This window comes from Gammaproteobacteria bacterium (assembly GCA_034522055.1).
Lineage (GTDB): Bacteria > Pseudomonadota > Gammaproteobacteria > JAABTG01 > JAABTG01 > JAABTG01.
The window spans coordinates 1,883,898-2,335,146 of the sequence record JAXHLS010000002.1 but is presented as its reverse complement, the minus strand read 5'-3'; the positions used below and the strand labels follow the sequence as shown (position 1 = coordinate 2,335,146).

General features: G+C 65.9%; 440 protein-coding genes, 6 tRNA genes and 10 pseudogenes (2 of these 456 only partly in view). 196 read left to right on the top strand and 260 right to left on the bottom strand.

Annotated elements, in window-relative coordinates; translation table 11 throughout:
* From atpB to U5S82_11305, 20 genes are all read right to left on the bottom strand, one after another.
* On the bottom strand, positions 1–155 hold the 5' portion of the coding sequence (atpB, locus tag U5S82_11400; protein MDZ7752248.1) for a F0F1 ATP synthase subunit A. 694 nt of this gene lie to the left of the window's left edge; the window shows 155 of its 849 coding nt (coding positions 1–155); it begins with the start codon at positions 153–155; the stop codon falls past the left edge of the window.
* The gene (locus tag U5S82_11395; protein ID MDZ7752247.1) at positions 152–571 is read right to left on the bottom strand and encodes an ATP synthase subunit I; all 420 of its coding nucleotides are present in this window, start codon (positions 569–571) and stop codon (positions 152–154) included. The genes atpB and U5S82_11395 overlap by 4 nt, the downstream gene beginning before the upstream one ends.
* Positions 572–698: 127 nt before the next feature.
* Positions 699–1,580, bottom strand: coding sequence for a ParB/RepB/Spo0J family partition protein (locus U5S82_11390; GenBank protein MDZ7752246.1), 882 nt, complete (start codon positions 1,578–1,580; stop codon positions 699–701).
* Positions 1,581–1,764: 184 nt separating this feature from the next.
* Entirely contained in the window at positions 1,765–2,553 is a 789-nt protein-coding gene (locus U5S82_11385; protein ID MDZ7752245.1) for a ParA family protein, read from the bottom strand.
* Between the two features lie 77 nt (positions 2,554–2,630).
* Positions 2,631–3,269: a 16S rRNA (guanine(527)-N(7))-methyltransferase RsmG gene (gene rsmG, locus U5S82_11380; GenBank protein MDZ7752244.1), complete on the bottom strand. Its 639-nt coding sequence runs from the start codon at positions 3,267–3,269 to the stop codon at positions 2,631–2,633.
* Between the two features lie 3 nt (positions 3,270–3,272).
* Positions 3,273–5,165: a tRNA uridine-5-carboxymethylaminomethyl(34) synthesis enzyme MnmG gene (gene mnmG / locus U5S82_11375; GenBank protein ID MDZ7752243.1), complete on the bottom strand. Its 1,893-nt coding sequence runs from the start codon at positions 5,163–5,165 to the stop codon at positions 3,273–3,275.
* A gap of 171 nt (positions 5,166–5,336) precedes the next feature.
* A complete protein-coding gene (mog, locus tag U5S82_11370; GenBank protein ID MDZ7752242.1) occupies positions 5,337–5,894 on the bottom strand; it encodes a molybdopterin adenylyltransferase in 558 nt (185 codons plus the stop codon).
* 291 nt (positions 5,895–6,185) lie between these two features.
* Positions 6,186–6,668 (bottom strand): SCP2 sterol-binding domain-containing protein, encoded by a 483-nt coding sequence (locus tag U5S82_11365; GenBank protein MDZ7752241.1) that lies wholly within the window; start codon positions 6,666–6,668, stop codon positions 6,186–6,188.
* 118 nt (positions 6,669–6,786) lie between these two features.
* The gene (locus tag U5S82_11360; GenBank protein ID MDZ7752240.1) at positions 6,787–7,680 is read right to left on the bottom strand and encodes a U32 family peptidase; all 894 of its coding nucleotides are present in this window, start codon (positions 7,678–7,680) and stop codon (positions 6,787–6,789) included.
* A 10-nt stretch (positions 7,681–7,690) separates the two neighbouring features.
* Positions 7,691–8,686, bottom strand: a complete 996-nt coding sequence (locus U5S82_11355; protein ID MDZ7752239.1) for a peptidase U32 family protein — start codon at positions 8,684–8,686, stop codon at positions 7,691–7,693.
* 83 nt (positions 8,687–8,769) lie between these two features.
* Complete coding sequence (locus U5S82_11350) at positions 8,770–9,684, bottom strand: TIGR01212 family radical SAM protein (protein MDZ7752238.1); 915 nt, start codon at positions 9,682–9,684, stop codon at positions 8,770–8,772.
* Between the two features lie 110 nt (positions 9,685–9,794).
* Positions 9,795–10,403 carry a CBS domain-containing protein gene (locus tag U5S82_11345; protein MDZ7752237.1) on the bottom strand — a complete coding sequence of 203 codons (609 nt, stop codon included), beginning with the start codon at positions 10,401–10,403 and terminating at the stop codon, positions 9,795–9,797.
* Positions 10,393–10,884, bottom strand: coding sequence for a hypothetical protein (locus U5S82_11340; GenBank protein ID MDZ7752236.1), 492 nt, complete (start codon positions 10,882–10,884; stop codon positions 10,393–10,395). The genes U5S82_11345 and U5S82_11340 overlap by 11 nt, the downstream gene beginning before the upstream one ends.
* A gap of 75 nt (positions 10,885–10,959) precedes the next feature.
* Entirely contained in the window at positions 10,960–11,319 is a 360-nt protein-coding gene (locus U5S82_11335; GenBank protein MDZ7752235.1) for a TusE/DsrC/DsvC family sulfur relay protein, read from the bottom strand.
* 154 nt (positions 11,320–11,473) lie between these two features.
* Positions 11,474–12,160 (bottom strand): respiratory nitrate reductase subunit gamma, encoded by a 687-nt coding sequence (gene narI, locus U5S82_11330; GenBank protein ID MDZ7752234.1) that lies wholly within the window; start codon positions 12,158–12,160, stop codon positions 11,474–11,476.
* A gap of 31 nt (positions 12,161–12,191) precedes the next feature.
* Entirely contained in the window at positions 12,192–12,917 is a 726-nt protein-coding gene (narJ, locus tag U5S82_11325; protein MDZ7752233.1) for a nitrate reductase molybdenum cofactor assembly chaperone, read from the bottom strand.
* On the bottom strand, positions 12,904–14,460 hold the full coding sequence (gene narH, locus U5S82_11320; GenBank protein MDZ7752232.1) for a nitrate reductase subunit beta: 1,557 nt from the start codon (positions 14,458–14,460) through the stop codon (positions 12,904–12,906). Before narH ends, narJ begins: the two co-directional genes overlap by 14 nt.
* A complete protein-coding gene (locus U5S82_11315; protein MDZ7752231.1) occupies positions 14,457–18,206 on the bottom strand; it encodes a nitrate reductase subunit alpha in 3,750 nt (1,249 codons plus the stop codon). The genes narH and U5S82_11315 overlap by 4 nt, the downstream gene beginning before the upstream one ends.
* A 55-nt stretch (positions 18,207–18,261) precedes the next feature.
* A complete protein-coding gene (locus U5S82_11310; GenBank protein ID MDZ7752230.1) occupies positions 18,262–19,875 on the bottom strand; it encodes an MFS transporter in 1,614 nt (537 codons plus the stop codon).
* Between the two features lie 69 nt (positions 19,876–19,944).
* Complete coding sequence (locus U5S82_11305; GenBank protein ID MDZ7752229.1) at positions 19,945–22,686, bottom strand: MFS transporter; 2,742 nt, start codon at positions 22,684–22,686, stop codon at positions 19,945–19,947.
* Between the two features lie 381 nt (positions 22,687–23,067).
* Here U5S82_11305 and U5S82_11300 point away from each other — a divergent pair, with 381 nt between their 5' ends.
* Entirely contained in the window at positions 23,068–25,062 is a 1,995-nt protein-coding gene (locus U5S82_11300; GenBank protein ID MDZ7752228.1) for a histidine kinase, read from the top strand.
* On the top strand, positions 25,059–25,739 hold the full coding sequence (gene narL / locus U5S82_11295) for a two-component system response regulator NarL (GenBank protein ID MDZ7752227.1): 681 nt from the start codon (positions 25,059–25,061) through the stop codon (positions 25,737–25,739). Before U5S82_11300 ends, narL begins: the two co-directional genes overlap by 4 nt.
* Positions 25,740–25,882: 143 nt before the next feature.
* On the opposite strand, the gene U5S82_11290 is transcribed toward narL, so the two are convergent.
* From U5S82_11290 to speE, 6 genes are all read right to left on the bottom strand, one after another.
* Positions 25,883–26,140: a hypothetical protein gene (locus tag U5S82_11290; GenBank protein MDZ7752226.1), complete on the bottom strand. Its 258-nt coding sequence runs from the start codon at positions 26,138–26,140 to the stop codon at positions 25,883–25,885.
* Positions 26,137–26,766 carry a ParA family partition ATPase gene (gene parA / locus U5S82_11285; protein ID MDZ7752225.1) on the bottom strand — a complete coding sequence of 210 codons (630 nt, stop codon included), beginning with the start codon at positions 26,764–26,766 and terminating at the stop codon, positions 26,137–26,139. Before parA ends, U5S82_11290 begins: the two co-directional genes overlap by 4 nt.
* 168 nt (positions 26,767–26,934) lie before the next feature.
* Complete coding sequence (locus tag U5S82_11280; protein MDZ7752224.1) at positions 26,935–27,522, bottom strand: mobile mystery protein B; 588 nt, start codon at positions 27,520–27,522, stop codon at positions 26,935–26,937.
* Positions 27,519–27,989, bottom strand: coding sequence for a mobile mystery protein A (locus tag U5S82_11275; protein MDZ7752223.1), 471 nt, complete (start codon positions 27,987–27,989; stop codon positions 27,519–27,521). The genes U5S82_11280 and U5S82_11275 overlap by 4 nt, the downstream gene beginning before the upstream one ends.
* Before the next feature lie 103 nt (positions 27,990–28,092).
* The gene (locus U5S82_11270) at positions 28,093–28,338 is read right to left on the bottom strand and encodes a hypothetical protein (protein MDZ7752222.1); all 246 of its coding nucleotides are present in this window, start codon (positions 28,336–28,338) and stop codon (positions 28,093–28,095) included.
* Positions 28,335–29,198 (bottom strand): polyamine aminopropyltransferase, encoded by an 864-nt coding sequence (gene speE / locus U5S82_11265; GenBank protein MDZ7752221.1) that lies wholly within the window; start codon positions 29,196–29,198, stop codon positions 28,335–28,337. Before speE ends, U5S82_11270 begins: the two co-directional genes overlap by 4 nt.
* Positions 29,199–29,410: 212 nt before the next feature.
* Here speE and speA point away from each other — a divergent pair, with 212 nt between their 5' ends.
* Both speA and U5S82_11255 read left to right on the top strand, forming a co-directional pair.
* Positions 29,411–31,315: a biosynthetic arginine decarboxylase gene (gene speA, locus U5S82_11260; protein ID MDZ7752220.1), complete on the top strand. Its 1,905-nt coding sequence runs from the start codon at positions 29,411–29,413 to the stop codon at positions 31,313–31,315.
* A 1-nt stretch (position 31,316) separates the two neighbouring features.
* The gene (locus tag U5S82_11255; protein ID MDZ7752219.1) at positions 31,317–32,204 is read left to right on the top strand and encodes an NAD(P)-dependent oxidoreductase; all 888 of its coding nucleotides are present in this window, start codon (positions 31,317–31,319) and stop codon (positions 32,202–32,204) included.
* A 291-nt stretch (positions 32,205–32,495) separates the two neighbouring features.
* Here U5S82_11255 and U5S82_11250 read toward each other — a convergent pair whose 3' ends face one another.
* A complete protein-coding gene (locus U5S82_11250) occupies positions 32,496–33,482 on the bottom strand; it encodes a sulfurtransferase (GenBank protein ID MDZ7752218.1) in 987 nt (328 codons plus the stop codon).
* 496 nt (positions 33,483–33,978) lie between these two features.
* Here U5S82_11250 and U5S82_11245 point away from each other — a divergent pair, with 496 nt between their 5' ends.
* Both U5S82_11245 and U5S82_11240 read left to right on the top strand, forming a co-directional pair.
* The gene (locus U5S82_11245) at positions 33,979–34,638 is read left to right on the top strand and encodes a metalloregulator ArsR/SmtB family transcription factor (GenBank protein MDZ7752217.1); all 660 of its coding nucleotides are present in this window, start codon (positions 33,979–33,981) and stop codon (positions 34,636–34,638) included.
* 37 nt (positions 34,639–34,675) lie between these two features.
* The gene (locus tag U5S82_11240; GenBank protein MDZ7752216.1) at positions 34,676–35,107 is read left to right on the top strand and encodes a hypothetical protein; all 432 of its coding nucleotides are present in this window, start codon (positions 34,676–34,678) and stop codon (positions 35,105–35,107) included.
* 13 nt (positions 35,108–35,120) lie between these two features.
* Here the strand turns inward: U5S82_11240 and U5S82_11235 are convergent, their stop codons facing one another.
* On the bottom strand, positions 35,121–35,909 hold the full coding sequence (locus U5S82_11235) for a hypothetical protein (GenBank protein MDZ7752215.1): 789 nt from the start codon (positions 35,907–35,909) through the stop codon (positions 35,121–35,123).
* A 123-nt stretch (positions 35,910–36,032) separates the two neighbouring features.
* Complete coding sequence (locus U5S82_11230; GenBank protein MDZ7752214.1) at positions 36,033–36,416, bottom strand: c-type cytochrome domain-containing protein; 384 nt, start codon at positions 36,414–36,416, stop codon at positions 36,033–36,035.
* Positions 36,417–36,966: 550 nt separating this feature from the next.
* Between U5S82_11230 and glyQ the strand changes: the two genes are divergently transcribed.
* From glyQ to U5S82_11205, 5 genes are all read left to right on the top strand, one after another.
* Positions 36,967–37,902, top strand: a complete 936-nt coding sequence (gene glyQ, locus U5S82_11225) for a glycine--tRNA ligase subunit alpha (protein ID MDZ7752213.1) — start codon at positions 36,967–36,969, stop codon at positions 37,900–37,902.
* The gene (glyS, locus tag U5S82_11220) at positions 37,899–39,974 is read left to right on the top strand and encodes a glycine--tRNA ligase subunit beta (GenBank protein MDZ7752212.1); all 2,076 of its coding nucleotides are present in this window, start codon (positions 37,899–37,901) and stop codon (positions 39,972–39,974) included. Before glyQ ends, glyS begins: the two co-directional genes overlap by 4 nt.
* 65 nt (positions 39,975–40,039) lie before the next feature.
* Positions 40,040–40,393 (top strand): nucleoside triphosphate pyrophosphohydrolase family protein, encoded by a 354-nt coding sequence (locus U5S82_11215; GenBank protein ID MDZ7752211.1) that lies wholly within the window; start codon positions 40,040–40,042, stop codon positions 40,391–40,393.
* A gap of 532 nt (positions 40,394–40,925) precedes the next feature.
* A complete protein-coding gene (locus tag U5S82_11210) occupies positions 40,926–41,684 on the top strand; it encodes a PEP-CTERM/exosortase system-associated acyltransferase (GenBank protein ID MDZ7752210.1) in 759 nt (252 codons plus the stop codon).
* Positions 41,685–41,754: 70 nt separating this feature from the next.
* Positions 41,755–42,309 carry an SGNH/GDSL hydrolase family protein gene (locus tag U5S82_11205; protein MDZ7752209.1) on the top strand — a complete coding sequence of 185 codons (555 nt, stop codon included), beginning with the start codon at positions 41,755–41,757 and terminating at the stop codon, positions 42,307–42,309.
* A 13-nt stretch (positions 42,310–42,322) separates the two neighbouring features.
* Here the strand turns inward: U5S82_11205 and U5S82_11200 are convergent, their stop codons facing one another.
* Both U5S82_11200 and U5S82_11195 read right to left on the bottom strand, forming a co-directional pair.
* Positions 42,323–43,051, bottom strand: coding sequence for a gamma-glutamyl-gamma-aminobutyrate hydrolase family protein (locus U5S82_11200; GenBank protein ID MDZ7752208.1), 729 nt, complete (start codon positions 43,049–43,051; stop codon positions 42,323–42,325).
* Positions 43,052–43,281: 230 nt separating this feature from the next.
* Positions 43,282–43,497, bottom strand: a complete 216-nt coding sequence (locus U5S82_11195) for a hypothetical protein (GenBank protein MDZ7752207.1) — start codon at positions 43,495–43,497, stop codon at positions 43,282–43,284.
* Positions 43,498–43,798: 301 nt separating this feature from the next.
* Here U5S82_11195 and U5S82_11190 point away from each other — a divergent pair, with 301 nt between their 5' ends.
* The 6 genes from U5S82_11190 (at position 43,799) to U5S82_11165 (ending at position 50,019) form a co-directional block, all read left to right on the top strand.
* Entirely contained in the window at positions 43,799–44,524 is a 726-nt protein-coding gene (locus U5S82_11190; protein MDZ7752206.1) for a spermidine synthase, read from the top strand.
* A gap of 240 nt (positions 44,525–44,764) precedes the next feature.
* Positions 44,765–46,213, top strand: coding sequence for a circularly permuted type 2 ATP-grasp protein (locus U5S82_11185; protein ID MDZ7752205.1), 1,449 nt, complete (start codon positions 44,765–44,767; stop codon positions 46,211–46,213).
* Positions 46,214–46,218: 5 nt separating this feature from the next.
* Entirely contained in the window at positions 46,219–47,193 is a 975-nt protein-coding gene (locus U5S82_11180; GenBank protein MDZ7752204.1) for an alpha-E domain-containing protein, read from the top strand.
* Complete coding sequence (locus tag U5S82_11175) at positions 47,181–48,041, top strand: transglutaminase family protein (protein MDZ7752203.1); 861 nt, start codon at positions 47,181–47,183, stop codon at positions 48,039–48,041. The genes U5S82_11180 and U5S82_11175 overlap by 13 nt, the downstream gene beginning before the upstream one ends.
* Before the next feature lie 23 nt (positions 48,042–48,064).
* Positions 48,065–49,030, top strand: coding sequence for a M14 family metallopeptidase (locus U5S82_11170; GenBank protein ID MDZ7752202.1), 966 nt, complete (start codon positions 48,065–48,067; stop codon positions 49,028–49,030).
* Positions 49,027–50,019 carry a M14 family metallopeptidase gene (locus U5S82_11165; GenBank protein ID MDZ7752201.1) on the top strand — a complete coding sequence of 331 codons (993 nt, stop codon included), beginning with the start codon at positions 49,027–49,029 and terminating at the stop codon, positions 50,017–50,019. The genes U5S82_11170 and U5S82_11165 overlap by 4 nt, the downstream gene beginning before the upstream one ends.
* Before the next feature lie 64 nt (positions 50,020–50,083).
* On the opposite strand, the gene U5S82_11160 is transcribed toward U5S82_11165, so the two are convergent.
* On the bottom strand, positions 50,084–50,698 hold the full coding sequence (locus U5S82_11160; GenBank protein ID MDZ7752200.1) for an HNH endonuclease: 615 nt from the start codon (positions 50,696–50,698) through the stop codon (positions 50,084–50,086).
* Between the two features lie 325 nt (positions 50,699–51,023).
* Here U5S82_11160 and gmhB point away from each other — a divergent pair, with 325 nt between their 5' ends.
* The 9 genes from gmhB to hemB all read left to right on the top strand — a co-directional run bounded on the left by gmhB (position 51,024) and on the right by hemB (position 61,879).
* On the top strand, positions 51,024–51,572 hold the full coding sequence (gmhB, locus tag U5S82_11155; GenBank protein MDZ7752199.1) for a D-glycero-beta-D-manno-heptose 1,7-bisphosphate 7-phosphatase: 549 nt from the start codon (positions 51,024–51,026) through the stop codon (positions 51,570–51,572).
* An 8-nt stretch (positions 51,573–51,580) separates the two neighbouring features.
* Positions 51,581–52,303 (top strand): lysophospholipid acyltransferase family protein, encoded by a 723-nt coding sequence (locus U5S82_11150; protein MDZ7752198.1) that lies wholly within the window; start codon positions 51,581–51,583, stop codon positions 52,301–52,303.
* A 324-nt stretch (positions 52,304–52,627) separates the two neighbouring features.
* Entirely contained in the window at positions 52,628–53,023 is a 396-nt protein-coding gene (locus tag U5S82_11145; GenBank protein ID MDZ7752197.1) for an SCP-2 sterol transfer family protein, read from the top strand.
* Positions 53,024–53,078: 55 nt separating this feature from the next.
* Positions 53,079–54,344 carry an efflux RND transporter periplasmic adaptor subunit gene (locus U5S82_11140; GenBank protein MDZ7752196.1) on the top strand — a complete coding sequence of 422 codons (1,266 nt, stop codon included), beginning with the start codon at positions 53,079–53,081 and terminating at the stop codon, positions 54,342–54,344.
* Between the two features lie 162 nt (positions 54,345–54,506).
* Positions 54,507–58,706 (top strand): efflux RND transporter permease subunit, encoded by a 4,200-nt coding sequence (locus tag U5S82_11135; protein ID MDZ7752195.1) that lies wholly within the window; start codon positions 54,507–54,509, stop codon positions 58,704–58,706.
* A gap of 67 nt (positions 58,707–58,773) precedes the next feature.
* Positions 58,774–59,295 carry a hypothetical protein gene (locus U5S82_11130; GenBank protein ID MDZ7752194.1) on the top strand — a complete coding sequence of 174 codons (522 nt, stop codon included), beginning with the start codon at positions 58,774–58,776 and terminating at the stop codon, positions 59,293–59,295.
* A gap of 201 nt (positions 59,296–59,496) precedes the next feature.
* Positions 59,497–60,093, top strand: coding sequence for a hypothetical protein (locus U5S82_11125; protein ID MDZ7752193.1), 597 nt, complete (start codon positions 59,497–59,499; stop codon positions 60,091–60,093).
* Between the two features lie 67 nt (positions 60,094–60,160).
* Positions 60,161–60,832, top strand: coding sequence for an AAA family ATPase (locus U5S82_11120; protein ID MDZ7752192.1), 672 nt, complete (start codon positions 60,161–60,163; stop codon positions 60,830–60,832).
* 33 nt (positions 60,833–60,865) lie between these two features.
* A complete protein-coding gene (gene hemB, locus U5S82_11115) occupies positions 60,866–61,879 on the top strand; it encodes a porphobilinogen synthase (protein MDZ7752191.1) in 1,014 nt (337 codons plus the stop codon).
* A gap of 55 nt (positions 61,880–61,934) precedes the next feature.
* Here the strand turns inward: hemB and ppx are convergent, their stop codons facing one another.
* The 12 genes from ppx to U5S82_11055 all read right to left on the bottom strand — a co-directional run bounded on the left by ppx (position 61,935) and on the right by U5S82_11055 (position 74,885).
* On the bottom strand, positions 61,935–63,458 hold the full coding sequence (gene ppx / locus U5S82_11110; protein MDZ7752190.1) for an exopolyphosphatase: 1,524 nt from the start codon (positions 63,456–63,458) through the stop codon (positions 61,935–61,937).
* 180 nt (positions 63,459–63,638) lie between these two features.
* Entirely contained in the window at positions 63,639–63,851 is a 213-nt protein-coding gene (locus U5S82_11105) for an acetyltransferase (GenBank protein ID MDZ7752189.1), read from the bottom strand.
* 328 nt (positions 63,852–64,179) lie between these two features.
* Complete coding sequence (gene ntrC / locus U5S82_11100) at positions 64,180–65,592, bottom strand: nitrogen regulation protein NR(I) (GenBank protein ID MDZ7752188.1); 1,413 nt, start codon at positions 65,590–65,592, stop codon at positions 64,180–64,182.
* Positions 65,589–66,656: a nitrogen regulation protein NR(II) gene (gene glnL, locus U5S82_11095; protein MDZ7752187.1), complete on the bottom strand. Its 1,068-nt coding sequence runs from the start codon at positions 66,654–66,656 to the stop codon at positions 65,589–65,591. Before glnL ends, ntrC begins: the two co-directional genes overlap by 4 nt.
* A gap of 313 nt (positions 66,657–66,969) precedes the next feature.
* The gene (locus U5S82_11090) at positions 66,970–67,491 is read right to left on the bottom strand and encodes a DUF4124 domain-containing protein (protein ID MDZ7752186.1); all 522 of its coding nucleotides are present in this window, start codon (positions 67,489–67,491) and stop codon (positions 66,970–66,972) included.
* 146 nt (positions 67,492–67,637) lie between these two features.
* Positions 67,638–69,050 carry a glutamate--ammonia ligase gene (glnA, locus tag U5S82_11085; GenBank protein ID MDZ7752185.1) on the bottom strand — a complete coding sequence of 471 codons (1,413 nt, stop codon included), beginning with the start codon at positions 69,048–69,050 and terminating at the stop codon, positions 67,638–67,640.
* Between the two features lie 152 nt (positions 69,051–69,202).
* On the bottom strand, positions 69,203–70,375 hold the full coding sequence (locus U5S82_11080; protein MDZ7752184.1) for a cation diffusion facilitator family transporter: 1,173 nt from the start codon (positions 70,373–70,375) through the stop codon (positions 69,203–69,205).
* Positions 70,365–70,616 (bottom strand): sulfurtransferase TusA family protein, encoded by a 252-nt coding sequence (locus U5S82_11075; protein ID MDZ7752183.1) that lies wholly within the window; start codon positions 70,614–70,616, stop codon positions 70,365–70,367. The genes U5S82_11080 and U5S82_11075 overlap by 11 nt, the downstream gene beginning before the upstream one ends.
* 25 nt (positions 70,617–70,641) lie before the next feature.
* Positions 70,642–71,682 carry a tRNA (5-methylaminomethyl-2-thiouridylate)-methyltransferase gene (locus U5S82_11070; protein MDZ7752182.1) on the bottom strand — a complete coding sequence of 347 codons (1,041 nt, stop codon included), beginning with the start codon at positions 71,680–71,682 and terminating at the stop codon, positions 70,642–70,644.
* Between the two features lie 354 nt (positions 71,683–72,036).
* The gene (lysA, locus tag U5S82_11065; GenBank protein MDZ7752181.1) at positions 72,037–73,287 is read right to left on the bottom strand and encodes a diaminopimelate decarboxylase; all 1,251 of its coding nucleotides are present in this window, start codon (positions 73,285–73,287) and stop codon (positions 72,037–72,039) included.
* A gap of 131 nt (positions 73,288–73,418) precedes the next feature.
* On the bottom strand, positions 73,419–73,544 hold the full coding sequence (locus tag U5S82_11060) for a lipoprotein (GenBank protein MDZ7752180.1): 126 nt from the start codon (positions 73,542–73,544) through the stop codon (positions 73,419–73,421).
* Positions 73,545–73,580: 36 nt separating this feature from the next.
* Complete coding sequence (locus tag U5S82_11055) at positions 73,581–74,885, bottom strand: DEAD/DEAH box helicase (protein ID MDZ7752179.1); 1,305 nt, start codon at positions 74,883–74,885, stop codon at positions 73,581–73,583.
* A 102-nt stretch (positions 74,886–74,987) separates the two neighbouring features.
* Between U5S82_11055 and trxA the strand changes: the two genes are divergently transcribed.
* On the top strand, positions 74,988–75,314 hold the full coding sequence (trxA, locus tag U5S82_11050; GenBank protein MDZ7752178.1) for a thioredoxin TrxA: 327 nt from the start codon (positions 74,988–74,990) through the stop codon (positions 75,312–75,314).
* Between the two features lie 312 nt (positions 75,315–75,626).
* On the top strand, positions 75,627–76,886 hold the full coding sequence (gene rho, locus U5S82_11045) for a transcription termination factor Rho (protein MDZ7752177.1): 1,260 nt from the start codon (positions 75,627–75,629) through the stop codon (positions 76,884–76,886).
* An 817-nt stretch (positions 76,887–77,703) separates the two neighbouring features.
* Here the strand turns inward: rho and U5S82_11040 are convergent.
* Positions 77,704–78,261, bottom strand: coding sequence for a YSC84-related protein (locus tag U5S82_11040; GenBank protein ID MDZ7752176.1), 558 nt, complete (start codon positions 78,259–78,261; stop codon positions 77,704–77,706).
* 274 nt (positions 78,262–78,535) lie between these two features.
* Here U5S82_11040 and U5S82_11035 point away from each other — a divergent pair, with 274 nt between their 5' ends.
* Together U5S82_11035 and U5S82_11030 are read left to right on the top strand one after the other, a co-directional pair.
* Positions 78,536–79,807 (top strand): biotin/lipoyl-binding protein, encoded by a 1,272-nt coding sequence (locus tag U5S82_11035; GenBank protein MDZ7752175.1) that lies wholly within the window; start codon positions 78,536–78,538, stop codon positions 79,805–79,807.
* A 10-nt stretch (positions 79,808–79,817) separates the two neighbouring features.
* On the top strand, positions 79,818–82,949 hold the full coding sequence (locus U5S82_11030; protein ID MDZ7752174.1) for an efflux RND transporter permease subunit: 3,132 nt from the start codon (positions 79,818–79,820) through the stop codon (positions 82,947–82,949).
* Positions 82,950–83,049: 100 nt separating this feature from the next.
* Here the strand turns inward: U5S82_11030 and U5S82_11025 are convergent, their stop codons facing one another.
* Positions 83,050–83,616: a hypothetical protein gene (locus U5S82_11025; GenBank protein ID MDZ7752173.1), complete on the bottom strand. Its 567-nt coding sequence runs from the start codon at positions 83,614–83,616 to the stop codon at positions 83,050–83,052.
* A 185-nt stretch (positions 83,617–83,801) separates the two neighbouring features.
* On the opposite strand from U5S82_11025, the gene U5S82_11020 reads away from it, so the two are divergent.
* Together U5S82_11020 and U5S82_11015 are read left to right on the top strand one after the other, a co-directional pair.
* On the top strand, positions 83,802–84,635 hold the full coding sequence (locus tag U5S82_11020) for a DNA adenine methylase (protein ID MDZ7752172.1): 834 nt from the start codon (positions 83,802–83,804) through the stop codon (positions 84,633–84,635).
* A gap of 43 nt (positions 84,636–84,678) precedes the next feature.
* Positions 84,679–85,950 carry a hypothetical protein gene (locus U5S82_11015; protein MDZ7752171.1) on the top strand — a complete coding sequence of 424 codons (1,272 nt, stop codon included), beginning with the start codon at positions 84,679–84,681 and terminating at the stop codon, positions 85,948–85,950.
* Between the two features lie 28 nt (positions 85,951–85,978).
* Here the strand turns inward: U5S82_11015 and U5S82_11010 are convergent, their stop codons facing one another.
* The 10 genes from U5S82_11010 to U5S82_10965 all read right to left on the bottom strand — a co-directional run bounded on the left by U5S82_11010 (position 85,979) and on the right by U5S82_10965 (position 96,329).
* Positions 85,979–86,470 (bottom strand): hypothetical protein, encoded by a 492-nt coding sequence (locus U5S82_11010; GenBank protein MDZ7752170.1) that lies wholly within the window; start codon positions 86,468–86,470, stop codon positions 85,979–85,981.
* A 326-nt stretch (positions 86,471–86,796) separates the two neighbouring features.
* Positions 86,797–87,276, bottom strand: coding sequence for an OsmC family protein (locus U5S82_11005; GenBank protein MDZ7752169.1), 480 nt, complete (start codon positions 87,274–87,276; stop codon positions 86,797–86,799).
* A gap of 34 nt (positions 87,277–87,310) precedes the next feature.
* A complete protein-coding gene (locus tag U5S82_11000) occupies positions 87,311–88,159 on the bottom strand; it encodes a D-amino acid aminotransferase (GenBank protein MDZ7752168.1) in 849 nt (282 codons plus the stop codon).
* A gap of 3 nt (positions 88,160–88,162) precedes the next feature.
* A complete protein-coding gene (locus tag U5S82_10995; protein MDZ7752167.1) occupies positions 88,163–89,338 on the bottom strand; it encodes a D-alanyl-D-alanine carboxypeptidase family protein in 1,176 nt (391 codons plus the stop codon).
* Between the two features lie 596 nt (positions 89,339–89,934).
* Positions 89,935–90,762: a septal ring lytic transglycosylase RlpA family protein gene (locus tag U5S82_10990; GenBank protein ID MDZ7752166.1), complete on the bottom strand. Its 828-nt coding sequence runs from the start codon at positions 90,760–90,762 to the stop codon at positions 89,935–89,937.
* 2 nt (positions 90,763–90,764) lie between these two features.
* Positions 90,765–91,862, bottom strand: a complete 1,098-nt coding sequence (gene rodA / locus U5S82_10985; protein MDZ7752165.1) for a rod shape-determining protein RodA — start codon at positions 91,860–91,862, stop codon at positions 90,765–90,767.
* Positions 91,862–93,742: a penicillin-binding protein 2 gene (mrdA, locus tag U5S82_10980; protein MDZ7752164.1), complete on the bottom strand. Its 1,881-nt coding sequence runs from the start codon at positions 93,740–93,742 to the stop codon at positions 91,862–91,864. Before mrdA ends, rodA begins: the two co-directional genes overlap by 1 nt.
* Positions 93,743–93,820: 78 nt before the next feature.
* Positions 93,821–94,309, bottom strand: a complete 489-nt coding sequence (mreD, locus tag U5S82_10975) for a rod shape-determining protein MreD (GenBank protein ID MDZ7752163.1) — start codon at positions 94,307–94,309, stop codon at positions 93,821–93,823.
* Entirely contained in the window at positions 94,306–95,151 is an 846-nt protein-coding gene (mreC, locus tag U5S82_10970; GenBank protein ID MDZ7752162.1) for a rod shape-determining protein MreC, read from the bottom strand. Before mreC ends, mreD begins: the two co-directional genes overlap by 4 nt.
* A gap of 131 nt (positions 95,152–95,282) precedes the next feature.
* On the bottom strand, positions 95,283–96,329 hold the full coding sequence (locus U5S82_10965; protein ID MDZ7752161.1) for a rod shape-determining protein: 1,047 nt from the start codon (positions 96,327–96,329) through the stop codon (positions 95,283–95,285).
* Positions 96,330–96,579: 250 nt separating this feature from the next.
* On the opposite strand from U5S82_10965, the gene gatC reads away from it, so the two are divergent.
* The 3 genes from gatC (at position 96,580) to gatB (ending at position 99,909) form a co-directional block, all read left to right on the top strand.
* Positions 96,580–96,867: an Asp-tRNA(Asn)/Glu-tRNA(Gln) amidotransferase subunit GatC gene (gatC, locus tag U5S82_10960; GenBank protein MDZ7752160.1), complete on the top strand. Its 288-nt coding sequence runs from the start codon at positions 96,580–96,582 to the stop codon at positions 96,865–96,867.
* Positions 96,868–96,979: 112 nt separating this feature from the next.
* Positions 96,980–98,434 carry an Asp-tRNA(Asn)/Glu-tRNA(Gln) amidotransferase subunit GatA gene (gene gatA / locus U5S82_10955; GenBank protein MDZ7752159.1) on the top strand — a complete coding sequence of 485 codons (1,455 nt, stop codon included), beginning with the start codon at positions 96,980–96,982 and terminating at the stop codon, positions 98,432–98,434.
* A 38-nt stretch (positions 98,435–98,472) separates the two neighbouring features.
* Positions 98,473–99,909, top strand: a complete 1,437-nt coding sequence (gene gatB, locus U5S82_10950; protein ID MDZ7752158.1) for an Asp-tRNA(Asn)/Glu-tRNA(Gln) amidotransferase subunit GatB — start codon at positions 98,473–98,475, stop codon at positions 99,907–99,909.
* Positions 99,910–100,000: 91 nt separating this feature from the next.
* Here the strand turns inward: gatB and U5S82_10945 are convergent, their stop codons facing one another.
* The 53 genes from U5S82_10945 to U5S82_10685 form a co-directional block, all read right to left on the bottom strand.
* Positions 100,001–100,762: an SAM-dependent chlorinase/fluorinase gene (locus U5S82_10945; GenBank protein ID MDZ7752157.1), complete on the bottom strand. Its 762-nt coding sequence runs from the start codon at positions 100,760–100,762 to the stop codon at positions 100,001–100,003.
* A gap of 4 nt (positions 100,763–100,766) precedes the next feature.
* Positions 100,767–102,422, bottom strand: a complete 1,656-nt coding sequence (locus U5S82_10940; protein ID MDZ7752156.1) for an HDOD domain-containing protein — start codon at positions 102,420–102,422, stop codon at positions 100,767–100,769.
* Between the two features lie 171 nt (positions 102,423–102,593).
* Positions 102,594–102,989, bottom strand: coding sequence for a 50S ribosomal protein L17 (gene rplQ, locus U5S82_10935; GenBank protein ID MDZ7752155.1), 396 nt, complete (start codon positions 102,987–102,989; stop codon positions 102,594–102,596).
* Between the two features lie 44 nt (positions 102,990–103,033).
* Positions 103,034–104,038: a DNA-directed RNA polymerase subunit alpha gene (gene rpoA, locus U5S82_10930; protein ID MDZ7752154.1), complete on the bottom strand. Its 1,005-nt coding sequence runs from the start codon at positions 104,036–104,038 to the stop codon at positions 103,034–103,036.
* Between the two features lie 22 nt (positions 104,039–104,060).
* Positions 104,061–104,681, bottom strand: coding sequence for a 30S ribosomal protein S4 (gene rpsD, locus U5S82_10925; GenBank protein MDZ7752153.1), 621 nt, complete (start codon positions 104,679–104,681; stop codon positions 104,061–104,063).
* A gap of 13 nt (positions 104,682–104,694) precedes the next feature.
* Positions 104,695–105,087: a 30S ribosomal protein S11 gene (gene rpsK, locus U5S82_10920; GenBank protein MDZ7752152.1), complete on the bottom strand. Its 393-nt coding sequence runs from the start codon at positions 105,085–105,087 to the stop codon at positions 104,695–104,697.
* A 24-nt stretch (positions 105,088–105,111) separates the two neighbouring features.
* Positions 105,112–105,468, bottom strand: coding sequence for a 30S ribosomal protein S13 (gene rpsM, locus U5S82_10915; protein ID MDZ7752151.1), 357 nt, complete (start codon positions 105,466–105,468; stop codon positions 105,112–105,114).
* Positions 105,469–105,563: 95 nt separating this feature from the next.
* A complete protein-coding gene (gene rpmJ / locus U5S82_10910) occupies positions 105,564–105,677 on the bottom strand; it encodes a 50S ribosomal protein L36 (GenBank protein MDZ7752150.1) in 114 nt (37 codons plus the stop codon).
* A gap of 37 nt (positions 105,678–105,714) precedes the next feature.
* Entirely contained in the window at positions 105,715–107,043 is a 1,329-nt protein-coding gene (gene secY, locus U5S82_10905) for a preprotein translocase subunit SecY (protein MDZ7752149.1), read from the bottom strand.
* A 22-nt stretch (positions 107,044–107,065) separates the two neighbouring features.
* The gene (gene rplO, locus U5S82_10900; protein ID MDZ7752148.1) at positions 107,066–107,497 is read right to left on the bottom strand and encodes a 50S ribosomal protein L15; all 432 of its coding nucleotides are present in this window, start codon (positions 107,495–107,497) and stop codon (positions 107,066–107,068) included.
* A gap of 1 nt (position 107,498) precedes the next feature.
* Complete coding sequence (rpmD, locus tag U5S82_10895; GenBank protein MDZ7752147.1) at positions 107,499–107,699, bottom strand: 50S ribosomal protein L30; 201 nt, start codon at positions 107,697–107,699, stop codon at positions 107,499–107,501.
* Positions 107,700–107,701: 2 nt separating this feature from the next.
* Positions 107,702–108,205 carry a 30S ribosomal protein S5 gene (gene rpsE / locus U5S82_10890; GenBank protein ID MDZ7752146.1) on the bottom strand — a complete coding sequence of 168 codons (504 nt, stop codon included), beginning with the start codon at positions 108,203–108,205 and terminating at the stop codon, positions 107,702–107,704.
* 12 nt (positions 108,206–108,217) lie between these two features.
* The gene (gene rplR, locus U5S82_10885) at positions 108,218–108,574 is read right to left on the bottom strand and encodes a 50S ribosomal protein L18 (GenBank protein ID MDZ7752145.1); all 357 of its coding nucleotides are present in this window, start codon (positions 108,572–108,574) and stop codon (positions 108,218–108,220) included.
* Positions 108,575–108,592: 18 nt separating this feature from the next.
* Complete coding sequence (gene rplF / locus U5S82_10880) at positions 108,593–109,126, bottom strand: 50S ribosomal protein L6 (GenBank protein ID MDZ7752144.1); 534 nt, start codon at positions 109,124–109,126, stop codon at positions 108,593–108,595.
* A gap of 11 nt (positions 109,127–109,137) precedes the next feature.
* Positions 109,138–109,536 carry a 30S ribosomal protein S8 gene (gene rpsH / locus U5S82_10875; GenBank protein MDZ7752143.1) on the bottom strand — a complete coding sequence of 133 codons (399 nt, stop codon included), beginning with the start codon at positions 109,534–109,536 and terminating at the stop codon, positions 109,138–109,140.
* Positions 109,537–109,607: 71 nt separating this feature from the next.
* Positions 109,608–109,913, bottom strand: coding sequence for a 30S ribosomal protein S14 (gene rpsN, locus U5S82_10870; GenBank protein ID MDZ7752142.1), 306 nt, complete (start codon positions 109,911–109,913; stop codon positions 109,608–109,610).
* A 17-nt stretch (positions 109,914–109,930) separates the two neighbouring features.
* Positions 109,931–110,482 carry a 50S ribosomal protein L5 gene (rplE, locus tag U5S82_10865; protein MDZ7752141.1) on the bottom strand — a complete coding sequence of 184 codons (552 nt, stop codon included), beginning with the start codon at positions 110,480–110,482 and terminating at the stop codon, positions 109,931–109,933.
* Positions 110,483–110,493: 11 nt separating this feature from the next.
* Positions 110,494–110,811 carry a 50S ribosomal protein L24 gene (gene rplX, locus U5S82_10860; protein MDZ7752140.1) on the bottom strand — a complete coding sequence of 106 codons (318 nt, stop codon included), beginning with the start codon at positions 110,809–110,811 and terminating at the stop codon, positions 110,494–110,496.
* Between the two features lie 24 nt (positions 110,812–110,835).
* Positions 110,836–111,204, bottom strand: a complete 369-nt coding sequence (gene rplN, locus U5S82_10855) for a 50S ribosomal protein L14 (protein MDZ7752139.1) — start codon at positions 111,202–111,204, stop codon at positions 110,836–110,838.
* A 43-nt stretch (positions 111,205–111,247) separates the two neighbouring features.
* Positions 111,248–111,511 (bottom strand): 30S ribosomal protein S17, encoded by a 264-nt coding sequence (gene rpsQ / locus U5S82_10850; GenBank protein MDZ7752138.1) that lies wholly within the window; start codon positions 111,509–111,511, stop codon positions 111,248–111,250.
* Positions 111,508–111,714, bottom strand: coding sequence for a 50S ribosomal protein L29 (rpmC, locus tag U5S82_10845; protein MDZ7752137.1), 207 nt, complete (start codon positions 111,712–111,714; stop codon positions 111,508–111,510). Before rpmC ends, rpsQ begins: the two co-directional genes overlap by 4 nt.
* Complete coding sequence (gene rplP / locus U5S82_10840; GenBank protein ID MDZ7752136.1) at positions 111,714–112,127, bottom strand: 50S ribosomal protein L16; 414 nt, start codon at positions 112,125–112,127, stop codon at positions 111,714–111,716. Before rplP ends, rpmC begins: the two co-directional genes overlap by 1 nt.
* Positions 112,128–112,143: 16 nt before the next feature.
* A complete protein-coding gene (rpsC, locus tag U5S82_10835) occupies positions 112,144–112,833 on the bottom strand; it encodes a 30S ribosomal protein S3 (GenBank protein MDZ7752135.1) in 690 nt (229 codons plus the stop codon).
* 12 nt (positions 112,834–112,845) lie between these two features.
* A complete protein-coding gene (rplV, locus tag U5S82_10830; GenBank protein ID MDZ7752134.1) occupies positions 112,846–113,181 on the bottom strand; it encodes a 50S ribosomal protein L22 in 336 nt (111 codons plus the stop codon).
* A 14-nt stretch (positions 113,182–113,195) separates the two neighbouring features.
* Complete coding sequence (gene rpsS, locus U5S82_10825) at positions 113,196–113,471, bottom strand: 30S ribosomal protein S19 (GenBank protein MDZ7752133.1); 276 nt, start codon at positions 113,469–113,471, stop codon at positions 113,196–113,198.
* 21 nt (positions 113,472–113,492) lie between these two features.
* Positions 113,493–114,323, bottom strand: coding sequence for a 50S ribosomal protein L2 (gene rplB / locus U5S82_10820; GenBank protein MDZ7752132.1), 831 nt, complete (start codon positions 114,321–114,323; stop codon positions 113,493–113,495).
* A gap of 21 nt (positions 114,324–114,344) precedes the next feature.
* Complete coding sequence (gene rplW / locus U5S82_10815; GenBank protein ID MDZ7752131.1) at positions 114,345–114,641, bottom strand: 50S ribosomal protein L23; 297 nt, start codon at positions 114,639–114,641, stop codon at positions 114,345–114,347.
* Positions 114,642–114,643: 2 nt separating this feature from the next.
* Positions 114,644–115,261 (bottom strand): 50S ribosomal protein L4, encoded by a 618-nt coding sequence (gene rplD, locus U5S82_10810; GenBank protein MDZ7752130.1) that lies wholly within the window; start codon positions 115,259–115,261, stop codon positions 114,644–114,646.
* 23 nt (positions 115,262–115,284) lie between these two features.
* Complete coding sequence (gene rplC, locus U5S82_10805; protein MDZ7752129.1) at positions 115,285–115,923, bottom strand: 50S ribosomal protein L3; 639 nt, start codon at positions 115,921–115,923, stop codon at positions 115,285–115,287.
* A 36-nt stretch (positions 115,924–115,959) separates the two neighbouring features.
* Positions 115,960–116,277, bottom strand: a complete 318-nt coding sequence (gene rpsJ, locus U5S82_10800; GenBank protein MDZ7752128.1) for a 30S ribosomal protein S10 — start codon at positions 116,275–116,277, stop codon at positions 115,960–115,962.
* Positions 116,278–116,323: 46 nt separating this feature from the next.
* Complete coding sequence (tuf, locus tag U5S82_10795; GenBank protein ID MDZ7752127.1) at positions 116,324–117,514, bottom strand: elongation factor Tu; 1,191 nt, start codon at positions 117,512–117,514, stop codon at positions 116,324–116,326.
* 30 nt (positions 117,515–117,544) lie between these two features.
* Positions 117,545–119,641 carry an elongation factor G gene (fusA, locus tag U5S82_10790; GenBank protein MDZ7752126.1) on the bottom strand — a complete coding sequence of 699 codons (2,097 nt, stop codon included), beginning with the start codon at positions 119,639–119,641 and terminating at the stop codon, positions 117,545–117,547.
* A gap of 44 nt (positions 119,642–119,685) precedes the next feature.
* Positions 119,686–120,156, bottom strand: a complete 471-nt coding sequence (gene rpsG, locus U5S82_10785; protein ID MDZ7752125.1) for a 30S ribosomal protein S7 — start codon at positions 120,154–120,156, stop codon at positions 119,686–119,688.
* Positions 120,157–120,181: 25 nt separating this feature from the next.
* Positions 120,182–120,556, bottom strand: a complete 375-nt coding sequence (gene rpsL / locus U5S82_10780) for a 30S ribosomal protein S12 (protein ID MDZ7752124.1) — start codon at positions 120,554–120,556, stop codon at positions 120,182–120,184.
* 351 nt (positions 120,557–120,907) lie between these two features.
* Entirely contained in the window at positions 120,908–125,134 is a 4,227-nt protein-coding gene (rpoC, locus tag U5S82_10775; GenBank protein ID MDZ7752123.1) for a DNA-directed RNA polymerase subunit beta', read from the bottom strand.
* A gap of 61 nt (positions 125,135–125,195) precedes the next feature.
* Entirely contained in the window at positions 125,196–129,284 is a 4,089-nt protein-coding gene (gene rpoB / locus U5S82_10770) for a DNA-directed RNA polymerase subunit beta (protein ID MDZ7752122.1), read from the bottom strand.
* A gap of 163 nt (positions 129,285–129,447) precedes the next feature.
* Positions 129,448–129,825: a 50S ribosomal protein L7/L12 gene (gene rplL / locus U5S82_10765; protein MDZ7752121.1), complete on the bottom strand. Its 378-nt coding sequence runs from the start codon at positions 129,823–129,825 to the stop codon at positions 129,448–129,450.
* A 51-nt stretch (positions 129,826–129,876) separates the two neighbouring features.
* Positions 129,877–130,404 carry a 50S ribosomal protein L10 gene (gene rplJ / locus U5S82_10760; GenBank protein MDZ7752120.1) on the bottom strand — a complete coding sequence of 176 codons (528 nt, stop codon included), beginning with the start codon at positions 130,402–130,404 and terminating at the stop codon, positions 129,877–129,879.
* Between the two features lie 228 nt (positions 130,405–130,632).
* Positions 130,633–131,328 (bottom strand): 50S ribosomal protein L1, encoded by a 696-nt coding sequence (gene rplA / locus U5S82_10755; GenBank protein ID MDZ7752119.1) that lies wholly within the window; start codon positions 131,326–131,328, stop codon positions 130,633–130,635.
* 3 nt (positions 131,329–131,331) lie between these two features.
* Positions 131,332–131,760, bottom strand: a complete 429-nt coding sequence (gene rplK / locus U5S82_10750) for a 50S ribosomal protein L11 (GenBank protein ID MDZ7752118.1) — start codon at positions 131,758–131,760, stop codon at positions 131,332–131,334.
* Between the two features lie 125 nt (positions 131,761–131,885).
* On the bottom strand, positions 131,886–132,419 hold the full coding sequence (gene nusG, locus U5S82_10745) for a transcription termination/antitermination protein NusG (GenBank protein MDZ7752117.1): 534 nt from the start codon (positions 132,417–132,419) through the stop codon (positions 131,886–131,888).
* A gap of 1 nt (position 132,420) precedes the next feature.
* A complete protein-coding gene (gene secE, locus U5S82_10740) occupies positions 132,421–132,792 on the bottom strand; it encodes a preprotein translocase subunit SecE (GenBank protein ID MDZ7752116.1) in 372 nt (123 codons plus the stop codon).
* A 109-nt stretch (positions 132,793–132,901) separates the two neighbouring features.
* Positions 132,902–132,977: transfer RNA gene (locus tag U5S82_10735), tRNA-Trp, on the bottom strand.
* 101 nt (positions 132,978–133,078) lie between these two features.
* Positions 133,079–134,269 (bottom strand): elongation factor Tu, encoded by a 1,191-nt coding sequence (gene tuf / locus U5S82_10730; protein ID MDZ7752115.1) that lies wholly within the window; start codon positions 134,267–134,269, stop codon positions 133,079–133,081.
* Positions 134,270–134,327: 58 nt separating this feature from the next.
* Positions 134,328–134,403, bottom strand: a tRNA-Thr gene (locus U5S82_10725).
* 49 nt (positions 134,404–134,452) lie between these two features.
* Positions 134,453–134,526 (bottom strand) — tRNA-Gly (locus tag U5S82_10720).
* A gap of 125 nt (positions 134,527–134,651) precedes the next feature.
* Positions 134,652–134,736 (bottom strand) — tRNA-Tyr (locus U5S82_10715).
* A 51-nt stretch (positions 134,737–134,787) separates the two neighbouring features.
* Entirely contained in the window at positions 134,788–135,726 is a 939-nt protein-coding gene (hemF, locus tag U5S82_10710; protein MDZ7752114.1) for an oxygen-dependent coproporphyrinogen oxidase, read from the bottom strand.
* On the bottom strand, positions 135,723–136,280 hold the full coding sequence (locus U5S82_10705; protein ID MDZ7752113.1) for an L-threonylcarbamoyladenylate synthase: 558 nt from the start codon (positions 136,278–136,280) through the stop codon (positions 135,723–135,725). The genes hemF and U5S82_10705 overlap by 4 nt, the downstream gene beginning before the upstream one ends.
* Entirely contained in the window at positions 136,280–138,595 is a 2,316-nt protein-coding gene (locus U5S82_10700; protein MDZ7752112.1) for a DNA topoisomerase I, read from the bottom strand. Before U5S82_10700 ends, U5S82_10705 begins: the two co-directional genes overlap by 1 nt.
* Positions 138,596–138,748: 153 nt before the next feature.
* Complete coding sequence (locus tag U5S82_10695) at positions 138,749–139,231, bottom strand: DUF494 domain-containing protein (GenBank protein ID MDZ7752111.1); 483 nt, start codon at positions 139,229–139,231, stop codon at positions 138,749–138,751.
* On the bottom strand, positions 139,228–140,325 hold the full coding sequence (gene dprA, locus U5S82_10690; protein ID MDZ7752110.1) for a DNA-processing protein DprA: 1,098 nt from the start codon (positions 140,323–140,325) through the stop codon (positions 139,228–139,230). The genes U5S82_10695 and dprA overlap by 4 nt, the downstream gene beginning before the upstream one ends.
* Before the next feature lie 20 nt (positions 140,326–140,345).
* Positions 140,346–141,470: a LysM domain-containing protein gene (locus U5S82_10685; protein MDZ7752109.1), complete on the bottom strand. Its 1,125-nt coding sequence runs from the start codon at positions 141,468–141,470 to the stop codon at positions 140,346–140,348.
* Between the two features lie 441 nt (positions 141,471–141,911).
* Between U5S82_10685 and def the strand changes: the two genes are divergently transcribed.
* From def to U5S82_10635, 10 genes and pseudogenes are all read left to right on the top strand, one after another.
* Positions 141,912–142,451, top strand: coding sequence for a peptide deformylase (def, locus tag U5S82_10680; GenBank protein ID MDZ7752108.1), 540 nt, complete (start codon positions 141,912–141,914; stop codon positions 142,449–142,451).
* A gap of 94 nt (positions 142,452–142,545) precedes the next feature.
* Complete coding sequence (gene fmt / locus U5S82_10675) at positions 142,546–143,487, top strand: methionyl-tRNA formyltransferase (GenBank protein MDZ7752107.1); 942 nt, start codon at positions 142,546–142,548, stop codon at positions 143,485–143,487.
* An 11-nt stretch (positions 143,488–143,498) separates the two neighbouring features.
* Entirely contained in the window at positions 143,499–144,821 is a 1,323-nt protein-coding gene (rsmB, locus tag U5S82_10670; GenBank protein ID MDZ7752106.1) for a 16S rRNA (cytosine(967)-C(5))-methyltransferase RsmB, read from the top strand.
* A 3-nt stretch (positions 144,822–144,824) separates the two neighbouring features.
* Positions 144,825–145,382, top strand: a complete 558-nt coding sequence (locus U5S82_10665) for a DUF4390 domain-containing protein (GenBank protein MDZ7752105.1) — start codon at positions 144,825–144,827, stop codon at positions 145,380–145,382.
* Positions 145,364–146,356, top strand: a complete 993-nt coding sequence (locus U5S82_10660) for a hypothetical protein (protein ID MDZ7752104.1) — start codon at positions 145,364–145,366, stop codon at positions 146,354–146,356. Before U5S82_10665 ends, U5S82_10660 begins: the two co-directional genes overlap by 19 nt.
* Positions 146,337–147,593 (top strand): ATP-binding protein, encoded by a 1,257-nt coding sequence (locus U5S82_10655; GenBank protein MDZ7752103.1) that lies wholly within the window; start codon positions 146,337–146,339, stop codon positions 147,591–147,593. Before U5S82_10660 ends, U5S82_10655 begins: the two co-directional genes overlap by 20 nt.
* Positions 147,590–148,944, top strand: a pseudogene (locus tag U5S82_10650) (sigma-54 dependent transcriptional regulator). The gene U5S82_10655 and the pseudogene U5S82_10650 overlap by 4 nt, the downstream one beginning before the upstream one ends.
* An 18-nt stretch (positions 148,945–148,962) precedes the next feature.
* Positions 148,963–150,336 carry a Trk system potassium transporter TrkA gene (gene trkA / locus U5S82_10645; protein ID MDZ7752102.1) on the top strand — a complete coding sequence of 458 codons (1,374 nt, stop codon included), beginning with the start codon at positions 148,963–148,965 and terminating at the stop codon, positions 150,334–150,336.
* Between the two features lie 29 nt (positions 150,337–150,365).
* Positions 150,366–151,814 (top strand): TrkH family potassium uptake protein, encoded by a 1,449-nt coding sequence (locus U5S82_10640; GenBank protein MDZ7752101.1) that lies wholly within the window; start codon positions 150,366–150,368, stop codon positions 151,812–151,814.
* On the top strand, positions 151,811–152,410 hold the full coding sequence (locus tag U5S82_10635) for a class I SAM-dependent methyltransferase (GenBank protein MDZ7752100.1): 600 nt from the start codon (positions 151,811–151,813) through the stop codon (positions 152,408–152,410). The genes U5S82_10640 and U5S82_10635 overlap by 4 nt, the downstream gene beginning before the upstream one ends.
* 464 nt (positions 152,411–152,874) lie before the next feature.
* Here the strand turns inward: U5S82_10635 and U5S82_10630 are convergent, their stop codons facing one another.
* From U5S82_10630 to ltrA (U5S82_10610), 5 genes and pseudogenes are all read right to left on the bottom strand, one after another.
* Positions 152,875–153,036, bottom strand: a complete 162-nt coding sequence (locus U5S82_10630; GenBank protein ID MDZ7752099.1) for a hypothetical protein — start codon at positions 153,034–153,036, stop codon at positions 152,875–152,877.
* 64 nt (positions 153,037–153,100) lie between these two features.
* Positions 153,101–153,277 (bottom strand): annotated as a pseudogene (locus U5S82_10625) (PIN domain-containing protein).
* Positions 153,274–153,501, bottom strand: coding sequence for a type II toxin-antitoxin system Phd/YefM family antitoxin (locus tag U5S82_10620; protein MDZ7752098.1), 228 nt, complete (start codon positions 153,499–153,501; stop codon positions 153,274–153,276). The pseudogene U5S82_10625 and the gene U5S82_10620 overlap by 4 nt, the downstream one beginning before the upstream one ends.
* A 1,101-nt stretch (positions 153,502–154,602) precedes the next feature.
* Positions 154,603–154,863, bottom strand: a complete 261-nt coding sequence (locus tag U5S82_10615; protein MDZ7752097.1) for a group II intron maturase-specific domain-containing protein — start codon at positions 154,861–154,863, stop codon at positions 154,603–154,605.
* Positions 154,836–155,915, bottom strand: a complete 1,080-nt coding sequence (gene ltrA, locus U5S82_10610) for a group II intron reverse transcriptase/maturase (protein ID MDZ7752096.1) — start codon at positions 155,913–155,915, stop codon at positions 154,836–154,838. The genes U5S82_10615 and ltrA (U5S82_10610) overlap by 28 nt, the downstream gene beginning before the upstream one ends.
* A gap of 746 nt (positions 155,916–156,661) precedes the next feature.
* On the opposite strand from ltrA (U5S82_10610), the gene U5S82_10605 reads away from it, so the two are divergent.
* The gene (locus tag U5S82_10605; GenBank protein MDZ7752095.1) at positions 156,662–157,402 is read left to right on the top strand and encodes a hypothetical protein; all 741 of its coding nucleotides are present in this window, start codon (positions 156,662–156,664) and stop codon (positions 157,400–157,402) included.
* On the top strand, positions 157,390–158,208 hold the full coding sequence (locus U5S82_10600; GenBank protein ID MDZ7752094.1) for a hypothetical protein: 819 nt from the start codon (positions 157,390–157,392) through the stop codon (positions 158,206–158,208). The genes U5S82_10605 and U5S82_10600 overlap by 13 nt, the downstream gene beginning before the upstream one ends.
* A 148-nt stretch (positions 158,209–158,356) precedes the next feature.
* Here U5S82_10600 and U5S82_10595 read toward each other — a convergent pair whose 3' ends face one another.
* Positions 158,357–159,337 carry a dihydroorotate dehydrogenase gene (locus U5S82_10595; protein ID MDZ7752093.1) on the bottom strand — a complete coding sequence of 327 codons (981 nt, stop codon included), beginning with the start codon at positions 159,335–159,337 and terminating at the stop codon, positions 158,357–158,359.
* Positions 159,338–159,935: 598 nt separating this feature from the next.
* Here U5S82_10595 and U5S82_10590 point away from each other — a divergent pair.
* From U5S82_10590 to trmL, 3 genes are all read left to right on the top strand, one after another.
* Complete coding sequence (locus U5S82_10590; GenBank protein MDZ7752092.1) at positions 159,936–160,163, top strand: DUF433 domain-containing protein; 228 nt, start codon at positions 159,936–159,938, stop codon at positions 160,161–160,163.
* Positions 160,160–160,495 carry a DUF5615 family PIN-like protein gene (locus U5S82_10585; protein MDZ7752091.1) on the top strand — a complete coding sequence of 112 codons (336 nt, stop codon included), beginning with the start codon at positions 160,160–160,162 and terminating at the stop codon, positions 160,493–160,495. The genes U5S82_10590 and U5S82_10585 overlap by 4 nt, the downstream gene beginning before the upstream one ends.
* Before the next feature lie 90 nt (positions 160,496–160,585).
* Positions 160,586–161,062, top strand: a complete 477-nt coding sequence (gene trmL, locus U5S82_10580; protein ID MDZ7752090.1) for a tRNA (uridine(34)/cytosine(34)/5-carboxymethylaminomethyluridine(34)-2'-O)-methyltransferase TrmL — start codon at positions 160,586–160,588, stop codon at positions 161,060–161,062.
* Here the strand turns inward: trmL and U5S82_10575 are convergent.
* Together U5S82_10575 and U5S82_10570 are read right to left on the bottom strand one after the other, a co-directional pair.
* Positions 161,050–162,609 (bottom strand): DUF1302 family protein, encoded by a 1,560-nt coding sequence (locus U5S82_10575; protein ID MDZ7752089.1) that lies wholly within the window; start codon positions 162,607–162,609, stop codon positions 161,050–161,052. The two genes, trmL and U5S82_10575, sit on opposite strands and share 13 nt — an antisense overlap.
* 13 nt (positions 162,610–162,622) lie before the next feature.
* Positions 162,623–163,297, bottom strand: a complete 675-nt coding sequence (locus U5S82_10570; protein MDZ7752088.1) for an ABC transporter ATP-binding protein — start codon at positions 163,295–163,297, stop codon at positions 162,623–162,625.
* A gap of 144 nt (positions 163,298–163,441) precedes the next feature.
* Here U5S82_10570 and U5S82_10565 point away from each other — a divergent pair, with 144 nt between their 5' ends.
* On the top strand, positions 163,442–164,200 hold the full coding sequence (locus U5S82_10565) for an outer membrane lipoprotein-sorting protein (GenBank protein MDZ7752087.1): 759 nt from the start codon (positions 163,442–163,444) through the stop codon (positions 164,198–164,200).
* Positions 164,201–164,224: 24 nt separating this feature from the next.
* Here the strand turns inward: U5S82_10565 and U5S82_10560 are convergent, their stop codons facing one another.
* Positions 164,225–165,436: an FtsX-like permease family protein gene (locus tag U5S82_10560; protein MDZ7752086.1), complete on the bottom strand. Its 1,212-nt coding sequence runs from the start codon at positions 165,434–165,436 to the stop codon at positions 164,225–164,227.
* A 27-nt stretch (positions 165,437–165,463) separates the two neighbouring features.
* Positions 165,464–166,930: an FtsX-like permease family protein gene (locus U5S82_10555; protein MDZ7752085.1), complete on the bottom strand. Its 1,467-nt coding sequence runs from the start codon at positions 166,928–166,930 to the stop codon at positions 165,464–165,466.
* A gap of 457 nt (positions 166,931–167,387) precedes the next feature.
* On the opposite strand from U5S82_10555, the gene U5S82_10550 reads away from it, so the two are divergent.
* Positions 167,388–168,263, top strand: coding sequence for a ThiF family adenylyltransferase (locus tag U5S82_10550; protein MDZ7752084.1), 876 nt, complete (start codon positions 167,388–167,390; stop codon positions 168,261–168,263).
* Positions 168,264–168,324: 61 nt separating this feature from the next.
* Here the strand turns inward: U5S82_10550 and prsT are convergent, their stop codons facing one another.
* Both prsT and U5S82_10540 read right to left on the bottom strand, forming a co-directional pair.
* Positions 168,325–171,024: an XrtA/PEP-CTERM system TPR-repeat protein PrsT gene (gene prsT / locus U5S82_10545; protein ID MDZ7752083.1), complete on the bottom strand. Its 2,700-nt coding sequence runs from the start codon at positions 171,022–171,024 to the stop codon at positions 168,325–168,327.
* A gap of 139 nt (positions 171,025–171,163) precedes the next feature.
* Entirely contained in the window at positions 171,164–172,096 is a 933-nt protein-coding gene (locus tag U5S82_10540) for a PEP-CTERM sorting domain-containing protein (protein MDZ7752082.1), read from the bottom strand.
* Between the two features lie 498 nt (positions 172,097–172,594).
* On the opposite strand from U5S82_10540, the gene U5S82_10535 reads away from it, so the two are divergent.
* On the top strand, positions 172,595–173,656 hold the full coding sequence (locus U5S82_10535) for an SMP-30/gluconolactonase/LRE family protein (protein MDZ7752081.1): 1,062 nt from the start codon (positions 172,595–172,597) through the stop codon (positions 173,654–173,656).
* A gap of 515 nt (positions 173,657–174,171) precedes the next feature.
* Here the strand turns inward: U5S82_10535 and U5S82_10530 are convergent.
* The 3 genes and pseudogenes from U5S82_10530 to U5S82_10520 form a co-directional block, all read right to left on the bottom strand.
* Entirely contained in the window at positions 174,172–174,348 is a 177-nt protein-coding gene (locus tag U5S82_10530; protein MDZ7752080.1) for a hypothetical protein, read from the bottom strand.
* On the bottom strand, positions 174,345–175,118 hold the full coding sequence (gene istB, locus U5S82_10525; protein MDZ7752079.1) for an IS21-like element helper ATPase IstB: 774 nt from the start codon (positions 175,116–175,118) through the stop codon (positions 174,345–174,347). Before istB (U5S82_10525) ends, U5S82_10530 begins: the two co-directional genes overlap by 4 nt.
* A pseudogene (locus U5S82_10520) lies at positions 175,108–176,252 on the bottom strand (IS21 family transposase). The gene istB (U5S82_10525) and the pseudogene U5S82_10520 overlap by 11 nt, the downstream one beginning before the upstream one ends.
* A 117-nt stretch (positions 176,253–176,369) precedes the next feature.
* Here U5S82_10520 and U5S82_10515 point away from each other — a divergent pair.
* The 7 genes and pseudogenes from U5S82_10515 to U5S82_10485 all read left to right on the top strand — a co-directional run bounded on the left by U5S82_10515 (position 176,370) and on the right by U5S82_10485 (position 182,964).
* A complete protein-coding gene (locus U5S82_10515) occupies positions 176,370–177,605 on the top strand; it encodes a site-specific integrase (GenBank protein MDZ7752078.1) in 1,236 nt (411 codons plus the stop codon).
* Positions 177,602–178,408, top strand: coding sequence for a tyrosine-type recombinase/integrase (locus U5S82_10510; GenBank protein MDZ7752077.1), 807 nt, complete (start codon positions 177,602–177,604; stop codon positions 178,406–178,408). Before U5S82_10515 ends, U5S82_10510 begins: the two co-directional genes overlap by 4 nt.
* Before the next feature lie 83 nt (positions 178,409–178,491).
* Positions 178,492–179,736: a site-specific integrase gene (locus U5S82_10505; GenBank protein ID MDZ7752076.1), complete on the top strand. Its 1,245-nt coding sequence runs from the start codon at positions 178,492–178,494 to the stop codon at positions 179,734–179,736.
* The gene (locus U5S82_10500) at positions 179,733–180,581 is read left to right on the top strand and encodes a site-specific integrase (GenBank protein ID MDZ7752075.1); all 849 of its coding nucleotides are present in this window, start codon (positions 179,733–179,735) and stop codon (positions 180,579–180,581) included. Before U5S82_10505 ends, U5S82_10500 begins: the two co-directional genes overlap by 4 nt.
* Before the next feature lie 88 nt (positions 180,582–180,669).
* Positions 180,670–181,665 (top strand): site-specific integrase, encoded by a 996-nt coding sequence (locus U5S82_10495; protein MDZ7752074.1) that lies wholly within the window; start codon positions 180,670–180,672, stop codon positions 181,663–181,665.
* Positions 181,666–181,774: 109 nt separating this feature from the next.
* Positions 181,775–181,969 (top strand): annotated as a pseudogene (locus tag U5S82_10490) (integrase).
* Positions 181,966–182,964 carry a site-specific integrase gene (locus U5S82_10485; GenBank protein ID MDZ7752073.1) on the top strand — a complete coding sequence of 333 codons (999 nt, stop codon included), beginning with the start codon at positions 181,966–181,968 and terminating at the stop codon, positions 182,962–182,964. The pseudogene U5S82_10490 and the gene U5S82_10485 overlap by 4 nt, the downstream one beginning before the upstream one ends.
* A 140-nt stretch (positions 182,965–183,104) precedes the next feature.
* On the opposite strand, the pseudogene U5S82_10480 reads toward U5S82_10485, so the two are convergent.
* A pseudogene (locus U5S82_10480) lies at positions 183,105–183,485 on the bottom strand (IS21 family transposase).
* A gap of 1,098 nt (positions 183,486–184,583) precedes the next feature.
* On the opposite strand from U5S82_10480, the gene U5S82_10475 reads away from it, so the two are divergent.
* Both U5S82_10475 and U5S82_10470 read left to right on the top strand, forming a co-directional pair.
* The gene (locus U5S82_10475; protein ID MDZ7752072.1) at positions 184,584–184,808 is read left to right on the top strand and encodes a hypothetical protein; all 225 of its coding nucleotides are present in this window, start codon (positions 184,584–184,586) and stop codon (positions 184,806–184,808) included.
* Positions 184,798–185,058 carry a hypothetical protein gene (locus U5S82_10470; GenBank protein MDZ7752071.1) on the top strand — a complete coding sequence of 87 codons (261 nt, stop codon included), beginning with the start codon at positions 184,798–184,800 and terminating at the stop codon, positions 185,056–185,058. Before U5S82_10475 ends, U5S82_10470 begins: the two co-directional genes overlap by 11 nt.
* A 241-nt stretch (positions 185,059–185,299) precedes the next feature.
* On the opposite strand, the gene U5S82_10465 is transcribed toward U5S82_10470, so the two are convergent.
* From U5S82_10465 to U5S82_10450, 4 genes and pseudogenes are all read right to left on the bottom strand, one after another.
* Positions 185,300–185,947: a PEP-CTERM sorting domain-containing protein gene (locus U5S82_10465; GenBank protein MDZ7752070.1), complete on the bottom strand. Its 648-nt coding sequence runs from the start codon at positions 185,945–185,947 to the stop codon at positions 185,300–185,302.
* Positions 185,948–186,204: 257 nt separating this feature from the next.
* Positions 186,205–186,423: pseudogene (locus tag U5S82_10460) on the bottom strand (hypothetical protein).
* 86 nt (positions 186,424–186,509) lie between these two features.
* Positions 186,510–186,845, bottom strand: coding sequence for a helix-turn-helix transcriptional regulator (locus U5S82_10455; protein MDZ7752069.1), 336 nt, complete (start codon positions 186,843–186,845; stop codon positions 186,510–186,512).
* Positions 186,829–187,101 carry a type II toxin-antitoxin system RelE/ParE family toxin gene (locus U5S82_10450; GenBank protein MDZ7752068.1) on the bottom strand — a complete coding sequence of 91 codons (273 nt, stop codon included), beginning with the start codon at positions 187,099–187,101 and terminating at the stop codon, positions 186,829–186,831. Before U5S82_10450 ends, U5S82_10455 begins: the two co-directional genes overlap by 17 nt.
* A gap of 285 nt (positions 187,102–187,386) precedes the next feature.
* On the opposite strand from U5S82_10450, the gene U5S82_10445 reads away from it, so the two are divergent.
* From U5S82_10445 to U5S82_10435, 3 genes are all read left to right on the top strand, one after another.
* The gene (locus U5S82_10445) at positions 187,387–187,641 is read left to right on the top strand and encodes an antitoxin (GenBank protein MDZ7752067.1); all 255 of its coding nucleotides are present in this window, start codon (positions 187,387–187,389) and stop codon (positions 187,639–187,641) included.
* On the top strand, positions 187,641–187,952 hold the full coding sequence (locus U5S82_10440; protein MDZ7752066.1) for a type II toxin-antitoxin system RelE/ParE family toxin: 312 nt from the start codon (positions 187,641–187,643) through the stop codon (positions 187,950–187,952). The genes U5S82_10445 and U5S82_10440 overlap by 1 nt, the downstream gene beginning before the upstream one ends.
* Positions 187,953–188,318: 366 nt before the next feature.
* Entirely contained in the window at positions 188,319–188,735 is a 417-nt protein-coding gene (locus tag U5S82_10435) for a type II toxin-antitoxin system RelE/ParE family toxin (protein ID MDZ7752065.1), read from the top strand.
* Between the two features lie 83 nt (positions 188,736–188,818).
* Here the strand turns inward: U5S82_10435 and U5S82_10430 are convergent, their stop codons facing one another.
* The 3 genes from U5S82_10430 to U5S82_10420 all read right to left on the bottom strand — a co-directional run bounded on the left by U5S82_10430 (position 188,819) and on the right by U5S82_10420 (position 189,763).
* Positions 188,819–189,055, bottom strand: a complete 237-nt coding sequence (locus U5S82_10430) for a type II toxin-antitoxin system Phd/YefM family antitoxin (GenBank protein MDZ7752064.1) — start codon at positions 189,053–189,055, stop codon at positions 188,819–188,821.
* A 173-nt stretch (positions 189,056–189,228) separates the two neighbouring features.
* The gene (locus tag U5S82_10425; GenBank protein MDZ7752063.1) at positions 189,229–189,525 is read right to left on the bottom strand and encodes a type II toxin-antitoxin system RelE/ParE family toxin; all 297 of its coding nucleotides are present in this window, start codon (positions 189,523–189,525) and stop codon (positions 189,229–189,231) included.
* Positions 189,518–189,763, bottom strand: a complete 246-nt coding sequence (locus U5S82_10420) for a type II toxin-antitoxin system ParD family antitoxin (GenBank protein MDZ7752062.1) — start codon at positions 189,761–189,763, stop codon at positions 189,518–189,520. The genes U5S82_10425 and U5S82_10420 overlap by 8 nt, the downstream gene beginning before the upstream one ends.
* 267 nt (positions 189,764–190,030) lie before the next feature.
* Between U5S82_10420 and U5S82_10415 the strand changes: the two genes are divergently transcribed.
* Entirely contained in the window at positions 190,031–190,399 is a 369-nt protein-coding gene (locus tag U5S82_10415; protein ID MDZ7752061.1) for a DUF1640 domain-containing protein, read from the top strand.
* A 62-nt stretch (positions 190,400–190,461) separates the two neighbouring features.
* Here the strand turns inward: U5S82_10415 and U5S82_10410 are convergent, their stop codons facing one another.
* From U5S82_10410 to U5S82_10370, 9 genes are all read right to left on the bottom strand, one after another.
* The gene (locus U5S82_10410; GenBank protein MDZ7752060.1) at positions 190,462–190,593 is read right to left on the bottom strand and encodes a hypothetical protein; all 132 of its coding nucleotides are present in this window, start codon (positions 190,591–190,593) and stop codon (positions 190,462–190,464) included.
* A gap of 136 nt (positions 190,594–190,729) precedes the next feature.
* Positions 190,730–191,527 (bottom strand): PEP-CTERM/exosortase system-associated acyltransferase, encoded by a 798-nt coding sequence (locus U5S82_10405; protein ID MDZ7752059.1) that lies wholly within the window; start codon positions 191,525–191,527, stop codon positions 190,730–190,732.
* Positions 191,528–191,546: 19 nt separating this feature from the next.
* Entirely contained in the window at positions 191,547–193,784 is a 2,238-nt protein-coding gene (locus tag U5S82_10400) for a cyclic nucleotide-binding and patatin-like phospholipase domain-containing protein (protein MDZ7752058.1), read from the bottom strand.
* A 48-nt stretch (positions 193,785–193,832) separates the two neighbouring features.
* Positions 193,833–195,029, bottom strand: coding sequence for a cyclic nucleotide-binding domain-containing protein (locus tag U5S82_10395; GenBank protein MDZ7752057.1), 1,197 nt, complete (start codon positions 195,027–195,029; stop codon positions 193,833–193,835).
* Positions 195,030–195,207: 178 nt separating this feature from the next.
* Positions 195,208–196,230, bottom strand: a complete 1,023-nt coding sequence (locus tag U5S82_10390; GenBank protein MDZ7752056.1) for an NAD(P)H-dependent glycerol-3-phosphate dehydrogenase — start codon at positions 196,228–196,230, stop codon at positions 195,208–195,210.
* 71 nt (positions 196,231–196,301) lie between these two features.
* On the bottom strand, positions 196,302–196,787 hold the full coding sequence (secB, locus tag U5S82_10385) for a protein-export chaperone SecB (GenBank protein MDZ7752055.1): 486 nt from the start codon (positions 196,785–196,787) through the stop codon (positions 196,302–196,304).
* A gap of 82 nt (positions 196,788–196,869) precedes the next feature.
* A complete protein-coding gene (gene trxC / locus U5S82_10380) occupies positions 196,870–197,301 on the bottom strand; it encodes a thioredoxin TrxC (protein ID MDZ7752054.1) in 432 nt (143 codons plus the stop codon).
* A gap of 10 nt (positions 197,302–197,311) precedes the next feature.
* The gene (locus U5S82_10375) at positions 197,312–197,743 is read right to left on the bottom strand and encodes a rhodanese-like domain-containing protein (GenBank protein ID MDZ7752053.1); all 432 of its coding nucleotides are present in this window, start codon (positions 197,741–197,743) and stop codon (positions 197,312–197,314) included.
* 110 nt (positions 197,744–197,853) lie between these two features.
* A complete protein-coding gene (locus U5S82_10370; GenBank protein MDZ7752052.1) occupies positions 197,854–198,165 on the bottom strand; it encodes a metalloregulator ArsR/SmtB family transcription factor in 312 nt (103 codons plus the stop codon).
* A 269-nt stretch (positions 198,166–198,434) separates the two neighbouring features.
* Here U5S82_10370 and gpmI point away from each other — a divergent pair, with 269 nt between their 5' ends.
* From gpmI to U5S82_10350, 4 genes are all read left to right on the top strand, one after another.
* Positions 198,435–199,997 carry a 2,3-bisphosphoglycerate-independent phosphoglycerate mutase gene (gene gpmI, locus U5S82_10365; protein MDZ7752051.1) on the top strand — a complete coding sequence of 521 codons (1,563 nt, stop codon included), beginning with the start codon at positions 198,435–198,437 and terminating at the stop codon, positions 199,995–199,997.
* A complete protein-coding gene (locus U5S82_10360) occupies positions 199,997–201,196 on the top strand; it encodes a peptidoglycan DD-metalloendopeptidase family protein (GenBank protein ID MDZ7752050.1) in 1,200 nt (399 codons plus the stop codon). The genes gpmI and U5S82_10360 overlap by 1 nt, the downstream gene beginning before the upstream one ends.
* Before the next feature lie 117 nt (positions 201,197–201,313).
* Positions 201,314–202,645, top strand: a complete 1,332-nt coding sequence (locus U5S82_10355; GenBank protein ID MDZ7752049.1) for a S41 family peptidase — start codon at positions 201,314–201,316, stop codon at positions 202,643–202,645.
* Positions 202,646–202,819: 174 nt separating this feature from the next.
* Positions 202,820–203,635 carry a divergent polysaccharide deacetylase family protein gene (locus U5S82_10350; GenBank protein MDZ7752048.1) on the top strand — a complete coding sequence of 272 codons (816 nt, stop codon included), beginning with the start codon at positions 202,820–202,822 and terminating at the stop codon, positions 203,633–203,635.
* A gap of 749 nt (positions 203,636–204,384) precedes the next feature.
* Here the strand turns inward: U5S82_10350 and ubiB are convergent.
* The 9 genes from ubiB to dapF all read right to left on the bottom strand — a co-directional run bounded on the left by ubiB (position 204,385) and on the right by dapF (position 212,670).
* Positions 204,385–206,052, bottom strand: a complete 1,668-nt coding sequence (gene ubiB, locus U5S82_10345) for a ubiquinone biosynthesis regulatory protein kinase UbiB (protein ID MDZ7752047.1) — start codon at positions 206,050–206,052, stop codon at positions 204,385–204,387.
* 106 nt (positions 206,053–206,158) lie between these two features.
* A complete protein-coding gene (locus U5S82_10340; GenBank protein ID MDZ7752046.1) occupies positions 206,159–206,788 on the bottom strand; it encodes an SCP2 sterol-binding domain-containing protein in 630 nt (209 codons plus the stop codon).
* A 16-nt stretch (positions 206,789–206,804) separates the two neighbouring features.
* Positions 206,805–207,551 (bottom strand): bifunctional demethylmenaquinone methyltransferase/2-methoxy-6-polyprenyl-1,4-benzoquinol methylase UbiE, encoded by a 747-nt coding sequence (gene ubiE, locus U5S82_10335; protein ID MDZ7752045.1) that lies wholly within the window; start codon positions 207,549–207,551, stop codon positions 206,805–206,807.
* A 25-nt stretch (positions 207,552–207,576) separates the two neighbouring features.
* Positions 207,577–207,948, bottom strand: a complete 372-nt coding sequence (locus U5S82_10330; protein ID MDZ7752044.1) for a DUF971 domain-containing protein — start codon at positions 207,946–207,948, stop codon at positions 207,577–207,579.
* A 177-nt stretch (positions 207,949–208,125) separates the two neighbouring features.
* Positions 208,126–209,463, bottom strand: a complete 1,338-nt coding sequence (gene hslU / locus U5S82_10325) for an ATP-dependent protease ATPase subunit HslU (protein MDZ7752043.1) — start codon at positions 209,461–209,463, stop codon at positions 208,126–208,128.
* A 59-nt stretch (positions 209,464–209,522) separates the two neighbouring features.
* Entirely contained in the window at positions 209,523–210,065 is a 543-nt protein-coding gene (hslV, locus tag U5S82_10320) for an ATP-dependent protease subunit HslV (GenBank protein MDZ7752042.1), read from the bottom strand.
* A gap of 127 nt (positions 210,066–210,192) precedes the next feature.
* Positions 210,193–211,113: a tyrosine recombinase XerC gene (xerC, locus tag U5S82_10315; GenBank protein MDZ7752041.1), complete on the bottom strand. Its 921-nt coding sequence runs from the start codon at positions 211,111–211,113 to the stop codon at positions 210,193–210,195.
* Between the two features lie 16 nt (positions 211,114–211,129).
* Positions 211,130–211,846, bottom strand: coding sequence for a DUF484 family protein (locus U5S82_10310; GenBank protein ID MDZ7752040.1), 717 nt, complete (start codon positions 211,844–211,846; stop codon positions 211,130–211,132).
* Positions 211,843–212,670 (bottom strand): diaminopimelate epimerase, encoded by an 828-nt coding sequence (gene dapF / locus U5S82_10305; GenBank protein ID MDZ7752039.1) that lies wholly within the window; start codon positions 212,668–212,670, stop codon positions 211,843–211,845. Before dapF ends, U5S82_10310 begins: the two co-directional genes overlap by 4 nt.
* Positions 212,671–213,091: 421 nt before the next feature.
* Between dapF and U5S82_10300 the strand changes: the two genes are divergently transcribed.
* The 3 genes from U5S82_10300 to U5S82_10290 are packed head-to-tail and all read left to right on the top strand — an operon-like array spanning position 213,092 to position 217,330.
* Positions 213,092–215,737 carry a serine/threonine-protein kinase gene (locus tag U5S82_10300; protein MDZ7752038.1) on the top strand — a complete coding sequence of 882 codons (2,646 nt, stop codon included), beginning with the start codon at positions 213,092–213,094 and terminating at the stop codon, positions 215,735–215,737.
* A gap of 41 nt (positions 215,738–215,778) precedes the next feature.
* Positions 215,779–216,591, top strand: coding sequence for a Stp1/IreP family PP2C-type Ser/Thr phosphatase (locus tag U5S82_10295; GenBank protein ID MDZ7752037.1), 813 nt, complete (start codon positions 215,779–215,781; stop codon positions 216,589–216,591).
* Positions 216,592–216,616: 25 nt separating this feature from the next.
* On the top strand, positions 216,617–217,330 hold the full coding sequence (locus tag U5S82_10290; protein MDZ7752036.1) for an FHA domain-containing protein: 714 nt from the start codon (positions 216,617–216,619) through the stop codon (positions 217,328–217,330).
* A 621-nt stretch (positions 217,331–217,951) separates the two neighbouring features.
* Here U5S82_10290 and U5S82_10285 read toward each other — a convergent pair.
* From U5S82_10285 to metG, 17 genes are all read right to left on the bottom strand, one after another.
* Positions 217,952–218,719 (bottom strand): 3',5'-cyclic-nucleotide phosphodiesterase, encoded by a 768-nt coding sequence (locus U5S82_10285; protein ID MDZ7752035.1) that lies wholly within the window; start codon positions 218,717–218,719, stop codon positions 217,952–217,954.
* A 37-nt stretch (positions 218,720–218,756) separates the two neighbouring features.
* Positions 218,757–221,003 carry an adenylate/guanylate cyclase domain-containing protein gene (locus U5S82_10280; protein MDZ7752034.1) on the bottom strand — a complete coding sequence of 749 codons (2,247 nt, stop codon included), beginning with the start codon at positions 221,001–221,003 and terminating at the stop codon, positions 218,757–218,759.
* A 13-nt stretch (positions 221,004–221,016) separates the two neighbouring features.
* On the bottom strand, positions 221,017–221,625 hold the full coding sequence (locus tag U5S82_10275) for an ABC-type transport auxiliary lipoprotein family protein (protein MDZ7752033.1): 609 nt from the start codon (positions 221,623–221,625) through the stop codon (positions 221,017–221,019).
* Between the two features lie 5 nt (positions 221,626–221,630).
* The gene (locus tag U5S82_10270; GenBank protein MDZ7752032.1) at positions 221,631–222,623 is read right to left on the bottom strand and encodes an MlaD family protein; all 993 of its coding nucleotides are present in this window, start codon (positions 222,621–222,623) and stop codon (positions 221,631–221,633) included.
* Positions 222,624–222,627: 4 nt separating this feature from the next.
* Positions 222,628–223,410 (bottom strand): ABC transporter ATP-binding protein, encoded by a 783-nt coding sequence (locus U5S82_10265; GenBank protein MDZ7752031.1) that lies wholly within the window; start codon positions 223,408–223,410, stop codon positions 222,628–222,630.
* 52 nt (positions 223,411–223,462) lie between these two features.
* The gene (locus U5S82_10260; protein MDZ7752030.1) at positions 223,463–224,281 is read right to left on the bottom strand and encodes an ABC transporter permease; all 819 of its coding nucleotides are present in this window, start codon (positions 224,279–224,281) and stop codon (positions 223,463–223,465) included.
* On the bottom strand, positions 224,271–224,603 hold the full coding sequence (locus tag U5S82_10255; protein ID MDZ7752029.1) for an STAS domain-containing protein: 333 nt from the start codon (positions 224,601–224,603) through the stop codon (positions 224,271–224,273). Before U5S82_10255 ends, U5S82_10260 begins: the two co-directional genes overlap by 11 nt.
* Positions 224,593–226,308: a SpoIIE family protein phosphatase gene (locus U5S82_10250; GenBank protein ID MDZ7752028.1), complete on the bottom strand. Its 1,716-nt coding sequence runs from the start codon at positions 226,306–226,308 to the stop codon at positions 224,593–224,595. The genes U5S82_10255 and U5S82_10250 overlap by 11 nt, the downstream gene beginning before the upstream one ends.
* Complete coding sequence (locus tag U5S82_10245) at positions 226,305–226,742, bottom strand: DUF1841 family protein (GenBank protein MDZ7752027.1); 438 nt, start codon at positions 226,740–226,742, stop codon at positions 226,305–226,307. The genes U5S82_10250 and U5S82_10245 overlap by 4 nt, the downstream gene beginning before the upstream one ends.
* A complete protein-coding gene (gene nth, locus U5S82_10240; protein ID MDZ7752026.1) occupies positions 226,739–227,374 on the bottom strand; it encodes an endonuclease III in 636 nt (211 codons plus the stop codon). The genes U5S82_10245 and nth overlap by 4 nt, the downstream gene beginning before the upstream one ends.
* Positions 227,375–227,402: 28 nt before the next feature.
* Entirely contained in the window at positions 227,403–228,107 is a 705-nt protein-coding gene (locus tag U5S82_10235; protein MDZ7752025.1) for an electron transport complex subunit E, read from the bottom strand.
* Entirely contained in the window at positions 228,104–228,805 is a 702-nt protein-coding gene (gene rsxG / locus U5S82_10230) for an electron transport complex subunit RsxG (GenBank protein MDZ7752024.1), read from the bottom strand. The genes U5S82_10235 and rsxG overlap by 4 nt, the downstream gene beginning before the upstream one ends.
* Entirely contained in the window at positions 228,756–229,835 is a 1,080-nt protein-coding gene (gene rsxD / locus U5S82_10225) for an electron transport complex subunit RsxD (protein MDZ7752023.1), read from the bottom strand. The genes rsxG and rsxD overlap by 50 nt, the downstream gene beginning before the upstream one ends.
* A 7-nt stretch (positions 229,836–229,842) precedes the next feature.
* The gene (gene rsxC / locus U5S82_10220) at positions 229,843–231,399 is read right to left on the bottom strand and encodes an electron transport complex subunit RsxC (GenBank protein MDZ7752022.1); all 1,557 of its coding nucleotides are present in this window, start codon (positions 231,397–231,399) and stop codon (positions 229,843–229,845) included.
* On the bottom strand, positions 231,396–231,950 hold the full coding sequence (rsxB, locus tag U5S82_10215; protein ID MDZ7752021.1) for an electron transport complex subunit RsxB: 555 nt from the start codon (positions 231,948–231,950) through the stop codon (positions 231,396–231,398). The genes rsxC and rsxB overlap by 4 nt, the downstream gene beginning before the upstream one ends.
* Before the next feature lie 3 nt (positions 231,951–231,953).
* Positions 231,954–232,535: an electron transport complex subunit RsxA gene (gene rsxA, locus U5S82_10210; protein ID MDZ7752020.1), complete on the bottom strand. Its 582-nt coding sequence runs from the start codon at positions 232,533–232,535 to the stop codon at positions 231,954–231,956.
* Between the two features lie 251 nt (positions 232,536–232,786).
* Positions 232,787–234,814 (bottom strand): methionine--tRNA ligase, encoded by a 2,028-nt coding sequence (metG, locus tag U5S82_10205; GenBank protein ID MDZ7752019.1) that lies wholly within the window; start codon positions 234,812–234,814, stop codon positions 232,787–232,789.
* Between the two features lie 335 nt (positions 234,815–235,149).
* Between metG and apbC the strand changes: the two genes are divergently transcribed.
* The gene (apbC, locus tag U5S82_10200; GenBank protein MDZ7752018.1) at positions 235,150–236,241 is read left to right on the top strand and encodes an iron-sulfur cluster carrier protein ApbC; all 1,092 of its coding nucleotides are present in this window, start codon (positions 235,150–235,152) and stop codon (positions 236,239–236,241) included.
* 60 nt (positions 236,242–236,301) lie between these two features.
* Here the strand turns inward: apbC and U5S82_10195 are convergent, their stop codons facing one another.
* Genes U5S82_10195 through U5S82_10175 form a run of 5 tightly spaced genes read right to left on the bottom strand, consistent with a single transcriptional unit; the run spans position 236,302 to position 241,566 of the window.
* Positions 236,302–236,766, bottom strand: coding sequence for a hypothetical protein (locus U5S82_10195; GenBank protein ID MDZ7752017.1), 465 nt, complete (start codon positions 236,764–236,766; stop codon positions 236,302–236,304).
* 55 nt (positions 236,767–236,821) lie between these two features.
* Positions 236,822–237,904 (bottom strand): MaoC family dehydratase, encoded by a 1,083-nt coding sequence (locus tag U5S82_10190; GenBank protein MDZ7752016.1) that lies wholly within the window; start codon positions 237,902–237,904, stop codon positions 236,822–236,824.
* A gap of 2 nt (positions 237,905–237,906) precedes the next feature.
* A complete protein-coding gene (locus U5S82_10185; GenBank protein ID MDZ7752015.1) occupies positions 237,907–238,797 on the bottom strand; it encodes a CoA ester lyase in 891 nt (296 codons plus the stop codon).
* Positions 238,794–240,407, bottom strand: coding sequence for an acyl-CoA synthetase (locus tag U5S82_10180; protein MDZ7752014.1), 1,614 nt, complete (start codon positions 240,405–240,407; stop codon positions 238,794–238,796). The genes U5S82_10185 and U5S82_10180 overlap by 4 nt, the downstream gene beginning before the upstream one ends.
* The gene (locus U5S82_10175) at positions 240,394–241,566 is read right to left on the bottom strand and encodes an aldolase/citrate lyase family protein (GenBank protein ID MDZ7752013.1); all 1,173 of its coding nucleotides are present in this window, start codon (positions 241,564–241,566) and stop codon (positions 240,394–240,396) included. The genes U5S82_10180 and U5S82_10175 overlap by 14 nt, the downstream gene beginning before the upstream one ends.
* 213 nt (positions 241,567–241,779) lie before the next feature.
* On the opposite strand from U5S82_10175, the gene U5S82_10170 reads away from it, so the two are divergent.
* Complete coding sequence (locus tag U5S82_10170) at positions 241,780–242,784, top strand: aldolase/citrate lyase family protein (GenBank protein ID MDZ7752012.1); 1,005 nt, start codon at positions 241,780–241,782, stop codon at positions 242,782–242,784.
* A 174-nt stretch (positions 242,785–242,958) separates the two neighbouring features.
* On the opposite strand, the gene U5S82_10165 is transcribed toward U5S82_10170, so the two are convergent.
* Together U5S82_10165 and U5S82_10160 are read right to left on the bottom strand one after the other, a co-directional pair.
* Positions 242,959–243,261 carry a CopG family antitoxin gene (locus U5S82_10165; protein ID MDZ7752011.1) on the bottom strand — a complete coding sequence of 101 codons (303 nt, stop codon included), beginning with the start codon at positions 243,259–243,261 and terminating at the stop codon, positions 242,959–242,961.
* A gap of 1 nt (position 243,262) precedes the next feature.
* Positions 243,263–243,535 (bottom strand): BrnT family toxin, encoded by a 273-nt coding sequence (locus U5S82_10160; protein MDZ7752010.1) that lies wholly within the window; start codon positions 243,533–243,535, stop codon positions 243,263–243,265.
* A gap of 462 nt (positions 243,536–243,997) precedes the next feature.
* On the opposite strand from U5S82_10160, the gene U5S82_10155 reads away from it, so the two are divergent.
* The 6 genes from U5S82_10155 to U5S82_10130 all read left to right on the top strand — a co-directional run bounded on the left by U5S82_10155 (position 243,998) and on the right by U5S82_10130 (position 249,833).
* On the top strand, positions 243,998–244,813 hold the full coding sequence (locus tag U5S82_10155; GenBank protein MDZ7752009.1) for a hypothetical protein: 816 nt from the start codon (positions 243,998–244,000) through the stop codon (positions 244,811–244,813).
* A gap of 80 nt (positions 244,814–244,893) precedes the next feature.
* Positions 244,894–245,145 carry a type II toxin-antitoxin system prevent-host-death family antitoxin gene (locus U5S82_10150; protein MDZ7752008.1) on the top strand — a complete coding sequence of 84 codons (252 nt, stop codon included), beginning with the start codon at positions 244,894–244,896 and terminating at the stop codon, positions 245,143–245,145.
* On the top strand, positions 245,142–245,396 hold the full coding sequence (locus U5S82_10145) for a Txe/YoeB family addiction module toxin (GenBank protein MDZ7752007.1): 255 nt from the start codon (positions 245,142–245,144) through the stop codon (positions 245,394–245,396). The genes U5S82_10150 and U5S82_10145 overlap by 4 nt, the downstream gene beginning before the upstream one ends.
* Before the next feature lie 607 nt (positions 245,397–246,003).
* A complete protein-coding gene (dcd, locus tag U5S82_10140) occupies positions 246,004–246,570 on the top strand; it encodes a dCTP deaminase (GenBank protein ID MDZ7752006.1) in 567 nt (188 codons plus the stop codon).
* 2 nt (positions 246,571–246,572) lie between these two features.
* Positions 246,573–247,031: an RDD family protein gene (locus U5S82_10135; protein ID MDZ7752005.1), complete on the top strand. Its 459-nt coding sequence runs from the start codon at positions 246,573–246,575 to the stop codon at positions 247,029–247,031.
* A gap of 105 nt (positions 247,032–247,136) precedes the next feature.
* Positions 247,137–249,833, top strand: a complete 2,697-nt coding sequence (locus U5S82_10130) for an EAL domain-containing protein (GenBank protein ID MDZ7752004.1) — start codon at positions 247,137–247,139, stop codon at positions 249,831–249,833.
* A 208-nt stretch (positions 249,834–250,041) separates the two neighbouring features.
* Here U5S82_10130 and lptG read toward each other — a convergent pair whose 3' ends face one another.
* Positions 250,042–251,103: an LPS export ABC transporter permease LptG gene (gene lptG / locus U5S82_10125; GenBank protein ID MDZ7752003.1), complete on the bottom strand. Its 1,062-nt coding sequence runs from the start codon at positions 251,101–251,103 to the stop codon at positions 250,042–250,044.
* On the bottom strand, positions 251,100–252,206 hold the full coding sequence (gene lptF, locus U5S82_10120; protein ID MDZ7752002.1) for an LPS export ABC transporter permease LptF: 1,107 nt from the start codon (positions 252,204–252,206) through the stop codon (positions 251,100–251,102). Before lptF ends, lptG begins: the two co-directional genes overlap by 4 nt.
* Before the next feature lie 251 nt (positions 252,207–252,457).
* On the opposite strand from lptF, the gene U5S82_10115 reads away from it, so the two are divergent.
* The 4 genes from U5S82_10115 to U5S82_10100 all read left to right on the top strand — a co-directional run bounded on the left by U5S82_10115 (position 252,458) and on the right by U5S82_10100 (position 257,870).
* Entirely contained in the window at positions 252,458–253,951 is a 1,494-nt protein-coding gene (locus U5S82_10115) for a leucyl aminopeptidase (GenBank protein ID MDZ7752001.1), read from the top strand.
* Between the two features lie 15 nt (positions 253,952–253,966).
* Positions 253,967–254,413, top strand: coding sequence for a DNA polymerase III subunit chi (locus U5S82_10110; GenBank protein MDZ7752000.1), 447 nt, complete (start codon positions 253,967–253,969; stop codon positions 254,411–254,413).
* A gap of 62 nt (positions 254,414–254,475) precedes the next feature.
* A complete protein-coding gene (locus U5S82_10105; protein ID MDZ7751999.1) occupies positions 254,476–254,970 on the top strand; it encodes a hypothetical protein in 495 nt (164 codons plus the stop codon).
* 14 nt (positions 254,971–254,984) lie between these two features.
* A complete protein-coding gene (locus U5S82_10100; GenBank protein ID MDZ7751998.1) occupies positions 254,985–257,870 on the top strand; it encodes a valine--tRNA ligase in 2,886 nt (961 codons plus the stop codon).
* A gap of 28 nt (positions 257,871–257,898) precedes the next feature.
* Here the strand turns inward: U5S82_10100 and U5S82_10095 are convergent, their stop codons facing one another.
* Together U5S82_10095 and U5S82_10090 are read right to left on the bottom strand one after the other, a co-directional pair.
* Positions 257,899–258,519 (bottom strand): carbonic anhydrase, encoded by a 621-nt coding sequence (locus tag U5S82_10095; protein ID MDZ7751997.1) that lies wholly within the window; start codon positions 258,517–258,519, stop codon positions 257,899–257,901.
* 25 nt (positions 258,520–258,544) lie between these two features.
* Positions 258,545–258,946 carry a YbaN family protein gene (locus tag U5S82_10090; GenBank protein MDZ7751996.1) on the bottom strand — a complete coding sequence of 134 codons (402 nt, stop codon included), beginning with the start codon at positions 258,944–258,946 and terminating at the stop codon, positions 258,545–258,547.
* Between the two features lie 139 nt (positions 258,947–259,085).
* Between U5S82_10090 and U5S82_10085 the strand changes: the two genes are divergently transcribed.
* Positions 259,086–259,811 (top strand): rhodanese-like domain-containing protein, encoded by a 726-nt coding sequence (locus U5S82_10085; protein MDZ7751995.1) that lies wholly within the window; start codon positions 259,086–259,088, stop codon positions 259,809–259,811.
* A gap of 124 nt (positions 259,812–259,935) precedes the next feature.
* On the opposite strand, the gene U5S82_10080 is transcribed toward U5S82_10085, so the two are convergent.
* From U5S82_10080 to U5S82_10065, 4 genes are all read right to left on the bottom strand, one after another.
* Entirely contained in the window at positions 259,936–260,196 is a 261-nt protein-coding gene (locus U5S82_10080; GenBank protein MDZ7751994.1) for a DUF6460 domain-containing protein, read from the bottom strand.
* 383 nt (positions 260,197–260,579) lie between these two features.
* Entirely contained in the window at positions 260,580–260,840 is a 261-nt protein-coding gene (locus tag U5S82_10075; protein ID MDZ7751993.1) for a hypothetical protein, read from the bottom strand.
* An 83-nt stretch (positions 260,841–260,923) separates the two neighbouring features.
* Positions 260,924–261,424: a heme-binding protein gene (locus U5S82_10070; GenBank protein ID MDZ7751992.1), complete on the bottom strand. Its 501-nt coding sequence runs from the start codon at positions 261,422–261,424 to the stop codon at positions 260,924–260,926.
* 51 nt (positions 261,425–261,475) lie between these two features.
* Positions 261,476–261,823 (bottom strand): cupin domain-containing protein, encoded by a 348-nt coding sequence (locus U5S82_10065; protein ID MDZ7751991.1) that lies wholly within the window; start codon positions 261,821–261,823, stop codon positions 261,476–261,478.
* Between the two features lie 102 nt (positions 261,824–261,925).
* Here U5S82_10065 and U5S82_10060 point away from each other — a divergent pair, with 102 nt between their 5' ends.
* Positions 261,926–262,564, top strand: coding sequence for a Rieske 2Fe-2S domain-containing protein (locus U5S82_10060; GenBank protein ID MDZ7751990.1), 639 nt, complete (start codon positions 261,926–261,928; stop codon positions 262,562–262,564).
* Between the two features lie 67 nt (positions 262,565–262,631).
* Here the strand turns inward: U5S82_10060 and U5S82_10055 are convergent, their stop codons facing one another.
* Both U5S82_10055 and U5S82_10050 read right to left on the bottom strand, forming a co-directional pair.
* Positions 262,632–264,110 carry a HAMP domain-containing sensor histidine kinase gene (locus tag U5S82_10055; protein MDZ7751989.1) on the bottom strand — a complete coding sequence of 493 codons (1,479 nt, stop codon included), beginning with the start codon at positions 264,108–264,110 and terminating at the stop codon, positions 262,632–262,634.
* 3 nt (positions 264,111–264,113) lie between these two features.
* Positions 264,114–264,821 (bottom strand): response regulator transcription factor, encoded by a 708-nt coding sequence (locus tag U5S82_10050; GenBank protein MDZ7751988.1) that lies wholly within the window; start codon positions 264,819–264,821, stop codon positions 264,114–264,116.
* A gap of 270 nt (positions 264,822–265,091) precedes the next feature.
* Here U5S82_10050 and U5S82_10045 point away from each other — a divergent pair, with 270 nt between their 5' ends.
* Genes U5S82_10045 through U5S82_10035 form a run of 3 tightly spaced genes read left to right on the top strand, consistent with a single transcriptional unit; the run spans position 265,092 to position 267,340 of the window.
* Complete coding sequence (locus U5S82_10045) at positions 265,092–265,433, top strand: hypothetical protein (GenBank protein ID MDZ7751987.1); 342 nt, start codon at positions 265,092–265,094, stop codon at positions 265,431–265,433.
* Entirely contained in the window at positions 265,434–266,186 is a 753-nt protein-coding gene (locus U5S82_10040) for a C39 family peptidase (protein MDZ7751986.1), read from the top strand.
* 32 nt (positions 266,187–266,218) lie between these two features.
* The gene (locus U5S82_10035; GenBank protein MDZ7751985.1) at positions 266,219–267,340 is read left to right on the top strand and encodes a TonB-dependent receptor; all 1,122 of its coding nucleotides are present in this window, start codon (positions 266,219–266,221) and stop codon (positions 267,338–267,340) included.
* Positions 267,341–267,455: 115 nt separating this feature from the next.
* On the opposite strand, the gene U5S82_10030 is transcribed toward U5S82_10035, so the two are convergent.
* The 5 genes from U5S82_10030 to polA form a co-directional block, all read right to left on the bottom strand.
* Positions 267,456–267,821 (bottom strand): histidine triad nucleotide-binding protein, encoded by a 366-nt coding sequence (locus U5S82_10030; protein MDZ7751984.1) that lies wholly within the window; start codon positions 267,819–267,821, stop codon positions 267,456–267,458.
* 107 nt (positions 267,822–267,928) lie between these two features.
* The gene (locus U5S82_10025) at positions 267,929–269,845 is read right to left on the bottom strand and encodes an SUMF1/EgtB/PvdO family nonheme iron enzyme (protein ID MDZ7751983.1); all 1,917 of its coding nucleotides are present in this window, start codon (positions 269,843–269,845) and stop codon (positions 267,929–267,931) included.
* Between the two features lie 44 nt (positions 269,846–269,889).
* Positions 269,890–270,660 carry an imidazole glycerol phosphate synthase subunit HisF gene (gene hisF / locus U5S82_10020; GenBank protein ID MDZ7751982.1) on the bottom strand — a complete coding sequence of 257 codons (771 nt, stop codon included), beginning with the start codon at positions 270,658–270,660 and terminating at the stop codon, positions 269,890–269,892.
* Between the two features lies 1 nt (position 270,661).
* A complete protein-coding gene (gene hisA / locus U5S82_10015) occupies positions 270,662–271,411 on the bottom strand; it encodes a 1-(5-phosphoribosyl)-5-[(5-phosphoribosylamino)methylideneamino]imidazole-4-carboxamide isomerase (GenBank protein ID MDZ7751981.1) in 750 nt (249 codons plus the stop codon).
* Between the two features lie 152 nt (positions 271,412–271,563).
* Positions 271,564–274,266 (bottom strand): DNA polymerase I, encoded by a 2,703-nt coding sequence (polA, locus tag U5S82_10010; protein MDZ7751980.1) that lies wholly within the window; start codon positions 274,264–274,266, stop codon positions 271,564–271,566.
* A gap of 126 nt (positions 274,267–274,392) precedes the next feature.
* Here polA and U5S82_10005 point away from each other — a divergent pair.
* The 4 genes and pseudogenes from U5S82_10005 to U5S82_09990 all read left to right on the top strand — a co-directional run bounded on the left by U5S82_10005 (position 274,393) and on the right by U5S82_09990 (position 276,987).
* A pseudogene (locus U5S82_10005) lies at positions 274,393–275,061 on the top strand (TIGR00730 family Rossman fold protein).
* Positions 275,062–275,122: 61 nt separating this feature from the next.
* Positions 275,123–275,476, top strand: a complete 354-nt coding sequence (locus U5S82_10000; GenBank protein MDZ7751979.1) for a DUF2782 domain-containing protein — start codon at positions 275,123–275,125, stop codon at positions 275,474–275,476.
* Positions 275,477–275,792: 316 nt separating this feature from the next.
* Entirely contained in the window at positions 275,793–275,969 is a 177-nt protein-coding gene (locus U5S82_09995; GenBank protein ID MDZ7751978.1) for a hypothetical protein, read from the top strand.
* A 178-nt stretch (positions 275,970–276,147) separates the two neighbouring features.
* Positions 276,148–276,987 carry a LysR family transcriptional regulator gene (locus U5S82_09990; protein ID MDZ7751977.1) on the top strand — a complete coding sequence of 280 codons (840 nt, stop codon included), beginning with the start codon at positions 276,148–276,150 and terminating at the stop codon, positions 276,985–276,987.
* 45 nt (positions 276,988–277,032) lie between these two features.
* Here the strand turns inward: U5S82_09990 and senB are convergent, their stop codons facing one another.
* A complete protein-coding gene (senB, locus tag U5S82_09985) occupies positions 277,033–277,986 on the bottom strand; it encodes a selenoneine biosynthesis selenosugar synthase SenB (GenBank protein MDZ7751976.1) in 954 nt (317 codons plus the stop codon).
* A 153-nt stretch (positions 277,987–278,139) separates the two neighbouring features.
* On the opposite strand from senB, the gene senA reads away from it, so the two are divergent.
* The 8 genes from senA (at position 278,140) to U5S82_09945 (ending at position 287,808) form a co-directional block, all read left to right on the top strand.
* The gene (senA, locus tag U5S82_09980) at positions 278,140–279,447 is read left to right on the top strand and encodes a selenoneine synthase SenA (protein MDZ7751975.1); all 1,308 of its coding nucleotides are present in this window, start codon (positions 278,140–278,142) and stop codon (positions 279,445–279,447) included.
* A 61-nt stretch (positions 279,448–279,508) separates the two neighbouring features.
* Positions 279,509–281,815: a selenide, water dikinase SelD gene (selD, locus tag U5S82_09975; protein ID MDZ7751974.1), complete on the top strand. Its 2,307-nt coding sequence runs from the start codon at positions 279,509–279,511 to the stop codon at positions 281,813–281,815.
* Between the two features lie 247 nt (positions 281,816–282,062).
* On the top strand, positions 282,063–284,867 hold the full coding sequence (locus U5S82_09970; protein MDZ7751973.1) for a monovalent cation/H+ antiporter subunit A: 2,805 nt from the start codon (positions 282,063–282,065) through the stop codon (positions 284,865–284,867).
* Positions 284,867–285,196, top strand: a complete 330-nt coding sequence (locus tag U5S82_09965; GenBank protein ID MDZ7751972.1) for a Na+/H+ antiporter subunit C — start codon at positions 284,867–284,869, stop codon at positions 285,194–285,196. Before U5S82_09970 ends, U5S82_09965 begins: the two co-directional genes overlap by 1 nt.
* The gene (locus U5S82_09960) at positions 285,193–286,719 is read left to right on the top strand and encodes a monovalent cation/H+ antiporter subunit D (protein MDZ7751971.1); all 1,527 of its coding nucleotides are present in this window, start codon (positions 285,193–285,195) and stop codon (positions 286,717–286,719) included. The genes U5S82_09965 and U5S82_09960 overlap by 4 nt, the downstream gene beginning before the upstream one ends.
* Positions 286,716–287,207 (top strand): Na+/H+ antiporter subunit E, encoded by a 492-nt coding sequence (locus U5S82_09955; protein MDZ7751970.1) that lies wholly within the window; start codon positions 286,716–286,718, stop codon positions 287,205–287,207. The genes U5S82_09960 and U5S82_09955 overlap by 4 nt, the downstream gene beginning before the upstream one ends.
* Complete coding sequence (locus U5S82_09950; protein ID MDZ7751969.1) at positions 287,204–287,473, top strand: K+/H+ antiporter subunit F; 270 nt, start codon at positions 287,204–287,206, stop codon at positions 287,471–287,473. Before U5S82_09955 ends, U5S82_09950 begins: the two co-directional genes overlap by 4 nt.
* A gap of 5 nt (positions 287,474–287,478) precedes the next feature.
* Positions 287,479–287,808 (top strand): Na+/H+ antiporter subunit G, encoded by a 330-nt coding sequence (locus U5S82_09945; GenBank protein MDZ7751968.1) that lies wholly within the window; start codon positions 287,479–287,481, stop codon positions 287,806–287,808.
* 191 nt (positions 287,809–287,999) lie between these two features.
* Here the strand turns inward: U5S82_09945 and ltrA (U5S82_09940) are convergent, their stop codons facing one another.
* The 8 genes from ltrA (U5S82_09940) to U5S82_09905 form a co-directional block, all read right to left on the bottom strand.
* The gene (gene ltrA / locus U5S82_09940) at positions 288,000–289,334 is read right to left on the bottom strand and encodes a group II intron reverse transcriptase/maturase (GenBank protein MDZ7751967.1); all 1,335 of its coding nucleotides are present in this window, start codon (positions 289,332–289,334) and stop codon (positions 288,000–288,002) included.
* Between the two features lie 1,026 nt (positions 289,335–290,360).
* A complete protein-coding gene (locus tag U5S82_09935) occupies positions 290,361–290,900 on the bottom strand; it encodes a hypothetical protein (protein ID MDZ7751966.1) in 540 nt (179 codons plus the stop codon).
* 230 nt (positions 290,901–291,130) lie between these two features.
* On the bottom strand, positions 291,131–291,484 hold the full coding sequence (locus U5S82_09930) for a hypothetical protein (GenBank protein ID MDZ7751965.1): 354 nt from the start codon (positions 291,482–291,484) through the stop codon (positions 291,131–291,133).
* Between the two features lie 216 nt (positions 291,485–291,700).
* Entirely contained in the window at positions 291,701–293,224 is a 1,524-nt protein-coding gene (locus tag U5S82_09925; protein ID MDZ7751964.1) for an ABC transporter permease, read from the bottom strand.
* Positions 293,205–293,864 carry an ATP-binding cassette domain-containing protein gene (locus tag U5S82_09920; GenBank protein MDZ7751963.1) on the bottom strand — a complete coding sequence of 220 codons (660 nt, stop codon included), beginning with the start codon at positions 293,862–293,864 and terminating at the stop codon, positions 293,205–293,207. Before U5S82_09920 ends, U5S82_09925 begins: the two co-directional genes overlap by 20 nt.
* Positions 293,861–294,727 carry a putative selenate ABC transporter substrate-binding protein gene (locus tag U5S82_09915; protein MDZ7751962.1) on the bottom strand — a complete coding sequence of 289 codons (867 nt, stop codon included), beginning with the start codon at positions 294,725–294,727 and terminating at the stop codon, positions 293,861–293,863. The genes U5S82_09920 and U5S82_09915 overlap by 4 nt, the downstream gene beginning before the upstream one ends.
* Positions 294,728–294,839: 112 nt before the next feature.
* Positions 294,840–295,061, bottom strand: a complete 222-nt coding sequence (locus U5S82_09910) for a hypothetical protein (protein MDZ7751961.1) — start codon at positions 295,059–295,061, stop codon at positions 294,840–294,842.
* Positions 295,062–295,100: 39 nt separating this feature from the next.
* Positions 295,101–296,036, bottom strand: a complete 936-nt coding sequence (locus U5S82_09905) for a sulfur oxygenase reductase family protein (protein ID MDZ7751960.1) — start codon at positions 296,034–296,036, stop codon at positions 295,101–295,103.
* A gap of 205 nt (positions 296,037–296,241) precedes the next feature.
* Between U5S82_09905 and U5S82_09900 the strand changes: the two genes are divergently transcribed.
* Genes U5S82_09900 through tal form a run of 4 tightly spaced genes read left to right on the top strand, consistent with a single transcriptional unit; the run spans position 296,242 to position 299,204 of the window.
* Positions 296,242–296,436 (top strand): hypothetical protein, encoded by a 195-nt coding sequence (locus U5S82_09900; protein ID MDZ7751959.1) that lies wholly within the window; start codon positions 296,242–296,244, stop codon positions 296,434–296,436.
* A 12-nt stretch (positions 296,437–296,448) separates the two neighbouring features.
* Entirely contained in the window at positions 296,449–297,981 is a 1,533-nt protein-coding gene (zwf, locus tag U5S82_09895; GenBank protein MDZ7751958.1) for a glucose-6-phosphate dehydrogenase, read from the top strand.
* Entirely contained in the window at positions 297,872–298,207 is a 336-nt protein-coding gene (locus U5S82_09890) for a glucokinase (protein MDZ7751957.1), read from the top strand. The genes zwf and U5S82_09890 overlap by 110 nt, the downstream gene beginning before the upstream one ends.
* A gap of 28 nt (positions 298,208–298,235) precedes the next feature.
* Positions 298,236–299,204 (top strand): transaldolase, encoded by a 969-nt coding sequence (gene tal / locus U5S82_09885; protein MDZ7751956.1) that lies wholly within the window; start codon positions 298,236–298,238, stop codon positions 299,202–299,204.
* Positions 299,205–299,717: 513 nt separating this feature from the next.
* Here the strand turns inward: tal and mgtE are convergent.
* The 6 genes from mgtE to hemC form a co-directional block, all read right to left on the bottom strand.
* Positions 299,718–301,079 (bottom strand): magnesium transporter, encoded by a 1,362-nt coding sequence (gene mgtE, locus U5S82_09880; protein ID MDZ7751955.1) that lies wholly within the window; start codon positions 301,077–301,079, stop codon positions 299,718–299,720.
* A 66-nt stretch (positions 301,080–301,145) separates the two neighbouring features.
* On the bottom strand, positions 301,146–302,891 hold the full coding sequence (ptsP, locus tag U5S82_09875; protein ID MDZ7751954.1) for a phosphoenolpyruvate--protein phosphotransferase: 1,746 nt from the start codon (positions 302,889–302,891) through the stop codon (positions 301,146–301,148).
* Positions 302,888–303,163 (bottom strand): HPr family phosphocarrier protein, encoded by a 276-nt coding sequence (locus U5S82_09870; GenBank protein ID MDZ7751953.1) that lies wholly within the window; start codon positions 303,161–303,163, stop codon positions 302,888–302,890. Before U5S82_09870 ends, ptsP begins: the two co-directional genes overlap by 4 nt.
* Position 303,164: 1 nt before the next feature.
* The gene (locus U5S82_09865) at positions 303,165–303,557 is read right to left on the bottom strand and encodes a PTS fructose IIA subunit family protein (GenBank protein ID MDZ7751952.1); all 393 of its coding nucleotides are present in this window, start codon (positions 303,555–303,557) and stop codon (positions 303,165–303,167) included.
* 55 nt (positions 303,558–303,612) lie between these two features.
* Complete coding sequence (locus U5S82_09860) at positions 303,613–304,413, bottom strand: uroporphyrinogen-III synthase (protein MDZ7751951.1); 801 nt, start codon at positions 304,411–304,413, stop codon at positions 303,613–303,615.
* Positions 304,394–305,338 carry a hydroxymethylbilane synthase gene (gene hemC, locus U5S82_09855; protein MDZ7751950.1) on the bottom strand — a complete coding sequence of 315 codons (945 nt, stop codon included), beginning with the start codon at positions 305,336–305,338 and terminating at the stop codon, positions 304,394–304,396. Before hemC ends, U5S82_09860 begins: the two co-directional genes overlap by 20 nt.
* Positions 305,339–305,499: 161 nt before the next feature.
* On the opposite strand from hemC, the gene U5S82_09850 reads away from it, so the two are divergent.
* From U5S82_09850 to U5S82_09805, 10 genes are read left to right on the top strand one after another with little or no spacing between them, the layout of a single operon-like run.
* Positions 305,500–305,988 carry a thioredoxin family protein gene (locus U5S82_09850; GenBank protein MDZ7751949.1) on the top strand — a complete coding sequence of 163 codons (489 nt, stop codon included), beginning with the start codon at positions 305,500–305,502 and terminating at the stop codon, positions 305,986–305,988.
* Positions 305,985–306,947, top strand: a complete 963-nt coding sequence (gshB, locus tag U5S82_09845) for a glutathione synthase (protein ID MDZ7751948.1) — start codon at positions 305,985–305,987, stop codon at positions 306,945–306,947. Before U5S82_09850 ends, gshB begins: the two co-directional genes overlap by 4 nt.
* Positions 306,944–308,092, top strand: coding sequence for an FAD:protein FMN transferase (locus tag U5S82_09840; GenBank protein ID MDZ7751947.1), 1,149 nt, complete (start codon positions 306,944–306,946; stop codon positions 308,090–308,092). The genes gshB and U5S82_09840 overlap by 4 nt, the downstream gene beginning before the upstream one ends.
* Before the next feature lie 19 nt (positions 308,093–308,111).
* Positions 308,112–309,065: a TonB family protein gene (locus tag U5S82_09835; protein MDZ7751946.1), complete on the top strand. Its 954-nt coding sequence runs from the start codon at positions 308,112–308,114 to the stop codon at positions 309,063–309,065.
* 55 nt (positions 309,066–309,120) lie between these two features.
* Positions 309,121–309,681, top strand: a complete 561-nt coding sequence (locus U5S82_09830) for a YqgE/AlgH family protein (GenBank protein MDZ7751945.1) — start codon at positions 309,121–309,123, stop codon at positions 309,679–309,681.
* Positions 309,662–310,090, top strand: a complete 429-nt coding sequence (gene ruvX, locus U5S82_09825) for a Holliday junction resolvase RuvX (GenBank protein MDZ7751944.1) — start codon at positions 309,662–309,664, stop codon at positions 310,088–310,090. The genes U5S82_09830 and ruvX overlap by 20 nt, the downstream gene beginning before the upstream one ends.
* 42 nt (positions 310,091–310,132) lie before the next feature.
* The gene (pyrR, locus tag U5S82_09820) at positions 310,133–310,600 is read left to right on the top strand and encodes a bifunctional pyr operon transcriptional regulator/uracil phosphoribosyltransferase PyrR (GenBank protein MDZ7751943.1); all 468 of its coding nucleotides are present in this window, start codon (positions 310,133–310,135) and stop codon (positions 310,598–310,600) included.
* Complete coding sequence (locus tag U5S82_09815) at positions 310,597–311,568, top strand: aspartate carbamoyltransferase catalytic subunit (protein MDZ7751942.1); 972 nt, start codon at positions 310,597–310,599, stop codon at positions 311,566–311,568. The genes pyrR and U5S82_09815 overlap by 4 nt, the downstream gene beginning before the upstream one ends.
* Positions 311,568–312,851 (top strand): dihydroorotase, encoded by a 1,284-nt coding sequence (locus U5S82_09810; GenBank protein MDZ7751941.1) that lies wholly within the window; start codon positions 311,568–311,570, stop codon positions 312,849–312,851. Before U5S82_09815 ends, U5S82_09810 begins: the two co-directional genes overlap by 1 nt.
* Positions 312,848–313,741 (top strand): dihydroorotate dehydrogenase electron transfer subunit, encoded by an 894-nt coding sequence (locus U5S82_09805; GenBank protein ID MDZ7751940.1) that lies wholly within the window; start codon positions 312,848–312,850, stop codon positions 313,739–313,741. Before U5S82_09810 ends, U5S82_09805 begins: the two co-directional genes overlap by 4 nt.
* Before the next feature lie 36 nt (positions 313,742–313,777).
* Here U5S82_09805 and U5S82_09800 read toward each other — a convergent pair whose 3' ends face one another.
* A complete protein-coding gene (locus tag U5S82_09800; protein ID MDZ7751939.1) occupies positions 313,778–314,224 on the bottom strand; it encodes a hypothetical protein in 447 nt (148 codons plus the stop codon).
* A gap of 46 nt (positions 314,225–314,270) precedes the next feature.
* Complete coding sequence (locus tag U5S82_09795; protein ID MDZ7751938.1) at positions 314,271–315,311, bottom strand: diguanylate cyclase; 1,041 nt, start codon at positions 315,309–315,311, stop codon at positions 314,271–314,273.
* A gap of 209 nt (positions 315,312–315,520) precedes the next feature.
* Between U5S82_09795 and U5S82_09790 the strand changes: the two genes are divergently transcribed.
* The gene (locus U5S82_09790) at positions 315,521–315,886 is read left to right on the top strand and encodes a DUF6164 family protein (GenBank protein ID MDZ7751937.1); all 366 of its coding nucleotides are present in this window, start codon (positions 315,521–315,523) and stop codon (positions 315,884–315,886) included.
* Positions 315,887–315,904: 18 nt separating this feature from the next.
* A complete protein-coding gene (locus U5S82_09785) occupies positions 315,905–316,231 on the top strand; it encodes a DUF2007 domain-containing protein (protein MDZ7751936.1) in 327 nt (108 codons plus the stop codon).
* Between the two features lie 38 nt (positions 316,232–316,269).
* Here U5S82_09785 and U5S82_09780 read toward each other — a convergent pair whose 3' ends face one another.
* The 3 genes from U5S82_09780 to U5S82_09770 form a co-directional block, all read right to left on the bottom strand.
* A complete protein-coding gene (locus U5S82_09780) occupies positions 316,270–317,328 on the bottom strand; it encodes a PilT/PilU family type 4a pilus ATPase (protein MDZ7751935.1) in 1,059 nt (352 codons plus the stop codon).
* Positions 317,329–317,423: 95 nt separating this feature from the next.
* Positions 317,424–318,587, bottom strand: a complete 1,164-nt coding sequence (locus U5S82_09775; GenBank protein MDZ7751934.1) for a PilT/PilU family type 4a pilus ATPase — start codon at positions 318,585–318,587, stop codon at positions 317,424–317,426.
* A gap of 173 nt (positions 318,588–318,760) precedes the next feature.
* Entirely contained in the window at positions 318,761–319,795 is a 1,035-nt protein-coding gene (locus tag U5S82_09770; protein MDZ7751933.1) for a type IV pilus twitching motility protein PilT, read from the bottom strand.
* A gap of 124 nt (positions 319,796–319,919) precedes the next feature.
* Between U5S82_09770 and U5S82_09765 the strand changes: the two genes are divergently transcribed.
* From U5S82_09765 to U5S82_09750, 4 genes are all read left to right on the top strand, one after another.
* Entirely contained in the window at positions 319,920–320,612 is a 693-nt protein-coding gene (locus U5S82_09765) for a YggS family pyridoxal phosphate-dependent enzyme (protein MDZ7751932.1), read from the top strand.
* 88 nt (positions 320,613–320,700) lie between these two features.
* Positions 320,701–321,522 carry a pyrroline-5-carboxylate reductase gene (gene proC / locus U5S82_09760; GenBank protein MDZ7751931.1) on the top strand — a complete coding sequence of 274 codons (822 nt, stop codon included), beginning with the start codon at positions 320,701–320,703 and terminating at the stop codon, positions 321,520–321,522.
* Position 321,523: 1 nt separating this feature from the next.
* On the top strand, positions 321,524–322,096 hold the full coding sequence (locus U5S82_09755; protein ID MDZ7751930.1) for a YggT family protein: 573 nt from the start codon (positions 321,524–321,526) through the stop codon (positions 322,094–322,096).
* Positions 322,093–322,386 carry a DUF167 family protein gene (locus tag U5S82_09750; GenBank protein ID MDZ7751929.1) on the top strand — a complete coding sequence of 98 codons (294 nt, stop codon included), beginning with the start codon at positions 322,093–322,095 and terminating at the stop codon, positions 322,384–322,386. Before U5S82_09755 ends, U5S82_09750 begins: the two co-directional genes overlap by 4 nt.
* A gap of 10 nt (positions 322,387–322,396) precedes the next feature.
* On the opposite strand, the gene U5S82_09745 is transcribed toward U5S82_09750, so the two are convergent.
* Complete coding sequence (locus U5S82_09745; protein MDZ7751928.1) at positions 322,397–323,224, bottom strand: hypothetical protein; 828 nt, start codon at positions 323,222–323,224, stop codon at positions 322,397–322,399.
* A 495-nt stretch (positions 323,225–323,719) separates the two neighbouring features.
* Between U5S82_09745 and U5S82_09740 the strand changes: the two genes are divergently transcribed.
* Positions 323,720–324,172: a DUF4426 domain-containing protein gene (locus U5S82_09740; protein ID MDZ7751927.1), complete on the top strand. Its 453-nt coding sequence runs from the start codon at positions 323,720–323,722 to the stop codon at positions 324,170–324,172.
* Positions 324,173–324,786: 614 nt separating this feature from the next.
* Here U5S82_09740 and U5S82_09735 read toward each other — a convergent pair.
* Positions 324,787–325,563: an exodeoxyribonuclease III gene (locus tag U5S82_09735; GenBank protein ID MDZ7751926.1), complete on the bottom strand. Its 777-nt coding sequence runs from the start codon at positions 325,561–325,563 to the stop codon at positions 324,787–324,789.
* Positions 325,564–325,691: 128 nt separating this feature from the next.
* Here U5S82_09735 and pyrE point away from each other — a divergent pair, with 128 nt between their 5' ends.
* On the top strand, positions 325,692–326,336 hold the full coding sequence (gene pyrE, locus U5S82_09730; protein MDZ7751925.1) for an orotate phosphoribosyltransferase: 645 nt from the start codon (positions 325,692–325,694) through the stop codon (positions 326,334–326,336).
* A 103-nt stretch (positions 326,337–326,439) separates the two neighbouring features.
* Positions 326,440–327,111 carry a hypothetical protein gene (locus U5S82_09725; GenBank protein MDZ7751924.1) on the top strand — a complete coding sequence of 224 codons (672 nt, stop codon included), beginning with the start codon at positions 326,440–326,442 and terminating at the stop codon, positions 327,109–327,111.
* A 280-nt stretch (positions 327,112–327,391) separates the two neighbouring features.
* On the opposite strand, the gene U5S82_09720 is transcribed toward U5S82_09725, so the two are convergent.
* The 6 genes from U5S82_09720 to coaBC are packed head-to-tail and all read right to left on the bottom strand — an operon-like array spanning position 327,392 to position 333,865.
* Positions 327,392–328,105 (bottom strand): SprT family zinc-dependent metalloprotease, encoded by a 714-nt coding sequence (locus U5S82_09720; GenBank protein MDZ7751923.1) that lies wholly within the window; start codon positions 328,103–328,105, stop codon positions 327,392–327,394.
* A 34-nt stretch (positions 328,106–328,139) separates the two neighbouring features.
* Positions 328,140–328,733 (bottom strand): nucleoid occlusion factor SlmA, encoded by a 594-nt coding sequence (gene slmA, locus U5S82_09715; protein ID MDZ7751922.1) that lies wholly within the window; start codon positions 328,731–328,733, stop codon positions 328,140–328,142.
* Positions 328,730–329,644, bottom strand: coding sequence for an acetylglutamate kinase (argB, locus tag U5S82_09710; protein MDZ7751921.1), 915 nt, complete (start codon positions 329,642–329,644; stop codon positions 328,730–328,732). The genes slmA and argB overlap by 4 nt, the downstream gene beginning before the upstream one ends.
* 35 nt (positions 329,645–329,679) lie before the next feature.
* A complete protein-coding gene (locus U5S82_09705) occupies positions 329,680–332,163 on the bottom strand; it encodes a phosphomannomutase/phosphoglucomutase (GenBank protein ID MDZ7751920.1) in 2,484 nt (827 codons plus the stop codon).
* A 60-nt stretch (positions 332,164–332,223) separates the two neighbouring features.
* Positions 332,224–332,679, bottom strand: a complete 456-nt coding sequence (gene dut / locus U5S82_09700) for a dUTP diphosphatase (GenBank protein MDZ7751919.1) — start codon at positions 332,677–332,679, stop codon at positions 332,224–332,226.
* Positions 332,666–333,865, bottom strand: a complete 1,200-nt coding sequence (coaBC, locus tag U5S82_09695; protein ID MDZ7751918.1) for a bifunctional phosphopantothenoylcysteine decarboxylase/phosphopantothenate--cysteine ligase CoaBC — start codon at positions 333,863–333,865, stop codon at positions 332,666–332,668. The genes dut and coaBC overlap by 14 nt, the downstream gene beginning before the upstream one ends.
* Before the next feature lie 120 nt (positions 333,866–333,985).
* Between coaBC and radC the strand changes: the two genes are divergently transcribed.
* The 10 genes from radC to U5S82_09645 all read left to right on the top strand — a co-directional run bounded on the left by radC (position 333,986) and on the right by U5S82_09645 (position 341,097).
* Positions 333,986–334,660, top strand: coding sequence for a DNA repair protein RadC (gene radC, locus U5S82_09690; protein MDZ7751917.1), 675 nt, complete (start codon positions 333,986–333,988; stop codon positions 334,658–334,660).
* A 141-nt stretch (positions 334,661–334,801) separates the two neighbouring features.
* Positions 334,802–335,038: a 50S ribosomal protein L28 gene (gene rpmB, locus U5S82_09685; GenBank protein ID MDZ7751916.1), complete on the top strand. Its 237-nt coding sequence runs from the start codon at positions 334,802–334,804 to the stop codon at positions 335,036–335,038.
* A gap of 10 nt (positions 335,039–335,048) precedes the next feature.
* Positions 335,049–335,204, top strand: a complete 156-nt coding sequence (gene rpmG / locus U5S82_09680; GenBank protein ID MDZ7751915.1) for a 50S ribosomal protein L33 — start codon at positions 335,049–335,051, stop codon at positions 335,202–335,204.
* Between the two features lie 387 nt (positions 335,205–335,591).
* Positions 335,592–336,464 carry a zinc ABC transporter substrate-binding protein gene (locus U5S82_09675; protein MDZ7751914.1) on the top strand — a complete coding sequence of 291 codons (873 nt, stop codon included), beginning with the start codon at positions 335,592–335,594 and terminating at the stop codon, positions 336,462–336,464.
* Positions 336,465–336,466: 2 nt separating this feature from the next.
* Positions 336,467–337,195 (top strand): metal ABC transporter ATP-binding protein, encoded by a 729-nt coding sequence (locus U5S82_09670; protein MDZ7751913.1) that lies wholly within the window; start codon positions 336,467–336,469, stop codon positions 337,193–337,195.
* 4 nt (positions 337,196–337,199) lie between these two features.
* A complete protein-coding gene (locus U5S82_09665) occupies positions 337,200–338,072 on the top strand; it encodes a metal ABC transporter permease (GenBank protein ID MDZ7751912.1) in 873 nt (290 codons plus the stop codon).
* On the top strand, positions 338,065–338,520 hold the full coding sequence (locus U5S82_09660) for a transcriptional repressor (GenBank protein MDZ7751911.1): 456 nt from the start codon (positions 338,065–338,067) through the stop codon (positions 338,518–338,520). The genes U5S82_09665 and U5S82_09660 overlap by 8 nt, the downstream gene beginning before the upstream one ends.
* Positions 338,513–339,280 carry an ABC transporter ATP-binding protein gene (locus tag U5S82_09655; GenBank protein ID MDZ7751910.1) on the top strand — a complete coding sequence of 256 codons (768 nt, stop codon included), beginning with the start codon at positions 338,513–338,515 and terminating at the stop codon, positions 339,278–339,280. The genes U5S82_09660 and U5S82_09655 overlap by 8 nt, the downstream gene beginning before the upstream one ends.
* A gap of 3 nt (positions 339,281–339,283) precedes the next feature.
* Positions 339,284–340,543, top strand: coding sequence for an ABC transporter permease (locus U5S82_09650; protein MDZ7751909.1), 1,260 nt, complete (start codon positions 339,284–339,286; stop codon positions 340,541–340,543).
* A 23-nt stretch (positions 340,544–340,566) separates the two neighbouring features.
* On the top strand, positions 340,567–341,097 hold the full coding sequence (locus U5S82_09645) for a DUF3299 domain-containing protein (protein ID MDZ7751908.1): 531 nt from the start codon (positions 340,567–340,569) through the stop codon (positions 341,095–341,097).
* 318 nt (positions 341,098–341,415) lie between these two features.
* Here the strand turns inward: U5S82_09645 and U5S82_09640 are convergent, their stop codons facing one another.
* Positions 341,416–342,606 carry a fatty acid desaturase gene (locus U5S82_09640; GenBank protein MDZ7751907.1) on the bottom strand — a complete coding sequence of 397 codons (1,191 nt, stop codon included), beginning with the start codon at positions 342,604–342,606 and terminating at the stop codon, positions 341,416–341,418.
* A 163-nt stretch (positions 342,607–342,769) separates the two neighbouring features.
* Here U5S82_09640 and U5S82_09635 point away from each other — a divergent pair, with 163 nt between their 5' ends.
* Entirely contained in the window at positions 342,770–343,213 is a 444-nt protein-coding gene (locus tag U5S82_09635; protein MDZ7751906.1) for an NUDIX hydrolase, read from the top strand.
* A gap of 129 nt (positions 343,214–343,342) precedes the next feature.
* Complete coding sequence (locus U5S82_09630) at positions 343,343–344,557, top strand: HDOD domain-containing protein (protein ID MDZ7751905.1); 1,215 nt, start codon at positions 343,343–343,345, stop codon at positions 344,555–344,557.
* 13 nt (positions 344,558–344,570) lie between these two features.
* Here the strand turns inward: U5S82_09630 and U5S82_09625 are convergent, their stop codons facing one another.
* The gene (locus U5S82_09625) at positions 344,571–346,553 is read right to left on the bottom strand and encodes a hydantoinase/oxoprolinase family protein (GenBank protein MDZ7751904.1); all 1,983 of its coding nucleotides are present in this window, start codon (positions 346,551–346,553) and stop codon (positions 344,571–344,573) included.
* Between the two features lie 106 nt (positions 346,554–346,659).
* Here U5S82_09625 and U5S82_09620 point away from each other — a divergent pair, with 106 nt between their 5' ends.
* Genes U5S82_09620 through U5S82_09600 form a run of 5 tightly spaced genes read left to right on the top strand, consistent with a single transcriptional unit; the run spans position 346,660 to position 352,092 of the window.
* Positions 346,660–347,619: an ATP-binding cassette domain-containing protein gene (locus tag U5S82_09620; protein MDZ7751903.1), complete on the top strand. Its 960-nt coding sequence runs from the start codon at positions 346,660–346,662 to the stop codon at positions 347,617–347,619.
* Positions 347,616–348,371: an ABC transporter permease subunit gene (locus tag U5S82_09615; GenBank protein ID MDZ7751902.1), complete on the top strand. Its 756-nt coding sequence runs from the start codon at positions 347,616–347,618 to the stop codon at positions 348,369–348,371. Before U5S82_09620 ends, U5S82_09615 begins: the two co-directional genes overlap by 4 nt.
* Positions 348,372–348,374: 3 nt before the next feature.
* Positions 348,375–349,763, top strand: a complete 1,389-nt coding sequence (locus tag U5S82_09610; GenBank protein ID MDZ7751901.1) for a DUF4350 domain-containing protein — start codon at positions 348,375–348,377, stop codon at positions 349,761–349,763.
* A 2-nt stretch (positions 349,764–349,765) separates the two neighbouring features.
* Positions 349,766–350,668: a DUF4340 domain-containing protein gene (locus U5S82_09605; protein ID MDZ7751900.1), complete on the top strand. Its 903-nt coding sequence runs from the start codon at positions 349,766–349,768 to the stop codon at positions 350,666–350,668.
* A 56-nt stretch (positions 350,669–350,724) separates the two neighbouring features.
* Entirely contained in the window at positions 350,725–352,092 is a 1,368-nt protein-coding gene (locus U5S82_09600) for a sigma-54 dependent transcriptional regulator (protein ID MDZ7751899.1), read from the top strand.
* A gap of 32 nt (positions 352,093–352,124) precedes the next feature.
* On the opposite strand, the gene tatC is transcribed toward U5S82_09600, so the two are convergent.
* Genes tatC through hisI form a run of 5 tightly spaced genes read right to left on the bottom strand, consistent with a single transcriptional unit; the run spans position 352,125 to position 354,459 of the window.
* Entirely contained in the window at positions 352,125–352,973 is an 849-nt protein-coding gene (gene tatC, locus U5S82_09595; GenBank protein MDZ7751898.1) for a twin-arginine translocase subunit TatC, read from the bottom strand.
* Positions 352,966–353,382 (bottom strand): Sec-independent protein translocase protein TatB, encoded by a 417-nt coding sequence (gene tatB / locus U5S82_09590; protein ID MDZ7751897.1) that lies wholly within the window; start codon positions 353,380–353,382, stop codon positions 352,966–352,968. The genes tatC and tatB overlap by 8 nt, the downstream gene beginning before the upstream one ends.
* 40 nt (positions 353,383–353,422) lie before the next feature.
* The gene (locus U5S82_09585; protein MDZ7751896.1) at positions 353,423–353,692 is read right to left on the bottom strand and encodes a Sec-independent protein translocase subunit TatA; all 270 of its coding nucleotides are present in this window, start codon (positions 353,690–353,692) and stop codon (positions 353,423–353,425) included.
* Between the two features lie 25 nt (positions 353,693–353,717).
* The gene (locus U5S82_09580; GenBank protein ID MDZ7751895.1) at positions 353,718–354,059 is read right to left on the bottom strand and encodes a phosphoribosyl-ATP diphosphatase; all 342 of its coding nucleotides are present in this window, start codon (positions 354,057–354,059) and stop codon (positions 353,718–353,720) included.
* Complete coding sequence (gene hisI / locus U5S82_09575; GenBank protein MDZ7751894.1) at positions 354,052–354,459, bottom strand: phosphoribosyl-AMP cyclohydrolase; 408 nt, start codon at positions 354,457–354,459, stop codon at positions 354,052–354,054. Before hisI ends, U5S82_09580 begins: the two co-directional genes overlap by 8 nt.
* A 195-nt stretch (positions 354,460–354,654) precedes the next feature.
* Between hisI and U5S82_09570 the strand changes: the two genes are divergently transcribed.
* Positions 354,655–355,608 carry a complex I NDUFA9 subunit family protein gene (locus tag U5S82_09570; GenBank protein ID MDZ7751893.1) on the top strand — a complete coding sequence of 318 codons (954 nt, stop codon included), beginning with the start codon at positions 354,655–354,657 and terminating at the stop codon, positions 355,606–355,608.
* A 7-nt stretch (positions 355,609–355,615) separates the two neighbouring features.
* Positions 355,616–356,830 carry a multifunctional CCA addition/repair protein gene (locus tag U5S82_09565; protein MDZ7751892.1) on the top strand — a complete coding sequence of 405 codons (1,215 nt, stop codon included), beginning with the start codon at positions 355,616–355,618 and terminating at the stop codon, positions 356,828–356,830.
* A 33-nt stretch (positions 356,831–356,863) separates the two neighbouring features.
* Here U5S82_09565 and U5S82_09560 read toward each other — a convergent pair whose 3' ends face one another.
* Positions 356,864–357,661 (bottom strand): undecaprenyl-diphosphate phosphatase, encoded by a 798-nt coding sequence (locus U5S82_09560; GenBank protein ID MDZ7751891.1) that lies wholly within the window; start codon positions 357,659–357,661, stop codon positions 356,864–356,866.
* 98 nt (positions 357,662–357,759) lie between these two features.
* A complete protein-coding gene (locus tag U5S82_09555) occupies positions 357,760–358,944 on the bottom strand; it encodes an SAM-dependent methyltransferase (protein ID MDZ7751890.1) in 1,185 nt (394 codons plus the stop codon).
* A gap of 85 nt (positions 358,945–359,029) precedes the next feature.
* Here U5S82_09555 and U5S82_09550 point away from each other — a divergent pair, with 85 nt between their 5' ends.
* Entirely contained in the window at positions 359,030–359,785 is a 756-nt protein-coding gene (locus U5S82_09550; protein ID MDZ7751889.1) for a pteridine reductase, read from the top strand.
* Positions 359,786–359,853: 68 nt separating this feature from the next.
* On the opposite strand, the gene U5S82_09545 is transcribed toward U5S82_09550, so the two are convergent.
* From U5S82_09545 to folB, 3 genes are read right to left on the bottom strand one after another with little or no spacing between them, the layout of a single operon-like run.
* Complete coding sequence (locus U5S82_09545; GenBank protein ID MDZ7751888.1) at positions 359,854–360,402, bottom strand: NUDIX hydrolase; 549 nt, start codon at positions 360,400–360,402, stop codon at positions 359,854–359,856.
* Positions 360,399–360,896 (bottom strand): 2-amino-4-hydroxy-6-hydroxymethyldihydropteridine diphosphokinase, encoded by a 498-nt coding sequence (gene folK / locus U5S82_09540; protein MDZ7751887.1) that lies wholly within the window; start codon positions 360,894–360,896, stop codon positions 360,399–360,401. The genes U5S82_09545 and folK overlap by 4 nt, the downstream gene beginning before the upstream one ends.
* On the bottom strand, positions 360,893–361,255 hold the full coding sequence (gene folB / locus U5S82_09535; protein ID MDZ7751886.1) for a dihydroneopterin aldolase: 363 nt from the start codon (positions 361,253–361,255) through the stop codon (positions 360,893–360,895). The genes folK and folB overlap by 4 nt, the downstream gene beginning before the upstream one ends.
* 129 nt (positions 361,256–361,384) lie before the next feature.
* Here folB and plsY point away from each other — a divergent pair, with 129 nt between their 5' ends.
* Positions 361,385–362,026 (top strand): glycerol-3-phosphate 1-O-acyltransferase PlsY, encoded by a 642-nt coding sequence (gene plsY, locus U5S82_09530; GenBank protein ID MDZ7751885.1) that lies wholly within the window; start codon positions 361,385–361,387, stop codon positions 362,024–362,026.
* Positions 362,027–362,122: 96 nt separating this feature from the next.
* On the opposite strand, the gene tsaD is transcribed toward plsY, so the two are convergent.
* Entirely contained in the window at positions 362,123–363,148 is a 1,026-nt protein-coding gene (gene tsaD, locus U5S82_09525; GenBank protein MDZ7751884.1) for a tRNA (adenosine(37)-N6)-threonylcarbamoyltransferase complex transferase subunit TsaD, read from the bottom strand.
* 97 nt (positions 363,149–363,245) lie between these two features.
* Between tsaD and rpsU the strand changes: the two genes are divergently transcribed.
* The 5 genes from rpsU (at position 363,246) to U5S82_09500 (ending at position 368,358) form a co-directional block, all read left to right on the top strand.
* Positions 363,246–363,467, top strand: coding sequence for a 30S ribosomal protein S21 (gene rpsU / locus U5S82_09520; GenBank protein ID MDZ7751883.1), 222 nt, complete (start codon positions 363,246–363,248; stop codon positions 363,465–363,467).
* Positions 363,468–363,481: 14 nt separating this feature from the next.
* Complete coding sequence (locus tag U5S82_09515) at positions 363,482–363,934, top strand: GatB/YqeY domain-containing protein (protein ID MDZ7751882.1); 453 nt, start codon at positions 363,482–363,484, stop codon at positions 363,932–363,934.
* 97 nt (positions 363,935–364,031) lie between these two features.
* A complete protein-coding gene (gene dnaG / locus U5S82_09510) occupies positions 364,032–365,786 on the top strand; it encodes a DNA primase (protein ID MDZ7751881.1) in 1,755 nt (584 codons plus the stop codon).
* Between the two features lie 30 nt (positions 365,787–365,816).
* A complete protein-coding gene (rpoD, locus tag U5S82_09505) occupies positions 365,817–367,751 on the top strand; it encodes an RNA polymerase sigma factor RpoD (protein MDZ7751880.1) in 1,935 nt (644 codons plus the stop codon).
* Positions 367,752–368,281: 530 nt separating this feature from the next.
* Positions 368,282–368,358: transfer RNA gene (locus U5S82_09500), tRNA-Ile, on the top strand.
* Between the two features lie 391 nt (positions 368,359–368,749).
* Here U5S82_09500 and U5S82_09495 read toward each other — a convergent pair.
* Positions 368,750–369,661 (bottom strand): recombination-associated protein RdgC, encoded by a 912-nt coding sequence (locus tag U5S82_09495; GenBank protein MDZ7751879.1) that lies wholly within the window; start codon positions 369,659–369,661, stop codon positions 368,750–368,752.
* 218 nt (positions 369,662–369,879) lie between these two features.
* Here U5S82_09495 and U5S82_09490 point away from each other — a divergent pair, with 218 nt between their 5' ends.
* Both U5S82_09490 and U5S82_09485 read left to right on the top strand, forming a co-directional pair.
* Positions 369,880–370,338 (top strand): Rsd/AlgQ family anti-sigma factor, encoded by a 459-nt coding sequence (locus U5S82_09490; GenBank protein MDZ7751878.1) that lies wholly within the window; start codon positions 369,880–369,882, stop codon positions 370,336–370,338.
* Positions 370,339–370,359: 21 nt separating this feature from the next.
* Complete coding sequence (locus U5S82_09485) at positions 370,360–371,112, top strand: 16S rRNA (uracil(1498)-N(3))-methyltransferase (protein ID MDZ7751877.1); 753 nt, start codon at positions 370,360–370,362, stop codon at positions 371,110–371,112.
* Positions 371,113–371,178: 66 nt separating this feature from the next.
* On the opposite strand, the gene U5S82_09480 is transcribed toward U5S82_09485, so the two are convergent.
* The 5 genes from U5S82_09480 to U5S82_09460 form a co-directional block, all read right to left on the bottom strand.
* Entirely contained in the window at positions 371,179–371,664 is a 486-nt protein-coding gene (locus U5S82_09480) for a chemotaxis protein CheW (GenBank protein MDZ7751876.1), read from the bottom strand.
* A complete protein-coding gene (locus tag U5S82_09475) occupies positions 371,657–376,960 on the bottom strand; it encodes an Hpt domain-containing protein (GenBank protein ID MDZ7751875.1) in 5,304 nt (1,767 codons plus the stop codon). Before U5S82_09475 ends, U5S82_09480 begins: the two co-directional genes overlap by 8 nt.
* A 34-nt stretch (positions 376,961–376,994) precedes the next feature.
* The gene (locus U5S82_09470) at positions 376,995–379,145 is read right to left on the bottom strand and encodes a methyl-accepting chemotaxis protein (protein MDZ7751874.1); all 2,151 of its coding nucleotides are present in this window, start codon (positions 379,143–379,145) and stop codon (positions 376,995–376,997) included.
* 91 nt (positions 379,146–379,236) lie between these two features.
* Positions 379,237–379,779: a chemotaxis protein CheW gene (locus U5S82_09465; GenBank protein ID MDZ7751873.1), complete on the bottom strand. Its 543-nt coding sequence runs from the start codon at positions 379,777–379,779 to the stop codon at positions 379,237–379,239.
* 11 nt (positions 379,780–379,790) lie between these two features.
* Complete coding sequence (locus U5S82_09460) at positions 379,791–380,192, bottom strand: response regulator (GenBank protein MDZ7751872.1); 402 nt, start codon at positions 380,190–380,192, stop codon at positions 379,791–379,793.
* Positions 380,193–380,426: 234 nt separating this feature from the next.
* Here U5S82_09460 and gshA point away from each other — a divergent pair, with 234 nt between their 5' ends.
* Positions 380,427–381,761, top strand: a complete 1,335-nt coding sequence (gshA, locus tag U5S82_09455; GenBank protein MDZ7751871.1) for a glutamate--cysteine ligase — start codon at positions 380,427–380,429, stop codon at positions 381,759–381,761.
* A 45-nt stretch (positions 381,762–381,806) separates the two neighbouring features.
* On the opposite strand, the gene U5S82_09450 is transcribed toward gshA, so the two are convergent.
* Both U5S82_09450 and U5S82_09445 read right to left on the bottom strand, forming a co-directional pair.
* Positions 381,807–382,535, bottom strand: coding sequence for a LytTR family DNA-binding domain-containing protein (locus U5S82_09450; protein MDZ7751870.1), 729 nt, complete (start codon positions 382,533–382,535; stop codon positions 381,807–381,809).
* A complete protein-coding gene (locus U5S82_09445) occupies positions 382,532–383,596 on the bottom strand; it encodes a histidine kinase (protein MDZ7751869.1) in 1,065 nt (354 codons plus the stop codon). Before U5S82_09445 ends, U5S82_09450 begins: the two co-directional genes overlap by 4 nt.
* 164 nt (positions 383,597–383,760) lie before the next feature.
* Between U5S82_09445 and argH the strand changes: the two genes are divergently transcribed.
* From argH to U5S82_09415, 6 genes are read left to right on the top strand one after another with little or no spacing between them, the layout of a single operon-like run.
* Entirely contained in the window at positions 383,761–385,176 is a 1,416-nt protein-coding gene (argH, locus tag U5S82_09440; protein MDZ7751868.1) for an argininosuccinate lyase, read from the top strand.
* Positions 385,177–385,200: 24 nt separating this feature from the next.
* A complete protein-coding gene (locus U5S82_09435) occupies positions 385,201–385,566 on the top strand; it encodes a nucleotide pyrophosphohydrolase (GenBank protein MDZ7751867.1) in 366 nt (121 codons plus the stop codon).
* 27 nt (positions 385,567–385,593) lie between these two features.
* Positions 385,594–387,726: an AsmA family protein gene (locus tag U5S82_09430; GenBank protein MDZ7751866.1), complete on the top strand. Its 2,133-nt coding sequence runs from the start codon at positions 385,594–385,596 to the stop codon at positions 387,724–387,726.
* A gap of 1 nt (position 387,727) precedes the next feature.
* Complete coding sequence (locus U5S82_09425; protein ID MDZ7751865.1) at positions 387,728–388,336, top strand: SRPBCC family protein; 609 nt, start codon at positions 387,728–387,730, stop codon at positions 388,334–388,336.
* Positions 388,320–389,408 (top strand): A/G-specific adenine glycosylase, encoded by a 1,089-nt coding sequence (mutY, locus tag U5S82_09420; protein ID MDZ7751864.1) that lies wholly within the window; start codon positions 388,320–388,322, stop codon positions 389,406–389,408. Before U5S82_09425 ends, mutY begins: the two co-directional genes overlap by 17 nt.
* Positions 389,398–389,637 (top strand): oxidative damage protection protein, encoded by a 240-nt coding sequence (locus U5S82_09415; protein ID MDZ7751863.1) that lies wholly within the window; start codon positions 389,398–389,400, stop codon positions 389,635–389,637. The genes mutY and U5S82_09415 overlap by 11 nt, the downstream gene beginning before the upstream one ends.
* Before the next feature lie 57 nt (positions 389,638–389,694).
* Here U5S82_09415 and U5S82_09410 read toward each other — a convergent pair whose 3' ends face one another.
* On the bottom strand, positions 389,695–390,774 hold the full coding sequence (locus U5S82_09410; GenBank protein ID MDZ7751862.1) for a radical SAM protein: 1,080 nt from the start codon (positions 390,772–390,774) through the stop codon (positions 389,695–389,697).
* 172 nt (positions 390,775–390,946) lie between these two features.
* On the opposite strand from U5S82_09410, the gene U5S82_09405 reads away from it, so the two are divergent.
* The 14 genes and pseudogenes from U5S82_09405 (at position 390,947) to U5S82_09340 (ending at position 408,376) form a co-directional block, all read left to right on the top strand.
* Positions 390,947–391,022, top strand: a tRNA-Phe gene (locus U5S82_09405).
* Positions 391,023–391,108: 86 nt separating this feature from the next.
* Positions 391,109–392,152 (top strand): site-specific integrase, encoded by a 1,044-nt coding sequence (locus tag U5S82_09400; protein MDZ7751861.1) that lies wholly within the window; start codon positions 391,109–391,111, stop codon positions 392,150–392,152.
* A 113-nt stretch (positions 392,153–392,265) separates the two neighbouring features.
* On the top strand, positions 392,266–392,517 hold the full coding sequence (locus tag U5S82_09395) for a hypothetical protein (GenBank protein MDZ7751860.1): 252 nt from the start codon (positions 392,266–392,268) through the stop codon (positions 392,515–392,517).
* The gene (locus tag U5S82_09390) at positions 392,514–393,191 is read left to right on the top strand and encodes a hypothetical protein (GenBank protein ID MDZ7751859.1); all 678 of its coding nucleotides are present in this window, start codon (positions 392,514–392,516) and stop codon (positions 393,189–393,191) included. The genes U5S82_09395 and U5S82_09390 overlap by 4 nt, the downstream gene beginning before the upstream one ends.
* 616 nt (positions 393,192–393,807) lie before the next feature.
* A complete protein-coding gene (locus U5S82_09385; GenBank protein ID MDZ7751858.1) occupies positions 393,808–394,959 on the top strand; it encodes a Fic family protein in 1,152 nt (383 codons plus the stop codon).
* A gap of 5 nt (positions 394,960–394,964) precedes the next feature.
* Complete coding sequence (locus U5S82_09380) at positions 394,965–396,575, top strand: class I SAM-dependent DNA methyltransferase (protein ID MDZ7751857.1); 1,611 nt, start codon at positions 394,965–394,967, stop codon at positions 396,573–396,575.
* Positions 396,576–396,767: 192 nt separating this feature from the next.
* On the top strand, positions 396,768–397,298 hold the full coding sequence (locus tag U5S82_09375) for a restriction endonuclease subunit S (GenBank protein ID MDZ7751856.1): 531 nt from the start codon (positions 396,768–396,770) through the stop codon (positions 397,296–397,298).
* Positions 397,299–397,309: 11 nt separating this feature from the next.
* Positions 397,310–398,101 (top strand): abortive infection family protein, encoded by a 792-nt coding sequence (locus U5S82_09370; protein ID MDZ7751855.1) that lies wholly within the window; start codon positions 397,310–397,312, stop codon positions 398,099–398,101.
* 111 nt (positions 398,102–398,212) lie between these two features.
* Complete coding sequence (locus tag U5S82_09365) at positions 398,213–399,610, top strand: Fic family protein (protein MDZ7751854.1); 1,398 nt, start codon at positions 398,213–398,215, stop codon at positions 399,608–399,610.
* 12 nt (positions 399,611–399,622) lie between these two features.
* Positions 399,623–402,559: an HsdR family type I site-specific deoxyribonuclease gene (locus tag U5S82_09360; protein MDZ7751853.1), complete on the top strand. Its 2,937-nt coding sequence runs from the start codon at positions 399,623–399,625 to the stop codon at positions 402,557–402,559.
* Between the two features lie 4 nt (positions 402,560–402,563).
* Positions 402,564–402,941: a M48 family metallopeptidase gene (locus U5S82_09355; protein MDZ7751852.1), complete on the top strand. Its 378-nt coding sequence runs from the start codon at positions 402,564–402,566 to the stop codon at positions 402,939–402,941.
* A 65-nt stretch (positions 402,942–403,006) separates the two neighbouring features.
* Complete coding sequence (dsr1, locus tag U5S82_09350; GenBank protein ID MDZ7751851.1) at positions 403,007–406,786, top strand: anti-phage defense-associated sirtuin Dsr1; 3,780 nt, start codon at positions 403,007–403,009, stop codon at positions 406,784–406,786.
* A gap of 772 nt (positions 406,787–407,558) precedes the next feature.
* Positions 407,559–407,669: pseudogene (locus tag U5S82_09345) on the top strand (antitoxin Xre/MbcA/ParS toxin-binding domain-containing protein).
* Positions 407,670–407,719: 50 nt separating this feature from the next.
* Positions 407,720–408,376, top strand: coding sequence for an RES family NAD+ phosphorylase (locus U5S82_09340; protein MDZ7751850.1), 657 nt, complete (start codon positions 407,720–407,722; stop codon positions 408,374–408,376).
* An 80-nt stretch (positions 408,377–408,456) separates the two neighbouring features.
* On the opposite strand, the gene U5S82_09335 is transcribed toward U5S82_09340, so the two are convergent.
* From U5S82_09335 to yidD, 7 genes and pseudogenes are all read right to left on the bottom strand, one after another.
* Positions 408,457–409,410, bottom strand: coding sequence for an LbtU family siderophore porin (locus tag U5S82_09335; protein MDZ7751849.1), 954 nt, complete (start codon positions 409,408–409,410; stop codon positions 408,457–408,459).
* Between the two features lie 142 nt (positions 409,411–409,552).
* Positions 409,553–409,729: a hypothetical protein gene (locus U5S82_09330; protein MDZ7751848.1), complete on the bottom strand. Its 177-nt coding sequence runs from the start codon at positions 409,727–409,729 to the stop codon at positions 409,553–409,555.
* Between the two features lie 2 nt (positions 409,730–409,731).
* A pseudogene (gene istB, locus U5S82_09325) lies at positions 409,732–410,500 on the bottom strand (IS21-like element helper ATPase IstB).
* Positions 410,497–412,025, bottom strand: a pseudogene (gene istA / locus U5S82_09320) (IS21 family transposase). Before istA ends, istB (U5S82_09325) begins: the two co-directional pseudogenes overlap by 4 nt.
* A gap of 747 nt (positions 412,026–412,772) precedes the next feature.
* On the bottom strand, positions 412,773–413,063 hold the full coding sequence (locus U5S82_09315; protein MDZ7751847.1) for a SlyX family protein: 291 nt from the start codon (positions 413,061–413,063) through the stop codon (positions 412,773–412,775).
* A gap of 646 nt (positions 413,064–413,709) precedes the next feature.
* Positions 413,710–414,117, bottom strand: coding sequence for a SufE family protein (locus tag U5S82_09310; GenBank protein MDZ7751846.1), 408 nt, complete (start codon positions 414,115–414,117; stop codon positions 413,710–413,712).
* On the bottom strand, positions 414,104–414,364 hold the full coding sequence (gene yidD / locus U5S82_09305; protein ID MDZ7751845.1) for a membrane protein insertion efficiency factor YidD: 261 nt from the start codon (positions 414,362–414,364) through the stop codon (positions 414,104–414,106). The genes U5S82_09310 and yidD overlap by 14 nt, the downstream gene beginning before the upstream one ends.
* A 214-nt stretch (positions 414,365–414,578) precedes the next feature.
* Between yidD and aroG the strand changes: the two genes are divergently transcribed.
* Positions 414,579–415,655, top strand: coding sequence for a 3-deoxy-7-phosphoheptulonate synthase AroG (gene aroG / locus U5S82_09300; GenBank protein MDZ7751844.1), 1,077 nt, complete (start codon positions 414,579–414,581; stop codon positions 415,653–415,655).
* Positions 415,656–415,764: 109 nt separating this feature from the next.
* Complete coding sequence (sat, locus tag U5S82_09295; GenBank protein MDZ7751843.1) at positions 415,765–416,946, top strand: sulfate adenylyltransferase; 1,182 nt, start codon at positions 415,765–415,767, stop codon at positions 416,944–416,946.
* 58 nt (positions 416,947–417,004) lie between these two features.
* Here the strand turns inward: sat and ilvA are convergent, their stop codons facing one another.
* Entirely contained in the window at positions 417,005–418,528 is a 1,524-nt protein-coding gene (gene ilvA, locus U5S82_09290) for a threonine ammonia-lyase, biosynthetic (GenBank protein MDZ7751842.1), read from the bottom strand.
* A 259-nt stretch (positions 418,529–418,787) separates the two neighbouring features.
* Between ilvA and rpiA the strand changes: the two genes are divergently transcribed.
* The 3 genes from rpiA to U5S82_09275 all read left to right on the top strand — a co-directional run bounded on the left by rpiA (position 418,788) and on the right by U5S82_09275 (position 421,669).
* The gene (gene rpiA, locus U5S82_09285) at positions 418,788–419,444 is read left to right on the top strand and encodes a ribose-5-phosphate isomerase RpiA (GenBank protein ID MDZ7751841.1); all 657 of its coding nucleotides are present in this window, start codon (positions 418,788–418,790) and stop codon (positions 419,442–419,444) included.
* A gap of 182 nt (positions 419,445–419,626) precedes the next feature.
* Complete coding sequence (locus U5S82_09280; GenBank protein MDZ7751840.1) at positions 419,627–420,073, top strand: DUF302 domain-containing protein; 447 nt, start codon at positions 419,627–419,629, stop codon at positions 420,071–420,073.
* 81 nt (positions 420,074–420,154) lie between these two features.
* Positions 420,155–421,669 (top strand): AAA family ATPase, encoded by a 1,515-nt coding sequence (locus U5S82_09275; GenBank protein MDZ7751839.1) that lies wholly within the window; start codon positions 420,155–420,157, stop codon positions 421,667–421,669.
* Between the two features lie 354 nt (positions 421,670–422,023).
* Here the strand turns inward: U5S82_09275 and U5S82_09270 are convergent, their stop codons facing one another.
* Positions 422,024–422,374, bottom strand: coding sequence for a pentapeptide repeat-containing protein (locus U5S82_09270; GenBank protein MDZ7751838.1), 351 nt, complete (start codon positions 422,372–422,374; stop codon positions 422,024–422,026).
* A 186-nt stretch (positions 422,375–422,560) separates the two neighbouring features.
* On the opposite strand from U5S82_09270, the gene U5S82_09265 reads away from it, so the two are divergent.
* The gene (locus tag U5S82_09265) at positions 422,561–422,935 is read left to right on the top strand and encodes an MbcA/ParS/Xre antitoxin family protein (GenBank protein MDZ7751837.1); all 375 of its coding nucleotides are present in this window, start codon (positions 422,561–422,563) and stop codon (positions 422,933–422,935) included.
* Entirely contained in the window at positions 422,935–423,687 is a 753-nt protein-coding gene (locus tag U5S82_09260) for an RES family NAD+ phosphorylase (GenBank protein MDZ7751836.1), read from the top strand. The genes U5S82_09265 and U5S82_09260 overlap by 1 nt, the downstream gene beginning before the upstream one ends.
* Before the next feature lie 40 nt (positions 423,688–423,727).
* Here U5S82_09260 and U5S82_09255 read toward each other — a convergent pair whose 3' ends face one another.
* Positions 423,728–424,006 (bottom strand): hypothetical protein, encoded by a 279-nt coding sequence (locus U5S82_09255; GenBank protein ID MDZ7751835.1) that lies wholly within the window; start codon positions 424,004–424,006, stop codon positions 423,728–423,730.
* Between the two features lie 369 nt (positions 424,007–424,375).
* On the opposite strand from U5S82_09255, the gene U5S82_09250 reads away from it, so the two are divergent.
* From U5S82_09250 to U5S82_09220, 7 genes are all read left to right on the top strand, one after another.
* Positions 424,376–424,915: a macro domain-containing protein gene (locus tag U5S82_09250; GenBank protein ID MDZ7751834.1), complete on the top strand. Its 540-nt coding sequence runs from the start codon at positions 424,376–424,378 to the stop codon at positions 424,913–424,915.
* 49 nt (positions 424,916–424,964) lie between these two features.
* Entirely contained in the window at positions 424,965–426,353 is a 1,389-nt protein-coding gene (locus U5S82_09245; protein MDZ7751833.1) for a nicotinate phosphoribosyltransferase, read from the top strand.
* 41 nt (positions 426,354–426,394) lie between these two features.
* Positions 426,395–426,970: an isochorismatase family protein gene (locus U5S82_09240; protein MDZ7751832.1), complete on the top strand. Its 576-nt coding sequence runs from the start codon at positions 426,395–426,397 to the stop codon at positions 426,968–426,970.
* The gene (locus U5S82_09235) at positions 426,963–427,298 is read left to right on the top strand and encodes a hypothetical protein (protein ID MDZ7751831.1); all 336 of its coding nucleotides are present in this window, start codon (positions 426,963–426,965) and stop codon (positions 427,296–427,298) included. The genes U5S82_09240 and U5S82_09235 overlap by 8 nt, the downstream gene beginning before the upstream one ends.
* A gap of 59 nt (positions 427,299–427,357) precedes the next feature.
* Entirely contained in the window at positions 427,358–427,639 is a 282-nt protein-coding gene (locus U5S82_09230) for a type II toxin-antitoxin system RelE/ParE family toxin (protein ID MDZ7751830.1), read from the top strand.
* 4 nt (positions 427,640–427,643) lie between these two features.
* Positions 427,644–427,940 (top strand): HigA family addiction module antitoxin, encoded by a 297-nt coding sequence (locus U5S82_09225; GenBank protein ID MDZ7751829.1) that lies wholly within the window; start codon positions 427,644–427,646, stop codon positions 427,938–427,940.
* Positions 427,941–428,220: 280 nt separating this feature from the next.
* Positions 428,221–429,957 carry an IS1634 family transposase gene (locus tag U5S82_09220; protein MDZ7751828.1) on the top strand — a complete coding sequence of 579 codons (1,737 nt, stop codon included), beginning with the start codon at positions 428,221–428,223 and terminating at the stop codon, positions 429,955–429,957.
* Between the two features lie 398 nt (positions 429,958–430,355).
* Here U5S82_09220 and U5S82_09215 read toward each other — a convergent pair whose 3' ends face one another.
* The 3 genes from U5S82_09215 to U5S82_09205 form a co-directional block, all read right to left on the bottom strand.
* The gene (locus U5S82_09215) at positions 430,356–431,417 is read right to left on the bottom strand and encodes a GSU2403 family nucleotidyltransferase fold protein (GenBank protein ID MDZ7751827.1); all 1,062 of its coding nucleotides are present in this window, start codon (positions 431,415–431,417) and stop codon (positions 430,356–430,358) included.
* A gap of 294 nt (positions 431,418–431,711) precedes the next feature.
* On the bottom strand, positions 431,712–435,551 hold the full coding sequence (locus U5S82_09210; GenBank protein MDZ7751826.1) for a DUF3683 domain-containing protein: 3,840 nt from the start codon (positions 435,549–435,551) through the stop codon (positions 431,712–431,714).
* Positions 435,552–435,702: 151 nt separating this feature from the next.
* Positions 435,703–436,902 (bottom strand): MiaB/RimO family radical SAM methylthiotransferase, encoded by a 1,200-nt coding sequence (locus U5S82_09205; GenBank protein MDZ7751825.1) that lies wholly within the window; start codon positions 436,900–436,902, stop codon positions 435,703–435,705.
* 170 nt (positions 436,903–437,072) lie between these two features.
* Here U5S82_09205 and hspQ point away from each other — a divergent pair, with 170 nt between their 5' ends.
* The 3 genes from hspQ (at position 437,073) to U5S82_09190 (ending at position 438,634) form a co-directional block, all read left to right on the top strand.
* Positions 437,073–437,387, top strand: coding sequence for a heat shock protein HspQ (gene hspQ, locus U5S82_09200; GenBank protein MDZ7751824.1), 315 nt, complete (start codon positions 437,073–437,075; stop codon positions 437,385–437,387).
* A gap of 19 nt (positions 437,388–437,406) precedes the next feature.
* Positions 437,407–437,868 carry a TerB family tellurite resistance protein gene (locus U5S82_09195; protein ID MDZ7751823.1) on the top strand — a complete coding sequence of 154 codons (462 nt, stop codon included), beginning with the start codon at positions 437,407–437,409 and terminating at the stop codon, positions 437,866–437,868.
* Between the two features lie 169 nt (positions 437,869–438,037).
* Positions 438,038–438,634, top strand: a complete 597-nt coding sequence (locus U5S82_09190; GenBank protein MDZ7751822.1) for a hypothetical protein — start codon at positions 438,038–438,040, stop codon at positions 438,632–438,634.
* 148 nt (positions 438,635–438,782) lie between these two features.
* On the opposite strand, the gene crp is transcribed toward U5S82_09190, so the two are convergent.
* On the bottom strand, positions 438,783–439,382 hold the full coding sequence (gene crp, locus U5S82_09185) for a cAMP-activated global transcriptional regulator CRP (GenBank protein ID MDZ7751821.1): 600 nt from the start codon (positions 439,380–439,382) through the stop codon (positions 438,783–438,785).
* 148 nt (positions 439,383–439,530) lie between these two features.
* On the opposite strand from crp, the gene U5S82_09180 reads away from it, so the two are divergent.
* Positions 439,531–439,950: an OsmC family protein gene (locus tag U5S82_09180; protein ID MDZ7751820.1), complete on the top strand. Its 420-nt coding sequence runs from the start codon at positions 439,531–439,533 to the stop codon at positions 439,948–439,950.
* A gap of 27 nt (positions 439,951–439,977) precedes the next feature.
* On the opposite strand, the gene U5S82_09175 is transcribed toward U5S82_09180, so the two are convergent.
* Together U5S82_09175 and U5S82_09170 are read right to left on the bottom strand one after the other, a co-directional pair.
* The gene (locus U5S82_09175; GenBank protein ID MDZ7751819.1) at positions 439,978–440,814 is read right to left on the bottom strand and encodes a diguanylate cyclase; all 837 of its coding nucleotides are present in this window, start codon (positions 440,812–440,814) and stop codon (positions 439,978–439,980) included.
* A gap of 117 nt (positions 440,815–440,931) precedes the next feature.
* On the bottom strand, positions 440,932–441,186 hold the full coding sequence (locus tag U5S82_09170) for a hypothetical protein (GenBank protein ID MDZ7751818.1): 255 nt from the start codon (positions 441,184–441,186) through the stop codon (positions 440,932–440,934).
* A gap of 221 nt (positions 441,187–441,407) precedes the next feature.
* Here U5S82_09170 and U5S82_09165 point away from each other — a divergent pair, with 221 nt between their 5' ends.
* The gene (locus U5S82_09165) at positions 441,408–441,818 is read left to right on the top strand and encodes a GxxExxY protein (GenBank protein ID MDZ7751817.1); all 411 of its coding nucleotides are present in this window, start codon (positions 441,408–441,410) and stop codon (positions 441,816–441,818) included.
* Positions 441,819–441,964: 146 nt separating this feature from the next.
* On the opposite strand, the gene U5S82_09160 is transcribed toward U5S82_09165, so the two are convergent.
* Together U5S82_09160 and U5S82_09155 are read right to left on the bottom strand one after the other, a co-directional pair.
* Positions 441,965–442,711, bottom strand: coding sequence for an ABC transporter ATP-binding protein (locus U5S82_09160; GenBank protein MDZ7751816.1), 747 nt, complete (start codon positions 442,709–442,711; stop codon positions 441,965–441,967).
* A gap of 74 nt (positions 442,712–442,785) precedes the next feature.
* The gene (locus U5S82_09155; protein MDZ7751815.1) at positions 442,786–443,532 is read right to left on the bottom strand and encodes a prepilin-type N-terminal cleavage/methylation domain-containing protein; all 747 of its coding nucleotides are present in this window, start codon (positions 443,530–443,532) and stop codon (positions 442,786–442,788) included.
* A gap of 351 nt (positions 443,533–443,883) precedes the next feature.
* Here U5S82_09155 and U5S82_09150 point away from each other — a divergent pair, with 351 nt between their 5' ends.
* Positions 443,884–445,296 carry an adenylate/guanylate cyclase domain-containing protein gene (locus U5S82_09150; GenBank protein ID MDZ7751814.1) on the top strand — a complete coding sequence of 471 codons (1,413 nt, stop codon included), beginning with the start codon at positions 443,884–443,886 and terminating at the stop codon, positions 445,294–445,296.
* Positions 445,297–445,366: 70 nt separating this feature from the next.
* Here U5S82_09150 and U5S82_09145 read toward each other — a convergent pair whose 3' ends face one another.
* The 3 genes from U5S82_09145 to U5S82_09135 form a co-directional block, all read right to left on the bottom strand.
* Positions 445,367–446,071 carry a hypothetical protein gene (locus tag U5S82_09145; protein ID MDZ7751813.1) on the bottom strand — a complete coding sequence of 235 codons (705 nt, stop codon included), beginning with the start codon at positions 446,069–446,071 and terminating at the stop codon, positions 445,367–445,369.
* The gene (locus U5S82_09140; GenBank protein MDZ7751812.1) at positions 446,071–446,841 is read right to left on the bottom strand and encodes an ABC transporter permease; all 771 of its coding nucleotides are present in this window, start codon (positions 446,839–446,841) and stop codon (positions 446,071–446,073) included. The genes U5S82_09145 and U5S82_09140 overlap by 1 nt, the downstream gene beginning before the upstream one ends.
* Positions 446,842–447,607: 766 nt before the next feature.
* On the bottom strand, positions 447,608–448,402 hold the full coding sequence (locus tag U5S82_09135; GenBank protein MDZ7751811.1) for a nidogen-like domain-containing protein: 795 nt from the start codon (positions 448,400–448,402) through the stop codon (positions 447,608–447,610).
* 518 nt (positions 448,403–448,920) lie between these two features.
* Between U5S82_09135 and U5S82_09130 the strand changes: the two genes are divergently transcribed.
* Together U5S82_09130 and U5S82_09125 are read left to right on the top strand one after the other, a co-directional pair.
* Positions 448,921–450,708 (top strand): HAMP domain-containing sensor histidine kinase, encoded by a 1,788-nt coding sequence (locus U5S82_09130; GenBank protein ID MDZ7751810.1) that lies wholly within the window; start codon positions 448,921–448,923, stop codon positions 450,706–450,708.
* 345 nt (positions 450,709–451,053) lie between these two features.
* Positions 451,054–451,249 carry the 5' end (the start) of a hypothetical protein gene (locus U5S82_09125; GenBank protein ID MDZ7751809.1) on the top strand. 452 nt of this gene lie beyond the right edge of the window, so the window shows 196 of its 648 coding nt (coding positions 1–196); the start codon lies at positions 451,054–451,056; its stop codon lies beyond the right edge, outside the window.

The following is a 451,249-nucleotide window of genomic DNA, read 5'->3' as shown; positions in this document are numbered from 1 at the left end:
ACGCTCCACAGGAAGGTATCCAGAAAGAAGACGCCGAAATCGACGATGCTGGCGGGTTTGTGGGTCTCGGGATCACAGCCGAGACACCAGTTGGTCAAGTGGTGCTGGATGTATTCGACCGGGTTGTCGGTCGCAGCGCCGGAATTTCCGCTCACCCCAATTTCTCCGCTTCACGATGGGCCCGCGCGGAGATGCGCGAACCGTTAATCAAATGACCGAACTGGGCGATGATGAAGCCCCCCAGCAACGGTCCCGGGGCCAGCTGCAGCACGCCCATGCCCAGACCAAACATCACCAGCACCATGACGAACCGCACCACCGCGCCGATGTACAGGACAGGGGTTTCCGACCCCGGGGCAGTCCGTGCCCTATGCGCCGCTTTCCTGACGCTGAAACCGAGTATCCATGCCGAAGTCAAGGCCGTGGCACCGCCGTAAGCCGCGGCCTCGGCCTCCGGGAGACCGGAGATGAAGACCAGGGCGACCGTCAACAGGATGACCAGTACGAGCTGAGCCGCCAGCAGCATCCGGACGTCCTCCGGCTGCAGGGCGATGGAGCGGTTCGACCTCACTAAGCAGTCTCCTCGGCGGTCATGAACCGTTTCGTTATCGTTATGACTCCATCTGCCACGCCGAAAGCGCGCGAAGTATACGCAATGGATACCACCAGGGCAACGGCCGACGAAGGGACCCGGACATTCACTGGATGTGGCCCAGGATCCCGTCCAGTTCGTCCAAACTATTGAATTCTATGACCAACTTCCCTTTCCCCCGGGGGCTGTGGCGGATGTTCACCGGCGCCCCCAGGCGCTGGGCGAGATCGTCCTGGAGGCGGGTGACATCGGGGTTCGGCGGCGCCGGCGGTGGTTTCCGGGTGGGTTCCTGCAGGCGCTTCACCAAACGCTCGGTGTCGCGCACCGACAGCCCCTTCTCGACCACCTCGCGGGCCGCCTGGGCCTGGAGTTCGGGCGCCAGGGAGAGCATAGCGCGGGCGTGGCCCATCTCCAGGTCGCCGTTCTCCAGCATCCCCCGCACCCGGGGCTCGAGTTCCAGCAGTCTCAGGAGATTGGTGACCGCGGCCCGGGAGCGTCCCACCGCGTCGGCGGTCTGCTGGTGGGTGAGGCCGAACTCCTCCAGCAGGCGCTTGAGGGCCTGGGCCTCCTCCACCGGGTTGAGATTCTCGCGCTGGATGTTCTCGATGAGGGCGATGGCGATGGCGGCCTGATCGGGCACGTCCCTGACCACCACGGGCACCGCATCGAGGCCGGCCATCTGGGCCGCGCGCCAGCGCCGCTCACCGGCGATGATCTCGTAGCGGCCCCCCTCCAGCGGGCGTACCACGATGGGCTGTACCACCCCCTGGGCCCTGATGGAGGAGGCGAGGTCCTGGAGGGCCGCGGCGTCCATCTCACCGCGGGGCTGATAGCGCCCCTTCTGGAGCAGGTCCACCGGCAGATCCGTGAGGCGGCTCTCCGGACGCGCCGCCTCCGTAGCCGCGGTATCACCGCCCTCCGACCCGGCCGAACCGGTACCGAGCAGCGCATCGAGACCGCGTCCCAACCCCCTCTTCTTGGCCACCATCTAGCGTCTTGCCCCGTAAGGATGTTCAGGAGTTCGTGCCGGCTGCGACGCACCAGGCGAGGCGGGATGAGGAGGCATCGCCGCCGCGGAACGACGATGAACGACGCCCCGGGACATGGCGCGAGCCAGCGGGGATTGGATGATTCTCACGGAGCAGGGCACTGGTTTTCCGAGCCGGGTGATGTCAGCTGGCGGCCGCCAGGGGTGCCACGCCATCGCGACGCAGGATCTCCCCGGCCAGGGCCAGATAGGCCAGGGCCCCCTTGGAGGTCCTGTCATACAGCAGCACCGGCAGGCCATGGCTGGGGGCCTCGGCGAGGCGGATATTACGCGGGATGATGGTGCGATAGACCCGCTCGCCGAAATGCTGCACCAGTTGTGCCGAGACCTGGTTGGCGAGGTTGTTGCGGGGGTCGAACATGGTCCGCAACAGGCCTTCCACCCGCAGGTTGGCGTTCAACACCTTGCGGATCTTCTCGATGGTGTCCAGCAACGCCGACAGCCCCTCGAGGGCGTAATATTCGCACTGCATGGGGATCATCACCGAGTCCGAGGCCGCCAGTGCGTTGACCGTCAGCATGTTGAGGGACGGCGGGCAGTCGATGAGCACGTAGTCGTAACCGGACTTGAGCTGCTCCATGGCCTGGCGCAGCTTGAGTTCCCGCCCCAGTTCCTCCAGCAGCCCCACCTCGGCCCCGGTGAGGTCGCCGTTGCTGGGGACGAGGTCGTAACCCGGCTCCTCGGCCCGCACCACCACGTCCCGCGGTGCGGCATCGTCCATCAGCACGTCATAAGCGGACATGGAGAGCACGGCCTTGTTGATGCCGCTGCCCATGGTGGCGTTGCCCTGGGGATCCATGTCCACCAGCAACACCCGGCGCCGCGCGGCCGCCAGGGAGGCGGCGAGATTGACGCTGGTGGTGGTCTTGCCCACACCGCCTTTCTGGTTCGCAATGGAGATGACCTTGGTCATACGCGGTAATGTCTTTCGGGTCGGGGGCGCATGGTGGCCGGGCAGTAGGGACTGACCGGCAGGGACACATGACTTTATCACACTCGCCCCGAAGCTCCACCTTCACGAACGAACCCGGCAGCCCTCCGCTCCACCACCACGATGTGGCGCGCCTCCGAGACCCCGGGCACGGCCACGGCGTGCACCGCCCCCCGCCAACCATCCACCCGCCGCCCCGCCATGGCCACCAGGCGCCCGCCGGGGGCCGCCAGCCTTTCACAGGCGGCCAGGAAGCGTTCCTGATCCCGGAAGGCACGGCTCACCACCGTGTCGAAGCCCGCCGGTGGGCGAAATCCCTCCACCCGCAGGTGCACCACCGTGACGTTGGCCAGCCCCAGCTGCGCCACCGCCTGGCGGCAGAAGCGCGTCTTCTTGCCGTTGGCGTCGAGGAGGGTCACCGCCAATCCCGGGCAGGCGGCGGCCACCACCATGCCCGGCAGGCCGGCCCCGGTGCCCACGTCCAGCAGGGAGGCACCGTGGACGTGGGGCACGAGGGTGAGGGAATCGAGGATATGGCGGCTCACCATGGCCTCCGGTTCCCGCACCGCCGTGAGGTTGAAGGCCCGGTTCCAGCGCGCCAGCAGGGCCACGTAGTCCAACAGCAGGTCGCGGGCGGCCCCCGACAACGGCAGGCCCAACCGCTCCAGTCCCCAGTCCAGCCGCGCCGCCGCGTCCACCCCTCAGGCGCTCTGCCGCCCGTCGACCCCGGACCGTTTCTTCAGATGAATGAGCAGGATGGAGATGGCGGCCGGGGTCACCCCGGGAATGCGCGAGGCCTGGCCCAGGGTGGCGGGCCGCTGGGCGGCGAGCTTCTGGCGCACCTCCGCGGACAGGCCGTGCACGGCGCCGTAGTCCAGGGCGGACAGGGTCAGTTCCTCGTGATGGCGATGCCGCGCCACCTCCGCCTGCTGGCGATGAATATAGCCATGGTAGGCGGCGTCGATCTCCAGTTGTTCGATGACCTCGGGATCCGCCACGCGGGGCGGGCCCGGCTCCAGCCCCGTCACCTGGGCGTAGTCCAACTCCGGGCGGCGCAACAGATCGTAGAGGCTGGCGTCCCGGGTCAGGGCCTGGCCGAGGAAGTCCTCGGCACGTTCCCGCGGCACGCTCGCGGGGCCCACCCGGGTGGCCTTGAGGCGGGCCAGCTCGGTATCCAGGGCCGTGCGCTTGGTCTCGAAGCGCCGCCAGCGGGCGTCGTCCACCACGCCGAGTTCGCGGCCGCGCGGGGTGAGGCGCAGGTCGGCGTTGTCCTCCCGCAGCATCAGCCGGTACTCGGCGCGGCTGGTGAACATGCGGTAGGGCTCGTTGGTGCCCTGGGTGATGAGGTCGTCCACCAGCACCCCCAGATAGGCCTCATCGCGGCGGGGAAACCAGGGTTCCCGGCCCTGAACCCCGAGGGCGCCGTTGATGCCTGCCAGCAACCCCTGGGCCGCCGCCTCCTCGTAGCCGGTGGTGCCGTTGATCTGGCCCGCGAAGTAGAGGCCGGGAATGAAGCGGGTCTCCAGCCACGGCCGCAGGTCGCGGGGATCGAAGAAATCGTACTCGATGGCATAGCCCGGCCGGGTGATGTGGGCGCCCTCGAAGCCCTCGATGGAACGCACCATGGCGAGCTGGATGTCGAAGGGCAGGCTGGTGGAGATGCCGTTGGGGTAGACCTCGTGGGCGTCCAGACCCTCGGGCTCCACGAATATCTGGTGGGAGTCCTTGTCGGCGAAGCGCATCACCTTGTCCTCCACCGAGGGGCAGTAGCGCGGCCCCGTGCCCTCGATGACCCCGCTGTACATGGGCGAGCGGTCAAGGCCACCGCGGATGATGTCGTGGGTGCGGGCGTTGGTGCGGGTGATGTGGCACGGCACCTGCCGCGGATGCTCATCGGCGCGGCCCATGAAGGAGAACACCGGCACCGGCCGGTCCCCGTGCTGCTTCGCGAGACGGGAGAAGTCGATGGAGCGGGCATCGATACGCGGCGGCGTGCCCGTCTTCAGGCGTTCCACCCTGAAGGGCAGCTCGCGCAGGCGCCGCGCCAGGGCCATGGAGGGCGGGTCGCCGGCCCGTCCGCCCAGGTGGTTCTCGAGGCCGATATGAATACGGCCGCCGAGGAAGGTACCCACCGTGAGGATGACGCAGGGGGCATCGAAGCGCAGCCCCATCTGGGTCACCACCCCCCGCAGGGTCTCGCCCTCCACCACCAGGTCGTCCACCCCCTGCTGGAACAGGGTAAGGTTGGGGGCGGTGGCCAGGGCGTCGCGCACCACCGCCTTGTAGAGGGTGCGGTCTATCTGCGCCCGGGTGGCGCGCACCGCCGGCCCCTTGCGGGCGTTGAGGCGACGGAACTGGATGCCGGCGCGATCCGCGGCGTGGGCCATGAGGCCGCCCAGGGCATCGATTTCCTTCACCAGATGGCCCTTGCCGATGCCGCCGATGGCCGGGTTGCAGGAGAGCTGGCCTAGAGTCTCGATATTATGGGTGAGCAGCAGGGTGCGCACCCCCATGCGCGCCGCCGCCAGGGCCGCCTCGGTACCGGCATGGCCGCCGCCCACCACGATGACATCGAAGGACTGGGGATAACGCATGGGCGTCTCCGTTAACGTTTTTCCTCGGGCCCCTGTGCAGGGGAAACGGCGATCCGGCCTTTCATGAAGTCCGTTCTCACGCGGGGAGAAGCGGTCGCGTCCCGATGCCCCCGGTGACACACCACCGTTCTCAACGCGTCCTGTCCCCTTCCTGCCAGCCGGGCGGGTGGGTCAGCGGCCCTGGGGCCGGAAGGCCTGGATGACCGCCGGGTCGGTCTCCAGGTACGGCCCCTCGATCAGGTCGATACAGTAGGGTACCGCGGGAAACACGGCATCCAGGCACTCGCCGATGGCGGTGGGCTTGCCGGGCAGGTTGATGATCAGGGACGCACCCCGGATACCGGCGATCTGGCGGGACAGGATCGCCGTCGGCACCGCACGCAGAGAGACGGAGCGCATCAACTCGCCGAAGCCATCCAGCAACTTGTCACACACCGCCGCGGTGGCCTCGGGCACGATGTCCCGTCTGGCGGGCCCGGTGCTGCCGGTGGTGACCACCAGGCAGCAGCCCTCCCGCGCGCACAGCTCCCGCAGGGTCTCTTCCACCTGGTCCTGTTCGTCCGGGACCACGCGCGTGACCGCCTCCCAGGGGCTCTTGAGGGCCCTTTGCAGCCACTCGCGGACGGCCGGGCCGCCGCGATCCGGGTATGCGCCGCGACTGGCACGGTCGGACACGGTGACGATTCCGATGCGGGCGATGGCGGTCATGGGATCTCGCTGCCTGGACATGGTGGATCGGATGACGGGGTGCGGGCCGCATCGCCGGTGGCGGCTTGCCCCGACCCTGCGTCCGGCGCCGCGGCGGGCAATGGTAACGCCATCCGCGGCGCGGGGGTAGTCGCCCAGCCCGCCGGCGCGAAGAACACGGGCGGCAGGTCCGACTCGGGGCCGCATCCGCGCCCGCAGGTCCACCTGCCGGTGCGGTCGTCGGCGCGCGGACCGCTCGCACCCTGCGGCGTAGTCGGCGACGACGGGGCAGAGGGATGCGCGCGTGGATCGGCCGCGAGGTCCGGTCTGGCCTCAGCCGAGCACGCGTTCGAACCACCGCATGCCCCGCTGCAGGAGCGGGACCGCAAGAGCAAACAAGGGCAGCGAGCCCGGTTCCGCCGAGGCGAGGAAATTTTTCAAGTGTACGCCGAGGGCCGTGTCGCCGGACATGCGCAGGCGGCGCTGGAAGAACAGCGTGTCCGGGTCCTCGTCCCCGCTCAGAAGCAACAGGTAATCATAGGCTGTCCCCTGGACCAGCAGGTCGGGGGATTCCCCGGAGTCGTCCACCGCAAAACCCTTCTCACCCAGGGTGAGTCGCAGGCAAACACCGGCGTCCAGAACTCGGATGTGGGTCGTCTTGCCATCCATGAAATCCAGCTCGCCACCGGCCCGTTGCGCGGCGAAGACCCGGTGCAGGGTGGCGGCGGCGACGGCGCCGTGCAATTTGTCGGGGAGCAGGCTCAGGGGCAACGTCAGGGCTCGGGGCAGTCGGGGGGCTGGGGACTTCTGACTCATACCTGTTCTCCGATCTGCGTTCGGCGGCAGTAACACACAGGCCGTTCGGGAGACGTACCGGGACAGGCAATGTATTCGAAGCCGAATGGTCGTCTCTGGCCGCGCCTCACCATGGAACTCAAGGTGGCGCTTCCATGCCCGCTTCCCCGCGCCAATAGCCGTCGGCAAGGCCCTGGGGCGCCAAGGGAGCAAGGTCGCACTTTCCGGGGGCTCCTGAGAGTTCATCGACGAACGCACGCACCACCCGTTCGGTGTCGAGGGACTGCGGAGTGATGCGCAGCACGTCCACCTCGAGTCTTCGCAACTCCGCCAGGTGTGGCAGCAAGTTGCAGGTGGCGGCGGACAGGGTCTGAATGCCGTTCAAAACCACGAACGGGGCGTCCTCCTGGGTCTGCACTAAGCGCCCCTCTGGGTCTTCCGAACAGCAGAATCGGCACTTATCCTTGGGCAGGTTGCGCGAGCGGGCAGTGAAGCATCGGGCCGACAGGGCCAGCGGCAGGCGCCCGTAGGCCAGCACCTCGGTTTGTACGCCCGCCGGGCGGGCTGCCTGCATATCCGCTAAGGTATCCCGGGATAGCTCTACGGGAAGTGCCCACCGACGCAGGCCGCCACGGGCGAGGACGGCCAGGGTCGCGGAGTTGTAGATATTCAGGGTAGGGCCGGTTACGAAGGCAGTGCCGATATCCATCAACAGGCGCACGGCACCCAGGTCATTGGCCTCGACCGGGAAGCGCCCGTTGCGGCATAAGCGGCGCAGGGCCGTCAGCTCCGATTCCGCCTCGATCAGATTCAAGGTGGAGAGAACTACTTCTTTTCCATGGTCCCGCAGGCCTTCGGCCAAATCCAACCACTGGTTGGTGGATAGGCTGCGCCGTTTGGAGCAAACCGTCTCGCCCAGGTAGACGATGTCCACCGGCCAGCCGGCAACTTGGGCGTAGAAACTCTCCAAGTCGTTCCGGGACCAGTAGTAGGGCACCGGACCCAGAGCCAGGCGTGGGGTGTATTCACTCATGCCACATTCCTCACTGCCACGGCCTGTGATAGGCGCCAAGAGTGGTCTGTGCACCCTCGGATACTTTGGCCAGTTCCCTGAACCAGTCCTCTCGCACCCGGAAGGCCTTCGGCCGCGCCCGGCAGGCGTCGATGGCCTGGCGCCAGACGCGTGTCACTTGGCCCACATAGGCCGGACTGCGCTGGCGCCCCTCGATCTTGATTGCTGCCACCCCGGCGGCCATCAGTTCCGGCAGCAGTTCCAGGGTGTTCAGGCTGATGGGTTCCTCGATGGCGTAGTAGGTACTTCCCCCCACCCGGTAGCGACCCTTGCAGATGGTGGGATAACCGGCCTCCTCTCCAGGGCCGTAGCAGTCGGTGAGCAGCCCGCCGAGGCGCGACTCGAGCCCCCGGGGGGATTCCACCCAGGCCACTGCCTCGGCGGGAGAGCACGCGCCGTAGGTGTTGGGGGACTTGCCGGTGGCATAGGAGGACAGCAGGCATCGCCCCTCCACCATCACGCACAGGCTGCCGAAGCCGAACACCTCGATGTCCACCGGGCTGTTGGCTGCCGTATGGCGCACCTGGGCCAAGGACAGGACCCGAGGCACTACGGCGCGGCGGATGCCGAACAGCTCATGGTAGAAGCGCAGGGCCTCGTAGTTGGTGCAAGAGGCCTGTACCGACAGGTGTAGGGGCAGTTCCGGCCAGCGCCGAGCGGCATAATCCATGATCCCGATATCCGCCAGGATCAGGGCGTCCACGCCCAGATCGGCGGCGCTGTCCACGGCGCGTATCCAACGGTGCCAGCCCTCGGGTTGGGGGTAGGTGTTGATGGCCAGAAAAACCCGACGACCTCGGGCGTGGATGTAGTCGATCCCCTGACCCAACCGTTGCTGGTCGAAGTTCAAACCGGGAAAGTGGCGCGCGTTGGTGTCGCCCTGCAGACCCAGGTAGACCGCATCGGCGCCGTTGTCCACGGCGGCCTTGAGGGATGGCAGGTTACCTGCCGGACAGACCAGTTCCATCGGAGAGGTGCCTCGGTTCGAGCAACCCGCCGTACGGGTCGCGGAGAGATGGGTCGAAGCCGTTCGGCCAGGCCCTGTGGTCATCACGTTCGCGGTGCGGGTTTTACGGCACGCCGGTGCAGCTCCCAGGTAATGGCGTTGAGCACCCGCCACTTCTCTGCGCACCACCCTGGAGCCAAAAGGATCCCCCGTGGCGCGGTACCGGTGAGCCGGTGGTACACCACACCGGGGGGGGTCATCTGGACCAAATCCGCGGCCACCTCCACATACTCGGGGAGAGTCAGCGGCAGGTACTCACCGCGCCGCCACTCGTTGGCCAGGACCGTGCCCTTGACCACATGTAGGGGATGGAGCTTCAGGCCATCGACGCCCAGCTCCAACACCCGCTTCAGGGTCTGCCGGGCGTGGGTTGCGGTCTCCCCGGGCAATCCGACGATCAGATGGGTACACACCTTGAGGCCCCGTGTGCGGGCTGCAAGCAGGGTGCGGCGATAGTCGGCGAACCCGTGGCCCCGGTTGACCCGCTCCAGGGTGCCGTCAAAGGCCGATTGCAGTCCCAGCTCCAGCCACACCTCATAACCCCGGTCACGGTAGCTGCAGAGGAGGTCCAGGGTGGCGGGTGCAACACAGTCCGGACGGGTTCCCACGGCCAAGCCGATGACGTCTTCCTCCGCGAGGGCCGCCCCGTACAGGGCGGCGAGCCGTTCCGTATCGGCGTAGGTGTTGGTGTAGGCCTGGAAGTAGGCCAGCAAACGCCGCGCCCCGGTACGTTTGGCGACCACCCGGCGCCCGGATTCGATCTGTTCGGCTACCGATACCGGGTTGCGCCCGTGGGGACTGAAAGATGCGTTGTTACAGAAGGTGCAACCGCCGCGGCCCTTGCTACCATCCCGGTTCGGGCAAGTGAACGCGGTGTCGAGAGCGACCTTGTGTACCCGCACACCATAGCGATGCAGCAGGTCCTGTCCAAAGGTTGGCACGTAGTCCGCCAAGGTCAGGCCGCCGGAACGCAATGCCAGTCCTCGATTCACCCTGTCATCGTCCATCGCGAGGAAGCCCCAGGCGCGGACAGAGGGGGGGCAGGAATGGGCGGAGTGGGGGCCGCACGCTAGTCCGCCGGCGCGAAGAACACGGGCAGCAGGTCGGCGCGGGTCACGACCCCGACGCAACGGCCCTCCGGGTCGCATACCAGCACCCGCCCCACCCGATGGCGGCGCATCAGGTCGAGCACGTCATGCAGATCCGACCCGGGACCGGCACACACCACATCGGGAGTCATGTAATCGGCCACGCTTGCCTCTGCGTCCTGGTCCTTAGGTCGCGCCATCATCCTCGTGAAGGCGGACTTCACGGCGTGCCAAAAACCATGACTGGCATGGGGACCCGGTACCCCGAGAGCACGCAGGAAGTCGGTCTCGCTGACGATGCCCACGGCGCGCCCCGTCCCATCCACCACCGGCAGACCGCTGATACGATGGGTCATCATCAGGCGGGCGGCCGCAGACAGCGGGGTCTCCGGATGCACCACCTGCACCGGGGAGGTCATGACGTCGGCGATACGCTTCACCTCTTTGGTGTGCTGTTGCGCGATGCGTTCGGCGGTGCGGGTCAGGCTCATCAGATCATCGACACTGATATCCACGAAGGTACCCATGCTCTTCAGGGCACGCTCGTAGTCCTCTCTGTCGGGCCGTTTCGACCGCCCATCATCGCCCATCGTGGCCTCCCGAGACGGTCCGCTTGGCGGCCGTCTCTCCCTCGTTCCCGGCCTCATCGCCGGCTTCATCCCCGTGCCCAGGGTTCCAGGGGGCCGCCCCGCGCGGCGTCCCGCCCGGGTCGCAGCGCGCCTCCCCCAGCCACTCGCGCAACCGCTCACCGGTGACATCGCACATCCCGCAGTCATGACAGGAGGGGGTGCCCAGGGCGGCCAGGGGCAGGCCCTGGTCCAGGATCCGCTCCACATCCGCCTTGGCGGCGCCCAGGACGCGAGCGGCGGCATCCGGGTCCGGGGCCGGACTACCGTAGAGTTCCGACGCCCGGGCGTTCAGATCCCGCAGCAGGTCCTCGATGTCCTGGCAGTGCTCGACCCGCGCCACCTCCTCGCCCAGGCCGTCGAGGGACCGAAACAGGCGGGTCTTGGCGGTATCCAGGCAGTCGATATGGGTCAGGAAGCTGCCTTTCCATCGCACCTTGCGCATCTCGCTGTCCTCCGCGTAGCACCATCGGTCTCGCCCCCGGGGCCGACCCGAGGGCGAAGGCACGCCATCCCCGGGTCAACCGGTACTCCAGGCCCGCGGCCGGCGCATGCCCGCAACCTTGCAGGCCTGCTTGACATAACCGTAGGGGAAGAGCTCGAACAGGTAACTCCGGGCGTCCTTGCCCTTGCCCAGTTCCTCCGCCAGGTAGCGGATCACGAAGCGGGCATCCACCGCCACCTGATGTTCGGCGTAATGGTCGCGGACGAAACGGATCACCTTCCAGTGATCATCGTTCAATTCCAGGCCCTCTTGCTCGGCCAGGCGCGCGGCCACCTCCGGGTCCCAGTCCTCGGGATCCACCAGGTAGCCTTCCTCGTCGACAGGCACCATGCGGCCACCCAGGTCCAGGTTCTTGTCAATCACTTTGGTAATCATCGTATGTGGTCTCCGGGGGACGGCCCCCTCTCGGGTGGGTGTCCCCTGTAGCGTGTGCCTTGAGTCCAATGTTGCGACTACGGACGGGCCTTTGCCATTGCCCATCGGGCCGGGGTGGGGGTAGCCGCCGCGGCTACCCCTCTACCCCTCGAGGTCAGGTGATCCGCTCCCGAACCAACTGGTAGGAGCGCCCCAGGTACCACACCGGGGCGCTCCATACATGCACCAGGCGGGTGAAGGGGAACACCAGGAACATGGTGATACCGAGCACGATGTGCACCTTGTACACCAGGGGGGCATCCACCAGGATCTGGCCCGCGCCACCATGGAAGGTGACGATATCCTGGGCCCAGGTGGTGAGCACCATCATCATCTCGCCGTCCAGGTGTCCCATGGAAGAAAAGATGGTCACCAGGCCGGTGAGCAACTGGAGGTAGAGCAGCACCAGGATGAAGGTATCCCCCTGGGAGTTGTGGGCGCGTATACGGACGTTGAACAGGCGCCGGTGCAGGAGCATGGTGGCGCCCACCAGACAGATGAGCCCGAAGACGCCCCCCGCCACCATGGACAGGACCTGCTTGCTGCCGGCGGTGAGCCCGAACACCGGGTACCAGGAGTGGGGCATGAGCAGCCCCACCAGGTGGCCGAAGAAGAGGGCCAGGATGCCGATGTGGAACAGGTTGCTGGCGAGCCGGAACGACGGGCCACTGTGGAAGATCTGACTGGAATTGGTCTTCCAGGTGTAGGGCGCGACATCGAAGCGCAGGATGCTGCCGATGATGAACACGGCGCCGGCCAAGTAAGGATAGAGCTGAAACAGCAGGGCATGAAGATGGTCCATGGTAGTCCTCCTGGGACGATGGCAACGGAATTCAAAGCGCCCGCGGCGGCGCCACCCATTGGGTGCCGGACGCACCGCCGGCGGGTCTTCCCGGGGTGCAGCCGGCGGCCGCGTCGGGGCCGAAGGTGACGGGCCCCTCCTGCCAATCCCGGTCCAGGGCCCCGGGGGTGGCATCGTCGGACTCCCCGGCGACCTCCCGCGCGATGGCTTCCAGCACCCGCTCCCGGTCCACACCCGCCAGGCGCAGCAGGGGCGGGAACAGGGGGGCGTAGGGGCTGGCGCGCCGCTGCAGGCGGGCATGTAACAGGGCGAGCAGTTCTCCCACCCCCTCGAGCCATTCCCGGGCCGCCTGCGCGGGCAGCAGGGAACAGTACTCGAGGAACAGGGGCAAGTAGTCCGGCAGCTCCGATACCGCCGGCTCCAACCCGGCGGCCCGGTAGTGGGCCAACAGGTCCACCATGGCCTGACCCCGGTCCCGCGACTCGCCGTGGATATGCTCGAACAGGTGCAGGGACAGGCGCCGCCCGCGGTCGAAGGTGGCCACGTACTCCGCCTGCAAATCCAGCAGGTCACCCTCCTCCAGACGGGCGAGGAAGGTCGTCAGGGCGACCCGTTCCGCTGCCGGCAGGTCGGGCGCGGCCGTGATCGCATCCCGCAGCTCGGCCGCCGCCGCCTGAACCTCCGCCTGGGGATAGTGCAGGAGCACGGCGATCACCTTCACGATATCCATGGGGGCCATCTCTTCAGGATTTGTCATTGTCGACCTCCACCGTCCACGAGGGATAGGCGAACTTGCGCCGCTTCGGGTCCTTGCTGCCGAACAGGTTGCCCTGGGACAGGCCATGGGTGTTGCAACCGTCACCGAAGGTGAAGCCGCAGCCGCTGCGGGTGCCGTACGGGTCGGGCATATCCTCCCGGTGGCCGGTGGGAACCACGAAGCGGTCTTCGTAGTTGGCGATGGCCATGGTCTGGTACATCTCTTCCACCCGCTCCGGGGTGAGCCCCACCTGCTCCAGCACCGCTTGGTCGTCCACGTGGTCCACCCGCTGGCGGCGCTTGTACACGCGCATGGCAAGCATGCGCTTGAGGGCCAGGGACACCGGAGCCTCATCCCCTGCAGTGAGCAGATTGGCCAGGTACTTGAGGGGGATGCGCAGGGAATCCACGTCCGGAATGAGCCCCTCCTGGCCCACCTTTCCGGCATCGGCGGCGGCCTGGATGGGGGACAGGGGCGGCACGTACCAGACCATGGGCAGGGTGCGGTACTCCGGGTGCAGGGGGAAGGCCACCTGCCAGTCCATGGCCATCTTGTAGACGGGCGAACGCCGCGCCGCCTCCAGCCACGACTCCGGGACCCCGTCGGCGCGGGCCGCGGCGATCACTTCCGGGTCATGAGGGTCGAGGAATATCTCCAGCTGCGACGGATACAGGTCCTGCTCCCGCGCGACATTGGCCGCCTGGTGGATACGGTCGGCGTCGTACAACAACACCCCCAGGTAACGGATCCGGCCGACGCAGGTCTCGGAACACACCGTGGGCTGGCCGGCCTCGATGCGGGGATAGCAGAAGATGCACTTCTCCGATTTGCCGGACTGCCAGTTGTAGTAGATCTTCTTGTAGGGACAGGCGCTGATGCACATGCGCCAGCCGCGACACTTGTCCTGGTCGATGAGGACGATGCCGTCCTCCTCCCGTTTGTAGATGGCCCCCGAGGGACAGGCGGCGACGCATGTCGGGTTGAGACAGTGCTCGCACAACCGCGGCAAGTACATCATGAAGGTATTCTCGAACTGCCCGTACATCTCCTTCTGCACCGCCTCGAAGTTGGCGTCCTTGGAGCGCTTCGCGAACTCCGTGCCCAGGATCTCCTCCCAGTTGGGCCCCCATTCGATCTTGTCCATGGGCTTGCCGGTGATGGCGGAGTAGGGCTTGGCCGTGGGCTGGGCACGGGACTCCGGGGCGTTGTGCAGGCGCTGATAGTCGAAGTTGAAGGGCTCGTAATAGTCATCGATGAGGGGCAGGTCCGGGTTGGCGAAGATGTTCGCCAGCACCTGCCACTTGCCGCCGATGCGCGGCACCAGCTTAGCGTTGCCGGTCCGGCGCCAACCCCCGTTCCAGCGCCCCTGGTTCTCCCATTCCTTGGGATAGCCGATGCCCGGCTTGGTCTCCACGTTGTTGAACCAGGCGTACTCCATCCCCTCCCTGGAGGTCCACACGTTCTTGCAGGTGATGGAGCAGGTGTGACAACCGATGCACTTGTCCAGGTTGAGGACCATTCCAATCTGAGCGCGGATCTTCATCGTGTGTACCTCTGAGCGAGAATGCTGGTGTCGTCGCCTTCCAACCAGTCGACCTTGGCCATCTTGCGCAAGATGACCATCTCGTCGCGGTTGGAACCGACCGTACCGTAATAGTTGAACCCATAGGCCTGCTGGGCGTAGCCACCGATCATATGGGTCGGCTTGACCACGGCCCGGGTCACGGAGTTGTGGATGCCCCCCCGGCGACCGGTGATCTCCGAGCCGGGGGTGTTCACGATGCGTTCCTGGGCGTGGTACATCATGGTCATGCCCGGGCGCACCCGCTGGGACACCACCGCCCTGGCCACCACCGCACCGTTGACGTTGAACACCTCGATCCAGTCGTTGTCCTCGATGCCGGCCTCGCGGGCATCGTCCTCGGAGATCCACACGCAGGGACCACCCCGGGACAGGGTCAACATGATCAGGTTGTCGCTGTAGGTGCTGTGGATGCCCCACTTCTGGTGGGGGGTGATCCAGTTGAGCACGATCTCCTTGTGGCCGTTGCTGCGGGCCTGATGGATCCCCTTCAGGGTCTTGGTGTCCACCGGCGGCCGGTAGCTGGACAGGGACTCGCCGAAGGCCCGCATCCAGGGGTGGTCCTGGTAGAAGTGCTGGCGCCCGGTGAGGGTGCGCCAGGGGATCAACTCATGGACGTTGGTCCAGCCGGCGTTGTAGCTCACCTCCTCGGACTCGATGCCGGACCACGTGGGAGCGGAGATGATCTTGCGCGGTTGGGCCACCAGGTCGTGAAAGCGGTGCTTGGTGTGGTGGGCCCCTGCCGCCAGGTGGGCATGCTCGCGGCCGGTGATGCGGGATAAGGCCTGCCAGGTCTTTACCGCCACCTCCCCGTTGGTCTCCGGAGCCAGGCTCAGGATCACCTCGGCGGCGTCGATGGCGGTATCGATGCGCGGCCGGCCCGCGGTCGGGCCATCACCCTCCCGCACACCGTTCAACTGGCCCAGAAAGGCCACCTCGTCCTTGGTGTCCCAGGCGAAGCCCTTGACCGCGTTGCCCGCGGACTCCATCAGGGGGCCGAGGCTGGTGAAGCGGTCGTAGACGGCGGGAAAGTCGCGCTCCACCACCGCGATCTGGGGCATGGTCTTGCCCGGTATGGGCTCCACCTCCCCCCGTTTCCAGTCCTTCACCTCCATGGCCTGTCCCAATTCGGTGGGGGTGTCATGGAGCAGGGGCAGGGTCACGATGTCCTTCTCCACCCCCAGGTGCCCGGGCACCACTTGGGAATAGGCCCGCGCCAGACCCTTGAAGATCTCCCAGTCGCTGCGGGACTCCCAGGCCGGGTTCACCGCCTCGCTCAGGGGGTGGATGAAGGGGTGCATATCCGAGGTGTTGAGGTCGTCCTTCTCGTACCAGGTGGCGGTGGGCAGCACCACGTCCGAGTACAAGCAGGTGGTGGACATGCGAAAGTCTATGGTCACCAGCAGGTCCAGTTTCCCCTCCGGCGCCTCGTCGTGCCATTCCACCTCCTGGGGGCGCCGGGTCTCGGCGCTCATGTCCGGACCCTGGACCCCATCGCTGGTCCCCAGCAGATGCTTCAACAGGTACTCGTGGCCCTTGCCGCTGGAGCCCAGCAGGTTAGACCGCCACACGAAGAGGTTGCGCGGGAAGTTGGCCGGGTTGTCCGGATCCTCACAGGCGAAGCGCAGGGCGCCGGACTTGAGTTGATCGACCACGTACTCCTTGGGGTCCTGGCCGGCGGCGGCCGCCTCCCGGGCCACCTCCAGTGGGTTGCGTCCCAGTTGCGGCGCCGATGGCAACCAGCCCATGCGTTCGGCGCGCACATTGAAGTCGATGAGGCAACCGGCATAGGCGTCGGCGTCCGCCAGGGGCGACAGGATCTCCGCCACTCCCAGCTTCTCGTAGCGCCACTGGTTGCTGTGGGCGTACCAGAAGGAGGTGCCGTTCATCTGCCGTGGCGGGCGCGACCAGTCCAGGGCGAAGGCCAGCGGCAGCCAGCCGGCCTGGGGCCGCAGCTTCTCCTGACCCACGTAGTGGGCCCAACCGCCGCCGGACTGACCCACGCAGCCGCACATCATCAGCAGGTTGATGATGCCCCGATAGTTCATGTCCATGTGGTACCAGTGATTGAGTCCGGCCCCCACGATCACCATGGACCGCCCGCGGGTCTTGTCGGCGTTGTCGGCGAACTCCCGGGCGACCCGTATCACGTGGGCGGCGGGCACCGAGGTAATGGCTTCCTGCCAGGCCGGGGTGTAGGGCTTGTCCTCGGCATAGTCGGCGGCGGCGTTGGGGTCGTCGAGCCCCCGCTCGACCCCGTAGTGGGCTCCCTGGAGGTCGAACACCGTCGCCACCAGCACCTCCCGTCCGTCGGCGAGCATGATCCGCTTGGCCGGGACGCGGTGGGTAATCACCTCCGGGTGGGGATTGTTGGGGAAGTAGTCGTGGACTATCCCGCCGAAATAGGGGAACGCCACCTCCGCCACGGTGTCGTGGCGATCCAGGAGAGTGAGGGCCAGTTCCACCTCACGCCCCTCACTACCCTCCCTGGACTCCAGGTTCCACTTGCCGGAGCCGTCCCAGCGGAATCCCACCGAGCCGGTGGGCACCACCAGATCGCCGCTGGCCGTATCCACCGCCAGGGTCTTCCATTCCGGGTTCTTCTCCTGGCCGGCGCCGCCGGCCAGGTCGCTGGCACGCAGGTAGCGCCCGGGCGTAAGACCATGTCCGGTCTCCTCCAGGCACACCAGCACCGGCATGTCGGTGTAGCGCCGGCAGTAGTCCTGGAAGTAGGCGCTCGGGCGCTCGACATGGAACTCCCGGAACACCACGTGGCCGAGGGCCATGGCCAGGGCCGCATCGGTGCCCTGCTTGGGTGAGAGCCACAGGTCGGCGAACTTGGTGTTCTCGGCGTAGTCCGGAGACACCACTACCACCTTGGTGCCCTTGTAGCGGGCCTCGGTCATGAAATGGGCGTCCGGGGTGCGGGTCTGGGGCACGTTGGAGCCCCACATCATGAGGAAATCGGCGTTGTACCAGTCCGCCGACTCGGCCACGTCGGTCTGCTCGCCCCAGGTCATGGGGGAACTGGGGGGCAGGTCGCAGTACCAGTCATAGAAGCTCAAGGCGACGCCGCCGATGAGGGACAGATAGCGACTGCCGGCGGCATAGGAGACCATGGACATGGCGGGGATGGGAGAGAAGCCCACCACCCGGTCCGGCCCCCAGGTCTTGGCGGTATAGACGTTGGCGGCGGCCACCAGCTCGTTGACCTCGTCCCAGTTTGCCCGCACCAGGCCACCCAGGCCGCGCTTCGACTTGTAGGCACGCGCCTTGTCGGGATCCCCCGCGATGGCGGCCCAGGCCTCCACCGGGTCGTCGTACTGCTGGCGGGCCTGGCGCCACTGGCGCAGCAGGGCGCCCCGCACCATCGGGTACTTGAGCCGGTTGGCGCTGTACATGTACCAGGAGTAGCTGGCCCCCCGGGGGCAGCCGCGGGGTTCATGATTGGGGAGATCGGGACGCGTGCGCGGGTAATCGGTCTGCTGGGTCTCCCAGGTGACCAGGCCGTCCTTGACGTAGATCTTCCAACTGCAGGAGCCGGTGCAGTTCACCCCGTGGGTGGAACGCACCACCTTGTCGTGCTGCCAACGCTGGCGGTAGGCCTTCTCCCAGGCCCGGTCTTCCCGGGTGGTCTGCCCGTGACCGTCGGCGAAGTCGTACTGGACCTTCTTGAAAAACATCAGGCGATCGAGAAAGTGGCTCATGGCCGGTACCTCTTGGTCGGGTTCAGGGAACGCTCGGGGTTGAGTAATCTGGCCATCAGGGGTTCTTGAAATCGGCCCCGGGGCGCAGGTAGAACCACCAGTTCAGCAGCAGGCAGAACAGGTAGAAGGCGGCAAAGCCGTAGAGGGCGTGCTCGGGGGTCGCGGCCCTGATCTGCTCACCGAAGACCTGGGGGATGATGAAGGCCCCGTAGGCCGCCACCGCCGAGGTCCAACCCAGGGCGGGGCCCGCCTGCTCCTTGGGGAAAATCATGGCGATGGTGCGAAAGGTGGAGCCGTTGCCGATACCGGTGCCCGCGAACAGCACCAGGAACAGCAGGAAGAAAGGCACGAAGTACTCCTCCGGGGTGGGGGAGCTATAGGCCTGTTGCAGGAAGTAGGCGACCCCCAGGGCACTGGCGATCATGATGATGGTCACGATCTGGGTCACCTTGGCGCCGCCCATCTTGTCCGCCACCCAGCCCCCCAAGGGACGGATAAGAGCGCCGATGAAGGGTCCCATCCAGGCGTACATGAGGGCGCTGGGGCCATTGGGGTTCGGGGTGTCGTGGGTGAGCATCCCGGCCACCTCCAGGTGCTGGAAACCGAACACCACCTTGATGGCCAGGGCGAAGCCCGCCGAGTAGCCGATGAAGCTGCCGAAGGTCATGGTGTAGATGATGCTCATGACCCAGGTGTGGCGATTGCCGAAGATCTGGAACTGGCGCTTGAGATTGGGCTTGATGTCCCCGGGGATCAGCTTGAGCAGGAGCACCGTGGCCAGGATGACCCCGGCGATCACCGGCCACTTCGCCCAGTCGGGTGCGCCGAGCCCGGTGGGCGCCGGCAGGATCAGATACAACCCCAGGGCGGCGGTCATCAGGCCGATGGCGAGCATACCCGTGATCTTGGTGAAGGAGGCCAGGGGCGAGCCGATGAGGGGGGACACCTGGTCGGTGCGGATATTGTTCATACCGAACCAGGTGGCGAAGGCCAGGGGCACCAGCAACAGCAGCCATACGAAGCCGGCATTCTGTATCCACGTCTCCGTACCCGCCGGGATCTTGCCGATGAGGGTGCCCGAGGTGGTCTCGAGCACCAAGGGCTCCCCGCCGAGGGCCCCGAACAGGCCAAAGGTCATCGCCAGGGGCACCAGGATCTGCATGATGGTGACACCGGCGTTGCCGAGGCCGGCATTGAGCCCGAGGGCAAGGCCCTGGATGCGCTTGGGGAAAAAGAAGCTGATGTTGGACATGGACGAGGCGAAGTTGCCGCCGCCGAAGCCCGAGAGGAGGGCCAACAGCTGGAACACCCACAGCGGCGTATCCGGGTCCTGGAGCGCGATGCCGGTGCCGAGGGCCGGTATCATCAACAGGGATGTGGTGAAGAAGATGGTGTTGCGGCCCCCGGCAATGCGGATGAAGAAACTCGAGGGGATGCGCAGGGTGGCCCCGGACAGACCGGCGATGGCGGCCAGGGTGAAGAGATCGGCGGTGCTGAACGCAAAGCCGAGGTTCAACATCTGTACCGTGATGATGCCCCAGTACAGCCATACGGCAAAACCGCACAGCAGGCTGGGGATGGATATCCACAGATTGCGGTAGGCGATGCGCTTGCCGGTGGTGTTCCAGAAGTGATCGTCCTCGACATCCCATTGGGTGAGATCAGACATGGCTTGGGGTCCTCACAGGGTCCGGTTGATTGAGTGTGTAGTGGTTCATGTTTTGTTCTTGCCCGGTCTTCAGCAGGGCACCTCCGCATCGCGGCGGCCGTACCACCACCAGGTGACGGCCAGACAGGCGAGGTAGAACAGGGTGAAGAAGCCCAGCGCCGCGGTGACCCCGCCGGTCAGGTCCAGGGCCGTGGCATAGGCGATGGGGATGAAGAAACCGCCGAAGGCCGCCACGGCGGACGACAACCCCAGGACGGCTGCCGCCTCCTTGTCTCCGGCGATGACGGCCCGCGCCCGCACCTCGTCGGCGAGCCCCTCGGACCAGCGCAGGTGGAGCTTGTGGAACACCACCGGCACCATCTTGAACGTCGAGCCGTTGCCGATGCCGGCGGCCGCGAACAAGACCAGGAAGAGAGTCAGGAAGGCCTCGTAATCGCCGCTGCCGCCGTAGCCGGGGAGGGTCCCGATGACCGCCAGCGCCGCGAGTGCCATGACCGCGAACACCACCAGGGTGACCCGGGCACCCCCGACGCGGTCCGCGAGCCAACCACCGACGGGCCGCACCAGGGCCCCCAGCAGGGGCCCCAGGAAGGCATACTTGAAGGCATCCTGGTCGGGGAACTGGTTGGACACCAGCATGGGGTAGCTGGCGGCGAGGCCGATGAAGGAGCCGAAGGTACCGGTGTAGAGCACGCTCATGAGCCACTGATGCTTGCGCCGAAAGACCACCAGTTGCTCCCGGAACGTCCCCCGCACCCGGCGGATGTCGTGCATCCCCAAATACGAGGCGAAGGCGGAAAGCAGGATGAATGGGACCCAGATGAAGCCCGCATTCTGCAGCCATACCTGCCGCTGCTGGCCGTCCACCACCTGGGTCTGGGGCTCACCCCCGAAGAACATCAGGGCCCCCGAGTAGATCACCAGGGGTGTGACGATCTGAACCAGGGACACCCCCAGATTGCCGATCCCGGCGTTCAACCCCAGGGCCGTGCCCTGCATCCACTTGGGATAGAAGAAACTGATATTGGCCATGGAGGAGGCGAAGTTGCCCGCACCGAGCCCGCACAGCAGGGCGACGGCCACGAACACCGCATAATCGGTACCGGGATCCTGGACCGCGAAGCCCATCCAGAGGGCCGGCAGCAGCAGCACCAGGGTACTGAACACGGTCCAGTTGCGGCCCCCGAATATGGGCACCATGAAGGCGTAGAGGACCCGGAACGCGGCCCCCGAGAGGCCCGGCAGGGCGGCCAGCCAGAACAGTTGGCTGGGGCTGAACTGGAAGCCGACCCGGGGCAACTGCACCACCACCACCGACCACACCAGCCACACCGAGAACGCGATGAGCAGCGCCGGCATGGACAACCACAGGTTGCGGTTGGCGATGGCCTTGCCGCGCCGCTCCCAGAACTCCGGGTCCTCGGGGCGCCAGTCCTCGAGGCAGTGGCGGCCACGCCGCACCCGCGATATGAGGTGCTCCTTGACCAGTTCCTGTTGCAGATCGCTGCGCCGTTCCAGCACATTGGTGCGTTCGGCCCGTTCGGCGAGCCAGGTCCACACCATCACCCCCGCCAGCACACCGTAGAGCAGCATGAAGGCCGAGGAGCGCACGTTGAGGGCATCCGCCGCGATCCCGAACATGATCGGCAGGGTGAAGCCCCCGAGCCCGCCGATGACCCCCACCAGGCCCCCCACCGAACCCATATTCCCGGGGTAGTAATCGGCCAGCAGGCGATAGACGCTCGCCTTGCCGATGCCCTGCGCGACCCCTACCACGAACACCAGCATCGTAAACATCACCACCCCTACCGCCACCTCGAAGGAGACGTCCCCCTCGATGCCGTGGATGGTCATGGTGGTGGCCGGGTAGGAGAGGAAGAACAGGCACACCAGGGAGACCCAGAACACCGCCCAGGTCACCGTGGTGCCACCGTAGCGGTCCGATATCCAACCACCCAAGGCGCGCACCAACCCCGATGGCAGGGTGAAGAAGATGGTGATCAGGGCGGCGGTCTGCAGGTCGAGGCCGTACTCGCCCACGTAGTACCTGGGCAACCACAGGGCCAGGGCCACGAAGCCGCCGAACACGAAGTAATAGGCGAGACCGAAGCGCCACACCCGGGCCTCGGTCAGGGGCGCGAGCTGAGCGGCGAGGGTGATGTGGCTCTTGCGGCGCTTGCGCTCCTGCTGGGCCGGGTCGGGATAGGTGAAGAACCAGAACACCACCGCCATCACCAGCATGGCCACGGAATAGATCTGGGGCACCGCCCGCCAGCCCAGGGCCACCACGATCATGGGTGCCACCAGGTTGGTCACCGCGGCCCCGGCGTTGCCGGCCCCGAAGATACCCATGGCCGTGCCCTGGTACTTCTTCTCGAACCAGGCCGAGGTGTAGGCGATGCCGATGGCGAAGGAGCCTCCCGCAAGGCCGACGAACAGGCCGATCACCAGGTACTGCCAATACTGGTCGGCGAAGGCGAGCCCGTAGGTGGGGATCGCCACCAGGATCATCTGGATGAAATAGACGATACGCCCGCCGTAGCGGTCGGTGAGGATGCCCAGGGGCAGGCGTACCAGGGAGCCGGTCAGGATGGGAGTGGCCACCAGCAGGCCGAACTCCGTTTCGTTGAGACCCAGCTCGTCTTTGATGCGGATGCCGATGATGGAGAACATGGTCCACACGGCGAAATTCACCGTGAAGGCCAGGGTGCTCATGGTGAGCACCGAGATCTGCTTCCCGCGCTCGAATACGCGCTCGTCCCCGTCCGGATGATCGCGCCTGCCGTCTGTGTTGCTAGTGGTCCCCGTCATGGGACGTGCCTCTCGTCTCGTGACCCGACTCGAGACGCAGGCTAGCCCTCCCGGAGGACGGCGTTTTTGACCTGGATCAGGGATAAAAAAAGCGCGAGATTGCTCCCTACCCCCTTCGAGGTAGTCGGACTATAAGGCTATAACTTACTGTTTTATAACATTTTTTACCGGGCCCAAGGGATCCCTGGGCAGACCTTGCGGGCTACCGGCGACGGGGGCGAAGCGCATTGGGGGTAACCCGTCGGCGCCGCCCCCGAAACGGCTACACTAGGGGAAGATGCCACGGTCGTTGCGGAGTGCCCGTGGCGACGGTCGTCCCCACGCCATCCGCCCGGCCGCGACCGGCACCGGGGCGAAATCCACGGCACCCATGGAGCATAGATGTCGCTGCCCAAGAACTCGTTGCTGGTGCGCCTGTGGCTGCTCATGGCGAGCATCACGATGCTCGCGGTGGTGAGCATGGTGACCTCCATGGTCATTGCCGATCGACTGTTGGGTGACGCCAGCGCCATCAACCAGGCGGGTTCCCTGCGCATGCAGGCCTACGTGGCCTTGAGCACCGCCCTGACCACGACCCCCGCGGAGAGCGGTGAGCCGGACCCCGCCTTCGACGCCGCCGAGGCGGCGTTCCTCCAGCGCTACCACAATCCGCGCCTGACCCAGGTCCTCCCCACCGACCCCGCCGATCCGGTACGCCAGTCATACCGGGCGCTGGGGCAGGCCTGGGGGGAAGTGGCGCGGCCGTTGCTTCGGCAATACCTGGAGGTGAAGAACCCTGGCACGGATGAGGCGACGCGGCGCCAGGCCCAGGCCCAGGAGCAGGCCCAAGACCGGGCCCGGGAAGGGATCCGCGAGGTGGTCACGCGGATCGACGGCTTCGTCCGCATGCTGGAGCAACGCTCCGAGGACAAGGTATTGAGCCTGAGGGCCCTGCACACCGCGACCCTCTTCATGACCCTGCCCCTGATCTTCCTCACCATGTACTTCATGCAGACGGAGGTATTGGTGCCCCTGAAGGCCCTGCTGAAGGGCGCCCAGCGTGCCCGCAAAGGCGACTTCTCCGTGCGGGTGAGCGATACCAGCGGCCACGAGTTGGGGCAGTTGGGAGGGGCCTTCAACAGCATGGCCGAGGACCTCTCCGCCCAATACCGGGACCTGGAGGCCCGGGTGGCGGAGCGCACCGAGGCCCTGCGCCGCAGCAACCGGGCCCTCGAGCTGCTTTACCGGACCCTAAGCCGGCTCAACTCGGCCCCCGCCGTCGCGGCCACCTACCGGGCCCTGCTCGACGACCTGCGGGAAGTCCTGGGTCTCGCCTCCGGAGCCCTGTGCATGGTGGACCCGGGGGACGGCCGGGGACACGTCTGGATCACCGTACCCACCGCCACGAGCACCTGCGCTGCGCCTTCCTGCACCCCGTGTCTGGAGCAGCGCCAGACGGAGATCCGCGACGGGCACCTTCCCGACGGCGGCGCGCCGGCGCGGCTGCTCACGGTGCCTCTGGTGGACAAGGGCCAAACCTATGGCGTGATCAATCTGGAGTTACGCCCCGGGGCCCGACTCGAGGACTGGCAGCTCCAGCTTGCCACGGCGGTTGGAAACCACGTGACCATGGCCCTGGCCAACGGCCGGCGCAGCGTGGAGACGCATCGCGCTGCGCTTCTGGAGGAGCGGGCGGCCCTGGCCCGGGATCTTCACGATTCCCTGGCACAGTCCTTGTCTTATCTCAAGATCCAGGTCGCCCGCCTGGAGTCGTCCCTGGCGCGGGGCGGGGCGGACGATGCAACCGCCCCCTTGATCCGCGAACTGAAGGACGGCCTCAACGGGGCCTACCGGCAACTACGGGAACTGCTCACCACCTTCCGGCTGGAGATGGACGGGCGCGGACTCGCGCGGGCCCTGGAAGAGACGGTGGCGGAACTGCAGGACCGGACCTCCACCCGGTTGTACCTGGACAACCGCCTCGGCGGTTGCCGGCTGAGCCCCAATGAGGAGATCCATGTGTTGCAGATCGTGCGCGAGGCCCTGAGCAATGTGATCCATCACGCCCGCGCGACCCACGCCACCGTTGCCCTGAACTGCAGCGGTGACGGGCGGGTCGCCGTGACCGTGAGCGATGACGGGATCGGCCTGGCCGCGGCTGGCGCCGGCGTCCATCACTACGGTCTGACCATCATGAGCGAGCGGGCCGAGAGCCTCGGGGGCACCCTGGTCCTGGAGCAGACCCCGCAGGGCGGGACCGCGGTCCAGGTGGCCTTTCCCCTGAGCGAGGACCACTCATCCCGCACCGTGGCCGGCGCTACGGCGGCGGCGCCCGGGAAGGGCGCTGACGGGCTGTGGCGGACCTGGACCGGCGACCCCTCGGTGACGACGCGATGAGCGGGGACGAAGTCACGTCGGTCCTCGTAATCGACGACCACCCCCTGTTGCGCAAGGGCGTTGACCAGCTGCTGGCCCTGGACGACGGGTTGACGTTGGTGGGAGAGGCCGTGTCCGGCGAGGAGGGTCTGGAACTCGCTCGGCGACTGGCCCCCGATATCATCCTGCTCGACCTCAACATGGCCGGCATGGGTGGCCACGAGACCCTGCGCGCCCTCAAGACCCAGGACCCGGAGGCCCGAGTGGTGGTCCTGACGGTCTCCGATGACGAAAAAGACGTGGTCGCGGCCCTGCGCGCCGGGGCCGAGGGTTACCTGCTCAAGGACATGGAACCCGAGGCGATGCTGGCCAGCCTGCACGACGTCGCCGCCGGAAAACTCACCTTGAGCCCGCGGGTGGTGGGCCTGCTCGGCCGCGCCCTGCGCCAGGAGGCCCTGCCGCGCACCCCCCACGAGGCGGGGCTCACCGAGCGGGAGGTGGAGGTGCTGGCGGCGCTCACCGGCGGCGGCAGCAACAAGGTGATTGCCCGCCAACTGGCCATCTCCGAAGGCACGGTCAAGGTCCACATGAAGAACATCCTGAAGAAGTTGCGCCTCAATTCCCGCACCGAGGCGGCGGTATGGGGTGTCAGTCACGTCCCGGGGCTGGCGCCGACCGACACCGAGGCCTCGCGTTAGCCTACAGGGAAAGGACGGCCGCAAGGCCGGTGCGATCGTTCCTTACGCCGCGCGCGACCGCCACCCGTACCTGGCTTACCGCGAGATGTTTCACCAAACCAACGTCAACGGCGGCCCCCGCCTGCAGCCGATGAGGTGCCCCCTCAGTCGGGCCACACCCGGCGACCGCGGTGGAAGGGATCGCCGGGCGGCCCTGGATCGGCCGGCGTTGGCTTCGCGGCGGCTCGCGGGGCCTTGGCGGCCGGGGCCGGTCGCGGGCGCGCCGGGGCCCGCTTCCGGGCCGGTGCCGGAGTGGAGTGCGCGGGGGTCGCCGGGGCGGAGTCCACCGGGGCACCGGCCCCGCTGCGGGCCTTGCGGATGGAGTCCACCAGGCGCTGGCGGGTCTTGTCGGCGTCGGTCATGGCCTGATTACCTCGTTGATGAGTTCGTCCACTTCGGCCGCCGCGGCGGCGCCCCGGCGTCCCGCATCGTAAACGGTCCTGCCCTCCAGGGCGGTGTTCCGATAGATGGCGCGGCGACGGATGGCGGTGGTCGCCACCGGCAGCTCCAACTCGGCCAGGGCCTCACGCATGAGCCTGGACAGGGTGGTGCGAGGCTCCAGCTGGTTGATCACCAGCATAGCCTCGAGCCCCGGGTTCGTCTCCCGGGCCTCCGCCACCGCCCGTTCCACGTGCACCGTGGCCCACAGGTCCACGGGCGAGGGCTGCACCGGGATGAGGGCCAGCTCCACCACGCGCAGCGCGGCGTCGGTGGCCGGGGCATGGACCGAGGGCGGGCAGTCCACCACCAGGTGCTCGAAGCGCCGCCGCAGTACCGCCACCTGGCCCTCCAGCTCGTCCCCCTCGGGGCCGAACACCGGCGGCGCCCGGTCGTGGTCGATGAAGGCCCGCCACTGCAGGGCCGAGCCCTGGGGGTCGACATCCAGCACGGCGGTAGCACCGCGGCGCGCGAGGGCCGCGGCGAGGTTCACGGCCAGCGTGGTCTTGCCCGCACCGCCCTTGTTGCCCACCAGGGCGATTACGGCCATCGTGCATCCCCGCCGTGATCAATGCCCGCGTGCATCACGCCACCCGTTCAAAATGAGTCTGTCCACGTCGCCCCGCGTGCTCCCATGCTGGGTAGCATTGTGCAACGCCTCGTCGTCCACCACCACCCGTAGCCGGTGGCGCCCGCACCCGTGCGGCTGGACTTCCCTTCAAGACCGTACGAAGTCCAGCAACGGCTCGATGTCGTGATGGTCGGCTGCGCGCAGGGCCTCGACATAGCGTTGCCGCGTCTGCCCGGTGTCAACGAGGTTGACTCGTCCCCAGGAAAAGCGGGTGCGGTTCATGGCAACCAGCAGCAGGTCGGTCGCCATGCGGGCGTGTCGGCCATTGCCGTTCGGAAAGGGATGAATCAGGACCAGTCGGTGATGAAAGCGGGCAGCGATCTCGTCCGGTTCATGAGTGCCATGGTCGATCCAGAAACGGCAATCGTCGAGTAGCTGGCGAAGCTCGACCGGGATACGGTAGGCGTCCATGCCGATGTTCCGCTCCGACTTTCTAAGCGTCCCCGCCCAGCGCCAGACCCTGCCAAACATGCGCTTGTGCAGATTGATCAGGAACCGTTCGTCGAGCACGTCGCGTTTGCGCGCAAACGCCCATTGCCCAGCGTCCAGGATATTTGCCTGTTCGGCTTCGTTTAGCTCCGAGCGAACGGTGATATAGGACGGAATGAGGTCTTCGCGCTCTTCCCCGGTAAGGGGGGTGGAGGCGTCGTCCTGTTCCTCCAGAGGGTCTTTCATTCATCCCCGTCCCACAGCTCGGAGCCGGCCTTCTCAATCAGCTGCCGGGTCAGGCGCTTGAGCTGTTCCTCCTCGTCTGCATCGGCCACGCTCTGTGCTTCGAGCGCCATGCTGTGGCTGGTCGATTCCAGCCATTGCTTCGCCTTGTGCCGGGCGCGCTCCTCCACAAGGTCCTCGAGAGGCCTGCGGGGCACGAGCGCATAGACCAGGCGGCAGTCCAGCGCGTTGGCCGCTTTCTCCAGGCTGGCGAGTGTCACCGTCTTCTTGGCTTCTGACTGTTCAAGCGCAGGGACTCGCGATTGGACAACGCCCAACCGCCCGGCGAGTTGGGAGGTCGTCATGCCAAGCGCTTCGCGGATCGCCCTGATCCAACCACGCGGCGGACAGGCGAGAGCTTCTGACTCCCGCAGTAAATTCAGTCGGTTATCGAGGATTCGGCGCGCGGTGGCGCGTTCTTCAGGGCGCATAAAATCACTTTTAAATGATTAATTTATGATTATTTTATCACATTAAAATGATCTCCAGACAACAAGAATATCGCCTGTAAATGATATAGACGCATCAAAATTATCATGTATAGATAATATTAGCCGAACAACCCGACCCGGTAACGCGCACCAGGTCGGGAATGCAGCGGTCTGGAACGCCCTGGAACGGGCCCACCAGTTCATCACCCAGGGAGGAGGCCGCCAGGGCGTGCCGGGGCACCGGGCGCGGATGGCTGACCAGCCGGCCCCCCAGGATCTCCGCCACCCGTTCCGGCGGGACCTGGAGCAGATCCTGGGGGGTGGCGGGGGCTTGGGCGGGATCGCTCACGGCGCCAGGGACTCCAGGCGCCGGCGCAGGAACTCCGGCTGGGCCAGGGCGGCGCGGTGGATGTCGGCGTTGTAGTACCGGGTCTCGAAGGTGCAGGCGCGGGCGTCGGCCTCCCGGAACGCCCGGGGGTCGCCGGACCGGGCGGACAGGGTGGCGGTCCACCACCCCGAGGGATAGCTGCATTGAGGGAAATGGAGGGCCACGGACGCCGCGAACCCGGCCTCGCGCACCCTCTGGTGCAGGGGCAGGATGATGCCCTCGGTGTGGTAGAGGGGGGACTCGCTCTGCTGCACCACCAGGCCCCCGCCCGTCAGCGCCCGCCGGCAGTCGCGGTAAAAGGGCTCACGAAACAGGCCCTCGGCGGGGCCGATGGGATCGGTGCTGTCGACGATGATGACGTCGATGCTGCCGGCGGGGGCGTCCTTCACCCACTGGATGCCGTCGGCGAACAGCAGCTCGGCCCGCGGATCGTCGTTGGACTCGCACAACTCGGGAAAATAGCGCTCCGCCAGGCGGGTGACCCGCTCGTCGATGTCCACCTGGGTCACCCGCTCAACCCCCGGGTGTTTCAGGACCTCGCGCAGGGTGCCGCAGTCGCCGCCGCCGATGATCACCACCCGCTTCGGGTCCGCATGGGTGAACAGCGCGGGATGGGCCATCATCTCGTGGTAGATGAAGTTGTCGCGGCTCGTCAGCATGACGAAGCCGTCGATGGTCATGAGGTGGCCGAAGCGTGCCGTCTCGTAGATCTCGATGCGCTGATACGGACTCTGTTCCTCGTGGACCTTGCTGCCGAGCCTTAGGGAAAAGGCGCTGCCGCCCTCCTCGCACACCTCGGTGAACCATTCCCCGCTTTCTATTACCACCGTTTCCTCCCGCGCCGCGCCGGACAACCGTAACCAACCATGGCCACGATGATGGCCGGGCGAGCCAACTGTATGTAAGGCGCCCGATGATAGACGCGCCACCGCGGGGAGGCCAGAATCGCTCCACCGATAGGGCGGCGAACAGGGCACCGGGCGACCCCCGGTGTCGTCTATACTGCCGCCACCAGCGCGCGAAGGGGACCGGATTGAAAACACCTGCAGACAACGCCTGGGGCCCAAGCCAGGCCGCCGAACTCTACAACATCCCCCACTGGAGCGACGGCTACTTCGGCGTGGGCGATGACGGCCAGCTGCGGGCCCTGCCGGCGGGCCCCGGGAACGTTGGCGGCGTGGGCCTCTACGACCTCGCCACGGAATTGCGGGCCATGGGTCTCGCCCCCCCGGTGCTGGTGCGCTTCACGGACATCCTGCACCACCGCCTGGATGCCCTGGCCGGCGCCTTCGGCAGCGCCATGGCGGCCCGGGGCTACGAGGGCACCTATACGGCGGTGTACCCCATCAAGGTCAACCAGCAGGCCCGCGTGGTCAGCGAGGTACTGCACCATGGACGCGGGCGGGTAGGCCTGGAGGCGGGCAGCAAGCCGGAGCTGATGGCGGTGCTCGGCCTCGCCTCGGACGACAACCCGACGGTCATCTGCAACGGCTACAAGGACCGCGAGTACATCCGCCTGGCCCTCATCGGCCGGCGCCTCGGCCACGATACCTGCATCGTCATCGAGAAGCCCTCGGAGCTGCCCATCGTCGTCGCGGCCGCCCGGGATCTCGGCATCGAGCCCGCCCTCGGCATTCGCCTGCGGCTGGCCTCCATCGGCAAGGGCAAGTGGCAAAACTCGGGCGGCGAGCGCTCCAAGTTCGGCCTCACCGCCCGCGAGGTGCTGGAGGCCATCGACACCCTGAGGCAGGCGGGCCTGCTGGAGCACCTGCGCCTGATGCATTTCCACCTCGGCTCCCAGGTGGCCAACATCCGCGACATCCAGACCGGCCTGCGGGAGGCTGCACGCTACTACGCGGAGTTGCGCCGGCTGGGGGTGCCCATCACGAGGGTGGACGTGGGCGGCGGCCTCGGCGTGGACTACGAGGGCACGGCCAGGCGCAGCTTCTGCTCCATGAACTACTCCATCCAGGAATACGCCAACAACGTGGTCCAGGCCCTGGGTGAGATGTGTGAGACCCATGATCTTCCCCACCCGGACATCATCACCGAGGCGGGCCGGGCCATGACCGCCCACCATGCCATGCTGATCACCGAGGTCACGGACACGGCGGTGCTCTCGGACCCGGGTGAGCTGGCCCCGCCGGCCGCCGACGAGCCCTTCATCCTCGACGCCCTGCGGCGCGGCCTGGAGGGGCTGTCCCGGCGCAACGCCGTGGAGACCTTCCACGACAGCGTGCACTGGCTGCGGGAGGCCCAGGACGGCTTCTCCCATGGCGCCATCTCCCTGGCCGAACGGGCCGCCGCGGAGCATCTGTATGCCATCGCCTGCCTGCGCATCCGCGGCCTGCTGGACGCCTCCTCCCGGGGTCACCGGGAGGTGCTGGACACCCTCAACGAATCCCTGTCGGACAAGTACATCTGCAACTTCTCCCTGTTCCAGTCCCTGCCCGACGCCTGGGCCATCGACCAGATCTTCCCGGTGGTGCCCCTGCATCGTCTGAACGAACGTCCCGCACGCCAGGGCGTCATCCATGACCTCACCTGCGACTCCGACGGTCAGCTCCACCAGTACGTCGGCCCGGACGGCGTGGAATCCAACCTGCCCCTGCATGCGGTGGCCGCCGGGCAACCCTACCTGCTGGGGATCTTCATGGTGGGGGCCTACCAGGAGATCCTGGGGGACATGCACAACCTGTTCGGCGACACCCATTCGGTGAACGTGACCCTCACGGGGGACGGCGCATATCGCCTCAGCGAGCCGCTGCACGGCGACAAGGTGAGCAGCGTGCTCAACTACGTCCATTTCTCCGCCGCGGAGTTGCTGGACAACTACCGGCACCAGGCGGCCCGGGCCGGGCTGTCCGGGGCCGAGGCCGAGGGCCACCTCGCCGAGCTGGCCCACGGCCTCGAAGGCTACACCTATCTGGAGGAATGACATGAGGGCAGGCCTCGCAACCGGCGTCATCGGCCTCGGGGCCATGGGCAGCGCCATGGCCGCCAACCTGGCCGCGGCGGGCCACCTGAAGACGGTGTGGAACCGTACTACGACCACGGCCGACACCGTGGCCGCGGCCCTCGATGTAGCGGTGGCCGATGACCCGGCCGACCTCGCCCGCCGCGTCGACCTGGTGATCACCTGCGTGTCCCGGGACTCAGATCTGCAGGCGGTGGTGGACGCCATGGCGCCGGGCCTCGGCGAGGGCCAGGTGGTGGTGGACACCTCCACCGTGGCCGCCGCCACGGCGCGACGCATCTACGGCCAGCTCGCGCCCCTGGGAGCGGACTTTCTCGATGCCCCGGTATCGGGGGGCGTGGAAGGCGCCCGCGCGGGCACCCTGGCCATGATGGTGGGCGGTGATCGCCAGGTGCTGATGCGGGTGGCCCCGACCCTGGCGGCCATCGCCCGGCGCGTGGTCTACATGGGGCCGGCCGGCAGCGGCCAGGCCACCAAGGCGGTGAACCAGATCATGGCCGCCGGCATCAACCAGGCGGTGTGCGAGGCCCTGGCCTTCGGCCAGACCATGGGCCTGCCCATGGAGCGGGTCATCGACGTAGTGAGCCAGGGCGCCGCCGGCAACTGGTTCCTGGAACACCGGGGCAAGACCATGGTGGCGGGCAGCTACGCGCCCGGCTTTCGCCTCGAACTCCACCACAAGGACCTGCAGATCGGCCAGGCCATGGCCGGCGACGCCGGCGGCCCGCCCCTGCCCCTGACGGACGCCACGGTAGCGGACTACGAGGCCCTAATGGAGCGGGACTGCGGCGGCGAGGACATCTCGGCGTTGTATAGGTTGAAGAGGCCGGGGATGGGAAGGAGGGGATAGGGAATGGTGAAGAACGTAGAATAGTGAATAGGGAATGGTGAATGGTGAATGGTGAATGGTGAATGGTGAATGGTGAATGGTGGAGTGTGGGCCGGCGACGGCGGGTTGTCACTGGGCTCTATACCAGCCCTTGAGTGGGGTCCTTCGCCGGACTGAGGCCTGACCCTCATACCGTTTTTCAGCAGACCTCTTTCTTCGAAACCGTCGAATACCTTGAGGGCGATGCGGTTACCGTTGTTTTTCTATTCACTATTCACTATTCCCTATTCCCTATTCACTATTCACTATTCACTATTCTCCGTTATTCCCCATTCCTTCCCCCCCAGCCATCGGCAGAGACGGATTCACGCTCCACTCCATCCATGATCCGTCGTAGTTGCCGATGCGGTCCGCTGGAAAGCCGGCGGCATAAAGCGCCATCACCGTGTGGGATGAACGCAGGCCGATGTGGCAGTAGGTGATGATGCGCTGGTTCGGGCTGATGCCATGGTCTTCCAGCAGGGCGACGATCTCCGGGGTGGACTTGAGCTTCTCGAAGTCATCGAGGAATGCCGACCAATGGATATGGGTGGATCCGGCGATGCGTCCCTTCTCCTCGGTCCCCGCGTGCACCACGTCGCCCACGTACTCCTCCCGGTCACGCACGTCGATGACGGCGGCGCAGTCGTCGTCCAGGGCGCGGAAAGTCTGCCTCAGATCCACCACCAGGGGCTGGCGGGGTTCGGGCACGGGATAGTCGGTCTCGCGGTGAAAGGGCCACAGGATGGTGGTGGGGAAGGCGTAGCGATGCCAGCCCATGATGCCGCCGTCCAGCACCCGTACCTTGCGGTGACCGTAATTATGGAGGGTCCACCATACCCGGGCGGCCTTGTAGGGGGCGTCGCTGTAGAGCACCACGGTGTCATCCGGCGCGATGCCGGCCTTGCCCAGGGCCTCGGCCACCTGCTCGGGGGGGGCGAGCATCTGGGGCACGCCGTCCACGGTGGCCATCACCTTTTCCACCGGCAGGTGGCGGGCGCCCTCGATGTGCCCGAGGGCGTACCACCACAGGCTGCGGGTATCCACCACCACATAGGGCTCCCCGTCCTTGAGCCCATGATAGAGTTCCGGCGCACTGATCATTACCTCGGGCCGGCCGCCGGCGACGATCCGATCCGGGCCGCACGCCGCGCCGCCGGTCACCGCCGCCACCGGCGACGCCAGGGCCAGCATCAGGCCCCACAGGCCAAGCAAAAGGGCGCCCCGGCCGGGACGCATCACGCGATCTTCAGCATTCATGCTCTGTCTACCCCTGGACAAACCAGCCCCTCGGCATCCACCTCGGGGCATCGCTAAAGTTTTTGTTTCAAGGACGCCGATGCGACCCCTCCGGGGGCCCTTGCGGCCCATTCCCGGACCGTGGAACGCCCCCTGTTGTTATCCCTCGGGCGGGGGTTCGCCCCATCGGTCAGAACGGATTACAGCACAATTCCGACGCCATCCCCAGCCCCCGGGGACAGGCGATTCACGGGCCATCCCGGTGCGCGCAAGCGTTGATTATCCAAGGGAACGGGAAGCGCTGAGCATTCCGCGATAAGCACCGCCCCACGGGTCGCTGGAAGGCGCCTGGCGACTTCGTGGCCGGACTCGGAAATGACGTCGCTCCTCGCGAAAGTCGTTCAGAAAGGCCGGAGGTGTTAGGATTTTTCCATTCTTTCCGTTTGTTAACGTATATTACCGATTATTGGTATATATTCAATAAGTCAATTGATTATATAAATAACGTGGTGACGCCATGTCAACCGAAAATTTCAAGACCGATCTGTTCAACCAGTTCGCGCGTGTGGCCAAGGCCCTGGGCAACGGCCGGCGCCTGGAGCTGCTGGAGTTCCTCGCCCAGGGGGAACGCAGCGTCGATGCCCTGGCCCGCGTCTCCGGCCTGAGCATCGCCAATACCTCCCAGCATCTCCAGCAGTTGCGTCATGCCGGCATGGTGGCGTGCCGCAAGGAAGGGGTGAGCGTTTACTATCGGGTGAGCGGCGACGATGTGCTGGAGTTGCTGGACAAGGTGCGTAGCGTGGCCGAGCGCCACGTGGCCGAGGTGGAGCGCATGGTCAGCGCCTATCTCACCCTCAAGGACAGCCTGGAACCCATCCCCGCCGCGGAGTTGCTGGAAAGGGCCCGCGCCGGGCTGGTGACCGTGCTCGACGTGCGGCCGCCGGAGGAGTTCGCCTCGGGCCATCTGCCCGGGGCCACCAACGTGCCCCTGGGGGAACTGGAGAAGAGCCTGCAACGGCTGCCCCCGGACCAGGACATCGTGGCCTACTGCCGGGGCCCCTATTGCGTGCTGGCCTTCGACGCCGTGGCGCGGTTGCGGGAGAAGGGCTTCAAGGCCTACCGCCTGGAGGACGGCTTCCCGGAGTGGCGGCTGGCCGGCCTGCCGGTGGAGCAGTAATCTCCGGCCATCCGCCCCCTGCCTCCCCACCCCGTCCATGAGCATCCTTCATGTCCTCAACCCGGCCGGCCCCATGCGCGGCCCGGCCCTGACCGCGAGCCTGGTCGCGGCCCTGCCCGCTACCGCCGTGGCGGCCGACGATGGCGCGGCATACCTGCCGGCTGTCGTGGTGGCGGCCTTGCTGATCCACACCGGGCTGTTGGTCCGGCTGGCGACAGGCCCGGGCGTCGGCACCTGCTACCGCATCAGCTACGTCAGCATCTACCTCCTCGCCACCGTCATCACCTGGCTGCTCGCGTTCCTGACCCGCGAGCTGGCGGCGATCGCCCTGCCTTCCCTGGCCATGCTGCTGTTGCCCGTGGCCGTCGGGTTGCTGCTGATGGCGAGGGGCCCCCATCGCCTCGGCGGCTCGTGCGCGATGTCGGGCCCGGGCGTCCCCGGCAGCAAGCCCGGCTCCGCCCCCCGCTGAGTCCCCGCCGCCCTCAGGCCCGCAGGTTGGCGGGCTGTCCCACGATGGGCAGGGCCCCCTCCGCTTCCACCAGGTCCCGGGGCAGCCTGTAGAACCACATCTGCCAGATGGACACCGCCCACTGGACGGCGAAGGACAGGGCCATCAGGGCCCCGCTGCCCATCACCACCCAGGCGAAGCCCGGATAGAGCTTGGTGAGATACCACGAGGCGATATCGAAGATGATGCCCACGAAGGGCACGGCGATGACCACGCACTTGAACCACAAGGGCCGCAGGAAAGCGTGGCTGAAGATGAGGCTGGTGAGGAAGAAGATGAAGGTCAGGCCGAAGAGGTGGATATGGGACACCCGCACCAGGGTGAAGATGTCCATGCCGGTGTCCCGCTCCACCAGCTTGCTCACGTCCTGGTAGCTGGCCAGGCTGGGGATATGGGGGTTGGAACCCTCGTGGCAACTGAGGCAGCGGGCCTCGACGATGGGCTCCACCTCGGACCGGTAACCCGCCTCGCCCGTCTCGCTGCGCACCCAGGCGATGATGGTGTTGCGCTCCTCGCCGGACAGCATATTCTGCATCGGTCCCTTGAGGGCCGCCTCCAGGCGGGTGTCACCGGGGCTGCCGCTGTAGGCGATGATGAGGTCATCGACAGACAGGCCAGGGTCACCGTCCCGCCCGGCATGGGACGAGAACACGTGCAGCATGGCGAAGAGGTATCCCAAACCCAGCACCAGCAGGGTCAGGGTGAAGGTCAGGCGCAGACTGAGGGGCAGCCAGAGGAAATGTTGGGTGTTGGAGCTGTTCATGAATATGTACCTCGAATGCCCGCGCCGGCCCGGCACGGGATGGAAGACAGCACACCGGCCCGACGGACGCCGTCATTCATGACGGGGCCCACGACGGCCACGGCGTTCAGAGAAGGGGACGACTCAGTTGTTCTTGGCGCCCTGGTCGATCCATTGCTCGATGACGGCCACCTGCTGCTCGTTCAGGGGCTGCTCGCCGTGGGGCATCTGGATGGTGGGATGGGTCTTGCCCGCCACCGCAAGATACAGGGTGCTCGATATGGCGGAGCCGGGCTGTACCACGGGCCCCAGACGGGTCCCCTCCATGATGGCGGCATGGTCCGCCAGCACCAGGCCCGACTTCTCGGCCCCCTTGCCGCCCGACTGATGGCAGTCACTGCAATTCTGCTCGAGGATGGGCTTCACCTGCTGGCTGAAGCTCACCGCGGAGGTGGTGGGCTCGGAGCCACAGCCGACGAGGCCGGCCGCGGCCAGCAGGGAAAGCAATGGCAGGGTCTTGTTGTTCATGTTTGATCTCCACGCTAGTAGGTTTAATGAATTCCGATATGGGCGCGGATTGTAGTATTAGAATATCAGAATATTCTTTTACTTAAATCAAACAGGCCCGGTGTGCCCGAGTGGAGCGGGGAAGCGAAACCCGGTTTTTGTCGGCTCGTTTGCAGAATCTGCGGGTAAATGTTGCGCTCACGGCGAATGCCAAGTAGCTGATGCTCATGGACAAATGTTAGCGAGGAGGCGCACCGCGCCTTCCTGCGGCACGGATGTAGGTCGTGATTCATCCCGACATTCAAACCCGCCGCGCATACCTCGTGCCGGGTCGGTACCAACCGCCAGCGTTGGGTGTCGGACTGAAGTCCGACCTACAGCCCGACCTACAGCCCGACCTACTTGGCGTCTTAGCGAGAGGGTATTCTTCTTTGTACACCCACGAACTCTGCTGACGAGCCTTTTTGTCTTGTGTAGCAATCGGCCCTACCTGGCCGATAATCAGGGTTCCCTTCGCGAGGGACGGCGGCTGCGACTATACTTGCGCCCCTTTAACCGAGGAGGGGACATCGTGTCCACCGCAACCCAGCCCGCCGCCGGCACCCTGGAGCCATCCACCTTCCAGGGCCTCATCCTCGCCCTGCAGGACTACTGGGCGGCGCGGGGCTGCGTGCTGCAGCAGCCCTACGACATGGAGGTGGGGGCCGGCACCTTTCATCCCGCCACCTTCCTGCGGGCCGTGGGTCCCGAACCCTGGAGCGCGGCCTACGTGCAGCCCTCGCGGCGCCCCACCGACGGCCGTTACGGCGACAACCCCAACCGGCTGCAGCACTACTACCAGTTCCAGGTGGTCATCAAGCCGTCACCCGACGACTTCCAGGACATGTACCTGGAGAGCCTGCGCCGTCTCGGCATCGACCCCCTGGTGCACGACATCCGCTTCGTGGAGGACAACTGGGAGTCCCCCACCCTGGGGGCTTGGGGTCTGGGCTGGGAGGTATGGCTGAACGGCATGGAGATCACCCAGTTCACCTATTTCCAGCAGGTGGGGGGCCTCGAATGCCGGCCCGTGATGGGGGAGATCACCTATGGCCTGGAGCGCATCGCCATGTACCTGCAGGGTGTGGAGAGCGTGTTCGACCTCACCTGGGCCGACGGTCCCCTGGGCCGCATCACCTACCGCGACGTGTTCCATCAGAACGAGGTGGAGCAGTCCACCTACAACTTCGAGCATGCCGACACGGCGGAGCTGTTCCACCGCTTCGATGCCTGCGAGGCCGAGAGCCGCAAGCTCATCGAACTGAGGCTGCCCCTGCCGGGCTATGAGCAGGTCCTCAAGGCCTCCCACACCTTTAATCTGCTGGACGCCCGCCACGCCATCTCCGTCACCGAGCGCCAGCGCTACATCCTCAGGGTACGCACCCTGGCGCGCGCCGTGGCGGAGGCCTACTACGCCGCCCGCGAGGCCCGCGGCTTCCCCATGGCCCGGGCGGAGGTGGCGGCATGACCGGTAGCGCCCCCATGCTGCTGGAGGTGGGCACCGAGGAATTGCCCCCCACGGCGCTGAAGGGGCTGGGGGAGGCCCTGGCCCGGGGCTTCGCCGCCGGCCTGGACAAGGCCGGGCTGGCCCACGGTGCCGTGACCATGTTCGCCACCCCGCGCCGCCTGGCGGTGCTGGTGGAGGACCTGGAGCGGCGCCAGCCGGACCGCGAGACCGAGCGCCGCGGCCCCGCCGTGAAGGCCGCCTTCGACGCCGACGGCATGCCCACCAAGGCCGCCCAGGGCTTCGCCCGCTCCTGCGGGGTGCCGGTGGAGGACCTGGCTCGGGTGGCCACGGACAAGGGCGAATGGCTGGCCTACACGGTCCACGAGCAGGGCCAGGACGCCACCGAGCTGCTGCCCGCCATCGCCGCCGCCGCCCTCGACCACCTGCCGATCCCCAAGCGCATGCGCTGGGGGGAACGGTCCGCCGAGTTCGTGCGCCCGGTGCATTGGGTGCTGTTCCTCCATGGTGCCGACGTGGTGCCCTGCCGGCTGCTGGAGACCCCGGCCGGCAACACCACCCGCGGCCACCGCTTCCACCACCCGGCGGCCATCACCGTGGACCATCCCCATCACTACCGCGAACTCCTCAGGGCCCCGGGGCGGGTGGTGGCCGACTTCGACGAGCGCCGCGACACCATCCGCCACCAGGTGGAACAGGCGGCCGGCGCCCTGGGAGGACGGGCGGAGATGGACGAGGCCCTGCTGGAGGAGGTAACGGCCCTGGTGGAGTGGCCGGTGGCCATCACCGGCGGCTTCGAGGAGCGCTTCCTCGAGGTGCCCCACGAGGCCCTCATCCTCACCATGAAGAAGAACCAGAAGTACTTCCACCTGGTGGATGCCGAAGGGCGTTTGCTGCCCCACTTCATCACCATCGCCAACGTGGACAGTCCGCGCCCGGAAGTCATCAAGGAGGGCAACGAACGGGTCATCCGCCCGCGTCTCACGGACGCCATGTTCTTCTGGGAACAGGACGGCAAGAAGACCCTGGCCGAGCGGGTGGAGTCCCTGAAGTCGGTGGTGTTCCAGCAGCGCCTGGGGTCCATCCACGCCAAGTCCCTGCGGGTAGCGGAGCTGGCGGCGGCCATCGCCGAGGACATCGGCGGCGACGCCGCCCTGGCGCGCCGCGCCGGCATGCTGTCCCGCTGCGACCTCATGACCGAGATGGTCTACGAGTTCCCGGAAATGCAGGGCATCATGGGGCGCTACCAGGCCCTGCGGGACAGCGAGCCCGCCGAGCTGGCGACGGCCATGGACGAGTTCTACATGCCCCGCTTCTCCGGCGACCGCCTGCCCGGGACCGTCACCGGCCGCGCCGTCTCCCTGGCCGAGCGCCTGGACACCCTGGTGGGGATCTTCGGCATCGGCCAGCGCCCCACCGGCGACCGCGACCCCTTCGCCCTGCGCCGCGCGGCGCTGGGCGCCCTGCGCATGCTGCGCGAGGAGGGCCTGCCCCTGGAGCTGCGGGGCCTGCTGGAGCAGGCGCGGGCCGGCCTGGGAGACCTCGTCACCGAGGCCGACACCGTGGACGCCGTGTACGATTTCATGCTTGAGCGCCTCAAGGGCCTGTACCTGGAGGCCGGCGTCGGCGCCGATGTATTCGAGGCCGTGGCCGCCGTGGCCCCCGCCCGGGTGGCCGACTTCGATGCCCGCATCGACGCCGTCACCCGTTTCCGCACCCTGCCCGAGGCGGAGGTCCTGGCTGGAGCCAACAAACGTATCCACAACATCCTGCGCAAGGCTGACGTCAAGCCCCCGGACCACGTGGACGTGGGCCTGCTCCAGGATCCCGCCGAGCGCGCCCTGGCCGCCGCCACCGAGGAGGCCGCCACCACCGTGGCCCCGCTGCTGGAGGCCGGCGACTACGCCACGGCCCTGGCCCGTCTCGCCACCCTGCGGGCAACCGTGGACACCTTCTTCGACCAGGTGATGGTGATGGCCGACGACCCGGCGGTGCGCAACAACCGCCTCGCCCTCCTGAACCGCCTGGGGGGACTGTTCCTGGCCACCGCCGATATCTCGCGGCTCCAAGACTGAGCCGCCGCCGGCCCGGGGTCCCGCCTGCCGCGGGCCCAGGGCAACACCACCCGAGGTTCAACGCCATGAACGACCAGGCATCCGAGACCGACCGTGATTCCTACGATGCCATGCTGGCGGCCGTCCAGGCCTTCCATGACAAGCACGACTTCCGCAACACCGGCGGCGAGGAGCTGGCCTACCGGGTGGCCCTCATGGCCGAGGAGTTGGGGGAGATCTCGTCATGCGTCACCAAGGGCAAGGACACCCACAAGCTGGCCGAGGAGGTAGCGGACCTGATGATCCTGGTGATGGGCACCGCCATCGCCGCCGACTTCGACCTCAAGGCCGCCTTCTGGGACAAGATGGAAAAGCTCATGGAGCGCGAATCCCGCATGGTCAACGGCCGCATCCGAGTATCCGAGTTCCGCGATACCTGAGCGATCCAAAAAGCTGCGCCACACGGTGTCACCGAGACCGACCGAGACCCTCGCGAAACGCGCGGGTTACGGCATACTTCGGCGCCTGACTAAATGTTTTCGCATACCGGGTAGCCACCCCCTGAGGAATCCGGCATACCCTCGTCGCCGCCCCCATCATATAGGAATTGCCTTCTTGATGATTCAAGCAAATTGAGCGAAACCTCTGCCAGGTTGCTGAAACCCTTGCCTTATCCCCTCCCCTGGTGGGCCAAAACACCGGCAAGGCCCTCTAGCTTGCCAAAGACTCACATTCTTCGTTTTGGCGTAAAATGCATTGTCAAGCTTCAATCCGTGATTGACGTCACGTTTATTGGGTAGCAACCTTGACCGTGTTTGCAGCACGCTAACGACGTAGACTCAGACCCGTTCCCACAAACCATTTTCATTGCTGCCCTCGCATCACCGATGAGCGCTGGCCTTCTGCGGGAAATAGATTCATCAGGCCGTGTGTACCGCCACCGGGTAGCGACGTCAGGGAGCCCGACGACGAATGTTCGATGACCGATACGAGACGTTCCTGGCAGACACGGCGGAGGCCCGCGCCATTCACCATCGCCTGCGCTACCGCATCTACTGTGAGGAGCGCAGCTTCGAGCCGCACCACCAGTTCCCCGACCGCCAGGAGCGGGATGCCGCCGACGACAGGGCCCGCCACCTCATCGTGCGCGCCCGCGCCACCGGTGCCTGGGTGGCCGCTATGCGGCTGATCCTGCCGGACCCGCAGCCCTTTCCCATCCAGAGCCATTGCAGCCTCTGCAGCCACGCCTCCACGGCCATAGCCTGGAACCGCTGCGGCGAGATATCCAGGCTCGGGATCGTCCGCAATGGAGCGAAGCAGACCCAGCGGCAGGGTTACGACGACGAGTCCGGGCAACAGCGCATTCCGGAGATCATTTTCGGTTTGTTCCGCGCCGCCTATACGCTCAATACCGAACACGGCCTCGAGCATGCCCTGTGGATGTCAGTCCCCGCCTTGGCACGCATCCTCAAACGCTTCCACCTGCCCATGCGAGCACTCGGAGAACCATGCGATTTCCGAGGTATACGGCAACCTTACATCATCGACGTGGAGCCCTTCTGGGAAGGCTTATGCTCGACCACCCGGACCATCGACCCCCATTTTCACATCAGCCCTGGCTACGTGCCCTATTCGGCGCTGTCATCCGACCTGAAGACGCAAAAACGCCCCTCTCAAGGTGGCAGGCCGCCCTACCCTGTACGGATGACCCCCGGCCTGGCCATGGCCTGACGATCATGGCGATAGGCACCGTTCCAGGCGAGAGGAGCGCATATCGCCCGCACTTCTCCGGGTGAGGGTGATGGAAATCCTGGTTATAGGTGACTCGTGGGCGGCGGCTCGGGAGGCCGACACGGGCCGGGACGCGGGCTGGCCGGCGCTGATGGGCATCGCCGCCGGCCACCGCCAGGGGCTGAGCGGCAGTACGGCCGCCCAGTGGGCCGGCGATGAGGGGGGGGTATTGACGCGTGCCCGCCGAACCTCCGCGGAAGCCGTCGTGGTGTCCCTGCTCGGCAACGACGCGCGTATCGCGGTATTGGAGGGCCGAGTGACCGCCGACAGCGTGGTACGGGGTATCAACAATCTACGCACGGTGCTGGACGCGTTGGAGCACCCCCTCACCGTGGTCATGCTCTACGCCGATCCCTTCGGCGGCCGTAACGAGCAGGCGAACGTGGCAGTGCCCATGCTCAACGGCATCATCCGCATGGCCTGCGTCGGCCGCTCGGTGATATTCGCGGACACCAGTGCCTGGCTCACCCCCGACCACTTCGACGGCCGCGACATCCACCCCACGCGCGCGGGCCATGCCGCCATCGCCCACCAGATGCACCAGCTCTGCGAGGGCGGCGGCTGAGACTCCCCCCGGTTCAGCCCGAGGACACCCCCGCCTCCCGCACCAGGGCGTCGAATATGGACGCGAAGGGAGGACCCAGGGGCCACAAGGTTTCGGGATGCCACTGGATACCCACTACGAATCGGTAACCCGGGATCTCGGCCCCCTCCACCACCCCGTCTGTAGATCGCGAGGTCACCACCATGCCCTCGCCTACGGCGCCGATGGCCTGGTGGTGAAAACTGTTCACATCGATCCGCGAGCGCCCGACGATGTCGTACAGCCGGCTGGTCTCGTGGATGGAGACGCTGTGGACGATGGCGTCGCGGGGACGTCCGGGTTGGTTGTGGGATACGGCGCCTTCCACCGCGCTGGGGATGTCCTGAATGAGGTCACCGCCCCTGACGACGTTCATCATCTGCATGCCCCGGCAGATCCCCAACAGTGGCAGGTCCCGTTCCAGGGCCTTCAAGATCAATTCCGCCTCGAACTCATCCCGCTCCAGGCTGGAGCCGTGGATCGTGATGTGGTCCCCACCACCATACATCTGCGGGCTCACATCCAGCCCCCCCGAGAGCACCACGGCATCCAGCCGGTCGAGGATAGGAGCCAGGCGGGAGGGGCGAGTGGGAGCCAGAATCACGGCGATGCCACCCGCCGCCTCCACTCCGCGCACGTAGTCCCAGCGCAGGATGTAATGGCCCGGCACGGCAGGATCGTTTGCCGCCGTGACGCCGATGAGGGGGACCTGCATGTTGGTCATAGGCGTATTCTTGATCGCGAGATCTCAGGAGCCCATCTATAGTGCAACCGCCTTGGCCGCGGCGTGCAACAGGCCGCACCCTTCTCAGACGCGTGATCCCTCGGGACGGCAAGCACCGGACGGCTGGCAGGGCACCGGTGGACGCGGTGCCGTATGGGCACGCGGCGCCTTCCCGCGTGCGCCTGCGTACGCGCTTCATCTCGCTTTCTTTCGGGCGAGCCCCGGGCCCCTCACAGGAGCGGTGGCGGCGGGACGAAGACGGCCATGATGGCGGCCGCGGTCTCGCCGTCTGCGAGTATGGCGACGGTCCACTTGGGGATGGCCTGGGCGGCCCAGATGAGGACCGTCAGCACGATCACCCGGTGGCCCAGGGAAAGGGCCTTGTAGCGGCCGCACAGGCCCATGAGGCAGGCCCAGAAGGACTGGGTCCTTCGCGGATTATCCATCGCCGGTTCTCCTTGCGTGAGTTGTCATGCCGCCGCCCGATTGTCCGAGCACCATCGCAGAATATCCGGTCGCGGCAGTGAGTTCATGTATTCTTGACAACAAGCGGGAAAAATCAATCCTGGCCGCCGGAGATGAGGGTCACCCGAAGCGGTGGATACCGATGATCGCCGATGGGCCGCCTGGGCCCGTCGCGCCGGGCAGCGCTGCCGGGGGCCAAGGTCCGCTTTCGAGGCGGCGGCCGGCACCGCGGCGCCACGCAGGACACGCACTGACGAGGTCCCGAAGGGACGGGCATACCCCATGAGTCTGTTGTTCGAGGAACTGGATTATCGGCCCACCGCCATCGGCGCCCTGAGCCTGCGGCGGCGGCAGCTGTCTCTCGGCGTCGATGTGTTCGAGATCAAGCTCGGCGACGAGTTCCTCATGTCGAGCCTGTTCACCGCGTCCGAGGTCGCCCTGGGCCGACTCGCACTCGCAACCCTGGCGGGGGACCGGCTCGAGGTGGTGGTCGCAGGCCTCGGGCTCGGCTACACGGCACAGGCGGTGCTGGCCCACGCATCGGTAAGCTCCCTGCTGGTGGTGGAGATGCTGGAGCCGGTGATCGACTGGCACCGCAACGGCCTGCTGCCCCTCGGCGCCGAGTTGGTGGCCGATAGGCGCTGCCGCCTGGTGCACGGCGACTTCTTCGCCATGGCCGCCGGCGCCGGCTTCGACCCGGACGCGCCCGGGCGCCGCTTCGATGCCGTGCTGGTGGACATCGACCACTCGCCCGCGGCGCTCCTCGATGACCGCAGCAGCGGCTTCTATCGTCCCGCGGGCCTGCGCGCCCTCGCCGCCCACATCCGGCCCGGCGGCGTCTTCGGCCTATGGTCCAACGACCGCCCCGACCCGTCGTTCACCGCCCGTCTGGAAGAGGTCTTCGCCACCGCCCGCGCGGAACCGGTGACCTTCCACAACCCATTGCAGGACCGCCCCTTCACCCAGACCGTCTATCTCGCCCGCAGCGCCACCGCCACCGGACCGTAACGGCACCATGACCCGCCCCTGGCCCGCGTGGCCGGGCGGCGGCGCGTGACGGGGGAGCGGGCGCACCAAAGTGACGCGTCGGAGCGCCCCCTCTCATGCCGGATCGCATCCGAATGGTGCACCGCGCTCCCGCCGGCAGGCCCAGGGCACCGAAATTTCGGGTCATCGCCCGGCACGGGAACTGGCACGCGCTATGCAAATAGGATCCCACTTGGCACCCGCTGCCCCAAGGAGAGGTCCATGTTCGCCGGATTACAATCACCCGCACCTGCCCGGGCCATGCCCTACCACGAGTTCTATCTGGACGACTTCCAGCCGCGGGACCACTACCGCCCGCTGTGGGAGCACATCCGCCGCGCCGGCCAGAACCTGCTGGCGGAGAAGGCCCGGGATGCCCACCTCGCCCTGCACACGGAAGGGGTCACTTTCACCGTCTACAACGATTCCGAAGAGGGCATCGAGCGGGTGTGGCCCTTCGACCTGCTGCCCCGCATCATCCCGGCCCGCGAATGGGATCTGCTGGAGGCCGGCCTGCGCCAGCGCATCCGCGCGCTGAACCTGTTCCTCAAGGATATCTACCACGGCCAGCGCATCATCAAGGATGGCGTGATCCCGGCGGAACTCATCTACAAGGGCAAGGATTTCCAGCGCCATGTGCTGGACGTCGACCCGCCTCACGACATCTACACCCACATCAGCGGCGTGGACCTCATACGCGACATCGAGGGCCGCTACCTGGTGCTGGAGGACAACCTGCGCACCCCCTCGGGGGTGTCTTACATGATCGAGAACCGCATCGTCGAGCGTCGCATCCTGCCGGAGTTCTTCGCCCACTACCGGGTGCGGCGGGTGGAGCATTATCCCGATCTGCTGCTGAAGGCCCTGCGCCACCTGTCGCCGCGGGGCGCCGACGCGGCGGAGATCGTGGTGCTCACCCCCGGCATCTACAACTCGGCCTACTTCGAGCACACCTTCCTGGCCAAGGAGATGGGCGTGGAGCTGGCGGAGGGGCGCGACCTGGTGGTGAAGAACAACGTGGTCCACCTCAAGACCACGCGCGGCCTCAAGCGCGTGGACGTGGTGTACCGCCGGGTGGACGACGAGTTCCTGGACCCCCTGTGCTTCCGCGCCGACTCGGCGCTGGGGGTGGCGGGCATCATGAACGCCTGGCGCGCCGGCAACGTGGCCCTGGTGAACGCCCCCGGGGCCGGCATCGCCGACGACAAGGCGGTGTACGCCTACGTGCCGGAGATCATCCGCTACTACCTGGGGGAGACCCCCATCCTCGCCAATGTGCCCACCTACCAGATGACCGATCCCCATGACCGGGAACTGGTGCTGTCCCAACTGGAAGGCATGGTGGTGAAGGCGGTGGCGGAGTCGGGTGGCTACGGCATGCTCATGGGCCCCGCCTCCACCCCGGAGCAGCGCCGTGACTTCACCCGCCGCATCAACGAGGACCCGCGCAACTACATCGCCCAACCGGTGGTGCCGCTATCCCGCCACGTCTGTTACCTGGACGGCGAGCTCGAATCCCGGCATCTGGATCTGCGCCCCTTCATCATCTACGGCGAGGACATCGACGTGGTGCCCGGGGGCCTCACCCGCGTCGCCATGACCAAGGGCTCCCTGGTGGTGAACTCCTCCCAGGGCGGCGGCAGCAAGGACACCTGGGTGCTGGCGGACTGACGGGCATGCTGAGCCGTATAGCCGAGTCCGTCTACTGGATGTCCCGTTTCCTGGAGCGCACGGACAACACCGCGCGACTGCTGGACATCAACCTCACGCACCTGCTGGAGGCCGACGAGGCCGGCAGCGAGGAACTGCAATGGGCGCCCCTGCTCCACATCGTGGCGGGCAACGAGGTCTACCAGCGCATCTTTCCCGACGGCGCCGTCACCGGGGCCCGCATGATCCGCTATATGGTGCAGGAGAAGGGCAACTCCGGCTCCATCTACGCCGCCCTCAAGGGCGCGCGGGAGAACGCCCGGGTGGCCCGCGACCGCGTCTCGAAGGAGATGTGGGAGGCCCTCAACGAATTCTGGCTGCAGGTGGACGGTCACGTCACCCACCGCCTGTCGCCGGAGCGGGAATCGGTCTTCTTCAAGCATGTGCGGGCCGAGGTGGCGCGTTTCCACGGCCTTACCGTCAGTACCATGCTGCGCGGCGACGCCTTCAGCTTCTACCTGCTCGGCACCTTCCTCGAACGGGCCGACATGACGGCGCGCATCCTCGATGTGAAGTACCACCGCCTGCTGCCCGACGTCGCGCAGGTGGGCTCGCCCCTGGACTATTACCAGTGGGGCGCCCTGCTCAAGTCGCTGTCGGGCTTCGAGGCTTATCGGCGCCATTACCACGGCGGCATCCGGCCCCTGGACGTGGTGGACCTGGTGGTGTTCTCCCGCCACTTTCCCCGTTCCCTGCACTTCGCCGTGGACCGCATGACCCAGGCCATCCAGGAGATCGGCACCTCCCAGGTCGACTGTGCGGTGTGCCGGGCCCTGGAGGGGCTGTCCGCCCTGCTGACCGCGCGCGCGCCCGAGGAAGTAGTGCGGGAGGGCCTGCACGAGTTCCTCACCGATTACCTGGACCAGTTGTCCACCCTTCACGCCTCGTTGCAGAACGAGTATTTCGAGGCCCACCTGGGGATGGAGCAATGCGTTATCTGATCGACCACCAGACCCGCGTCGGTTTTCCCGCCGCGGTCCGCGAGCACTTGTGCGAGTTGCGCCTGGAGCCGGTCACGGACCGCCACCAGCGCCTCCTCACGGCGCACATCGATGCCGAGCCGGAGGCGGACATCCAGCGCTATCGCGATGCCTTCGGCAACGAGGTGCATCACTTCAGCATCACCGCTCCCCACGACCATCTCACCACTCGTCTGGTGGCGGAGGTGGAGTGCCTGCGGGACAATCCCTTCGATTTTCCGGCCCTCGCCCCCCGCCGCGAGGGGGACTGGATAGCCCATGCCCTGCGGGACGTGCCACGGCTGTGGGACTACGTGCTCCACCGCAGCCCCATGACGCCCGCGGCCACGACCGTGGAACTGGCCGGCAGCCCCGACCATGACGACGCCGATATCCCGCTGGTGCAGGCGGTACAGGACGTCATGGCGTGGATCGGCGACGAATTCCGCTATGATCCAGAGGCCACGGAGGTCCACTCCCCCCTGGCCGCGATGCTGGAGCGGCGCGCCGGGGTGTGCCAGGACTTCGCCCATCTGCTCATCACCATCGTGCGCGGCTGGGACGTCCCGGCCCGCTACGTCATGGGCTATCACTACCCGGGCGAGGACGAGCCCGCCGCCGCACCCGCCACCCATGCGTGGGTGGAGGTGCTGGTGCCCGGGGCCGACTGGCTGGGCTTCGACCCCACCCACGGGCTGCTGGCCGACGACCATTACATCAAGGTGGCGGTGGGCCGCGACGTGCGGGACGCCACTCCCCAGCGCGGCAGCTTCAAGGGCGACGAGGACGGCGAGGCCCCGGACGTCATGATCAGCATTACGCCCCAGTAGCCCCATCGACGTCCACCACGGCAATGGAAATACGCCAGGACGAGATCCTCAGTCTCGAGCTGCCCTATCGCGAACGCCTGACCCTGCGGCGCACCATCTATCGCGGCGGCGACGGCCCGCGGGTAGCGGTGGTGTCCGGGATCCACGGCGACGAACTGGAGGGCCTGTACGTGGCCCACCGGGTGGCCCGCTGGCTGGAGGCCCACCCCACCGCCCTGCGGGGCCAAGTGGAGCTGCTGCCGGCGGTCAACCCCCTGGGTCTGGACACTCTGGAGCGTGGCCTGCCAACCCATGACGTGGACCTCAACCGCAACTTCCCAGGCCACGCCGACGGCCTGCTGCCCCAGCGCCTGACCGATGCGGTGATGACGGCCCTGGCCGGTGCCGCCCTGGTGGTGGACATCCATGCCAGCAACATCTACCTGCGGGAGATCCCCCAGATCCGCATCAACCAGTGCTTCGCGCCGGACCTGGTGCCCCTGGCCCGCCCCATGAACATGGACGTCATCTGGCTCCACGAGGCCGCCACCGTGCTCGAGGCCACCCTGGCCCACAGCCTCAACCAGCGCGGGGTGTCCTGCCTGGTGGCGGAACTGGGGGTGGGCATGCGGGTCACGCCGGCCTACGGCGAACAGATGCTGCGGGGGCTGCTCGCCACCTGGCAGGGGCTCGGCGTCATCGCCCTCGATGCCCCTCTCGCCCCCTGCGACCACCGGCCCCTGGTGGCCACGGACGCCAACGTGCGCTACCTCAACGCCTCCACCTCGGGGCTCTTCGTGCCCACCGTGGAACACTGGACCGCGGTCCGCAAAGATGCCCCCCTGGGACACATCGTCAGCCCCTTCGGCGGCGCCGTACTCGCGGAGGTGACGGCCCCGGCGGACGGCGTGCTGTTCACCCTGCGGGAGTATCCCCTGGTCTACGAGGGCTCGCTGATGGCCCGCATCGTCGCCACCGGCGACCCTGCCGGGAAGGAGGCCGCGCCATGAGCGAACGTTCGCTCCTTTCCATGACCGCCCCCACGCGGGACGACTTCGACATCCCCTACCATGACATCGGACGCGCCGAGAAGCTGCCCTGGGTGGTGCTGGTGGGGGGCATCCACGGCAACGAACTCAACGGCGTCTTCGTGCTGTCGCGCCTCGCCAACCTGCTGCGACTGGCAGCGGCCGGCAAGCACGCCGACTTCCGCCTCCAGCGCCGGGTGGTGGTGATCCCGGCGGTCAACGTGCTGGGGGTGAACACCGGCAGCCGCATCTGGCCCTTCGACAAGACGGATATCAACCGCTCCTTCCCCGGCAACCCGGCGGGGGAGACCACCCAGCGCATCGCCTACGCCCTCATGGCCGGCACCCTGGCGGCCCGCCACCGCATCGACATCCACTGCTCCAACGAGCACTTCGAGGAACTCCCTCAGGTGCGGCTGTATGAGCCCCATGACGACGAGCGTACCGGGGCCTTCCTGTTCGGCCTGCCCGCCATCGTGGAACGGCCCATGAGCGGGGTGTTCACCAGCACCCTGGGCCACGCCTGGCGTCACCATGGAGGGGAGAACTACGTCATCCAGGCGGGCTATGCCGGCAGCCTCCAACTGCATCACTGCGAGCGGCTGTTCCAGGCCCTGATCAATTTCCTGCTCCACAAGGGGGCCCTCAGCGGGACCCGCTTCACCGAACCGGAGGAGGACGTGCACTTCTTCGGCATGGACCACAGCGTACCCGTCATCTCCCAGCGGGCGGGGCTGTTCGTCAGTCATCTGGAGGTGGGCCGCTGGGTACGCCGGGGCGAGGTATTGGGCAACCTCCATGACGCCTTCGACGGCAATGTCATCGCCGACATCACCAGTCCGGTGTCCGGGCTGCTGTCGGGGATGCGGCGCCAGCCCCTGCTGTGTGAAGGTGATCTGGTGGCCCGGGTGCAGACCCTCGGCGCCGAGGGCACGGCCATGAGCACCTATCTCCACGGCCAGGGCCAGTAAACTCCCCGCACATGGCCCGCCCGGCCAGGGGCGCCGGTGGGCGCCGGGGCCAGGGGGATCCGCGTCAGGCCTGAAGCAGGTGGCGCCGTTTGCGCGGTACATGCATCTTGAGGAACTCCATCTGGTCGGCCAGGATGCGCCGGTTGGCGAGGATCAGGTATTCCGCATGGCTCGGCACGTAGGGCACGGCCAGCAAGGGCATGCGCGCCTGCTCGGGCGTCTGATTGCCTTTGCGGGTATTGCAGGCGCGGCAGGCGGTGACGACATTCTTCCAGCTGTCGCCGCCGCCCAGGGAACGGGGCTTGACGTGGTCCCGGGTGAGCAGCGAGATGGGGAAGCGATCACCGCAATACATGCAGTGCTGATGGTCGCGCTGGAACAGGGCGCGGTTGGTGAGGCCCGGGGTGGTGATACGTTTGCGCCGGGAGTCGGCGCCGCGCACCGCCACGATGGTATGCATGGCGAGTTCGGAACGCAGGCCGGTGAGGCGATTGGTGCCGCCGCGGATGACCACCGCGGGCTCCCCGAGGACCCAGACGATCTCCTCCCGCGCATACAGGCGCACCGCGTCCTGCCACGGCAGCCAGCCCATGGGATGGCCGCCGTTATCCAGCGCCAGTATCAACGGTTTCGACGTCTGCTCCATAACCACCTCGACATCCACCCGGTCACATCGCATGCGTCCCGGCCCGCCTCCGGCATTGGCGGCCGGCCAACGGGACGCGATCCCCAGGCATCTCCACTACCTCGACAGTTGAGGCCACGGTATGCAGTTACGGGGACTGCCCGAGACGACGTGCCCCGCGCCCCGCTTGCGGGGACCGAGGCCCCAGGGCCGCCTCACCGCTTCAAAATAGCGTCAGGCGGACCCGGCTAATCCTAAGCGCTAACGTTGCGAATGGCCAATATAGCCAGGAGCATGTTTCACTGCCGTTACCCGATGCCCCCGCCATGAGCCATAATGAAGACTTTCAATTGTAGAAAAGATTCCAGCGCCCCCCGCAATGAAACTCGTCATCCTGGATAGAGACGGCGTCATCAATCACGACTCGGCGGATTACATCAAGGGCCCCGAGGAATGGCGGCCCCTGCCCCACAGCCTGGACGCCATCGCGTGCCTCAACCGCGCCGGCTATCGCGTGGTGGTGGCCACCAATCAGGCCGGCATCGGCCGGGGCCTGTTCAGTGTTCAGGACCTGCATCGCATCCACGCCCGCATGCTCGAGGAACTGAAGATCCATGGCGGCGACATCGAGGCCATCTTCTTCTGTCCCCATACGCCGGAAGACCACTGCGAGTGCCGCAAACCCAAGCCCGGCCTGTTGCTCGACGTGGCCGCCCGCCTCAAGGCCGCCCTCGGCGAGGTCTATGCCATCGGCGACAGCCAGCGGGACCTGGACGCGGCCCGCGCCGCCGGGGCCCGCCCGCTGCTGGTACGGACCGGCAACGGGCGCCTGACGGAGCAGGGGTTCACGGCGGCCACCGCCGTACCGGTGTTCGACGATCTCGCCGGGGCGGTGGCCCATATCCTCGGTAAGACGCCCGCCCCATGAGGCGTTCCTTGAGTGTCCGCGTGGTGGTGGGGTCGACAGTGTTCTTCGTCGGCCAGGCCATTTCCACCCTGATCATCGCTACGGGGACCCTGCTCCTCGCCCCGGCGCCGTTTGCGCGACGCCAACGCTGGGCGGCGCTGTGGAACCGCTTCAACCTGTGGTGGCTGCGGATCTGTTGCGGCGTCCGCTGGCAGGTGGAGGGCGTGGAGAACATCCCCGACACGCCGGCCATCGTCATGGCCAAACACCAGTCCGCCTGGGAGACCCTGGCCCTGGTCCATTGGTTCATGCCCCAATGTTACGTGCTGAAGCGGGAGCTGCTGCGCATCCCGTTCTTCGGCTGGGCGCTGTTCCTCATGCGTCCCATCGCCATCGACCGCTCCCAGGGCCGCAAGGCGGGACAGCAACTGCTGGAACAGGGTCGTCGCCGCCTGGCCGACGGCATCTGGGTGATCATCTTCCCCGAGGGTACCCGGATGGCACCCGGCCAGCGCGGGCGCTATCACGTGGGCGGGGCCAGACTGGCCTTCGCTACCGGGAGCCCCGTGGTGCCGGTGGCTCACGACGCCGGCCATTGCTGGCCACGCAACAGCTTCTTCAAGTACCCTGGCACGGTACGCGTGGTGATCGGCCCGCCGGTGCTCGCCGACGGGCTCAGCAGCACGGAAATCAATCACCGCGTGGAGGCCTGGATAGAAAGCACCATGGAGCATCTGGAGGCTTCGCGGTGATGGCACCGCTGGCGGCGGCGTCCCTGGCCCCGGTTCATATTGAAAAGGTTGGCGGGATCAATTAATGTTCCGAATGATTTTGGGATTCCAACCGTCTAAATATCAACGCTAAATTGAGGTTGAAGTATGCTTGTTCCGGGTCGGCGGCCCGGCATGCAAATTCTGCATGCCTCCCCCACGGAGCCACGGGACGACGGCGCACTGTCACTTAACCCTCTTGGGCCACCCATCGAAAGCCGTCCCTCCGGCCCGGCCCACGTTGCGCCACGGTCAGGTAGGCATGTGACCCAAAGCCTCACAACAGTCTAAGGAGATGAACAGCAGATGGCGGACCTTTTCAGCGCAGAGTGGATGCAGGGTTTTCAAGAAGCCTGGAACAACGAACCCGAACTCGCCGGGGCCCTCGGTGAGATCGGCTTCGACTCCAACATCGGCTATGGCTTCGAGGGCGAGGCCGAGCCCCGCGGCGTCATCGTGGTGGAGAACGGCCGAGTCACCCGCGCCGCCGCCTACGCCGGCGAGACTCTGAACTGGGACCTGCGCGCCAGTCCGGATACCTGGAACAAATGGAAGGAGAAAGGGGTCAATATGATGTCCCTGGGCTCCGCCTACATGACCGGAAAACTCAAGTTCGCCGTTGGTGACTACAAGGCCATGGCCAAGGATCCGCGCATGGCGGGCCCATTCGTCAAGAGCTTCTCCGTAATGGGCCGGGTCTGACAGGACCTCCCTCCACGCCACGTTCGGCCCGACCCTGGACCTCCGACGACCCGCTATGGAACGCCTCTCACCACATCTGCTCGCACTTACCGCCGCCCTGCTCGGTGCGGCCTTCACCGTTGCCGCCCAGGACGCCGCCGCCCAGGACTACGGGCGCCAGGACTTTGGCCGCAGCGGGGGCAACCAGGGCTATGGCGGCGGTCAGGCCCCCGGTGGCTACTACGGTCGTCAGGGTGCCCCCATCCAGGGCACGCCCACCATGGTGGTCCAGGAGGCCTCGCGGGAGGCCACCGTCACCCTGGGCGGCACCGTGGTACCCTTCAAGGATGTCACCCTGGCGGCCCAGATACCCGGCCGGGTGGTCAACATCGCGGGCTCCGAAGGCGACTACTTCGAGGAAGGCGAGGTGCTGGTGGAACTGGACGACAGCGAACTCCGGGCCCAGCAGCAGGCCGCGTGGGCGGCCCTGCGGGATGCCGAGGCCGGCATACGCAACGCCCAGACCCAGTATTCCCGGGAACTCATCGCCCCCCAGGCGCGCTCGCCATCCACCATGCCCGGCATGGGCATGCCTACGCTCTTCGACCAGTTCTTCACCCGGCCCATGGGCAGCATGATGGGCCAGGGGTCGCCCGGCCTCGAGCGCTACAGCGATCTGTACGGCCGCCAGACCCAGGTGGAACAGGCTCAGAATGCCTACCAGCGGGCCTTGGCTCAGTTGCGCCAGATCGAAACCAAGTTCCGCGACGCCAAATCCATCGCCCCCTTTGACGGCGTCATCGTCAATAAGTTCGTGGAGGAGGGGGATACCGCGCAGCCCGGACAGCCCCTGGTGAAGTTCGCGGACGTGCGTTCTCTGCAGATCCAGGTGGAGGTGCCGGCACGCCTGATGCCCGTGCGCGAAGGGCAGGTACTGGAGGCCCGCCTCGACGTGAGCGACAAGCCCGTCAAGGTGCGGGTGGCCCGGGTCTTTCCCATGGCGGACCCGCAACGCCATACGGTCACGGTGAAATTCGATATCCAGCCGGGCACACCGGCGGCTCCCGGCATGTACGCGGAGGTCATGATCCCCGACAACAATTCCCTGGTCCGCAACGTCATCGCCATCCCCACCTCCGCCCTCATCCAGCGCGGCAGCTTGCCCATGGTCCAGGTGGCAAACCCCGACGGCGGTCGCGAACTCCGGGTGGTACGGCTCGGCGAGTATCTGGATGCCCAGACCGTCTCCGTGCTGTCAGGCCTCAGCCCCGGTGAGGTCATATTCATTCAAGGCCAGGCCCCCCTCGACATGGGCCCGGCATCAGGACGCCGCCCCTACTGATCAGGGCTGCAAGGAACGAGTTTTTACATAGATTTAGGGTGGCCGCCATAGGGTCCAGCCGACGCGCATCGGGGAGCACTGGGCTCCCCGATGCGCGTTATTGGAGGCGCGGCCGGGAGTAGAATTCGCCGGCCAGCGCCGGCAGCCGGGACGACAGCTCGCATGGCAGACCACGACAAGACCAAAAACGAAGCACAGGACGAGGAACATCTGGGCCTCGCAGGCAACCTGACCCGGGCGTTCATCAACTCGCCCCTGTCGCCGCTGCTCTTCGTGGGCATGCTGTTCCTGGGCCTCATCGGCCTCGCCGTCACGCCGCGCCAGGAAGACCCCCAGATCTCCGTGCCCATGGTGGACATCTTCGTCCAGTATCCGGGCGCCGATGCCACCCAGGTGGCCAGCCTCGCCACCCGGCCGCTGGAACGCATCATGAGCGAGATCCCGGGGGTGGAGCACGTCTATTCGGCCTCCCAGCGCGGTCAGGCCATCGTCACCGTGCAGTTCTTCGTGGGCGAGGAGTTGGGCCCCTCCATCGTCAAGGTCCACGACAAGATCCAGTCCAACCTGGACAAGATGCCGCCAGGGGTGCGACCACCCCTGGTCAAGCCCAAGGGCATCGACGACGTCCCGGTGGTCACCGTCACCCTGTGGTCCCCGGACGCCAACCTCGGCGACGCGGCGCTGCGCAAGCTGGCCCTCGATATCCTCCAGGAGGTCAAGGAACTCCCGGACACGGGTCAGGGCTTCGTGGTGGGCGGCAGCCGCGAGCAGGTGAAGGTGAACGTTTACCCCCAACGCCTGTCTGGCTTCGACATCACCCTCGACCAGGTGGCCCAGACCATCCGCACCGCCAACGCCGAGCAGCAGGCCGGCAACGTCGAGGCCCGGAACACCTTCTTCAACGTCTACACCGGGTCTTTCCTGCGCAGCGCCGAGGACGTGTCGCGGCTCGTGGTGGGCACCCGCAACGACGTGCCCGTGTATGTGCGTGACGTGGCCCAGGTCAGCTACGGGCCAGCGCAGACCTCCCGGCTGGTGGAGTACTACACCGCCCCGGCCGGTGACCATGAAGAGGAGGCCGCGGGCGTACCGGCCGTCACCCTCGCAGTGGCCAAGAAGGAGGGCTCCAACGGGGTCCAGGTGGCTACCTCCATCATCGACAAGGTGGAGTCCCTCAAGGGGGTGCTGATCCCCAGCAATGTCACCGCCAGCGTTACCCGCAACTACGGCGAGACGGCCGACGACAAGGTCAACGAGCTCATCATGAAGCTCTTCAAGGCCACCGGTTTCGTCTTCGTGCTGGTGCTGATCGCCTTCATGGCCCTGCGTCCGGCCCTGGTGGTACTGCTGGTGATCCCCGTGGTCCTCCTGTTCACGGTGTTCGCCGCCTTCCTCATGGGCTACACCATCGACCGGGTCTCCCTGTTCGCCCTCATCTTCTCCATCGGCATCCTGGTGGACGACGCCATCGTGGTGGTGGAGAACATCTACCGGCGCTGGCTCGAATCCGACAGCACCAGCGCCGAGGTGGCGGTGGATGCGGTGCGGGAAGTGGGCAACCCCACCATCATCGCCACCTTCACCGTGGTGGCCGCCCTGCTGCCCATGGGCTTCGTGCGCGGCATGATGGGACCGTACATGGAACCCATCCCGGCGCTCGGCTCGGTGGCCATGATCGTCTCCCTGCTGGCGGCCTTCATGTTCACCCCCTGGTGGGCGCTGCGCCTCAAGCCCAGCCAGGCCTACCTGCATCGCCAGGAGAAGCGGGAGCATGCCATGGCCTCCCGCCTCGACGGCCTGTTCCGGCGCGTCCTCATCCCCCTCATCGACCATCGCGGCAAGCGCCTGTTGTTCCGGCTCGCCCTGTGGGGGGCGTTGTTCCTGGCGTTGTTCATGTTCTATACCACCTGGGTCACGGTAAAGATGCTGCCCCTGGACAACAAGCCCGAGTTCAGCCTGGTGGTCAACATGCCCGAGGGCACGGCCCTGCCGGTGACCGCCAACCTGACGCGCCAGATCGCCCAGGCCATCCGCGCCGAGATCCCCGAGGTGACGGCCCTGCAGACCTATGTGGGCACCGCCCGGCCCTTCGACTTCAACGGCATGGTGCGCCACTACTACTTGCGGGACAGGCCGTGGCAGGCCGAGGTCCAGGTACAGCTCACCCACAAGACCAAACGCGACCTCTCCAGCCACGAGCTGGCGGTGATGACCCGCGAACTCATCGCCGGCCCCGACTCCGAGCTGCGAACCACCATCCGCAACACCGGCGCCGATATCGCGGTGGTGGAGATGCCGCCGGGGCCACCGGTACTGCAGACCGTGGTGGCCGAGATCTACGGTCCCTCGGGCGAGGCCCGGCGCGCCATGGCTGGGGCCATGGCGGAGATGTTCGAGAAGGCCGAGAACCTGGATGACGTCTACAGCTACGTGGAAGAGCCCTCCAGCTACTGGCGCTTCGAGGTGGATACGGAGAAGGCGGTACGGCGTGGCATCTCCGTGGACACCATCAACCGCAACGTCACCATGGCCATGGGCGGTTACAAGGTGGGGGACATCAAACAGTCCAAGGTGCTTGAGCCCACCAACATCGTGATCCAGGTCCCGCTCTACAAGCGCTCCCAGATCAGCGTTCTCGGTGACCTGCCCATCCCCACCGCCGGCGGCCAGACCATCCCCCTGGCGGAGTTGGGCCACTTCGTCCAGGTTCCCACCCAGCCCACCCTCTATCACAAGGATCTGCGGGCGGTGGAGTATGTCACCGCCGAGAGCGTCGGGCGGCTCGCCGCCCCCATCTACGGCATGTTCCAGGTGGAGAAGATGATCCGCGAGGACCGTGATTACGAGTGGCTGCGCGATGCCATGAACGGCGAGGGCCAGCAATACTATGGTCACTTCACGGGGCCACCGCCCAATGATTCGAAACTCGGCTTCGAATGGGGTGGCGAGTGGACCGTCACCTACGAGACCTTCCGCGACATGGGCATCGCCTTCGCCGCCGCCCTGGTGTTGATCTACATCCTGGTGGTGTGGGAGTTCGGCAATTTCAGGGTGCCTCTGCTCATCATGGCCCCCATTCCCCTCACCCTGCTGGGCATCATACCGGGGCACATGCTGTTCGGCGCCGAGTTCACCGCCACCTCCATGATCGGCTGGATCGCCCTAGCCGGCATCATCGTGCGCAACTCCATCCTGCTGGTGGACTTCGCCATCCACGCCATCCGTGACGGCACCGAGGTGAAAGAGGCGGTGATCCAGGCCTGCACCACCCGCACCCGGCCCATCATGATCACGGCCTTCGCCCTGGTGGCCGGCTCCAGCGTGATCCTGGGCGACCCCATCTTCAAGGGCATGGCCATCTCCCTGTCCTTCGGCGTGATGGTGTCCACGGTCCTGACCCTCATCGTCATCCCCCTGGGCTGTATCGCCGCCTCCGATTCCCTCATCTCCCTGGCCTTCCCGCCCGGCCACGGTGGCCCGGGGGGAGGTGACCCGGTGGGTCCCACCGGCGGCGGCCCCGATCCCCGCCCCCTGCCCAGCCCGGCATCGGCGGTGCGCGCCCAGCCCAAACCCACCCTGCGGGAGCGGGTTGCCAACATCGGCTACATGGCCCTGTTCATGTTGAGGGGTGCGGTCCTCGCCCTGATGGCCCTGCTCAAGCGCTTGATACCGAAACGCGGGGAAGACAGCAACGGCCAGGCAACCCCATCGCAGCCGCCCGAGGTCAGCATCCAGGGCACCGAGCCGGCGGCGGCACCCACCCCACGCGGCGAGGAGGCCCCGCGGTCCGCCGCCGCCCCCCGCGAACGCCAAGCGCCCGACACCGCTGCTCCTGAACCGGACAGCGGGGCAGCCGCCCCGACCCCACCGGCCACCGCGCAGACGCCGACCGCAAAGGACACCGAGGCAGCAGACCGTGCGCCCGCCCCGCCGAAGAACACGGACCCGGCCACCACCGGGCAATCCGGCGCGGCACCAGAGTCCGTTCCGGCCGCCGCGGAAAGTGCCCGGCGGGCGCTATCAGAGGCCGTCCCCGCCGCCACTGAGGAACCATCCACGCCCCCTGCCGCAACGCCGGGGACGCCCCCGCAGGACGCCCCACAAACGGCGCGCAAATCGCCCGCCCCCAAGGCGCCCGGCAAGAAACGGATCTCACTGAAGAAGCCCGCCACCCCGGCCCCACCATCCAACGGCGCGGGCCAACCCGCCGCGGCACGCAAAGAAGGGGCATCCCAGACGCCGCGCCGCGACCCCCGTTCGGCGGGGGAAGACATTTCGGGCCCCCGCAAGAAGCGGCGGGGAATTCGCCTCAAGCAGGACATGTCCGGTCTCGGAACCGGTTCGTCCGGACACGACGACTGAGTATCTGTCCGCGCATACCCGGCCGTGTCTGTACGTGACGCATCAAGAGAAAGTGGGAAGGGTGAAAATGGCCATCGTCACCTTATCCCTGCTCGTCGGTCAGCCGCTCTGGGCCGGGGAATGGTGGCAGGAGGATGGAGGCCGCTCCTGGGGCAGCGGTGGAAAGGATGGCGGCACGGCTTGGGCCGAATCCCGGGATGACGCTTGGTGGCTGGACCCGGTGGACCCCGCACCTTCGCGGGACACCGATGATCAATGGCGTGACCGCCGATCCGGGGGCCAGCCCTGGGGTTTGCGCAACCCTCCACCGCAACAGAAACAGGAACAGCGACGCAAGACCTACAACCCATGGTCCGATTGGTCGGACCGCCCATGGGGTGACACCGGCAGCCGCAGCGATCAGGAACGCCAGACCCGTGAGAGAGAGAGCACGCGGCGGCGCGACGAGGTTACCCCGTGGGGAGGTGGCATGCCGGCGTACCCCGGCTATGGCCCTGCCCCCGCTTACCCCTCCGGTCCCGTCCCCGGGTACGGGACCGGGCCCTGGGGCGGCGTACCCCCCTTACCCGGCATGCCGGCACCCTACTGAGTCCGCGCCGAGACGGCACCATCTCAGGGCAACGGATGATTGTTGAAAGCCTTAACATTAGAATGGAATCAAACGGGATGGTGCCATTGCGTCCAGCCGGCGGATAACCTCCACCGGCATACGAAGGACTCACCCGCTGCGGTCTGACCCAGACTCTAAAAGGTAGGAAATATGAAAATGCGTTATGGATTGCTTGGAATCATGGCCCTATGGCTGACCGGCCTCGCGCCCGCGGCCCTCGCCGCGGAATTTTCCGCCACCATGGTGCAGAAGGCACCGAACCAACCGGACATGACGTCCAAGCTCTACGTCAGCGGCGACAACATGCGCGAGGAAACCTCCATCAAGGGGGAAGAGCGTATCCGGATCCACGACAAGTCCAGCAACATCACCTGGCTGTTGAACCCCAAGAAAAAGCAATACGTGGAGTTTTCCGGTGAGCCCGCGGCTGCCGGCGGCCGCCAGGAGCCGCCGCTGCCCGACGAACCGGGCAGCCCCTGCCTGCAGGACGCCAACAGCCTGCAGTGTACCCGCCTCGGCGTCGAGAAGATCAATGGGCGGGAGGCCGAGAAATGGCGTTTCGTCGCCCCCGGCCAGGGCCGGAGCCAGCAAGCGGTGGAGTGGACGGAGTGGTTCGACAAGGAACTGCGCATCCCCATCCGCGGCGAGGGTCCCAGTGGCATGGTGAGGGAACTCAACGCCATCGAGGTGGGCCCCCAGCCGGCGGATCTCTTCGAGATCCCCGCCGGCTACGAGCAGATAGAAATGCCCCAACGTGCCCCCCAGGGCCGGCGTTGACGAAGGGTCGCCGATAACGGCTCGGCATGTCACCCAAAAACACAACTCACGACTATGGGGTAGGTAGATGATTACGGTCGTCGGCAACCTGAAGGGTGGCTCGGGCAAGAGTACGGTGGCATTCAATCTCGCCGTGTGGCTGGCCCATGCCAAGGTAGAGGTCGTCGCCTTCGATCTCGATCCCCAGGCCACCTTGAGCGATGTCGGCGAGGTCAGGCGCGAGGAGAACATCCTCCCGGAGGTGCCCATCTATCGCGCAGAGAACGACCCCGGCACCGTGCTCAAGGGTCACAGCGGAGAAGTCCTCGTGGATGTGGGAGCTTCCAACCTGTGGGCCATGCGCCAGGCCATCAATATGGCCGACCGTATTCTTATTCCGGTGGGACCGAGTCAGGCCGACGTGTGGTCCACCCAACGCTTTCTCAACATCATCGCCGAGGCCCTCAATCCCGATGCCCGGCCGGAGATCCTCACCTTCATCAACCGTGCCGACACCCACCATTCCGTACGTGAATCGGACGAGGCCGAGGAGGCCCTCGCCTCCCTCCCCGGCGCCACGGTGCTGAAGCGCCGTCTCGGCCAGCGCACCATGTTCCGCCGATCCTTCAGCGAAGGCCTCGCGGTATTCGAGCTGGAGCGCCAGGGCAAGGCTGCCTTCGAGTTCATCCGCCTGGCCAAGCGCCTCTATCCCGAGGCGGCCACCGCCAGGACCGCACCCGGGCGCGGCCACCAGGAATAAGCCAATCCCGCCCCCAACTTCAGACGACGCGCCATGACTTCGCAGCTCGAGATCGCAGGCTACCCCCTCGCACGACCCCGCCGTATGCGCCGCGATGGGTTCTCCCGCCGCCTCATGAGGGAGCACCGCCTGTCTACCGACGACCTCATCTATCCCGTATTCGTGCTGGAGGGCGAGGGCCGCCGTGAGACAGTGGCCTCCATGCCCGGCGTGGAGCGCCTGTCTATAGACCTGTTGCTGGAGGAGGCCGCCGCGGTGGTGGAGCTGGGGATCCCGGCCATGGCCCTGTTTCCGGTCACGCCGGTGGAAAAGAAGACGGAGGATGCCTGCGAGGCCTTCAATCCCGAGGGCCTGGCGCAACGGGCGGTGCGCGCCCTGAAAACGCGTTTGCCGGACCTCGGCGTCATCACCGACGTGGCCCTCGATCCCTTCACCACCCACGGCCAGGACGGTCTCATCGACGACACCGGCTACGTGATGAACGACGAGACGGTGGCCGTGCTGGTGAGACAGGCCCTGTCCCATGCCGAGGCCGGCGCCGACGTCGTCGCCCCGTCGGACATGATGGACGGCCGCGTGGGGGCTATCCGCCACGCCCTGGAGGACGCGGGCCACATCCACACCCGCATCCTCGCCTACGCCGCCAAGTACGCCTCCGCCTACTACGGCCCCTTCCGCGACGCCGTGGGCTCGGCCGGCAATCTCGGGAGCGGCAACAAATACAGCTACCAGATGGACCCCGCCAATGGCGACGAGGCCCTGCGCGAAGTCGCCCTGGACCTCCAGGAAGGCGCCGACATGGTGATGGTCAAGCCGGGCATGCCCTATCTCGACGTGGTGCGTCGGGTCAAGGACACCTTCGGCGTGCCCACCTTCGTCTACCAGGTGAGCGGCGAATACGCCATGCTCCAGGCCGCCGCCGCCAACGGCTGGCTCGACCTCGAGGCAGTGGCCATGGAGGCCCTCACCAGCATGAAACGCGCCGGCGCCGACGGCATCCTCACCTACTTCGCCAAGGACGCCGCCCGCTGGCTGCGGGAAGGGTGAGCCTCCTGCCGGGCCCCATGGCCTGAAGCCGGGCGGCTGCAACGGAGGTCGCGGTTCAACGGAATTCCAGCTTGAATTTGACGGCCTTGAGGTACTCCGCCTCCTGGGCCAGATTGGCCGCCGTGAGGGGATGCTCCACCAGCCAACCGCCGGGGAATATGACCTCCAGGCTGCTGGTGCCGGACAGCAGCCGGAACTCCGGGAAGGTCTGCTTGCTGCGGGCGTGGTTCATGAGTATGGCCAGACGCAGCAGGATGCACAGGCGCTTGGCGGTGTCCGTGCGCACGCCGGCCAGTTCCTGGAGTTCCCCCTTGGGGAACTTGCGCCGGTGGCCGCGTATGAGGGCCGCCAGGAAGGCCTGTTCCTGGCGCGAGAAGCCGGGCATGTCGGCGTGGCGCACGATGTAGGCCCCGTGCTTGTGGTACTGGTTGTGAGCCACGGCCATACCCATCTCGTGGAGCAGCGCGGCCCAGCGCAGGCTATTGGCATCTTCTTCGCCCTCGAGCTCCCACGGCACCCGCACCTGCCGCAGGCAGTAGTCGGCGGTGTCCGCCACCCGGCGGGCGAACTTCGCCGACAGGTCGAAGCGTTTGACCATCTGACGAATGGTGCGCTCCCGCACGTCTTCATGGCGGATCCGCCCCAGCAGGTCGTAGAGCAGGCCTTCCCTCAGGGCCCCGTCGGAGGCCTCCATGCGCTCGAGCCCCAAGGCCTCGAAGGTGGCGTTGAGGATGGCCACGCCCCCCGGAAACACCGGTGCCCGCTCCTTGCCCAGCCCCTCCATGTTCAGGGCCTCGACGGCCCCTGCCTTGACCAGGGCGCGGCGCAGTTTGCCGAGACCCTTGCGGGTGATGCCGTGGTCGCTCCAACCGTTGGCCTCCAGCACCGAGCGCACCGCCTTGATGGTGCCCGAGGCACCGATGGCATGGTCCCAACCGATGCGTCTGAAGCGGCCCTCGATACTCTCCAGTTCCAGGCGGGCGGCGATCTCCGCTCTGACCATAGCCGCCTCCGTGATCTGGCCATCGGGAAAGTAGTCGCGGGTATAGGAGACGCAGCCCATGTAGCGGCTCTCCCGATGACGGGTCTCGAAGCGCTCGCCGATGATGAATTCCGTGCTGCCGCCCCCGATGTCCATCACCAGGCGGGTGCCGCTGTCGTCGGCCTGGCTGTGGGCGACCCCCAGGTAGATGAGCCGGGCCTCCTCGCGGCCGGCGATGATGTCGATGGGGTGGCCGAGGGCCTTGCGGGCACGGTGCATGAACTCGGCGGCGTTACGTGCGGTGCGCAGGGTGTTGGTGCCCACCGCCCGCACCGCACCCCGGGGCAGTTCGTGGACGCGCTGGCCGAAACGTTCCAGGCAGGCCACGGCACGGGTCACGGCGGTATCGTCGAGGAACCCCCTGGCGTCGAGGCCGGCGGCGAGCTGCACCTGCTCGCGCAGCCGATCCACCACCCGCACATGGCCATCCTGCACCTCGGCGATGATCATGTGGAAACTGTTGGAACCGAGATCGACGGCGGCGATGGTGGGCGAGGGTGCGGCGTCAACCTGAAAAGAGCGGGACTCACCGGCCATGGGGCAGAGATCCGATAGGGAAAGGCGCGGCAAGGTTAACCGCAAAGCCCACGCTTAGGAAGCGCCTGCCGGAAGGATGTGCGCTCCCCTCCCCGTCGCTCCCTGCCCCTGGGCCGAGAGTGGGGCCGGACGGTGGAGTGGGATGGCGGAACCGCCTCCCCTCCACCGTTCACCACGCGCCTAACCGGCTTCCCGATAGTGGGGGTCCACCCAGCAACGGGGCAGGGCCTCGCCAGACAGGAACACCAGGCCCCCTTTGTCGAAGGGGCCGGGATCGGGTAGCTCTTCCCCGGTGTTGTAACGGCCGGTCACCCGGGTCTGGTACGGGTCGAAAAGCTCCTCCGTCTGGAGAACCTCCACCATGTGCCCTGTACTCCTTTCCTTCAGAAACATATCCGCCTCCGCGTCGCACCCGTGCCCGTGGCCTGCCTGCCCGGCACCGGTGCCGTGGCCGGGAACCACCGACGCCTCGTGCGCCGGTCTCTGTTTAACTCTCATGGCGATACGCGCGCCCAAGATAATGAAAGAGGAGCGCGTATCGCCATGTTCGTTCCCTCACCCCATCCCTCTCCCAGAGGGAGAGGGGGAGTTCGTGCTTCGCGACTCTCACGTTAAGTATGGTTGGGAGCCAAGCGGAAAGACAATATCAGAAGTCGGAAGCGCTGAATAATTCGGCGCTTCCCATGCGGCCCATGGCCGGGGCGGGTCTCCGACCGCACCATCAAAGCTCGTCCAGCTGCAGCTCCTTCAGCTTGCGGGTGAGGGTGTTGCGACCCCATCCCAGCAGTCGGGCGGCGGCCTGGCGGTGGCCGTGGGTGTGGCGCAACGCTACCTTGAGCAGGGTGCGCTCGAAGCGTGGCACCGCCTCGTCCCGCAGGGCGCTGTCGCCGAGGGATATATGGCGCTCACACCAGCGGGTGAGGTTCTCCTCCCAGTCCTCTTCCCGCTCCGTCTCCGCCTCCTGACCCCGCAGTTCCGGCGGCAGGTCGCCGGGCACGATGACCTCGGCCGAGGCCATCACGGTGAGCCAGCGGCAGGTGTTCTCGAGCTGGCGGACGTTGCCCGGCCAGTCGAGGCAGGACAGGTAGGATTCGGTCTCGGCGGACAGGCGCTTCGGCTCCACCCCCAGTTCCTCGGCCGCGCTGTCCAGGAAGCGCGCCGCCAAGCCGGGGATGTCCTCCCGCCGCTCTTTCAGGGGCGGCACGTGGATACGGATGACGTTGAGGCGATGATAGAGGTCCTCGCGGAACACACCGTCCTTGACCCGCTGCTCCAGGTTCTGGTGGGTGGCGGCGATGACCCTCACGTCCACCCGGATGGGCGTGGCGCCGCCCACCCGGTAGAACTCGCCGTCCGCCAGCACCCGCAGCAGGCGGGTCTGGAGTTCCGCCGGCATGTCGCCGATCTCATCCAGGAACAGGGTGCCCTCATGGGCCTGTTCGAAACGCCCGCGGCGCTGGGCCGCGGCCCCCGTGAAGGCGCCACGCTCGTGGCCGAACAGCTCCGACTCCAGCAAGTCGCGGGGGATGGCGGCGGTATTCAGGGCGATGAAGGGATATTCCTTACGCGGACTGTGGCGGTGCAGGGCGTGGGCCACCAGCTCCTTGCCGGTGCCCGACTGGCCGGTGATGAGTACCGTCACCGAGGAGCGCGCGAGGCGGCCGATGGCTCTAAAGACCTCCTGCATAGCCGGGGCCGAGCCGATGATCTCGAGGCCCTCGAGGGCGCCATCGGACGTGCCGCCCGACTCCTCCGCACCCGCGTTGCGACGGGCGGCGGCGCGGCGCACCAGTTCCACCGCATCGTCCACATCGAAGGGCTTGGGCAGGTATTCGAAGGCCCCGCCTTCATAGGCCGACACCGCGCTGTCGAGGTCCGAGTAGGCGGTCATGATGATCACCGGGACCTCGGGAAAACGCGCCGTGACCCGGGACAGCAGTTCCAGGCCGTCGAGGTCGGGCATGCGGATATCCGAGATCACCACGTCGGGTCGTTCCCGGGCCATGCGCTCCAGCACGCCGCTGCCGCTCTCGAAGCTGGTCACCTGCATGCCTTCGTGGCGTAGCGCTCGTTCCAGCACCCAGCGGATGGAGCGGTCGTCGTCGATGACCCAAACGCGTTCCGGGGTATTCATTGGTCGTTCTCCAGGGGCAACCAGGCCGTCACCACGGTATTGCCGGGGACGCTCTCACAATCGATGTAGCCGCCGTGCAGATGTATCAGATTCTGGGCGATGGACAAGCCGAGGCCGGACCCCCCGGCCCTGCCCGAAACCATGGGATAGAAGATCTTGTCCATCATCTCCTCGGAAATGCCGGGGCCGTTATCAATCACCTGCAGGCGAATCGCCAGGCGATGGCGCCGCCCGCCGATGGTCACCTGCCGCTCCACCCGGGTGCGCACGGTGATACAGCCGTCTCGGCCGCTGCCCCGGATGGCCTGGGCGGAGTTGCGCACGATATTCAGCAGGGCCTGGATCAGCAGGTCCGGATCCGCTTCCACCTCCGGAATGCTGGGGTCGTAATCACTCTGGATGATGACGCCATCGGGCACCTCGGCCCGCACCAGGGTGCATACCCGATCCGTGGCCTGATGCACGTTGAAGGGACGCTTCTGGGGCACGCTGCGGGGACCCAGCATGCGGTCCAACAGCCCCTGGAGGCGGTCAGCCTCGCCGATGATGACCTGGGTGAATTCCAGCAACTCGGGGTTGTCCAGTTCCCGCTCCAGCAGTTGGGCGGCGCCCCGCAAGCCCCCCAGAGGATTGCGGATCTCATGGGCCAGACCCCGCACCATGGCGTAGGTGGTCTCGTGCTGGGCCAGGGTCTGCTCGCCCCGGGAGATGGCATGGTGGCGATCCACCTCAATCAGTTCCACCAGCAGTCCATCCTCGCCGTCATGGACCTGAGTGGGGGTCACCACGCAGTCCACCGTAATGGTATCGCCGTTGGCGCGCCGGCACTGGAGTCCATGCTCCGAAAAGGGACGGCGGGAGGATAAGGCCCAGTCCAGGGAGCCCTCCCACTTGGCGGAATCGGCGAAGATATCCTTGGGTCGCATGTCCTTGATCTTCTTCTCGCTGGTCTGCAGCAGACCCTCGGCCGCCGGATTGGCCAACAGAAGCCGCAACCGCGAGTCGAACAGCAACACGGCCGTGGTTTGCGTCTCCAGAATGGCAAGCAGATATTTCTTGTTCACTGTCCCTGTATTAAGCAAGAAACGGACCATGCTCGCCGCATCCAAACTGTCCGCCGTGATGAGGCTAACGGCTCCAATGGGGGTCACGTCCGGCAGGTATCACGGGACACTTGCTCTATTATGGTGCATTCGCGGGGATGCAGGGGCGAGCCGGCGACACCCGGATGAGAACGTCAGGAATCGATGGGCGATCCGTTCCGCCCCAGGAGCATAATGAAGAGGCCCGGCGCAGGCATGCAACGGGCTGCGACCGTGCCAGCCCCCGGTAAGGCCCGGTAAGGCCCGGTAAGGATTGAAGCCGACTTTACCGACGCTACGGACCACCCCCCAGGGCGGCCCGCAACACGTGAAAGGTGATGGGGCCGGCGCTGATAACGGACTCGCCCGTGGCATCCACCACCTCGGCCTCGATGGTGTGGGTGCCCCGATCCAGGGCGGGCAGTTGGAAGCTCAGGGGGGCGTTGCCGCCCATGGGCTCACCATCCAGGGTGACGGCGATGCTGTGGCCCGCCCGCAGTGGGGGTTCCAGGGTCATGCGCACGCCGACGACACCGTTGTTGGCACGTACCCCTTGATCCTGTTGCGGCGCGACGAAGGAGAAGCTCTGGTAAGCGGCCTCTTCCGTGGGCCCCTTCCCATCGTCGGGGGCGGTCGCACGCGGGGCCTCGAGGGCCGGCATGGTCTGCACCGGCGGTATCTCCACCTCTTCCGCGCCCGGCCGGGCCTCGTCGGAGAATACGGTGGCACCATCGGGTCCCACCCAGCGGTAGACCTTGGACCCGGCCGCCAGGGCGAGGGCCGGCAATAACAGGAGCACGACGAAAAATGCCTTCATGAGCACGAGCATAGCCGAAGGGTGGGAGGCCGGCAATCGAGGCCCCCACCGCGCGGCAGGCTCTCCGGACGCCCCGGCCAAAAATAAAACGCCCCCGGCTGGCGGGGGCGTCGATGGGGCAGCGCGGCGTGGCCGCGGATGGCCTGCTACAGGCTGTAGTACATGTCGAACTCCACCGGATGGGTGGTCATGCGCAGCTGCATGATGTCGGCCTGTTTCAGGGTGATGTAGCCATCGATGAGGTCGTCGGTGAAAACGCCCCCCGCGGTGAGAAACTCCCGGTCGGCGTCCAGGGCCTCGAGGGCACAATCCAGGGAGAAGCACACCTGGGGAATGGCCTTCTCCTCCTCCGGCGGCAAGTCATAAAGGTCCTTGTCCATGGCATCGCCTGGGTGGATCTTGTTCTGGATGCCGTCCAGGCCCGCCATCATCATGGCCGCGAAGGACAGATACGGGTTGCCGGTGGAATCGGGGAAACGCACCTCTATGCGCCGCGCCTTGGGGCTCGACACATAGGGAATACGCACCGAGGCGGAGCGGTTGCGGGCCGAATAGGCCAGCATCACCGGGGCCTCGAAGCCGGGCACCAGACGCTTGTAGCTGTTGGTGGAGGCGTTGGTGAAGGCATTGAGGGCCCGGGCGTGCTTGATGATGCCGCCGATGTAGTACAAAGCGGTCTCCGACAGGCCACCATACTGATCGCCGGCGAAGATGTTCTCGCCGCCTTTCGCCAGGGACTGATGCACGTGCATGCCGTTGCCGTTGTCACCCACCAGCGGTTTGGGCATGAAGGTGGCGGTCTTGCCATAGCTATGGGCTACGTTCTGCACCACGTATTTGAGGATCTGATTCTGGTCGGCGCGGCGCACCAGGGTGTCGAACTTGGTACCGATCTCGCACTGGCCCGCGGTGGCCACCTCGTGGTGATGCACCTCGACGCCGACGCCCATCTCCTCGAGGGCGAGACACATGGCCCCACGCAGGTCGTGGAGAGAATCCACCGGCGGCACGGGAAAGTAACCGCCTTTCACCGAGGGCCGGTGTCCCATGTTGCCGTCATCGAACACGCGCTCGGAGTTCCAGCCAGCCTCCTCGGAATCCACCTTGTAGAAAGCGCCGCTCATATCGGCACCCCAACGCACATCGTCGAGCACGAAAAATTCGGGCTCGGGCCCGAAATAGGCGGTATCGGCGATGCCCGTAGACTTGAGGTAGGCCTCGGCACGCTTGGCCAGGGAGCGCGGGCAGCGGTCGTAGCCCTGCATGGTGGAGGGTTCGATGACGTCGCAACGAAGATTGAGGGTCGGCTCGTCGGTGAAGGGGTCGAGGACCGCCGAATCCGGGTCGGGCATGAGGATCATGTCGGACTCGTTGATGCCCTTCCAGCCGGCGATGGATGAACCATCGAACATCTTGCCGTCCTCGAACATATCATCTTCCACGATGACATTGGCGGGCATGGTGACATGCTGCTCCTTACCCTTGGTATCGGTGAAGCGCAGGTCGACGAACTGAACATCTTTGTCCTTCATTAGCGTGATGACATCATCTGCAGACATTGCAATCTCTCCAGTGGGGTTGGGGGTGAAAAGAATCCTAAAATCGGGAAATGCATTATGTATGCCATTCCCCCGAACGCGTCAAATCAGTGCCTTGTAACGAGAGATGATCGTCGACCGCCCTGCATTGGTGCACTCTGGTTCATGAAGCCTCATTTTGGTGCGTCCAGGTAAACGAGACGCACCTTGCCCACGGCGGGATCCTCGCGGGCCGCCTGCACCAATGGCCCCGTCAGGCGCCGTCGATCCTCTGCCGTGGCCAGTTGGTCCAGGTCCAGGTAGATATCCAGCTGGATCCGCCCTTTCAGATAATGGAGACCGACGCGGCGCACGTGATGCGCCCCTTCCATACCCCGCCAGCGGTGGCGCAGGCGGGCCAGCAGCTCCCGCCGCAAGGGCAGATGGCGGTTTACCGGCGTTTCTTCGTCATCCTCGGGATCGATGTGGACCATCACCTCGGTGACGTCGTCGAAGTCGCGGATGAGCCGCCCCCGCACCGTCTCGCTGATCTGATGCCCCTCGGACACGCTGAGGAAGGGGTCCTCCAGCAGGATATGCACGTCCACCAGGGCCTCCCCCGCCATGCGCCGGCTCTTCAGCAGATGCAGGTCACGCACGCCGTCCACCTCCAGGATCTTCTTCCGGATGGCCTCCACCAACTCCGGCTCGAGGGCGGTATCCACCAGCTCCTGGACACCGGTGTGGGCGAGATCCCAACCCACCTTGGCCACCATCAGGGCCACCGCCACCGCGGCCACGCCATCCAGGTAGGGCATGCCCGCCAGGGTCCCACCCACGCCGGCCAGCACCACCACCGACGAGATGGCATCGCTGCGATGATGCCAGGCATTGGCCTTGAGGAGGTCGGAACGGTGCAGGCGCGCCACCCACATGGTGTACTGATAGAGGGCCTCCTTGGCGACGATGGAGGCGAAGGCAACCACCAGTACCACGGGCAGGGGCTGGAGCAGCTCGGCCGGCTCCAACAAACGCTCCACCGCTTCCCAGGCCAACCCGGCGGCCACCAGCATGAGGATCGTGCCCAGGGCCACCGTGGCGGCCGTCTCGAAACGCCCGTGGCCATAGGGGTGCTCGGCGTCGGCCTCCTGGGACGCGTGCTTGGCGGCGGCGATCACCAGGACATCGGACAACAGATCGGACAGGGAATGGACACCGTCCGCCACCAGGGCCTGGGAGTGGCCGATGACGCCGTAGACCAGTTTGGCCACCGCCAGCAGCAGGTTGGCCATCGCCCCCACGAGGGTGACCCGCCGGGTGGCACCGTAGCGGACGTCCCGCGCCGCCGCGGCCGCATCATGGGCCATGGATCGGCCCGTCGGGGGATGCCCCCACCTCCACCACCAGGATCACCTCGATGCCGTCGTCCCGGGACGCCACCACGCGGTGGCCGTTGATGCGGCACCAGGCCGGGATGTCGTTGAGCACTCCATGGTCCGTGGCCACCACCTCGAGCCGCTCCCCCGGGGCCATGACGGCCACGCGGTCCTGGGTGCGGATCACCGGCAGAGGACAGAACAGGCCGCGGGCATCCAGCCGTTCCGTCACGCCGGCAGCCTCGGTGGATAGGGCCTCAGACGTACCATTCCCGCGGCACGTCGCCGGCGTCCAGGGGCGGCACCTCGAAGGTGCGCCTAGTCCCTGCCCGATCCGTCACCTCCACCGTCACCATGGCGGCATCCCGTCCCTGGCTGAAACGACCGGTGATGCGGGCCGCCAGTCGGAGGTCCTGCTCACCGGGCTCGCCGTCCACCAGCACCAGGGGCCCGGGGTGGCTGACCGGTTCCATGTGGACGAAGCGCTTGCGATACCCGCGCAGGAAATTGTTCTCGCCCTCTTCCCGGGCCACGATGAGCTTGAAGGCGGGACGGGGCCGCAGATGGCGGCCCACCTTGAGTAGCATGATGTCATCCAGGTCGTAGTCCCGCCGGTGGCGGCTGGCCCACAGGTCCGCGAGCTTGACGGCATAGTGCTCGTCCGTGAGGAAACAGCAGCCCCCGGCCGGCTGAGCATAGTCGTAAAAGCCCAGCTCCCGGGCCAGGGCCATCTGGGGCTTGCGGCTGCGACCGGTGAAACTGAACAGTGCCTCGCGGTCCACCCAGCCCTCCAGCTCCGGTCGGGTGGGTTCCAGGTTGCGGGCGCACAGGGGCCGCAGCAGCCGATCGTCGGCCCCCGACTCCCGGGCCACCACCGGCATGGTGTCCTTGCGCTGGGACTTGGGCCGCTGGCCGATGACCTCGCCGGTGATGATAAAATCGAAGCCGTGGTCCTCCACCCATTCCAGGGCCTTGTTCACCATGAAGATCTTGCAGTCCAGGCAGGGATTCAGATGGGCCCCGTAGCCATGGGCGGGGTTGAGGACCACGTCCTTGTATTCCTCCACGATGTCCACGATATGGAGCCGCATCCCCAGTTGTTCCGCCACCCACAGGGCATTGTTGCGCTTCGGCCGGCTGCGGTCCTTCCTGCGGATGGCGTGGGTGTGGCCCTCGACGCAGAAGCCGGTGAAGAAGTTGATCCCCTCCACATGCACCCCCTGATCCATGATCACCCGCGCGGCGAGCATGGAATCGAGGCCACCGGAGATGAGAGCAACGGCCTTACGCTGGGACATGGTTCTGGAGAACTTACCTGATGGTGATTGATTATTGTAGCGTGACCGGCCGCCTAACTTCAGACCCTCTTTGTGCGGGTCATTGATCAAAAACCAAGATCAACTACGAAAGACGCGAAAGACGCGAAACTTGTTTGATGTCAGGATCGCAAAACGGGCCGGCGAGCATTTATCCGATCGGACCGGTAAGAAGGTAGCGGGCCACCGTGGGACGGCCGTTTGTGGGCATCATCACGCCCCAAGGTTGGCGCTCCCCGGACCAGCGGCTCATGACCTTCTCCACCAATATCCTCGTTTTTACTTTCGCGTATTTCGCGTCTTTCGTAGTTTTCTTCTTTGAAAGCGGCAAAGAGGTCAATCCGCGGGCAGGGTGGTCTCGGTGGCGAACAGGTGCGTCACCTCCTCCCGCGGGCGCACGAGGTGGGTGCGGGGGCCATCCACCATCACCTCGGGGGGGCGCGGGCGGCTGTTGTAGTTGGAGCCCATGGTGAAGCCGTAGGCGCCGGCGCCCCGCACCGCCAGCAGATCGCCGGGGGCCAGGGCCAAAGACCGGCCCTTGCCCAGGAAGTCACCGGTCTCGCACACCGGCCCCACCACGTCATAGAAACGGACCGCCGAGGACCGCGGCACCACCGGCTCGATGGCCTGCCAGGCCCCGTACAGGCTCGGGCGGGCCAGGTCGTTCATGGCCGCGTCCACCACGGCGAAGTGGTGGTCGCCATGACTCTTCAGGTATTCCACCCGGGTGAGCAGGAGCCCTGCGTTGCCCGCGATGGAACGCCCCGGCTCCATCAGCAGGCGCAGCCGGCGACCCGCCAGCCGGGGCCGCAGGGCTTCTACCAGGGTCGCCGGGGTCGGCGGTCGCTCGTCCTGGTAGCCGATGCCGAGGCCGCCGCCCACATCCAGGTGCTCGACGGCGATGCCGTCCTCCGCCAGTCTGTCCACCAGGGCCAGCACCCGCTCCAGGGCAGCGACGAAGGGCGCAGTGGAGACCAGCTGGGAGCCGATATGGCAATCCACCCCCACGGGCTGGATGCCGGGCATGGCGGCGGCCTCGAGATAGAGCGCCAGGGCCTCCTCCATGGGCACACCGAATTTGCTCTCCCTGAGGCCGGTGGCGATATACGGATGGGTCCCAGGATCCACATCGGGGTTCACGCGCACGGATATCGGCGCTCGCAGTCCCATCTGCGTCGCCACGCCGTCGAGGCGCACCAGCTCCGCCCGCGATTCCACGTTGAAGCAGCCGATGCCGGCCGCGAGGCCCTGGCGCATTTCCGAGGCCGTCTTGCCCACCCCGGAGAAGACGATGCGTTCGGCCGGTGCACCCACCGCCAGCACCCGGGACAACTCGCCGCCCGAGACGATATCGAAGCCCGAACCCAGGCGTGCCAGGAGGTCCAGCACCGCCAGATTGGAATTGGCCTTCACCGCGTAGCACACCAGGTGGTCCATCCCTGCCAGGGCCTCGTCATAGGCCCGCCAGTGGCGTTCGATGGTGGCCCTGGAGTAGACGTAACACGGGGTGCCGTAGCGGGCGGCCAGATCCACCAGATCCACGTCCTCGGCGTGCAGCACGCCGTCTCTGGGCTTGAAATGATCCATGGTGATGTGTGGCGTGTCGCTGTGGAGGGCTCTTCAAAGGGCTTGCAGATTTCTTCCGCCCGGATCATCGGGCCACCCCGCCGCGGCCTAATCTCGGGGCGACATTCCCGGGCGCGCCGCAGGGCCGGCCCCTAGGACGAGACCTGCTTGCGCTCCTCGTCTTCGTCCGGGAAGTACAACGGGCCCTTTTGTCCACAACCGGCCAGCAGCACCGCCAAGAGGCAGAGGGACATCAGGGTGGCAATGAATCTGCGCATGATGGGGGGGAGGGTAATCAAAAGACCCTGCCACCGCTACTCCGATCCCGGATTCCCGCCGGACGGCCCGCCCCGGCCGCCGCGTCCACCTCCGCCCGGCCGGCCACCCCGAGGACGGCCACCACCGGGCCCGCCCGGACGCTTGCGCGGAGGACGGCGCGGAGGCCTGATGGGATCCACCAGGAGATCCCCGGTAATGGGCTCCACCGGGATCTTGGCACCGATGTAGTCCTCGATCTCCGGCAACGAGTAGACATAGGTCTCGCAGGCCAGACTCACCGCGTCGCCGCTGGCGCCGGCGCGCGCCGTACGGCCGATGCGGTGGACATAGTCCTCCGCGTCCTGGGGCAGGTCGAAGTTGAATACGTGGCTCACGTCCTCGATATGGAGCCCGCGGGCCGCGACGTCGGTAGCCACCAGCACGGGCAATTGCCCGGCCTGGAACTTCTCCAGCAACTGCAACCGCTTGCGCTGGGGCACGTCCCCCGAGATCACCGCCGCGTCGATGCCGTTGACCTTGAAATAGTCCTCCAGCCTCTCCGACTGGCGCTTGGTGTTGACGAACACCAGGCTGCGCTGCGGGTTCATGCGGCGCATCAGGCCGATGAGGAGCGGGATCTTCTCCTCGCTGGAGACGTGGTAGAGGACCTGGTTGACCCGGTCGGCGGTCTTGCCCTCGGGGGAGACATTCACCACCTCCGGGTTGTTCATGTGCTCGTAGGCCAGTTCCGTCACCCGGTGGCTCATGGTGGCGGAGAACAGCATGTTGAGGCGCTCTCCCGGGGCAGGCATGCGGTGGAACAGGAAGCGGATGTCCTTGATGAAGCCGAGGTCGAACATGCGGTCCGCCTCGTCCAGCACCACCACCTGGATATGGCGGAGGTTAAAGATGTGCTGTTTGAAGTAGTCGATAAGGCGGCCTGGCGTGCCGATGAGCAGGTCCACGCCCTCGCGCAACCGCTCGCGCTGGGATTCATAGCCCTCGCCGCCGTAGACCACCTGGATGCGCAGGCCCGAATGGGCCCCGAGTACCTGGGCATCCCTGGCAATCTGCACCGCCAGCTCCCGGGTGGGCGCCAGCACCAGGGCCCGCGGATTACCTCCGGCATCGGGTGAGTCGGCCCTCAGCAACTCCTGCATGATGGCCAGCAGGAACGCGGCGGTCTTGCCGGTTCCGGTCTGGGCCTGGCCGGCCACGTCTTTGCCGGCGAGGGCCAGCGGCAGGGTCTGGGCCTGGATCTCGGTACAGAACTCGAAACCGGCGTCTGCGGCGCCCTCGAGCAGTACCGGCTTCAGCTCGAGGTCTGAAAATCGGGTATTGGTCAGGTGGTTTTCGCTCATAAGCGCGTCAGCATACATGAACTCGGGCAAGATCGGTCTTGCATTACCGGTATTATTCATACCACACTTTCAACTTCACGCTTTAGGAGAACGAGTCAGAACATGAGCGATCGAATCATTTCGGTGACCGACGGCACTTTCGAGGAATCAGTGATCAAGTCGGAAAAGCCGGTGCTGATCGACTATTGGGCCGAGTGGTGTGGGCCCTGCAAGATGATCGCCCCTCTGCTCGAGGAGATCGCCGACGAGTACGCCGACCGGTTGACGGTGGCCAAACTCAATATAGACGAGAACCCGGGCACCCCGCCGCGCTACGGTATACGGGGGATCCCCACCCTGATGCTGTTCAAGAACGGCAACGTGGAAGCCACCAAGGTGGGCGCCGTATCGAAATCCCAACTGTCGGCGTTTCTGGACAGCAATCTGTGACGGGACAGCGCCCCCGCCATGGGGCCTCCGAAGCGGCACAAATGCTGGACTCCAACCCATACACATGCTAGTTTTACAAAGCAGTATCGTTACGCGCCCTCACCCACCGGGCCACGCCCAGTAGATTTCCAGTATCTGACTCCGGTCAAACGTAATGCGGATCACAGCCGCATGGGTGGCGGGTGCTTACCTGAACTGAACCAGATCGAAAATCACCGCGTGAGGCGGCTATCGTCGGCCTGCGCCGCATCCCCGGCCCAGGGTCAACCAATTCCCTTTTCCAGTCCTTCTCCCACTACATCCTCCTTTGTCATGAATCTGACCGAACTCAAGAAAAAATCCGCATCCGAAGTGATCCAGATGGCCGATGCCATGGGCATCGAGGGCATGGCCCGGAACCGCAAGCAGGATGTGATCTTCGCCATCCTCAAGGCCCATGCGAAGAAAGGAGAGGACATATTCGGCGATGGTGTACTGGAGATCCTCCAGGACGGGTTCGGCTTTCTCAGGTCCGCCGACAGTTCCTATCTGGCCGGCCCCGACGACATCTACGTTTCTCCCAGCCAGATCCGGCGCTTCAGCCTGCGTACCGGCGATACCATCTCGGGCAAGATACGACCGCCCAAGGACAGCGAGCGCTACTTCGCCCTGCTGAAGGTCTCGGAGATCAACTTCGATGCCCCCGAGAGTGCCAAGAACAAGATCCTGTTCGAGAACCTCACGCCCCTGTTTCCCAACCAGCAGTTCAAGCTGGAACTGGGCAACGGCACCACCGAAGACCTGACCCCGCGTATCATCGACCTGGCGTCTCCCATCGGCAGAGGACAACGCGGCCTCATCGTATCCCCGCCGAAATCCGGCAAGACCATGATGCTCCAGAGCATCGCCCATTCCATCGAGGCCAACCATCCCGAGGCCTACCTCATGGTGCTGCTCATCGACGAACGGCCGGAAGAGGTCACCGAGATGCAGCGCTCGGTGCGGGGCGAGGTCATCTCCAGCACCTTCGACGAACCCCCTACCCGCCACGTCCAGGTGGCGGACATGGCCATCGAGAAGGCCAAGCGCCTGGTGGAGCACAAACTCGACGTGGTGATCCTGCTGGATTCCATCACCCGCCTCGCCAGAGCCCACAACACCGTGATTCCGGCCTCGGGCAAGGTGCTCACCGGCGGCGTCGATGCCAATGCCCTGCAACGCCCCAAGCGCTTCTTCGGGGCCGCCCGTAACATCGAGGAAGGCGGCAGCCTGACCATCGTCGCCACCGCCCTGGTGGACACCGGCTCGCGCATGGACGACGTGATCTACGAGGAATTCAAGGGCACCGGCAACATGGAGATCCACCTGGAGCGCAAGATCGCCGAGCGGCGCATCTTCCCGGCCATCAACATCAATCGCTCCGGCACCCGCAGGGAGGAATTGCAGATCAAGCCGGACCTGCTGCAGAAGATCTGGATCCTGCGCAAGCTCCTCCACCCCATGGAGGACGTCCAGGCCATGGAATTCCTCATGGACCGCCTCAAGCAGACCAAGAACAACGGCGAGTTCTTCGACGCCATGAAGCGCCAGTGAGGCGTTTGACAAGAAACCCTTTTAACTACGAAAGACGCGAAAGGCGCGAAAAAAGAAGCAGGCTGTCGGGCTGAAGCCCGACCTACACAACACCTCTCACCGCCCATTCCTTGGGCACGGATGTAGGTCGGGATTCATCCCGACATTCAAACCCGCCGCGCATACCTCGCGCCGGGTCGGTACCACCCGCCGGCTGTCGGGCTGAAGCCCGACCTACAGCCCCACCCACAGCCCGACCTGCACACCACCCCACCGCCCGTTCCTGCGGCACGGATGTAGGTCGGGATTCATCCCGACAATCAAACCCGCCGCGCATACCTCGCGCCGGGTCGGTACCACCCGCCAGCGTTGGCTGTCGGGCTGAAGCCCGACCTACAGCCCGACCTACAGCGCCCGCAAAGCGCCGAGTTTCCGTCGGCTGCCAAGAGCAGCCGACCTACGGCTCTGTCCTTCTCCCCAGGGGAAATAGGAAATGGGAAAGGGGAAAAGATTACCACCCGTGCGTCCGCTCTGCTGACGCCGAAACGGTGGATCCGCTGCGCCTTTTCAAACGGCCACTCCTTCCTGATCTTCTCCCTTTTCGCGTCTTTTCGCGTCTTTCGCGGTTACGCTTTTTGTAGGTCGGGATTCATCCCGACATTCAAACTCTTTGCGCGTCTTTCGCATATTTCGTAGTTAACTCTCATGGCGATACGCGCCACCCGAAATGATGAAAGCGGAGCGCGTATCGCCATGTTCGTTCCCTCACCCCGTCCCTCTCCCAGAGGGAGAGGGGGAGAACGTGCTTCGCGACTTTCACGTTAATAACCCGCCCTTCTCAACGGTCGATCTTGGTGATCTTGGTGCCTTCCAGGGTCAGGTTGTACATCAGGCCCTTGTTGTTGAACACGAAGCCCACGATGGGCTTGTCGATCTCCACCGTATTGATGTTCTTGCCCGCACCCCATTCGATGAGGGCCACCGAGCCGTCCACGCCGGCCTCCCAGCCATCGCTGGCACGGAATTCCTTCAGCTTTTCCTGGTCGAGGAAGACGAGAATCACGGTCTTCTGCTGGGCCCCCAGTTGGAAGCCGATGGAAGCGGCCGCCGTGCTGTAGTACTGAACCGTCTCGCCGCCGATGCGCAGGGCGCCCTCACCATACTCGCCACCGATGCCGATGCCGGCCTTGATGATGTCCGGAAACACCAGGAGCCCTTCCGCCTTCTCGATGAAAGTGCCACCGCCGTTGACCTCGTCCTTGAAACGCTCCAGGGCGGCATCCACCCTGATATCGATCTCCTGGGCGCTGGCCGCCAGAGTCTGGGGGGCAACACCCAGGGAAAGGAGAAATACCAGAGCGATGCGGGCTACGGCTGGGGTGAGGGCTATATTCATGCGGGTAATCCTCTGTGAGTCACGGGGTGTTCCGACCTCCGAGGATAACCCATAGGGCCATGCGGCAAAAATTCGTGGGCGCAGGAAGTTACCGTGCGTGAACTCGGTCGAAGGGATACCGTTGAGCCCCAGGGCTAAACTTCTCCTCGAAGCTCCTTAAGCAAAATCTTATAATAATCGATCCGCCGGGGCGCCGGGTGCGTAAAGATAAGGCTTCGCATACCCGCCGAACATGGCAAGATGCGCCCCATCCATCGGTTCTCCTTGAATCATCATGCGCAAAGTACTGCTCCCTGTTCTCCTGTTACTGGTCGGCGTGGCGGGTTTCATGGCCCTGAAATCCACCCGGCCGGAGAACGCGCCACCCGAGCCCTCGGAACGCAACTGGCCGGTGGCCGTGGTGGAGGCCCGGCTGGGGGCCTACCGGCCGGGCCTGCACCTGCTCGGCCGCGTGGAATCGCCCTACTCCGCGCGCCTCACGGCCGCGGTGGCGGCCTACGTCGAAACCCTCGAGGTCCTCGAGGGGCAACGGGTGGCGGGCGGCGATGTGCTGATGACCCTCGAAGATGACGACTACCGATTGACGGTGACCCAACGGGAGGCCGAGCGGGCGGACATGGAGGCCCAGATACGCCTCGAGGAGTTGCGTTATGAGGCGGATCTTGATGCCCTGCAAGAGGAGCAGGCGCTGTTGACCCTGGCGCGGCGCGCCGTCGAACGGGCACAGGATCTGAAGTCCCGCAACGTGGGGACCGAGGCCGGCGTGGATGACGCGCTGCAGAACCAGAACCTTCGGCAACTCAGCCTGGTGCAGCGACGCCTGGCCATCGCCGAGCATGACGCCCGCCTCGCCCGGCTGCGGGCCCAGCTGGCCCGCGTCGAGGCCCAGCTGCAGCAGAGTCGTCTCGACCTCGAACGCACCCGCATCCGCGCGCCTTTCAACGGCCGCATCACCGCCACCCTGGTGGCACCGGGGGATCGGGTGCGCGCGGGGGACGGCCTGCTGGAGATGTTCGACCGGGACCGCCTCGAGGTCCGAGCCCAGGTGCCATCCCGCCATCAACATACCCTGGATCGCGCCACCGCCTCGGATCATTCCCTCCATGCCGTGGCACACATCGGCGACCAGACCATTCCCCTGGAGTTCGACCGCCTGGCGGGCCGGGTGGTAGCGGGCAGCGGTGGCCTCGACGCGCTGTTGAAGGTGCCGGATAACCATGACTGGCTACCCGTTGGCCAGACCGTGACCGTGGACCTTCTCCTGCCGCCGGTGGACGACACCTTTCTACTGCCCCGGGACGCCCTCTACGGCATGGACCGCGTCTACCGGGTCGTTGACGGCCGCATGGAATCGGTGGATGTGACCCATCGCGGCGATCGCGCCCTGGCCTCGGGTGAACTGCTGGTACTGATCACCAGCACAGAGTTGCGCAGCGGCGACCGGGTCGTGGTAACCCAGCTTCCCAACGCGGTGTCCGGCCTGCAGGTGACGACAGTACGCGAAGAGGCGGCGCCCGACCCGGGCGTCGCCGCGGCCGGGACCTGAGGCCGAGACCTTGGCCCACAGGAAGGACATCATCGGCCTGTTCGCCCAGCATCGGGTGGCCTCCAACCTGCTCATGCTGGTCATGTTCCTGGTGGGGACGGTGTCCCTGATGCGCCTCAACACCCAGTTCTTCCCGACCTTCGCCCTCGATGTCATCACCGTACGCGTGGTGTGGACGGGTGCCAGCGCCGACGACGTGGAGCGGGCCATCACGGACCCCATGGAGCAGGAGCTGCGCACCGTGGATGGCCTGAAGAACCTCACCTCCACCTCCGCCAACGGCGCCGCCTCCATCACCCTCGAGTATCACGAAGGCACGGACATGGGCCCGGCCCTCGACCTGGTGAAGGAACGGGTGGGCCTGGTGCGCAATCTGCCCAGCGACGCCGAAGAGCCCGAGGTGTCCCTGGTGGTACGCTACGAGCCGGTGGCACGCATCCTGGTATCGGGCCCGCGGGACCTCGAAGAGTTGCGCCCGCTAGTCTACCGCATGGAGCGGGAACTCCTGGACCGCGGCATCGCCAAGGTGGAGATCAGCGGCCTGCCGGAGCAGGAGATCGCCATCCAGGTGCCCACGGTGCGGCTGCGGGAGCTCAACCTGTCCCTGGACGACATCGCCACCCGGGTCCGGGATGCCAGCCAGGACCTGCCGGCGGGCACCGTGGGCAGGGACGACACGGCGCGCCAGTTACGCAGCCTGGACCAGCGCCGCAGTGAGGCGGGATTCGCGGACCTGCCCATCATCGCCACCGAGGATGGCGGCCTCATTCGCCTCGGGGACATCGCCCGTATCGAGAAGCGCCCCCAGGACGGCCAGGTCTCCCTGGCGATGGCGAGCCGGCCCGCCGTGGTGCTCCAGGCCCTGCGCTCGGAGACCGCCGATTCCCTGGAATCCGCCCGTATCCTCAATGAATGGCTGGAGGAAAAGCGCCACGAGTTGCCCCCCGGCATCGAACTGGAGGCCTTCGACGAGAGCTGGCAGCTCATCAAGCAACGCATCTTCCTGCTGGTGAAGAACGGCCTCGGCGGCTTGGTGCTGGTGCTCGCCATCCTGTTCCTGTTCCTCAACAGTCGCGTCGCCTTCTGGGTGGCCGTAGGCATACCCATCTCCTTCATGGCCACCCTGGCAGTGCTCTACGCGGTGGGAGGCAGCATCAACATGATCAGCCTGTTCGCCCTCATCATGGCACTCGGCATCATCGTCGACGATGCCATCGTGGTGGGGGAGGACGCCCTGGCCCATTACCAGTTCGGCGAGGCCTCCCTGGAGGCGGCGGAGGGCGGGGCGCGACGCATGCTGGCGCCAGTGATGTCATCGTCCCTCACCACCATCGCGGCCTTCATTCCCCTGATGATGGTGGGGGGCGTCATCGGCAACATCCTCTTCGACATCCCCCTGGTCATCATCTGCGTCATCGCCGCCTCCCTGGTGGAGAGTTTTTTGATCCTCCCCGGTCACCTGCGCCATGCCTTCCGCCATATCCACCACGCCGAGCCGGGGCGAACCCGGCAGCGCCTTGATCGGCTGTTCAACCGCTTCCGCGACCACCACTTTCGACGTTTGGTGGGCGCCGCCGTGGAGTACCGCTGGACCACCCTGGCGGGGGCCGCCACCCTGCTGCTGCTGTCCATCGGCCTAGTGGTCGGAGGACGCGTGCCCTTCACCTTCTTCCCCGCGGTGGAGGCCAACGTCATCACGGCCAACGCCTCTTTCGCGTCGGGCACCCCGGAACACCGGGTCGAGGCATTCCTCGCCCACCTCGAACAAGCCCTCTACGAGACCGAGGCGGAGTTCGCCGAGCCCCTGGTGGTGACGGCTCACAGCCAGCACGGCAGCCTGGTCTCCCAGGGTGGCCAGCCGGCCCAGCGGGGCGACCAGTTCGGCGCGGTGCTGGTGGAACTGGTCTCCTCCGACGCCCGCACGGTGCGCAACGAGGACTTCATCCACGCCTGGGAGGCCCGGGTGGACACACCCCCGGGCCTGGAGAACCTGGCCATCGCCTCGCGGCGCACCGGGCCGCCGGGGCGGGACGTGGAGGTGCGGCTCATGGGCGGCACGCCCGAGCAGCTCAAGGCGGCATCCCTCGAGGTACAGGACGCCCTGGCGGCCATGGAGGGGGTAAGCGCGGTGGAGGATGACATGCCGTGGGGCCAGGAGCAGCTCATCTACCGCCTGACGCCGCGGGGCCGCGCCGTGGGGCTGTCCATAGAACAGGTGGGCCGGCAATTGCGCGCCGCCTTCGATGGCCGCATCGCCCAGATCTATCACCAGGGCAACGACGAGGTGGAGGTACGGGTGGTACTGCCGAACGAGGAACGCAACAACCTCGCCATCCTCGAGTCCCTGCAGATCACCCTGCCCAACGGCGATGCCCTGCCCCTGCCGGCGGTGGTCACCCTGGAATCCCGGCGCAGCTTCGAGGCCCTGCGCCACGCCCAGGCCAAACGCGCCGCCCAGGTCTACGGCGACGTGGACAAGCGGGTGGCCAACGAGAACCTGGTACGCGCGGCCCTGGAGGACGGCATCCTGCAGGAGGTCCAGAGCCGCTACGGCGTGGACTATACCCTCGAGGGCCGGGCCGCGGACCAGCGGGAGACCCTGGCCGACATGGCCACCGGCGGTATCCTCGCCCTGTCCCTGATCTACGTGATCCTCACCTGGGTATTCGCATCCTGGGGCTGGCCCCTGGTGATCATGGCCACCATCCCCTTCGCCCTGGTGGGGGCCCTCACCGGGCATTTCCTCATGGGCATCGACCTCACCATCCTGTCCCTGTTCGGCCTGTTCGGCCTGTCGGGCATCGTGGTCAACGACTCCATCATCCTCATCAGCTTCTACAAGCGCCTGCGGGAAACGGAGCACATGCCCGTGGGAGAGGCCATCGTGGAGGCCGCCTGCCAGCGCCTGCGAGCCGTGCTGCTCACCTCCCTGACCACCATCGCGGGGCTGACACCCCTGCTCTTCGAGACCTCCCTCCAGGCCCAGTTCCTCATCCCCATGGCGGTGTCCATCTCCTTCGGACTCGGATTCGCCACGGTGCTGGTGCTACTGGTGATCCCGGCCCTGCTCTCCATCCACGAGAGCGCCGCGGGCGCCATCAGGCGGCACCTGCCGGGAACGCCGGCAGAGGCAGCACCCTAATGCAATAACGCAGACCTGACCCCAGGATGGACGGGGCCGCGGTGGCGCGCCGGGGATGCGCCGGGGATGCGCCGAGGATGCGCCAGAAGGGCCAGTCGCCTCAGCCGCCGCGCTGGCGCTGCAGGGCGGCCATGAGGGCCTGGCGGAACTCCTCGGTGAGGGCCTTCAGCTCCTCTATCAGGGCCTCGGCCCGCGGATCCTCCTCGGCCATGGCCGCCGATATGTCCTTGGCAAACCGGCCGCGGGCGGCAACCACGTTTTCGTCCTTCAGGATCTGCTGCTGGGCGTTCTGCAGGGCCTCCCGTTCACTTTCGAACTCACTGGCCACCTGCTGCTTCTCCTGGGGCGACAGATCACCGCTCTTATAGCGTTGCTGCAACTCCTCCAGGCGTTGCTTGGACGCAGTGGCGTCGAAGCCCCGCTCATCGGCGGTATCCCGGATGAGGCGGGCGAGATCCTCGCGCTGCTGTGCCAGATCGGGATGGGACTCGAGGGCCTGGCGCTGGATGGCCGCCACCTGGCCTTTGAGGGCGTCGATCTCCTGTTTGAGCTGCCTCAACTCCTCCTCGAGGCCGGGGGGCAGAGCGGACTGGTTCTGGGCCTGCACCGCAGGCACGATCACGAACAGGGGCAACACCGTCAGAACCGCGAAGATAAGATTACGCATGGGGACTCCATTGTCGGATAAAACGAATACCCTAGCAGCCGCAGCGGGTACATTGTCAAATCAGCGCCCCGCTTTGCCCCACGTACACCCGCCCGGTGTGGGCCTGCCGGGTATGGACCGGGCAAGCGCCCCCATGGCGAGCCCGATGAGCTACCATATGCCCTCGATTCCACGAGCCTCAGAGCGTGCCTGATTCTGGAACAGCCAGCGCGCGGCCCCGTCGCCCCGCCACGACAACGCCCGCCTCTCTTACACCGCCCCTCAAATGGGCCGGCGGCAAGCGCTGGCTGATACCCCATCTGGAGCCCCTGTGGCGCCGCCACGAGGAACGGCGACTGGTGGAACCCTTCGTCGGCGGGCTCGCCATCGCCCTGGGCCTCGCGCCGCGCCAGGCGCTGCTCAACGATATCAATGACGCCGCGGTGAATTTCTATCTCTGGCTCCAGAAGGGGCTCAGGATCACCATCCCCATGCGCAACGAGGCAGACCTCTACTACCGGCACCGCGACGAGTTCAACCGCCTGGTGGCGGGACGGGGCAGGCGCAACAGAAAGGCCGCGGAACTCTTCTACTACCTCAACCGCACGGGCTACAACGGCCTGTGCCGCTTCAACAGTCGGGGTGAATTCAACGTGCCTTTCGGCCGCCACACGGCCATCAATTACCGCCGCGACCTCACCGCCTACGCCCCCCTGCTGGCACCCTGGTCCTTCAGGGCCACCGACTTCACCGCCCTCGACCTGGAGCCCGACGATTTCATCTACGCCGACCCGCCCTACGACGTGCCCTTCCGGCAGTATGCCCGGGACGGCTTTCCGTGGGAGCGCCAGGTGGCCCTGGCCGAGTGGCTGGCGGCCCACGATGGCCCGGTAGTGGCCTCCAATCAGGCCACCGAACGGGTGGTGGAACTATATGGCGACCTCGGCTTCGAACTGCGTTTTCTCGACGGACGGCGCTCCATCAGCCGCACCGGGGACCGATCCCCGGCACGGGAGATACTGGCGTCGAGAAACGTCTGAGGCCACCGCGCCCGCGTCCTCGCCCCCGGAGATGAGCCGAACCATGGGTCTTGTAGGCAGGGCATTGTTGCTTGTCATCATTCTCGCCGTGCTCCTGCCGGTGGTGGTGGTGCTGGCCGCCCTCGAGTCCACTCCCGCGGTGGTCTACGAGGAGGCCTTCACTTCGGGCGACGTGGAGCGCGCCAGGCGACTCATGAAGTCCCATGATCCGCGGCGCCTGCAGGCAGGCGAGATCCGCACCCTGAGCCTCGGGGCAACCGAACTGAACCTGCTGTTACGCTATGCCGCCGCACGTCTGGTGCCGGGCAGTGTTCACCTGAGTCTGCAGGATGGCCGTATCATCGCCGTGGCCACCGTGGAGGTGCCCCGCAACCCCTTCGGCCGGTATCTCAACCTGACCGCCCATCTGGACATGGCAGCAGGCCGGCCGCGTCTCACCACGACACGCCTCGGGCCGGTATCCATCCCCGCCGCCCTGGCCAACCTGGCCTTCCAGGGGGGACACCACGTGCTGTGGCACCACGACGCCTACCGTCACACCCTGGCGGCCATCAACGGCATCCGCGTGGACCGGGACAGACTCCAACTGGTCTATCAATGGCAGCCGGAACTGGTGGATCAGGCCCGTGCCGTCGGCCGCGGATTACTGCTGCCCGCCGGCGAGCAGCCGCGGCTGCTGGCCTATCAGCGGCGCCTCGCGGAGGTGACCAAGGATCTGGCAGGCCGGCGGGTGGCGCTGGAGGCGTTGCTCGGCCCCCTGTTTCGGCTGGCGGAAAACCGCAGCCTCGGAGGCAACGATCCCGCCCAGGAGAACCGTTCGGCGCTCACCGTGCTGGCGCTCTATATCCAGGGCGTGGATGTGGCGCGTCTGCTGGACGCCGAGCCGGCGGCGGCCCGGCCTGCCCGGCTCATACCGGTGTTGGGCGAACGCCAGGACCTGGCCCAGCATTTTCTGATATCCGCGGGCATCGCCGCGGCGGGCGGCGGCAGTGTGGCGGATGCCGTAGGCCTGTTGAAGGAACTGGACGACTCGAGGCATGGCAGCGGCTTCAGTTTCACCGATCTCGCCGCGGACCGCGCCGGTGTGCGATTCGCCGAGCTGGCCACCGGCCCGGCCGCCCGGGCCCGTGACATCCAGGCCCGAGTGGCCACCGGCATCAGCGGGGACCAACTGCTGCCGGACCTCACGGGCCTGGAGGAATTCCTCGCGGCGGAGGCGTTCCGGCGGCGCTACCAAGCGGTGGACTCGCCCGCTTACCGCCGCGTGGCCGAGGACATCGAGGCCCGCATCGACGCCCTCGCCCTGTACCGCTGACGGCGCCCCCCCGGGAGCGGGCGGCGACTCAGTTGGGATGGCGTTTGCCGAGTTCCTGGAGTTGCAACTTGTCCTCGTCCCGCACCACGAACTTGTTGAAATAGATGAACAGGACGGCGACCAAGAGCACCGGCACGAGGCCCCCGATGAGGTTCTGCAACAAGCCGCCGGCCAGCATCACCGGCACCCAGAAGATGATTCGCGCGGGCTTCTCCAACTGGACGTAGACCCGGCCGAGGGCCGTCACGCCGGTGACCCGGGCCAGCCACACCCAGAAGGGCTTCTGCCATCCGAAGGCCAGCCCGAGCAACCACCACAGGGCCCGCGCCAGGCCCCGTGGCAAGGCCAGCAAACCACGACCCAGTCCCCGCAACAGGCCATGGAGCAAACCGCCGGGACTGAACAGGAGATAGGGGAAATCGAGAAACAGCCATTCCAGGGCATGACTGAGACGCGCGTAGAGACCGCCGCGGCCCGAGGCCGGTGTGGTGTCAGTGTGCTCGGTATTATCGCCGGTCATAGGACATTCAGCGCATCCGCGAACCACCCCCTCTTCCACCGGCAGGGACCTGGCAGCCCATAGCGGCCCCGCGCGGGACGCCCTCCGTCCCGGCCCCATGGTTCCCCGGCAGGACGCGGGGAATCCGGTTGGCGGTCATCCCCTGACCCGGAGAGCGCTCCGGACGTCGCTCCTCTCTGGTATGCGTTATAACGGTATCCGGCGTCCGTCGGCCCCTGGCTCCGCCACGGTGACCTTCATCGCTTGGCGATGGGCGCCGGCTGTTTTTATAAGCTTTAGGATAATACGACAGAAGTGTAGCAGGGCCCAGCGGGCGGCGGCATGGGTCAATCGCTGCGCTTCAGGGTGTTGCCTTCATGGTCCACCACCTCGACGGTGACGGGCACCCCCTGGCGGACGCTGGCCGTGACCACGCAGAAATCCTCGAACAGGTCCAGGCAACGTGCCAGCCGATTCGCTCTGGCGGCATCCTCACCGAGTTGTAGACGCACCTCCAGGCCACCGATGCGCAGGCGCTTTTTCTCGTTGCGCACCAGCCGGCAGGTGACGCGGGTGCGGATGGCCGCCGCCGGCACATCCCCCTTGTAGATGCAATGGATGAGGCTGGCCGACAGGCAGTTGGCCACCGCCGCCGCCAGCAGCCGCGAGGCGTTGGGACCGTTGCCCTCTCCCAGGGGCGGGGGTTCGTCCAGGGTCAGTGCGGACAGCTTCTTGCGATCGAACAGCACCTTGAACTCGTAGCCCTCGGTCTGCTCCAGTTCGAAGGTGAACCGCCCCTCCTCCTGCTGTTCCGCTGCATCACTCATGGTCATCGCCCTCCATTATTCAGATACCGGGATGTCACCCACACCAGCGGTCGATGTCCGCCTTGCAGGCCTGATAGAGGGCATTCACCTCCCGCCAGCGCGGCCCCGCCGTCCCCTCGCCTACGGGCCTGTCGTCCAGCCGCGTCGCGGCCATCACCTCCCGAGTCGAGCTGGTGAGCCAGATCTCGTCGGCGCCGGCGAGTTCCGCCACCTGCACCTCGCGCTCCCGGCACGGCCGGCCCGCGGCCTGCAACAACTCCATGACCAGGTCCCGGGTGATGCCCGCCAGCAGGTGGGGGCCCTTGGGGGGGGTGGCCACCTCGTCGCCATGGACCACGAAGACGTTGCTCGCCGCCCCCTCCGTCACCCTTCCCGCGCGGTGCAGGATGGCCTCGTAGGCCCCGGCCTCCCGGGCCTGCTGGCGCACCAGGACGTTGGGCAGGAGGGTAATGGCCTTAATGTTACAGGATTCCCAGCGCATGTCCGGGGCGGTGATGGCCGCCACGCCCTGCGCGGGTAGCGCCGCCATGGGGGTGCACTGGGCCACCACCGTGGGCCGGACGCCGGCGGGGAACACATGGTCCCGCGGTGCCGTGCCACGGGTCACTTGCAGATATACGGAACGGTCGCCGCCGCCATTACGGCGCAGCAATTCCGCCAGCACCGTCCGCCACGCCTCCCGGCTCAGGGGGTTGTCCAGGCGGATGGCCGCGAGGCTGCGGTCCAGCCGGTCGAGATGTTGCGGCAGCCTGAACAGGCAGCCCCCGTAGGCCGGAATCACCTCGTAGACACCGTCACCGAACATGAAACCCCGGTCGAGGATGGGCACCACGGCCCGCTCCGGGGGCACGAACTCGCCGTTGACGTAAACCACGGCCGTCACGGGCTATTGCATCATGAGGCGGACATGGTCAACCAGGCGGGTCCACAGCCCACCCTCGGCGCTGGCCCCAAGGGCCACCAGGGGCGCTTCGGCCAGCGCCTCGTCACCGAGACGCACCCGCGCCAGCCCCAAGCGCTGGCCCCGGGTCACCGGGGCCAATACCTCGCCATCCAGGGTCATCTCGGCCGCGACCGCCTCGAAACGTCCCCGCGGCACCGTGACATGGAGATCATGGGCCAGACCGGCGGGCACCTCGGCGGGCTCTCCCTTCCACACCCGGATCCGCGACAGCTCTTCGCCGGCGCCATACAGCCTGCGGGTCTCGAAAAAGCGGAACCCCCAGTTGAGCAGCTTGCGGGTTTCCACCGTGCGGGCGTTTTGGCTGCTGGTCCCCATGACCGCGGAGATGAGACGCATGCCCTCGCGTTTGGCCGAGACCACCAGGCAGTATCCCGCGGCCTCGGTATGGCCCGTCTTGACGCCATCGACGCTGTCATCCTGCCACAGCAGCCGATTGCGGTTGTTCTGGGCGATATCGTTGTAGGTGAAGCTCTTCACCGCATGCCAACTGTAGTGCTCGGGAAAGTCTCGGATCAGGGCCGCCGCCAGCCGGGCCATGTCGGCGGCGGTGGTGTAATGGTCCTCGTGGGGCAGGCCGGTGCTGTTGACGAAATGGCTGTGTTCGAGACCCAGCCGTTTGGCCGTCTGGTTCATGAGGTCGGCGAAGGACTCCTCGCTGCCCGCCACGTGCTCCGCCAGGGCCACGCTGGCGTCGTTGCCGGACTGAATGATCACCCCCTTCAGCAGGTCCTCCACCGATACCCGTTTCCCCACCTCGATGAACATGCGCGAGCCGATCATGCGCCACGCTTTCTCGCTCACCAGCACCTCGTCATCCATGGACACGGCGCCGCGCTCGAGTTCCCGCAACACCACATAGGTAGTCATCATCTTGGTGAGGCTGGCCGGCTCCACCCGCAGATCGGGCTCCTTGGCGCTCAGCACCCGCCCGCTATGGAAGTCCACGAGCACGTGGGAGGTGCCGGCGACATCCGGGGCGCGCGGCGTGGCCGCGTGGGCGGTGGACCACAGCATGAGTGCGGCGAAAAACAGGGCGAAGGGTATGCGCGTGGGGATATTCAGGGGTCCGGCCTCCTGTGGATGCAAGGCAAGGGACATTAGATACAGCCCCCGGGCCTGTCAAGGAACCACCACCCTTGCCCGTAGAGTAAGGTCGTATCCGCCATGTCACGGACGACTCGACAATCACCCGGTTTCAACCAATTGGTAGGTCGGGCTGTAGGTCGGGCTTCAGCCCGACAGCTGGCGGATGGCTCCGGCCCGGCCTGTGGTATGCGCGGTGGGTTTAATGTCGGGATGAATCCCGACCTACATCCGGGCCAGGGCAAAGGGGAAATGGGAAAAGATTACCACCCGTGCGTCCGCTCTGCCGACGCCGAAACGGTGGATCCGCTGCGCCTTTTCAAACGGCCACTCCTCCCTGACCTTCTCCCTTTTCGCGTCACTCGCGTCTTTCGCGCTTACGCTTTTTGTAGGTCGGGCTGTAGATACTCCGTTTCCTGTCAAGCAATCTGTAGGTCGGTTGCTCTCGGCAACCGACATCCGCGCCCGCAAAGCGCCGAGTTTCCGTCGGCTGCCAAGAGCAGCCGACCTACGCCTCTGTCCTTCTCCCTTTTCGCGTCATTTCGCGTCTTTCGCGGTTACGCTTTTTGTAGGTCGGGCTGTAGGTCGGGCTTCAGCCCGACACCCCACGCTTATTCCACCACCACGTGCATGTCCCGGATGCCGCGGCTCGACACCAGGGCCGCCAGATCGTCCATGGCGGTGACGCCTTGCACCGGCCCCAGCTGCACGCGATGGACTCGACCGCTGCCGGCCAGGGCCTCGACCACACGCACGGGCACGGGCGAGAAGGAGTGAAGGCGGGTCTTCAGGCGGGCCGCGTTCTCCCGCTCGGTGAAGGCGCCCACCTGCAGGTAGAGCGCCAGGCCGTCCCTCGCCGCCTGGCGCAGAAGCGGCGGGGAAGGCGCGCGCCCGGCGCCGGTCAGGGCGCGTACCTCCACCAGGCCGGTGCCCTGGCGCAGGATCCCCAGCTTCGCGGCGGCGGCGTAGGAGAGGTCGATGATGCGATTGGCGTGGAACGGGCCGCGATCGTTTACCTTCACCACCACTTGGCGCCCGTTCTCCAGATTGGTTACCCGGACGTAGGTGGGCAGGGGCAGGGACTTGTGGGCCGCGGTCATGGCGTACATGTCGTAGATCTCCCGGCTGGAGGTGTGGCGGCCCTGGAACTTCTCGCCGTACCAGGAGGCGATGCCCCGCTCCACGTAGCCCTCGGCGCCGTCCATCACCTGGTAGCGCCTGCCCAGCACTTCGTAGGAGCGCGGGTTGCCGTAACGGCTCCTGGGCTCGGGCCGGGGCACAGCATCAGGCGTGCTCATGATATCGGCAGGAGGCCGGCTCGGGGCCCGATCCTGCTCCTCCACCACGCCGCAGGCCGCCAGCAGGGTGACCAGGGCCAATACGAGGCCCAGGGCCGGGCGCGGGCCGCGGGGGAATACCGTTGAGGTCGGCGCGCTCAATGTCAGTCGGAGAGTAACCGCCGGTGGCTGTGGACGGACATGAGGATGCCAAAAGCCAGCATCAAGGTCACCATGGAGGTGCCGCCGTAGCTGATGAGGGGCAGGGGCACCCCCACCACCGGCAGCAGCCCGGTCACCATGCCGATGTTGACGAACACATAGACGAAGAAGGTAAGTACCAGCCCCGCGCCCAGCAGGCGGCCGAAGGTCTCCTGGGCCTCGGCGGCGAGGAACAGGCCGCGTACCACGATGAACAGATAGAGGGCCAGCAGCCCCAGGGAACCCACCAGGCCGAACTCCTCGCTGAAGACCGCGAAGATGAAGTCGGTAGCGCGCTCGGGCACGAAATCCAGCTGGGACTGGGTGCCATTGAGCCAGCCCTTGCCGAACACGCCGCCGGACCCCACGGCGATCTTGGACTGGATGATGTGGTAGCCGGCCCCCAGGGGGTCGCTCTGGGGGTTGAGGAGGGTGAGCACCCGCTGACGCTGGTAGTCGCGCATGAAGAAATACCACAGCACCGGCAAGAACGCCGCGCACAAGGCGCCCATGGCCAGGATCAGGCGCCAGGACATGCCGGCCACCAGGAGCACGAAGACACCGGCCGCCGCCACCAGCAACGAGGTGCCGAGGTCCGGCTGTTTGGCGATGAGGGCCGTGGGCACCACGATGAGGGCCGCGGCCACCAGCAGGCGTGGCAGGCTGGGGGGCAGGGGGCGTTCCGACAGATACCAGGCCACCATGGCGGGCACCGCCACCTTCACCATCTCCGAGGGCTGAAAGCGCATAAATCCCAGATCCAGCCAACGCTGGGCACCCTTGCCCACATCCCCCACCGCCAGGACCAGGATCAGCAGCACCAGGCTGCCGGCATAGAACCACGGCGCCCAGAAGGCCAGATGCTGGGGGGCGATCTGGGCCACCAGCAGCATCAACCCCAGGGCCAGCAGGAAGCGCAAGCCTTGTTTGACGATCAGCTCCGGATCCTCGCCGCCGGCGCTGTAGAGCACCACCAGGCCGATCCCCGCCAGCACCAGGATAGCGAGCAGCAGCGGGACGTCGAGGTGAAAACGCTGAGGCAGGGTCTGGCGGGAGTGCATCAGCTCGCCGGCTCCCCGGCCATGTCCATGGCGGCGGGCAGTTCACGGGCCAGGTAGTGGTCGATGACCCGCCGCGCGATGGGTGCCGCCGACGTGGATCCGCCGCCACCATGCTCCACCACCACGGCCACGGCGATGCGCGGCTGGTCCACCGGCGCGAAGGCGATGAACAGGCCATGGTCCCGCAACTCGCGCTTCAGGCTCTCGGCGTCGTATTCCTCGTCCTGGGCCAGGCCGAACACCTGGGCGGTGCCGGTCTTGCCGGCCATGCGATAGGACAGGCCGTCGGCGATACGATGGGCGGTGCCCCGGGGGGTGTGGACCGTATCCTCCATGGCGGAGACGATAGGGCGCCAGAAGGCGGCATCCCGCAACCCAAGGGACCCGGGCGCCGGTGCCGGTTCCAAGACCCCTTCCTGGTCCGGATCGCCGAAGGACTGCACCAGGCGTGGCCGCAGGATACGGCCGCGATTGGCCACGATGGCCGTCGCCTGGGCCAGTTGCAGTGGGGTGGCGAGCATGAAGCCCTGGCCGATGCCGGTGATGAGGGTCTCGCCCCGATACCAGGGCTTGTGGCGCGCGGCCCGCTTCCAGTCCTTACTGGGCATCAGGCCTGCCGCCTCTCCCGCGATATCGACGCCGGTGCGGACGCCGAAGCCGAAGCGGGTCATGAACTCATGCATGCGATCGATGCCCAGGGCATGGGCCATCTCATAGAAGTAGACGTCACAGGAGCGCAGTATGGCCCAGTTGAGGTCCACCTTGCCGTGGCCGGTCCGCTTCCAGTCGCGGTAACGGTGGGAGCTGTTGGGGAGCTGATACCAGCCGCGACAGAAGGTATGACCGGTGGCGAGTTCCACCCCGTATTCCAGGCCGGCGAGACCCATCATGGGCTTGATGGTGGAGCCCGGCGGATATTGCCCGCGGATGGCGCGGTTGAACAGGGGCCGCAGGGGCGAGCCGCTGAGGTCGGCGTAGGACTCGGTATCGATGCCGTTGACGAACAGGTTGGGATCGTAGCCGGGCTTGCTGGCCAGGGCCAGCAAGCCGCCGTTGTTGGGATCGATGGCCACCACCGCCCCGGTATGGTCCCCCAGGGCGGCGAGGGCCTCCCGCTGGAGGGCGGCATCCAGATGCAGGAACAGGTCGCTGCCGGGGCTGGGCGAGACCCGCTCCAGCACCCGCAGGCGCCGGCCCTGGGCGTTGTTCTCCACGTGCAGGTAGCCCACGATACCGTGGAGTACCTTCTCGTAGGAGCGTTCCACCCCGGTCTTGCCCACGTGGCTGGTGCCGCTGTACTGGACGGGGTCCACCCGTTGCAGGGCCGCCTCGTCGAGCCGGCCCACATAACCCACGACGTGGGCCGTCACCTCACCGAGGGGATAGTGGCGGGTGAGGCGGGCCTGGATGTCGGTGCCGGGAAAACGGTGGCGATTAACCGCGAAACGCGCCACCTCCTCGTCACTGAGGCGAAACTTCAGGGGAATACTCTCGAATGAACGCTTGCGACTGGCGAGCTGCCGGAAACGCTCCACGTCCTGCGCCGATATCTCCACCACATCACCCAAGGCATCGAGGGTCGCATCCAGGTCGGATACCGCCTCGGGCACCAGTTCGAGGGTGTAAGAGGGGGTGTTCTGGGCCAGCAATACGCCATTGCGATCATAGATGAGACCGCGAATGGGCGGTTCCGGGACGATCTTCACCCGGTTATTCTCGGACTGGGTGATAAAGTGCTGGTGACTCACCACCTGCAGATCCGTCAACCGCCACACCAACAGCACCAGCAGCACCAGGATGCCGGCCACCGCGGCCAGCAACCGGCCCCTCACCACGGCGTCTTCCCGGACCTTGTCCTTGAGGGCAATGGAGGGGGTCATGACCGCACGGGTTCACCAGACATGGGGGGATATTACGGGTCGCGAGAGGTCAGGCCAAACGCAGGCCGGCGAAGGCCCTCATTCGATGCGGTAACGACGCCGCACGTCCCGCAGGATGATGAAGACCCACGGCCACACCACGCCACTGGCGGCGGCCGGCCCGAGCACCAGCAACCACGGGGTGGGCAGACCCTGGATGCCGCGGGTCCACAGGAACAGGCTCTGCTCCAGCAACACCAGCACGAACACGCCCACCCCCTGCTGCCACAGCGGCAGCACCCGCAGGCGCTGATGCAACTTGATGACGATGAAGGCCACCAGAGCCAGACCCAGGGCATACTGCCCCAGCAACGTACCCGCCACGCCGTCCTTGAGCAGCCCCGTGAACCAGGCCCAGCTCACCCCCACCCGCTGGGGCACCGCCATGGCCCAGTACACCAGCACCATGGTCACCCACGCCGGGCGCAACGGCTCGGCCAGGGCCGGCAGGGGCAGGATCATGAGCATGAAGGCGATGACAAAGGTGAGCACCAGCGCCACGCCGCCCCGCGGCCGCGCAATCATCATCCCTCCCCGTCTTCGCCGGGGGGGGTGATAGGCACATGGGCCGGCCACACCAGCAGCACCTCCCGGTTGCGCTCCAGCTGGGCCGACGGCTCCACCACCACATCGGCGAAGGGGCGCCCGGCATCCGTCGTCACCGAGGTCACGGTGCCGACCGGATAGCCGGAGGGGAAACGCCCCCCCAGCCCGGAGGTCACCACCAGGTCCCCCACCTGCACGTCGGCATTGTTGGGCAGATACTGGAGGGCGAGGCTGCCGGCCGCCCCCGTCCCCACGGCCACCGAACGCAGGCCGTTGCGGTTGATCTGCACCGGCAGGGCATGGCCCGGATCGGTGATCAGGAGCGCCGCCGAGGTCAGGGGGTTGACATGGGCCACCTGCCCCATAACACCGTTGGCGTCGATGATGGGCTGGCCGGCATAGACCCGCGACCGCGCACCCTTGCTCAGCAGGATCTGGCGGCTGAAGGGATCCAGATCCACCGCCACCACCTCGGCGATGAGCACCTGTTCGCCCACCTTGACGGAGGAGTCCAGCAGATTACGCAGGCGGCGGTTCTCGGCCTCCAGGGCCTCGAAACGGCCGAGCCGAACCTCGATGGCCAGCTGCTCGCGGCGCAGGCGTTGGTTCTCCTCTGCCAGGAAGCGCCTCAGGGAGAAGGTGTCGTAGACCCAGGTCCCCGCCTGCAGGGGCACATGCACCGCCATCTGCACCGGATAGAGCATCACGCCGAGCCCCGCCCTGACGAATTCCAGCTGATGGAGGCGATCCAGGGTCATGAGCAGCACCGACAGCAGCACGAACACCGCCAGCCGCACGCTCAGGGCCGGGCCGCGGGTAAACAGGGTTTTCTCGCTTCTGATCAGACGGCACCTCCCGCTGCGAAGACCGGGTGCGTCAGGGTACTGGAATGGCCGGAGGCGTGCCGGCCCAGGGGCCTGAAGACTGCCGCCGCGGGCGAGTCCAAGGGGAGGGGCTACTCGGTGGCGAACACGTCGACGCCCTTCTCGTCCATCATCTCAAGGGCCCGGCCACCGCCCCGGGCGACGCAGGTCAGGGGGTCTTCGGCGATGAGCACGGGCAGTCCCGTCTCCTCCATGAGCAGGCGGTCGAAGTCCCGCAGCAACGCCCCGCCCCCGGTGAGTACCATGCCCTGCTCCGCCACATCGGCCCCCAGTTCGGGAGGGGTCTGCTCCAGTGCCGTCTTCACCGCGCTGACGATGCCCGACAGGGGTTCCTGGAGGGCCTCGAGGATCTCGTTGCTGTTGAGGGAAAAGCTGCGCGGCACGCCCTCCGCGAGGTTGCGGCCCCGCACCTCGATCTCGGTCATCTCCGTGCCGGGATAGGCGGAACCGATCTCGTGCTTGATGCGCTCCGCCGTGGCCTCACCGATGAGGCTGCCGTAGTTGCGGCGCACATAGTTGATGATGGCCTCGTCGAAGCGATCGCCGCCGACGCGCACCGACGCCGAATAGACGATGCCGTTCAGGGAGATCACCGCCACCTCGGTGGTGCCACCGCCGATGTCCAGCACCATGGAACCGCTGGCCTCGGACACCGGCATGCCGGCACCGATGGCGGCCGCCATGGGCTCTTCGATGAGATAGACCTCGCGGGCACCCGCGCCGGCCGCCGATTCGCGGATGGCCCGGCGCTCCACCTGGGTGGAACCGCAGGGCACACACACCAGCACCCGCGGGCTCGGCCGCATGAAGCGGTTCTCGTGCACCTTGTGGATGAAATGCTGGAGCATCTTCTCGGTGACGGTGAAATCGGCGATGACGCCGTCCTTCAGGGGCCGGATGGCGGTGATGTGCCCCGGCGTCCTCCCCAGCATGCGCTTGGCGTCGTTGCCGACCGCCGCGATGGTCTTTGCACCACCGGGGCCGCGCTCCTGACGGATCGCCACCACCGAGGGCTCATTCAGCACGATGCCCTGGCCCCGCACGTAGATCAGCGTGTTGGCGGTCCCCAGGTCGATGGAGAGATCGTTTGAAAAGAAGCCTCTCAGGCCTTTAAACATAGGTGCGGTTAACTCGTAGCGGCGAGGGTTGAGAATCAGCCTTAGAAACGGGACGAACGGATGGCTATAATGGGTCGCGGCTTCGTCCACCTGTCCGCGACCGGACGCGGGTCCCTTTATCGATTAAAGCTGTCACGTGCGTTAGGCCGCGCTAATTTAGCAGTGGCCCGGGTTGCGGGCAAGGGCGGCGTTTCATCCTGCGGGCCGGTAACCGGGCCGGTCCCACACTCTGATGACAGAAAACCATACCATGGCCCTAGACAGACACGACGTGGAGAACATCGCCCATCTGGCCCGCATCGCCATCGATGAGGTCGATATTCCGGATTATGTCCGCGACCTCTCCAATATCCTTGACCTGGTGGATGAGATGGCCCGGGAGGACACCGCCGATGTGTTACCGTTGGCCCACCCGCTGGATGCCGTGCAGCGCTTGCGACCCGATGTGGTGACCGAAGAGGACCAGCGCGACCTGTTCCAGGCCGGCGCACCCGCGCTGGAGAACGGCCTGTACCTGGTCCCCAAGGTGATCGAGTAACCCCCAAACGCGCCCCCTATTCACCATTCACTATTCACCATTCACTATTCACCATTCACCATTCACCAGTCCGACGCCCCTCGTCCCCAACCCCGGCCATCTCCCCCGATCCATGCACGATAAATCCATCGCCGAACTATCCGCCGCCCTGCAGGACCGGGAGGTCTCCAGCGAGGAACTCACCCGCCACTTCCTCGCACGCATCGAGGGCCTCGACAAAACCCTCAACAGTTTCATCACCGTGACCCCTGAAGGCGCCCTGGAGCAGGCCCGGGCGGCGGATGGCCGCCGCGCCCGCGGCGAGGGTGGCCCCCTGACGGGCATCCCCATGGCCCACAAGGACATCTTCTGCACCCGCGGCGTGCGCACCTCCTGTGGCTCGCGGATGCTGGACAATTTCGTCTCCCCCTACGACGCCACGGTGGTGGCGCGCCTGGCGGCGGCCGGCATGGTGATGCTGGGCAAGCTCAACATGGACGAGTTCGCCATGGGATCCTCCAACGAGACCAGTTACTACGGACCCGTCCACAACCCATGGCATACGGACCATGTGCCCGGCGGCTCCTCGGGCGGCTCGGCGGCGGCGGTGGCGGCGCGCCTGGTGCCGGCGGCCACGGCCACGGATACCGGCGGCTCCATACGCCAGCCGGCGGCCCTGTGCGGCATCACCGGGCTGAAACCCACCTACGGACGGGTGTCCCGCTACGGCATGATCGCCTTCGCCTCCAGCCTCGACCAGGCCGGGCCTCTGACCCGCAGCGCGGCCGATGCCGCGTGGCTGCTGGCCGCCATGGCCGGCTTCGACGAACGGGACTCCACCAGCCTGGATCAGCCCCTCGAGGACTATCCCGCCCTGCTGGATCAACCCCTGAAGGGGCTGCGCATCGGCCTGCCCCGGGAGCACTTCGGTGAGGGCCTCGACGAGGGGGTGGCGGGGGCCGTCCACCGCGCCGTGGCCGTGTTCGAGGCCGCCGGCGCCACGGTCAGGGAGATCAGCCTCGCCAGCAGCCTGCTGTCGGTGCCTGCCTACTACGTGGTGGCGCCGGCGGAGTGCTCCTCCAACCTGTCGCGCTTCGACGGCGTGCGCTTCGGCTACCGCTGCGAGGCACCGGTGAACCTGGAGGATCTCTACAAGCGCAGCCGCGGTGAGGGCTTCGGCGCCGAGGTCAAACGGCGCATCCTGGTGGGCACCTACGCCCTGTCCGCAGGCTATTACGACGCCTATTATCTCAAGGCCCAGAAGGTGCGCCGGCTCATCAAAGACGAATTCCGCCGCGCCTTCGACGAGGTGGACGTGATCATGGGCCCCACCGCCCCCGCGCCCGCCTTCCGCATCGGCGAGAAGACCAGCGACCCGGTGGCCATGTACCTGTCGGACATCTACACCATCGCCGCCAACCTGGCCGGCTTGCCCGCCCTGTCGGTACCGGCCGGCCTGGTGGACGGCCTGCCCGTGGGACTGCAGATGGTAGGCAACTACTTCGATGAGGGGCGGCTGCTCGGCATCGCCCATCGTTTTCAACAGGAAACGGACTGGCACCGGCGGACGCCGCCGGGATTCGATTGATTACTTCAGCGTCACCCCAACCCGGAGCAGACTGAGAAATGGAGTGGGAACCGGTCATCGGACTCGAGATCCATGCGCAGCTCAAGACCCGCAGCAAGATCTTCTCGGGGGCGTCCACCGCCTTCGGTGCCGCGCCCAACACCCAGGCCTCGGCCGTCGATCTGGGCCTGCCGGGGGTGCTGCCCGTACTGAATGCCGAGGCCGTGCGCATGGCCACCATGCTGGGTCTCGCCATCGGCGCCGAGGTGGCGGGACGGTCGGTGTTCGCGCGCAAGAACTACTTCTATCCCGACCTGCCCAAGGGTTACCAGATCAGCCAGTACGAGCTGCCCATCGTGGCCCGCGGCCACCTGAACATCACCCTGGAGGATGGCACCACCAAGCGGGTGGGGGTGACACGGGCCCACCTGGAGGAGGATGCCGGCAAGAGCCTCCACGAAGACTTCCACGGCATGACGGGCATCGACCTCAACCGCGCCGGCACACCGTTGCTGGAGATCGTCTCGGAGCCCGACCTGCGCTCCGCCGGCGAGGCCGTGGCCTACATGAAACGAATCCACGCCCTGGTGCGTTACCTCGGGATCTGCGACGGCAACATGCAGGAGGGCTCCTTCCGCTGCGACGCCAACGTCTCGGTGCGTCCCCGGGGCCGGGAGGCCTTCGGCACCCGCGCGGAGATCAAGAACCTCAACTCCTTCCGCTTCATCGAGCGCGCCATCAACCACGAGATAGAACGCCAGATCGACATCATCGAGGGCGGCGGCACCGTGATCCAGGAGACCCGGCTCTACGACCCCGACCAGGACGAGACCCGCTCCATGCGTACCAAGGAGGAGGCCAACGACTACCGGTACTTTCCCGACCCCGACCTGCTGCCGGTGGAGATCGATCAAGTCTTCATCGAAGAGGTGCGGGCCACCCTCCCCGAGCTGCCGGATGCCAAGGCGGCACGCTTCCGTTCCGCCTATGCCCTGTCGGCCGCAGAGGCTGGGGTCCTCACCGGCAGCCGCGAACTCGCAGATTACTACGAGGCCGCCGTGGAGCACTCGGAGGGCCAGGCGAAGCTGTGCGCCAACTGGGTGACCGGCGAACTGGCGGCGGCCCTCAACCGATCGGATCGGGAAATCGACGACTGCCCCGTGCGCCCCCAGGCGCTCGGCGGCCTGGTGACGCGCATCAATGACGGCACCATCTCGGGCAAGATCGCCAAACAGGTGTTCGAGGCCATGTGGGCGGGCGAAGGCGACGCCGACACCATCATCGAGTCCCGGGGCCTGCGCCAGGTGACCGACAGCGGCGCCATCGAGGGCATGGTGGACGAGGTGATCGCCGCCAATCCGGAGCAGGTGGAACAGTTCCGCGCCGGTCGCGACAAGGTACTGGGCTTCTTCGTGGGCCAAGTGATGAAGGCCTCCAAGGGCAAGGCCAACCCCCAACAGGTCAACGAACTGCTAAGGAAGAAGCTCGCAGGCTAGTGCTTTTCACTATTCACTATTCACTATTCACCATTCACCACTCACCATTCCCTTTTCCCCTTTTCCCTTTTCCCCATTCCCCAGCAAACCATCACCCCCCCACCACCCTCACCGCATCGCCCGGCGCGAGCCCCAGCTCCGCCGCCGCGCTGCCACCGTTGACAGCAAGCTCCACCAGGCCGCTGGAGTTGCCATACCAGAAGGGGCTGCCCGCGGGCACCTCGCCGAAGGTGCGGGCCCGGGTGAGTTCCCGGCCACCCGCCCCGATGCGGGCCGAGGGTGGCACTCCCGCCGCCCGCAGGCCGGTCATGAGGTTGCCGTAGCCGTCCGCGTAGACCACCGCCGGCCAGTCTCCCGGCCAGTCTGTGAGTTCATGGTCCTGCCATGGCAGGGGGGTGGTCGCGACGCTCTGCGCTGCGGCAAGACGCGCCGCCACCGGGGCGAAGAGGTCACGGCCGTGAAAGCTGTCCGACAGGGCCGGCGGGCGCCACTCGATGAGGGCCCGTTCGGCCTCGGGATGATGGCGGGCGATGACGTTGAAAAGGCCGTTGTCCGGCCCTACGAAGGCATGGCGTCCCGCCCGCACCACCACGGGCCGGCGCTGGGGAGTGCCCACCCCCGGGTCCACCACCGCCAGGAACACCGCGGGTTCCAGCTCCGCCGCCGCCAGGGCGGCCAGCAGGTAGGCCGCGGGCCGGGGACTGAAACGCGGCATGTCATTGATCAGGTCCACCACCGGCAGACCCGGGACGGTACGGACAAGAGCGATGTGCATCTGGCCGAGATAGGGGCCGCAGGGCCCGAAGTCGGTCACCATGAACACCGGGCGGGGCGACGGAACGGCACGGGTCACCGCATCACCCCCGGGGCTGGGCCATGCGCCGGGACGCCAGGTCATCGAGGTGGCGCACCAGGTAGCCGTGGGCCTTCTTGAAGTTGTTGAGATGGGCCGCGGTCAGCGAGGATTCCCCATCGGCATACAACAAGCCCAGGGGCCGCCCCTTGATGAACAGGGATGCCACCAGGAACTCGCCTGCCGGCGTGAGCGCCCTCAGGGGCTCCTTGATGGCACCCTGGAAGCGACGGCGCTTTGCCGCATCCACCCATAACACGGCGGGTTTCCGCATCACGAGGGCGAACAGGTTGCCATCACCCAACCCTATCGACAGGTGCCCTAGGGGCGAATCCTCGGCGAGGCCGGCGTGATGGCGCACCACTACCTCCCCTTTCTTGCGATCGACCACCAGGAATAGACAGCGCTCGAGACGAGTGGCCGTGACGATCTGATGCACCACCCTGGAGATCACATCGTTGGTGGTCTCCGGCGCGGCGGCGGCTGGCGATGACGTGGGCCGCGCGGGCCCGGAGGGCGGGGACGGAGTTGCCGCGGCGGGTGCCCCGGATAGTGGCGACTCGGGCGGTGGACGGGGCGCGGGCCGGGTGGGTGCTGCCGGGATGGGTTGTGCGGCGGCACGTGGGGCGACCCGCGGTTTCGCCGCCGTGGCTGCCCCTTCCGACCCCTTGGGATGCGGCGATGCGGGCTGCACGGGTGCGTGGTTCTCTGACCCGGGCCGGCTAGCGCGGGACGCTGAGGTGGCCGGTGCAAGACCCTGATGGTGCGCCGGCGCCGTGGCAGGAGGGGATGGACGCCACACGTGAGGGCGTGGATATAACTCAACGTAGCGGCCATCGTGGGCCCGCGGGTACCAGGCCAGGGCGTCGCGGGCACAATCCCGTGCGCAGATGAATACATCCTCCGCCAGGTGTTGGGGCGAACGGTCCCAGCGTGCACCCAGTTCCTCGAGCAATGCCGTGAGTCGCGCCTCGCCATCGGCCACCCCTATACAGGCAGCGACATCCACGGCACCGTGGACGAGGCCCGCCTTACCCACCATCACGGCCTCCCCCAACGACTCCTCGAGCAACAGCTGGGGCAGGTCCCAGTCCCGTGCCAGGGCCAGGCCGAGGTCGCGCTGGTGAAAACCCAGTACCTCCGCCTCCGTCCCATGCCACGGACGGCCCTTGCCCAGGCCCTCGTCCACCCGGCGTGCCGTGGCGGGAGCGAAGTAACGGATAAGGAGTTCCCCTAGTCTTTCGAACAGGGCACTGAAATAGAACTCGTCCGGCACCCGGAAACCCAGGGTCGTCGCCCACATCCCGGCGAGCCTGGCGGCAATGACGGCGCACCTGAGGGCCGCCATCAAGGCCTCCCGATCCTCCCCCGTCAGCTGGTCCTCGACGGTTTCGGCGCTGCGCCCAAGAGCGATGAAGCGCTCCTGTCCGATGATGACGGGGGCCTGCTCGAGACGGACGATGTGCGTACCCGCGCGCTCGTTGGCCAGTCTGAAGACCTCAGCAGAGAGGAAGACATCGCGGGCATAGAGGCGTGCCCATCGTTCGGTAGCGGTCCCGTCCGGGGTCTCGGCGGCCGCCGCCGTCACGCGCGCCAGGGGTGGCAGGCGGGTGCCGCGCAGCCGTTCACGCCAATGGTCTATGGTGTTGTCGTCGCTCACCCTGTCGGCCCGATTGATCCGCCCTCGCCTCCATTGCTTCGGCCCGCTTGGGGGCGGCGCCCCACCGGCCATAGCAACCATAACCTTTTGCGGCCGCATAACCGAAGCCTGAACGCAAAAAGGCCGGGCTCATGCCCGGCCTTTTTCGTCGATCCGCCCGTCCCGAATGAATCAATCGCGATCGGCGACTCCGCTATCCGATTCATCCATGGGCCTGTCAACCAGTTCCACCACGGCCATGGGGGCCGCATCACCCGAACGGAAACCGGCCTTGAGGATCCGCAGGTAACCACCCGGCCGGTCCTGGTAACGCGGTCCCAGTTCCTTGAACAGCTTACCCACCACCTCCTTGTCGCGCAGCCGGGAAAAGGCCGTGCGCCGATGGTGAACGCTATCTTCCTTGGCCAGGGTGATCAGCGGCTCGGCGACACGGCGTAATTCCTTCGCCTTGGGCAGGGTGGTGGTGATGAACTCATGGCGAAACAGGGATGCGCTCATGTTGCGATACATGGCATCGCGATGGGAACTGTTCCGGTTGAGCTGGCGTCCGCTCTTACGATGACGCATTGGGGTGATCCTCTAGATCAGTAAAGGGTGGGGGGGCTCGCGCTTCAGGCGCGTTCCTTGCCTTCGTCGTACAATCCGGGCGGCGGCCACGCCTCGAGGCGCATCCCCAGGGACAGTCCGCGTGAGGCCAGTACGTCCTTGATCTCCGTGAGGGACTTCTTGCCCAGATTGGGGGTCTTCAGCAGCTCCACTTCCGTGCGCTGGATGAGGTCGCCCACATAGTAAACGCCTTCCGCCTTGAGGCAGTTGGCCGATCGAACGGTGAGTTCGAGGTCGTCAACCGGACGCAACAGTATGGGGTCGATGGAGGGCTCCGCCAGGCGCGCCGGCTCGCCCTCGCCTTCCGCATCGAGATCCACGAACACCGCGAGCTGATCACGCAACACCGCCGCCGCCTCGCGAATGGCATGCTCCGCGTCCATGGTGCCGTCGGTCTCGATCTCGATGACCAGCTTATCCAGATCGGTGCGCTGCTCCACGCGCGCGCTCTCTACCTGGTAAGACACCCGCCTGACGGGGCTGAAGGAGGCGTCCAGCAGCAGCTTGCCGATGGGACGGTCGGACTCTTCTTCGTCCTCCCTCAGGGAGGCGGGCTGATAACCCCGTCCCCGTGCCACCTTCATGGTGAGGTTGAGTTCCCCCTTATCACCGAGGTGGGCGATGACATGGCCCGGATTGACGATCTCCACATCATGGTCCAACTGGATGTCCGCACCGGTGACGATACCGGGCCCCTTCTTGTTGATGGTGAGCAGGGCCTCGTCCCGGGCATGCATGGAAACCCCCAGCCCCTTCAGGTTGAGCAGGATCTCCGTCACGTCCTCCTGCACACCCTCGATGGTGGTGTACTCGTGCAGTACATCATTGATGTCCACTTCGACCACCGCGGAGCCCGGCATGGAGGAAAGCAGGACCCGGCGCAGGGCATTGCCGAGGGTATGGCCGAAGCCCCGGTCGAGGGGTTCGATGTTTATCTTCGCACTGTTGCCGCCGAGGGCTCGCACTTCCACGAGGCGCGGCTTCAACAGTTCAGTCAAATGGGATTGCATAAAGGCGACTCCGGGATACGGTTTACTTGGAGTACAACTCCACTACCAGCTGTTCGTTGACATCAGGCGGCAGATCACCGCGCTCGGGAACGGCCTTGAAAACCCCGCTCATCTCCTTCGTGTTAACGTCCACCCACTCCGGAAACCCGCGCTGCTCCGCGAGGTCCAGAGAGGCCTGGATACGCTGCTGGGTACGGGACTTCTCCCGCACGGCGATGATGTCCTCCGGCTTCACTTGATAGGAAGGGATATTGACGCACCGGCCGTTCACCAGGATGGCCTTGTGGCTCACCAGTTGTCGGGCCTCGGCGCGGGTGGTGCCGAAGCCCATGCGGTATACGGTATTGTCCAGCCGGCGTTCCAGGAGCTGGAATAGGACCTCGCCCGTCGAGCCCTTGCCACGCGCCGCCGCTTTGAAGTAGTTGCGGAACTGGCGTTCGAGCACGCCGTACATGCGGCGCATCTTCTGCTTCTCCCGCAACTGCACCGCATAGTCGGAAAGCCTGCCGCGACGCTGGCCATGCTGGCCCGGCGGCTGCTCGAGCTTGCACTTGCTGTCGAGGGCGCGCACACCGCTCTTGAGGGAAAGGTCGATACCCTCGCGGCGGGAAAGCTTGCATTTGGGTCCTAGATATCTAGCCATTTTCCCTTACCTCTCAGACGCGCCGCTTCTTGGGCGGCCGGCAACCGTTGTGCGGAATGGGGGTCACATCGGTAATGCTCGTGATACGATACCCGGCGGCGTTGAGGGCGCGTACCGCCGAGTCCCGCCCCGGCCCGGGTCCCTTCACCTGTACGTCGAGGTTCTTCAGACCGTACTCCTTGGCTGCCTGGGCCGCCCGATCCGACGCCACCTGCGCGGCGAACGGGGTACTCTTGCGCGACCCCCGGAAACCACTGCCACCCGCCGTCGCCCAGCACAGCGCATTGCCCTGGCGGTCACTGATGGTGATGATGGTATTGTTGAAGGAAGCGTGGATGTGGGCGATACCATCGACCACGGTCTTCTTGACCTTCTTCTTCGATTTGCTTGCAGTGGTTCTAGCCATGGATCAGTTACCGCTCTCTCGATACTATCGCTTGATGATACGACGGGGCCCCTTACGGGTCCTCGCATTGGTCCGGGTGCGCTGCCCACGCAGAGGCAGGCCCCGGCGATGCCGGATACCACGATAACTGCCAAGGTCCATCAATCGCTTGATGTTCATCGACACCTCGCGGCGCAGGTCGCCCTCGATGATGTACTTGCCCACCTCACTACGTACCCGGTCGAGGTCCTCCTCGGCAAGCTCACTGAGCTTGCGGTCGGGAACGATGGCCGTGGCCTCACAAATCTTGTGCGCAGTGGTCCTGCCGATGCCGTAGATGTAAGTCAGGGCAATGACCGTGTGCTTCTGTCCGGGGAGGTTGATTCCCGCGATTCGAGCCATATTCCTCTATCTCCAGAATGCGCGCATTTGCCGAGGTAAAGCGCGCCATAATATAAAAATTCGCGGCCTTTATCAATGGCCGATTTTTCCAGGGCTCAGCCCTGACGTTGCTTGTGACGCGCCTCGGTGCAGATCACCCGCACGGAACCGTTACGCTTGATGATCTTGCAGTTGCGGCAGATCTTCTTTACCGATGCTCTGACTTTCATGATTTCGCTCCAATACGTGCCGTGGACGGACCATCCGTCAGCGCACGACCCCACTCTTTCCAATACCCTTTAGATTCGCCTTCTTCATCAACCCGTCGTACTGATGGGACATGAGATGCGCCTGCACCTGGGACATGAAGTCCATGACCACAACCACCACGATCAACAGGGACGTCCCGCCGAAGTAGAAGGGCACGTTCCATTTGAGGATCATGAACTCCGGCAGCAGGCACACCAGCGTGATGTACAAGGCGCCGACCACGGTCAGTCGGGTCATGACGCCGTCGATGTAATGAGCCGTCTGCCGCCCGGGCCGGATGCCGGGAATGAACGCCCCGGACCGCTTGAGATTGTCCGCAGTCTCCTCCGGGTTGAACATCAACGCCGTATAGAAGAAACAGAAAAAGATGATGGCTACGGCGTACAGCAACACATACAGGGGTTGCCCCGGCGACAGGGTGGTGGCGACGTCCTTCAGCCAGCCCATGCTCTCTCCGGTGCCGAACCACCCCGCCATGGTGGCGGGGAACAGGATGATGCTGGAGGCGAAGATGGGGGGGATCACGCCCGCCATGTTCACCTTCAGGGGCAGGTGACTGCTGGTGCCGCCGTACATCTTGCGCCCCACCTGGCGCTTGGCGTAGTTGACGGTGATACGCCGTTGCCCCCGCTCCATGAACACTACGAAGGCGGTGACGGCCAGCACGATGACCATGAGCAGCAACACCAGGATCGTGTGCACCTCGCCGGTACGGGACAGCTCCAGAGTGCCCCCGATGGCCGAAGGCAGCCCCGCCACGATACCGGCGAAGATGATCATGGAGATGCCGTTACCGATACCGCGCTCGGTCACCTGCTCACCCAGCCACATGAGAAACATGGTACCGGTGACCAGGGTGACGGCCGCCGTGACCCGGAAGCCGATACCCGGCGCGATCACCACGCCGCCGCTGCCGGTCTGCTGGCTCTCCAGGGCGATGGCCACGCCGATGGCCTGGAAAGAGGCCAAGCCGACGGTGGCGTAGCGGGTGTATTGATTGATCTTGCGACGCCCCGATTCCCCCTCCTTCTTCAGCTGCTCCAGCTTGGGATGCACCGCCGTGAGGAGCTGCATGATGATGGATGCTGAAATGTACGGCATGATCCCGAGGGCGAACACCGAAAAACGCTCCAGCGCGCCACCCGAGAACATGTTGAACATATCGAGGATGGTGCCCCGCTGCTGGTCGAACAGGGCCTCGAGGGCGATGGGATCGATGCCCGGCACCGGAATGAACGTGCCGATGCGGAACACTACCAGTGCCCCCAACAGGAACAGCAGGCGCTGACGCAGCTCCTTGAGCTGACCCATATCCGGTTTTTGCATGCCTGCGGCCACGATATCTCGCTTATTCCTCGACGCGGCCGCCGGCGGCCTCGATGGCCTCACGGGCCCCCTTGGTGGCGCCCACGCCCTTGAGCACGATGGCCTTGTCGATGGTGCCGGAGAGCATCACCTTGGCCCGCTTCATACTACGGGTAATGACATTGGCCTTCTTGAGAGCGGCCAGGTCGATGGTGTCCACGTCCAGCCGGCCCAGTTCGCCGAGCCGCACCTCTGCGGTACTCCGGCCCATGCGGGACTGGAAGCCCACCTTCGGCAGGCGCCGCTGCAGCGCCATCTGGCCGCCCTCGAAACCGGGCTTCACCGTACCGCCTGAACGGGCCTTGAGGCCCTTGTGACCACGCCCGGCGGTCTTGCCCAGACCGGAGCCGATGCCACGACCCACGCGCTTGCGGGCCTTGGCCCGCCCACCCGGCGTCAAAGTGTTCAATCTCATGTCAGATCTCCTCCACGCGCAGCATATAGGCGATGGTGTTGATCATGCCGCGGTTGCTCGGCGTGTCCTCCACCGTCACCGTATGATGCATGCGCCGCAGTCCCAGACCACGGACACACGCCCGATGGTTCTTGAGACGCCCGTACATGCTGCGGGTCAACGTCACGGCCAGCCTGCCGTTGTTCTGAGTTTGCTCGATCATGGTCAGCTCGCGATCTCTTCCACCGACTTGCCGCGACGGGCGGCGATGCCAGCGGGTGATTCCATCCGGGTTAGGCCCTCGATGGTGGCCCTTACCACATTGATGGGGTTATTGGTGCCAATGCACTTGGCCAGGACATTGTGCACGCCGACCACATCGAACACAGCGCGCATGGCACCGCCGGCGATTATGCCGGTACCGTCGGAAGCGGGCTGCATGTAAACCTTGGCCGCGCCATGCTCACCCATGGTGGCGTACTGCAGGGTATTCTGCCTCAAGGCCACCGTCTTCATGTTCTTGCGTGCCGCCTCCATGGCCTTCTGGATGGCTATAGGCACCTCACGGGCCTTGCCCCGACCCATGCCGACCCGGCCGTTGCCGTCCCCCACCACGGTGAGGGCGGTAAAGCCGAACTGCCGGCCGCCCTTGACCACCTTGGCGACGCGGTTGACGCTGATCAGCTTCTCGATGAAGTCGTCGCTGGATTGTTTGTCGAAATTAGCCATAGGACCCGCCTCTTAAAACTCCAGACCGTTTTCACGCGCCGCATCCGCCAGCGCCTTGATACGACCATGATATTTGAAACCCGAGCGATCGAAGGCCACCCGGGTCACGCCCTTGGACCTGGCGCGCTCCGCAATGGCCCTGCCCACCAGGGCGGCCGCAGGAATATTGCCTCCGGAACCCACCTCTTTCGAGATATCGGTCTCTGTAGTGGCGGCGCTCGCGATGGTGAGGTCACCATCCGGAGATATGACCTGGGCGTAGATGTGCCTCGGCGTACGGTTGATACAAAGCCGGTGTGCCTGCAGGTTGCGCATCTGCGCCCTGACCTTCTTGGACCGGCGCATGCGGGCGACTTTCTTAGCGTGCATATCTAAAGTGTCCTCTGATTACTTCTTCTTGGCCTCTTTACGGACCACGTGCTCATCGGCGTAGCGCACACCCTTGCCCTTATAGGGCTCCGGTGGCCGATAGGCGCGTATCTCCGCGGCCACCTGGCCCACCTGCTGCTTGTCCGCGCCCTTGACCACGATGTCGGTCTGGCTCGGGGCCTCGATCTGTACCCCGTCGGGGATGGGGTAGTTGACGGGGTGAGAGAAGCCGAGGGCGAGGTTAAGGACATTACCCTGCACCTGAGCGCGATAACCCACACCCACGAGCTTGAGGCGTTTCTCGAAGCCGCTGGAGACACCCACCACGAGGTTGTTGATGACCGCACGCGAGGTGCCGGCGAGGGCAACGGCGTTCTCGTGGCCTTCGCGGGCGACGAAACTGATGACGTTGTCTTCCACCGTCATATCCACGGCCGCGTGGAGTCGGTGATTCAGGGTCCCTTTGCTTCCCTTGACCGTAACGTTGTCACCATCGCGGTGGAATTCCACCCCCGAAGGCAACGTTATGGGATAACTGGCAATGCGTGACATCTCAAGACTCCTCAGAATACCGTGCAGAGCACTTCGCCACCATGACCCGCGGCGCGCGCCTCGCGATCAGTCATTACACCTTTGGAGGTGGAGACGATCGCGACTCCCAGCCCACCCTTGACCTTGGGCAGGTTGGTCTTGGGTTCATAGACCCGCAGACTCGGACGGCTGACGCGGTGGATTTCCCGGATCGCGGGAGCACCCTCGTGATATCTGAGGGTCACCACCAGAGAGGGCTTGCCCGGATGTTCCTCCGTAACGCTGAAGTCGCCGATATAGCCTTCGCTCTTCAATACGCCGGCGATGGCCTTCTTCAGGCTGGAAGCCGGCATCGCGACCTTCAACTTGGCTCGTGACTGGCCGTTTCTGATACGGGTCAGCATATCGCTGACCGGGTCCTGCATGCTCACATTAATTTCCTCGTTGACAGATATCCGCCCCGCAGGGCCGATCATTCACCAACCCGCAAGGCGTGGTATGGCTACCAGCTCGCCTTGACCAGCCCGGGGACATCACCACGCATGGCGGCTTCCCGTAGCTTGTTGCGGGCCAACCCAAACTTCCGGTAATAGCCATGGGGCCTTCCCGTCAGACCGCACCGATTCCGTTGCCGGCTCGGGCTCGAATCACGGGGCAGCTTCTGCAGCTTGATCACCGCCTCGTACTTGTCCTCCAGGCTGCTCTCAGGATTCCTGATGAGGGCCTTCAGCGCCGCCCGCTTGGCGGCATACTTGCTCGCCAGTTGGGTGCGCTTCCTGTCTCGTACCACCATGGAAATCTTTGCCATGTCGCCAAACGCTCCGTTTACTCGCTTTTCTGCGTCTTGAATGGAAATTTGAATGCCGCCAGCAGCGCCCGACCCTCTTCGTCGTTGGGCGCACTGGTGGTAATCACGATGTCCATGCCCCGCAGGGTGTCGATCCGGTCGTACTCGATCTCGGGAAAAATAATCTGTTCCCGTACACCCATGCTGAAGTTGCCGCGGCCATCGAAAGACTTGGGCGACAGACCGCGGAAGTCCCTGATCCGGGGTATGGCGATATTGACCAGACGGTCGAGGAATTCGTACATACGCTCACGGCGCAACGTGACCTTGCAGCCAATGGGCCAGCCCTCGCGGATCTTGAAACCGGCCACGGACTTGCGGGCCAGGGTGACGACAGGCTTCTGGCCGGCGATGAGGGTCATGTCGTTGACGGCATGATCCATGATCTTCTTGTCGCCGACGGCCTCGCCCACCCCCATGTTGATGGTCACCTTCAGGATCCGCGGTACCTGCATGACATTGGCATACTTGAACTGTTCCATCAGTCCGGCTACCACCTGCTCCCTGTAATGTTCTAACAGCCTTACCATGACCACATACCTCAGACGTCGATTACTTCGTTGGTGGACTTGAAGAAACGCACCTTGCGGCCGTCTTCCAGGAACCGAAAGCCGACCCGGTCACCCTTCTGGGTTTGCGGATTCCAGAGCATCACATTGGACGCATCCACGGGCATCTCCTTCTCGATGATCCCGCCCGGCTGATTCTGGTTGGGATTGGCCCGGGTGTGGCGTTTGACCACATTGACGTTGTCCACGATCACCCGCTCCTCGGAAATCACCTTGGTGATGGTGCTCCGCTTACCCTTGTCCTTGCCCGTCGTGACGACCACGTCGTCACCCTTTCTTAACCTGCGCATTTTGCCGTTACCCTTTGAATCGTCTTAAAGCACTTCCGGCGCGAGGGAGATGATCTTCATGAACCGCTCGCCGCGCAATTCGCGCGTTACCGGACCGAAGATGCGGGTGCCGATGGGCTGCAACTGATTGTTAAGCAGCACGGCGGCGTTGCCGTCGAAGCGGATCAGCGAGCCATCGGGCCGGCGCACCCCCTTGCGCGTCCGTACCACCACGGCGTTGTAGACCTCGCCTTTCTTCACCTTGCCTCGGGGGATGGCTTCCTTGACGGTCACCTTTATGACATCGCCGATGCCTGCATAACGCCGATGCGAGCCCCCCAATACCTTGATGCACTGCACGCGGCGCGCCCCGCTGTTGTCCGCCGCAGCAAGCATTGTCTGCATCTGAATCATCGTATTTCTCCGTCACATCGGCGGCATGCCGCCTTTGTGGCTGTTATCTCGCCCGCTCCACGACGCCATGCAGTCGCCACGACTTGGTCTTCGACACCGGACGGCCTTCCCGGATGAGCACCGTATCGCCGGTATGGCTGTCGTTGTTCTCATCATGCACGTGGTACTTGGTGGAACGGCGAATGAATTTCTTGTACATGGGATGCTTGACCCGGCGTTCCACGAGCACCGTTCTGGTCTTGTCCATCTTGTCACTGATGACACGACCCGTAAGGGTTCGACTCACCTGGCTGTCGGAATCACTCATTTGCCGTCACCCGCTCCACGCTTCTTTTCGTTCATGATGGTCTGGATCCGCGCGATGTCGCGCCGCGTCTTCAACACCTGATCGGGGCGGGACAGCTGGCCGGCGCCTTTCTGCATACGCAGGTTGAACTGCTCCCGCAGGCGGGCGCTGAGCTCATCGCCGAGTTGATCCAGGGTCATTTCTCTCAAAGCATTCGCCTTCATCACAGCATCGTCCGGCTTATAAAGGTGGTTTCCACGGGCAGCTTGGCCGCCGCAAGACGGAAGGCCTCACGCGCCACGGTCTCCGATACACCTTCCATCTCATAGAGCATGCTACCGGGCTGCACCAGGGCGACCCAGTATTCGACGGCTCCCTTGCCCTTGCCCTGTCTGACCTCGAGGGGCTTCTTGGTGATGGGCTTGTCCGGGAAGACACGAATCCAGATCTTGCCACCACGCTTGATATGACGGGTCATGGCGCGCCGCGCCGCCTCGATCTGACGCGCCGTGATACGACCCCGTCCCTTTGCCTTCAGTCCGAACTCGCCGAAGCTCACCTGGCTGCCGCGAAAAGCGAGCCCCCGGTTACGCCCCTTATGTTGCTTTCTGAACTTGGTTCTCTTCGGTTGCAGCATGGTCTTCTACCTGTTCTTAGCCTGCCGCGGCTGATTTGTCGGCGCCCTTCTCTGCGCCGGCCGGATGGACGTCGAAGATCTCCCCTTTGAAGATCCAGACCTTGATACCGATGACGCCGTAGGTCGTCTTGGCCTCGGCGAAGCCGTAATCGATATCGGCGCGCAGGGTGTGCAAGGGCACACGACCTTCCCGGTACCATTCGGAGCGGGCGATCTCCGCGCCGTTCAAGCGTCCCGCGACATTGATCCGTATCCCCTGGGCACCCAACCGCATGGTGTTGCCCACCGCCCGCTTCATGGCGCGCCGAAACATGATGCGGCGCTCCAGTTGCTGGGCCACGCTCTCGGCCACCAGATTGGCGTCCAGTTCCGGCTTGCGGATCTCCTCGATGCCGAGGGTGAGGTTCTGCACCGGGATCTTGATCATCCGGCTCAGTTCCACCCGCAGGGCCTCGATGTCCTCACCTTTCTTACCGATGACGATGCCCGGGCGTGCCGTGTGAATGACGATCCGCACCTTGCCGCCGGTGCGGTCGATCTGCACCCGACTGACCGATGCACTGGCCAGCCGCTTGCGCAGATACTGGCGGACGTTCAGATCGGTATTGAGGTATTCGGCATACTCCCCCTTGTCGGCATACCAACGGGAGTTCCAATCCTTGACGATACCGAGACGAATACCTATTGGCGATACTTTCTGACCCATAGCGACTCTCTACTAAGCCTTGTCGGACACCGTCACGGAAATGTGACTGGTGCGTTTTAAGATCCGAGTGCCCCGCCCCTTGGCCCGGGCGCGCATGCGCTTGTGCGTGGGGCCCTCGTCCACACAAATGGTGGCCACCTTCAATTCATCCACGTCCGCGCCTTCATTGTGCTCGGCGTTGGCAATGGCGGATTCCAACACCTTGCGCACTATGGCGGCGGCCTTCTTGTTGCTGAAGGCCAGCATCTCCAGGGCCCTCTCGACCTGCAGACCCCGCACCTGGTCGGCCACCAACCGCCCCTTCTGGGCGGACAATCGAGCAAATTTCAATTTCGCTGCCGCTTCCATCATTCCATCTCCGCCTAGCGCTTGGCCTTGCGATCCGCCGCGTGCCCGCGGAAGGTGCGGGTAATGGCAAACTCGCCGAGTTTGTGACCCACCATGTTCTCCGTGATGAGAACCGGCACATGCTGTCTGCCGTTGTGGATGGCAATGGTCAGACCGACCATGTCAGGCAGCACCAGGGAGCGGCGCGACCAGGTCTTGATGGGTCGCTTGCTGTTGGTTTCCTGGGCCTCTTCCACCTTCTTAGCCAAGTGGTGGTCTACGAATGGGCCTTTCTTGATTGAACGTGGCACTTTATATGACCTCTTGCCGACTTAACGCTTGTTGCTGCGCCGACGGACAATGAATTTATCGGTACGCTTGTTCTTGCGCGTCTTGTGACCCTTGGTGGACACACCCCAGGGCGTCACCGGGTGACGGCCGCCGGATGTGCGGCCCTCGCCACCACCGTGGGGATGGTCGACCGGGTTCATGGCCACACCACGCACCGTGGGACGCACGCCCCGCCAGCGCTTCGCGCCGGCCTTGCCCAGCTTGCGCAAGGCGTGCTCGCTGTTACCCACCTCGCCTATGGTGGCGCGACATTCCGTGGGCACCCGTCGCATCTCTCCGGACCTGAGCCTGAGAGTCGCGTAGCCGCCCTCGCGGGCCAGTAACTGCACGCCGGCCCCGGCGGAACGGGCCATCTGGGCGCCTTTTCCGGGCTTGAGCTCGACGCAATGCACGACGGAGCCCACCGGGATATTGCGCAGGGGCAGGCAGTTTCCGGCCTTGATGGGGGCCTCCACTCCGGACATCACGGGCGCGCCCACCTCGGCGCCCCGCGGTGCGATGATGTAGCGACGCTCGCCATCCGCATAAAGCACCAACGCCAACCGGGCACTGCGGTTCGGATCATACTCCAGACGCTCGATTCGTCCGGCGATACCGTCCTTGTCGCGTTTGAAGTCGACTATGCGGTAGCGCTGCTTGTGGCCGCCGCCGACGTGACGCACCGTGATGCGGCCATGATTGTTGCGACCTCCGCCCCGGGTCTTCTTCGAGACGAGGGCGCCGTGAGGCTCTCCCTTATGGAGGGACGGATCCGCGACCTTGACGACGAACCGGCGTCCCGCAGAAGTTGGTTTGGCCTTTACGATGGGCATCTGGCTGTTCCTCTACTGCGCTTAGTCGCCGCCCAGGAAATCGATGTCCTGGCCGGCCTTGAGCTTGACGTATGCCTTCTTCCAGTCGGCGCGCCGACCGGAGATGCGGCTGAAAGACTTACGCTTGCCCTTCATATTGACGATCTGCACGCCTTCCACGTCCACCTTGAAGAGCTTCTCCACCGCGGCCTTGACCTCCGGCTTGGTGGCATCGGGCATGACCCGGAACACCACCTGGCCGTGGGCATCGGCGCAGCGCGTGCCCTTCTCCGACACATGGGGCGAGAGCAGAACCTTCATCAGACGTTGTTCTTGCAAGTTCATGCCACACGCTCCTCGAGCTTTTTCAGAGCCGCCGCGGTGACGAGCACCGTGTCGAAGGCCACCAGGCTGTAGGGGTCGACCGCCGCCGCCGCCCGCACGTCCACCTTGTGCAGGTTACGCGCCGCCAGTTGCAGGTTGTCGGCCTCGGCCGCCACCACCACCAGCACGTCACGCAGGCCGAGCCTGTCGAGTTGCGCCACCAGGGCCTTGGTCTTGGGCGCATCCAGGTCGAAGGACTCCACCACCACCAGGCGTTCCTGGCGCACCAACTCCGACAGGATCGAGCGCAGGGCGCCCCGATACATCTTGCGGTTGACCTTCTGGTCGTAGTTGCGCGGCTGGGCCGCGAAGGTCACACCACCGCCACGCCACAACGGACTGCGGATGGTACCGGCCCGCGCCCGTCCCGTGCCTTTCTGGCGCCAGGGCTTGGCCCCGCCACCGGCCACCGCGGCGCGATTCTTCTGGGCCTTGGTGCCCGAGCGGGCGCCGGCCAGATACGCCGTCACCACCTGATGGACCATCACGCCGTTGTAGGCGGCACCGAAGGCCGTATCGCTCACGCTCACGGTGCCGGCGCTTTCGCCGCTTGAATTCTTGACAGCCAGATCCATTAACCTAAACCTCTTGTTGTTACTCAGGCCTTGACCGCCGGACAAACCACGACGTCGCAGCCGGTGGCACCCGGTACGGCCCCCCTGATGAGAAGCAGATTGCGTTCCTCGTCGACCCGCACCACCTCGAGATTCTGGGTGGTGCGCTTCACGTTACCGAGCTGCCCCGCCATCTTCTTGCCCTTGAACACGCGCCCGGGAGACTGGTTCTGGCCGATGGATCCGGGCGCCCGGTGAGACAACGAATTGCCATGGGTGGCGTCCTGGGTACGGAAATGGTGGCGTTTCACCACGCCCGCGAAGCCCTTGCCCTTGCTGGTGCCGGAAACATCCACCTTCTGGCCGGCCTCGAAACGCGAGACCTTGATCTCCTGCCCGACCTCGAACTCGCCGCCGTCGTCGGCCTCGAGGCGGAATTCCCGCATTCCCCGCCCCGCCTCCACCCCGGCCTTGGCAAAATGACCGACGGCGGACTTGTTGACGCGGCTGGCACGGCGCGCACCCCAGGTGATCTGGAGGGCTCGATAACCATCGGTCTCCTCATCCTTCACCTGCGTGATGCGGTTGTTCTCCACCTCGATGACGGTGACAGGAATGGAAACACCGTCTTCCGTGAAGATGCGCGTCATTCCCGCTTTGCGACCGACTATTCCGACTGACATGGCTGCAACCCTTGAGCTGATTCGTATCGTTGGTTGTTAACTGAGCTTGATCTGAACGTCCACGCCGGCGGCGAGATCGAGTTTCATCAGCGCATCCACGGTCTTATCCGTCGGATCCACGATATCCAGCAACCGCTTGTGGGTACGGATCTCGTACTGATCCCGTGCGTCCTTGTTGACGTGGGGGGATACCAGCAAGGTGAACCGCTCCTTGCGGGTCGGCAACGGAATAGGCCCCCTCACCTGGGCGCCCGTACGCAGTGCCGTCTCAAGGATCTCCTGAGCAGACTGATCGATGAGGCGATGGTCGAACGCCTTCAAGCGGATGCGGATTTTCTGACTTGTCGCTGCCATGGTGTTCTAGCTCTGCTCTATGAGTGTGGGGCTACTGGATCGACTGTTATTCGAGGATCTTGGCGACGACGCCGGCGCCCACGGTACGGCCGCCCTCGCGAACCGCGAAACGCAGGCCATCTTCCATCGCAATCGGCGCAATCAGCGACACCGTCATCTTCACGTTGTCACCCGGCATCACCATCTCCACGCCCTCCGGCAGGTCCACCGAGCCCGTCACGTCCGTCGTCCGGAAGTAGAACTGCGGCCGGTAACCCCCGAAAAACGGCGTGTGGCGACCTCCCTCGTCCTTCGACAGCACGTAAACCTCCGCCTCGAACTTCGTGTGCGGCGTGATCGACCCCGGCTTCGCCAGCACCTGGCCACGCTCGACGTCGTCGCGCTTCGTACCACGAAGCAGCACACCCACGTTGTCTCCCGCCACGCCCTCGTCCAGCAGCTTGCGGAACATCTCGACACCCGTGCACGTCGTCTTCTTCGTGTCCTTGATGCCGACGATCTCCAACTCCTCGCCGACCTTCACCACGCCGCGCTCGACGCGGCCCGTCACCACCGTACCGCGGCCCGAGATCGAGAACACGTCCTCGATGGGCATCAGGAACGCCCCGTCCACCGCGCGCTCCGGCTCCGGGATGTAGTCGTCCAGCGCCTGCACCAGCTTGTCGATGGACGGCGTGCCGATCTCCGATGTGTCTCCTTCCAGCGCCTTGAGCGCCGAACCCGTCACGATGGGCGTGTCGTCTCCCGGAAAATCGTACTTGTCCAGCAGTTCCCGAACCTCCATCTCCACCAGTTCCAGGAGCTCCGCATCGTCCACCATGTCCGCCTTGTTCAGGTACACCACGATGTACGGCACCCCCACCTGGCGTGACAGCAGAATGTGCTCCCGCGTCTGCGGCATCGGGCCGTCTGCCGCGCTCACCACCAGGATGGCGCCGTCCATCTGCGCCGCACCCGTGATCATGTTCTTCACGTAGTCCGCGTGGCCCGGGCAGTCCACGTGCGCGTAGTGGCGCGCCTCCGACTCGTACTCCACGTGCGCCGTCGCGATGGTGATGCCCCGCTCCCGCTCTTCGGGCGCGTTGTCGATCTGGTCGTAGGCCCGCTGTTCGCCACCGAACTTGCCCGCCTGCACTACCGTGATCGCCGCCGTCAGCGTCGTCTTGCCGTGGTCCACGTGACCAATGGTCCCCACGTTGACGTGCGGCTTCTTTCTTTGGAACTTTTCCTTAGACACGGGTTACCACCTCACTCGTTATCTGACTGGTTACTGGTTCTTCTTGATGACGGCTTCGGCGATGTTCGCCGGCGCCTCACTGTACTTCGAGAACTCCATGGAATAGGTCGCTCGTCCCTGGGTAGCCGAGCGCAGATCCGTGGCATAGCCGAACATCTCCGCCAGCGGCACATCGGCTCGGATGACCTTGCCACTGGGCACATCGTCCATACCCTGGACGAGTCCGCGACGACGGTTCAGGTCGCCCATGACGTCACCCATATATTCCTCCGGCGTGACCACCTCGACCTTCATGATGGGCTCGAGGAGCGCGGGGCTGGCGTGCTTGGCGCCCTCCTTGAAGCACATGGAACCGGCGATCTTGAAGGCCATCTCCGAGGAGTCGACATCGTGGTAGGAGCCGTCGTAGAGGGTGACCTTGACATCCACCACCGGGTACCCGGCGATGACACCATTTTCCATCTGCTCCCGCACGCCCTTGTCCACCGCCGGGATGTACTCCCGGGGCACCACGCCACCGACGATACCGTTGACGAATTCATAGCCCGCACCGGGCTCGCGGGGCTCGAGACGCAGCCACACATGACCATACTGGCCACGGCCGCCGGACTGGCGCACGAACTTGCCTTCCTGCTCCACCGACTTGCGGATGCTCTCGCGATAGGCCACCTGGGGCGCACCCACATTGGCCTCCACCTTGAACTCCCGGCGCATGCGGTCGACGATGATGTCGAGGTGCAGCTCGCCCATGCCGGAGATGATGGTCTGGCCGGACTCCTCGTCGGTATTGACCCGGAACGAGGGGTCCTCCTGGGCCAGTTTCGACAGCGCCACGCCCATCTTCTCCTGGTCCGCCTTGGTCTTGGGCTCCACGGCCACCGCGATGACGGGCTCCGGGAACTCCATGCGCTCCAGGGTGATGATGCTGTTGGCGGCACACAGGGTCTCCCCCGTGGTGACGTCCTTGAGACCCACGGCGGCGGCGATATCCCCCGCACGCACCTCCTTGATCTCCTCTCGGGAGTTGGAATGCATCTGCAGGATGCGGCCCACCCGCTCCTTCTTGCCCTTGATGGGGTTGTAAACGGTGTCGCCCGATGACAGGACGCCGGAGTATACGCGGAAGAAGGTCAGGGTGCCGACGAAAGGATCGGTGGCGATCTTGAAGGCGAGCGCGGCGAACGGCTCCTCGTCGCTGGATTTCCGGCTCGCCACCGTGACCTCGTCGTCCAGGATCCCGGTGATGGGCGGCACATCCACCGGCGAGGGCATGATCTCCACCACCTTGTCCAGCATCGCCTGCACGCCCTTGTTCTTGAAGGCGGAGCCGCACAGGGCCGGCACGATCTCGAGTTCCAAAGTGCGCTTGCGCAATCCCGTGAGGATCTCCTCCTGGCTCAGTTCACCACCCTCGAGGTACTTCTCCATCAGTTCTTCGTTGGCCTCGGCGGCGGCCTCCACCATGGTCTCCCGCCACTGCTGGCAAGCCTCCAGCATCTCCGGGGCGATCTCCCGCTCCTCGAAGTTGGCGCCCATGTTCTCGGTGTCCCAGTAGATGGCCTTCATCTTGATGAGGTCCACCACCCCTTCGAAGCCCTCTTCGGCGCCGATGGGCAGTTGCAGGGGCACGGGGGTGGCCCCCAGGCGCTCCCTGAGCTGGCCCACCACGCGCAGGAAATCCGCGCCGGAGCGATCCATCTTGTTGACGAAGGCCATGCGCGGGACCTTGTACTTGTTGGCCTGGCGCCACACGGTCTCGGACTGGGGCTCGACACCGCCCACCGCGCACAGCACGAATACGGCCCCGTCCAGCACCCGCAGGGAGCGTTCCACCTCGATGGTGAAATCCACGTGTCCCGGAGTGTCGATGATGTTGACGCGATGCTCGGGATACTGCTTGGCCATGCCGCTCCAGAAACACGTGGTGGCGGCGGAGGTGATGGTGATGCCACGCTCCTGTTCCTGCTCCATCCAGTCCATGACGGCCGCACCGTCATGCACCTCACCCATCTTATGGGAGATACCGGTGTAGAACAGCACGCGCTCGGTGGTCGTCGTCTTACCGGCATCGATGTGAGCCATGATGCCGATATTGCGATAGCGCTCGATTGGGGTTTTGCGTGGCACGGTTCGTTATTCCTGTTTACTGCGTTCTATGGGGAGGCGCGACATCACCAACGGTAATGGGAGAAGGCCTTGTTGGCCTCGGCCATGCGGTGGATATCTTCGCGTTTCTTCATCGCCGCTCCCCGGCTCTCGGCCGCGTCCTGCAGTTCGCCTGCCAGGCGCAACCCCATGCTCTTCTCTCCGCGCTTGCGGGAGGCGTCCACCAGCCACCGCATGGCCAGTGCCATCTGGCGCGCCGAACGCACCTCCACCGGCACCTGGTAGGTGGCACCGCCGACGCGCCGTGACTTGACCTCCACCATGGGGCGCACGTTCTCCAGCGCCTTCTCGAAAATCTCCAGCGGTTCCTGGTTGCTACGCTCCGCCACCTTGGACAGGGCGCCGTAGACCACACGTTCCGCCAGCGATTTCTTACCGCTGAACATCACCATATTGATGAACTTGGCGACGGTCTTGTTCCCGTACTTGGGGTCGGGAAGTATCTCGCGCTTTTCAGCTTCTCTTCTTCTTGACATGATCGATTCGAACCGTTTTTGCCGGTTAGCCCTTGGGTCGTTTTGCGCCGTACTTGGAACGGCCCTGTTTGCGGTCCTTGACACCGGAGGTATCCAGGCTGCCGCGCACCGTGTGGTAACGCACACCCGGCAAGTCCTTGACGCGTCCGCCGCGAATAAGCACCACCGAGTGTTCCTGAAGGTTGTGGCCTTCGCCGCCGATGTAGGAAGACACCTCGTAGCCGTTGGTGAGGCGCACCCGGGCAACCTTGCGCAAGGCCGAGTTGGGCTTCTTGGGCGTCGTCGTGTAGACGCGGGTGCAGACACCTCGTTTCTGGGGCGACGCCTCCAACGCAGGGACGTTGCTCTTTTTGCTCCGGCGCTTACGCGGCTTGCGCACCAGCTGGTTGACTGTGGCCATTGAAGATGTGCTCCGACTAACAAAAAATGGCGAATAGCATACCGGCGACGTGTGCCAAGTGCCTGAACACGTCGCAAATTCGGTCTGTATCGGGAACCAAAACACGGTTGGCTACCAGAAAAAAACGGGGGCTGTTCGTCCCCAGGCCCCGGTACAACAAAGGCGCGAAAGTGTATGGTCACGGGGGCGTCATGTCAAGGGCCGTGATGCGCCCGCCCCCGTTATCATCCTCCCGGGGCCCTCCCGGACAACCGCAGTCTGCAGGCCCTTTTCAGCTCCTCGAGGCTCGTGCGGGCCCGCGGGGCGGTCCGGACCGGCACTGAACCCCTGCCCGCCCCATGAGGCGTCGCCTCACTCCTCGGCGGGCCCGGTTCCGCTCTCGGCCGCCTCGTCATCCTTCACCATCAGGCCCTCGAAGGCCTGCTCAGCGGCCTCCATATCCGCCGTGCCGTCCTCCAACGCCCGGCGCCGGCGCCGCTCCTCGTGATAGGCCATACCGGTACCGGCGGGAATGAGCCGGCCGACGATGACGTTCTCCTTGAGCCCGCGCAGGGGGTCCATACGGCCGCTGACGGAGGCCTCGGTGAGCACCCGGGTGGTCTCCTGGAAGGAGGCCGCCGAGATGAAGGAGTCGGTGGACAGGGACGCCTTGGTGATGCCGAGCAACTGGGGCTCCCAGCGCGCCGGGCGGCCGCCTTCGGCCTCCACCCGCTCGTTCTCCTCGAGTATACGCCCGCGGTCCATTTGCTCGCCCTTGAGCAACTGGGTGTCACCCGGATCGTAGACCTCCGCCCGGCGCAGCATCTGGCGCACGATGACCTCGATGTGCTTGTCGTTGATCTTCACGCCCTGCAGGCGGTAGACGTCCTGTACCTCGTTGGTGATATAGGAGGCTACGGCATCGACGCCCCGCAGGCGCAGGATGTCATGGGGCGACAGGGCGCCATCCACGATCATCTCGCCCTTCTCCACGTGCTCGCCCTCGAACACCGTGACCTGGCGCCACTTGGGTATGAGCATCTCCGTCTGCTCGCCATCCGCATCCGTGATGATGAGGCGCTGCTTGCCTTTGGTCTCCTTACCGAAGGACACCGTACCCGTGACCTCCGCCAGCACCGCGGACTCCTTGGGTTTGCGCGCCTCGAACAGGTCGGCGACGCGCGGCAGACCACCAGTGATGTCGCGAGTCTTCGAGGACTCCTGGGGCAGACGGGCAAGCACGTCGCCCACGCCCACGTCCTTGCCGTCGGTCACGGTGATGACCGCGCCGGCCGGCAGCGGATACTGGGCGGGGATGGTGGTACCGATGATGTTGAGGGGCTTGCCCCCCTCATCCACCAGCAGGATCTTGGGGGTCATGTCCTTGGCGGCCGAAGTACGCTCCTTGGGGTCCATCACCACCACGCTGGACAGGCCGGTGACCTCGTCCATCTCTTCCTTGACGGTCACCCCATCCACCACATCGGTGAACTTGATACGGCCCTCCACCTCGGTGATCACGGGATGAGTGTGGGGATCCCAGTTGGCCACGATCTGGCCCCCCTTCACCTGTTCATCCTCCTCCACCGTGATGGTGGCGCCGTAGGGCACCTTGTAACGCTCACGCTCGCGACCGTGGTCGTCGTGGATGGCCACCTCGCCGGAACGGGAGACGGCCACGTATTGACCACTACTGTTCTTCACCAGCTTGATGTTGTGGAGGCGCACGCTGCCCGGATTCTTCACTTCCACATTGGATACCGCGGCGGCCCGCGAGGCCGCGCCACCGATATGGAAGGTACGCATGGTGAGCTGGGTACCCGGCTCACCGATGGACTGGGCCGCGACGACACCCACGGCCTCGCCGCTGTCCACCAGGTGACCGCGCGCCAGGTCGCGGCCGTAACAGGCCGCACACACACCGTGACGGGTGTCGCAGGTGATGACCGAACGCACCCTCACCTCGTCGACGCCCTGCTCCTCGAGCCGCTCCACCAGACGCTCGTCCAGCAGGGTGCCCGCGGCCACCAGGGTCTCGTTGGTGCCCGGTTTCACCACGTCACTGGCCATGGTACGGCCGAGGACTCGTTCGGCGAGGGCCTCGACCACGTCACCGCCCTCGATAATGGAGGTGAGGGTGAGGCCTGCGCTGGTACCGCAATCGTCCTCGGTGATCACCATGTCCTGGGACACGTCCACGAGGCGGCGGGTCAGATAGCCCGAGTTGGCGGTCTTGAGGGCGGTGTCCGCCAAGCCCTTACGGGCGCCGTGGGTGGAGATGAAGTACTGGATGACATTCAACCCCTCACGAAAGTTGGCGGTGATGGGGGTCTCGATGATGGAGCCGTCGGGCTTGGCCATGAGGCCGCGCATGCCCGCCAGCTGCCGGATCTGGGCCGCCGAACCACGGGCGCCGGAATCGGCCATCATGAAGATGGAGTTGAAGGAGGGTTGCTCGGCCTCGTTGCCCTTGGCATCGATGACACGCTCGGTGCCGAGCCGCCCCATCATGGCCTTGGCCACCTGCTCGTTGGTGGTGGACCACACGTCCACCACCTTGTTGTAGCGCTCGCCGTTGGTCACCAGGCCGGAGGCGTACTGGTCCTCGATCTCCTTTACCGTGGCCTCCGCTTCCTCGAGGATGGCGCGTTTCTCCGGCGGCACCTCCATGTCGTCCACGCCGATGGAGGTACCCGAGCGGGTGGCATAGTGGAAGCCCGTGTACATGAGCCGGTCGGCGAACACCACGGTGTCCTTGAGGCCGACGATACGGTAGGCGGAATTGATGAGCCTGGAAATCGCCTTCTTGCCCATCACGTCGTTGATGATCTCGAAGGGCATGCCCTCCGGCAGGATCTCCGACAGCAGGGCCCGCCCGGCGGTGGTGTCCACGACCCGCGAACGCTCCTCGCGGTTGCCGTCGGGGTCGATGACCACATCGCGAATCCGCACCTTGATGCGGGCGTGGAGTTCCACCACCCCGGCGCTGTGGGCCCGCTCCACCTCATCCACATCCGCAAACACCATGCCGGTGCCCTTGGCATCGAGGCGCTCGCGGCTCATGTAGTAGATGCCCAGCACCACGTCCTGGCTGGGCACGATGATGGGCTCACCGTTGGCGGGCGACAGGATGTTGTTGGTGGACATCATAAGGGTCCGCGCCTCGAGCTGAGCCTCGAGAGACAGCGGCACATGGACCGCCATCTGGTCGCCGTCGAAGTCCGCGTTGAAGGCGGTGCAAACCAGCGGATGGAGCTGAATGGCACGGCCCTCGATGAGCACCGGCTCGAAAGCCTGGATACCGAGGCGGTGCAGGGTGGGGGCGCGGTTCAGCATCACGGGATGCTCGCGGATCACCTCCTCGAGAATATCCCAGACCTCCGGCCCCTCCCGCTCCACCATCTTCTTGGCCGCCTTGATGGTGGTGGCCATGCCGCGCAGCTCGAGCTTCGAGAAGATGAAGGGCTTGAACAGCTCCAGGGCCATCTTCTTGGGCAGACCACACTGGTGCAGCTTCAGGGTCGGCCCCACCACGATGACGGAACGCCCGGAGTAGTCCACGCGCTTGCCGAGGAGGTTCTGGCGGAAGCGTCCCTGCTTGCCCTTGATCATGTCGGCCAGAGACTTCAACGGGCGCTTGTTGGTACCGGTGATGGCGCGGCCGCGGCGGCCGTTGTCCAGCAGCGCATCCACGGACTCCTGCAGCATGCGCTTCTCGTTACGCACGATGATGTCGGGCGCATTGAGGTCGAGCAAGCGCTTGAGGCGGTTGTTGCGGTTGATGACCCGCCGATAGAGGTCATTCAGGTCGGAAGTGGCGAAACGCCCGCCATCCAGGGGCACCAGGGGACGCAGCTCCGGCGGCAGCACCGGCAGCACCGTCAGCACCATCCACTCCGGCTTGTTGTCGGAGGCCAGCAGGGCCTCGATGAGCTTGAGACGCTTGGAGATCTTCTTCAGCTTGGTCTCGGAATTGGTGGCCCCCATCTCCTCGCGCAGCTTGACCGCCTCGGACTTGAGGTCGAGGGTGCGCAGCAACTCGTAGACGGCCTCGGCACCCATGCGGGCATCGAACTCGTCACCATGCTGCTCGATGGCGTCCAGATAACCCTCGTCGGACAGCAGCTGGCCGCGCTCCAGGGGCGTCATGCCGGGGTCCACCACCACGAAGGCCTCGAAGTAGAGCACCCGTTCGATCTCCCGCAGGGCCATATCCAGCAGCAGGCCCATGCGCGAGGGCAGGGACTTGAGAAACCAGATATGGGCCACCGGGCTGGCCAGCTCGATGTGCCCCATGCGCTCGCGCCGCACCTTGGCCAGGGTCACTTCGACCCCGCACTTCTCGCAGATCACGCCACGATGCTTGAGGCGTTTGTATTTGCCGCACAGGCACTCGTAGTCCTTCACCGGGCCGAAGATCTTGGCACAGAACAGGCCATCCCGCTCGGGCTTGAAGGTCCGGTAATTGATGGTCTCCGGTTTTTTCACCTCGCCATAGGACCAGGAGCGGATCTTCTCGGGTGATGCCAGACCGATGCGGATGGCGTCGAACTCCTCCACCTGGGTCTGCTGCTTCAACATGTTCAACAGGTCTTTCACGTCGTCTCTCCCGCCTGGGGGGCCGCGGCCGTCTGGCCGGCCCGGGGCCCCTGCTTCCGGCTCAGTTCTGTTCCAGTTTGATGTCGATGCCGAGGGATCGGATCTCCTTCACCAGCACGTTGAAGGATTCCGGCATACCCGCCTCCATGCGGTGGTCGCCATCGACGATGTTCTTGTACATGCGGGTGCGCCCGTTCACGTCGTCCGACTTGACGGTCAGCATCTCCTGCAGGGTATAGGAGGCGCCGTAGGCCTCCAGCGCCCATACCTCCATCTCACCGAAGCGCTGGCCACCGAACTGGGCCTTGCCGCCCAGGGGCTGCTGGGTGACCAGGCTGTAGGGCCCGGTGGAGCGGGCGTGCATCTTGTCCGCCACCAGATGGTTGAGCTTCAGCATATACATGTAGCCAACGGTGACGGGGCGTTCGAAGGCATCTCCGGTGCGCCCGTCATAGAGGGCGGTCTGCCCACTCAGGGGCAGGCCCGCGAGCTCCAGCATGGACTTGATCTCGGCCTCGGATGCCCCGTCGAACACCGGGGTGGCCATGGGCACGCCGCCGCGCAGATTGCCGGCCAGCTCCGTGACCTCGTCATCGGACAGCGCCGCAATATCCTCGAGCCTGCCCTCTCCTTCCATGGTCTGGTAGATCCGCTCCACGAAACCCCGTACCTCTTCTATCGGCTTCTGTTCGTCGAGCATGCGCCCGAGGCGCAGCCCCAGGCCCTTGGCCGCCCAGCCCAGATGGGTCTCTAGCACCTGCCCCACATTCATGCGCGAAGGCACACCCAGGGGGTTCAGCACCACGTCCACCGGCGTGCCGTCTTCCATGTAGGGCATATCCTCCACTGGTACGATGGTGGAAATCACGCCCTTGTTGCCGTGACGCCCCGCCATCTTGTCGCCGGACTGCATGCGCCGCTTGACGGCCAGATAGACCTTGACCATCTTGAGGACACCGGGGGCGAGGTCGTCACCGGTGGTGAGCTTGGCCTTCTTCTCATCGTACTGTTCATCCAGGGTCTGCTGCATCTGCTCCAGCTGGCCCTTGGCGCGCTCGAGCTGCAGATTCGCCTCCTCGCTCTTGGCGCGGATCTCGAACCACTTCTTGCGGTCGAGTTCAGCGAGATAGCTCTTGGTGATCTTGGTGCCGGCCTCGAGCCCCGCGGGGCCACCCTCCACCACCTTGCCCACCAGCAGGCGCTCGAGACGGGCGTAGGTATCGTTCTCCACGATACGGAACTGGTCCTGAAGGTCCTTCTTGATACGGGTCAGCTCCGCGTCCTCGATCTGGCGGGCGCGGGAATCCTTCTCCACCCCGTCGCGGGTGAACACCTGGATGTCGATGACGGTGCCGTTCATGCCCGAAGGCACCCTGAGCGACGTATCCTTCACATCCGAGGCCTTCTCACCGAAGATGGCCCGCAGCAGCTTCTCCTCGGGGGTGAGCTGGGTCTCGCCCTTGGGCGTCACCTTGCCCACCAGGATGTCCCCCGGGTTCACCTCGGCACCCACATAGACGATACCGGCCTCGTCGAGCTTGGCCAGGGCGGCCTCGCTGACGTTGGGGATATCGGCGGAGATCTCCTCGGGCCCGAGCTTGGTATCCCGGGACACGCACACCATCTCCTCGATATGGATGGAGGTGTAGCGATCCTCCTCGACCACCCGCTCGGAGATGAGAATGGAGTCTTCGAAGTTGTAGCCGTTCCAGGGCATGAAGGCCACCAGCATATTCTGGCCCAGGGCCAGTTCGCCCAGATCGGTGGAGGGCCCATCGGCCAGGATGTCCCCCCGGGAGATCACATCCCCGGGCTTCACCAGGGGCTTCTGGTTGATGCAGGTGTTCTGGTTGGAGCGGGAATACTTGGTGAGGTTGTAGATATCCACACCGGCCTCCCCCGCCTCCGCCTCGTCGTCATTGACCCGCACCACGATGCGTGCCGCATCCACCGTATGCACCATGCCGCCCCGACGCGCCACCGCGGTCACGCCGGAGTCCTTGGCGACGTTGCGCTCCATGCCGGTGCCCACCAAGGGCTTCTCCGCCAGCAGGGTGGGTACCGCCTGACGTTGCATATTGGAGCCCATGAGGGCACGGTTGGCATCGTCGTGCTCGAGGAAGGGGACGAGAGAGGCCGCCACGGAGACGATCTGGCGCGGCGACACGTCCATGTACTCCACCCGCTCCGGTGCAAACAGACCGAACTCGTTCTGGAAGCGGCATGACACCAGGCTGTCCGTCAATGCGCCGCCATCGCCCAATGCGGCGTTGGCCTGGGCGATGATATAGCGACCCTCCTCGATGGCCGACAGGTATTCCACGTCGTCCGTCACCTTGGAGTCCACCACCTTGCGGTAGGGGGTTTCCAGGAAGCCGTAGCGGTTGGTGCGGGCATAGCAGGCCAGGGAGTTGATGAGCCCGATGTTCGGGCCCTCCGGGGTCTCGATGGGGCAGACCCGGCCGTAGTGAGTGGGGTGGACGTCCCGCACCTCGAACCCCGCCCGCTCGCGGGTCAGGCCGCCCGGACCCAGGGCCGAGATACGGCGCTTGTGGGTAACCTCGGACAGGGGATTGTTCTGGTCCATGAACTGGGACAACTGGGAGGAGCCGAAGAACTCCTTGATGACCGCCGACACGGGCTTGGCGTTGATCAGCTCCTGGGGCATGAGTTCCTCGGCCTCGGCCAGAGACAGACGCTCCTTCACCGCGCGCTCCACCCGCACCAGGCCGACGCGGAACTGGTTCTCCGCCATCTCGCCCACGCTGCGCACGCGACGGTTGCCCAGGTGGTCGATGTCGTCCACCGTGCCCTTGCCGTTCTTGATGTCGATGAGCACCTTGAGGACATCGATGACGTCCTCGTTGGCCAGGGTCCCCGGGCCCTCGGGCTCGTCCCGCCCGATGCGGCGGTTGAACTTCATCCGCCCCACCTCGGACAGGTCATAGCGGTCCGAACTGAAGAACAGGTTGTTGAACAGGCCCTGGGCCGCCTCCTTGGTGGGCGGCTCTCCGGGGCGCATCATGCGGTAGATCTCCACCTGCGCCTCCAGGGGGGTGGTGGAGTTGTCGATGCGCAGGGTATCGGAGATGTACGGCCCGTTATCGTAATCATTGGTATACAGAGTGTCGAAGGAACGCGCCCCGAGGGTACGCAACGTCTCTATGGACTCTTCCGTCAGCTCGTCGTTGGCCTTGATGACCACCTCACCGGTATCCTTGTCCACCACGTCCTTGGCAATCATCTTGCCGACGAGGAAGTCCATGGGCACCTCGAGCTTCTCGAGCCCCGCCTTCTCCATGGCCTTGATGTGACGGGCCGTGATACGCCGCCCGCCTTCGACTATGACGTTACCTTCACCGTCCTTGATATCGAAATTCAGGGTGTCGCCACGCAGACGTTCCGGCACCAGCTTCAACCGCACCAGCTTCTTCGTGAGTTCGAAACTGTTGGTCTCGAAGAACATATCGAGGATCTGTTCGTTGTCGTAGCCGAGGGCCCGCAGCAGGATGGTGGCGGGCAACTTGCGGCGGCGGTCGATACGCACGAACACGCAGTCCTTCGGGTCGAATTCGAAGTCCAGCCAGGAGCCGCGATAGGGGATCACCCGCGCCGAGAACAGCAATTTGCCGGAGGAGTGGGTCTTGCCGCGATCATGCTCGAAGAAGACACCGGGGGAGCGGTGCATCTGGGAGACGATGACCCGCTCGGTACCGTTGATGACGAAGGTCCCGTTATCCGTCATCAGGGGTATCTCACCCATGTAGACTTCCTGTTCCTTGACGTCCTTGACCGGCTTGTTCTCGCCCTTGGATTCCTTGTCGTAGATCACCAGGCGCAACTTCACCCGCAGGGAAGAGGCGTAGGTCACCCCCCTCACCTGACACTCCTTGACGTCGAACACCGGCTTGCCCAGACGATAACTGACGTATTCGAGGGCCGCGTTACCCGAATAGCTGACGATGGGGAATACGGAACTGAAAGCCGCCTCCAGCCCGTGTCCATCGTGACCTCCCGTCTCCGTCCCGGTTTGCAGGAAACCGCGATAGGAATCGATCTGGGTGGCCAGCAGGAATGGTACGTCGAGAACGCTGGGACGCTTTCCAAAATCCTTGCGGATACGTTTTTTCTCGGTGAACGAATAGCCCATCAGGGAGTTCCTCGGATAGTCGGGTCAGCGGTCTGTCTTGAAACATGCACGCCACGGTCCGACAGACAGGTTGCGGCGCCGGATGCCCGGAAACGGAAAAAGGCCGGGGACCGGTGGCCCCCAGCCGATGCTGCCGTATAGCTTTTGATGTGTTGCAATGAAGCTATTTTACTTCGACGGTCGCTCCCGCCTCCTCGAGCTGCTTCTTGACATCTTCGGCGTCTTCCTTGGACACGCCTTCCTTGACCGTCGCCGGCACCGCTTCAACCATGTCCTTGGCCTCCTTGAGGCCCAGACCGGTGATGGCACGCACGGCCTTGATGACGGAGACCTTATTGGCGCCGAAGCTGCTCATCACCACGTCGAACTCCGTTTGTTCCTCGGCAGCCGCACCGCCACCCTCGGCGGGGGCCGCCGCCATGGCCATGGGGGCGGCGGCGGAGACACCGAACTTCTCTTCCATTGCCTCTACGAGGTCCACCACTTCCATGACTGTCATGTTGGAGATGGTCTCGAGGATCTCTTCTTTGCTAACTGCCATTTCGTCTTGCTCCTGAATCTGAAAGTTGTATAACCGTTGTCGGCCGGAGGGCTATGCCGCGGATTTCTTCTGGTCCCGGACTGCTGCGATGGTCCGCACCAGCTTGGCGTTGGGTTCTGCCAGGGTACGCACGAACTTGTCGATGGGGGCCTTCATGACCGACATGAGCATGCTGATGGCCTGCTCCTTGTTGGGCATCTTGGCCAGGCGATCGAGGTCCCCGGGCTCCAGCAGCTTGCCGCCGATGGAGATAAGCCTGACGTCGAGCTTATCGTTACCCTTCCTGAACTCTTTCACCACCCGGGCCGCCGCCCCAGGATCTTCCTGGGAGAAGGCGAGCACCAGGTGTCCCACCAGTCCATCACGCATGCACTCGAAGTCCGTGCCTTCCAGGGCCCGGCGCGCGAGGGTGTTGCGCACCACCCGGAGATAGACGCCGTTGTCACGCGCCGCCGATCTCAGGTTGGTCATGTCGAACACCGACAGGCCGGAATATTCCGCTGCAACCGCCGAGAGTGCGTTGCTGGCCACCTCGTTGACTTCCGCGACAACAACCTTTTTTTGCTCGAAATTTAGCACCCTGATTACCTCGTTTGGGTGGCGGGGCAGACCCGCTCGTTGTCGTCATATATGAGAGCGTAAACCCTCATCCCTACGGCGGCCTGATTCAGGAACAAATCCTGTCCAAGGACGGCGCCGTCTGCGCAGGCTCGGCCTTGGCGGCCTCATTAAACGCCTTGCTCCCTGGCGTGCCTGCGGTCTTTGACGACCGCCGGGCTTACGCCCGACAGTCCAAAGTATCATTCATTAAAGCGTGAGGCTTGCCTTGTCCACGGCTACACCGGGACCCATGGTGCTCGAAACCGTCACCCGCTTGACATAGATGCCCTTGGACGTGGACGGCTTGGCCTTGTTGAGATCCGCCAGCAGGGCATCAAGGTTTTCCTTGAGGGCCGCGGGCTCGAAGCTGATATTGCCGATGGTGCAGTGGATGATCCCCGACTTATCCGTGCGATAGCGCACCTGACCGGCCTTGGCGTTCCTCACCGCTCCTGCCACATCCGGCGTCACCGTCCCCACCTTGGGGTTGGGCATCAGGCCGCGCGGACCGAGGATGGGACCGAGGGCGCCCACCACGCGCATGGCATCGGGCGAGGCGATCACCACATCGAAATCCATCTGGCCGCCCTTCACCGCCTCCGCGAGATCCTCGAACCCGACCACATCGGCGCCCGCCTCTGTGGCCGCCTCGGCATTCGCGCCCTGGGCGAATACCGCCACCCGAACCTCCTTGCCGGTGCCGCGGGGCAATACCGTGGCACCACGCACCACCTGGTCGGACTTGCGCGGGTCCACCCCCAGATTGACGGCCACGTCCACGGACTCTCTGAACTTGGCGGTGGACAGCTCCTTGAGCAGGGCCAGGGCCTCTTCAACCGGATACAGACGGGAGCCGTCCACCTTCTCCCGGAACATCTTCTTGCGTTTGGTCAGGGTGGCCATGGTCTAGTCCTCCACCTTCAGGCCCATGCTGCGGGCGGTGCCGGCAATGGTCTGTACCGCGCTCTCGAGATCGGCGGCGTTGAGATCAGGCATCTTGGTGTTGGCGATCTCCTCGAGCTGGGCACGATTCACCGAACCCACCTTGGCGGTATTCGGGGTGCTGCTGCCCTTCTCCACCCCTGCGGCCTTCTTCAACAGCACGGCGGCGGGGGGCGTCTTGGTGATGAAGGTGAAACTGCGGTCATTGAAAACCGTGATCACCACCGGCGTCGGCAGGCCCTGCTCCAAATCCTGTGTCTGGGCGTTGAATGCCTTGCAGAACTCCATGATGTTGACGCCATGCTGGCCCAGAGCGGGCCCCACGGGAGGACTGGGATTCGCCTTTCCTGCTGCCACCTGCAGCTTGATGTAGGCCGTTATCTTCTTTGCCATGTCTACCTCTTTGCGGGTGCAGGCGCCGGTTAGGCTCCCCGCATTGTGTTAGTGAATGGTGAATGGTGAATGGTGAATAGTGGGGCGGTACTTCTTACCATTCACTATTCACTTTTCACCCGCCTCTATTCCTTCTCCACCTGTCCGAACTCCAGCTCCACCGGGGTCGAACGGCCGAAGATCAGCACCGACACCTTGAGCCTGTTCTTGTCGTAGTTGACCTCTTCCACGACACCGCTGAAATCGTTGAAGGGACCGTCGATGACGCGCACCATCTCGCCCGGCTCGAACAGCACCTTGGGACGGGGCTTGTCCGTCCCTTCCTGAACGCGCTGCAGGATGGCATCGGCCTCCTTGTCGCTGATGGGCGCAGGCCGGTCGCTGGTACCGCCGATGAACCCCATCACCTTCGGCGTGTTCTTCACCAGGTGCCAGGATTCGTCGGTAAGGTCCATCTGCACCAGCACATAGCCGGGAAAAAACTTGCGATCACTGCGCCGCTTGCGCCCTTCCTTCATCTCCACCACTTCCTCGGTGGGCACCAGGACGTCGCCGAACTGCTCATCCAGCCCGGAGCGGCTTATACGCTCCTTGAGCATGCGGGACACCTGATTCTCGAAGCCCGAGTAGGCATGGACAACGTACCATTTTAGGGACATCTCAGGCTCCCCCGATGATGGCGCGGATGGCCCATGCCAGGAACATATCCAGCAACCACAGAAAAATGGCCACGACCGTCACCATCAACATGATGATGCCCGTGGTGTGGACCGTTTCCTTGCGCGTCGGCCAAACCACCTTGCGTACCTCGGTGCGGGCCTCCAGCACGAATTCCCAAGCCATGTGGCCCTTGCGTGTTTGGACGATGACGGCCAGGGCGGCGGCGGTGGCCGCCAACATACCCACCACCCTCAGCAGCAGCGAATGGTCCCCAAAGTAGTAGAAGGCCCAGATGGCCCCGCCCACCAGCGCGAACGCAAGCGCCCATTTGACAGGGTCCAACCGCTCCGATGTGTCTGCGTTCGCTGCCATCACTCAATGGTTGCCTTGTTCGTGAACCGAAGTCAGGCGGTCCCGGCTGGTGCCGGCCCGCCCGCTAAAAGTATCCACCGGGAATCTGTCGAGGATTTTCCGTTGAAAATGGCAGGCCAGGAGGGAATCGAACCCCCAACCTGCGGTTTTGGAGACCGCCGCTCTGCCAATTGAGCTACTGGCCTAATGACTTAGCTATCTGACATACGTTCCTGCCGGCCCATTACGCCGTCGCGAGCCGAAAATGGCCTCCAGCGCGACGCCGCTGCGCGTCTGGCGATCGCGACTATTCGAGGATCTTGGCGACGACGCCGGCGCCCACGGTACGGCCGCCCTCGCGAACCGCGAAACGCAGGCCATCTTCCATCGCAATCGGCGCAATCAGCGACACCGTCATCTTCACGTTGTCACCCGGCATCACCATCTCCACGCCCTCCGGCAGGTCCACCGAGCCCGTCACGTCCGTCGTCCGGAAGTAGAACTGCGGCCGGTAACCCCCGAAAAACGGCGTGTGGCGACCTCCCTCGTCCTTCGACAGCACGTAAACCTCCGCCTCGAACTTCGTGTGCGGCGTGATCGACCCCGGCTTCGCCAGCACCTGGCCACGCTCGACGTCGTCGCGCTTCGTACCACGAAGCAGCACACCCACGTTGTCTCCCGCCACGCCCTCGTCCAGCAGCTTGCGGAACATCTCGACACCCGTGCACGTCGTCTTCTTCGTGTCCTTGATGCCGACGATCTCCAACTCCTCGCCGACCTTCACCACGCCGCGCTCGACGCGGCCCGTCACCACCGTACCGCGGCCCGAGATCGAGAACACGTCCTCGATGGGCATCAGGAACGCCCCGTCCACCGCGCGCTCCGGCTCCGGGATGTAGTCATCCAGCGCCTGCACCAGCTTGTCGATGGACGGCGTGCCGATCTCCGACGTGTCACCTTCAAGCGCCTTGAGCGCCGAACCCGTCACGATGGGCGTGTCGTCACCGGGGAAATCGTACTTGTCCAGCAGCTCCCGAACCTCCATCTCCACCAGCTCCAGGAGTTCCGCGTCGTCCACCATGTCCGCCTTGTTCAGGTACACCACGATGAACGGCACACCCACCTGGCGCGACAGCAGAATGTGCTCCCGCGTCTGCGGCATCGGGCCGTCCGCCGCGCTCACCACCAGGATCGCCCCGTCCATCTGCGCCGCACCCGTGATCATGTTCTTCACGTAGTCCGCGTGTCCCGGGCAGTCCACATGGGCGTAGTGGCGCGCCTCCGACTCGTACTCCACGTGCGCCGTCGCGATGGTGATGCCCCGCTCCCGCTCTTCGGGCGCGTTGTCGATCTGGTCGTAGGCCCGCTGTTCGCCACCGAACTTGCCCGCCTGCACTACCGTGATCGCCGCCGTCAGCGTCGTCTTGCCGTGGTCCACGTGACCAATGGTCCCCACGTTGACGTGCGGCTTCTTTCTTTGGAACTTTTCCTTGGACATGGAATGCGACTCCCCAGCCAGTAGTTTCAGATTGTCAGATGCACACTAGAACGAAAAGTGGAGCCCATAATCGGATTTGAACCGATGACCTCTTCCTTACCAAGGAAGTGCTCTACCGACTGAGCTATATGGGCGAAAAACCTTGCCGACCCGGTCCTGTATGCCGGAATCGTCGCAACCTAGTGGAGCGGGTGATGGGAATCGAACCCACACCATCAGCTTGGAAGGCTGAGGTTCTACCATTGAACTACACCCGCAAGCCTGGACCCGCCGCAGTTGCCTCACACATCCTGGCCGTTCGAAATCGCTCCCGGCGATTTCGTCGAACCTCCTTCTCGGTTCTCATCCTCCCCCTCGCAACGCCGGAGCAGGGTTCATAGCCTGGTGGAGGGGGGAGGATTCGAACCTCCGAAGGCTGAGCCGTCAGATTTACAGTCTGATCCCTTTGACCGCTCGGGAACCCCTCCAAAACGTAAGCGGGGAATTGTCCATGGCGGCCGCTCCAGTGTCAAGGCCGATTATCGGGATGGTTCCGTTTCCCCGAGCCAGTCGCGAGGGCGCAGGAAGTCGCGGTAGAGTCGCTCTTCCGGGGTGCCTTTCCCCGGGCGCCAGTCGTAGCGCCAGCTCACCAGGGGAGGGAGGGACATGAGGATGGATTCGGTGCGGCCACCGGACTGCAGTCCGAACAGGGTGCCGCGGTCGTAGACCAGGTTGAATTCGACGTAACGGCCGCGTCGATAGAGCTGAAACTGGCGTTCGCGCTCACCGTAGGGCTCGTCCTTGTGGCGGGCGACGATGGGACGGTAGGCGGGAATGAAGTGATCCCCGACACTGCGCAGAAAGGAGAAGCAGGTGGGAAAGTCCGGCGCGTTGAGGTCATCGAAGAACAGGCCGCCGATACCCCGCGGCTCGTCGCGGTGCTTGAGATAGAAATATTCATCACACCAGCGCTTGTAGCGGCCGTAGGCGCCATCCCCCATGGGCTCGCAGGCGGCGCGTGCCGTGCGATGCCAGTGCCGGGCATCTTCCTCGTAACCGTAGTAAGGGGTCAGGTCGAAGCCGCCGCCGAACCACCATACCGGCGCGGCACCGGGGCTCTCGGCCACGAAGAATCTGACGTTGGCGTGGGAGGTAGGCACCCGCGGGTTGGCGGGATGCACCACCAGGGACACCCCCATGGCCTGGAAGGATCGCCCCGCCAGTTCGGGCCGGTGCGCCGTCGCCGAGGGGGGCAGGGAATCGCCATGGACGTGGGAGAAATTGATGCCGGCCTTCTCCAGTACCGCGCCACCCTCCATGACGCGGGAGCGACCGCCGCCGCCCTCGTCCCGGCGCCAGGCGTCCTCGCGGAATGCGCCCGAGCCATCCTCTTGTTCCAGGGCCTGGCAGATGGCGTCCTGGAGCCCCAGGAGATAATCCCTGACCTGATCGATATCCGGTTCGGTGTTCACGTTCATGTCCTGAGATAGCCCCCGGTGGCGGCGTCCCGGATGGGGCTGGGCCGTTGCTCGCCGCCGAGGCGACCATGGACGATGAGGTCCAGGCCGCTGGGGAAATAGCGTCGCACCGCCAATGCCGAACGGGCCGGCCGCGCCCCGTGGGGGTTGGCACTGGTGGACACCAGAGGGGCGCCGAAGGCCAGGCACAGCTCGCGGACCACGGGATGGGCGCTGATGCGGACCGCCACCGTGGCGCGCCCCCCCGTGATGAGGTCCGGCACGGTGACACGCGCCCGCAGGATCCAGGTGACGAAGCCGGGCCAGCTCTCCTTCACCCGCTCGCCCTGCTCGCCACCGGGCCATTCCACCAGAGGGGCCACCTGCCCCACTTCCGCGGCCACCAGGATGATACCCTGGGCAGCCCGGCGTCCTTTGAGATCGATGAGGCGCCTCACCGCCGCCCGGTTCCAGGGGTCACAACCCAGCCCCCAGACCGCCTCCGTAGGATAGGCGATGAGGCCGCCCCCGGACAGCACCCGGCGGGCACGGCTCAGGCGCCAGGGGCAGGACACTAACCCGCTTTGCGGGCGCGCTTCTTGCGGCTGGCCTTCTTCTCGGGGGCCGCCGCCAGCAGAGCCTTGCATTGCTCTAGGTCCAGGTCCTCCGGCTCCTTGTCCTTGGGGATGCGGGCGTTCTTCTTGCCATCGGACACATAGGGCCCATAGCGCCCGCGCAAGACCTTGATGCCGTCCTCGGAGAACACCTTGATCTCGCGGTTGGCATCCTGCTCGCGCTTCTCGGCTATGAGTTCCAGGGCCCGCTCCAGGGTCACCGTGTAGGGGTCATCTTCCTTCTTCAGCGACACGAACTTCGAGCCGTAGCGCACGTAGGGGCCGAAGCGCCCGACGTTGGCGCTCACTTCCTCGCCCTCCGCGGTCTCGCCGAGCTGGCGGGGCAGCTGGAACAGCGTCAGGGCCTCCTCCAGGGTGATGGCGTCCAACCGCTGGCCCGGCCGCAGGCCGGCGAAGCGGGGCTTCTCCTCGTCCTCCGGATCGCCTATCTGGACGAAGGGCCCGAAGCGCCCCATGCGCACCACCACGGGCTTGCCGGTCTCGGGATCCTTGCCGATCTCCCGGGCCTTGGCGACGTCACGCCGGGTCAGGGCCGCGTCCTTCTCATCCACCTGGGTCTTGAAAGGGCTCCAGAACGACTCCATCAGCGGTATCCATTCCTTCTCGCCCCGGGACACGGCGTCGAGATCGTCCTCCAGGCGCGCCGTGAACTCGTAGTCCACGTACTTGCCGAAGTGGTCGGTGAGGAAATCGTTGACGATGCGCCCCACGTCCGTGGGCCGGAAGCGGCGGCTCTCCAGTTCCACGTACTCCCGCTGCTCCAGAGTCTGGATGATGCTGGCGTAGGTGGAGGGGCGGCCGATGCCATACTCCTCCAGGGTCTTCACCAGGGAGGCCTCGGTATAACGGGGCGGCGGTTCCGTAAAATGCTGCTCGGTGCGGATCTCCGTCAGACCCACGGCCTGTCCCTCTTCCAGGGGCGGCAGGCGCTTGCCGTCCTCGTCCTCCTTGGCGTCGTCACGGCCCTCCTGGTAGACCTTGATGAAGCCCGGATTGACGATCGTGGAGCCAGTGGCCCGGAAGGTGCTGCCGTCGCCGGCGTCGAGATCCACGCCCACGGTATCGATGGTGGCGTGGATCATCTGACACGCCACCGTGCGCTTCCAGATCAGATCGTAGAGGCGATGCTGGTCCTTGCTCAGATGGGCCTTGATGTCGTCCGGATGGCGCGCCGCCGAGGTCGGGCGCACGGCCTCGTGGGCCTCCTGGGCATTCTTCGACTTGGTCTTGAACACCCGCGGTGATTTGGGAATGTCGTCCTTGCCGTAGCGCTCGCTGATGTAGGCCCTGAGCTCGTTCACCGCCTCCGCGGCCAGGATCACCGAATCGGTGCGCATGTAGGTGATGAGACCCACCGCGCCACTCCCGGTGTCGATGCCCTCGTAGAGTTGCTGGGCCACCCGCATGGTGCGCTGGGCCGAAAAACCGAGCTTGCGCACCGCCTCCTGCTGCAGAGTAGAAGTGGTAAAGGGCGGGGCGGGGTTGCGACGGCGCTGCTTGCGCTCGATGCGCGCCACCTTGAGGGCGCCCTGGGCCGAGGCGGTCAGCCGCTCCTTGACCTCGGCCGCCAGCTCGCCGTTGTCGATGCTGAACTGACCGAGCTTCTCGCCATCGAGATGGGTGAGCTTGGCCGAGAACGGCTCCTTGGCGCTCTCGAGGTCCGCCTCCACGGTCCAGTACTCGCGGGTGACGAAGGCCTCGATCTCCTTCTCGCGCTCCACGATGAGACGCAGGGCCGGGCTCTGCACCCGGCCGGCCGACAGGCCGCGCTTGATCTTCTTCCACAGCAGGGGCGAGAGATTGAAGCCCACCAGGTAGTCCAGGGCGCGCCGCGCCTGCTGGGCGTTGACCATGTCCATGGAGAGGGTGCGGGGGTTATCCACGGCCTCGCGGATGGCCGTCTTGGTGATCTCGTGAAACACCACGCGATGCACCGGTTTGTCATCCAGCACCTTGCGTTCCTTCAGCAGCTCGTAGAGATGCCAGGAGATGGCCTCCCCCTCGCGATCGGGGTCTGTGGCGAGGAACAGCGCGTCCGCCTTCTTCATGGCCTTGGCGATGGCATCGACATATTTCTTGTTTTTGTCGAGCACCGTATAACGCATGTTGAAGCCGTCCTCGGTGTCTACCGCGCCCTCCTTGGGCACCAGGTCACGAACATGGCCATAGGAGGCCACCACCTCGAAATCGGGGCCCAGGTACTTCTTGATGGTCCGCGCCTTGGCCGGGGATTCGACGACGACAAGATGACTCATGGATTCGACACCATCTGGAACTTCTGCTGAGTTGGGTTGGATGGGCGCCGGATGCAGCGAGAGAACACACGCCCTTTCAACGACCATGCCGTGAGGCGAAAGGCCGATGTAGCTTTTTATGTCAAGGGTTTACCATCGCCGCCGACGAGGGATTCAATGCAGTTGCCCGGAATCGTCCGCGAATACCAGGTTCTCCAGCCAGGCCTTGTCCTGGTCCTCGTCCACCGGGTGGTTGAACAACACCATCTGCACCACCCACTTGACCTGATCGAGGTCCACGTCGTCGCTGTCCAACCCCATCACCTGGTCGATCACCAGTTCGCGGCGGGTAGCGTCCAGCAGGGCCACCTGCTCCAGGAACAGCAGGAAACCGCGCGCCTCCGCATCCAGCCGCTCCTCCTCGCGCCGAGTGTAGTGGCGCAGCGCCGTGGGGCCGGTATCCACCATCGGCGCCGCCCCGTCCTCGCCCGGGGCGAGGCCCTCCAGCCAGGACAGGGCCTTGTCCACGGTGCGCTCGGTGAAGCCCTCGCTCACCAGGTCGTTCTTGAGATGTTCCTGGTTGGCACCGAGCACCACTTCGTCCTCGAAATAATTCTCGAAGAGATACATCAACACGTCCAGGACGGTTTCCTTCATGGAGTGCCTTCGTTTGATATTCGCATGTAGAGGCCGCCGGCCACCGGCCCGATGTGCCCTTCGAGTTCCAGGAGCAACAGCATGGAGGAAAGGACATTGGCCGTCAATCCAGTCCGCTGCACCAGCTGATCGACACTCACGGGGTCGTATCCCATGGCCTCGAGCAGGGCGACATAGTCCTCTGCCAGACTCTCGGGAGCGCTTGGCGGCGACGCGGGGGCGAACCCCCGGGCGGGTAGGGCCACATCCAACAGGGGCGGCAGTTCCTCCAGGATATGCGCCGCCGTCTCCACCAGCTTCGCGCCCTGGCGGATGAGCTCGTGACAACCGCGGGCCATGGGGTTCTGAATGGAGCCCGGGATGGCGAACACCTCCCGGCCCTGCTCGGCCGCCAGGCGGGCGGTGATGAGGGAGCCGCTGCGAGCGGCGGCCTCCACCACCAGGGTACCCACCGCCAGCCCGCTGATGATGCGATTGCGGCGCGGGAAATGGCCGGCCCGGGGGGAGGTGCCCAGGGGAAACTCCGACACCACGACGCCGGTGTCCGCGATACGGCGCGCCAGTTCCCGGTTTTCGGCGGGGTAGACCCGATCGACACCGGTACCCAGCACCGCCACCGTGTAGCCGGATGCGGCCAGGGCACCGCGGTGGGCCGCGGTATCGATGCCGCGGGCGAGGCCGCTGGTTATCACCAGGCCGTTGCGGGCCAGGTAGCGGGAGAACGCCGTCGCCGTCTCCCGCCCGCCGGGGGTGGGATTGCGCGAGCCCACCACGGCCATCTGGACCTGGCACAACACTTCCGGGTCGCCCAGATAATAGAGTAGCGGTGGAGGGTCTGCGATGGACCGCAGCAACTGCGGATAGGCGTCGTCGCAGAGGGCCAGGATGCCGCGGCCCGGGCCCGCCCGCAGCCAGGCGAGGTCCGCCTCGACAAGCCGCTCCAGAGGTTCCGCAGCCAGTGGCACCAGTTGGCGCCGCTGGACCTCGGCCAGGGCAGTCGCGGCCGACGGGAATGCCGCCAGCGACTCCGCCAGGGGGCCGGTATCGTAGCCATACAACCGGGACAGGCGGACCCTGCTCTCCAGCTCCTCCATGGAGCCTCTTTACCCGGCCGTCAGGGGTTGGTTACCCGGTCATAGAGATGCATGGCGCGGCCGGCCTCCATGACCAGGGCATAGCTGACCCGCTCAAAGGTGCGGAACACCATCACCAACCCGGCACGTTCGTCGGGCAGAGCCACCAGGGGGGCCTGCTCCTTGCGGATACTGCCTACGGCGTCGCTGATACGATTGAAGAATTCACCCATGTCCGCGGCCACACCGCCATTCGATTCCTCGTAGCTCGCCGTGCGCCGATCGGGCTGCTCGACGAACCGGTCCTCCACCAGGGGGCCCTTCTGCCACACCGCCAGCACGTGGCCGCTCTCGATGCCCTGGTTCTCGCCTACATTGAGTACCACCACCTGATTCGGGCCGATCTGGGTCACGCCGTCGAATACCGAGATGATGCTGCCCCGCACCTCGCCATCGGGTGCATGGGGAACGAAGGGCTCCGTGAAATGGTCCTCGGCCAGGGGCAACAGGCGGTCACCGGCCAGCAGTTCCCGATTGCTCCGCAATACCCGGGCGGTGGCCGGGTCGCCGTCCCGCACCACCTCCACGTCCGCCACATGCAGGGCCTCGTGCCCCAGGTACTCGCCCCCGCCGGGGCCGTCGGCGTCGGTATAGGCGCGCCCGCGGCGGTACACGGCGAAACGGGTATCGCCCTCCCCCACCCCCCTGACGTAGATGTTGCTATGGGGACTCCCGATGAGGTGCTCCTTGCCCACTGAGACCACGTAGGGTGCCGCCGCCAGAGTCTCGTCCGTCACCACCGTGGAGGCGTTGAGGAACGCGCCGATGGCGTCCAGGGGAATGGCCGGTATGCCGGTCTCCCGGGGTTCGCTCCTGACCTCCGGGCCCAGCCGCACGACCGGCCGCCCGCCGCCCCCGCGCCGTACCGTGAGCATGGGCCTGCCGTCACGGTATACCAGGCTGACGACGTCACCGGGATATATAAGGTGTGGATTGTCTATCTGGGGGTTGCGCTCCCAGAGTTCGGGCCATTGCCAGGGCTGTTGCAGGAATCGACCGGAGATGTCCCACAGGGTATCGCCCTTCCTGACCACGTACTGGTCGGGGTGGTCGGCCGCCAGCGTGGCCGGTTGGGCGACCACGGCGCCACCGAGGGCCCATGTCATGATTAGGATTGATAAATGCTTCATGCCCATCGCAGTCACCTGTGGTATCAACTCACGCCCGCCCCTGACAGCGCCCGGGGATCAATATGCATAAAGTTAGCACAATTATGTAGTTAGAACAGTATTTTTATAAAGAACATTACGAAAGACCCGCGGCGCTCGCAAATACCTGTCGTCTAAACAGAAACTTACACGCTTTCAGGGTTGCCTTTCCGGGGCGCATCCCCCACATTAACGAGAAAGTCGCGAAGCACCATCTCCCCCTCTCCCTCTGGGAGAGGGATGGGGTGAGGGAACGAACATGGCGATACGCGCTCCTCTTTCATCATCTCGGGCGGCGCGTATCGCCATGAGAGTTAACACAAAATCCATCTTTCCATACCGGCGGTGTTGCCGGGCTACCGCGCCGCCACACCCCTCGCACTTCAACCTCCAGTAATCATGGCCAGACTAGAAATCCTGCAATTCCCCGATCCCCGCCTGCGTCACGAGGCCCGTCCGGTGGAGCGTGTGGACGACGGTGTGAGGCGCCTGGTAGACGACATGTTCGACACCATGTACGACGCCCCGGGCATCGGCCTGGCGGCCCCCCAGGTCAACGTCTCCCTGCGGGTCATCACCATCGACATCTCCGAGCACAAGGATGCGCCCCTGTGTCTCATCAACCCCACCATCCTGGAGCGCCGCGGCGAAGAGGTGATGGAGGAGGGCTGCCTGTCGGTACCCGACTTCTTCGAAGAGGTGCGGCGGGCGGAATGGATCCGCTTCTCCGCCCTCGATCGTGACGGCAGAACCATCGAACAGGAGGCCGAGGGCCTGCTGGCGGTGTGCGTGCAACACGAACTGGACCACCTGGACGGCAAGCTGTTCGTGGATTATCTATCGTCTCTGAAGCGCCAGCGTATCCGCAAGAAGCTGGAGAAGGCCCAGCGCCAGGGCCGCGGCCCCCACGCCGGTTCCCGCGCCCATACCGCCCTCTAGTGACGCGCCGCACACCCGCCGGCACCGCGCCAGCGCGGCGTCCTGACCGTGCCACGAACGGCGTAGCAGCGGCCACGGCCGGCGCCACCGGCACGTGAGGATCCTGTTCGCCGGCACCCCCGAGTTCGCCGCCCAACATCTGCGGGCGCTGCTGGACTCCCCTCACCGGCTGGTGGGGGTCCTGACCCAGCCCGACCGCCCCGCCGGACGTGGCCGGCGGCTCGCGGCCGGGCCGGTGAGACGGCTGGCCGAGGCCCACGGTCTTCCATTGCTGCAGCCGCCCTCCCTGAGGTCCGAGGACACCCTCGCCCCCCTGCGCGCCTGGGCCCCGGATGTCATGGTGGTGGTGGCCTACGGCCTGCTGCTACCCCAGGTGGTGCTGGACATCCCGGCGCGGGGATGTCTCAACGTGCACGCCTCCCTGCTGCCGCGGTGGCGCGGCGCGGCCCCCATCCAACGCGCCATCCTGGCGGGGGACCGCGAGACCGGCGTCTCCGTCATGCACATGGAGGCCGGCCTCGACAGCGGGCCGGTCTATCTGCAGTCCCCATGCCCCATCCACGCCACGGACACCGCCGGTGACCTCCATGATCGGCTGGCGCGCCTCGGGCCCGGGGCCCTGCTGGTGGTGCTCGGACACCTCGAGGCCGGCACCGCCCGGACCACGGCGCAGGACGACTCGCGGGCCACCTACGCCGCCAAGCTCCACAAGTCCGAGGCACGCCTGGATTGGCAGCAATCGGCCGCGGCCATCGACCGCGCGGTGCGCGCCTTCAATCCGTGGCCGGTGGCCCACTGTTATCTGGGCGACACCCTGCTGCGCATCTGGGACTGCATGCCCCTGGCGGTGGCGGCCGGTGCCCCGCCTGGTACCATCAGCAATGCCGGCCCCGAGGGTCTCACCGTGGCCACGGGCGACGACGACATCCTCATCACCCGCCTCCAACTCGCCGGCGGCCGGCCCATGGCGGTGGCGGATTACCTCCATGCCCACGCCGATCCCACCGGAGCGCGCCTCAAAGACGCGCCCGTCTAGGGGCCGGGCCCATGCCCCGCCCCCCCTCGGCCGATCTCGAGGCCCGCGCCGTCGCGGTGGAGGTGCTGCTGGCCGTGCTGCGCGGCCGCGAAAACCTCAATAACGCCCTCGATACCCGGCTCGGCGCGCTGGCCGACGGGCGTGATCGCGGGCTGGCGCGCGAACTCAGCTATGGCGTCCTGCGCTGGCTGCCCCGGCTGCGCCATTTCCTCGCCCGCCTGCTGGACCAGCCCTTGCGGGCCAGGGATACGGACATCGAGTGCATCCTGGTCCTCGGCATCTATCAGATGGCCTACACCCGCGTGCCACCCTACGCCGCCGTGGATTCGGCCGTGGCCCTGGCCGTGAAACGACGCAAGCCCTGGGCGAAGGGTCTCATCAACGCGGTGTTGAGGCGTTATCAACGGGAACGGGAGGCCCTGGAGGCGGAGACGGCATCGGACGGCCCCGCCGGTCATGCCCATCCGGCGTGGCTGGCCGCGGCCCTGCAACAAGCCTGGCCCGACCACTGGCCCGCCGTGCTGGCGGCCAACAACGCCCGGGCCCCCATGACCCTGCGGGTGAACACGCGCCGCCACAGCAGGGCGGATTACCTCGCGCGGCTGCAGGCCGCGGGGATCGCCGCCGTCCCGGGCCGCCACTCGCCCCACGCCGTGATCCTGGGTGCAGCCATGGATGTCCACGCCGTGCCCGGCTTCGATGCCGGGGACGTATCGGTCCAGGACGAGGCGGCCCAGCTGGCCGCCCCGTTGCTGGCGCCGCAGCCCGGCGAGCGAATATTGGATGCCTGCGCGGCCCCCGGTGGCAAGACCGCCCACCTGCTGGAAGCCTGCCCCGGACTCGACGAGTTGGTGGCCGTCGAACAGGACGCCTCCCGCACGACCCTGTTGCGGGACACCCTGGACCGCCTCGGGCTCGCGTGCACCGTGCATACGGCCGACGCCGCGGCGTCGGACACCTGGTGGGACGGCCGACCCTTTCAGCGCATCCTGCTGGACGCGCCCTGTTCGGCCACTGGGGTCATCCGCCGCCACCCGGATATAAAAATCCGGCGCGACGCGGACCAGTTGGACGCCTTCGCGGCCACCCAGGCCCGTCTCCTGGAGGCACTGTGGCCCACGTTGGCCGCGGGCGGGACGCTGTTGTACGCTACCTGCTCCACCCTGCCACCCGAGAATGGGACGATCATGGATGCCTTCCTCGCCACACACCGCGATGCCCGGGCCGATCCCCTGCCTGAGGATTGGGGGCACCCCCATGGCCCCGGGCGCCAGATCCTGCCGGGCGACGGGGATATGGACGGGTTCTATTACGCGAGGCTGCGCAAGCTCTGAACCATGTTGAAGTCGTGGCGCAACCTCATGCTGGTGGTCGGGCTGCTGTTCCACGTCACCGCCGCGGCCAATACCGAATTCCATGTCCGCGACGCCCGCACCTACCTGGACCAGGGGGTCTACTGGCTGGACGCCCGCATCGACTACCGCTTCAGCGACCACGCCCTCGAGGCCCTTGACAACGGCGTGGCCCTCACCGTGGTATTGGAGATCGAGGTGGAACGGCTGCGCACGTATCTGTGGAACGAGACCGTGGCGGACATCGCCCAACACTACGAGCTCACCCTTCACCCCTTGAGCGGCCGCTACGTGGTGGATAACCTCAATACCGGCATCAGCAGGACCTTCGGCACCCTCGACGAGGCCACTTTCTTCCTCGGCAGACTGCGGCGCTTTCCCCTGCTGGATGCCAAGCTCGCGCCGCCGGGTGACGACTACGAGGTCGTCATGGAGGCACGGCTAGACATCGAATCCCTGCCCGCGCCGCTGCGCCCCCTGGCCTACCTGAGCTCCCAGTGGCGCCTGGCCAGTGACGTATTCCGATGCCCCCTGGAAGAGTGAAACGGCTGCTGGGCGGTTTCACGCCCATCGCCGCGCTGTCACTGCTGCTGCTCATCTCGCTCAAGCTCATGAGCGATGCCACGGCAAACTCCACCCGCTTCGACGAGCTCTACTCCCTGCTGCTGCTGATCAACGCCGCCGGGCTCCTGATCCTCGCGGTGCTCATCGTCCTCAACGTGTCCCGCCTGGTGCATCAGCTGCGCACCCGGGCCCCGGGGGCCCGCCTCGCCGGGCGCATGGTGCTGGTGTTCTCCACCCTCGCCGTGACCCCGGTGCTGGTGGTGTTCTACTTCTCGGTGCAGTTCCTCAACGAGGGCATCGACAACTGGTTCGACGTGGAGATCGAGGACGCCCTCAACGATGCCCTGAAACTCAGTCGCACGGCCATCGACAACCGCATGGCCGAGCTCCTGCGCAACACCGAACAACTGGCCGCCGAACTCGCCGGCGTCACCGAGGGCAGCCTGGCCATGCACCTCGACGACATGCGCGAGCGGGCCAATGCCTCCGAGTACACGTTGTTCTCACCGAGCCGCGGCATCATCGCCTCCAGCAGTGCTTTCTCCACCAATATCATCCCCCACGCCCGACGAGGCCATAGTGCTGCAGGTCCAGCAGAGCGGCCGCTACATCGGCCTCGACCCGGTGCGCGACGGCAACCTCGAGATGCGCGTGGTGGTGAAGCTGCCGTCCGACATGCCGGGGCGCGACACCCTGATGTTGCAGGCCCTGCATCCGGTGGCCGAACGCATGAACAAACTCGCCCTCAACGTGCAGACCGCCTACGGCCAGTACAAGCGACTCACGTTCCTGCGCGAGCCCCTGAAACGCAGCTTCACCCTGACCCTCGGCCTGGTACTCCTCCTCAGCCTGCTAACGGCGGTCTGGGCGGCCTTCTACTCCGCCGGCCGCCTGACCCGCCCCATACGCGACCTCGCGGAGGGCACCCGGGCGGTGGCCGCAGGCGACTCTGAGACCCAGTTACCGCCGGCCGGCAGTCACGAACTGGGTCACCTGGTAAACTCCTTCAACGACATGACCCGGCGTCTCAAGCAGGCGCGGGACGAGGCCTTCCGCAGCCGCCAGGAAGTGGAGGAGCAGCGCACCTACCTGGAGGCGGTGTTGAGTAACATGTCCTCCGGCGTCATCACCGTGGACGGCGAAGCCCGGGTGGTCACCGGCAACCGGGCGGCCGGGGCCATTCTCAACGTGGACATGGCCCGCCACATGGGCGGGAGCCTGCGGGAGATCGGCCAGGTCCACGGCTACCTCGCGCCCCTCATGGAGGCCTTCGAACGCTACCTCGCCAATGGCGACGACGACTGGCGGGAGGAGTTCGGCCTCATGGGCCCGGAGGGTCGCCAGGTGCTCATGTGCAGCGGCACGCCGCTGGCGGGTGCGGGCGAGCACGTCATCGTGTTCGACGACATCACCGCCCTGGTGAACGCCCAGCGGGATGCCGCCTGGAGTGAGGTGGCGCGCCGCCTCGCCCACGAGATCAAGAACCCCCTCACCCCCATCCGCCTGTCCGCCGAGCGGGTGCAGCACAAGTTTTCCCGCCATCTCGAAGGCCGGGACAAGGAGACCCTCGGCCGTCTCACCCACACCATCATCCAGCAGGTGGAGGCCATGAAGGAGATGGTGGATGCCTTCTCCAACTACGCCCGCCCGCCCCGCACCACGCCCGAGCAGGTGGATGTCAACGCATTGCTTGGCGAAGTGCTGGACCTTTATCGTTACAATATGCCGAAGGGGGCCCTGGAGGTGGATCTGCAAAGCCCCCTGCCGCGCCTCGAAGCGGACCCCGGACGGTTGCGCCAGCTGTTCCATAACCTGATCAAGAACGCTCTGGAGGCGGAACGCGGCGATGCCCCCATCGAGGTTCGCGTCGCCACGGCCAGCGCCGAGAGCAAGGGCGCCGCGACCATCCAGATCACCATCAGGGACAATGGCGGGGGCTTCGATCCGGACATGCTGGACACGGCCTTCGAGCCCTATGTCACCTCGAAGAACAAGGGGAGCGGCCTCGGTCTGGCCATCGCCAAGAAAATCGTCGAAGAGCATGGCGGCTCCATCTGGGCCCATAATCCGCCCGCGGGCGGCGCCTGCATCGAGATGCGCTTCCCGGTGGGCGATGCCCTGCACCGGCACGGAGCCGCGGCTCAAGCCCACACCGCATCACAAGACAGCCTCGAGAGAGAGACATCATGAGTGCCGCATACATCCTGGTGGTGGACGACGAACCCGATATCCGCCAACTGGTTCAGGAGATCCTCGAGGATGAAGGCTACGAGGTGGGCACCGCCGAGAACGCCGAAGCCGCCCGTCGCGCCCGCCGGGCCCGGCGTCCGGACCTCACCCTGCTGGACATCTGGATGCCCGACACCGACGGCATCACGCTGCTCAAGGAATGGGCCGAGGGTGATGGCCTGGAGACCCCGGTGATCATGATGTCCGGTCACGGCACGGTGGAAACGGCGGTGGAGGCCACGCGGCTGGGGGCCTACGACTTCATCGAAAAGCCCCTGTCCATGGCCAAGCTGCTGGTGACCGCCGAGCGCGGCCTCGAGGCCTCACGCCTGCGTCACGAGAACGTGGGCCTCAAGCGCCAGTCCCAGCCCCTGGCGGAGCCGGTGGGGCGCAGCGCGGTGGTGGCGGCCCTCAAGGAGCAACTCGGGCGCATCGCGGAGCACGACACCGCCGTGCTCCTCAGCGGCGAGTCCGGCAGCGGCAAAGAGGTGTTCGCCCGCTATCTCCATGAGCACAGCAACCGCGCCCGCGGCCCCTTCATCAGCGTCGGCGTGACCTTCTCCGGCGGCGTCGACCCGGTGGTGGAACTCTTCGGCAGCGAGGAGGGCGACAACGTCCACTACGGCCACATCGAACAGGCCAACGGCGGCACCCTGTTCCTCAACGACATCGCCGACATGGACTCGGCGGTGCAGGCGCGTCTGCTGTCGGCCATCGAGCAGAAGAACCTGTTGCGCTCCGGCGGCAAGGAACTGGTGGATGCGGATGTGCGCATCGTCGCCGCCACCAGCCATGACCTCGCCGCGGCGGTGGAGGCCGGCACCTTCCGGGACGACCTGTTCTACCAGCTCAACGTGCTGCCCCTCTATGTACCCGGACTGCGGGAGCATCCCGAGGATGTCCCCGACCTCATCGACTACTACGTCGACTACTTCGTGCGCCGGGACAACCTGCGCTACCGTCATTTCAGCGTGGGCGCCCAGAACTACCTGCGCAACTACCCCTGGCCCGGCAACGTGCGCGAACTCATCAACCTGGTGCAGCGCCTGCTCATCCTCGGCAGCAGTACCGAGGTGTCGGTGGAGGAGGTGGAACGGGCCCTGGGCAGCAGCCCCGCCAGCCGGCCACCGAGAATGCCGTCTACGATCTGCCCCTGCGGGAGGCCCGGGAACACTTCGAACGCGCCTATCTGGAGCATCAGCTGGAGGCGGCCGGCGGCAACGTGAGCCGCGCCTCTAAGCGCGTGGGCATGGAGCGCACCCACCTCTATCGCAAGCTCAAGGCTCTGGGTATCAACCCGCGCCGGAACTGATGGCGTGAGTCCCGCGTCATGAAGGTCATCATCCTCGGCGCCGGCCAGGTGGGGTCATCGGTGGCGGAGAACCTCGCCAGCGAGGCCAACGATATCACCATGGTGGATACCGACGGCAACAAGCTCATGGCCCTCCAGGACCACCTGGACATCCGCACCGTGCAGGGGGTGGCCTCCCATCCCGAGGTACTGGCCCGCGCCGGCGCCGAGGATGCCGACATGGTACTGGCCGTCACCAACAGCGACGAGACCAACATGATCGCCTGCCAGGTGGCCTACACCCTGTTCCACACCCCCACCAAGATCGCCCGGGTGCGGGAGCGCGACTACCTGCGCCACAACCAGCTGTTCGACCAGGGCGCCCTGCCCATCGACGTGCTCATCAGCCCCGAGCAGATCGTCACCCACTACATCCAGCATCTCATCGAGACCCCGGGGGCGCTGCAGGTGCTGGATTTCGCCGACGGCCGGGTCCGTCTGGTGGCCGTCAAGGCCTATTATGGCGGGCCCCTGGTGGGCCACGAGCTGCGCGCCCTGCGGGACCACATGCCGGGCATCGACGCCCGGGTGGCGGCCATCTTCCGCCGCGGGCGCGCCATCATCCCCGAGGGCAATACCGTCATCGAGGCCGATGACGAGGTGTTCTTCGTGGCGGCGCGGGAGAACATCCGCAAGGTCATGGGCGAACTGCGCCAGCTCGACAAGCCGGTGAAGCGGGTGCTGCTGGCGGGCGGCGGCAACATCGGCCAGCACCTCGCCCGCGGGCTGGAGAACCGTTTCCAGGTGAAGGTGATAGAGCACTCCCGGGCCCGCGCCGAGGCCCTGTCCGAGGTGCTCCATCGTGCCATCGTGCTGGTCGGCGACGCCGCCGACAAGGACCTGCTCCAGGAGGAGGACGTGGACACCATGGACGTGTTCTGTGCCGTCACCGACGACGACCAGGTGAATATCCTCTCGGCCATGCTGGCCAAGCGCATGGGGGCCCGCAAGGTGATGGCCCTCATCAACCGCGCCTCCTACGTGGACCTGGTGCAGAGCGGCATCATCGACATCGCCATCTCCCCCCAGCAGGCCACCATCGGCAGCCTGCTGGCCCACGTGCGCCGGGGCGACGTGGTGGTGGTGCACAGTCTCCGCCGCGGCGCCGCCGAGGCCATCGAGGCCATCGCCCACGGCGACCCCACCACGTCGAAGGTGGTGGGGCACCGGGTGGAGGAGATCAAGCTGCCCCCCGGCACCACCATCGGCGCCGTCGTGCGCGGCGATGAGGTGATCATCGCCCACCACGACACGGTCATCGCCACCGACGACCACGTCATCCTGTTCCTGGTGGACAAGAAGCGGGTGCCCGACGTGGAGCGCCTGTTCCAGGTCAGCTTCGGCTTCCTCTGACGCGAGACCGGCCGCGCGCACCCAACCCCATGCAACTGCTCGCCGTCCTTCGCATCCTGGGCCTCCTGCTGATGATATTTAGCCTCGCCCTGATGCCTCCCCTGGGGGTGTCCTTCGCCTACCATGACGGTGCCCACGAGGCCTTTATCATGGCCTTCCTCATTCTCTTCGGCATGGGGCTGACGCTGTTCTTGCCCCTGGTGAAATACCGCCGTGAGCTGCGGCTGCGGGACGGCTTCCTGGTGGTGGTGCTGTTCTGGGTCGTGCTGGGCCTGGCCGGGGCCCTGCCCCTGGTGCTGTCCACCCAGCCCCTCATCTCCGTGACCGACGCCATGTTCGAGTCCATGTCCGGCCTCACCACCACCGGCGCCACCGTGATCCAGGGCATCGACTGGCTGCCCGAGTCCATTCGCTTCTACCGCCAGCAACTGCAATGGATGGGAGGCATGGGGATCATCGTGCTGGCCGTGGCCATCCTGCCCATGCTGGGGATCGGCGGCATGCAGCTCTACCGGGCCGAGATGCCCGGTCCGGTGAAGGACAAGCTCACCCCCCGCATCACCGAGACCGCCAAGGCCCTGTGGTACATCTACCTGGGCCTCACGGTGGTCTGCGGGGTGGCCTACTGGCTGGCGGGCATGAGTGTCTTCGATGCCGTGGGCCACGCCTTCTCCACCGTGGCCATCGGCGGCTTCTCCACCCACGACGCCAGCATCGGCCACTACGACAGCGCCGCCATCGAGGCCATCGCGGTGGTGTTCATGGTCATCGCCGGCGGCAACTTCGCGCTGCACTTCCGGGCCTGGCATCACATGAGCATCACCGGCTACCTGCACGATTCCGAGTTCCGCACCTTCGTCACCCTGCTCGGCCTCATCACCGTCATCACCACCGCCTACCTCTACCTGACGGGGACCTACCCGGGGTTGCTGCAGAACCTGCGTCATGGCCTGTTCCAAAGCGTCTCCATCGCCACCACCACCGGTTTCACCACCACCGGTTATCACGAATGGCCCACCTTCCTGCCTGTGCTGCTACTGTTCGCCAGCTTCGTGGGCGCCTGCGCCGGCTCCACCGGCGGCGGCCTCAAGGTCATCCGCGTGCTGCTGCTGTTCAAGCAGGGGGCCCGCGAGATCCAGCGCCTCATCCACCCCAATGCCGTGATCCACATCAAAGTGGGGGGCAAGACTATGCCCGACCGCGTCATCGACGCGGTGTGGGGCTTCTTCGCCGCCTACGTGGCCACCTTCTCCATCCTCATGCTGGCCCTCATGGCCACGGGACTCGACCAGAGGACCGCCTTCTCCGCCATGGCCGCGAGCATCAACAACCTCGGCCCCGGCCTCGGCGATGTGAGCCTTCACTACGGCGATATCTCCGCTACCGCCAAATGGATCCTCGCCTTCGCCATGCTGGTGGGACGCCTCGAGGTGTTCACCCTGCTGGTCATCCTGACCCCGGCCTTCTGGCGGCGATGACCGAGCCCACGCGGCAAAAATGGGATAGCCGTTACGCCGGCGCCCGGCTGGACCCGGACCCACCCTCGAGGGTGCTGGAGGACTACGCCCACCTCCTGCCCGTCGGCGGCGACGCCCTGGACCTCGCCTGCGGTCTCGGCGCCAACGCCCTGTTCCTGGCCCGCCACGGCCTCGTGGTGACCGCCTGGGACATCTCCGGCGAGGCCATCGCCCGGCTGCAGAAGGCCGCCGATGGCTTGTCTGTGAGGGCCGAGGTGAGGGCCGAGGTGAGGGCCGAGGTGAGGGACGTGGTGGCCGGCCCCCCGCCGCCCGACACCTTCGACGTAGTGGTGGTGGGCAGATTCCTGGAACGCGCCCTGTGCCCCGCCATCGCCGCCACCCTGCGCCCCGGCGGCCTCCTCTACTACCAGACCTTCTCCCGCAGGCAGACCGGCGACCACGGCCCCCGCAACCCCGCCTACCGCCTGGAAGACAACGAACTGCTGCGCCTCTTCCCCGACCTCAGAGTCCGCGCCTACCGCGACGAGGCCACCACCGGCGACACCACCCGCGGCCTCCGCGACGAGGCCCTGCTGGTGGCCCAACGCGAGTCCTGACCACCGCCCCGGCCGGCGGCCGGGACCAACAGCAAAAAGCGTAACCACGAAAGACACGAAGTGACGCGAAAAGGGAAAAGGGAAAAGGGAAAAGGGAAAAGGGAAAAGGGAAAAGTGTGTAGGGTGGAACAAGCGCAGCGGTTCCACCGGTACGGCTCAGAGGTCAAAGGCAAACAGCGAAAAGCGTAACTACGAAAGGCGCGAAAGGCGCGAAAAAGGAGGAGGCCAGGGGCCTTCGATTAGCTCTGTACGAGCGACACCCCCGTCGCGATTGCCCCAGCCCCATCGCGACGAGGCGCCGCTCCACAGGTGGCGCTTCCGCCATCATCTCTTTGTTCTTTCGGGTATTTCGCGTCTTTCGTAGTTACCGCTTTTGATTTTCCTATTCCCTATTCCCTATTCCCCAGATGACAAATCCATCGTGCCTGATTCAACCTACGTAACGGATCCCAAGTACCCCACTTCTATTGCCGGGCGTCGTAGCGCAACAAGCGCCCGTTCCAATCCAGGATACGCCTGTCGGCGGTCACCAGTTCCGCACCGTGCCTGAGGGCAGCGGCGACAATCATCCGGTCCGCCGGATCGCCGTGGAAATTCCTCAGGGCACCGGCGAGGGATCCCGACATCTCCGTCCACGGGCAACTCCACAAGCCCCGAGTCCAATAGTTCCCGCCGCCATCCCGCGAGATCCTGGGCGATTGACAGCCTGTTCTTCTCCTGAAGCATGGTGACTTCCCAGAACGAGATGGCGGAAACCGCCAACCGCTCCGCCGCGAAAGCGGCATCGATGACCTTCCGAGCGCGCGCCCCAAGCTCATTGCTGCCACTGTCGAGCCACAAGAGCGCATGGGTGTCGAGTAGGATCACTCCTCCACATCCCAGGGCTCTTCCAACGGCGCCGTCAGGTCATCCGAGAATTCCACCCGGCCCTCGTGAATACCGAACAGCGTCGGGGGCTTCGCGTGATAGGGGACGAATCGTCCCACCGGGACGCCGTTCTTGGTCACGACGATGGGCTCACCACCCGCGGCGATGTCGTCCATCAGCTTGAGGCATTTGGCCTTGAACTCAGATGCAATGATCGTCTTCATACGTGCTATTTACATCATGACCATGGTCATGTCTATAGTCGCATCACGCTTGTCGGCCATTATGGCAATACGCGCCACCCTGGACGATGAAAATAGTGGGTCGGTATCGAAAAGCGAAAAGCGTAACTAGTCGGGTGGCCACGGGTGATTGCTCACCCGCGGCTCCCACAGATCCGGACGTGCCCACACAGGCATCCGGCTCCTCGATGTAGCAAACGCTACGTGGCGTACCGCCACGTACCCGCTGGTCAAGACAGGCCCTCGGAGGGGCATGACCCACCTGCCCGGGCTGCGCTCGCCAGTTCCGCGCGCTTCCGTTGTCGCGTTGGGATGATCTCGCGGCTCGATGTCTGCGTCATCTGTCCCTCCAAAAGCTGTCTACACCGGTCGGCCGCTTCCCTCCCGTGGGTCCTCTCGGGTGAGTGCCCCACGCTCATCGGTACTATCCGCCGACTCCGATTGCTCATCCGCCATCCCGCTGCACTTCGTTGCCTTCGCTTGGCGGCACCTTGCGTCGTGCCGTCTTCGCGTCCACCCGCCCGGCATCCCTCGGGTGGTCGTTCCGGGACCTTTTCTTATGCGACGCCCGCATCGCACTACGCGCAAGGAGCGCATGAGCCCTCCCAGGTTCCTGGGTGACCCTTGTGTACATGCCCTGCTCTCCGACCCCGGCGGGGAGCACGGACCCGACCCACTCGGTCCGCGCCCTGTTGCCTTCCGCCCTTTCGAAAGCGTCGGCCCCACATTGCGCCTTTCGAGGCTCTATCACACGGCCTGCACACCCCCTGTGTACGCTTCGCAGACGGGGTCGCCCCCAATCCACGCAACACTCGGTTCCGGTGGCGGGTCTGCCTTACCGGTTCGGGACTTACACCCGACGGGTCACAGTGAAAGGTTTCAAGTCGTTTCCTTCCTCGATTCTACTTTCCTCCTTTCCCAGGCTTTGCCTGGCGCACCGAAAGACACGAAAGGCGCAAAAAGGGAGCAGGCCGGGGGGGGGCTTCGGCTATTCATGATAGGGGTCGGGAAGGAGTGACCCTCCCCGCCCTCCGAACCGTGCATGCGGTTCTCCCGCACACGGCTCTCCAGTCGGTGGTTACCTCATCGGGATTGGCTCGCCAACGTCCGGGCTTCGGTCATGGTGAAAAGCCCAGCCGCAGCGAAGAACGCGTTCGGCCAGCGGAGATGGTCGGACTGACAATGACCCGCTCCCGGGCGCTTCTGCTGCTTGCGCAACAGCGCCCGTAATCGACGTCGGACAAAACCGTCCACGCGAGGAAAGGTCCACGGGTGCGCGTGCTGGAAATACACGAACCAGCCACGCAGCATCGGGTTCAGGTCGGCCACAATCCGCGCCAGCAAATCCCCACGACTGCGCCGGGTTTTGGCCCGGACCCGGTCGTAAAGGGCCTTGCGGCTCTTCTTGCGTACCCACCGCCGTCCCGCTTCAAACCGGTACCCGAGAAACTCAAAGCCTTCCCGGGCTGCCGGCAATCCCCCACACGGGTCTTCTCCGGGTGCAGTTGCAGACCATTGGCCTCCACCCAGTGCCGCAACTCCTGCAGCGCCTCCTGGGCTTCGTCCGGACTGGCACACAGGATCACGAGGTCGTCAGCATACCGAACCATCCGATAGCCGCGCTGGGTCATGTGTACATCCAGCCCGTGCAGGTACAGATTCGCGAGTAACGGACTGATCACCGCCCCTTGGGGCGAGCCCCGGGTCGGCGTCCAGCGCGCTATCTCCGCCACCACGTCCTGGCGCAACCAGGCGCGCAGCAGGTCGAGGATCCGACCATCGCTGATCCGGTCCTCGACCCGGGCCATCAACGCTTCGTGCGGGATGGTGTCGAAGTACTGGGCCAGGTCGGCATCCACCACATGGGTGTAGCCCTCCCGAACCAGCCCATCCACTTCCCGCAGCGCATCCTTGCACCCGCGACCCGGGCGAAACCCGTAACTCATCGGCAAAAACTGGTGCTCGAAAATCGGCTCGAGCACCCGCTTCATCGCCGCCTGCACAATCCGGTCCTTCACCGTCGGAATGCCCAGGGGACGCGTCCCTGTCCCCTTCGGAATCTCCACCCGACGCACCGCATCCGGTCGGTACCGTCCAATTCCCAGCGCCTCTCCCAACTCCGCCAGATACCGCTCGGCATGGGCCTCAAAACGCTGCACACTCTGGCCATCCACCCCCGCTGAACCCCGGTTGGCCCGCACATCCTGCCACGCCCGTTCCAGGGTCTGGGGGCGATGCACCTTGTCGATCAGACTGAACCACTTCGTCCCTTGGACGCCGTTACCCAGCGCCGCCAACATGCGCTCCGTCCAGATCGTGCGGTCCACCCACGGCCATTCCACCGGGTTGGACGAGTCTGGCTTAGCCTCTTGCGAGACACTCTCGACCCTTTGCATACGCGCTCACCTCCTCCGGACTTCACCCATCCACCTTCCTGCCTCCCTTCCCTCGGCGCGATTTCTGTTCTTCGCGCTTTCCCGGCACCACCCACGGCTTTAGGCGGAGGACGCCCTCCAACTCTTGGGTCCGCGTTTCCGCAGCACCTCGCCATGACCGCAGCAGAACCGTTCAGTACTACGAAGGCTCTGACTCCTGCCCACCGTCACCACGGCGGTCAGGTCTCCCCGCTTCTCTCGCATTTCCTTCCCAGCGTTCCGTCTCCAACCACGGAGGGGACCCGAATGTCGCTTTCCACGCCAATCCCAGCGCATCCGATGATTTTCAGGCTTCACCTTCTCCTAGCGGGCTCGCCGTCCCGTACCGCCGAATCGAGTTCGTCATCCTACGGACCGCCAGTTCGCCTCCGGTTGCTCTCCACCCCGCCTCGCGACGACGCAGTTACCTTCGACTACGGGGCCTTGGCTTACCCCGACACGGACTCTCACCGTGCAGAAAATGCGCCTCCACGGACGCACTAGGAGCGACGCCCCCGTCGCGATTGCCCCGGCCCCATCGCGGCGAGGCGCCGCTCCTACAGGTGGCGCTTCCACCGTCATCTCTTTGTTCTTTGGGTGCAGATCTTATAGAACGAGTTGATCGGCCAATAGAAACAAGTAGTTGCATATTTCATGGAGAAAATACAGGGTGTAACCAACGGGGAGACAAGCAGTTTGAGGCCAACTCCCCCCATTGGAGACACCCTGTGCAAAAAGCATATACGAAAGTCGAGCCGACCACATTCGATGAATTCACCGCAACGAGGGATCAGCTAGAGCGAGTGATCAGCCGTTTGCGGTCGCCTGAAGCGTCCAATCAGCGCCATGACGAACTGGAAAGCATGATCCACCAGGAAGGGCAGGAGCTGTGCCGGCTGCTGTATCAGGCGGGGCTTGATGTGCGCTCGAATGAAGAGGTGAAGCGGGAAGCCGTGACGGGCCATGACAACGTCGTGCGCACCTATTACCGGGAAGGCTGCGAGCGCCAGATAGAGAGTATGTTTGGCGAAGTCATCTATCGCAGAAAGGGTTACAGCCACCCCCAGGGTGAGTGTCTTTTTCCGCTGGATGAAGCCCTCAATATGCCGAAGAGGAAGTACACCTACGGTCTGAGGGCATGTATCAGTCTGGCCGTGTGTCAGAACGCATTCGATGCCTCGCTTGAAGGACTGTCCACTTTGATAGAGGGCAAGATACCGAAGCGCCAGGCACAAGAGCTGGTGTCGGAGGTGAGCACGGATTTCGAGGCATTCTACGCCCAGCGCGCCATCACGCCGGTACAGGTGCCGGGCACCGTGCTGGTGATGAGCCAGGATGGCAAGGGGATCGCGCTACGTCATGAGGATCTGCGCGAGGCCACACGCAAAGCGGCACAGCAGGAGCACCATACGCTGTGTACGCGTCTGAGCACGGGGAGAAACGCAACCGCAAGCGCATGGCGACGGTAGCCACGGTCTATGATGTGGCGCCCCACGTTCGCTCAGCGGTGGACGTGATAGGGAGACAGGGGGAGGACGGTAAGCCTTCACGCAAGGACGCGCCGAAGGCGCAGAACAAGCGAGTATGGGCCTCGATCGAAGCAGACATGGAGCGGGTCACGGAGCAAATTGTGGAGGAATCCCTGCGCCGGGATCCGAAACGCGAGCGGCCTTGGGTGATGCTGGTTGACGGGCACAAGGACCAAATCAAGGTAATCAAGCGGGTGTTCAAGCGACACGCCATTAAGGTCCCGCTGATCCTGGACTTCATCCATGTCCTGGAATACCTGTGGCGCGCGACCTGGTGCTTCTTTGACAGCAAAGATAAGGAGCAGGCGCAGGCGGCCGAGCACTGGGTGTTGGAGAAGGCGCAAGCCATCCTTGAAGGACGTTCCGGCCCAGTGGCGGCCGGGATAAGGATCAAGGCCAAGCGCTGCGCGCTGTCAGCGAAGAAGCAAGAGGTCATCGCGACAGTGGCGAATTACTTGACCAACCATACTGCGATGTTGCGTTACGACCAGTTCATGCAACAGGGTTACCCGATAGCAACCGGCGTGATCGAAGGCGCGTGCCGCCATCTGATTGCTGATCGGTTCGAAATAACGGGGGCGCGTTGGTCGCTAAAAACCGCGGAGGGCATCCTTCGGCTTCGTGCGATCCGCGCCAGTGGCGACTGGGATAGGTATCAGGCATTCCACAAGAAGCAGGAGTGGAAAAGAAACCACCTTCAGCGCTTCCACGGGCCGGAAACACAAGCCATGGTTTGGGCGGAATGAGTCGTTCTAAAAGAGCCGCACCCTTGTTCTTTCGCGTATTTCGTAGTTACCGCTTTTGATTTTCCTATTCCCTATTCCCTATTCCCTATTCAAAAGATAATCGTCCCGCTGCCTCGCCCTACCCTACACGACCGCACGCTCATGAGAGTCATGACGTACAGACATCGCATTCGCTCGTGGTGTCGCCCGTGGCCAGGGCGCCGGTGAGCTGAGCGACCGTGGCCACGCCGTGGCGGTCCATGTACGCGAGCACTGCGGCATTCATGCGCCGGCACAGGAGGGGGTCGTAGAAGAGCGCCGTGCCCACCCCCACCGCCGAGGCCCCCGCGAGCAGGAACTCGATGACGTCGTCCGGGGTGGTGACGCCCCCCTGGCCGATGATGGGCACGCCGTGGGGCGAGGCCACCTGGTAGACCTCGTGAACCTTGAGCAAGGCGATGGGCTTGATGGCGGGGCCCGAGAGCCCGCCCTGGCGGTTGCCCAGCACCGGGGCGCGGGCCTCGATGTCGATGGCCATGCCCATGAGAGTGTTGATCACCGCCAGGCCGTCACTGCCGGCCTCGATGCAGCGCCGGGCGCTCTCCCGGATATCCGTCTGGTTGGGAGAGAGCTTGGTGATCAGGGGCTTGGCAGTCTGCCGGCGACAGGCCTCCACCACCCGCGCCGACATGTCGGGGTCGTTGCCGAAGGCCACTCCGCCCTCCTTGACGTTGGGGCAGGAGATGTTGATCTCCATGGCATCGATGGGCGATTCGTCGAAGATGCGCGCCACCGCAGCGTACTCCTCCACCGTGGAACCCGAGATGTTGGCGATGAAGCGCGTCTCGGTGAAATCGAGCCCCGGCAGGATGCCATCCACCACCTGGCGCGCCCCGGGGTTCTGCAGCCCGATGGCGTTCAGCATCCCGGCGGGGGTCTCGCAGATGCGGTGGGGCGGGTTGCCGAGGCGCGGCTCCAGGGTGGTACCCTTCAGGCACACCGCCCCCACGTCGCGGTTGGAGAAGCCCTCCACCCGCGTGTATTCCTCGCCGAAACCCACGCAACCGGACAGCAGCACCAGGGGGCTGGCGAAGGGCAGGCCGCAGAAGTCCACGGCTAGCCGGGCCAGGTCTTCGTCTCGAAGGTTCATATCCTCTTCACGGTGTCGTTCGTCGATGACTGCCGGTGATACTAACCCGGCTACCAGATGCGGGGAATGCCGTAGGCGGCCCGGGCCCTCAGCCTGGCATCATCGGGCATCTATGCTGCCGGCTCGTCCCCGGAACCTGCGGGTAAATTTTCCCCTCTCGGCGAGATCGCCAAGGGGTTGGGCCAAAGGATTGGGGGCAGCACGACGGAAGACACGATACCCCCAGCGTCCATTCCTGTGGCACGGCTGTAGGTCGGGATTCATCCCGACATTAAACCCAATCGCACACACCACGGGCCGGGGCGGTACCACCCGCCAGCGTTGGGTGTCGGGCTGAAGCCCGACCTACAGCCCGACCGACAGCCCGACCTACACGACAACCCCACCGCCCATTCCTTTGGCACGAATGTAGGTCGGGATTCATCCCGACATCCAAGCTAAATGGCTAACCCGTGCCCGGACAAGCACCGTGTTCAACGTCGTCCTCTACCAGCCCGAGATCCCGCCCCCCAACAACGGCTACACCCGGCGCCTCCTGCTTCGTTGAAGGCGGATCGAGAACTTGATTCGCCAACCCCCCGCGCCTAGCATGCGAACTATGAATCCCCTTGACCGCATTCAGATCGACCCGGAGGTACGCAGTGGAAAACCGTGCATCCGCGGGACGCGCATCACGGTCTACGATGTCCTCGAATATCTGGCGGGCGGCATGAGCCAAGAGCAATTGCTTGCGGATTTTCCGAGTTTGACGGCAGATGACGTTCGAGCCGCCCTGGCGTTCGCCGCAGAACGCGAACGGAGGCTTGCCGTAACCCATGCGGCGTGAAGCTGCTGCTCGATGAGAATCTCAGTCGTGGACTCGTCGTCCGACTGCAAGAAACTTATCCCGGCACGACGCACGTCGAACTGGTTGATCTGCAGGGCACGGCGGATCGAACGATCTGGGATTATGCGAAAGCCAATGGGTTCGCAATCGTTTCCAAGGACAACGATTTCCGCCAACGGTCCGTTCTCTTTGGCACACCGCCCAAGGTGATTTGGCTCGCCATAGGCAACGCCGGCACCGATGAAATCGGGCGATTGCTTCATTGCCAGTCCGGCAGTATCCACGATTTCCTGAACCAGCCGGAGACCGGCCTCCTCGTCCTATCGAACTAAACCGCTCCGCGATGGTTCGCTACCGATAGCACCGGCGCGTTGATGGCCATCGCCACTTCACTGTCACCTCCAGGGCTCATCTCTACCTCCGTGTTCAACGTCGTCCTCTACCAGCCCGAGATCCCGCCCAATACCGGCAACGTCATTCGCCTGTGCGCGAACACCGGCTGCGCCCTGCACCTCATCCATCCCCTCGGTTTCGCCATGGACGACCGCCAACTCAAACGGGCCGGGCTGGATTATCATGAGTGGGCACGGGTGGTGGAGCATGCCTCGTGGGACGGCTACCTCGACCAGGCCGACGCCGCCCGGATATGGGCCTTCTCCACCCGGGGCCGGCGAAACTTCAGCGAGGTCGCCTATACGCCCGGCGACAGCCTGCTGTTCGGCCCCGAGACCCGGGGCCTGCCGGCGACCCTGATGGATGGGCTGGGGGAAGAGTGCGTGCTGCGCCTGCCCATGGTACCGGGCGGCCGCAGCCTCAACCTGTCCAATGCGGTGGCGGTGGCGGTCTACGAGGCCTGGCGCCAGCAGGGCTTCACGACCGCGGTAGGTCAAAAGGTATAACGCAGCTCGGTGTAGACACGGTCGGTATCCGCAAACCGGCCGAATAACCCGTTCTCAGGGCCATCGAACACATCCACCCCCCCCACCAGACGCCAGTTCTGCTGGAAGCCCCAGGTCACTTTGGCCTGCAGCAGCCAATCGTCGCGATTGAGGCTGCTGATGAGGATCACCTCGGGGGTGACGTCCCGATGGAAATAGTCCGTCTGCAGGAAGAGGCTGAAGCCGCTGTCCGTGCGCTTGGTCTCGGGGACGGCGATGTCGTCGTCGAAATCGGTGTAGTAACGCTGGAAGAACTGGGCATTGAAGTTGGTCTGGTGGGGAAAGTTGAAGTCCAGCCCCACCGCGTAATCTATGGTGTCGAGCCGCACCAGCCCATCGTCATCAGCGACCCGCGTCACGCTGAAGGGCCGGTCCAGGCCGTAGATGAACTCGCCCTTCAAGACGACGTTGCCGAAGTCCTTGGCCAGGGTGCCCCCCAACTGGTGCACCCGGCGATGGACCCGTTCGAAGTCGACCCGGAGGTTCGGCCGCACCCCGGGCTGGGGTAGGAGGATGCGGCGCTCGAAGGCGGGCACAGAGTCCAGGGCGGTGTAATAGAAGGCGGAGGTGTCCCAGCCGTTCTTCAGCCAGTTGAAGCGCAACCCGAAGCCCGAGTTGTCCAACGAGTCGGCCGGACGCTCGCCGGCGTCCACGTCGACCTGCAGGCCCGGCCTGAGCTGGGGGGGTATGAGGCTGGAGCCCACCACGGTATCGCCATCGAAGGGAAAGTAATCATCCCCCGGTTCGCCGATGTCATCGTAGGTCATGATGGGGATCCATACCATCTCACCATGGAAGTTGTCTCCGAAATACTCGGCGCGCACGGCCCACTGGGGGATACGCAGAAGATCGAAGTCCGGCAGCACGAACTCCCGCATGTCCTTGGCCGACACCACGTCGGCGAAGAAGAGGCCCACCATCTCGCCCCACACGATGTGCTGCCGGCCGAGGCGGAAATCCCACTTGCCGGCGGGGATGTCCACATAGGTCTCGCGGATGGTGCCCTCCAGGCGCCGGTCGTCCCGCACACCCTCGGGATAGAAATTCGTCCAGTCGAAGATGGGGTCATAAAACAGTCTGGCACTGGCATGCCACTTGATGCCGGAGTCGAAACGCCCCCGGGCATGGAGTTGCAGCGTATTCCTGAACTTCTGCCAGTGCTCGTCACCCGAGAAGACGTAGCCCATCTCGTTCTGGAAGAAACCGCTCACCCTGACACCGGCGTCACGCTGCGCGGGCGCGACACCGAACAGGCCCTCCACGCTGCCCCCGCCACCGTCGGCCGGGGCCTCCCCGCCCCCGTCACCGAACAGGTCCTCTATGGAATCCGGTGGACCCGCCCCGCCCGACCCACCGCCCTCAGGGGTGGCGGCCGGCGAGGCACCGTCGTCTGCAGGGTAGAACAAATCATCCACGCTCTGAGCCATGGAGACGCCCGATGGCAATGCCACCACGGCCATCACGATGGCGCCGAACAGGGGCCTGGAAATGGGTCCGACAGTGCTCATAGACATGATCCCCCTAAACGGTCAACTCGCCGTCACTGATGCTCACCACCCGGTCCGCCATCTCCATCACCCTGAAGTCGTGAGTGGAGAAAATGAAGGTCGTTCCCTCTTCCTCATTCAGTTTCTTCATGAGCTTCAGAATGGTCTCCCCGGTCTTGGAATCGAGGTTGGCCGTGGGCTCGTCGGCCAGTACTATCTTGGGTGTGCCGGCCAGGGCCCGGGCAATGGCCACGCGCTGGCGCTGGCCGCCGGAGAGCTCATTGGGACGGTTGTTGCCGAACTTGGCCAAGCCTACCAGACTCAGATAATGGGCGATCCTCTCCGCACGTTCCCGCGAGGAAATGTCCTTGCGCTGAAGCAAGGGATATTCCACATTCTCCCAAGTTGACAGAACGGGCAGCAGGTTGAAAGTCTGAAAGACGAATCCAAGAGTATGAAGCCTTAAGCTGGCCAGCTGGTCGGGAGTCTTCTTGCTAACTTCCGTGTCGTTGATGAAGATTTGACCGTCCGAAGGCGTGTCGATACACCCGATCATGTTAAGCAGGGTTGACTTGCCGCTCCCAGACGGGCCAGCTATCGCTAGGAATCGGCCCTCGCCGACTTCCAGGGAGACCCCTCTGAGGGCATGAACCTCCTGCTTGCCCATGATATAGGTCTTGGTTACATTTTCGACACGTACGACCGCCATGGCCCAAGCGCTCTGCAGGCGCAGTTATCCCCAAAATTTGAGCATATTAGGTAAGTTACGCTGCGAATGTAAAGAAACGATTTCAAAGAGCCCAGGACCGAGCTACTCTTACCCCTTGTCTTATCAGATTAAGAGTACATCACGATGCCGCAAAACTCGACACTCTATGCCTTTCTAGCGCCGCTGTTTATTGTCCTTTGTAGTTTTACTTCACCTGTCAACGCGGAGGCCATCTCTGCGGCTGAGATAATCAAGCGGGCGGACCGCGTGAGATTCCCCGATGATGGTTTCCAAGTGGATGTGGCGGTGCAGTCTCTCTATCCGGATCGAGAGCCGGAGGTGTTCCGGTATCGGGTGCTTTCCAAAAGCAATGAGGACACCGTTGTCATGACTACCTACCCAGCCTCCGAGCGCGGCAGAATCATGTTGATGAAAGGCTCTGACCTGTGGGTCTTCCTGCCCACGGTGTCGCAACCCGTCCGCTTACCCCTGTCCCAGCGTCTGACAGGTCAGGTGGCCAACGGAGATTTGGCGCGCGCCAATTTCGCCGGTGACTACACCGCGGAAGTGATCGGCACCGAGGACATCGCCGGAGCGGAACACTATGTTCTCGATCTGTTAGCTGCCAAGCCGGGCGTCACCTATCACCGGGTGAAGTACTGGGTCAACAAGGAGAACTACCATCCCCATAAGGCCGAGTTCTACACCAAGTCAGGGCGTCTGCTTAAGCTCAGCTATTACGACAAGTACGAAGAACTCGGAGGGATGATACGACCCGTACGCATGCGCCTCGTGGACAACGTCAAAGAGGGAGAGGAGTCGTACATGCATTACAAGGATATGGTCAAGCGGAATCTGCCCGACAAAATCTTCACCAAGAGCTATCTCAAGAAGTTGAATTAGCTGTCGCGTTTAGTACAGTGCGGCTCAAATGTTCTGTCGCAACGCGTCGACGATGGGAGTCTTAACCGGCCGCCGCGCCGCAAGGAGCGCGGAGAAAAACGTCGCGGCAAAGCCGACGATGAAGGCGGTCACTAGTATGTCGGGCACGATGCGGATATAGGCCGTGTAGGGAGTATTGGAGTTAGGCGGCGGTGGCATGGGGATACCGATCTCCGAGATTATGAGTGCCAGCGCAATACCAAGGATGACCCCGAGGGCGCCCCCCCCTGCACCCAGGATTACGTTTTCCAATAGGGCTTGCCTGAAAAGCTGGCTCGACCGCAGCCCGATGGCGCGCAACGTCCCGAATTCGCCCACGCGCTCGTTCATGGTCATGCTGACACTGGACAGCACGCTTAGCAGAACAATGAGCAGAATAATGCCCTGCAGGAAGCCGAACTGCCCCTTGTAGAGCTCCACGGTCTTCGGATAGAAATCATCCAGCTCGACCCACGTCCACACCTCGTAACCCAGCGGGCCCAGCACTTGGTCAAGGTAATCCGCAAGCCGGTCCGTCGCGGTATTCGACGCCAGCAGCAGCACCAGCGCATGGACCTGCTCGGTATCCGTCAACTCCTTTGCCCGCTCCAAGGGAAGCCGGATTGCCCTGTCATCGTATTCCTTTGAAAAGGTTCGGAACGTGCCCACGACCTCCAACTCTAGAGAATTCAATGAACCCTGCTTGGTACTCAACAGTAGGTTGACGTAATCACCGGGACCCACCTGTAACGAGGCTGCGACGCCTTCACCCAGCAATACGCCGTACTCGTCCTCGGCCGTCAAGGCCCGACCTTCGGCAATGAAAAAATAGCTTCCCAGGCGGGCCTCCTTATCCGGCTGTACGCCTTCACCCATGATGGGGATATCGGTTTTGCCATTGTTGAGGAGGCCGAAGAAGTTCAAACGCTGGAGGATTTCTTCCACTTCCGGCCACTCGCCGAGTTGCTCGACCACCTCCTTCGGTTCGGCGATCATGTATTCATAAGGATCCCGGCGACCGTATTCGTAGTAACCCTTCGAATAGACCTGGATATGGCCCAGCCGCGAGTGGATGGTCGCCTCGCGCAACTGGACGAATATGTCCTCCACGAAGCCACCACTCAGGATCAGCCCCACCACGCCGAAAGCAATCACCATTAGGGTAAGCAGCATGCGGGCCTTCTGCCGGAATATATTGCGGAATGCGAGCTTGAGCATATCGTAGGCGCGATCTCTCTGTGAAAGCTAACGTGCCTTTCTCAAGGCATCGACGATTACCAGCCGCGATGCCTTCCACGACGGGTACAGACTGGCCAGGACCGATGCCACCACCGCCAACGCCAAGGTGAGTACGGCTGCCTCGACAGTGACGTGGATCTGGCCGACAGCACCGATGGTGGAGCCCGGCGGGGGAGGCAGCGGGATCCCCACCGCCGAAATAAGGGCGGCGAGGGCCAGCCCGACTACCAAGCCGAAGAGCCCTCCGAACAAGCCGACGAGAAAGCCCTCCTGGACGAACAGCTCCAGAATGCGCCGGCGTCGAAATCCCACGGCCATCAAGGTGCCGATCTCGCCTACGCGCTCCGCAACGGTCATGAACAGGGTGTTGCTGATGCTGATGAGAATAATCGCCGCTATAATCACGCGCACCACCATGACTTGGTTGGCGAACAGTTCCTTCACCTTCCGGTAGAACTCCGCCAGATCTTCCCAGTGCACGACATCGAAGCCCTCCCCCGCTAGCACCCGCTTCAGCTCCTGCTCCACGGCCTGGCTGAATCGCGTCTCGTCGGCGAGCACCACCCACACATGGGCGCCCTCCTGGCGGGTTAACTGGCGAGCGAGGTCGATGGAGGTCCGTAACACGGTATCATCAAAGGCTTTGGTGATGCTCCGGAACAGCCCCTGGACCCGCACCTCCACAGCATTGAAGCCCCCGCCCGGCGTGCTTCCCAGCAGCACCAAAACATCGCCCGGCCCCACGCCAAGGTTCTCCGCCAGACCAGCGCCCAACAGAGCTCCATTCGGTTCGTCCAATGACAGCCCCTGCCCCTCGACGATCTTCATGTGGCGGGAGACCTCAGCCTCCTTGGCCGGCTCCACGCCCTCGCCGAGAAAGGAGACCGTGGTTTCGCCGTGGCTGGCGAGCCCCGAGAAAGACAGCCGCTGTGTCACCAGCTGAACATTAGGAAGGGCCTCAAGTTGTGCTATGGTCTCTCGCGATTCCGGTAGCAGATAGGCGCCCGGATCGGCCTGACCCTTCTCGAAATAGCCTTCCTGGGCCACTTGGACATGGCCCAGGCGCGAGCGAATGGTGGTCTCCCTCAGGTTCTCGTAGCTCCACTCGATGAAACCGCTGGCCAGCAACATCGCCACCACCCCAAAACCCACGGTAGACAGGCCGATGGCGGTGCGCTTCTTCTGGCGGGTCAGGTTCCGCAGCGCCAGGGTGAACGTTGAGAACACCGCCAGCAGCGAGATCCGCGCCTTGGTCTGGACAAGCTGCCGCTCCGGGTCCGCGTCCCGCTCCCGCAATGCACTCTTGACCTTCAGGCGGGGAGGCGTGTCCGGCAGGGACACCTTGATCACCCCATCTGCCTGGAACACCTGGGTCTGGGCGAAGCCCGCGTGGTGCTCGCGCTCGGCTTCCCGACGCCGCAGCTCCGCCAGCGAGGAAAAGATCCCGGTCTGCTCGAGGTAGGAACGGTCCACAATCGCCCGGTCCCCCGCATGGATAAATGGCAACTGCCGACCGATCTCCGGGGCCTCTCTACCCTCCTCTGTGAGGCTCGACAAAGCATTGAATACGGCCTTGCAGGATGGGCAGCGAACGTAGCCCATGGCCTCACGCAGGTGGTGGGCGCGAACGGTGTAGGCGGAGCTACATTTCGGGCATTGGGTACGCATTGAGCGGATCCGCGGTAGAGAACGGCCTAGCGACGGTATCCCGTCGGCATGGAAATAATAGCTTACCTGGTGGCTAGTATAGTAATGAAGCGCTATCCGACTGAAAAAGTGATGTTTTTTCCTCGGGATGCCAGCTTACTCTGTTCTGGCATCCGAAATGACGGGGGGACGAGGTTGCACCGCTGTGCGGTGCATCGTCATTGCGACAGTAGTGTCTGCTAAACTCTCACACTTCAGTAATTCATCCAAAGGGGGCGGGAGGATGTCAAGCTTCTCCTACCAGAAAGCTTTCTCGCGAAACATCGGGTGGCTCACTCCCGAAGAGCAGGAGACACTCCGCGGCAAGCGGGTGGCCATTGCGGGTGTCGGCGGCGTGGGCGGTGCCCACTGCCTCACTCTCGCCCGGCTGGGAATCGGTGCCTTCAACATCTCCGATCTGGACGTGTTCGAAGTGGCCAACTTCAACCGCCAGGTGGGTGCCATGATGAGCACCGTGGGGCGTGAGAAGGTAGAGGTCATCGCCGAGCGGGCCCTCGACATCAACCCCGAACTGAACGTTCGCACGTTTCCCAAGGGCGTCTCCGCCGACAACGTGGATGACTTCCTCAAGGACGTGGACATCTACGTGGACGGCCTCGACTTTTTCGCCGTCGAGGCAAGGCGCCTGGTGTTCGCCAAGAGTACCGAGAAGAAAATTCCCGCCGTTACTGCCGCCCCTCTTGGTATGGGCTCAGCAGTGGTGAACTTCCTGCCTGGCAAGATGACCTTTGAGGAGTACTTCAGGTTGGAAGGTCAGTCACAGGACGAGCAGTTGGTGCGTTTCCTCCTCGGTCTTTCGCCTGCCATGCTCCAACGAGGATATCTCGTATATCCTCAGGCCGTGGATTTTGTAGCCCAAAAGGGTCCTTCCACCTCCATGGCTTGCGAGATTTGTGCCGGGTTGGCCGCAACTCAAGCGCTCAAGATCCTTCTGAAACGCGGGAGGGTATATTACGCACCCTGGGGGCTTCAGTTTGACGCATACCGGAATAAGCTGACAAAGACTTGGCGTCCGGCCGGCAATCAGAATCCCTTACAACGACTCGGACTTATTATTGCACGTCGTCAATTGAAGCACTTTCGAAGCGCAGCGCAATAGACGTAGGTGGATCGGCTGGCTGGGGTCTCGGCGAACGCGGCCTTCGATCTTCGGCATAGTCTCAACGTTCACCAAGTAGACGGCGGATCTCTGATTCAGTCTGTATCAGTATTTCATTGTCAGGAGCGAGTTGCAGTGCCCTTTCGATGGTCCGTTGCGCATCCGCGAGTTCATCGTTCCGAGCCAAAACAGTCGCATACGTGTGCAGGACATCGGGCGAGTCAGGCCGAATCTGCGAAGCCTGCTTAGCATACTCAAGGGCTTTTTCTGGCTCCGTTTCCATCATGTTATACGCTAGATTGTTGAGGGCGACAGCGTTATCTGGCATGAGGGAATGAATGGCTTGATACTGAACTATCGCGTTTTCACGATCCTCATCCTTCAGATACGCCTGAGCCAGCGCAAACCGCGCTTTGACATCCTTAGGATGTTCTTCGACCCAGTCCTTCACAACCTTGAAAGCCGAAGCACGGTCACCGGCCTTCGCACGCTGTGCGGCCAAGAACAACATGGTCTCCGTACTGCCAACATCAGCGAAGAGCTCGCTAAATGCCTTTTCAGCCTCTTCGGGCCGCCCGGCATAGTCGGCTAACGCCCCTTCCAGGAGCAGGACTCCGGGCGCGTTTCCCGCCAAGTCGCGTAGCGTATCCAGGCTTTGGCGAGCTTGCTCGATCTTTCCTTCCGATAAGAGGAGCCGCGTGTAGGCCATCCGGGCTGGAATATGCTCACCCTCGATGGCGATGGCGCGCCGCAACTCGCGCTCGGCGGCATCGTTTTCACCTGCTGCCGCAAGGACCCGCGCATACGCATAGGCCCCCGCTGGCGAGTTCGGCGCCAGCCTGGCAACGCGCTCAAGCGTCCGCCTAGCCCTCTCAGTCACGCCCGTGGCCAGTTGCAGATTCCCCAACGCGTACAGGTATCTTGGTTCCTCCCGCGCCGCATCAACGTCTCTCAGCCCTTCAAGCAAATCCAGGGCCTCAGCCGTTTTTCCCTGTAATGTCCATAAACGGCTTAATAACAGACTTGGAGCGATAGCATCCGGATGAGCATCCGTCGCCGTTTTCAAATGACGCTCCATCGCCGCCTGATCACCCTGGCGGTCCGCTAACGCAACCAAACGCAGTAGAGTCTGCAGATGTCCCGGATGCTGCTGCAGCAACTGAGAATAATGCTCCCGCGCCCGCGTCTCATCGCCCTCCTCGAGCGCCAAGCCCGCAAGAAGCGTCAATGCCGCGGGATCTCCCGGGGCCATTGAGTTCGCCAGCTCCAGCTTCTCCCTGGCAAGTACCTTCTCCCCTCTTTCGGCATGGACTCGCCCCAGCAGGATCAAAGGCAACGCTCTGTCAGGATTACGCTCTTCGAAACCCTCGGCCTCGGCCAGCGCTTCGTCCAACTTATTTTGTTGGATAGAGTGCAGAATCAGTTTGACGTCCGCCAACAGAAAATCATCATCCAGTTCCCTGGCGGCCCTGAGGTGTTCGATGCCGGTATCTGCTTCTCCTTGGATCAGGAGCCCCAGACCGAGATTGGACATAGCCTCCGCGGACTGGGGCTGGACACGAACGATCTTCTGCAGGACAGCAAGGGCTTGATCAGTATTACCAGTGCGGAGCTGCGCCCTCACCAACAAATTTAATGCGAAAGTGTCCTTGGTATCCATGTTTTCGAGCGGCCTCAGCAATTCCAGGACATCTTGGAACCGCCCTTGTTGCGTCCGCATGAGCGCGAGCATCTTGCGACTAGGCCAATAGTTTGGATTCCGGTAGACAAACCGTTCCAGCAGGCTCTCCGCCTGCTCGATGGTACCCATCTCATAATGGGCGGCAGCCGCGAAAAACGGAGCCAGGAAATAGTTAGGATCCGCCTTCAACACTTGTGAAAACGAGTTCAGCGCCGCCTCGTAATCTTTCTTGTAGAAGTGGATCAACCCTTGCGGATACTCGGCCGCCACCAGGTCGTTCGCTTCCAACGCTCGTATATCGGGCCGGGCATCATCGAATCTTCTCAATTCAATCAGCAGCAGGGCGCGCTTTAGACGTTCTGCCGCATTGTTCCAGCTGTTGTCAACTGCACTCGAGTACGCCTTGAGTGCCAACTCGCGCTGGCCCAGACGTTTGGCCACATCCCCCAGGAGGCTCCAAGCGGGGGCGTACTCTGGTGCCGCCTCTACCGCCGACTGCAAGGCCTCCTTTGCCTCGGAGGTCTGGCCTCGCCGCGCGAGAATCTGAGCGTAAACTGTTCGAACATGGGGGCTTTCAGGGGCCAATCGCATGGCCTCTTCCAATAATACCGCCACACCGTCGGTGTTTCCCAGTGCAAGCTGGGCCGACGAGGCCGTCGCGGCGAGTTCTCCCAGCACCTTCGGTGGTAGTGGCGCCGTCTGCTGCGAAGCAATCTCCTCGAACTGGCGGTCTCTCAGGAGTGTAATCGCTTCACTGTATTTGCCCCGAAGCAGGAGTGCCTTCCCCAAGGCGGGCAGCACCAGGGATTCGTCCGCACCCAGCTCGAGGGCCCGCCTCAGTTCCTTTTCCGCAGCCGCGCCGTTGCCCATTTGCAGCTCCGTGCTGCCCAACATCCGCCGTGCCTGGGGATTCTGTGGGTTCAGTTCCAGAGCGTTCCGCAATTCGATGGCCGCGGCGCTGAGGTCACCCTCACTCGCATGGCGGGAGGCTCGTTCTACATAATCCGTATCGGATAGCCCCGGTCCGCAGGCCCCCATAACTAGGGTTGAGAGGAGTAGGGCTGAAAGAGGCTTCCGCATGACTTAGTCCGAGGATGGGTAATCACCAGTTTTCTGCGCTTGTGCGCACAAGGCCAGACGGGTACTGAACTCTCGCGCATCATACCAAAAAAAACCCCGCAGAGCGGGGTTTTCCATCCCATTGAGGATGATTATACCATTAGCTGCGGCGGCGCTTGGCATACGCCCCGAAGCCTATCAGGGCAGCCCCGAACAGCGCGAGGGTAGAGGGCTCAGGCACTGCAGCCGTTATCGAGCCGTCAAGGGTAGTCTGACGGATTGCGTTGGTATTGCCGCCGGCATCAACCACCGCCAAGAGCTGGTTAGTTGTGGGAATGGGCGGATTCACGTTGGTATCCAAGGTAAGGGTCGGAAGGTTTCCGCCTCCAGCAATGACATCGGCGGCATCACGGAAAGTGCCAGGCGCGCTGGAGTCCTCTATCCAGAGGAAGTCATCTACCGCAAACGTGATGTCGAAGAACAGATCCAGGTTCGAGAGCTGAACATCTGAACCGGTCAGAGCCCCGGAAAAGGCCAGAACATCATTCAGCCCTGGGACACTAAAGTCATTAAAGAAGACGTCAAAAGTGCCTGAATTATATTGCGGGCCGGCGGCGGTCAAGTTACCAAAGAACGTGTACTCGACCTGCAGGTCCCAACTCTGGAGAAAACCTTCGCTATCGCTTCCAAGCGGCGGTACCAGGGGCGACAACGCGTCGAGGTCACACTGGCCAGCCGAGCAGTCGGGATTGACGAGGTTGACGGTGGAAACACCGTCCAGCGCGGTCCCGGAAGTGGGGACACCAGCGTAAGCAAGAGTGTTGGCTGTCGCATTATTCCCGATGATGTTCGTATCGTAAAAAGAACCGAAAACTGAACTGTCACTGAAGTCATAAACAGACGTTGCGAGGATCTGGCTGAAACCGAATTCGTTGAAAACACCGGTGGTGTCATTCGCATCTGCTGTGTTGGGGGGGCTTACTTCAAAACCACCACCAAAGGGTGTCAAATCCAGAAAAACGTTGTTAGCGGTTGCCGGACCGGCGGCCAGGGTGGCCGCCAGAGCCAGGGAAAGTTTAGAGAGATTGTTCATTTGTCGTCTCCTTAGAGCGTATTCGAGTGTACGTGTTTGGTTGAGGTGGACTCGTATGACCACGTTTAAGTCGCCTTCGCCAAGAGTAAAGCATCATCCATGCCAAAAACCCGGATGACATAGTTTATCTTTTATAAACAGAAGCATACTGAGCATTGCCTGGGTGAACCATAGTTGCTCGCGCCACGAACTGTAAAACTTACCGACACATCCAGTTCGGATAGAGTTCCTATGCCGCCTAACCTGTCTCCCGGCCTACAGGCCCGCAGCGCAACCTGCGCTGCACTCCAACCCATTGTTCTATCGCAAAAACCCCCTGAGACGGTGAAGTACTGTGCCGCTCCTGGCCGCGCGGCGGGCATGTCGAGCGAACGAACCGTTCCTCGGTAGGGGGCCTTGAGTTGAGTGAGGGGCGGGATAATCGGCTCGATGGTGAGTTCAGGCGACTCCGCTTGTAAGATATTTCGACAATCCGACTCGAAGCCGAGTAATTCAATCTTGATCACGAGACTCTTCGCCGCTGCGTTCTTGTTCTCTCTGTTCTATGCGCTGCTGTGGCCCACAGGATTGGAGCCAGTGGCCTGGACACCCGCGGCCGCCCCCGAACTTTCAGGTATTCTGTCAGAAAACAGCCATTTAGCCAAAGTTGAACGACTCCCTACGGGTGATGCAGGTGCCCCAGAGGGCATCGCCAGAGACACGCAGGGGGGAGTTTACGCCGCCTGTGAACACGGTGACATACTCCACTTTGGCCATCCGCAGTCGCCGGCCGCCACCATCGCGAAGGTGGATGGGCGACCGCTTGGCATTGCAGTCTCCACACGTGGTGAGCTTTTCGTGGCGCTGCCCGGGAGTGGGCTGTTACGAATTCCGGCCGGGCGACGCGAGGGCGTGCTGCTCTCCGAGGTCGACGGTATCCCCCTTGGCTTCGTGAATGGTGTCGCCGTCGCTGCCTCCGGGCATGTCTATTTCACGGACTCGTCCAGTCGTCATGGGCCGGCCGACCTCCACCGCGAACTGTTCGAGCAACGGGCGTCCGGCCGCCTAATCCGCTATGACCCCATCTCAGGGCGAGCCGAGACCCTATTGAATGACCTTTACTTCCCCAACGGGGTCACGTTGGGCCCTGGTGAGGCCTTTGCCCTCGTGGCAGAGACATTTCGCTACCGCATACTGCGTGTCTGGCTCAAAGGGCCCCGGAAAGGGGAGACGACCTCTTTTGCGTCCAATCTTCCTGGTTTCCCCGACGGCATCTCAAGGGGTGAGCATGGGATCTACTGGTTAGCATTGTATGCACCCCGGAGTCCGTTACTGGACGTTGTGATGCCATACCCCTTTCTACGCCAGATTCTCAGTCGCCTACCACAAGCCATTATTCCCGATCCCGAGGCCTACGGAATGGTGCTCGGCCTCGACGAAGCCGGGAAAGTCGTGAGGAACCTGCAGGACCCGCGCGGCGCCTTCGCACCCATCACCGATGTAGCCGAATACGAAGGCTATCTCTATCTAGGGAGCTTCGATGAGCCTGCGGTCGGACGGGTTGAACTACCGGTCCACTGAACGCACTCCGAGGTCGGGTCTTGCCTTTTGCCTATTCGACCACAGCCACTATTCGACTGACCCGGGTCTAGGTTCCGGGTCATGGTGGATCATCAGGCTGCAACCAGTGGGAGCGGGGTCGGTGGGAGCGGGGTCGGTTCTTGACTTTTCCAAAAACTCGCCAGAGTTAAATTTCCCGACACAGCGATGGCCGCGCCATTTCCTCGAAACATACCCGCCGTATCGACCTATCCCTCTGATATAATTAGAGTTGTGTCAATAACGCTTCGTGCGAAGCCTAGATGAGATTGCCCATGGACACGTCTACCCCAACCCAACTTCGTTTCCCCGACATAGCCGGCTTCACGGGGCGTGCCAATTTCGAGGGCGGTGCGATGTGTTAACGGCTGAGCAAACCCGCGCATAAATGGCGAAGGTCGCAGGCGCAGGTTCGAGCGGCGTGACGCGGCCTCAGCGCGGATAGGTCGCCTCGACTCAAGCCAGGTCACGCCGCCGGGGTGGGCTTAAGAGTCGGCTCAGAAGATCAAGTCATCGTCGTCGACTTCAAAGGTCGTTATGCGGTCTTGTTGCATGAGTTCGACCAGCTGCCGATCGTATCGGCTCCAGATGGCATCGCGGAGTTCGTCGATAAAGTCATAGATCGCCAATGCCTGCTCTGGTGTCCAGTCGTCCGGTATCGGGGGATGGGTCATGGTTGGGCTCCTTTGTTGGATTTGGCTGCGGATTGGCGCCGCTGCGCCTGTTGCTGCTGTCGCTCCTTGGCCTCCTTGAGCCGGTAGGATTCACCTTCGATAGTGAGGATCTCGGAGCGGTGTACCAGCCGGTCCACGAGGGAGACCACGCAGGAGGCGTTGGGAAAGACTTCACCCCATTCGGCGAAGGGTCGGTTGGTGGTGACCAGGGTGGATTTCTCCTCGTAGCGGCGGGAGACGATCTCGAACAGCAGATCGGCATGGCGATTGGAGTAGGCGAGATACCCCACCTCGTCGACCGCTAGCAGTTGAGGGCGGGCGTAGCGGGCGAGGCGCCGCTTGAGGGCGCTGTCGCCATCCTGGGCGGCCAAGTCATTGAGCATCTGGCCGGCGCTGGTAAAGAGGACGCTGTGGCCGGCCAGCACCGCTTGATGGGCGATGTTGCGGGCCAGGGTGGATTTGCCGACCCCGTTGGGTCCCACCAGGATGATATTGACCGCCTCGGTAAGGAAGTCGAGGCGCATCAGCTCACTGACCAGTTCCCGGTCGCAACGGCTGGGCCAGCCCCAGTCGAAGTCGGCCAGGGGTTTGAAGCGGCCCAGCCGCGCCCCTTTCATGCGCCGCTCGAGGCTGCGGTCGGCACGTTCTTCCTCTTCCCACTGGATCAGGGACTCGACCCAGCCAGCGTCGGCGTGCTCCTCCCAATGGCTCAGCAGGCCATGGAGCTTGAGGGCCGTGGCCCGTTCTTTCAGGGATGGGTTAGGGATCATTGGGCTCCTCCTGGGCGTCGTCTTCGGCTTCGGGCGGGGTGGACTGCAAGGCGTCGTAGCCGCCCAGATCATGGGTGCGTACCACCAGCCCCCTGGCGCGCGCGTGGTCGATGCGCACTCCCACCCGGGGCGGCTGGTTTCTCGCCTCGCGCCTCCGCTGCAGGGCGATGCGCACGCCGTTGGGGTGAGCGACCCCGTGGGCCAGGCTCTCCTGGATGGCCGCTTCCAGCTCGGGGGCGCCGTAGGCATCGAGGAGGCGCAGCAGGGCGGCGGTGATGGCGCCGAGGTTGTCGCCACGCTCAGCGGCCTGTATGAGTAACTGCCGGCTGGCCGGTGCGGCCTGGGCCAGGTGGTCCTGGCCGCGATGATGCCGGGCCTGGCGTTTGATCTGGACCAGTGCCTCGATGTGTTCCGGCTGTTCGATCTGCCGGCCCTTGTCGTAGCTGCGCGGGTGGCGGGCGATGACGTCTCCGCCGTCGAGGATCCGCACCTCGGTGGGTGAGGCCGAGACGGTGAGGGTGCGGCGCACATGGGTGTGGGGCACGCTGTAGTCGTTGCCCTCGAAGCGCGCGTAAGGGGTCTTGCCGATGTGGACCTCGACCCGCTCGTCGGTGGGATAGGGGTTATCGGGCAGCGCCAGCAGGGGCTCCTGCTCGAAGGCCTGGCGCACCGAGAGGGCACGGTCCTCCGGGCAGGGCCGGTCCATGGCCCAGCCGTTGCACCAGGCCTCGGCCTGGGCGTTGAGATCATCGATGTCGGTCCATTGGCGGGCCGGCCAGAAATTATCGCGTATCGTGCGGATGGCGCGCTCCACCCGCCCCTTCTCGTTGCCCCGGGCCACCGCCACCGGACGGGGCTCAAAGCGGTAGTGGGCGGCGAACTCGAGCAAGGTGGGATGGAAGCGGATGGCCTCACCCTGGCGCTCCAGCACGGCGCTTTTGAGGTTGTCGTAGAGCAGGACCTTGGGCAGGCCGTTCGAGGCGGTGAAGGCCGCCTCATGGCCCCGCAGGAAGTTGGCCATCTTGGCATCGAGGAAGAAGCGCAAAAAATGCGCCGGGAGTAGCTGAGCACCATGACAAAGGCCATCAGGGCATGGGTTGCGCGGCCGATGGTGAGCTTGCCGAAATGGCCCCACTATGCCGAGTTTCAGACTATGCCGAGTAAAGCGGCAAATCCATCGTAGAGGTTGATTCTGAGCCCATCGGTGCTCGGCATAGGCTATCTCCTCCCTGATCAGAGAGGAGAGTCAAAATGCAACCAATTGTCGAAAGATTGTGGACGTTGCGGCATGAGCCGGTGGGTCCGTTAACGCCCTTTCTAGATGCCTTCGCCAGTCACTTGGACGCTCAAGGTTTTAAACGCCATCTACTCGGTCGGCAGATCCGGGTGGTCGCGTATTTCAGCTGCTGGCTTGAGGCTAAGCAGATCCCCGCCAGGTCGATCACCGATGAGCAGGTCGGGCGTTTCTTCGGTTCGATGGTAGGACGACCCGTGGTTCAGGCGGGTGAGCGGGCGGCTCTGGGCCGCTTTGTGGATTTCTTGCGCCAGCGCGACATCATTGGCCCGCTGCCCGTGCCCACGCAGGCTACGCCGGTCCAACAAACCGTCCGCGCCTTCGCCGAGTACCTGCAGCAGGAGCGGGCGCTGTCGGATCGCACGCTGATCAAATACTGCCCGTTTGTCGAGCAATTCCTGTCCGAGTGTTTCGGCCAAGGCCAGGTAAAATTCCAGACCTTACGGGCGGCGGACGTCATCAGATTCGTCCGGCAACAAGCCGCTCATCTGAGCCCGTCTGTAGCCAAGTCAGCAACGACGGCGCTTCGGGCGTTCTTTCGCTACCTGCACCATAGCGGTCTGCTGTCATGCGACCTGGTCGCGGCGGTGCCGACCGTACCCAACTGGTCGATGACCGGGATCCCTCGCGCCATCGCCGCGGAGCATGTGCGCGCCGTTCTCGCCCACTGTCCGCGCAACACGCCAGTCGGACGCCGTGATTACGCCATCCTCCTGCTACTGGCGCGCCTGGGTCTGCGGGCGGGCGAAATCGTCTCGCTGTCCCTGGAGAGCATCGATTGGGAAGCGGGCGTGATCAGCATCTGTGGAAAAGGCGCACAGCCCGCCAGTCTGCCCTTGCCGACGGATGTAGGCGAAGCGATTGCCGATTACCTGCGTCACGGACGCCCCCGCAGTGACAGTCGCCGCCTGTTTTTGCGCGCCGTGGCGCCGTTGCGTGGGCTGGGAGCAGCGCAGACTGTTACTACTCTCGTGGGGGCTGCCCTTCGGCGCGCTGGTGTGGACGCCCCGCACCACGGAGCCCACCAGTTCCGCCATGCCCTGGCTATCGACATGTTGCGTCACGGCGCCGCGCTGACCGAGATCGCCAGCGTCTTGCGACACCGTCATATAAAGACCACCAGTATTTACGCGAAAGTCGATTTTGCGGCGCTGCGACCGTTGAGCGCGCCGTGGCCGGGGGGTGCGATATGAGCACGTTGCGGGATTTACTGGACGATTACCTGACGATGCGCCGCGCCCTCGGATTCAAATTACACAGCGACGGAACAGGGCTGTCGACTTTTGTCGGTTTCATGGAACAGCAACAGGCCGATACCATCCGCACAGATCTCGCGCTCGCCTGGGCGAAACAACCCACAGCGGTCCGGCCGGAGCAATGGGCGAGGCGCTTGGGCTTCGTGCGCGGCTTCGCCCGGTACTGCCGGGCCTTCGATGAGCGTACAGAGATCCCACCCTCACAGTTGCTGCCATTTCCCCGCCGCTCGCCAAGACCCTACTTCTTTACCAACGGGGACATCGAAACCTTGCTGCTGGGCGCGTCGCGGCTGCCAGCCCAGGATGAACTGGCCAATCACACCTACCATTGTCTATTTGGCCTACTCAGCGTCGCGGGTCTGCGCATCGGCGAAGCCCTGGCGTTGACAATCGATGACGTCGATCTCGATGAGGGGATCTTGACGTTGCGCTCCACCAAGTTTGGCAAGTCCCGGCTGGTGCCACTCCACGCTACGAGTGTGGCGGTATTGGCCGATTATCGGCGCCGACGCGACCACTTTTTGGCCGGCCGTGCGGCTTGCCACTGGTTCGTCAACACTCAAGGCAACCCGCTGGGTTACGACAACGTCAGGGCCGTTTTCCGTCGCCTGACCGCCACTCTGCCCGACCAAAACGGACGGCGGCGACCCCGGCTACACGACTTGCGTCATCATGCCGACAACCGGATTATGCCGAGTGATCGGCAATCCTTTGCTTTTTTCTCTCCTAGTTTTGCCTAGTTACGGCCATAGCACGGTTTTCAGACGCGGCATAATCCGGTCATCTCTCCGGACTGACAATAGGGTCAGGAAGGAGAAGAGACATGCTCAAAGAGTTCTTAAAACAGGGCGATTTCCTCGAGCGCTTACACAGTAACCCGCTGCGGGAACACCTCGATTCGTTCTCGACCTCACTGGTCGAGGAAGCCTACGCTTCGTCGACAGTCCGATTGAAGCTTCTCTGGGTCGTCGAATTTGGTTGGTGGCTGCAAGAGGAGCAGCTCACAGCTGAGCAGCTCAGCGAGCACATTGTCGATCGGTTCCTGAAGGAGTTGCAGCGCCTGGGACAGCTGCAGCGAGGTCAAAGGCCGACCACCCTAAGGTTTGTTGCGTATCTGCAGAGTCAGGGGGTCATTCCGTTTCCTGAGCCGGTTTGTGACACCTCGCCGCTGGCCGAGCTCGAGCGCCGGTACGAGCGCTATCTGCGAACCGAACGCGGCCTGACCACGGCGACGGTGTTGAACTACCGGCCCGCTGCCCATGGTTTTCTGGTCCATCATTTCGGCGACGGCCCCTTGCGTATCGAGGAGCTGACGGGATCGGACATCTCCACCTACGTCCTTACCCACGCTCGCTGCCAAGGCGCAAAAAGAGCGCAGCTTCTAGTCACGGCACTGCGCTCGTTCTTTCGATTCTTGTTGCGCGAGGCGAAGACCCAGATCGATCTGGCCGCTTGTGTGCCGGCCGTCGCGGATTGGCGCTTGTCGTCCGTTCCCAAATTCCTGACCGCGGAGGAGATCCAACGCCTGTTGGATGGCTGCGATCGCACGACAGCGACAGGGAGACGCGACTATGCGGTCCTGGTCCTCCTCGCCCGCCTTGGACTACGTGCCGGCGAGGTCGTCGCCCTCGAAATCGATGACATCAATTGGCGAGCCGGCGAAGTGATGATTCGCGGGAAAGGCTTCGTGCATGAGCGCTTACCGTTGCTCACCGAACCGGGAGAGGCGATGGCTGCCTACTTGCGTCGGGATCGTCCCGAGACCCGCTCGCGCCGGGTCTTCGTTCGCATGAAGGCACCCCATTCGGGCTTCGCCGGGCCATCAACCGTCTCGACCATTGTTCGGCGCGCTCTGGAACGCGCCAGTCTCCAACCGCCTGCCAAGGGCGCCCACCTACTCCGCCACACCCTGGCGACGGAGATGCTCCGAGGGGGTGCATCCATGAGCGAGATCGGCCAAGTGCTCCGACATCGCTCCCCGAACACCACGGAGATTTACGCCAAAGTCGACCTCTCCGGTCTCCGCTCCCTTGCCCCACCGTGGCCGGACATAGGGGGTGGGCAATGAACCAGCTACGTGACGCTTTGGAGGAGTATCTTGCCGTGCGCCGGAGCCTGGGATTTGGCCTGCGGATACCGGCGAGCTTGCTACATAACTTTGTCTCCTTTCTGGAAGCCAACGAGGCGACCTATATTACCCGAGCGTTGGCGATTCGCTGGGCCGAACAACCCCGCGACGCGCAGCTAGCCACATGGGCGGGGCGCCTGGGAGTGGTGCGTCGCTTCGCCCGCTGGCGCAGCGTGACCGATCCGCGCACCGAGATCCCACCGGATGGCCTCTTGCCTTACCGCTACCACCGTAACCCTCCTTACATTTACACCGATGAGGAGATCGAGCGGCTCCTTGGCGCCGCCGCAGGGCTGCCTTCCGCCAATGGCCTGAAAGCCCGCAGCTACTTGACGCTGTTCGGCCTGCTTTCCGTCACGGGCATGCGCGTAAGCGAAGCACTCATGCTCGATCGTGTGGATGTCGATTTGGAGCAAGGAATCCTTACCATACGACGCACGAAGTTCGGCAAGTCACGGTTGGTGCCAGTCCATCGCTCAACCCGCGATGCGCTGGAAAGCTACGACACGCAAAGAACGCGTGTGTTTCCCCGCCCGGAAACACCGGCATTCTTCTCTCCGAGCGTGGTCGACGCATCACGGAGTGGAGCGCGCGTTACACCTTCGCGAAACTCTCCCAACGGATCGGCCTGCGCGGCGCCGCGAAGGGTCACGGGCGCGGACCGCGGATTCATGACATGCGCCACCGATTTGCGGCCCGCACGTTACTGCAATGGTACCGCGCGGGGGTCGATGTCGAGCACGAGTTACCCAAGCTTGCCACCTATCTTGGCCACGTTCACGTGAATGAGACCTACTGGTATCTCGAGGCCGTCCCGGAACTCCTCCAGTTGGCCACCAAGCGCCTGATGGAGAAGGCCGAGGAGGTCCGCTCATGATCGCCAACAGCTTTCCCGCCATGCTTCAATCCTTTTTCACGGAGCGCCTATTTCGGCAACGCTGCGCCAGCGGACACACCATCGCTGGATACCGTGATGCCTTCCGTCTTCTTCTGCGTTACGCAGCAGAACGCCTCGGCACAGCGCCCTCGAAACTGCGGCTCGAGGATCTCGATGCGTCCTTCATCGGGCAGTTCCTCGATCATCTCGAACAGGAGCGGGGAAACAGCGCGCGCACCCGCAACGCCCGCCTGGCTGCAATCCATTCGTTCTTTCAATATGTCGCTTTGGAGGAGCCCGCCCATGCGCTGCTTTGCCAGCGCGTCCTGGCCATGCCGAACAAACGCCATGAGCGCCGGCTGATCGAGTTTCTCCACCGCGATGAGATCGATGCATTGATCGCCGCTCCAGACCCCTCCACGTGGATCGGCCGCCGGGATCGAACCTTCCTGACCGTGGCCGTTCAGACAGGACTGCGGGTTTCTGAACTGATCGGACTTCGCTGTCAGGACGTCGTTCTGGAAACCGGGGCCCATGTGACATGCCTAGGAAAAGGCAGAAAACAACGCGCAACACCACTGAGTGAGGAAGTTGCGGCCATGTTGGGCAGTTGGCTGCAAGAGCGTAACGGCTTGCCTCAAGAGCCAGTCTTTCCCAGCAGCCGCGGCGGGCCACTCAGCCGGGATGCGATCGAACGCCTGGTCGCAAAACATGCCAAGATAGCCGAGCAAAGCTGTCCCTCCCTGCGCCGCAAAAAAGTGACCGCCCATGTCCTGAGGCACAGCGCCGCGATGGACCTTTTGCAGCACGGTATCGATCGATCGGTGATTGCCCTCTGGCTGGGACATGAGTCCGTGGAAACGACACAGATGTATCTCCATGCAGACCTCCGCCTGAAGGAGCAGGCGCTGTCTCGCACCACGCCCCGAGGGATCGAACCGGCTCGCTACCGCCCCGACGACCAGCTGCTGGCATTCCTCGAGAGCCTGTGATTATGCCGACTCGAGGCACCGCCCGAGCGCCGCCAGCCGCTTTCCAGCAGCGCGATTCGGCATAATCCGGTTGTCGGCATGATGACGCTTATGCCGCGCGCGGCATAAGCGTCATCATTTTGCCATCTCGACGGTGGTGCGATGGTATCGGGAAAAGCAAGACGTGGAGCGGCGGCTACCCGTACTGTCGGCCTTCCTTGGTCATGTCGAAGTCCGGGATACCTATTGGTATCTGTCGGCCTGTCCCGAGCTAATGGAGGCGGCCAAGGACCGGCTGGAAAATCGCTGGGAGGACGTATCGTGAAGCCGCAAACATCTTTCGCCAGCATGTTGACCCGCTTTTTCACCCAGCGGCTGATGCAACAACGACAAGTCAGTCCCCACACCATCCACTCTTACCGCGATACCTTTCGCTTGCTGCTGCGGTTCGCCAAGACGCGTCTTGGCAAAGAGCCGTCCCAACTGGCCTGGGAGGAGATCGACGCGCCGCTTGTTGGCATTTTTCTCGACGATCTTCAGGCGCAGCGTGGGATTGGGGCGCGCACCCGCAATTTGCGCCTGACAGCTATCCGTTCTCTGTTCGGTTACGCTGCCTTCGAACTGCCGGAGCATGCCGAGCAGATCCAGCGGGTCTTGGCGATTCCGGCCCAACGCTGTACGCACGAGCAGGTCCATTACCTGCCCCGGCCGGAAATCGACGCTCTACTCGCCGCCCCGGACCCATCCACTTGGTCTGGCCGGCGTGATCACGCTTGGATCTTGCTGGCGGTACAAACCGGGTTGCGGTTGTCCGAACTGACCGCACTGGCGCGCGAGGATACCCATCTCGGCAGCGGTGCCTATGTGCATGTGCTGGGCAAGGGCCGAAAGGAACGCGCCGTTCCACTCGCCCGTCAGACGGTGGCGGTACTCCAGGCCTGGTTGGCAGAACCGGCAGTGGGCGAAGGGCGGATCCTCTTTCCCAACCGCCGCGGTACTCGCCTGAGTAACGACGGACTCCAGTATCTGCTGGCCAAGCATGTTGCAACCGCCCGTGAAACCTGTCCGTCACTTCGTGGCAAACGAGTGTCTCCACACCTTCTGCGACATACCGCCGCCATGGAATTGTTGCAGGCGGGCGTCGACACAACTGTGATCGCCCTGTGGCTGGGCCATGAGTCGGTGCAGACCACGCACATTTATCTGGAGGCCGACTTGGCGATGAAGGAAAGAGTCCTTGCCAAGACCACACCGCACGAGGGCTCCCACGGGATCTACAAACCCGATGATGCCTTGGTCGCCTTCCTCAAGGCGCTTTGACGCAATAGCGACTATGCCGAGTTATCGACTCGCATGGCTTACCCGAGACCTTAAGTTGAGGGTCACCACGAGGGACAAGAGGAAAAACTCGGCATAGTCTGAAACTCGGCATAGTGGGGCCTATGCCGAACTCGGCATAGGCCCCAGTCGATCTGTCCCTGGTCGCCGGGCAGGGTCTTCAGGCGCAGAAAGGCCTCGGGCCGGGGGCGTGGCCGGTAACAGGCGAGCTGATGGCGGAAGTGGTCGGGGCCGCCGGGGTAGCCCCGTTCACGCACCATGCCGTAGAGGCGGCTGGCGGTGAGCGTGGGGAACTGGGCCAGGGTGTCGGTGATGAACGGCAGATAAGGATCGATCATCGACGGCTGCGCAGCCCGCTCGACCTTCGGCATGCCGGCCTGGGAGAGCACCCGATTGACGACGTTGTGGTGTACGCCCAACTGGCTGGCAATGGTGCCCACCCGCCACTTCTCGACGTAGTGATAGCGCAGGATCTGCGCCTCTTGTTCTTTGCTGATGGCCAATGCGTTTCTCCTCATCTCGTGGCCGGCCGGCTCAAGGGGGCTGAGCCCGGGCGCCTGGTGGCCCCTGTCGGGTGACTGTTCCAAGCGCAGCAGCGGCGGTGGCGCGATGAAGCGGGCCGGTACGCAGGAAAGGCCCGCACTCACGGCCGCAGAAGTGGCAGCGAATGGGCGCCATCATCGGCGCGCCATCCGCACCGCGGCGGCCAGCCGGCCTCGCCGGAACGGGGGGTAGTGGATCATGAGGGGGCGGGGCCGGGGAACCCTGATGCGTCACTTTCTGCCTTCTCGCCCGGTAGCGGCGTTGCCGCTCGGCATGCTTGTGCCGGCCCTGGCGGCTCTGCTGGTAGCGCCAGCCGGCGGCCCGCAGAGACGCGCTTCGTGCCGCCTGCGCACACCCTTCAGGGCAATAGATGTTGCCGCGGTCACAGCCACTGCAAATCATCACCTGACGATGACAACGGGCGCAGTTGTACAGGCGTGCAGAGTTCTCCATCGGCGATCCAGGCCGATGAGGACTTGATTGTCAGGGGAAAACGAGAAATAGTGTGCGGGCACGTGCTCTGCACGGCCCGGGGTGCGATACCGGGATCGACCGCCAAGTCAATTAGACCCGGTATCGCACCTGTCTCAACGGCCCCTCTTCATCTACCCGATTCCGGCACTCCTGTCACCGGTTGCTCGCGGCCGCCCGCCAGACGGCTCAGCGACTGGTTGGCCTGGCAATCAATCCTTCGCCAGATATGCGCGGGTTTTTACAGCCATCTACACGATGTCCAATGATTGGTGCACGCTGCGGAAAACGGCATTCAGCGCACCGCAAACCCCCCGAACAAACGGCGTGGTCGCACCCAGGATGGCCCTCTGCTCGCTCGGACGCCCGGGAAAACGGCTCGATCGGCATCGAAGCACCTTGGTCGGCCACCCGCAGGCTGCGATGGCGGGTTTATGAAACATCCGGGCTAAAGGCGATCGGCCGCGGGGGCTCTCGGGAGCAACCCCCTCCGTCGCAGGGCGGAGGGGTTTTTTTTGAGCCAATTGATTCTGATTCCCCCTGGCCCTTTACACTGCGCTCGTGTACACGAGGTTTTTGTATCGATCATGAAGAACATCACGCTGAGTGCCGATGATCGGCTCATCGAGGCGGCGCGGGCCAGGGCCCGGGCGGAGCACACCACGTTGAACGAGCAGTTCAGGCGCTGGCTCGCCGAGTACGTCCGCCAGCGCCGCCAGGTGGAGGATGCCATGGAGGTGGTGGAGCGCCTGCAGGGTTACGCCACCACCGGGGACCGGCGGTTCAGCCGCGAGGAAATGAATGAGCGGTGATTTTCTCGACTCCAATGTGCTGCTCTGTCTATTCACGCCCGAGGAGGCGGGGAAGCAGAAGCGCTCGCGGGAGTTGTTACGCGTGCTCATGGAAACCCGCCGCGGCGTAATCAGCTTCCAGGTGGTACATGAGGTGCTGAACGTCCTGGTCGGCAAGCTGCCGGCTCCGGCCCGTCCGGAAGATGCCCGGGAGTTCCTGGATCGGGTGCTCGTGCCCCTGTGGCGGGTGTGGCCCAGTACCGCCCTCTAACAGCGAGCCCTGGATATCCGGGGCCGTTACCGTTTCGGTTTCTATGACAGCCTGATCGTCGCTGCCGCCCTGGATGCGGGGTGTGAGCGGCTCTACACGGAGGACCTCCAGCACGGGCAGGTGATCGAATCGCTATCCCCAACTCCAGGCGGTGGGTCCGCTGCGCTTGACCCACCCTACGGTGCTGCGATGCCGGCAAGGTGCGTAGGGTGGAACAAGCGCAGCGGTTACACCATTGCGGCTAGGCCTTGCGGGAGCGGCTCCGGCTCCAGCCGATGCCGGCGACACCCAGAAGCATCAGGGCGAGGGTGGCGGGGACGGGGACCGCCTGGGCGGCTACGTTGTCCAAGTGCACCCGGGTGCCCGCGCTGCTGTTGTTCTCGGTCAGGGTGAAGCGTACCTCCCCGGTGGGCGCGACGATGGCGAGGTCGGACAAGGCTATGGTCTGGGAGAACGCGGTTTGCGGCAGGCTGAAGTTGCCGCTCACGCTTCCCTCGTTCAGCAGTACTACCGTCTGGCTGCCCCCGTTGGTGTCGTAGGTCAACTCCACTTGGAAGAAGTCCTCTATCGTGGGTTTGTTGCTCTGCCACAGGTACTCGAAGCTTACCGAGAGGGCCTGGGATCCGGTAGGGATGTTGAAGACCTGGAAGAACTCCGTCACGCCGGGCGTGCCGGGCTGGCCGACCCGCGCCAGGCCGCCGTCCCAGTTCACCGCGTCATCGCTCCAGATCACGCCGTCGGATGTCCCGCCCTGAAGTGTGGTGTCGATGCTCCATCCCGAGAGGTCGCTATCGAAGATGCCGTTGGTTATCAGCGTCGCCTGGGCGGTACCGCTGAGGCCGCCGAGTACCAGGGCGAGGACGCAATGCTTCAGACCATTGTTGTTCATTATTCCATCTCTTCCTATGGGTTGGATTGAACGGAAACTCTATTTAGGAAAGCCCATGCAAGAAAAACGCCAGGGTCATGGATGGAGTTTAACCAATTGAAAACAAAGGGGAGGCACCAGGCTCACCAAGGGAAGACGCTGGCAAAGGGGTGGAAAGTGTAAAATTTTCCGACGCCGATGATGGCGTAGGTAAGGGCACGTGCACTCCGGGGTCGGGTCTTGCCTTTTGCCTTTGGGTGCGGCTCTTTTAGAACGACTCATTCCAACCAGACCATGGCTTGTGTTCCCGGCCCGTGAAAGCGCTGAAGGTGGTTTCGTCTCCACTCCTGCTTCTTGTGGAATGCCTGATACCTATCCCAGTCGCCACTGGCGCGGATCGCACGGAGTCGAAGGATGCCCTCCGCGGTTTTTAGTGACCAACGCGCCCCCGTGATTTCGAACCGATCAGCAATCAGATGGCGGCACGCGCCTTCCATTCCGGGGTCGGGTCTTGCCTTTTGCCTTTTCCACCACAGCCACTATTCGACTGACCCGGGTCTAGGCTCCGGGTCATGGTGGATCATCAGGCCGCAACCAGTACCGACACCCTGCCGGCCGCATGACCCGCCACCTTGGGGCGAATCACGATCTCCACGTCCCGATCGAGCAGGGTAATGAAGTGCAACAGGCGTTCGGACGAGAATCGGCTGAGCTTATAGCGGCGCAGGTCTGAAACGTGCGGCTGGGATATACCGAAGATCTCGGCCACCGTCGCCTGCGTGAGCTTGCGCTCCCGGATCAGGTCATTGAGGCGCATTGCCAATTGCGTGCGCAGCTTGCGTTCGTCGGCATCCGCCAACCCGAGATCGCGGAATACATCGCCCGTACCCACATCCACCCGTTCAGTCTTCTTTGCCATAGCGCACATCGTAGTCTTTGTGGGCCAGCTTGAGCCGCTGCCGAATCAGGTCTATATCGGTCCTGGCAGTACGAATTCCGGTAGGCGATTTCTTCTGAAAGCAGTGCAGTACGTACACCGCTCTCGAAAACCGCACCGTATAGGCCACCCGATAGGTGTCTCCCCGATGATCTTCGACCAACTCGAATTCACCATGGCTTCGCTGAAGGCGGCTGGCCGCCCGGCTGCGCAACGCCGAGGCCGTATCCGAAATCATCGATCACGTTATCCGGGAATTCCAGAGATCGTGTTTAGCGGATCCAATCCAGTGCAACGGCCGCTCATTCCGGGACGAGGTACTCGCGCCGAAATTATACCTTATTGGGTATGGTCGACGTGAAGAATTCCGACAACCGGCTGGCGCCAACCTCGCCGAAGACTGGGCCCGGACCAACTCTGCCGCCGGGTCGACGACCCAACTTGCTTTCCCGTTTCTTGAGGCCCACAAACCCACATTTGTGGTAAGCTACGGGCGTCACCCTCAGACCATAGAGCTTATGCCATGAGCCGCCTGACCCTCGACGTCACAGAACAGCAGCACCAGACTCTCAAGGCTCTCGCCGCCCTGGAGGGCAAGACCCTCAAGCAATATGCCCTTGAACGCCTGTTCCCCCCAGATTCAGCAGGGGACCAGGCGCTGGATGAACTTAAAGGGCTACTGTCCGAACGTCTGGCCGAAGCCCAGCGTGGCGAGGTGGTCCAGAGCAGCATCAGCGAACTCGCCGGGCAAGCATTGCACGCTGAATCAAAAGATTAATGCGTCCTTACGTTCTCACCCGCAGCGCGGCAACCGATCTGCGCGATGTTGTCCGTTACACGCTGCAAACCTGGGAACGGACGCAATGCCAGGCCTATATCGCGCAGATCGAAGAGAGGCCGCCACGGGAACTGGCGCTCGGGCAAGGCGGGTACAAAAACCGGGACGACTTGTTGCCCGGCTTGCGAGTGCGCCGCGCCGGACACCATTACCTTTTTTGCCTGCCCCGGGATAATCAGCCCTCGCTGATGCTGGCCATCCTGCACGAACGCATGGACATGATCGCCCGCCTGCAGGAGCGACTGGATTGATTCGAAGCGAACCGCCGCGCGGATATGGGGCCGCGCTCGTGCTCGTGCTCGCCCGGACATTGGATTTTGCCGAGAAATGGCGAGAGAATGACCACCTATCGCACGTCGCAGGGCCCGAAGACATGGACGAAGGCGCCTCACCGCCCACGACCACCACCCGATCAGCGCCACCCCCGGCGCACCGCGCCCACCCTGCGCAATACATTTCGCTATAAATCAGTCCGCGCCGGTCTGATGGGCGGCTTAGTCCAACAGACATTTATTCGCCATGCTGCGCACGGTGGATAAATGCTCATTAGTTATGTGACCCCTCAATTTTCCCTGATCGAACCTTGACGCCTGTACCACTATTGGTGCAATTAATCAATGTCAGTGGACCGACCAATCCTGGTTTTATTCTTCCGCCTGGACTCGGGTCGAGAGCCGGTTATGAATTGGCTCCGAGGAATGGATGCAGCCAGCCGTAGGACGATTGGTGAGGACATCAAGACGTTGCAGTTTGGGTGGCCTGTAGGTATGCCCCTCGCGCGGAAGATGGATACCGACTTATGGGAACTCAGATCCAATCTGGCAAGCGGGATCACTCGGACCTTCTTTACAATCCATGAAGACAACATCGTATTGCTCCATGGTTTTGTCGAGAAGTCTCAGAAGACACCTGCAAATGAATTGGCTACGGCCAAACGAAGACTTACTAAATTTTCCGACACAGCGATGGACGCGCCATCCCGTGAAACGCGCCGGCTGCATCGACTTACGATGAAGCCGGCCAGTAGTACTTGATCAACTCATTGAGTCCGGCGTCGGCCTTCTCCTGTCGTTCAACCTCGGCTTGGATTCGGGAGATCCTGGATGGGTGTACCTTGCTACTCGGTCTCCCAGGCCGCCACCTCCTCCTCCGGCAGGGGCTCGAAAAAGGCATCGTCGACCCGCGCCTTGCCTTTGAGGGCACCAAACTGGCGTTTACGCTGCGGCGGGTTCAGGGGCGTAAGCCGCACCAGGGGCGTATTGCCGCGGGCGATGACGATGTCTTCGCCCGCGCAGGCCTCCGCCACCAGGCGCGACAGGTGGGTCTTGGCGGTATGGACGTTTACCTGTTTCACTTGAATGACTCTTAGTCTACTTGACTAAGTCAAGTATAGGCATGGCACGGTGGACGGGCAACCCATAGTCGATTCGGGTGAGGCGGCGCTGCGATACTTCAGGGAATCTGGCTATACGTCACTATCCGTGGGTCCAGGCCACGTCTAGTGCCCGCGTGGCAATTCTTCTCTGATTACAAGTGTCGAGTGGCCAACTGATGATCGTGTAGAACTCGGATGATTTCAATTCCGTAGTCAACTTCTCGGTAGTAGATAACGTGACGCAAAGTTGGATGCTTTCTGTATCCTGGCCGGATATTATCGCATCTCTTCCCGAGCCTTGGATTGCTGGTGAGAAGGTCAAACGCGGCCGCTATATCGTCAATGTATTTTTCGGTTTGTTCGTGACCCCACTGGGAAAGCGTGTACAGCCACACGGATTCCAAATCGTCTCGCGCTTTAGGCGAGAGCCGGTACTCCGGTTCAGGCATGCTTAGCAGTCATTACGCTTTTAAATTCGACTGTATCAAATGGTTGTGGCTCACCACTTTCCTCGCCTTCGATCAGGGCTGCTCGGATAGTTTCGATATCAGCTTGACTGGTCTGATCACGCCGGATCAAATCCCGAATATATTCACTGTCATTAGTAAATTCACCTGCATTGATTTGGCTTTTTATCCAACTATCCTGACTTTCGGTGATGGTAATAGTTTTGCGCTTGGTGCCCATTAGTCGACCCCCTGGTCCTGGCATGCGTATCATACTATTGGTGCAGGTTAGCATATGAGCAATTTGCGTTCAAAATATCCGCCTGTGGGTTTCGAGCTAATACTTTTTGCATAATAGGTGTGCAGTACGCGATATGGGGTCGGTTTAGATGGCCATCAACACCATCCCCTTGGAATAAGCCCGCTGCATCGACGATGAAGGCGGCTATTAGTTGTTGACCCCCACCTGTTTCTTGCGGACCAAAAGGGAAGCTGCTAGCGTCAACCCATGCCTTCAGTCGTGGAATTTTACGAGCAGCTCGCCTCCGCGCCGGATGACAAGACGCGGGCGCGCCTTATTGCCGAGGCATTCGAGCGTATGGAGGAGCGCTACCCGGAGGTCAAGGAACTGGCCACCCAGTCCGGCATGCGGGAGACTGAGCTGCGCCTTCAGACGAATACTACCGAGGCCGAGGGTCGGTTGCGTCTGGAGATTGAGCGACTCCGGGCCGAAGTCACCAGGGAGATCGAGAGCCTGCGGGCCGAACTCACCAGGGAGATCGCCCAGACGAAGGTGGATACCATCAAGTGGACGGCTGGGATGCTCATGGTACAGCTCGGCCTGTTCGGCGCCTTGTTGAAGCTGCTGCTACCTTGAGGGAAGTGAGGAGATAACGCACGGGGTCCAGTGAAGCGGCGCCGGGCGGACGGCGATGCCGGCTAGTCGAGGCGGAAGACCTCCGCCAGGTCGATGGCGAGAGCGGGCAGGAGGCCCGAGCGCAGCGGGGTCGATGTAAAGAATTCCGACACCCCGCTGGTACCGGCCTCGCCGAAGACGTGGGCCTGCACCATCCCGGCCGCCGGGTCGACGACCCAGTACTCCTTTAGTCCTCGTAGGTATAGCGGATCTGGGGCCGGACGACGGGCACGTTGCTCACCTCTACTGCTGCCTGACACTCATCACTTGCAGGATAGACCGACGACCGGCTCAGCGCCCATTCCCACCGAACCGCACATCCCCGCACACCACGTCCAGAAACCCCCGCACCCGCGGCGAGATGCGGCCGTAGAGGTCGTCGCGGCTGATGTAGAAGGGCGCGCGGGTGCCGCGGTGCTCGATGCCCTCGCCCACCTGGCGGAAATAGAGGCCATAGGTGCGCAGGCGCCTGGCGAGGCGGGGCTCCATGAGGGCGAAGACGCCCTCCTTGCCGGCCTGCAGGCCGCTGCAGGCGGCGGCCAGGTAGAGTCCCATGGCGATGGGGGGGGTGCGGCGCCGCGGATCGGTGCGGCCATTGCGCTCGGGGACCTGGCCCTCGGGGCGGTGCTGCTCGTTCTCGCGACGGCGGAAGCGCTCGCGCACGGCGAGGCGGGAGATCTCGCCCACGGCGCGGCGGTCGCGGGCCAGGGGGGCGTAGATATCTTCGAAGAGATGGTCCCGGCAGGCGCTCTCGAAGGGCAGTTGCAGGCCTGGGGGATCGCCGGGCACCTGGACCAAGCGCACGCAGCCCGCATAGGTGTTACTGGGCTTGTGCAGCAGCAGGGAATGGAGGGCGTAGCGGTCGTACTCGTCCGTCTCCTGGCGGTCGGGATAACGTGCCCGGTCCTCCCAACCCAGTTCGTCGCAATAGACGTCGTAACGGATGCGGAAGACCTCTGCCCGCAGGGCGTCGGTGTCCGCGGCCACCACCTGGAAATAGCGGTGGAACAGGTGCCCCACGGCGGTGCGATAGAACAGGCGCACCGGCCACAAGGTGCCCAGGGCGCTGGAGATGCGATAGTCGGTCATGGTCGCTGAGGGTTTGCGGTCAATCCTTGGGGCGGGGTTCATGCGCGGGCAGGAGGTCGCTCAGATCGGCCTGCTCCAAGGCACGCACCGCATAAGTGTAGCCGGTTTCCATGAGCTGGTCGGCGCGGTCGAAGTCGAGAATGCGGTAGCCCTCCACCGGCGGCGTGAGATAGAGGTCCGCAAGGTCGCGGTTGCGGCGCTTGTTGAGGTGACTGGAGACATCCATGCAGCGCAGCAGGATGGCGCCCATGCGGGGCACCTCACGGTTGCTTGCCCCCGGCATCAGGCGCTGCCACAACAGGCGGCCGGGCGACGGGCAGTTATCCAGCTCCGGGTCCACCGCCAGCGCCGGGACCTTGCCGACGTCGCTGGCGATGACCGGGCCCGGGTTCAAGTCCCGCATGACATCCACGGGCACGCTGTTCAGCAGCGCGCCATCCACCAGCAGTTCGCCCTTTTCGAACAGCGGCGCGATGAGGCCGGGGATCGCGAGGCTCGCCCGTACCGCCCGCCACACCGGTCCCTCGCGATGGATCTTCACGGCCGGATTGGTGATGTTCACCGACACGGTAAAAAAATTGAGCCACAGGTCCTCGATGTCGCGATCACCGAAGATGTCGCGGAAGCGCTGTTCCGATTTGCGCACCGACATCATGGATATGACGGGTAAGGTGTAGCCGAAGCCCCGGGGCTTGTCCACCAGCACCAGGCGCACGAAACGCACGATCTGCTCGTAGTCGAAGCCGGCCGCCACCAGGGCGGCCAGGAAGCCCCCCATGCTCGCCCCGCCCACGTAGTCCACCGGCACGCCCGCCTCGAGCAGGGCCTTGAACACCCCGATATTGGCGAGGCCGCGGGCCCCCCCCGCCCCCAGCACCAGACCCACGGAGCGCCCGGTGAGGAAACGCCCCAGGCGGGCGACATCGGCCTCCCGACCCTGGCGCAGGTGATGGTGGGCAGCCACCCGTCGTGGCTCCAGCCATGCCCGGGTATTTTTGGGCAGCTGGCCGTCGTCGTCGTGGAGTAGCACCAATTCGGTCGACACGCCGGCGGCCAGTTCCCCCGCCAGGCGCTCCACCGCCCGCAATCGCGGGGAGGCATCGGCCGGCGCCACCAGCAGGATGCGATCCGCCTGGCGGATACAGCGCCGGGTCCAGGGGCTGTCTTCCGGATCCGTGGCGTAGACCACGTGCACCCGGCTCTCCTCCTGCTGGCTGAACCATTTCCGCAGGTACAGCGCGCGGGGGTCATCCTCCGCCAATTGAGCGGCCCCCGAGTTGTGAAAACGGTCGAAGACGCGGGCGTTCAGGTACAGAGTCTTAGCGCCAGCGTTGAGCGCCCGGGCGAGGCGCCGCCCGAAATCCTCCACCCGCGGCTCCAGGGGTACGACGGTAATGGTGCGCACCGGGCTGTCCTTGGCCCGCTCGTGGAAGGATTCGCGGCCCCCCAGTTCGGCAAGCATGCCGCGCACCACATAGACGGCAGCCCGCGGGTTACGCTCCATGATCTGCTCGAAGCCCGCCTGGGACAGACCGATGAGGTCGCTGTCCCGCAGCGCGGTGGCCGTCACCGAGTGGGACTCGCCGGTGACCATGGCGATCTCCCCCACCACGTGGCCGCCCCCTACCTGCTCCAGTTCCATCTGCCGACCCTGCTCTGCGACACTCACCTGCAGGCGGCCATTGACGACGTAGTAGACCGCCTTGGCCGGTTCACCCTGCCGGAACAGGGCTTCCCCGCGCGCCAGACTCACCCAGAAAAAGTGGGAATGAAGTTCCTCCAGGAGCTGCTGGTCGAGGTCGCCGAACAACCGCGAGGTGGCCAGATGCAGGCCGGGCAGGCGATGCAGCAGCACCTGACCGATGAGACGCCGCAGGGAGGGCTCTGCCGCCAGCAGGTGCTCGAAGGAAGCCTTGGAGAGTTCGAGCAGACGGGAGTCTTCGAGGGCCCTGACGGTGGCCGTACGCCGCGCGTTCGGCGCCAGCAGTGCCATCTCTCCTACACACTGGTGGGGTCCGATGCGCGCAAGACTACGGGTACTACCGTCGCCGCCCTCCACCACCACCTCGAGGCTGCCGGCCGTGAGGATATAAAGACATTCCCCGGTATCACCGTGACGGAAGAGTTCGGCACCCGCCGCCAGATGGCGCGTCTGCAGGGCCCCCGCCAGGTGGCGCCGCCCGTCGGCACTGAGCTGGGCGAACAGTTCCACCTGGTCGAGGGGATCCGGGATGGCGGCGCTGGGGATCGCCGTCATGGATGGCCGCCTGGGGATTGGGAGGACTGTCCGGCGACCGGGCCGGCCTCAGGCGAAGAAACGGATATGCCGCGGCGAGTAGTCCAGCTCACCCTTGTCCCGCCGTTCTTCCAGATAACGCAGCACCGTGTCGTGATCCACCCCCGCCAGAGTGGCGAATTCATCCACCCCTCCCTTGAATATCTTGATGCGTTTGTCCTTGCGGTCCTGACTGGATCGAGTCTTGGCCATCCGCAGGGCAAAGTCCAGGCGCTGGTCCAGCGGTGAAAATGCCAGCACCATGGCAAAATCATCCATGCGCCGGATGCGCCGGGAGAACAGATTGAGCAGCGCCCGGATGCGTTCGGGCTCGGCATAGAGTTCGTCCATGAAGGCCTCCCGATCCAGGGTGATGAGTTCGCAATCGGTCACCGCCGTCACCGTGGCCGAACGCGGTGCCTCGTCCACCAGCGCCAATTCCCCGAACAGGTCGCCGCGGGTGAGTCGGGCAAGGGTCAACTCTTCCCCAGCCGGGCTCAGGCGGGAGATCCGGACGATACCCTGATCGACGATGAACGCCATGTCTCCGAGATCACCTTCACTGAATACCACCTCTCCCGCCCTGACGAAGAAACGCTCGAAACTGTCCTGGAAGGTATTCAGAGGCGTCGGTGGCAGGTCCCCGAAGGCCCACTTATGAAAGCCTTCCACGGAACCCGCCAGGGGGACGATGAAGTTGCCCACTTCTTCCACCCAGAACTTGTCGGTCAGACGCTGGAAGCCGAGGCGCCGGTACATGCCCGCCGTTTCGTGATTCACGGCCACCACGATGTGGGTGACGGCGTTGTTCATGGCCACGCCGGCGGCGATTCGGAACATGGCGCGGATGACATCACGGCGGACCCGCCACGGACCTCTGATGGCAAGCATCCCGGCACTGCCCAGCACCACGCCGCAGTCGGATTGGCCGGCCGCCTTCAATTCCCTGGCTGCCTGAGTCCGGTAATCCCCGAAATCGAAGTATTCATCGGTGGGCAGGCCGACGGCGGATTCCTTGACCATGCGCATGGTCGCCACCGGCTCCTGATCTTCGTAGACCACGATGTTGTGGACGTTGGGAAAGGCATCGTAACGGTCCAGGATGCGCGCCCCCGGCAGCGCCTTGCCGCCGAATTTGCCGTCCTCGATGACGAAGACCTCATGGCGCAACCACAGGGCGTCATCCACCTCTTTTTCGCTGCGCGCAATCTTCAGGGTAATCGCCATTGTCGTTGGCTCAAAGGCTTACGGCTAACAGAGTGCGGCTTGCTGACCGAGCCGTCCCCCGACGATCGACCAAGTCCCCCTTCATAGACAAAATGCTGAAGCTTCAGCGGCTGCCCGAATAACAATTTAACTCCCTAAATGCAACGGATGCAAAAGCGGTTGCCACGGCGACCGCTATTCATTCGCCGCGGATATCGGCTCGGGACAACAACGAGCGTACCGCCTGCGAAGGAGGCAAGCCCTCGTGGATCACCCGGTATACCTGCTCCGAGATGGGCATCTCCACCCCCAGCCGGGCCGCCAGCGCCACCACCTCGCGGGTGGTCGCCACGCCCTCCACCACCTGCCCCACTTCGGTAAGCGCCGCGGCCGCCGCGCGACCCTCGCCCAGGGCCTTGCCGAAGCGGCGGTTGCGGGACTGGTTGTCCGTGCAGGTGAGAACCAGATCGCCGAGACCGGCCAGGCCATTGAAGGTGTCCTGGCGCCCTCCCGCGGCCAGCCCCAGCCGCCCCATCTCCGCCAGACCGCGAGTCACCAGGGCGGCGCGGGTGTTGGCGCCGAAGCCCAGGCCGTCGGCGATACCCGCCGCGATGGCGAGGACGTTCTTCACCGCCCCACCGAGCTGTACACCGATCAGATCTTCGCTGATATAGACCCGAAACCACGGGCTGGTGAGGCGGGAGGCCATGTCCGCGGCGAAGTCGGCGTCGTTGGCGGCCACGGTGACGGCGGTGGGCAGCCGGGCAGCCACCTCGGCGGCAAAGGTCGGGCCCGACACCACCGCCAGGGGAACCGTACCCAGGGCCTCTGCGGCAACCTCGTGGAGCAGCCGCGCGCGGCCGGGCTCGAGGCCCTTGGTGCCCCAGGCGATACGCGGCGCCTCCAGCGCCATGTCGGCGAGGCGTTCCATGAGATCCTGGAATCCGTGACTGGGCACCACCACCAGCAGGTCACGGCAACCCGCCACCGCCTCCTCGAGGACCTCGTGGATCTCCAGGGCCGGAGGAAAAACCACCCCCGGCAGGGCATCACGGTGCTCGCGGTCGCGGGCCAGGCGTCGCAGCTGCGCGGGCTCATGGCCCCACAGGCGCACGGCCTGGCCGTTGGCCGCCAGCAGGATGGCCAGGGCGGTACCCCAGGCGCCGGCACCCAGCACCGCGATGGGCGAGGACGCGAGGACGCTGGGAGTGAGGGGGCTCATGGCATTACGGCTACGATGGGCCGAGGCAGGGTGGCGAGGGGAGGCATGGTGCCGTCAGCGCCCCCAATGGGTCACTGCAAGGGCACCGCCGCATCGGTCTCCCGCTGCTGCGCCTGCTGCAGTTGCTGCAGGTACAGGGCGTCGAAGTTCACCGGCGCGATGTTGAGCTGCGGGAAACCGCCACGGATGATGAGGTCGGACACCACCTCGCGGGCATAGGGGAACAGGACGTTGGCGCAATAGGCCCCCAGGGTCTGCTTGAGCTGGTCCGGCTCGAGGCCGCGGATGCCGAAGATCCCCGCCTGCTTGACCTCCGCCAGGAAGGCGGTGTTCTCGCCCACCTTGGCGGTGACCGTGACGCTCACCGTGACCTCGTAATGCTCGTTGCCCAGATCGACGTTGTCCGTGGCGATATTGAGATTGACGTTGGGCTTCCACTCCTGGGAGAACACCTGGGGGGAGTTGGGGGTCTCGAAGGACAGATCCTTGGTGTAGATCTTCTGGATCACCAACTGCGGCTGCTGGTCGCCGTCCGCTTGTTTTGCTGCTTCGCTCATGGGGCTACTCCTGATTTTCGAATGAAACGGACACCAACGTATCCGCCAGAGGTGACATTATCGTCGATGACCGCCTGGGGCCTTACAGGTGCTGGCGCGTCCACCCCAGCAGGCCCTGGAGGTCGAGGGCACCGGCGGTGCGGGCCAGCTCGGCGCCATCCTTGAAGAGGATCAGGGTGGGGATGCTGCGAATGCCGTATTGCATGGCCAGGTTCTGCTCCACCTCCGTATCCACCTTGAGCAGCCGCACCGCGGGCTCTAGTTCCGCCGCCGCGCGCTGGAAATGGGGGGCCATCATCTTGCAGGGGCCGCACCAGTCGGCCCAGAAGTCCACCAGCACGGGGATGTCGTTGCGCGTGACGTGACGCTGGAAGGCCTCGTGGTCAACGGCCACGGGCGTGCCGGTGAAGAGCGCTCCATGGCAGCGGCCGCACTTACCGTGGCGCGGGTCTTTGCCGGCGGGCAGGCGATTGACGCCGAGGCAATGGGGGCAAACGACGTTTCCCGAGGCCATCAATCACACCTCATTTCTTGGAGCGTTTCAGGGGCAGGCCGGCCCCCTGCCAGGCGAGGATGCCGCCCTTGAGGTTGTAGACCCGATCGAAACCGTTCTTGGTGAGGGTGGCGCAGGCCACCTGGGAGCGGCTGCCGCTGCGGCACACCACGATGACCGGCTTGTCCTTGTGCTTCTCCAGTTGCTTCACGCTGCCGTCGAACTTGGCCAGGGGGATATGGGTGGAGTTGATGATGCTGCCCTCGGACAACTCCTTGGGCTCGCGTATATCCACCACCACGGCATCGTCATGGTTGATGAGCTGAGTCGCGCCCATGGGGTCTACGCTCTTGAAGCCCTGCAGGGAGGCGCGCAGAAAGGTGGCCAACAGCAGGGCCAGCACGACGAAGAACGCGCTCACCAGGCCGAGGTGATTGCCCGAGAACTCGATCACTCTATCCACAGCATGTCCCGACTGTTATCTATGTTGAATGGCCCCGCAGACGGCGGGAAGGAAGGGGGGGAAACTACCAGAAACCGGCGGACAATCAACCACCGCGCCCCGGAGAAGCCTCAGGAATAATGGCAGAACACGTCGCGCATGAGGCCGATGAGACGCAGGGTGCGGGCATCCTCCACCTTGTAATACACCCGATTGGCGTCTTTGCGCGCCGTCAGGATGCCCTTGTCCCGCAGGATGGCCAGATGCTGGGAGATGTTGCTCTGGGACGTCCCCACCTTCTCGACGATGTCCTGCACGCTGACCTCCTCGTTGCCGAGGGTGCAGAGGATCTTCAGCCGCAGGGGGTGGGCTATCGCCTTCATGGAGCGAGAGGCGCGCTCGATGTCTTCGTCACGGGTGATGAGGGAATCTTCAGAGGCCATGTCGTCGCTCACGGACGGTTCCTGATGAGGCCCGGAGGCCCATACGAGTCGGGATGATGGACGCAGTATCCCCGACCCTTTCGAAGTTTACCAGTATACAATAATACGATTAACATCAAAGATACGGCCGGTGAAGTCGATGGGATGCGTCCGACCCTCTCCCGCCCGCCCGGCGGACCCTCCGGCGGTTGGCCTTTTGGCACCGAGACCCGGCGGTCATGCTAATATGGGTATGTCCGCAACCCGTTTTCGATCTTCGCCGCCTTCCCATGCCAGCAAGCCATCGTCCCGTCGTTCTGATCATTCTCGATGGCTGGGGGTCGAGCGAACAGCAAGACCACAACGCCATCGCCGCGGCCCACACCCCCACCTGGGATCGCCTGTGGTCGGGCTACCCCCATGGTGCCCTGGACGCCTCCGGCGCCGCCGTGGGCCTACCCGCGGACCAGATGGGCAATTCCGAGGTGGGCCACCTGAACCTGGGCGCGGGCCGCGTGGTCTACCAGGAGTTCACCCGCGTCAGCCGAGCCATCCGCACCGGTTCCTTCTTCAACAATGCCACCCTCACCGACGCCGTGGACCTCGCGGTGGCCAAGGACCGGGCCGTACACATCCTCGGCCTGCTGTCGCCGGGGGGGGTCCACAGCCACGAGGACCACATCCGCGCCTTCGCCGAGCTCGCCGCCGGCCGCGGCGCCCACAAGCTCTATCTCCACGCCTTCCTGGACGGCCGCGACACGCCGCCCAGGAGCGCCGCCGACTCCATCCGCCTGATGGAGGACAAGTTCGCCGAGCTGGGCCGGGGCCGCTTCGCCTCGGTCATCGGCCGCTACTACGCCATGGACCGCGACCACCGCTGGCCGCGCATCCAGGCCGCCTACGAGTTGATCGCCGAGGGCCGCGCCGACCATCACGCCGCCGACGCCCTGTCCGCCCTGGAGGCCGCCTACGCTCGCGGCGAGAGTGACGAGTTCGTGAAGGCCACGGCCATCACGGGGCGGGACGAGGGCCCCGTGACTCTGGAGGACGGCGACGTGGTGGTCTTCATCAACTACCGCTCGGACCGGGCCCGCCAGATCACGCGCGCCTTCATCGAGCCCGGCTTCGACGGCTTCCCCCGCCCGCGCCATGTCGAACTGGGTCGCTTCGTCAGCCTCACCGAGTACAGCGCGGACTTCGACATCCCCGTCGCCTTTCCCCCGGAACGCCTGCGCAACGTCCTCGGGGAATACGCCTCCAACATCGGCTTGCGCCAGCTGCGCATCGCGGAGACGGAGAAATACGCCCACGTCACCTTCTTCTTCAACGGCGGTCTCGACACCCGTTACGAAGGCGAGGATCGGGTGCTGGTGCCATCCCCCAACGTGCGCACCTACGACGAGGTGCCGGAAATGAGTGCTCCGGAGGTCACGGACCGTCTGGTGGCCGCCATCGAGGGCGCAACCTACGACCTGTGCATCTGCAACTACGCCAACCCGGACATGGTGGGGCACACGGGTAACTTCGAGGCCACAGTGCGGGCCATCGAGGCCCTCGACGGCTGCCTCGCCCGGGTGGAGGCCGCCGTGCGGGCGCGCGGCGGCGAACTGGTGATCACGGCGGACCACGGCAACGCCGAGATGATGGTGAACACCGCCATCGACCAGCCCCATACCGCCCACACCCTCAATCCGGTGCCCTTCGTCCACGTCGGCCGTCCCACCCTCGCCGCCGAGCGCGGTGCGCTACGGGACATCGCCCCCACCCTGCTCTACCTCCTCGGGTTGCCCCAACCCCCGGAGATGGACGGGCGCTCCCTACTGGCCTTCGCCACCGACGCCCCGGCGGCGTGATGGACGGTGGCGGCGTGGCCTGGCCGTCCAAGGCCCGGCGCCCGGCCCGGCCCGTTCTTCTCCTGCTGATGGTGGCCGCCCTGGCGGCCGCCCCCTCCCTCGCCGGGGCCGGTCCCCAGGAGGTGCAGGCCGACAAGGAGGCGGAGCTGCGACTGGTCAAGGAGCGCATCCAGACCCTCAACCGGCGCCTCAAGGAGATGCGCGGCGCCAAGACCCGTACCGAGCAGGAACTCGAGGAGCATGACCGCCGGGTGGCGCGCCTGGCCCGGGAGGGCGGGCATACGGAGCGCCAGGTGGAGGCCACCCGCCGGCGCCTGGCCGCGCTGCGGGAGCAGCAGTCGGAGCTCCAGGCCCGGGACCGGGCGCAGACGGCGGCCCTGGCCCGCCAGATCCGGTCCGCGTTCATCATGAGCCGCCAGAACGCCGTCAAGTTGATGCTCAACCAGAACGACCCGGCGGCGGTGCAGCGCGCCCTCACCTACCATGACTACATCAACCGCGAGTACCGCACCGCCATCGAGACGGTACGCCGGCGCCTCGCCGAGCTGGCGGCGGTGGCCCGCCGCATCGGCGAGGAGGAGGCCCGACTCGCCACCCTGCACCGGCAGTTGGAACAGGAGCGGCGGCAGCTCGAGGCCGAACAGCACAGGCGCCGCGAGCTGCTACGGACCCTGACCCGGGATATCGCATCCCGCGGCCAGGAACTCGCTCACCTGAACAGCAACCGCCGCGAACTCGAACGGCTGATCGAGGAACTGGGCCAGGCCCTGGCGGACATCGCCCCCATGCCGGAGCGGGAACGGGCCTTCGCCACCCTGCGCGGGCAACTGCCCTGGCCCTATGGCGGCCGAACCGTCTATCGCTACGGCAGCGCCCGCGGTATCGGCAACCTGCGCTGGCAGGGCGTGGTGCTGGCGGGCCGCCCCGGCGAGCCCGTGCGCGCCATCCATCATGGCCGGGTGGCCTTCGCGGACTGGCTGCGGGGCTTCGGCCTGCTCATCATCCTCGACCACGGCGACGGCTACATGAGCCTGTATGGCCACAACCAGACTCTCATCAAGGAAACCGGGGACTGGGTCGACAGCGGCGAGGCGGTGGCCACCGTGGGGGCCAGTGGCGGCATCGAACGGCCCGGGGTCTATTTCGAGATCCGCAAGAACGCCACGCCCCTCGACCCTGCTGCCTGGTGCCGGAGCTGATCGCGCGGTGAGGATTGCGACCCACCCCCGGTCCTCCCCGCGTACGGATGCCAGGCATGTCTTGTACCCGCCGACAGGCGACCGCTATGCTAGCCCACCTGTGTGTGGAGAACGTTTATGAGACCCTTGGTTCGAATATTCCCCCTGTTGCTGGCCGGCCTCGTGGCCGGCGCGATGGTCTCCGTGGGCCAGGACGTGCTGGCGAAAAAGGAGAACGCCGCCCCCCTGCCCCTGGCCGAACTCCAGGCCTTCAGCCAGGTACTGGAGAAGATCAAGAGCGACTACGTGGAGGAGGTGGACGACAAGACCCTCATCAACAACGCCATCAAGGGCATGCTGTCAGGGCTCGATCCCCACTCCACCTACCTGGACCCGGACGACTACAAGGATCTCCAGGCCGGCACCAGCGGGGAGTTCGGCGGCCTCGGCATCGAGGTCACCATGGAGGACGGCTTCATCAAGGTGGTGGCCCCCATCGATGATACCCCCGCCCAGCGCGCTGGAGTGAAGGCCGGCGACACCATCATCCGGCTGGACGACACCTCCGTGAAGGGGCTGTCCCTCGGCGACGCCGTCAAGGTCATGCGCGGCAAACCAGGCTCGGTCATCACCCTCACCATCATCCGCGAGGGCGCGGACAAGCCCCTCAAACTGGATATCGAGCGCGATGTCATCAAGGTGCAGAGCGTCAAGTCCCGCACCCTGGAGGACGGCTACGGCTACGTCCGCATCACCCAGTTCCAGTCGCACACCAACGACCACCTGCGGGACGCGGTGGATGAACTCAAGCGGGACAACGGCGGGGAACTGCGGGGCCTGGTACTCGATCTGCGCAACAACCCCGGCGGGGTGCTGAGCGCGGCGGTGTCCGTCTCCGACGCCTTCATCAAGAAGGGGTTGCTGGTGTATACGGAAGGCCGCATCGGGGATTCGCGGCTCAAGTTCAACGCCAAGCCCACGGACATCCTCAACGGCGCCCCCCTGGTGGTGCTGGTGAACGGCGGCTCGGCATCCGCCTCCGAGATCGTGGCCGGCGCCCTCCAGGACCAGGAGCGGGCGGTGATCATGGGTGAAGCCACCTTCGGCAAGGGCTCGGTGCAGACCATCCTGCCGATGGAGAACGGCTCCGCCCTCAAGCTCACCACCGCCCGTTACTACACCCCCTCCGGGCGCTCCATTCAAGCGGAGGGCATCGTGCCCGATATCGTCCTGGAGAACGTGACGGTGGCCGCGGCCGAGGATACGGGCTCGGCACGCCTGAAGGAGCGGGACCTGACGCGCCATCTCACCAACGGCGAGGACGAGGATACGCCACGGGACGACGCCCCATCCACCAAGGGTCAGAATGAAGAAGAAGAAGACATCGCCCCCCTGGCGAGCCGGGACTATCCCCTCTACGAGGCCCTCAACCTGCTCAAGGGCCTGGCCATCATCCGCGGCCGCTCCTAACTCTCATGGCGATACGCGCCGTCCGAGATGATGAAAGAAGGGCGCGTATCACCATGTTCGTTCCCTCACCCCATCCCTGTACTCCGGGCATCCTGCCCTGCGCCCTGCGGGCCGCGCCAAGGCGCGTTCAATTCCGTTCCCAACGGATTTGTCCCAGAGGGAGAGGGGGAGTTTGTGCTTCGCGACTTTCACGTTAAACCGCGGGGTTGCGGCCGCCGGACCGCCGTGCGGGGGCTGTTGGCGGTGCTTGCCGGCCTCGCCCTCGTGCCGTGGCCGGCCGCCGCCGAGCCCGGCAGCGCCTATATCGCCCTGGTCATGGACGACCTGGGATACCGCCTCAAGGAAGGTCGGGAGACGGTGGCCCTGCCCAGGGCCGTCACCCTCGGCTTCCTGCCCCATACCCCCCACACCCCGGCCCTGGCGGCGGCGGCCGTGGCCGAGGGCCACGAGATCATGCTCCACATGCCCATGGAGGCGCGCAGCGGCAAGACCCTCGGGCCCGGGGGCCTGACGGCGGCCATGGCCCGCGCCGACCTCATGGGGACCTTCCGCCAGGCCCTGGACAGCCTGCCGGCGGTGGCCGGCGTAAGCAATCACATGGGCAGCCTGCTCACCACCCGCGCAGCCCCCATGGGCTGGCTCATGGAGGCCATGGGTGACTACCCCGGCCTGTATTTCGTGGACAGCCGCACCGCGGGCGCCAGCGTCGCCGCCGCCGCGGCCCGCGACCACGGCATACCCCATTACACCCGCGACGTGTTCCTGGACGACGACCCGTCGCCCGAGGCCATCGAACTCCAGCTCGCCCGTCTGGAACACAAGGCCCGTACCCGGGGCATGGCCCTCGGCATCGGCCACCCCTACCCCGCCACCCTCGACGCCCTCAACGCCTGGCTTCCCGCCCTCGACGAGCGGGGTATCGAGCTCGTGCCGGTTTCGCGCCTCATCGAGCTAAGACAACACCGGCGCCTGGCGAATTTTGAATTTTGAATTCTTAATTTTGAATTGATGCGCTTCGCTGCGCTCGCCCGTTGATTAAAACCGGACGGCTGATTGTAGGTCGGGCTGTGGTCGGGCTGTAGGTCGGGCTGTAGGTCGGGCTTCAGCCCGACAGCCAACGCTGGCGGGCGGCACCGACCCGGCCCGTGGTATGCGCGGCGGGCTTGAATGTCGGGATGAATCCCGACCTACATCCGTGCCACAAGAGCAGGCGGTGGTTGTGTATCTGTAGGTCGGGCTTCAGCCCGACAGCCAACGCTGGCGGGCGGCACCGACCCGGCGCGAGGTATGCGCGGCGGGCTTGAATGTCGGGATGAATCCCGACCTACATCCGTGCCACAAGAGCAGGCGGTGGTTGTGTATCTGTAGGTCGGGCTGTGGGTCGGGCTGTAGGTCGGACTTCAGTCCGACAGCCCGCGGTGGGGCTTCCACCCCGGCGCGAGGTATCCGCGGCGGCTTGGATGTCGGGATGAATCCCGACCTACATCCGTGCCACAAGAGCAGGCGGTGGTTGTGTATCTGTAGGTCAGGCTGTGGGTCGGGCTGTAGGTCGGACTTCAGTCCGACAGCCCGCGGTGGGGCTTCCACCCCGGCGCGAGGTATACACGGCGGCTTGAATGTCGGGATGAATCCCGACCTACGTCCGTGCCACAGGAGCAAACGGTGAATCCCAGGGCATCTGCAGCCCCCACCCCACCCAAAAAATTCAAAATTAAGAATTCAAAATTCAAAATTCGACGCTAGTCGTAAGGCCATGCGGCCAGCAGCAGAAACACCCCCAGGCCGCCCAGCACCCAGGTGCCAATGGGGGCGGGGCCCAGCATGGGGGGGGCGTAACCGTCGAGGCCGAGGAGCACGGCCGCGGACAACACCAGGCCGGTGCCGATGATGGCGAACACGGTGCGTTCGTTATGCCGGCGCATCTCCCGGCGCAGTTTGGCCAGCTCCGTGGATTGCCACTGCACCACCAGGGTCCCGTCCTGGGCCTTCTTCAGCACGTCATGGGTCATGGCCGGCAGCCGGGGCAGCATCTCGCCCCACTCGGGGGCCGCGGTGCGCACGCCGCGCACCAGGCCGCGCACGCCGATCTGCTCGCTCATCCAGCGTTCCATGAAGGGCTTGGCAGTGGTCCACAGGTCCAGATCGGGGTAAACCTGGCGCCCCAGACCCTCGATGTTCAGCAGAGTCTTCTCCAGCAGCACCAGCTGCGGTTGCACCTCCATATTGAAACGCCGCGCGGTCTGGAACAGCCGTACCAGCAGGGTGGCGAAGGATATTTCCTTGAATGGGCGGTCGAAGATGGGCTCGCACACGGTACGGATGGCTGCCTCGAACTCGTCCACCCGGGTGTGGGCGGGGACCCAGCCGGACTGCACGTGGAGTTCCGCCACCCGGCGGTAGTCGCGGCGGAAGAAGGCATAGAGATTCTCCGCCAGGTAGCGCTGGTCCTCCCGGCTCAGGGTACCGACGATGCCGAAGTCCACCGAGATGTAATAGGGCCGCTGAAGGTCGTCGGCGTTGATGAAGATATTGCCCGGGTGCATGTCGGCGTGGAAAAAGTTGTGCCGAAACACCTGGGTGAAGAAGATCTCCACCCCTCGCTCCGCCAACACCTTGAGGTTGACCCCGGCTGCCCGCAGGGTGGGGAGGTCACCGATGGCATAGCCCCCCACCCGTTCCATCACCATGACGTTGCGCCGCGTCAGGGGCCAGTGCACCTCCGGAATGTAGAGGAGTTCGGAGTCCTCGAAGTTGCGCCGCAGCTGGGAGGCCGAGCCGGCCTCCCGCAACAGGTCCAGTTCATCCAGGATGGTCTTTTCGTATTCCGCCACCACCTCGCGGGGCCGCAGCCGCCGGCCCTCGGCCCAGAAGCGGTCGGCCAGGGCCGCCATGGTGTGCAGGAGTTCCATGTCGCGGCGGATCACCCGTTCGATGCGCGGCCTCAGCACCTTCACCACCACCTCACGGCCGTCCTTCAGGCGGGCGGCATGGACCTGGGCGATGGAGGCCGAGGCCAAGGGGGTCTCGTCGAAGCGGTCGAAGACCTCCTCCAGGCGATGGCCGTAGGCCTTCTCGATGATGGCCCGGGCTTCGACCCCGGGATAGGGCGGCACGCGGTCCTGGAGGCCGGCGAGTTCGTCGGCGATGTCCGCGGGCAACAGGTCCCGGCGGGTGGACAGGAGCTGGCCGAACTTGACGAAGATGGGCCCCAGGTCCTCCAGGGACTCGCGGATGCGCTGGCCCCGGGCGGGCAGATTACGGGGGAACCATTGCCACGGCCGCACCAGGTAGAACATCCAGCGCACCGGCCGCAGCAGGTGGGTGGCGAGGATGACATCGTCCAGGCCGTGGCGTACCAGCACCAGGTTGATATGGGCCAGGCGCAGGGCCCTGCCGAGACCCATCATGCCCGCAGACGAGCCTCGTCACCGCCGCGTCCGCGCGCCGCCCATGGCAAGCCAGCCACCGGGCGGCGGCGCCGGGATCCCGGCCCCACGCCGCGGGTCGGCCCTATCATGCGGGTTCCTCCGGGTCACCACCCGCCGCCCCCTCCAGGCGTTCCAGCCGCGCCTCCAGGCGCGCCACGTCGTCCCTCAGGATGTCCGCCGCGGCGCTGAAGGCCCGCACCTCTTCCTCCCGCACCACCAGCCGCGACTCCTCTTCGAGGAAGTCCCGGGTGTCCTCGGCCAGGCTCGCCCGGGTCTGGTCCGACCACCTCCCCAGGCCGCGCACGCCGCGCGCCATCTGATGACCCACGGTGTCCCCCAAGAGACGGGTGAGGGGCTCCTCCCAATCCAGGTCCGCGGCGGCCAGGATCCCCCGCAGGCGTTCCAGCAACCTGGTGTCCCCCGTCACCTCGACCTCGCCCCGGAACAGGGATTGGTAGGGCTCGGTGCTGGTGAACAGGCGCAGCAGGGCCAGGGGCGGCCCGCTGATGATGGTGTCGGGGGCGTCGCCGCCCTCCCGCGGCCAGGAGGCCAGATGAACGCCGTCGGCGGCGATGAACACCTGCATCCTCAACCCCAGGCCCCGCACCTCGATGCCCAGGTTGCGGCCCGACAGGGCCCCGAGGGCTCCGGCGGCCGCCGGATCCAGCCCCAGGCCGCGGTTGATGAACTCCTCCAGCACCAGCATCCAGGCCATCTCCGGGCTCCCGTGGTCAGACCTTGAAGCCGCGGTGCACGGCCACCACGCCCGCGGACAGGTTGTGATAGTCGCAACGCCCGAAGCCGGCGGCCTCCATCATGGCCTTGAGGTCCTCCTGGTCGGGATGCATGCGGATGGATTCCGCCAGGTAACGATAGCTCTGGTCGTCACCCGCCACCAGGCGGCCGAGGCGCGGCAGCACGTTGAAAGAATAGCCGTCGTAGAGGCGCCGCAACAGGCGGCTTTGGACGTGGGAGAACTCCAACACCAGCAGCTTGCCGCCCGGCCGCAGCACCCGCTGGATGGCCGCCAGGGCGCGCTCCTTGCGGGTGACGTTGCGCAGACCGAAGGCCATGGTGACGCAATCGAAGTGATCGTCGGCGAAGGGCAGACTCTCGGCGTCGGCGAGGACGTAGTCCACGTTGCCCACGATGCCGCGGTCCACCAGGCGGCGGCGTCCCACCTCCAGCATGGCGGCATTGATGTCACTCAACACCACCCGGCCGGCCGCGCCCACCCGGGGGGCCATGAGGGCGGCGAGGTCACCGGTGCCCCCCGCCAGGTCCAGCACCCGGTGCCCCGGCCGCAGCCCGGCGGTGGATACCGTGAAGCGCTTCCACACCCGGTGGATGCCCAGGGACATGAGGTCGTTCATGATGTCGTAGCGGTCCGCCACGGACTCGAACACCTGCCCCACGCGGCCGGCCTTGTCCGCCTCGTCCACCTCCTGATATCCGAAATGGGTCTTGTTGCTGTCCACGCGGCGCCTCCTATGGCGTCATCTGTCAGGAATCGGTGCGGCGTTTGCGGCCCGCCTGCTCCAGGGCCTCCAGGTAGTCCCGCCAGTAGGTCTCGTAGTTGGCACCGAGATCGTACAGGGTATGCCAGGCATAGATCCCGGTGTTGTGCTCGTCGTCGAAGTGCAGGCACACGGCGTAGTTACCCACGGGCTCGATCTTGACGATGTTGACGTCCTCCTTGCCCACCTGCAGGGTGCCCTCGCCCGGCCCATGGCCCCGCACCTCCGCCGAAGGCGAATACACCCGCAGGTACTCGCAGGGCAGATTGAAGCGTGCGCCGTCGGAGAAGGCAACCTCCAGGGTCCTGGATTTCTGGTGAAGATTGAGCTCCGTGGGAGTGGGTGTGTTGTCGCTCATGGTCGTGTCTCGTGTCGGTAGGGTAACGCCGTCAGTGTAAACAAGCCCCGGGACCGCAGGCACCCACCCTTGTCGGGGTATTGGCGCCGGGGAAACGCTGCATCCCCGATGCGTTTGCCGCGGCAGATTCGTCTGCCGTGCCGATGTGGCCCTGGATGGCCAATCATCAGCCTGTCCCTAGAGGATGTACTGGCTCAGATCCTCGTCCCGGGCCAGTTCGGCCAGATGCTCGTCCACGTAGGCCGCGTCCACCACCACCGCCTGGCCGGCGCATTCCGGCGCCTCGAAGGAGATGGTCTCCAACAGGCGCTCCAGCACCGTGTGCAGCCGCCGCGCGCCGATGTTCTCGGCCCGCTCGTTGACCTCCCAGGCCACCTCGGCGAGGCGCCTCACGGCATCGTCGGTGAAAGAGAGCCTCACCTCCTCGGTGGCCATCAGGGCCTGGTACTGCTCCATCAGGGAGGCGTCGGGCTCCTTGAGGATGCGCACGAAGTCCTCCACCCCCAGGGCGGCCAGTTCGACGCGGATGGGCAGGCGGCCCTGGAGCTCGGGGATGAGGTCCGAGGGCTTGGCCAGATGGAAGGCACCGGAGGCGATGAACAGGATGTGGTCGGTGCGCACCATGCCGTACTTGGTGGAGACGGTGGAACCCTCCACCAGCGGCAGCAGGTCCCGCTGCACGCCCTCCCGGGACACGTCGGCGCCGCTGGTCTCCGAACGGCTGGCCACCTTGTCCAACTCGTCCAGGAACACGATGCCGTTCTGCTCCACGTTGTAGAGGGCGCTGGTCTTGATGTCGTCCTCGTTCACCAGCTTGCCGGCCTCCTCCTCCACCAGCAGCTTGAGGGCATGCTTTATCTGCAACTTGCGGCTCTTGGTGCGATTGCCGGCCATGTTCTGGAACATGCTCTGGAGCTGGCTGGTCATCTCCTCCATGCCGGGCGGGGCCATGATCTCCACCCCCGGTCCGGCGGCCCTCACCTCGATCTCCACCTCGCGCTCGTCGAGGCGGCCCTCCCGCAGCATCTTGCGGAACTTCTGGCGGGTATCCGAGCCCTCTTCAGGCGCGTCGGCGGCGCGGCTGTCGAAACCCTCCCGGGCGGGCCTCAGGAGGGCGTCCAGCAGGCGCTCCTCGGCCAGTTCCTCGGCCCGCGTGCGCACCTTGGCGGTCTCCGCGTCCCGCTGCATGGATACCGCGGAATCCATGAGGTCGCGGATGATGGACTCCACGTCCCGTCCGACGTAGCCCACCTCGGTGAACTTGGTGGCCTCCACCTTGATGAAGGGGGCATGGGCGAGACGGGCGAGGCGGCGGGCGATCTCCGTCTTGCCCACGCCGGTGGGCCCGATCATGAGGATGTTCTTGGGGGAGATCTCGCTGCGCAGGGGCTCCTCTATCTGGGCACGGCGCCAGCGGTTGCGCAGGGCGATGGCCACCGCACGCTTCGCCTCGTCCTGGCCGATGATGTGCTTGTCCAGTTCGTGGACGATCTCTCGGGGGGTCATTTGGGACATGGGTGTTCAAACCGACTCGGGTGGGTGAAAAACATGGGATTGCCGGCGACCGCGGGGGTTCAATCGGCTTCCAGTTCTTCGATGGTAAGATGGTGATTGGTGTAGACGCAGATATCGGCGGCGATCGACAGGGCGCGTTCCACGATATCCCGGGCACCGAGTTCCGTGTTCTCCAGCAGGGCCCGGGCGGCGGCCTCGGCGTAGGGGCCGCCCGAGCCGATGGCCATGAGGTCGTACTCGGGCTCGATGACGTCGCCGGTACCGGAAATAATAAGGGAATCCTTGACGTCCGCCACCGTGAGCAGGGCCTCGAGACGCCGCAGGCTGCGGTCGGTGCGCCAGTCCTTGGCCAGTTCCACGGCGGAGCGCACCAGGTTGCCCTGGTGCTTCTCCAGCTTGCCCTCGAAGCGCTCGAAAAGGGTGAAGGCGTCGGCGGTGCCGCCGGCGAAACCGGCGATGACGCGGCCCTGGAACAGCCGCCGCACCTTGCGCGCGTTGCCCTTCATGACGGTGTCGCCCATGGAAACCTGACCGTCGCCGCCGATGGCGACCCGGCCCTGCCGGCGGACCGAGAGGATGGTGGTGCCTCTGAACTGCTGCAAGGGTCTCTCCCTGGAGTGGGGTTATGGACCCACAATCTTATCATCTTCCGGCGCCCCCGCGCCGCCGGCGCGACGCAGAGGCACCGGGGACCCGCTCCGTTGCGGTAGTGAAGCGGCAGCCCCCGCCTCAGGAGGAGGAGGAGCGTTTCCTGGCCCGCGGGTGGGCGGCGTCGTAGACCCGCGCCAGGTGCTGGAAATCCAAATGGGTGTAGATCTGAGTGGTGCTGATGTTCGAGTGGCCGAGGAGTTCCTGTACCGCCCGCAGATCGCCGCTGGATTCCAGCAGGTGGCTGGCGAAGGAGTGACGCAGCATGTGGGGATGCACGCCGCGCCCCAGGCCCACCGCCGCGGCGCGCCGGCCGAGGCGCTGTTGCACCGCGCGGCCGGAGAGGCGCCCGCCGCGGCGGCTCACGAATACCGCGCGGACGTCGGCCCGGGCCAGCCCGCCGCGCACCTTGAGCCAGTCCTGGAGGGCGGCAACGGCGTGGCGCCCAACCGGTACCACGCGGCGCTTGTTGCCCTTGCCCGTCACCGTCACCAGGGCCTCGTGGAGATCCAGCGCCTCCAGATTCAGCCCCACCAGCTCCGCCAGCCGCAGGCCGGAGCCATACATCAGCTCCCACATGGCGCGGTCCCGCAGGCCCAGATCATCAGGCTCGCCGCCTCCCACCACCGCCGCCGCCCCATCCACGTCGAGCAGCGCGGGCAGGCGCCGGGCCACCTTGGGCGCCGCCACGCCGCGCCCCGGATTGGCGCCCACCACGCCCTCCCGCATCAGATAGGCGAAGAGCCCCCGCACCGCCGACAACTTGCGCTGGATGCTGTGTCCGCCGAGGCCACCCCGGTGACGTTCCGCGGCGAAGGCCCGCACGGTGGCGGCGTCGATGTCACACGGCGCCGCGCCCCCCCGGGCATCGAGAAAGTCCAGGAACCCCTCCAGGTCCCGGCCATAGGCCGCCGTGGTATGGGGCGAGAGGCGACGCTCCCGGGCGAGATGATCCAGGTAGCGAGGCAGCCAGTGGCGCAGGGTTTCGGCGACGGGGGACACGGCGGGCCGACCGGCCTCAGGGCAGATGGCGACGGATGATGGCGGCGGCCACGTCGGCGAGCTGACGTATGAAAAGGGTGCCCATGCCCGCCTGGAAGCGCGCCGCGTCGCGGCTGCCGATGGCCAGCACCCCGAAGCACTCGCTCCGCCCCAGTGGGGCCACCACCGCCGATCCCACTTCCCGCGCCGCGTCACCGAACAGGGATTCGGCCAGGGGCGCAGCCAACGGCCCGCAGGCCGGGGCCCGGGCCCTCAGGATGTCACCGTAGAGGGCGGTGACCTCCTCGCCGTCACCCAGAAACTCCGGGCGCCCGCGCTCCTCGGGGGGCGGCGCCACGAACAGGCGCACGGCGGCGAAATCCCCATGGAAGCCACCGCGAATGGCGTCATCCAGCACGTCGAGAGCCTGAGCCACGTCTTCGCAGGACAGGAAGCCCAGGGTGAGGTGGTGCAGCCGCTCGATGAGGGACTCGTTGTCGCGGGCGGTGGCCACCAGGCCGTCCAGTTGGCGGCGCAACCGCAGGTTCTGGTCCCGCAGCACGCTCACCTGATACTCCACCAGGGACACGGCATCGCCGCAGTCGTGGGGCAGATGGAGACCCGCCAGCAGCTGGCTGTGGCGAATGAAAAAATCCGGATGTCCCTGCAGGAAGGCCGCCACGGCGGCGGCGGACAGGCCGCGGGCCTGGCCCTCGGCGGTGTTCTCGGACTCTTCGGCGTTATGGGGATTCATAGCTCTATCTCACCCTCGAATACAGTAGTGGCGGGCCCCTTCATCATCACGGGACCCGCGCCGCCGGGCCAACTGACAGTCAACTCCCCGCCCGGTAACTCCACGGCCACGGGATCCGCCAGCACACCCCGGCGACGGCCCACGGCCACCGCCGCGCAGGCCCCCGTGCCGCAGGCCAGGGTCTCTCCCGCACCGCGCTCGTAGACCCGCAGCCGAATGCGGTGGGACGACACCACTTCCATGAAGCCCACGTTGACGCCGGCAGGGAAGCGCTCGTGGGCACCGAGGGCTGGCCCCAGGGTCGCCACCGGCGCATTCTCCACGCTGTCCACGGCGATCACCGCGTGGGGATTGCCCATGGACACCGCCCCGAACTCCACCACGCCGGCCGGCCCCTCCAGAGCATACGTGAGGGCCTCCCCATCGGCCACAAAAGGCAACGCCGCGGGGGCGAAATCGGGGGTGCCCATATCCACAGTCACCAGGCCCTGCTCATCCATCTCCAGTCGCAATAGCCCCCCCAGGGTCTCCACCCTTACACTCTTGGAACGCGTCAGGCCCTTGTCCAGCACGAAGCGCAGGAAGCAGCGGGCGCCATTGCCGCACTGCTCCACCTCGCCGCCGTCACGATTGAATATGCGGTAACCGAAGTCGGCCGCGCCCCGCGCCCGTTCCACCAGCAGCACCTGGTCGCAGCCCACACCATAGCGCCGATCGGCGAGGCGGCGCACGACGTCCGGTGTGGGGTCGATGGACTGGTTCACGGCGTCGATGACCACGAAATCGTTCCCCAATCCATGCATTTTCGTGAAACTCAACCTCACTTCCCACTCCCGATGACGTCGCCGGCGATGATCCGCCGACGGTCTTTGGCTACGATACCATTGCATGGGGCCCGGAAAGCGATGGCCTTCCAGGCCGCTCCCCATCCTCGGGAGGTATCCGTGTTCAAAACCTTTCGGACCTGCTGCCTGACGCTCCTGGTACCGACAGGCGGCATGCCCGCGGACTCCGTCTGTCGCCGGGTCGACGAACAGGGCCGTACCCACCATGCCGGCCGACCCATACCGATGCCGAACCGATCATGGCGGAGTCTCCGGCGCCGGCAACCCGCTTCAAAGACCGACAAACAGCTTTGCATTTTTATTGTAATTTCAGCTAACTATAGCCTATAGTTAGCGAACAATCACAGGTTGGGGGGATGTGGTGAAAAGGGCCTTCTGGAAAACGGACTGGTTCGCCGGCATGGCCATCACCGTGGTCTTTCTGCTGGCGTCGGGCAGCACTTATCTTCAAGGCCTCGAGCGCTTCGCCTATGACGTGGGCGTGAGGGCGAGCGACCGCGCGCCCAGCGAACAGGTGGCCGTCATCGCCATCGATGACCAGAGCATCGCCAACATCGGGCGCTGGCCCTGGTCCCGGGATATTCACGCCGAGCTTATTCGCATGCTCGACGCGGGAGGCGCCAAGGTCGTCGGCCACACTGTGTTCTTCCTCGAACCCCAGATCGATCCGGGCCTGGCCTTCATCCGGGACATCAGTAACTTTTTCGCGGACTCCAGCATCGTCAAGGAGGCGCCCGGCGACCTCGACCTGCTGGGCGCCCTCGTCGACGACGCCATCGGTAGTGTGCCCCAGGCCGCCCAGGGTGAGGCCGCGCCGCAGCCGCCCGAATCCATCCTCACCATCGCCGATTTCTACGCCCAGTCGAGCCTGTCGGGACGCCTCCTCGAGGACCTCGGCACCCTGGGCCAGCGACTGGTGGAGGCCGAGGCTGCCCTCAACACCGATCGCATTCTCGCGGAACACATAGCCAACGCCGGCAACGTGGTACTCAGCATGCCTCTGGTGCTGGGCCAGCCCCAGGGCAATCCGGATGCCGAACTGCCCGCCTACGTCACCCGCAACGCCCTGCTCAGCGTGGATGACCGCGTAGGTGCGGCCGAGGCCGGCCTGTTCCCCCTGCCCACGGTGGCGGCCATCCCCCCCATCCCCGAGGTCGGCGAGCCGGCGGCCGCCATCGGCCACCTCAACAGCATCCCCGACGTGGACGGCGGCATCCGTACCGAGCCCCTGGTGCTGCTCCACTACGACACCTACCTGCCGTCCCTGGCGCTGCAGGTGGCGGCACGCTTCCTCAATCTGACCCCCGATGACATCCAGGTGCACCTGGGCGAAGGCGTGCAGCTCAAGAATCTGGTCATCGACACCGACCCCCACCTGCTGATGAACACGTTCTTTTACAGCGACCGGGACGACGGCCGGCCGGCCTTCGCGGTGGACTCCTTCTTCGACGTCATCTCCGGCAAGATTCCGGCGGAGAAATACCGCAACAAGATCGTGCTCATCGGCGCCACGGCGGTCGGCGTGGGCAGCCCCCAGGTGACGCCGGTATCGCCTGCCATGGCCCCCGTGCTGACCCTGGCTCACTCGGTCTCCAGCATCCTCAACGAGGACTTCTTCGTGCGCCCGGAATGGGCCGGCATGGCCGAATGGGGCATCTTCCTGGTGATCGCCGTCTACCTCATCGCGCTGTTGCCCAGGCTCAAGGCGGGCATGGGCGCGGCCATCACCCTGGTGCTGCTCCTCGCCCTGCTGGCCACCCATATGACCATGATGGTCACCCAGGCCATGTGGCTGCAACTCGTGATTCCGGCCACCCTGCTGGTGGTCGGGCACCTGCTGCTCACCACCAAGCGCTTCCTGGTGACGGAGAAGGCGAAGGAGCGCACCGACACCCTTTCCGCGGAAAGCAACCGCATGCTGGGCCTGCAGTTCCAGGGTCAGGGCCAGCTGGACATGGCCTTCGACGCCTTCCGCAAGGTGCCCCTGGACAAGCAAGTCATGGACAACCTCTACAATCTGGCCCTGGATTTCGAACGCAAGCGCCAATACAACAAGGCCAGCTCCGTCTACCAGTACATGGCGGCCTTCGACGCCAACTTCCGCGACCTCAAGGACCGTATGAACCGTACCAGAGCCATGGAGGAGACCGTCATGCTCGGCGGTGGCGGTGGTTCCGCGGCCGGCACCCTCATCATGGACGGCGGTGGCGGGATGTCCAAGCCCATGCTTGGGCGCTACGAGGTGGAGAAGGAACTGGGTAAGGGTGCCATGGGCGTGGTGTATCTGGGCAAGGACCCCAAGATCAACCGCGTGGTAGCCATCAAGACCATGGCCCTGTCCCAGGAGTTCGAGGCAGACGAGTTGGAAGAGGTGAAGGCCCGCTTCTTCCGCGAGGCCGAAACCGCCGGCCGCCTCACCCACCCCCACATCGTCACCATCTACGATGCGGGAGAGGAACACGACCTGGCGTACATCGCGATGGAGTTCCTCAAGGGCAAGGACCTGGTACCCTTCACCAAGAAGGACGCTCTGCTCCCCATCATAACCTCCATGGATCTGGTGGCCAAGGCGGCGGACGCCCTGGCCTACGCCCATGCCCAGAACGTGGTGCATCGCGACATCAAGCCCGCGAATATCATGTACGAGCCGGTATCGGGCAGCATGAAGATCACCGACTTCGGTATCGCCCGTATCACCGACTCCAGCCGCACCAAGACCGGCATGGTGTTGGGGACTCCGTCCTACATGTCCCCCGAGCAGCTCTCCGGCAAGAAGGTGGACGGACGCTCCGACCTTTTCTCCCTGGGGGTGATGCTGTACCAGATGGTGACCGGCACCCTGCCCTTCTCGGGCGACTCCATGGCCACCCTGATGTACAAGATCGCCAACGATCCCCATCCCGACATCACCACCGTCAAGGCGGACGTGCCGCCCTGCCTGAAGGCGGTGCTGGACAAGGCGCTGGCCAAGAACGCCGACGAGCGCTACCAGACGGGCAGTGAGTTCGCGCAGGCCCTGCGCGAATGTGCGGCCCAACTCGGATGATGGGTTAGCGACGTAGGACCGACATGGGCTTGCAGGACAAATTGACGCTGGTCGGTCGCTCCGATGTGGGTCTCAGGCGTGATCACAACGAAGACAGTATCGCCATGGATCCGGATCTCGGACTGGTGGTGCTGGCCGACGGCATGGGGGGCTATAAGGCCGGTGAGGTGGCGAGCGCCATCGCCGTGAACGTGGTGCTGGAGGAGGTGCGCAACAGCCTCAAGCAGGCCCCCCCAGAAGCCCTGGACCGCGACAGCGGATATTGCCGCGGCTCGCTGTTCGTGCGCGACGCGGTGACCAAGGCCAATGACGCCATCTACACCACCGCCCAGAAACAACCCCAATGCCAGGGCATGGGCACCACAATCGTGGTGGCCCTGTTCTATAACGACCGCATGACCATCGCCCACGTCGGGGACTCCCGGCTCTACCGCCTGCGGGGAGATCAGCTGGAACAACTGACGGTCGACCATTCCCTGCTCCAGGAGTTGATCGAGAAAGGCTTCTATACCAAGGAGGAGGCGCGGGACTCCAACCAGAAGAATCTCGTGACCCGCGCCATGGGCGTGGAACCCGCCGTCGAGACGGCGCTGCAGGAGGAACCGGTGGAAACCGGTGACATCTACCTGCTGTGCTCCGACGGTCTGAGCGACCTGGTCTCCGACGAGGACATACACTTAACCCTTGAAGAATACAGTGCTAATCTTGACCAAGCAGCGGACGCCCTGATTCAGAAGGCGAACCGGGGCGGGGGTACGGATAACGTCTCCGTCCTCCTGGTCAAGCCAACCGAACCTTTCCCCGCGCGCGTGGGCAGCACCTGGTATTCGAAAGTCATCAACTGGTTTAACTGACTAACACAGCGGACGGGTTACGAGAATGACGGCAAAACTGGTTCTAAGTCTGAACAACTCGGTGCTCCGCGAGTACCCCCTGACCAAGGAGCGGCTCACCATCGGCCGCAAACCGTCGAACGACATTCACGTCGACAACCTCGCGGTGAGCGGACAGCACGCGCTGATCATCACTATCCTCAACGACTCGTTCCTCGAGGATCTCGGCAGCACCAACGGCACCTACGTCAACGGCAAGCTCATCAAGAAGCATGCGTTGCAGAACGGTGACGTCATCGGCATCGGCAAGCACGAACTCAAGTACATCAACGAGCAGGCCTCCTCGTCCGAGTCCGATTTCGAGAAGACCATGATCATTCGCCCGGGGATGGCGGACCAGGCGCCGGCAGACGTGGCCGAATCGGCCCACAAGGCCGCTCAAGTGGCGGCGGCTCAGGAAAGCACCGCGGCCTCCGGCAACACCATGGAAGAGGACCTGCCCCTGGGCAAAGTATACGTGCTGAACGGCCCTGCCCAGGGCAAGGAGATGGAACTCAAGAAGGCCCTGACCACCCTCGGCAAACCGGGTGCCCAGGTGGCCGTCATCACCCGCCGGCCCCAGGGTTATTTCATCACCCCCGTCGAGGGCAAACACCCCATCGTCAACGGCGAGGCCATCGGCGCCCAGGCCCACCCCCTGCACAACAACGACGTGGTGGAACTGGCCGGCGTACGCATGGAGTTCTTCGTCAACCGCTAGCGCGTATCAATCAGGACTGGTTTTAACCACGAAACACGTTGGGGTTTTGCTTTTTTTAACCACGAAATACACGAAACATACGAAAGTTAATAGACGAACGTAGGTTGGGGTGAGGAACGAAGCCCAACATCAACACGTAACATGGCCAAGCTGTTGGGGTTCCTGCGTCACCCCAACCTACTGTTTTAACGTGAAAGTCGCGAAGCACGATCTCCCCCTCTCCCTCTGGGAGAGGGATGGGGTGAGGGAACGAACATGGCGATACGCGCTCCGCTTTCATCATCTAGGGTGGCGCGTATCGCCATGAGAGTTAACTGCGAAAGGCGCGAAAGGCTGTCGGGCTGAAGCCCGACCTACAGCCCAACCTACAGCCCGACCTACAGAGACACCACCACCGCCCGTTCCTGCGGCACGAATGTAGGTCGGGATTCATCCCGACATTAAAACCTCGTTTCGCGTCTTTCGCGTCTTTCGTAGTTCCCATTTTTTATTTTTCCCGTAGAACACGCCATAGCCACGAAGCTGAAGATGATGCCGTTCATCCCCCGGCGCCCCGATCTCTTTCGCTTATTTCGTGTCTTTCGTGGTTCCCGCTTTTCGCCTTTGCCGTTCCCTATCCGCTCAGAGTTCGAAAAGCTGGCCCTTCTCCAGCCGGTGGACCTCGCGCTCGCCGGCCACTTCGTGTACCTGTTCCATGATCAGGTCTTCCTCCCGCGGCTTGAGGTGGGTGATATAAAGGGGAGCGGTGTTGGTGTATTGGGCGAGTTCGGCGCCCAGCATGCTGGGGCACAGGTGTTTGGACGCTTCGGCGATGGATTTCTCGTTCTCACTGAAGGCGGTCTCGATGATCAGATATTTCAGATCCTTGATGGCGTTGACTGTCTTCCAGAACGCCGGGCAGCGGGTGGTGTCGCCGCTGAACACCAGCGTGCCGCTGGGACCACTCACCGCATAGCCCACCGCCGGCACCGTGTGGTTCACCGGTAAGGCGCGGATACGCCTGCCGGCACCCAAGTCGAAAGTCTCGCCCTCCTCAAACACCTCGGAGGTGAGGAAGGCCGAATCGGCATCGGGGATACGGAAAAAGTCCGGCCAGATATACCAGTTGAATATATGGGCCTTCAGGGTAGCGAGACCGGCGCAGGAGGCATAGAGGATGATGGGGGCGGACCGCATCGCTCCCACCGTGTCGACCATAAGGGGCAGGGCGGCGATGTGGTCCAGGTGGGTATGGGTGAGAAAGATCCGGCCCACTCGAACCAGTTCGTCCACTTCCAGGTCCATGACGCCGGTACCGGCATCGAGCAAAGTATCGTCGTCGATGAGAAACGAGGTGGTGCGGCGATTGCCGCCGATACCGCCACTGCAACCCAGTACCTTTATCCGCATGGCTTACCGGCCGCCGCCCCACGTGATGAAGCCGTCATCACTTGGTCTTGAAGGTGAATACGCCATCCCATTCGTCTCCCGGTGGCTGTTGGCGGAACAGCACGATGCGTTCCGCGTAGATCTTGTAGACGGCCCTGAAGGGCGACATGTGCTGCAAGTTGAGAAACTGCAGCTCCGCCATGTCCCAGTTCTGGCCGCGGTAGAGTTTGAGAGCCTGTTCATAGATGGCCAGTTCATCCCGGGTGGCCTTGTCCAGCGCTCCACGCAACCCCACGGGCTCGAAGATGGCTACCGGCTTGTCCTTGCCCTTGACCCGCACCCGGTCGAGTTCCCGGTACACATAATCGGGCGTTGCATCCTTGGTGGTCTCACTGACGATGATGTCGACACCGTACTGGCGTGTCAGTCCCTCCAGCCGCGAGCCCAGGTTCACCGCATCGCCGAGCACGGTATAGGCCATACGAAACTCCGAGCCCATGTTGCCTACGCTCATGGAACCGGTATTGAGGCCCACGCCAATGCGCACCTCCGGCCAGCCCTTGGCACGAAACTCCGGCTGCATGGCATCCAGCTTCGCCACCATCTCCAGGGCGGCCACCAGGGCGTGGCGGGCATGGTCCGGCTCCGGCAGGGGCGCCCCCCAGAAGGCCATGATGGCATCCCCCATGTACTTGTCGATGGTGCCACGGTGCTGGTGGATGACCTGGGTCAGGGGCGTCAGGAAGTGATTCATGAGTTCCGACAGCTCCTTCGGCTCCAGGCCCTCGGAGATGGTCGTGAATCCCCGCACGTCCGAGAACAACACCGTGAGTTCGCGGCTCTCGGCCTCCAGGGTGTAACGATCTGGATCGTCACTCATCTCGTCCACCAGCTCGGGCGGCACGTATTGTCCGAACAGGCCGGCGAGCTGACGCTTGCCCCGGGATTCCACGAAGAAGCCGTAGGACATGTTCACCAGATAGAGCACCGCGATCATCAGCAGGCCCGCCGCGATGGGAAGCACCAGGTTACCCTGGGTCCACACCATGGCGTTGATGGCGATGACGGTGGCGGCCAGCATCAGGGTCACCAGGGTCGCGCGGCCCGGCCCCATAAGGGCGAAGGTGAGGAACATCAGGATACCGGCGAGGATGACGATGATGAACTCGGCGCCCAGGGTATAGGCCGGTTTTTCCTTGAGCACGTTGTCGATGATGCCGGCGATGAGATTGGCGTGGATCTCCACCCCGGGATAGACCTCCTGCACCGGCGTGGACCGCAGATCCAGCAGGCCGGGTGCGGACGTACCCACCAGAACGATGGTGCCCTGCAGCTTCGCCGGATCTGCCCGCCCCTCCAGCACGTCTACCGCCGAGACGTAGGGGAAACTGCCCTTGGGACCCCGGTAGGGCACCAGGGCCCGGACCTCGGCGTCCACCGGGATGGTACGGTTACCCACTCGCAGCCATTCGAGGCCGCTATAGCTCTCGCTGCCTAGGGTGGAACCGGCGTACACCGGCTCCACCCGGTCCACGCCGAGCACCGCCCGTGCCATGGCCAGGGACAGAGCCTCGTAGTAGTCGCCCTCGAACTCATAGAGCAGGGGCACGCGCCTGACGAGACCATCCCGATCGGTGGTGGGGTTGAAGTGCCCGGCGCCGGCAGCGGCCTCCTGGAGCTCCTGAAGATTGGCGCCATAGCCGTCGGCCTGCGGGAAGGGGATGTTGCGACCGCGAAAGAAGCCCTTCTCGAAGGTCGGCGGCGGCAGTTGCCCGGTCCTCAGGGCATCGTCGTCACCGGTCTTCACGCTGAAATAGTAGCCGAGTATGATGGGCCGATTAGTGAGGCTGGCGGCGAACAGTCGATCATAGGCGAGTTCAGGGCGCACCTTCTCCAGGGCCGCCAGATAGGTCTCATCCTCCTTGAGTTCGTTCTCCGCGAGGTCCTCCAGCACCTTCAGGCCGGAGCTTTCGTCGGGCTCGGCGAACACCACATCGAAACCCACCAAGGCCACGTCATAGTGGCCGAACAGCTGCTCCACCATGCGTGCCATGGTGGTGCGTGGCCACGGCCAGCGTCCCACCTCGGCGAGGCTTTTCTCGTCGATATCGACGATGACGATGCGTTCATCCTTGGTATGGGGCATGGTGAGCAGCAGCCTCACATCGTAGGCCAGGTTCTCCATGCGCTCGATGATACCGAAGGACATATAGCCGCTGACATGCACCAGGAAGAACGCCACCACCAACACGTTGAGGACACTGCGAACCCAGTGCTTTCTCAGCTGCCCGACGAAATCGTTCACGTTCCCATCCCGGTTATTCGTTCTTTTCGGCCCCGGCGCGCACCAGGACGGCCAGGTCCGCCGCGAAGTCGGATGCGATGGCGTGCAGTGCTCTCTCGAAGGCCTTTACGGTATCCGCCATGGTGCCCCCTCCCACGCCGGTGGTCTCATTATAACGTCTGATGAAGGCCGGCCGCTGCTTCCCCGGGGGCGTCACCGCCAACTCCATATCGACCACGACCGCCCGCCTCTCATCGTCCACCCGCCGCTCGAAGCCGAGCAGGCGCCCGGTCACCAGATGGTCCGTGTAGCCGTCCCCGAACTCCCGCACCACCCGGGACGCGCTGGCACCGCGGCGCAGGTACGCCACCAGATAGTCCTGTACGAGCTGCGCCGGGGGCGCCACCCAGTACTTATAGTGATACTGGCGCAGCTCCCGATGGTCCGGGCCGCGGCTGTAGATGACGGCACGCTCGTTATAAAGGCCCTCCACCCGCGGTGCCTGCACCACCAGCTGTCCCGCCAGGGTGGCAGGGGCCCGGGCGACCTCCGCGGGGTCGTGCAGGCGGAAAAAACGCTCCGGCGGCACCGGCGCCGCCGCACATCCGGCGAGTACGGCGACAGACACCGCGAGGAGCAACATGACCTTCACTCGGCCACCTCGGCGGCCTCCGCGGGCGGCTTGCCGCCGAGCAACACGCCGGGATTCTGGCGGATCTGACGGCTGAACTCATGCATGTTGCGGGTGGTGCCCTTGAGGTGATAAGCAACCTGGTCCACGTTGCGTGCCGTGACGTCGAGGGTACGGCGCAGGTCCCTGAGGGAGATCTTAATATTGCTGCGGTTGTCGTCCACCACGCCCTGCAACTCCGCCAGCAGGGCGTCCACCCGGCTGCGGGTTTGATTCACATCCGCGGCCAGCCGGTTCAACTCGGCAACGAAGCGCACGCCCCCTTCGGACATCTCCAATGCGTTGTCGCTGGTGAGCCTGGCATTGCCGATGATGGCCTCCACCTGGCGCCGGTTGGCGTCGCTCAGCATCGCCTCGAGCTGTCCGGCGCTCGCATGGAGGCGCTCCAGCAGCTCGCTGCTCCGGGACAACAGTAGCGGCCCATGGGTACTCAGCTCCGCGGCCACATGCTCGAGCTGGAGATTGAGATTGTCCAGCAGCGGCCTGAGGCTGGTCTGGGCCAGTTCATTGAGGTCGATGGCCACGGTATGAAGCACGCTGAACAGATCGCCGCCGGCCTCGCCCTTGAGGTCCTCGCCGGGGCTCAGCATGTCCGTGCTCGTACCCTGGGAGATATTGATGGACAGCGCCGCCAGCAGGCCGGTGGCCATCATCCGGGCCACGCTGTCCCGGGGGATCGGCCAGCCCCGGCTGACGCTGATCTCCACCCGATAGCGCAGGCCCGGGCCGCTGCCGGCGACGGGCTCCACATCCTCCACCTGTCCCACTGGATAGCCCTCGAAGTAGACCGGCGTACCGAACTTGATGCCGGTGACATGGGGATAGGTAACATAGTAGGCATCACTGGGGCCGCTGCGCCCGGTGACGAAATACAGGCCCACCAGCAGCGCCCCCAGCATGGCGAGGACGAACGTACCCACCAGCAAGTAGTTGACGTTGTCCCGTTTCACGCCTTCACTCCGTACCCGTCAGCCGCGCCAGATACTCATCGGCATCCATCTCCAGGATACGGGGACGGCGCTCGAGCAGGTCCTGTATGCGCTGATTGTCACTGCGTCTGATCTCTTCCACCGTGCCCGTCTGCAGCACCCGGCCGCCGTCGAGCACCATGATACGGTCGGCGATCTTGAAAGCGCTGTCCAGTTCATGGGTGACCACCACGATGCTCATGTTCATGACCCGGCGCAGGCGCAGGATGAGTTCATCCAGCTCGGCGGAGACCACCGGGTCGAGGCCCGCCGAAGGCTCGTCGAAGAACAGCAGCTTGGGATCCATGACGATGGCCCGCGCCAGGGCCACCCGCTTGACCATGCCGCCCGAGAGCTGCGCCGGCATAAGATGCTCGAAGCCCCCCATGTTCACTACCTCGAGCTTCATGCGGGCCATGATGGACATGGTGCGTTCGTCCAGGCGGGTGTGCTCGCGCAGGGGCAGCATCACGTTCTCGGCCACGGTCATGGAGTTGAACAGCGCCCCCCCCTGGAAGGACACCCCCATGTTCTTGCGCAGGTCCTGCATCTGCCGCGCGCCGGCCCGTGCCATGTCCGTGCCCAGCAGTACTATCCGGCCGCTGGTAGGACGATTGAGGCCCAGCAGGTGACGCAACAGGGTACTCTTGCCCGACCCGCTGCCCCCCATGACCACCATGATCTCGCCCTGATGGAGCCGCATGTCGATGCCATCGAGCACCCGAAGGGGACCGTAATGGGCCACCAGATCGGTGACCTCGATGACCACGGGCCTTGGGTGCGGGGAGGTTGAGACTGGCACGGATCGACGGCCGGAGCGGTCAACGAGTAAGAAAGAAGGTGAACAGCATGTCCGCCACCACGATGTAGGCGATGGACAGCACCACGGCGCGGGTGGTAGCCCGCCCCACGCCTTCCGCGCCCCCCTCGACGGCGAAGCCGTTGGTGACCGCCACCAGGGTAATGATGAGGGCGAACACCACACTCTTCACCAGGCCCTGGCGGATGTCATCCAACTGCAGGACGGCGGCGGTACGGTCGAGGTAGGCGTAGATGCTCAGATCCATGGCCAGGGCGGTGTAGACCGCCCCGCCCAGCAACCCCATGATGTCGGCCAGGATAGTGAGGGCCGGCAGCATCACCAACATGGCCAGCAGGGCGGGGGCCACCAGGTAACGCAAAGGATTGATACCCATAACCCGCAGGGCATCTATCTCCTGGGAGATCTGCTTGGTGCCGATCTCCGCGGTGAGGGCGGAGCCGGAACGCCCGGCCACCAACACACCGGTGATCATGGGTCCGAACTCCCGGGTCACGGACAGGGCGATCCCCACCACTACCTGGGATTCGGCACCGAACAACTTGAGGGTGTGGATCCCCTGGATGGCGAGCATGACGCCGATGGAGAAGGTGAGTACCGCGAGAATGGGCGCCGCCTGCACGCCGATAGTCATCATGCGCGCCGCCACCGGCGCCAGGCGTACCGGCTGCCGCTGGAAGTGTCCGGCGAGGATCCAGTAGAAGGTCTCCACGAGCATAGCGAAGGCGTAGCCCCACTCCTCCACACTCCGGACCGTGCCCCGTCCGAGGCGCTCCACCGCGCCGCCTATGCCGCTGTGGGGAGTCCCCTCAACCGCCATCCGCCGTCAGCTCGCCCAGGGTCTCGGCGATGGGAAAGACCTTGTCCAGGCGCGCCAGTTCGAGCACCCCCATCACCGACTCGCTGGCCCCCACCAGGGTGAAAAGCAAGCCGCGGGACTTGGCGGTCTGGTACCCCTCCACCAGGCTGGCCACCCCGGAGCTGTCGATGTAGGTCACATCCTGGAGTTCTATGGCCACCGGAGTGCCCGCCTCCAGGCTGGCGAGGATGGCCTGGCGCACCGCCGGCGACGTGGACAGGTCCACCTCGCCCTTCAGGCTGACCACGTCGAAGGTGGCCTCTTTACGGACCTCACACTGCATCGCGCGCCACCTCTTGATTGCTGATTCTTTTCCTCATGACCAATCGATTCCCCCTCCCGTGTTGCGGCACCTGATAGTCCACCTCGTCCATGATCTGGCGGATGAAATGGGTACCCAGTCCCCCCGGCCGGATGTCCGTCAATGCCCGCGGCTTGATCTTCGCCGGATCGACGGGTGGCGCCGCATCCTCGACCCGAAATTCCACTATCCCGTCATTATTGAGTATCTGCAGGGTGATTGCATCCCGGGAATCGCCGCCGTAACCGTGCTGGATGATGTTCATGCAGGCCTCGTTGACCGCCAGCACCAGCTGGTCCCGCAGCTTGTCGGGACAGGTCATGGCGCGCAGGACGCCATCCACGTATCCCCGCAAGCCCTCGAGGTTCTCCGCCCGCGCCTCGAAGGCGTAACGATGGCGCGTTTCCCGCGGACTCTCGATCACCAGCAGGGTGATGTCGTCGCGGCGCACCGCCTCGCGTCCGGCGAGTTCGGCCACCACCCGCTCCAGGCGCTCGCGGGCCGGCAAGGCACCGTGGATCGCCAATTCCCGGCGCAATCCCTCCACTCCCAGATCGCCGCCCCCGGGGCCCGGCGCCTCGGTCACCCCGTCGGTGAACAGGTACAGGCGCCGGCCCTCGAGGCGCACGCGCTGTTCCGGGAACTCCACGTCCGCCAGTATCCCCAGGGGCGGGGCGGTGGCGGGCAGCTCCGTCATGCCGCCCGCGGCATCCAGAAGCATCGGGGGCTGGTGGCCGGCATTGGCCAGACAGACCTCGTCATGGGCGGCATCGTAGATACCCGCCACCAGGGTCACGAACATGCCGCGGGTGACGGACTCGCACACCTCGCGGTTGACCTGGGCCAGCAGTTCCGAGGGGCGCGTGATGCCCTTGCCCAGGCAGTGGAGCAGGCTGGAGGTCTTGGCCATCAGGAGGGCGGCGTTCATGCCCTTGCCGGATACGTCGCCGAGGCTGAAGGCCATGCGTCCGTCCGCCAGCCGGTAGTAGTCGTAGAAATCCCCGGACACCTCGCGGGCGGGGATGTTGACGCCGGTGATGGGATCCGCGGGATTACCCTGTCCCGGCAGCAGGGTGGCCTGGATCTCGCGGGCCAGTTCCAGCTCCTTGCGAATGCGCTCCTGCTCCACCAGTTCCACCGCCATGCGGGCATTGCGGATCACCAGGGCCGCGGAGGAGGCCAGCACCTGCAACAGATGCCGGTCACTGGCGTCGAACAGGCCATCCCCCTCGCCCTTGTTGAGCACCTCCATGGCCCCCAGGCAATGGCCCCGCAGGATCAGGGGGGCGCACAGCACCGAGCGCGTCTCGAAGCCCGTCCGGGCATCGACGAAGCCGGCGAACGCGGGGTCGGATCGCACGTCGCGGATGAACTGCACCTGGCCGCTGGTGACGGACTTGCCGACGATGCCCTGGTCGGCCCCGAGGCGCAGCCCCACCACGTCCACCGGCCCCGCCGAGGCCTTGCACACCAGTTCCGTGTCATCGTTCTCCAGCAGGAACAGGGAAGCCGCCTCGGCGTGCATGTAATGGGAGATCTGAGCGACGGTATTTTCCAGGGTCTCGTCGAGATCGAGGGAGGTGGCGAAGGCCTGGCTGACGTCGGCCAGCAGGCCCAGGGGGTCCTTGAGTTCCTCGGCCAGGGCCTTGAGGCTGGCCTCCCGCCCCTCGTCGCCGGCGGCCTTCACGCCAACCCTCTCATGCACTCCAGCAACTGCGCCTCGTCGGGCGCCCCGCCCCGGGACTGGGCCTCCCACAGCACGGTGACCAGGCACTCCATGACGGCGTGCTCGAGGGCATGGGGATCACTGAAGCGGGCCGCCAGGCCCTCGTAGAGGACACGGATCCCCGGCGGCCGGTCGGCCGCCACCTGCTCCCGCAGGGCCACATGGAGGCCCAGGTGGACGAAGGGGTTGGTGCCACCCGTCTCTTCGTGGAAGTCCCGGTCGGCCACACCCTCCGCGCTCAGCAGGCCGTGGTATTCCGGATGGCGTCCGATGACATCCACCAGCAGGGCCTCCAGGGGCTCGAGGGGGCGCCGCTCCAGATGCTTGCGCCAGGCGCGTATATAGACCTCCCGCAGGTCCCGGCGCTGGCCCTGGAGATCCGGGTCATCCGTCATGCCGCCTCCTTACCGCGATACTCGCACAGATCATGGACCACACATGCCCCGCACTTCGGCCGGCGCGCGGTACAGGTATAGCGGCCATGGAGAATCAGCCAGTGGTGGGCATCCTGTTTGAACGGGCCGGGCACCGCCTTCTCCAGGGCCTGCTCCACCGCCAGGGGGGTCTTGCCCGGGGCCAGACCGGTGCGGTTGGCGACCCGGAAGATGTGAGTGTCCACGGCGATGGTGGGCTCGCCGAAGGCGGTGTTGAGGATCACGTTGGCCGTCTTGCGCCCCACTCCCGGCAGGGCCTGCAGTGCGGCGCGGTCGCGCGGCACCTCACCGCCGTGCTCCTCCTCCAGCCTGCGGCAGGCGGCGATGATGTTCCGGGCCTTGGCGTTGAACAGGCCGATGGTCTTGATGTAGGACTTCAGGCCCTCCTCGCCGAGGGCCAGCATCTCCCGCGGCGTGGCGGCCACCGGGAACAACCGCGCCGTGGCCTTGTTGACCCCCTTGTCCGTGGCCTGGGCGGACAGCACCACCGCCACCAGCAGCTCGAAGGGAGAACGGTATTCCAACTCCGTGGTGGGCCGTGGATTGGCCTCCCGCAGGCGCTCGAAGAAGGCGGTGCGCCGGGCCTTGTTCATCGTCCCACGCGGGCGGCGACGCCCCTTCTCAAGGGGCGGCCCCCTGGCCATCGAGGGCGGCGGCGGGCACCACCCGGGCGGCCTTGCGGCGGCCCCGGGTGCGCGCATCCACCACGTTCTTCACGGCGATGATGAGCCCCATGCCGAGGAAGGCGCCGGGGGGCAGGATGGCCACCAGCACGCCGTTGTAGTCCTCCACCAGGGTCACCGTGAGCCACTCGGCGCCGCTGCCGAACATCAGGTGGGCCTGCTGGAACAGGGTGCCATGGCCCAGGGCCTCGCGCATCATCCCCAGGGTCACCAGCACCGCCGTGAAGCCCATTCCCATGGCCAGCCCGTCCACCAGGGCGGGCACGGGCCCATGGCGCGAGGCGAAGGACTCGGCGCGGCCGATGATGGCGCAGTTGGTGACGATGAGGGGGATGAATATGCCGAGGATGGCGTGCAGATCATGGAACCAGGCCTTCATGCCCAGTTCCACCGCCGTCACCGCCGAGGCGATCACCAGCACGAACACCGGGATGCGGATCTCCGGTCGCACCAGATGGCGCACCAGGGACACGGTGACGTTGGAGACCAGCAACACCAGGGTGGTGGCCATACCGAGGCCGAGGCCGTTGATGGCCGTGCCCGTCACCGCCAGCAGGGGGCACAGGCCCAGCAGTTGCACCAGGGCCGGGTTGTTGCGCCACAGGCCCTCGCGCCAGAGGTCGCCGTATTCCATATCTGTCATTGCTTCTTCGCCTCTGTCGGCGGCTCCTCGGCAGAGGCAAACAGCCACTGCTCGTTTTTCGCCACGTATTCCAGGGTCCGCCGCACCGCCCCCACCACCGCCCGTGGCGTGATGGTGGCGCCGGTGAACTGATCGAACACCCCGCCGTCCCGCTTCACCTGCCAGCGGGTGGCGGGTGGGTCCCCCAGGGAGCGCCCCCGGAAACCGCGCATCCAGTCGGAGCGCTCCACCTCGATGCCGTCCCCGAGACCGGGGGTCTCGGCATGGGACAACACCCGCACCCCCGACACGCGCCCGTCGGGGCGCACCCCCACCAACAGCTCGATGCGCCCGTTGTAGCCGTCGGGCGCCACCGGCGTCAACACGGCGGCGGTGACGCGCCCGTCCTTGCGAGCGCGGTAGATGGTCACCGGCCGCACCGTGCCCAGCAGTTCCGGGGCATGCACCTCGATGACATCGCCGAACAGATCATTATCGTAACTCACCTCGGGGATCACCTGATGGAGACGCTTCAGCAGGGCCTCCCGTTCGTTGGCCTGGATGCGCTCCCGGGTCAGCTGGTAACTGCCGGCCACCAGCACCGTGCCCACCACGGCGAAGACCCCGAGGATGAGAGCGCCCCGGGCGATGGCGCGCAGCAGTACCCCGTCAGCCCCGGCCATGATCACGGCCATGATCACGGCCATGTTCGGGGCCATGTTGGGGGCCATGGCCGAAGACCCGCGGCTTGGTGTAGTAATCGATGGTGGGCACCATCATGTTCATCAGCAGCACGGCGAAGGCGACGCCATCGGGATAACCGCCCCAGGTACGGATGACGAAGGTCAGGATACCGATACCGGCCCCGTAGATGAGCCGGCCGCGCGGCGACGTCGCGGCACTCACCGGGTCCGTGGCAATGAAGAAGGCACCGATCATGGCGCCGCCGCTGAAGAGATGGAACAGGGGGCTGGGGTGGCTGCCGGGGTCGAGGGCGGCGAAACCCAGGGACATGATGAACAGGCTCCCCAGCATGGCCACGGGGATATGCCAGGTGATGACCTTCTTGTACAGCAGCCACAGGCCGCCCAGGAAGAAGGCGTTGGCCAGCCACTCCCAGCCCTTCCCGCCGAAATCCCCGAACACCGGGTGGGCGGCGATCTCCGGCACCACCTGGTTGAGGCCGAGCTGGGTCTTCATGAGGTCGAGGGGGGTGGCGCCGGTGATGGCATCCCACGAGGCCACGCCGTCGGGCCCCAGGAAGATGATGGCGGCACTCACCAGAGGCCCGGGGTATTCGCCGCTCACGGTGAACGCCACCGGCCAGGTGGTCATGGGCAGGGGGAAGGAGACCAGCAGCAGCACATAGCCCGCCATGGCGGGGTTGAATGGGTTGTTGCCGAGGCCGCCGTAGAGGTGCTTGGCCACCACGATGGCGAACAGCACGCCCACCACCGTGACCCACCAGGGCGCCAGGGGCGGCAGGGCGAAGCACAGCAGCATGGCGGTGACCGGGGCACTGCCATCGGTGACGAAGGGGCGCACCGGGCGCCCCCGCAACCGCAGCATGACGGCCTCGGCGGCCACCGCCACCACCACCGCCAAGACCATGTGGATGAGGATGCCGAAGCCGAAGAAACCGACGTAGACCAGCAACGCCGGCACCAGGGCGTAGAGCACCTTCACCATGACGCCCCGTACCGAGTGATCGCCGTGCACCAGGGGCGCGATGGGCCGGTTCAATGCCATGGTGGCCTCATCCCCGGTCCTCCGTGCCCTCGGTCCCGGCCTCCAGGCCCTCCTTGCGGGCCTGGGCACGTTTCAGGGCCTCCTGCACGGCGGCTTTCTTGCTGTCCGCCGGGGCCGCCTCGTCCGGCGGGTCCTTCAGCCTCGCCTTCTTGCGGCGATGGCGCTCCTGGCGTTCCCGTTCCTCCTGCTCCTTGCGGGCCTGGTTGAACTCATGGCGCTCGCGGGCCCGGTCGGCACGCTGGCGCTCCCGTTCCTGGGCCCAGATCTCGTTCTTGGCGAAGCGGAAATACGAAGCCAGGGGGATATGGCTGGGGCACACGAAGTTGCAGCAGCCGCATTCGATGCAATCGAACAGGCTGTAGTCCTGCACCTTGTCGAAGTCCCGGACGCTGGCATACCAGTAGAGTTGCTGGGGCAACAGCAGTTGCGGGCACACCTCCACGCAGGCACCGCAACGAATGCACGGCATCTGGGGCTGGTCCGCGTCGTCGGCCACCGCGTCCACCAGCAGGCAGTTGGTGGTCTTGACCACCGGCGACGCCAGGTCATGGATGGCAAAGCCCATCATGGCCCCACCCACCACTACGGCCCTCACCGCCGCCGTATCGGCACCGCAATGGGCCAGCACATCGGCGACGGGCGTCCCCAGCCGCACCTCGAGGTTGCGGGGCTCGGCCACGCCGGGACCGGTCACCGTCACCACCCTGGAGATCAGGGGCCGTCCCTCACTGACGGCGTGGAATATGGCCGCGGCGGTGGCCACGTTCTGCACCACCACGCCGGCGTTCAGGGGCAGGCCGTCGCTCGGCACCTCGCGCCCCGTGAGGATCTTGATGAGCTGCTTCTCCCCGCCAGCGGGATAGCGGGTGACCACCGTCTGCACCGTCACCCCGTCCCGGGCCGCGGCACGCAAGGCCGCCGCCGCCTTGGGCTTATTGTCCTCCACGCCGATGACGCAGCGCCCCGCGCCCACGGCGTGACGGATGATCAGGGCGCCGCTGACGATGTCGGCCGCCCGCTCCTGCATGAGACGGTCGTCGCAGGTGATATAGGGCTCGCACTCCACGCCATTCAACACCACGGTATCGATATCGCCCCCGGGGCCCGGATTGAGCTTGATGAAGGTGGGAAAGCCCGCCCCCCCCATGCCGACGATGCCCGCCTCGCGGATGCGGTTGCGCAGGGCACTGAGATCCATGGTCTCAAAATCACCGGGGGCCTCGCAGGGCGCCTGGCGGTCCTCACCGTCCGCCTCCACCACGATGCACTCGGCGGGCAGTCCCGAGGGATGGGGCACCGGACGCTTCTCGATGGCCACCACCCGGCCCGAGGTGGAGGCGTGGACCGGGGCGCTGACGTAGTCCTCCGCGTGGGCGATGAGTTGACCGGCTAGAACCGACTCGCCCACCTCCACCACCGGCAGCGCCGGCTCGCCGATGTGCTGATGGAGGGGGAACACCAGCAGGGGTGGTACCGGCATGGTCTCCACCGCCCGCCCGCTGGACGGCGTCTTGTGGCCGTCGAGGTGCAGGCCGCCGGGAAAGTCGCCGGTTCGGGTGCTCATCCGTGTCTTTCCAGCGGCTCCCCGGGAAAGGGCCAGACCCATTCGCCGATCTCCGTCTCCACCGGCTTCATGTGGATACAGTCCACCGGGCAGGGCGGCAGGCACAGTTCGCAGCCCGTGCACTCGTCGGCGATGACCGTATGCATCTGCTTGGCCGCGCCCACGATGGCGTCCACTGGGCAGGCTTGGATGCACAGGGTGCAGCCGATGCACCAGGGTTCGTCGATGACCGCCACGGTGCGTGCCGTCTTCGCCTCCCCCACCTCCTCGTCCAGGGGCACCGGGTCCTTGCCCAGCAGGTCCGCCAGGGCCCCGATGGTGCCCTCCCCCCCCGGCGGGCAGCGGTTGATATCCGCCTCGCCGGCGGCCATGGCCTCGGCATAGGGGCGGCAGCCGGCGAAGCCGCACTGCCCGCACTGGGTCTGGGGCAACAGGGCGTCTATCTTGTCGACCACCGGGTCTCCCTCGACCCGGAAGCGCACGGCGGCGAAACCCAGCAGGGAGCCGAAGATGGCGGCCAGACCACCGATGGCGAGGACGGCGTAGAGCATCCCTCAGCCCTTCACCAGGCCGGCGAAGCCCATGAAGGCCAGGGACATCATGCCCGCCGTGATCATGGAGATGGAGGCCCCCTGGAAGGGCACCGGCACGTCCGCGGCGGCGATGCGCTCGCGCATGGCGGCGAACAATATGAGCACCATGGAGAAGCCCATGGCGGCACCGAAGCCATAGATGGCCGATTCCACGAAACCATGGTGCTGCTGGACGTTGAGCAGGGCCACCCCGAGTACCGCGCAGTTGGTGGTGATCAGCGGCAGGAAGATCCCCAGCATACGGTACAGCAGCGGGCTGGTCTTGTGCACCACCATCTCCGTGAACTGCACCACCACCGCGATCACCAGGATGAAGGCGATGGTGCGCAGGTACTCGATACCCAGGGGCGACAGCACGTAGGTGTTGACCAGATAGCTGCATACCGAGGACAGGGTGAGGACGAAGGTGGTGGCCAACCCCATGCCCATGGCCGTCTCCAGCTTGCGCGACACCCCCATGAAGGGACACAGCCCCAGGAACTTCACCAGCACGAAGTTGTTCACCAGGATGGTGCTGACGAGGATGAGGAGGATTTCGGACATGGGGGGAGTCAGTGAATGGTGAATAGTGAATAGTGAATGGTGAAGCGAGTCTCCTGCCACCCTTCAGGGGCGGGGGTTTTGCCTTTGAATCGCATCCCGATTGACCTCCTCACCATGCCACTGGCAACCAAACCAGCTTAGCGAATTCACCATTCACTATTCACTATTCACTAGCCGTTGACTATTCACTAGCCATTCACCGTTCACTGGCTTTACACCCATTCACCAGGCGTTCCCCCTATTCCCTGCTATCACTTGATCCTCATCCCCGGCTCTGCCCCCTCGTCCGGGGACAGGATCCACAGGTCGGCGCCGCCGGGGCCGGCGGCCAGCACCATGCCCTCGGACACGCCGAAGCGCATCTTGCGGGGGGCCAGGTTGGCCACCATCACCGTGAGACGGCCCTCCAGGTCCTCCGGAGCATAGGCGCCGCGGATCCCGGCGAACACGTTGCGGGTCTCGCCGCCGAGGTCGAGGGTGAGCCGGAGCAGCTTGTCGGCGCCCTCCACCAGGCTCGCCGCCTCGATTCGCGCCACCCTGAGGTCCACCTTGGCGAAATCCTCGAAGGCGATCTCAGCGCCCAGGGGGTCCTTCGCCAGGGGGCCGCGAGGGGCCTGCGTGGCTTCCGGTTCTTTGGCGTCTTCCACCATCTGTTCCACCTTATCCATGTCGATGCGTGTGAGCAGGGGCTCGAAGGGTCTGATGCCCCGGCCCGCCAAGGGGTCGCCGATGGCCCGCCAATCCAGGGGACCGGCATCCAGGAAGGCCTCGGCCCGCGCGGCGGTGGCGGGCAACACCGGCTTCAGGTAGGTCATGAGCACCCGGAACAGGTTCAACCCCTGGGTGCATACCGCCTGCACCTCCGCCTCGCGCCCGGCCTCCTTGGCCATCACCCACGGCTTCCTTTCGTCGATGTATTGGTTGGCCGCGTCGGCCAGGGCCATCACCTCGCGGATGGCGCGACCGTACTCCCGGCCCTCGAAGGCCGGGGCCACCACCTCCTCGCCGCGGGCCAGGAAACGGGCGTAGAGCTCAGGCTCCGGCAGTTCCGTGGCCAGTTTGCCCCCCCCCAGGCGATGGATGAAACCCGCACATCGTGAGGCTATGTTCACCAACTTGCCCACCAGATCGGCGTTCACCCGCTGCACGAAGTCCGCGAGGCTGAGGTCGATGTCGTCGATGCCCGCCCCCAGCTTGGCGGCGAAGTAGTAACGCAGGTATTCGGGGTCAAGGTGATCCAGATAATTGCGGGCGCTGATGAAGGTGCCCCGGGACTTGGACATCTTGTGGCCGTCCACCGTCAAAAAACCATGGCAGAAGACCGCCGTGGGCAGCCGGAAGCCGCCGGCCGTGAGCTGAGCCGGCCAGAACAGGGTGTGGAAATAGGCGATGTCCTTGCCGATGAAGTGGTAGAGCTCCGCCGCGCTGTCGGGGCCCCAGTAGGCCTCGAAGTCCAGGTCGTCCCGCCGCGCACACAGGTTCATGAAACTCGCCATGTAGCCGATAGGGGCGTCCAGCCACACATAGAAGTATTTGTCCTTCTGCCCGGGGATGGGAAAGCCGAAATAGGGGGCGTCCCGGGAGATATCCCAGTCCTGGAGGCCGGCGGTGAACCATTCGTCCAGCTTGTGGGCGATCTCGTCCTGGAGATGGCCGGCGCGGGTCCATTCCCGCAGCATGGGTTCGAAATCGCCGAGCTTGACGAAAAAGTGCTCGGTCTCCCGCTCCACCGGCGGGTCGCCGGAGAGGGCAGAGACGGGATTCACCAGCTCAGTGGGGCTGTAGGTGGCTCCACAGACCTCGCAGCTGTCGCCGTACTGGTCCGGTGCACCGCAACGGGGGCAACCCCCGCGCACGAAGCGGTCCGGCAGGAACATACCCTTCTTCTCGTCGAAGGCCTGGCGTATGGTGCGAGTGGCGATGTGCCCCCCCGCCTCGAGGCGCTCATAGATGATCCCCGCCAGGGTCTCGTTCTCCGGGGAGTGGGTGCTGTAGTAATTATCGAAGTGGATACCGAAGCCGGCGAAATCCCGCGCGTGCTCCTCGGCCATGCGCTCGATCAGCGCCTCGGGGGTGATCCCCTCCCGTTCGGCCCGCAGCATGATGGGCGTGCCGTGGGCATCGTCCGCGCAGACGTAGATGCAGCGGTGGCCCCGCAGGCGCTGGAAGCGGGCCCAGATATCGGTCTGGATGTACTCCACCAGGTGGCCGATATGGATGGGCCCGTTGGCGTAGGGCAGGGCGCTGGTGACGAGGATCTGACGGTCGACTGTAGTCATGATTCCGGAAGGGGATAAAAAGGTCAAAGCTATCATCTCGCAGGGGCAGCCGCCACTTGACAGGCGCGGCACGGGGGCTTGTCGGCGTCCCTCTGCGGCTCCGAATACGAGCAGTTAACTCTCATGGCGATACGCGCCGCCCAAGATGATGAAAGAGGAGCGCGTATCGCCATGTTCCGTTCCCTCACCCCATCCCTCTCCCAGAGGGAGAGGGGGAGCTCGCGCTTCGCGACTTTCACGTTAAACCCCAATTCCGCGCCGGGAAAACTTTCGACCCATATGCTGTAGAATTCGCGGCCTTCACAACCCGCTTAGAGTTTCCAGGAGTCAACCCCATGGCAGATGTGACAAAAGAGCAGGTCGAGGCCAGCCTCAAGCAGGTCATCGACCCCTACCTCGGCAAGGACGTGGTCGGCGCCAATTGCGTCAAAGGCATCGAAATCGACGGCGGCAAGGTCACCGTCAACATCTCCCTGGGTTACCCCGCAAAATCTTCCAGGGACAAGCTCGCCGGCGAACTCAGGGAACGCGTGGCCGCCGTCGACGGGGTGTCCGAGTGCGAGGTGAACGTCACCAGCAAGGTGGTGGCCCACTCGGTGCAGAAGGGTGTCCAGCCCATGCCCAACGTGCGCAACATCATCGCCGTGGCCTCGGGCAAGGGCGGCGTGGGCAAGTCCACGGTGGCGGTCAACCTGGCCCTGTCCCTGGCCGCCGAGGGCGCCCGCGTGGGGATCCTGGACGCCGACATCTACGGCCCCAGCCAGCCCCGCATGCTGGGGGTCAGCGGCCAGCCCGAGAGCAAGGACGGCAAGTCCCTGGAACCGATGATGAACTACGACATTCAGGCCATGTCCATCGGTTTCCTCATCGAGGAGGAGACCCCCATGATCTGGCGCGGCCCCATGGTCACCCAGGCCCTGGAGCAACTCCTCAAGGACACCAACTGGAACGACCTGGATTATCTCATCGTCGACCTGCCCCCGGGCACCGGCGACACCCAGCTCACCCTGGCCCAGAAGATCCCCGTATCGGGCGCGGTCATCGTCACCACCCCCCAGGACATCGCCCTGCTGGACGCCCGCAAGGGCCTCAAGATGTTCGAGAAGGTCAACGTGCCGGTGCTCGGCATCGTGGAGAACATGAGCATCCACATCTGCTCGAACTGCGGCCACGAGGAGCACATCTTCGGCCAGGGCGGCGGCGAACGCATGGCCGAGCAGTACGAGGTAGACTTCCTGGGGGCCGTGCCCCTGGACGGCCACATCCGCGAGGACACGGACGGCGGCAAGCCCACGGTGGTGAATGACCCGGACGGCCGCATCGCCGAGATCTACCGCGACATCGCCAAGCGTGCCGCGGCCAAGCTGTCCCTCAAGGGCAAGGACTACACCCAGGCCTTCCCCAGCATCGTCATCGAGAACAACTGAAGGCAACCCCTGCCACGGCAGCCGCGGCCGCCGTCAACATCCCCGCCCCTCGGCCGCTTCCTAGCCCCCCAGCAGGAAGGTGGCCGGGGGGATGGATTGCTCCTCCCCCCGGGTGATAAGCCAGCGACCATCGTCCCGGCGCAGTTCCAGGGTGAAGCGCCACGCCCCCATGCTGCGGGGCAGCACCTCGGAGATACTGGCGCCCTTCACGTCCCCCTCCGCCAGCACGCCCTTGAGGGTGGCGGTGACGCGGTCGTCACGGATCTCCCCCACCTCGAGACGGCGAAAGACGATGGAGATGCGCTCCTCGCGGCGCAGCTCGGCCGCCATCAGCTCGCGGATGCGCGCCCGATCCCGCCCCATGGGGTCCCGGTAATCCGGCGCCACGAAGGCCATCACGCCGTCGATGTTCTTGAGCTCCGCCGCGTCCGCCACCCGGTGCACCACCCGCGCCACCGTGTCCCGCTCGTCGCCACAGCCCGCCACCACCAGGACCCCCGCCAACACCAAGACCCGCCCCAGCACTCCACCCCACCCCCATTAACCATTCACTATTCACTATTCACTATTCACCAGTTAATTAAACGCCCCGCCGCGGTACCAGAACCGTATAGTCCAGATCCAGCACCACCCCGTCACGATACACCCGCCGGCCGTCCCGCTCCTCCATTAGGTCTTCCAGCTCCCGGGTGTCGATGTCCCGGACGCCCACGGTACGCAGGCGCAGGGCCCCCAGGTCGGTACGCCCCGGCAGGGGCCAGGAGGCCAGCACGTCAGTGTAGGCATAGAAGGTGTCGCCGGCGAAGGCGGGGTGGCAGTGGGTGCCGCCGTTGATGGCGGCGATGCGCACGGCATTGGCCAGGCCGTTGAAGGTCAGCGCCCGGCACACGGAGATGACGTGGCCGCCGTACATGAGGCGGCGCCCGAAGCGCGAGCCCTTCATCATGTGGGCCTCGAAGTGCAACCGGGCGTTGTTCTGGTAGAGGCGGGTGGCCAGGGTATGGTCGGACTCGTCCACGGTCATGCCGTTGACGTGGTGGATGCGCTCTCCCGCCCCATAATCCTCCCACAGGTGGGGCGAGCCCGTCAGCCCGGTATCGTAGCCGCGGGCACTGAGGTGGGCAGGCACCGTGAGCTGGGCCACCGGCACGTGGTCGGGCAGTTCCGGGACCACGGTGTCCGGCGCCGGGGCGGCGGCATCGCGCTTGTTCACCATCACCCAGCGCACCCAGCTCATCACCGGCCGGCCGTGCTGGTTGAAGGTGACGGAACGTACGTAAACGATGCCGCTGCGGCCGTTGCTGTTCTGGCGCAGGCCGATGACGGTGCTCTCGGAGCGCAGGGTGTCGCCGGCGTAGACCACCGCCGGGAACAGCACGTTGGCATAGCCGAGGTTGGCCACGGCGTTCAGGGAGATGTCGTTGACGGTCTTGCCGAAGCCCACGTGGAAGGCCAGCAACTCGTCCACCGGACGCCCCCCCAGGCCCATGGCGTGGGCCACGGTGGCGGCGCTCTGCAACGGAAAGCGACTGCCCGTGAGGGCGATGTAGAGGGCCATGTCGCCCTCGGTGAGGGTGCGCGGCGTGCCGTGGACCAGAGTCTCCCCGAGGCGGAAGTCCTCGAAATGGCGGCCGCTGTCGGTCTTGGACGGGGTGTCGGGCATGGTCAGGTGCTCCCTTCGAAGGCCCTGCGCCGCGCCTCGATGGCCTCGTGGATGGCCAGGCAGCGGCGCGCGGCCTCCAGCTCCGAGGGTTGCAGCAGGCGGCCGTCGAGGACGGCGTAGGAACGGCCCTCGCCATAGGCTTCCTCCATGGCGGCGAGGATGGCGCGGCGCTGCTCGATCTCCCGCGGCCGGGGGCTGAAGGCGTCGTTGGTGTAGGTGAGCTGGGCGGGGTGGATCACCGCCTTGCCGTCGAAGCCGAAGTCCCGGCTCTGGCGGCAGGCGTATTCGCAGCCATGGGCGTCGTCGATGTCGAGATGGGCGCCGTCCACCACCCCGATGCCGTAGGCGCGGGCGGCCAGCACCACCAGGGCGAGGCTGGTGAACAGGCCGCTGCGGTCGGCGGTGGGGGGCATGCGCATGCTCACCATGAGGTTGGCGTTGCTCACCACCAGGCAGGCCACCCGCGGGCTGGCGGCCGCCATCTCCCGGGCGTTCAGCACCGCCAGGGGCGAGTCGATCATGAGCATCACCGGCAGGGCGCCGCCACCGTAGCCGTCGAGGCGGGCGATGGCGTCCGCCACCGCCGCCGCGCCGTCCAGGCCCGCCAGCAGCACGGCATCGAAGGGCTGGCTGGCGGCCAGTTCCAGGTCCGCGTCCAGGTAGCCGCGGCCCGGGGCGTTCACCCGCAGGATGCGCTCCTGGCCCAGGGGATTGGGGTGGGCCAGGGCCTCCCGCACCCGTTCCCGGGCGCGGGCCTTGAACTGGGGTGCCACCGCCTCGTGGAGTTCGTAGATGACGGCGTCCGCCGGCAGGGCGGGGGCCTTGGCGAGGTGGCGCGGGATATCGCCGGAGACATAGAGCATGGTGCGCCGGGGGCGGTACGAGGTGGTCATGGCCGGGCCTCCCCGGCGCCGGCCTCGATGCGGGCCTTGAGGGCGCTGCGCACCACCTTGCCGTTCTTGGTGCGGGGATAGTCGGCCACCAGGTGGATGCGCTTCGGGGCCTTGTAGGCGGCGAGGTGGGCGGCCCCCCACTCCAGCAGCCCCTCCTCGTCGACAGCGCTGCCGGGGCGCGGCACCACGCAGGCCGCCACCAGGGTCTTGCCCGGCCCCACCTCCTCGCCGATGGCCACGCAGTCGGCCACCGCCGGGTGGGTCTTCATCACCCGCTCCACCTCGTGGGGGGACACGCGGTAACCGAAGGTGTTGATGATGTCGTCCCGGCGCCCCAGAAACCAGATGTAACCGTCGGCGTCCCGGCGCGCGTAATCCCCGGTGAGGAACCAGCCGCCGCGGCGCACCGCCCGGGTCTCCCCGGGCAGGCCCCAGTATTCGAGGAACAGGCCGGGGTCGTCATCGGCGATGGCGATCATGCCCTCCGCGCCGTCCGCCACGGGCTCGAGGTCGGAGTCCAACAGCGCCACGCGGTGGCCGGGCTGGGGGAAGCCTGCCGAGCCGGGGCGGATGGGATGGCGGCGGTTGTGGGATATGTAATAGGAGATCTCGGACATGCCGATGGCCTCGTAGATGTCCTGGCCGAAACGCTCGCGCCAGGCGGTGAGCATCTCATCCGACAGGTGCTCGCCGGCGCACATGCAGTGGCGCAGGGTGGGCACGTCGGCGGCACCCAAGTCCGTCTTCTGGATGATCTGGCGATAGATGGTGGGCACCCCCACGAAGATGGTGCAGCCGTGTTTGGCGATGAGCCGGGGCCACAGGCCGGGATCGTTCCCGCCCTCGTGCACGATCACCGTCTTGCCGTGGTACAGGGGGTCCATGAGGCCGGTGCCGAGAACATAGGTCCAGTTGAACTTGCCCGAGTGCATGACCCGGTCGCCAGGCCGGAAATCGAACCAGTGGGTGGCCGCCGGCAACCGTCCCAGCAGGGCGCGGTGGGCATGGAGCACGCCCTTGGGACGGCCGGTGGTACCCGAGGTGTACACCAGGTAGGCGGGATCGTCGGCGGCGGTGTCCACCGGGGTGCCGGGGCCGTGATCGAGGGCCTGCTCCAGACCATGGAGGCGCTTGCCGGCGCCGTCGGCGCCATCCGGGACTCCGCCCACCAGCACCACATGCTCCAATCCCGGCACTCCGGCCAGCTCCGGGGCCAGATCCGGCCACATGTCGCGATGGGTCACCAGCACCCGGGCCCCGGAGTCCTCGGCCAGGTAGCGCACCTCCTCGGCCACCAGCAGGGTGGAGGTGGGCACGGCGATGCAGCCCGCCTTCATGGCCCCCAGGAAGGCGGTGGGATAGGCGATGGCGTTGGGCAGGCGCACCAATACCCGCTCCCCGGGGGCCATGCCCAGCCCCTGCAACAGGCCGGCGAAGGCGGAGGTGGCGGCGGCCAGCCCGGCGTAGCTCACCTCGTCGGTGCCGCGGGCATCGTCCTCCACCACCATGGCCGTGACCCCGGCGGTAGGGGTGCCGAGGTGGGCGTCGGTGCAGGCCACGCCGATGTTGAAGCGCGGCGGCACTGGGCCTCCGGGCTCAGACTTGTCCATAGGGCCAGTTCTCCCGGATGACGCGCAGGGGCAGCATCTTCAATACCTCCAGGGCGAAACGGGTGTCCGCCGCCGATAGGGCGCGCAGGGCCCGCGCCCTCAGGAGGTGCTGCAGGGCCTTGCCGAACATGGGCGGGTCCAGCATCTCGCCCTCGAAGCGGATGGCCCCGCCCAGCAGGGCGTCGGCGTCGATGGCCGCCTGCAGGATACGGATGTTGCGGGCGATCTCCGCCGGCGACGGGGTGAAGGCGACGCGGCAGAGGTGGATATGGTGGGGGTGGATCACCTGCTTGCCCGTGAGGCCCATGGCGGCCTCGGCGCAGGCGTGCTCGTAGACCACGTGGGACTCCCGATCGCCGTGGAGGTCCAGCCAGCGGCGCACGTCGTCGGTCTCCACGAACTCCTCGGGCATGGGCTGCTCGTTGATGAGCACCTCCACACCGCCGATGACCCCCTTGCCCTGGATGCGGGCCTCGAACAGCAGCATGTGGAAATAGGTCCTGAGTTCGGCGATCCAGTTTTCCGGCGAGATGTGGATGGCCATGGCCTTGGAGAAGTCGTGGATGCCGAACACCACGTGGCGCACGGCCTGGAAGTCCATGAGTTCGCTGGCCAGCTTGAGAGACTTGGGGTGCTCGATGATGGGCTGGATGGTGATGGCCGGGTTGACCCCCGCCAGCCAGGCTCGCAGGTCGCGGATCTCCGCCGCGCCGTAGGATTCGCCGGCCTTGGCCAGCATCACCACGTCGATGTGGCCCGCCAGGGCCTTGATCATCTCGAGGTCCTTCTCGTACTCCTCGGTGCGGAAGGGGTTGATGCGCACCGCCACCTCCACGTCATCACGAGGGAAATGGGGCAGTTCCTGGATCAGCAGTTGCCGGGACAGGGCCTTCTGGCGGCAGCCGTCCTCGAGGTCGAACAGCAGGGTGTGGGCGCCGGTCTCCCAGGCGTGGCGGCGAAAGCGCGCGGCGGCCTTGACCAGGTCCTCGTAGATACCGAGGGCGGGGGCATACTTGACGGGCGGATAGTAGAGCTGGATGCCGGGCCAGGTATCACCCAGCACCGCTTCGCCGACGAGGTCGGTGGCCGGGGCCGCACCTTCCGCGGCAGCCGCGGAAGGTGCCCTCCCCTGGTGTTTCTGGCGTCTTTGTTGGGCCATGATTGTCGACAATACTAGACGGCATATTGGTGCGCCGCAACAAAGGGCAGCACCCCAACGGCGCCCGCGGGACGCCATATGGCCCATGATTCTATAAGGCTTTTCTTATTCTCTAAGATGCCGCCCGTAGCCCCGGGCCGCCCGCACCCTTTGATTCCACGCCCCAGGCGGCCCACACTGTCGACAATCGTGTCCACAGCAGCGGAGACCGCCATGACCGACACCGCCCATCCCGAGACCGCCCTGTTCGGCGGCGAGCGTCCCTTCCCCGCCATCCCGGTGTGCGAGCATTTCGCCGGCAGCGAGAAGCTCATCGGCAAGGCCCTCGAACTCCAGGACACCATCGGGCCGGTGTTCGACATCACCTGCGACTGTGAGGACGGCGCCCCCGCTGGCCGCGAACGGGAGCACGCCGAGATGATCGTGCGCGTCCTCAACGCCCCTGCCAACCGCCACCACATGGCGGGGGTGCGGATCCACGATTACACCCACCCCGCCTGGCGACAGGATGTCGACATCCTCATCGACGGCGTGGGTGATCACGCCGCCCATGTCACCATCCCCAAGACCACCGCCCCGGCCGAGCTCCAGGAGATGATCGACGCCATCAAGGAGCGCACCGTGCGCGCCGGCGTCAACCGCGAGATCCCCATCCACGTGCTGATCGAGACCCACGGCGCCCTGCGGCAAGTGTGGACCATCGCCGCCATGGAGTGGCTCCAGGTGCTGGACTTCGGGCTCATGGACTTCGTCTCCGGCCACCACGGGGCTATCGGCGCCGATGCCATGCGCAGCCCCGGCCAGTTCGACCATGCCCTGCTGCGCCGGGCCAAGGGCGAGGTGGTAGCGGCGGCGCTGGCCAACGGCGTGGTGCCCGCCCACAACGTCACCCTGGACCTGAAGAACGCCGAGACCACCCGCGACGACGCCCGGCGTGCCCGCCGGGAGTTCGGCTTCCTGCGCATGTGGAGCATCCACCCCAACCAGATCCGGCCCATCGTCGAGGCCATGGCCCCCGACTACGCCGAGGTGCAGGACGCCGCCGCCATCCTGCTTGCCGCCCGAGAGGCGGGCTGGGGGCCCATCCAGCACGGCGGCGAACTCCACGACCGCGCCACCTATCGCTACTACTGGGACCTGCTGCGCCGCGCCCGGGCATCCGGCGTGAAGGTGTCGGTGGAGGCCGAGCGGGAGTTCTTCTCCGACCAGACACCCTGACGGGGTGCGGCAGAATGGGCCGCGCCGCTCAGCGGTGCGCAGTACCGAGGGGACCCGCGATTCGCGACCCTAAAAGGGACGCAAAAAGGGGCCGGTGACAAACGCATGCGCGAATACTTCGCGTTTGTCACGATCCCCTTTACGCCCCCTTCATCGCGAAACCAGCCGCGCGCGTCAGCGCATCCGTTGGCCTGACTTGTTGGCAGAGATGTCTTTCAGGCCGCCGGAGACATATTTGTGCAGGACACTAGACACCAGGGACTGATAGGGAAGTCCCTCCTCCAGCGCCCTACGCTGAAGTGCCTCCAGATCCCTGCTCGAGATTCGGATATTAATGCGCTTGTCTTTCTTGAACGATTCTTCCGCCACCCTGGCAAGATCCTCTCGGCGCTCCGTACCCAGGTCGGATTCGAATTCGCCAGACTCGTATGCCTCCAGCAACTCTTGTTCTTCAGGATCCAATTTGACCTTGGCCATGCTACCTCCTCAGAAATTTCCTGGTGGCCTTGCGGCTGGGAATAATCGTCTTGAGAAAGAATTCACTGTCATCCTCGACGTATGGCACCAGCCAGGCATAGTCATCAATCCGCACCACAAACAATCGCTGGTCCGGATACTTTTCCCTATTGGGATGAGGTCCATCATCAAGCAACCCACCTGACTGAAGGGCGAACACGACGTCCTCAAAGGAGACGCCGCGGTCGCTCATCAGGCGTTGGTTCTTTGCCGCATCCCAGTTAATCCGCTTCATTAGGTGAAGTATAGTAACACGTGTGCCTATTGGCATCACCCTCCAGCGTGAGGACTTCGTGCGCCCCGTCCGTCACTGCCTGCCCGATTGCGCGCGCCCGCTTCTATTCCGCCTGAAGCAGGCGGTCTTCCACGACCAGGATCCCCAGCGGGCGCTGTCGCGACGACCATCGCATCGTTTGAGGTCGATATCTGGTGGACAGCCGGAACGGGGCCTCGGCACCGCAGTCATCGGGTACCTGTTTTGACCTACCCTTGACCTACTCTTGCAGCAAGTCCGGCGGTAGCAGATGCCAAAGCGGTACGTTGCTGCGTTCCGCAGGCGCCACGCCTCGCGGCGCTGTCCGCGGGCCGCGTGAGGAACTCGCTGGCAGTTCGTCCTATCCGTTGCTACATTCACGTTAAAAATAGATTCCAAGCGGCGTTCAGACGCCGCAATCCGCCGCCATGGGAGAGTTTTATCATGAAAGACATCGTATTTAAGCGTCACACGGTAGCCGGGCTGGTGCTCTCGGCTCTGGCCGGTCCGGCAATCGCAGCATCCCTGGAAGCGTCGGCGGTGGGTGATTTCAACGGCGACGGTATCGCCGAAACCGATTCGGACAGCGTGACGGGGTCACCGGTCGCACAGACTTCGGTCAATGTGATGGATTTCGGTACGGCGTCCGGGTATGCGTTCGAATACGAGGGGTTCGCGGACATCGCTGCGGGGACACTCGGTGCGTACGCCCGCCTGGATTCCTCAATCGACAAAACGGGCATCGACGGGCCGCTGTTACGAACCGAGGCGACCATCATGGACACCTTGTCATTCGATTCGGCCCTTGCGGGTGCTTACGACATCACTATCATTCTCGGCATCGCGGGCATTATCGAGAATGGCGACGGCAGAGTGCAGGCCACAGCCACACTGGGGGTCGGCGACGGCGGTAGCACTTTCGATTCCGCTTTCGATAGTTGGGGGACTGATGGCGATCACGTCGATACCCTCAGCGCCACTGTGACGGTAAACGGCAACGTCTCGCTCAATTTGGACACCGCGCTGGCTGTCGAGATATTCGAAATTGCCGTCGGAAGCACAACGTTTGGAGACTTTCGCGGCATACTCGGCGAGGACGGCCCGTCGATCACGATCGTCGTGCCGGATGGCGTCACGCTGTCGGGTAGCGACTCCGGGGCGTTCGATGGCCCGGTGGTGGTACCCTTACCATCCGCGTTATGGCTGCTGCTCAGCAGCATACTGGGTCTTCTGTCCCTGCGGCAGGTTCAGCGACGTTAGATGGAGCCGAGCAGCAGCGCATTTGCGGATATTGCGCGGAATGTACAGTTTTATGTACACCTCGATGGGGGGCACCCCTTATGGACGCAATCACCTACACCAAAGCTCGCGCCACCCTAGCCCAACCTATTGATTCCGTATGTGAAAACCACAAACCGGTGATCATTACCAAGAAAAACGATCGATCCGTCGTGATGCTTTCTCTCGAGGATTACCAGGCGCTTGAGGAAACCTCCTACCTGCTTCGCAACCCGAAGAATGCTCGGCGCCTCCTGGACTCGGTGATCGAGCTTGATGCCGGCGGCGGCACCGAACACGCGTTGACCGAATGAAGCTGATCTTTTCGGAGAACACATGGGACGATTACCTTCACTGGCAGAAGATCGATAAGAGAACCCTGGAACGAATCAACCAGCTTATTTCTGAGATACAGCGGTCCCCATTCGAAGGAATTGGGAAACCCGAACCTTTGAAGCATGCGCTTGCCGGCTACTGGTCACGCCGGATCAATCGCGAGCATCGCATCATTTACCGTACTGATAATGACTCCGTGTTCATCCCTCAATTGCGCTACAACTATTGAGCGATTCATACGCTTACCGTTTACCCTAAACCGCGCCGCTTTTTGGCATCGGCTTCAGCGCATAGGCAGGGCGCAACTGCTGGTAAAGAAATTCAGGCGCAAAATCCGCCCCATTTAGTCAAATGACCCTCCATGGATGGCGGTTGTGCCGTGCTTCTATGACCCAACGACCTTCCACGATGTCTGGACGATAAGCGTTTCTCCATCAATCTCTGTGTTCTCTGTGTTCTCTGTGGTGAATCTTCCGGCTTCAACTATGTATCGACGGACCCATATAAACGGTCGAAAATAGCGTCCTTACGATGGCGGTACAAATGGTCCGCGGCGGGTTGGCGATTAGTAAAAGGTGGAGCCTGGGCGCGTGGCGGACCGAGCACCTGCGGGGCGGGCCGAATAGTGAGTGCGGCGAGTAATTCCCAACAGACGGCACGGCGGGACTCGGGCGCGAGGCGGACTGCGGTGCCACTTTCCCTGGATGCCGGGTCGAGCCCGGCATGACGGTAAGGGGATGGATACCGGGGCGTGTCGCGCGCGGATGTGGCTTCTGGTCTTGGGCCCCCGGGATGGCTAGACTGCGTGGTTTGACCCACGGGGCGGCAGGGCAACCATGAGCATCAAATCGGACAAGTGGATCCGCTGCATGGCCGCGAGCCATGGATTGATCGAGCCCTTCGAGCCCCGCCAGGTGCGGGCGGATGCGGATGGCCCGGTGATCTCCTACGGCACCTCGAGCTACGGCTACGACATCCGCTGCGCCGACGAATTCAAGATCTTCACCAACATCAACTCCGCCATCGTCGACCCCAAGAACTTCGACGATTCGAGCTTCGTGGACATCAAGTCGGACGTCTGCATCATCCCCCCCAATTCCTTCGCCCTGGCCCGCACGGTGGAATACTTCCGCGTCCCCCGCAATGTGCTGGTGGTGTGCCTGGGCAAATCCACCTATGCACGCTGCGGCATCATCGTCAACGTCACCCCCCTGGAACCGGAGTGGGAGGGCCATGTGACCCTGGAGTTCTCCAACACCACCCCTCTGCCGGCCAAAGTGTACGCCAACGAAGGCGTGGCCCAGGTGCTGTTCTTCGAGTCGGACGATGTGTGCGAGACCTCCTACGGCGACCGCGCCGGCAAGTACCAGGGCCAGACCGGGGTCACCCTGCCCCGGGCCTGACCTTGGAAGCCGCTCCCCAACCCTCCGCCACCTTGGGGCCGGCCGGCCTGTTCCGGCGCCTCGCCGCCCTGTTCTACGACGGTCTGCTGCTCACCGCCGTACTGTTCCTCGCCACCGTGCCGGTGCTCTTCATCACCGGCGGGGAGGCCGTGCCCACGGGAGACCTGCTGTTCCGCACCTATATCTTCCTGGTGTGCTATGGCTACTTCGCCTTCTCCTGGCGCCGCGGCGGCCAGACCCTGGGCATGAAGACCTGGTGGATCCGGGTGGAACGGGCCGACGGCGCCACCCTGACCCTGCCCGACACCATGATGCGCTTCGCCGTGGCCCTGGTATCCGCCGCCTGTCTGGGCCTCGGCTTCCTGTGGGCCCTGGTGGACCGCGAGGGCCGCACCTGGCATGACCGCGCCGCCGGCACCCGAGTGATCCGCTTGGCCAAACCGCCCCGCCGCCGTTCCTAAGCCCCCCGCCCCGCCCCGCCCCGCCGGCATTAAACCCGGCCCCTCACCGTCCGCTATAGGGGATCTAATCTGTGTTATGGGCCCTGGGGGTCCACGGGATGGGTCATGGGATGGAACGGTAATCCAGGAAGGGACGACATCGCTCCCTTGTTCGGCAGCCTTGCCGTCAAGGCCTATGGTGCGCTGGTGGTGGCGGTGGTGCTGGCCTCGGCTGCCTTCTACATCCTCATCGTGGGCCACGTTCACCACAACACCTTCGCCCTGGAGGAGCGGTATTCCAGGAGCCTGGCGGAGCAGATCTACCTGGAGATCGAAGGCGATGCGGATTGGGTGGAGGAGTTCGCGGAGGCCTCCCGGAGACAACACCTCCGGCACCTCGAGGACATCATCACCATGGCCCACACCATGGCGGCCACCCAACACGCCGCGGTCCAGACCGGGGGACTGACCGACGAGGCCGCCCGGGCCCAGGCGCTGGAGCAGATTGGGGCCCTGCGTTTCGGCGACGGGAACTACGTCTGGGTGATCGAAAGGACAGGCCTTACCCTCTCCCATCCCGATCCGGCCATCGAGGGGCGCAACATCCTCGACCTGCGGGATCCCGACGGCCGCCTGGTGATCCGTCCCATCCTGAAGCAACTGGAGACGGCCGACGAGGCCACCCACCGTTACCGTTTCCCCCGGGCGGACCTCGGGGAGGCCTCCGACAAACTGTCTTTTGCGCGCGACTTCGCCCCCTGGGGCTGGGTCATCGGCGGCGGCATTTACCTGGACGACGTGAGCGCGGCGGTGACCACAGCCAAGGCGAAGCTGGCGGAGCGCTTGCGAGCCCGTCTGAGACAGGCCGAACTCGGCGGCGACGGCTTCGTGTTCATCTTCGATGGCGATCGCCGGCTGCTGGTGCATCCCGACCCGGCCCGGGAAGGAGCCTCCCTCGATGTGCTCATCAACCCATCCACCGGCCGCAGCCTGGCCAGCGATATCATGGATACCCTGGCTGGCGGCCACGACACCCTCGAATACGATGCTAACGGCAGCAAGGTACCCGGCCAGGAGATGGTGGCCTGGCTCCGCCACGCCCCATCCCTCGACTGGTACGTCGTGGCGGCCCTGGACAAGGCGGCGCTGGCGCGCCACGCCGATGCCATCGCGCTGGAGATCACCGCCATCGCCGGCGGGATCCTGCTGGTGATGCTGGCGGCGGGCGCGGCGTTGATCCGCCATGGCCTGAATCCCCTGAAGGAGCTCGCGGCAGGGGCGGAACGGGTGAGCCGCGGCGATTACGGCTTTCGCCTGGATATCCGGCGCCGGGACGAGATCGGGACCCTGGCCGCAGCCTTCAACCGCATGCTGGAACACATCCACGGCGATATCCGGGGTTTCGAACAGAACGCCGCCCAGTTACGCCGCGCCCGCAAGGTCGCCGAGGCATCGAGTCTGGCCAAGGAGCGGCTGCTCGAAGAGGTGCGCCAGTCCCAGAGCCGCTTGAGCCACCTGGCCAACCATGACGCCCTCACCGGGCTGCCCAACCGCAAGCTGTTCTACGAGGTCCTGGAGCGCGCGGTGGCCCAAGCCGGAGAACGCGACGGCGCCCTGGCGGTACTGTTCGTGGATCTCGACCGCTTCAAGAACATCAACGACAGCCTGGGCCACGCCGTGGGCGACGATCTGCTGCAGGCGGTGGCCGGCCGCCTGCGCCACAACCTGCGCCAGAATGACGTGCTGGCCCGCCTCGGCGGCGACGAGTTCGTGATCCTCATGGACCCCATCCGGGAGGACGCCACGCCGGCCACCCTGGGGCAGGGCCTGCTGGCGGCCCTCGGCCAACCGTTCATGGTCCAGGAAGACCACGAACTCTACGTGGATGCCAGCATCGGCATCAGCATCTTCCCGCGGGATGGCCGCAGCGCCGTGCAACTGGTGAAGAACGCCGATGCCGCCATGTACCAGGCCAAGGAGACCGGCGGAGCCCGGGTGGCCTTCTACGCCGCCGAACTCACGGACGCCGTCGCCGAGCGCCTGACCCTCGAGACGCGTCTGCGCCAGGCCCTGGCAGGCGAGCACCTGCGCCTCGCCTATCAGCCCGTGTATGCCCTGGAGACGGGAGAGGTCGTGGGCTTCGAGGCCCTGGCCCGCTGGCATGACGACGACCTCGGGGAGGTCCCGCCGGCCCGTTTCATCCCTCTGGCCGAGGACACCGGGCTCATCAACCGCATCGGTGAATGGGCCATCGACACCGCCTGCCGGCAACTTCAGGCGTGGCGACGGACTGGCCTGGGGAGGCAGCGCGTGGCCATCAACGTCTCCCCCCGCCAGCTCCAGCAACCAGCCCTGGCCGACCTCGTGAGCGCCAGCCTGACCCGCTACGAACTCCTGCCCCATCAGCTGGAGATGGAGATCACGGAGACGGCCCTGATGGTGGACGACCTCCAGAGCCGCGCCAACCTGGAGCAACTCCATGACCTCGGCGTCGCCATCGCGGTGGACGATTTCGGTACCGGCTATTCCTCCCTGGCCTACCTGCGCAAACTGGCGGTGACCCGGCTCAAAGTGGACCGCAGCTTCGTGGCGGATATCCCCGGAGACCCGTCGGACATGGAGATCGTGAGTGCCATCATCGGCCTCGCCCATCAGCTCCACATCGAGGTGACCGCGGAAGGCGTGGAGACCGCCGAGCAGGAGGCCTTCCTGCGCCAGCAGCGGTGTGACCAGCTCCAGGGCTACCGTTTCAGCCTGCCCCTGGAGGCGGCGCAGGTGGCTCAGTTGTTACGGGGGGTGGCCCCGCGGGCCGCGGCTTCCTGAGGGATCCATTCGCACCCGCGGGCGCTCCTATGGGGGGACCTCCACGGACGCACTAGGAGCGCGCTTGCGCGCGAACACGGAGCCCAGCATGGGACACCGTGGCCGTTGCGCGCCCAAGGGCGCTCCTGATATGGGGTGCCATCCTCGGCCGGGCGGGGGACCGTAGGCCGCGGCTGCGATCGCGGTAGGCGCAATTCCCCGGCCTGGCCTATACCGTGCGGCGCATCATCCACGCCCCCAGTCCCGCCACCACCAGGGTGGGCAGCGTCGCCGCCAGTGCAGGCGTGAAGCCATACACCAGCCCGAGTTTCATCGACAGTTGATTGAAGATGAAGAAACCGATGCCCACCAGGGTGCCCACCAGGATGCGCGAGCCCATGCTTGCCGAACGCAGGGGGCCGAAGACGAAGGGGATGGCGAGGAAGATCATCACCCCCGTGGACAGGGGCGTCATGAACTTGCTCCACAGGCCGAGCTGATACGGCGAGCTGTCCTGGCCGTTGGCCTCGAGATGGCGGATATAGCGCACCAGGCCCACCATGGAAAGGCGCTCCGGCTCCACCCGCGCCACACCGATGAGGGCCGGCACCAGGTCGGACTGCCACTGGGCGCGTGCCAGGCGGGCGGTCCGGACCCGCTGGTCGCCGATACGGGTCTGCTCGATATCCCGCAACAGCCACACGCCATCGTTGAACACCGCCTCCCGCGCGTGGGTCATGGTGCGCAGCTTGCGATCCTCATCGAACTCGTAGATGTGGACATTGCGCACCTGGCGGTCGGTGACGGGATTGCGGATGTTGATGACGCTGTGGCCGTCGCGACTCCAGATGCCGTCGGCGCTGTAGAGGGCGCGGGCGTCCATCTTGCGGGCGCGTTCCTGTTCGGCCCGGGCATCCAGGGGCGGTGCCACCGCCTCCCCCAGCACCAGGGCCATCACCATGAGCACGGCGCCGCCCTTCATCACCGCTACCGCGATGCGGTTGATGGACACCCCGGATGCCCGGATGACGGTGAGTTCCGACCCGCCGGCCAGGCCACCCAGGCCCAGCAGGCTACCGATGAGGGCCGCCAGGGGAAAGACCTCGAAGGTGCGCCGCGGCAGGCTCTGCAATACGTAGGTCACCGCATCCACGGCCGTGTAATTGCCCTGACCCACGTCCCCCAGTTCGTCCACCAGGCTGAAAAAGGTGAACATGGCCATGAGCACCGCCAGCACCAGCAGGGTGCTGGTGATGACGGTAAGGCCGATATAGCGATCGATGAGCCTCATCCCCGCCTCCCCCGGTGCTCCCTGAGCCGCTGCCACAGCGGCCGCCGACCGGAGACCTGCCACCGGTACATGACCAGGATGATGCTCAAGATCAGCAGGTGAACCGGCCACATGCCCACCACTGTATCCACGTCCCCGCGCCGCACCAGTTCCCGCCCCACGCCCATCATGTTGTTGTACACGAAGTAGATGAGGATGCCGTAGAAGAGACGCGAGAAGCGCCCCTGGCGTGGCGAGGTGCGGGCCACCAGCACCCCCAGCGGACCCAACAGGACGATGGACAGGGGCAGGGACAGCCGCCACTGGAGTTCGGCCCGGGGCTCCGCCCCGTCCGCCGCCAGCAGTTCCAGGGTCGACCACTCGTTGATGCGACGCTTCCCCGGGGTGGCGGGATTGTCCTCCATGCGCACGCCATACTCGCGAAAACGCGTAATGGCAATATCGGCCTCACCCGCCCGACCCTCATAGCGATGCCCGTTCACCAGCACCATGAAACGGTCCCGGGTCTCCGGGTCCACGAACTGATAGCCGCTCTCGGCAGCCACCAGGACGGGACGGCTGCCGTCGGCGCGGTGCACGAACACGTTCTCCAGTTCGCTGCGATCCCGGCTGATGCGCTCCGCGAAGAACACCCGCCGGCCGCTGCTGAATTCCCGGAACCGCCCCCCCACGACGCCGCTGATCTCCGCATCCTCCTTCGACTGCTCCTCGATGCGCGCCCCCAGGGCCTGGGCCTCGGGGGCGATGTAGGTGGACATCACCGAACCGGCCAGGGCCACCGCGACGGACAGGCCCGCCATGGACCACAGCAGTCGCGCCGGCGACACTCCGCCGGCCACCAGGGCCGTGATCTCGCTGTCGCTGTAGAGACGCCCGAAGGTCATGAGCACCGACACGAAATAGGCCAGGGGCATGATGAGTATCAGATTCGCCGCCAGCTTCGCCGCCAGCAACTCCAGGAGCAGGTGATTGGCGAGTTCGCCGGTGGCGGCATCCGCGAGATACTTGACGAAACGATTGCTCACGAAGATGAGCACCAGCACGCCGAACACGGCGACGAAGGCCTGGAGCACTTCACGGAAGAGGTAACGTTCGAGGATCAAAGGGTCGGACCGTACCGATTCGGATGGGACATCATGGGCTGGCGCGGGCCTCCATGGGCGCCCGCCGCCGCGCAAGGCCGCCATCTTAACCCATCCCCCCGCCTTCTCCGGCCGCGCCGAGGGCCCGGGCGCGCAGCGCGCCCGCCATTTTGCCTCCACCTACGCCGAACGCATACACTCAGGCCCATTCACCGCGCGCCCTGCCAGACGGACGCGTCGGTCGCCACACCAACCACGAGGTGGTAAGAGGTATGGAATTCAGCATCAAGACCGTTGCCCCGGAAAAACAACGCTGCGCCTGCCTGCTGGTAGGGGTGTTCGAAAACAAAGGCCTGAGCGCGGCAGCCGGCGCGGTGGATGCGGCGGCGGACGGCGCCATCACGCGGCTCCTCAAGAGCGGCGACATGGAAGGCAAGGTGGGCGAGACCCTGGTGGTGCACCAGCCGCCCGGTATCCAGGCGACGCGGGTGATCCTGGTGGGTTGCGGCAACGCCAAGGGGCTGGCACCGCGGGAATATGCGAAGGCGCTGGAGGCGGCCTTCGCTGCGGCGGCGAAGACCGCCGCCGGCGACGTGGTATCCACCCTCGCCGAAGTGGCCGTGACGGGCTGTGACTTTGCCTGGAAGGCGCGCGAGACGGCGGTGCAGGCGGGCGCGGCCGGTTACTGTTTCGACGAGACCAAGAGCAAGAAACCCGCCAGAAAGAACGAGTTGAAAAAGGTCGTCGTGGCCGCCGCTGCCGGCGATGACACTACCGCCGGCACCGCGGCGCTGGCGGAAGGCGCGGCGGTGGCGGATGGCGTCGAGCTGGCCCGCCATCTCGGCGACCTCCCCGCCAACATCTGCACCCCCAGCCACCTCGCCAATGAGGCCCGCAAGCTGGCCCGCAAACACCAGGCATTGACGGTGGAGGTACTGACAGAAAAGGAGATGGAGGCGCTCGGCATGGGTGCCCTGCTGTCGGTGGCCCACGGCTCCCAGGAGCCCGCGCGCTTCATCGTCATGGACTACCGCGGCGGGCCGCAGCGCAGGAAACCCGCCGTGCTGGTGGGCAAGGGCGTCACCTTCGACACCGGCGGCATCTCCATCAAGCCGGCCCAGGCCATGGACGAGATGAAATACGACATGTGCGGCGCCGCCAGCGTGTTCGGGGTCATGAAGGCCCTGGTCACCCTCGATGCGCCGGTCAACGTGGTGGGCCTGGTGCCCGCCACCGAGAACCTCCCCAGTGGCACCGCCACCAAGCCCGGTGACGTGGTGACCTCCATGTCGGGTCAGACCATCGAGGTCTTGAACACCGACGCCGAGGGACGGCTCATCCTGTGCGACGCCCTCACCTATGCGGAGCGCTACAAGCCCGCCGTGGTGGTGGACATCGCCACCCTCACGGGGGCCTGCATCATCGCCCTGGGCGCCCAGGCTTCGGGGCTGCTGGGCAACAACCAACCCCTGGTGGACCGTCTGCTGGAGGCCGGGACCCGGGCCAACGATCCGGCCTGGCAGCTGCCGCTGTGGGAGGAGTACAAGGAGGCCCTCAAGAGCAATTTCGCCGACATGGCCAACATCGGCGGCCGCGAGGCCGGCACCATCACCGCCGCCGGCTTCCTGTCCAACTTCACGGAGAAATACCACTGGGCCCACCTGGATATCGCCGGTACGGCCTGGAAGACGGGCAAAGCCAAGGGCGCCACCGGGCGCCCGGTGGCCCTGCTGGTGGAGTTTCTGCTCCACCACCAGGACGCCTGAGGCGGGATGCCCCGGGTGCCCGACGAACCCCGCACCCGGGTGGATTTCTATGTCCTGCCCGAGGAGGGGGAGCAGGCCGTGGGCCGCTTCGTCTGCCGGCTGGTGGAAAAGGCCTGGCGCAGCGGCCACAGCGTCTATGTGCATGCCCCCGATGACGGTGCCGTGGCCCGCCTGGACCGCCTGATGTGGAGCTATCGGCAGGACAGCTTCCTGCCCCACGAGCCCTACCGGGCGGCGGCCACGGAGCCCGCCGCGCCCGTGCTCATCGGCAGTGGGCCCGCAGGCCCCGCCCATGCCCCCGAGGTGCTGGTCAACACCGGCCTCGACCTACCTCCCCTCCCCGGCCGCTGCCCGCGGGTGGCCGAGATCGTCGCCGCCGATCCCGAGGGACGGGCCGCCGGACGGGAACGCTATCGCCATTATCGCCGGCAGGACGTGGATCTGCACTTCCACGAGCTTTAGTCCGCACCCTTTGCCCGGCTACAATCAGCGGCCAGGGGACTCCCCGGCCATGCGTCATCACTATGAATGAACCACCCAAGCAGCAGGAATCAGACATCGACCGGCGACTCGTCAACCTCTCCGAGGAGGAGTTGGACGAGGCACTGAGTACCCTCGAGCACATCCTGCGCCATCGCCACGTGGTGCCGGATGACCACCCGCACGCGGCTGCCGCCGCGGACCATGACGAGGCCCTGCCGATCCTCAAGGACGTGGTGATCCCGGGCGATCCGCCGACGCCTCTGGCCATGGACACCGGGCCCGACGGCGCCTTCGAGGTGCATGACAGCTACGACGAGTCCCTGGAGCCGGCCCCCCATCACGACGACCTGGTGGTGCGGCTGGTGAACGAGCTGGAAATCATCATCGAGAGCTGCGTGGACGATGCCCTGGCCGCGGCCAAGCGGAATCTCATGGTGAAGATGAAGAACCACCTGGACATCGTCCTGCCCGAGATCCTCGACGAGTTGGAGCACCGGCGTTTCGAGACCGATGACGACGACCAGGCCGCCGACTGAGGCACCGAGGACTCATGCAAAAGACCTACGATCCCCACGCCATCGAACGCCGCTGGTACCAGACCTGGGAAGAGCGCGGCTGGTTCGCTCCCGCCCGAGAGGGCAGCGGCAGCTTCTGCATCATGATCCCGCCGCCCAATGTCACGGGCAGCCTGCACATGGGCCACGGCTTCAACAACACCATCATGGACACCCTGGTGCGCTATCACCGCATGAAGGGCGACCGCACCCTGTGGCAGCCCGGCACCGACCACGCCGGCATCGCCACCCAGATGGTGGTGGAACGGCGCCTGGAGGCCGAGGGCAGGACCCGCCACGACCTCGGCCGCGAGGCCTTCATCGAGCGCATCTGGGAATGGAAGCAGGAGTCCGGCGGCAACATCACCCGCCAGTTGCGCCGCCTCGGCTCGTCCCTGGACTGGGAGCACGAACGCTTCACCATGGATGAGGGCCTGTCCAACGCCGTGCGCGAGGTGTTCGTGCGGCTCTACGAGGAGGGCCTCATCTACCGCGGCAAGCGCCTCGTGAACTGGGACCCCAAGCTTCATACGGCGGTTTCCGACCTGGAGGTGCTGTCCGCGGAGGAAGACGGCCACATGTGGCACATGCGCTACCCCCTGTCCAACGGCCAGGGCCACCTGGTGGTGTCCACCACCCGCCCCGAGACCCTGCTCGGCGACTGCGCCGTGGCGGTGAATCCCGAGGACCCGCGCTACCGCCACCTCATCGGCGAGCAGGTGGAGCTGCCCCTCACGGGCCGGCGCATCCCCATCATCGCCGACGAGCACGCCGATCCCGAGTTCGGCACCGGCTGCGTCAAGATCACCCCCGCGCACGACTTCAACGACTACGCCGTGTGGCAACGCCACCGCGACGAGACGGCCATCAGCGCCCAGCCCCATGGCGGCCTCATCAACATCTTCACCCCCGACGCCGCCGTGCGGGCCAACGAGCCCGACGAGGGCGGGCTCATACCCCCGGCCTACGGCGGCCTCGACCGCTACGCCGCGCGCCAGGCCATCGTCGCCGATCTGGAGGCCCAGGGCCTGCTGGAACAGGTGGTGGACCACCGGCTCATGGTGCCCCGCGGCGACCGCTCCGGTGCCGTCATCGAGCCATTGCTTACGGATCAATGGTACGTCAGGGTGGGGCCCCTGGCCGGACCCGCCATCGCCGCGGTGGAGAGCGGGGCCATCCGCTTCGTGCCCGACAACTGGAAGAACACCTACTTCGAATGGATGCGCAACATCCAGGACTGGTGCATCAGCCGCCAGATCTGGTGGGGCCACCGCATCCCCGCCTGGTACGACGCCGAGGGCAACATCTACGTGGGGCGCTCCGAGGAGGAGGTGCGGGTGCGCCATGACCTTCCCACGGATTATCCCCTGGAGCAGGACCCCGACGTCCTGGACACCTGGTTCAGCTCCGCCCTGTGGCCCTTCTCGACCCTGGGCTGGCCCGAGGGCACGGAGCGCCTCGGCACCTTCTATCCCACCAGCGTGCTGGTGACCGGCTTCGACATCATCTTCTTCTGGGTGGCCCGCATGATCATGATGGGGCTGAAGTTCATGAACGACGTGCCCTTCCGCGATGTCTACGTCCACGGCCTGGTGCGGGACGCCCACGGCCACAAGATGTCCAAGTCCAAGGGCAATGTGCTGGACCCCATCGATCTCATCGACGGTATCGAACTCGAGGCCCTGGTGGCCAAGCGCACTCGGGGCCTCATGCAGCCGCGGGACGCCGCCAAGATCGAGGCCCAGACCCGCAAGGACTTCCCCGCGGGGATCCCGGGCTACGGCACCGATGCCCTGCGCTTCACCTTCGCGGCCCTGGCCTCCACCGGCCGCGACATCAAGCTGGACAGCGGCCGCATCGAAGGCTACCGCAACTTCTGCAACAAGCTGTGGAACGCCTCGCGCTTCGTGCTTCTCAACACCGAAGGCGCGGCGCATCCCCTCCGCCAGGGCGAGGCAGGCGCGGATGGGGCGCGAGGCTCACGATTCGGCACCCCCGCCGCAGGTGACCTGTCCCTCGCCGACCGCTGGATCCTGTCGCGCCTGCAACGCACCAAACAGGCCGTGACCGACGCCATCGAGGCCTATCGCTTCGACCACGCCGCCCAGGCCCTCTACGAGTTCACCTGGAACGAGTACTGCGACTGGTACCTGGAGCTGTGCAAGCCGGTGCTGAACGACCCAGAGGGATCCGCCGCGGCCAAGGGGGCCACCCGCCACAACCTGGTGGCGGTGCTGGAATCGCTGCTGCGCCTCATCCACCCCATCATGCCCTTCATCACCGAGGAGATCTGGCAGCGCGTGGCACCCCTGGCGGGTCGCGTCCCGGCGTCGCCCGAGGTCACCCACAGCATCATGCTGCAGCCCTATCCGCGGCACCGCGCGGAGTGGGTGGACCCGGCCGCCGAGGACGAGATGACCTGGGTGATGGACTTCATCCGCGCCGTGCGCAACATCAAGGGCGAGATGAACATCCCCCCCGGGCGGCCCGTGCCGGTGCTGCTGGCCAACGCCGTGGACGAGGACCGCGCCCGCGCCCGCCGCCACCGTCCCTATCTGGATTTCCTCGCCCGCACCGCGTCCGTAGACGTCCTCGAGGACGGCGACGAGGGCCCCGAGTCCGCCACCGCCCTGGTGGGAACCATGAGGGTGCTCATCCCCCTGGCCGATCTCATCGACAAGGACGCCGAACTGACGCGGCTCGAGAAGGAGATGGGCCGCCTGGGCAAGGACCTGGAGAAGAGCGCCGCCAAGCTGGCCAACCCCAGCTTCGTGGACCGGGCGCCCGCCGCCGTCGTGGACAAGGAACGCACCCGGGTCGGCGACATGCAGGCCGCCCTCGCCAACCTCGAGGGCCAGGCGGCGAAGATCCGGGCGCTCTAGACTCCGCGGCGAAGGCGCGGCGGCGCCCTCAAGGCACCCCGTCGAAGAAGTCCACCCGCCCCGTCTCCAGGGAATATTCGGCCCCCACCACCAGCAGCCCGCCCTCGGCGATGAGCCGTTCCAGCACCACGGAGCCGTTGCGCAAATGGTTGGCGGAGGCCCGCACGTTGGCCCTCACGCACTCCTGCACCAGCCTTTCTTCGTCGCCCGGGACACCCAGCTCCAGCAGGGTCTCCACCGACGGCCGCACCCGGTCGACGATGGACCTGAGATTGCGCGAGTGATCCCCCTGGGGATTCTGCAGCTCCTCCAGGGTGGCCATGATGGCACCGCAGTGGGAATGACCCAGCACCACCACCAGCCGGCTGCCGTAGCGCTCCGCCGCGAACTCCACGCTGCCCACCTGGGACGGGGCCACGATATTGCCCGCCACGCGGATGACGAACAGGTCCCCCAGCCCGACGTCGAACACCAGCTCCGCCGGCACCCGGGAATCCGAGCAACCCAGCACGATGGCATAGGGATGCTGGGCCGCCGCCAGTTCACCGCGGCGCAGGAAGGAGATCTGGGACTCCAGGCTGCGCACATGGGCCACGAAACGCTCGTTGCCCGCCCGCAGTCGGGCCAGGGCTTCCTTACCACTTATCATCATTCACCTCTTGAAAGTACCCGGCTCAATCCAGCCGGTCTTCGTGTTCGCAGACCTTGATGGACAACACCGTGGCGCAACCGACGCCGATGAGGACCAACCCTGCCAGCTGCCCCCAACCGGTGGGCACGAAGAACAGGATGGATGTCCCACCCACCAGCACCATCATAGACAGGGACAGGCGCCTGACCCCCGCGGTCATGCAGCGCTTCTCCTCCCAGTCCCTCAACAGCGGGCCGAACAGCTCGCTCGTCATCAGCCAGCCATGGAGTCGGGGCGACGACCTGGCGAAGCACCAGGCGGCGAGCAGGATGAAGGGCGTGGTGGGCAACAGGGGCAGCACCGCGCCCACCGCGCCGATGCCCACGAACAACAGCCCGAGCAGGGACCACAGGTTCATGCCGTCATCCGCATTGAGGCCGGGCATACCCAGATCCTTGCCCTGATACCCCGGCCCCTCATAACCCCTGTCAGCACGGCTGAATCCGACTCGGCACCCACGTTATTCTTGGCACCATACATGGCCCCGAGACAGCCGCTCAACCGCGCACCGCCAGGAGACCCCAGTGAGAACCCCAGCAAGAACCACCCCCGCCATCTGGCATCTATTTCTGGCCGCCGGCCTCGCCCTGAGCGCCGCCGCCCACGCCCAGCCCCCCCGGGACCGGCCCGTGGGCATCACCCCCGAGCTGATGAGTATCACCGTCGAACACGACGGCCGGGAAGTCATCATCCAACGGAACCAGGACACCAAGGCCACCGTGCCCCGGGCCTTCGCCCTGACCTCGCGCCCCTGCCCGCCCTTCTGCGTCCAGCCCATGAGCCTCGCCCCCGGCGTGGAAACCATCGCCGAACTGGAGATCCTCGATTTCCTGAAGCGCCAGGCCACGGGTGATGGCTCCGTCCTGGTGATCGACTCCCGTACCCCCGACTGGGTGCGACGCGGCACCATCCCGGGCGCCGTCAACATCCCCTGGACCCGCTTGGCGGCCCGCCACGGGGCCACCACTGAAGAGATCATACGCATCCTCACGGACGAATTCGGCGCCACCCTCGCGGACGGTGTGGATGCCTTCGATGTGGACGAGGCAGTGGTGCAGGGTACGATGAACGAGGTCATCGATTACGGCGATGCCAGGACCCTGGTGCTGTTCTGCAACGGCATGTGGTGCGGCCAGTCCCCCGCCAATATCCATACTCTGCTCGGTTACGGCTATCCGCCGGAAAAGCTCAAGTGGTACCGTGGCGGCATGCAGGCTTGGGCCATTCTCGGCCTGACCATGGCCCGCTAGGCCAAGCCGGAATTGCATGTCCGGCCGAAGCCCGACCCACATCGTGCCGCATAACCGGGGCGCGCGGGCCCGGAGCCTGGATGCAGCGTTCCCGATTCCGGAGGCTCTGGAACCCGCGTCGCCGTCAGCCGTCTCTGCGCCCCAGGCGCCGCCAGGCCAGAAGCACGAGCCATAGCGGCACCACCACCAGGGCCCCCAGGACGATATAGGAGCCGGCCCAGCCGATCGCCCCCGTCGTCATGTCCCACAGGCCGATGGCCACTTCCGCGATGTTATCCAGGACATCGAGAGGCGTCACCCCGGCCACCGACAGCACCAGGCCGATGACCAGGGAGGCCACCACCAGCCGCACGACCGTACGCAGGGCATTGGAGCGCTCGCTCATGGGGTTTACCTGGGAACCGTGGGTGGCCGTGGCAAGGGCGGATTATAGGCGGTCGCGGGCTCAGGGGTCACACGCCGGGCCTGAGTCGATTTCCGGACCCGGTGTGCCCGAACCCGCGGAGACCGTGCCTTGCCGGCGATGAAGCACCACCGGCGCCGCGATACCGCAGGCCCCGGACCGGGGGTCCGCACACGCCAGGACGAGGTCCGTTTCCGACGGCTGCAGCACCCATCGACTGCCCCGCGGGGCCATGGCCTCGGGTGGCAACTCGCCGCGATGACCGGCGATGCCGGCCTCGCCGGCCGGCCACCGGAACAGCCGGCGCGGCGGCCATCACCACGACCATCGGCCGGGAACTCACCCTGATCTGAAGCCGGCGCGAATCAGGTGCCGCCCTGCTTGGTGGGGGACTGGCGCCCGCCACTGAATCCGACACCCAACCGGCTGAGGGCATCGAGCACCTCGCCGAGGATGTCGGGCGGACCACCCCCCATGTTTTCCTCCTCTGCCACCTCCAGTTCCCGGGCGTCGTACTCCCAACGCCGCAGCACCTGGACCTTCTGGTCCCGGCTCAGGGTGTCGTCCGCCACGACGGCCTCGGGGGAGGCAAATACGCTCGCCGGGTCCAGCAATGCCTGTTCCATATCCACAGTTTGGCTCCTATGAGTGTCTGGGGTTGGGCTGTGCGGCCCACCCATCGGGACGGCCAAGGGCCTCCTGCCCCCCGTCAGAGCCCATCCCCGACGGCGAATTCGATGCGATCCCTGAGCCCCTCCAGGGCGCGCCGGGCACAGGCCAGGTCCTTATCGCCGCCCGGTGCCCCGCTCACGCCCACGGCGCCGATGTTGTAACCCGCCGCCACGATGCGCGCGCCTCCCTCCATCACGATGATGCCGTCGATGTGATTCAGCTCCTGACGAATGTCCGGCCGGGCCTCGCGAAAGCGGCCGCTGTCGGCCCACGCCATCACCGTAAGGTTGGCCTTGCGCTCGGCCACCTCCAGGGTGAAACGGGAGGCCCTGTCGTCCCGCAGGGCGGCACGCATCAGACCATGCCGATCCACCACCACCGCACTCACATGATAACCCTCCTCACGGCAGGCCATCACCGCCCCATCGGCGATATCCCGCGCCAGCTCCATGCCGACGCTCTTGTCCGACACCACGTCCGCCCCCTGGACCAACGACGCCCAGACCACCAGCAACCCTCCCCCCAGCCACCTGTTCATGCCCCCCTCCCATTCACCATTCCCTATTCACTATTCACTATTCACTATTCACTATTCACTATTTTCACCCAGTGCCGCTTCCCCAAAATGCACCGCCAGCCACACCGTATCCTGTCCCGGATCGGTCCACGCCACACGGTGGCGCCGGCCGCGGTCGATGCAGACGTGATCCCCGGGCCCCAGGGCCACCTCGCCGTCATCCTCGAACTCCAGGCGCGCCGCTCCTTTGAGTACCAGCACCCATTCTGCCCACACCTGCTCGTACCAGCCCACCGCCGGCGAACGGTGCCCCCGGGACACGATGCGCTCTATGCGCAGGTGATCACCGGTTATAATCCCGTGGAATATCTCCTCTGGGAGATCCCCGGGTATCCCGGCGAAGATATTGGCTGGTTTCATGCCCGCGACACACCATAGCCCTTTTGACATTACCATCAACCAATGCCGGCGACGCTGTCAAACGGTCGCCGCCCCGCACCACACCATCGGAGACAGTTCCCCGTGAGCGACGCCCTGAATTACCTGATTGCCGCCCGGCCCGAGGCCATCACCCACTACTTCAAGTTCCTCAAGGAGGCGGGCAAGAACCTGGATACCCGCACCCGCGACCTCATCTCGGTGATCACCAAGGTGGATTCCCAGACCGACGGTGGCTTTCGCCAGTACACCACCCGCGCCCTGCGCAACGGCGCCAGCCCCAACGAGGTCCTGGATGCCCTGCTCATGGCCTTCCCCACCCTGGGTCTGGCGAAGATCGTGTGGGCCATCGACATCCTGCTGGACATGGACCTGCCCGAGTTCCGGCCCGAGAACCTGTTCGCCGAACCCGCTTGGCACGGTGTCGCGCCCCTGGACGCCATCCCCGGCGGCGAGGTGAGCTACCACGACTGCGATGGCCGCAGCCTGTTCGTCTATCGTGATGCCCGGGGTGACGGCGATGTCCTCAAGGTCTACGACAGCCGCTGCCCCCACCAGGTCACCAACATCCCCCACCTCGCCCTGGAGGGCACGCAACTGACCTGCCCCAAGCATCACTGGGCCTTCGACGTCACCACCGGCCAGTGCGTGGCGGTGGGCGACCGCCCCCTGACGGAATTCGAGCACAGGATCGTAGACGGCATGCTCGAGGCCTACTGGTAGGCCGGGGCGGAGTGGCGCCTGGGGCCGTAGAAAAGGCTGGAGGAAGCCGCGTTCCTGGCCTCCGACCTCAGACCGGGCGTCGGGACGGCAGGTCGAAGGTGAAGGCCGTGCCGGCGTCGCTCTGGCTGGTGGCCTGGATGACGCTGCCGTGCAGCGCGAGGATGCGCTGCACGATGGCGAGCCCAAGCCCCGCACCGCCCTGGCTGCGGGGGTTGCGCGAGCCCTTATAGAAGCGCTCGAAGACGTAGGGCAGGTCGTGTTCCGCGATACCCTGTCCCGTATCGCGTACCTGCACGGTCACGTGGTCGCGGGCCGGGGTGAGGGACACCGTGACCTGGCCGCCGGCCGGGGTGTGGTGCAGGGCATTGTCCAGGAGGTTGTCCAGCACTCGCTCGATGAGCCCGATGTCGGCCACCACGAACGGGATGGTGGTGCTCGCAATGTCCTGGACCAGATCGATGCCCTCCTGCTCGGCGCGCAGCTCGAACTTCTGGACCACATCCTGGACCAGCTCGGGCAGCGCGAAGGGCTCGCATTCGGGCGTGACCTCATTGGCGTCCAGCTTGGCCAGTTCGAACAACTCGTACACCAGGGTGTTGAGGCGGGTGATGTTCTGTAGGGCGATCTCCAGGTAGCGCCGCTTCTCCTCCCCCCCCAGTTCGGACTCCTTGATGCGCAGGGTCTCCAAGTGGCTCTGCAGCGAGGCGAGCGGCGTACGCAGATCGTGGGACACGTTGGCCACCATGGCGCGGCGCAGGCGGTCGTTCTCCTGGAGGCGCTCCATCTGCCCGGTGATGCGCGCCGCCATGTCCTCGAAGCTCGCACGCAGCTGGTCGATCTCGTCGCCATGCCGCGCTGCGGGGGCGAGGGCCGGAACCAGCCCCGTCTTGCGGAAGGCATCTATGGCACGGGCAAGGAGGCGCAGGCGCCGGGTGAGGACGGTGAACAGCAGCATGGCCAGGAGCAGCGCGAAGACCAGGCCCGCGACCACCACCGCTGCGGCGAGCTTGAGCACATAGCTGCCCCTCAGCATGTCGACAATGTTCTCGTAGGACTGGCCACCGAGGACGACGTACAGGTAGCCTTGAAGCTCACTCCCCTGCTCCACCGGGGCGGCCGAAAACACCTTGCGCCCGCTGCGGCTGCGCGGGTCGTCACCGCGGATGGGCAGGCTTCGCGTGCCCCCCAGAAACGCATGCACCGGCGCGAGGTCCACCGCCTCGCGCTTCACTTCTCCGGGCGGAGCGGAGAAGGCGAGGATGTGTCCGGCCGAGTCCAGCAGGTAGACCTCGATGGCGGGGTTGATGACCATGAGCATGTGGAAGATGTGCTCCAGCCCCTCCCGGTCCACTCGCCCGTCGCGCAGCAGCAGGCGCTCCGCCACCATCTGCTCGGCCAGGTCCCGATTGAGCTTCTGGGCCACCTCCTGCTGGTAGCCGTCCGTCATGGAGGCCATGACGAGTACGAAGAATATCCCCACCAACACGAACATTGCCGCCAGCAACAGGGCGAGGCGGGCGGACAGGGAGTGCAGGACGGCCGGCATGGTTCAGGCGCCAGAGTCCGTGAACTTGTAGCCCACCCCCCACACTGTCTGGATGTAGCGCGGGCTGGACGGGTTCTGCTCGATCTTCGCCCGCAGGCGGTTGATGTGGGTGTTCACCGTGTGCTCGTAGCCCTCGTAGCCGTAGCCCCATACGTGGTCGAGGAGCTGGGCACGCTTGTAGACCCGCCCGGGGTTGCGGGCGAAGTGCATCAGGAGATCGAATTCCCGCGTGGTCAGCTCCACCGGCCTGCCGTCCACGGTCACGGTGCGCCGGGCGCAGTCGATGACGAGGTCCCCGCGCACGACGCGGGTGTCCGCACCGCCCTCGCGCGTTTCGGACAGGGCATCGATGCGTCGGAACAGGGCGCGCACCCGCGCCACCAGCTCACGCACGCTGAAGGGCTTGGTGAGGTAGTCGTCGGCCCCCATCTCCAGGCCGAGGACGCGGTCTGTCTCCGAGGACCGCGCCGTGAGCATGAGAATGGGCTGGTAGACCTCGCTGGCCCGCAGCACGCGGCAGATCTCCAGCCCCTCCATGCCGGGCAGCATGAGGTCGAGGATGAGGAGATCGTAGGGCTGCTCCCGCGCCATGGCAAGCCCACGCACACCGTCGTCGGCCACGTCGATGGTGGCGGCCAGGTCCCTCAGGTTCATCGCCACCACGTCGGCGAGGTCCCGGTTGTCCTCGATGATCAGTATCCGTCGCGACATAGACCCTGCCCCGGTCCAATGGGACCCATTCAGGCATGGAATTATCACAGAATCGTCACGGCAGGAAAGGCGCAGGTGGCGGGAGCACGGCGTTCCCGCGCCCGGTGGGCGGCGTGATACTTCTGTGATGGTTTCGTGATCGGCACGTGATGTTTGTGTGGCCAGCTATACGCACCTCGGCCCTGTCGGCGTGCGACGTTTCAGTCCGCGCCGCCGGGACGGGCCGGGGCCCATGGCTTGACATGACCATCAACGAAGGAGGTATCCGAAATGCTCAAGACGATGATGAAGACGAGTGCCGCCGCGGTGGCGGCGGGCCTGCTGGCCACCGGCGCCTACGCCGCCCCAGTAGCGCTGAGCAACGCCCAGATGGACGGTGTGGCGGCCGGCGGCGTGGAGACGACGGACGGCTTCGTATGCCCGGTGATCACCACCGACGGCGTGCTCAACAGCCCCAAAGGGGCGATGATCGGCGAGGGCCACTACACCATCATCGGGCCCGACGTCACGGTGCCCGTTCACGCCACCAACGGCGACGGTGCCGGCACGCCCCCCGGACCCCATTCCGAGCCGGGGGACACCGACTACACCGCCATCTGGGCGGGCCAGTAGTTGAGCACCCCTTCCCCGGGTCCCGGCCGCGGCCGGGACCCGGACCCGGACCCACCCATGCCGCCGCCGCGCCGCGAGCCGCCGCAAGACGGCCGGCGCGGCGGCGGCCCTGCGCCTGCCGCGCGTCGCCGGTGGTGCGTCGCCGCGGCCCTGGCGGCCCTCGCGGGCCCCGCCATGGGCGACGGCAGTGGCACGGATGCAGCCCCGGCGCCCGTCCGGTCGCTCGTGGAGATACGCCAGCACCACGTCGTCCTGCAGCAGTGGGAGCTGAGCTGCGCCGCCGCCGCACTGGCCACCGTGCTGCGCCACCAGCACAATGTCCCGGTCACCGAACGCTCGGTGGCGCTGGGCCTCATCGACCGCGAGGAGTACCTCGCCAACCCCGACCTGGTACGCCTGCGCCAGGGCTTCTCCCTGCTGGATCTCAAGCGCTACGTTGACGGCATGGGCTACGATGGCGTCGGTCTCGGGCGGCTGACCCTGCCTGACCTGCGCGAGCGCGCGCCCATCATCGTGCCGGTGAACCTGCAGGGCTTTCCCCACTTCGTGGTCTTCCGCGGAGCCACCGCGGACACGGTGCTGCTCGCCGATCCGGCCTTCGGCAACGTCACCATGGCGGTGGACAAGTTCCTGGACGGCTGGATCGAGTACCAGGACGTCGGCCGCGTGGGCTTCCTGGTGACCGAGGCGGAAATGCCGGCGCCGCCGGGGCGGCTGGCGGCGTGGCCGCGAGACTTCGTTGTCCTAAGGTGACACGAAGCGCAACCCCGGGAGGGCGAAAGAACATGACCGGGACCCACTCGCGGCCTACCCTGACCCTGCTGCTGGTGCTGCTACCGTTCACCGCCGCTGCCCAGGACACCCGCGTCCAGGAGCTGGAGCATAAGCTCAGGGAGCGGGACAAGGTGATCCTCGAGCTGCTGGAGCGAATGGAGGCCCTGGAGAGACGGGTGGGCGTTCGGCACGCCGCCGCCGATCCGCCACCCCGCGATCCCGCGGCGCCGGAACGACCCGCCGCAGGCCCTGCGGACGCGCCGGGAACCGTGGTGGTCGAGGAGAGCGCGGCGGAGCGGGCTCTCGAGCGCTCGCTTACGCGGGAGGGTGCGCTGCTGCTCCCCGAGGCCGCGCTGGAGATCGAGCCCGGCTTCACCTACGCGCGCCGCGAGGACACTACGCCGCACCTGCTCGCCTCCGGCGGCGGCCTCGTGGCGGGCGAGACGCAGCGCAACGCCGACAGCCTGACGGCCGACGTGGCGCTACGCCTGGGCCTGCCCTGGGACGCGCAGCTGGAACTGGGCCTGCCCTACCGCTGGCGGGCGGTGGAGTCGACAACCCGCGTCGGCTTTGCCCCCACGGCGGCACCGGAGCGCTCGGGCGCCGGCCTCGGCGACCTGCGCCTCGGCCTCGCCAAGACCCTGCTCCGCGAGGGCCTGTGGCGCCCGGACCTAGTGGGGCGGCTCACCTGGGACAGCGACAGCGGAGAGCGCAGCGACGATGGCGTGTCCCTCGGCGGTGGCTTCCACGAACTCAGGGGCTCGCTGTCGGCCATCAAGCGCCAGGACCCCGTCGCCTTCGTCGGCGGGCTGTCCTACGAGCATGTCTTGAAGGATGATCGCATCCGTCCCGGCGCCACCACGTCCGCGAGCTTCGGCGGCTTCGTCGCGCTCAGCCCCGAGACCTCCCTGCGCCTGCAGCTCTCCGTCGCCTACCAGGACGAAGCGAAGGTCGCCGGCAACGAGGTGGCCGGCAGCGACCGGACCCTCGGCACCTTCGTGGTGGGCGGCTCGACTCTGCTGGCACCGGGCACCCTGCTGAACCTCTCGGCCGGCATCGGCCTCACCGACGACGCCGACGATTTCTCCATCTCCCTGTCCCTGCCCGTGCGCCTCGGCGACTTCCTGTACTGACCGCCGGGTCACGGCTCGAGCACGCGGTGAGCCTCGGGCTGGGGCCTGGAGATGTGCATCTGCCTGGCAACGACCTCAGCCTCGGCGGCGATGGCCGCGAGCCGCGCCCCACCCCTCAGCCCGGCGGCCACCCCATGAGACGGCCGGCCAGCAGATGCAGATGGATATGGAACACCGACTGGCCCGCGAGGCGGTTGCAGTTGAACACCGTGCGATAGCCCTGGTCGGCGAAGCCCTGCTCGCGGGCGATATCGGCGGCCAGCAGGAACATGCGTCCCACCGTCCCCGCATGGCGGGGCTCGAGATCATTGAGGGTGGCGATGTGCTCGGTGGGACAGATGAGGATATGGACTGGCGCCTTGGGATTGATGTCGTTGAAGGCGATGAGATCGTCGCTGCGATGCACGATGTCCACCTGCAGGTTGCCGCCGGCGATGCGACAGAACAGGCAATCGGAAACGCTGTGAGGGATATCCGACATGGGGTGTCTCCGGTGGGCAGTGGTGCGGTAAAGAGCGCGGGGGGCAACCCTGCGCCATCGAATCATTGCCGCCCGGCCAGGCGATGTCCCGAAGGCTCCGGGCCCGGTCAGAGCCCCCGGGCGAGACGGATGCCCACGTTGTCGTAGCCCTTATTGCCAGGGAGCTTGTCCCGCGCGGCAGAGCGCAGCGCGGAGGACGCATTGCTGTAGGAGCCGCCCCGCACCACCCGCTGAGTACAATCACCACCCTCCCATACGCTGCCGTCGGTCGGGGCCCCGCGATAGTCGGGATGCCAGCAGTCACGGACCCATTCCGCGACATTGCCTGCCGTATCGTAGACGCCGAACGGGCTGGCTTCGAAGAAACCCACCTTCGCCGGCTGGCGGGGGTGGAGACCACTCTCACAGTCGAAGCAGTGGGCGTTCTCACGACCGATATCGCGGCCCCACCAGTACTCCCGGCTGCTGCCGGCACGGGCCATGTATTCCCACTCGGCCTCGCTCGGCAGGCGATAACGTTCGCCGGTCTGCTTGGACAACCAGTTGGTGTAGGCGTAGGCATCGTCCCAACTCACGCCGGTGACTGGACGAGTCTCGCGATCGAGGCCATCGTCCGGCGGCAACCGCCGGCCCGTCGCCCGGGCGAAACGGTCGTACTCGGCGAAGGTCACCTCATAACGGCTCACGGCGAAGGCCGGCACCGTAACTTCGTAACGGGGCTGCTCCTCCGGTTTGAGGGGCAGCCGCCCCCCCATGGTAAAGGAGCCACGGGGGATGACGACCATCTCGGGTCCCTGCCCCCCGACCTCGAGGGCATCCCGAAACACGTCGCCCGGCACCGGGCCGGCCTCTTCCGCGGGGGGCGGCTCAGGTTCTTCTTCATCGACGGCAACCTCGGGCTCGGGAACCATCTCCGGTGGTGCGGGCTCGGTGATGGGCTCGTCGACGGTTGGTGCCTCCGCCACCGTCGGTGCGGGCTGCTGCTCCTGGCCCTGGAAAAAGTACCATCCGGCCCCACCGGCCACCGCCAACAGCAGCACCAGGACAATACCTACCACGAGGCCCCGGCGGCGGCCACTCTCGTCCTCTTCCTCCTCCGGTGCCGAAGCCACTTCTCGGGGTGGGGGCGGCCCGCCCGGCGCTGGCACCAGGGTCAGCTCGGGGTCCGGTTCGAGTTCTGGAACGTTCGCCGGCTCAGGCACACCTTCGGGCAACAGTCGTCCCTTGGCCACCGTTTCCGCCTTCTTGGCGGGGACATCCGCCTCCTCCACCACATCCACGCAAACCACCGTGGTGTTGTCCTGCTTGGCTTGGCCCGCCGATTCCACCGCCTCCAGCAGGGCATTGACGCAGTCCCGCGGGTTTTCGGCCCAGGACGAGTACTGGATGACGGAGCCCTGGCCAAGGGTATCCAGGCCGTCGCTGCAGATCAGCAGGCGGTCACCCGGCTGCAAATCCAAGGACTCGCTGGACAGGTCGATCTCGGCGATCTCGTCACCGATCATGGCGCTCATGAGCATGTTGGGCGACAGGTTGGTGTCGGGCTCGATGGCCATACCCTGCTCGCGCATGCGCTGCAGGTAGCCGCCGTAGCTGTGGTCGGCGTTCAGCTTGTTGAGACTGCGCTCCCGCAGCAGGTAGAGATGGGAATCGCCGACGCTCACCCACCACAACTTCGTGCCCTGGACGAAGACACTGACCATGGTGCAGCCCATGCCCTTCAGGCCCGGCGTCTCGCGCACCGACTGGCGGATGGAATCGTTGGCCTTCAGCAGGGCCTGTTTCAGGGCCCCTGGCACGTCGTCCGCGGGGTAGAGGCCGGCGAAGGTACGGTTGAAGGTGGTGGTCACCATGTTGCTGGCCACGTTGCCGGCGGCGTGGCCGCCCATGCCGTCGGCCATGATCACCAACACCGTGGCATTGGATTCCTCGCCCTCGCCGAGGCGGGTGGTCATGAAGGCGTCTTCCTGGTAATCCCGGGCGCCGTCTATCTGGTTGCCGAACAGCTCTAGCTTGATGGCCATTATTGTTGTTCCTGGGTCTGCGCCATTGAATCGCCGGTACCGCCTCAGCGCACCTCGATGCCCCGCTCAGCCATGCGTTCCTTGGCCTCGCCGATGGTGTATTCGGCAAAATGGAAAATGCTGGCGGCCAGCACCGCGTCGGCCTCCCCCTCCAGGACGCCGGCCACCAGGTGGTCCAGGTTGCCTACGCCCCCGGAGGCGATGACCGGGATGTGCACGGCCCGGGACACCGCCCGGGTCAGGTCCAGATCGAAGCCCGCCCTGGTGCCGTCGCGGTCCATACTGGTGAGCAGGATCTCGCCGGCCCCCAGTTCCTCCATTCTGACGGCCCACTCCACGGCATCGATGCCCGTTGGCTTGCGCCCGCCGTGGGTGAAGATCTCCCAGCGCGGGGATTCGTCCGCGGCGTTGACGCCCTTGGCATCGATGGCCACGACGATGCACTGGGCGCCGAAACGGGCGCTGGCCTCGCCTACGAATTCCGGGTTGAAGACGGCGGCGGTGTTGATGCCCACCTTGTCGGCGCCGGCATTGAGCATGCGGCGGATGTCCTCCACCTTGCGGATCCCCCCACCCACGGTGAGGGGAATGAACACCTGGGCGGCCACGTCCTCCACCACGTGGACGATGGTGTCGCGGTCGTCCGAGGAGGCGGTGATGTCCAGGAAGGTGATCTCGTCGGCCCCTTCCAGGTCGTAACGCTTGGCCACCTCGACGGGGTCTCCCGCATCGCGGATGTCCAGGAACCTGACCCCCTTGACCACACGGCCGTTATCCACATCCAGGCACGGGATGATGCGTTTGGCGAGTCCCATGTCAGTAGGAACGCCCGGCATCCAACTCGTCCGCCAGGCGCTGCCCCTCGGCGAAATCCAGGGTGCCCTCATAGATGGCACGCCCGGTGATGGCGCCGCTGATGCCTTCGTCCGCCACTTCGCACAGGCGCCGCACGTCTTCCAGATTGGTGATGCCGCCGGAGGCGATGATGGGGATATGGACCGACTGGGCGAGGCGCACCGTGGCCTCGAGGTTGACACCGCTCATCATGCCGTCACGGCTGATATCGGTGTAGACGATGGCTTCCACGCCGTCCTCCTCGAACTGGCGGGCCATGTCCGCCGCGTCATGGTGGGACAGCTTGGACCAGCCGTCCACCGCCACCTTGCCGTCCTTGGCGTCCAGCCCGATGATGATGTGGCCGGGGAACTCGGCGCACACCTCGGGCACGAAATGGGGGCTGGTGACCGCCTTGGTGCCCAGAATGACGTACCTGACCCCGGCATCGAGATAGGTGAGGATGGTCTCCTCGTCGCGGATCCCGCCGCCCACCTGGATGGGCAGTTCCGGGAAGGCCTCGGCGATGGCGTGGATCGCCTTGGCGTTCCTGGGCTTGCCCTCGAAGGCACCGTTCAGGTCCACCAGGTGAAGCCGCCGCGCGCCCGCCTCCACCCAGCGCCGGGCGGTGGCCACGGGATCGTCGGAGAATACCGTCACATCGTCCATCTTGCCCTGGCGCAGCCGCACACACTGGCCGTCCTTGAGGTCTATGGCAGGGATTAACAACATCGGGGTTTCCTTGGAATCCGGCTCATGGGGTGGGTTCGGGTGTACCCTGGGGTCCCGGGGATGGTCATGCAAAGACTATAGGGATTCGCGCAAACAAAAAAGATTATGGATTATGCGCGCCCATTTTTAAATTTGGCCCGCCCCGGCGCCCGTCAATGGGCCTCGTCCCAGTTGGCCCCCACGCCGGCCTCCACGATCAGGGGCACCCGCAGGCGGGCGGCCTGCTCCATGCGAGTGCGGATCTCCGGCACCATGGCATCCACCAGGGCCTCGCGGATCTCGAACACCAGCTCGTCGTGGACCTGCATGATCATGCGCACGTCGTCCTCCCGGCCCGTGAGCCACTCGTCCAGCCCGATCATGGCGAGCTTGATGATGTCCGCCGCGGTGCCCTGCATGGGGGCGTTGATGGCGGTGCGTTCGGCGTACTGGCGGCGCTGGCCGTTGCGGCTGTTGATCTCCGGCAGGTACAGCCGGCGGCCGAACACCGTCTCCACGTAGCCGCGCTCATGGGCCTGGACGCGGGTGTCGTCCATGAAAGCCTTGACCCCCGGATAACGGGTGAAATAGAGGTCCACGTAGGCCTGGGCCTCGGGGCGTTCGATACCCAACTGGCGGGCCAGCCCGAAGGCCGACATGCCGTAGATGAGGCCGAAGTTGATGGCCTTGGCGCGGCGCCGCTGCTCGGCCGTGACGGTGCCGCCGAAGACCTCGGCGGCGGTGGCGCTGTGGATGTCCTCGCCCCGTTCGAAGGCGGCCAGCAGGTTTTCGTCCCCCGACAGGTGGGCCATGATCCTCAGCTCGATCTGGGAGTAGTCCGCCGCCACCATGCGAAAACCGGGCTCCGCCACGAAGGCCTGGCGGATGCGCCGCCCCTCATGGGTGCGGATGGGGATGTTCTGGAGGTTGGGCTCGGACGACGACAGGCGCCCGGTGGCGGCCACGGCCTGATGATAGCTGGTGTGGACCCGGCCGGTGTGGGGGTCGATGCGCTGCGGCAGGGTGTCCGTGTAGGTGGATTTCAGCTTGGCCACGCCGCGGTATTCCAGGATGGTGGCGGGCAGATCGAAGTCCGCGGCCAGTTCCTGCAGCACCGACTCGGCGGTGGAGGGCTGGCCCTTGGGGGTCTTCGCCACCACCGGCAGGCCCATTTCCTCGTAGAGGATCTGCTGGAGCTGCTTGGGCGAGCCCAGGTTGAAGGGGCGGCCCGCCAGCTCGTGGGCCTTGGCCTCGAGTTCCAGGATACGCCGGGCCAGCTCCTTGCTGTGGCTGGCGAGCACCACACGGTCCACCCTGACCCCACGGCGCTCCATGCGCGACAGCACCGGCACCAGGGGCATCTCGATGGTGTCGAACACCGTGCGCGGCCCCTCCTGTCCGGCGAGCCGGGGCCACAGGGTCTGGTGCAGGCGCAGGGTGACGTCTGCATCCTCGGCGGCGTAGGGGCCGGCCTGTTCCAGGGGGACCTGGTCGAAGGTGAGCTGTTTGGCCCCCTTGCCCGCCACGTCTTCGAAATGAATGGTGCCATGGCCGAGGTACTTCAGGGCCAGGGAGTTCATGTCGTGGCGGCTCGCCGTGCTGTCCAGCACGTAGGACTCGAGCATGGTGTCGAAGCGTATGCCCGCGAGCGCCACGCCGTGGCGCGCCAGCACGCTCATATCGTATTTGAGATTCTGGCCCACCTTGGCGCGCGCCGGGTCCTCCAGCAGGGGCTTGAGGGCCGCCAGCACAACGTCCCGCGAGAGCTGCGCCGGTGCCCCGGGATAGGCATGGGCCACCGGCACGTAGGCGGCCGTGCCGGGCTCCACCGCGAAGGACACCCCCACCAGTTCCGCCGCCATGTACTCGAGGCTGGTGGTTTCAGTATCGAAGGCGAACAGCTCGGCCGCCGCCAGCCGCGCCACCCAGGCGTCGAAGGCTGCGGGGGCCAGCACCGTCTCGTAACGGGTGGCGGGGCCGCCGGCCAAGGACTCAGGGGCGGTCGGGGTGTCACCGCCGGCCGGGAGCACCTCCGCGAGCCAGCTCTTAAACTCCAGGCGGGCGTAGAGTTCCCGCAGAGCCTCCACGTCGGGGGCCTGGCATCCAAGGTCCCGCGGCCCGCGCTCCATGGCCACGTCGCACTTGATGGTGGCCAGCCGGCGGCCCAGGTCGAGGCGGTCCATGTGCTCCCGCAGGGACTCCCCCACCTTGCCCTGGATGTCGCCGGCATGGGCCATCACGCCATCCAGGCTACCGTACTCGTTGAGCCACTTGGCGGCCGTCTTGGGCCCCACCCTGGGGATCCCCGGGATGTTGTCCGAGGTGTCCCCCACCAGGGCCAGGTAATCCACGATGAGTTCGGGTCCGACCCCGAACTTGGCCACCACCTCGGCCGGGTCGAGGACGGAGTTGTCCATAGTGTTCACCAGCCGGATGTGGCCATCCACCAGCTGGGCGAGGTCCTTGTCGCCCGTGGAGACCACCACGTCCATGCCGGCGTCCCGGGCCTGGTGTGCCAGGGTCCCGATGACATCGTCCGCCTCCACTCCCGGTTCCATCACCAGGGGCAGCCCCAGGGCCCGGACCAGTTCATGGAGGGGCTCCACCTGGCTCCGGAGCTCATCCGGCATGGGGGGGCGGTGGGCCTTGTATTCGGCAAACAGTTCGTCCCGGAAGGTCTTGCCGGGGGCATCGAACACCACCGCCACGTGCTCGGGGTCGTAATCGTTGCAAAGGCGCTTCAACATATTGGCCACGCCGTACACGGCCCCCGTGGGGGCGCCGCTGGAGTTGGTGAGGGCCGGCATGGCGTGGAAGGCCCGATAGAGGTAGGAAGAACCGTCCACCAGGTAGAGGGTATTTGCGGAATCCGTCATGGCCCAATGTTACCTTGGATAAACTTGGTCTGCGCTGTGCCGCTATGAGGTCCGAACATGAGCCATAAATCCAGAGACATCGCCTCCGCCTTCGCCGGCCCCCCCAACTCCGTGCGGCCGGCCGGGCGCGATTCCTGGAAGGTATTCCAGATCATGGCCGAGTTCGTGGAAGGCTTCGAGCGGCTGTCGGAACTGCGGCCCTCCGTGAGTATATTCGGCTCCGCCCGCATCAGTCCCGGCGACGCCGATGGCTACTACGAGCTGGCAGAGGACATCGCCCGCCAACTCTCGGACGCCGGCTTCGCCGTGGTGAGCGGCGGCGGGCCGGGGATCATGGAGGCGGCCAACAAGGGGGCCCATGCCGGACGGTCCCCCAGCATCGGGCTCAACATCAGCCTGCCCCATGAGCAGACGGCCAATCCCTACCAGGACGTGTCCCTGAGCTTCCGCCATTTCTTTTCCCGCAAGGTGATGTTCGTGAAGTATGCCTCGGCCTACGTGGTGCTGCCGGGGGGCTTCGGCACCCTGGACGAGCTGGCGGAAATCCTCACCCTGGTGCAGACGGGCAAGACCCCGCGCATCCCCATCATTCTCGTGGGGGAGCCGTTCTGGCGTGGCCTGGTGGAATGGTTCCGCCACAGCCTGGTGACCCAGGCTACCATCAGCCCGGAGGACCTGGAGCTGTTTCAGATCGTGGACAAACCGGCCCGAGTGGTGGATGCTATCTTCGATCATTACGAGACCCGGGGTTTCGAACCCTCCGTGGAGGAGCAGGAGATCCTGCTGCAGCTCTAGGGCCCCCATGCCCCACATCCCGGCGTCTCCAGCAGTGCCCCGACAAATTCATAAAAAGCCCATGCCCATCAAACATCTCGCCTCGTCCTGCATCCTGCTCGCCACTGCCCTGGCGACCGTTACGGCCGCCGCCCAGGAGGAGCAGCCGCCCGAACGCTTCCCCGAGGCCCCGCCGCCGCCGCCCAAGGTGCAAAGCGGCGAGGCCCTGGAGCCCGAGGTCACCATCATCCGGCGCGAGACCCAGACCATCGAGGAATACCGGGTCAACGGCCAGCTCTACATGATTCGGGTGAAACCCGATATCGGTCCCACCTATTACCTGGTGGACGCCGACGGCGACGGCAACCTGGAGACCCGCCGCCACGAACTCGACCCCGGCTTCCGCATCCCCGGCTGGGTCCTGTTCCGCTGGTAGCCCCCGGCCCTCTCCCATTCACTATATTCACTATTCACTATTCACTATTCCCCAATAGCATCCCCCCTAACCTGCCCCCGCCGCGCCCTTTGAACTCCATCTCCGGCGCCCTCTTCATCCGTCCCGTATTCCTAATGGTGGTGGTGGCCCTGGCCGGCCATCTGGCCTGGGAGCAGTGGTGGGCCGCACCCTGACCCCCCGGACGGGGGGCGCGACGATGAACGTCTTTGCTCGTCGCGATAAGGATCTTTCGTTTTAACGCCAAGCCCGCCTGAGCTAAATCTAGCCCATTCAGAAGGCTTCAGAGGTGGGTCAGGTGATGTCGGAAGAGTCGGAACAAGCGATGGGGGACGGCGAGCCGGGATTCGGCCCCATTCCCGAGGTGAAGGAACGGGCGCGGTGGCTGGAGGTGCGGCGGCGCATCGAGCGCCGCCAGGACCTCAAGCGCCTGCGGGAACTCCTGGAGGATCCGGACTTCGAGGAGTTCGATTGAGGGCCTGAATCCACCGCGCCGCGGGGGTATCCGCCACCCCGGAACATGGCTGTAATGCATCCCGTCGTGCCCGTCCACGGCCGCTGGCGCCGGATGGGCTGCGGCTATACCACCCCGGGACGGTTTGCCAGAGAATAGGGTCATGGCAACCCTCATCGACCATGGGCCCTGAAGGTCCATGGACATCTCCCTGCTCAAGACCTTCCTGGAGGTCTCCCGCACGCGCCATTTCGGCCAGGCGGCGGAGCGCCTTCACGTCACCCAGTCGGCGGTGAGCGCCCGCATCAAGCTGCTGGAAGAGGCCCTCGGCACCGAACTCTTCGTGCGCAAGCGCAACGATCTCCGCCTCACGGCCTCCGGCAGCCGCCTCAAACGCCACGCCGAGGCCATCGTCAACGAATGGAACCGGGCGCGCCAGGAGTTGTTGCTGGAACCCGAGGTGGAGCAGGTGCTGGCCATAGGATTCCAACTGGACCTGTGGTCCATGGTGGGTGCCGGGTACACGGCCCGGCTGCTGGCCGGCGAGCCGCGCATCGCCCTGCGGGTGGAGACCCAGAGCCAGGCCGCCCTGGCCGAACAGGTGGCCACCGGCACCCTGGACATGGCCTTCCTGTTCGATGCCCCGCCCATCCAGGACCTCGCCATCCGCCAGCTCGGCGACGTCGCCCTGATCCTGGTATCCACGGCTCCCGCCGCCACCCTGGACGACGCCCTGGGCGAAGGCTACGTCTACGTGGACTGGGGCACCGCCTTCTCCCTCAGCCACTCGCGGCTGCTGGGGGACCGCCCCGCCCCCCGCCTCCGGGCGGGCTTCGGGCTGCTGGCCGTGGATTTGCTCATGGAGCGCGGCGGCAGCGCCTTCCTGGCCGCGCCCATGGCCGAACCGGCCCTGGGCGCCGGCCGCCTCCACCGCGTGGCCGACGCACCCGTCATCGAACGCCAGGTCTTCTGTGTCTTCCGCTCGGGGCGCGCCGACGAGGACCTGCTGCTGGCGGTGGCCCGCAGCTTCGAGACCTGATCCCTCGCCACCGGTCACCACGAATTGGTGGCCTCGGAGGACGGACTAGGCCTCCAGCTCCGCCAGCAGCCTCACCCACCCCGCCCGCTCGGCCTCGGGAGTGAAGAGCCCGCGGCGGGCGGCGCACTGCCGCTCCAGGTCCCGGTAGAAGGCCGGCTCCGCCTCCGCCCGCAACAACACCGCGCCCAGGGCATCGGCGTCTTCCACGGGATAGTAGCCGAGGTAATCCTCCCCCAGCAGCCCCACCGAGCCGGCGATGCGGGATGCCACCACCGGCAGGCCCGCCACTACCGCCTCGGAGATCACGTTCGCCCCGCCTTCCATGCGCGACGGCAGCACCATCAGATGGGCGCGCCGGAACACCTGGCGCAACCGGTGGTGGGGGATCTCCCCGTGCCAGCGGTAGCGGGGATTGTCCGCCATCTCGGCACGCGCCGCCTCGCCCCACTCCGGAGTATGGGCCTTGCCGTAATGGTCGACCCGTATGCGGCTCTCCCGCGGCAGGCACCGCACCGCCATGGCCGGGCGCAGGGGGTCCTTCTCCTCCCGCAGGTGCCCCGCCACCACCACCCGGAAATGGCGTCTCGCGGGGTCCCGGGCCGCCAGGGGCCGCGCCGACTGGTGGATCACCCGCACCTTGGCGCGATGCTCCGGCGGCACGGTGTCGGCGATGAGGTCGTGGAGCCCCACCAGGCGGTGGGCCAGCTCGATGGAGCGCAGGGTCTCCCGGGGATGGCTGTGGATGAAGCGGTAGGCATCGGTACCCGTGAGGGAGACCACCAGGGGCCGCTCCGGGTAGCGGCCGGCGAAGGCCGCGATGGCCGCGGCGCTGCGCCAGGCATGGAGGGCCACCATCATGTCGGCGGGCTCGCCGCCGTAGTCCAGGGACACCTTCACACGATGACCCAACCCCCGCAGGATGGTCGCCCAGCGGGCGGCAGTGGCGCGGTTGCCGGCCCTAGACCTTGGTGGTGCCGGGGTTATAAGGCGAATGTTCATCCGGTATTCTTGGCCCTCATCCGCCATCCATCCCGTGTGCGTCTGCCGTTCTGCTTGCCGTGTCCATCATTCACCAGTGTGTCCGCTGCCACCCGCCGGTACAACTCCCGGCCCGCAAACCCCTGAGCACGCCAAAACCATGACCCATAAGCCATGACCCAGACCGCCGTCCCCACCGCCCCACAAGCCCTCGTCGAGCAGATGCGGGACGCCCGCCGGCGCACCCTGATCCTCATCGCCGGGCTGGACGAACACCAGCTCATGGGCCCGCGCCTGCCCACCGTCAACCCGCTGCGCTGGGAGGTCGCCCACGCCGCCTTCTTCTACGAATACTGGGTGTTGCGCCAGCACTACGGCGAAGCCCCGGGGCGCCCGGACGTGGATGCCCTCTACGACTCCATCACCATCGCCCACGACGACCGCTGGGACCTGCCCCTGCCGGCCATGGCCGACACCCTGGCCTACATGGCGGGCGTGCTGGAGCGCGTCGAGGACCACCTGGCGTCGGGCCCGGACCCGCACCGCGACTACCTGGCTCAGTACGCGGTATTCCACGAGGACATGCATACCGAGGCCTTCACCTATACCCGCCAGACCCTGGAATACCCGCCCCCCGCCATCGCCACGCCCCCCGATCCCGCCTGGCGGGCGGGCCCCCTGGCGGGCGATGCCGCCATACCCGGCGGGGAGTTCCTGCTGGGCGCTCGACCGCAGGACGGGTTCTGCTTCGACAACGAGAAATGGGCCCACCCCCGCAAGGTGGCGCCCTTTCGTATCGCCCGCGCCGCCGTGTCCAACGGCGAGTATGCCGCCTTCGTGGATGCCGGCGGTTACGACACGCCCGACTACTGGGACGACGAGGGCTGGACCTGGCGCAGCGCCGGTGGCCTGCACCAACCCCGCTACTGGCGCCGCAGGGCCGCCGACTGGGAGCAGCGGCACTTCCAGACATGGCGACCCCTGGCCGTGGACGCCGCGCTGATCCACGTGAGCTGGTACGAGGCCCGGGCCTATTGCCGCTGGGCCGGGCGGCGCCTGCCCACCGAGCTGGAATGGGAGGTGGCCGCCGCCGCCCAACCGTCCGCCGACGGCACCACCCTGGCCTCCCTGAAGCGCCGCTACCCCTGGGGCGATGCCCCCCCCGACGCCGGCCGCGCCAACCTCGACGGCGGGGCCCTGGGCACCATCGACGTGGGGGCCCTGGCGGCGGGGGACAGCGCCTTTGGTTGCCGCCAGATGCTGGGCAACGTCTGGGAGTGGACCGACACGGTATTCGAGCCCTACCCCGGCTTCGAGCCGGACATGTACCAGGACTATTCCCAGCCCCTGTTCGGCACCACCCGGCTGCTCAGGGGCGGCGCCTGGGCCAGCCGGGCGCGGCTCATCCGCAACACCTGGCGCAACTACTATGGCCCCGACCGCAACGACGTGTTCGCGGGCTTTCGTACCTGCGCCCTGTGAACCCCTGGCACGGAATTCAGCGTACCCCCAACCGGCATCAGACGACAAACGGACGACCCCGATGAAGCAAGACAACTCCCCCGTCGTAAAAGACCTGGTGCTGGTGGGCGGCGGCCATTCCCACGTCGCGGTGCTGCGGCGCTTCGGCATGAGGCCGGTGCCGGGCCTGCGCATCACCCTGGTGGCGCGGGACGTCCACACCCCCTATTCGGGCATGCTGCCGGGCTTCGTGGCCGGTCACTACGGCTATGACGACTGCCACATCGATCTGCGGCCCCTGGCCCAGTTCGCCGGGGCACGCCTGTTCCACGGCGAGGTGGAGGGCCTGGACCTGGAAGAACGCACGGTGCGGGTGGGCAACCGCCCGCCGGTGCCCTACGACCTGCTGTCCATCAACACCGGCTCGCGACCGCGGGTCCACGACGTACCCGGCGCTGCCGAACATGCCACCCCCGTGAAACCCATCGACAGTTTCCTCACGCGCTGGCAGGCCATGGTGGACCGCGTGCTGGCGAGCCACGGCGACTACCGTATCGTGCTGGTGGGCGGCGGCGCCGGCGGCGTGGAACTGGCCCTCGCCGCCCAGTACCGCCTGCGCCACCTGCTGGCGGCGCGCGGCGACCGGCCCGAGCGCCTGCATTTCAGCCTGCTGACCCAGGGCCCCGACATCCTGCCCTCCCACAACGCGGGGGTGCGCTCCCGCTTCGAGCGGGTGCTGAAGGAACGGGGCATCGAGGTGTACACGGATCACCAGGTGACGGAGGTCGTCCCCGGGCAGGTACGGGCGGCAGGCCGGCAGCCGGTGGCGGCGGACGACGTGCTGTGGGTCACCACCGCCGCCGCCGCCCCGTGGCCCGGCGCGGCCGGGCTGGCGGTGGACGACGAAGGCTTCATCCGCGTGGACGCGCACCTCCAGTCGGTGTCCCATCCCGGCGTGTTCGCCGTCGGCGACGTGGCCGCCCTGCCGGACCCGCGGCCCAAGTCAGGGGTGTTCGCGGTGCGCCAGGGGCCGGTGCTGGCGGACAACCTGAGCCGCGCCGCCACCGGCCGCCCCCTGCGCCGCTACCGGCCCCAGCGCCATTTTCTCGGCCTCATCAGCACGGGCGACAAGTATGCCGTGGCCTCCCGCGGCCGCTGGTCCCTGGAGGGTGCCTGGCTGTGGCGCGCCAAGGACTGGATCGATCGCCGCTTCATGGCCCGCTTCAACGAGCTGCCCGCCATGGACGAGGACGACGGCGGGCCGGACCTGGCCCACGGCATCGCCGATGCGGATGCCATCCGCGAACTCTCCACCATCGCCATGCGCTGCGGCGGCTGTGGGGCCAAGGTGGGCAGCACGGTGCTCACCCGGGTCATGCAACGCCTCGCCGCCGGCAGCCGCGGCGACGTCATCGTGGGCCTCGACAGCCCCGACGACGCGGCGGTGCTGGAGGTGCCGCCGGGCAAGGTGATGGTGCAGAGCGTCGACTACTTCCGGGCCTTCATCGACGACCCCTACCTGTTCGGCCAGATCGCCGCCAACCATGCCCTGGGGGACCTCTTCGCCATGGGCGCCGAGCCCCAGTCGGCCCTGGCCATCGCCACCGTGCCCTACGGCCGGGAGCGCATCGTCGAGCAGACCCTCCACGACATAATGCAGGGGGCCCTGAAGGTGCTGGGCTCCTGCGGCGCGGTGCTCGCCGGGGGGCATTCCAGCGAGGGCGCGGAGCTGGCCTTCGGGCTCACGGTGAACGGCCTCGCCGACCCCGCCGTGATGTGGCGCAAGGGGGGGCTGCGAGCGGGAGACGCCCTGGTGCTCACCAAGCCCATCGGCACCGGCACCCTGTTCGCCGCCGACATGCGCCAGCAGGCCAAGGGGCGCTGGATCCACGGCGCCATCGACACCATGCTCCTCACCAACCACGCCGCCGCCGACTGCCTGCGACGCCACGGCACCAGCGCCTGCACCGACGTCACCGGCTTCGGTCTGCTGGGGCACCTGGTGGAGATGACCCGCGCCTCCGGCGTAGATGCCCGGCTGCAACTGGCGGCCGTGCCCGTGCTGGACGGCGCCGCCGAGACGGTGGCGGCGGGGATCCTGTCCTCCCTGCAGCCCCAGAACCTGCGCCTGCGGCGGGCCATCCGGGACTTGGAGGCGGCGGCACGCCACCCCCTGTTCCCCCTGCTCTTCGACCCCCAGACGGCGGGTGGACTGCTGGCGGGGGTGCCCGGCGGCCAGGCGGATGATTGCGTCGCCGAGCTGCGGACCCTGGGCTACCCCGAGGCCGCCGTCATCGGCCATATCGAGGCCACCGGGGAGGCCGCCGAGCCCATCCGCGTGGACACCGCCCTGGATGCGGCGCCGGCCAGGCGCCGGGAAGCGGCCTGATCCGTGAAAACACCATGCCCCACCCGCGCCATGACGGCTGGTCTTACTCCCGCCGGCAAGGCAAGATAACTCTCATGGCGATACGCGCCGCCCGAAATGATGAAAGAGGAGGGCGTATCGCCATGCCCGTTCCCTCACCCCATCCCTCTCCCAGAGGGAGAGGGGGAGAGCGGGCTTCGCGACTTTCAGTTTAATGCCCTAACGGCACCCCCGAGGCCCTCGAGCCCCGCAGGAGATCATTACAAACGTGCTCCTCTTGATCCTTACCGTCTTCGTGGGCGCACCCGTCGCGGCCTGGGTGGCGCGCTTCGGGCGCATCCAGTCGGCATGGGCCGCAGGGCTGGTGACCCTGGCTGCGGTGGTCCAGCTCATCACCCTCATGCCGGCGGTCTTCGAGGGCGAGACCCTGATCCACGAGTCGGCGTGGATGCCCCGGGCCGGCCTCACCCTCGCCTTCCGGCTCGACGGCCTGGGGCTGCTGTTCGCCCTGCTTATCCTGGGCATCGGCCTGCTGGTGATCCTCTATGCCCGCTATTACCTGGCGGCCGGGGACTGCATGGGCCGGTTCTATGCCTACCTGCTGCTGTTCATGGGCGCGATGCTCGGCATCGTGCTGTCGGAGAACATCATCCAGTTGCTGGTGTTCTGGGAACTCACCAGCCTCACCTCGTTCCTGCTCATCAGCTACTGGCAGGAGCGTGCCGATGCCCGCCAGGGCGCGCGCATGGCCCTGGCCATCACCGGGGCCGGCGGGCTGGCCATGCTGGGCGGCTTCGTGCTGCTGGGGCATATCGTGGGCAGCTACGAGCTGTCGGTGATCCTGCAATCCGGCGACGTCATCCGCGCCCACCCCCTGTACCTGCCGACCCTGGTGCTGATCCTGCTGGGCGCCTTCACCAAGTCGGCCCAGTTCCCGTTTCATTTCTGGCTGCCCAATGCCATGTCCGCCCCCACCCCGGTGTCGGCCTACCTGCATTCCGCCACCATGGTCAAGGCCGGGGTGTTCCTGCTGGCGCGCCTCTTTCCCGCCCTTTCCGGCACCCCCGAGTGGTCGGCCCTGGTGGGCAGCGCGGGGCTCGCCACCTTCCTGGTGGGCGCCGTTTTCGCCCTCTTCAAGCATGACCTGAAGGGCCTGCTGGCCTATTCCACCATCAGCCACCTGGGGCTCATCACTCTGCTGTTCGGCATCGGCACCCCCCTGGCGGCGGTGGCCGGGGTGTTCCATATCATCAACCACGCCATTTTCAAGGCGTCCCTGTTCATGGCCGCGGGCATCATCGACCACGAGACCGGCAGCCGCGACATGCGCCGGATCAACGGCCTGTGGAAATACATGCCCCACACCGGCATGCTGGCCATGGTGGCGGCCGCGGCCATGGCCGGCGTACCCCTGCTCAACGGGTTTCTGTCCAAGGAGATGTTTTTCGCCGAGGCGGTGAGCGCGTCCACCCACCTGCGCCTGGGCTGGCTGCTGCCGGCGGCGGTGACGGTGGCCGGGGTGTTCGCGGTGGCCTACTCCTTCCGCTTCATCCATGACGTGTTCTTCAACGGCGAGCCCGTGGACCTGCCCAAGTTGCCCCACGAGCCGCCGCGCTGGATGAAGGTGCCGGTGGAGATGCTGGTGGCGCTGTGCCTGCTGGTGGGGATCCTGCCTGCCTTGACCGTGGAACCGCTGTTGACCATCGCCTCCGCCGGCATGCTCAACCAGCCGGTGCCCAACTTCGACCTCGCCATCTGGCACGGATTCAACATCGCCCTGGCCATGAGCGTGGTGGCCCTGGTGGGAGGCGGGCTGCTTTACATGAAACGCCAACCCCTGTTCGAGCTCCATGACCGCTTCGAGCATCGTTTGCAAGCCAAGGTCCTGTTCGACCACACCATCGGCGGCATCCTGAAGTTGGCGGGGGCGGTCACCCGGGCCCTCGACACCGGTTCACTGCAGCGCCTGGTGGCCATATTCGTGGCCTTCGCCGCCGTGCTCGGCATCAGTGGCTTCGTCGCCGGCGGCGGCCCCCTGACGGGCAGTCGCGACCTGCTGCCCGTGGACGGCATCAGTCTGCTGGCCGCCGGCGGCCTGGCGGCGGCGGCCGTGGCCACCGTGATCATGCATCGCCAACGCCTGGTCTCCCTCATCCTCATCGGCGTGGTGGGGCTGGTGGTATCCCTGGTGTTCGTCAAGTTCTCGGCCCCGGACCTGGCCCTGACCCAGCTGTCCGTGGAGGTGGTCACCATCGTGCTGCTGCTACTGGCGTTGTATTTCCTGCCGCGGCGACAACAGCCGGATTCACGGCCCGGCCATCGCGCCCGCGACGTGGTGCTGTCCGTGGTGGCCGGCGGCGGCGTGGCCGCCCTCGCCTGGGCGGTGCTGACCCGGCCCTACGACAGCATCGCCGACTTCTTCCTCGCCAACAGCCTGCCCGGGGGGGGTGGCAGCAACGTAGTAAACGTCATCCTGGTGGACTTCCGCGGCTACGATACCCTGGGGGAGATCACCGTGCTGGCCCTGGCCGCCCTCGGGATCTTCGCCATGCTCGAGGGGCTTCACCTCGCGGGGCCGACCCACGACGACGACGGCCGCCCCTGGAGCCCGGACATGCACCCGCCGGTGATGGCCTCCCTCACCCGGCTGTTGCTGCCCCTCGCCCTGCTGGTATCCGCCTTCATCTTCCTGCGCGGGCACAACCAGCCGGGGGGCGGCTTCATCGCCGGCCTCATCACCGCCGTGGCCCTCATCATGCAATACCTGGCCAACGGCGTGGCCTGGACCCAGTCCCGCCTGCCCGCCAACATGCACCCGGTGCTGGCCCTGGGGCTGCTGGTGGCCACCCTCACGGGGCTGGCCAGCTGGCTGTTCGGACACCCCTTCCTGACCTCGGCCTTCACCCATCTGCACTGGCCCCTGGTGGGCGACTTCGAAGTGGCCTCGGCCATGGCCTTCGATTTCGGGGTCTACCTGGTGGTGGTGGGCGCCACCCTGCTCATCCTCATCCATCTCGGGCTCATGCACAGCGCCAGCCACGAGGCGTCCGCCGGCGACGAGGACTACCGCTGATGGAACTCCTGGTGGCCTTCATCATCGGCGTGCTCACGGCCTGTGGCGTCTACCTGGTGCTGCGGCGGCGCAGCTTCCCCGTGGTCCTGGGGCTCACCATGCTGTCCTACGGCGTCAACCTGTTCCTGTTCGCCATGGGGCGGCTCACCATCGGCCGGCCGGCCGTCATCCACCCGGACGCCGCGGGTTACGCAGACCCGTTGCCCCAGGCCCTGGTGCTCACCGCCATCGTCATCAGCTTCGCCATGACCGCCTTCGTCATCGTCCTCGCCCTCAAGGCGCGGGCCGAGCTGGGCACGGACCACGTGGACGGGAGGGGCGAGCCATGAGCCACCTCGTCATCGCCCCGGTCCTGCTGCCCCTGCTGGCGGCCATCGGCCTGTTGCTGGCGCGCCCCCTGCCCCTCGGCGTGCGCCGGGCGCTAAGCACCGCCGCGGTGGCCGGCCAGGTGGGCCTGGCCCTGATGCTGGTGGCGGCCACCCGGGACGGTGGCATCATGACTTACGCCCTCGGCGACTGGCCGGCACCCTTCGGCATCATCCTGGTGGCGGACGCCCTGGCGGCCTGGATGGTGGCCACCACCACCCTGCTGGCCCTGGCCGCCGTGCTCTATGCCAGTCGCGGCGACGATGGGGCGGGGCGCCACTTTCATGTGCTGTTCCAGCTCCAGCTGTTCGGCCTCAACGGCGCCTTCCTCACCGGCGACCTGTTCAACCTGTTCGTGTTCTTCGAGATCCTGCTGCTGGCCTCCTACGGCCTGCTGCTCCACGGCGGCGGTCCCCTGCGCACCCGGGCCGGGCTGCATTTCGTGGTCATCAACCTGGCGGGCTCCACCCTGTTCCTGTTCGCCGTGGGTACCCTGTACGGCGTTCTCGGCACCCTCAACATGGCGCATCTGGCCGAGCGCATGGCCGGGGTGGCGCCCGACGACGCGGGACTCGTGCAGGCCGCCGGCCTGCTGTTGTTCGGCGTCTTCGCCCTCAAGGCCGCCCTGGTGCCCCTGTATCTGTGGCTGCCCCGGGCCTACGCCCACACCAGCGCCCCGGTGGCCGCCCTGTTCGCCATCATGACCAAGGTGGGGGCCTACAGCATCCTGCGCCTGGACACCCTGATATTCGGGGCCGCGGGGGGGGCCAGCGCCCATCTGCTCGCCCCCTGGCTGCTGCCCCTGGCCCTGGCCACCGCGGTGGTGGGCATGTTGGGCGTAGTGGCCAGCACCGCCTTGCGCCGCCAGGTGGCGTACCTGGTGGTGGCCTCGGTGGGGTTCCTGCTCACCGCCCTGGGGCTGGGCTCCGCGGAAGGCATCGCCGCCGGCCTCTATTACCTGCCCCATTCCACCTTCGCCGGTGCGGCCCTGTTCCTGCTGGCGGACAGCATCGCCACCCGTCGCGGGGCCCTGGCGGATCGCCTGGTGCCCGGGGGGACCATGATCGATCCCAAGCTGCTGGGGAGCCTGTTCCTGGTGGCCGCCGTGCTCATCGCCGGCCTGCCACCCCTGTCGGGCTTCGTGGGCAAGGTCCTCATCCTGCAGGCGGCCCTCGGCCACCCGGCCCTGCCGTGGGTGATGGCGGTGCTGCTGGGCACCAGCCTGCTGGCGGTCATCGCCCTGGCGCGCAGCGGCAGCGTGCTGTTTTACCGCGCGGAGATAGCCGCAGTGCCCGAGGGCCGGCCTGCCAGGGGGGGGCTGGGCCGGGAACTGAGCCCCGCCGTTGCCCTGCTGCTGCTGTGCGGGGCCCTGGTGGTATGGGCGGGGGCGACCCACGAGCACACCCATCTGATGGCACGACAACTACTGGCACCGGAGACCTACATCGAGGCCGTGTTGGGGCCGCCCCCGGGGGATGCACCATGATCCGCCGCCTGCTCCCCCATCCCCTCCTGACCCCCATGCTGGCCTTGATCTGGATCCTGCTGGTGAACCAGTTCAGCCTCGGGCACCTGGTGCTGGGCCTGCTGCTGGGCTGGGCCATTCCCCTGTTCACCCTGCGCTTCTGGCCCCAGGAGACCCCCATCTACCGGCCCCTGGCCCTGCTGCGCTTCATCGCCGTGGTGCTCTACGACATCCTCGTCGCCAACCTGGTGGTGGCCCGGCTCATCCTCGGCCGCCCGCGCAACCTGCGCCCCACCTTCCTGGAGCTGCCCCTGGACGTCCGCTCGGACCTCGCCACCAGCCTGCTCGCCAACACCATCACCCTGACGCCGGGGACCGTGTCGGCGGAACTGTCCCCGGACCGCCGTCACCTGCTGATCCATGCCCTGCACACCGACGACGCCGAGGCCCTGGCCCGCCATATCAAGTCCCGCTATGAGGCCCCCCTCAAGGAGATCTTCGAGCCATGATCGAGACCGCCCTCGTCATCGCCTTCACCCTGGTGGGCCTGGCCGTGGCCCTCAATCTGTGGCGCCTGCTGCGGGGCCCCAGCGCGCCGGACCGCATCCTCGCGCTCGATACCCTGTACGTGAACACCATCGCCCTGCTGGTGCTGCTGGGCATCCACCTGGGCAGCAACATCTATTTCGAGGCCGCCCTGCTCATCGCCCTCATGGGCTTCGTAGGCACCGTGGCCCTGTGCAAGTTCCTGCTGCGCGGGGACATCATCGAGTAGCCAACATGCTGGAATTCTTCCTCGCCTTTCTCATCGTCGCCGGCGGCGCCTTCACCTTCATCGGCTCCCTCGGCCTCGCCCGCCTCAAGGACTTCTACACCCGGCTCCACGGCCCCACCAAGGCCACCACCCTGGGCGTCGGCTCCATCCTCATCGCCTCGACGATCTACTTCAGCCGCCTCCAGGGCGAGCCCAGCCTCCACGAGGTCCTGGTGACCCTGTTCCTGTTCATCACCGCCCCGGTGAGCGCCCACCTCCTCGCCAAGGCCGCCCTGCACCTGGAACTGCCCTCCCTGGCACCGCGTCCCGGGCAAGAGAATCCGCCCCGGGACTAGACGTACCGGGACAGGAAGGGGACAGGAAGGGGTAGAGTAGAGAGCAGGCCCTAACGCCCGTAGGTCCGGCTTAGCGGTTCCCGCCCCTTTCGTTTGGCGGTGCCTAAATAGCCGGGCCGTAGCCACCAAGGCCAGCCCTCCCTCATCAAACCGTGCATACGGTTCTCCCGTACACGGCTTTCCGATGTGCTTCACGCCAAGGCATGCGCTGAGCGCCAGCCTGCTTTGTGGGATAGCTTGAGTAATCCAAGGGCGTCGTGGAGGTGGGCGTAGGGAAAGCGTTCGTAACCGCGCGTGCGAGTGCGCACTTTGTGACGCCGCCGCAGTTGGGTACGCACGCGTTCCTCAGTGAACCACCGGACGCGTCCGAAAGCCTTGGTGCAGTTGCCGTGGTGGAAGTAGCCCGACCAGCCGCGTAGCACTTGGTTGACTTCCGTGATCATACGCGGCATCGGCACCGGGGTGCGGCGCCGCGCGGTGAGTTCCTTGATGCGCGCCTTGATCCTTCGTTCGGCGCGGCGGCTCGGCTCAACGTGAGGGTAGCCGTTGCCGGTTCGTCGGCTGCGTGCCCATTTGATGCTGAAGCCAAGAAAGTCGAACGCCTGTCGGCGGGCATCGACCACGTGGGTTTTCTCCCGGTTGAGCGTCAACTCCAGGCGTGTCAGCACCGTCTCAAGCACCGCCATGGCCGGCGCGGTGTCCCCACGACACAGAATCACGGCATCGTCAGCGTAACGCACGAGGCGCGCCCCTAACCGCCGTTCCAAGTCGTGCCGTTCCCAAATCCGGTCCAGCAGATGTAGATAAAGATTGGCCAGCAGCGGGGAAACAACCCCGCCTTGCGGCGTCCCTTTCCGATTCCCTTTACCGCCACTCGGGCGTTGCTTGCCTCGCCCATCCTCTTCGATGACCGGGGCCTTGAGCCATTGCTGAATGAGGGCGAGGACGCCCCCATCGGCAAGGCGCTCGGCAACCACGGCCATGAGCTTGGCGTGCGGGATCGTATCGAAATACTTCGATAGATCCGCATCGATGATTTGGGTCTTTCCCTGAAACAGACCGTCGGTGACGGCCTTCACCGCATCATGGGCCGAGCGCTGCGGGCGAAATCCATAGGAGTGCTCGCAGAAATCAGCCTCGAAGATCGGCTCCACCACCAGCTTGAGCGCCATCTGTACGATCCGATCCCGGATTGTGGGGATCCCCAATGGGCGCTCACTGCCATCCGGCTTGGGTATCCAGACCCGACGCACGCCGTCCGCGCCGTACGTCTTCTGCTCCAGTTCCCGTTGCAATTCCGCCAAGTAGGCGTCTCTTCCGACCCCCGCCTCGATGGCCTCACAGGTCACACCATCGATTCCTGGCGCGCCCCGATTGGACCTGACACGATCATAGGCGTGACCGAGAGTGTCTGCCCGATAGACCTCGTCATACAAGGCGTAGAAGCGAAACGCCGGCTCTTGCTTGGCCTTGACGTAGAGCTTCCTCTGCAGCGTCCTGATCTTTTCCGGAGTTGTTAGCGACATCGCCGCAATCTCCTGACCCTCTGCGTTTCGGTTGCGTGCACAAAGTAGGGTCCCTTCCCTCAGGTCGGGTTATGTTGTCCCAGACCCTCAATCGGTACTATGAACCCCTCCGACTCCCACGACGGTCGATGACGACTTCGGACTGGCCTTATACGCCACCGTCGGCAGTTCTCACCTGCCACCGCCGCGGGCCTCCCGCACTGGGACCAATCAACTTCCACCACATGCCACCCGTACTACCCCGGAAGACTCAGCGGGACGCTCTCGTCGTCTCCTCCCACCAACAGCGGCCTTCCCCGACTGTCCACCGGGTCGGCATCTTCACTTTGTTCACGAGGCTACATCTCGGTTCGCTTGCGCTGCGGCCTGCGGTTTTGCATCTACGTAACTTACGACCCCCGGTTACCCGGACGCCGCTCCGCGACACTACAAAGGTGTACGAGCAACTCCTTTGGCGGGACTCTAACCCGCTAGTTAATCAGCCTGTTACGGCATACGGACAGCTCACTTTTCAACTCGGCAGCAGAATCAGAAGGCCGGATGTCGGGATGAATCCCGACCTACATCCGTGCTGCCGGAACAGCCAGTCATGGTGCATCTGTGGGTCGGGCTGTAGGTCGGGCTTCAGCCCGACAGTCCGCCGGTGGGGTTTCCTACCCGGCGCGGGGTGCATGGGGCGGGATCGGATGTCGGGATGAATCCCGACATCCGCGCCAAAGGAGCAGGCGGTGGTTGGGTATACAAGGTTGGGGTGAGCTTGCGAACCCCAGCGAGTTGATGAATTTGCACCGCCGTGTCGACGATCTGCCTGCCAATCGCGGCTTCCGTCATGCCCTCTAATCTTTGGCCCAATCCCTTGGCGTTCCTGGCGTCTTGGCGCGAGGAAATTCTTGTTCACCAAGGGTCGCTACGACGATGACGTGGTGATGCTCGACATCGGCCCCACATCCTCGGACCCGCGCCGGCTCAGGGGGACGCTGGTGGTGAAATAGCCGCCGGCCCAGGCCATCCCCGTTGCCCGCCAGTTCACTTGGTGATACGGATAAGGTCACTCGGCTGAACGACGATACGCTCCAGGCATTCCCCCTTGTTATAGGAGAACTTGCTCAGGTCGCCCATGCTGCAGCGGTCCGCGCCGTGGACGAGGACATACCCGATCTCTTCACAGGTGATACCGGTAAAACGGATCTCCTGATACTGGTCCTGGGTCGGTTTGATGCGGGAGAAGGACTGGAACACCGTTTCGATCTTGACCTGACCATCCTTGTAGGCGGAGAACTCCGGCACCAGGCTGCGCAGCGGCGCGTTGAGATTGTTGAACAGGCGCAACCCGATGACGCAGCTGTCGGTGCCCGAGCGCACCCGCTCCACCATTAACCGGACATGCTCGGAAGGGGTGTCATCCTCGCCCTCCAGATACCGCCAGGTGCCGTCGTCTTGTAACAGGATCAGCCGGCCCTCCGGGCCACGCACCGTGACATCGGCTCCCCCTTGGGGCGCCCAGAAGACGACCGTGGCCATCAGCAACAACGCTAGCCACCAGTCACACTTTTGTTCCATCGTCATGGTTTATCCTCGGATTGAATCAGAGGACAGTTTACCCAAATTTACGCGGCCTGCCGCGCTGGGAAGAGCAAAGGGCGCTGTTAAGGAACGCCTCATATCCCTGTCCTCCGCTTGATTCATGCCACGGGCGGCGGGAACACGCCGACGCTATGCGCCACGGCCGGAAGTACCGCAATTACGCGATATGTTTTGGCAGGCCGTGGAGAAAGTCAGTCGGGGATGGTTCGCCTTCAGAACAGATAGCCGCTCCGGGTCGGCGGCGGATTCACCAGCATCTGCAACACCTCGCCCATCACCCGCACGCTGTGGGAAAGCTGCTCACGGGACATGGTCTCTTCCGGTGCCGCGTTATGGGTCTTGTTCAGCTCCTCGAGGATATCCAGCAGGGCCGTCCGGTACTGCTCATAGGCCTCGGCCGACTCCTGTTGAGACATCTTGAGGTCCCGGGCCCGGGCATAGGCCGTCTTGCATTGCGCCAGGGCACTGTCGATGGCGGCAGTATCCTGGGCACCCGCCACCAGCGGGGCCCCCGCCGTTAGAGAGATGATGGACGCGAAGGCGATGGTATGAAGGAGCTTGCTCATGGCTGAGGCTCCCTGTTGAATGAATGTTGAGTGAATGAATTAGCAGCCCGATCCTCTCCACCCGGGTCACGAATACGCCGGCGGGGAAATGAGCCCGTGCCCACCGCCCCCAAGGGGCGTCACAGGCCATGAAGAACAGAGCGGACCGTAGCCTCAACAGACGGCGCCGGCGCCGGAATATTCCATCTCTATCTCGCCTTTATCAGCGCCATGGGATCAGGCGGCGTCGAAAGATGTCCGCAGCCGCAGCCGTGCCCGCACCCGGCGGGAGATGACGTCCACGGCGATGTTGAGCAGAGCGGTGATGAGGATCAGCACCAGGGCCCGGTCGAAACGCAGATCGGCGAAGGCGCTGTCCACGTAGAAGCCCAGGGTGTAGATGCCGAGCATGCCGAGGATGGCGGTCTCGCGCATGATCACTTCCCAGCGGTAGAACAGGAAGGCGAGGAACTGCCGGTAGACCTGGGGCAGCACCTCGTAGAAGTAACGGTCGAAGACCCGCAACCGGCCCGGCAAGGCGGGCAGGGCGCTGGAGAAGCGGCCCATGAGATGGCCGATGATGGCGCCGTTGTGCAGGGACAGGGCGATGATGGCCGGCAACATGGAAGGCCCCCACAGCTGCAGGCCGATGTAGGCCAGCACATACTCGGGGGTGGAGCGCATGACCACCAGCAGCAGGTGGCCACCGCGCCGCCGCCAGGGCCCGCCGAAACGCGTCGACACCAGGGGAAAGAGGGCCAGGGTCAAGAGCCCGGTAGCCACCAGGGCCACCATGGTGAGGACCACGGTGTTGACGATCCCCGGCAGGGCCTGGCTCATGACCAGATTGGCAAACCAGTGCCAGGTCTCTCCCAGCACCTGGGCGTCCAACTGCTCCGCGATGCGCAGGGGATGGGGCACGATGTCGTGGGAGAGGAAGCGCCACAGGCCGGCCATGGAGATGGGCATGCCCTCGGGCAGCACCCACACCGCCGCCACCAGGTAGATCGGCAGCAGGCGCCGCCGCAGCCATTGCCGGATGGTGGCGATGATGAGCCAGAACAGCATCAGCAGGGCCGCCACCTCGGAGTAATGCCCCTGGGAGAAGGCCGACTCCAGATGGAAACCCAGGGTGGGCAGGCCGACGAAGCCGAGCACGGCACTTGAGCGCAGGCCGCATTCCAGGCGGTACAGGCTGTAGGTGCGAAAATGCACCAACACGTCGGGCATGCGGGCGTAGAGGAAGGTGGACACCCTGCCGGTGCCCGTGGGCAGCTGGCGCGCGGGCGCCGGGTCCGCCTCCTCCAGGATCTCGGCGTAGACCTTGGCGATGATGCCGGCGTAGGGGATGGCGATGGCCAGCACCCCGGTCCACGGCGTGAGGCCGAAGACCTGCAGGAAGATCAGGGCCCAGAACAGCTCGTGCACGGCACGCACGAAGGCACACCCCACCCGCACCACGCGCCAGTCGAACACCAGGGCCAGCAGGAAGCCCAGAAAGTTGCCCAGGACCACGCCGAGCAGGGCGAAGGCGACGGTGTAGAGCAGGGCCTCGAACAGGTACTCGGTGGCGGTGAAATCGGGGGTGACGAAACCCCAGGCCAGGCGCCCCAGCTCGGTCCAGGGGTCGAGGGTCGAGACCTCGATGTCGGCCACCGCCAGGCAGGCGAGGCCGATGACCAGGAACACCACGCTGGCGCGGCGCACCGGCGACGGCGGCGAGCGGAGCGGCGCGCCCTCCTCAGGAGCCGTAGAGGCCATCGAGGTCCGAGGGCCTCATGCCCGCCGTGGGCTGGTCCAGGGTGATGCGGCCGGCCTCCAGGCCGATGATGCGCTCGGCATAGGCCAGGGCCAGGGTGATGTCATGCATGGCCAGCACCACGGTCTGGCTGGCCTCGACGATGGCGTCCAGGACCCGTCTCGACTGGTGCTCGTCCACCGCGGAAACCGGCTCGTCCGCCATCACCACGGGACTGCCCTGGTGAAGGGCGCGGGCGACGGCCGTGCGCTGCTGCTGGCCACCCGACAACTGCCCCGCCGGCTCGAAGAGCTTGTCCTCGAGGTCGAGGCGCCGCAGCACGGGACGCACCGACGCCACCTCCCCGGCCATGGGGCGTAGCAGGTTCACCAGGTTGTAGAAGGCGCCGTGGTGGCGCAGCCGCGCCATGTAGACGTTGTGAAATACGGACAGGGTGCGCACCAGGGCGAGGTCCTGGGCCACCAGGGCCGTGTCGGCCCGGGCCGTTTCATAGAGCAGGCGCAGCAGGGTGGACTTGCCGGCGCCGCTGCGCCCCACCAGGGCGATCCGCTCACCCGGCTCGATGGAGAGGGTGATGTCCTGGAGGGCGGGGCTGCCCTGGTAATGGACGCTGGCCCCGCGCAGCTCGAAGCGCGGGCTCAATCGATCAGACCGATGTCCTTCGCGGTCCTCTCGATGGGCTCGTAATCGGCGTTCCCGGCCGGAATGAAGCCGCTGCGGGGAAAGGATTCCAACAGCCCGGGCTCACGGATTGCCAGCAGGGCCTCGCGCACGCCCTCGGCGAAGCCGGCACCGAAGCGCTCGTCCACGTCGCCGCGGATGCTCCACTGGTAGTCCGGGTAGGCGGGCGTCTGCCAGATCACGCTCACCTTGGCGGGGTCGATACGCCCCAGCGCGCTTTCCTTCTCCCACACCTTGAAGTTCAGGGCGCCGACCTGGAAGGCGCCGGACTGCACCAGGGCGATAGTGCGGGAGTGGTCGCCACTGAAGCCCACCCGCGCGAAGACCTCCTGGGGCGCCGCGCCGAAGGCCTCCCGAATGTAGTATTCGGGCATCAGCCGTCCGGAGGTGGAGCCCTTGGAGCCGAAGGTGAAGGTCAGGCCCGAGATGTCCTTTGGAAAGTCCTGACCGTAGGCAAGGCCCGTGGCGGTGTTGGCGATGAAATAGGTGACGAAGGCCTGGTCCTCCACCCCCTGGGCGATGGCCTCGGAGCCGGGGACGCTCTGGCGGGCACGGACCCCCGACAGACCGCCGAACCAGGCGAGCTGCACCTGGTCGTTGCGAAAGGCGGTGACCGCGGCGGCATAGGACTTCACCGGTACGTAGCGCACCTCCACGTCCAGCCGTTCCTCGAGATACTCCGCCACTTGCTCGAAGCGCTCCCGCAGCCGCGACTCGTCCTGGTCCGGAATGGCCGTGAAGACAAAGGTGTCCGCCGCCGCCACGGCACCTGCCGCCAACCACAACAGCGCCGCACCGAAGATCCCCGAACCATATCTGTGCATCATCCTGATCCCCTCATCGTTAGAAAAGTGGCGCCCGAACGCGCTTTTTAAATCAGTATGGCGTGCCCTTTCGAGGCAGAAACACCCAGCAACCGTGAGGTTCACCCGCCCATCAATCCCAGGCGATGTCGAGGGGTATGGACTGCAGGTCCTCGGCCACCGTGAGGGGCCCGTCATAATGCTCACGCACCCGCTCGAGCTGGCCCTCCAGGTCACGCAGGCTGCGCGCCATCAGATGGGAGAGCACCAACCGCCGCGGCCCGGCTGCGGCTGCGGCTGCGAAGCGGCCGATGGCCGACGGCCTGGCATGGAGATTCCGCGTCGCGGCGGACACGGCCCATAAGCCCTGCCATACGGCAGCGCTTGATGGCCATTACCGCACCAGGTGCTTGCGCCAGGTGCCCTCCTCCATCATGGGGGCGAAGATCATGTAGTAGGGCCCGCGGTCCACATGGGCGAGGACGCCCTGGTTATGGATCTGCAGCAACTCGTAGTTCACCAGGGCCTTGCCCAGCCCCTGGTGGGCGTGCTCCGGCGTCTCCCACTCCATGTGGACGAAGTACTGGGCCGGCGTCTGGGCGGGGATGGGGGGCGTATCCCCGGGCTGATCGCCGTAGTTGGTATTGTAGGCCGGCGGATTGGCCCCCAGGGTGGCCTTGGTAGCGCCTTCCGGGTCGAGCTGGAAGGAACCGATGGCCGACACCCCCATCTGCTTGAGCACCATCCAGCCGATCATGCCGGGGGCGTTCTCCTTCAGCCACTTCAGGGTCTCCACTGCGCCTTCCTCGAAGGCCTGCTCGTGGCCGTCCATGACCCAGTGGTCCCCCACCACCACCGCCCGCTGGGAGGCCAGGGCCACCTTGGGCACGGGCTGTTGCTGGGCGAAGCTGGCACCGAGGGTATGGGGCACATCGGTCATGGCCAGCACCGGCGGCAGGTCCGAGGCCCGGATCTCGTACAGGGGTTCCCAGGGCCCCTCCACCACCATATCCAGGCAGGCGCCGCAGAGTTCATAGATGGTGTCGAACTGCTCGTAGTGCATCTCCTCGTGGGATTTGACGTCCTTCCACACCGTGTACTGATACATGCCGATGGGATTCAGGGTCTCCCGCATATCCAGGGCGCCGCCGCCGTAGCGCCCGCCCATGGGATGGATCCCCGTCTGCAACAGCTGTTCGAAACCCATGAAACCGGGGTGCTTGGCGGTGGTGATACACACCTTGGGGCCCACCTTGCTCATGGTCTCGTAGGACTCGGGGCTGTTGGTCACCTTGCTCATGTTGATGGCGATGATGGGATTGTCGGACATGTTCCACTCCTTAAGGCTTGATGCCTGTATGTGGTTGACTGAGGTTGGAGATCCTAACCCCCGAACGCGAGGGACGACTTTGACATTTGATGATGGACCGATCGGGGCCTCCATCCAGAGCCGACACCGGTGCCGTTTCTCGCGTCGGTGACCGTGATATCGTGGCCACTCGTGAAATCATCGCCGGCCGGTAGAGGTCCCATGGGTGCACACGATCCTGCCGCCCCTCGCGCAACCAACAGGCCGGACAACAAGCCCGGCGGGGGGTGGCGAATTCCGTTACTCCGGCTTCCGTTCGCGCCAGGAAACCAACTTCGCCAACAAGGCCAACAAGATGTTGTCCGCCATGCGCGAGCAGTTCGGCGACCACATCGAACAGGGCACCCGCGATCTGGACTGAGGAACAAAACTGATGAGCGACAGCCATAGCGACGGATTCATGGCCGCCCCCGAGCCGGTGCAGCCGGGCGCCGTAATCATCTACGGCGCATCCGGAGACCTGACTCGGCGCAAGCTGATGCCGGCCCTCTACAACCTCGCCCGCGACGGCCTGCTCCAGGATGCCTTCGCGGTCATCGGCACGGCCTCCAATGACCTCTCGGACGACGCCTTCCGCGCCCATCTCGACGAGACGGTGCGCGAACACGTGGGGGAGGATTTCGACGACGGCGTGTGGCGCTGGCTGCTGGAGCGCGTCAGCTACGTCGGTGGCGATTTCCACGATGACGACTACTACGGGCGCCTCGGCGACCACATCACCGCCATGGACGAGCACTGGCAGACCGGCGGCAACCACCTCCATTATCTGGCGACACCCCCCAGCCTGTTCGGTGACATCGTGGCTCGCCTGGGCGCCGCCGGGGTGGTCAGCCGCACCGAAGAGGCCCGTCACCGGGTGGTGATCGAGAAACCCTTCGGCCACGATCTGGAATCGGCCCGCGCCCTCAACCGCGCGCTGTTGGAGACCCTCAACGAGACCCAGATCTACCGTATCGACCATTACCTGGGCAAGGAGACGGTACAGAACCTGCTGGTATTCCGCTTTGCCAACGCCATCTTCGAGCCGGTATGGAACCGCAGCTACGTGGACCACGTCCAGATCACGGTGGCCGAGGACCTCGCGGTGGGCCACCGCGCCGGCTATTACGAGGAGGCCGGCGCGCTGCGGGACATGGTCCCCAACCACATGATGCAGCTGCTCTCCTTCATCGCCATGGAGCCCCCTTCGTCCTTCGACGCCGAGGCGGTGCGCAACAACAAGGGCGATGTCCTCAAGGCGATTCAGCCCCTGTCCCCGGAAGACGTGCTCACCCAGGCGGTGCGCGGCCAGTACGGCCCCGGCACCATGCCGGGGGGCGAGCAGGCGGCCGGTTATCGCGAGGAACCCGGCGTGAGGGCGGACTCCCCCATCGAGACCTACGCCGCCATGAAGCTCCAGCTGGACAACTGGCGCTGGGCCGACGTGCCCTTCTACCTGCGCACCGGCAAGCGCATGGCATCGCGCCAGACGGAGATCCTGATCCAGTTCAAGCGGGTGCCCTTCATGATGTTCAGCAAGACTCCGGTGGATCACCTAGTACCCAACCAGCTGGTGCTGCGCATCCAGCCCCGGGAGGCCATCCTCATGCGCTTCGGCGCCAAGCGGCCGGGGCCGGTGGTGCACATCAGCAATGCCGAACTGGAGTTCTGCTACAAGGAGCGCTTCGGCCTGCCCCCGGCCACCGGCTACGAGACCCTGCTCTACGATGCCATCCGTGGCGACGCCACCCTGTTCCAGCGCGCCGACAGCATCGAGGCCGGCTGGGGCGTGGTGGCCCCCATCCTCGACGTGTGGAGTGCCCTGCGACCCCGCGACTTCCCCAACTACGCGGCGGGGAGCTGGGGGCCTGCCGACGCCGAAACGTTACTGGCCCGGGACGGTCGCGCCTGGCAGAACCTGGAATGAGGGTCATCGGCGGCGACATCGGCGGCACCAAGACGGAGCTGGGGCTGTTCACCTGCAGGGCCCGGGCTTCATGACGGGTTTTCTCAACAAGGGCAGAATGGCGGGGCTGCTTGCGCGGGTCCCGGTAAAGGTGGTAATGAACCCCGGGGCGGCCCTGCTCGGCGCCGCCCGTCACGCCGTAGCCACAGGGAGTAACGAATCCCATCGCCCGGCGCTGCGACCATGAAGGACTACCCGATCAATCAGGAGGTGTTATGAGTAAGCTCGAGACATTACGCGGCATGACCCAGGTGGTGGCCGACACCGGCGACATCGACGCCATCGCCGCCCACAAGCCCGTCGACGCCACTACCAACCCGTCCCTGCTGCTGAAGGCGGGCCAGATGGAAGGTTACCGGCACCTGGTGGACGACGCCGTGGACTACGGCAAGAGCCGCGGCAAGAACGACGCCGAGCAGATCCGGCTGATGATGGACAAGCTGGCGGTCAACTTCGGTTGCGAGATCCTGAAGCTCGTGCCCGGGCGCGTTTCCACCGAGGTGGACGCGCGCCTGTCCTTCGACACCCAGGGCACCATCGGCCGCGCCATGCAACTGCTGGGCCTCTACGACGCCGCCGGCGTCGCCAAAGACCGCATCCTCATCAAGATCGCCTCCACCTGGGAGGGGATCCGTGCCGCCGAATTCCTCGAGCGCGAGGGCATCCACTGCAACCTCACCCTGATGTTCGGCTTTTCCCAGGCGGTAGCCTGCGCCGATGCCGGCGTCACCCTCATCTCCCCCTTCGTGGGCCGCATCATGGACTGGTACAAGAAGAACGAGGGAGTGGAGGGCTATGCCCCCCAGGACGACCCGGGCGTGAAGTCCGTGACCCGCATCTACAACTATTACAAGCGCCACGGCTACGACACCACGGTGATGGGCGCAAGCTTCCGCAACAGTGGCGAGATCCTGGAGCTGGCAGGCTGCGACCTCCTCACCATCGCCCCCAACCTGATGGCGGAGCTGGACGCCATGGAGGGCGACGTGCCCCGCCGGCTCGAGCCTGCGCGGGCCGCGGAACTGGGCGACGACCGTATCGAGCTGGACGAGAAGGCCTTCCGCTGGGAGATGAACGAGGACCCCATGGCCACCGAGAAACTGGCCGAGGGGATCCGCAACTTCGCCGCCGACGCCGCCAAGCTGGAACGCTTCGCCCTCAAGGCCTGCACCGACTGCGATTGATGGGGGTCAAAGCCCCGCATGTCGGGCTGAAGCCCGACCTACAACCTGACCTACACAACACCCCCACCGCCCATTCCTTTGGCACGGATGTAGGTCGGGCTTCAGCCCGACACCGAACGCTGGCGGGTGGCTCCGGCCCGGCCCGAGGTATGCACGGCGGGTTTGATTGTCGGGATGAATCCCGACCTTCGTGCCGCCGGAAAAAAAGGGGGTGTACCTGTAGGTCGGCTGTTCCTGGCAGCCGACGGAAACTCGGCGCTTTACGGGCGCAGATGTCGGTTGCCGAGAGCAACCGACCTACGAGCTTGCGAACCCCAACGGATACTCATCGGATTCATGGTCATGTTGGGGTTCGTTCCTCCCCCCAACCTACGCACTCGTTTCTCCGTTTCCCGTTTCCCGTTTCCCGTTTCCCGTTTCCCGTTTCCCGTTTCCCAACACCGACCACGATTCACCATTCACTATTCACTATTCACTATTCACCATTCACCATTCACCATTCACCCATTCGACTCACCCCAGCAGGAACACCGTCCCCAAGCCAAGGAAGGTCATGAAACCCACCACGTCGGTGACGGTGGTGAGCACCACGCCGCCCGCCAGGGCGGGGTCGATGTCGAAGCGCTTCAATAGCAGGGGGATGGCGGCGCCGAACAGGGCCGCCACCACCAGGTTCACCACCATGGCCACGGCGATGATGATGGCGAGCCCCAGGTTGCCGAACCACCAGCCCGCCACCAGCCCCACCACCACGGCCCACACCAGGCCGTTGAGGGCGCCCACGGCCACCTCCTTGGTGAACAGGTAGCGGGTGTTGCGGGAGCCCAGCTGCCCGAGAGCCATGCCGCGGATCACCACCGTCAGGGTCTGACTGCCGGCGATGCCGCCCATGCTGGCCACGATGGGCATGAGCACCGCCAGTGCCACCACCTCCTGGATGGTGGCCTCGAACAGGCCGATGACCCAGGCGGCGAGAAAGGCGGTGGCCAGGTTCACCCCCAGCCACAGGGCGCGGCGCCGGGTGGTGGACATCACGGGGGCGAACATGTCCTCCTCCTCGCTTAAGCCCGCCATGCCCATGAGCTGGTGCTCCCCCTCGTCCCGGATCACGTCCAGCACATCGTCCACGGTGATGCGGCCGAGAAGCACGCCGTCGTCGTCCACCACCGCGGCCGAGACGAAATCGCGGTGCTCGAAAAGCTTGGCCACGTCCCGCTCGGAGGTCTCCACGGGGATCCCCTCGGCCTCGGTGTTCATGACCTGGGCCACCGGGGTGGCGGGGTCGTTGATGATGATGGCACTCAGGGGCAGGCGCCCCAGATAGACGTTGTCGCGGTCCACCACCATGAGGCTGTCGGTATGCTCCGGCACCTCGCCCTTGCGGCGCAGATAGCGGGCCACCACCTCCAGGCTCACGTCGGCGCGCACCGTGAGCACGTCCACGTTCATGAGGCCGCCGGCGCTGTCCTCATCGTAGGACAGCACCTGCTCCAGGCGGCGCCGGTTCTGCTCGTCCATGGAGGCCAGCACCTCCTCCACCATGGACTCCGGCAGGTCCTGGAGGATGTCCGCCACATCGTCCACTTCCAGGCCTTCCGCGACGCTCGCCAACTCATCGGGCGCCATCTGGCGCAGGCGCTCGGAACGGACCGTGTCCTCCGTGTAGGTGAACACACTGTCGCGATGCTCGGGCTCCAGCAGCTCCCATACCTCGCCGCGCTGGCTGGAGGGGATGGACTCCAGCAACTCGGCGACGTCAGAGGGATGCTGCTCCGCCAGCAGTTGGGCGGCCTGCTCCTGGTCCTCGCTGCCGAGGGCCGCGCTCAGTTCATGGAGCAGCTGCTGGTCCGGGGGAATCTCGTTGTCGGGGGTCATGGGGGGTCCATTGGCAGACACGATGGCGCGGTGGCCAGTATATCGTCCCCGCGCCTGGGGTGTGGATCAGGCGTCGATGCCGAGCCGGCCGAGGAGCTGGCGCCGGGCGTCCCCGTCACTGACGCCGAGAAATGCCCGGGCGATGGCGGCCGCATCCTGGACATCGCTCTCGTTGATGGCCTGCTTGATCTCCAGCAGGGCGTTGGGGGGTACGCTGAACTCCCGCAAGCCCAGCCCCAACAGCAGCCGGGTATAGCTGGAGTTGCCCGCCATCTCGCCGCACATGCTGACCGGGATCCCCGCTGCCGCGCCCGCCTGCAGGATGATATCGACGAGTCGTAGCACGGCGGGGTGCAAGGGGTCATAAAGGTAGTTCACCTCGTCATCCAGGCGATCGATGGCCAGAGTGTACTGGATGAGGTCATTGGTGCCGATGGAGAGAAAATCCAGGTGGGGCGCGAAGAGATCCGCCGCCAAAGCGGTGCCCGGCACCTCCACCATGACCCCGAGGGGTACGGCGGCGGCATGCTCGAGACCGTCCTGTACCAGGGACTGGTGGGCCATCTCCACCAGCTGGCGCACCTGGCGCACCTCGGCCACCGTGGACACCATGGGCACCATGAGACGCACCTCCCCCAGGGCCGCGGCCCGCAGGATGGCCCGCAGCTGGGTGAGGAAGACCCCGGTCTCGCGCAGGCACAGGCGTACCGCGCGCAGGCCGAGGGCCGGATTGATACACACGGATTCGCTGCCCCCGCGCACGCTGTCACAGGACTTGTCCGCGCCCACGTCCAGGGTGCGGATGGTGACCGGTGCCCCGTCGAGGGCCAGGACCACGGAGGCGTAGGCCTCCACCTGCTCCTCCTCGTCCGGCGGCGTGGCGCGGTTCATGAACAGGAATTCGGTACGGTAGAGGCCGACCCCCGCGGCGTTCACCTGGCGCACCGCCACCACGTCCTCCGGCAACTCGATGTTGGCGTGGAGCCGGATGGCGTGGCCATCGCGGGTGACCACGGGCTTGTCCCGCAGCCGTTCCCGCTGCTTGTGGTGGGTGTAGATGCTCTCCTTGAGTCCCTGGTAGTAATTGGTGATGCGGGCATCGGCGTCAACGACGACGACGCCTTCGCGACCATCCACGATCACCGTGTCGCCGTCCTTCAGATAGGTATGAGCCTGGTGCAGGCCCACCACCGACGGCAGGCGCAGGCTGCGGGCGAGGATGGCGCTGTGGGAGGTGGGCCCACCGAATTCGGTGATGATGCCCACCACGCCCTGGTGGTTGAGCAACACCAGTTCGGCCGGCGACAGGTCGCGGGCCAATACCACATGGCCGGCCAGGGCATCCTCTTCCGCCACGGGGTCACCGGCGCTCTTTCCCAGCAACGCATGCTGAATGCGCGCCACCACATGCTCCACATCGTCCTTGCGGGTACGCAGATAACCGTCATCCATGGCCTCGAAGACGCGCACCAGGTCGTCGCGCTGCACCTTGAGGGCCCACTCGGCGTTGCACGCCCGCTCGCGGATGATCTGGGCCGGCACGGTGGTGAGGGCAGAGTCCTGCAGCATCAGCAGGTGGGTATCGATGAAGGAGGCGATATCCGCCGAGGTGTCCGTGGGGATGCGCCGCTTGACCTCCTGGAGCTGGCGCCGCGCGGATTCCACACCCGCGAACAGGCGGGCCACCTCGGCCTCCACCTGTTGCGGCGCCAGCGCGTACTCCGTCACCTCGAGCTGGGAACGATCGGCCACGTAGAGGTGCCCCATGGCCACGCCCTTGGCGGCGCAGATGCCGCGCAGCAGGACGCTCATTCCTCCTCTCCGAAGCGGTTCTCCACCAGACCACCGAGGGCCGCGGCGGCTTCCTCGGCATCGGGACCCTCCACCACCAGGCGCAACACCGTGCCCCTGGCCGCCGCCAGCATCATCACCCCCATGATGCTCTTGGCGTTCACCTCGCGGCCGTCCCGCCACAGGTGCACCGTGGAATCGAACGAGCCAGCCAGGGTGACGAACTTGGCGGCGGCCCGGGCGTGGAGCCCCAGCTTGTTGACAATGGTGACCTCCCGTTCCAGCTGCGCCATATCAGGCCTCGTTCCCTGCGAACACGCCTTCCCTGCCCCCGCTCAGGGCCTTCTCGGCGAGTTCGCCCAGTGGCAGCTGCGGGTAGTTGAGCACCCGCACCAGCATGGGCAGATTGACCCCCGCCACCATGCGGACCGGGATCCCCGACGCTGCATTGCAGGCGATGTTGCTGGGGGTGCCGCCGAAGATGTCCGTCAACAACAGGACGCCATCGCCCTGATCCATGGCCTCGAGCCGCCGGCACAACAGGGCCGCCATCTCGTCCGGGTCGCTGTCGCAGGGCACGTCGAGGCTGTCCAGGGCCAGGGGCAGCTCGCTCAGCATGCGGGTGACCGCGGCCACCAGGCTGGAGCCGATGCAATCATGGGTGATCAGCAATACACCAACGCTCAAATGGCTGCCCCAGTGTTCGTGGATGCCGGGAAAAGCGGCGACGGCCGGTATCTCTTCAAGGCGAAGCCTCCGCACGCCCGGCGGCCTGCCAGCCCTCGAGGGCCGCCACGAGGCTGGCGTCGTCGGGCCGCGCCGCCACCAGGGGCCTCAGACGGAAGCCGAATTCGCGGGCCCGCGCCACCATGTCCTCGTTCACCACCAGCAGACGCACGCCCCCGGTACAGGCATCGAGCCCCGGGCCGGCGATGGCCACCAGATTCTCCATGGCCTCGCGGCTGGTGAGCAACAGCACGTCCACCTCCCCGGCCCCACAGGCCGCCGTCAGCCGCCCGCCGTCGGTGTCTTGCGGCATCACCCGGCGATAGACCTCAGCATAGTCAACCCGCGCGCCCCGTGCCCTCAATTCGTCCGCCAACAGGGCCCGCCCCCCCTCGCCGCGAAAGATGATGATGCGCCGCCCCGCCACCCGTTCGGCGGGCAGCAGCTCCAGCAGACCCTCGCTGGTGAAGCGCTGGTGCGGCACCACGGCGGGGCGCACGCCCTGGGCCGCCAGGGCGCGGGCGGTGGCGCCACCAACCGCCGCCACCTCCAACCCGGCGAGGCTGCGCCCCCGGCGGCGCACCAACTCCAGCCCCCACTGGGCCGCGTTGGCGCTGATGAAGATGGCCAGGCCGTAGTCGTCGAGACGGTCCACCAGGGCTCGGGCGGGGGCCTCGTCCGTGGGTGGTGCCACCTCCAGCAGGGGATACTCCATGACCCGGGCACCCCGGCGCTCCAACTCGGCCACCAGCCCGGCGGCCTGGTGGCGCGGACGGGTCACCACCACCCCCAGGCCCTCAAGCGGCCGGGTGGCCACCGGCCTCCCCCAGGACCTCCCGCAGGATGACATCGGCACCGGCGGCGATGAGGGCCTCGGCGAGCTCGATGCCCAACCGCTCGCCATCCTCCGGGGCACCGCTCACCTCGTCCCGCAGCACCTCGCTGCCATCCAGCCGCCCCACCAACCCCCGCAACCGCAGGGTCTCCCCCACGAGTTCCGCGTGGCCCGCCACCGGCACCTGGCAGCCCCCCGCGAGGCGCCGGTTGAGGGCCCGCTCGGCGGTGATGCGCAGGGTGCTGTCGCGATCCGCCAGGGGGGCGATGAGGGCCTCCACGGAGCCATCGCCGCTACGGCATTCGATGCCGATGATGCCCTGGCCGATGGCGGGCAGACACTGCTCCGTGGTCAGGCGGCTGGCGATGCGTCCCCCCATCCCCAGCCGCATGAGACCCGCACTCGCCAGCACGATGGCGTCGTAGTCGCCACCATCGAGCTTGGCCAGGCGGGTATTCACGTTGCCCCGCAGATCCCGTACCCGGAGGTCCGGCCGCAGGGCCCGCAACTGCACCTGGCGGCGCAGGCTGGAGGTGCCGAGCACGGCGCCCTCCGGCAGGTCCTCGAAACGATCGAGGCGGTTGGACACGAAGGCGTCGTGGGGGTCCTCCCGGGCCAGTACCACCGGCAGGTGGAGACCGTCAGGAAACTCCACCGGCACGTCTTTCATGGAGTGCACGGCGATGTCCGCCGTGCACTCCAGCATGCCCTGCTCCAGTTCCTTCACGAACAGCCCCTTGCCCCCCACCTTGGCGAGGGGGGCATCCAGGATGCGGTCGCCGCGGGTGGTCATGGTCACCAACTCCACCGCCAGGCCGGGATGGGCCGCCACCAGTCGCTGGGCCACGTGCTCCGCCTGCCACAGGGCCAACGGGCTCTTGCGGGTCGCGATTCGAATGACGTTCATGGGATGGTCGACCTTTTCGGGATCCACGGTGGGGTGACGGGCGGGATCGCCGCCGCGGGAGGGCAAACAGTAATGTCGCCCCGCGGGCGATGCAAATGAACGGGATGCCAACCACCCCGGGGGCATGGGATACTGGAGCCTTTCCATGGCCCCTTGACGTGATGATCAAGACTTCGATTTTCCTTGCCGCCCTGCTCGCCCTGTTCGTCTCGGGGCCTGCCTCAGCCGACCCCCGGGAGACCCTGCTGACGCGGGACCTGGCCGACGCCGGCGCCCGCGCCGCTGCCCGAGACATCCCCATCGTGCTCCTCATGAGCGCCTCCTACTGCGGCTACTGCGACCGCGTGCGCGACGAATTCCTGGTGCCCATGATCATCGGCGGCGACTATGCCGGGCGTGCGCTGTTGCGGGAACTCGCCATCGACGGCCCCGCGGTGCGCGACTTCGACGGCGCGCGACGAGGGGCGGACGTCATCGCGCAACGTTACGCCGTGTCCCTGGTGCCCACCCTGCTGTTCCTCGACGGCGAGGGCCGCGAACTCGCCCGGCGCATGGTGGGTCTGGGCACGGTGGATTTCTACGGGGCCTACCTGGAGCGGGCCGTCGAGACCGCCGAGGCCCGCCTCGCCACCCCGGACCCCGCACCATGACCGTGGACATAGGGGTGGTGATGGACCCCATCGCGGCCATCAACATCAAGAAGGATTCCAGCTTCGCCATGATGCTGGCGGCCCAGGCCCGCGGCTGGCGCCTGTGGTACATGGAGCCCGACGACCTGCTGATGCGCGACGGCGTGGCCTGGGCCAGCCGTCGCCCCGTCACCGTCACGGACAACCCCGGCGGCTGGTACGAGCTGGGGGCGCGGGTCCTGGCCCCCCTGTACGAGCTGGACGTGGTGCTGATGCGCAAGGACCCGCCGGTGCGCCGGGAGTATATCTACGCCACCTATATCCTCGAGGCGGCAGAGCGCGACGGCACCCTGGTGGTGAACCGCCCCCAGGCCCTGCGGGACGTCAACGAGAAGCTCTACACCGCCTGGTTCCCAGAGTACTGCACCCCCACCCTGGTGGACCGTGACAACGAGCGCATCCGCGACTTCCTCATGGAGCACGGCGACGTGATCCTGAAACCCCTGGACGCCATGGGCGGCGAATCGGTGTTCCGGCTGCGGGAGGGCGACCCCAACACCAGCGTGGTGCTGGAACTCATGACCGACCGCGGCCAGCGTTACACCATGGTACAGCGCTTCATCCCCGAGATCCGCGACGGCGACAAGCGCATCCTGCTGGTGGACGGCGAGGCCGTGCCCTATGCCCTGGCGCGCATCCCGGCCCGCGGCGAGACCAGGGGCAACCTGGCGGCCGGCGGGCGAGGCATGGGCGTGCCCCTGTCCGAGCGTGACCGCGAGATCTGCGCCCGGGTGGCCCCCTGCCTGCGGGACAAGGGGCTCGTCTTCGTCGGCCTCGACGTCATTGGCGACTGGCTCACGGAGGTCAACGTCACGAGCCCCACCTGCATCCGCGAGCTGGACGCCATCTACGGCCTGGACATCGCCGGCACCCTCATGGACGCCATCCACCAGCGCCTCACCGCTCGCCGGGACGCGTGACGGGGGCAGCCCGCCCGCGCCCGGGCAACCGGCCCCCGGGACGCCGCCACATCCTCGGCCGTTGCGTCGTGGCGGCCCTTGCCTTCCCCCTGGTCCTGGTGCTGGCGGCGGGCTGCGAGGCCCCGCCCCAGCTGCATCAGCGCCAGCTCTACACCTTCGGCACCCTCGTCGAGGTGTCCCTGTGGGGGGTGGAGGCAGACCTGGCGGAGCAGGCCTTCGAGGCCCTCGCCGGGGAGTTCGACTACATGAACGAGGCCTGGCACGCCTGGCGCCCGGGCACCCTCGGCACCTTCAACGAGCGCTGCGCCACGGGCGAACCCTTTGAAGGTGACCCGGGGGTCGTGGATCTGGTACGCCTCGGCACCACCCTGTCGGAGCGCAGCAGCGGCCTGTTCAACCCCGCCATCGGCCGGCTGGTGGCCCTGTGGGGCTTCCACGCCGACCTGCCGGAGCCCCGGGCGCCCCCCGTCGCGGCCATCGCCGAACTGGTGGCGGCGGCGCCGGCCATGACCGATATCCACCTGGACGACACCACGGTGCGCTGTACCAACACCGCCGTGCGCCTGGACTTCGGGGCCTTCGCCAAAGGCTACGGCGTGGACCGTGCCATGGAGCGCCTGCGCGAACTCGGCATCGACGACGCCGTCATCAACGCCGGCGGCGACCTGCGGGCCATCGGCAGCAAGGGGGAGCGCCCCTGGCAGATCGGCGTGCGCCACCCCCGCGGCCCGGGGGCCCTGGCACGGCTCGAGGTGGCGGGGGACGAGAGCGTATTCACGTCAGGGGACTACGAACGCCACTTCGAATGGCAGGGCACCCGTTACCACCACATCATCGATCCACGCACCGGCTGGCCCAGCCGCGGGGCCGCCTCCGCCACGGTGGTACACGGTGACGCCACCACCGCCGATGCCGCCGCCACCGCCCTGATGGTAACCGGCGCCGGCGCCTGGCCGGCGGTGGCGGCGCGCCTCGGCGTCACCGAAGCCCTGGTGATCACCGCCGATCTGGAGATAGAAATGACCCCAGCCATGGAGCAGCGCCTGCGACTCACCAGCGAGCCCCCGGCCGTGCGCGTGCTGCCCCTGCCCAACCCCCGGCCCAACCCCCGGCCCGTCCCCCGTGCCGCCGGGCCCGCGGATTGAGGTAGACTCGTCTTCCGACATGCGCACCCTGTTGGCCCGCCTCCAATCCCTATCCCCCGCCGCCATGGCGCCGTCGGAGCGCCTCGGCGTCTCCATCATGCTGGCCCTGGCGGTGCACGCCCTGGTGGTCTTCGGCGTCACCTTCATCCCCGAGCAACCACCACGGGAGAGCCGCAACACCCTCGACATCATCCTCGTGCCGAAGGAAACCGAGAAGCCCCCGGAACAGGCGGACTTCCTCGCCCAGGCGAGCCAGGAAGGGGGCGGGGAGAGCCCCGAGAAGGCACGGCCCACCACGCCGACGCCGGCCCCCATGGTGGCGGCGGAACCCAAAGTCACCGCGGCTGCCCCCGCCCCCGCGCCGCCGCCCCCGCCCGCTCCCGAGCCGCCACCCGAGAAGCGGGTGCTCACCCAGGAGAAGGCCGCGGTCAAGGTGGAGCCGGTGGAGACGAAGCCCCCGAAGCCGCCGGAGCCCGAACCACGGCCCGAACCGGAGCCGGCCCCCGAACCCGAGGCCGAGCCCAGGATATCGGCCGCCCAACTCATCAATCGCAGCCTGGAGATGGCCACCCTGTCGGCGGAGCTGGACGTGCGCATGAAGCGCTATGCCGAGCGGCCCCGGCGCAAGTACATCAACGCCCGCACCCGGGAATACAAATACGCCGCCTACATGGAGGCCTGGCGGGCCAAGGTGGAACGGGTGGGCAACCTCAACTATCCCGACGAGGCCCGGCGCCGGCGTCTGTCCGGCAGCCTGCTGCTGGACGTGTCCCTCAAGCCCGACGGCAGCATCAACAAGATCCAACTGCGGCGTTCCTCCGGCGAGAAGGTGCTGGACGACGCCGCCATGCGCATCGTGCGCCTCGCCGCGCCCTTCGCGCGCTTTCCCGACGGCATCAGGGAGGAAACGGACATCCTCCACATCGAGCGCACCTGGCAATTCCTCGGCAGCAACCAACTGTTCGCGCGCTGATCCGACCCGTCACGGCGCTTGTAACCGGCATGGCCAGATTCGATACTATGGGGCCATGACCCGGTTGAACCTTACCAACCATTTTCTCATCTCCATGCCGAGCCTGGCGGATCCCAACTTCCATCAGACGGTGACCCTGCTGTGCGCCCATAACGAAGACGGCGCCATGGGCATCGTCATCAACCGCCCCCTGGAGCTGGAGTTGGGCGAGGTGCTGGCCCAGATGGACATCACGGCGGAATCGGACCGGGTCCAGCACCTGCACGTGCTGGAAGGCGGACCGGTGCAGCGGGAGCGCGGCTTCGTCATCCACCGCCCCCGGGGCGACTGGGATGCCATGCTGCCGGTGGGCGGCGACATCGGCGTCACCGCGTCCCGCGACGTGCTCTCCGCCATCGCCCACGGCGAGGGCCCGGAGGAATCGGTGGTGGCCCTGGGCTATGCGGGTTGGGCCGCCGGCCAGCTGGAACGCGAGCTGTCCGAGAACGCCTGGATATCGGGGCCGACAGACGACCGCATCCTGTTCCACACCCCCTTCGAGAAGCGCTGGGAAGAGGCCCTGGCCCTGCTCGGCATCGACCAGAACATGTTGTCGAGTGACGCCGGCCACGCATGAACGGCCCCGCGGGGTGCTGCTGGGCTTCGATTTCGGCACCCGCCGCATCGGCACCGCCGTGGGCCAGCGCATCACCGCCACGGCGCACCCCCTGGACACCATCCGGGTGCAGCATGATCGCCCCGACTGGGAGGCCATCGCCGCCTTGATGGCACGATGGCAACCGGAGGCCGCCGTAGTGGGGCTGCCCCTGAACATGGACGGCAGCGAGCAGGCCATCACGGCACGGGCACGCCGCTTCAGCCGCCAGTTGAACGGCCGCTTCGGTGTGCCCGTGCACCTGATGGATGAGCGCCTGAGCACCCGTGAGGCGGCGCGCCGCCTCGAAGACGACGGACGCCCCGTCACCCACCTGGACCCGCATGCCGCGGCCATCATTCTGGAGACCTGGCTCAACGCCAACGCCTGAACCATGAAGGAAATACCCCAAGTCGAGGCCCTGCTCGAGGCCATGTGCGCCGAACTCCGGGACTTTCTGGCCGCCCAGGCGCGCGAGGCCCCCTTGGTGGTGGGGATCCGCACCGGCGGCGTGTGGGTCGCCGAGGGGCTCCGTTCCAGGCTCGGCGTCGCCGATCCCATGGGCGAGCTCAACATCAACTTCTACCGCGACGACTTCACCCGCATCGGCCTCCATCCCGAGGTCCAGCCTTCCATGCTGCCCTTCGACGTGGACGGCCGCCACGTGCTGCTGGTGGACGACGTGCTCCACACGGGCCGTACCATCCGCGCCGCCTTGAACGAGATCTTCGATTACGGCCGGCCGGCCAGCGTCACCCTGGCGGTACTGGTGGAGCGCAGCGGTCGCGAGCTGCCCATCCGCGCCGACGTGGCCGGCACCCGCCTGTCCCTGCGCCCCCAGGACCACATCAAGCTCACCGGCCCGGAGCCCCTGGGCCTGGAGTTCAAGCAGGCCCGATGAACCTGCAGCTCACCGACGAAGGCAGGCTCCGCCATTTTCTCACCATCGAGGGGCTGGACCGCCCCATGTTGACCCGCATCCTCGACACCGCCGAGTCCTTCGTGGGGGTGGGGGAGCGGGTGGTGAAGAAGGTGCCCCTGTTGCGCGGCAAGACCATCGCCAACCTGTTCTTCGAGCCCAGCACCCGCACCCGCTCCACCTTCGAGCTGGCGGCCAAGCGGCTGTCGGCCGATCTGCTCAACCTCAGCGTGTCCGCCTCGGCCACCCGGAAGGGCGAGAGCCTCATGGACACCCTGCGCAACCTCGAGGCCATGCAGTGCGAGATGTTCGTGGTGCGCCATGACGCCAGCGGCGCCGCCCACTACATCGCCTCCCACGTCGCCCCCCATGTCTCGGTCATCAACGCCGGCGACGGCCGCCATGCCCATCCCACCCAGGCCATGCTGGACATGTTCACCATCCGCCGCCACAAGCAGCACTTCGAGCATCTCAAGGTGGCCATCGTGGGGGATCTCATGCACTCGCGGGTGGCGCGTTCCCAGATCCACGCCCTGTCGATCCTCGGCGTGCCGGAGATCCGGGTGGTGGCCCCGCGTACCCTCATTCCCCCCTTCATCGAGAACATGGGGGTCCATGTCTATACCCGCCTCGGCCGCGGCCTCAAGGACGTGGACGTGATCATCATGCTGCGGCTCCAGAACGAGCGCATGGACAGCGGCCTGCTGCCCAGCCAGCACGAATACTTCCGCTACTACGGCCTCACCGAAGAGCGCCTGGCGGTAGCGGACGACAACGTCATCGTCATGCACCCGGGGCCCATGAACCGCGGCGTGGAGATCGACAGCGACGTGGCGGATGGCCCCCACTCGGTGATCCTCCAACAGGTGACCTACGGCATCGCCATCCGCATGGCCGTGATGTCCATGTGTCTCGGCAATCCGCCAGCGGTGGAAGGAGGCGAGGCCTGATGGGTATCAGCATCCGCGGCGGCTGGGTGGTCGACCCCGCCAACGGCATCGACGAGCAGCTGGATATCCACGTGGAGGACGGACTCATCGTCGGCCTCGGCCCGACGCCCGCGAACTTCGAGGCCGAGCGCGAGTTCCATGTCGACGGCAACGTGGTGTGTCCCGGCCTCATCGAACTGCGGGCCTCGCTGCGGGAGCCGGGCCAGGAACACAAGGCCACCATCGCCAGCGAAAGCCGGGCCGCGGTGCACGGCGGCATCACCACCCTATGCTGTACGCCGGACACCGACCCGGTAGTGGACACCCCGGCGGTGGTGGAACTCATCCACCAGCGGGCGGCTGCCGTGGGCTGCGCCCGGGTAGAGGTGCAGGGGGCCCTGACCCAGCGCCTCGAGGGCAGCCGGCTGTCGGAGATGGGGGCGTTGCGGGACGCCGGCTGCATCGGCGTCTCCAATGCCTACCGGGTGATGGAGAACACCGAGGTGGTACGCCGCGCGATGGAGTATGCCGCCACCTTCGGCCTCACGGTATTGCTGTTCCCCGAGGACCCGTGGCTGGCCCGGGACCATGCCGCCCACGAGGGCGCGGTGGGCACCCGCCTCGGGCTGCCGGGGCTGGCGGAAACCGCCGAGACCATCACCCTGGCGCGGGACCTGCTGCTGGTGGAGGCCAGCGGCGTGCGCGCCCACATCTGTGGCCTGTCCACCGCCCGCGGCGTGGAGATGGTGGCCCAGGCCCGCGGCCGCGGCCTGCCGGTGACCGCCGACGTGGCGCTGCCCAACCTGTTCCTGACGGAGATGGACCTGACCGATTTCAATTCGGCGTGCAAGGTACGCCCGCCCCTGCGCACTCAGCGGGATCGGGACGCCCTGCGCCAGGGGGTACACGAGGGCACCATCGCCACCCTCTGCGCGGCCCATCAGCCCCATGAGCCCGACGCCAAGCAGGCTCCCTTCACCGAGGCCGCGCCCGGCATCAGCGGCCTGGAGACGCTGCTGGCCCTCACGCTGCGGCTGGTGGACGAGGGCCTGCTCACCCTCCAGCAGGCCCTGGCGCGCATCACCTACGAGCCGGCCCGGGTGTTCGGCCTCGAGGCCGGCACCCTGAGCCCCGGCCGCCCCGCGGACATCTGCGTCTTCGACCCCGAGCGCCACTGGCGGCTGACCCGGGATCGCCTGTGGAGCGAGGGCCACAACACCCCCTTCATGGGCTGGGAGTTCAAGGGCGAAGTGACCCACACCTTCGTGGCGGGGCGGCTGGTCTACCGCCTGGAGGAACCATGAGCAGCCATCGCGACAGCCTGCTCGTGGAGGACGCCGGGGTCGTGGCCCACGAGGCCTACGAGGGGGACCAGTATATTCTCAGGATCGACGCGCCGCGCATCGCCGCCCGGGCCCGCGCCGGCAGCTTCGCCCATATCACCTGCGGGCCGCGGCTGCCCATGCGCCGGCCCCTGTCCATCATGCGGGTGGACGCCCGCGATGGCTGGCTGGAATTCCTCTACAAGGTGGTTGGGGACGGCACCGGCGAGCTGTCCCGGCGGCGGCTGGGGGAGGTAGTGAGCGTGCTGGGCCCCATCGGCCGGCCCTTCATGGCCTCGCCCGAGCGCCCCCGCCCGCTGCTCGTGGGCGGGGGCGTGGGGATCCCGCCCATGGTGTTCCTGGCCGACGAGTTGCGTACGGATCCACGCTACCGGCCCCTGGTCATCATGGGCTCGGAGGTGCCCTTCCCCTTCCGCCCCTGGCATTCCAGGCTGGAGGTGGCCGGTATGCCCGATGGCGTGGATGCAGGCATGCCCCTGCTGGAGGACTGGGGGGTCCCCAGCCGCCTCACCAGCCTCCAGGGCTACGCGGGCTGCCACCAGGGCTACGTCACGGATCTGGCGCTCCTGTGGCTGGACACCCTGGACGACGCCGCACGCCGCGAGGTGGAGATCTTCGCCTGCGGCCCCCACCCCATGTTGGAGGCCGTGGCCCGTATGGCGGCCGCGTACCATCTGCCCTGTCAGCTGTCCCTGGAGGAATTCATGGCCTGTGCCGTGGGCGGCTGCGCCGGCTGCACCGTGGAGGTATTGACGGATCAGGGCCCGGCCATGAAGCGGGTGTGCGTGGACGGCCCCGTGTTCGAGGCCAGGGCCGTGTTTCCCGAGTTGTTTCTCGACGGCAAGGCCTGAAAACACGCGCCGCACCACTCCACCCGGGAGGGTCTGTCAGGCATCCAGGTAGGGAGGCGCCTCCTCATCGTCCTCATCGAGAATGGGCGTGCCCACGGTATCCACCAGCACGGTATGACACTCGATATCGAACCAGTCCCGGAACACCGGATAACCGCGGTCATGCGGCCATAACGCCGGATCGGCATACCACGCCTCGAGTTCCGCCTCGAACAGGGTCTGATAGTTGATGGCGACCCATTCCTCCACCGTATCCCAGGTCTCCGCATCTTCCGGCGCTATGAGATAGAGCGTGGACTCGTGATCGGTGTCCGCCGCCGTCAGTTCGCTGCCATCCGGCGGTGCTTCGACGGCGTTGAGCCAGGCGATGGCCGGCTGCTTGTATCTGAGGATGATGGCGGCGCGATTGATCACGACGATGCACTCATGGCTGGCGATGAAGGCGGAGATGATATAACCGCCGATGTACCCATGTCCCCTCAATTCGCCTTGGAGAGAACACGTCCCAGGGCGATGCCACTCGCCCCGATCAACGTCTGGCGACCCGGTTCCGACCCGCCGCCTTGGCATCATACAGGGCCTTGTCGGCGCGCTTAAGTGCCGCCTCCACATCGGCATCGACAGCGCTTATCCCGGTCACGCCGATACTCACCGTCAGATGCGCCTCACCGGCACCGCCGGATACTGGCAGCACCAGAGCCGCCACCGCTGCGCCGAGGCGCGTGGCGGTCTCGGCAGCCTCCTCGATGGAGGAATTGGGCAGCATCACGACGAATTCATCGCCGCCGTAACGTCCGAGGATATCGCTGCGACGCAGGGCCTGGCGTGCGGTCCTCACCAAAGCCCGCAGCACCTCGTCACCAAATGCGTGGCCGAAGGCATCGTTTAGGGGTTTGAACTCGTCCACATCCAACATCATGACGGCGACGTCATGGCCGTAGCGACGCCACCGCTCGAACTCACGCTCGGCGAGTTCGAAAAAATGGCCACGGGTATAGGCCCCGGTCAGGCCATCAGTGGCGGCAGTGCGACGCAAGGCCGCTTCGGCGTGCTTGAGTTCGGTGACATCCAGGACGGTGCCTAGGATCCGTGCCGGCCCCTCTGCAGCGCGACGGATCCGCGCCCGCGCCTCCAGATGTTTCACTTCTCCAGCGCCTCCCACGGTGCGGAAGGAAACCCGCAGGACGCCGGTATGCTCGATGGCGTGGACGATGGCAGCCTGAACGTCCTCTCTATCCTCGGGATGCACGGTGCGCACGGACAGCTGTTCGTCCTCCGCCTCCGCTCCTTGGATGAAGCTGAACAGGCGGAAGGTTCGAGCGGCCCACGTCTCCGGCGACCCCGTCATCTCCCAGTCCCAAGTGCGCAGCCCCGCCAACTCCTGCGCCTCCTGCAGCCTCTCCCGGAGGCGCTGCAACGCCTCCACCTGGGAACTCAACGCACCCTCCCGTCGTTTGGACTCAGCGAGTGCACCTGTCACGCGCCGCAGCCTCGTCCCCATGACGACGATCGCCACCGCCATGACGATGAACGCCAGCAGCAAGAGCAAGTTGTAAAGCGGAACGCCCATTGGCGGCTGCTCCAAAAGTCGTGACTTATTATATTCTGACCCACGGAATGGCCTTACGGCCGCGGAAGGCCGAGGCATATCACGGGTTCTGATTAATAATCCGGGAATGCGTGGCGAAGCCGCTCACAAATCCGGCAAGACCTTACCCGGAGGGCGCCATACGGAAGGCCCCGGTATGAGGAATGGGCCCCAGTGGTTAAACTGGCGCCATGGCGGTTCAACTGGTCAATCTGCGGGGCGTGCTCGAGGACGAGGCGGAGGAGTTGCGCGCCCTGCTCCGGGACCATGGCTTCGACTTCTACGAGACGCCCCCGGGCAACTGGGGCATATCCCTGCCCGCCCTGTGGCTGCGGGATCATGAGCGGCTCGCCGAGGCGCGGGCCCTGGTGGCGGACTACCAGGCCCGCCGGGCGGCCCAAGCCCGGGAGGAATACGAGCGCCTGGCGGCCACAGGACGCCATCGCACCCTGCTGGACGAGGCCCGGGACCGGCCCCTGCGCCTGGTGTTCTATGGCGCCATCATCGGGCTGGTACTCTACGTGTCCATCAAGCCCTTTCTCGGCCTCGGTGGCTGAGGGGGCGGGCTTGCCGTCGTGGAGATCGTCTACCGGGCCCAGGACATCGCCGAGGCGGAGATCGTCTCCGGCATGCTCCAGGCCCACGGCATCGAGGCCCACGTGGGCGGTTACTATCTCCAGGGTGGCGTGGGAGAGCTGGCGCCCATGGGCTTCGCCAACGTCCAGGTGGAAGCGGCCGACCTCGGCCGCGCCCGCCAACTGGTGGGGGAATACACGGCGGCCGGGGAATCATCCGGGGCAGGGCAAGAAGCGGACCGACCGGCCACCGTGCCGAAACTCCTGGTGGCGGCATTGCTTGCCCTCCTGGCGGCCTCTCTTTATCTGCTGATACGCGGGGCCTGACGGCGGCTCCGGTGGCGCGCCCCATGTCCCGGGCCCTTTCAGCCGAAGTTGATCTTGGCCTCGAGGTTGGTCTTGGAATCGGCGTTGGTGAGGGCCTCCTCGAGGGTGATGCGGCCGTCCCTGTAGAGCCTGAACAGGGCGTCGTCGAAGGTCTGCATGCCCTTGGCGCCGCTGGTGGCCATGGCCTCCTTCACCTCGTCGATATCCCCCTTGAGGATGAGTTCGGCGATGTGAGGGGTCATCATCATGATCTCGATGGCCGCGCAGCGTTTCTGATCCACCCCCATCACCAGGCGCTGGGAGATGATGGCCCGCAGATTCAGGGACAGGTCCATGAACAGCTGCTTGTGCTGGTCCTGGGGAAACAGGTTGATGACCCGCTCCAGGGCCTGGTTGGCGTTGTTGGCGTGCAGGGTGGATATGGCCAGGTGGCCGGTGTTGCTGAGTTCCAACCCTGCCTCCATGGTCTCGCGGTCACGGATCTCGCCGATGAGGATGACGTCGGGGGCCTCCCGCAACGAACTCCGCAGGGCCGCTCGATAGGAGTAGGTGTCGACGCCGATCTCACGCTGGTTGACGATGGACTCGCGGTTGGGGTGCGCGAATTCCACCGGGTCCTCGATGGTGAGGATATGGCCCGCGGCGCTGCAGTTGCGGTGATCGATCATGGCGGCGAGGGTGGTGGACTTGCCCGAACCGGTGGCCCCCACCATGAGGATGAGGCCGCGCTTGTGCATGATCAGCTCATTCAGGATCAGGGGCAGCTTCAATTGTTCCAGGGTGGGGATGTCCGAGGGAATGAGGCGCAGCACCATGGCCACCTCGCCGCGCTGGCGGAACACGTTGACGCGGAAACGCGCATCGCCGCCAGGCATGGTGATGGCGAAGTCGCATTCCAGGTTCTGCTCGAACTCCTTGATCTGATCATCGCTCATGATGCCGTAGGCGGCGCCGCGGGAGAGTTCGCTGGTGAGGATGCTCTTGCCCACCGGCTTCTGCAGGCCCTCGATCTTTATCTTCACCGGCGCACCCACCGTGAAGAACAGATCCGAGGCGTTCTTCTCCACCATGAGCTTCAGATAAGGGACGATATCCACCGGGTGTCTCCTGCTGTGTTGTCATGCAATGACGATCATCGACCATCCTGGCCGCTTCCTCCGGGCGCCCATGCCCGGGTGACGCCGGAACGCCCTCAGCGCACGCTGTGCTCGTCGGCGTCTTCGGCCAGGGTGAGATTGTCCAGGGAACCCATGCCCCCGCCCTGTTTGGCGGCCTTGCCCTCGAGCTTGACGCGCAGCCGGAGTTCGTTGGCGGAGTCGGCACTGCGCAGGGCCTCATCGAGGGAGATCTTATCCGCCTCGTAGAGGTCGAACAGGGCCTGATCGAAGGTCTTCATGCCGAGTTCGTTGGACTTGGCCATGATCTCCTTGATGCCGTAGACCTCTCCCTTGAGGATCAGATCGGCGATAAGGGGCGAATTGAGCAGCACCTCGATGGCCGCCACCCGGCCCTTGCCGTCCACCGTGCGCATGAGGCGCTGGGACACCACCGCCTTGAGGTTGAGGGACAAGTCCATGAGCAACTGGGGCCGGCGCTCCTCGGGGAAGAAGTTGATGATGCGATCCAGGGCCTGGTTGGAACTGTTGGCGTGGAGGGTGGCCATGGCCAGGTGGCCGGTCTCCGCGAACTGGATGCCGTACTCCATGGTCTCGCGGTCGCGGATCTCTCCCAGCAGGATGACGTCCGGCGCCTGTCGCAGGGTGTTCTTGAGGGCCACTCCCCAGTCCTCGGTGTCGATGCCGACCTCGCGCTGGGTCATGATGCAGTTCTTGTGGGGATGGACGTACTCGATAGGGTCCTCGAGGGTGATGATGTGGCCGTAGGAGTTCTCGTTGCGGTGATTGATCATGGCCGCGAGACTCGTGGACTTGCCGGAGCCGGTACCGCCCACCATGATCACCAGGCCGCGTCTGGTCATGGCGATGTCGCTCATCACCTTGGGCAGGTTGAGTCTCTCCAGGGTGGGGGGTTCGGTCTCGATGGTGCGCAGCACCAGGGCGGCGCAACCCTGTTGGATCAGGGCGTTGACACGGAAGCGTCCGATACCCGGCGGGTTGATGGCGAAGTTGCACTCATTGGTGGCATCGAACTCCTTCATCTGCTTGTCGTTCATGATGGCATGGGCCATCGCCTGGGTATTCTCCTGGGTCAGGGCCTTCTTGGAGACCGGCGTGATCTTGCCGTGGATCTTGATGGCCGGCGGAAAGTCCGCGGTGATGAAGAGGTCCGACCCCTTCTTCTGGACCATGAGCTTCAGCAGGTCCAGCATGAATTTGATTGCCTGTTCCCGTTCCACGCGTCACATCCTCCTGGGGTGGGCCTTGTTCGTCGCGGACACCCGAACCACGGGGCCTCGATACCGCGAAAATGATCTGAAATTCGCCCCGGGCAAGGTAACGGCAGCAGTCAGGGCACATCCCTGCCGGGTGCTCCGCGACCCGCCGGGGAGCGGATGACAGGCGTGGGACACTAGATGCTGTCCTTGCTGGACGCCTTCTTGCGCGCCTCGTCCCGGGTCACCAGGCCCTTGCGCAACAGTTCCTGGAGGTTCTGGTCCAGGGTCTGCATGCCGAACTGCTGGCCGGTCTGGATGGCGGAGTACATCTGGGCGATCTTGTTCTCGCGGATGAGGTTACGGATGGCGGGGGTGCCCATCATGATCTCGTGGGCCGCCACCCGGCCGCCGCCCACCTTCTTGAGCAGGCTCTGGGAGATCACGGCCCGCAACGACTCAGACAGCATGGCCCGGATCATGTCCTTCTCCGCCGCCGGGAACACGTCGACGATGCGGTCGATGGTCTTGGCCGCCGAGCTGGTATGCAGGGTGCCGAACACCAGGTGGCCGGTCTCCGCCGCCGACAAGGCCAGCCGGATGGTCTCCAGGTCCCGCATCTCGCCCACCAGGATGACGTCCGGGTCCTCGCGCAGGGCGGAGCGCAGGGCCTCGTTGAAGCCCAAGGTGTCACGATGCACCTCGCGCTGGTTCACCAGGCATTTCTTGCTCTCGTGTACGAACTCGATGGGGTCCTCGATGGTGAGGATATGACCGTACTCGGTGTTGTTCTTGTAATCCACCATCGCGGCCAGAGTGGTGGATTTGCCCGAGCCCGTGGGACCTGTGACCAGCACCACGCCGCGGGGGTGGTCGGAGATGCTCTTGAAGATCTCCGGGGCGTTGAGGTCCTCCAGGGTCAGGATCTTGGAGGGGATGGTACGAAACACGGCGCCGGAACCGCGATTATGGTTGAAGGCATTGACACGAAAACGGGCAAGCCCCGGGATCTCGAAGGAGAAATCCGTCTCCAGGAACTCCTCGTAATCCTTGCGCTGCTTGTCGTTCATGATGTCGTACACCAGGTCGTGGACCGTGGTGTGATCCAGCGGCGGCACGTTGATGCGACGGACGTCCCCGTCCACCCGGATCATTGGCGGCAGACCCGCCGACAGATGCATGTCGGAGGCCCCGTTCTTGACCGAGAATGCCAACAGTTCGCCGATATCCATCAAATACTCCCCAGATGTGATCTACCGAGCCGGAACGGATGCCCCGGACGTTGGTTCGAAAGTATAGCCCAACCCGGTATAGCGGAAGATTTGTCGGGCCTTTTAGCCCACAATGGTGATAGCCATGATATCCGTCGCCGCCAACCTCCGTAACGTGAGGGCCCGCATCGCCGCCGCGGCGGCGGCCCACGGGCGGGTGGCGGCGGATGTGGCCTTGCTCGCGGTCTCCAAGACCCATCCCCCCGAGATCATCCGCGCTGCCCATGGCGCCGGCCAGCGGGCCTTCGGCGAGAACTATGTCCAGGAGGCCGTGGCCAAGATGGATGGGTTGCGGGACCTGGATCTGGAATGGCATTTCATCGGCCCCCTGCAGAGCAACAAGAGCCGGGCGGTGGCCGAGCGCTGCGCCTGGATCCACACCGTGGACCGCGAGCGTATCGGTCGCCGGCTGGCCACTCAGCGCCCGCCCGGCCTCGGCCCCCTCAATGTCTGCATCGAAGTGAATGTCAGCGGCGAAGCCGCCAAGGCCGGCGTCGCCCCCGCCGACACCCTGGCTCTCGCCCGCACCCTGGCCCCCCTGCCGGGGCTGCGCCTGCGCGGCCTGATGTGCGTGCCCGCCGCCACCGCGGATCCCGCCCGCCAACGCGAACCCTTCCGCCTGCTCGCCGGCCTGCTGCGGGAACTCAATGCCGCGGGCCTGGCCCTGGACACCCTGTCCATGGGCATGACCGCGGACCTGGAGGCGGCCATCGCCGAGGGCAGCACCCTGGTGCGGGTGGGCACCGGCATCTTCGGCCCCCGGGCCACCTTTCCATGAGCCGCGAGATGGCTTCCAACGCCATCCATGCATGGTACCCTTGTCCACGCGATGCCTTTCCCTGGACACCCACGAACGACCCTGATCCATGTCTGATACAACCATTTGTTTCATCGGTGGCGGCAACATGGCCACCAGCCTCATCGGCGGCCTCATCGCCAGCGGCCGGCCGGCCGCCGACATCACCGTCGCCGAACCCGAGGCGGGGCGCCGCCAGGCCCTGAATGAACGCTTCGGCGTCCATGCCGTGGCGGACAACACCGCCGTCGCCGCCGACGCGATGGTGCTGGCGGTGAAGCCCCAGGTTCTAGGCGCCGTGTGCCGGCAGATCGGCCCAGGCTTGGCCGAACGCGCGCCCCTCTTCATCTCCATCGCCGCCGGCATCCGGGTGGATTCCATCGCCCGCTGGCTCGGCTTCGACGCCGCCATCATCCGCGCCATGCCCAACACCCCGGCCCTGCTGGGCTGCGGCGCCAGCGGCCTGTTCGCCAATCGCCACGTCACCAGCGCCCAGCAGGATCAGGGGGAATCCATCCTACGCGCCGTGGGCCTCACCCAATGGGTGACTGAAGAGTCCCAGATGGACGCGGTGACTGCCGTCTCCGGCAGCGGACCCGCCTATTTCCTCATGCTCATGGAGGCCATGGCCGAGGCCGGTGTGGACATGGGCCTGCCGCCGGCCACGGCCCGGCTGCTGGTGATGGAGACCGCCTTCGGGGCCGCCAAGATGGCCATGGAGAGCGACGAAACCCCGGCGGAGCTGCGGGCGCGAGTGACTTCACCGGGGGGTACCACGGAGGCCGCCATCCGCCATTTCGAGGAAGGAGGCTTGCGGCGGCTGGTGGGCGAGGCCCTGGAGCGCGCCCGCGCCCGGGCGGTTACCCTGGCCGACGAGCAGGGGGCCGACTGACATGGGCCCCGTGGGTAACGCCGGCTACTTTCTCATCCACACCGCGTTCTATCTCTATATCACGGTGGTGATGGTGCGCTTCCTGCTCCAACTGGTACGGGCGGATTTCTACAACCCCATCTCCCAGTTCACCGTCAAGGCCACGGCGCCGCTGCTCAACCCGTTGCGGCGCTACATCCCGGGTTACGGCGGCGTGGACGTGGCGGCCATCGTCCTGATGCTGGTCCTCAAGCTGGTGGAGCTGTATCTGCTCTCGGCCTTCGGCGGTGTCTCCCCGGGCCCGGTGCAGATGGTGTTCCTGGCCCTGGCCGGACTCATCGAACTGGCCATCAATCTCTACATCTTCATGATCATCGTGCAGGTGGTCATGAGCTGGGTGAACCCCGGGGTCTACAACGACGTGACCGCCATCATCCACCGGCTGACGGAACCCGTGATGGCGCCGGTGCGGCAACTGCTGCCCCCCATGGGGGGATTGGACCTGTCGCCCCTGTTCGTGCTCATCGGGCTGCAACTCGTCAAGATCCTGGTGGTGGGCCCCCTCCAGGGCCTGGGCGTCGCGGGCGTGATGTGAGCGCGCCGTGGCTGCGCCGGGACGGTGAGGCCCTGGTGCTGGAACTCCATGTCCAGCCCGGTGCCCAATCCACGGCGGTGGCGGGCGTGCACGGCGGGCGCCTGAAGATCCGCGTGGCGGCGCCGCCGGTGGAGGGCGCCGCCAACAAGGCCCTGCAGCGCTTCCTGGCGCGGGCCTTCGGGGTATCGGGGCACGACGTGGATATCGTGCGCGGCATCGCGGGGCGCCGCAAACAGGTGCTCATCCGGGGCGCCGGCGTCCTGCCGCCATGGGCCGTGGCGGAAGACTGAAGGGCGCGCCTCAGTCGAACAGGGAGCGCAGGAAGCCCTTCTTCTTGGGCCCCGCCCCCGCGGTGTCTCCATCCGCCGCGATGGCCTTTGAGCGCTTCCTGCGGGCGGGGCGTTCCCCCAGTTCCCGCGCCTTGGCCTCGGCCTCCCGTTGCAGGCGTTCCCGCAGCTGGGTCCGCACATCGTCCCCCACCTTGAAGCCCATCAGCTCGTCGAAGGTGTTGGGCTGGTGAAGCACCGACTTGGCCAACTCCTCGAGGAAACTCTCGGTGAAGTCCTCCACCTTGACCTGGTACACGTCGGCGCCGATGTGGTTGAGGTTCTTGGTGGTGATGCGGATCCGTTGCTCCTGGGCGGCGATCTCGAAATGCACTGACACCCGCACGTGGGCCTCCATCTCGAAGCTCCCGCAATAGGCGCTGCCCGCCGCCCCGACGTCTTCCCGGAAATTGAAAAGCATGCCGTGCTTCCACAGATACTCCCGCTCCCGCTTGACCCCGTCACGGGTGAAGACCCTGAAGGTGACGGTCTCGTCCCGGGAACACACGTAGGACAGGGTCAGGTCGTTGGTATCGGGGACATCGTCGGCCTTCAGCATGTAGTCATGCTGGCGCAAGCGCTCGAGGCGACCCGCCCCCTCCACCTCGTAGTCGGAGAAGATATCCGGGTCGGCCTTGACCAGATTGTCCACGAACTCACGCAGGTAGTGGTAGGCTCGCAGCATGGCCGGCTGGGCCCGTTTGCGGAACATGGATGCCTCCGACGCAGCGCTGCGCCGTTCCTCCTCGCGCCGCGCCTCGGCGTCCCTGGCCTGTTGTTTCAGTTCATCGAGTAATGCCATGCTGCAACCCCCTGGACCCGCCGAGGCGTCGACTATCCCCGGCGGGTGGATGCCAACCATCAAATTCTAGCCCCTCCGTGGGAATTAGCGACAGGAACGCCCGACTCATAAGCCTTAACGTGAAAGTCGCGAAGCACGAACTCCCCCTCTCCCTCTGGGACAAATCCGTCGGGAACGGATTTGAACGCGCCTTGGCGCGGCCCGCAGGGCGAAGGGCAGGATGCCCGGAGTACAGGGATGGGGTGAGGGAACGAACATGGCGATACGCGCTCCTCTTTCACCATTTTGGGTGGCGCGTATCGCCATGAGAGTTCCCTTGAAAGCGCCGACAACAGCGGGGACTTGGTGAGGCCTCTGATCCCGGCTAAGCTACTTCCTGCGCCCATTGCCATAACAAGCCCGTGCCGCCGGTCATCCGGTATAGACAACGCGACAACGGCGCCGGCCGCGGCGAAGCCGCCACGCGCCGCAACGACAACTCATGAGGAAGCCCCAATGCACAACAACACGGTTCTCAAATCCCTCGGCGCGCTGCTGCTCGCCCTGGCATCCTTCGGCGCCGCGGCGGAGCAGTCGGTAGACGTGGGTGAATACGTCATCCACTACAACGCCCTCAACACCGACAACCTGCTGCCCCAGGTGGCCCAGAGTTACGGTATCACCCGCAGTCCCAACCGCGTGCTGTTGAACGTAACCGTCTTGAAGAAGATCATGGGCACCACCGGCAAGCCAGTATCGGCGGACATCAGCGCCACCGCCACCAACCTGAACAACCAGTTGTACACCATCGACATGCGCCAGGTGGATGACGGCGGCGCCATCTACAACCTGGGGACCATCACAGTGAACCACGGCGACACCCTGACCTTCCACATCACCGCGGTGCCGGAGGACACGGATACGCCCTACAAGCTGAAGTTCCAGCGGCAGTTCTACGTCGCGCGCTGAAGGGAAACCGCCACGGCGGGCGCCGCCGGGACACCGTCCCAGGCGTCGTGGAACAGCAGCAGGGCGAACACCAGCAACAGCAGCCATAGGGGAATCTCGGTCATAGCCGGCCGCGACCGGGCCACCCGCTCCACGCGACATCCGCAGTGGATATAATCGGCGCGCCATCGGCCGACCCGGCCGTCATCCGGCGCAAGACCAAGGGTTGACTCCGGGCCTCAGCAGGACTCGACCGAGGGCAGCCCCGACAGGGCCATGGCCAGTTCCGTCTTACTGTAGTCCTGGTCGTGGAGCCGGCCTTCCAGGTAATCGGTGTAGGCCGGTATTTAACGTGAAAGACGCGAAGCACGAACGCCCCCTCTCCCTCTGGGACAAATCCGTCGGGAACGGATTTGAACGCGCCCTGGCGCGGCCCGCAGGGCGAAGGGCAGGATGCCCGGAGTACAGGGATGGGGTGAGGGAACGAACATGGCGATACGCGCTCCTCTTTCATCATCTTGGGCGGCGCGTATCGCCATGAGAGTTAACGGTATCGCTCAGGGCGTTCTTCTCTCTCGAGATTGGATCGTCCCGGCGCAGGTTATCGGCCCCGGCGGCGGCGCACAAACGCGGGATCAGTCCGTCCCGTCGACATAGTCGATGATCAGCGGCGCGTGATCGGAAAAGCGCCGGTCCTTGTAGATGGACGCCCCCGTCACCCGTTCGGCCATGGCGGGGGTCACCACTTGGTAATCGATGCGCCAGCCGACGTTCTTCTCCCAGGCCCGGCCACGGTTGGACCACCAGGTGTACTGGTGGGGCTCGTGGTTGACCCGCCGGAAGGCGTCCACCCAGCCGAGGGGTCCGAACACCCGGTCCAGCCACGCCCGCTCCTCGGGCAGGAAGCCCGAATTCTTCTGATTGCCCCGCCAGTTCCTGATGTCGGCCTGGCGATGGGCGATGTTCCAGTCGCCGCAGATGACACACTCCCGGCCCTGGCGTCGCAGCCACGCCAGGTGCCCGGCCAGGCGGGCCATGAGGTCAAACTTGACCCCCTGGCGCTGGTCCCCCGATGAGCCCGAGGGCAGATAGAGGCTGACGACCGAGAGCCCCGGAAAGCGGGCCTCCAGGTAACGGCCTTCGGCGTCCACGTCGGGCCAGCCGATGCCGTGGCGGACTTCGTCGGGGGCGGCCCGGGAAAACAGGGCGACGCCGCTGTAACCGGGCCTTTGGGCGTTATGGAAGGCACAATGATAGCCCTCGAGATGGAAATCGCCGGCCGCCACCAGGTCGTCCTGGATGCGCGTCTCCTGCAGGCAGATCACGTCCGCGGCAGCGGCGGCGAGCCACTCGTAGAGGCCCTTGCGCCGCGCGGACCGCAGGCCGTTGGCGTTGAGGGTGATTATGCGCAAAGCGGGTTCTCCGGGCGGCTGGCGACACGAGTCGCCAGAGTAGACAATATCCACCGGCACCAGGCAAACCGCCCGCTGCGCGACGGAGTGCCACAGCCACCGGCCCACCCTACGACAACGGGAGCACCATGAAAGACTACCAGCAGCAGTTCATCGATTTCGCCCTCGACGTGGAGGTCCTCCGGTTCGGCGATTTCACCCTGAAGTCGGGCCGCCGCAGCCCCTATTTCTTCAATACCGGACTGTTCAACACCGGCCGTCATCTGGCCCGCCTGGGTGCCTTCTACGCCCGCGCCATCATGGATGGGGATGTGGAGTTCGACATGCTCTACGGCCCCGCCTACAAGGGGATCCCCCTGGCCACGGCCACCGCCATCGCCCTGGCCGAGCACCATGAACGGGAAGTGCCGTTCTGCTTCAATCGCAAGGAGGCCAAGGACCATGGCGAGGGCGGCGACACCGTGGGGGCCCCCCTGGCGGGGCGCGCCCTCATCGTGGACGATGTGGTGTCCGCCGGGACCTCGGTGCGGGAGTCGGTGGACATCATACAGAGTGCCGGGGCCGAGGCGGCGGGAGTGGTGATTTCCCTCGACCGCCAGGAACGGGGCCAGGGCCCGCGCTCCGCCATCCAGGAGATCCGGGATGACCTGCACATGCCGGTGATCAGCATCGTCACCCTGGATCAGGTGGTGGCGTACCTGGCCCAACGACAGGACATGGGCGCCACCCTGTCCCAGGTCGAGGACTACCGGGCACGCTATGGCGTGAGCTGAAGCCGCCGCATGTCGGGAAGTCTTTTTTGACAAACGTCGGGGTATTGCACCCTTGCGGTCCCATGGCGCTAGAATGGTTCCAAACCAACGCCATGGAACCGTCATGACAACGATGCGCTTGCCCACCCTCCTCATGGTGGCCGTACTGGCCATCCCAGGCGCGGCTTACGCCGCCATCAAATGCTGGACCAACAGCGAGGGGGTGCGCGAGTGCGGCAACGTGGTGCCGCCGGAATATGCCCAGAAGGGCCATGACGAACTCTCCAAACGCGGCATGAAGACACGGGAGGTCGAGGCCGCCAAGACGCCGGAGGAAATGGCCGCCGAACGGCGGGAGCGGGAACACCAGGAAGCGCAGGAACGCCTGTCCCGGGAGCAGGCGGCCCGCGACCGGGTGCTGCTGCGCACCTATACGTCGTCGCGGGAGCTCGACCTCGCCCTGGAAGACAAGCTCGCCGTGCTGGAGTCCCGCATCAATCTCACCCGCAACCACATCGAGAAATTCGAGCAGAACCTGGAACTCCTACACGCCAAGGCGGCCCGCGAGGAGCGGGCCGGCGGCGGCGTCTCGGACAAGGTCGAGGAGGACATCGCTCAGGTGGAGCGCCAGATCGAGAAAAGCGAGGAGTTCGTGGTCGACCGCGAGCACGAGAAGGCGGAACTCCGGCAACAGTACGCGGCGGACAAGGAACGTTTCGAGAAACTGAAGTCGGGCGCCATCCAACCCGGGGATATCTCCCACCTCACCCCCGGTGAGGCCCCGGCCGGTAACTGATCGATCTCGTCAAGGCGGCAAGCGCGCCAAGTCATCTCGAGATCGCCTTTAGCCCCGAATCGCCCTAAGGAGGGTGGGTGAAAAGCGATTCTCTCACGGGGGCACGGAGGCCACAGAGATGTTGCGCCACAGAGATGTAGCGATAGCGCCTCTACTATCCCTCCCGAGGTTCTCGGCCGGGCCATCCTGGCAGGCGCGAGATGCAGCCCCCCGGAATCTCCCGAAGTGCTCCTTAGCCTCTGTGCCACGGTGAGGGATCATTCGACCACTCACAAGCGGGCTAGAACCGCACCCGCTCCCGCGGCAGCTCCCTGAGGACGCGGCGGCGGGCATCGTAGTCGGGCAACACCGCCTCCACCTCGCGCCAGAAGGCCGGCGAGTGGTTCATCTGCCTGAGGTGGGCCAGCTCGTGGACTACCACGTAGTCAGCCACCCGCGTGGGCAGCAGCACCAGGCGCCAGCTCAGGTTTACCCTGCCGCGGCTGGAGCAGCTGCCCCAGCGGGTGCGCGGGTCCCGCAGGGTGAGGGTGGGGCAGGCCAGCCCCATCTCCTCGGCATAGTGGGCCAGGCGCATCCCCAGGTGGTCCCGCGCCCGCCGCCGATACCAGTGCTCGAGACGGGGCCGCACTTCGGCCTCGCCGAGGTCGGGGCCGCGCACGGTGAGCCATGGCCCCTCGCGCATCACCCGCCAGGTGGCGCGCTCCAGCAGCCGCAGGTGCAGGGTCTCGTCGAGCCAGGGCAGGGGCCGATGGTCCGTGAGGGGCGGCGGCCGCCGGGCCTCCAGGGTGGCGCGGGTGCGCCACACCCAGTCGCCGTGGTCCAGCAGCACGCCTTCTGCCAGGCGCCGCGGGCAGTGCCAGGGTACGCGCAGCCACACCGTGCCGTCGTCGGCCACCCGGACCTGGATGTGGCGGCGCCGCGGCACCCTGGCCAGGACGTAGTCCAGGGGCCGGCCGGCCACCGTCAGGCGATGATGGGAGACGGTGGCGGACACCGTTATCGCCTGCCGGCCGCCATGGCGAAGGCCCTCAGCGCCCCAGCAGCAGCGCCGCCACCGCCGGCCATTGTTCGCTCCAGTCGTCCAGGGGGCTGCGCTCGAAGCCGCTGCGGGCGTACTGGCTCATCTTGCCCTCCACGATCACCAGCAGCAGGTTGGCGGTGGCCCCGGGCGGGGCCATGGGACTCACGTCACCGGCGGCTTCCCCCTCCCGCAGCACCTGCCGCAACTGGGTCTCAATGCGATTGAAGAACTGGTCCACCCGGGCCCACAGGCGTTTGTGTTCGCCCACCAGTGCATCTCCCAGCAGCACCCGCGTGATGCCGGGATTGCGGGCGGAAAAGCCCAGCAGCACCATGAGGATGTTCTCGCAGCGCCGCAGGGCCTCGGATTCCTCCTGCAGAATGCGCCGCACCAGGCCGAACACCGATTCCTCGGCGAACTCGATGAGGGCCTCGAACATCTTGGCCTTACTGGGGAAGTGGCGGTACAGGGCCGCCTCGGACACCCCCACCGCATGGGCCAGACGGGCGGTGGTGATGGCCATGCCGGGATTGTTCTCCAGCTCGTGGGCCAGGGCCTCGAGGATCTGCTGGCGGCGGCCCACGGGGGCATCCGCCGTCATCGCGAGCCTCTCCCGGGGCCGTGGATGAGGGTGCCCACCCCCGTGTCCGTGAACACCTCCAGCAGCACCGCGTGCTCCACCCGGCCGTCCACGATATGGGCGGCCCGCACCCCCGCGCTCACCGCATCCAGGGCGCAGCGGATCTTGGGCAGCATGCCGCCGTGGATGGTGCCGTCGGCGATGAGGGCCTGGACCTGCCTCGCATCGAGCCCCGTGAGCAACTCGCCCTGCTTGTCCAGCAGGCCCGGGGTGTTGGTGAGCAGCATGAGTTTCTCGGCGTTCATGGTCTCCGCCAGGCGCCCCGCCACCAGATCGGCGTTGATGTTGTAGGAGAAACCATCGGCGCCCACGCCGATGGGGGCGATGACGGGGATGAAGTTGCCGTGGATCAGCATGTCCACCACGCCGGTGTCGATGCTCTCCACCTCTCCCACATGGCCGAGGTCGATGATCTCCGGGGCCTCCAGCTCGGGGGAGTCCTGAGTCACCGTGAGCTTGCGGGCGCGGATGAGGTCGCCATCCTTGCCCGTGAGCCCCACGGCGCCGGCGCCACCGTGACGGTTGATGAGATTGACGATCTCCTTGTTCACCAGCCCCCCCAGCACCATCTCCACCACGTCCATGGTCTCGGCGTCCGTGACCCGCATGCCCTGGACGAAGCGCGTCTCCTTACCCAGGCGTTCCAGCAGCACGCCGATCTGGGGTCCACCACCGTGCACCACCACCGGATTCATGCCCACGTGCTTCATGAGCACCACGTCCCGCGCGAAGCCCTCCTTGAGGGCCTCGTCCACCATGGCGTTGCCGCCGTATTTGATGACGATGGTCTTGCCGGCGAAACGCTGGATGTAGGGCAGGGCCTCGGCGAGCACGCGGGCGGTGGTCATGGCGGCGGAACGGGTCAGGGACATGGCGTTATGGCAGTGGCTTATGAGGGTCGAAGGGTTCAGAAGGGCAGATGCAGGTCCGGACGCAGGCGGGACATCAGGTCCCTGAAGGCACCCTGGATACGCGCCAGGGCCGCGGCGTCGTCGGCCTCGAAGCGGAATACCAGGCTCGGGGTGGTATTGGAGGCCCGCAGCAACCCCCAGCCGTCGGGATACTCGGCACGCACGCCGTCGGTACGGTCGATCTCCGCGCCCTCCAGGGTGACCTCGGTGAGTCGCTCCATGAGGGTGTGCTGCACGCCCTCGGGTACCGCCGCCCGCAGCTCCGGGGTGGCGACGGTCTGGGGCAGGGTGGCGAAGAATGCCGTGGGCGATTCGCTGCGCTGTTGCAGGATCTCCAGCAGGCGGGCGCCGGCATAGAGGCCGTCGTCGAAACCGTACCAGCGTTCCTTGAAGAAGATGTGGCCGGACATCTCGCCTCCCAGGGGGGCTCCCGTCTCCACCATCTTGGCCTTCATGAGGGAATGGCCGGACTTCCACATCACGGGGTTGCCGCCGGCCTCCGTGATCACCCGCGGCAGGTGCCGCGAACACTTGACGTCGAAGACGACGTCGGCGCCCGGGTTGCGTTCCAACACGTCGGCGGCGAAGGCCATGAGCAGGCGGTCTGGCCACACGATGTGCCCCGTCCCATCCACCACCACCAGGCGGTCGCCGTCGCCATCGAGGGCGAGTCCGAGGTCGGCATCGTGTTGTTTGACGGCCGCCTGCAGGGCCTTGAGGTTCTCGGGCTCACAGGGATCGGGCGGATGGTTGGGGAAGCGGCCGTCCACCTTGCAGTACAGGTCCACCACGTCATGACCCAGGGCCCGGTAGAGCCGCGGCGCCAGTTCGCTGGTGGCACCGTTGGCGCAGTCCACCACCAGCTTGAAGGCGTTGCCCAGGGCCACCGGGATGTCCTCGCTGATGCGGCGGATGTAATCCGCCCCCACGTCCATCTGCTGGACGCTGCCGTCGCCGGTCACGAAGTCCTTTTCCACCACCCGCCGGCGCAGGTCCATGATGCCCTCGGGGGGGAGGGTCTCGCCGCCGATGACCACCTTGAAACCGTTGTCCGTGGCCGGATTGTGACTACCGGTCACCACCACGCAACTGCCCACGTCCAGGTAGCGGGCCGCGAAATAGACCACCGGCGTGGGCACCAGCCCTACGTCGATGACGTCCATGCCGGCCTCCATCAGGCCCGCCACCATGGCTTCGGCCAGCTCGCGGCTCGACTGACGGCCGTCGCGCCCCACCACGAAGCCCTTCTCGCCCCGCGCGGCGGCGGCACTACCTACCGCCTGGCCCACGTCCCGGGCCAGTTCGGCGTCCAGCCCCGCGGCCACGGCGCCACGAATGTCATAGGCACGAAAAAGGGCCCGGGGCGGGCCGTCGTCCGCGGCCTCCGGCGTCTCCACGGCGGGTGATGGCTCCTCGGAGGACTCGAAGATCTCCATGAAATCCATCTCCGGCTCGGATGCGGCCACCTTCTGCGGCTCCGCGGCTTCTCCCGCGACCGGCCCCTCGGTGACGGTGATACCGGTGTCCGTACCCATCCCTTCGCCGGCACCGCGGGAAATGTAATCCTCCACCACGAACTGCATGGTCTCGTGGGACATGACCCCTACGCTCTTCACCGCACCGTCCAGCACCACTGGCGACCGGTCGCCGTCACCTGCGGCGTCATCGCCGCCGGCACGCCGGCGCCGCACCAGCACCATGACCACCAGTCCCAAAACGACGACAGCACCGGCGATCCAGGCCACGGGCAGGTCACCCACGGCATCGCTGACCTCGTCGCCGAGGGATACGGTGCCTACGCTCAGCTTCCAGCCATAGCCGGGGACAAAGTGGGAAGTAACGCCCCCCCGCAAAGCCCCACCACGGCCGGCCAGGGCTATGTTCGCGCTGCCCGGCACCACCTGCTCCACGACCACGGGCACCCCCGGGTCGGCCAGACCCTCCACCACCCGCTGGATCAGGCCCACATCCAGGGCGACGAACACATACCACCCAATTTCACCCTCCACCGTCGTCGCCGGCAGCAGCCAGGCGATATGGGCGTCCTTCGTATCCGTCAGCAGGGCCTCGGGATTGGGTATCCGACTGGATGCCTCGGCCTTTTTCAGCATATCGATGGCGGCATAGGTCAGGGGCGGGCTGGCGTCGTAGTCCACCTGACGATGACCCGCGGGCAGCCGCCGCACCGCCAGGATGGCGGGATGGCTGGTGGCCACGGGGGCCACATCCGCGGTCGCGGCGGCCACGCCAGGGGCGGTCTTCACCGCCTCGCGGATGGGGGCGAGTTCCTCATCGAGGCCGCGCTGCAGCCGGCCGGCGAGGGTCTTGGCCAGGGTGTCGGCGGCGGTGGGCGCCGGGCCTTCACCATTGCCACCGCTGCCGAGAAACAATACGCCGGCGACCGCCAGCAGCGCCACTGCCGCCACTACCGCGAGCCGGATACGCTTGCCTCCCAGTTTGAGTTCAGGTGTTCTTTTCATGATCTCCGCGCGCACCCTCCAGGGTCGTGTCCACTGCCTCAGACCGTGTCACCGGCTTCGTCAATGGCGGCCCGAGGAGCCGAAGCCGCCGGCGCCCCGCTCGCTGGGACTGAACTCCTCCACCACCTCGAGACTGGCCTTGACCACCGGCAGGAAGACCATCTGGGCGATACGCTCCCCCGGTTCCAGGGTGAAGGGAACTGCGCCTCGATTCCAGCAGGAGACGAACACCTGGCCCTGGTAGTCGGAATCGATGAGACCCACCAGGTTGCCGAGCACGATGCCGTGCTTGTGGCCCAGCCCCGAGCGCGGCAGCAACACCGCCGCGAGGCCGGAATCCGCCATGTGAATGGCGATACCCGTGGGAATCAGATGAGTGGCTCCGGGGGCCACCTCCAGGGTCTCTTCCACGCAGGCTCGCAGGTCCATGCCGGCGGCGCCAGGGGTGGCGTAGTCCGGCAGGGGAAATTCCGCGCCGATGCGCGGGTCCAGGATCCTGACTTCAACCTTGCTCAATCATGCGCTCCACAATCAACGTGATGAGGCCATCGGCCAACTCCCGCTTGGTGGCCCGGCCGAGGTCCCGTGAACCGCCCCGCCAGTACACCGTCAGGGCGTTGTGCTCGCTGTCGAAGCCGACTTCATCACCCACCAGGTTGGCGGCCACGAGGTCCGGGCCCTTGCGCTCCAGTTTATCCCGCGCGTGACGTTCCAGATCACGGGTCTCGGCGGCGAAGCCCACGGTGAAGGGGCCGTCCTCCACCATGGCCACGGTAGCGAGGATGTCCGGTGTGGGTTCCAGGGCGAGGTCCATCGCCGCGGTGCCCTTCTTGATCTTGTCGCCGCGGCGCTCGGCGGGCCGGTAGTCCGCCACCGCCGCCGCCGCGATGAATATATCGCAACCCGCCAGGTTCGCCATCACGGCCTCCAGCATGTCGGCGGCGGACACCGTATCCACGCGCTCCACCCCGGGCGGCGTCGCCAGGGCCACGGGCCCGGCCACCAGCACCACCTCGGCGCCGGCCCGGCGCGCCGCCTCGGCCACGGCGAAGCCCATGCGCCCCGAACTGCGATTGCTGAGGTAACGCACGGGGTCCAGGGCCTCGCGAGTGGGACCGGCGGTCACCATCACCCGCAGGCCGGTGAGGGGCTCGCCGCCGAAGTGTCGTTCCACCCCAGCCACGATCTCTGCCGCCTCCACCATGCGTCCAGGCCCGCTGTCACCGCAGGCCTGATCGCCGGTGGCCGGGCCGAGGACGCTGACACCCCGCCGCCCGAGGGTATGAAGATTGGCCTGGGTCGCCGGGGCCGCCCACATGTGCCGGTTCATGGCCGGGGCCATCATGAGGGGAGCAGCCGTGGCCAGGCAGGCGGTGGTGAGGAGATCGTCGGCCATGCCGGCGGCGAGGCGCGCCATGAGGTTGGCACTGGCGGGGGCGATGAGCACCAGGTCCGCCCAACGGGCCAGCTCGATGTGCCCCATGGCGGCCTCGGCCCGGGGATCCATCATGTCCTCGTGCACGCTTCGGCCCGACAGGGCCTGGAGGGTCAGGGGAGTGATGAACCGCGCCCCACCCGCCGTCAGCACCACCCGTACCTCGGCGCCGGCGCCGGCCAACAGCCTCACCACCTCGGCACCCTTGTAGGCCGCCACGCTGCCGCCGATGCCGAGGAGAATGCGCCTGTTGGTCAGGATGGCCATGCTGGGCTACAGTTTAAGGCCATCGGGCGTCCTTGAGTAGGTATTCACTATCAAGCCCCGGCGCTATCCGCCCCGGGCGCCGGGCCACTGACATCAACCATTGCCGGACACGGAGGTCACATGGCCATTACGGACTGGCCCGAGGACGAACGTCCTCGGGAGAAACTCTTCAAACGCGGCAGCGCCGCCCTCTCCGACGCGGAACTGCTCGCCATCTTCCTCGGCTCCGGAGTACGGGGCAGCTCGGCGGTGGACGTGGCCCGCGGCCTCCTCGGCACCTGGGGCGGACTCCAGGGACTGCTGGATGCCGAAGGCCGGCGCGTAATGGCGGCGCCCGGTATCGGCCCCGCCCGCTATGCCCTGTTGCAGGCGGCCCTGGAACTGGGGCGCCGTTACCTGGAGAGCCGCCTCGACCGCGGCCCGGTGATGGACAGCCCCGAGGCCACCGCCCGTTATCTCGCGAGCCGTCTGCGCGGCCGCGGGCGCGAGGTCTTCGCCTGCCTGTTCCTGGACAACCGCCACCGTCTGATCGCCTACGAGGAACTCTTCATGGGCACCCTGGATGGCGCCAGCGTCCATCCCCGCGAGGTGGTCAAACGGGTGCTGGAACACAACGCGGCGGCGGTGATCCTGGCCCACAACCATCCCTCGGGGGTGGCCGAGCCGAGCCGCGCCGACGAGGCCATTACCCGGCGCCTCAAGGCCGCCCTGGACCTGGTGGACATCCGCCTGCTGGACCATTTCGTGGTGGGGGACGGGCCGCCCGTCTCCTTCGCCCAGCGGGGCCTGCTATGAGGCCGCCGGGCGCGCATACCGAGGTTGCGGCGCGGGCCGCCATCTGCTATAAATCGCGGTCTTTCCGCCTCCGGGCGGCGTATCCCTTGCGGCAGGCCGGCCCGCGCGCGCTCCTGCCGGAAACCAACCGGAAAAGCAGTCATGTCTAGAGTATGTCAGGTTACGGGCAAGCGGCCGGCCTCGGGCAACAACGTGTCCCATGCCCACAACAAGACCCGCCGTCGTTTCCTTCCCAATCTGCATTCCCATCGCTTCTGGGTGGAGAGTGAGAAGCGCTGGGTCAAGCTCAAGATCAGCCACAAGGGCCTGCGCATGATCGACAAGCTGGGCATCGAGCCCGTGCTGGCCGAGATTCGCAAGCGCGGCGACAAGGTCTGAGGAGGTCACTATGAGAGACAAGATCAAACTCGTGTCCAGCGCCGGTACCGGCCACTTCTACACCACCAACAAGAACAAGCGCACCACCCCCGACAAGCTCGAGTTCAAGAAATTCGACCCGGTGGTCCGCAAGCACGTCATGTACAAGGAAGCCAAGATCAAGTAATCCCGTGGCGGGGCCCCGGCCCCGCCACCATACGCCGCCCCCCTTCAACGCGCCGACGCGCGCCGGCACAGTCCCCGCCCGGTCTCGGCCTCGCAATCCATTGCATTGTGTTATAACATAACAAAGCCATCGGCGGGGTACCGCCGCCCGCGCCGCTACTGTTCCTTATCCAAGAAAACTCTCATGGCGATACGCGCCACCCGAAATGATGAAAGAGAAGCGCGTATCGCCATGTTCGTTCCCTCACCCCAGCCCTGTACTCCAGGCGTCCTGCCCTTCGCCCTGCGGGCCGCGCCAAGGCGCGTTCAAATCCGTTCCCGACGGATTTGTCCCAGAGGGAGAGGGGGAGTTCGTGCTTCGCGACTTTCACATTAACGGTATAGCCCCATGTGGCGTCTGTTCCTGATGTTGTTCCTGGTGACGCCTCCGGCCCTGGGTGCCGGCGAGCCCCCGGGCGTCTTCGTCAGCGTGGTGCCCCTCAAAACCTTCGTCGAGCGAATCGGTGCCGAGGCGGTGACGGTGACCGCCATGGTGGGTCCCGGACACAACCCTCACACCTACGACCCCACGCCGCGTCAGATCGGCGCCCTGGCCGCGGCGCAGTTGTATATCCGCGTCGGCGTGCCCTTCGAAGACACCTGGATGGCGCGCATCCGCGCCGTCAATCCCGCCATGGAAGTGATGGACGCCCGCACCGGACTGGATCTGGGAGCGGACCACCACGCACCCGCGGAGAGCGAAAGCCATGGCGACCACCATCATGACCCGGAGGGGCACGATCCCCACGTATGGACCGATCCCCTGCTGGTAAAGCGTATGGCGGCGCACATCCGCGACACCCTGGGTCGTATCGACCCCGCCAACGCCGAGGTTTTTACCGCCAACTACCATGACTTCGCCGCCGAGCTGGAGACCCTGGATGCCGACATCCGGGCCCTCTTCGCGGCCTCGGGCAATCGCCGATTCATGGTCTATCATCCCGCGTGGAGCCATTTCGCCGCCCGCTACGGCCTCACCCAGATGGCCATCGAGCAGGAGGGCAAGGAGCCCGGCGCCCGCACCCTCGGCGCCCTCATCGAGCGGGCGAGAGAGCACGGCGTACGGGTGATCTTTGTGCAGCCCCAGATGGACAGGCGGCTGCCCAAGCGCCTGGCCGAGGAGATCGACGGCCGGGTGGTGGTCATGGACCCCCTGGCCGCGGACTATGTCGCCAACATGCGCCGGGCCGCCCGCCTCATCGCCGGCAACGGGACCCCGTGACCGTGGCGGTGCCCATCATCGAACTCCGGGACGTGGGCTTCTCCTACGGCGCCGCGCCGGTGCTGGAGGGGGTCGACCTGACGGTGGACGAGGGCGAGTTCCTCGGCATCGTGGGCCCCAACGCCGGAGGCAAGAGCACCCTGCTGAAACTCATACTCGGCCTGCTGGAACCCCAGCGCGGGGACATCCGGGTGCTGGGGCACCCGCCCCGGGATGCCAGCCGGCATCTCGGCTACGTGGCCCAGTATCCCGGCTTCTCCCGGGACTTTCCCATCACCGTGGAGCAGACGGTGCTCATGGGGCGTCTCGGCAGCGGCGGCTGGCTGGGCCGTTACCGCCCGGCCGATCGCGCGGCCGCGTGGCAGGCCATGGTGGAGGTGGAGGCCGATGACCTGGCCCGGCGCCAGATCGGCAGCCTGTCGGGAGGACAGCTCCAGCGCGCCCTGCTGGCCCGGGCCCTGGTGAGCGCCCCCCGGGTGCTGATCCTGGACGAGCCCACCGCCAACATCGACCAGCGCCTGGAGAGCGACATCTTCGACCTCCTGGGGCGACTGAATGAACGTATGACCATCCTGGTGGTGTCCCACGATATCGCCTTCATCTCCAGCTACGTGCGGCGGGTGGCCTGCATCAACCGCACCCTGGTGTGCCACAGGACCGAGGCCGTGGACGGCGAAATCATCCAGGACCTCTACGGCGATCAGGTTCGCATGGTGCAACACCACCACTGACACCATGGACGGATTTCTCCACGCCCTGAGCCACCAGTCCTTCCTGCAGACCGCCCTGGCCGCCGGCCTGCTGGCCAGCATCGGCTGCGGCATCATGGGTACTTACGTCGTCGTCAAACGCATCGCCTTTCTCGCCGGCGGCATCGCCCACTCGGTGCTGGGTGGCATCGGTGCCGCCATCTACTTCGGCCTGCCGCCCCTGGCGGGCGCCCTGGGGGCGGCCGTGGTGGCGGCCCTGTTGATCGGCGGCATCCGGCTGCACTGGCGGGCTCAGGAGGATACCCTCATCAGCGCCCTGTGGGCGATAGGCATGGCCGTGGGTATCCTGTTCATGGCCAAGACACCCGGTTATCAGAGCGACCTCATGAGTTATCTGTTCGGCAACATCCTGCTGGTGCCCCGGGAGAGCCTGTGGTTCATGGCCGCCCTGGACGCCGCACTGCTGGCGGCGGTGGTCGCCTTTCACCGCCAGTTCATGGCGGTGGCCTTCGACGAGGAGTTCGCCCGCCTGCGGGGGGTGCCCGTGGCCTTCTTCTACCTGCTGCTGCTGGTGCTGGTGGCGGTGACGGTGGTGCTGCTGATCCAGGTGGTAGGCCTGATCCTGGTGCTGGCCCTGCTCACCCTGCCCGCGGCGGTGGCTGGCCACTACGTCCACTCCCTGGGCCCCATGATGGCAGTGGCCACCCTGCTGGGCGGGGTAGTCACCACGGGCGGACTGGCCCTTTCCTACGCTCCCGATCTCCCCGTGGGGCCCACCATCATCCTGCTGGCGGGGGTCCTGTACCTGGCCTCCACCCTGGTCAGCCGCCGCCTCGCCCGGCACCGCGCCCACCGCGCCCTCAACCCCGGGGCGGCAGGGGAGGCCCGGCATGGATAGCAAGCGACTCGCGGGAATCATGGAACAGGCCGAGGCCCTGTGCCGGGAACGCGGGGTGCGCCTCACACCTCAGCGCCGCACGGTGCTGGAACTGGTGTGCGCGGCCGAACGCCCCATGAGCGCCTACGACATCCTCGACCTCATGCGCTCCAGCATCAGCAATCCGGCTCCGCCCACGGTATACCGCGCCCTCGACTTTCTCCTCGAGCAGGGCCTGGTACACAAGCTGGAAAGCATCCATGCCTTCGTGGGCTGCTCCCACCCGGACCACCCCCACGCCAGCCAGTTCCTCATCTGCGCCGACTGTGGCGATGTGAGCGAACTGGAGGACCCCGCCATCGCCCGCAGCCTGCGCGCGGCCGAGACCGCCTCGGGCTTCGCCCCCAAGCGCCGGGTGGTGGAACTCATCGGCAGCTGCGCCCGCTGCACGGCGAAGGCCCATGAGTGACGGCACCAACGACGGGAGCGGCCATGCCCCCGCCGCGGACGCCGCCCCGGCCATCGACATCCGCGATCTGGCCTACCGCTGGCACCCCCGGGAGCCCGTGGTGCTGGCCCTGGAGGAGTTGCGGGTGGAACGGGGTGAGCAGGTCTTCATCGAGGGCCCCAGCGGCAGTGGCAAGAGCACCCTCCTCGGCCTGCTGGCGGGCATCAACGTGGCCGGCGAGGGCAAAGTGCGGGTGCTGGACCGGCGCCTCGACACCATGGGTGCCGCCGCCCGGGACCACTTCCGCGCCCACCACATCGGCTACATCTTCCAGATGTTCAACCTCATCCCCTACCTCTCCATGGTAGACAACGTGGTCCTGCCCTGCCGTTTTTCCAGTCGCCGCCGGGAGCGGGCCCTGCAACGCTCCCCCAGCCTGGAGGCCGAGGCCGTGCGGTTGCTCGAGCACCTGGATATGGACCAGGCGGCCTTCCACCGGCGGCCGGTGACGGCCCTCAGTGTGGGCCAGCAACAGCGGGTGGCGGCGGCCCGCGCCCTCATGGGCTCCCCGGAACTCCTCATCGCCGACGAGCCCACCTCGTCCCTGGACGCCGGCCGTCGCGAGTCCTTCCTGCGTCTGCTGTTCGACGAATGCCGGGCGAACGGTGCCACCCTGGTGTTCGTGAGCCACGATTCCGCCCTCGAAGAACTGTTTCAGCGCACCATCCGCCTCACCGAGGCCAACCGGGCGGCGGCGACAGCGATCGCCGCCAGGGTCTGAGCCATGGCCGTGCTCGGTCTGGCCTGGAAGAGCCTGGTGAACCGTCGTGCCACGGCGGCCCTCACCCTGTTCTCCATCGCCCTGTCGGTGACCCTGCTGGTGGGGGTGGAACGGCTGCGCCACGAGGCCCGGACGAGCTTCGCCAACACCATCTCCGGCACCGATCTCATCGTCGGCGCCCGCAGTGGCGGCGTGCAGCTCCTGCTCTATTCGGTGTTCCGCATCGGCAACCCCACCAACAACATCTCCTGGGCCAGCTACCGGGAGCTGGCGAACCATCCCCGGGTGGCCTGGACCGTCCCCATCTCCCTCGGCGACTCTCACCGCGGTTACCGGGTGATGGGCACCACCGCGGCCTATTTCGAGCACTATCGCTATGCCCGGGATCGCGCCCTCGCCTTCGCCACGGGCGGCGTCTTCGACGATCTCTACGACGCGGTGCTGGGGGCACAGGTGGCCCGCAAGCTGGGCTATGCCCTCGGGGACGAGCTGGTGGTGGCCCACGGCGCCGCGGACGTCGCCTTCACCCGCCACGAGGACAGGCCTTTCCGGGTGGCCGGGATCCTGAAGGCCACGGGCACCCCGGTGGACCACACGGTGCACGTGAGCCTGCGGGCCATCGAGGCCATCCATGTGGGCTGGCAGAGCGGGACCCCCATGCCGGGCTTCCAGGTCCCGGCCGAGCGGCTGCGCACCATGGACCTGACCCCCGACGAGATCACCGCGGTACTGGTGGGGCTGACCTCGCGGATGGCCGCCTTCCAGGTCCAGCGCTTCGTCAACGACTATCCCGACGAGCCCCTGACCGCTATCCTCCCCGGCGTGGCCCTGAGCGAGCTGTGGAACCTGATGGCGGTGGCGGAGAATGCCCTGCTGGTGGTGGCGGCCTTCGTGGTGGTGGTGGGTCTGGCCGGCATGCTCACCGCGCTCCTGGCCAGCCTCAACGAGCGGCGCCGGGAGATGGCCATCCTGCGCTCCGTGGGCGCGCGGCCGATCCACGTATTCACCCTCATCATGGGCGAGGCCGGTGTCCTGACGGGCGGCGGCATCGCCCTTGGCCTCGGCCTGCTCTACGGGCTGCTGCTGGCCGCCCGCACGGTGATGGAGGACCGGCTGGGCATCCATATCGCCGTGGCCGCCCCCGCCGGCAACGAGTTGATCCTGCTGGGCGCCGTGGCCGTGGCCGGCTTCAGCGTGGGCGCCATCCCCGCCTACCGGGCCTATCGACTGTCCCTGGCCGACGGCCTGTCCATCCGTGTATGAGGACCCCGTAAATGCGCTATCCCATGACCACTAGAGCCCTGATCCTGGGGACCATGCTGTTTTTATTCACGGCAGCCGGTGAGGCCCCGCGGGCCGCCGGGAGCGCGGAGGAACTGGATTGGGATGCCCTGATCCCGGAGGACTGGCGGCCGGACAAGCTGCTGGCTGAATTCGATGCCGAGGGCCTGAGCGACGACGACCCCCGGGCCCAGGAACTCATGGACAAGTTGAAGGCCCTGTGGGACGAGGCCCCGGTGGTGCCCGAGTTGGACGGCCGGCGGGTACGGCTGCCGGGCTTCGTGGTGCCCCTGGAGGTGGAACCCGAGGCCATCGCCGAGTTCCTGCTGGTGCCCTACTACGGGGCCTGTATCCACGTGCCGCCGCCGCCCGCCAACCAGACCGTATACGTGGTCACCGCCGAGGACCGGCCCTACCGCGGCAAGCTGTTCGACACCGTGTGGGTCACGGGCACTTTGCGGGTGGAGCAGAACTCCAGCGAACTCGCCGAAGCGGGCTACCGGCTGGACGCCACCGCCGTGGAACCCTATGAATAGTTTGATTGTCGGGATGAATCCCGACCTACAGGCTAAAAGCGTAACCGCGAAAGACGCGAAATGACGCGAAAAGGGAGAAGGTCAGGGAGGAGTTTAATGTCGGGATGAATCCCGACCTACATCCGTGCCAAAGGAATGGGCAGGGGGGGTGTTGTGTAGGGCGGGCTGTAGGTCGGGCTTCAGCCCGACAGCCGACGCCGGCGGGTGGCTCCGGCCCGGCCCGTGGTGTGTGCGGTTGGGTCTAATGTCGGGATGAATCCCGACCTACATCCGTGCCAAAGGAACAAGCAGTGGTGGTGTATCTGTAGGGGTCGGGCGTCACGCCGTGGCCGGGGCGCTGGAGTAGCTGCGCAGCTGGCGCGAGAAATCCTCCAGGGCCTGGATGCCCGTGCTTTCCGCCTGGCGGCACCATTCCTGGAGGGACTCCATCAGCTCCTCCTGGCGCGCACTGCGCCGAGACCAGATATCGAACAGGCGCTCGCGGAACTCATAGACCGTCTGCAGCGCTTGGCTGCGGGCCAAGGCCTGCTGGAGATGCATCCGGGCGTCGGCGCTCAACAGGCTCTGCTCGCGCACCAGCAGCTTGCGGGCCTGGGCCAGCAGGCGGCGGTCACCCCCCGAAAAGCGCGCCAACTCCTCACGATACACCCGCACCATCACACCCCTAGCATAGGCGGCGGCCACCTGGACCTGGGCCGTCACCACGGCCCTGACGGTGTCCACGTCGACCCGGGACTTGCCGGGAATGCGGTAGACCCGCGGCGCCAGTCGCCGCACCTTCGCCAGCCCCACTGCCTGGAGGGCACGGATGTAGACCCAGCCCGCGTCCAGCTCCCACCATTTGGACGAGAAGCGCGCCGAGCTGGCGTAGGCATGGTGGTTGTTGTGGAGTTCCTCGCCGCCGATGAGCACGCCCCAGGGCAGGATGTTGGTGGAGCGGTCCTGGACCTCGTAGTTGCGGTAGCCCCACCAGTGGCCGATGCCGTTGATGACGCCGGCGGCCATGACGGGGATCCACAGCATCTGCACCGCCCACATGGCAAGCCCGGCGACACCGAACAGCACCACGTCGGCCATCAGCATCAGGGCCACGCCCAGCACGCTGTGGCACGAGAACACATGGCGCTCCAGCCAGTCGTCCGGCGTACCCTTGCCGAACTGCTCCAGGGTCGCGCCGTCGGCCGCGGCCTCGCGGTAGAGTTCCGAGCCCTCCTTGAGCACCTTGCCGATGCCTACCTGGGCCGGGCTGTGGGGGTCCTGCGGGCCCTCGCAACGGGCGTGGTGACGGCGGTGCACCGCCACCCATTCGCGGGTGACCATGCCGGTGGTGAGCCACAGCCAGGCGCGGAAGGCCACGGCCACCAGCGGATGCAGGTCCAGGGCCCGGTGGGCCTGGTTGCGATGCAGGTATACCGTGACGGAGACGATGGTCAGGTGGGTGAACAGCAGGGTCACCAGGATCTTGCCCGGGACCGACAGGCCGGTCACACCGGAGATGAGGAATTCCATTAGGGTCATGATTTACTCTTTGGAAGGGCTAGTTCTTTGCAGGATGCTATGACAGTGATTGGACACTGCGAATCGAATTTAAATTCCGACAAGTTTATCATCCCCTCTTAACCTTGCCTACGTAGCAGCCCCGCCAATCCCTATAAGCCCAAGGGTTCAATCGATGCCCCGCCCTCTCACCCCGCCCATCGCTGCCGATACCATCATCGAACTGGGGGACGCGTCGGAGCGCTCCATCGTACTCATCGAACGGCGCAATCCGCCCCATGGCTGGGCACTGCCCGGCGGCTTCATGGACGAAGGCGAGACCATAGAGCAGGCGGCGGTGCGCGAGGCCCGCGAGGAGACCGGGCTGCGGGTGGAACTCGACGCCCTCCTCGGGGTGTATTCCCGGCCCGACCGCGACCCCCGGGGTCAGACCGTGAGCGTGGTCTTCGTGGCCCGCGCCACGGGCACCCCCCGGGGCCAGGATGACGCCCTCAGGGCCCGCGCCTTCCGGCTCCAGGAACTGCCCTCGCCCCTGGCCTTCGATCATGACGAGATCCTCGCCGACTATGCCCGCTTCCGGGCCACCGGCAAGGTCCGGACGCCGGACCATGACGCCTGAAGCCGCCGTTACGACGCCCTCCCATGGCGCATGGAGTGACCCGGCCGGCGGCGGTTGTCAGGGCCATGCCGCGCCACAATACTGTCGCCACGAAAACCTTATCCGCCTGCTACCGAGTAACCCCACCCCATGACCGAGGCCTTCGTCGCGCGCCAACCCATCTTCGATACCGGGTTGAATATCTTTGCCTACGAGCTGCTGTTCCGTGCCAGCGGGGAGAACACGGCCGGCGAGGGCCTGGATGCGGGTCAGGCTACCTCGCAGGTCATCTGGAACACCTTCACGGTGTTCGGGCTGAACGGCCTGGTGGGCAGTGCCCGCGCCTTCATCAACTTCAGCCGCGAGCTGCTGCTGGACGACAGATCCATCATCCTCCCCCCCGACCGCGTGGTCATCGAAATACTCGAGGACATGAAGGTAGACCGGGACCTGGTGGATGCGGTGACGCGGCTGGCGGCCAAGGGCTACACCATCGCCCTCGACGACTTCTCCTATCACCCCTCATGGCAGCCCCTGGTGGACATCGCCCATATCGTCAAGCTCGACGTCATGGCCCTCTCCATGAATGAGCTGGAGGAGCACCTGGGCCTGCTGCGCCGCGATGGATTGCGCATGCTGGCGGAGAAGGTGGAAACAGCGGAGCAATACGAGCAATTGAAGGCCATGGGCTTCGATTACTTCCAGGGCTACTTCCTCGCCCGCCCCATGGTGATGAGGGGGCGCCGCACACCTGCCGACCGCACCACCATATTGCGACTGCTGTCGCGCCTGAATGACCCCAAATCGGACATCACGGGAATCGAAGACCTCATCAGCCGCGACGTGTCCTTGAACTACAAGCTGCTGCGCTACATCAACTCGGCCCTGTTCTCCCTGCCCCGCCGGGTGGACTCCACCCGCACCGCCATCGCCCTGTTGGGCTTGGTGAACATCAGGCGCTGGGCCTCCCTCATCGCCATGTCCGGCTTCAATGACAGGCCGGGGGATCTGCTGGGCATCGCCCTGGTGCGCGCCCGCATGTGCCAGAACCTGGCCGAGGCGGCGGGATTGCCCAACCCGGAGGGTCATTTCACCGTTGGCCTGTTCTCGGCGCTGGATACCCTGCTGGACATGCCCATGGAAGAGGTGGTGAAGGAACTGCCCCTGGGCGACGATATAGTGAGCGCCCTGCTGCATCGCCAGGGCCCCGGCGGCGCCACCCTCGCCTGCGCCCTCGCCTACGAGAACCAGGACTGGGACCACGTGGCCCTCGCCAGCCTGGAAGCCAGGGCCATCCGCGAGGCCTATCTGTCGGCCGTGGCCTGGGCCACCCGCGCTGAGCAGGAGCTGCCGGCCGGCGCCTGATCCCGGGTCGCCCTCAACCCTCCCGCCGCAGCACCAGATTACGGTAGTCATCCAGCCGGCAGCGCCATCCCGGAGCCACGTAAGTGGTGGCCACCGCCTCGCTGACGATGGCCGGCCCCGCCAGTTCCTGGCCCGGTTCCATCTCATCCCGCACCACCTGCGCCGGAATGGTCCGGTCACCGGCCGGGGATCTCGGGACGGTATCGTCACCGGCAGGGGTCACTCCCCGGGGCAGGCGCAGGCGGGGCGCCGGCCCGGTCACCGCCACCCGCAGGTTCACCAGCTCCACGGCGCGCTCCAGGGTATGGCCGTAGCGGGCGGCATGGGCCTCGTGAAAAGACCCCGCGGCAGCCGCCAGCGTGCCCGCCAGGGGCAGGGTGAGGGCGAAGGACTGGCCGGCATAGCGCAGGTCGACGCTGCGCGTCACGACCAGCTCGGCGGCGGCCACCCCCTCCCGCTCCAATTGTCCGCGGCCCTCCGCCTCCAGTTCCCCGAAGACTTGCTCCACCGCCTCCGGGGCCACCTCCAGGGCGGGACCGCTGAAGGTGCGGGACAGGCGCCGGCCCGGTGCCGCCGCCAGCATGCCCAGGGCCGACAGCACACCGGCATGCACCGGCACCAGCGCCCGCTCCATGCCCAGGGCCTCGGACAGGGCGCACACGTGCAGTCCACCGGCGCCGCCGAAACTCACCAGGGCCATGTCCCTGGGGTCGATGCCGCGCTCCACCGAGATCACCCGCAGGGCCCGCGCCATGTGCTCGTTGGCCACCCGCACCACGCCCGCCGCGGCCTCCTCGGCGCTCATGCCGAGGGCCTGCCCCAACCCCGTCAGGGCGCGCCGGGCCGCCTTCCGATCCAGACCCATCCGTCCCCCCAGAAAGGCCCCGGGCACCAGCCGCCCCAGCACCAGGTTGGCATCGGTGACCGTGGGACGCGTGCCACCGGCCCCGTAGCAGGCGGGTCCGGGCGCCGCGCCGGCGGACTCGGGCCCCACCTGGAGCATGCCGCCGGCATCCACCCACGCCACCGAGCCGCCGCCCGCGCCGATCGTGTGCATGTCCACCATGGGCACCCCCACGGGATAGCCCGCCACCCGTCCCTCCGTGGTGAGCCGCGGGCTGCCGTCGATGAGGGCGACGTCGGTGGAGGTACCGCCCATGTCGAAGGAGAGGCTGCGGGGCTCGCCCGCCAGGCCGCCCACCAGGCCGGCCCCCGCGAGGCCGCCGGCGGGCCCCGACAGCAACATGTGCACGGCGCGCTGCCCCGCCTGATGGGCGGACACCGTCTCGCCGCAGGACTGCATCACCGCCACCCGGGCCCGCGGCAGACCCGCCCCGAGACGGCCCACGTAGCCCGCCACCCGCGGCCCCACCGCGGCGTTGAGCCAGGTGGCGATGCCCCGCTCGTACTCGCCATATTCCGGCAGCACCGTTGCCGAGGTGGACACGAACCATTCGGGCGGCAGGGCCGCGGCGAGGTGCTGCTCGAAACGGGCATCCACGAAAGAGAACAACAAGCTGATGGCCACCGCCTCGGGCGCCAGATCTTTCAGGGCCGCCACCAGGGCCTCGACGTCCCCGTCCGTGAGCGCCTCCACCACCTGGCCGTGGGGCCCCATGCGCCCGCCGGTCTCCAGGCACAACTCCCGGGGCACCGGCGGGGCGACGGCGGGGGGCTGAAGATCGTAGAGGCGGGCCCGGGCCTGGCGCCCAATGGTCAGGACATCGCCGAAACCGCGGTTGGTGACGAAGGCGGTGCGCGCCAGCTTGCCCTCCAGCACCGCATTGGTGGCCACGGTGGAACCGTGAATGACGGTCATCTCCACCCCCTCCAGTCCCAGCTCCCGGACACCGGTGAGGATGGCCTGCTCGGGCTCATGGGGAGTGGACAACACCTTGTGGGCGATGAGGGCGCCGTCGCGATACACCACCAGATCGGTGAAGGTGCCGCCGGTGTCCACCCCCAGGAGTATGTTACCTTTGGATTCGTGACTCATGGAGGAGACCGCCGCCCCCGGGGGGCTTGCAATTGAGGACAACCTTCCCAAAATTCAGCGTCCATCCGTGCCTTGCGGCGAAATGGAACACCGGCTGGAACAACCCATGCATACTAGCGAAGTATTGGTCAGGGTCGAAGGACTCGAGCGCCGTTATGGGGAGACCCTGGCGGTGGCCGGGGTATCCTTCGAGGTCCACCGCGGCGAGGTGCTGGGCCTGCTGGGCCCCAACGGCGCCGGCAAATCCACCGCCATGCAGATCATCGCCGGGGCCCTGGCGCCAAGTGCCGGCCAGGTGCAAATCGACGGCCTGGACATCCTCGACCACCCCATCGCGGCCAAGGGACGTATCGGCTACCTGCCGGAACAACCCCCGCTGTACCGGGAACTCACGGTCGACGAATACCTGCGCTATTGCGCCCGCCTCCACCGGGTGCCCCGGGGCGAGGTAGCGGCGGCTCTCACCCGGGCCCGCGAACGCTGTGGCCTGGAAGCCATGGGCCACCGCCTCATCGGCAACCTGTCCAAGGGCTACCAGCAACGGGTGGGCATCGCCCAGGCCATCATCCACAACCCGGCAGTGGTGATCCTCGACGAGCCCACCGTGGGCCTCGACCCCATCCAGATCCGGGAGATCCGCCAGCTCATTCGCGAGCTCGGCGGCGAGCACAGCGTCATCCTCTCCACCCACATCCTGCCGGAGGTGCAAGCGGTATGCGACCGCGTGCAGATCATCCATCGCGGGCGGCTGGTGCTGAACGAGGACCTCAAGCAACTGGAGGCCCGCAGCGAGGCGGAGCTGCTGGTACGCTTCACCGCCCCGCCCGCCGCCGCAGCGCTGGAGCAGTTGCCCGGCGTGGCACGCGTGGAGGCCCGGGACGACGGCGCTTTCCTGCTGCACCTGGCGGCGGGTGCCAATCCCGCCCCGCGGATGGTGGAGGACGCCGTGGCGGGGGGATGGGGGCTGGTGGAGCTGTCGCCGCGGCGCCGCACCCTGGAGGAGATCTTCGTGCAGCTCACGGCGGGCGACGACGGCGGCCACCAGACCCCGGAGGTGGCGGCATGATCCTCACCATCGCCGGGCGCGAGCTGCGCAGTCTGTTCCTGTCTCCCCTGGCGTGGTCCGTGCTGGCGGTGGTGCAGCTCATCCTCGCCTACGTGTTCCTCATCCAGGTGGAGTTGTTCATCCAGTGGCAACCGCGCCTCGCCGCCATGGAGGGGGCGCCCGGGGCCACGGACATCATCGTCTCGCCCCTGTTCCGCACCGCCGCCATCGTGCTGCTGCTGGTGGTGCCCCTGCTCACCATGCGCCTGGTGAGCGAGGAGCGCCGCGCCCGCACCCTGACCCTGCTGCTCTCAGCGCCGGCCTCCATGACCCAGATCGTGCTGGGCAAGTACCTGGGGGTGATGGGATTCCTGGTGGTGCTGCTGGGCCTCACGGTGCTCATGCCCCTGTCGCTGGTGGCCGGCGGTAACCTCGATTGGGGCCTGCTGGCCTCCGGGGCCATCGGGCTCGCCCTGGTGGTGGCCGCCTTCGCCGCCGCCGGCCTGTTCCTGTCCACCTTGACGGACCAGCCCACGGTGGCGGGGGTGAGCACCTTCGGCCTGCTGCTGCTGCTGTGGATCCTGGACTGGGCCGGCGGCACCGGCAACGAGGCCGCCACGGAAGCCTTCACCTACCTGTCCCTGCTCACCCATTACGACGCCCTCCTGAAGGGCGTCTTCGACAGCCAGGACGTGGTCTACTACGTCCTGTTCTCCATCACCTTCCTGGTGCTCGGTATCCGGCGCCTGGATGCCGAGCGCCTGCAGGAGTAGGCCGTGCGCGTCACCCGCAAGACCCGCCGCAACGTCCGCCTGGACAATCTCGTGTTCGTGGCGCTGTTCCTGGTGGCCATGGGGCTGCTGGCCTGGCTGTCCACCCGCTATCACATTCAGGCGGACTGGACCGCCAGCGGCCGCAACTCCCTGTCCGCCGCCAGCATCGAACTCGTGGCGCGCCTCGATGGCCCCGTGACCATCACCGCCTATGCCCGGGAGGACGATGTGCTGCGATCGGGGATCCGGGACCTGGTGGCACGCTACCGCCGCCACAAGGCCGACATGGAGCTGGAGTTCGTCAACCCGGACACCGTACCGGACCGGGTGCGTGAACAGGGGATCGCCGTGGACGGCGAGCTGGTGGTGGCCTATGACGGGCGCCGCGAGCACGTCCAGGCCCATGCCGAAGAGGCCCTGTCCAATGCCCTCCAGCGCCTCACCCGCGCCGGCGAGCGCTGGCTGGTGTTCACCAGCGGCCACGGCGAGCGGGCGCCCCTGGGCCAGGCCAACCACGACCTCGGGGGCTGGGGACGCCAGCTGGAGCAGCGGGGCTTCAACGTGCGCACCCTCAACCTCGCCAACCAGGACGAGGTGCCCCGCAACACCACGGCCCTGGTGATCGCCGGCCCGCGGGTGGACTTCCTGCCCGGCGAAGTGGGCCTCATCACGGACTACCTGGAGCGCGGCGGCAACCTGCTGTGGCTCCACGATCCAGGCGGCCTAAAGGGCCTGGAAGGGCTGGCGGAGGCCCTGGGCATCGAGTTCGTACCCGGGATCATCGTGGACCCCACCTCCCAGCTCTTCGGCATCGAGCACCCCGCCATGGCCCTGGTGACCAGCTACGGCTTCCACCCCGTGACCCGCGACTTCGATCTCCTCACCGTGTTTCCCCAGGCCGCCGGCATCACCGCCGAGGCGCCCCGGGACTGGCAACCGGACCCCATCCTCACCAGCGCCGGGGCGGCCTGGTCCGAGACCGGCGAATTGCAGGGCGAGATCGGCTTCGACGAGGCCAGCGATCTACCCGGCCCCTTCGACATCGGCCTGGCCCTGGAGCGGGAGCGGCCCGGCGGCGAGGGCGGGCCCGCCGCGGCGGAGGCGGACACCGTGGCCCCCGCACGCCAGCGGGTGGTCGTCGTCGGTGACGGTGACTTCCTCTCCAATACCTATCTCGGCAACGGCGGTAACCTGGATCTCGGTTTCAACATCGTCAACTGGCTGGCCACCGACGACACCCTCATGAACATCCCCGCCAAGACGGCTCCGGATACCCGGCTCGCCTTCTCCCCCACCGCCGTGGTGGTCATCGGCGTCGGCTTCCTGTTCGTCCTGCCGGCCCTGCTGCTGGGCACCGGCATCGTCATCTGGCTGCGGCGCCGCAAGCGCTGACCATGGCCCGCCGGCTGCTGCTCAATCTGGCATTGCTGACGATGGTCGCGGCCCTCGCCCTGGTGGTATGGCTGGAGCCCGGCAAGGAAGGGGACCCGCCGCGGGCCCCCATCACCACCGTCGACGGCACCACGGTGGAGCGCATCGCCATCGACTATCCCGGCGGGCGTCCCGGTCTAATCCTGGAGCGCCACGGCGAGGGCTGGTGGCTGGCCACGCCCTACGACCTGCCTGCCAACGCCTTCAAGGCCGGCACCCTGCTGGACCTGCTCGAGGCCCCCAGCCAGGGTACCGTGGCCGTCGCCGGAGACGACCTCGCCCCCTTCGGCCTGGCCCCGCCGCGGGCGGTGGTGCGATTCGACGATTTCCCGGTGGCCTTCGGCGCTACCGAGGCCATCGATGGCTACCGCTATGTGCGCGTGGACGGCCGGGTACACCTGGTGCAGGACCGCTACTTTCCCCAGTTGAACACCGCCCCCACGGGCTTCGTGAGCTACCGCCTGTTGCCACCCGACGCCATGCCGCACGCCATCCGCCTGGGGCGGCTGCGGGTGGAGCGGGGGGATGAAGGCTGGACGGTGGAGCCGGCCGATGCCGGCCTGGTGGCGGATGCCGAGGCCCGCCTGGCGCGGGCGTGGCAGGAGGCGCGGGCCGTCGCCGTCAGGCCGCACGAGACCACTGCCGCGGAGGGGGAAGAGGTCGTGGTGGAGTTGGGAGACGGAAAGCAAAGCATCACCTTCCGGGTCTTGGAAAAGGACGGCGATACCCTGTTCCTGCGCCCCGCCAAGGGCCTCGCCTACGTGGTCCCGGAACACCTCGCCGAGCGCCTCCTGGAACCTGAAAGACGACCCGAAGATGCCAGCGCCACTCCGCGAGACCCGCCGCCCCCTGCCGCCACACGGTAGCGCCCCGGGGCCGTGGCGAGCCTCCAGATTCACGACGCGCCATCGACCCTGAGACCATGCCCGAGCACATCCTCATCATCGACGACGACGCGGCCCTGTCCCAGATGCTCGAACTCCATTTCGAGGACCTGGGCTACGCCACGTCCCGCGCCGAGTCCTGTGCCAGTGGGCTGGCGCTGCTGGAGACCGGCGAACCCGACGTCATCCTGCTGGACCAACAGCTGCCCGACGGCCGTGGCGTGGAACTGCTGGATGAACTGCTGCGCCGCGCCCCCGGCGTGCCCGTGGTGATGATGACCGGTGCCCACGACCTGGAACTGGCCATCGAGTCCATCAAGAAGGGGGCGCGGGACTTCATCCACAAGCCGGTCAAGAACGAGGAGCTGGAACACGCCATCCGCAAGGCCCTGGAGCACCGCCGCCTGGTGCGCCGGGTGGCCGCCCTCACGCCCCCCGAGGAGCCCGCCGCCACCCCCGGCGGAGAACTGCTCGGGCGCGGCGATGCCATGCTCAAGGTGAGCAAGGAGATCGCCCTGACCGCACCGTCCCAGGCCAACGTACTGCTGGTGGGGGAGAGCGGTACCGGCAAGGAAGTGGTGGCGCGCTCCATCCATCAGCACAGCGGCCTGCAAGGGCCCTTCGTGGCGGTCAACAGCGCCGCCATCGTCGAGACCCTGCTGGAGAGCGAGCTGTTCGGCCACGAGAAGGGGGCCTTCACCGGCGCCGTGGCCCGCAAGATCGGCAAGTTCGAGCTGGCCCGCGACGGCACCCTGTTCCTGGACGAGATCGGCGAACTCCCCATGTCCCTGCAGGCCAAGCTGCTGCGGGTGCTGCAGGAGCACGCCTTCGAACGGGTGGGGGGCACCCAGACCCTCACCACCAACGCCCGCATCATCGCCGCCACCAACCGTGACCTGGAGCACGAGGTGGCAGAAAAGCGTTTTCGCGAGGATCTGCTCTACCGCCTCAACGTCATTACCATCGCCCTGCCGCCCCTGCGGGAGCGTCGCGAGGACATCCCCCTGCTGGTGGAGGGCCTGCTGGGCCGTATCGGCCGCAACCTCCACAAGCCCCCCTTGAGCCTGTCGCCGGAGGCCATGGCACGCCTGCAAAGCTACAACTGGCCAGGCAACGTGAGGGAACTGGAGAACGTGCTCACCCAATGCATGGTGCGCTCCCGCGACGGCGTGCTGACGCCGGAGATGCTGCCACTGCCGGAGACCACCGCGGGCGGGGGCAGCGAGGCCCTGCCCCCCGAAGTGCCCGTGCTGGCCACCCTCGACGAGGTAGAGGCGGCCCATGTGCAGCGGGTCCTCGACCACACCGGCGGCCACAAGGGCCGAAGCTGCGACATCCTGCAGATCTCACGGCCCGCCCTGGACCGCAAGATCCAGAAATACGACCTGGTGGTGCCGAAGGGCTGAGGGGGGCGTTCCGAACGACGGGGGCCGCGGGCTCAGCCGCCGCCCTTGCCGTCCCCCTTGCCATCGAGATCCGCTTCCTGGCGCTCCGCCCGGTCGAACTCGTCATCGCCGTCGTCGTCCGCGCCGGCAGCCGGGGCGCGGCGGGTCACGAAACGGCGGGAGAACCACAGCCCCAGCTCGAACAACAGCCACATGGGCACGGCCAGGAGGGTCTGGGAGATGACGTCCGGCGGGGTCAGCAACATGCCGAAAGCGAAGGTGCCGACGATGATGTAGGGGCGTTTCTCCGCCAGGGACTCGGGCGTGCTGATGCCGCTCCACACCATGGCCACGGCGATGACGGGCACCTCGAAGGCCAGACCGAAGGCGAAGAAGAGCTTGAGCACGAAATCCAGGTAGCGGGCGATGTCTGTCATCACCGCCACCCCCTCCGGGGTGACGCTGATGAAGAAACCGAACACCAGGGGGAACACCACGAAGTACGCGAACACCATGCCCAGATAGAACAGCAGCACGCTGGCCGCCAGCAAGGGCATGGCCAGACGCTTCTCGTGCTGGTACAACCCCGGCGCCACGAAGGCCCATATCTGATGCAGAATGAAGGGCACGGCGAGGAACACCGCCAGTACCAGGGACAACTTGAAGGGGGTGAGAAAGGGTGATGCCACCTCGGTGGCGATCATGCTGGTGCCCGCCGGCATGTGCCGCAACAACGGCTCCGCCAGGATGTGGTAGAGGTCGTTGGCGAAGGGGAACAGGCACAGGAACACTACCAGCACCGCCAGCACCACCCGCAACAGCCGATCCCGCAGCTCCACCAGGTGCTGGAGGAACGGCATCTCCTGCTGCTGGTCTCCCGGCGTCTCCTGGCGCTTATTCATGGCTGTCCGGCGGGGACGGCCTGCTGGTCTCCTTGTCGGCCTTGCCCCGCTCCGGCGCCGCGGGGGCGCCGGGATCGGGCTTGGCGACGGCGCCGCTGGCAGGGCCGTCCGAGGCATTGAGTTCCGAGCCCAGGGCATCCACGTCCTCGGCCACGTCCCTCACTGACTCCTGGGCATCCTCGACGATGTCATAGATGTCCTTCATCTCCGGCTTGCCACCCATGGCCTGCTGGATCTCGTGCTCCCGCAGCTCCCGCTGCACGTCGTCCTTGACCGTGGACGCATAGCGGCGCGCCCGCCCGATCCACAGACCCAGGGTACGGGCGAGGCGGGGCAGGCGCTCGGGCCCCACCACCAACAGCGCCACCACGCCGATGAGCAGGATCTCGAGAAAACCGATGTCAAACATGAGGGGTCAGGATGTCGGGACGGGCGGACGGGCGCCGCACCTAGGCCTTCTCTTTTTCCTTTTCCGCGGCCTCCGATGTCCCGGCGGCATTCTCCGCCGTGGCCCCCTCGGCCAGGGACTTGGGCTGCCCGTCGTCCTCCTCGTCGTCCTTATCCTTCTCGCTATCGCCGTCCTTCACCGCGCCCTTGAAGTTCTTCAGCGCCGCCCCGAGGTCGCCGCCCACGTTGCGGAGCTTCTTGGTGCCGAACAACAGCACCACGATCGCCAATACGATCAACAGCTGCCAGATACTGATTCCACCGAGCCCCATATCGCGTTCTCCTCGCTACACTAAGTCATTGCCGTTCGTCATCGCCCGCGGGCGGGTTCCGGCGCGCCTTCTCCTCCAGCCCGGACAGGCCGAAACGGCGTTCCAGCTCCTGCAGGACATCCTCTGGAGCGAGCCCCTGATGCTCCAGCATCACCAGGGTATGAAACCAGAGATCGGCGGTTTCATGAATGATCGCCGCCCGATCACCACCTTTCGCCGCCAGAACCACCTCCGTCGCCTCCTCGCCCACCTTCTTGAGGATGGCATCCAGCCCCTTGTGGTAGAGGCGTGCCACGTAGGAATCCTCGGGCGGCGCCCCCCGCCGTTCCCGTAACACCCCCGCGAGCCGCGCGAGGACGTCAGACATCGTACTTGGCCTGGTCGCCGTAGAGGACGGCGGGGTCCTTCACCACGGGCTCCACCTCCACCCACTCGCCATCCCGGAGCTGCCTGTAGAAACAGCGATGCCTGCCCGTATGACAGGCAATGCCACCGATCTGCTCCACTGTCAACAATACCACGTCGTTGTCACAGTCGAGCCGCACATCCCGCAGGCGTTGCACGTTGCCCGACTCCTCTCCCTTGCGCCACAGCCTACCCCGGGAGCGTGACCAATAGATGGCGCGCCCTTCCTGCACCGTGAGGGCCAGGGACTCGCGATTCATCCACGCCATCATGAGCACCGCGCCGGAACCCTGCTCCTGCGCGATGGCGGGCACCAAGCCGTCCGCCGTCCACTTGATTTCGTCGAGCCACGACTCGCTCATGGTTCATGCCCTCCGGAACAGCCCGCTTGCTCCGCGACTTTCACATTGAGAAGGGGTGGGGATGATACAGAAAATCCTGATTCCAGGCACTGACTACATGGCGGCTCCCGCGGCTTGACCGTCACCGGCCCACCCGTGAGAATGATTGCCCCCCCCCGGCCGGACCGTGGCGAGCACCGAAAGGAACTGAAAGCAATGAAGAAATTAAACATCTGTGTGCTCGGTGGAACGGGCTTCATCGGCCACAATCTGTTGTTCGTGCTGGCCCGCGACGGCCACCGCCTGCGGGTCCTGACACGCCGTCGCGAAGGCCATCGCGATCTGCTGGTGATCCCCACTCTCGAACTGGTGGAGACCGATGTCCATCTGGTGTCGGAGCTCAGCAGCCAGTTCAAGGACTGCGATACGGTGATCAACCTCACCGGGATCCTCAATCCCGCCGCCGGCCCCCACGGCGACTTCAAGACGGTGCATGCGGACCTGCCCGCCAAGGTGGTGGAAGCCTGCCGCTTCAACGGCATCCGGCGCCTGCTGCACATGAGCGCCCTGCAGTCCTCGACGGAGGGTCCGAGCGAATACCAGCGCACCAAGGGCGCGGGGGAGCAGGCGGTACTGGGCGCCCCGGACATGGACGCAACGGTCTTCAAGCCATCCGTGGTATTCGGGCCCGAGGACAATTTCTTCAACCAGTTCGCCCGGCTGCTGCGCCTGGCCCCCTTCATGCCCCTGGCGGGGGCGGATACCCGTTTCGCGCCGGTGTTCGTGGGCGACGTGGTGGAGGCCTTCGCCCGCTGCCTCCGTAACCGCGACAGCTACGGCCAGGCCTACGAACTGTGCGGCCCCAAGGTCTATACCCTGCGGGAACTGGTCAGGCTCAGTGGCCGTTACAGCGGCCACCGGCGTCCCGTCATCGGCCTCGGGCCCGGACCGGCGCGGCTGCTGGCCCGAGCCATGGAGTTCCTGCCCACCCCCCCCATGACCCGCGACAACCTGGCCTCCATGAGCGTGGACAGCGTGTGCCACAGCGACGGCCTCGCGGCCCTGGGGATCCGCGCCACCGAGCTGGAGACCGTGGTGCCCGCCTACCTCTCCCGGAGCGGCCGGGACCGCTACCTGCAGAACCTCCGCTCCGCCGCACGCCGCGGCTGAGGCCGCCGTGGAGGCGTACCAGGTCGGCGGTGCCGTCCGCGATCGCCTCCTCGGTCGCCCCCTCACCGACCGCGACTGGGTGGTGGTGGGGGCCACCCCGGAAGAATTGCTGGCCCAGGGCTTCCGCCCCGTGGGCAAGGACTTCCCCGTGTTCCTCCACCCCGACAGCGGCGAGGAATATGCCCTGGCGCGCACCGAGCGCAAGGTGGCCCCCGGCTACACCGGCTTCACCTTCCATGCCAGCCCCGATGTCACCCTCGAGGCGGACCTGGCGCGCCGGGACTTCACCATCAACGCCATGGCCGAGGACGCCGAGGGACGGCTGTTCGACCCCTTCGACGGCCGGGCGGATCTGGAGGCGAGGGTACTGCGCCATGTCTCTCCCGCCTTCGTGGAGGACCCCGTGCGCCTGCTGCGCGCCGCCCGTTTTGCCGCCGCCCTGGACTTCGAGCTGGCCCCCGAGACCCTGGCCCTGCTACGGCAGATGGTGGCATCGGGGGAGGTGGACGCCCTGGTGCCGGAACGGGTGTGGGGCGAGCTGCGCAAGGCCCTGGAGAGCCCGCGGCCCAGCCGCTTCTTCGAGGTGTTGGGGGCCTGCGGCGCGCGCAAGCGGCTGTTTCCCGAGGTGGACCGCCTGTTCGGCGTGCCCCAGCCCCCGCAACACCACCCGGAGGTGGATACCGGCATCCACACCCTCATGGTGCTGGACCAGGCCGCCGCCTCGAGCGCTGACCCGGTGGTACGTTTCGCCGCCCTGGTGCATGACCTCGGCAAGGGCGACACCAACCCCAACCTGTGGCCCCGCCACCACGGCCACGAGCGCCTCGGCCTGTTGCGCATCGATGACCTGTGCAAGCGGCTGCGGATCCCCAACGAATTCCGGGACATGGGTGTGCTGGTGGCCACCTACCACGGCCACTGCCACCGCGCCATGGAACTCAAACCCGCCACCCTGATGAAGGTGCTGCTGGCCCTGGACAGCTTCCGCCGCCCCGGCCGCCTGGACCAGTTTCTCACCGCCTGCGAGGCGGACGCCCGCGGCCGCACAGGCCTGGAGGAGCGCCCCTACCCCCAGGCCGAGCGCTTTCGCCGGGCCTTCGCCGCCGCCCGCGCCGTGGAGGCCGGGCCCCTGGCGGCCCGGGGCCTCAGCGGCCGCGACCTCGGCATCGCCCTGCGCGAGGCCCGCACCCGGGCCATCGCCGCGGCCCTCTCCGATGGTTGACCCAGGCGCCTGGCGCGTACCATCGGTGTCCGATCAGACGAAGAACAGCAGCAGCACCGCGCCGAGGATCAGGCGATAGGCCACGAAAGGCAGCATGCCGATGCGCTCCACCAGCTTCAGGAACAAGTGTATGCACAGGTAGGCACTGATGCCGGCCGCCACCGTTCCCAGGGCCACGGCCACCCAGTCCAGGGCCGCGCCCTCACCGAGGGCGCGGTAACCTTCGTGGGCCCCCGCCAGGCTGATGACGGGGATGGACAGCAGGAAGGAGAAACGGGCGGCCGCCTCACGGCTGAGGCCGAGGGCGAGGGCCGCGGTGATGGTGATACCCGAGCGCGACGTGCCGGGGATGAGGGCCAGGGCCTGGGCCAGGCCGATGATGGCCACGTCCCGCCAGCGCAGGCCGTGCTCGCTGCGCGCCCCGCGGCCCGCCGCATCGGCCCACCACAGCAGCAGGCCGAAGGCGATGGTGGCCCAGGCGATCACCAGGGCCGAACGCAGATGGGTCTCGATGAAACCCGAGAACAGCAGCCCCGCCAGTCCCACCGGAACCGTGCCCCATAACACCCCCCAGGCCAGCCGGCTCTCGCCGACGCTGCGGCGCTGATAGAGGGAGGCCGCCCAGTCCCGGGCCAGCACCACGAGGCTGGCGCGAAAGTAACCGACCACGGCGGCCAGGGTGCCCACGTGCACCGCCACGTCCAGGGACAGACCCTGGTCCTCCCAACCACTCAGGGCGGGCAGGAGGATGAGATGAGCCGAGCTGGAGATGGGCAGGAATTCGGTGAGCCCCTGCATGAGGGCGAGGGCGATGACGTGCCAGGGGTCCAAGATAGTCTCCGGGGTCAGTTGTTGTCGGACGCATGGGCGCCGGGCGTGGTGGCCCGGCCGCGGGGGCCCCGACAAACGCTCATTCTAGCGCCAACGGGTTACAGCCGCGCCCGCATGTCCCGGCCGGGAAAGGTGAGCAGGCCGGGCGGCAGCTGGCGGCCCAGGGCCAACACCTTGAACACCTCACCCATCTCCCCCGGCAGGGTAAGGCGCTTGATCTCGCCGCTGCGGGCCAGAGCCGCCAGACTCAGGTCGGCGCCGGCGGCCGCGGCCCGCTCCAGCAAGCCCTGACCGAGGAGGAACTGAGCCTGGGTGGTGAAGCCCGCCACATCGAGTCCGGCATCCACGGCGGCCTCCGCCAGATCGGTGAAATCGACGTGACTGGTGATGTCCTGCAGGCCCGGCAGAATGAGGGGATCGTCATGGGTATGGTGGCGATAGTGGCAGGCCATGGTGCCGCCGTGGCGGCCGGCGCGGCAGAGTTCGCGGCGCTCGAAGCCGTAGTCGAGCACCACCATGGCGCCCTCCCGCAGGGTGGCCGCGGCGCTGGCGAGCCAGGCCCGGCGCGCCGGTGCCACCTCGGTGTCGTAGGGCAGGGAGTCCGCCGCGAGGAATGGTCGCAGCCGCGCCACGGCCGCCGCCAACCCATCGTCCCGCAGCGGCCCGAGGGCCCACGCCGGTCCCCCATCCTGCCAGGCCACCCGCCATTCCTGCACCGTCTCCCGACCGATGCGCAGCCGCCGGAAGGGGATGGCGTCAGCCACCTCGTTGGCGATGAAGCAGCCTCGCAGGCCCGTCGCCGGCAGCCGGTCCAGCCACTCGACGCGTTCCCGCAGGGGGCCATCGAGGGCCTCCAGGGTGGTCCGCTGGGCCGCCGCCAGCGTACCCGACAGTTCGAGCATGCGGTATCTGCGGGGCACCCGATCCAGGGTCGCCAGGGTATTGAGCACCGCCACCGCGAGGGCCCCGCTGCCGGGCCCGAACTCCAGCACGTCGGCATCCCCAAGGTGCCCCAGCACGGGCGCCAGGTACGCCGCCAGGCACTGGCCGAAGAGAGCGGATATCTCGGGCGCGGTGATGAAATCGCCGGCGGACCCGAAGGGGCTGCCGGCGCCGCTGTAATAGCCCAGCCCCGGGGTATAGAGGGCCATCTCCATGTAACGGGCGAAGTCGATGGCCCCCCCGCCGTCGTCGATGGCCTCGCGGATGCGGGTACCGAGGGCCGTCGATCGCGCGAGCCCTTCGGCCGCCGGCGAGGGAAGCGGACCGAGTTCAGCCACCATGATGTTTTTGCGCGGCTGGCATAAGATGAGGGGCTTTGGATGAGAGGGGCCGAAACACCCCCACCCAACGCCCCGGGAGAACCAGATGACAAATCATAACGATCAGCCCGAGACTCGGGTCGCCCTGGTGACCGGCGGCTCCCAGCGCATCGGCGCCGCCATCGTACGTGTCCTGCACGGCGCCGGCATGGACGTTGCCCTTCACTACCGGCGCTCCCGGGACGCGGCGCTGAGGCTCGTGGCGGAGTTGAACACGGCGCGCGGCGACTCCGCGGCGCTGTTCCAGGCCGACCTGCGGGAGATCCGCCAGATAAACCAACTGGTGGATGCGGTGGTGGAGTGGCGGGCGCGCCTCGACCTGCTGGTGAACAACGCCTCCACCTTCTATCCCACGCCCTTGGGTCACGCCTCCGAGACCCAATGGGATGACCTGCTGGACACTAATCTCAAGGCCCCCTTCTTCCTCGCCCAGGCGGCGGCCCCCCACCTGCGGGCCGTCGAGGGCAGTATCGTGAACCTCGCCGACATCCATGGCCAGCAACCCCTGAAGGAGCACCCGGTCTACTCCTGCGCCAAGGCCGGCAACATCATGCTCACCCGTAGTCTCGCCCGCGAGCTGGGCCCCGAGGTGCGCGTCAACGGCGTGGCGCCGGGGGCCATCCTGTGGCCCGCCTCGGGCATGGACGACGTGGGTCGCCAGCGTATCGTCAACCGCACCGCCCTCAAGCGCCAGGGCGACCCCCGGGACGTCGCCGCCACGGTGCGTTTCCTGGCCCTCGAGGCGCCTTACATCACCGGCCAGATCATCGCCGTGGATGGCGGCCGCACCCTCGGTTACTGACCCGCCGACCATGGACACCGGGCCTCCGCAGCGGCAGGCCGGCAAGGGGTAGGCCCGGGAACGGCGGCTCAGCCGGCGGCGAGGGCACGCAAGATGGTGCCGATATGTACCGGAAACATGCCCTCGCGGCGATCATGGAAGTAGGCCTTCAAGGTCTCGCGAATGGTGGCAAACGCCAGCTCGTCCCACGGGATCTCCGCCTCCCGAAACAAGGCCACCTCGAGGCTCTCGGCACCGGGGCCGAAGTCCAGGTCCGTCAGTTCGCTGCGGAAAAGCATGTAGACCTGACTCACGTGGGGCAGGCTCAGCACGGTGTAAAGGCCCTGGATGCGGACCCGGGCGCTTGCCTCCTCCAGGGTCTCGCGGACCGCCGCCTCCTCGGTGGTCTCGCCGTTTTCCATGAAGCCTGCCGGCAGGGTCCAATAGCCATAGCGGGGCTCGATGGCACGCCGGCACAGCAGCACCCGGTCCTCCCACACCGGCAGGCAGCCCGCCACGATCTTGGGATTCTGGTAGAAGATGACACCGCACTCGCCACACACGTGGCGGGGCCGGTTGTCGCCCTCGGGCACGCGCCATTCCATGGTCCGGGAACCACACTCACTGCAGAACTTCATGGTGTTTCTCCGTCCGGGACCACCGGTCTCAGGACCTGTGCGGGGTCATCGAAGGCCGCCCACAGGTGGCGGAACGACTGGCCGGCCACGGGGTGCTTCGTGTCCGGCGCGATGTCGGCCAGTGGTCGTAACACGAAGGCATAGCGCAGGATCTCGGGACGCGGCAACTCCAGATCATCGTCGTCCCGCACCTCGTCCCCATACAGCAACAGGTCCAGGTCCAGGGTGCGGTCCGCGAATTTGGGCCCGCCGCGTCGCCGCCCGGCGGCGTCTTCGATGGCCCGCAGGGCCTCATGGAGGGCCTCGGCACCCATGTCGGTATCGAAGGCCACTACCAGGTTGAGAAAGTCGTTGCCGGCGAAGCCCACGGCCCGGGCCTCGTAGATGGGAGACACCACCAGCGGCGCGAACAGCCGCTCCAGTCCAGCGATGCCCCGCGCGACGTTCGCCCGGGGCGCCACGTTGCTGCCGACACTCACATAGGCCCGGGTCATGGCCAGGCGCGCTGCCCGCGCTCGATCATGACGCCCACTCCGGCGGCGCCCCGCAATGCCTTTTCCTTGTTGATGGTGAGACGCAGCCACGGCACCCGGAATTCTTCGCGCACGATCTCGGCCAGACGTTCCGCCAGGGTCTCAACCAACTGAAATTCCGCGCCCTCCACGAAGGCGATGAGACGCTTGCCCACGGCCTTGTAGTCGATGGCATCGGCGATGTTATCGGTGGCGGCGGCGGCCCGGATGTCACCACCCATCTCCAGATCGATGATCACGGTCTGGCGGATGTCCCGTTCCCAGTCGTAGATACCGATGATCGTGTCCACACGCAGTTCTTTTATGAAGGTAATGTCCATCGCAAGCTTGGGATTCTGTATCCGGGTCGGGTCGGCGCGCCAATGTTAAAGGAGCCGCCAGCCAATTCCTACGCGCCCACTCCCGTCCGGGCCATTGACTGGATCGCAGGGCGCGCGTCAAATAGCGGCATGTTGACCGATGTCCTGCTCATCCTCGGCGGCTACCTCGTGGGCTCCGTCGCCACCGCCGTCATCACCTGCCGCCTCATGGGACTGCCCGATCCCCGCACGGTGGGGTCCGGCAATCCCGGAGCCACCAACGTGCTGCGGGAGGGCGGCCGGCGGGCGGCCATCCTGACCCTCGCCGGCGACGTGCTCAAAGGCCTGGTGCCGGTGCTGGTGGCGGTCGCCTTCTCGACGGGTTCACTGGTGCCCGCCCTGGTAGCCTTAGCGGCCTTCCTGGGACACCTCTACCCCGTGTTCTTCGGCTTTCGCGGCGGCAAGGGCGTGGCCACCGCCTTCGGCGCCATGCTGGGCCTGTCCTGGCCGCTGGCCCTGGCGGTGCTGGCCACCTGGCTGGTGGTGGCCGTCGCCTTTCGCTATTCCTCCCTGGCGGCCCTGTGCGGGGCCCTGCTGGCCCCCGCCTACGCCTATGCCCTCGATGCCGGCACCGGCGAACTGGCCGTCGTGACGGCCATGAGCATCCTGCTGCTGTGGCGGCACCGCTCCAACCTGCGCAACCTGTTGGCGGGCCGCGAAGACAAGATCGGTACCCGCAAGCCCCCGGCCACCGAGAGCGAGGGGCAGACCCTGGACGGCGCCGGCAACTGACCCCGGTGGTCCACCCCGGCGCTGCGGGGAAACGCCGGGAAAGCGTGATTCTCCGCCGACTTCATCCCGGACACCCGGGGGTGATCACGAATGGCGTCACGTCCCTGTGCCCGAGGGTGCGACGAGGGTGTCGAGGGGCCAGCGCGGGCGAATGGTGAACCCCGTGGGCTCGCGCTGACCCGCCACTAGGCGCAGGTATCCCAGGTAGGCCACCATGGCCCCATTGTCGGTACAGAACTCCAGGCGGGGGAAATAGACCTCCACCCCCCGCTCCGCCGCCAGGACCGCCAGGGCCTCGCGCAGGCGGGCGTTGGCGCTCACACCGCCGGCGATGATGAGACGGCGATAGGCGGTGGCCTCCAGGGCCCGCCGGCACTTGATGATGAGGGTGTCCACCACCGCCTCCTCGAAGGCCCGGGCGATCTCCGCCTTGTCGGCGTCACCGCTGTCCGCCCTCAGGGTATTGACGGCGAAGGTCTTGAGGCCGCTGAAACTGAAATCCAGGCCCGGCCGATCGGTCATGGGACGGGGAAAGCGGTAGCGCCCGCCCGCGGCCGCGCCCGCCAGCCGGCTGATAGCCGGCCCGCCGGGGTAGCCGAGACCCAGCAGCTTGGCGGTCTTATCGAAGGCCTCGCCGGCCGCATCGTCCACGGATTCCCCCAGCAGTCGGTACCGTCCCACGCCTTCCACCGCCACCAGTTGGGTGTGGCCACCGGAGACCAACAAGGCGAGGAAAGGGAAATCTGGAGCGGGATCCTCCAGCATCGGGGCCAGCAGGTGGGCCTCCATGTGATGGACCCCCACGGCGGGCACGTCCAGGGCCCACGCCACCCCCCGCCCGAGGGCGGCTCCCACCAGCAGGGCGCCCGCCAGACCCGGCCCGGCGGTGTAGGCCACGCCGTGGATGTCCGTGCGCGCGAGGCCCGTGTCCTCCAGCAGCTCGCCCACCAGTGGCAGCAGGCGCCGCACGTGGTCCCGCGAGGCCAGTTCGGGCACCACGCCGCCATAGGCCGCGTGGAGCGCCACCTGGCTATACAGGCGGTGACCGAGGAGGCCACCGCCAGCGCCGTAGACGGCCACGCCGGTCTCGTCGCAGGAGGTCTCGATACCAAGGATGTTCATGGGTCGCGTCCCCGCGGAAAAACCCGCACTTTACATCACCCGGCCATTCTAATTACTATGCCGTGCTCTATTCACCACAGTGAGTGTTTGGTTCCCTATGCCAACCGTACAAGTCAAGGAAAACGAACCGTTCGACATCGCCCTGCGGCGCTTCAAGCGCTCCTGCGAGAAGGCGGGCATCCTCACCGAGGTCCGGCGCCGCGAGTTCTACGAAAAACCCACCTCGGTGCGCAAGCGCAAGGCGGCGGCGGCCGTCAAGCGCTCCCAGAAACGCCAGGCCCGTAACATCCTACGCTCCAAGCCCCAGCGGCGTTACTGACGGCCCCCGCGACCATGGGCGGCGATCTCAGGGCCACCATCCAGAGCCACATCAAGGACGCCATGCGGGCCAGGGACAAGGCGCGCCTCGATACCCTGCGTCTCATCAGTGCCGCCATCAAGCAGCGTGAGGTCGACGAACGCACAGAGCTCGACGATGCCGAAGTGGCGAACGTGCTCCAGAAGATGCTCAAGCAGCGCCGGGACTCCCTGGAGCAGTACACCGCTGCCGGGCGCCAGGACCTGGCGGACCAGGAAAGTCTCGAGATCGGCATCATCGAGGAGTACATGCCCACTCCCCTCGGCGACGACGAGCTGGCGGGCCTGATCGATGCCGCCATCGCCGAGAGCGCGGCCGCTGCCGTCAAGGATATGGGGCGGGTGATGGGGCTCCTCAAAGGGCGCATCGAGAGCCGCGCCGACATGGGCAGGGTGAGCGGGCTGGTCAAGCAGCGCCTCGGGGGCTGACCCCCTCACATCCGGTCCCGCAGGCCCCGAAGGTGGACCGCTCCCCGCGCCAACGTCCCGCAGCCCCCAACGCCCGGCGACCCGCCACCCTCTGAACATGGCCGGGCGCATCCCCAACGACTTCATAGATGACCTGGTTGCCCGTACGGACATCGTCGACCTCATCGATCGCTTCGTCCCCCTCAAGCGGGCGGGCCGGGAATACAAGGCCTGCTGCCCCTTCCACAGCGAGAAGACCCCATCCTTCACCGTCAGTCCCGACAAACAGTTCTATCACTGTTTCGGCTGTGGGGCCCACGGCACGGCGCTGGGTTTTCTCATGGAATACCAGCACATGGAGTTCGTCGAGGCGGTGGAGGAACTCGCCCATCGCGCCGGCCTCACGGTGCCCCGGGAGGGCGGCGGGGAGGCGCGCCCGGCACGCCACGATGACGGACCGTTGTTCGACATCATGGAAGAGGCCGCGCGCTACTTCCGCGGCCAGCTCCGCCAGGCACCCAAGGCCGTGGAGTACCTCAAGGAGCGTGGGGTGACGGGGGAGACGGCCGCACGCTTCGGCCTGGGCTACGCGCCGCCCGGCTGGGACGGCTTCGTCGGCACCCTGGGGGGCGACAGCCAGCGCCTGGAACTGGCAGTCAAGGCGGGGCTGGCCAACGCCAAGGAAGGGGGCCGTCCTTATGATCGCTTCCGGGATCGCATCATCTTCCCCATCCGTGACCGCCGCGGACGCATCGTCGGCTTCGGCGGCCGCGTGATGGGCGACGGTGAGCCCAAATACCTCAACTCGCCCGAGACCCCCGTGTTTCACAAGGGCCGCGAGGTCTATGGGCTCCACGAGGCCCGGCAGGCCAACCGCAGCCTGGAGCGACTGGTGCTGGTGGAGGGCTATATGGACGTGGTGACCCTGGCCCAGCACGGCATCCTCTATGCCACTGCCAACCTCGGCACCGCCGCCACCACGGAACAGATCGAGGCCTTGTTCAAGACCGCCCCGGAGTTGGTGTTCTGCTTCGACGGCGACGACGCGGGCCGGCGTGCGGCGTGGCGGGCGCTGGAGAACGCCCTGCCGCGGATGCAGGAGGGACGCCAGGCGCGGTTCGCCTTCCTGCCCGAGGGCGAGGACCCCGACTCCCTGGTGCGCACTCGGGGCGCCGCAGCCTTCGCGGCGCGGCTGGATGAATCGGCCACCCTGTCCGCCTTCCTGCTGGACAGCCTGGCGGCCAGGACCAACCTCGCCACCCCCGACGGGCGCGCCCATCTCATCGACCTGGCCCGGCCTTATATCGCCCACCTGCCGCCGGGCGCGCTGCGCCGTGTCGTAGTGGACAATCTGGCCGAGCGCTGCCGCATGGCCTCCCAGCAGCTCGACCGTGTTCTCCAGGGCCGTTCTGCCGCCGACCACGCCCCGGCCCAGAACTTCCGCGCCCAGCGTCATTCAAAGAAAACACCCATGCGCAACCTCGTGACATTGCTGTTGCGGCATCCCGGACTCGCCGCCCACGTCCCGGAGCGGCAGGCGGTGCGCGACCTGCCCGTGGCGGGCGCGGCCGTCCTCGACGCCATGCTTGAGTTCCTGGAGCAAAGCCCCCAAGTGTCCATGGGAGTGGTGATGGAACACTTCAGAGACACGGAGACCGGGGTATTCCTGGACAAGATCGCCCGCACCATGGAGCCGGAGCCGGCGGGTTTCGACCCCCAGGCGGACTTCACGGGGGCACTGGCACGTCTCATGGAGGAACAACAGATCCAGCCGTTACGCCAGAAAATCAAGGCAGGGACCGCCTCAGAGGACGAACTGAAACAGTATCAACGGGCCCTGGCCACGGCCAAGGGCCTGACATCGCGGGGCTGAACATGGAAATCGAACGAGATCCGTGTCATTATTGAGAGCTTCGCCCGCCAAAAAGGGCTCACACAACATTGCCGGTCAACCATGGATTTGAATCAGCAGCAATCCCAGATTAAGGCGCTCATCGCCAAGGGCAAGGAGCAAGGCTTCCTTACCTACCACGAGGTCAATGACCATCTCCCCGATGGCATCGTCGATCCTGAACAAATCGAGGATATCATCGGCATGATCAATGACATGGGCATTACCGTCCACGAGATCGCGCCGGACGACGACGCCCTGCTCATGAACGAGACCGCGCCCTCCGCCGACGACGAGGACGCCACCGAAGAGGCGGTGGCCACCCTGGCCACCCTGGACAGCGAGTTCGGTCGCACTACCGATCCGGTGCGCATGTACATGCGCGAGATGGGCACCGTTGACCTCCTGACCCGTGAGGGCGAGATCGTCATCGCCAAGCGTATAGAGGACGGCCTCAATCAGGTGCTCTCCGCCCTCGCCACCTATCCCAACACCATCAACACCTTCCTGGCGGCCTATGGGGCGGTGGAAAACGGCGCGGTCAAGCTCACCGACGTGGTGAGCGGATTCACCGTCGACCTCGACGCCGTGGCGCCTGCCGCCCCCGCGGCGGCCCCCGCCAACCATCAGCCGCCAGCGCATACGGCCGCCACCGACAACGCGACGGACGACAGTGATAGTGACGACGACGAGGATGACGCCTCGCCCGTCGACACTGGCCCCGATCCGGAACGCGTCGCTGCATATGCAGCAGAGGTACGCGAGGCCTATGAGAAATTCCAGGGCGGCTTCAAGCGAGTCAAGGGCGTGCAGAAGCGCGACTCGGCCGCCGCCAAGCGTTTCCAGAAGCAGCGCGTGGAGATCGCCGAGAGATTCATGGCGTTGAAGCTGGTGCCCAAGCTGGTGGACGTGCTCACCCACAATCTGCGGAACGTGGTCGAACGCATCCGCGAGCTGGAGAGAAGCATCATGACCATGTGCGTCACGCGCAACGGCATGGATCGCAAGACCTTCATCACCAGCTTCCCCGACAACGAGACCAACCTGGAGTGGCTGCCCGACTACCTCGAGCAGAACAAGTCCAAGGCCAAGGCGCTGCAACCCGTCGTGCCGGAAGTACAGCGGCTGCAGAAGAAGCTGGCCCAGATCGAGGCCCAGGCCCAGATCACCATCGGTGAAATCAAGGAGATCAATCGCAAGATGTCCATCGGCGAGGCCAAGGCACGGCGCGCCAAGAAGGAGATGGTGGAAGCGAACCTGCGGCTGGTGATCTCCATCGCCAAGAAGTACACCAACCGCGGCCTGCAATTCCTGGATCTCATCCAGGAGGGCAACATCGGCCTCATGAAGGCCGTGGACAAGTTCGAGTACCGGCGCGGTTACAAGTTTTCCACCTATGCCACCTGGTGGATCCGCCAGGCTATCACCCGCTCCATCGCCGATCAGGCCCGCACCATCCGCATCCCGGTGCACATGATCGAGACCATCAACAAGCTGAATCGGATCTCGCGCCAGATCCTCCAGGAGATGGGCCGCGAGCCCACCCCCGAGGAATTGGCCGAGAAGATGGAGATGCCCGAGGACAAGGTGCGCAAGGTCCTGAAGATCGCCAAGGAGCCCATCTCCATGGAGACCCCCATCGGCGACGACGAGGACTCCCATCTGGGGGACTTCATCGAGGACACCACCATCGAGGCACCGGTAGACAACGCGACCTTCGAGGGCCTGCGGGAGACCACCCAGAACGTGCTCGCCGGCCTCACCCCCCGGGAGGCCAAGGTGCTGCGCATGCGCTTCGGTATCGACATGAACACCGATCACACCCTGGAAGAGGTGGGCAAGCAGTTCGACGTCACCCGGGAGCGCATCCGCCAGATAGAGGCCAAGGCCCTGCGCAAGCTGCGCCACCCTTCCCGCTCCGAGACCCTGCGCAGCTTCCTGGACTGAGGAAGATGGGGTGTCGGGATGAATCCCGACCTACATCCGTGCCAAAGGAATAGGCGGTGGCGGGGTGTGTAGGTCGGGCTTCAGCCCGACAGCCCGCCGGTGAGGGTTCCGGCCCAACGCCGGGTGCATGAAACCGGGCCGGATGTCGGGATGAATCCCGACCTACATCCGTGCCAAAGGAATAGGCGGTGGGGGGTTGTGTAGGTCGGGCTTCAGCCCGACAGCCCGCCGGTGAGGGTTCCGGCCCAACGCCGGGTGCATGAAACCGGGCCGGATGTCGGGATGAATCCCGACCTACATCCGTGCTCCGGGACAGTTCATCTCCGGGCCCTTAGCTCAGTTGGTTAGAGCCGCCGACTCATAATCGGTAGGGTGAGCCGGGACCGTTCTGACTTAATGTCAGAACGCAGCCCGGCGAACGCGAGGCATGGATGCCGAGCTGGGTGCGACGCCAGGGATGAGTGCTTGCGAGGGCTCTGGCCAAAGGGAGCCGCACGAAGAAGAATGGCAGTGCCAGCGAGGTTCCAGACGGGCCCTTAGCTCAGTTGGTTAGAGCCGCCGACTCATAATCGGTAGGTCGCAGGTTCGAGTCCTGCAGGGCCCACCATACCCCCCTCTTCCCAAACCGCCGCTTTCCTGGTTAACTTGAATCAATTCGCGCCGATAAAAAAGCGAGGCACAAAAAAGTACGCCCGCTGGGGAAGCGGGCGCTAAGTCCAGAGAGTATGCGCGCACGAGGTTTCCTGAACACACTGGCTCCAATCCTTTGAGGAGCCGGTCCGGGAGGGTTCCTTGTCCCCCGGCCTTCCTTGAGTTGGGCTTCCAAGCCCCGTCTCGGGCACGGGATCTATGTTGCAAAAACGGGCGGGGAAAAGAAATCAACATTTTTACCGATCGTGTAGGAATTCTTTGACGGTTGCTCCTCCACGGCATCATTCCCCCGCTTCCGGCTTCCCGCAGCCACCTACCTTCAGTCACTGCCGGCCTGACATGTTCGCTCAGGGATTCTCCGCGATACCGCCAAAGGCCTCGATCAGGCGCGGCAGGAAGGTCCGCAACTCCAGGGCCATGAGGGCGAAGTCGGCATCCCTGCGGGAGGCCTCGTCATCCGCCTCGTCGCGCTCCCGTTCCTCCAGCAGCCGGTCGCCGAAGCGCAGGCGCCGGATGACGAAATCGTCACCAAGCACGAAGGACAGGCGGTCCTCCCAGTCCAGGGCCAGGCGCACGGCATAGCGCCCATGCTCCAGATGGGCCTGGACCTCCGGATCGGACAGGTCCACGCCGCGGCAGCGCACCACCCCCTCGGCGCCCTCGGGGTCGCGCAGCTCGCACTCCTCGCCCAGGGACAGCCCGGCGATGCGGTCATCGCCCCGCAGCCAGGCGGACATGATGTTGGCCGGCGACTGGGCGACTGTGAGGGGATACACCGGCAGGGAGCCCAGGGCCTCACGCAACACCACGAGGAACTCCTCCGCCCGGTTGGCGGAGGCCGCGTCCACCAGCAGCAGTCCCGTGGACTCGTCCAGATAGGCCCACACCAGACGGGAACGCACGAAGGCCTGGGGCAGAAGCTCGTGAAACACCGCATCCTTGATGCGGTTGCGCTCCTGGCGCCGCACCGGGTAGCCCTCGGTATCCTCGATGTGGGCCACCTTTTCGGCCACCACCTCGTTCACCACCGCCGCCGGCAGCAGCCGCTCGGCTCGGCGCATACAGAACAGGCGGCAGCCGTTGACGCTATGGCTCAAGGGCCCGTCATCCTGACCCAGGGGCGGCACGAAGCCCGCCGAATCCAACTCCATTTGCCCGCACGGCCTGAAGGACTGGGTGGCGAGCCCATCTTCCACTTCCTGCTCCATGAGTTCGAGGGCACCAGCCAGCCGATATATACGCAGATTCTTAAACCACACGATTTTTTCCCGGGAGACAAAACAAGGGCGCGATTATCCGCGCTCCACCCCGATGGATTCCAATCTGGATCTTTACTCGGGGATATGTTGACCCCGTCCCACAGCACCGCCGCACCACCGCGAAAGGACCGTCCGCCACGGCCCCGCGCCCCCTTGGCAGCAGGGAAAAATAGGGGTACCGTCCAGGGCTGCCGCATCCAAGGAAATCCCCTCACATCATGAATCATCCGGGCTCCCCCACTACGACCATCGAGCGTCGCGACAACAGCCGCATGGTCATCGACAATCTGCTGCAGGAGCGCGAACAGCTCCTCGTCCTCTACTGCAAGGTGGCGGGCCTCGAACCCTACACCGAAGAAACCCCCGTGGAGCGCATGGTGGGGGATTTCTGCCAGATCCTGGTGGACTATGTGGCGGCGGTGCATTTCGAGGTGTTCTCGCGGCTGTCCGAGGGCTCGGAGCGCCGCCGCAGCGTGTTGGATGCCGCCGACAGGAACTACGACTTCGTGGCCCACACCACCCAACAGGCGGTGGACTTCAACGACAAATACGATGGCAGTGATGCGGAACACCTGAAGGGCTCCCTGCCCGGCGACCTGTCCCATCTGGGTGAGGTGCTCGCGGAACGTTTCGAAAAGGAAGACGAGGTCTTCTCCGCCCTCCTCGACAAGGACTGAGGGTCTCCCTCCAGCCTGCCCGTGCGCCGGCCCCGCCTGTACGTCCCCAATCCCCTCGCCGACACCCCGAACCTCACCCTGACGGGGGATCGCGCCCATTATCTCGGGCGCGTGCTGCGCCTGAAGGCCGGCGACGAATGCCTGTTGTTCGACGGCTACGGCCTGGATTATCCGGCCACCGTGGCCACGGCCGGGCGTGGCACGATGACCCTGCGGCTGGGACCGCCCCAAGCCGTCGCCACCGAGAGTCCGTTGTTCAGCCACCTCATGCTCGCCGTGACCCGGGGCTCCCGCATGGACGTCGCCCTGCAGAAGGCGGTGGAACTGGGGGCGTCGGCCCTCACCCCGGTGTTCACCGAACGCTGCGGCGTCAACCTGGAGGCGCGCCAGGTCCCGCGCCGCCTGGAGCATTGGCAGGGCATCGTCAGGGGCGCCGCGGAGCAGTGCGGCCGCGCCCGCATACCCCGGCTCGCCCCGCCCGTGAACCTGCAGGAGGGCCTGGAGCGGCTACCGCCGGCGCCCGCCACCCGGCTGGTGCTCGATCCGGCGGGCGGTGGGGCCCTGGCTGACATCGCCCCCCCGGCCGACGGCGTCGTCATCCTCGTGGGCCCGGAGGGCGGCCTCACGGACGGTGAACTGGCCGCGGCAGTCCGGCATGGGTTTCGGGGCATCACCCTCGGCCCCCGGGTGCTGCGGGCGGAAACGGCGCCCCTGGCGGTGCTGGCGGCCCTGCAGTCCCTGTGGGGGGACTTCCGGCCATCGCCGGGGCCCTGAGAAGCGGACCCCGCCATGGGCAACGCCGGCCGCATCCTGCACCCCTCCGGCTGCCACGCGACTTCTTCAGGCGCTGGTGATGCTGCAGCGGCGAACCGCCTCTACCAGGTCGGCCTCGAGGCGCTCGAGGTCGGGGATATCCACCATCCCCGCCTCTGCCAGCTCTACGCATCCCCAGCCATAGGGCTCGGCGGCCCGGCCGCGATGGCCCAATTCCATTTCGCGGGCCATGGTGGGGTGAGGAGGCGCGGCCGTCACCACGGCGTAGTAGGGCAGGTCCGGATCCCGGGTCATGGCGTGGAACACCACCAGGCTGCGCGGCCTGCCGGTGCGTCCGGGGCCGGACCCGCGGCCGAGGGCGCGGTCGAGGGACACCAAGGGCACCCGCTGGCCGCGCCAATGAATGAAGCCCATGAGCCAGTCGGGCCCTTCATTCAGCATCTCCGGGGTGCCGTAGGCCGTCACCTCCGCCACCACGGCCATGGGCACCAGGGCCGGCGGCCCGTCGAGGGGCAGTAACAACACGCGGATGGCATCCGGCTCTTCAGCCATCGCCGGGAGCCGTCAAGGCGTGGATGCGATCGAGGAGTTCGAACTCCTGGTAGGGCTTGTTGAGGTAGTGATTCACGCCGAGGGAACGGGCCCGCTCGCTATGCTTGTGGCCGCTGCGGGAGGTGATCATGATGATGGGCAGATGGCGAAGACGGGCGTCGTTGCGCACCGAGGTAGCCAACTCATAGCCATCCATGCGCGGCATCTCGATGTCCAGCAGCATGACGTCCGGCGCGTGTTCCTCCAGCAATGCGAGGGCCTCCAGGCCATCCCGCGCGGTGAGTACCTCCATGCCATTGCGCTCCAGGAAGCGTTCGGCCACCCGGCGCACGGTCAGGGAGTCGTCCACCACCAGCACCAGGGGGGGGCGTCCCGTCTCCTGCCCCGCGGCCCGTCGCCACTCCCGGAGGGCCGGCCGGGTGGCGGCGAGACGAACCAGCGCCGGCAGATCGAACACCAGTACCACCCGACCGTCGCCCATGACCGTGGCGCCGAGGATCCAGCTCACGGTGCCTATCTGGGGGCCCACGGGCTTGATCACCACCTCCTCGTGGGCGCCGAGGGCATCCACCAGGAAGGCCATGCGCCGATCCCCTACCCGCACGAACAACACCGCCACCCGGCGCACCAGGGCGGACGGCGCCATGCCGCCCACCACCCCCAGCAGGCACGCCAGGGAAAACAGCTGATAGGTCTCCCCCAGATAATTGAGGGCGGGCGCGGGTTCGGCGAGGAGGACCGTGGCCTCATCCCGGGACAGGCGCATGACCCCCTCCAGGTGGGACAGGGGCACCGCGAACCGTTCCTCCTCTATCTGGACCATCAGGGCCTGACTGACGGAGAGCGTAGTGGGGAGGCGGATGACGAAGCCGGTGCCGATACCGGCATTGGTATCCACCGTCAGGGAGCCGCCCAGTTGATTGATGGCGGCGTTGACCACGTCGAGGCCCACGCCACGCCCGGAGATGCGGGTGACCTCGGCGACGGTGGAAAAGCTTTGCTCGAATACGAATTGCACCAGCTCGGCATCCGTGACCTCCACCCGGTCACTCATCAAACCACGCTCCAGGGCCCGGGCGCGAATCGCCTCGCGATCCATGCCCGCGCCATCGTCCCGCAGGTGGATGACGATGTCACCGTGATCCCGCTCCACCGCCAAGTCGATGCGGCCCACGGCTGGCTTGCCCCGTCGGTGACGTTCCTCCGGGGTTTCGATGCCGTGGTCCACGGCGTTGTTGAGCATATGCTCGAGGGCCCCCACCAGCGGGCCGATGATGGTGTGGTCCAGTTCCTCGTCGTGACCCCGCACATGCAGTTCCACCTTTTTGTGCAGTTCCTTCGCCGTCTGCCTTACGAGGCGGCGCAGCCGCGGGATGTAGCGGGCCACCGGCACCAGGCGGGTGGTGAGCAGGCGTTCCTGGAGATCGCAGGAGAGACGGGCCTGCTCGAGCAGAAAGGCCTCCGAGTCCCGCACCAGATCGGTGAGCTGGCCCTGGATGCTCTCGAGATCGGAGACACTCTCGGTGAGGCCGCGGGACAGCTGCTGGGCCTCGGTATAGCGATCCAGCTCCAGGGGGTCGAAGGTACTGCCCGGGGACTCCTGGGGCGCCCGCTCGTGACGGAACAGGATCTGGGATTCGGTCTCGATCTCGAGACGCCGCAGCTGTGAACGCAGCCTGCCGATGGTCTGTTCCATCTCCTTGATGGTGGAGCCCAGCGCGCCCACCTGTTGCTCCACCCGTGACCGCGAGATGCTGATCTCACCCGACGTGGACACCAGGTGATCCAGTAGATTGACCTCCACCGCCACCTTTTCGATACCCGGCAACTCTCTCTCTCCATCGCCTGATCCAACGAGGCTGTCGGTCGCCAGGCTCACCACCGGCGGGTGCTCCAGTACCGCCACCTCAGGTTCGGGCGCCGGCTCGTCGTCGGCCGCGGTGTCCCCGGCGGCCGGCGTCGCCGCCGCCCCTTCGATGGCCGCCACCAGGGCCGTCGCCTCCCCGGGTGTGCGCCCGGAACGCACCTCATCGAGCATATCGGCCACGGCATCCAGCCCCTGCTGGATCACCTCCCGGCGGCGCGCCGAAGGCGAGACCCGGGTCTCGGCCAGACGCCCCAGCAGGGTTTCGAGGCTGTGACTGAGGGCCACCAGGGCGGTCAACTCCGCCATCCGCGCGCCGCCTTTGAGGGTATGGATGTGGCGCTGCAATGCGACGAGGGTGCCCGCATCCACGTCGGGACCTTGCCATTTCTCCAGCAGTTGATCGCAGGACTGCTGGATCTCCTCGGCCTCCTCCACGAATACCTCGCGCAACTCGGCCGCCAGCTCGTCCTCTTCCCGCCCCGGCACCGCAACCTCCCGCACACTGATGGGAGCCTCGGCGAGGGTCCGGGCGCGGGCGATGAGGCCCTCCTCCGGCGCCTCGGGCTCGCGCCCGGCGCGCAGGGCATCCAGGGTGGCGGCGAGCACATCCACGCCCTCCTGGAGCAGCACGCAGCCGTCGATGGACACGGGCTTGACGCCCTTGCGGTGGAGGTCGAAGACGATCTCCAGGGCACCGTAGAGGCGGGAATGCCCATCCAGGGAGGCCAGCCGGGTAATGCCCTTCAGGGTGTGACAATGACGCACCAGACTCTCGTCCACCAACCCGCCGCCGGCCAGGGTCAGTTGGGAACAGATCCCCTGCAGACCCGCCAGCACGCCCTCGGCCTCCGCCAGGAATACCTGCAGCATGGCGGCATCCATGGCGCCCACGGACATGGCGGACCGGCTCGCCGGGACGGGGGCCGCCACGTGTCCTCCCGGGAGCGGCCCGGGAGAGTCCGTTCCCTCCCCGTCGCCGCCCTCCCCGCCGTCCTCGGGCTCGTCCCGCTCCGCCCCCGGTGGCCGCCCATCGACCAGGGCCTCGGCACGCCGGATGAGCTCACGGCAGGCCGGCGGCGCCTCGCGGCCCGACCGGTAGGCCGCCACCAGCTCAGGCATGAGTCCGTGGGCTTCCCACAACAGTTCCGGGATCGCCGGGCGGTAACCCAGGGTGCCCTCCAGCAGCCGGTTCAGCAGCCGCTCCATGGCCCCCGCCAGCTCGCCCACGTGCAAGGCGCCCACCAGACGCCCGCTGCCCTTGAGGGTGTGAAAGCTGCGCCTCAGGACCCCCAGGGGTTCCCTTTGCTGCGGTGCCTCCTGCCAGCGTTCCAGGCTCCCGGCAATGGCGGCGAGGGTCTCCTCCGCCTCCTCGAGAAAGATGGCGACGATCTCCTCACCGGGTGCCTCGTCCGCCGCTACCCCGCCACCAGGGTGCGTGGCAGCCGCTTCAGGCTCCGGCGGTGCCGGCGCATCGTCGTGGTCCAGGCGGCGCAGGCGCGCGCTGGCGTCCTCGAGGCTGGCCCTGACGTGTCCCGGCATCTCTGCCGGCGTCTCGTCCTCCTCGTCGTCGGTCCAGGCCTCTCCCGGGAACGAGGCCAGGGTGATCTCCTCGTCGTCGCCGAAGACCAGTCCCTCGTCCACCTCGAGGGCGGCGAGGCCTTCCGCTTCCAGCCGCTCAGGCGGCGGCGGCGCCAGCTCTATGTCCTCGTTGTTGTCAGCGAAATCCAGCTCCTCGTCCACATCCACGTCCGGCGGCAGCTCGAGGGCCGCCACAGCGGCGCGGATACGGTCGAGGATCTCATCCGTGTCCTGCCGACCCTCGAGGTAGCCCTCGAGGAAATAATCCGCGCTCATGACGGTGTCGGCGTAGGCCTCCAGGTGTTCCCGGGACGGCAGCTGGGGGGCGCTTTCGCGCAACCGTTCCCGCACGTAGCGGGCGGCTTCACTCATGAAGTCCGCCAGCGGTCCCAGGTCCAGCATCCGCAGCCCCCCCACCACGCGCTGGAAACCTTCCTGGATACCGTCCAGATGATGGATGGCCCCGGGATCGGCGATGAAGGCCTCCGAGTGCTCCTTGATGGTCACCAGATCAACCCGCAACTCCCCCACCGCGGCGGCGGTCAGCTGCCGCTGATGGTGGTCCTCGAGAGCCTCGATCTGTCCAACCCCGCGGTCTGCCCGCAGGGCCTCGTCGAGACCGCGGGAGGCCAGCGCCGACAGGGCCGCATCGACCTCCAGGAGTTGGCCGGCGATGGCCAGCAGAGTGTGGGTGTCCGGGGCCTCGCGGCCCTCCAGGCAGTCCGTCAGCCGCTGTATCTGCTCGCGTACCGTGTGGCGGGCGCCCCCCAGTCCCAGCAGCGCCAGGGTGTCGGCCACCCGCGACAGCATGCCGATGGTGGGGCGCAGGTCCTCGATGGTGGCGGCCTCGGAACGCACGAAGATGTCCATCACCTCCTTGACCCGGGACAGATCGTCTGACAACGCCTCGTTGACGGCATCCAGCACCTCCAGACCAGGCCCCAGAAAGCCGTCCTCGTCCTCCTCGGGCAGCAGGTCGTCGAGGCGATAGACCTCTGCGATGCGTTGCACCCGCGGGCGGGAGGAGCGGAAGCGACCGACGTAGAACAGCAGATTCTTCATCAGCTCGGGAGGCGGCGGGTGATCCAGATGGTCCACGCCCGTCTCGGCGAGTTCTCTGATCTGCAGATCGATCTGGCCCAGGAGCAGCTTGATGGAGACCCCGGCGGGCAGGCTGCCGTCCCGCAGGGCGGCCACCGCGCCCAGGGCGACCCACCACAGAGTCCCGAGGGGACTGTTGCCGGACAGCCGCTCCAGATAGCGCAGCACGGCCGCCAGGGTACCGAGGCCGTGGCCCTCCTCGTCCCGGAACCAGTCCACCAGACCCTTCTGGTACCGGGTGCGCAGGCGCTTGGCGTAGGCCTTGACGCCATCCTCGCTGACGGCCCCCTGGACCACGGCGGACAACGGCAGGTCGGGGATGACGGTGGTCAGATCGGGGGAAAACAGGCTGGTCTCCGACAACAGACGCCGGCGCAACACCGCGCGGATGTCGTTCAGCAGGGGCATCAGGAGAACGGGGATGTCCCGGCCGGAACGCTGGACCCGCTCCAGATAATGGGGCAGCTGCAACACCCCTTGCATTAGCAGGCGCAGGCCATCATCCCGCTGCTCCACGCGGCCCCGGGTCAGGGACACCACCAGGGCCTCCATCTCCTCCACCAGCAGCACGGCACCGTAGACGGATATCAGCTCGAGGACGCCGCGGATGCGGGCCAGGGAATGGCGCACCTCTTCCAGGTGCTCAGGCGCCAGCACGCCCTCCGAGACTTCGGATAGGAGGTGGCGCAAGCCGGCCAGTTCCTCGTCGAGGCCCGGTTTGATCCAACGCAGCCGTGTGGAGTAATGCATGCCCGGATGGTCTTCCTAAGTACCCTGTACGCCGCTATGCCGTGCCGCTTTTCGCGGCCTCCGAGGTGACACCAGGCCCTTCTTCGGCTTCCTCGCGAGGCAGCTTGAAGCCTGCTACCGAGCGTCGCAGATCGGCCGCGAGTTCGGCCAGTTCGCCGATCGAATGGGCGGTATCCCGGGTCCCCTCGGTGGCGGTGACCGTCACCTGGCGGATGTCGTCCATATCCCTGGAGACGGCCAGGGCGGTCTGGGTCTGGGACTGGGCGGCGCCGGCGATCTCCCGCACCAGTTCGGCAAGCCGCTTCGACACCCGGTCGATCTCCACCAGGGCGTCACCCGCATCCTCCGCCAGCTTCGCCCCCTGCACCACCCCGGTGGTGCTCTGCTCCATGGAGATGACGGCGTCCCTGGTATCGGACTGGATGGTTCTCACCAGCCCTTCGAGCTGGTGGGTGGCGTGACTGGAACGCTCCGCGAGGCGCTGCACCTCGTCTGCCACCACGGCGAAGCCACGGCCGGCCTCACCCGCCATGGAGGCCTGGATGGCGGCGTTCAACGCCAGGATGTTGGTCTGGTCGGCGATGTCGTCGATGAGCCCGACGATATCCCCGATCTCCTGGGAACTCTCGCCCAGGCGCTTGATACGCTTGGAGGTCTCCTGGATGGTCTCGCGGATGCTGTCCATGCCGGAGATGGTATCCCGCACCGCGCCGGCCCCCTTGCCTGCCAGGGTCTCGGACTGTTCCGCGACCTCCTGGGACCGTGCGGCGAGTTCGGAGACCCCCTCGAAGGCATCCGCCATGGCGCCCACGGCATCTGCCGCATGGGTGATCTGACCCGCCTGGCGCTCACTGGATTCCGACAGGGAGATGGCCGTGTTGCGGGTGTGCTGGGCGGCCGATGCCACCTGCACGGAGGTGCGGTTGATGTTGGACACCAGGCCGCGCATCTCCTCGATGGCGTAGTTGATGGCGTCTGCGATGGCCCCGGTGAAATCCTCGGTGACGGTGGCGTTCACCGTGAGGTCGCCATCCGCCAGGTCCGTGATCTCCCCCAACAGGCGCAGGATGGCCTCCTGGTTGCGGCGGTTGGTCTCCTTGCTCTCCTCCTCGCGGGCGCGGGCCTCCTCCTCCCGCGCCCGGGCCTCTTCGGCACGGGCGCGGGCCGCCTCGGCGGCGAGCCGGGCATCGCGGGTCATCTGGAAGCCCACCAGGATCAACATGGCCAGCGCCAGGGCGGCGAAGACGTTGCCGAGCATGGGCGACACCAGCCGCTCGTTCATGTACTCGCGATAGAGCGCCGACAGGGAATCCGCCACCTCCAGCAGGGTATCGCTGGCCACGAAGACGCTGTTGGAGGCCTCGAGGCTGTCGAACACGCGGTCATTGGCGATCACCCCCTGCAACAGGCCCTGATTCTGCTCCACCGTGCGGATGATGCCCTCCAGCAGGGCCCGGGACTCGGCCTCGGCCAGGGGCTCCAGCCCCTTGCGTTCGTCACCGGCGAGGAGGCCCTGGAACACCTCACTCATGAGCTTGATGTCGCGGCCGAAACGGGACACCGCAGTGGCGGCACCTACCCCGCCCTGCCACGCCATGCGCAGGTTGTTGGCGGCTCGCTCCAGCAGCATGAACTGGCGGGTGGCGATGTAGATCTGGTTGGGACTGGCCCCGGTCTCCATCATCACGTTGACCAGATCCTCCGTCTTCAGGGCGACGCTGGCGGAGAAGGCGTTGAAGGCCTGCACCGCGGAGAACATCCGGGTGATGGGGCCCTCCACATCGAGCACCGCCTCGATGCTGGCGTCGGCCCGCTGCCATGCGGTTTCCATGGTGGAGAGTTCGGCGGAAAACTCCGCGGGCAAGGGAGGCAGGCCGGACCCGGTGTCACCATGGCGCAACATGTCGAGATTGGCGGCATAGTCACGCCGCACCTGTCGCAGGGCGCCGAAGGCGGTCCAGCTGCCGTCGGCGGCCTCGCCCGCGAACTTTTCGAGTTGCTGGGCCAACACCTTCTGCTGGCCCAGCAGTTCCAGGATCCGCCGGTCGGTTTCGCCCTGCACCACCACCCGCAGGTAGACCGCCACGGTGGCCACCACGAATACCACCAGCAACCCCATGACCAGTTGCCGTGCGACACCTCGACTCTCCTTGTTCAGCGGCACACTGCCAGCCGACGTCTCCATAGCCCCTCCTCAGAATACCGCGGCCGTTGCCGCCGCTTGCCATTTCAATCCATGCCCCTGCCCCCCGTCCCGCGAGTCGCTCGCGCCCCGGCTACAGCCCCACATGCAGAAACGCCGGATGGCGGACGATGCGGTTGAGGTCCATCACCGTCCACGCCCCCCTGTCATCCACCACGCGCCCGGTGAAATAGGGCACGAGCCAGTCCGCCACGCCCTGGTTGGCGGTCTGCTGGCTCGCCCTGAAGTGCCGCAGGCCGGCCATCTCGGTCACCAGCAGACCCACGGGAACGAATTCGTCACGCACCTCCAGCACCCGAGTGCGGGGGCTGACCACGGTGTTGGACCCGGTGAGAAAACCGCCCAGGTCCGCCACCGCCGCCAGTCGCCCGCGCAGGTTGGCCATGCCCCGCAGCCATGCCTTGCAGCCCGGCACCCGGGTGAGGCGAGGCAGATGTCCGATCTCCAGCACCTGCTCCATGGGCACCACCAGGCGCTCGTCCCCCACGAAGAAACCGATGCCCGTCCAGCGGGCTTCCGGGCGCGCCTCGCTGCGGGGCAGGGTCCGCCCCACCTCGCGCACGCGCGCCTCCCAGGCGCACAGCAACTGGAAGGGCGTCTGCTCCGGAACCCTCATGACCTCAGGCATCAGCGGGGAGCCACGTGCCGCCCGATGGCGTCCAGTAACTCATCGCTGGTGAAAGGCTTGGTGAGAAATTCGTCGCCGCCCACCACACGACCGCGGGCCCGATCGAAGAGACCGTCCTTGCTGGAGAGCATGATGACGGGTGTGCCCTTGAACACGTCGTTGTTCTTGATGAGGGCGCAGGTCTGATAGCCGTCGAGGCGCGGCATCATGATGTCCACGAAGATGATGTGGGGACGATAATCCACCACCCGCGCCAGGGCGTCGAAACCGTCCACGGCGGTGACGACGTCGCAACCCACTTGTTTCAGCAGACTCTCGGCGGTGCACCGGATGGTCTTGCTGTCGTCCACCACCAGGACCTTCGTGCCCTTGAAAGCTTCTGTTTGCGTCTCTGACACCACGTCAACCCGCTCCGTGCCTGCCCCGGCAGCCGCTACGCCACGGTCGCCTTCCACACCGGGCCGGGACGCGGCGGGACCGCCCCGCGCTCCGATCTATTGTCCTTTTTGCAAGATTGGGCAATTCTTGATGGTAGTACATTAGCATCTCGTCTGCCCACAGATGGGTTGGGGTTGAAAACCACCCTGCGCTTCCCGTCGAATGAGGGATCTTCTCAGCCAAGTCGAAAGGCCATTATGCCCATGAGCGAAGTCCCCCACCTCACCACCGCCCTGCGCGGACCCCTGGAGCAGATCGAGGAGCACATCCTCGGTCACCAGGCGGCCATCGAATCCTGGCTGCGCCGCCAGTGGCACGAATCGCCGCCGCCCTTCTACACCTCCATCGACCTGCGCAACGCCGGTTTCAAACTGGCCCCCGTGGATACCAACCTGTTTCCGGCGGGCTTCAACAACCTGAATCCCGAATTCCTGCCCCTGGGGGTACAGGCCATACAGTCGGCGGTGGACCAGGTGCTGCCGTCGGCCCTGCGCGTGCTCATCATCGCCGAGAGCCATACCCGCAATCTTCCTTACATGGAAAGCCTGGCCAGCCTCTCGGAGATGTTCCAAAAGGCGGGGCTCGAGGTACGCATCGGTTCCTTTGCCGCAGAGCTGAAGGCGCCGCGGGACGTGGAGCTGCCCTCGGGACGTGCCGTGCGCCTGGAACCGGTGGTACGCCGGGGCGCGCGCGTCGGCGTCGATGGCTTCTCGCCCTGCCTGGTGCTGCTCAACAACGACATGTCCAACGGCCCACCGGCGGAACTCGAGGACATCGAGCAGGTCATCGTCCCGCCCCTGGCCCTCGGATGGGCCCACCGGCTGAAGTCGGACCACTTCCGCGAATACGCCCTGGTGGCGAAGGAGTTCGCCGAACTGGTGGATATCGACCCGTGGCTTATCGACCCCCTGTTCCGTAACTGCGGCCACATCGACTTCATGAAGCGTGACGGCGAGGAGTGCCTGGCGGACAACGTGGACGCCCTGTTGGCCATGATCCGCAAAAAGTACAAGGAGTACGGCGTCACCAAGGAACCCTTCGTCATGGTCAAAGCCGATGCCGGCACCTACGGCATGGCGGTGATGACGGTGAAGAGCGCCGCCGAGGTGCACGACCTGAACCGCAAGCAGCGCACCCGCATGGCCAAGACCAAGGGGGGCGTCCAGGTTTCCAAGGTCATCGTTCAGGAGGGGGTCTATACCATGGAGACCTGGGGCGAGGATGCCATCGCCGAGCCCGTGGTCTATATGGTGGACCGCCACGTGGTGGGGGGCTTCTATCGCGTCCACACCAAGCGCAGCACCGACGAGAACCTCAACGCCCCGGGCATGCGCTTCGAGCCCCTGGCCTTCGCCCAGACCTGCATCCTGCCGGACCAGGACCAGGCCCCCGATGCCGAGCCCAATCGCTTCTACGCCTACGGCGTCATCGCCCGCCTCGCCACCCTGGCCGCGGCCCGCGAACTCGCACCCGGCCCGCGCCCCGAGGAAGAATGCAGCGACGGCGCGACGCAGCAGGCCGGGGTGGCCTGACGCCCGCCGCCAGCGTAGAGGCGCCGCGGTCCCGCCCCTCCGGCCTCAGCCCCCGCGCAGGCGGCGCCGGACCTCGGGCAGCAGGCGCCGGCTCACCTCCAGCCGGCGTTCCACTCCCGTCATCGCCACCTCATGGCGGCCGTCACGGGTCCGTTCCAGGGCCCTCACATGGGCCCCCGCCACCAGGGCGGCGCGGTGGATGCGGATGAAACGCTCGCCGAACTCCTCGGCGAAGGCCTTCAAGGGCTCCTCCGTGAGCAGTTCGCCCCCGGGCCAGCCCACGGTGACGTACTTGTTGTCCGCCAGCAGGAATCGCACTTCGTCCACCGGGACGATCGACAGGCCTTGGCGGGACGGCGCGGAGATATGGCTGCGGCCGCCACGGCGCCGTTCCTCCAGCACCGCCAGCAGGGCCGGGCCGAGGCTGTGGGCGCGGGTCAGGGCCTGGGCCAGACGCTCCCGGCCGATGGGCTTCAGAAGATAATCCACCGCGCGCACCTCGAAGGCATCCAGGGCATGCTGCTCGTAGGCCGTGGTGAACACCACGGGTGGCGGGGATTCCAGGGCGGCCATGTGGCGCGCCGCCTCGAGGCCATCCATGCCCGGCATGCGGATGTCCAGCAGTACCACGTCGGGGTGCTCGGCCATCACCAGATCCAGGGCGCTGCGGCCGTCCGCCGCCTCCAGCACGGTGCCTACCTCGGCTATCTCCTCCAGCAGGGCACGCAGGCGTTCCCGGGCCAGGGGTTCATCGTCCGCCACCAGCACCTTCACGGCGGCGTCTCCCGGTAGGGCAGCCGCATATGCAACCGGTAAAGATCCGGTCCCGCCGCCGTCTCGAAGGTGACGGCGGCATCGAAGAAGGCGGCCAGGCGCTCCGCCACGTTGGCCTGGGCCATACGGTTGCCGGCGCGGGGGGCGACTTGCCCGGCTTGCGGCAGCGGGTTGCTCACCTCCACGTCTAACCACGGGCCGTCCCGGCGCACCCGGATCCTGACCTCGCCCCCGCCTATGCTGGGCTCCACCCCATGGTAGACCGCATTCTCCACCAGGGGCTGCAGGGTCAGGGGCGGCAGCCGCGCGGCCTCCACCCCCTCGCCGATGTCCCACGCCACCCGCAGGCGTTCACCCAGGCGCTGGGCCTCGATAGCCAGATAGCGCCGGCACACCTCCAGTTCCTGGGCCAGGGTGGCCGGCGTATCGCCCTCCTTCAGGGTCACCCGGAACAGGGCCGCCAGATCCTCCACCACCTGCTCCGCCACCGCCGGTCGGCTGCGGGTCAGGCTGGCGATGGTATTCATGCTGTTGAACAGGAAGTGGGGCCGGATACGGGCCTGCAACGCCGCCACCCGGGCCTGGCTGCCCAGTTCCACGTTGCGCCGCCACTGGTGTCGGACATAGAAATAGCGCAGCACCGCCGCGTAGACGATGGCGGCGATGGCCACGTTACGACCCATGAAATCCATGCGTCCCGGCCTGTCGAAGGGTGGCAGCACCAGCAGTTCCAGGGCCTGCAGGGCACCCTCGCTCACCACGGCCGTGACCACGATGACCACGGCCCCGGTGACCAGGGCCGCGGGACCGCCGGCGAGGCGCGCCAGGACCCGTTTCAGCAGGCACAGGATCACCAGGCTGCTCACCGCCACCCAATGGGCGAAGAAAGACACCATGGCCAGTTCCAGCCAGAAGTCACGGCTGGCGATGGGAACCAGGGCCACCACCAGGGCGACGATCTGCACCATCAGCACCACCGAGAAGATCACCCGGGCGTCACAGAAGTCCGGCAGCAGCGCGGGCACCGCAGCGCCATGGTTCTCCTCCGTTCCCACTTTCATCAGCCCCCCCCCGCGGTCGCGAGGCACCGACCAATCCGGCGCCTCCATGTGGCCTGGGCACGGGCCGTCCCACCCCCGGTGGGCCCGGGATGGCGGATCCCCGGCGGGCCCTCATCCACGAATACGTTATACTCCCCGCCATCTGCCGTGCCACGTTTGCGTCCATGAATTCACGAGACCCCGCCAAGAAACCCTGGACGGGCCGCTTCACGGCCCCCACCGATGCCTTCGTAGAGGCCTTCACCGCCTCCGTGGACTTCGACCGGCGTCTGTATCGCCAGGACATCGCCGGGTCCATCGCCCATGCCACCATGCTGGGCGCGGTGGGCATACTCAGCGACGCCGAACGGGACGCCATCATCGCCGGTCTCGAAGACATCCGCCGCGACATCGACCGCGGCGAGTTCACCTGGTCCGTCGCCCTGGAAGACGTCCACATGAACGTGGAATCCGCCCTCACGGAGCGTATCGGCGCGGTGGGCAAGAAACTCCACACCGGGCGCTCCCGCAACGACCAGGTGGCCACCGATCTGCGCCTGTGGCTGCGGGAAGAGACCGACATCGTGCTGGATGAGCTCAAGCGGCTGCGCCAGGGCTTGCTGGCGGTGGCCGAGCGCGAGGCCGGCACCATCATGCCCGGCTTCACCCACCTGCAGACCGCCCAGCCCGTCACCTTCGGCCACCACATGATGGCGTGGTACGAGATGCTGACGCGGGATGCGGCACGTTTCCGGGACGCCCGCGGCCGCCTCAACCACATGCCCCTGGGGGCGGCGGCCCTGGCCGGCACCACCTTCCCGGTGGACCGCGCCATGACGGCCGAGCTGCTCGGCTTCGACGCCCCCTGCGCCAACTCCCTGGACGCCGTCAGCGACCGCGACTTCGTCATCGAATTCTGTGCCGCCGCCAGCCTGCTGATGGCCCATCTGTCCCGCTGCTCCGAGGAACTGGTGTTGTGGAGTTCGGCCCAGTTCGATTTCGTCGATCTGGGGGACGCCTTCTGCACCGGCTCCTCCATCATGCCCCAGAAGAAGAATCCCGACGTCCCCGAACTGGTACGCGGCAAGACCGGCCGGGTTTACGGCCACCTCATGTCCCTGCTGACCCTCACCAAGGGCCAGCCGCTGGCCTACAACAAGGACAACCAGGAGGACAAGGAGCCCCTGTTCGACACCGTGGACACCATCAAGGGCGCCCTGCGGGTCTACGGCGACCTGGTGCCGGTGATGACCGTCAAGGGCGACGCCATGCGGGAGGCCGCCCGGCGAGGCTACGCCACCGCCACCGATCTGGCGGATTACCTGGTGCGCCGCGGCGTGGCTTTCCGGGACGCCCACGAGGTGGTGGGACAGGCGGTGCGCCGCGCCATCGAACTCGGAGTCGACCTCGCCGATCTGCCCCTGGAGACCCTCCAGGGCTTCTCCCCCACCATCGCCGCGGACGTCTATGATGTCCTCACCCTGGAGGGCTCGGTGGAAGCCCGCGACCACGTCGGGGGCACCGCCCCCCGCCAAGTGCGGCTGGCGGTGCAGGCCGCCCGCGCGGCCCTGGCCGCGGAACACCGGGCGCGGCCCAGGTAATCCGGCCTGACCATCGGGAGCCCCATGGAACAACCCCCTGCAGACAGCCTGGAGCAGTTGCGGCGACGGCTGGCCGACTTCGCCGCGGTACGGGACTGGGACCAGTTCCATTCCCCCAAGAATCTCGCCATGGCCCTGGCGGGGGAGGCGGGCGAGCTGCTGGAGCACTTCCAGTGGCTGTCCCAGGACCAGAGCCGACGACTGGAGGCGGAGAAGCTGCGGGACGTAAGCCTGGAACTCGCGGATATCCTCATCTATCTCATCCGCCTGGGGGACAAGCTGGGGGTGGACCTCATCGCCGCCGCCCATACCAAGATCCATATCAACGAATCGCGCTATCCTGCCCACAAGGTCCGGGGCGACGCGCGCCGGGCCGAAGATTACGACTGAACCCTCGCACCGAAGGAAGTCCGTGCCATGAAAAAACTGTTCAAAGTCCTGTTCTATCTCGTCATCGTCCTGGTGGTGCTGGTCATCGGTGCGGTGGGCCTGGTGTACCTCTACTTCGACCCCAACGACTACAAGGAGCAGATGGCCAGCGCGGTGAAGGACCAGACCGGCCGCGAGTTGACCATCGGCGGCGAGATCGGCCTCACCTTCTTCCCCTGGATCGCGGTGGAGATGAAGGACGTGAGCCTGGGCAACGCCCAGGGCTTCGAGGAGCCCGTATTCGCGGGAGTGGAGACCATGCGGGTCTCCATCAAGCTGTTGCCCCTCATCAAGCAGGAAGTGGAGATGGACACCGTCACCCTCCACGGCCTGCGGGTGAACCTGGCGCGTAACGCGGCCGGCAAGACCAACTGGGAGGACCTGACGGCGGGCAAGCCCCAGGAGAAGCAGGACCCGGCAGGGGCCCCGCCCATCGCCGCCCTCGCCATCGGCGGCCTCGACGTGAAGGACGCCCGCATCCAGTGGCGCGACGCCGAGAGCGGCCAGCACTACGAACTGGCGGATCTCTACCTCACCACCGGCGCCATCGAGCTGGGGGAGCCAGTGGACGTGGACTTCGGTTTCCGCCTCACCGGCGAGCAGCCGCAGATGACCGCCGACATCAGGCTTCAGACCGATCTGACCCTGGACATCGAGGCCCAGCGTTACGACGCCGACGGCCTCCGGCTCACGGTGACGGCCAGCGGTGACGGGCTGCCGGTGGCGGAACTCGAGGCCGTCCTGACGAGCGACGTGGCCGTGGATATCGCGGCCCAGACCGCCGATGTGCGGAACCTGAAGCTCAGCGCCCTCGGTCTCGACGCCAGCGGCGAACTCAAGGCCACCCGCATCGTGGACGCCCCCGCCTACACTGGCACCCTCAGCCTCGCCGAGATGAACCTCCGCGACCTGCTGGCGGAGCTCGACACGCCGCCGGTGGAGACCGCCGACCCGGAGGTGCTGAAGGCCATCAGCATGAGCACCCGCATCGACGGCACGGCCGACGAGGTGAAACTGGAAGACTTCAACCTCAAGCTCGACGACAGCACCCTCACGGGTAACCTCGGGGTGGCCAACTTCGGCCAGCCGGCCATCCGCTTCGACCTGCAGATGGACGCCATCGACGCCGACCGCTATCTGCCACCCGCGGCCGAGGCCGGCGACGCGTCGGCGTCCTCGGGTGAAGGCGGAGGCGGCGCGGCCGGCTCCGGCGCCCCGCCCGCCCAGGCGGCGGCCCTGGCCCCCCTGCGCACCCTGGATGCCGCCGGCAACCTGCGCATCGGCCGGCTCGTCATCAACAAGCTCACCCTGACGGATATCCTGGTACGCCTCGATGGTAAGAACGGACTGGTCAAGCTCGACCCCATATCCGCCGAACTCTACGAGGGGCTGTTCAAGGGCCAGGTGACCCTGGACGCCCGCAAGGACGTGCCCCGCCTCGCCGTCAAGAAGTCCCTCAAGGGCATCCAGGCCGGCCCCCTGCTCCGGGACCTGACGGGTAAAAAGGAGCTCCTTACGGGCACCGGCCAGGTGAACGTCGACGTGACCCTGGCGGGCATGGACCCCGACACCATCAAGAGGACCCTCGAGGGCACCGCCGATTTCGCCTTCCTGGAGGGCACGGTGAAGGGGATCAACATCGGCCGCCTCATCCGGGAGGCCCGGGCCAGGCTCGCGGGCAAGACCCTGCCGCCGGACGACCAGGAAAAGCAGACCGACTTCTCGGAACTAACGGGCAGCGTGCGCATCACCGACGGCATCGTCACCAATGACGACCTGTACGCCAAGTCGCCCCTGCTGCGCATCAACGGCAAGGGTATGGCGAATCTCCTCGCGGAGGAGATCGACTACCTCCTCACCACCACCATCGTGGGCACCCTCAAGGGCCAGGGGGGCAAGGAACTCGAAGAGCTGCAGGGGGTCCCCATCCCGGTGCGGGTGGGCGGTACCTTTCAGAAACCGAGCTTCAAACCGGACTTGGGCGAGGTGTTGAAATCCAAGGCCACCCAGGAGATAAAGAAAAAGGCCGAGGAGAAGGTGAAAGAGAAACTGGGCGACAAGCTCAAGGACAAACTCGGCGGAGAAAAGGGCCAGGAGCTCCTCAAGGGGCTGTTCAACTAGCATGATGCGGCTGGCGCTCCTGGCGCTGGCCCTGGCCGGCGCGGGCGAGGCATCGGCGGAGGTTCAGTCCACCGGCGTCAGCCACACCGGGGAGCGCTACCACGTCAGCGTCACCAGCTACGTGCCCGCCCCGCCGCGGCGGGTGATGGCCCTGCTGACGGACTACGAGGGCTTCGAACGCCTGCACCCCATGGTGCGGGACAGCAGGCTCATCGGCCACGAAGCGGGGGGTGCCCGGGTCCGCACCACCTACCGGGACTGCCCCATCGTCATCTACTGCGTGGAGTTCAGCCACACCTCCCTGTTCACCCGGGTCTCTGAAGGGCTGCTGGTGGCCCAGGCGGACCCCACCGCCAGCGACTTCGCCTACGGCCGCTTCGAATGGACCGTCCTGCCCGAGGGCGACGGCACGCGCCTGACCTTCCTGTCGGAGGTGGAACCGGAATTCTGGGTCCCCCCCGTCATCGGCGGCTGGGTCCTCAGGCATCGGCTCACCCAGGTGGCCGAGGATATCCACGAGACCATCAAGGCCCTGGCGATGAAGGGAGAACTGCCGACCGAGCACCTGTCCGCCCAGGGGGAGGACACGGCCTATGCCCCCGGCCGGTGACCCGCGTCCCGCCATCGCCCCGCCGTTGCTGGCCTGGTTCGACCACCACGGCCGCCATGATCTGCCCTGGCAGGCCCCCGCCAGCCCCTACCGCGTATGGGTGTCCGAGGTCATGCTGCAGCAGACCCAGGTGGCGACGGTCATCCCCTATTTCACCCGTTTCATGGCCCGTTTCCCTACCATCGAGACCCTGGCCCACGCCACCGTGGACGAAGTCCTGCACCACTGGAGCGGCCTCGGCTACTATGCCCGCGGCCGCAACCTGCATCGCGCCGCCCGCATCCTGGCCCGGGAGCACGGCGGGCGACTGCCGGAGGGCCCGGAGGCCCTGGCCGCCCTGCCCGGCATCGGCCGCTCCACGGCCGGGGCCATCCTCGCCCTCGCCTGGGAACGCCGCGAGCCCATCCTCGACGGCAACGTCAAGCGCGTGCTGGCCCGCTACCACGGCGTCCGCGGCTGGACCGGCCAGGCCGCCGTACAGCGCGAACTCTGGGCCCTGGCGGACCACCACACCCCCTGGCAGCGGGTGGCTCATTACACCCAGGCCATCATGGACCTCGGGGCCACGGTGTGCGCCAGGCGCCGGCCCCGCTGCGGCGCATGCCCCCTCGAGGCCGACTGCCACGCCCACAACCACGGCGAGACCCACCTCCTTCCCGCTCCGCGGCCCAAACGCGCCATCCCCACGCGGCAGGCCACGTTCCTCATCGTCGAAAACACGGCCGGCGAGGTGCTGCTGGAACAGCGTCCCCCCACCGGGATCTGGGGCGGGCTGTGGTGTCCGCCCCAGTGCGCCACCGCTACGGACCCCGCGGCATGGGTGGAGCGCTTTCTCGGGAAGCCACCCCGGACCATGACGCCATGGCCGGTGGTCACCCACGTCTTCACCCACTTTCGCCTCGAGATGCAACCGGTGCACCTCGAGGTGGATTCCCCCAGAGACCGGGTGTTGGATGGCGATCGGATGCTTTGGTATAAAAATGACCCCGCCAACCAGCCCGTGGGCATCGCCGCCCCCGTGGCCCGGCTGTTGGCCCGCCTGGTTTCCGAGGAGCCCCCCAGTGACCCGTAACGTGCAATGTGTGAAGCTCGGCCGCGAGGCCGAGGGCCTGCCGAAGCCCCCCTACCCGGGAGAACTCGGCCAGCGCATCTACGACAACATCTCCAGGGAGGCATGGCAGGGCTGGATGCAGCACCAGACCATGCTCATCAACGAATACCGCCTGAGCGTGGTGGACCCCGAGGCCCGCAAGTTCCTGGAAAAGGAGATGAAGAAATTCCTGTTCGGCGAAGAGACCTGAAACGGCGGGGGGCCAGATGGCCCAGCCCTGGGCCGCGCTGAATGATCGAGCGCGTCCCTACTCGTATTTCTTGAGCAGCACCCCCTCGTCGCCACAGCAGTCCGCAGCGCACTTCTTCACCTGGTGCAGGGCCGCATCGTCACCCCCCAGATAGGCGCTCACGGGCAGGTTCTCCGCCGCGCAGTCGCAACCCTTCTCGTCGTAGACATAGACGTTGTTGAGGCCCACCGCCCGGGCCGCCGCGCCGGTGGCCCGCAGCAGGGCCGGATCCGTGGCGGGGACGTGAGACAGCTTGTAGGCGGGGAAGAAGCGCGTCACGTGCCACGGGCTGTCCGCCCCCAGGTGGTCCCTGATCCAGCAGGCGATGGCTTCCAGCTCCACGGGGTCGTCGTTCTTGCCGGGGATGACATTGGTGCGGGTCTCCACGTGGATGCCGAGGCGCTGGGCCGTCTCGATGGAATGCAGCACCTGCTCCACCGTGATGGTGCCGCAGATCTCCTTGTAGAAATCGTCCCGCATGCTCTTGATGTCCGAGCACAGCACGTCCACCCAGGGCGCCATCTCCTCCAGGGCCTCGTCCGTCACCGAGCTGTTGGAGACATAGACCGTATACAACCCCGCCGCCCGCGCCACCCGCGACACGTCCAGCACGTACTCCAGCCACACCGCCGGCTCCGAGTAGGTAAAGGCGATGCCCTGCACCCCCTGGCGGATGGCCGCATCCACGACCTCCTGCGGCGTGGCGTAGACCGCCGTGGACTCCCCCCGGGCCAGGGCATCCAGCGCCTGGGTGCCCCAGGAGATCTCCAGGTTGTGGCAGCCGCCACAGCGAAAGGAGCAACCGTAGCTGCCGATGTTCAACACCCGGGTACCCGGCCGGTAGTGGCGCACCGGCTTCTCCTCCACCGCAGACACCTCTATGGCCGAGATGATGCCGTATGACAGGTTGTAGAGGGTGCCGTTGCGGTTCACATGGGCCTGACAGAAACCCCGCTGCCCATGCTTGAGGCCGCAACGCCACAGGCACAGGTTGCAGCGCGTCTTGCCGTCGGCCAGCTTCTCCTGCAGGCGGGTCGGCACCAACTGATAGGCCGCAGGCGCGGGCCGGGAGACGGTGTCGGTCACGGGAATATTCATGGTCCGGCGACCCTAAACCCACCGCCCCCGGGGGGCAACCCGAAGAATCAAGGGGTTGCTTGACTCACCCCGCCAATACCGGTTTAATTCGCCCTCCCGTTCGGCCCCCCAGGCCCCGGGAACCCGCCAAAGCCCCCCGAGCCCGGGCCTGTGGCGTCCCGCTTTCTTACGCGGCCAGGTAGCTCAGTTGGTAGAGCAGGGGACTGAAAATCCCCGTGTCGGCAGTTCGATTCTGTCCCTGGCCACCAATCAAATCATCACCTTGCGGACTTTCCCCTTCCAGTCCCTGCGTCGCGCGGTACATTTTCGGATCACCTGCGATCCGGAGCATGTCATGGCCACGCTGAGGAAGACGCCGTCGGCGACCTGGAAGGCGGTGATCCGCAAACGCGGGTGGCCGACCGTCATCAAGACCTTCCGCACCAAGCGCGACGCCGAGGACTGGGCACGGCGCACCGAGGACGAGATGGTGCGCGGCGTGTACATCGATCGCGCGGCGTCCGAGCGCATGCTTCTGAAGCAGGCGCTCAGTCGCTATGCCGCCGAAGTCACGCCCACCAAGCGTGCCTCGACCCAACGGCGCGAGGCAGGTGTGTGCGCCAGGCTGAGAAGCGCGCTCGGCCAGTACAGCCTCGCCGCCGTCACGCCCGACATCGTCGCCAACTACCGCGACAAGCGCCTGGAGGCGGGCATGTCAGCAAGCAGCGTGCGCATCGAGCTGGCCCTCCTCTCCCACCTCTACACCGTGGCGATCAAGGAGTGGCGCATCGGCCTCGTCTACAACCCCGTCGCGAACATCCGCAAGCCCGCGCCGCACAAGGGCCGCAACCGGCGCCTGGCCGTCGAAGAGGAGCAGATGCTGCTCAAAGCCTGCGACCAGCACTCGAACCCCATGCTCGGCTGGATCGTGCGCCTCGCGCTCTACACCGGCATGCGCGCCGGCGAGATCGCCTCGCTCCGACGCGACCAGGTCAATCTCGATAAGCGCACCGTCACGCTGACCGAGACCAAGAACGGCACCGCGCGCACCGTGCCGCTCTCGTACGCGGCGGCGGCCGTGCTCCGCAACGCGCTCGCGAACCCGGTGCGGCCCATCGATACCGATCTCGTGTTCTTCGGCGAGCCCGGTCGGGACAAGGTACGGCGGCCTTACGAGTTCCGCGTCGCCTGGCATCGAACCCTGCAAAGCACTGGGATTCCAGGACTGCGCTTCCACGACCTGAGGCACGAGGCCGTGTCGCGCCTGGTCGAAGCGGGGCTCGGCGATCAGGAGGTTGCAGCAATCTCGGGACACAAGTCGATGCAGATGCTCAGGCGCTATACACACCTGCGTGCGGAGGATCTGGTGCACCGTCTGGATCAGCTCGGGGTGCGTTAGGCCCGTTGCGGTTGCCCAAACCTCGACGAGGCAGGATGGGGTTATCTGTCGCCTCGCAAGCCTGAAACCGGTCTTCTCTCGTCTGCACAGTGATCCGCAGACAAGGAGAGACCATGCCAGCCACGACCATTCCCGCGCAGGGCGAACTCGCAAGCCAGCTCACCGAGCGCTTCGGCCCGCTACTCACGCAATCACAGCTTGCCGAGCTGCTCGGCCGTTCAGCCGGCGGCCTTCGTTACAGCCTCTGCACGCCGAGCGACGCCCGCACCCGCGCGCTGAAGGCCTGCGGGCGCAGGATCGGCCGGCGCGTGTACTACCCGGCCATCGAGGTCGCCCGCATCATCAGCGCTGTGGACGACGAATGACCCAGACCATCCGCCGCGCCGCACGCCGGCATCGGTACGTCATCGTCGACCAGGCCGCCGTAGAGGACACACGCCTCTCCTGGGCCGCCCGCGGTCTGCTCGCCTACCTGCTCTCGCGCCCCGATGATTGGAAGGTGCTGGTCAACGATCTCAAGAAACGAGGCAATCTCGGGCGGGACGGCATCTATGCCCTGCTGCGCGAACTGCGCCAGGCCGGCTACGTGCACTTCGAGCGCAACCGCGATGCGCACGGACGCATGCGCGGCGGCACCTACATCGTCTCCGAGATACCGCATACGGCTTCGCCGGATGTGGACGCGCCGGCTCTGGCTGCACCGCGTCAGGCAAACACGCGCGCATTACCCAATACCGATGGAAACCAAAGAACAACTACTACAACAAGACCGACAGACACCTACGCGACGGCGACCGCGAAGCAGTCCGCGCTCCGGTTCCCCGGCTGGCTACCGGCCGAGATGCACGCGCCGGCCACCCGGCTAGTCGGCGACCTCAACAGTGCCGAAGCCCAGCTCGTCATTGACGAGTGGACCGGCGCGCTGGCGGCCGGTGCGGTCAAGCGATCGCCACTCGGGTATCTCAAGACGCTGGCCGCGCGCTGCCAGGACGGCGACATGAGCCCCCGATATGCGGGGGTCGTGTCGTCGTTGTTGTAATCGTCGGGATCGCGATGTCGCACGATTACACTGTAATAATCGGCCGACCTCGGAACCGGACCGCCGAAAACGCGCGACGCCGCCCATGTCACTAGCAAGCGCAGCGGGGTAGTGACATGGGCGGCAACCCCAACAACCGCGCGGCGTCCCGGCCGATTTTCCAAGTGACGCGCGAATGATGCGTTCGCAGAATGACTCCAACGCAACCGATTTATCCGCGGCCACTGCGGCAAAGTGGCAAACCCGTGTGCAACAACCCCAAGGAGGTGAATCGACAAGCAACCCACCGGCTCGCAGGAGCCAGCAAGCGCCGACCGCCGTTCCCACCGGAACGCCCGGCGCGGCCTGAGACCAGGCCAGACTGAAGCGGGAGTAGTGCCCCCGCGACACGCACCGCCGCCTCGTAAGGCGAGGCGCGGTCCGACAGCGCCACGGCGCTGGCGGAGTGTCAGAAACACTTACCTGACTGCCTCGCACTGGTCCGCACGAATTCCCAGAGTGGGCATGAAGCCGCCCACTCTGGGTATGTTGCCGACGGTAAAGCCGACACTGCCCAGCGCCAAGCGTGGTAAACCAGTCTTTACTTTTGGACAAACATGGTAAAGACTGACTTACCATGACTGCGCAGCCCACAGGCCGATACGTCACCGCTTCCGTCGCCGGCGAATCCTTCGAGGCCTTCGTGCCCGAGCCGCTGCCGCCCAAGCTGGCGGCGAAGGAGCTGGCCACCCTCGACGAGCCCCTGCGCAAGGCCGAGGCGGCACTCGCGCGGCTGGACCTTGCCGGCGAGATGATCCCCTCCCTCGGCTGGTTCCTCTACGCCTTTGTTCGCAAGGAGGCCCTGCTGTCGTCCGAAATCGAGGGCACGCAGGCGACGCTGGTGGACATACTGGCCTGGGAGCAGACCGACCACACTGGCGACTCCCGCATCGAGGACATCGAGGAAGTCACCAACTACGTCGCGGCCATCAACTACGCCTTCGAGCAGATTCACTCGCCGAAGGGCGCGCCGATCTCCGTCCGGCTCTTCAACGACTGCCACCGCATCCTGATGCAGGGCGTGCGCGGCGCCAACAAGCAGCCTGGCGAGCTGCGCCGTTCCCAGAACTGGGTCGGCGGCAGTCGGCCGCGCAATGCCGTATTCGTGCCACCGCCACCGGAGCGGGTCGCCGACCTGCTGGGCGACCTGGAGCGCTACATCCACGCCGAGGATGACCTGGCGCCGCTACTGCGGGTCGGGCTCGTCCACGTCCAGTTCGAGACCATCCATCCGTACCTGGACGGCAACGGAAGGCTGGGGCGCATGCTGATCGCGCTGTTGCTCGACCACTGGGGCCTGCTCAGGAGCCCGCTGCTGTACCTGAGTCTGTACCTGAAGCAGAATCAGGCCGCCTACTACCGCTGGCTATCCGCGATCCGCACGGAGGGTGGCTGGGCCGGCTGGCTGCGATTCTTCCTGGACGGCATCTCCGAGATTGCCGACGACGCCACGCAGCGAGCGCGCGCCCTTTTCGGCCGGGTGGGGGATGACCGTCGAGCGCTGTTGGAGACCCAGGGTGCCACCGTGACGGCCATCCAGCTCTTCGAGCTGTTGCCGGAGCACCCGGTCATCACCATGCCGCTCGTGACCCGGCTGCTTTCGATCACCAAACCGACCGCCGGCAAGGCGATTGACGTGCTGATCAAGGCAGGCATCCTCGCCGAGGTCGGTGCGCGCAAGCGCGACCGTCTTTATCGCTACGACAAATACCTGCAGTTGCTGGACTAGACGCCATGGCCAAGAAGAACACGTCACCGAACAACGGAAAGGAAAAGTCCCTCGAGTCCTGGATCTGGGATGCCGCCTGCTCCATCCGCGGCGCCAAGGACGCGCCCAAATACAAGGACTACATCCTCCCGCTGATCTTCACCAAACGCCTGTGCGACGTGTTCGACGACGAGATCGATCGCATCGCCGCCGAGGTGGGGTCACGCAAGAAGGCCTTCCAACTCGCCAGGGCCGACCACAAGCTGGTGCGCTTCTACCTCCCGCTGGAGCCGGGCGACCCCGAACAGCCCGTCTGGTCCGTGATCCGCAAGCTTGCCGACAGGATCGGCGAAGGCATTACCAGCCGCATGCGGGCGATTGCGAAAGAGAACCCGCGTCTGCAGGGCATCATCGACCGTGTCGATTTCAATGCCACCACTCACGGCCAGCGCGATATCGACGACGACCGCCTTTCGAACCTGATCGAGGCCATCAGCACCAAGCGCCTCGGGCTCGACGACGTCGAGGCCGACATCATCGGCAAGAGCTACGAGTACCTGATCCGCAAGTTCGCCGAGGGTGGCGGACAGAGCGCCGGCGAGTTCTACACGCCGCCGGAAGTCGGCACCATCATGTCCCGCGTCATCAGTCCCGAGCCGGGCATGGAGGTCTACGATCCCTGCTGCGGCTCGGCCGGCCTGCTGATCAAGTGTGAAATCGCCATGGAAGCGGCCGCTTCTTCCCCCTCGCCCCCGTCGGGGAGGGTTGGGGAGAGGGGGCAATCAAAGCAATACACGCCCCTCAGGCTCTACGGCCAGGAGTACATCGCCGACACCTGGGCCATGGCCAACATGAACCTGATCATCCACGACTTCGAAGGCGAGATAGAGATCGGCGATACCTTAAAGAACCCGAAATTCCGCGACAGCAAGGGCAGCCTGCGCACCTTCGACCGGGTAGTCGCCAATCCCATGTGGAACCAGAACTGGTTCAGCGAGGCCGACTACGACGCTGATGAACTAGGGCGCTTCCCGGCAGGCGCCGGTTTCCCCGGCAAGTCCTCCGCGGACTGGGGCTGGGTGCAGCACATGCACGCGAGCCTGAACGGGGCCGGCCGTGCCGCCGTGGTGCTGGACACGGGCGCCGCTTCGCGGGGCTCGGGCAACACCGGCACCAACAAGGAAAAGACCGTCCGCCAGTGGTTCGTCGATCACGACCTCATCGAGAGCGTGCTCTACCTGCCCGAGAACCTGTTCTACAACACCAGCGCGCCGGGCATCGTGCTGTTCCTCAACAGGGCCAAGCCGAAGGAGCGGCAGGGCAAGCTGCTTCTGGTGAACGCCAGCCAAGTGTTCGAGAAGGGGGACCCGAAGAATTTCATCCCGCCCGGGGGCATCGAACGCGTCACCGAGGCACTCTCAGACTGGACGGAAGAGGAGAAATTCAGCCGCGTCGTTGAGCTCGCCGAGATCCGGAAGAACGACTACAACATCTCCCCCAGCCGGTACATCCACACCTCGGATGCCGAGACCTACCGGTCGATTGCGGAGATCGTCGAGGAGCTGGACGTCATTGAGGAGGAGGCACGCGAAACAGATGCGGTGCTGCGGGATATTCTGGAGAAGATCGGCGTATGACTTGGGAGGTGGAAACAGTTCCTATCGCAGACCCGGAGTACTTCGAGACGCTCAACGGTCTCTGGAAAGGCAAGAAAGAACCGTTCATTGAAGCGGGGGTAATCCGAAACACTAACTTCACGCCTTCGGGCCTAATCGACTATTCGAACGTCGCGTACCTTGACGTTGAAACTGGGAAGACGGAACCGTCCCATGGCTCAACAGCACCAAGATTCACGATCGGTTCATTACCGCAGCCGACCAGTTCGTAACACCACCAGCCGTCAAGGAATGCCACCTACCCAAAGTTGCGCCGGACAGCTACTCGTCGCCATCACCGGCCAAGGCAAGACGTTGGGTAATTCAGCAATCACCCGGTTCGAGACGTGTATCAATCAGCACCTAGCCTATGCCCAATTCCATTCGTCAATCGTCGTCCCTGACTTCGTGCTGTGGTTCATGCAAACCCGATACGACTACCTCCGAGCGATCGCCCACGGCGGCGGAAGTACCAAAGGGGCTCTGACTTGCGGATTCTTGAAGACGCTTTCGATACCCGTTCCGCCCATCGGCGAGCAAGAGGAGATCGTGGCTGTCTTTGAATCGCTGGACGCAAAACAGGGTCTAGCGACTAGGAAACAAACTGAGCTTTTAGACCTTTTCCGCACGCTCCTGCATGAACTTATGACGGCGACGATTCGCGTGCACGATCTCGATTTCGCAGTTGAGGATCGAGGCGCGTGAGCTCACTGAGTATGCGTGAGAAGCGCCTGCTCGAGGAGTTCCTGGGCATGGGCTCGGGCTACGTCCTGAATTTCTCCGACCGTACCTTCCGCGAGTTCTGCGAAGAGGCGGGGGATATCGACATCCACTCGGACAAGTACCTCACCCACGGCACATCGAAAGCCAAGAAGCTGCGCGCGTTCTGGGAGATCGAGTCCGACTATCTCGTGGGTCGGCTGCTGAGTGCCCTGATCGACTTTGCCGAGGAGAAGTCCCGCGAATTCAACGAGGACGATCGGAAGCTCGCCGGCCGCTGCCGCGAAATTGCCACTCGTCTCCTGGCCGGCGGGCCGAGCCTCGCTGATCTCAAGCAGCAGGCACGGGTACTCGACGCGAGCCATCTCGCGGAGCAGATACGCCGGCTGGAGGATTCCGTGGAGAAGGACCCGAGCCTCGCCATCGGCACGGCGAAGGAGCTGATCGAGACCTGCTGCAAGACCATCCTGGCCGCGCGCGGCAAGGAGATTGCGGGTGCGCCGGACATCCCGACGCTGACCAAAGCGACCCTCAAGGAGCTGAACCTGGTGCCTGAAGGCGTTCCGAGCGCGGCCCGCGGCGCGGATGTGATCAAGCGCCTGTTGAGCAATCTCTCGACCGTCGGCCAGGGTCTCGCCGAGCTGCGCGGCCTGTATGGCACCGGGCACGGCCAGCACGGCTCGGCGTCCGGCCTGACGGCGCGACACGCGCGGCTCGCCGTGGGCGCGGCCTCGACCCTGGCGGTGTTCCTGTTCGAGACGCACGAGGCGACCAAAGGGCCGCCATGATACGCACGTTTGCGACGGCAAAAGCGCTTTATGCGACACAAAATACGATATGCGTCATATTAAGCGCTTTAAATGTCGCATAATTCGTTTTAGCGACATATAATCCGTCACATGCCGAAGCGGGTCCCCGAACAAGAGCTCGACGCCATCCTGGCGGTCGTGGCGGTACACCCTGAGGGCGTACCGGTCGGCACCATCCGCGCGGGGCTGCCGTACGACATGGCACCGCGGATGCTGCAGCGACGCCTGGCCCTGCTGGTGGAACAGAAGCGGCTGATCGCCGACGGGCGAGGCAAGGGCCGTCGCTATCGCTCACCTGCGACGATAACCGGCAAAGGGAGTCTGGTCGCGGGTGGCGCGACGGTCGAGGGGCGTGGAGAGGTCTATGTCCCGATCTCGCCTAACGCGGAAGCGATCAAGCAAGCGGTGCGGGCGCCCGTCCAGGAACGCAAGCCGGTCGGCTACCAGCGCGACTTTCTGGACGACTACCGGCCCAACGAAACTTGGTACCTGCCCGCGGAAACGCGTCAGCGCCTGCTCGAAATGGGGCGCCCGCCCGACGGCGAGCGCCCGGCGGGAACCTACGCCCGCACAATCTACAGTCGCCTTCTGATCGACCTCTCGTGGAACTCGAGCCGCCTGGAGGGCAACACCTACTCGCTGCTCGAAACCGAGCGCCTGCTGGAGCTGGGCGAGGCCGCCGAGGGCAAGGATGCGCTGGAAGCGCAGATGATCCTGAACCACAAAGCCGCCATCGAGCTGCTCGTCGACCAGGCCGACGAGATCGGTTTTAACCGCTACACGATCCTGAATCTGCACGCCTTGCTCGCAGACAACTTGCTCGCCGACCCGCAGGCGGGTGGCCGCCTGCGGCGCATCCCGGTGGGGATCGACGGCACGGTCTACCATCCGCCGGAAGTACCGCAGCTCATCGAGGAATGCTTCGAGATATTTCTCGATACTGCGGCCGCGATCACGGACCCCTTCGAGCAGGCCTTCTTCGCGCTCGTGCACCTCGCCTACCTGCAGGGCTTCGAGGACGTCAACAAGCGGGTCTCCCGCCTCGCCGCGAATATCCCGCTGATCCGCGGCAACCTCTGCCCCCTGTCCTTCGTCGACGTGCCGGAGCGCGCCTACATCGACGGCGTGCTGGCCATCTACGAGCTGAATCGCATCGAGCTGCTGCGCGACGTGTTCGTCTGGGCCTACGAGCGCTCGAGCGCACGCTACTCCGCGGTCAGCCAGTCTCTGGGCGAGCCGGACCCGTTCCGCCTGCGGTACCGGGCACTGGTTGCCGAGCTGATCGCCGTGGTGGTGCGTGCGGGAATGGACAAGAAAGCGGCGACTGCACTGGCGCGCCAACGTGCGGCGGAACAGGTGCCGCCGGCGGACCGGGCGCGATTTGTCGAAGTCGTCGAGACCGAGATAATGAGCCTCCACGAAGGCAACATCGCGCGCTACCGCCTGCGCCCGGCCGAGTACCAAGCATGGCGGCAAGGCTGGCGTTGAGGGGAAGCGAGGATGCCGACACCCGGAGAGCACAAGACCGTCCAGGCGAGGATCCTCGAGTACGCCGACGCGATCGGCTGGACCTTCGTGCCCCGCGAGGAGGCCGAGCGGCGCCGTGGCTTCGATCCCGACGACCCGCCGGCCGAGCGTGCCAGGGACCGCTCAATGTTCTTCGACGATCTGCTCGATGCCAAGGTGCGCGAGCTCAACCCGCGCTACGCTGATGGTCCGGGAGCCTTGCTCGGGCGGTTCCATCTCTTCCACCCCGACATCTATGGCAACCGTGACTTCGTCGAGCACCTGCGCAACCGGGGCAAGTTCTTCGATCACGAGGAGGACCGCGAGCGGGACCTGATCCTGATCGACTACGAGGCCCCCTCGCACAATGTCTTCGAGGTCACCGAAGAGTGGGCCTACCACAACGGCCACTACGACACGCGGGAGGACGTCGTCTTTCTGATCAACGGCATCCCTGTACTGGTCATCGAGTGCAAGAACGCCAACAAGGACGAGGCGATTGCCCTGGGGGTGGACCAGATCCGCCGCTACCACCGCGAGACCCCGGAGCTGTTCGTGCCGGAACAGCTCTTCACGGCCACGGACGCCATCGGCTTCTCCTACGGGGTGAGCTGGAACACCGTGCGGCGGAACATCTTCAACTGGAAGCACGAGGAGATCGGCAAGCTGGAGGCCAAGGTAACGAGCTTCTGCGCCATCCCGCAGGTGCTCGCCTTCCTGAAGGACTACATCGTCTTCGCCGAGAAAGACGAGGAGCTGAACAAGTACATCCTGCGCCAGCACCAGACCGCCGCAGTGGAGGCGACCGTGGCCCGCGCGCTCGACCAGGAACGCAGCCGCGGCCTCGTCTGGCATACCCAGGGCAGCGGCAAGACGTTCACCATGATCAAGGCAGCGGAACGCCTGTTCCGCGCACCGCAGGCCGACAAGCCGACCGTGCTGCTGATGATCGACCGCAACGAGCTCGAGGACCAGATGCTCAAGAACCTGGCCGCACTGGGCCTCGGCAACCTGGAGCATGCCAGCAGCATCAAGCGTTTGACCAGGCTGTTGAAGGACGACTACCGCGGCATCATCGTGACGATAATCCACAAGTTCCGCGACATGCCGGCCAACCTGAATACCCGCTCGAACATCTACGTGCTGATCGACGAGGCCCACCGCACCACCGGCGGCGACCTCGGCAACTTCCTGATGGCGGGCCTGCCGAAAGCCACCTACATCGGGTTCACTGGCACTCCGGTGGACAAGACGGCCTACGGCAAGGGCACCTTCAAGACCTTCGGCTGTGAAGACGACCGCGGGTATCTGCACAAATACTCGATCGCGGAGAGCATCGAGGACGGCACCACGCTGCCGCTCTACTACCAGCTTGCCCCCAACGAAATCCTGGTCCCACACGAGACGCTGGACGCCGAGTTCCTCTCCCTGGCCGAAGCCGAGGGCGTGGCCGACATCGAGGAGCTGAACAAGATCCTCGAGCGGGCGGTGAACCTCAAGAATTTCCTCAAGGGCCGGGAGCGCATCCAACAGGTAGCCGAGTTCGTTGCCCGTCACTACACGGAGAACGTCGAGCCGCTCGGCTACAAGGCCTTCCTGGTTGGCGTCGACCGCGAGGCCTGCGCGCTCTACAAGCATGCGCTCGATACCGCATTTGCGGCGCTGGGACTGCCGCCGGAGTATTCCGCGGTGGTCTACACCGGCAACAACAACGATTCTGCCCTGCTGAAGGAATTCCATCTCGACCCGAAGACGGAGCGCCAGATCCGTAAGAGCTTCGGGAAGCTGGATCAGCAGCCCAACATCCTGATTGTGACGGAGAAACTACTGACCGGGTTTGACGCGCCCGTGCTGTACGCCATGTACCTCGACAAGCCAATGCGCGACCACACGCTGCTGCAGGCCATCGCCCGAGTCAACCGCCCCTACGAGAACGAGCGCGAGGAGATGGTGAAGCCCCACGGCTTCGTGCTCGATTTCGTCGGCATATTCGACAAACTCGAAAGGGCGCTGGCGTTCGACAGCGACGAGATCAACGCCATCGTCAAGGACCTGGCGCTGCTGAAGGTCCTATTCCAGTCGAAGATGGAAGACGTGGCGCCGCCCTATCTTGCGTTGATCGACCGGAACTTCGACGACAAGGACGTCGAGAACCTGATCGAACACTTCCGCGATCCCGACCGGCGCAAGGTGTTCTTCAAGGAGTTCAAGGAGATCGAGATGCTCTACGAGATCATCTCGCCGGATGCCTTTCTACGGCCGTTCATCGACACATACAGCACGCTGGCGGCCATGTTCAGCGTGGTTCGGAAGGCCTACGCGAAGACGGTCTACGTGGACAGGGATTTCCAGCGTAAAACCGACAACTTGGTAAGCGAGCAAATCGGCACCTACGGCATCGGCGGCGTGACCGATTTGGTGGAGATCAATGCCGAGACGATCGAGCTCATCAAGGCCGGCCAGGGGGGGGATGGTACGAAGATCATCAATCTCGTGAAGAGTATCGAGAAGACCGCCGAGGAACACAGCGACGACCCGTACCTGATCGCCATGGCCGAGCGTGCCCGGGCGGTACAGCAAAGTTTCGAGGAACGGCAGACAACGACAGAAGAGGCCCTGGCCGACCTACTGCAGGAGGTCGACAAGAATGAAACCCGAAAGAAAGAGCAGGCGGAGCGGGGCTTCGACGGGCTGACGTACTTCGTATATCGAACACTGCTCGACGAGGGGCTCCCCAATGCAGAGGACTTAAGTCGCCGGATCAAGGAGGCTTTCACCGCATTCCCCAACTGGCGGACCAGCGAGGCTGCACTCCGGGAGCTGCGGAAGAAGGTCACCTTCGCGCTGGTGGCCGAATCCGACGATGTCGAGGGCGTAGCGGCGATAGTCGACCGGCTGTTTTCGCTACTCGACAAGGCCGTGAGGCTGTAATTCGATGTCCGGCGACGCTCGCAAGGCCGAGTTCAAGACGCACGTCAGACGATGGGCGGCCAAGCTCAGCGTGAACGTCGCCAGCATCTACGTTCGACCCATGCGATCCAAGTGGGCGTCGTGCTCGTCGAATGGCGTGCTGAGTTTCAACGCCGAGCTGCTCGAGTTCGAGCCAACGGTCTGGGATTACATAATCGTCCATGAGCTGCTGCATTTCAACGTGCCGAACCATGGCAAGTTGTGGAAGAGCCTGATGCGCGCGCATGTCGGAGACTGGGAAGCCAGCGAGGCACTGCTTCGCCGCCATGAAAGCCTCGGGGAGGCCCCGAGAAGTACCGCCGGGGAGAACGGGCGCCGACCAACCAGTGTCGAGCGCAAGTGATGCACTATCGGCCCCGACCCCGGCAGTTCGATGCCTCGTGCACGTCTCGGAAGAGGCTTGCCTAAGTGCAGTTCGTTCGAAACGGTCCTGAAATACCTGAACGCCTTATGCAAGCGCACGAGGACGGCCGTGTGGTGTTCTTCTGCGGCGCAGGTATCTCTTACCCGGCTCGCCTGCCGAGCTTTTCAGGCCTGGTCGACAAGCTCTACACGAACCTTGCGGTCACGCCGACCGCAGTGCAGAAAGCGGCGATCAGGGCCGGACAATTCGACACCGCCGTCGGCTTGCTGGAAGCGGACATCGTCGGCGGACGCGAGACCGTGCGGAGGGCATTGACGGGCATCCTGACGCCCGACCTCAGCGCCAGGAATGCTACCGCAACTCACGAGGCATTGCTTATTCTTGGCAAGAGCCGCGAGGGTAGAACGCGGCTTATCACCACGAACTTCGATCGCCTCTTCGAGGAAGTGATTGCGGCGAAGGCGCTGACCATCGAGGGTTTTCAGGCCCCGCTGCTGCCAGTGCCGAAGAACCGCTGGGACGGCCTGGTCTATTTGCATGGCCTGCTCAGCGCCTCGCCGACGGCGAGCGACCTGGACCGGTTGGTCGTATCCAGCGGCGATTTCGGCCTCGCCTATCTGACGGAGCGCTGGGCGGCCCGCTTCGTCAGTGAGCTGTTCCGCAACTACACCGTATGTTTCGTCGGTTACAGCATCAACGACCCAGTGCTGCGCTACATGATGGACGCACTGGCCGCCGACCGTCTGCTTGGCGAGTCACCTCCTGAAATGTTCTCGTTTGGCAGCTACTCCAGGGGTAAGGAAGAGGAGCGGGCTAACGAATGGCATGCCAAGAACGTCACTCCCATCCTCTACCGGGAGCACAATCGCCACGCTTACCTGCACAAGACGTTGTGTGCCTGGGCAGAAACTTACCGGGACGGTGTGCGCGGCAAGGAGCGCATCGTGGTCGAGTCGGCTATGGCACGCCCGCTGGCGAGCACCCGGCAGGACGACTTCGTCGGCCGCCTGCTCTGGGCATTGAGCGATCCTGGCGGACTGCCGGCGAGGCGCTTTGCGGACTTGGACCCGGTTCCATCACTGGATTGGCTGGAACCCTTGAGCGAGGAACGCTACCGGCACGCTGATCTGGGCCGATTCGGCGTGCCTCCCAAACCGGCTGTGGATGACAAGCTCGCATTCAGCCTGACCCGCCGACCTTCGCCTTATCCCCTGGCGCCCTTGATGTGTGTCGTCGACGCCGGCTCCCGGGGCAGCCGATGGGATGAGGTGATGCGGCAATTGGCCCGCTGGCTTATCCGTCACCTCGACGACCCGGCGCTGCTCCTGTGGCTGGCCAAGCGTGGCGGTCAGCTGCATGAAGATATGGTCTGGTGGATTGAACGTCGCCTGGACGAGTTGGCCAAGCTCGAATGCGACGGCAACACGGCAGAGCTAGCACGTATTCGCGCGAACGCTCCGAAGGCCATCCCCGGCCCGCTGATGCGAACGTTGTGGCGGCTACTCCTGACCGGGCGGGTGAAATCGTGGTCGCGCGACCTCGATCTCTATCGTTGGCGCGACCGATTCAAGCGCGATGGCCTTACCACCACCCTGCGCCTTGAGCTGCGCGAGATGCTGACACCGCGCGTATCGTTTCGCGAGCCGTTCAACTGGCCAGCAGACGAAGGCGAAAGCCACGAGCCAGAGCGCATAAAGGATCTGGTTGACTGGGAGATCGTGCTATCGACGGATCACGTGCATTCCAGCCTACGCGATCTGCCCAAGGATGAACGCTGGACTGACGCATTGCCTGACCTGCTGTTTGACGTCAGTTCCTTGTTGCGCGACGCGCTCGACCTGATGCGAGAGCTCGGCAATGCCGATGACAGGAGCGATCATTCCTATGTGGATCAACCATCTATCAGCGAGCATCCACAGAACAGGGACTTCCACGACTGGACGGCCTTGATCGACCTGACACGGGACGCTTGGCTCACCACGGTGGCGCAGTCGCCGGCGCGGGCAGCGCTTGTGGCCGAATCCTGGTGTAACACGCCCTACCCGCTGTTCCGGCGTCTCGCCTTCTTTGCCGCCGCGCAGGGCGACGTGATACCTCTTCGCCGCGCACTCGACTGGCTGCTGGCCGACGACCACTGGTGGCTGTGGTCGGTGGAGACCGAACGGGAAGTCATGCGCCTACTGGTGGCGCTGGCAACGCGACTCGATGAAGCGATGCTCCTCGAGCTGGAGCGGGCCGTTCTCGCCGGCCCTCTCCGCGAGATGTTCAAGGACGACATCGAGCGCGAGCACTGGACCCGGATTGTGAACCGCGAGATATGGCGGCGGCTGGCGAAGTTGGCGGATACCGGCGCCATCCTCAGTGCGGCTGGTTCGGAGCGGCTGGCGCAGCTCTCGGATCAGTATCCGGAGTGGACGCTAGCTGCGGATCAGCGCGACGAGTTTCCTTTCTGGACGGGCGATGGCGACGAGTGGCGCAAGTTCGTCACGTCACCGCGTCGTCGGCGCGAGCTGGTGGAGTGGCTGAGGCAACCGCCCAGTGCAGATCACTGGCAGGAGGACGACTGGCGGCAGCGCTGCCGCGACAACTTTGCGACGACCGCTTGTGCGTTGTGCGCCTTGGCCAAGGAAGGTGTCTGGCCGACGGAGCGCTGGCGCGAGGCACTTCAGGCCTGGTCAGAGGAGAAACACCTGAAGCGGTCCTGGCGCTACATGGCGCCTATCCTTGTCGCTGCGCCTAACGCGGTACTGCAATCGCTCGCCCATGGCGTCAGTTGGTGGCTGAAAGCCATTTCCAAGACCTTCGAAGACCACGAAGCTCACTTTTTCACGCTGGGTCGCCGAATCCTTGCTCTGGATCTTCAAGACGGCGTCGACACCGACGAACCGGTTATGCGCGCCATCAATCATCCCGTGGGCCACGTCACCGAAGCGCTATTGCGCTGGTGGTATCGACGCTCATTGGAGGATAACCAAGGCTTGCCCGAAGAGCTCGAGCCTACATTCACCGTGCTTTGCAATAGTGAAATCGAGAAGTTTCGGCATGGTCGTGTGTTGTTGGCGGCGCATGTTATCGCGTTATTCCGAGTCGACCGGGATTGGGCGACGCAACGGCTGTTACCGCTTTTTGATTGGCAAAGCTCCCATGTTGAAGCGCGTGCTGCCTGGGAAGGCTTCCTATGGTCACCGCGGTTGTATCGCCCCTTGATGGAAATGCTCAAACCAGCCTTCCTCGATACCGCGCGGCATTACCGGAACTTGGGTGATCACGGCCGGCAATACGCATCGCTGCTGACATTTGCCGCCCTGGACCCAGGTGACACTTTCACCAATTCCGAACTGGCGGCCGCCACCCGCTCGTTGCCGCCGGATGGTTTGCACGATGCAGCGCAGGCTCTGGTGCGGGCACTCGAGGGCGCGGGTAACCAACGTACCGACTACTGGTCCAACCGCGTCGCCCCGTATCTGCATGCCATCTGGCCCAAATCCCGAGACAACGTTTCACCAGCCATCGCCGAAAGCCTTGGGCGCCTCTGCGTAGCGGCACAAGACGCGTTCCCTGCAGCATTGACGTTGCTACGCGCCTGGCTGCAACCACCGGCCCACCCGGACTACCTGGTGCATCGGCTTAATGAGGCCGGCCTTTGCGACAAGTTTCCGGCGCAGGCTCTGGACTTTCTGAGCTTGGTGATTGGCGACCAGACACAATGGCCGCCGCGGGACCTCGCCACTTGCCTCGAAGCGATCCGCACATCAGCGTCGGAACTGGATACCGATCAGCGCTATGGTTGGCTCGTGGAGTATTCGCGGCGGCACGTACAATGACATGCGGGGGAACAGATTCCTTGCCGCTAATGAATCTGAAGCTAAGGATCCTCCTCGATTGAATGCCAGCGGGACGATCAAAGAGAATTGCGCGAGACCCGCTTCGGAGGCTGGATCCTGGCCGTCTGCCAATGAAATTTTTTTCGGATCCATGGTACAAAGCCGGATCACTGCTGAAATTTCGCTATCTACACCAACCTATGCCAACCTACTGTTTCAATCCGCTTTTTGCTATCTGATCCGAAGGTCGCCTGCTCCAACCAAATCAACCACATACGAATTCCTATGCCTCTGAAAATCCCCGTGTCGGCAGTTCGATTCTGTCCCTGGCCACCAATAATTTCAGCCGCTTAGGAGTCTGATCGAAATTAACTTGCCATCTTTCGATCTGGCGACTACTACGGATAAGCTCGATGCGGCTATCAGAGTGACAGGCTAATTCTCGTCAGTGGCCTTACCTGGCACGCGTGCTCGAAGGCGAACACGTCGTACTCATCGGCGGCGAAGATGACCCAGCGTGAGCTCGACCATCCGTGCCAAAGGAATGGACGGTGGGGGTGTTGTGTCGGGCTTCAGCCCGACACCCAACGCTGGCGGGTGGTTCCGACCCGGCCTGTGGTATGCGCGGCGGGTTTGAATGTCGGGATGAATCCCGACCTACATCCGTGCCGTAGGAACGGGCGGTGGTGGTGCCTCTGTAGGTCGGGCTGTAGGAATGGACAGGGAGGGTGTTGTGTAGGTCGGGCTGTAGGTCGGGCTTCAGCCCGACACCCCACACGCGGCCGCGCCCTTCGGCGGGCGGCCTGCCCTGCAGCGCATGCTTGCCGGTCATGTGGCCGACCTTTACGTGGTGCGCCAGTACCTCGATGCCCAGCGCGGGTAGTCGTAAAGCCGCGGCTGTCGCGCATCACCTGGCGAGGGGCATGGCGGCTCGTGGCGAGTCGTTTTCCCCCGGTGGGGATCTTCGATCGTGTCGGCGACCCCGCCGATCTCGAGGCGGTCTTCCACATCGAGGGCCTGACCAACCCCCGGCTACGGCAGCAGGCGGGGGATCTGTCCGTGGTGCCGCCGGAGGACCGGGTTTCGGGCCCGGGCACCACACCCATAATGGCCGCGTTTACCCACCTCAATCCGGATGGCAGCCGTTTCACCGACGGGTCGTATGGCGTTTATTACGCGGCGCGCTCCATCCATACGGCCATCGCCGAGACGCGGTTTCACAGGGCGCGGTTTCTGGCGATGACGAACGAGCCACCCATCGAGATCGATATGCGGGCCTATGCCTGTGATATCGATTCCGAGCTGCACGATATCCGTGGCGGCCAGGACACCTGGCCGGCGGTGTACGACCCGGACCCGGCCAGGTACGGGGCCGCCCAGGCCCTGTCCCGGGAACTGCGGGCCCACGGCTCGAACGGGATCGTCTACGACAGTGTCCGTGAACCGGGCAGGCAATGCGTGGCCGTGTTCCGCCGGCCGGTGCTCTCCCCGGTCATCCAGGGGCCGCATTTCTGTTATGTCTGGGACAGGCGCGCCATTACCGAAGTGTATGAGAAGCCCAGCTATGACCCGGTTGGGGCAGGCGTTTGAGGATGGCCCACTCCAGGCCGGGCGGGCTCGGCCGGTGGCCGCAAGGCGATGGCGAGCAGCCCAGGGCAACCACCGGCGCTTCAGAACTCCACCGCCACCTGGGCCGTGACGGTATCGGCGTCGTCGTCGCTGCGACCGTAGTCCTCGTCATGGGCCCACTCGAAGGACAGCATGGTGTTTTCCAGCACCCACACCGACAGGGTCGCCAGGTAGCGCCGCCGGGGCAGTTCCAGGGCCACGGCGTCCCGGGTGCCCTGGACGCCGAGGGCGAAGGTGGCGTCCCGCCCGGTGAGGAGGAAGGCCGCTCCGGCCTCCACGTTCCAGGCCTCGGGCTTCAACCGTCCCGAGCCATCCATGAGTTCGTTGGCCCGGAAGCGCTCGGTGGCGGCCAGGTACTCGCCGATGAGGGTGAAGCGACCGCTGGTGAGCGCGGCAATGGCGAACCAGCCATGGACGTCGTCGCGACGCCCATCGAGGGTCGCGGCCCGCCCGGAGCCGATAGCGGCGAGGCTGGCATCGATGGTGTCCTGGAGGGCATCGGAATCCCCCAGATCATCGATGAAGCCGATGTTGGCGGCGAGGCCGAGGCCCTCCCCTTCGGTGGCATAGCCGAGGACGGCACCCCAGTTGTCGATGTCCTGGTCCCCGCCCGGATCGTTCTCGCCGTTGAACAGGTAGACACCACCTGAGAACTCTTTCTTCGCGGCACCCAGCATCACGGCGGATTCCCGCGTCTCGCCCAACTCCAGGGTCAGGGGGTCCGACACCATGTGGCTGTCGAAGATCCCGAAGGGCAGATAGAACTGGCCGCCCGTGAGCGCCCAGCGCCCGTCGGGGGCGGCGATGGTGATGGTGCCTACGTCCACCTCCAGATCGGTGTCATCCTCTTCGTGGAGGAACAGGATATCGGCCCGCGTCCAGTCGTTGATGCGGGCGCCGATGCCGAGTTCCATGGTGGCCAGCACGATGTCGCTCTCGTCGTCGCCGCTGTAGGGATCCGTCCAGCCGGCCTCCACCTCCACCAGGCCGCCCACCTCCTGTTAGCGGCTGAGTAAATCCGCGCATAAATGGCGAAGGTCGCAGTCGCAGGTTCAGGCGGCGTGACTCGGCCTCAGCGCGGATAGGTCGCCTCGACTCAAGCCAGGTCACGCCGCCGATTTGGGTTTAAGGGTCGGCTCAGAAGATCAAGTCATCGTCGTCGACTTCAAAGGTCGTTATGCGGTCTTGTTGCATGAGTTCGACCAGCTGCCGATCGTATCGGCTCCAGATGGCATCGCGAAGTTCGTCGATAAAGTCATAGACTGCCAATGCCTGCTCTGGTGTCCAGTCGTCCGGTATCGGGGGATGGGTCATGGTTAGGCTCCTTTGTTGGATTTGGCGGCGGCTCGGCGCCGCTGTGCCTGTTGCTGCTGTCGCTCCTTGGCCTCCTTGAGCCGGTAGGATTCGCCTTCGATGGTGAGGATCCTCTGAGCGGTGTACCAGCCGGTCCACGAGGGAGACCACGCAGGAGGCGTTGGGAAAGACTTCACCCCATTCGGCGAAGGGCCGATTGGTGGTGACCAGGGTGGATTTCTCCTCGTAGCGGCGGGAGACGATCTCGAACAGCAGATCGGCATGGCGATTGGAGTAGGCGAGATACCCCACCTCGTCGACCGCTAGCAGTTGAGGGCGGGCGTAGCGGGCGAGGCGCCGCTTGAGGGCGCTGTCGCCATCCTGGGCGGCCAAGTCATTGAGCATCTGGCCGACGCTGGTAAAGAGGACGCTGTGGCCGGCCAGCACCGCTTGATGGGCGATGTTGCGGGCCAGGGTGGATTTGCCGACCCCGTTGGGTCCCACCAGGATGATATTGACCGCCTCGGTGAGGAAGTCGAGGCGCATCAGCTCACTGACCAGTTCCCGGTCGCAGCGGCTGGGCCAGCCCCAGTCGAAGTCGGCCAGGGGTTTGAAGCGGCCCAGCCGCGCCCCTTTCATGCGCCGCTCGAGGCTGCGGTGGGCGCGTTCCTCCTCTTCCCACTGGATCAGGGACTCGACCCAGCCAGCGTCGGCGCTCTCCTCCCAATGGCTCAGCAGGCCATGGAGCTTGAGGGCCGTGGCCCGTTCTTTCAGGGATGCGTTAGGGATCATTGGGGCTCCTCCTGGGCGTCGTCTTCGGTTTCGGGCGGGGTGGACTGCAAGGCGTCGTAGCCGCCCAGATCATGGGTGCGTACCACCAGCCCCCTGGCGCGCGCGTGGTCGATGCGCACCCCCACCCGGGGCGGCTGGTTTCTCGCCTCGCGCCTACGCTGCAGGGCGATGCGCACGCCATTGGGGTGAGCCACCCCGTGGGCCAGGCTCTCCTGGATGGCCGCCTCCAGCTCGGGGGCGCCGTAGGCATCGAGGAGGCGCAGCAGGGCTGCGGTGATGGCGCCGAGGTTGTCGCCGCGCTCGGCGGCCTGGACAGCCAATTGCCGGCTGGCCGGTGCGGCTTGGGCCAGGTGGTCCTGGCCGCGATGATGCCGGGCCTGGCGTTTGATCTGGACCAGTGCCTCGATGTGTTCCGGCTGTTCGATCTGCCGGCCCTTGTCGTAGCTGCGCGGGTGGCGGGCGATGACGTCTCCGCCGTCGAGGATCCGCACCTCGGTGGGTGAGGCCGAGACGGTGAGGGTGCGGCGCACATGGGTGTGGGGCACGCTGTAGTCGTTGCCCTCGAAGCGCGCGTAAGGGGTCTTGCCGATGTGGACCTCGACCCGCTCGTCGGTGGGATAGGGGTTATCGGGCAGCGCCAGCAGGGGCTCCTGCTCGAAGGCCTGGCGCACCGAGAGGGCACGGTCCTCCGGGCAGGGCCGGTCCATGGCCCAGCCGTTGCACCAGGCCTCGGCCTGGGCGTTGAGATCATCGATGTCGGTCCATTGGCGGGCCGGCCAGAAATTATCGCGTATCGTGCGGATGGCGCGCTCCACCCGCCCCTTCTCGTTGCCCCGGGCCACCGCCACCGGACGGGGCTCAAAGCGGTAGTGGGCGGCGAACTCGAGCAAGGTGGGATGGAAGCGGATGGCCTCACCCTGGCGCTCCAGCACGGCGCTTTTCAGGTTGTCGTAGAGCAGGACCTTGGGCAGGCCGTTCGAGGCAGTGAAGGCCGCCTCGTGGCCCCGCAGGAAGTTGGCCATCTTGGCACCGAGGAAGAAGCGCAAAAAATGCGCCGGGAGTAGCTGAGCACCATGACAAAGGCCATCAGGGCATGGGTTGCGCGGCCGATGGTGAGCTTGCCGAAATGGCCCCAGTCGATCTGTCCCTGTTCGCCGGGCAGGGTCTTCAGGCGCAGAAAGGCCTCGGGCTGGGGGCGTGGCCGGTAACAGGCGAGCTGGTGGCGGAAGTGGTCGGGGCCACCGGGGTAGCCCCGTTCACGCACCATGCCGTAGAGGCGGCTGGCGGTGAGCCTGGGGAACTGGGCCAGGGTGTCGGTGATGAACGGCAGATAAGGATCGATCATCGACGGCTGCGCAGCCCGCTCGACCTTCGGCATGCCGGCCTGGGAGAGCACCCGATTGACGACGTTGTGGTGCACGCCCAACTGACTGGCAATGGTGCCCACCCGCCACTTCTCGACGTAGTGATAGCGCAGGATCTGCGCCTCTTGTTCTTTGCTGATGGCCAATGCGTTTCTCCTCATCTCGTGGCCGGGCGGCTCAAGGGGGCTGAGCCCGGGCGCCCGGCGGCCCCTGTCGGGTGAGTGTTCCGAGCGCAGCGGCGGCGGTGGTGCGATGAAGCGGGCCGGTACGCAGGAAGGGCCCGCACTCACGGCCGCAGAAGTGGCAGCGAATGGACGCCATCATCGGCGCGCCATCCGTACCGCGGCGGCCAGCCGGCCTCGCCGGAACGGGGGATAGTGGATCATGAGGGGACGGGGCCGGGGAACCCTGATGCGTCACTTTCTGCCTTCTCGCCCGGTAGCGGCGTTGCCGCTCGGCATGCTTGTGCCGGCCATTGCGGCTCTGCTGGTAGCGCCAGCCGGCGGCCCGCAGAGACGCGCTTCGTGCCACCTGCGCACACCCTTCAGGGCAATAGATGTTGCCGCGGTCACAGCGGCTGCAGATCATCACCTGCCGGTGACAGCGAGCGCAGTTGTACAGGCGTGCAGAGTTCTCCATCGGCGACCCAGGCCGATGAGGACTTGATTGTCAGGGGAAAACGAGAAATAGTGTGCGGGCTCGTGCTCTGCACGGCCCGGGGTGCGATACCGGGGTCGACGGCCAAGTCAATTACACCCGGTATCGCACCTGTCTCAACGGCCCCTCTTCATCTACCCGATTCCGGCACTCCTGTCACCGGTTGCTCGCGGCCGCCCGCCAGCCGGTTCAGCGACTGGTTGGCCTACCAATCAATCCTTCGCCAGATATGCGCGGGTTTTTACAGCCATCTACACCTCCACGCCCTGGAACCAGCCACCATCCGTGTCGCCCGCGTCGAGCCGTTCCTCCACCCGCTCCCAGCGCGGTGCCAACTTGTCCTGCTGGCGCTTGAGTTCGGCGATGGTCCGATCCTTCTGGCGGATGGTCTCGTCCTGGTCGTTGACGCGGTTCTCCAGGTAGCGCAGGCGCTGCTCCAGACGTTCCATGCGCTCCTCCATGGTCATATCGGCCAACCCGGGACCGGCCCACACGCAGGTACAGACGGCCGCCATGGCGATGGCCAGAGTCTTTACATCCATATATCCCCCTGAAGTATGATAATTATATTATTTGTGAGTTAACGCGAATGATCGCTGTTACTGATATTGTGGTCAAGGGTTGTCACCGGGGTACATGAACAAGCTGCAACAGTAACGATACTCATGCTTATTACGCTTCGCAATGCAATGCTGCTTTCTTGCGCGAACTTTAACTCCGTCCTGTTTCCTCTCCGCACTTCCTGATCGTTGGCACGGCCGTTTTCAGGCCCGCCGATTGCCATGCAAAAGCAGGTGCATAGGTCCGTCTCCTAAATCCGTGTGGCCGCTTTGCTGGCCGCTTGGCGGCTTCTCGCGGGTTGTAACCGGATTAAACAGAGAATAATGGATGGACTAATGCGGGGGCGTGCGGCTACGCTGAATCGGAGGGAAACGGATGGGGCGAAGTTGAGCGACCGGGAGGTCGATCATCTCTCGTCACGGGGCCGGCCGGGGCGCTTGGTACAACCCTGCCTGAGGCGGCGTCTGCTCTGCCGCGGGCTCGGTGCCTCATGCTGGCACCCGTCGGCTGCCGGGGGCAGCGGACCTATGCGTTCTTGGTGCCTCGTGCTGCGGCTACGGCGACGCGTCCCAAGTTTTCGCGCCTTTCGCGTCCTTCGTATTCAACCATTGGTTGTAAAAAGCGCTTTCACTGCCCCGCCAGGGACTTGATGCGCTCGACCATGCTGTGGAGGCCATTCTGGCGGGTGGGGGAGAGGTGCTCCACCAGGCCGATGCGCTCGAACAGGTCCCGGATGTCCAATTGTTCCACCTCCTTGCGGGTCCGGCCCTGATAGAGTTCCCGCAGCAGGGCGGCGATACCCTTGGTGATGTGGGCATCGCTGTCCGCCTCCAGATGGAGACGGGACGGCGAGCCGTCGTCGAAGCCCCCCTTGAGCCATACGTTGCTCATGCAGCCCTCCACGCGATTGGCCTCATTGCGATCGGCCGGGTCCAGGGCGGGCAGTTGACGGCCGAGATCGATGAGGTAACGGTAGCGCTCCTCCCAGTCCCCCAGCAGCTCGAAGTTTTCCAGGAGTTCCTCAGTGGTGGTCATGGCCATCGCTCCCGCACGCGTGTTGGTGATCTTCCCCTTTCGGCACCGGATCGTAACCGCTGGTTCCCCAGGGATGGCACCGCATCAGGCGCGCGAGGGCCAGACGCCCCCCCTTCCAGGCGCCGAAGCGCTCCACGGCTTCCAGAGCGTAGTTCGAACAGGTGGGAATATGCCGGCAATGGGGGCCGATTAGCGGTGAAATCACCAGCTGGTAGCCGCGCAACAGCAACCTGATGAGGCGCGCCATGGGCCCTTTAGCCGTGCTCGCCGAGGTCATAGACGCATCCCGGGCCCATATTCGAAGGCATGAATATCCCTGGCGCGCTGGATTGACACCGAAACGCGCCACCGCCGCATGTAGGGGCTACACTTATCCCCCCATACAGAGCCACTATTCGCGCGGGTGCAAATTCGCATTATAATATAAGGTTCTTTAATCAAAAGGCTTCCGGGGCACCAGCGTGGTCACAACCTACCACACCGATGATGTTCGCATCGCCGATATAAAGGAGGTCATACCTCCCGACCAGGTGCACGCCGATTTTCCCATAACGGAAACTGCGGCGCGCACGGTATTGGAAACACGGCAAGCCATCCATAACCTCATCCACGGCCACGACGACCGCCTGTTGGTGGTGGTGGGCCCCTGTTCGATTCACGACTCCGTAGCGGCACGGGAATACGCGGCGCGCCTGCGGCCAGTGAAGGAACGCCTGGCCGCGGATCTCCTCGTCGTGATGCGGGTGTATTTCGAGAAACCCCGCACCACGGTGGGCTGGAAGGGCCTCATCAACGATCCCGACCTGGACCGCAGCTTCCATATCAACAAGGGCCTGCGTCTCGCCCGCAGCCTGTTGCTCGACCTCAACGAATCCGGCGTACCGGCGGCGACGGAATACCTCGACCTCGTCACGCCCCAATATTTCTCGGACCTCATCAGTTGGGGCGCCATCGGGGCGCGCACCACGGAGAGCCAGGTACACCGGGAGCTGGCATCCGGCCTGTCGTGCCCGGTGGGCTTCAAGAACGGCACCGACGGCACCCTGCGCATCGCCATCGACGCCATTCGCTCGGCCTCCAACCCCCATCATTTTCTGTCCCTCACCAAAGCGGGTAAGTCTGCCATCTTCTCTACCCGCGGCAACGACGACTGTCACATCATTTTGCGCGGCGGGCGCGAACCGAATTACGACAGCACCGCCGTGCAGCAGGCAGCCCACTCTCTGGAGCAGGCTGCCCTGGCCCCCAGAATCATGATCGACTTCAGTCACGCCAACAGCCGCAAAGAGTATCAGCGACAGGTGGAGGTGGGCAGAGACGTGGCGGCCCAACTGGCCGCCGGCGAGCAACGCATCATCGGCACCATGGTGGAGAGCCACCTGGTGGCCGGACGCCAGGACATCGTACCCGGGCAGACTCCGGTGTTCGGTCAGAGCATCACCGATGCCTGCATCGGCTGGGAGGATAGCGAGGCCCTCCTGGAGGAACTCGCCGGCGCCGTGCGGGCCCGCCGGGACAAGATTCCATCGCGAGGCTGACGGCCCCGCCGGATCCGGGGCCCCGCGATAACGGCTTTTCATTCACGGCCGCCGTGCGCGGCGCCATCGGGCATCTTTGCGATTCGCAAACCAGAAAAGGAGACAACGCATGATAAAACCCCACGGGTCTGAGGCCCTGAACCCGCTGTTCGTATACGACTCCAAGGAGCACCACGAACTCACCCACGAGGCGGAGAACCTGCCCTCCATGATGCTGACCTCGGCGGCTGCGGCCAATGCGGTGATGCTGGGCGGCGGCTACTTCAACCCCCTGACGGGCTATATGAACCTGGCCGACGCCATCTCGGTGGCGGAGAACATGAAGACCACCGACGGCCTGTTCTGGCCCACCCCCGTGCTCAACCTAACGGATGACGTCACCGCCATCCAGGGCCACCGGCGCATCTCCCTCAAGGACCCCAACGTCGAGGGTCATCCCATCCTCGCGGTGATGGACGTCGCGGACATCGAAGAGGCCTCCGACGACGAGCTGAACCTCATCGCCGAGAAGACCTTCGGCACCCTGGACAGCGAGCATCCCGGTGTCGCCGCCTTCATGGCCCAGGGCCGCTACGTGGTCTCGGGTACCATCCGGGTGCTGAGCTTCTCCTACTTCCAGCAGGACTTCCCCGACACCTTCCGCACCGCGGTGGAGATCAGGAACGAGATCGCGGAGCGTGGCTGGAAGAAGATCGTCGCCTTTCAGACCCGCAACCCCATGCACCTGGCCCACGAGGAGCTGTGTCACATGGCGATGGCGCGCACCGGCGCCGACGGCCTCGTGATCCACATGCTGCTGGGCAAGCTCAAGTCCGGCGATATCCCCGCCCCCGTGCGCGACGCCGCCATCCGCAAGATGGTGGAACTCTACTTTCCGCCCAACAGCGCCATGGTCACGGGCTACGGCTTCGACATGCTCTACGCGGGCCCCCGCGAGGCGGTGCTGCACGCCGTGTTCCGCCAGAACATGGGCGCCACCCATTTCATCATCGGCCGCGACCACGCCGGCGTCGGCGACTACTACGGCGCCTTCGAGGCCCAGGAGATCTTCGACACCATCCCCGCCGGCACCCTGGAGATCGAGATCTTCAAGGCCGACCACACCGCCTGGTCCAAGAAGCTCAACAAGGTGGTGATGATGAGTGAGGCGCCGGACCACACTAAAGATGACTTCGTGCTCCTGTCCGGCACCAAGGTGCGCGAGATGCTGGGCAACGGCGAAGCCCCGCCGGCGGAGTTCTCCCGCCCCGAGGTGGCAAAGATCCTCATCGATTACTACCAGAGCAAGTAATCGGCCCGGCACCGATGCGCGAGCCCCGGATGGCGACATCCGGGGCTTTTTTGTGCCTTCAGCCGCGGGCCTTGAGGAAGGCGAGATAGGCCGGGTTGTCCGTCTCCTCGGCATAGGCATAGCCCAATTCGTCGAGAAAGGCCTGGAACTCTGCCTTGGCGGCGGCGGGGATCTGCAGGCCCGCCAGCACGCGGCCGTAGTCGGCACCCAGGTTGCGGTAGTGGAACAGGCTGATATTCCAGCGCTGGCCCAGGTTGGTGAGGAAACGCAGCAGGGCCCCCGGGCGTTCGGGGAACTCGAAGCGATACACCACCTCGTCCGTCACCTGCTCCGAGCGCCCCCCCACCATGTAGCGCACATGCAGCTTGGCCAGCTCGTTGTCCGACAGGTCATCCACCCGGTAGCCCTTCTCCTGCAGATGGCCGACGAGGCGCCCCTTGTCCGCCACTCCTTCCCGCAGCGCCACCCCCACGAACACCGTGGCGTCGCTATCGGTGGCGTAGCGGTAGTTGAATTCGGTGATGGCACGGGGGCCGATGGCGTGGCAGAAGGCCCGAAAGCTGCCCGGCTGCTCGGGGATGGTAACCGCCAACAGGGCCTCGCTTTGGTCGCCGGTGGCGGTACGTTCGGCCACGTAACGCAGGCGATCGAAGTTCATGTTGGCACCGCTGTCCACCGCCACCAGGTTCCGGCCCTCGATGTGGTGCTCGGCCACGTACTTCTTGAGCCCCGCCACGGCGATGGCCCCCGCGGGCTCGGCGATGGAGCGGGTGTCGTCGAAGATGTCCTTGATGGCGGCACAGATCTCGTCGCCGGACACCAGCACTACCTGGTCCACCGTGTCCCGGCACACCCGGAAGGGCTCGAAGCCCGCCTGGCGCACCGCCACGCCGTCGGCGAACAGCCCCACGGAGTCCAGGCGCACCCGCTCCCCCGCCGCCAGGGCGTGATGCATCGAAGGGGCATCATCCGGCTCCACGCCGATGATCTTCACCTCGGGCCAGAAGGTCTTCACATACACGGCGATACCCGCCAGCAACCCACCCCCCCCCACGGGCACGAAGATGGCGTGCAGGGGCCGGGTGTGCTGGCGCATGATCTCCATGCCCACGGTGCCCTGGCCGGCGATGACGTCCACATCGTCGTAGGGCGGGATGATGACCAGGCCCTCCCGTTCCGCCAGTTCCATGGCGTGGTCGAAGGCCTCATCGTAGGCATTGCCCGCAAGCACGATCTCGCCACCGAGGCGGCGCACCGCCTCCACCTTGATGGTGGGGGTGGTCTTGGGCATGACGATCACGGCCCGGATGCCGAGGCGCGCCCCGGCCAGGGCCACCCCCTGGGCGTGGTTGCCGGCGGAGGCGGCGATGACGCCGCGGGCCAGCTCCTCTTCGCTGAGCTGGACGATCTTGTTGTAGGCCCCCCGGATCTTGAACGAGAACACGGGCTGCAGATCCTCGCGCTTGAGGTAAATGCGGTTGCCGTGACGCGCGGACAGCAGGGGCGCAAAATCCAGGGGGGTCTCCCGCGCCACTTCGTAGACCCGCGCCTTGAGGATCTTCTGGATGTAATTAACGGGCACTGTCGGCGGGACGGGGACTGATTCTATAATCGGGTTTTTCCATTATGCACCAGGGGCTGACTCGAACGGGTGATTCATCGCGGGGCGGGCGGGGCCGGCAGGGCGACGATGCCCCAACCAGCGGCCCCCATGGTCCGCGCTTGAACCATTCTGGTCCTTCGCGCCGGGGTTGACCATGGGCGGCTCCCATGGGGACCCACCCACACCCGCCCGCAGGATGCCACCGGGGGCGTAAATATCAACCATCAGGAGCAAATCCATGTCATCAGACGACAACAAGAAGGCCGCAGCCCAGGCCGCCCTGCAACACGTCATACCGGGATCCATCGTCGGTATCGGCACCGGCAGCACCGCCAATCATTTCATCGATCTGCTGGCGGGCATCAAGCACAAGATCGACGGCGCGGTGGCCAGCTCCGAGGCCTCGGCCGAGCGCCTGCGGGGCCACGGCATCCAGGTACTGGACCTCAACAGCGTCGACGATCTGCCCCTCTACGTGGACGGTGCCGACGAGTCGAACCACAACCTGCAGCTCATCAAGGGCGGCGGCGGTGCCCTGACCCGGGAGAAGATCGTGGCCGCGGTGGCCGACAAGTTCGTGTGCATCGCCGACGGCTCCAAGCTGGTGGATGTCCTGGGGGCCTTTCCCCTGCCGGTGGAGGTGGTCCCCATGGCCCGCAGCTACGTGGCCCGGCAGATCGTGGGCCTGGGCGGCAACCCCATGTGGCGCGACGGCTTCGTCACCGACAACGGCAACCTCATCCTGGACGTGCACAACCTGGAGATCATGGAGGCCGCCGGCATGGAGGAGCGGCTGAACAACATCACCGGCGTGGTCACCAACGGCCTGTTCGCCCGGCGCCCGGCGGATGTGCTCATCCTCGGCACCGACGACGGTGTCAAGGTCATGGAATAGCCCCGTGGGTTCCTCCCGGCGGACCCCAGATGAACCTGTTCTGACCCTGCCCGGGACGGCGCCCCCTCGCCGCCATCCGGGCGCGCACCGGGCGGAATAAAAGTCCATCCCCGGCGGTCTACTGTACTTACCGCGTTTCGCGGTATCGTATGGCCAATCCACCAAAAAGTAAGGAACCATTCATGCGCATATTCCTGCTACCCCTCCTGTGCCTGCTCTTCAGCGTGCCCGCGTGGGCCGGCAACGGCCTCATCACCAAACAGAGCGCCCACGACGTGGCCACCACCATCGATCGCCTCGAGGCGGCGCTGGAGGAGAAGGGCCTCACCATCTTCGCGCGGGTGAACCACACCGCCGGGGCCGCCAAGGTGGATCTGCAACTGCGCCCCACGGAGCTGCTGATCTTCGGCAACCCCAAGGCCGGCACCCCCCTGATGCAGAGCGATCAGCGCGTGGGCATCGACCTGCCCCAGAAGGCCCTGGCGTGGCAGGATGCCGAAGGCAATGTGTGGCTGACCTACAACGACCCCGCCTATCTCGCACGGCGCCACTTCATCACCGATCGTGATGAGCTGGCAGGCAAGATCGGGGGCCTGCTCAAGGCCCTGACCGACAAGGCCACCCGCTAGCGGGGAAGGGATATCGCCACCTCCCGGGAACACGCCCTGGCCATCGAGCGCCTGCTGGAGCCGGGACGCTACCCTCACCCTGTGAGAGAGCCGCAGCTGGTGGAGACCCACATCTCGTGGGTCCTCCTCAGCGGTGACTACGCCTACAAGATCAAGAAGCCGGTGGACCTCGGCTTTCTCGATTTCAGCACCCCCGACAAGCGCCGTTTCTACTGCGAAGAAGAGCTGCGCCTGAACAGCCGCCTGGCGCCCGATATCTATCTGGAGGTGGTCCCCGTTACCGGGACACCCGAGTCGCCCGCCATCCAGGGTGAAGGGCCGGTGGTGGACCATGCCGTCAAGATGCGCCAGTTCCCCCAGGAGGGACTGCTGGACCGGCGCCTTGAGCAGGGGCTGGTGAGGGCCGCCGATATCGACCACATGGCGGCGGTGGTGGCGGCGTTCCATCGAGACATCCCCGCGGCGCACGGCGATGGAGGCAAAGGGAACCCGGGAGGGATATTGGAACCGGCCCTGGAGAACTTCCGCCATCTGCGGGCCCACACCCCCGACGATCTGGCACCCGCCCTCGAGACCCTGGAACGCTGGACCCGGGACACCTTCGCGGCCCTCGCGGGCGTGTTCGCGGCCCGCCGCGCCGGCGGCTTCGTGCGCGAATGCCATGGCGACATGCACCTCGGCAACATGGCCGAGGTGGACGGGGAGCTGCGGATCTTCGACGGCATCGAGTTCAGTGCGGCACTGCGCTGGATCGACGTCATGAGCGAGGCCGCCTTCGTGATGACCGACCTCAACCACCGCGGGCGGGCTGACTTCGGCTGGCGCTTCATCAACCGTTACCTGGAGGAAACGGCGGACTACGACGGGCTCGCGGTCCTCGCCTTCTACCGCGTCTACCGCATCATGGTGCGCGCCAAGGTGGCCGCCATCCGCCTGGAGCAGCTCTCTCCCGACAGCGAGGAATGGCGGGCCGACAAGGCGGAGGTGGAGCGCTACGTGGCGCAGGCCCTGGGGGTGACCGCCGCCCCGGAGCCCACATTGATACTCACCCGCGGCGTCTCAGGCAGCGGCAAGTCCTGGCTGAGCCAGGGTCTGGTGGAGCATCTGGGGGCGGTGCGCCTGCGCTCCGACGTGGAGCGCAAGCGCCTGTTCGGCCTGGCCCGCGATGCCGACTCCGGCGCGCTGCCGGGGGCCGGGATCTACACCCCGGAGGCCGGCCGCCGCACCTTCGAGCAGCTGAGGGTGCAGGCCCGCGGTGTGCTGCGCGCCGGTCTGACGGCCATCGTCGATGCCACCTTCCTCGCCACCGCGCACCGCCGGCCCTTCCTGGAGCTGGCCGCCGCCGAGGGCGTGCCGTGCCTGGTGCTCGACGTCACCCTGGACCCGGACACGGCGCGCCGCCGGGTCGAAGAGCGCGCGGCCCGGGGCGACGACCCCTCGGAGGCAGGGGTCGAAGTGCTGGAACGGCAGCTGGCGGACTACGCACCGCTGGAAAAAGAGAAAGGCGCACGGGTCCTCGGCATCGACGGCGCCTCCCCCCCCGCCCCGGAGGCCCTCGCCACCGCCGTCCGCGCCCGCCTGGAGGCCTTTACCTGAGCGGCCATTGGCGGTGAGAGGTTGATCTCGCCAAGCCGCCAAGACCGCCAAGGTGATGCCGTAAACCGGTCGCGCACACGGCACGCCGGCACGCGTGAGGGACCTGCGCTTAAAAAGGAAAAAGCAAAAGCGGTAACTACGAAAGGCGCGAAAGGCGCGAAAAGATCCTGGCCGGGTGGATAAGGGACACGCCCGAAGAAACCCCAGACCGTTGGAGGCTGCCCGGGGCACTTCCGCCGTCATCTGTTTCTTCTTTCGCGTATTTCGCGTCTTTCGTAGTTAAACCTGATAGAAACGCCCTTGTCTTGGCGCGCCTGGCGTCGTGGCGAGAGTTATGGAAACCCACCCTGGAGTTTATCCCCCGGCGCGGTAGCGCAGGCGGGTGCCGTGCTCCAGGGACAGTTCGATCTCCGCGGCCTCCAGGGCCACGGGGAAATAGACCCCCGCGAGGCGGGCACCGTGGAGGCTGGCGCCCTCCAGGTGGGTATTACGCAGGTCCACCCCGCGCAGATCCGTCTCATGGAAGGCGCTGTCCCGCATATCCAGTCCGTCCGCCACCAGGTCCCGCAGGTCCATGGCGCTGAAATCGCAGCTCACCAGGTGGGGCTCCTCGCCTTCGGCGCGCCGGCGATTGAACTCTTCGACTTTGCCGTCCCTCAACAGGAGATACATGGGATCGTCGCTGACCACGGGCTTCTGAGTCATGGATTGCTCCTGAAATTTAAACGCATGGGCCAGTACGGGCCCCTCGCGACACCATTGCCTCGGACGAGGATTATAGAGGATCGTCGGGCGGCCAGCAGACGGCCCGGCGGCGAGGCCAAGGCCGGGCCCGCCGCTACGCACCACGCGGTCATGCATATTTAACTTTTTTCCGCTATACTGTGCATTATGCACAATTCAAACGCTAATCTCGCCCACGCCCCCGCACCCGCAGCGGCCGAGGTACTGGCCAAGGCCCTGCGGACCGCCGGGGCGGATCTGGGGCTGACCCAGAACGATCTGGGAGCGGCCATCGGCAAGGATCGCAGCGCCATCAGCCGCGGCCGCATCGACCCCGCCGGCAAGGCCGGCGAGCTGGCCCTGCTGCTGGTGCGCTGCTACCGCGCCCTCCATGTCCTGGTGGGTGGGGAGCCGGAGCAGATGCGTCACTGGATGCACACCGTGAACCACCACACCGGCGGCATCCCCGCCGAGCAGATCAGGACCGTCCAGGGCCTCACCCGCGTCCTGGAGTACCTGGACGCCATACGCGGCAAGCTCTGATGTCCCTCATCTGGGAGGCGTGCCGAGAGGCCGCCCGCCCGAGCCCCATGAGCGGCCAGTTGCTGCGGCTGGTGGAGAGCCAGGAGCAGGTGGCCACCAACGCCCTGGTGGACGACCTGGCGGAACAGGAGCTGCTGGAGCGCATGCTGGAGGGGACCAAGCCGCCCCTGCGGACCGGCACCGCACACCTGCACTACCTCCTCGCCACGCCCTTTCGCTACCCGCCCCTGCGCCACGGCTCCCGCTTCGGCCGGGTTACGGAGCCGAGCCTGCTCTACGGCGCCCTGGAGCGGGACACCGCCCTCGCCGAGGCGGCGTACTTCCGCCAGGTGTTCTGGCACGGCATGGGTCACCCGCCACCCCGTCCCCTGGTCACCCAGCACACCCTCTTCGGGGCCGCCTACGCCGCCGCCCATGGCTTACGACTCCAGGCGCCCCCCTTCGACACCTTCCGTGCGGAAATCAGCGACCCCGGCGACTACCGCGCGCCCCAGGCCCTCGGCTCCGCCCTGCGGGAGGCCAGTATCGAGGCCGTGGAGTATCCCTCCGCCCGCGCGCCGGTCCCCGGCATCAACGTGGCCCTCTTCACCCCCGCGGCCGTCGCCGCAGCCGCCCCCACCTTCCAGGAGCCGTGGCTCGGTCATACCACGGCCGAGGCCACCGCGTTCTCCGGGCGCACCGGCACCGGCGTCATCACCTTCCCCCTCGAACGCTTCCTAGTGGCCGGCCACCTGCCCGCACCCGCGGTGTGAGCGGGGCGATGGCGCATGCTGCGGATTCGGGAGCAGCGATTCAGGTACGATTGCCGTCCCGCATGAAATCACTCTCGTCCATGAGGGCGAGACAGAGGAAGGTGGCCACCAGGGCGATCAAGAGCAGGAACTCCACTACGGGGTTGACGAGCACCAGCATGCCGCCGCCGAGCCACACCGATTTACACACCCGGCGCATGGCCTGGTAACGGCGCCCGCGCTGGCGCGCGCGGTGTTCCCAATAGGCCCCATGCCCGGCACACAACCAGTCCAGCGCGGCCCGCGGCCATTTATGGATACGCGAAAGCTGTAACGGCACAACCCCCCCTTCTGGCACAACGAAGGCCCGTAAATCCTTCTGACACGAGTCCACCCATATAGTTTTATTGGCGCGCCAGCACAATCCGTGGGTGCAGAAAGAGGCGAATTTCCTCTCGCTAAGCCACCAAGAACGCCAAGTCAGCCCGGGTCAGCAATCACTCTAATGCGGCAACACGCCCGGGCGAAACACGGGGAGGCGTCGGCCCACGTCGCCCGGGTGACGGCCTTGGCGCGGGAGCATGGACTAGTGCCTTGAACGGGGTGACGCCCTCGAGGGCCTCACCGGATGGGCGCGGCTTCAACTTGTTGCATATGCGGCGAAGGATCTACCCTTTCATTAACAGGCATGGAAAAGGAGTACACCGACATGACAGCCGCAACCGTCGCCGGCCTCACCATCGAGTGCGTCAAGGGTGATATCACCGCCCAGGCCGACATGGATGCCATCGTCAACGCCGCCAATGCCGAATTGCGCATCGGCGGCGGCGTCGCCGGGGCCATCCATCGGGCCGCGGGCCCGGGACTGGAGGAGGAATGCGCGCCGCTGGCCCCCATCGCCCCCGGTGAGGCCGTCATCACCGGCGCCCATGCCCTGCCCAATCGCCATGTGATCCATTGTCTGGGCCCGGTCTACGGGCTCGACGAGCCCGCCGCCGAGTTGCTCGCCGCCTGTTACCGCAATGCCCTGCGGCGCGGCGAAGAGGCCGGGCTTCGCAGCATCGCCTTCCCCGCCATCTCCACCGGCGCCTTCGGCTATCCCCTGACGGAGGCGGCCCGGGTCGCGCTCCAGACCCTCGTCGAGGCCGCCCCGCGCCTGCGCTCGGTGGCGCATGTACGCTGCATCCTCCACGACGGGGCGGCACTGGATACCTATACACGGCTCCTCGGGGAACTGACCGGCGACTGATGTCCACACTCGATTCGCGACCGACGCGCCGAACCCCGCGAGAGGCCCCATGACCATTCCCGACCCCCATCAGTCCCGTCCCGATCTCGCCTACGGTGGCGAGCTGGCGCTGTTCACCGATCTCTACGAACTCACCATGCTGCAGGCCTATTTCGAGGAGGGTCTGGACGCCCCGGCGGTGTTCTCCCTGTTCGTGCGCCGCTTGCCGCAACGGCGCAACTTCCTGCTGGCCTGCGGCCTGGACACCGTGCTGGCGCAACTGGAGACACTGCGCTTCGAGCAGGCGGACCTGGAATACCTGGCCTCCCTGGACCAATTCAGCACCCGTTTTCTGGACTGGCTGGCGGATTTTCGCTTCACCGGAGACGTCTACGCGGTGGCGGAGGGCACGCCGATATTCGCCAATGAACCCCTGCTGGAGATAGTGGCCCCCCTGCCCCAGGCCCAACTGATCGAGACCCTGGTCATGAACCAGATGAGCCTGCAGACGGTGCTCGCCTCCAAGGCGGTGCGCCTGGTGGGCGCCGCCCGCGGCCGCCCGGTGATCGATTTCGGCGCGCGGCGCATGCATGGTCTCGATGCCGCCCTCAAGGCGGCGCGGGCCTTCCATGTGGCAGGGGTGGCCGGCACCTCCAACGTCCTCGCCGGGCGGCTCTATGGCGTGCCGGTACTGGGCACCATGGCCCACAGCTATATCCAGGCCCATGAGGACGAAGCGGCGGCCTTCGCCGCCTTCGCCCGCCTCTACCCCGACACGGTGCTGCTGGTGGACACCTACGACACCCTCACGGGCATCCAGCGGGTGATCGACCTGGCCCGGCGGCTCGGCGACGATTTCAAGGTCCGGGCGGTGCGGCTGGACTCCGGCGACCTCGCGACCCTGGCCCGCGAGGCGCGGGCGCGCCTCGACGGGGCCGGCCTCAACGGGGTGGAGATCATCGCCAGCGGCGGCCTCGACGAGGACGCCGTAGCGGGCCTGCTGGCCGCCGGCGCCCCCATCGACGGCTTCGGCGTGGGTACCAGCATGGGGGTCTCCAGCGACGTCCCCGATCTCGACATTGCCTACAAGCTGGCGGAATACGCCGGGCGGGGACGGCTCAAGCTCTCCAGCGGCAAGCCCATCCTGCCCGGGCGCAAGCAGGTGTTCCGCCGCGAGGAAGACGGGCTGTTCAGGGGCGATGTCATCGCCCGCTGGGACGAGGACCTCGCCGGCACTCCGCTGCTCACCCGGGTGATGGCGAACGGCCGGCGCACGGCCACGCATCCCGCCTCCCTCGACGCCCTGCGTGACCACGGCCGGGCGCAGCTCCAGCGGCTGCCGGACGGCATCCGCGCCATCGACGCGGCCGATCCCCCCTACCCCGTGGAGGTCAGCGCCGCGCTGCGCGAACACCAGCGCGCGGTCACGGCGGCCATCGCCGGCACGGGTGGCCAATGACCGGCGCGGATCATCCATGATGGCGACAACGGAGATGAAGCATGGCTGAAGATCTCACGCGATTGCAGTCGGGCGATGCGTTGCTGGTGGTGGACGTGCAGAACGACTTCTGCCCCGGCGGCGCCCTGGCCATCGCCGGTGGCGACGAGGTGGTGCCGGTGCTGAACCGCTGGCTCGAGGCGGCGGGCAGGACGGGTATCCCCGTGTACGCCTCCCGGGACTGGCATCCGGCCGGCCACCCGAGCTTCGAGGACCAGGGCGGCCCCTGGCCGCCCCACTGCCTGCAGGACTCGCCGGGCGCCCGCTTCCACCCCGGGCTGGCATTACCCGACACCGCCATCAAGGTGACGAAGGGGGTGCGTTTCGATCAGGACCAGAACTCCGCCTTCGATCAGACCGGCCTGGCTCACGATCTGCGAAGGCGCGCCATCAACCGCGTCTGGATCGGCGGGCTGGCCGAGGATGTGTGCGTGGTGGCGACGGCCCTCGACGCCCGCCGCGAAGGCCTCGAGGTTTGGCTGATCAACGACGCCACCCGTGCGGTGAGCCCCGACGGCGGCGACGCCGCGCGCCGGCGCATGGCCGCCGCCGGTGTCCGCATGACCGCCGATGCCTGAACCGGCGATCATGCAGGTGCAACTGGTGGGCCTTGAGGAGGTGGTCGACTTCCGCGCGGCCGAACTCACCCAATGGCGCTGGATACTCTACCCCTGGGCCGTGGTGGAGGATGTCGGCCAGTTCATCCGCGACATGGAACCGCCGGCAACCGGCGGGGACGAGATACGACAGCGCCTGCTGGACGACTACGGCCTCGGGCTGAGCCCTTCCCAGCTCAGGCGCGTGCTGCACTTCAATCGCCTGGTCCCCCAGCCACCCCGCCCCGACTCACCGGCGGCCGGTTCTCGCGATGGTGGAAATGGAGCCACTCCAAACCACCGGCAGTAACCTTGCTCTGCGCCCCATGGCACATTGCAGCACATAACGCACCGCATTATAGTTGGGCCGTGATCAAGGACTTCAGGGACAAGGAGACACGGAAAGTCTGGCAAGGCGCCGTATCCCGGAGACTCCCTGTGGAGATCCAGTCCGTGGCGAGGCGAAAACTGCGTATGCTGAATAACGCCGAATCACTCGACGACCTGCGCATTCCGCCGGCCAACCGCTTGGAGGCACTGCGCGGCAACCGCAGAGGCCGGTATAGCATCCGCATTAACGCCCAGTGGCGAATCTGCTTCCGCTGGCAGAGCAGCCACGCCCTGGAGGTCGAGATCGTCGATTATCACTGAGACCATGACGAAGACACTTCCCAACATCCATCCAGGAGAAGTTCTGCTCGAGGAATTTCTCAAGCCGATGGGGATCAGTCAGAATCGACTGGCCCGTGCCATCGGCGTCCCGCCCCGGCGCATCAACGAGATCGTCCTCCACAAACGCGCCATCACTGCCGATACCGCCATCCGCCTGGCCCGCGCCTTCGGCACCTCGGAGCAGTTCTGGATGGGGTTGCAGGCGGACCACGACCTGGAAAACGCCGAGCGCAGACTCGGCGATGCAGTCAATGACATCCCCCGGGTAGCTGCGGGATGAGCTTGGAGCGGAAAATTCCGGCTCCTTTGGCACGAATGTAGGTCGGGATTCATCCCGACATTCCGGCCGAAAAGACCGCCACCGCACGTTCCCGGGGCATGGATGTAGGTCGGGATTCATCCCGACATTAAACTGAAGTTCCCCGCCGCCGTAGTAACCAAACATAGCGCAGGTCTCTGTATTTCCTAAGGATTATTCAGAGATAAGGGCGTTTTTTACTGTCAATATGTAGTCACTAAAACACTTGCGTATATGTCGGCGTTGGCCTATATTTCAAGACATGGCGAAGCGTTCTGGCACCGCGCATGTCGTTACTACTACCCGCAAGTACAAGGGCAAGGTCTACCGTACCCATCTATTGCGGCGCAGCTACCGCGAAGGCAAAACGGTCAAGAACGAGACCTTGGGCAACCTGTCCCACCTGCCCGATACGCTGATTGACATCATCCGCCGCACCCTCAAGGGAGAATCCTTCGTCCCTCTCGCGCAGCGCTTTGAGATCATGCGATCACGCGCCCACGGCCACGTCGAGGCTGTTGATATAGCCCTGTCAAAACTTGGCTTATCGCGTCTGCTGGTCGCCCGGCCTTGCCGCGAGCGCGACCTGGTGCTGGCGATGGTGGCAGCGCGTATTCTGGCCCCGCACACCAAGCTTGCGACCACACGCTGGTGGCACAGCACCACCTTGGCCGAGGACTTCGGTGTCGCCGACGCGACTGAAGACGATCTCTACGCGGCGATGGACTGGCTGCTCGAACGCCAGGGCGCCATCGAGAAAAAACTCGCCGCGCGTCATCTTCAAAGCGGCGGCCTGGTGCTCTATGACCTGTCCTCGAGTTACTTCGAGGGCAGCACCTGCCCCCTCGCCAAGATGGGTTACAACCGCGATGGCAAGAAGGGCAAGCTGCAGGTCAACTATGGTCTCCTCACCGATCCGCGGGGCTGCCCGGTTGCCGTCTCGGTGCACGAGGGCAACACCGCCGATCCCAAGACCATACTGCCGCAGGTACAACACGTGCGCGAACAATTCGGCATCGCGGAGTTTGTTATCGTTGGCGACCGCGGCATGCTCTCGCACAAGGCCATCGATGAGTTGCGTGAGCACGATGGCATAGGTTGGGTCACTGCGCTCAAAAGCGTGTCCATCCGCGCGCTCATCGAGCAGGGTGCGATGCAGCTGGACCTGTTCGATGAGCGCAACCTGTTCGAGTTCACGCACCCCGACTACCCGGACGAGCGCCTGGTGGCGTGCCGCAATCCAGAGCTGGCCAAGCTGCGCGCGCACAAACGCGAGTCCCTGCTGCAGGCCACCGAGCGCAACCTCGATAAGGCGCGCGCCAGCGTCGCCGCAGGACGGCTGCGCGGTCAGGACAAGATTGGCGTGCGCGTAGGCAAGGTGCTCAACCAATACAAGGTCGCCAAGCACTTCGAACTCGACATCACGGACGATGGGTTTTACTTCTCACGCAACGCCCAGAGCATCGCTACCGAGGCAGCCCTCGATGGGCTGTACATCATCCGCACCTCCCTCACCACGGCCCAGGCCGATGATGCGCAGTGCGTGCGCTACTACAAGCTGCTGGCGCAGGTCGAACGCGCCTTTCGCTCGATGAAGAGCATCGACCTACACGTGCGTCCCATCCATCACCGCTTGTCTGATCGCGTACGCGCGCACATCTTCCTGTGCATGCTCGCGTACTACGTCGAGTGGCATCTGCGAGAGGCCTGGCGTGAACTGATGTTCGCCGATGAAGACCAGGCTGCGAAGGCGACCCGCGATCCGGTGGCGCCGGCGAAGCGCACCCAAGCAGCCGAAACCAAAGTAAGCCGACGTACGCTCGACGACGGTACGCCGGTGCACAGCTTCCACACGCTGCTCACCGAACTGTCGACCATCGTGCGCAACACCTTGCGTACCCCCGATGCCGGCGCCGATGCGCCGACTTTCGATCTGACCACCGTGGTCACCGCCCAACAACAGCACGCACTGGACCTCGCCCGACAAATCACCGTGTAGACAGAACGCTGCACTCCCATTCCATGCTATCTCATTGAATTAACGGGAAAACTCGCCTTTTTGGCGTAGGAACTTCAGATTAAACCCGCCGCGCATACCTCGCGCCGGGTCGGTACCACCCGCCAGCGTTGGCTGTCGGGCTGAAGCCCGACCTACAGCCCAACAGCCCGACCTACACGACACCCCCACCGCCCATTCCTTTGGCACGGATGTAGGTCGGATGTTCGCCCGCAAGCATGGCTCCTAGGCTTTTCCGCCAGGTACCGCCCTCCGTCTTCCCCCCCCCTCGCGAGCGGGGGAAGGGAACTGGATGCACCCGAGCAGTTGGGTGGCTCATTGCCGCCCCGGACCGATGTCCCTTCGCGTATTTCGCGTCTTTCGTGGTTCCCGTTTTTTTGTCAAGATCCTGGCGCCCGCGGCGTGGTGCCTCCAAGACCATGGGCGCCCAATGCGAGCAATGCTTCCCTTGTCTCGACCTCCAGACGCCCGATGCCTTTCGATAACTGGACCTGGAAGGACCTGGGGCGTTCCATTGTGGCCTTGATCGCCATCGACAGATCGCCCGGGCGCTCCTGCAGCAGGAACTCGAGCATCTGGCTTGCCTGTGCCCGATCCTTGTGCGTCTTGGCATGCTCGTGGACTGCGCGCCGTTGGGCGGTCACGATCTTGTGGAGGGCGAAGCGGGCCGGATCGGGAACATTCACCAATATTCCGCGGCCGGCTATGACCACTGCGGGCGTGGGAGCCTCGATTAGATAGTCGAGAAACCGCAGTGGAGTGGCATAGGATTTCAGGACCGGGACGAACACGGGTGCGTGGTCCTCCCGCCCCATCATGGGCGTCAGGAGGTCCACGTGGATCTGCCGCCCGCGGATCTTGAACGTGGTTGACGGCGACTTGCGATCGAGAGCGGGAACCGGGATGAAACCGAGCCCTGTGTCTTCGAGGAGATCGCCTACGGAGCGGGCCAGGGGGGCCACGCCCACCGCGATATGATCGGATGCGATGTCCATATCCTGGGTCCGCAGGGTGGCTTGTGGCCAGCGGATCCCCAGCATGTTTCCAATGACGCCGAAGGCATGGGATCCGACGAGCACACCACCTGCACGGAAAACGCCCGCCCGTTCGAGGGCCTCGAGGACCCGTCCGCTCGCTCCGTCCGGCGTCACTGCACCACCGTGGCGCAGCATGGTCACCAGTCGCTCGCGCTCGTGGGCATCCTGCTCGTCGGCCGCCACACGGTCACGGTGAGCCGCTATGCGCGCGCGCAGCCGCTCCGCATCGGGACCCAGGGCCACCTGGCGCTTCGTCGATCCCACCAGCAGTTCCGCGTACCAATAGCCCCGCCCCCGGATCTGTTTCTGGTAATAGGTCACGCCCCGCTCGGCAGGCAGTCCCGAGAGGGACTGCTGGAGCAGTTCGCTGTAGAGGAGGGCGGTCGTTTGCGGGAGGAGATCCATGAGCGTTATACGGAAAAAAAATAAAGACTCCGTATAACCATAGTACAGATCGGCCCGGGCGCCCAACGAGGAACCACGCGCCCTCCCATCATTCCGCTGCCCAGCCAAACCTGCCCACCCCGCCCCCGGTGGCCGGTCCTCGTGACATCGGAAACCTGTTTTGGACAGAAAGACGCAAAATCGTCCAGCAGGGAGGGAGGCCGGGAAGGCGTGCCGGGTCGCGACTACGGCAGGAAGAACGAAGATGATTCCGTTCTCCTTTCGCGTATTTCGCGTCTTTCGTGGTTCCCGTTTTTAAAGCAGTACCCGCTCGATGCCGCCCTGGCGAGTGGTGTCGATGAAGCGCTGCTGCCAGTCTGCCCCCAGGATCTCCCCTGCCAGGTGGGTGACGGGGTAGTCGGCCTCCACCGGCACCTCGTCCTCGTAGCGGGACAGGCCCTGGAGACAGGCGGGGCAGGTGGTGAGGAGCTTCACGGGGCGGCCGGCGCCGCCGCCGACGGCGGCCACGTCGGCCTCGAGCTCCTGCTGCTTACGGTAGCGCACCTGGGTGGCGATGTCCGGGCGGGCCACCGCGAAGGTGCCGGCCTCGCCGCAGCAGCGGTCCGCCAGCTTCGCCTCGGCCCCCATGAGGCCCGACACCACGGCGAGGGGATTGTGGTGCTTGATGGGGGTGTGACAGGGGTCGTGGTAGAGCACCCTCTCGTCCGTCTGCTCCAGGGCCACCCCTTTCTCCAGCAGGTACTCGTGGATGTCCATGAGGCGACAGCCGGGGAAGATCTGCTGGAACTGGTAGGTCAGCAGCTGATCCATGCAGGTGCCGCAGGACACCAGCACGGTCTTGATATCCAGGTAGTTGAGGGTGTTGGCCAGGCGGTGGAACAGCACCTGGTTGTTGACCGAGATGGCGTGGCCCTTGGCATCGTCGCCGCCGCTGGTCTGGGGATAGCCGCAGCACAGGTAGCCGGGGGGCAGCACCGTCTCGGCCCCGACGTGATAGAGCATGGCCAGGGTGGCCAGGCCCACCTGGCTGAACAGGCGCTCGGATCCGCAGCCGGGGAAGTAGAACACGGCATCGGATTCGTCGTTCACCTTGTCCGGGTCGCGAATGATGGCCACGTAGCGGTCGTCCTCGGCCCCCAGGAGGGCGCGCATGGGCCGGGCAGGCAGGTCGCCGGGCATGGGCTTCTTGAGGAAATGCACCACCTGCTCCCGCACCGGGGTGGCGCCGGTGGTGGACTTGGGACGCTCCTTGCGCCCCAGCAGACCGAGCCTCGCCGCCACCTTGTAGGCCAGGCGCTGGGAGCCGTAGCCCCACTGGATGAGGCCTTTGCGCATCACCTTGATGGTGGTGGGATCGGTGACGTTGAGGAACTGCATGGACAGCCACGTGCCGGGCCTGAAGTGTTTCTTGCCCTGGGCCCGCAGGATCTGGCGCATGCGCGCGGTGACATCACCGAAGTCGATGTCGACGGGGCAGGGGTTGAGGCAGCGGTGACACACCGTGCAGTGATCCGCCACGTCGTTCATCTCCTCGAAGTGGCGCAGGGAGACGCCGCGGCGGGTCTGCTCCTCGTAGAGGAAGGCCTCGATGATGAGGCCGGTGGCGAGGATCTTGTTGCGCGGCGAATAGAGCAGGTTGGCGCCCGGCACGTGGGTGGTGCAGTCGGGCTTACACTTGCCGCAGCGCAGGCAGTGGCGAATCATGTCGTTCAGCTCCCCCAGTTCGCTGGCCTCCAGCAACAGGGCCTCCTGCTGCAGCAGGCGCAGGGACGGGGTATAGGCCCCCGCCAGGCCGGAGCCCGGCATCAGCTTGCCGCGGTTGAAGTGGTCGTGGGGGTCCACCTGCTTCTTGTAGCGCACGAAGGCCTCCACCGCGGCGGGCTCGAGGTACTGGAACTTGGTGATGCCGATGCCGTGCTCGCCGGAGATGACGCCACCGAGTTCGGTGGCCAGGCCCATGACCCGCGACACCACCGCCTCGGCCTCCCGCATCATGTCCTGGTCGTTGGAGAACACGGGGATGTTGGTGTGCACGTTGCCGTCGCCGGCATGCATGTGGGTGGCCACGAACAGGCGACTCTGGCGCAGCTCGCCGTGGATGGCATCCAGGCGACGGCACACGCCGGCGAATTCCTGGCCGCCGAAGATGTCCTTGAGGGGCTTCTCCACCGCCTTGCGGTAGGAGATACGCAGATCCCGGCGCTGCAACAGGTCGAACAGGGTGTCGCCGCGGCCCGCCTGGGGCCGCACCTTCTCCGGCAGGCTCTCGTGGTGCTCCGCGGCGGGGTCATCCATGTGCTCGAGCCAGCGCGTCCACAGGGCATGGACATCCGCCAGGATCCTCTCGGCGGCGGCGCGCTTGCCCTCGAGGATGGCCGCCGCCTCGTCGCTGGCCTCGAAGCCCGGGGCCTCCCGCAGCTCGGGCAGGTCACCCGCGAGGTACCCCTGCACCGCCTCGATGATGCGCAGCTTGTTGCGGGTGGAGTGCTCGATGTTGATGCGCTCGATGCCGTCGCTGTAGTCACCGAGGCGCTCCAGGGGGATCACCACGTCCTCGTTGATCTTGAAGGCATTGGTGTGGGAGGCGATGGCCGCGGTGCGGGCGCGGTCGGCCCAGAAGCGGTGGCGGGCCTCCGGGCTCACGGCCACGAAGCCCTCGGCGCCCCGCCCGGCGGTGCGCTTCACCACCTCCGAGGCGGCGCGCGCCACCGCGTCCTCCTCGTCGCCGCCGATGTCCAGCACCAGCACCATCTTGGGCCGTTCGTGGCGGGGCGACTTGGTGCTGTAGCCCACCGCCTTCACATAGCGCTCGTCCAGGTGCTCCATGCCCGTGAGATCCACCCGCTTCAGGCCGTCGATGTAGCGCTTGGTCTCGAGGATGGCGGGCACCGCATCGCGCACGTTGCCGAAGAACTCGAGACACACCGTGCGGATGAAGCGCGGCGCCTGGTGGAGCACGAACACGGCCGAGGTGATGAGACCGTCGCAACCCTCCTTCTGGATGCCCGGCAGCCCCCCCAGGAACTTGTTGGTGACGTCCTTGCCGAGGCCCACCTTGCGCAGCTCGGGACCGGGGATCACCAAAGTCTCGGGCTCCCCCTTGGGGGTACGGCCGTCGGCCTGAAAGCGGCTCACCCGGAAGCGGGCCTCCGCCACGTCGTGGATACGTCCCAGGTTATGCTCGAGGCGCTCCACCTCCAGCCAGTCGCCATCGGGGCTCACCATGCGCCAGCTCGCCAGGTTGTCCAGGGCGGTGCCCCACATCACGGCCTTCTTGCCGCCGGCGTTCATGGAGACGTTGCCGCCGATGGTGGAGGCGTCCTGGGAAGTGGGATCCACGGCGAACACCAGCTCCGCGGCACCGGCCCGCTCCGTCACCCGGCGGGTCACCACCCCGGCCTCGGCCCGTACCGTGGGCACCGCGCCCTCCACCCCCGGCAGTTCCCGCATCTCCACTTCACCCAGGCCTTCCAGGCGCTCGGTATTGATGACCGCCGAGTCGGCGTACAGAGGCACGGCGCTACCGGTATAACCCGTGCCGCCGCCGCGGGGGATGATGGTGAGGCCCAGCGCGATGCACTCCCGCACCATCGGGGCGACTTCGTCCTCGGTATCCGGGGTCAACACCACCAGGGGGAACTCGACGCGCCAGTCGGTGGCGTCGGTGACGTGGGACACCCGGGCGAAGCCATCGAACTGGATGTTGTCACGGCGGGTCACCCGGCCCAGGCGCTTGACGAGCCGCCGGCGCTGCTCCTTCTGCTCCTTCAGCCAGGCCTCGAACCGGGTCACGGCGTGGCGGGCCCGGCGCACCAGATCGAGGGCCAGGGTATTGCCGTCGGCCCGCGCCTCCACTTGGTCGAGGCGGTGGCGCAGGGCGTGGATCAGCGAGGCCCGGCGCTTGGCCATGGCCACCAGGTCGTCCTGCAGGTAAGGGTTGCGCTGCACCACCCAGATGTCCCCCAGCACCTCAAACAGCATGCGGGCGGAGCGCCCGGTGCGGCGCTGGCCGCGCAGGGTGTTGAGGGCGTCCCACATGTCCGCGCCCAGCAGACGCATGACGATCTCACGGTCCGTGAACGACGTGTAGTTGTACGGGATCTCGCGGATCCGCGGCTGGGTGGCATGGGTCATGGCTGTTACCTGGGCCTCCGGGGAGGCGGTGATCGAGGGTGGATGGGCCCCACCCGGGCCTTCGCGAGACGCCTTTGGCGGCTCGTCGAAAAGAAAAACCAACTATTTTACCAGGGCCGTCAAGTCAAGGTCCCGGCGTGCCTCACCGGATTCACCAACGGTCCGCCAGGGTGTCCTCGGTCAGCCGGACGTCCCGCAGGGCACCCTCCGCAGCGCCGGGTGCCCGCAGGCGCACGTAGTTACCGGTGAACCCCGTGCCGTCCTCCTCCACCAGCACCTGGCGGGTCCTGCCCAGCTGCGCGGCGATGAAGTCCCGGCGCAGGGCCTGGCCGGCGGCGCGCAGGGCGGCGCTGCGGCGCTTTTTCTCCGCGGGTGGCACGTCATCGGCCAGGGACGCCGCCGTGGTGCCCTCGCGGGGGGAGAAGGGGAACACGTGTAGCTTGGCGAAACCGATGTCCCGCACCATGGCCAGGGTCTCTTCGAACTCCGCCTGGGTCTCGCCGGGGAAGCCGACGATGAAATCCGCCGTGAGGGCGACATCGGGACGCACCCGGCGCGCCGCCGCGGCCACCCGGTGGACGGTCGCCGCATCGTGGCCCCGCTCCATGCGGGCCAGCACAGCGGGGGAACCGCTCTGCACCGACAGATGCAGATGGTCGCAGATGCGCGGGTCGGCCAGGACGTCAAAGAATTCGTCGTGCAGGTACTGGGGGCCGCAGGAGGACACCCGCACCCGTGGCACCTCCGTATCCTCGAGGATCGCGGCCAGCAGTTCGTGGAGCCGGGCCTCGCGGGGGCGGCGGGTGTGGCCGGCGCCCCAGGCGGCCAGATTGACCCCCGTGAGCACCACCTCGCCCACCCCCGCCGCCACGGCGCTGCGGACATGGGCCACCACGGTGGCGGCAGGCACACTGCGATGGGCCCGGCGGGCGATGCGGGTGATGCAGAAGCTGCACAGATCATCGCAGCCGTTCTGGATGGCCACCGGCAGGCGTGTGCGGGAGGTCACGGGAAAGGGGGCGGACTCCGGGTCGGCGCCGAAGTGGGCCAGCAGGTCCTCCTCTTCCTCGAACACCCGGCTGTGGGGCAGGGCCGCGGCCCAAGGCCCGGGACGCGCGCGCGGCCCGCAGCCCATCACCACCGTCTCCACGCCTCGCCGTACCGCGCCGTTGGCGGCCTGGCGGGACTTGCGGTCGGAGTTGGCGGTGACGGTACAGGAGTTCACCACCACCATCTCGGCCTCCTCCTCCCGCGCCGCCAGCTCGTGACCGGCCGCGCACAGGGCCGCGGTGACCCGCGCGGAGTCCAACTGGTTGAGCTTGCAGCCGATGGTGCGGATGTAGAACTTCACTGCCGGAGGATCATGGGAAAATCGTTGGATGCGGGGCCGCGGAACGGATGATAACTCGCCCGGGGCCCGGGATGGATGGTTTCACCTATGATTGCATGGGCACCGGAAATGGATACCATGGCGTCTTCGGGGACAAATGATGTCCATCATCCCTTAGAGTACGCTTCATGATGCAGACCAAGGCACAATTCAGCGTCGGCCAGGTGGTTCAGCATCGCCTGTTCGAGTACCGCGGCGTCATCATCGACGTGGACCCCACCTTCAACGGCAGCGACGACTGGTACGAACAGGTGGCTCGCTCCCGCCCCCCCAAGGAGGCCCCGTGGTACCACGTGCTGGTCCACGGCGGCGAACACCAGACCTATGTGGCCGAGCGTAACCTGGAGCTCGACGAGGCCGGTGAACCGGTGGTTCATCCGGAGATCGACCGTTATTTCCAGGGCATCAGCGACGGCGTCTACGTGCCACGCCACGCCCTCAACTGATTACTCACCCGTACCGCCCATGCTGTCCGCCATCAGAGAACTCTTCGAATCGCGCATCCTCCCCGAGAGCCACGACAAGAACGAGGACCGAGCCCGCCACGGCCGCCGGCTGGCCACCGCTGCGCTGCTGTTCGAGATGAGCCGGGCGGATTTCAAGGTCAGCGAGGAGGAACGGCAACACGTGGAGATGCTGGTGCGGGATACCTTCGACCTCGGCGCCGGGGAGACGGCGGAGCTGCTGGCCCTGGCCGAGGCGGAAGCCGAAGAGGCCACGTCCCTGTTTCAGTTCACATCCCTCATCAACGAGCATTTCGAGCCCCACGAGAAGGTGGAGGTGGTGGAGCTGCTGTGGCGCGTCGCCTATGCCGACGGCCGTCTCGACAAGTACGAGGAACATCTTGTGCGCAACGTGGCGGAACTCATTCACGTCCCCCATCGCGAGTTCATGAAGGCCAAACACCGCGTGGCCGGAATCCGCTAGCCCGGGAAACGCGGGCGGGTTGGCACTTCCGAGGTTGTTTTGGCCGCCCCGTGTGCTACTCGAGGATTAGCAGCACCACTAAAAAAGTGCTAATGATTTCAGTTACTTCTTGACGCCCGCGGAGGATCTGGCTATTTAGTTAAGTCAGACCTCTCGCGGAGAACTCTCCATGATCGATGCCACCGGGGTTACCAGAGACGGCCACTCCCTCACCAACTATTTCTACCGTTCCCTCGCCGTGGCCGCCCGGGACCGGCGGTTGACGCCCCAACCCGTCACGGTGCGCTATGTGGCCGAGTTGCTCACCAGCTACGGCGATGCGCGCCGGCTCTTCGATTTCGACGGCGAACGCACCCACCTGCCGGCCCTGGCGGATCTCTACCGTCAGGCCCTGGAGACCGACTCCATCCGCGAGCGCAAGGCCTTTCTCCAGCGCCTCGGCGACGTGGCCCTGTTCGTGGCGGGCTTGTTCCCGGGTTACCTGGAGCGCCGGGTGGTGGGCGTGGACTACTACATCGCCATGGGCAGCAACGCCTACAATTTCCTCGACCATGATCTCGCCCACGGAGCGGGGCTGGCGGGTCACAGCCCCTTCAGCGAACTCGCATCCAGCTTCCAGGCCTTCGTGCACCTGCTGTCGGACCTCGGTGGTCGCGGCGCCCCGGACCAGGCATCGCCGGAGCTGGAACGGCTGGTGGCCCGCTGGGGCCGGGAGCCCACCACCCTGCCGCCGCTGACCGCCACGCCCCCCACCCTTCGCCACTGAGGCCCCGTGGTGCTCAACCGCCTGCAGCAGACGCTGCAGCACACCTACGATGTCGACATCCCCCACCGGGTGGAGGACTTCCTGTTCCATGATCGTGACCTCGCCGCCCACATGGCGGGACAGGGGGCGGCGCGTATCGCCATGGGAGTTAACGCGTGCCGTAGACGACGATGGTCTTGCCGTGGGCCTCGATGAGGTGGCGTTCCTCCAGTTCCTTCAGCACCCGCCCCACCATCTCCCGCGAGCAGCCGGCGATGCGGCCGAGTTCCTGGCGGGTCACTTTGATCTGCATACCGTCGGGATGGCTCATGGCGTCGGGCTGCTTGCAGAGGTCCAGCAGGGCGCGGGCCACGCGGCCGGAGACGTCGAGAAAGGCGAGGTCGCCGACCTTACGGCTGGTGTTCTTGAGGCGAATGGCGAGTTGCGATGCCATGCGGAACAGGACCTCGCACTCGTCGTTGAACATGTTCTTGAGCTTGTCGTAGCTGATCTGGGCCACCTCGCACTTGGTGCGGGCGCGCACCCAGGCGCTGCGTTTCTGCTCTTCATCAAACAGGCCGAGTTCGCCGAAGAAATCGCCTTCGTTGAGGTAGGCGAGCACGATCTCGTGGCCGTTGTCGTCCTCCATGAGCACGGTGACCGAGCCGTTGAGGATATAGAACAACTCGTCCGAGTGGTCGCCGGCGCTGATAATCACGGTCTTGGCCGGATAAGTGCGCCGGTGGGACTGCTCCAGGAACTTTTCTATGGCCCCCCCCGCCGGGAGGTGGGGATGCAGTATGGGACCGCCTACGACTCTAACCACGTCACGTAATCCTCAGGTAGACTATTAAGCCAGCTTAGTTAACTAATTGAAAAATGTCGATCTTGAATTCCAACGTGCGGTAAGTAGAACTATGAAAGCCAGCGTCAAGTGGGTTGAGGACATCACCTTCATGGGTGAGGCCGGCAGCGGCCACGCCATCATCATCGACGGACCGCCGGACCACGGGGGCCGCAACCGGGGCATGCGCCCCATGGAACTGCTGCTGCTCGGCATGGGTGGCTGCACCGCCGTGGATGTCATCGATATCCTGCGCAAGGGACGCCAGCAGGTCACCGACTGCGTGGTGGAACTCGCCGCCGAGCGGGCCGAGACCGTGCCCAAGGTGTTCACCCGCATCCACGCCCACTATCGCATCAGCGGGCGCGGCCTCAAGGAAGGCCAGGTGCGGCGGGCCGTGGAGTTGTCGGCGGAGAAATACTGCTCCGCCTCCATCATGCTCGGCAAGACCGCGCAGATCAGTCACGATTTCGAGATCATCGAAGTATCCTGACATCTGCGCGTCCATCCATCGCTCCCCTCAGGACACCAGTTCGGCCGCCGCTTCCTCGGCGCGCCCCACCAGGTCCAGGGCGGTATCGCCCTTGTGCCATTCGGCGGTACTGAAGGCCGCCTGACAGTCCACGTCCACCGCGGCGAACTCGGGCAGCACGGCCAACTGCTCCGCCACCTTGTCCCGCAGGATCCCGGCCGAGGCCACCGAGGTCTCCGGCAGCACCAGCAGGAACTCGAATTCGCTCCAGCGCCCGATGATGTCCGGCCAACGGGTGTGGTCACGCAGCATGCGGCCCACCGCGAGCACCTGGCTGTCCGTCAGCCGGTCATCGCCTTCCCCGCCGTTGCAGTGCAGGCGCAGCAACACCACCGACAGCAGGTTGTGGTAGCGACGACTGCGGGATACCTGCATCTCCAGCTGGTGCAACACGCTGGCGTGATTCAACAATCCGGTGGTGTGGTCCGTCGCCACCTGGCCACGCAGGGCCTGGGTCAGGCGGTCCACCTTGTTGCGGGCGTGCTCCATCTCGGTGGCATCGACGTAGAACGTCACCTGCAACTCCCGGCCCTGTTCCTGCAACACCGGCCCCGCCAGTCGTATCACCCACTCGGTGCCGAACTCGGGAGCCCCCACCACCTCCATCAGCCGGCCCTCGTCCGTCTGGTGCTGGGCCTTCTGCAGGGGCAGGTCGGCCTCGTCGAGCCCGCTCAGTTCCCCCGTCGAGCGCCCGAACAGGCCGCTTGCGGCGGCGTTCGCCCACAGGATCCGGCCGCTCCCGTCGGTCACGCATACCCCGAGGGGCAGGTGGTCGAGGATGGCCGCCAAGCCGCTGTCACTCAAAAGACCGGTTATGGGTTCCATGTCGCCTGCTTGTCGATGGACTAATATTGATATTCACGGCCTGCCCGCCCGCCGGCGGGTACCCGTTCCGCAACTGACTGTGACTCGGGTCCCATTATGTGTTCTTAGCGAAGCAATTCAACATAACTTTAACACCCTGGACAAGCGGTAGAGCCCATGCGTGATGGACACAAAACCCAGCGCCTGCCCCGGGTACCCGTGGACACGCCCGAGTGGCGACCCACCGGCCCCCTGTGGCGGCGCGCGCCCACCCACCTCGAGGATGGCCGCGCGGTGAGCGACTTTCTCATGCTCATCCCCCTTCTCAACCGCCAGCCCCGGGACGAGGTCCTGCGGGTCGTCGCCCGCATCGAAGAGGTGTTCGAGCACCACGTCGATAACATCCTTTTCGCCGACCTCAACCTGCGGCTCAACCTGCTGTGGGTCTCCGTGAGGCCGGTCCCCGGCCTGTGCCTGGAGCTCCCCGCCACCATCCACCAGGCCGTCCCCGAGGCCCGCCTCATCGCCCAGCCCCCCCCATACGGTAGTAAGACGCCGGTAGGCCCGGTGAAGAAAAAGCAGATTAACTACGAAAGACGCGAAAGGCGCGAAAAATGCAAAAACATATTGTTTTCAGGGAAGAGAGCTACCGCATTGTTGGAGCGTGTCTGGAGGTCTACAAACAACAGGGCAGCGGATTTCTCGAGGCCGTCTACCAAGCGTGTCTGGCAATCGAGTTCCGCAACCGGGAAATCCCCTTTATCGAGCAGCCACGTCTCGCACTCACTTACAAGGGCCAACGTCTCGACCAGTTCTACCAGCCGGACTTCCTCTGCTTCGAGCGCATCATCGTCGAGATCAAGGCAGTCCGGCAATTGGGCGACGAGCACCGGGCCCAAATGATCAACTACCTCAAGGTTACTGGTAGGCAACTTGGGCTGCTGATCAACTTCGGCCACCATCCGCGTATCGAGCATGAAAGATTCGTCAACCAGCATTTTTCGCGTCTCGCGCCTGTTTCATAATTATTTTTTCTTATGAACTACGAAAGACGCGAAATGCGCGAAAGTTTTGAAAACACGCCCAAAGAACCCTCGAGCCGCTCCCTTTTCGCGTCTTTCGCGTCTTTCGTAGTTAATCTGCTTTTTCGTGGTTATCCTGTTTTTTCTTCTCAGCCGTCCGCGATGCAGGACAGGAAGGCGGCTTCCAGGTCGGGGGCGTGGTAGCGGTCGCGGCAGGCGGCGGGGGTGCCGAGGAACTGCAGGCGGCCGTGGTGGAGGATGGCCAGGCGGTCGCACAGAGCCTCCACGTCGGCCAGCAGGTGGGTGGAGAAGAAGAGGGTGCGGCCCTGCTGCCGCAGGGCCTGGAGATGGCGTTTCACCAGCGCCCGGGCCTGGGGGTCGAGGCCGCTCATGGGCTCGTCCAGCACCAGCAGGGGGCGCTCGCTCAAGAAACACATGGCGAGACCCAGCTTCTGGGCCATGCCCTTGGAGAAGCTGCGCACCGGCTTGTCCAGGGCCGAGGCATCCAGGGCCAGGGCCTCGAACAGGGCGCTCACCCGCGCGGGGTCGAAGGCCACGCCGTGGAGGCGGCACATGGTGTGGAGGAAATCCCGCCCGCTGAGGTAATGGGGCGGCGTGAAGCGCTCCGGCAGGTAGGCGAGATGGCGCCGCGCCCGGGGTTGATGGCTGGGCTCGCCGCAGATCGCCACGGTGCCGGCATCGGGACGGGAGAAGTCCAGCAGGGTCTTGATGGCGGTGGTCTTGCCGGCGCCGTTGACGCCCACCAGGGCGAAGCACTCACCCTCGCGGACGGCCAGATCGAGGCCCGCCAGCACCACCTGGCCGGCCAGGCGTTTGGCCACCGCCGTGAAAGACAGGGCCATGCCGCCGGCAGTCGGTCGCGGGGGTTGGTCCATGGCTGCCCTCGATGGGCCTCGATGCACAAGGGCCCGCACGGCGGCGGGCCCCGATGCTCAGGCCTCCGACCGCCTCAGTACAGGAACACGGCGTTGCAGTCCTGGGAGTTGGTGGCGATGTCCCAGATGTCCGAATCGCCTGCAATCACTTCTACGCAATTATCCGAGCCGGTGTCGAGGACGTCAAAGTCGACTAGACCCGCAGCGTTTAGGGTCATGCGCACCACGCCCGTAGCGGGCAGGCCGTCGTCCTGCTTGACATCCAGCTCGCGGGCGATGTTGACGGGGATGTTGTTACCCAGGGTCAGGGACAGGCGCTCGGCGGGTGCAGTACCTGTGCCATCGAGAGCATAGTTGGGGTCGAAGTAGTCGCTGGTACGGTACAGGATGGGGGCGCCGTTGAAGGCATTGCTGGGGGCATTATCACGGTAGTTGGTTGCATCCACGGCAACACCAGCACCCGCGCTCTGGTAGGTGCCGGAGATGAAGCCGGCCTTGGACAGGTGCTCCCACACCGCCCCGGCCTCGCTCCAGCCACCATCGAGGCGGCCATTGTCGTCACCGCCACCGTTGATGGTGGTACCGATGGCCTGGCTGGCGTTGGTGGTGTTGACATCCCCCGGCACCTGGCGGTAGCGGTCGATGAAACCAAAATAGGCGGCCTGGATGCCGGCATTCATGTCCGCGAGGTTTCGCACCCGCGCGCTGTTGATGAGTTCCTGGCCCTTGAGGATGCCGCCCAGTAGCAGGCCGATGATCACCAGGACGATGGCGATCTCCACCAGGGTGAAGCCGCCCTGCTTATGTTGGATGCGATTCATGGCTAAACTCCGTGATATGGAAAATACTTCCGCTCTAACTCTCATGGCCTCTCATAGCTATACGCACCGCCCGAGTTGATGAAGGAGGAGCGCGTATCGGCCTATTCGTTCCCTCACCCCGTCCCTATAAGTCCGGGCATCCTGCCCTTCGCCTTGCGGGCCGCGCCGAGGCGCGTTCAGATCCGTTCCCGACGGATTTGTCCCCGCGGGAGACCGGGAGATCGGGCTTCGCGGCTTTCGCGTTAATAGTTATTCAAATAACATGCCAGGCTTGAGGTTCCTTATCTCATACCGCCGCCGGCGCGAGGCAGGGGCGGCCGGGACGGACCACCAGGGATTTTGGTGCACGCCATGAATACGCCATTGAATACACCGTCGACCCCGACACCCTGGCGCCAGCAGTGGGCCCGCCTGTGCGCCCTCCAGGATGCCCTCCCCCAGGGACTGGACCGCAGGCATCTGCTGCGCTCCTTCGCCCTGCTGCTGGTGTTCGCGGCCTTCATCTCCATCGGCCTCGGGCTGGTGGACTTCAGCCTGCTGGCGGGGGAACAACGGTCGGTGGCCTCGGACATGGCACGCACCCTCAAGGTGGACCTCCACGCCTCCCGCGCCGTGCTCACCAGTCTCGAGTTCCTGGTGCTGGTGGGGGTGGGGCTGGTGCTGGTGCTGCTGCTGCCCATCATGAGCCCCATCCAGGCCTCCCTGCTCACCCTCGCCGCCATGCTGCCGGTGGGCTACCTGGGCTACGCCGTCACCAAGCCGGCACCCCTGGTGCCCATGGAGTTCTCGCTCCTCACCATCCTGGTGCTGTTCGCCTTCAACGTGCTGGCCAGCTACTTCGAGGAGACGACCGCCAGGCAGCGCCTCATGGCGGTGTTCGGGCAGTACGTCCCCAAGGAGCTGGCGCGCATGATCCAGGACGACCCGAACAGCTTCACGCTCGCCGGAGAGGCCCGGGAGATGACCATCATGTTCTGTGATATCAAGGACTTCACGTCGGTGGCGGAGCGCCTGGAACCGACGCGCGTGGTGGAGATGTTGAACACCCTGTTCACGCCCCTGTCGCGCATCATCCACGAGCACGGGGGGACCATCGACAAGTACCTGGGGGACGGCATCATGGCCTTCTGGGGCGCACCCGCCCACGATCCGGACCACGCCCGCAACGCGGTGGCCTGCGCCCGCGCCATCCAGCAGGCCCTGGAGGGGCTGCGGGCGGATTTCGCGGCCCGCGGCTACCCCGAGCTGTACATGGGCATCGGCCTGTCCGCGGGCATGGTCAACGTCGGCAACATGGGTTCCGAGTACCGGGTGGCCTACACGGTGGTGGGCAACGCGGTGAACGAGGCGGCCCGCCTCGAGGCCCTGACGCGGGACATGGGCTGCGAGATCATCGTCGGCGAGGCGGTCAAGACGGCGGTGCCGGACATGGTGTTCCGAGAACTGGCCCTGGTGCGCCTCAAGGGCAAGAAGCACATCACCCGCGCCTACGAGCCGGTATGTGAGCGCTCACAAATGACGGCGGGGACGGAGACCTTCCTGGCCCGCCACCGGGAGGCCCTGGACAGCTACTACGCCCGCCGGTGGGACCGCGCCGTGCCCCTGTTCGGCCGCCTGTGGGAGGAGTCGGCGCCGGACAACCGCATCTACGAGATCTACCTCCAGAACATCTCCCGCTTCACGGCGGGGCCGCGGCCCTTCGATTGGGAGGGCGAGCTGGATCTCAAGCTGGAACCCCTGTTCGATTCCGACTCCAGAAACTGAAAACCCGCCCCACCAGGCGCCTGGGCGGGGCCGCTCGCCGTCGAATCGTCAACATGTTGTCGAGATATCGTCATTCCGGCGACTCCAGGGCCTCCAGCTTGCGCTCCAGGAAATGCAGCTCCCGCGGGTCTTCGATGGTCCCGCTCGCCAGCAGCCCCCCCACCAAGGCCCGGGCGGCCTCCAGCTCACCCATGTCCTCCAGCACCGCGATGCTCATGTCGCGGGCCCAGAAGGGCACCTGCGGGCCGGTGGCGTGGTCGGTGAGGGCCTGGGCGTAGCGCAGGGCCAGCGGCAGGTCCCCCAGGCGGTGCTTGGCCAGGATGGTGGCGTGGGCCAGCCAGCGCCAGCGCCCGTTGGGATCCTCCAGAAAGGCGCGGTGGATGAACTCCAGCATGGCACGCTGGCGCCCTTCGTCCGGCACCTCGGCGTACAGCCGCGCGGCGGCCAGCAGGGGATAGCGGGCTCTGGGGTCCAGCTCCAGCACCAGCGCCAGCCAGTCCTGCACGCGTTCGTAATCCAATTGCCTGAAGGGGATGCTGACGCCGGGCTGGTTATCGAAGGCCTGGAGCCACAGCATCAGCAGCCTCGCGGCCACCGCCTCCTCCCCCAGGGCCGCCACCCGCACCGCGGCTACCGACGGCGGCGGGGGCAGGTCACGGGCCGCGGCGCCCGGGCCGGGACGGGCACCGTGCCACAGCAGCTGGGCGGCCAGGGTGAGGGCCAGCAGCCACCACAGGGGGCGGGGGACATCCCGCAACGGCCTGACGGCGGCCATCAGAACTCGCGCCGGTAGAGGTCGAAGAGCGCCGCGGCCACCAGCAGGGCGACGTAGATCAGGGTCTGCCCCACGACCGGCAGCAGGGCGCCGGCATCCGCGGTGCCGTACATCAGCCATTCAGCGGGACCGAAGCGGTAGAGCTCCGGCAGCAGGAAGGCCACGCCATCCACGGCCCACGCCGAGGCGACGTGAAACAGGCTGCCCGGATCGTAGAAGGTGCCGCGGGCCATGAGCTGGATGGCACCCATGGAACGGGCCAGGAGGTAGAACGCCACCACCACGCTCAAGGCCACCGACAGGTTCTGGAAGGTGAGCAGGCAGAACAGGGCCAGGGCCGCGACGATGGCCAGCTCCGCCACCAAGGCGCCCCCCCACAGCACCACCCCGAAGGGCTCGGCCATGAACAGCAGGGGCACCATGAACAGACCGCTCACGAGCGCGGCGAACACCACGAAGCCCGCCAGCTTGCCCAGGAGATAGACGGCCCGCGGCAGGGGCAGGGACAACAACAGGTCCACCACCTTGTCGTCGAACTCCCGCAGGGTGCTGCCGATGACGAACAGGCTCACCAGCAACATGGCGGCCAGGCGCAGGCCGGCCGCCAGCGCCCCCACGCGGATCTCCCGGGCCTCGGTGATGGCGATGGAGTCCAGGAACAACGCCACGCCCACCCCCACGGCCACCACCAGCACGGCGAACCACAGCAGCCGCGTGCGCCGGGCCTCCAGCAGGGTCAGGCGGATGATGGGGAGCAGTCGTGCCGACAAAGGTATTCCGCTTTCAGGCTCGAGGAGCGATGGGCACTATTCGTGCCAATCATAGAATATTTTCTCTCACAGAGGCACGGAGGCACAGGGGTGAAAGTATTGTAGGTTGGGGTGAGCCTGCGAACCCCAACGGGCATTCCCCAGATCCATGGCCATGTTGGGGTTCGTTCCTCACCCCAACCTACGCATTACACAACGCCCCCACCGCCCATTCCTGCGGCACGAATGTAGGTCGGGATTCATCCCGACATCCCGGCCGGAAACACCGCCACCGCACGTTCCCGGGGCACGGATGTAGGTCGGGATTCATCCCGACATTAAACCCCGCCACACGCACCCCGCGCCGGGTCGGTACCACCCGCAGGCTGTCGGGCTGAAGCCCGACCTACAGCCCAACAGCCCGACCTACACAACACCCCCACCGCCCATTCCTTCGGCACGGATGTAGGTCGGGATTCATCCCGACATTAAACCCCGCCCCACGCACCCCGCGCCGGCTCGGTACCACCCGCAGGCTGTCGGGCTGAAGCCCGACCTACAGCCCAACGGCCCGACCTACAGCCCAACAGCCCGACCTACAGCCCAACAGCCCGACCTACACAACATCCCCACCGCCCATTCCTTCGGCACGGATGTAGGTCGGGATTCATCCCGACATTAAACCCCGCCCCACGCACCCCGCGCCGGCTCGGTACCACCCGCCAGCACTGCGCACAAAAAAAAGCCTCGCCGGGAGGCGAGGCTTTCGGGACCATCCAGGCGCGGCTCAGGCCCGGCGGGCGGCGCGCCGGCGCTGGACCACCAGGGAGACCAGCCCCAGGCCGAGGCCGAACAGGGCGACGGTGGGGGGCGTCGGGACGGGCGTCGGGTCCACCACCGCACCGCTGCGGGCGCTGAAGATATAGCGGCCATCGACATCACTGTTCAAACGGTTGGAGACGAGGGCGTTGGGACCGCCATCCAGAAAGGCCCCGTTCACCGCCGAGCCGGCCAGTTCGAAGAAGGTACCCGGATCACCGCTGCCGTTGGAGAAACCGACCCGGGCCGAATCGCCACCGAGGCCATCTGTATCCCCACCACTGGCCTCGCCCGTCTCCCACTGGATCTGGTCGTAGTTGAAGATGAAGTCGAAATCCCCCGCGGCGATGTCGGAGCGATCCACCAGGATCAACTGGAAGCTGTTGCGATTCGTTTGGGTTGTGCTACTGGCAAAATAATCGACATCGATCCAGTTCACGCCGAAGGCATTGCGCCCGCCGAAAGACCCCGTGCCGTAGGTGACCGGGGCGCCTGCGCTCCGCGTGTCGACGTCCGCGAAAAACGGGGCGATGATCTGGCGGCTCGTGAAGGTCAGATCGAAGGGGGTAAACGTCCCAAGTGAAGCGTCGAAAGTGACGTTACCGTTATTGTTTACGAAGAGTTGATTGGATGTCACTCCAAAAAAATTGGCATCAAACCCGATACCAACGAGCCCGGTCGACCCGTCGTCATTGGCGGCAAGCGTATTGCCGTCGAAGCCGCTCTCAATAGCGGTGGCGTACGCCCCGGCGGGAAAGGTCAAGGTCAATGCCAGGGCAAAAAGGTATGGTTTTGTTGTCATGGGTCGAATCTCCGGACTTTGTTTAAATGGGCTACGGCGAAGCCACCGATACTGCAATTAGGCAACAACCATGCCATACTTATATATATGTATATGAATCAATGGGTTAATTACGGTATTCGGGCATGATGCCCGCGTGACTGTAAATTTATCCGACAGCTGGATACGCCGACCTGTTGGCTCCAAACGGAAATTTAGGACGCCGGTTCCTGTCGCGTTGGTGATGGGGGCAGGGCCGGTAGGTTGGGATGAGGGACGAACCCCAACCTACCCATTCCTCTGTACCTCCGTGAGAGAATAAATATTTTCTCACAGAGGCACGGAGATGAAAGAGAATGAGGCAGAAGCGATGATCGTCGATTGCATCGCCAAAATGCCCTTCACCCCCAGGGGTTCGCTCAGGGCAGCTTGTATCCTTAGTATTGCTTCTCCTTTGTGCCTCCGTGCCTCTGGGAGAGAAAAGTGACCACCCACTCGGCGTGAACAGCCCCATTTCCCTTTCCTACTTCCGTCGCGGCATGTTCGCCAGGCCGCGGGAGATGCGCGAGAACCTGCTGCTGGGGCTCATGCTGTTGCTGCTCCATGCCGCCCTGTGGGGGGACTTCGGGAGTGCCCTGTCACGCTCCATGATGCTGGCCCACCTGGGGCTGTTCCTCATCTGGCAACCGCTGTGGCGCAGTGACCGGCGCCTGGACCGCGGCACCTCGACCGTCTTCGTGCTGCTGACGGTGGCCTTCGTCGTCTGGCTCAACTGGTGGTTCGTGTTCATCTGGATGCTGCTGCTCATCGGCCTCATCGGTGGCCGCGTGCTGTTCGTCAACCGCCGCGAACGCTTCGTCTACCTCACCACCCTGGTGGTGCTGATTTGCGAATTCCTCATCGGCTGCGTGGTGCCCACGTTCGATGTGCCCACCGACGACTTTACCGGGATACTGTTCTACTACGGCCTCATGGTGCCGGCGTTGCTGGTGCTGGTGCTGCCGGTGCACCACGACCCCCGCCCACGGCTCCACAGCGTGGATTTCCTCCACGCCATCACCCTGTCCTCCCTCACCGCCCTGCTGGCCCTGGGCAGCTTGCTGGTGATGTACTCCACCGAGCTGTCCTACCCCACGGCCCTGTTCCAGAACCTGATCTTCATCGCGCTGTTCCTGCTCGCCATCAGCTGGCTGCTGGACCCCCACCCCGGCTTCTCCGGCCTGTCCCAACTGTGGTCCGGTTATGTACTGAATATGGGCACCCCCTTCGAGGAGTGGCTCACCGGACTGTCCCAACTGGCCCAGAGGCACGACGCCCCGGATGCCTTCCTGAAGAACGCCATGGCCCAGTTCGGCGACCTGCCCTGGGTGGAGGGAACCCGGTGGGAGACACGCGAGCAATCCGGGCTGGTGGGCCGGGAGACCCCCCACGCCAACCGGGTCCAGGGCGACACCCTGGAGGTGACCGTCTACACCCTGGCCGCCCCCGGCGCCACCCTGCTGCTCCACAGCCGGCTGCTGATCCAGGTGATCGATTACTTCTATACCGCCAAGCGCTCCCAGCAGGAGCTGGGCAGCCGGGCCCACCTGCAGGCGGTATACGAGACGGGGGCCCGGGTGACCCATGACATCAAGAACCTGCTGCAGTCCCTGCAGACCCTGACCATGGCCATGGAGCACACCGAGGGCCGGCGGGCCGAGCAGGCCTATGCCCTGGTGCGCCGCCAGCTCCCCCAGTTGGGGCAGCGCCTCGGCCGCGCCCTCGACAAGCTGCAATCCCCCGAGACCGAGGAACCACTCGAACACCTGGCCCTGGACCAGTGGTGGCGGCGCCTGAAACGGCGCCATGAGGAGGCGGGACTGGGCTTCGAGGCCGCCGGCGAGATACCCGTTACCGAGGTACGGGCGGATGTCCTCGACACCGCCCTGGAGAACCTGCTGGAGAACGCCCGCTTCAAGCGCCAGAGCGAACCCCACATCCGCATCACCGTGAGCCTCGACCCCGGCCCGCCGCTGACCGTGACGGTATGCGACACGGGCTCTCCCGTACCGCCCGCCGTGGCCGAACGCCTGTTCCGCCAGCCCGTCGACTCCACCAGCGGCCTTGGCATCGGGCTCTACCAGACCGCGCGCCTGGCGGAGTCCGCAGGCTACGAGTTACGCATCCTGCACAATGCCCGGGGACGGATCTGCATGGGCGTCCTGAAGAGCCCCGCAGACAGGCCCAATGTCGATATTCTTTACAGTAACGACCCGGGCACCGGAGACCCCAGCGGCCGGAGAGCATGAATTCTGGACCGATCGGGCCCCTTGCCGGTCCATATGGGCTATCCTTGGGGTAGTGTGGGGAGAGACGTAAGGCCCGTTGGGTGGATTTGTCGAGATTTTTTACAGAATGAGACATCCATCACAGGACCGCGCCCATAAGTCACTGTAAAAGAAATAGTTATAGCTTTTGGCGTAGATTTTGCTTTAAGTTCGGGGAATCACATTCGGGCGCAAAACAAACAGACCCAAGCCCGCACCCAGGACAGATAACTCAACCGGGATTCTCTCGTGCAACCAACCATCCACGTAAAGCCCCTAGCATTCTGCGTCCTCATGGCCTGGTCCGCCTTTGCCCCGGCGACGTCGGTGCTGGGCTTCGAGGACATCAAGATCCCTGAGGGCAAACTGAGGGCTACCCTGCCCCCAACCCATGGCGGCCTCCAATGGAGCAACGGCTGGTACGTGGAGCCGTACGCGGAGTTTCTGGCCGAGGTGAATTCCTTCTTCAAGGCGCGCCCTGCCGCTGACGGCGCCGCCAACCTGTTCTATCTCACCAACCTCG

What these genes read in the sequence shown, in the direction of transcription:
- mutY (MDZ7751864.1), top strand. Translation starts at nt 388,320, where the DNA reads ATGCCCCCGGCCGGTGACCCGCGTCCCGCCATCGCCCCGCCGTTGCTG.
- U5S82_09430 (MDZ7751866.1), top strand. Translation starts at nt 385,594, where the DNA reads ATGAAAAAACTGTTCAAAGTCCTGTTCTATCTCGTCATCGTCCTGGTG.
- U5S82_10630 (MDZ7752099.1), bottom strand. Translation starts at nt 153,036, where the DNA reads ATGTCGGGATCCCTCGCCGGTGCCCTGAGGAATTTCCACGGCGATCCG.
- secY (MDZ7752149.1), bottom strand. Translation starts at nt 107,043, where the DNA reads ATGCAAAAACCGGATATGGGTCAGCTCAAGGAGCTGCGTCAGCGCCTG.
- apbC (MDZ7752018.1), top strand. Translation starts at nt 235,150, where the DNA reads ATGGCAGATGTGACAAAAGAGCAGGTCGAGGCCAGCCTCAAGCAGGTC.
- U5S82_11025 (MDZ7752173.1), bottom strand. Translation starts at nt 83,616, where the DNA reads ATGCGTAATCTTATCTTCGCGGTTCTGACGGTGTTGCCCCTGTTCGTG.
- U5S82_11160 (MDZ7752200.1), bottom strand. Translation starts at nt 50,698, where the DNA reads ATGCGATGTGACCGGGTGGATGTCGAGGTGGTTATGGAGCAGACGTCG.
- U5S82_10095 (MDZ7751997.1), bottom strand. Translation starts at nt 258,519, where the DNA reads ATGATAAGTGGTAAGGAAGCCCTGGCCCGACTGCGGGCGGGCAACGAG.
- U5S82_09645 (MDZ7751908.1), top strand. Translation starts at nt 340,567, where the DNA reads ATGACCACTAGAGCCCTGATCCTGGGGACCATGCTGTTTTTATTCACG.
- rplP (MDZ7752136.1), bottom strand. Translation starts at nt 112,127, where the DNA reads ATGCTGCAACCGAAGAGAACCAAGTTCAGAAAGCAACATAAGGGGCGT.
- U5S82_09210 (MDZ7751826.1), bottom strand. Translation starts at nt 435,551, where the DNA reads ATGACCCATGCCACCCAGCCGCGGATCCGCGAGATCCCGTACAACTAC.
- U5S82_10190 (MDZ7752016.1), bottom strand. Translation starts at nt 237,904, where the DNA reads ATGCCCGACACCCCGTCCAAGACCGACAGCGGCCGCCATTTCGAGGAC.
- U5S82_09990 (MDZ7751977.1), top strand. Translation starts at nt 276,148, where the DNA reads ATGGACATCTCCCTGCTCAAGACCTTCCTGGAGGTCTCCCGCACGCGC.
- U5S82_10425 (MDZ7752063.1), bottom strand. Translation starts at nt 189,525, where the DNA reads ATGCCTGAACCGGAGTACCGGCTCTCGCCTAAAGCGCGAGACGATTTG.
- nusG (MDZ7752117.1), bottom strand. Translation starts at nt 132,419, where the DNA reads ATGTCCCTAAAATGGTACGTTGTCCATGCCTACTCGGGCTTCGAGAAT.
- U5S82_09445 (MDZ7751869.1), bottom strand. Translation starts at nt 383,596, where the DNA reads ATGAAAGTGGGAACGGAGGAGAACCATGGCGCTGCGGTGCCCGCGCTG.
- U5S82_10170 (MDZ7752012.1), top strand. Translation starts at nt 241,780, where the DNA reads ATGACCGACACCGCCCATCCCGAGACCGCCCTGTTCGGCGGCGAGCGT.
- U5S82_11240 (MDZ7752216.1), top strand. Translation starts at nt 34,676, where the DNA reads ATGAGCATCCTTCATGTCCTCAACCCGGCCGGCCCCATGCGCGGCCCG.
- rpoB (MDZ7752122.1), bottom strand. Translation starts at nt 129,284, where the DNA reads ATGGGCTATTCGTTCACCGAGAAAAAACGTATCCGCAAGGATTTTGGA.
- U5S82_09915 (MDZ7751962.1), bottom strand. Translation starts at nt 294,727, where the DNA reads ATGCACAGATATGGTTCGGGGATCTTCGGTGCGGCGCTGTTGTGGTTG.
- rplB (MDZ7752132.1), bottom strand. Translation starts at nt 114,323, where the DNA reads ATGCCCATCGTAAAGGCCAAACCAACTTCTGCGGGACGCCGGTTCGTC.
- U5S82_10570 (MDZ7752088.1), bottom strand. Translation starts at nt 163,297, where the DNA reads ATGGCGGTCGTACGTGTCGAAAATGTAACCAAGACCTATATCATGGGC.
- rsmB (MDZ7752106.1), top strand. Translation starts at nt 143,499, where the DNA reads ATGCCCCGCCCCCCCTCGGCCGATCTCGAGGCCCGCGCCGTCGCGGTG.
- gatB (MDZ7752158.1), top strand. Translation starts at nt 98,473, where the DNA reads ATGGAGTGGGAACCGGTCATCGGACTCGAGATCCATGCGCAGCTCAAG.
- U5S82_11125 (MDZ7752193.1), top strand. Translation starts at nt 59,497, where the DNA reads ATGGCCCTATGGCTGACCGGCCTCGCGCCCGCGGCCCTCGCCGCGGAA.
- U5S82_09360 (MDZ7751853.1), top strand. Translation starts at nt 399,623, where the DNA reads ATGCCGACACCCGGAGAGCACAAGACCGTCCAGGCGAGGATCCTCGAG.
- rpsL (MDZ7752124.1), bottom strand. Translation starts at nt 120,556, where the DNA reads ATGGCCACAGTCAACCAGCTGGTGCGCAAGCCGCGTAAGCGCCGGAGC.
- U5S82_09465 (MDZ7751873.1), bottom strand. Translation starts at nt 379,779, where the DNA reads ATGAGGGTTCCGGAGCAGACGCCCTTCCAGTTGCTGTGCGCCTGGGAG.
- U5S82_09425 (MDZ7751865.1), top strand. Translation starts at nt 387,728, where the DNA reads ATGATGCGGCTGGCGCTCCTGGCGCTGGCCCTGGCCGGCGCGGGCGAG.
- U5S82_11365 (MDZ7752241.1), bottom strand. Translation starts at nt 6,668, where the DNA reads ATGAGTCAGAAGTCCCCAGCCCCCCGACTGCCCCGAGCCCTGACGTTG.
- rodA (MDZ7752165.1), bottom strand. Translation starts at nt 91,862, where the DNA reads ATGCACTCCCGCCAGACCCTGCCTCAGCGTTTTCACCTCGACGTCCCG.
- U5S82_09850 (MDZ7751949.1), top strand. Translation starts at nt 305,500, where the DNA reads ATGATCAAGACTTCGATTTTCCTTGCCGCCCTGCTCGCCCTGTTCGTC.
- rpsK (MDZ7752152.1), bottom strand. Translation starts at nt 105,087, where the DNA reads ATGGCTAGAACCACTGCAAGCAAATCGAAGAAGAAGGTCAAGAAGACC.
- U5S82_11215 (MDZ7752211.1), top strand. Translation starts at nt 40,040, where the DNA reads ATGAACGACCAGGCATCCGAGACCGACCGTGATTCCTACGATGCCATG.
- tatC (MDZ7751898.1), bottom strand. Translation starts at nt 352,973, where the DNA reads ATGAATAAGCGCCAGGAGACGCCGGGAGACCAGCAGCAGGAGATGCCG.
- U5S82_09945 (MDZ7751968.1), top strand. Translation starts at nt 287,479, where the DNA reads ATGCTGGAATTCTTCCTCGCCTTTCTCATCGTCGCCGGCGGCGCCTTC.
- U5S82_09570 (MDZ7751893.1), top strand. Translation starts at nt 354,655, where the DNA reads ATGAAGAAATTAAACATCTGTGTGCTCGGTGGAACGGGCTTCATCGGC.
- U5S82_11200 (MDZ7752208.1), bottom strand. Translation starts at nt 43,051, where the DNA reads ATGACCAACATGCAGGTCCCCCTCATCGGCGTCACGGCGGCAAACGAT.
- U5S82_11165 (MDZ7752201.1), top strand. Translation starts at nt 49,027, where the DNA reads ATGAGCGAACGTTCGCTCCTTTCCATGACCGCCCCCACGCGGGACGAC.
- U5S82_11205 (MDZ7752209.1), top strand. Translation starts at nt 41,755, where the DNA reads ATGGAAATCCTGGTTATAGGTGACTCGTGGGCGGCGGCTCGGGAGGCC.
- U5S82_10440 (MDZ7752066.1), top strand. Translation starts at nt 187,641, where the DNA reads ATGCGTCCTTACGTTCTCACCCGCAGCGCGGCAACCGATCTGCGCGAT.
- U5S82_09740 (MDZ7751927.1), top strand. Translation starts at nt 323,720, where the DNA reads ATGCACAACAACACGGTTCTCAAATCCCTCGGCGCGCTGCTGCTCGCC.
- U5S82_10560 (MDZ7752086.1), bottom strand. Translation starts at nt 165,436, where the DNA reads ATGCTCAAGCTCGCATTCCGCAATATATTCCGGCAGAAGGCCCGCATG.
- U5S82_10150 (MDZ7752008.1), top strand. Translation starts at nt 244,894, where the DNA reads ATGGACGCAATCACCTACACCAAAGCTCGCGCCACCCTAGCCCAACCT.
- hemB (MDZ7752191.1), top strand. Translation starts at nt 60,866, where the DNA reads ATGACTTCGCAGCTCGAGATCGCAGGCTACCCCCTCGCACGACCCCGC.
- U5S82_10455 (MDZ7752069.1), bottom strand. Translation starts at nt 186,845, where the DNA reads ATGGCAAAGAAGACTGAACGGGTGGATGTGGGTACGGGCGATGTATTC.
- rho (MDZ7752177.1), top strand. Translation starts at nt 75,627, where the DNA reads ATGAATCTGACCGAACTCAAGAAAAAATCCGCATCCGAAGTGATCCAG.
- U5S82_09625 (MDZ7751904.1), bottom strand. Translation starts at nt 346,553, where the DNA reads ATGAGTCACGAATCCAAAGGTAACATACTCCTGGGGGTGGACACCGGC.
- U5S82_09280 (MDZ7751840.1), top strand. Translation starts at nt 419,627, where the DNA reads ATGCGCATATTCCTGCTACCCCTCCTGTGCCTGCTCTTCAGCGTGCCC.
- U5S82_09585 (MDZ7751896.1), bottom strand. Translation starts at nt 353,692, where the DNA reads ATGGGGCTCGGTGGAATCAGTATCTGGCAGCTGTTGATCGTATTGGCG.
- U5S82_10175 (MDZ7752013.1), bottom strand. Translation starts at nt 241,566, where the DNA reads ATGGCCCAACAAAGACGCCAGAAACACCAGGGGAGGGCACCTTCCGCG.
- hisI (MDZ7751894.1), bottom strand. Translation starts at nt 354,459, where the DNA reads ATGAGCGAGTCGTGGCTCGACGAAATCAAGTGGACGGCGGACGGCTTG.
- rpiA (MDZ7751841.1), top strand. Translation starts at nt 418,788, where the DNA reads ATGTCATCAGACGACAACAAGAAGGCCGCAGCCCAGGCCGCCCTGCAA.
- U5S82_09435 (MDZ7751867.1), top strand. Translation starts at nt 385,201, where the DNA reads ATGGAACAACCCCCTGCAGACAGCCTGGAGCAGTTGCGGCGACGGCTG.
- lysA (MDZ7752181.1), bottom strand. Translation starts at nt 73,287, where the DNA reads ATGGATCATTTCAAGCCCAGAGACGGCGTGCTGCACGCCGAGGACGTG.
- hspQ (MDZ7751824.1), top strand. Translation starts at nt 437,073, where the DNA reads ATGCAGACCAAGGCACAATTCAGCGTCGGCCAGGTGGTTCAGCATCGC.
- U5S82_09390 (MDZ7751859.1), top strand. Translation starts at nt 392,514, where the DNA reads ATGACCCAGACCATCCGCCGCGCCGCACGCCGGCATCGGTACGTCATC.
- U5S82_09150 (MDZ7751814.1), top strand. Translation starts at nt 443,884, where the DNA reads ATGAATACGCCATTGAATACACCGTCGACCCCGACACCCTGGCGCCAG.
- hemF (MDZ7752114.1), bottom strand. Translation starts at nt 135,726, where the DNA reads ATGAACGTGAACACCGAACCGGATATCGATCAGGTCAGGGATTATCTC.
- rpmB (MDZ7751916.1), top strand. Translation starts at nt 334,802, where the DNA reads ATGTCTAGAGTATGTCAGGTTACGGGCAAGCGGCCGGCCTCGGGCAAC.
- U5S82_11140 (MDZ7752196.1), top strand. Translation starts at nt 53,079, where the DNA reads ATGGAACGCCTCTCACCACATCTGCTCGCACTTACCGCCGCCCTGCTC.
- U5S82_10290 (MDZ7752036.1), top strand. Translation starts at nt 216,617, where the DNA reads ATGACGGCAAAACTGGTTCTAAGTCTGAACAACTCGGTGCTCCGCGAG.
- U5S82_09400 (MDZ7751861.1), top strand. Translation starts at nt 391,109, where the DNA reads ATGGCCACGCTGAGGAAGACGCCGTCGGCGACCTGGAAGGCGGTGATC.
- glyS (MDZ7752212.1), top strand. Translation starts at nt 37,899, where the DNA reads ATGACCGGTAGCGCCCCCATGCTGCTGGAGGTGGGCACCGAGGAATTG.
- narJ (MDZ7752233.1), bottom strand. Translation starts at nt 12,917, where the DNA reads ATGACAAATCCTGAAGAGATGGCCCCCATGGATATCGTGAAGGTGATC.
- U5S82_09240 (MDZ7751832.1), top strand. Translation starts at nt 426,395, where the DNA reads ATGGCTGAAGATCTCACGCGATTGCAGTCGGGCGATGCGTTGCTGGTG.
- U5S82_09315 (MDZ7751847.1), bottom strand. Translation starts at nt 413,063, where the DNA reads ATGGATGTAAAGACTCTGGCCATCGCCATGGCGGCCGTCTGTACCTGC.
- U5S82_09245 (MDZ7751833.1), top strand. Translation starts at nt 424,965, where the DNA reads ATGACCATTCCCGACCCCCATCAGTCCCGTCCCGATCTCGCCTACGGT.
- rpsD (MDZ7752153.1), bottom strand. Translation starts at nt 104,681, where the DNA reads ATGGCTAGATATCTAGGACCCAAATGCAAGCTTTCCCGCCGCGAGGGT.
- U5S82_10100 (MDZ7751998.1), top strand. Translation starts at nt 254,985, where the DNA reads ATGCAAAAGACCTACGATCCCCACGCCATCGAACGCCGCTGGTACCAG.
- U5S82_09490 (MDZ7751878.1), top strand. Translation starts at nt 369,880, where the DNA reads ATGAATCATCCGGGCTCCCCCACTACGACCATCGAGCGTCGCGACAAC.
- U5S82_11315 (MDZ7752231.1), bottom strand. Translation starts at nt 18,206, where the DNA reads ATGAGCCACTTTCTCGATCGCCTGATGTTTTTCAAGAAGGTCCAGTAC.
- senB (MDZ7751976.1), bottom strand. Translation starts at nt 277,986, where the DNA reads ATGAACATTCGCCTTATAACCCCGGCACCACCAAGGTCTAGGGCCGGC.
- rsxG (MDZ7752024.1), bottom strand. Translation starts at nt 228,805, where the DNA reads ATGGCCCCGAACATGGCCGTGATCATGGCCGTGATCATGGCCGGGGCT.
- yidD (MDZ7751845.1), bottom strand. Translation starts at nt 414,364, where the DNA reads ATGGCGCGCCTCATCAGGTTGCTGTTGCGCGGCTACCAGCTGGTGATT.
- U5S82_09180 (MDZ7751820.1), top strand. Translation starts at nt 439,531, where the DNA reads ATGAAAGCCAGCGTCAAGTGGGTTGAGGACATCACCTTCATGGGTGAG.
- senA (MDZ7751975.1), top strand. Translation starts at nt 278,140, where the DNA reads ATGACCCAGACCGCCGTCCCCACCGCCCCACAAGCCCTCGTCGAGCAG.
- rsxC (MDZ7752022.1), bottom strand. Translation starts at nt 231,399, where the DNA reads ATGAGCACCCGAACCGGCGACTTTCCCGGCGGCCTGCACCTCGACGGC.
- dnaG (MDZ7751881.1), top strand. Translation starts at nt 364,032, where the DNA reads ATGGCCGGGCGCATCCCCAACGACTTCATAGATGACCTGGTTGCCCGT.
- U5S82_10070 (MDZ7751992.1), bottom strand. Translation starts at nt 261,424, where the DNA reads ATGAACAGGTGGCTGGGGGGAGGGTTGCTGGTGGTCTGGGCGTCGTTG.
- U5S82_10410 (MDZ7752060.1), bottom strand. Translation starts at nt 190,593, where the DNA reads ATGGTGCAGGCCCACGTCTTCGGCGAGGCCGGTACCAGCGGGGTGTCG.
- argB (MDZ7751921.1), bottom strand. Translation starts at nt 329,644, where the DNA reads ATGTCCCTGACCCGTTCCGCCGCCATGACCACCGCCCGCGTGCTCGCC.
- pyrR (MDZ7751943.1), top strand. Translation starts at nt 310,133, where the DNA reads ATGTGCGCCGAACTCCGGGACTTTCTGGCCGCCCAGGCGCGCGAGGCC.
- U5S82_11170 (MDZ7752202.1), top strand. Translation starts at nt 48,065, where the DNA reads ATGGAAATACGCCAGGACGAGATCCTCAGTCTCGAGCTGCCCTATCGC.
- rplQ (MDZ7752155.1), bottom strand. Translation starts at nt 102,989, where the DNA reads ATGCGTCATCGTAAGAGCGGACGCCAGCTCAACCGGAACAGTTCCCAT.
- rplE (MDZ7752141.1), bottom strand. Translation starts at nt 110,482, where the DNA reads ATGGTAAGGCTGTTAGAACATTACAGGGAGCAGGTGGTAGCCGGACTG.
- ubiB (MDZ7752047.1), bottom strand. Translation starts at nt 206,052, where the DNA reads ATGATGGGTCTCGGCAGGGCCCTGCGCCTGGCCCATATCAACCTGGTG.
- U5S82_09165 (MDZ7751817.1), top strand. Translation starts at nt 441,408, where the DNA reads ATGCAAAAACATATTGTTTTCAGGGAAGAGAGCTACCGCATTGTTGGA.
- U5S82_09160 (MDZ7751816.1), bottom strand. Translation starts at nt 442,711, where the DNA reads ATGGACCAACCCCCGCGACCGACTGCCGGCGGCATGGCCCTGTCTTTC.
- U5S82_09620 (MDZ7751903.1), top strand. Translation starts at nt 346,660, where the DNA reads ATGCATACTAGCGAAGTATTGGTCAGGGTCGAAGGACTCGAGCGCCGT.
- U5S82_09640 (MDZ7751907.1), bottom strand. Translation starts at nt 342,606, where the DNA reads ATGGAATTCCTCATCTCCGGTGTGACCGGCCTGTCGGTCCCGGGCAAG.
- U5S82_10055 (MDZ7751989.1), bottom strand. Translation starts at nt 264,110, where the DNA reads ATGCCGGCCGTCCTGCACTCCCTGTCCGCCCGCCTCGCCCTGTTGCTG.
- U5S82_09665 (MDZ7751912.1), top strand. Translation starts at nt 337,200, where the DNA reads ATGGACGGATTTCTCCACGCCCTGAGCCACCAGTCCTTCCTGCAGACC.
- U5S82_09470 (MDZ7751874.1), bottom strand. Translation starts at nt 379,145, where the DNA reads ATGGAGACGTCGGCTGGCAGTGTGCCGCTGAACAAGGAGAGTCGAGGT.
- U5S82_09745 (MDZ7751928.1), bottom strand. Translation starts at nt 323,224, where the DNA reads ATGGCATTACTCGATGAACTGAAACAACAGGCCAGGGACGCCGAGGCG.
- U5S82_10550 (MDZ7752084.1), top strand. Translation starts at nt 167,388, where the DNA reads ATGTCAAGCTTCTCCTACCAGAAAGCTTTCTCGCGAAACATCGGGTGG.
- U5S82_09370 (MDZ7751855.1), top strand. Translation starts at nt 397,310, where the DNA reads ATGCGTGAGAAGCGCCTGCTCGAGGAGTTCCTGGGCATGGGCTCGGGC.
- U5S82_10185 (MDZ7752015.1), bottom strand. Translation starts at nt 238,797, where the DNA reads ATGACCACCTCGTACCGCCCCCGGCGCACCATGCTCTATGTCTCCGGC.
- mreD (MDZ7752163.1), bottom strand. Translation starts at nt 94,309, where the DNA reads ATGATGATTGCGCGGCCGCGGGGCGGCGTGGCGCTGGTGCTCACCTTT.
- U5S82_10285 (MDZ7752035.1), bottom strand. Translation starts at nt 218,719, where the DNA reads ATGCGGATAAAGGTACTGGGTTGCAGTGGCGGTATCGGCGGCAATCGC.
- U5S82_10685 (MDZ7752109.1), bottom strand. Translation starts at nt 141,470, where the DNA reads ATGACATGGGCCCTCGGTGGCGCCGTGGTCGCCCAACCGGCCACGCTG.
- U5S82_10470 (MDZ7752071.1), top strand. Translation starts at nt 184,798, where the DNA reads ATGAGCGGTGATTTTCTCGACTCCAATGTGCTGCTCTGTCTATTCACG.
- U5S82_09815 (MDZ7751942.1), top strand. Translation starts at nt 310,597, where the DNA reads ATGAACCTGCAGCTCACCGACGAAGGCAGGCTCCGCCATTTTCTCACC.
- U5S82_11010 (MDZ7752170.1), bottom strand. Translation starts at nt 86,470, where the DNA reads ATGACCGGCGATAATACCGAGCACACTGACACCACACCGGCCTCGGGC.
- U5S82_10500 (MDZ7752075.1), top strand. Translation starts at nt 179,733, where the DNA reads ATGAACCAGCTACGTGACGCTTTGGAGGAGTATCTTGCCGTGCGCCGG.
- rpmJ (MDZ7752150.1), bottom strand. Translation starts at nt 105,677, where the DNA reads ATGAAAGTCAGAGCATCGGTAAAGAAGATCTGCCGCAACTGCAAGATC.
- nth (MDZ7752026.1), bottom strand. Translation starts at nt 227,374, where the DNA reads ATGAACAAGGCCCGGCGCACCGCCTTCTTCGAGCGCCTGCGGGAGGCC.
- U5S82_10310 (MDZ7752040.1), bottom strand. Translation starts at nt 211,846, where the DNA reads ATGAATCCCCATAACGCCGAAGAGTCCGAGAACACCGCCGAGGGCCAG.
- U5S82_11070 (MDZ7752182.1), bottom strand. Translation starts at nt 71,682, where the DNA reads ATGTCCCAGCGTAAGGCCGTTGCTCTCATCTCCGGTGGCCTCGATTCC.
- plsY (MDZ7751885.1), top strand. Translation starts at nt 361,385, where the DNA reads ATGTTGACCGATGTCCTGCTCATCCTCGGCGGCTACCTCGTGGGCTCC.
- U5S82_09365 (MDZ7751854.1), top strand. Translation starts at nt 398,213, where the DNA reads ATGCCGAAGCGGGTCCCCGAACAAGAGCTCGACGCCATCCTGGCGGTC.
- rplO (MDZ7752148.1), bottom strand. Translation starts at nt 107,497, where the DNA reads ATGAGATTGAACACTTTGACGCCGGGTGGGCGGGCCAAGGCCCGCAAG.
- def (MDZ7752108.1), top strand. Translation starts at nt 141,912, where the DNA reads ATGGCCAGACTAGAAATCCTGCAATTCCCCGATCCCCGCCTGCGTCAC.
- selD (MDZ7751974.1), top strand. Translation starts at nt 279,509, where the DNA reads ATGAAGCAAGACAACTCCCCCGTCGTAAAAGACCTGGTGCTGGTGGGC.
- rpsJ (MDZ7752128.1), bottom strand. Translation starts at nt 116,277, where the DNA reads ATGGCAGCGACAAGTCAGAAAATCCGCATCCGCTTGAAGGCGTTCGAC.
- U5S82_10595 (MDZ7752093.1), bottom strand. Translation starts at nt 159,337, where the DNA reads ATGAACCTTCGAGACGAAGACCTGGCCCGGCTAGCCGTGGACTTCTGC.
- U5S82_10390 (MDZ7752056.1), bottom strand. Translation starts at nt 196,230, where the DNA reads ATGAGCCCCCTCACTCCCAGCGTCCTCGCGTCCTCGCCCATCGCGGTG.
- rpmC (MDZ7752137.1), bottom strand. Translation starts at nt 111,714, where the DNA reads ATGAAGGCGAATGCTTTGAGAGAAATGACCCTGGATCAACTCGGCGAT.
- U5S82_11385 (MDZ7752245.1), bottom strand. Translation starts at nt 2,553, where the DNA reads ATGACCAAGGTCATCTCCATTGCGAACCAGAAAGGCGGTGTGGGCAAG.
- U5S82_09925 (MDZ7751964.1), bottom strand. Translation starts at nt 293,224, where the DNA reads ATGGCCTCTACGGCTCCTGAGGAGGGCGCGCCGCTCCGCTCGCCGCCG.
- U5S82_10260 (MDZ7752030.1), bottom strand. Translation starts at nt 224,281, where the DNA reads ATGGCGGTTGAGGGGACTCCCCACAGCGGCATAGGCGGCGCGGTGGAG.
- U5S82_11090 (MDZ7752186.1), bottom strand. Translation starts at nt 67,491, where the DNA reads ATGAAGGCATTTTTCGTCGTGCTCCTGTTATTGCCGGCCCTCGCCCTG.
- U5S82_09650 (MDZ7751909.1), top strand. Translation starts at nt 339,284, where the DNA reads ATGGCCGTGCTCGGTCTGGCCTGGAAGAGCCTGGTGAACCGTCGTGCC.
- mnmG (MDZ7752243.1), bottom strand. Translation starts at nt 5,165, where the DNA reads ATGCGTTATCCCCAGTCCTTCGATGTCATCGTGGTGGGCGGCGGCCAT.
- argH (MDZ7751868.1), top strand. Translation starts at nt 383,761, where the DNA reads ATGAATTCACGAGACCCCGCCAAGAAACCCTGGACGGGCCGCTTCACG.
- U5S82_09375 (MDZ7751856.1), top strand. Translation starts at nt 396,768, where the DNA reads ATGGCTCAACAGCACCAAGATTCACGATCGGTTCATTACCGCAGCCGA.
- U5S82_10355 (MDZ7752049.1), top strand. Translation starts at nt 201,314, where the DNA reads ATGAGACCCTTGGTTCGAATATTCCCCCTGTTGCTGGCCGGCCTCGTG.
- U5S82_10360 (MDZ7752050.1), top strand. Translation starts at nt 199,997, where the DNA reads ATGGACGGTGGCGGCGTGGCCTGGCCGTCCAAGGCCCGGCGCCCGGCC.
- mrdA (MDZ7752164.1), bottom strand. Translation starts at nt 93,742, where the DNA reads ATGACCCCCTCCATTGCCCTCAAGGACAAGGTCCGGGAAGACGCCGTG.
- U5S82_09220 (MDZ7751828.1), top strand. Translation starts at nt 428,221, where the DNA reads ATGGCGAAGCGTTCTGGCACCGCGCATGTCGTTACTACTACCCGCAAG.
- U5S82_11190 (MDZ7752206.1), top strand. Translation starts at nt 43,799, where the DNA reads ATGAGTCTGTTGTTCGAGGAACTGGATTATCGGCCCACCGCCATCGGC.
- U5S82_10245 (MDZ7752027.1), bottom strand. Translation starts at nt 226,742, where the DNA reads ATGACGGATGACCCGGATCTCCAGGGCCAGCGCCGGGACCTGCGGGAG.
- rsxD (MDZ7752023.1), bottom strand. Translation starts at nt 229,835, where the DNA reads ATGGCATTGAACCGGCCCATCGCGCCCCTGGTGCACGGCGATCACTCG.
- ppx (MDZ7752190.1), bottom strand. Translation starts at nt 63,458, where the DNA reads ATGGCCGGTGAGTCCCGCTCTTTTCAGGTTGACGCCGCACCCTCGCCC.
- narL (MDZ7752227.1), top strand. Translation starts at nt 25,059, where the DNA reads ATGAGCGGGGACGAAGTCACGTCGGTCCTCGTAATCGACGACCACCCC.
- rsxA (MDZ7752020.1), bottom strand. Translation starts at nt 232,535, where the DNA reads ATGTCCGAAATCCTCCTCATCCTCGTCAGCACCATCCTGGTGAACAAC.
- U5S82_09770 (MDZ7751933.1), bottom strand. Translation starts at nt 319,795, where the DNA reads ATGGATATCGGCGAACTGTTGGCATTCTCGGTCAAGAACGGGGCCTCC.
- U5S82_09630 (MDZ7751905.1), top strand. Translation starts at nt 343,343, where the DNA reads ATGACCGAGGCCTTCGTCGCGCGCCAACCCATCTTCGATACCGGGTTG.
- U5S82_09660 (MDZ7751911.1), top strand. Translation starts at nt 338,065, where the DNA reads ATGGATAGCAAGCGACTCGCGGGAATCATGGAACAGGCCGAGGCCCTG.
- ltrA (MDZ7752096.1), bottom strand. Translation starts at nt 155,915, where the DNA reads ATGCAAAGGGTCGAGAGTGTCTCGCAAGAGGCTAAGCCAGACTCGTCC.
- U5S82_09515 (MDZ7751882.1), top strand. Translation starts at nt 363,482, where the DNA reads ATGGGCGGCGATCTCAGGGCCACCATCCAGAGCCACATCAAGGACGCC.
- U5S82_10180 (MDZ7752014.1), bottom strand. Translation starts at nt 240,407, where the DNA reads ATGGACAAGTCTGAGCCCGGAGGCCCAGTGCCGCCGCGCTTCAACATC.
- U5S82_09905 (MDZ7751960.1), bottom strand. Translation starts at nt 296,036, where the DNA reads ATGTCCGACAATCCCATCATCGCCATCAACATGAGCAAGGTGACCAAC.
- rpsQ (MDZ7752138.1), bottom strand. Translation starts at nt 111,511, where the DNA reads ATGAGTGATTCCGACAGCCAGGTGAGTCGAACCCTTACGGGTCGTGTC.
- trxA (MDZ7752178.1), top strand. Translation starts at nt 74,988, where the DNA reads ATGAGCGATCGAATCATTTCGGTGACCGACGGCACTTTCGAGGAATCA.
- rplC (MDZ7752129.1), bottom strand. Translation starts at nt 115,923, where the DNA reads ATGTCAGTCGGAATAGTCGGTCGCAAAGCGGGAATGACGCGCATCTTC.
- U5S82_10565 (MDZ7752087.1), top strand. Translation starts at nt 163,442, where the DNA reads ATGCCGCAAAACTCGACACTCTATGCCTTTCTAGCGCCGCTGTTTATT.
- rpsE (MDZ7752146.1), bottom strand. Translation starts at nt 108,205, where the DNA reads ATGGCTAATTTCGACAAACAATCCAGCGACGACTTCATCGAGAAGCTG.
- slmA (MDZ7751922.1), bottom strand. Translation starts at nt 328,733, where the DNA reads ATGACGGCGGATGCCCCCGTGGGCCGCCGCCAGCAGATCCTCGAGGCC.
- hslU (MDZ7752043.1), bottom strand. Translation starts at nt 209,463, where the DNA reads ATGTCCCAAATGACCCCCCGAGAGATCGTCCACGAACTGGACAAGCAC.
- U5S82_09600 (MDZ7751899.1), top strand. Translation starts at nt 350,725, where the DNA reads ATGCCCGAGCACATCCTCATCATCGACGACGACGCGGCCCTGTCCCAG.
- U5S82_10420 (MDZ7752062.1), bottom strand. Translation starts at nt 189,763, where the DNA reads ATGGGCACCAAGCGCAAAACTATTACCATCACCGAAAGTCAGGATAGT.
- gpmI (MDZ7752051.1), top strand. Translation starts at nt 198,435, where the DNA reads ATGCCAGCAAGCCATCGTCCCGTCGTTCTGATCATTCTCGATGGCTGG.
- U5S82_11135 (MDZ7752195.1), top strand. Translation starts at nt 54,507, where the DNA reads ATGGCAGACCACGACAAGACCAAAAACGAAGCACAGGACGAGGAACAT.
- U5S82_10640 (MDZ7752101.1), top strand. Translation starts at nt 150,366, where the DNA reads ATGCAACTGCTCGCCGTCCTTCGCATCCTGGGCCTCCTGCTGATGATA.
- U5S82_11185 (MDZ7752205.1), top strand. Translation starts at nt 44,765, where the DNA reads ATGTTCGCCGGATTACAATCACCCGCACCTGCCCGGGCCATGCCCTAC.
- U5S82_09155 (MDZ7751815.1), bottom strand. Translation starts at nt 443,532, where the DNA reads ATGAATCGCATCCAACATAAGCAGGGCGGCTTCACCCTGGTGGAGATC.
- U5S82_10340 (MDZ7752046.1), bottom strand. Translation starts at nt 206,788, where the DNA reads ATGGCCTGGATGCTGGTGCTGGAGGAGTTCATCAACCGCGGCCTGGGG.
- U5S82_10660 (MDZ7752104.1), top strand. Translation starts at nt 145,364, where the DNA reads ATGCCCCCTGGAAGAGTGAAACGGCTGCTGGGCGGTTTCACGCCCATC.
- hisA (MDZ7751981.1), bottom strand. Translation starts at nt 271,411, where the DNA reads ATGTTGTTAATCCCTGCCATAGACCTCAAGGACGGCCAGTGTGTGCGG.
- U5S82_10165 (MDZ7752011.1), bottom strand. Translation starts at nt 243,261, where the DNA reads ATGGCCAAGGTCAAATTGGATCCTGAAGAACAAGAGTTGCTGGAGGCA.
- U5S82_09705 (MDZ7751920.1), bottom strand. Translation starts at nt 332,163, where the DNA reads ATGAAAAGAACACCTGAACTCAAACTGGGAGGCAAGCGTATCCGGCTC.
- coaBC (MDZ7751918.1), bottom strand. Translation starts at nt 333,865, where the DNA reads ATGGCCATCCTGACCAACAGGCGCATTCTCCTCGGCATCGGCGGCAGC.
- U5S82_11255 (MDZ7752219.1), top strand. Translation starts at nt 31,317, where the DNA reads ATGAGGGCAGGCCTCGCAACCGGCGTCATCGGCCTCGGGGCCATGGGC.
- U5S82_10160 (MDZ7752010.1), bottom strand. Translation starts at nt 243,535, where the DNA reads ATGAAGCGGATTAACTGGGATGCGGCAAAGAACCAACGCCTGATGAGC.
- U5S82_11005 (MDZ7752169.1), bottom strand. Translation starts at nt 87,276, where the DNA reads ATGAGTGATGCAGCGGAACAGCAGGAGGAGGGGCGGTTCACCTTCGAA.
- rplX (MDZ7752140.1), bottom strand. Translation starts at nt 110,811, where the DNA reads ATGCGCAGGTTAAGAAAGGGTGACGACGTGGTCGTCACGACGGGCAAG.
- rpsG (MDZ7752125.1), bottom strand. Translation starts at nt 120,156, where the DNA reads ATGTCAAGAAGAAGAGAAGCTGAAAAGCGCGAGATACTTCCCGACCCC.
- sat (MDZ7751843.1), top strand. Translation starts at nt 415,765, where the DNA reads ATGATAAAACCCCACGGGTCTGAGGCCCTGAACCCGCTGTTCGTATAC.
- U5S82_09955 (MDZ7751970.1), top strand. Translation starts at nt 286,716, where the DNA reads ATGATCCGCCGCCTGCTCCCCCATCCCCTCCTGACCCCCATGCTGGCC.
- U5S82_11015 (MDZ7752171.1), top strand. Translation starts at nt 84,679, where the DNA reads ATGGGTCTTGTAGGCAGGGCATTGTTGCTTGTCATCATTCTCGCCGTG.
- U5S82_09475 (MDZ7751875.1), bottom strand. Translation starts at nt 376,960, where the DNA reads ATGCATTACTCCACACGGCTGCGTTGGATCAAACCGGGCCTCGACGAG.
- rplK (MDZ7752118.1), bottom strand. Translation starts at nt 131,760, where the DNA reads ATGGCAAAGAAGATAACGGCCTACATCAAGCTGCAGGTGGCAGCAGGA.
- U5S82_09615 (MDZ7751902.1), top strand. Translation starts at nt 347,616, where the DNA reads ATGATCCTCACCATCGCCGGGCGCGAGCTGCGCAGTCTGTTCCTGTCT.
- U5S82_10575 (MDZ7752089.1), bottom strand. Translation starts at nt 162,609, where the DNA reads ATGAGCACTGTCGGACCCATTTCCAGGCCCCTGTTCGGCGCCATCGTG.
- narH (MDZ7752232.1), bottom strand. Translation starts at nt 14,460, where the DNA reads ATGAAGATCCGCGCTCAGATTGGAATGGTCCTCAACCTGGACAAGTGC.
- U5S82_10600 (MDZ7752094.1), top strand. Translation starts at nt 157,390, where the DNA reads ATGGCGACGGTAGCCACGGTCTATGATGTGGCGCCCCACGTTCGCTCA.
- U5S82_09480 (MDZ7751876.1), bottom strand. Translation starts at nt 371,664, where the DNA reads ATGGCTGAAGAGCCGGATGCCATCCGCGTGTTGTTACTGCCCCTCGAC.
- U5S82_11300 (MDZ7752228.1), top strand. Translation starts at nt 23,068, where the DNA reads ATGTCGCTGCCCAAGAACTCGTTGCTGGTGCGCCTGTGGCTGCTCATG.
- rpsN (MDZ7752142.1), bottom strand. Translation starts at nt 109,913, where the DNA reads ATGGCAAAGATTTCCATGGTGGTACGAGACAGGAAGCGCACCCAACTG.
- U5S82_11080 (MDZ7752184.1), bottom strand. Translation starts at nt 70,375, where the DNA reads ATGGCCCATGATGCGGCCGCGGCGGCGCGGGACGTCCGCTACGGTGCC.
- gmhB (MDZ7752199.1), top strand. Translation starts at nt 51,024, where the DNA reads ATGAAACTCGTCATCCTGGATAGAGACGGCGTCATCAATCACGACTCG.
- U5S82_10620 (MDZ7752098.1), bottom strand. Translation starts at nt 153,501, where the DNA reads ATGAAGACGATCATTGCATCTGAGTTCAAGGCCAAATGCCTCAAGCTG.
- U5S82_10635 (MDZ7752100.1), top strand. Translation starts at nt 151,811, where the DNA reads ATGACCGAGCCCACGCGGCAAAAATGGGATAGCCGTTACGCCGGCGCC.
- U5S82_09950 (MDZ7751969.1), top strand. Translation starts at nt 287,204, where the DNA reads ATGATCGAGACCGCCCTCGTCATCGCCTTCACCCTGGTGGGCCTGGCC.
- U5S82_09225 (MDZ7751829.1), top strand. Translation starts at nt 427,644, where the DNA reads ATGACGAAGACACTTCCCAACATCCATCCAGGAGAAGTTCTGCTCGAG.
- U5S82_10965 (MDZ7752161.1), bottom strand. Translation starts at nt 96,329, where the DNA reads ATGTTTAAAGGCCTGAGAGGCTTCTTTTCAAACGATCTCTCCATCGAC.
- proC (MDZ7751931.1), top strand. Translation starts at nt 320,701, where the DNA reads ATGTCTGATACAACCATTTGTTTCATCGGTGGCGGCAACATGGCCACC.
- U5S82_09555 (MDZ7751890.1), bottom strand. Translation starts at nt 358,944, where the DNA reads ATGGTGGCTGAACTCGGTCCGCTTCCCTCGCCGGCGGCCGAAGGGCTC.
- secB (MDZ7752055.1), bottom strand. Translation starts at nt 196,787, where the DNA reads ATGAGCGAAGCAGCAAAACAAGCGGACGGCGACCAGCAGCCGCAGTTG.
- U5S82_10075 (MDZ7751993.1), bottom strand. Translation starts at nt 260,840, where the DNA reads ATGGAACAGGCATTGCTGGACCCGGCGAGCGTATTTGCCTCCCCCGAG.
- U5S82_09145 (MDZ7751813.1), bottom strand. Translation starts at nt 446,071, where the DNA reads ATGGCCGCCGTCAGGCCGTTGCGGGATGTCCCCCGCCCCCTGTGGTGG.
- U5S82_10995 (MDZ7752167.1), bottom strand. Translation starts at nt 89,338, where the DNA reads ATGTCCCTTGCCTTGCATCCACAGGAGGCCGGACCCCTGAATATCCCC.
- U5S82_11305 (MDZ7752229.1), bottom strand. Translation starts at nt 22,686, where the DNA reads ATGACGGGGACCACTAGCAACACAGACGGCAGGCGCGATCATCCGGAC.
- U5S82_09805 (MDZ7751940.1), top strand. Translation starts at nt 312,848, where the DNA reads ATGAGCAGCCATCGCGACAGCCTGCTCGTGGAGGACGCCGGGGTCGTG.
- U5S82_10155 (MDZ7752009.1), top strand. Translation starts at nt 243,998, where the DNA reads ATGAAAGACATCGTATTTAAGCGTCACACGGTAGCCGGGCTGGTGCTC.
- glnA (MDZ7752185.1), bottom strand. Translation starts at nt 69,050, where the DNA reads ATGTCTGCAGATGATGTCATCACGCTAATGAAGGACAAAGATGTTCAG.
- trxC (MDZ7752054.1), bottom strand. Translation starts at nt 197,301, where the DNA reads ATGGCCTCGGGAAACGTCGTTTGCCCCCATTGCCTCGGCGTCAATCGC.
- U5S82_10695 (MDZ7752111.1), bottom strand. Translation starts at nt 139,231, where the DNA reads ATGAAGGAAACCGTCCTGGACGTGTTGATGTATCTCTTCGAGAATTAT.
- U5S82_10415 (MDZ7752061.1), top strand. Translation starts at nt 190,031, where the DNA reads ATGCCTTCAGTCGTGGAATTTTACGAGCAGCTCGCCTCCGCGCCGGAT.
- prsT (MDZ7752083.1), bottom strand. Translation starts at nt 171,024, where the DNA reads ATGCGGAAGCCTCTTTCAGCCCTACTCCTCTCAACCCTAGTTATGGGG.
- U5S82_09725 (MDZ7751924.1), top strand. Translation starts at nt 326,440, where the DNA reads ATGACAACGATGCGCTTGCCCACCCTCCTCATGGTGGCCGTACTGGCC.
- U5S82_10515 (MDZ7752078.1), top strand. Translation starts at nt 176,370, where the DNA reads ATGCAACCAATTGTCGAAAGATTGTGGACGTTGCGGCATGAGCCGGTG.
- U5S82_10000 (MDZ7751979.1), top strand. Translation starts at nt 275,123, where the DNA reads ATGCCCATCAAACATCTCGCCTCGTCCTGCATCCTGCTCGCCACTGCC.
- radC (MDZ7751917.1), top strand. Translation starts at nt 333,986, where the DNA reads ATGGCCATTACGGACTGGCCCGAGGACGAACGTCCTCGGGAGAAACTC.
- U5S82_10405 (MDZ7752059.1), bottom strand. Translation starts at nt 191,527, where the DNA reads ATGACCGACTATCGCATCTCCAGCGCCCTGGGCACCTTGTGGCCGGTG.
- U5S82_11360 (MDZ7752240.1), bottom strand. Translation starts at nt 7,680, where the DNA reads ATGAGTGAATACACCCCACGCCTGGCTCTGGGTCCGGTGCCCTACTAC.
- secE (MDZ7752116.1), bottom strand. Translation starts at nt 132,792, where the DNA reads ATGGCAGCGAACGCAGACACATCGGAGCGGTTGGACCCTGTCAAATGG.
- tuf (MDZ7752115.1), bottom strand. Translation starts at nt 134,269, where the DNA reads ATGTCCAAGGAAAAGTTCCAAAGAAAGAAGCCGCACGTCAACGTGGGG.
- U5S82_11105 (MDZ7752189.1), bottom strand. Translation starts at nt 63,851, where the DNA reads ATGTTTCTGAAGGAAAGGAGTACAGGGCACATGGTGGAGGTTCTCCAG.
- istB (MDZ7752079.1), bottom strand. Translation starts at nt 175,118, where the DNA reads ATGATCCCTAACCCATCCCTGAAAGAACGGGCCACGGCCCTCAAGCTC.
- dcd (MDZ7752006.1), top strand. Translation starts at nt 246,004, where the DNA reads ATGAGCATCAAATCGGACAAGTGGATCCGCTGCATGGCCGCGAGCCAT.
- U5S82_11280 (MDZ7752224.1), bottom strand. Translation starts at nt 27,522, where the DNA reads ATGAAAGACCCTCTGGAGGAACAGGACGACGCCTCCACCCCCCTTACC.
- U5S82_09790 (MDZ7751937.1), top strand. Translation starts at nt 315,521, where the DNA reads ATGGCGGTTCAACTGGTCAATCTGCGGGGCGTGCTCGAGGACGAGGCG.
- parA (MDZ7752225.1), bottom strand. Translation starts at nt 26,766, where the DNA reads ATGGCCGTAATCGCCCTGGTGGGCAACAAGGGCGGTGCGGGCAAGACC.
- U5S82_10400 (MDZ7752058.1), bottom strand. Translation starts at nt 193,784, where the DNA reads ATGACGGCGATCCCCAGCGCCGCCATCCCGGATCCCCTCGACCAGGTG.
- U5S82_11235 (MDZ7752215.1), bottom strand. Translation starts at nt 35,909, where the DNA reads ATGAACAGCTCCAACACCCAACATTTCCTCTGGCTGCCCCTCAGTCTG.
- U5S82_11195 (MDZ7752207.1), bottom strand. Translation starts at nt 43,497, where the DNA reads ATGGATAATCCGCGAAGGACCCAGTCCTTCTGGGCCTGCCTCATGGGC.
- U5S82_11175 (MDZ7752203.1), top strand. Translation starts at nt 47,181, where the DNA reads ATGCGTTATCTGATCGACCACCAGACCCGCGTCGGTTTTCCCGCCGCG.
- U5S82_10300 (MDZ7752038.1), top strand. Translation starts at nt 213,092, where the DNA reads ATGGCCATCACCGTGGTCTTTCTGCTGGCGTCGGGCAGCACTTATCTT.
- U5S82_11340 (MDZ7752236.1), bottom strand. Translation starts at nt 10,884, where the DNA reads ATGCGCAAGGTGCGATGGAAAGGCAGCTTCCTGACCCATATCGACTGC.
- U5S82_10395 (MDZ7752057.1), bottom strand. Translation starts at nt 195,029, where the DNA reads ATGGCGATTACCCTGAAGATTGCGCGCAGCGAAAAAGAGGTGGATGAC.
- U5S82_10105 (MDZ7751999.1), top strand. Translation starts at nt 254,476, where the DNA reads ATGAATGAACCACCCAAGCAGCAGGAATCAGACATCGACCGGCGACTC.
- U5S82_10665 (MDZ7752105.1), top strand. Translation starts at nt 144,825, where the DNA reads ATGTTGAAGTCGTGGCGCAACCTCATGCTGGTGGTCGGGCTGCTGTTC.
- lptG (MDZ7752003.1), bottom strand. Translation starts at nt 251,103, where the DNA reads ATGAGGCTCATCGATCGCTATATCGGCCTTACCGTCATCACCAGCACC.
- U5S82_11210 (MDZ7752210.1), top strand. Translation starts at nt 40,926, where the DNA reads ATGTTCGATGACCGATACGAGACGTTCCTGGCAGACACGGCGGAGGCC.
- U5S82_09765 (MDZ7751932.1), top strand. Translation starts at nt 319,920, where the DNA reads ATGATATCCGTCGCCGCCAACCTCCGTAACGTGAGGGCCCGCATCGCC.
- U5S82_10145 (MDZ7752007.1), top strand. Translation starts at nt 245,142, where the DNA reads ATGAAGCTGATCTTTTCGGAGAACACATGGGACGATTACCTTCACTGG.
- U5S82_10590 (MDZ7752092.1), top strand. Translation starts at nt 159,936, where the DNA reads ATGAATCCCCTTGACCGCATTCAGATCGACCCGGAGGTACGCAGTGGA.
- U5S82_09195 (MDZ7751823.1), top strand. Translation starts at nt 437,407, where the DNA reads ATGCTGTCCGCCATCAGAGAACTCTTCGAATCGCGCATCCTCCCCGAG.
- U5S82_10370 (MDZ7752052.1), bottom strand. Translation starts at nt 198,165, where the DNA reads ATGGCCTCTGAAGATTCCCTCATCACCCGTGACGAAGACATCGAGCGC.
- polA (MDZ7751980.1), bottom strand. Translation starts at nt 274,266, where the DNA reads ATGACGGATTCCGCAAATACCCTCTACCTGGTGGACGGTTCTTCCTAC.
- U5S82_09635 (MDZ7751906.1), top strand. Translation starts at nt 342,770, where the DNA reads ATGCCCCGCCCTCTCACCCCGCCCATCGCTGCCGATACCATCATCGAA.
- U5S82_10475 (MDZ7752072.1), top strand. Translation starts at nt 184,584, where the DNA reads ATGAAGAACATCACGCTGAGTGCCGATGATCGGCTCATCGAGGCGGCG.
- U5S82_11055 (MDZ7752179.1), bottom strand. Translation starts at nt 74,885, where the DNA reads ATGAGCGAAAACCACCTGACCAATACCCGATTTTCAGACCTCGAGCTG.
- mog (MDZ7752242.1), bottom strand. Translation starts at nt 5,894, where the DNA reads ATGTCCAGGCAGCGAGATCCCATGACCGCCATCGCCCGCATCGGAATC.
- U5S82_10505 (MDZ7752076.1), top strand. Translation starts at nt 178,492, where the DNA reads ATGCTCAAAGAGTTCTTAAAACAGGGCGATTTCCTCGAGCGCTTACAC.
- U5S82_09265 (MDZ7751837.1), top strand. Translation starts at nt 422,561, where the DNA reads ATGCACAATTCAAACGCTAATCTCGCCCACGCCCCCGCACCCGCAGCG.
- U5S82_10065 (MDZ7751991.1), bottom strand. Translation starts at nt 261,823, where the DNA reads ATGAAACCAGCCAATATCTTCGCCGGGATACCCGGGGATCTCCCAGAG.
- rplD (MDZ7752130.1), bottom strand. Translation starts at nt 115,261, where the DNA reads ATGGATCTGGCTGTCAAGAATTCAAGCGGCGAAAGCGCCGGCACCGTG.
- U5S82_10530 (MDZ7752080.1), bottom strand. Translation starts at nt 174,348, where the DNA reads ATGACCCATCCCCCGATACCGGACGACTGGACACCAGAGCAGGCATTG.
- U5S82_11060 (MDZ7752180.1), bottom strand. Translation starts at nt 73,544, where the DNA reads ATGCGCAGATTCATTGCCACCCTGATGTCCCTCTGCCTCTTGGCGGTG.
- tatB (MDZ7751897.1), bottom strand. Translation starts at nt 353,382, where the DNA reads ATGTTTGACATCGGTTTTCTCGAGATCCTGCTCATCGGCGTGGTGGCG.
- U5S82_09675 (MDZ7751914.1), top strand. Translation starts at nt 335,592, where the DNA reads ATGTGGCGTCTGTTCCTGATGTTGTTCCTGGTGACGCCTCCGGCCCTG.
- U5S82_09385 (MDZ7751858.1), top strand. Translation starts at nt 393,808, where the DNA reads ATGACTGCGCAGCCCACAGGCCGATACGTCACCGCTTCCGTCGCCGGC.
- rpmG (MDZ7751915.1), top strand. Translation starts at nt 335,049, where the DNA reads ATGAGAGACAAGATCAAACTCGTGTCCAGCGCCGGTACCGGCCACTTC.
- hisF (MDZ7751982.1), bottom strand. Translation starts at nt 270,660, where the DNA reads ATGGGACTCGCCAAACGCATCATCCCGTGCCTGGATGTGGATAACGGC.
- ntrC (MDZ7752188.1), bottom strand. Translation starts at nt 65,592, where the DNA reads ATGAATACCCCGGAACGCGTTTGGGTCATCGACGACGACCGCTCCATC.
- dprA (MDZ7752110.1), bottom strand. Translation starts at nt 140,325, where the DNA reads ATGGAGGAGCTGGAGAGCAGGGTCCGCCTGTCCCGGTTGTATGGCTAC.
- tsaD (MDZ7751884.1), bottom strand. Translation starts at nt 363,148, where the DNA reads ATGAACATCCTTGGTATCGAGACCTCCTGCGACGAGACCGGCGTGGCC.
- U5S82_10050 (MDZ7751988.1), bottom strand. Translation starts at nt 264,821, where the DNA reads ATGTCGCGACGGATACTGATCATCGAGGACAACCGGGACCTCGCCGAC.
- U5S82_10495 (MDZ7752074.1), top strand. Translation starts at nt 180,670, where the DNA reads ATGATCGCCAACAGCTTTCCCGCCATGCTTCAATCCTTTTTCACGGAG.
- U5S82_10510 (MDZ7752077.1), top strand. Translation starts at nt 177,602, where the DNA reads ATGAGCACGTTGCGGGATTTACTGGACGATTACCTGACGATGCGCCGC.
- U5S82_10090 (MDZ7751996.1), bottom strand. Translation starts at nt 258,946, where the DNA reads ATGCCCGGCCTCAATGCGGATGACGGCATGAACCTGTGGTCCCTGCTC.
- U5S82_09580 (MDZ7751895.1), bottom strand. Translation starts at nt 354,059, where the DNA reads ATGTCTGACGTCCTCGCGCGGCTCGCGGGGGTGTTACGGGAACGGCGG.
- U5S82_09965 (MDZ7751972.1), top strand. Translation starts at nt 284,867, where the DNA reads ATGGAACTCCTGGTGGCCTTCATCATCGGCGTGCTCACGGCCTGTGGC.
- U5S82_09270 (MDZ7751838.1), bottom strand. Translation starts at nt 422,374, where the DNA reads ATGACTCAGAAGCCCGTGGTCAGCGACGATCCCATGTATCTCCTGTTG.
- U5S82_11310 (MDZ7752230.1), bottom strand. Translation starts at nt 19,875, where the DNA reads ATGTCTGATCTCACCCAATGGGATGTCGAGGACGATCACTTCTGGAAC.
- hemC (MDZ7751950.1), bottom strand. Translation starts at nt 305,338, where the DNA reads ATGAACGTCATTCGAATCGCGACCCGCAAGAGCCCGTTGGCCCTGTGG.
- U5S82_10025 (MDZ7751983.1), bottom strand. Translation starts at nt 269,845, where the DNA reads ATGGCCATCAAGCTAGAGCTGTTCGGCAACCAGATAGACGGCGCCCGG.
- U5S82_09960 (MDZ7751971.1), top strand. Translation starts at nt 285,193, where the DNA reads ATGAGCCACCTCGTCATCGCCCCGGTCCTGCTGCCCCTGCTGGCGGCC.
- U5S82_09310 (MDZ7751846.1), bottom strand. Translation starts at nt 414,117, where the DNA reads ATGACCACCACTGAGGAACTCCTGGAAAACTTCGAGCTGCTGGGGGAC.
- U5S82_09175 (MDZ7751819.1), bottom strand. Translation starts at nt 440,814, where the DNA reads ATGGAACCCATAACCGGTCTTTTGAGTGACAGCGGCTTGGCGGCCATC.
- U5S82_11230 (MDZ7752214.1), bottom strand. Translation starts at nt 36,416, where the DNA reads ATGAACAACAAGACCCTGCCATTGCTTTCCCTGCTGGCCGCGGCCGGC.
- U5S82_09330 (MDZ7751848.1), bottom strand. Translation starts at nt 409,729, where the DNA reads ATGACCCATCCCCCGATACCGGACGACTGGACACCAGAGCAGGCATTG.
- U5S82_11250 (MDZ7752218.1), bottom strand. Translation starts at nt 33,482, where the DNA reads ATGAATGCTGAAGATCGCGTGATGCGTCCCGGCCGGGGCGCCCTTTTG.
- gshA (MDZ7751871.1), top strand. Translation starts at nt 380,427, where the DNA reads ATGCCCATGAGCGAAGTCCCCCACCTCACCACCGCCCTGCGCGGACCC.
- U5S82_09830 (MDZ7751945.1), top strand. Translation starts at nt 309,121, where the DNA reads ATGACCCGGTTGAACCTTACCAACCATTTTCTCATCTCCATGCCGAGC.
- U5S82_11355 (MDZ7752239.1), bottom strand. Translation starts at nt 8,686, where the DNA reads ATGGAACTGGTCTGTCCGGCAGGTAACCTGCCATCCCTCAAGGCCGCC.
- U5S82_11040 (MDZ7752176.1), bottom strand. Translation starts at nt 78,261, where the DNA reads ATGAATATAGCCCTCACCCCAGCCGTAGCCCGCATCGCTCTGGTATTT.
- U5S82_09870 (MDZ7751953.1), bottom strand. Translation starts at nt 303,163, where the DNA reads ATGGCGCAGCTGGAACGGGAGGTCACCATTGTCAACAAGCTGGGGCTC.
- U5S82_11145 (MDZ7752197.1), top strand. Translation starts at nt 52,628, where the DNA reads ATGGCGGACCTTTTCAGCGCAGAGTGGATGCAGGGTTTTCAAGAAGCC.
- U5S82_11245 (MDZ7752217.1), top strand. Translation starts at nt 33,979, where the DNA reads ATGTCAACCGAAAATTTCAAGACCGATCTGTTCAACCAGTTCGCGCGT.
- gatC (MDZ7752160.1), top strand. Translation starts at nt 96,580, where the DNA reads ATGGCCCTAGACAGACACGACGTGGAGAACATCGCCCATCTGGCCCGC.
- rsxB (MDZ7752021.1), bottom strand. Translation starts at nt 231,950, where the DNA reads ATGCTCTACGCCGTCCTCGCCATCGGTGGTCTGGCCGCCATCTTCGGC.
- U5S82_10540 (MDZ7752082.1), bottom strand. Translation starts at nt 172,096, where the DNA reads ATGAACAATCTCTCTAAACTTTCCCTGGCTCTGGCGGCCACCCTGGCC.
- rpoA (MDZ7752154.1), bottom strand. Translation starts at nt 104,038, where the DNA reads ATGCAATCCCATTTGACTGAACTGTTGAAGCCGCGCCTCGTGGAAGTG.
- pyrE (MDZ7751925.1), top strand. Translation starts at nt 325,692, where the DNA reads ATGAAAGACTACCAGCAGCAGTTCATCGATTTCGCCCTCGACGTGGAG.
- metG (MDZ7752019.1), bottom strand. Translation starts at nt 234,814, where the DNA reads ATGACTACAGTCGACCGTCAGATCCTCGTCACCAGCGCCCTGCCCTAC.
- U5S82_10330 (MDZ7752044.1), bottom strand. Translation starts at nt 207,948, where the DNA reads ATGAGCGACAACACACCCACTCCCACGGAGCTCAATCTTCACCAGAAA.
- U5S82_10080 (MDZ7751994.1), bottom strand. Translation starts at nt 260,196, where the DNA reads ATGAGCGAGCGCTCCAATGCCCTGCGTACGGTCGTGCGGCTGGTGGTG.
- mgtE (MDZ7751955.1), bottom strand. Translation starts at nt 301,079, where the DNA reads ATGACCCCCGACAACGAGATTCCCCCGGACCAGCAGCTGCTCCATGAA.
- rpsM (MDZ7752151.1), bottom strand. Translation starts at nt 105,468, where the DNA reads ATGGCTCGAATCGCGGGAATCAACCTCCCCGGACAGAAGCACACGGTC.
- U5S82_09545 (MDZ7751888.1), bottom strand. Translation starts at nt 360,402, where the DNA reads ATGAAGTTCTGCAGTGAGTGTGGTTCCCGGACCATGGAATGGCGCGTG.
- U5S82_11035 (MDZ7752175.1), top strand. Translation starts at nt 78,536, where the DNA reads ATGCGCAAAGTACTGCTCCCTGTTCTCCTGTTACTGGTCGGCGTGGCG.
- U5S82_09655 (MDZ7751910.1), top strand. Translation starts at nt 338,513, where the DNA reads ATGAGTGACGGCACCAACGACGGGAGCGGCCATGCCCCCGCCGCGGAC.
- rplA (MDZ7752119.1), bottom strand. Translation starts at nt 131,328, where the DNA reads ATGGCCACCCTGACCAAACGCAAGAAGATGTTCCGGGAGAAGGTGGAC.
- U5S82_09410 (MDZ7751862.1), bottom strand. Translation starts at nt 390,774, where the DNA reads ATGAATATTCCCGTGACCGACACCGTCTCCCGGCCCGCGCCTGCGGCC.
- tal (MDZ7751956.1), top strand. Translation starts at nt 298,236, where the DNA reads ATGAGTAAGCTCGAGACATTACGCGGCATGACCCAGGTGGTGGCCGAC.
- U5S82_09835 (MDZ7751946.1), top strand. Translation starts at nt 308,112, where the DNA reads ATGCGCACCCTGTTGGCCCGCCTCCAATCCCTATCCCCCGCCGCCATG.
- rplV (MDZ7752134.1), bottom strand. Translation starts at nt 113,181, where the DNA reads ATGGAAGCGGCAGCGAAATTGAAATTTGCTCGATTGTCCGCCCAGAAG.
- U5S82_10115 (MDZ7752001.1), top strand. Translation starts at nt 252,458, where the DNA reads ATGGAATTCAGCATCAAGACCGTTGCCCCGGAAAAACAACGCTGCGCC.
- U5S82_09190 (MDZ7751822.1), top strand. Translation starts at nt 438,038, where the DNA reads ATGATCGATGCCACCGGGGTTACCAGAGACGGCCACTCCCTCACCAAC.
- U5S82_10045 (MDZ7751987.1), top strand. Translation starts at nt 265,092, where the DNA reads ATGCTCAAGACGATGATGAAGACGAGTGCCGCCGCGGTGGCGGCGGGC.
- rplL (MDZ7752121.1), bottom strand. Translation starts at nt 129,825, where the DNA reads ATGGCAGTTAGCAAAGAAGAGATCCTCGAGACCATCTCCAACATGACA.
- rpsC (MDZ7752135.1), bottom strand. Translation starts at nt 112,833, where the DNA reads ATGGGTCAGAAAGTATCGCCAATAGGTATTCGTCTCGGTATCGTCAAG.
- U5S82_10030 (MDZ7751984.1), bottom strand. Translation starts at nt 267,821, where the DNA reads ATGTCGGATATCCCTCACAGCGTTTCCGATTGCCTGTTCTGTCGCATC.
- zwf (MDZ7751958.1), top strand. Translation starts at nt 296,449, where the DNA reads ATGAGCGACAGCCATAGCGACGGATTCATGGCCGCCCCCGAGCCGGTG.
- U5S82_11120 (MDZ7752192.1), top strand. Translation starts at nt 60,161, where the DNA reads ATGATTACGGTCGTCGGCAACCTGAAGGGTGGCTCGGGCAAGAGTACG.
- U5S82_11290 (MDZ7752226.1), bottom strand. Translation starts at nt 26,140, where the DNA reads ATGACCGACGCCGACAAGACCCGCCAGCGCCTGGTGGACTCCATCCGC.
- U5S82_09250 (MDZ7751834.1), top strand. Translation starts at nt 424,376, where the DNA reads ATGACAGCCGCAACCGTCGCCGGCCTCACCATCGAGTGCGTCAAGGGT.
- U5S82_11345 (MDZ7752237.1), bottom strand. Translation starts at nt 10,403, where the DNA reads ATGGGCGATGATGGGCGGTCGAAACGGCCCGACAGAGAGGACTACGAG.
- rplN (MDZ7752139.1), bottom strand. Translation starts at nt 111,204, where the DNA reads ATGATTCAGATGCAGACAATGCTTGCTGCGGCGGACAACAGCGGGGCG.
- U5S82_09235 (MDZ7751831.1), top strand. Translation starts at nt 426,963, where the DNA reads ATGCCTGAACCGGCGATCATGCAGGTGCAACTGGTGGGCCTTGAGGAG.
- rplR (MDZ7752145.1), bottom strand. Translation starts at nt 108,574, where the DNA reads ATGCACGCTAAGAAAGTCGCCCGCATGCGCCGGTCCAAGAAGGTCAGG.
- U5S82_09260 (MDZ7751836.1), top strand. Translation starts at nt 422,935, where the DNA reads ATGTCCCTCATCTGGGAGGCGTGCCGAGAGGCCGCCCGCCCGAGCCCC.
- folB (MDZ7751886.1), bottom strand. Translation starts at nt 361,255, where the DNA reads ATGGACATTACCTTCATAAAAGAACTGCGTGTGGACACGATCATCGGT.
- ltrA (MDZ7751967.1), bottom strand. Translation starts at nt 289,334, where the DNA reads ATGTCGCTAACAACTCCGGAAAAGATCAGGACGCTGCAGAGGAAGCTC.
- U5S82_09755 (MDZ7751930.1), top strand. Translation starts at nt 321,524, where the DNA reads ATGGGCCCCGTGGGTAACGCCGGCTACTTTCTCATCCACACCGCGTTC.
- U5S82_09550 (MDZ7751889.1), top strand. Translation starts at nt 359,030, where the DNA reads ATGACAAATCATAACGATCAGCCCGAGACTCGGGTCGCCCTGGTGACC.
- U5S82_09795 (MDZ7751938.1), bottom strand. Translation starts at nt 315,311, where the DNA reads ATGGGCGTTCCGCTTTACAACTTGCTCTTGCTGCTGGCGTTCATCGTC.
- gshB (MDZ7751948.1), top strand. Translation starts at nt 305,985, where the DNA reads ATGACCGTGGACATAGGGGTGGTGATGGACCCCATCGCGGCCATCAAC.
- U5S82_10130 (MDZ7752004.1), top strand. Translation starts at nt 247,137, where the DNA reads ATGGGATGGAACGGTAATCCAGGAAGGGACGACATCGCTCCCTTGTTC.
- U5S82_09380 (MDZ7751857.1), top strand. Translation starts at nt 394,965, where the DNA reads ATGGCCAAGAAGAACACGTCACCGAACAACGGAAAGGAAAAGTCCCTC.
- U5S82_10435 (MDZ7752065.1), top strand. Translation starts at nt 188,319, where the DNA reads ATGTCAGTGGACCGACCAATCCTGGTTTTATTCTTCCGCCTGGACTCG.
- U5S82_09810 (MDZ7751941.1), top strand. Translation starts at nt 311,568, where the DNA reads ATGGGTATCAGCATCCGCGGCGGCTGGGTGGTCGACCCCGCCAACGGC.
- U5S82_10450 (MDZ7752068.1), bottom strand. Translation starts at nt 187,101, where the DNA reads ATGATTTCGGATACGGCCTCGGCGTTGCGCAGCCGGGCGGCCAGCCGC.
- U5S82_09215 (MDZ7751827.1), bottom strand. Translation starts at nt 431,417, where the DNA reads ATGGATCTCCTCCCGCAAACGACCGCCCTCCTCTACAGCGAACTGCTC.
- U5S82_09355 (MDZ7751852.1), top strand. Translation starts at nt 402,564, where the DNA reads ATGTCCGGCGACGCTCGCAAGGCCGAGTTCAAGACGCACGTCAGACGA.
- U5S82_11275 (MDZ7752223.1), bottom strand. Translation starts at nt 27,989, where the DNA reads ATGCGCCCTGAAGAACGCGCCACCGCGCGCCGAATCCTCGATAACCGA.
- U5S82_10255 (MDZ7752029.1), bottom strand. Translation starts at nt 224,603, where the DNA reads ATGCAGTGTGAGGTCCGTAAAGAGGCCACCTTCGACGTGGTCAGCCTG.
- U5S82_10445 (MDZ7752067.1), top strand. Translation starts at nt 187,387, where the DNA reads ATGAGCCGCCTGACCCTCGACGTCACAGAACAGCAGCACCAGACTCTC.
- U5S82_11130 (MDZ7752194.1), top strand. Translation starts at nt 58,774, where the DNA reads ATGGCCATCGTCACCTTATCCCTGCTCGTCGGTCAGCCGCTCTGGGCC.
- U5S82_10700 (MDZ7752112.1), bottom strand. Translation starts at nt 138,595, where the DNA reads ATGAGTCATCTTGTCGTCGTCGAATCCCCGGCCAAGGCGCGGACCATC.
- U5S82_11390 (MDZ7752246.1), bottom strand. Translation starts at nt 1,580, where the DNA reads ATGGTGGCCAAGAAGAGGGGGTTGGGACGCGGTCTCGATGCGCTGCTC.
- gatA (MDZ7752159.1), top strand. Translation starts at nt 96,980, where the DNA reads ATGCACGATAAATCCATCGCCGAACTATCCGCCGCCCTGCAGGACCGG.
- U5S82_09935 (MDZ7751966.1), bottom strand. Translation starts at nt 290,900, where the DNA reads ATGACGATGGAACAAAAGTGTGACTGGTGGCTAGCGTTGTTGCTGATG.
- narI (MDZ7752234.1), bottom strand. Translation starts at nt 12,160, where the DNA reads ATGGACCATCTTCATGCCCTGCTGTTTCAGCTCTATCCTTACTTGGCC.
- U5S82_09395 (MDZ7751860.1), top strand. Translation starts at nt 392,266, where the DNA reads ATGCCAGCCACGACCATTCCCGCGCAGGGCGAACTCGCAAGCCAGCTC.
- rpsU (MDZ7751883.1), top strand. Translation starts at nt 363,246, where the DNA reads ATGCCAACCGTACAAGTCAAGGAAAACGAACCGTTCGACATCGCCCTG.
- trkA (MDZ7752102.1), top strand. Translation starts at nt 148,963, where the DNA reads ATGAAGGTCATCATCCTCGGCGCCGGCCAGGTGGGGTCATCGGTGGCG.
- U5S82_09605 (MDZ7751900.1), top strand. Translation starts at nt 349,766, where the DNA reads ATGGCCCGCCGGCTGCTGCTCAATCTGGCATTGCTGACGATGGTCGCG.
- U5S82_10035 (MDZ7751985.1), top strand. Translation starts at nt 266,219, where the DNA reads ATGACCGGGACCCACTCGCGGCCTACCCTGACCCTGCTGCTGGTGCTG.
- U5S82_10275 (MDZ7752033.1), bottom strand. Translation starts at nt 221,625, where the DNA reads ATGTTGCTCCTCGCGGTGTCTGTCGCCGTACTCGCCGGATGTGCGGCG.
- rplF (MDZ7752144.1), bottom strand. Translation starts at nt 109,126, where the DNA reads ATGTCACGCATTGCCAGTTATCCCATAACGTTGCCTTCGGGGGTGGAA.
- U5S82_09930 (MDZ7751965.1), bottom strand. Translation starts at nt 291,484, where the DNA reads ATGAGCAAGCTCCTTCATACCATCGCCTTCGCGTCCATCATCTCTCTA.
- U5S82_10235 (MDZ7752025.1), bottom strand. Translation starts at nt 228,107, where the DNA reads ATGACAGATATGGAATACGGCGACCTCTGGCGCGAGGGCCTGTGGCGC.
- folK (MDZ7751887.1), bottom strand. Translation starts at nt 360,896, where the DNA reads ATGACCCGGGCCTATGTGAGTGTCGGCAGCAACGTGGCGCCCCGGGCG.
- U5S82_10465 (MDZ7752070.1), bottom strand. Translation starts at nt 185,947, where the DNA reads ATGAACAACAATGGTCTGAAGCATTGCGTCCTCGCCCTGGTACTCGGC.
- U5S82_11335 (MDZ7752235.1), bottom strand. Translation starts at nt 11,319, where the DNA reads ATGATTACCAAAGTGATTGACAAGAACCTGGACCTGGGTGGCCGCATG.
- rpmD (MDZ7752147.1), bottom strand. Translation starts at nt 107,699, where the DNA reads ATGATCGAGCAAACTCAGAACAACGGCAGGCTGGCCGTGACGTTGACC.
- ptsP (MDZ7751954.1), bottom strand. Translation starts at nt 302,891, where the DNA reads ATGAGCGTCCTGCTGCGCGGCATCTGCGCCGCCAAGGGCGTGGCCATG.
- U5S82_11180 (MDZ7752204.1), top strand. Translation starts at nt 46,219, where the DNA reads ATGCTGAGCCGTATAGCCGAGTCCGTCTACTGGATGTCCCGTTTCCTG.